The sequence below is a fragment of the Flavobacterium reichenbachii genome, from assembly GCF_002217435.1.
In the GTDB taxonomy this organism is placed as follows: Bacteria; Bacteroidota; Bacteroidia; order Flavobacteriales; family Flavobacteriaceae; genus Flavobacterium; species Flavobacterium reichenbachii.
In genome coordinates, this window is the sequence record NZ_MUHF01000021.1 from 1 (window position 1) to 349,816 (window position 349,816).

320 protein-coding genes and 1 pseudogene are annotated in these 349,816 nt (G+C 33.0%); 172 read left to right on the forward strand and 149 right to left on the reverse strand.

Annotated features, from left to right (window positions below; all coding sequences use genetic code 11):
• Nucleotides 1–129: 129 nt before the first annotated feature.
• Nucleotides 130–1,047 (reverse strand): EamA family transporter, encoded by a 918-nt coding sequence (locus B0A68_RS17195; protein WP_035680556.1) that lies wholly within the window; start codon nt 1,045–1,047, stop codon nt 130–132.
• A gap of 99 nt (nt 1,048–1,146) precedes the next feature.
• Here B0A68_RS17195 and B0A68_RS17200 point away from each other — a divergent pair, with 99 nt between their 5' ends.
• The gene (locus tag B0A68_RS17200; RefSeq protein ID WP_035680558.1) at nt 1,147–2,571 is read left to right on the forward strand and encodes an aminotransferase-like domain-containing protein; all 1,425 of its coding nucleotides are present in this window, start codon (nt 1,147–1,149) and stop codon (nt 2,569–2,571) included.
• A 192-nt stretch (nt 2,572–2,763) separates the two neighbouring features.
• Here the strand turns inward: B0A68_RS17200 and B0A68_RS17205 are convergent, their stop codons facing one another.
• The 5 genes from B0A68_RS17205 to aspA all read right to left on the reverse strand — a co-directional run bounded on the left by B0A68_RS17205 (nt 2,764) and on the right by aspA (nt 8,402).
• Complete coding sequence (locus tag B0A68_RS17205) at nt 2,764–3,711, reverse strand: bestrophin family protein (RefSeq protein ID WP_035680560.1); 948 nt, start codon at nt 3,709–3,711, stop codon at nt 2,764–2,766.
• Nucleotides 3,712–3,931: 220 nt separating this feature from the next.
• On the reverse strand, nt 3,932–4,654 hold the full coding sequence (locus tag B0A68_RS17210) for a hypothetical protein (RefSeq protein ID WP_035680563.1): 723 nt from the start codon (nt 4,652–4,654) through the stop codon (nt 3,932–3,934).
• 77 nt (nt 4,655–4,731) lie between these two features.
• Nucleotides 4,732–6,120 (reverse strand): HAMP domain-containing sensor histidine kinase, encoded by a 1,389-nt coding sequence (locus B0A68_RS17215; protein ID WP_035680565.1) that lies wholly within the window; start codon nt 6,118–6,120, stop codon nt 4,732–4,734.
• Nucleotide 6,121: 1 nt separating this feature from the next.
• On the reverse strand, nt 6,122–6,796 hold the full coding sequence (locus B0A68_RS17220) for a response regulator transcription factor (RefSeq protein ID WP_035680566.1): 675 nt from the start codon (nt 6,794–6,796) through the stop codon (nt 6,122–6,124).
• A gap of 196 nt (nt 6,797–6,992) precedes the next feature.
• Nucleotides 6,993–8,402 carry an aspartate ammonia-lyase gene (aspA, locus tag B0A68_RS17225; protein ID WP_035680568.1) on the reverse strand — a complete coding sequence of 470 codons (1,410 nt, stop codon included), beginning with the start codon at nt 8,400–8,402 and terminating at the stop codon, nt 6,993–6,995.
• 288 nt (nt 8,403–8,690) lie between these two features.
• Here aspA and B0A68_RS17230 point away from each other — a divergent pair, with 288 nt between their 5' ends.
• Nucleotides 8,691–9,269 carry a pentapeptide repeat-containing protein gene (locus tag B0A68_RS17230; RefSeq protein WP_035680570.1) on the forward strand — a complete coding sequence of 193 codons (579 nt, stop codon included), beginning with the start codon at nt 8,691–8,693 and terminating at the stop codon, nt 9,267–9,269.
• A 67-nt stretch (nt 9,270–9,336) separates the two neighbouring features.
• Here B0A68_RS17230 and B0A68_RS17235 read toward each other — a convergent pair whose 3' ends face one another.
• The 4 genes from B0A68_RS17235 to glyA all read right to left on the reverse strand — a co-directional run bounded on the left by B0A68_RS17235 (nt 9,337) and on the right by glyA (nt 13,175).
• Nucleotides 9,337–9,837, reverse strand: coding sequence for a GNAT family N-acetyltransferase (locus B0A68_RS17235; protein WP_051892428.1), 501 nt, complete (start codon nt 9,835–9,837; stop codon nt 9,337–9,339).
• Between the two features lie 2 nt (nt 9,838–9,839).
• Nucleotides 9,840–10,880, reverse strand: a complete 1,041-nt coding sequence (locus B0A68_RS17240; protein ID WP_035680572.1) for a GMP reductase — start codon at nt 10,878–10,880, stop codon at nt 9,840–9,842.
• A gap of 276 nt (nt 10,881–11,156) precedes the next feature.
• A complete protein-coding gene (gene miaE / locus B0A68_RS17245; protein WP_031457660.1) occupies nt 11,157–11,750 on the reverse strand; it encodes a tRNA-(ms[2]io[6]A)-hydroxylase in 594 nt (197 codons plus the stop codon).
• 150 nt (nt 11,751–11,900) lie between these two features.
• On the reverse strand, nt 11,901–13,175 hold the full coding sequence (glyA, locus tag B0A68_RS17250; protein WP_035680576.1) for a serine hydroxymethyltransferase: 1,275 nt from the start codon (nt 13,173–13,175) through the stop codon (nt 11,901–11,903).
• A 108-nt stretch (nt 13,176–13,283) separates the two neighbouring features.
• Here glyA and fahA point away from each other — a divergent pair, with 108 nt between their 5' ends.
• Nucleotides 13,284–14,567 carry a fumarylacetoacetase gene (fahA, locus tag B0A68_RS17255; protein ID WP_035680578.1) on the forward strand — a complete coding sequence of 428 codons (1,284 nt, stop codon included), beginning with the start codon at nt 13,284–13,286 and terminating at the stop codon, nt 14,565–14,567.
• Between the two features lie 172 nt (nt 14,568–14,739).
• Here the strand turns inward: fahA and B0A68_RS17260 are convergent, their stop codons facing one another.
• On the reverse strand, nt 14,740–15,780 hold the full coding sequence (locus B0A68_RS17260; protein ID WP_035680582.1) for an agmatine deiminase family protein: 1,041 nt from the start codon (nt 15,778–15,780) through the stop codon (nt 14,740–14,742).
• Between the two features lie 185 nt (nt 15,781–15,965).
• On the opposite strand from B0A68_RS17260, the gene B0A68_RS17265 reads away from it, so the two are divergent.
• A complete protein-coding gene (locus B0A68_RS17265; protein WP_035680585.1) occupies nt 15,966–17,486 on the forward strand; it encodes a choice-of-anchor I family protein in 1,521 nt (506 codons plus the stop codon).
• A 200-nt stretch (nt 17,487–17,686) separates the two neighbouring features.
• Nucleotides 17,687–18,946, forward strand: a complete 1,260-nt coding sequence (locus B0A68_RS17270) for an OmpA family protein (protein ID WP_035680588.1) — start codon at nt 17,687–17,689, stop codon at nt 18,944–18,946.
• 118 nt (nt 18,947–19,064) lie between these two features.
• On the opposite strand, the gene B0A68_RS17275 is transcribed toward B0A68_RS17270, so the two are convergent.
• From B0A68_RS17275 to clpB, 4 genes are all read right to left on the reverse strand, one after another.
• A complete protein-coding gene (locus B0A68_RS17275; protein WP_035680591.1) occupies nt 19,065–19,955 on the reverse strand; it encodes a carbon-nitrogen hydrolase in 891 nt (296 codons plus the stop codon).
• Between the two features lie 241 nt (nt 19,956–20,196).
• Nucleotides 20,197–20,604: a hypothetical protein gene (locus B0A68_RS17280; protein WP_035680593.1), complete on the reverse strand. Its 408-nt coding sequence runs from the start codon at nt 20,602–20,604 to the stop codon at nt 20,197–20,199.
• A 334-nt stretch (nt 20,605–20,938) separates the two neighbouring features.
• Nucleotides 20,939–21,826, reverse strand: a complete 888-nt coding sequence (locus B0A68_RS17285; protein WP_035680594.1) for a DUF808 domain-containing protein — start codon at nt 21,824–21,826, stop codon at nt 20,939–20,941.
• Between the two features lie 456 nt (nt 21,827–22,282).
• The gene (gene clpB / locus B0A68_RS17290; RefSeq protein ID WP_035680599.1) at nt 22,283–24,880 is read right to left on the reverse strand and encodes an ATP-dependent chaperone ClpB; all 2,598 of its coding nucleotides are present in this window, start codon (nt 24,878–24,880) and stop codon (nt 22,283–22,285) included.
• Nucleotides 24,881–25,076: 196 nt separating this feature from the next.
• On the opposite strand from clpB, the gene ytxJ reads away from it, so the two are divergent.
• A complete protein-coding gene (gene ytxJ, locus B0A68_RS17295) occupies nt 25,077–25,466 on the forward strand; it encodes a bacillithiol system redox-active protein YtxJ (protein ID WP_035680601.1) in 390 nt (129 codons plus the stop codon).
• 84 nt (nt 25,467–25,550) lie between these two features.
• Here the strand turns inward: ytxJ and B0A68_RS17300 are convergent, their stop codons facing one another.
• Nucleotides 25,551–26,726, reverse strand: coding sequence for a hypothetical protein (locus B0A68_RS17300; RefSeq protein WP_035680603.1), 1,176 nt, complete (start codon nt 26,724–26,726; stop codon nt 25,551–25,553).
• Nucleotides 26,723–27,769 carry a DUF2157 domain-containing protein gene (locus tag B0A68_RS17305; protein WP_240475222.1) on the reverse strand — a complete coding sequence of 349 codons (1,047 nt, stop codon included), beginning with the start codon at nt 27,767–27,769 and terminating at the stop codon, nt 26,723–26,725. The genes B0A68_RS17300 and B0A68_RS17305 overlap by 4 nt, the downstream gene beginning before the upstream one ends.
• A 192-nt stretch (nt 27,770–27,961) precedes the next feature.
• Here B0A68_RS17305 and B0A68_RS17310 point away from each other — a divergent pair, with 192 nt between their 5' ends.
• Entirely contained in the window at nt 27,962–29,278 is a 1,317-nt protein-coding gene (locus tag B0A68_RS17310; RefSeq protein WP_035680606.1) for a pectate lyase family protein, read from the forward strand.
• 59 nt (nt 29,279–29,337) lie between these two features.
• Here the strand turns inward: B0A68_RS17310 and argH are convergent, their stop codons facing one another.
• The 12 genes from argH to B0A68_RS17375 all read right to left on the reverse strand — a co-directional run bounded on the left by argH (nt 29,338) and on the right by B0A68_RS17375 (nt 44,192).
• Entirely contained in the window at nt 29,338–30,618 is a 1,281-nt protein-coding gene (gene argH, locus B0A68_RS17315; RefSeq protein ID WP_035680609.1) for an argininosuccinate lyase, read from the reverse strand.
• Nucleotides 30,619–30,845: 227 nt separating this feature from the next.
• Nucleotides 30,846–31,916, reverse strand: a complete 1,071-nt coding sequence (locus B0A68_RS17320) for a M20 family metallo-hydrolase (protein ID WP_035680612.1) — start codon at nt 31,914–31,916, stop codon at nt 30,846–30,848.
• A gap of 425 nt (nt 31,917–32,341) precedes the next feature.
• Nucleotides 32,342–33,118 (reverse strand): acetylglutamate kinase, encoded by a 777-nt coding sequence (argB, locus tag B0A68_RS17325; protein WP_035680614.1) that lies wholly within the window; start codon nt 33,116–33,118, stop codon nt 32,342–32,344.
• Nucleotides 33,119–33,212: 94 nt separating this feature from the next.
• The gene (locus tag B0A68_RS17330) at nt 33,213–34,160 is read right to left on the reverse strand and encodes an N-acetylornithine carbamoyltransferase (protein WP_035680616.1); all 948 of its coding nucleotides are present in this window, start codon (nt 34,158–34,160) and stop codon (nt 33,213–33,215) included.
• 87 nt (nt 34,161–34,247) lie between these two features.
• A complete protein-coding gene (proB, locus tag B0A68_RS17335; RefSeq protein ID WP_035680619.1) occupies nt 34,248–35,009 on the reverse strand; it encodes a glutamate 5-kinase in 762 nt (253 codons plus the stop codon).
• A gap of 203 nt (nt 35,010–35,212) precedes the next feature.
• Nucleotides 35,213–36,406: a glutamate-5-semialdehyde dehydrogenase gene (locus B0A68_RS17340; RefSeq protein ID WP_035680622.1), complete on the reverse strand. Its 1,194-nt coding sequence runs from the start codon at nt 36,404–36,406 to the stop codon at nt 35,213–35,215.
• A gap of 357 nt (nt 36,407–36,763) precedes the next feature.
• Nucleotides 36,764–37,201, reverse strand: coding sequence for a hypothetical protein (locus tag B0A68_RS17350; RefSeq protein WP_035680625.1), 438 nt, complete (start codon nt 37,199–37,201; stop codon nt 36,764–36,766).
• Nucleotides 37,201–38,340 carry an aspartate aminotransferase family protein gene (locus B0A68_RS17355; RefSeq protein ID WP_035680628.1) on the reverse strand — a complete coding sequence of 380 codons (1,140 nt, stop codon included), beginning with the start codon at nt 38,338–38,340 and terminating at the stop codon, nt 37,201–37,203. The genes B0A68_RS17350 and B0A68_RS17355 overlap by 1 nt, the downstream gene beginning before the upstream one ends.
• Before the next feature lie 157 nt (nt 38,341–38,497).
• Complete coding sequence (argC, locus tag B0A68_RS17360; protein ID WP_035680631.1) at nt 38,498–39,475, reverse strand: N-acetyl-gamma-glutamyl-phosphate reductase; 978 nt, start codon at nt 39,473–39,475, stop codon at nt 38,498–38,500.
• The gene (locus B0A68_RS17365; RefSeq protein ID WP_035680634.1) at nt 39,468–40,661 is read right to left on the reverse strand and encodes an argininosuccinate synthase; all 1,194 of its coding nucleotides are present in this window, start codon (nt 40,659–40,661) and stop codon (nt 39,468–39,470) included. Before B0A68_RS17365 ends, argC begins: the two co-directional genes overlap by 8 nt.
• Nucleotides 40,662–40,715: 54 nt before the next feature.
• On the reverse strand, nt 40,716–41,363 hold the full coding sequence (locus tag B0A68_RS17370; protein WP_035680636.1) for a GNAT family N-acetyltransferase: 648 nt from the start codon (nt 41,361–41,363) through the stop codon (nt 40,716–40,718).
• A gap of 558 nt (nt 41,364–41,921) precedes the next feature.
• Complete coding sequence (locus B0A68_RS17375; RefSeq protein WP_035680639.1) at nt 41,922–44,192, reverse strand: M1 family metallopeptidase; 2,271 nt, start codon at nt 44,190–44,192, stop codon at nt 41,922–41,924.
• 187 nt (nt 44,193–44,379) lie between these two features.
• Between B0A68_RS17375 and B0A68_RS17380 the strand changes: the two genes are divergently transcribed.
• The 3 genes from B0A68_RS17380 (at nt 44,380) to B0A68_RS17390 (ending at nt 46,470) form a co-directional block, all read left to right on the forward strand.
• A complete protein-coding gene (locus tag B0A68_RS17380) occupies nt 44,380–45,231 on the forward strand; it encodes an aldose 1-epimerase family protein (RefSeq protein WP_035680641.1) in 852 nt (283 codons plus the stop codon).
• Between the two features lie 2 nt (nt 45,232–45,233).
• Nucleotides 45,234–45,782: a GNAT family N-acetyltransferase gene (locus B0A68_RS17385; RefSeq protein ID WP_035680643.1), complete on the forward strand. Its 549-nt coding sequence runs from the start codon at nt 45,234–45,236 to the stop codon at nt 45,780–45,782.
• Nucleotides 45,783–45,915: 133 nt separating this feature from the next.
• Nucleotides 45,916–46,470, forward strand: a complete 555-nt coding sequence (locus B0A68_RS17390; RefSeq protein WP_035680646.1) for a DUF3575 domain-containing protein — start codon at nt 45,916–45,918, stop codon at nt 46,468–46,470.
• Here B0A68_RS17390 and B0A68_RS17395 read toward each other — a convergent pair.
• Entirely contained in the window at nt 46,465–46,695 is a 231-nt protein-coding gene (locus B0A68_RS17395; RefSeq protein WP_035680648.1) for a VF530 family protein, read from the reverse strand. The two genes, B0A68_RS17390 and B0A68_RS17395, sit on opposite strands and share 6 nt — an antisense overlap.
• Nucleotides 46,696–46,794: 99 nt before the next feature.
• A complete protein-coding gene (locus tag B0A68_RS17400) occupies nt 46,795–47,421 on the reverse strand; it encodes an outer membrane beta-barrel protein (protein WP_035680651.1) in 627 nt (208 codons plus the stop codon).
• A gap of 141 nt (nt 47,422–47,562) precedes the next feature.
• Here B0A68_RS17400 and smpB point away from each other — a divergent pair, with 141 nt between their 5' ends.
• Nucleotides 47,563–48,018 carry an SsrA-binding protein SmpB gene (gene smpB, locus B0A68_RS17405; protein ID WP_035680654.1) on the forward strand — a complete coding sequence of 152 codons (456 nt, stop codon included), beginning with the start codon at nt 47,563–47,565 and terminating at the stop codon, nt 48,016–48,018.
• A 94-nt stretch (nt 48,019–48,112) separates the two neighbouring features.
• Nucleotides 48,113–49,120, forward strand: coding sequence for a helix-turn-helix domain-containing protein (locus tag B0A68_RS17410; protein WP_035680656.1), 1,008 nt, complete (start codon nt 48,113–48,115; stop codon nt 49,118–49,120).
• 26 nt (nt 49,121–49,146) lie between these two features.
• Here B0A68_RS17410 and B0A68_RS17415 read toward each other — a convergent pair whose 3' ends face one another.
• Nucleotides 49,147–49,788: a protein-L-isoaspartate(D-aspartate) O-methyltransferase gene (locus B0A68_RS17415; RefSeq protein ID WP_035680659.1), complete on the reverse strand. Its 642-nt coding sequence runs from the start codon at nt 49,786–49,788 to the stop codon at nt 49,147–49,149.
• Nucleotides 49,789–49,999: 211 nt separating this feature from the next.
• On the opposite strand from B0A68_RS17415, the gene B0A68_RS17420 reads away from it, so the two are divergent.
• From B0A68_RS17420 to B0A68_RS17455, 8 genes are all read left to right on the forward strand, one after another.
• On the forward strand, nt 50,000–50,965 hold the full coding sequence (locus B0A68_RS17420; RefSeq protein WP_035680662.1) for a Gfo/Idh/MocA family protein: 966 nt from the start codon (nt 50,000–50,002) through the stop codon (nt 50,963–50,965).
• An 88-nt stretch (nt 50,966–51,053) separates the two neighbouring features.
• Nucleotides 51,054–51,941, forward strand: a complete 888-nt coding sequence (locus B0A68_RS17425) for a 3-hydroxyacyl-CoA dehydrogenase family protein (protein WP_035680665.1) — start codon at nt 51,054–51,056, stop codon at nt 51,939–51,941.
• A 10-nt stretch (nt 51,942–51,951) separates the two neighbouring features.
• Nucleotides 51,952–52,539, forward strand: a complete 588-nt coding sequence (locus B0A68_RS17430; RefSeq protein ID WP_035680667.1) for a hypothetical protein — start codon at nt 51,952–51,954, stop codon at nt 52,537–52,539.
• Nucleotides 52,536–53,198: a YggS family pyridoxal phosphate-dependent enzyme gene (locus tag B0A68_RS17435; protein ID WP_035680669.1), complete on the forward strand. Its 663-nt coding sequence runs from the start codon at nt 52,536–52,538 to the stop codon at nt 53,196–53,198. Before B0A68_RS17430 ends, B0A68_RS17435 begins: the two co-directional genes overlap by 4 nt.
• A gap of 69 nt (nt 53,199–53,267) precedes the next feature.
• On the forward strand, nt 53,268–54,629 hold the full coding sequence (locus B0A68_RS17440) for an exonuclease domain-containing protein (protein ID WP_035680671.1): 1,362 nt from the start codon (nt 53,268–53,270) through the stop codon (nt 54,627–54,629).
• 28 nt (nt 54,630–54,657) lie between these two features.
• Complete coding sequence (locus B0A68_RS17445) at nt 54,658–55,497, forward strand: ion transporter (protein ID WP_035680673.1); 840 nt, start codon at nt 54,658–54,660, stop codon at nt 55,495–55,497.
• 153 nt (nt 55,498–55,650) lie between these two features.
• Nucleotides 55,651–56,571, forward strand: a complete 921-nt coding sequence (gene miaA, locus B0A68_RS17450; RefSeq protein ID WP_035680674.1) for a tRNA (adenosine(37)-N6)-dimethylallyltransferase MiaA — start codon at nt 55,651–55,653, stop codon at nt 56,569–56,571.
• Between the two features lie 60 nt (nt 56,572–56,631).
• Complete coding sequence (locus B0A68_RS17455; RefSeq protein WP_035680677.1) at nt 56,632–57,378, forward strand: acyl-[acyl-carrier-protein] thioesterase; 747 nt, start codon at nt 56,632–56,634, stop codon at nt 57,376–57,378.
• A gap of 94 nt (nt 57,379–57,472) precedes the next feature.
• On the opposite strand, the gene B0A68_RS17460 is transcribed toward B0A68_RS17455, so the two are convergent.
• The 17 genes from B0A68_RS17460 to B0A68_RS17540 all read right to left on the reverse strand — a co-directional run bounded on the left by B0A68_RS17460 (nt 57,473) and on the right by B0A68_RS17540 (nt 73,914).
• Nucleotides 57,473–57,997, reverse strand: a complete 525-nt coding sequence (locus B0A68_RS17460; protein WP_035680680.1) for a hypothetical protein — start codon at nt 57,995–57,997, stop codon at nt 57,473–57,475.
• Entirely contained in the window at nt 57,984–58,673 is a 690-nt protein-coding gene (gene prfH, locus B0A68_RS17465; RefSeq protein WP_035680683.1) for a peptide chain release factor H, read from the reverse strand. The genes B0A68_RS17460 and prfH overlap by 14 nt, the downstream gene beginning before the upstream one ends.
• Nucleotides 58,661–59,266: a hypothetical protein gene (locus B0A68_RS17470; protein WP_035687675.1), complete on the reverse strand. Its 606-nt coding sequence runs from the start codon at nt 59,264–59,266 to the stop codon at nt 58,661–58,663. Before B0A68_RS17470 ends, prfH begins: the two co-directional genes overlap by 13 nt.
• 13 nt (nt 59,267–59,279) lie before the next feature.
• On the reverse strand, nt 59,280–60,671 hold the full coding sequence (locus B0A68_RS17475; RefSeq protein ID WP_035680685.1) for an RtcB family protein: 1,392 nt from the start codon (nt 60,669–60,671) through the stop codon (nt 59,280–59,282).
• A 3-nt stretch (nt 60,672–60,674) separates the two neighbouring features.
• A complete protein-coding gene (locus B0A68_RS17480; protein ID WP_051892429.1) occupies nt 60,675–61,421 on the reverse strand; it encodes a hypothetical protein in 747 nt (248 codons plus the stop codon).
• Between the two features lie 508 nt (nt 61,422–61,929).
• Nucleotides 61,930–62,646: a response regulator transcription factor gene (locus B0A68_RS17485; RefSeq protein ID WP_035680688.1), complete on the reverse strand. Its 717-nt coding sequence runs from the start codon at nt 62,644–62,646 to the stop codon at nt 61,930–61,932.
• Nucleotides 62,647–62,649: 3 nt separating this feature from the next.
• A complete protein-coding gene (locus B0A68_RS17490; RefSeq protein ID WP_035680690.1) occupies nt 62,650–64,236 on the reverse strand; it encodes a sensor histidine kinase in 1,587 nt (528 codons plus the stop codon).
• 59 nt (nt 64,237–64,295) lie between these two features.
• On the reverse strand, nt 64,296–64,892 hold the full coding sequence (coaE, locus tag B0A68_RS17495; protein ID WP_035680693.1) for a dephospho-CoA kinase: 597 nt from the start codon (nt 64,890–64,892) through the stop codon (nt 64,296–64,298).
• 1 nt (nt 64,893) lies between these two features.
• Nucleotides 64,894–65,892 (reverse strand): glycosyltransferase, encoded by a 999-nt coding sequence (locus B0A68_RS17500; RefSeq protein WP_035680696.1) that lies wholly within the window; start codon nt 65,890–65,892, stop codon nt 64,894–64,896.
• Nucleotides 65,893–66,012: 120 nt separating this feature from the next.
• A complete protein-coding gene (fabV, locus tag B0A68_RS17505) occupies nt 66,013–67,203 on the reverse strand; it encodes an enoyl-ACP reductase FabV (protein ID WP_035680699.1) in 1,191 nt (396 codons plus the stop codon).
• A gap of 167 nt (nt 67,204–67,370) precedes the next feature.
• The gene (recN, locus tag B0A68_RS17510; RefSeq protein ID WP_035680702.1) at nt 67,371–69,023 is read right to left on the reverse strand and encodes a DNA repair protein RecN; all 1,653 of its coding nucleotides are present in this window, start codon (nt 69,021–69,023) and stop codon (nt 67,371–67,373) included.
• 49 nt (nt 69,024–69,072) lie between these two features.
• The gene (gene porD, locus B0A68_RS17515; RefSeq protein ID WP_035680704.1) at nt 69,073–69,957 is read right to left on the reverse strand and encodes a type IX secretion system protein PorD; all 885 of its coding nucleotides are present in this window, start codon (nt 69,955–69,957) and stop codon (nt 69,073–69,075) included.
• Nucleotides 69,958–70,012: 55 nt separating this feature from the next.
• Nucleotides 70,013–71,239 (reverse strand): bifunctional phosphopantothenoylcysteine decarboxylase/phosphopantothenate--cysteine ligase CoaBC, encoded by a 1,227-nt coding sequence (gene coaBC, locus B0A68_RS17520; protein ID WP_035680706.1) that lies wholly within the window; start codon nt 71,237–71,239, stop codon nt 70,013–70,015.
• Nucleotides 71,240–71,246: 7 nt separating this feature from the next.
• A complete protein-coding gene (locus tag B0A68_RS17525) occupies nt 71,247–71,564 on the reverse strand; it encodes a DNA-directed RNA polymerase subunit omega (protein WP_007807938.1) in 318 nt (105 codons plus the stop codon).
• 9 nt (nt 71,565–71,573) lie between these two features.
• Complete coding sequence (locus B0A68_RS17530; RefSeq protein ID WP_035680708.1) at nt 71,574–72,368, reverse strand: outer membrane protein assembly factor BamD; 795 nt, start codon at nt 72,366–72,368, stop codon at nt 71,574–71,576.
• A 136-nt stretch (nt 72,369–72,504) separates the two neighbouring features.
• Nucleotides 72,505–73,386, reverse strand: a complete 882-nt coding sequence (dapA, locus tag B0A68_RS17535) for a 4-hydroxy-tetrahydrodipicolinate synthase (protein WP_035680711.1) — start codon at nt 73,384–73,386, stop codon at nt 72,505–72,507.
• Between the two features lie 15 nt (nt 73,387–73,401).
• On the reverse strand, nt 73,402–73,914 hold the full coding sequence (locus B0A68_RS17540) for a DUF6913 domain-containing protein (RefSeq protein WP_035680714.1): 513 nt from the start codon (nt 73,912–73,914) through the stop codon (nt 73,402–73,404).
• 47 nt (nt 73,915–73,961) lie between these two features.
• Between B0A68_RS17540 and B0A68_RS17545 the strand changes: the two genes are divergently transcribed.
• A complete protein-coding gene (locus tag B0A68_RS17545; protein ID WP_035680717.1) occupies nt 73,962–74,741 on the forward strand; it encodes a 5'-nucleotidase C-terminal domain-containing protein in 780 nt (259 codons plus the stop codon).
• A gap of 45 nt (nt 74,742–74,786) precedes the next feature.
• On the forward strand, nt 74,787–75,698 hold the full coding sequence (locus B0A68_RS17550) for a bifunctional metallophosphatase/5'-nucleotidase (protein ID WP_035680718.1): 912 nt from the start codon (nt 74,787–74,789) through the stop codon (nt 75,696–75,698).
• 117 nt (nt 75,699–75,815) lie between these two features.
• On the opposite strand, the gene ligA is transcribed toward B0A68_RS17550, so the two are convergent.
• The 9 genes from ligA to rpsF all read right to left on the reverse strand — a co-directional run bounded on the left by ligA (nt 75,816) and on the right by rpsF (nt 96,889).
• Nucleotides 75,816–77,822 carry an NAD-dependent DNA ligase LigA gene (gene ligA, locus B0A68_RS17555; protein ID WP_035687680.1) on the reverse strand — a complete coding sequence of 669 codons (2,007 nt, stop codon included), beginning with the start codon at nt 77,820–77,822 and terminating at the stop codon, nt 75,816–75,818.
• Nucleotides 77,823–78,066: 244 nt separating this feature from the next.
• Nucleotides 78,067–80,007: an OmpA family protein gene (locus tag B0A68_RS17560; protein ID WP_035687681.1), complete on the reverse strand. Its 1,941-nt coding sequence runs from the start codon at nt 80,005–80,007 to the stop codon at nt 78,067–78,069.
• Between the two features lie 10 nt (nt 80,008–80,017).
• On the reverse strand, nt 80,018–80,950 hold the full coding sequence (locus B0A68_RS17565) for a PorP/SprF family type IX secretion system membrane protein (protein ID WP_035680719.1): 933 nt from the start codon (nt 80,948–80,950) through the stop codon (nt 80,018–80,020).
• Nucleotides 80,951–80,994: 44 nt separating this feature from the next.
• The gene (locus B0A68_RS17570) at nt 80,995–90,711 is read right to left on the reverse strand and encodes an Ig-like domain-containing protein (protein ID WP_089069764.1); all 9,717 of its coding nucleotides are present in this window, start codon (nt 90,709–90,711) and stop codon (nt 80,995–80,997) included.
• A gap of 1,173 nt (nt 90,712–91,884) precedes the next feature.
• Nucleotides 91,885–92,358 (reverse strand): DUF6495 family protein, encoded by a 474-nt coding sequence (locus B0A68_RS17575; protein ID WP_035683353.1) that lies wholly within the window; start codon nt 92,356–92,358, stop codon nt 91,885–91,887.
• 110 nt (nt 92,359–92,468) lie between these two features.
• The gene (locus B0A68_RS17580; protein WP_035683355.1) at nt 92,469–95,639 is read right to left on the reverse strand and encodes a TonB-dependent receptor; all 3,171 of its coding nucleotides are present in this window, start codon (nt 95,637–95,639) and stop codon (nt 92,469–92,471) included.
• 100 nt (nt 95,640–95,739) lie between these two features.
• Entirely contained in the window at nt 95,740–96,180 is a 441-nt protein-coding gene (gene rplI / locus B0A68_RS17585) for a 50S ribosomal protein L9 (protein ID WP_035683357.1), read from the reverse strand.
• A gap of 65 nt (nt 96,181–96,245) precedes the next feature.
• A complete protein-coding gene (rpsR, locus tag B0A68_RS17590; protein ID WP_002987043.1) occupies nt 96,246–96,542 on the reverse strand; it encodes a 30S ribosomal protein S18 in 297 nt (98 codons plus the stop codon).
• A gap of 5 nt (nt 96,543–96,547) precedes the next feature.
• Nucleotides 96,548–96,889, reverse strand: coding sequence for a 30S ribosomal protein S6 (rpsF, locus tag B0A68_RS17595; RefSeq protein ID WP_035683359.1), 342 nt, complete (start codon nt 96,887–96,889; stop codon nt 96,548–96,550).
• A gap of 178 nt (nt 96,890–97,067) precedes the next feature.
• Between rpsF and B0A68_RS17600 the strand changes: the two genes are divergently transcribed.
• Nucleotides 97,068–97,766, forward strand: a complete 699-nt coding sequence (locus tag B0A68_RS17600) for a LytR/AlgR family response regulator transcription factor (RefSeq protein ID WP_035683361.1) — start codon at nt 97,068–97,070, stop codon at nt 97,764–97,766.
• Between the two features lie 17 nt (nt 97,767–97,783).
• Here the strand turns inward: B0A68_RS17600 and priA are convergent, their stop codons facing one another.
• From priA to nadC, 5 genes are all read right to left on the reverse strand, one after another.
• Nucleotides 97,784–100,234 (reverse strand): replication restart helicase PriA, encoded by a 2,451-nt coding sequence (gene priA, locus B0A68_RS17605; RefSeq protein ID WP_035683364.1) that lies wholly within the window; start codon nt 100,232–100,234, stop codon nt 97,784–97,786.
• A 24-nt stretch (nt 100,235–100,258) separates the two neighbouring features.
• Entirely contained in the window at nt 100,259–101,014 is a 756-nt protein-coding gene (gene bla-B1-FLAV, locus B0A68_RS17610; protein WP_035683366.1) for a subclass B1 metallo-beta-lactamase, read from the reverse strand.
• Between the two features lie 20 nt (nt 101,015–101,034).
• Complete coding sequence (locus B0A68_RS17615; RefSeq protein ID WP_035683369.1) at nt 101,035–101,466, reverse strand: DUF2147 domain-containing protein; 432 nt, start codon at nt 101,464–101,466, stop codon at nt 101,035–101,037.
• A gap of 4 nt (nt 101,467–101,470) precedes the next feature.
• Nucleotides 101,471–102,391: a YihY/virulence factor BrkB family protein gene (locus B0A68_RS17620; protein ID WP_035683370.1), complete on the reverse strand. Its 921-nt coding sequence runs from the start codon at nt 102,389–102,391 to the stop codon at nt 101,471–101,473.
• An 88-nt stretch (nt 102,392–102,479) separates the two neighbouring features.
• Entirely contained in the window at nt 102,480–103,337 is an 858-nt protein-coding gene (gene nadC / locus B0A68_RS17625) for a carboxylating nicotinate-nucleotide diphosphorylase (protein WP_035683371.1), read from the reverse strand.
• A 345-nt stretch (nt 103,338–103,682) separates the two neighbouring features.
• Here nadC and B0A68_RS17630 point away from each other — a divergent pair, with 345 nt between their 5' ends.
• The 9 genes from B0A68_RS17630 (at nt 103,683) to rlmH (ending at nt 110,223) form a co-directional block, all read left to right on the forward strand.
• A complete protein-coding gene (locus B0A68_RS17630; protein ID WP_035683373.1) occupies nt 103,683–104,783 on the forward strand; it encodes a DNA alkylation repair protein in 1,101 nt (366 codons plus the stop codon).
• Nucleotides 104,784–104,811: 28 nt separating this feature from the next.
• Nucleotides 104,812–105,567 carry a YwqG family protein gene (locus B0A68_RS17635; protein ID WP_205623780.1) on the forward strand — a complete coding sequence of 252 codons (756 nt, stop codon included), beginning with the start codon at nt 104,812–104,814 and terminating at the stop codon, nt 105,565–105,567.
• Between the two features lie 131 nt (nt 105,568–105,698).
• Entirely contained in the window at nt 105,699–106,580 is an 882-nt protein-coding gene (locus B0A68_RS17640) for a pirin family protein (RefSeq protein ID WP_035683376.1), read from the forward strand.
• Nucleotides 106,581–106,582: 2 nt separating this feature from the next.
• Nucleotides 106,583–106,978: an OsmC family protein gene (locus tag B0A68_RS17645; RefSeq protein ID WP_035683378.1), complete on the forward strand. Its 396-nt coding sequence runs from the start codon at nt 106,583–106,585 to the stop codon at nt 106,976–106,978.
• A gap of 7 nt (nt 106,979–106,985) precedes the next feature.
• Nucleotides 106,986–107,270 (forward strand): GNAT family N-acetyltransferase, encoded by a 285-nt coding sequence (locus tag B0A68_RS17650; RefSeq protein WP_035683380.1) that lies wholly within the window; start codon nt 106,986–106,988, stop codon nt 107,268–107,270.
• A 72-nt stretch (nt 107,271–107,342) separates the two neighbouring features.
• Nucleotides 107,343–107,651: a hypothetical protein gene (locus B0A68_RS17655; protein WP_035683381.1), complete on the forward strand. Its 309-nt coding sequence runs from the start codon at nt 107,343–107,345 to the stop codon at nt 107,649–107,651.
• A gap of 124 nt (nt 107,652–107,775) precedes the next feature.
• A complete protein-coding gene (locus tag B0A68_RS17660) occupies nt 107,776–109,188 on the forward strand; it encodes an amidohydrolase family protein (RefSeq protein WP_035683383.1) in 1,413 nt (470 codons plus the stop codon).
• Between the two features lie 51 nt (nt 109,189–109,239).
• Nucleotides 109,240–109,545: an antibiotic biosynthesis monooxygenase family protein gene (locus tag B0A68_RS17665; protein ID WP_035683385.1), complete on the forward strand. Its 306-nt coding sequence runs from the start codon at nt 109,240–109,242 to the stop codon at nt 109,543–109,545.
• A gap of 204 nt (nt 109,546–109,749) precedes the next feature.
• A complete protein-coding gene (gene rlmH / locus B0A68_RS17670) occupies nt 109,750–110,223 on the forward strand; it encodes a 23S rRNA (pseudouridine(1915)-N(3))-methyltransferase RlmH (RefSeq protein ID WP_029269532.1) in 474 nt (157 codons plus the stop codon).
• Nucleotides 110,224–110,302: 79 nt separating this feature from the next.
• Here rlmH and B0A68_RS17675 read toward each other — a convergent pair whose 3' ends face one another.
• Genes B0A68_RS17675 through folP form a run of 3 tightly spaced genes read right to left on the reverse strand, consistent with a single transcriptional unit; the run spans nt 110,303 to nt 112,628 of the window.
• Complete coding sequence (locus B0A68_RS17675) at nt 110,303–110,935, reverse strand: hypothetical protein (RefSeq protein WP_035683387.1); 633 nt, start codon at nt 110,933–110,935, stop codon at nt 110,303–110,305.
• A gap of 19 nt (nt 110,936–110,954) precedes the next feature.
• The gene (locus B0A68_RS17680; RefSeq protein ID WP_035683389.1) at nt 110,955–111,776 is read right to left on the reverse strand and encodes a DUF4919 domain-containing protein; all 822 of its coding nucleotides are present in this window, start codon (nt 111,774–111,776) and stop codon (nt 110,955–110,957) included.
• Between the two features lie 27 nt (nt 111,777–111,803).
• Nucleotides 111,804–112,628 (reverse strand): dihydropteroate synthase, encoded by an 825-nt coding sequence (gene folP / locus B0A68_RS17685; RefSeq protein ID WP_035683390.1) that lies wholly within the window; start codon nt 112,626–112,628, stop codon nt 111,804–111,806.
• A gap of 224 nt (nt 112,629–112,852) precedes the next feature.
• Here folP and B0A68_RS17690 point away from each other — a divergent pair, with 224 nt between their 5' ends.
• From B0A68_RS17690 to B0A68_RS17770, 16 genes are all read left to right on the forward strand, one after another.
• Nucleotides 112,853–113,392 (forward strand): DUF1599 domain-containing protein, encoded by a 540-nt coding sequence (locus B0A68_RS17690; protein WP_035683391.1) that lies wholly within the window; start codon nt 112,853–112,855, stop codon nt 113,390–113,392.
• A gap of 107 nt (nt 113,393–113,499) precedes the next feature.
• A complete protein-coding gene (locus tag B0A68_RS17695; RefSeq protein WP_035683393.1) occupies nt 113,500–114,621 on the forward strand; it encodes a BT_3928 family protein in 1,122 nt (373 codons plus the stop codon).
• Between the two features lie 111 nt (nt 114,622–114,732).
• Entirely contained in the window at nt 114,733–115,764 is a 1,032-nt protein-coding gene (locus B0A68_RS17700) for a hypothetical protein (protein WP_035683394.1), read from the forward strand.
• A 66-nt stretch (nt 115,765–115,830) separates the two neighbouring features.
• Nucleotides 115,831–116,493: a hypothetical protein gene (locus B0A68_RS17705; protein WP_035683396.1), complete on the forward strand. Its 663-nt coding sequence runs from the start codon at nt 115,831–115,833 to the stop codon at nt 116,491–116,493.
• A gap of 313 nt (nt 116,494–116,806) precedes the next feature.
• Nucleotides 116,807–117,301 (forward strand): TlpA family protein disulfide reductase, encoded by a 495-nt coding sequence (locus tag B0A68_RS17710; RefSeq protein ID WP_035683399.1) that lies wholly within the window; start codon nt 116,807–116,809, stop codon nt 117,299–117,301.
• Between the two features lie 106 nt (nt 117,302–117,407).
• Nucleotides 117,408–118,160: a triose-phosphate isomerase gene (gene tpiA, locus B0A68_RS17715; RefSeq protein WP_035683401.1), complete on the forward strand. Its 753-nt coding sequence runs from the start codon at nt 117,408–117,410 to the stop codon at nt 118,158–118,160.
• 180 nt (nt 118,161–118,340) lie between these two features.
• Nucleotides 118,341–119,174: a 50S ribosomal protein L11 methyltransferase gene (prmA, locus tag B0A68_RS17720; RefSeq protein ID WP_035683403.1), complete on the forward strand. Its 834-nt coding sequence runs from the start codon at nt 118,341–118,343 to the stop codon at nt 119,172–119,174.
• A 27-nt stretch (nt 119,175–119,201) separates the two neighbouring features.
• Complete coding sequence (locus B0A68_RS17725; protein WP_035683405.1) at nt 119,202–119,477, forward strand: ATP-dependent Clp protease adaptor ClpS; 276 nt, start codon at nt 119,202–119,204, stop codon at nt 119,475–119,477.
• A gap of 94 nt (nt 119,478–119,571) precedes the next feature.
• On the forward strand, nt 119,572–121,086 hold the full coding sequence (locus B0A68_RS17730) for a WG repeat-containing protein (RefSeq protein ID WP_165571329.1): 1,515 nt from the start codon (nt 119,572–119,574) through the stop codon (nt 121,084–121,086).
• Nucleotides 121,087–121,426: 340 nt separating this feature from the next.
• Nucleotides 121,427–122,113: a lysoplasmalogenase gene (locus tag B0A68_RS17735; protein ID WP_035683408.1), complete on the forward strand. Its 687-nt coding sequence runs from the start codon at nt 121,427–121,429 to the stop codon at nt 122,111–122,113.
• 113 nt (nt 122,114–122,226) lie between these two features.
• On the forward strand, nt 122,227–122,682 hold the full coding sequence (locus B0A68_RS17740; protein ID WP_035683410.1) for a hypothetical protein: 456 nt from the start codon (nt 122,227–122,229) through the stop codon (nt 122,680–122,682).
• Nucleotides 122,683–123,360: 678 nt separating this feature from the next.
• Nucleotides 123,361–124,179 carry a 3-deoxy-8-phosphooctulonate synthase gene (gene kdsA / locus B0A68_RS17750; protein WP_035683414.1) on the forward strand — a complete coding sequence of 273 codons (819 nt, stop codon included), beginning with the start codon at nt 123,361–123,363 and terminating at the stop codon, nt 124,177–124,179.
• A gap of 20 nt (nt 124,180–124,199) precedes the next feature.
• Nucleotides 124,200–125,105: a hypothetical protein gene (locus B0A68_RS17755; protein WP_035683416.1), complete on the forward strand. Its 906-nt coding sequence runs from the start codon at nt 124,200–124,202 to the stop codon at nt 125,103–125,105.
• Between the two features lie 99 nt (nt 125,106–125,204).
• The gene (locus B0A68_RS17760; RefSeq protein WP_035683418.1) at nt 125,205–125,882 is read left to right on the forward strand and encodes a YiiX family permuted papain-like enzyme; all 678 of its coding nucleotides are present in this window, start codon (nt 125,205–125,207) and stop codon (nt 125,880–125,882) included.
• Nucleotides 125,883–125,975: 93 nt separating this feature from the next.
• Nucleotides 125,976–126,428 carry a hypothetical protein gene (locus B0A68_RS17765; RefSeq protein WP_035683421.1) on the forward strand — a complete coding sequence of 151 codons (453 nt, stop codon included), beginning with the start codon at nt 125,976–125,978 and terminating at the stop codon, nt 126,426–126,428.
• A gap of 3 nt (nt 126,429–126,431) precedes the next feature.
• Nucleotides 126,432–126,737: a hypothetical protein gene (locus B0A68_RS17770; RefSeq protein ID WP_035683424.1), complete on the forward strand. Its 306-nt coding sequence runs from the start codon at nt 126,432–126,434 to the stop codon at nt 126,735–126,737.
• A gap of 74 nt (nt 126,738–126,811) precedes the next feature.
• On the opposite strand, the gene B0A68_RS17775 is transcribed toward B0A68_RS17770, so the two are convergent.
• The 13 genes from B0A68_RS17775 to corA form a co-directional block, all read right to left on the reverse strand.
• Nucleotides 126,812–128,200, reverse strand: a complete 1,389-nt coding sequence (locus B0A68_RS17775) for a M20/M25/M40 family metallo-hydrolase (protein WP_035683426.1) — start codon at nt 128,198–128,200, stop codon at nt 126,812–126,814.
• A 165-nt stretch (nt 128,201–128,365) separates the two neighbouring features.
• Nucleotides 128,366–130,282 carry a discoidin domain-containing protein gene (locus tag B0A68_RS17780; RefSeq protein ID WP_035683429.1) on the reverse strand — a complete coding sequence of 639 codons (1,917 nt, stop codon included), beginning with the start codon at nt 130,280–130,282 and terminating at the stop codon, nt 128,366–128,368.
• 30 nt (nt 130,283–130,312) lie between these two features.
• Nucleotides 130,313–131,095, reverse strand: a complete 783-nt coding sequence (locus tag B0A68_RS17785) for a glycerophosphodiester phosphodiesterase family protein (RefSeq protein WP_035683432.1) — start codon at nt 131,093–131,095, stop codon at nt 130,313–130,315.
• 90 nt (nt 131,096–131,185) lie between these two features.
• Entirely contained in the window at nt 131,186–133,486 is a 2,301-nt protein-coding gene (bglX, locus tag B0A68_RS17790) for a beta-glucosidase BglX (RefSeq protein WP_035683435.1), read from the reverse strand.
• Between the two features lie 10 nt (nt 133,487–133,496).
• Nucleotides 133,497–134,210 (reverse strand): carboxylesterase family protein, encoded by a 714-nt coding sequence (locus B0A68_RS17795; protein WP_035683437.1) that lies wholly within the window; start codon nt 134,208–134,210, stop codon nt 133,497–133,499.
• Between the two features lie 10 nt (nt 134,211–134,220).
• On the reverse strand, nt 134,221–135,588 hold the full coding sequence (locus B0A68_RS17800; protein ID WP_035683440.1) for a glucoamylase family protein: 1,368 nt from the start codon (nt 135,586–135,588) through the stop codon (nt 134,221–134,223).
• 71 nt (nt 135,589–135,659) lie between these two features.
• Nucleotides 135,660–137,123: a RagB/SusD family nutrient uptake outer membrane protein gene (locus tag B0A68_RS17805; RefSeq protein WP_051892530.1), complete on the reverse strand. Its 1,464-nt coding sequence runs from the start codon at nt 137,121–137,123 to the stop codon at nt 135,660–135,662.
• 4 nt (nt 137,124–137,127) lie between these two features.
• A complete protein-coding gene (locus tag B0A68_RS17810; protein WP_035683442.1) occupies nt 137,128–140,157 on the reverse strand; it encodes a SusC/RagA family TonB-linked outer membrane protein in 3,030 nt (1,009 codons plus the stop codon).
• A 244-nt stretch (nt 140,158–140,401) separates the two neighbouring features.
• A complete protein-coding gene (locus B0A68_RS17815; RefSeq protein ID WP_035683445.1) occupies nt 140,402–143,143 on the reverse strand; it encodes a helix-turn-helix and ligand-binding sensor domain-containing protein in 2,742 nt (913 codons plus the stop codon).
• 72 nt (nt 143,144–143,215) lie between these two features.
• A complete protein-coding gene (locus B0A68_RS17820) occupies nt 143,216–143,797 on the reverse strand; it encodes a hypothetical protein (RefSeq protein ID WP_051892532.1) in 582 nt (193 codons plus the stop codon).
• Between the two features lie 11 nt (nt 143,798–143,808).
• Nucleotides 143,809–144,993, reverse strand: coding sequence for an acetate/propionate family kinase (locus tag B0A68_RS17825; RefSeq protein WP_035683446.1), 1,185 nt, complete (start codon nt 144,991–144,993; stop codon nt 143,809–143,811).
• Between the two features lie 108 nt (nt 144,994–145,101).
• Complete coding sequence (gene pta, locus B0A68_RS17830; RefSeq protein WP_035683449.1) at nt 145,102–147,195, reverse strand: phosphate acetyltransferase; 2,094 nt, start codon at nt 147,193–147,195, stop codon at nt 145,102–145,104.
• A gap of 66 nt (nt 147,196–147,261) precedes the next feature.
• Nucleotides 147,262–148,332 carry a magnesium/cobalt transporter CorA gene (corA, locus tag B0A68_RS17835; protein WP_035683450.1) on the reverse strand — a complete coding sequence of 357 codons (1,071 nt, stop codon included), beginning with the start codon at nt 148,330–148,332 and terminating at the stop codon, nt 147,262–147,264.
• Between the two features lie 179 nt (nt 148,333–148,511).
• Here corA and B0A68_RS17840 point away from each other — a divergent pair, with 179 nt between their 5' ends.
• Complete coding sequence (locus B0A68_RS17840) at nt 148,512–149,114, forward strand: transposase (RefSeq protein WP_035683453.1); 603 nt, start codon at nt 148,512–148,514, stop codon at nt 149,112–149,114.
• Between the two features lie 218 nt (nt 149,115–149,332).
• Here the strand turns inward: B0A68_RS17840 and dnaK are convergent, their stop codons facing one another.
• Complete coding sequence (gene dnaK, locus B0A68_RS17845) at nt 149,333–151,216, reverse strand: molecular chaperone DnaK (RefSeq protein WP_035683455.1); 1,884 nt, start codon at nt 151,214–151,216, stop codon at nt 149,333–149,335.
• Between the two features lie 527 nt (nt 151,217–151,743).
• Between dnaK and B0A68_RS17850 the strand changes: the two genes are divergently transcribed.
• From B0A68_RS17850 to B0A68_RS17905, 13 genes are all read left to right on the forward strand, one after another.
• A complete protein-coding gene (locus B0A68_RS17850; protein WP_035683458.1) occupies nt 151,744–152,427 on the forward strand; it encodes a hypothetical protein in 684 nt (227 codons plus the stop codon).
• 98 nt (nt 152,428–152,525) lie between these two features.
• Nucleotides 152,526–153,236, forward strand: coding sequence for a hypothetical protein (locus tag B0A68_RS17855; RefSeq protein ID WP_035683460.1), 711 nt, complete (start codon nt 152,526–152,528; stop codon nt 153,234–153,236).
• 32 nt (nt 153,237–153,268) lie between these two features.
• The gene (locus B0A68_RS17860) at nt 153,269–154,585 is read left to right on the forward strand and encodes a DUF2931 family protein (RefSeq protein ID WP_035683463.1); all 1,317 of its coding nucleotides are present in this window, start codon (nt 153,269–153,271) and stop codon (nt 154,583–154,585) included.
• Between the two features lie 318 nt (nt 154,586–154,903).
• On the forward strand, nt 154,904–155,284 hold the full coding sequence (locus B0A68_RS17865; RefSeq protein ID WP_123947522.1) for a hypothetical protein: 381 nt from the start codon (nt 154,904–154,906) through the stop codon (nt 155,282–155,284).
• 117 nt (nt 155,285–155,401) lie between these two features.
• Entirely contained in the window at nt 155,402–155,950 is a 549-nt protein-coding gene (locus B0A68_RS17870; RefSeq protein ID WP_035683467.1) for a hypothetical protein, read from the forward strand.
• Nucleotides 155,951–155,994: 44 nt separating this feature from the next.
• Entirely contained in the window at nt 155,995–156,600 is a 606-nt protein-coding gene (locus B0A68_RS17875) for a hypothetical protein (RefSeq protein WP_035683469.1), read from the forward strand.
• 218 nt (nt 156,601–156,818) lie between these two features.
• Nucleotides 156,819–157,535: a hypothetical protein gene (locus B0A68_RS17880; protein WP_035683471.1), complete on the forward strand. Its 717-nt coding sequence runs from the start codon at nt 156,819–156,821 to the stop codon at nt 157,533–157,535.
• 29 nt (nt 157,536–157,564) lie between these two features.
• Complete coding sequence (locus B0A68_RS17885) at nt 157,565–158,827, forward strand: Na+/H+ antiporter (RefSeq protein WP_035683473.1); 1,263 nt, start codon at nt 157,565–157,567, stop codon at nt 158,825–158,827.
• Between the two features lie 15 nt (nt 158,828–158,842).
• Complete coding sequence (locus B0A68_RS17890; RefSeq protein ID WP_035683475.1) at nt 158,843–160,144, forward strand: DUF2931 family protein; 1,302 nt, start codon at nt 158,843–158,845, stop codon at nt 160,142–160,144.
• Nucleotides 160,145–160,192: 48 nt separating this feature from the next.
• Nucleotides 160,193–160,654: an SRPBCC domain-containing protein gene (locus tag B0A68_RS17895; RefSeq protein WP_035683477.1), complete on the forward strand. Its 462-nt coding sequence runs from the start codon at nt 160,193–160,195 to the stop codon at nt 160,652–160,654.
• Between the two features lie 45 nt (nt 160,655–160,699).
• On the forward strand, nt 160,700–161,644 hold the full coding sequence (locus B0A68_RS17900) for a nuclease-related domain-containing protein (protein ID WP_035683479.1): 945 nt from the start codon (nt 160,700–160,702) through the stop codon (nt 161,642–161,644).
• Between the two features lie 18 nt (nt 161,645–161,662).
• A complete protein-coding gene (locus B0A68_RS24785; protein ID WP_262486744.1) occupies nt 161,663–161,797 on the forward strand; it encodes a hypothetical protein in 135 nt (44 codons plus the stop codon).
• Nucleotides 161,798–161,861: 64 nt separating this feature from the next.
• Nucleotides 161,862–162,299, forward strand: a complete 438-nt coding sequence (locus B0A68_RS17905) for an acyl-CoA thioesterase (RefSeq protein ID WP_035683481.1) — start codon at nt 161,862–161,864, stop codon at nt 162,297–162,299.
• Between the two features lie 76 nt (nt 162,300–162,375).
• On the opposite strand, the gene B0A68_RS17910 is transcribed toward B0A68_RS17905, so the two are convergent.
• The gene (locus B0A68_RS17910) at nt 162,376–165,369 is read right to left on the reverse strand and encodes a LamG-like jellyroll fold domain-containing protein (protein WP_035683483.1); all 2,994 of its coding nucleotides are present in this window, start codon (nt 165,367–165,369) and stop codon (nt 162,376–162,378) included.
• 180 nt (nt 165,370–165,549) lie between these two features.
• On the opposite strand from B0A68_RS17910, the gene B0A68_RS17915 reads away from it, so the two are divergent.
• The 7 genes from B0A68_RS17915 to B0A68_RS17945 all read left to right on the forward strand — a co-directional run bounded on the left by B0A68_RS17915 (nt 165,550) and on the right by B0A68_RS17945 (nt 171,275).
• Complete coding sequence (locus tag B0A68_RS17915) at nt 165,550–166,386, forward strand: mechanosensitive ion channel family protein (RefSeq protein ID WP_035683485.1); 837 nt, start codon at nt 165,550–165,552, stop codon at nt 166,384–166,386.
• Between the two features lie 177 nt (nt 166,387–166,563).
• Complete coding sequence (locus B0A68_RS17920) at nt 166,564–167,556, forward strand: alpha/beta fold hydrolase (RefSeq protein WP_035683486.1); 993 nt, start codon at nt 166,564–166,566, stop codon at nt 167,554–167,556.
• A gap of 24 nt (nt 167,557–167,580) precedes the next feature.
• Nucleotides 167,581–167,970: a DUF1398 domain-containing protein gene (locus B0A68_RS17925; protein WP_035683487.1), complete on the forward strand. Its 390-nt coding sequence runs from the start codon at nt 167,581–167,583 to the stop codon at nt 167,968–167,970.
• Nucleotides 167,971–168,050: 80 nt separating this feature from the next.
• Complete coding sequence (locus tag B0A68_RS17930) at nt 168,051–168,902, forward strand: sulfurtransferase (RefSeq protein ID WP_035683488.1); 852 nt, start codon at nt 168,051–168,053, stop codon at nt 168,900–168,902.
• 18 nt (nt 168,903–168,920) lie between these two features.
• Nucleotides 168,921–170,162, forward strand: a complete 1,242-nt coding sequence (locus tag B0A68_RS17935; RefSeq protein ID WP_035683489.1) for an ATP-binding cassette domain-containing protein — start codon at nt 168,921–168,923, stop codon at nt 170,160–170,162.
• Between the two features lie 3 nt (nt 170,163–170,165).
• A complete protein-coding gene (locus B0A68_RS17940; protein ID WP_035683490.1) occupies nt 170,166–170,777 on the forward strand; it encodes a hypothetical protein in 612 nt (203 codons plus the stop codon).
• Nucleotides 170,778–170,792: 15 nt separating this feature from the next.
• On the forward strand, nt 170,793–171,275 hold the full coding sequence (locus B0A68_RS17945; protein WP_035683492.1) for a hypothetical protein: 483 nt from the start codon (nt 170,793–170,795) through the stop codon (nt 171,273–171,275).
• A 58-nt stretch (nt 171,276–171,333) separates the two neighbouring features.
• On the opposite strand, the gene B0A68_RS17950 is transcribed toward B0A68_RS17945, so the two are convergent.
• The 3 genes from B0A68_RS17950 to B0A68_RS24790 all read right to left on the reverse strand — a co-directional run bounded on the left by B0A68_RS17950 (nt 171,334) and on the right by B0A68_RS24790 (nt 173,180).
• Nucleotides 171,334–172,377, reverse strand: a complete 1,044-nt coding sequence (locus B0A68_RS17950) for an RluA family pseudouridine synthase (RefSeq protein WP_035683494.1) — start codon at nt 172,375–172,377, stop codon at nt 171,334–171,336.
• Nucleotides 172,370–172,987: a PASTA domain-containing protein gene (locus B0A68_RS17955; RefSeq protein ID WP_035683495.1), complete on the reverse strand. Its 618-nt coding sequence runs from the start codon at nt 172,985–172,987 to the stop codon at nt 172,370–172,372. The genes B0A68_RS17950 and B0A68_RS17955 overlap by 8 nt, the downstream gene beginning before the upstream one ends.
• Before the next feature lie 64 nt (nt 172,988–173,051).
• Nucleotides 173,052–173,180: a hypothetical protein gene (locus B0A68_RS24790; protein ID WP_262486745.1), complete on the reverse strand. Its 129-nt coding sequence runs from the start codon at nt 173,178–173,180 to the stop codon at nt 173,052–173,054.
• 136 nt (nt 173,181–173,316) lie between these two features.
• On the opposite strand from B0A68_RS24790, the gene B0A68_RS17960 reads away from it, so the two are divergent.
• From B0A68_RS17960 to B0A68_RS17980, 5 genes are all read left to right on the forward strand, one after another.
• Nucleotides 173,317–174,288, forward strand: coding sequence for a D-alanine--D-alanine ligase (locus B0A68_RS17960; protein WP_035683497.1), 972 nt, complete (start codon nt 173,317–173,319; stop codon nt 174,286–174,288).
• A gap of 284 nt (nt 174,289–174,572) precedes the next feature.
• A complete protein-coding gene (locus B0A68_RS17965; protein ID WP_035683499.1) occupies nt 174,573–175,265 on the forward strand; it encodes a DUF421 domain-containing protein in 693 nt (230 codons plus the stop codon).
• Nucleotides 175,266–175,337: 72 nt separating this feature from the next.
• Entirely contained in the window at nt 175,338–175,796 is a 459-nt protein-coding gene (coaD, locus tag B0A68_RS17970; RefSeq protein WP_035688024.1) for a pantetheine-phosphate adenylyltransferase, read from the forward strand.
• 28 nt (nt 175,797–175,824) lie between these two features.
• Nucleotides 175,825–176,844 (forward strand): hypothetical protein, encoded by a 1,020-nt coding sequence (locus tag B0A68_RS17975; protein ID WP_123947523.1) that lies wholly within the window; start codon nt 175,825–175,827, stop codon nt 176,842–176,844.
• A gap of 76 nt (nt 176,845–176,920) precedes the next feature.
• A complete protein-coding gene (locus B0A68_RS17980) occupies nt 176,921–177,499 on the forward strand; it encodes a PhnA domain-containing protein (RefSeq protein ID WP_035683504.1) in 579 nt (192 codons plus the stop codon).
• Between the two features lie 158 nt (nt 177,500–177,657).
• Here the strand turns inward: B0A68_RS17980 and B0A68_RS17985 are convergent, their stop codons facing one another.
• Together B0A68_RS17985 and B0A68_RS17990 are read right to left on the reverse strand one after the other, a co-directional pair.
• Complete coding sequence (locus tag B0A68_RS17985) at nt 177,658–178,104, reverse strand: hypothetical protein (protein ID WP_035683506.1); 447 nt, start codon at nt 178,102–178,104, stop codon at nt 177,658–177,660.
• A gap of 277 nt (nt 178,105–178,381) precedes the next feature.
• Entirely contained in the window at nt 178,382–179,743 is a 1,362-nt protein-coding gene (locus tag B0A68_RS17990; protein WP_035683508.1) for a DEAD/DEAH box helicase, read from the reverse strand.
• A 250-nt stretch (nt 179,744–179,993) separates the two neighbouring features.
• On the opposite strand from B0A68_RS17990, the gene B0A68_RS17995 reads away from it, so the two are divergent.
• The 6 genes from B0A68_RS17995 to B0A68_RS18020 all read left to right on the forward strand — a co-directional run bounded on the left by B0A68_RS17995 (nt 179,994) and on the right by B0A68_RS18020 (nt 187,710).
• Nucleotides 179,994–181,721: a M14 family metallopeptidase gene (locus tag B0A68_RS17995; RefSeq protein ID WP_035683510.1), complete on the forward strand. Its 1,728-nt coding sequence runs from the start codon at nt 179,994–179,996 to the stop codon at nt 181,719–181,721.
• A gap of 524 nt (nt 181,722–182,245) precedes the next feature.
• Nucleotides 182,246–183,148 (forward strand): hypothetical protein, encoded by a 903-nt coding sequence (locus B0A68_RS18000; protein ID WP_123947524.1) that lies wholly within the window; start codon nt 182,246–182,248, stop codon nt 183,146–183,148.
• Complete coding sequence (locus B0A68_RS18005) at nt 183,129–184,199, forward strand: hypothetical protein (RefSeq protein WP_035683512.1); 1,071 nt, start codon at nt 183,129–183,131, stop codon at nt 184,197–184,199. Before B0A68_RS18000 ends, B0A68_RS18005 begins: the two co-directional genes overlap by 20 nt.
• 534 nt (nt 184,200–184,733) lie before the next feature.
• On the forward strand, nt 184,734–185,474 hold the full coding sequence (locus tag B0A68_RS18010; protein WP_051892534.1) for a DUF6882 domain-containing protein: 741 nt from the start codon (nt 184,734–184,736) through the stop codon (nt 185,472–185,474).
• A gap of 248 nt (nt 185,475–185,722) precedes the next feature.
• Nucleotides 185,723–187,120, forward strand: coding sequence for an energy transducer TonB (locus B0A68_RS18015; protein WP_051892537.1), 1,398 nt, complete (start codon nt 185,723–185,725; stop codon nt 187,118–187,120).
• A 2-nt stretch (nt 187,121–187,122) separates the two neighbouring features.
• Nucleotides 187,123–187,710: a hypothetical protein gene (locus B0A68_RS18020; protein ID WP_035683513.1), complete on the forward strand. Its 588-nt coding sequence runs from the start codon at nt 187,123–187,125 to the stop codon at nt 187,708–187,710.
• 96 nt (nt 187,711–187,806) lie between these two features.
• Here B0A68_RS18020 and B0A68_RS18025 read toward each other — a convergent pair whose 3' ends face one another.
• Nucleotides 187,807–188,409, reverse strand: coding sequence for an NUDIX hydrolase (locus tag B0A68_RS18025; protein WP_035683515.1), 603 nt, complete (start codon nt 188,407–188,409; stop codon nt 187,807–187,809).
• Between the two features lie 7 nt (nt 188,410–188,416).
• On the opposite strand from B0A68_RS18025, the gene pyrE reads away from it, so the two are divergent.
• The 3 genes from pyrE (at nt 188,417) to B0A68_RS18040 (ending at nt 190,597) form a co-directional block, all read left to right on the forward strand.
• Nucleotides 188,417–189,061 (forward strand): orotate phosphoribosyltransferase, encoded by a 645-nt coding sequence (gene pyrE, locus B0A68_RS18030; protein WP_035683517.1) that lies wholly within the window; start codon nt 188,417–188,419, stop codon nt 189,059–189,061.
• A 198-nt stretch (nt 189,062–189,259) separates the two neighbouring features.
• Nucleotides 189,260–189,652, forward strand: coding sequence for a hypothetical protein (locus B0A68_RS18035; protein ID WP_035683519.1), 393 nt, complete (start codon nt 189,260–189,262; stop codon nt 189,650–189,652).
• Nucleotides 189,653–189,943: 291 nt separating this feature from the next.
• The gene (locus B0A68_RS18040) at nt 189,944–190,597 is read left to right on the forward strand and encodes a hypothetical protein (protein WP_035683520.1); all 654 of its coding nucleotides are present in this window, start codon (nt 189,944–189,946) and stop codon (nt 190,595–190,597) included.
• Between the two features lie 194 nt (nt 190,598–190,791).
• Here the strand turns inward: B0A68_RS18040 and B0A68_RS18045 are convergent, their stop codons facing one another.
• Nucleotides 190,792–191,520: a biotin--[acetyl-CoA-carboxylase] ligase gene (locus B0A68_RS18045; RefSeq protein WP_035683522.1), complete on the reverse strand. Its 729-nt coding sequence runs from the start codon at nt 191,518–191,520 to the stop codon at nt 190,792–190,794.
• Nucleotides 191,521–191,613: 93 nt separating this feature from the next.
• On the opposite strand from B0A68_RS18045, the gene rsfS reads away from it, so the two are divergent.
• The 7 genes from rsfS (at nt 191,614) to B0A68_RS18080 (ending at nt 197,245) form a co-directional block, all read left to right on the forward strand.
• On the forward strand, nt 191,614–191,985 hold the full coding sequence (gene rsfS, locus B0A68_RS18050) for a ribosome silencing factor (protein ID WP_007809313.1): 372 nt from the start codon (nt 191,614–191,616) through the stop codon (nt 191,983–191,985).
• Between the two features lie 15 nt (nt 191,986–192,000).
• The gene (ftsH, locus tag B0A68_RS18055; protein WP_035683524.1) at nt 192,001–193,926 is read left to right on the forward strand and encodes an ATP-dependent zinc metalloprotease FtsH; all 1,926 of its coding nucleotides are present in this window, start codon (nt 192,001–192,003) and stop codon (nt 193,924–193,926) included.
• Nucleotides 193,927–194,040: 114 nt separating this feature from the next.
• Nucleotides 194,041–194,649, forward strand: a complete 609-nt coding sequence (locus tag B0A68_RS18060) for a lactate utilization protein B/C (protein ID WP_035683529.1) — start codon at nt 194,041–194,043, stop codon at nt 194,647–194,649.
• Between the two features lies 1 nt (nt 194,650).
• Nucleotides 194,651–195,541, forward strand: coding sequence for a phosphatidate cytidylyltransferase (locus B0A68_RS18065; RefSeq protein WP_035683530.1), 891 nt, complete (start codon nt 194,651–194,653; stop codon nt 195,539–195,541).
• Complete coding sequence (locus B0A68_RS18070) at nt 195,531–196,184, forward strand: phosphatidylserine decarboxylase family protein (protein WP_035683531.1); 654 nt, start codon at nt 195,531–195,533, stop codon at nt 196,182–196,184. The genes B0A68_RS18065 and B0A68_RS18070 overlap by 11 nt, the downstream gene beginning before the upstream one ends.
• Nucleotides 196,185–196,454, forward strand: a complete 270-nt coding sequence (locus B0A68_RS18075) for an acyl-CoA-binding protein (protein ID WP_035683532.1) — start codon at nt 196,185–196,187, stop codon at nt 196,452–196,454.
• 8 nt (nt 196,455–196,462) lie between these two features.
• Nucleotides 196,463–197,245, forward strand: a complete 783-nt coding sequence (locus B0A68_RS18080) for a superoxide dismutase (RefSeq protein WP_035683533.1) — start codon at nt 196,463–196,465, stop codon at nt 197,243–197,245.
• Nucleotides 197,246–197,315: 70 nt separating this feature from the next.
• Here the strand turns inward: B0A68_RS18080 and B0A68_RS18085 are convergent, their stop codons facing one another.
• The gene (locus tag B0A68_RS18085; RefSeq protein WP_035683534.1) at nt 197,316–199,187 is read right to left on the reverse strand and encodes an alpha-amylase family glycosyl hydrolase; all 1,872 of its coding nucleotides are present in this window, start codon (nt 199,185–199,187) and stop codon (nt 197,316–197,318) included.
• A 274-nt stretch (nt 199,188–199,461) separates the two neighbouring features.
• Between B0A68_RS18085 and B0A68_RS18090 the strand changes: the two genes are divergently transcribed.
• The 8 genes from B0A68_RS18090 (at nt 199,462) to B0A68_RS18125 (ending at nt 209,010) form a co-directional block, all read left to right on the forward strand.
• Nucleotides 199,462–201,144, forward strand: coding sequence for an OstA-like protein (locus tag B0A68_RS18090; RefSeq protein ID WP_035683535.1), 1,683 nt, complete (start codon nt 199,462–199,464; stop codon nt 201,142–201,144).
• 53 nt (nt 201,145–201,197) lie between these two features.
• Nucleotides 201,198–202,394, forward strand: coding sequence for an aspartate aminotransferase family protein (locus tag B0A68_RS18095; RefSeq protein WP_035683536.1), 1,197 nt, complete (start codon nt 201,198–201,200; stop codon nt 202,392–202,394).
• A gap of 272 nt (nt 202,395–202,666) precedes the next feature.
• Complete coding sequence (locus tag B0A68_RS18100) at nt 202,667–204,064, forward strand: tetratricopeptide repeat protein (protein ID WP_035683537.1); 1,398 nt, start codon at nt 202,667–202,669, stop codon at nt 204,062–204,064.
• On the forward strand, nt 204,064–204,510 hold the full coding sequence (locus B0A68_RS18105) for an energy transducer TonB (protein WP_051892539.1): 447 nt from the start codon (nt 204,064–204,066) through the stop codon (nt 204,508–204,510). Before B0A68_RS18100 ends, B0A68_RS18105 begins: the two co-directional genes overlap by 1 nt.
• A complete protein-coding gene (locus tag B0A68_RS18110) occupies nt 204,497–205,243 on the forward strand; it encodes a shikimate dehydrogenase family protein (protein ID WP_035683541.1) in 747 nt (248 codons plus the stop codon). The genes B0A68_RS18105 and B0A68_RS18110 overlap by 14 nt, the downstream gene beginning before the upstream one ends.
• Before the next feature lie 69 nt (nt 205,244–205,312).
• Nucleotides 205,313–206,056, forward strand: coding sequence for a hypothetical protein (locus tag B0A68_RS18115; RefSeq protein ID WP_035683543.1), 744 nt, complete (start codon nt 205,313–205,315; stop codon nt 206,054–206,056).
• A 246-nt stretch (nt 206,057–206,302) separates the two neighbouring features.
• On the forward strand, nt 206,303–208,291 hold the full coding sequence (locus B0A68_RS18120) for a DUF349 domain-containing protein (RefSeq protein ID WP_035683546.1): 1,989 nt from the start codon (nt 206,303–206,305) through the stop codon (nt 208,289–208,291).
• Nucleotides 208,292–208,590: 299 nt separating this feature from the next.
• A complete protein-coding gene (locus B0A68_RS18125; RefSeq protein WP_035683549.1) occupies nt 208,591–209,010 on the forward strand; it encodes an OsmC family protein in 420 nt (139 codons plus the stop codon).
• Between the two features lie 67 nt (nt 209,011–209,077).
• Here B0A68_RS18125 and B0A68_RS18130 read toward each other — a convergent pair whose 3' ends face one another.
• Together B0A68_RS18130 and gyrA are read right to left on the reverse strand one after the other, a co-directional pair.
• Nucleotides 209,078–210,346, reverse strand: a complete 1,269-nt coding sequence (locus tag B0A68_RS18130; RefSeq protein WP_035683551.1) for a tetratricopeptide repeat protein — start codon at nt 210,344–210,346, stop codon at nt 209,078–209,080.
• 37 nt (nt 210,347–210,383) lie between these two features.
• Nucleotides 210,384–213,023, reverse strand: a complete 2,640-nt coding sequence (gyrA, locus tag B0A68_RS18135) for a DNA gyrase subunit A (RefSeq protein WP_035683554.1) — start codon at nt 213,021–213,023, stop codon at nt 210,384–210,386.
• A 257-nt stretch (nt 213,024–213,280) separates the two neighbouring features.
• Between gyrA and B0A68_RS18140 the strand changes: the two genes are divergently transcribed.
• Together B0A68_RS18140 and rimK are read left to right on the forward strand one after the other, a co-directional pair.
• The gene (locus B0A68_RS18140) at nt 213,281–215,827 is read left to right on the forward strand and encodes an ATP-dependent Clp protease ATP-binding subunit (RefSeq protein ID WP_035683557.1); all 2,547 of its coding nucleotides are present in this window, start codon (nt 213,281–213,283) and stop codon (nt 215,825–215,827) included.
• A 139-nt stretch (nt 215,828–215,966) separates the two neighbouring features.
• Entirely contained in the window at nt 215,967–217,337 is a 1,371-nt protein-coding gene (rimK, locus tag B0A68_RS18145; protein WP_035683560.1) for a 30S ribosomal protein S6--L-glutamate ligase, read from the forward strand.
• Nucleotides 217,338–217,439: 102 nt separating this feature from the next.
• Here rimK and B0A68_RS18150 read toward each other — a convergent pair whose 3' ends face one another.
• Nucleotides 217,440–218,477 (reverse strand): zinc-dependent alcohol dehydrogenase family protein, encoded by a 1,038-nt coding sequence (locus B0A68_RS18150; protein WP_035683563.1) that lies wholly within the window; start codon nt 218,475–218,477, stop codon nt 217,440–217,442.
• Nucleotides 218,478–218,718: 241 nt separating this feature from the next.
• On the opposite strand from B0A68_RS18150, the gene B0A68_RS18155 reads away from it, so the two are divergent.
• The 4 genes from B0A68_RS18155 to B0A68_RS18170 all read left to right on the forward strand — a co-directional run bounded on the left by B0A68_RS18155 (nt 218,719) and on the right by B0A68_RS18170 (nt 221,596).
• A complete protein-coding gene (locus tag B0A68_RS18155; protein WP_035683568.1) occupies nt 218,719–219,234 on the forward strand; it encodes a DUF421 domain-containing protein in 516 nt (171 codons plus the stop codon).
• A 102-nt stretch (nt 219,235–219,336) separates the two neighbouring features.
• Entirely contained in the window at nt 219,337–219,672 is a 336-nt protein-coding gene (locus tag B0A68_RS18160) for a PadR family transcriptional regulator (RefSeq protein WP_035683570.1), read from the forward strand.
• A complete protein-coding gene (locus B0A68_RS18165) occupies nt 219,669–220,286 on the forward strand; it encodes an HAAS signaling domain-containing protein (protein WP_035683572.1) in 618 nt (205 codons plus the stop codon). Before B0A68_RS18160 ends, B0A68_RS18165 begins: the two co-directional genes overlap by 4 nt.
• A complete protein-coding gene (locus tag B0A68_RS18170; protein WP_205623781.1) occupies nt 220,283–221,596 on the forward strand; it encodes a serine hydrolase domain-containing protein in 1,314 nt (437 codons plus the stop codon). The genes B0A68_RS18165 and B0A68_RS18170 overlap by 4 nt, the downstream gene beginning before the upstream one ends.
• A 117-nt stretch (nt 221,597–221,713) precedes the next feature.
• Here the strand turns inward: B0A68_RS18170 and B0A68_RS18175 are convergent, their stop codons facing one another.
• From B0A68_RS18175 to hutH, 4 genes are all read right to left on the reverse strand, one after another.
• The gene (locus B0A68_RS18175; protein WP_035683576.1) at nt 221,714–223,060 is read right to left on the reverse strand and encodes an SMI1/KNR4 family protein; all 1,347 of its coding nucleotides are present in this window, start codon (nt 223,058–223,060) and stop codon (nt 221,714–221,716) included.
• A gap of 146 nt (nt 223,061–223,206) precedes the next feature.
• A complete protein-coding gene (locus B0A68_RS18180; protein ID WP_035683578.1) occupies nt 223,207–224,550 on the reverse strand; it encodes an inorganic phosphate transporter in 1,344 nt (447 codons plus the stop codon).
• A gap of 29 nt (nt 224,551–224,579) precedes the next feature.
• Entirely contained in the window at nt 224,580–225,224 is a 645-nt protein-coding gene (locus B0A68_RS18185; protein WP_035683580.1) for a DUF47 domain-containing protein, read from the reverse strand.
• Between the two features lie 48 nt (nt 225,225–225,272).
• The gene (gene hutH / locus B0A68_RS18190) at nt 225,273–226,787 is read right to left on the reverse strand and encodes a histidine ammonia-lyase (RefSeq protein ID WP_035688029.1); all 1,515 of its coding nucleotides are present in this window, start codon (nt 226,785–226,787) and stop codon (nt 225,273–225,275) included.
• A gap of 598 nt (nt 226,788–227,385) precedes the next feature.
• Between hutH and thrA the strand changes: the two genes are divergently transcribed.
• From thrA to B0A68_RS18220, 6 genes are all read left to right on the forward strand, one after another.
• Nucleotides 227,386–229,833: a bifunctional aspartate kinase/homoserine dehydrogenase I gene (gene thrA, locus B0A68_RS18195; protein WP_035683581.1), complete on the forward strand. Its 2,448-nt coding sequence runs from the start codon at nt 227,386–227,388 to the stop codon at nt 229,831–229,833.
• A gap of 144 nt (nt 229,834–229,977) precedes the next feature.
• Entirely contained in the window at nt 229,978–230,898 is a 921-nt protein-coding gene (locus B0A68_RS18200) for a homoserine kinase (RefSeq protein ID WP_035683582.1), read from the forward strand.
• Between the two features lie 103 nt (nt 230,899–231,001).
• Nucleotides 231,002–232,291 (forward strand): threonine synthase, encoded by a 1,290-nt coding sequence (thrC, locus tag B0A68_RS18205; RefSeq protein ID WP_035683584.1) that lies wholly within the window; start codon nt 231,002–231,004, stop codon nt 232,289–232,291.
• A gap of 116 nt (nt 232,292–232,407) precedes the next feature.
• Complete coding sequence (locus B0A68_RS18210) at nt 232,408–233,283, forward strand: DUF4238 domain-containing protein (protein ID WP_035683587.1); 876 nt, start codon at nt 232,408–232,410, stop codon at nt 233,281–233,283.
• 5 nt (nt 233,284–233,288) lie between these two features.
• A complete protein-coding gene (locus B0A68_RS18215) occupies nt 233,289–233,993 on the forward strand; it encodes a hypothetical protein (protein ID WP_035683589.1) in 705 nt (234 codons plus the stop codon).
• Between the two features lie 4 nt (nt 233,994–233,997).
• Nucleotides 233,998–234,843 carry a hypothetical protein gene (locus B0A68_RS18220; RefSeq protein WP_035683591.1) on the forward strand — a complete coding sequence of 282 codons (846 nt, stop codon included), beginning with the start codon at nt 233,998–234,000 and terminating at the stop codon, nt 234,841–234,843.
• A gap of 197 nt (nt 234,844–235,040) precedes the next feature.
• On the opposite strand, the gene B0A68_RS18225 is transcribed toward B0A68_RS18220, so the two are convergent.
• On the reverse strand, nt 235,041–236,003 hold the full coding sequence (locus B0A68_RS18225; RefSeq protein ID WP_035683592.1) for a hypothetical protein: 963 nt from the start codon (nt 236,001–236,003) through the stop codon (nt 235,041–235,043).
• Nucleotides 236,004–236,213: 210 nt separating this feature from the next.
• Nucleotides 236,214–236,606 (reverse strand): helix-turn-helix domain-containing protein, encoded by a 393-nt coding sequence (locus B0A68_RS18230; RefSeq protein ID WP_035683596.1) that lies wholly within the window; start codon nt 236,604–236,606, stop codon nt 236,214–236,216.
• Between the two features lie 315 nt (nt 236,607–236,921).
• Between B0A68_RS18230 and B0A68_RS18235 the strand changes: the two genes are divergently transcribed.
• The 5 genes from B0A68_RS18235 to B0A68_RS18255 all read left to right on the forward strand — a co-directional run bounded on the left by B0A68_RS18235 (nt 236,922) and on the right by B0A68_RS18255 (nt 239,867).
• The gene (locus B0A68_RS18235; protein ID WP_035683598.1) at nt 236,922–237,398 is read left to right on the forward strand and encodes a hypothetical protein; all 477 of its coding nucleotides are present in this window, start codon (nt 236,922–236,924) and stop codon (nt 237,396–237,398) included.
• A 64-nt stretch (nt 237,399–237,462) separates the two neighbouring features.
• Nucleotides 237,463–238,476 (forward strand): hypothetical protein, encoded by a 1,014-nt coding sequence (locus B0A68_RS18240; RefSeq protein ID WP_035683601.1) that lies wholly within the window; start codon nt 237,463–237,465, stop codon nt 238,474–238,476.
• A 24-nt stretch (nt 238,477–238,500) separates the two neighbouring features.
• Nucleotides 238,501–238,734 carry a hypothetical protein gene (locus B0A68_RS18245; protein ID WP_035683603.1) on the forward strand — a complete coding sequence of 78 codons (234 nt, stop codon included), beginning with the start codon at nt 238,501–238,503 and terminating at the stop codon, nt 238,732–238,734.
• 6 nt (nt 238,735–238,740) lie between these two features.
• Nucleotides 238,741–239,328 (forward strand): hypothetical protein, encoded by a 588-nt coding sequence (locus tag B0A68_RS18250; RefSeq protein WP_035683606.1) that lies wholly within the window; start codon nt 238,741–238,743, stop codon nt 239,326–239,328.
• A gap of 32 nt (nt 239,329–239,360) precedes the next feature.
• On the forward strand, nt 239,361–239,867 hold the full coding sequence (locus tag B0A68_RS18255) for a GNAT family N-acetyltransferase (RefSeq protein WP_035683607.1): 507 nt from the start codon (nt 239,361–239,363) through the stop codon (nt 239,865–239,867).
• A gap of 202 nt (nt 239,868–240,069) precedes the next feature.
• On the opposite strand, the gene B0A68_RS18260 is transcribed toward B0A68_RS18255, so the two are convergent.
• Nucleotides 240,070–240,642: a Crp/Fnr family transcriptional regulator gene (locus B0A68_RS18260; protein WP_035683610.1), complete on the reverse strand. Its 573-nt coding sequence runs from the start codon at nt 240,640–240,642 to the stop codon at nt 240,070–240,072.
• A 231-nt stretch (nt 240,643–240,873) separates the two neighbouring features.
• Here B0A68_RS18260 and B0A68_RS18265 point away from each other — a divergent pair, with 231 nt between their 5' ends.
• On the forward strand, nt 240,874–241,986 hold the full coding sequence (locus tag B0A68_RS18265; protein WP_035683613.1) for a pectate lyase family protein: 1,113 nt from the start codon (nt 240,874–240,876) through the stop codon (nt 241,984–241,986).
• Between the two features lie 143 nt (nt 241,987–242,129).
• Here the strand turns inward: B0A68_RS18265 and B0A68_RS18270 are convergent, their stop codons facing one another.
• The 3 genes from B0A68_RS18270 to B0A68_RS18280 form a co-directional block, all read right to left on the reverse strand.
• Nucleotides 242,130–242,513, reverse strand: coding sequence for a DUF3037 domain-containing protein (locus B0A68_RS18270; protein WP_035683616.1), 384 nt, complete (start codon nt 242,511–242,513; stop codon nt 242,130–242,132).
• Complete coding sequence (locus tag B0A68_RS18275; RefSeq protein ID WP_035683619.1) at nt 242,503–243,285, reverse strand: HipA family kinase; 783 nt, start codon at nt 243,283–243,285, stop codon at nt 242,503–242,505. The genes B0A68_RS18270 and B0A68_RS18275 overlap by 11 nt, the downstream gene beginning before the upstream one ends.
• A gap of 423 nt (nt 243,286–243,708) precedes the next feature.
• A complete protein-coding gene (locus tag B0A68_RS18280; protein ID WP_035683622.1) occupies nt 243,709–244,554 on the reverse strand; it encodes an NAD(P)H-hydrate dehydratase in 846 nt (281 codons plus the stop codon).
• Nucleotides 244,555–244,788: 234 nt separating this feature from the next.
• Between B0A68_RS18280 and gcvT the strand changes: the two genes are divergently transcribed.
• The 4 genes from gcvT to B0A68_RS18300 all read left to right on the forward strand — a co-directional run bounded on the left by gcvT (nt 244,789) and on the right by B0A68_RS18300 (nt 249,911).
• Complete coding sequence (gene gcvT, locus B0A68_RS18285; RefSeq protein ID WP_035683625.1) at nt 244,789–245,871, forward strand: glycine cleavage system aminomethyltransferase GcvT; 1,083 nt, start codon at nt 244,789–244,791, stop codon at nt 245,869–245,871.
• Between the two features lie 224 nt (nt 245,872–246,095).
• Nucleotides 246,096–248,126 carry a S41 family peptidase gene (locus tag B0A68_RS18290; RefSeq protein ID WP_035683629.1) on the forward strand — a complete coding sequence of 677 codons (2,031 nt, stop codon included), beginning with the start codon at nt 246,096–246,098 and terminating at the stop codon, nt 248,124–248,126.
• 170 nt (nt 248,127–248,296) lie between these two features.
• Nucleotides 248,297–249,010: a YebC/PmpR family DNA-binding transcriptional regulator gene (locus B0A68_RS18295; RefSeq protein ID WP_035683632.1), complete on the forward strand. Its 714-nt coding sequence runs from the start codon at nt 248,297–248,299 to the stop codon at nt 249,008–249,010.
• Nucleotides 249,011–249,353: 343 nt separating this feature from the next.
• Entirely contained in the window at nt 249,354–249,911 is a 558-nt protein-coding gene (locus B0A68_RS18300; protein ID WP_035683636.1) for an HD domain-containing protein, read from the forward strand.
• Nucleotides 249,912–250,018: 107 nt separating this feature from the next.
• On the opposite strand, the gene B0A68_RS18305 is transcribed toward B0A68_RS18300, so the two are convergent.
• The 3 genes from B0A68_RS18305 to B0A68_RS18315 all read right to left on the reverse strand — a co-directional run bounded on the left by B0A68_RS18305 (nt 250,019) and on the right by B0A68_RS18315 (nt 254,524).
• A complete protein-coding gene (locus B0A68_RS18305; RefSeq protein ID WP_035683640.1) occupies nt 250,019–250,918 on the reverse strand; it encodes a LamG-like jellyroll fold domain-containing protein in 900 nt (299 codons plus the stop codon).
• A gap of 360 nt (nt 250,919–251,278) precedes the next feature.
• A complete protein-coding gene (locus B0A68_RS18310; protein WP_035688031.1) occupies nt 251,279–252,319 on the reverse strand; it encodes a PLP-dependent cysteine synthase family protein in 1,041 nt (346 codons plus the stop codon).
• 69 nt (nt 252,320–252,388) lie between these two features.
• Nucleotides 252,389–254,524 (reverse strand): S9 family peptidase, encoded by a 2,136-nt coding sequence (locus B0A68_RS18315; RefSeq protein ID WP_051892541.1) that lies wholly within the window; start codon nt 254,522–254,524, stop codon nt 252,389–252,391.
• A gap of 69 nt (nt 254,525–254,593) precedes the next feature.
• Here B0A68_RS18315 and B0A68_RS18320 point away from each other — a divergent pair, with 69 nt between their 5' ends.
• Nucleotides 254,594–254,914 (forward strand): YbaB/EbfC family nucleoid-associated protein, encoded by a 321-nt coding sequence (locus B0A68_RS18320; RefSeq protein WP_035683643.1) that lies wholly within the window; start codon nt 254,594–254,596, stop codon nt 254,912–254,914.
• A 138-nt stretch (nt 254,915–255,052) separates the two neighbouring features.
• Here B0A68_RS18320 and B0A68_RS18325 read toward each other — a convergent pair whose 3' ends face one another.
• Complete coding sequence (locus B0A68_RS18325) at nt 255,053–256,072, reverse strand: threonine aldolase family protein (RefSeq protein WP_035683646.1); 1,020 nt, start codon at nt 256,070–256,072, stop codon at nt 255,053–255,055.
• A gap of 150 nt (nt 256,073–256,222) precedes the next feature.
• Between B0A68_RS18325 and prfB the strand changes: the two genes are divergently transcribed.
• The 9 genes from prfB (at nt 256,223) to hemN (ending at nt 265,247) form a co-directional block, all read left to right on the forward strand.
• Nucleotides 256,223–257,321 (forward strand): peptide chain release factor 2 gene (gene prfB, locus B0A68_RS18330; RefSeq protein WP_117600452.1). Its coding sequence is split into 2 segments (ribosomal slippage): nt 256,223–256,285 and nt 256,287–257,321, totalling 1,098 coding nucleotides; the frame shifts between segments, so codons are not numbered across the junction.
• A complete protein-coding gene (locus tag B0A68_RS18335) occupies nt 257,322–258,191 on the forward strand; it encodes a hypothetical protein (RefSeq protein WP_035683651.1) in 870 nt (289 codons plus the stop codon). It abuts the gene before it with no gap.
• Nucleotides 258,192–258,282: 91 nt separating this feature from the next.
• Complete coding sequence (gene msrB / locus B0A68_RS18340; protein WP_035683652.1) at nt 258,283–258,729, forward strand: peptide-methionine (R)-S-oxide reductase MsrB; 447 nt, start codon at nt 258,283–258,285, stop codon at nt 258,727–258,729.
• Nucleotides 258,730–259,329: 600 nt separating this feature from the next.
• A complete protein-coding gene (gene lpxD / locus B0A68_RS18345) occupies nt 259,330–260,328 on the forward strand; it encodes a UDP-3-O-(3-hydroxymyristoyl)glucosamine N-acyltransferase (RefSeq protein ID WP_035683654.1) in 999 nt (332 codons plus the stop codon).
• 225 nt (nt 260,329–260,553) lie between these two features.
• Nucleotides 260,554–262,182: an acyl-CoA carboxylase subunit beta gene (locus B0A68_RS18350; RefSeq protein ID WP_035683656.1), complete on the forward strand. Its 1,629-nt coding sequence runs from the start codon at nt 260,554–260,556 to the stop codon at nt 262,180–262,182.
• Nucleotides 262,183–262,305: 123 nt separating this feature from the next.
• A complete protein-coding gene (locus tag B0A68_RS18355; RefSeq protein ID WP_035683658.1) occupies nt 262,306–262,728 on the forward strand; it encodes a DoxX family protein in 423 nt (140 codons plus the stop codon).
• Nucleotides 262,729–262,830: 102 nt separating this feature from the next.
• Nucleotides 262,831–263,178: a hypothetical protein gene (locus tag B0A68_RS18360; protein ID WP_035683660.1), complete on the forward strand. Its 348-nt coding sequence runs from the start codon at nt 262,831–262,833 to the stop codon at nt 263,176–263,178.
• 110 nt (nt 263,179–263,288) lie between these two features.
• Entirely contained in the window at nt 263,289–263,765 is a 477-nt protein-coding gene (locus B0A68_RS18365; protein ID WP_035683661.1) for a hypothetical protein, read from the forward strand.
• 120 nt (nt 263,766–263,885) lie between these two features.
• Nucleotides 263,886–265,247 (forward strand): oxygen-independent coproporphyrinogen III oxidase, encoded by a 1,362-nt coding sequence (gene hemN, locus B0A68_RS18370; protein WP_035683664.1) that lies wholly within the window; start codon nt 263,886–263,888, stop codon nt 265,245–265,247.
• Between the two features lie 3 nt (nt 265,248–265,250).
• On the opposite strand, the gene B0A68_RS18375 is transcribed toward hemN, so the two are convergent.
• The 8 genes from B0A68_RS18375 to B0A68_RS18410 form a co-directional block, all read right to left on the reverse strand.
• Nucleotides 265,251–265,952 (reverse strand): sulfite exporter TauE/SafE family protein, encoded by a 702-nt coding sequence (locus B0A68_RS18375; RefSeq protein ID WP_035683667.1) that lies wholly within the window; start codon nt 265,950–265,952, stop codon nt 265,251–265,253.
• A 2-nt stretch (nt 265,953–265,954) separates the two neighbouring features.
• A complete protein-coding gene (locus B0A68_RS18380; protein ID WP_035683670.1) occupies nt 265,955–266,407 on the reverse strand; it encodes a FixH family protein in 453 nt (150 codons plus the stop codon).
• Nucleotides 266,408–266,419: 12 nt separating this feature from the next.
• Nucleotides 266,420–267,838: a cytochrome c oxidase accessory protein CcoG gene (ccoG, locus tag B0A68_RS18385; protein WP_035683672.1), complete on the reverse strand. Its 1,419-nt coding sequence runs from the start codon at nt 267,836–267,838 to the stop codon at nt 266,420–266,422.
• A gap of 9 nt (nt 267,839–267,847) precedes the next feature.
• A complete protein-coding gene (locus tag B0A68_RS18390; protein ID WP_035683675.1) occupies nt 267,848–268,777 on the reverse strand; it encodes a cbb3-type cytochrome c oxidase N-terminal domain-containing protein in 930 nt (309 codons plus the stop codon).
• Nucleotide 268,778: 1 nt separating this feature from the next.
• A complete protein-coding gene (locus B0A68_RS18395; protein ID WP_035683677.1) occupies nt 268,779–268,973 on the reverse strand; it encodes a cytochrome c oxidase subunit IV in 195 nt (64 codons plus the stop codon).
• 7 nt (nt 268,974–268,980) lie between these two features.
• Nucleotides 268,981–271,167, reverse strand: a complete 2,187-nt coding sequence (gene ccoN / locus B0A68_RS18400; protein WP_035683678.1) for a cytochrome-c oxidase, cbb3-type subunit I — start codon at nt 271,165–271,167, stop codon at nt 268,981–268,983.
• Between the two features lie 2 nt (nt 271,168–271,169).
• Nucleotides 271,170–271,361, reverse strand: coding sequence for a cbb3-type cytochrome oxidase assembly protein CcoS (gene ccoS, locus B0A68_RS18405; RefSeq protein ID WP_035683681.1), 192 nt, complete (start codon nt 271,359–271,361; stop codon nt 271,170–271,172).
• A gap of 113 nt (nt 271,362–271,474) precedes the next feature.
• Nucleotides 271,475–273,865 (reverse strand): heavy metal translocating P-type ATPase, encoded by a 2,391-nt coding sequence (locus B0A68_RS18410; RefSeq protein WP_035683682.1) that lies wholly within the window; start codon nt 273,863–273,865, stop codon nt 271,475–271,477.
• Between the two features lie 201 nt (nt 273,866–274,066).
• Here B0A68_RS18410 and B0A68_RS18415 point away from each other — a divergent pair, with 201 nt between their 5' ends.
• On the forward strand, nt 274,067–274,753 hold the full coding sequence (locus B0A68_RS18415) for a Crp/Fnr family transcriptional regulator (RefSeq protein WP_035683684.1): 687 nt from the start codon (nt 274,067–274,069) through the stop codon (nt 274,751–274,753).
• Here the strand turns inward: B0A68_RS18415 and mazG are convergent.
• The 3 genes from mazG to def form a co-directional block, all read right to left on the reverse strand.
• Nucleotides 274,748–275,518 carry a nucleoside triphosphate pyrophosphohydrolase gene (mazG, locus tag B0A68_RS18420; protein WP_035683686.1) on the reverse strand — a complete coding sequence of 257 codons (771 nt, stop codon included), beginning with the start codon at nt 275,516–275,518 and terminating at the stop codon, nt 274,748–274,750. The genes B0A68_RS18415 and mazG overlap by 6 nt on opposite strands.
• Nucleotides 275,519–275,617: 99 nt before the next feature.
• Entirely contained in the window at nt 275,618–276,151 is a 534-nt protein-coding gene (locus B0A68_RS18425) for a DUF5606 family protein (RefSeq protein WP_035683688.1), read from the reverse strand.
• 61 nt (nt 276,152–276,212) lie between these two features.
• The gene (gene def, locus B0A68_RS18430) at nt 276,213–276,803 is read right to left on the reverse strand and encodes a peptide deformylase (protein WP_035683691.1); all 591 of its coding nucleotides are present in this window, start codon (nt 276,801–276,803) and stop codon (nt 276,213–276,215) included.
• Nucleotides 276,804–277,002: 199 nt separating this feature from the next.
• On the opposite strand from def, the gene B0A68_RS18435 reads away from it, so the two are divergent.
• A complete protein-coding gene (locus tag B0A68_RS18435) occupies nt 277,003–279,225 on the forward strand; it encodes an FUSC family protein (RefSeq protein ID WP_035683693.1) in 2,223 nt (740 codons plus the stop codon).
• 37 nt (nt 279,226–279,262) lie between these two features.
• Here the strand turns inward: B0A68_RS18435 and B0A68_RS18440 are convergent, their stop codons facing one another.
• The 3 genes from B0A68_RS18440 to B0A68_RS18450 form a co-directional block, all read right to left on the reverse strand.
• Complete coding sequence (locus tag B0A68_RS18440) at nt 279,263–280,759, reverse strand: malate:quinone oxidoreductase (RefSeq protein ID WP_035683695.1); 1,497 nt, start codon at nt 280,757–280,759, stop codon at nt 279,263–279,265.
• A 123-nt stretch (nt 280,760–280,882) separates the two neighbouring features.
• Entirely contained in the window at nt 280,883–281,299 is a 417-nt protein-coding gene (gene ruvX / locus B0A68_RS18445) for a Holliday junction resolvase RuvX (protein ID WP_035683697.1), read from the reverse strand.
• A 140-nt stretch (nt 281,300–281,439) separates the two neighbouring features.
• A complete protein-coding gene (locus tag B0A68_RS18450) occupies nt 281,440–282,066 on the reverse strand; it encodes a PAS domain-containing protein (protein WP_035683700.1) in 627 nt (208 codons plus the stop codon).
• 293 nt (nt 282,067–282,359) lie between these two features.
• Between B0A68_RS18450 and B0A68_RS18455 the strand changes: the two genes are divergently transcribed.
• Nucleotides 282,360–283,175 carry a 2,3,4,5-tetrahydropyridine-2,6-dicarboxylate N-succinyltransferase gene (locus B0A68_RS18455; RefSeq protein ID WP_035683702.1) on the forward strand — a complete coding sequence of 272 codons (816 nt, stop codon included), beginning with the start codon at nt 282,360–282,362 and terminating at the stop codon, nt 283,173–283,175.
• A gap of 225 nt (nt 283,176–283,400) precedes the next feature.
• Nucleotides 283,401–284,150: a glycosyltransferase family 2 protein gene (locus tag B0A68_RS18460; protein WP_035683704.1), complete on the forward strand. Its 750-nt coding sequence runs from the start codon at nt 283,401–283,403 to the stop codon at nt 284,148–284,150.
• Here B0A68_RS18460 and B0A68_RS18465 read toward each other — a convergent pair.
• A complete protein-coding gene (locus tag B0A68_RS18465) occupies nt 284,142–284,867 on the reverse strand; it encodes a polysaccharide deacetylase family protein (protein WP_035683707.1) in 726 nt (241 codons plus the stop codon). The genes B0A68_RS18460 and B0A68_RS18465 overlap by 9 nt on opposite strands.
• A gap of 68 nt (nt 284,868–284,935) precedes the next feature.
• Between B0A68_RS18465 and B0A68_RS18470 the strand changes: the two genes are divergently transcribed.
• From B0A68_RS18470 to B0A68_RS18485, 4 genes are all read left to right on the forward strand, one after another.
• Nucleotides 284,936–285,694 carry a glycosyltransferase family 2 protein gene (locus tag B0A68_RS18470; RefSeq protein WP_035683709.1) on the forward strand — a complete coding sequence of 253 codons (759 nt, stop codon included), beginning with the start codon at nt 284,936–284,938 and terminating at the stop codon, nt 285,692–285,694.
• A 42-nt stretch (nt 285,695–285,736) separates the two neighbouring features.
• On the forward strand, nt 285,737–286,804 hold the full coding sequence (locus B0A68_RS18475; RefSeq protein ID WP_035683711.1) for a glycosyltransferase family 9 protein: 1,068 nt from the start codon (nt 285,737–285,739) through the stop codon (nt 286,802–286,804).
• A 143-nt stretch (nt 286,805–286,947) separates the two neighbouring features.
• Nucleotides 286,948–288,012: a glycosyltransferase family 9 protein gene (locus tag B0A68_RS18480; RefSeq protein WP_035683713.1), complete on the forward strand. Its 1,065-nt coding sequence runs from the start codon at nt 286,948–286,950 to the stop codon at nt 288,010–288,012.
• 6 nt (nt 288,013–288,018) lie between these two features.
• Nucleotides 288,019–288,816 (forward strand): glycosyltransferase family 2 protein, encoded by a 798-nt coding sequence (locus tag B0A68_RS18485; RefSeq protein ID WP_035683715.1) that lies wholly within the window; start codon nt 288,019–288,021, stop codon nt 288,814–288,816.
• On the opposite strand, the gene B0A68_RS18490 is transcribed toward B0A68_RS18485, so the two are convergent.
• Entirely contained in the window at nt 288,785–289,552 is a 768-nt protein-coding gene (locus tag B0A68_RS18490) for a hypothetical protein (RefSeq protein WP_035683717.1), read from the reverse strand. The genes B0A68_RS18485 and B0A68_RS18490 overlap by 32 nt on opposite strands.
• Before the next feature lie 179 nt (nt 289,553–289,731).
• Here B0A68_RS18490 and B0A68_RS18495 point away from each other — a divergent pair, with 179 nt between their 5' ends.
• The 4 genes from B0A68_RS18495 to B0A68_RS18510 all read left to right on the forward strand — a co-directional run bounded on the left by B0A68_RS18495 (nt 289,732) and on the right by B0A68_RS18510 (nt 293,828).
• A complete protein-coding gene (locus B0A68_RS18495; protein ID WP_035683719.1) occupies nt 289,732–290,835 on the forward strand; it encodes a glycosyltransferase family 4 protein in 1,104 nt (367 codons plus the stop codon).
• A gap of 236 nt (nt 290,836–291,071) precedes the next feature.
• Nucleotides 291,072–292,031, forward strand: coding sequence for a CgeB family protein (locus B0A68_RS18500; RefSeq protein WP_035683721.1), 960 nt, complete (start codon nt 291,072–291,074; stop codon nt 292,029–292,031).
• A 2-nt stretch (nt 292,032–292,033) separates the two neighbouring features.
• Nucleotides 292,034–292,999 (forward strand): hypothetical protein, encoded by a 966-nt coding sequence (locus B0A68_RS18505; protein ID WP_123947525.1) that lies wholly within the window; start codon nt 292,034–292,036, stop codon nt 292,997–292,999.
• A 10-nt stretch (nt 293,000–293,009) separates the two neighbouring features.
• Nucleotides 293,010–293,828, forward strand: a complete 819-nt coding sequence (locus tag B0A68_RS18510; protein WP_051892544.1) for a glycosyltransferase — start codon at nt 293,010–293,012, stop codon at nt 293,826–293,828.
• Between the two features lie 206 nt (nt 293,829–294,034).
• On the opposite strand, the gene B0A68_RS18515 is transcribed toward B0A68_RS18510, so the two are convergent.
• Genes B0A68_RS18515 through B0A68_RS18545 form a run of 7 tightly spaced genes read right to left on the reverse strand, consistent with a single transcriptional unit; the run spans nt 294,035 to nt 299,974 of the window.
• The gene (locus tag B0A68_RS18515; protein WP_123947526.1) at nt 294,035–295,207 is read right to left on the reverse strand and encodes a glycosyltransferase; all 1,173 of its coding nucleotides are present in this window, start codon (nt 295,205–295,207) and stop codon (nt 294,035–294,037) included.
• A 10-nt stretch (nt 295,208–295,217) separates the two neighbouring features.
• The gene (locus tag B0A68_RS18520) at nt 295,218–295,853 is read right to left on the reverse strand and encodes a PglD-related sugar-binding protein (RefSeq protein ID WP_035683726.1); all 636 of its coding nucleotides are present in this window, start codon (nt 295,851–295,853) and stop codon (nt 295,218–295,220) included.
• Complete coding sequence (locus B0A68_RS18525) at nt 295,853–296,863, reverse strand: 3-oxoacyl-ACP synthase III family protein (protein WP_035683727.1); 1,011 nt, start codon at nt 296,861–296,863, stop codon at nt 295,853–295,855. Before B0A68_RS18525 ends, B0A68_RS18520 begins: the two co-directional genes overlap by 1 nt.
• Nucleotides 296,853–297,941 carry an aromatic ring-hydroxylating oxygenase subunit alpha gene (locus B0A68_RS18530; protein WP_051892546.1) on the reverse strand — a complete coding sequence of 363 codons (1,089 nt, stop codon included), beginning with the start codon at nt 297,939–297,941 and terminating at the stop codon, nt 296,853–296,855. The genes B0A68_RS18525 and B0A68_RS18530 overlap by 11 nt, the downstream gene beginning before the upstream one ends.
• 5 nt (nt 297,942–297,946) lie before the next feature.
• Nucleotides 297,947–298,684 (reverse strand): SDR family NAD(P)-dependent oxidoreductase, encoded by a 738-nt coding sequence (locus tag B0A68_RS18535; RefSeq protein ID WP_035683728.1) that lies wholly within the window; start codon nt 298,682–298,684, stop codon nt 297,947–297,949.
• A 1-nt stretch (nt 298,685) separates the two neighbouring features.
• Nucleotides 298,686–299,738 (reverse strand): 3-oxoacyl-ACP synthase III family protein, encoded by a 1,053-nt coding sequence (locus B0A68_RS18540; RefSeq protein WP_035683729.1) that lies wholly within the window; start codon nt 299,736–299,738, stop codon nt 298,686–298,688.
• A gap of 5 nt (nt 299,739–299,743) precedes the next feature.
• Nucleotides 299,744–299,974, reverse strand: coding sequence for a phosphopantetheine-binding protein (locus B0A68_RS18545; protein WP_035683730.1), 231 nt, complete (start codon nt 299,972–299,974; stop codon nt 299,744–299,746).
• A gap of 240 nt (nt 299,975–300,214) precedes the next feature.
• Here B0A68_RS18545 and B0A68_RS18550 point away from each other — a divergent pair, with 240 nt between their 5' ends.
• Both B0A68_RS18550 and B0A68_RS18555 read left to right on the forward strand, forming a co-directional pair.
• Complete coding sequence (locus B0A68_RS18550) at nt 300,215–301,291, forward strand: DegT/DnrJ/EryC1/StrS family aminotransferase (protein WP_035683732.1); 1,077 nt, start codon at nt 300,215–300,217, stop codon at nt 301,289–301,291.
• 55 nt (nt 301,292–301,346) lie between these two features.
• The gene (locus tag B0A68_RS18555; RefSeq protein ID WP_035683734.1) at nt 301,347–301,919 is read left to right on the forward strand and encodes an L-threonylcarbamoyladenylate synthase; all 573 of its coding nucleotides are present in this window, start codon (nt 301,347–301,349) and stop codon (nt 301,917–301,919) included.
• 68 nt (nt 301,920–301,987) lie between these two features.
• Here the strand turns inward: B0A68_RS18555 and B0A68_RS18560 are convergent, their stop codons facing one another.
• Nucleotides 301,988–303,112, reverse strand: coding sequence for a cysteine desulfurase family protein (locus B0A68_RS18560; protein WP_035683735.1), 1,125 nt, complete (start codon nt 303,110–303,112; stop codon nt 301,988–301,990).
• Between the two features lie 87 nt (nt 303,113–303,199).
• Here B0A68_RS18560 and B0A68_RS18565 point away from each other — a divergent pair, with 87 nt between their 5' ends.
• Nucleotides 303,200–304,192: a hypothetical protein gene (locus B0A68_RS18565; protein WP_051892548.1), complete on the forward strand. Its 993-nt coding sequence runs from the start codon at nt 303,200–303,202 to the stop codon at nt 304,190–304,192.
• 142 nt (nt 304,193–304,334) lie between these two features.
• On the opposite strand, the gene B0A68_RS18570 is transcribed toward B0A68_RS18565, so the two are convergent.
• Together B0A68_RS18570 and B0A68_RS18575 are read right to left on the reverse strand one after the other, a co-directional pair.
• Nucleotides 304,335–304,886: a Smr/MutS family protein gene (locus B0A68_RS18570; protein WP_035683736.1), complete on the reverse strand. Its 552-nt coding sequence runs from the start codon at nt 304,884–304,886 to the stop codon at nt 304,335–304,337.
• Nucleotides 304,876–305,061, reverse strand: coding sequence for a hypothetical protein (locus B0A68_RS18575; protein ID WP_035683737.1), 186 nt, complete (start codon nt 305,059–305,061; stop codon nt 304,876–304,878). The genes B0A68_RS18570 and B0A68_RS18575 overlap by 11 nt, the downstream gene beginning before the upstream one ends.
• A gap of 120 nt (nt 305,062–305,181) precedes the next feature.
• Here B0A68_RS18575 and B0A68_RS18580 point away from each other — a divergent pair, with 120 nt between their 5' ends.
• Nucleotides 305,182–305,448: a DUF2752 domain-containing protein gene (locus B0A68_RS18580; RefSeq protein WP_240475277.1), complete on the forward strand. Its 267-nt coding sequence runs from the start codon at nt 305,182–305,184 to the stop codon at nt 305,446–305,448.
• A gap of 13 nt (nt 305,449–305,461) precedes the next feature.
• Here the strand turns inward: B0A68_RS18580 and B0A68_RS18585 are convergent, their stop codons facing one another.
• Nucleotides 305,462–306,163, reverse strand: a complete 702-nt coding sequence (locus B0A68_RS18585) for a DUF1003 domain-containing protein (RefSeq protein WP_035683740.1) — start codon at nt 306,161–306,163, stop codon at nt 305,462–305,464.
• Nucleotides 306,164–306,358: 195 nt separating this feature from the next.
• Between B0A68_RS18585 and B0A68_RS18590 the strand changes: the two genes are divergently transcribed.
• The 4 genes from B0A68_RS18590 to B0A68_RS18605 all read left to right on the forward strand — a co-directional run bounded on the left by B0A68_RS18590 (nt 306,359) and on the right by B0A68_RS18605 (nt 309,634).
• Nucleotides 306,359–307,150 (forward strand): serine O-acetyltransferase, encoded by a 792-nt coding sequence (locus tag B0A68_RS18590; RefSeq protein ID WP_035683742.1) that lies wholly within the window; start codon nt 306,359–306,361, stop codon nt 307,148–307,150.
• Nucleotide 307,151: 1 nt separating this feature from the next.
• A complete protein-coding gene (gene cysM, locus B0A68_RS18595; RefSeq protein ID WP_035683745.1) occupies nt 307,152–308,039 on the forward strand; it encodes a cysteine synthase CysM in 888 nt (295 codons plus the stop codon).
• 129 nt (nt 308,040–308,168) lie between these two features.
• On the forward strand, nt 308,169–309,155 hold the full coding sequence (locus tag B0A68_RS18600; RefSeq protein ID WP_035683748.1) for an aldo/keto reductase: 987 nt from the start codon (nt 308,169–308,171) through the stop codon (nt 309,153–309,155).
• Between the two features lie 71 nt (nt 309,156–309,226).
• The gene (locus tag B0A68_RS18605) at nt 309,227–309,634 is read left to right on the forward strand and encodes a hypothetical protein (RefSeq protein WP_035683750.1); all 408 of its coding nucleotides are present in this window, start codon (nt 309,227–309,229) and stop codon (nt 309,632–309,634) included.
• A 66-nt stretch (nt 309,635–309,700) separates the two neighbouring features.
• Here the strand turns inward: B0A68_RS18605 and B0A68_RS18610 are convergent, their stop codons facing one another.
• A complete protein-coding gene (locus B0A68_RS18610) occupies nt 309,701–310,687 on the reverse strand; it encodes a sensor histidine kinase (RefSeq protein WP_240475241.1) in 987 nt (328 codons plus the stop codon).
• A gap of 224 nt (nt 310,688–310,911) precedes the next feature.
• On the opposite strand from B0A68_RS18610, the gene rlmD reads away from it, so the two are divergent.
• Genes rlmD through B0A68_RS18625 form a run of 3 tightly spaced genes read left to right on the forward strand, consistent with a single transcriptional unit; the run spans nt 310,912 to nt 313,712 of the window.
• Entirely contained in the window at nt 310,912–312,324 is a 1,413-nt protein-coding gene (rlmD, locus tag B0A68_RS18615) for a 23S rRNA (uracil(1939)-C(5))-methyltransferase RlmD (RefSeq protein ID WP_035683754.1), read from the forward strand.
• Nucleotides 312,325–312,337: 13 nt separating this feature from the next.
• On the forward strand, nt 312,338–312,901 hold the full coding sequence (locus B0A68_RS18620; protein ID WP_035683756.1) for a DUF6452 family protein: 564 nt from the start codon (nt 312,338–312,340) through the stop codon (nt 312,899–312,901).
• On the forward strand, nt 312,873–313,712 hold the full coding sequence (locus B0A68_RS18625; protein WP_035688040.1) for a DUF6048 family protein: 840 nt from the start codon (nt 312,873–312,875) through the stop codon (nt 313,710–313,712). Before B0A68_RS18620 ends, B0A68_RS18625 begins: the two co-directional genes overlap by 29 nt.
• A gap of 129 nt (nt 313,713–313,841) precedes the next feature.
• Here B0A68_RS18625 and B0A68_RS18630 read toward each other — a convergent pair whose 3' ends face one another.
• Nucleotides 313,842–314,078, reverse strand: a complete 237-nt coding sequence (locus tag B0A68_RS18630) for a hypothetical protein (RefSeq protein WP_035683759.1) — start codon at nt 314,076–314,078, stop codon at nt 313,842–313,844.
• 146 nt (nt 314,079–314,224) lie between these two features.
• Entirely contained in the window at nt 314,225–315,382 is a 1,158-nt protein-coding gene (locus B0A68_RS18635) for a THUMP domain-containing class I SAM-dependent RNA methyltransferase (RefSeq protein ID WP_035683760.1), read from the reverse strand.
• Nucleotides 315,383–315,536: 154 nt separating this feature from the next.
• Here B0A68_RS18635 and B0A68_RS18640 point away from each other — a divergent pair, with 154 nt between their 5' ends.
• From B0A68_RS18640 to B0A68_RS18700, 13 genes and pseudogenes are all read left to right on the forward strand, one after another.
• The gene (locus tag B0A68_RS18640) at nt 315,537–316,301 is read left to right on the forward strand and encodes a class I SAM-dependent methyltransferase (RefSeq protein ID WP_035683762.1); all 765 of its coding nucleotides are present in this window, start codon (nt 315,537–315,539) and stop codon (nt 316,299–316,301) included.
• A 64-nt stretch (nt 316,302–316,365) separates the two neighbouring features.
• Nucleotides 316,366–317,034, forward strand: a complete 669-nt coding sequence (locus B0A68_RS18645; RefSeq protein ID WP_035683764.1) for a ZIP family metal transporter — start codon at nt 316,366–316,368, stop codon at nt 317,032–317,034.
• Nucleotides 317,035–317,240: 206 nt separating this feature from the next.
• Nucleotides 317,241–318,053 (forward strand): N-acetylmuramic acid 6-phosphate etherase, encoded by an 813-nt coding sequence (gene murQ / locus B0A68_RS18650; RefSeq protein ID WP_035688042.1) that lies wholly within the window; start codon nt 317,241–317,243, stop codon nt 318,051–318,053.
• Nucleotides 318,054–318,179: 126 nt separating this feature from the next.
• On the forward strand, nt 318,180–318,401 hold the full coding sequence (locus B0A68_RS18655) for a DUF6095 family protein (protein WP_035683767.1): 222 nt from the start codon (nt 318,180–318,182) through the stop codon (nt 318,399–318,401).
• 63 nt (nt 318,402–318,464) lie between these two features.
• Nucleotides 318,465–319,037 carry a pentapeptide repeat-containing protein gene (locus B0A68_RS18660; RefSeq protein ID WP_035683769.1) on the forward strand — a complete coding sequence of 191 codons (573 nt, stop codon included), beginning with the start codon at nt 318,465–318,467 and terminating at the stop codon, nt 319,035–319,037.
• Between the two features lie 118 nt (nt 319,038–319,155).
• Nucleotides 319,156–319,731 carry a DUF1572 family protein gene (locus B0A68_RS18665; RefSeq protein WP_035683770.1) on the forward strand — a complete coding sequence of 192 codons (576 nt, stop codon included), beginning with the start codon at nt 319,156–319,158 and terminating at the stop codon, nt 319,729–319,731.
• Nucleotides 319,728–319,910 carry a hypothetical protein gene (locus tag B0A68_RS18670; protein ID WP_035683773.1) on the forward strand — a complete coding sequence of 61 codons (183 nt, stop codon included), beginning with the start codon at nt 319,728–319,730 and terminating at the stop codon, nt 319,908–319,910. Before B0A68_RS18665 ends, B0A68_RS18670 begins: the two co-directional genes overlap by 4 nt.
• 97 nt (nt 319,911–320,007) lie before the next feature.
• Nucleotides 320,008–320,379, forward strand: coding sequence for a hypothetical protein (locus B0A68_RS18675; RefSeq protein WP_035683776.1), 372 nt, complete (start codon nt 320,008–320,010; stop codon nt 320,377–320,379).
• A 129-nt stretch (nt 320,380–320,508) separates the two neighbouring features.
• On the forward strand, nt 320,509–322,428 hold the full coding sequence (locus B0A68_RS18680; RefSeq protein ID WP_035683778.1) for a DUF294 nucleotidyltransferase-like domain-containing protein: 1,920 nt from the start codon (nt 320,509–320,511) through the stop codon (nt 322,426–322,428).
• Between the two features lie 2 nt (nt 322,429–322,430).
• Nucleotides 322,431–323,057 carry a 3'-5' exonuclease gene (locus B0A68_RS18685; protein WP_035683780.1) on the forward strand — a complete coding sequence of 209 codons (627 nt, stop codon included), beginning with the start codon at nt 322,431–322,433 and terminating at the stop codon, nt 323,055–323,057.
• A 170-nt stretch (nt 323,058–323,227) separates the two neighbouring features.
• Nucleotides 323,228–324,712 (forward strand): PhoX family protein, encoded by a 1,485-nt coding sequence (locus B0A68_RS18690; RefSeq protein WP_035683783.1) that lies wholly within the window; start codon nt 323,228–323,230, stop codon nt 324,710–324,712.
• A gap of 65 nt (nt 324,713–324,777) precedes the next feature.
• Complete coding sequence (locus B0A68_RS18695; protein ID WP_035683784.1) at nt 324,778–326,568, forward strand: cytochrome-c peroxidase; 1,791 nt, start codon at nt 324,778–324,780, stop codon at nt 326,566–326,568.
• 146 nt (nt 326,569–326,714) lie between these two features.
• A pseudogene (locus B0A68_RS18700) lies at nt 326,715–327,386 on the forward strand (AAA family ATPase); the annotation flags it as partial.
• 60 nt (nt 327,387–327,446) lie between these two features.
• On the opposite strand, the gene B0A68_RS18705 reads toward B0A68_RS18700, so the two are convergent.
• The 10 genes from B0A68_RS18705 to ychF all read right to left on the reverse strand — a co-directional run bounded on the left by B0A68_RS18705 (nt 327,447) and on the right by ychF (nt 339,467).
• Nucleotides 327,447–330,167 (reverse strand): DNA gyrase/topoisomerase IV subunit A, encoded by a 2,721-nt coding sequence (locus B0A68_RS18705; RefSeq protein WP_035683790.1) that lies wholly within the window; start codon nt 330,165–330,167, stop codon nt 327,447–327,449.
• 32 nt (nt 330,168–330,199) lie between these two features.
• The gene (locus B0A68_RS18710) at nt 330,200–330,766 is read right to left on the reverse strand and encodes a hypothetical protein (RefSeq protein ID WP_035683792.1); all 567 of its coding nucleotides are present in this window, start codon (nt 330,764–330,766) and stop codon (nt 330,200–330,202) included.
• Nucleotides 330,767–330,788: 22 nt separating this feature from the next.
• On the reverse strand, nt 330,789–332,657 hold the full coding sequence (locus B0A68_RS18715) for a DNA topoisomerase IV subunit B (RefSeq protein WP_035683794.1): 1,869 nt from the start codon (nt 332,655–332,657) through the stop codon (nt 330,789–330,791).
• Between the two features lie 162 nt (nt 332,658–332,819).
• Nucleotides 332,820–333,995 carry a nicotinate phosphoribosyltransferase gene (gene pncB, locus B0A68_RS18720; RefSeq protein ID WP_035683796.1) on the reverse strand — a complete coding sequence of 392 codons (1,176 nt, stop codon included), beginning with the start codon at nt 333,993–333,995 and terminating at the stop codon, nt 332,820–332,822.
• Between the two features lie 116 nt (nt 333,996–334,111).
• Nucleotides 334,112–335,092: a transglutaminase domain-containing protein gene (locus B0A68_RS18725; protein ID WP_035683799.1), complete on the reverse strand. Its 981-nt coding sequence runs from the start codon at nt 335,090–335,092 to the stop codon at nt 334,112–334,114.
• Between the two features lie 3 nt (nt 335,093–335,095).
• Entirely contained in the window at nt 335,096–335,620 is a 525-nt protein-coding gene (locus B0A68_RS18730; RefSeq protein WP_035683802.1) for an NADPH-dependent FMN reductase, read from the reverse strand.
• Between the two features lie 129 nt (nt 335,621–335,749).
• Nucleotides 335,750–336,667: a YihY/virulence factor BrkB family protein gene (locus tag B0A68_RS18735; RefSeq protein ID WP_051892550.1), complete on the reverse strand. Its 918-nt coding sequence runs from the start codon at nt 336,665–336,667 to the stop codon at nt 335,750–335,752.
• 108 nt (nt 336,668–336,775) lie between these two features.
• The gene (locus B0A68_RS18740) at nt 336,776–337,459 is read right to left on the reverse strand and encodes a hypothetical protein (RefSeq protein ID WP_035683805.1); all 684 of its coding nucleotides are present in this window, start codon (nt 337,457–337,459) and stop codon (nt 336,776–336,778) included.
• A gap of 7 nt (nt 337,460–337,466) precedes the next feature.
• Nucleotides 337,467–338,144, reverse strand: a complete 678-nt coding sequence (locus tag B0A68_RS18745) for a TIGR02117 family protein (protein WP_035683807.1) — start codon at nt 338,142–338,144, stop codon at nt 337,467–337,469.
• A 228-nt stretch (nt 338,145–338,372) separates the two neighbouring features.
• Nucleotides 338,373–339,467: a redox-regulated ATPase YchF gene (ychF, locus tag B0A68_RS18750; protein ID WP_035683809.1), complete on the reverse strand. Its 1,095-nt coding sequence runs from the start codon at nt 339,465–339,467 to the stop codon at nt 338,373–338,375.
• 328 nt (nt 339,468–339,795) lie between these two features.
• Here ychF and B0A68_RS18755 point away from each other — a divergent pair, with 328 nt between their 5' ends.
• Together B0A68_RS18755 and B0A68_RS18760 are read left to right on the forward strand one after the other, a co-directional pair.
• Nucleotides 339,796–342,525 carry a TonB-dependent receptor gene (locus tag B0A68_RS18755; RefSeq protein WP_035683811.1) on the forward strand — a complete coding sequence of 910 codons (2,730 nt, stop codon included), beginning with the start codon at nt 339,796–339,798 and terminating at the stop codon, nt 342,523–342,525.
• Nucleotides 342,526–342,606: 81 nt separating this feature from the next.
• A complete protein-coding gene (locus B0A68_RS18760) occupies nt 342,607–343,353 on the forward strand; it encodes a class I SAM-dependent DNA methyltransferase (RefSeq protein ID WP_035688049.1) in 747 nt (248 codons plus the stop codon).
• Between the two features lie 36 nt (nt 343,354–343,389).
• On the opposite strand, the gene B0A68_RS18765 is transcribed toward B0A68_RS18760, so the two are convergent.
• From B0A68_RS18765 to B0A68_RS18775, 3 genes are all read right to left on the reverse strand, one after another.
• Nucleotides 343,390–344,553: a hypothetical protein gene (locus tag B0A68_RS18765; protein WP_035683814.1), complete on the reverse strand. Its 1,164-nt coding sequence runs from the start codon at nt 344,551–344,553 to the stop codon at nt 343,390–343,392.
• A gap of 167 nt (nt 344,554–344,720) precedes the next feature.
• Nucleotides 344,721–345,074 carry a hypothetical protein gene (locus B0A68_RS18770; RefSeq protein ID WP_123947527.1) on the reverse strand — a complete coding sequence of 118 codons (354 nt, stop codon included), beginning with the start codon at nt 345,072–345,074 and terminating at the stop codon, nt 344,721–344,723.
• Nucleotides 345,075–345,144: 70 nt separating this feature from the next.
• Nucleotides 345,145–345,495 carry a 4Fe-4S dicluster domain-containing protein gene (locus B0A68_RS18775; protein ID WP_035683823.1) on the reverse strand — a complete coding sequence of 117 codons (351 nt, stop codon included), beginning with the start codon at nt 345,493–345,495 and terminating at the stop codon, nt 345,145–345,147.
• A gap of 158 nt (nt 345,496–345,653) precedes the next feature.
• Here B0A68_RS18775 and B0A68_RS18780 point away from each other — a divergent pair, with 158 nt between their 5' ends.
• From B0A68_RS18780 to B0A68_RS18795, 4 genes are all read left to right on the forward strand, one after another.
• Complete coding sequence (locus B0A68_RS18780) at nt 345,654–346,721, forward strand: acyl-CoA reductase (RefSeq protein WP_035683825.1); 1,068 nt, start codon at nt 345,654–345,656, stop codon at nt 346,719–346,721.
• Nucleotides 346,722–346,814: 93 nt separating this feature from the next.
• Nucleotides 346,815–347,885, forward strand: coding sequence for a 3-phosphoserine/phosphohydroxythreonine transaminase (serC, locus tag B0A68_RS18785; RefSeq protein WP_035683828.1), 1,071 nt, complete (start codon nt 346,815–346,817; stop codon nt 347,883–347,885).
• A 243-nt stretch (nt 347,886–348,128) separates the two neighbouring features.
• Nucleotides 348,129–349,079, forward strand: a complete 951-nt coding sequence (locus B0A68_RS18790) for a D-2-hydroxyacid dehydrogenase (RefSeq protein ID WP_035683830.1) — start codon at nt 348,129–348,131, stop codon at nt 349,077–349,079.
• Nucleotides 349,080–349,181: 102 nt separating this feature from the next.
• On the forward strand, nt 349,182–349,745 hold the full coding sequence (locus B0A68_RS18795; protein WP_035683833.1) for a DUF937 domain-containing protein: 564 nt from the start codon (nt 349,182–349,184) through the stop codon (nt 349,743–349,745).
• Nucleotides 349,746–349,816 lie beyond the last annotated feature (71 nt).

Genomic DNA, 349,816 nt, shown 5'->3' on the forward strand with positions numbered 1-349,816 from the left:
TTTTGGGTATGGAATCTTTTCTTTTTATTTTTCTGTTTTGAGCAAAAAAAAACAGTTCCTGCTGTATAAACCTGTTAAGATTCTCGTAATTTTATAATTTTAAACCAATAAAAAATATCAAAATTACTTTTAAAGAGATTCTTTAGACGACAGATTATATTTTTGTTTGACCGCGATAAAGTGATGTGAATTAAAAACCAAAACTGCGATAAAAATAATACTGTAAGCTGCAATCTGCAATGCGCTGATTTTTTCGTGATAGACAAAATTGGCGAGGCAAAAAGCAATCATTGGATTGATATTCAGAAGCATTCCAACAGTAGAAGAATTAATTCCGGAAAGTGCATATAAATTAAGAAACAACGGAATAATGGTAAACAAAACTGCAATGGTTTCTATGCAGAAATAAAACTTAAATTCTGTCGGAACCGGTCCGCTGTAAATTGGATAAAAAGGCAGTAAAACGAGTGCTGCCAATGTTATATGAAATGTTAGTATTATAAATTTATCAAATCCTTTGTTTATACGCTGACTTACTAAATAGGCTGCATAAGTTAAGCCGATAATCATACTAAAAAACATATCCATAATATTGCTGTAAGAGAGCAGTAAACAACCTGAAATACTTAATCCTACAGAAATCCATTGTGTTTTGGACAGTTTTTCGTGCAGTAAAAAATAAGCCAATAAAGTTGTTAGAATCGGACATACCAAATACGCCAAAGAGGTAGCTTTTACGCTGACATGATTCATTACATAAATAAACGTAAACCAATTGGCCATTAGAAAAACACTTCCGCCAATATTCAGCAAAGTCGATTTTCTTTTTTCAGATTTAGGCAGTGCTTTAAAAACTGCAGCAGCTTCTTTGATTTTTTTTCGTCTGAATGTAAACGAAATGAGCAGCATTAGGATACTACAGCTAAAGACACGATAAAATAAAATATCTAAAGATGGATATTCGTGTATTGGTTTTAGAACCAAACTAAAAAATCCCCAGATGACGAAACAGGTAATTGCAGCAATGTAGTATTTTGTTGTTTTCACGAAATAGCAGTTTGTTTGGTTATAAGACAAATTTCTAAAAAATAAAACAGCAATACAGATACAGTTTTTGTAAATTGCAGCATAACAGTTTTTTTTTTTATGAAAAATTCAAATTACTTATATCTTCAGTTTGCAGATGTTATAGAGAAGCAGATTAAAACGGGTTTATTAAATGTTGGCGACAAACTGCCTTCGATTAGGGAAGTCTGTGCAGAAACAGGTTACAGCATGAGCACCGTCAGCAAAGCTTATTATGAAATCGAAAGCCGGTCGCTGATCGAATCTCGTCCGCAGTCTGGTTATTATGTTAGTAATACTTCGGCCAGAACAATTCCGGAACCTTCTCCGAGCAGTCCGATATTAAAATGCGAAAATATTGACCGTGAGGATTTAATCGATCAGGTTTATGGTAATATGACGGATAAAAATATAACAATGCTGTCTTTGGGTTTTCCATCAAATGAGCTTCTTCCTATTGCTAAATTAAATAAAGGAATGGTTCAGGCAATGCGCCAGCTTCCAAACAGCGGTACAAGTTATGAAGAAGTACAAGGCAATCTGAATTTGCGAAAAGAAATTGCACGCTGGTCTTTTAGCTGGGGCGGTTCATTAACAGAACGGGATATTATTACTATGCCAGGCTGTACGAGTGCTATTTCTCATTGTTTGATGACGCTGACAAAACCGGGAGATACCATTATTACAGAAAGTCCTGCTTATTTTGGTATTTTACAGCTGGCTAAATCTCTTGGTTTGTATATCATGGAACTGCCAACAAATATGACGACCGGAATAGAACTTGATGCTTTAAAAAAAGCACTTTCTTCTAAAAAAGTTACACTCTGTTTATTGATGAGTAATTTTAGTAATCCGTCGGGAAGCATGATGCCTGCTGAGCATAAAAAGGAAGTTGTAAAACTGATGGAATTTTATAACATACCGCTTATAGAAGATGATATTCACGGCGATTTGTATTTTGGTTCCAGCAGACCGACCAATTGTAAAACTTATGATGAAAGCGGCATTGTACTGTGCTGCAGTTCTGTCTCTAAAACTTTGGCGCCTGGTTATCGTGCCGGCTGGGTTTCACCCGGAAAATTTAAAAAAGAAATTCTTAGAAATAAAATTTATCATACGCTCTCCTCGCCTACGATTACACACGAAGTCGTTGGCGATTTTTTGAAAAACGGACGTTATGAAAATCACCTTAGAAAAATTCGCCAGATCCTAAATCATAATTGCAATAATTATATTAATACGGTTTTAGAATCTTTTCCGCCGGGAACAAAAGTGAGTCAGCCTCAAGGCGGTTTTTTTCTGTGGGTAGAATTAGACAAAAAGATTGATACTGCCGCATTTTATCATCTGGCTATGAAACATAATATTAGTATTGCGCCGGGCAGGATTTTTTCTTTTCAAGATCAATTTTCAAATTGCATGCGTTTGAGTTTTGGTCTTCCGTGGACGAATGAACTGCGCCAATCAATACAGACTTTAGGGCAATTGGCTGCGAAAAGTATTTAAAATTTCAAAACATAGAAACATAGTCTTTCTTTGTCTAAGGCGTTTCACTTGCATACATACATAGCCTTTTATTTAGACTTTAATCTATATTTTTATGCATTAAAACTGTATCTTAAATTATAAAAAAAAACTGGACAGCGCAACTACACACTGTCCAGCCAACAATTAATTAAAGAAACCAAAATTAAGGAGTTATAAAACGAAATAAGTGTCTTTTTCGACTTTCTTAGGTTCGTCATTTAAATCAAATTCATTCAGTATATCAAATTCGCTTTGATATTCATTCAGCATTTGTTTTATATTTTTTTCGATTGTATTGGCAATCATTGTAACCGGAGTATCGGTTGCCCGGTTTTCAAAAGGATCTTGTAAATGGATGGCCATTCTTTCGATCAAAAAGAAAGCTGCTGCAATTGCTGTAATTAGCGGAATGGCAAACCAGCTTAATACACTTGTTAAACCAAAAGGCAGTAATAAAATAAACAAACACAAAGTTAATCGAATGTACATACTGTATGTTGTTGGAAAAATTGTGTTTTTAATTCTCTCACATTTACCCATTTCATCACATAATCTAGACAATGTATTATCGATTTCAACTTGCTGGTACATGTTGATTTTTTTTGCATTTTTTGCATTTCTAAGATCGCGCGCATGAAGCATTAAAATAGCATTTGGAACGTTTTGATGATTCCTGATGTATTTAATTTCTTCATCGCTCATCAGACCTTTTAGAGGTTTTACAGCGTCTTTATTTCGGAGTGCCTGACCTAAACTATAACACCAGGCGATTTGTCTTTTTGCAAAATTTTCTTTGAATTCGTTCGCTTCAACAGAAAAATCCGGGTCTTTATAAAATGTCAAAACCTGACGTATAAGTGTTCTGGAATCGTTTACAACTGCTCCCCAGACTATTCGCGCTTCCCACCATCTATCATAAGCCTGATTGGATTTAAAAGCTAATAATAAGGAAATAATGGTTCCAATCATGGTTGGAATTGCAATTGGAATATCTACAGGAAGTGTGACAAAATAGTGATGAAAAATTTCGAACAAAACGGTATAAGCCAACACTAAAGCTATTTCTACTTTAATTTTCCCGAGAACGTACTTCATTGGTATTCTTTTCTTTAATAACATATTTTCGGTTTTAAATTAAATTAATATTTATGACATGTTTAGTTCTTATTGATTAGTGATTAGTTTTAGATCAAAAAAATATTAAAACTATATTTTATCTAATCTTACATCTATATTAAATCATTAAAATTTATTTTGGACTAAAGCATAATAAGGACTATTTACTAAGGACTAATTACTAAGAACTAAGAGCTAAGGACTAAGAACTAATTATTACGAACTAAACCAGCTCTTCATACAATGAAAGAACCGGAAGTCCCAGTTTTTCATTTACATTTTGTTTTTTTACTTTTTTAAATTTGATTTTTTCGCCTTTACGAGTTTCTACAAGCATATCGATATCGTGTTTGGCGATAGCTTCTGATAAGTAAGGCTGTACGTTTTCGTAATTATCATCAAAACTTGGTGTCTGACTTACGATTGTAAAGGAGAAATTAGCGCTCAAATACTGCTGTACATCTTTTACATGCAGGTTTATATTAGCATTTTCTACATAAAGTGCTTTATTAAAGGCATCTTTATTAACTTCTGTACTCAAATGTAGAATTGGGCACTTTTGGTTTCCTGCAAGCTGTATAAAATATTGATGTATCTTTTTTGTTTCCTGCTTATAAGACGGAGTAAGAAATATCAATTTAATATTAAACACCTCGATAATGCGTTTTAAAATTGGTGCAGAAATTCCGTATTGGTTATGAACTTTTAATTTGCAATTGGGTACGTGATCGATAATATATCGACAGGTTTCCAGAACTTCTGCCTGGCTTGCAGTAAGTCCGGTTTTCATTTCACGTAAAAAACTAGAAGACGAAAATGTATCCGGAGCTTCTGAAACTATCATTAGAATAATTTCTGAATCAGAATCTTTTGCTTGATTAACCGCAGATTTTACAGCTAAGATTGTATCTTCTTTTAAAGTCGAAGGTATTAGGAAATTTTTCATATGTATAATTGTTTAGTTTATACATGCAAAATAACTGCCTGAATATTAGTTTGTTCTTAATCTAAAATTATAATTTCCTAAGATTCTACATTAAAATTTTTAATGTTGGTCTTTTTGAAAATAATTGTAACAATGGTTCCTTTGTTTTGTTCTGACTGCACTTGAAGTTCACCATCATGCATTCTGATGATTTTTGACGCCAACGGAAGTCCTAAACCATAGCCAATATACTTAGCTGCAATTTTTCCTCTAAAGAAAGGTTCATATAAATGCGGAATATCTTCTGGCGGAATTCCGATTCCGATATCATTAATCGAAATCTTAATCATCTCGTTATTAGCCGAAAGCGTTACAAAAACTTCATTATTATCCGAGTATTTTACTCCGTTTGTTATAATATTATTTATAGCAAGCTCTAACAATGGCTTATTACACGGCAGTAAAAAGAGATTAGAATCTTTTGGTGCAAAGTTAAGTTTAATGCTTACTCGGTTGTCAGGATAAATTTTGTCAAGATCGGATTTTACATCCATTAAGAGTTCATCAATTCTCGCAATATCCGAAACTTGTTTTTTTCCGTCGTAACCCGTTTGAGTCAGTTTTAACAGACTCTCCGTTAAATTTCCTAATCTTGAAGCCTGGCTGTAAATATTTTCTAAAGATTCTACATATTCAGAAACCTGACGTTCTTTGAGCAGCATAATTTCAGATTCGGCAATGATAGTTGTAATTGGAGTTTTTAATTCATGCGAAGCATTATTAATAAAGTTGGCCTGAATTTCAAAAGAGGTTTCCAGACGATCCAGCATATCATTAAAAGTATTAGTCAGATCTGAAATTTCGTCAGAATTCTTAACCTCCGGCAATCTGTTGTGAAGGTTTGAAGCTCTGATTCTGTTTACTTCCTTTGTAATTCTAACTACCGGATTAATGACACGTTTTGCTAAAAAACGTCCTAAAAAGAAAGCCAGAAAAACAAAACCAATCCCGCCAAACAGCATTATTTTTACTATATAAATAGTAGTATCTTTTCCTTTTCGGTCTCTTGCTGCAACAATTACAATATACTTTTGACTTCCTTCTTTAAAAACCTGACCTAAATAATATTTATTATCAACTTCAAAAAAATCTTTTCCTGTGGATAAAATATTGGTATAAAACTCATTTGGGAGATTAAGATTTGTATTGTAATCAAAGCTGTTCTGGCTGTTAATTCTAAGTACAAATTCTTCTTCTTCAATAAGTTCTTCAAGTCCGTCTTTTTTAAGATTTTTATAATATTTAATCTTTTCAGGATCTTCTTGAAAATGAATAGAAGCAACAATTTTTGCTCTGTCATCCAGTCTTTTCAGAAAATGGTAACGGTTATTTTCTCTAAACAAGAAAAAAACAATCACGCACAATAGCGAAGTGCTGAAGGTTGAAAGAGCAACATAATTAAACGTAATTTTTTTTCTAATATCCATTTTATATTTTTATAACATAACCCAATCCTTTCATGGTGTGAATGAGTTTGACTGAAAAAGGCTTGTCTATCTTTCTTCGTAAATAGGTGATATACACATCTACAACGTTGGTATTCATATCAAAATTAATATCCCAGACATTATCTAAAATTTGATCCCGAGATACAATTCTACCTGTATTTTTTGCCAGATAATACAATAATTTAAATTCTTTGGCTGTAAGAGTAATCGATTCGTCTTGTCTTTTTACTGTTTTGGCGCGTCCGTTTATTTCTAAATCTCCAATTACTATAGTGTCAATTTTTTCTGTTTCCTGATGCGCTCTGCGGTTTAAAGCATTTACTCTTGCGTCGAGTTCTCCAAATTTAAAAGGCTTAACCAAATAATCATCGGCTCCGGCATTTAGTCCGGTTACAATATTTTCTGAAGTTCCCAAAGCAGTCAAAAGCAGAATCGGAACAAAATTTTTGCTTGCGCGAAGTCTTCTGCAGATTTCAATTCCGTTAATATCCGGAAGCATTACATCTAAGATTACAACATCAAAAGTATAGTTATGAATCATCTCTAAAGCTGTTTTACCATCTAGAGCCACACTAACTTCATTGTTGTTTTCGGCAAATCCTTTTCGTAGAATCGATAATAGATTTGGTTCATCTTCGACTATAAGTAATTTCATCTGTAGAAAGTTGTATATACAACAAAAATAAGCATTGAAATTCACATATCTGACACATCTCTACAAATTATGATTAAATTATCAAGAATAAAAAAAGCGGCTGTAATTAGCCGCTTTTACTTATTTATCAGTAATTATATCTCTTATTTCATATATAAAACCACAATTGAAGCAAACCGTAATTTGCAGCTCAATCCTATTTTGTAATAAACTTCGGATTGATTAAATTGTCGAGAGAATAAATTTCGTCCCATTTTGCCTGAGTGATCAATTTTCTTTCTATAACGACAATTTCGTGTACACTTTTGTTTGTTTTTAGTGCTTCTCCGGCAATACTGGCACTTTCTTCATAACCTAAAATCGGATTCAACTGAGTAACAATTCCAATGCTGTTCATTACCAAATTGTAACAATGATCAATATTTGCCGTGATTCCGTTAATACATTTATCAATTAAAGTTTGGATAGCATTTGAAAGATAATCTAACGAAGTAAACATTGCAAAAGCAATAACCGGCTCCATTACATTTAATTGTAATTGTCCCGCTTCTGCCGCCATAGTTACCGTTAAATCCTGACCAATTACATAAAAACAAGTCTGGTTTACCACTTCTGGAATTACAGGATTTACTTTTCCCGGCATAATTGATGAACCCGGCTGGCGCGCAGGAAGACTGATTTCGTTGAAACCTGTTCTTGGTCCTGAACTCAACAATCGCAAATCATTACAAATCTTAGAAATTTTAACCGCAGAACGTTTTAATGTTCCCATAATCTGCACATAAGCGCCTGTATCTACAGTTGCTTCTATTAAATCTGGAGAAAGTGTTAACGGAATTCCAACTTCGTCAGCGAGATATTTTACGCAGATTTCAGGATAACCTTCGGGAGCATTTACTTTTGTACCAATTGCAGTTGCACCCATATTAATTTCTAACAATAATTCCTGAGCATTTTTAAGACGAACAATATCTTCGCCAATTGTTGTGGCGTAAGCTTTAAATTCCTGTCCTAAAGTCATCGGAACCGCATCTTGCAATTGGGTTCTTCCCATCTTTAAAACTTCTTTAAACTCCTCGCCTTTTTTAGCAAAAGCAACTTCCAAACCTGCAAGAGTTTTAATGAACGTTTCCATTTTTAAATACAACGCAATTCTAAATGCCGATGGATAGGCATCATTGGTAGACTGCGAACAATTGACATGATTGTTTGGATGCAGAAAATTATATTCTCCTTTTTTATGACCTAAATATTCTAAACCGATGTTTGCGATTACTTCATTAGCATTCATGTTTACAGAAGTTCCTGCGCCGCCCTGAATTAAATCGCTCACAAATTCTTTATCAAATTTACCCGCAATTACCTGATCACTGCCGTAGCAGATTGCTTCGGCTATTTTAGAATCCAGCGCACCACAATCTTTATTGGCCAAAGCTGCCGCTTTTTTTACATAACCTAAAGCCTTAATAAACAATGGTTCTTTTGAAATAGGAATTCCGGTGATGTTGAAGTTTTCTACCGCTCTAAAGGTTTGAATTCCATAATATAAATGATTAGGAATATCTAATTCTCCTAAAAAATCGTGTTCTTTTCTTGTCGCTTCCATATGATAAAATGGTTGTATTTAATTTGAAAAACCGATGTAAAGCTACATCAAATAAATAGTATGATGAAAGAAAATACACTGAAAATAAAAGACATTTTTTAGTGTTAGAAAAGTACTGTGCAGAAGAATTAAAAAGTGATATTTAGTACCTGTAGATTTAAAATGAATTGCAATAAATACTTAACTTTACCAACTAAATAAAGTTCTAATCAAAGACTTGTTATTATAAAAATTCAACAACAAATCTTTTTGAAATAAATTTATTTATATCTAATCATAAAAATTGCTTTGAAAAAAGAATCAGAATATTTTCTCGATAAAGAATACAATGCTGTAATATATGGCAAAGACGAAGTCAACTTCAAAGATTTTGAGTGCTGCGTTTTTAATAATTGTAATTTTTCTGCCTGTACTTTTCTAGCTGTTACTTTTATTGACTGTGTTTTTAACGATTGTATATTTAATGAAGCAAAAATTAATTATGTGGCCTTTATAACAGCTACATTTAATCGATGTGAAATTAAAGAAGTGAATTTTGCCATGTGCGACAAATTGATTTTTGAAGTTCACTTTTATGACTGCATTCTGGATTTTTCAAAATTTTATACCTTAAAACTAAAAGGAACAACATTTACCAATTGCAGTTTAATTGCTGTCGATTTTATGGCAGTAGATCTTACGAGCGTCCTTTTTGACAACTGCGACTTATATCGTTCAGAATTCGATAAAGCCAATGCCAGCAAAGCCGATTTTAAAACGAGTTATAATTATACTATTGATCCATCAAAAACTAAATTAAAGAAAGCTGTTTTTGCTTTGAAGGAAGTAAAAGGTTTATTGTTTAAGCATGATGTGGTTGTAACGTAGTTTTTTAATAAATAGAACGCGAATGAAACGANNTCGTTTCATTCGCGTTCTATATTATTCGCATTGTTTAAATTAATTTTTTCTCCATCACATAATCCTCCATTAAATATCCATTTCCAATTTCAATATCAACAGTTTCTTTGATTTCAAAACCAAGTTTTTTATAGAAATTTAAAGCCGTATTAAATCGGTTAACATTTAATAAAAGTTCCTTTGAATTATTTTCTACAGCCAGTTTTTCAATTGATTCAAAAACTATTTTGCCATAACCTTTTCCCTGTGTTTCCGGCAGAAGGTAGATTTTATGAATTTTGGTTACCGCTTCATTTTTATAATGATGTTCAATTCCGATAAATCCAATTGTAAATTCTGAATCTAAAACCATATAAAACAATTGTTCTTTGTTCAGAATTTGCTTTGATAATGCTTCCTCAGAATAAATTAAATCTAACATATAGTCCAATTGTTCTTTTGTTAGAATTTCGCCGTAAGTAATCGGCCATGTTATGCTTGCAATGTCTTGAATTTTAGCAATATCTTCAACAAATGCTTCGGTAATCTTAATCATATTTATTTTGTAAAAACTTGATTTTCCTGTTCGCTTACGCGAATGAAAGTAGTTCGTTTAGTCAATTCTTTTAATCTGGAAGCTCCAACGTAAGTACAAGTGCTTCTTATGCCTCCTAATATATCTAAAACGGTGTAAATTACATCTCCTTTAAACGGAACCTGCACTGTCTTTCCTTCACTGGCTCTGTATTCTGCTACACCGCCTGCGTGTTTGTCCATAGCTGTTTTAGAACTCATTCCGTAAAATTGCTTGAATTTTTCTCCTTTTACTTCAATCAGTTCTCCACCGCTTTCGGTATGCCCTGCCAGCATTCCGCCCAGCATAACAAAATCTGATCCAGCGCCAAAAGCTTTGGCAACATCTCCGGGAGTAGAACAACCTCCATCGCTTATGATGTGTCCTCCTAAACCATGAGCAGCATCAGCACATTCGATAATAGCAGATAATTGCGGATAACCAACTCCTGTTTTTACACGTGTAGTGCAAACTGAACCTGGTCCAATACCAACTTTTACAATGTCGGCACCGGCTAAGAGCAGTTCTTCGGTCATTTCGCCCGTAACTACGTTTCCGGCAATAATTATTTTATCTGGATATTGTTTGCGGGTTTGTTTTAAAAACTGAACAAAATGCTCAGAATAACCGTTTGCAACATCAATACAAATGAATTTTAATTGAGGATTTGCGGTTATAATTTTTCCAATCTTTTCAAAATCTTCTTTTCCAGTTCCTGTACTTACGGCTATATAATCATAGAAATCCGGATTTACGGTTTGCAGAAAACTGTTCCATTCTTCTAACGTGTAATGTTTATGAATGGCAGTAAAAAGCTTTTCTTTTGCCAAAACGGCAGCCATTTCAAAAGTCCCGACTGTATCCATATTCGCAGCCATAATCGGAATTCCTGTCCAATTTGCTGTGCTGTGCAAAAACTTAAAATTTTGGTTTAATGAAACTTCAGATCTGCTTTTGAGCGTTGATCTTTTCGGTCGAATCATTACGTCTTTAAATCCTAATTTCAGATCCGTTTCTATTCTCATGACTTTGAGTTTTGATTACTCTCAAATATACAATTTTATTATAGTCCTGAAGTGTCGAAATAGATTTTAGATTATTAAAACTTTGCGATTATTTGAACGCGGATTATACGGATTCGCTATTGCGAAAACGCGGATTAAAAACGGATTTTTTAATTTTTTAAGATTTTTTACTGGAGTTCGTTTCTCTTAAATAGCTATAACGATCACTCAACGTTACAAACTTGAAACTTGAAACCAAAGAAAAACTTAAAACAAACAAAACCTCAAACAAAAAAACTATCCGTGAATAGTTTCTCCTTTTCCGTAATTGGTAATGATTGATTCTTCAAAAGCAAGCCATTCTCTCCATCGTTTTTCAACGTCTATTCCAACGCCGTATTTACGTGCGTAAGTGATAAATGTCGTATAATGTCCGGCTTCACTCTCCATTAATTCTCTGTAGAAAACAGCTAATTCTTCATCTTGAATATTTTCAGACAACACTTTAAAACGTTCACAGCTTCTGGCTTCTATCATTGCAGAAAAAAGAAGTCTCTCTACTAAACCAGAAACACGGCTTCCGTCACCGCTTTTCTTCATGTATAAGTAAAGCTCGTTTACGTAATCGTCTTTGCGCTCGCGTCCCAGCTTTAATCCTCTTTTAATTATTATGTTGTGAACCTGCTCAAAATGATCAATTTCTTCTTTGGCTAAAGCCAATAGATCTTTCACCAAATCCTGATGTTCAGAATTATTGGTGATAATTGTAATTGCATTTGTTGCTGCTTTTTGCTCGCACCAAGCATGATCTGTCAAGATTTCTTCGATGTTTTTCTCAACAATATTTACCCATCTTGGGTCCGTCGGCAATTGTAATCTTAGTACGCCCATTTCTTTTTGTTTTATTTGTTTTATTTGTTTCAGGTTTCAAGTTTTCTTTGTTTCAGGTTTTTTTAGAAACGAAAAAAGTTTAAAGTTTTGCAATACGATATTCCGCAATCACAAAACTTTAAACTTGAAACTTTAAACTTGAAACAATTTTTAATAAGCAAAAATCGGTCTTTCGCTCATTAATTCATTTACTTGTTCCGCAACTTCTTCAATAACATCTTCGTTTGTGTGATCAACAAGAACTTTATCGATAAGTGCTACAATAGTTTCCATATCTTTTTCAACTAAACCACGAGTTGTGATTGCAGCTGTTCCAACACGAATTCCAGAAGTTACAAATGGCGATTTATCGTCAAAAGGAACCATATTTTTGTTTACTGTAATTTCAGCTTTTACCAATGCATTTTCAGCTTCTTTACCAGAAATGTTTTTATTTCTTAAGTCAATAAGCATCATGTGGTTATCTGTTCCGCCAGAGATAATATTGTATCCTCTTTCTACGAAAGCATCTGCCATTGCATTAGCATTTTTCTGCAATTGCATTGCGTAAGTAAAGAACTCATCTTTAAGAGCTTCACCAAAAGCAACTGCTTTAGCAGCGATAATATGCATTAAAGGTCCTCCTTGATTTCCTGGAAAAACAGCTAAGTCTAATAAAGAAGACATCATTCTGATTTCTCCTTTTGGAGTTTTTAATCCTTGTGGATTTTCGAAATCTTTCCCCATTAAGATCAAACCTCCGCGTGGTCCGCGTAATGTTTTATGAGTGGTTGTAGAAACGATATGACAATGTGGAATCGGGTCATTTAATAATCCTTTTGCAATAAGTCCAGCAGGGTGAGAAATATCAGCAAATAAGATCGCTCCTACGCTGTCTGCAATTTCTCTGAAACGAGCAAAATCCATATCACGAGAATAAGCCGAAGCTCCAGCGATGATTAATTTTGGCTGTTCTTTTGTTGCAATTTCCTGAATTTTATCGTAATCCAAACGTCCAGTTTCTGCATCTACACCGTAAAAAACAGGACGATACAAACGACCTGAAAAGTTTACAGGAGAACCGTGCGTTAAGTGGCCGCCATGAGACAAATCAAAACCTAAAATAGTATCACCAGGATTTAAACAAGCATGGTAAACTGCAGTATTTGCCTGAGAACCTGAGTGAGGCTGTACATTTGCATATTCAGCACCAAATAATTCTTTAGCTCTGTCAATAGCAATCTGCTCAATAACGTCAACTACTTCGCAGCCTCCGTAATATCTTTTGCCAGGATAACCTTCAGCATATTTATTAGTTAAAACAGAACCAGCTGCTTCCATTACTTCATCACTTACAAAGTTTTCAGAAGCAATAAGCTCTAGTCCGTGAATCTGTCTTTCTTTCTCTTCTTGTATAAGATCAAAAATTTGTTCGTCGCGTTGCATTTTTTCGTTTTTCGTTAATTTCCTGCAAAAATACAAAAAAACGTTTGTGATCCTGTTAGATTATGATATATTTGACATGTAATTTTTCAACAAATAATTAACATTCACATGCCAATAACCGCCAACGATACTAAAAGAAAATCATGGTTAGAAGTACCAGAGCATAGCGACTTCCCTATTCAAAATATTCCATTCGGTGTATTTCTTACCAAAGAAAATGTCGTTACTGTCGGAACTAGAATTGGCGATTACGCTATAGATTTAGGGGCTTTACAACAATTAAACTATTTTGAAGGAATAGATTTAACAGATGATATGTTCATGCAGGACACGCTTAATGATTTCATTTCTGATGGAAAAAAAACATGGCGTTTGGTCCGAAATCGTATCGCCGATATTTTCGACGAAACCAATCCACAGTTAAGAGATTCAACAAAAGATAGAGATATTGTTATTTTTAATATCGATGATGTAGAAATGCAGTTACCGGTTTTAATTGGCGATTATACCGACTTTTATTCGAGTAAAGAACATGCTACAAACGTAGGGAAAATGTTCCGAGACCCTGAGAATGCACTGCTTCCTAACTGGCTGCACATTCCCGTTGGATACCACGGAAGAAGCTCTACAATTGTTCCTTCTGGAATTCCGGTTCACAGACCAATGGGACAAACTTTACCTGCAGGCGAAAAATATCCTGTTTTTGGTCCTTCTCGTTTAGTAGATTTTGAACTTGAAACTGCTTTTATTACTACTGATGTAAATATTATGGGAGAAAATATCCCAACTTACGAAGCAGAAGATTATATTTTTGGAATGGTTTTACTAAATGACTGGAGTGCGCGTGATATCCAGAAATGGGAATATGTGCCGCTTGGACCATTCTTAGCCAAAAATTTTGCTACTTCAATTTCTCCTTGGATAGTAACTATGGATGCTTTAGAGCCTTTTAGAACAAAAGGTCCAAAACAAGATCCGTCGCCGCTTCCTTATTTACAGACAAAAGGTAAAAAAACTTTTGATATACATTTAGAAGTGTCGCTGAAACCAGAAGATGCCGAAGAAACTATAATTTCTAAATCTAATTTCAAATATTTATATTGGTCAATGAGCCAGCAGCTGGCGCATCATACTTCTAACGGATGCAGAGTAAATTCTGGTGATATGATGGGTTCTGGAACTATTTCCGGACCAACTCCTGACAGTTTTGGCTCAATGTTAGAATTAACCTGGGGAGGTAAAAACCCGATTAAGTTAAAAGATGGAAGCGAACGTAAATTTATTGAAGATAATGATACTGTAATCATTCGCGGTTTCTGCGAAAATGCAGAAGTAAGATTGGGCTTCGGAGAAGTTTGCAGTCAATTATTACCGCCTTTTATTAGAGCATGAAGAACAGATAAAAAATCTGAAAATATATAGAAATAGAAAAACCTTGGTGAGAGCCAAGGTTTTTTTTATATCTGTCTTGCAATTTTTTTTAATCATTTAAGTAATATAAGTTCATCTAAAAATTAAAAAATTTAAATTTGCTTACATTAATACTACTATATGGTTTTATCTATTAGGCAGGAATCTGCTGGCTCAAACAATGCAATGTTCCAAAGCCCCAGATAAAGTCAATACAGCTGATACCGATTACTTCTCTGTCTGGAAAACATTCTGAAAGTATGTTTAGAGCAACTCTATCGTTGCTGTCATTAAATGTCGGCACTAAAACACAGTTATTCAAAATTAAGAAATTAGCATAACTTGCCGGTAAACGCAAATCTTCAAAATCAACACGTTTTGGCATCGGTAGTGCTACAATTACTGGTGATTTTCCGTTTTCTAATTTTGAATTTTGTAAACGTTTTAAATTATCCTGCAAAGGTTTATAGTTCGAATCGCTTTTATCTGTTTCTACAATCGTAACAATAGTATCTTCATTTACAAATCGGCATAAATCATCTATGTGACCGTGTGTATCATCACCTTCTATTCCGTCTCCAAGCCAAATTACATTGGTTACGCCTAAGTATTCTTTAAAAACTGCTTCGTAGTCTTCTTTTGTAAATCCGGCATTTCTAACCTGAATTGACGGATGCATTAAACATTCTTCAGAAGTTAATAATGTACCTTTTCCGTTTACGTCAATTGCGCCGCCTTCTACAATTACTGGTTTTCCTTTGTACATAACCTGCGTTAACGGAACATCAATAAAGTCAGCTACTTTTCCTGGAACGAATTTATCTAATTGGTAATTTTTATATTTTGCCCAGCCATTAAAATTAAAATTTAAAGCTTCTCTTTTAGAACCATTTTTTACAATAATTGGTCCGGAATCCCTCATCCAGCTTCTATTGGTTTTATGAATGATAAAAGAAACGTTTTTGATATTTACGCGTGCTCTTTCAAGCATTTCTGTAACTTTTTCTTTTAGTTTTTCATTGGCTGCGACCAAAAAAACAGTTTCAAAAGCGGCTACTTTTTTTATAAATTCTACAAATGCCCATTGAACTGCTTCGTATTTTCCCGGCCAGTCGTTACCATTATGCGGAAAACATAATACAATTCCTTGCTGTTTTTCCCACTCTGCTGGAAATCTTCTATTATTTGTTGACATATTGAGGTTCTAAATTTAAAGCTACAAAGATAAGCATTCGGCAGGATTATAAAACAGCAGAATAAAAATCGTATGCTGATTTCTATAAAATATCTTATAAAAATTAAGTTAAAGATTAATTAATAAACTCTTAATATACAAGCAGGTTCTGCTATTTACATTTGGCAAAACTAAAAACTAACAAAATGAAAAAAGTAACTATCTCGCTATTAGCGGCTTTATTTATCATTACAAGCTGTAATAATGATGAGAATTCAAACAATGCAGAACCAGAAGTTGTTGTAAACGAAGATCCTTCAACTTTTAAAGAAATAGGCAGTATTACTATTGGAGGCGAAGCTGCAGCCGAAATCTCTGCTTACTGCGAAAAAACAAAAAGATTATTTACTGTAAATAATAGTGGTGTAAATCAAATTGATGTGATTGATATTACAGATCCAGCAAAACCAGCTAAAATTGCTAAAATTGATTTAACTGCTTACGAAGGCGCAGCAAACAGTGTTTCTGTTTTTGATGGTAAATTGGCTGTTGCTCTGGAATCTACTGCTAATAAACAAGCAAACGGAAAAGTTGTTATTTTTAATACAAGTGATTACAGCCTGATAAAACAAGTTACGGTTGGTGCTTTGCCCGACATGATCACATTTTCTCCTGACGGGAAATTTATTATGACTGCAAATGAAGGAGAACCAAATACAGATTATTCACAAGATCCAATCGGAACTATTTCTATTATTGAAACCAGCAGTTATGCTGTTACAACATTAGATTTCAGTTCTTTCAGCAGTCAGGCAGCAACATTAGCAAAGGACGGGTTTAGAATTTCAAAAACTGCTAAAAGCTTTGCTCAGGATATTGAGCCGGAATACATTACAATTTCTGATGATTCTAAAACTGCCTGGGTAACTTTACAAGAAAACAACGGTGTTGCCAAAGTTGATTTGACTTCTAAAACTATCACCGCGATCTATCCTTTAGGTTCAAAAGATTACAATACTGCTGATAATGCTATAGATGTGAGCGATAAAGACGATAAAATAGCTTTTAATCCTTGGAAAGTTAAAGGACTTTATATGCCGGATGCTATTAGTCATTTTACAGTAAACAACACTCCATATTTTGTCACTGCCAATGAAGGAGATGCAAGAGAATATACTGCTAATACAGATATCAAACGCATGAAAGACATGAATCTTGATGCTGCTGTTTTTCCAGATGCTGCAACTTTAAAATTAGAAACAAAATTAGGAAGACTTAATCTTATTGCAGATATGGGAGACACTGATGGTGATGGAGATTTAGACGAAATGTTTAGTTTTGGAGCAAGATCTTTTTCTATTTGGAATGGAAATACTGGAAAAATAGTTTACGACAGTAAAAATGATGTTGATAAAAAAACAAATGAGTTAGGGACTTATGATGATAAAAGAAGTGACGACAAAGGTTCTGAACCAGAAGCTGTAGTTGCTGCAAAAATGGGAACTCAAAATATTTTATTTGTTGGTCTTGAAAGATCTGATGCTTTCATGGTTTATGATGCAACAAATCCTGTTTCTCCACAATATTTACAAACGGTAAAAACAGGAGATGCGCCAGAAGGAATCTTATTTATTCCGGCTTCAAAAAGTCCAAACAAAAGAAGTCTTTTAGTTGTGAGCAGCGAAGGAGACGGATCTGTAAAATTATATCAGCCAAATTTGAAATAACCAATATTCCGCAAATAAGAGAAGGGTAAAAATTAAATTTTACCCTTTTTTTGTGCTTAAAATTGAGTTTTAATTAACAGAATTACAGAATTATACGTTAAAGAGTGGGAATTATGTAAGAGTGGATACAACGCATTCAAATACACGAGCTATACTTTTGTCAAGAGTTTAAATAAAAACCCAATTAAATTTTTGATATCATGAAAAAGAAATTAGCTTCGTTATCCCTTCTATTGCTAACATTTGCCGCAAGTGCACAAAATATGACAACGATGTCTGCAAAGCCAGCTGTTGATCAAGCTGAATACAATAAATGGTCTTTAGAACTAAATGGTGGTGTAAACAAACCAGTAAGAACTATTACACCTGGTTATTCTACAGAAACTTTAAATTTTTTCCACGGAGATTTAGGTGTAAGATATATGTTTAGTCCAAAATTTGGTTTGAAATTAGATGTTGGATATGATCAATTTAAAGAGCGTAAAGACACTCCAGATTTTGAAAGCAGATATGTTAGAGCAAGTTTACAAGGAGTTATTAACGTAGGTCGTGCATTAAACTTTGAAACATGGACAAATACAATTGGTATTTTGGCACATGGTGGTTTTGGAGTTTCACAAATTAGTACTGAAACAGGACCAGGCGGACAAGATTACATGGCGCACGGAATCGCAGGTCTTACAGGACAAATCAGATTGAGTAACAGAGTGGCGCTGACAGGAGATCTTACCGGAATCGTTAACGGAAGACAAAACTGGAATTTTGACGGAATGGGTAATACAACTACAGGTTCTTTTGACGGTGTATTATTAAACGCTTCTGTAGGTTTGACAGTTTACCTTGGTAAAAATACAAAACATGCTGACTGGGTTGGTGAAGAAGATCGCTACAAAGAATTAGAAGGAAGAGTTTCAACAATCGAAACCGGACTTATCGATAGCGACAAAGATGGTGTTGCTGATTTGTATGATTTAGAACCAAACACAGTTTCTGGAGTTGCTGTTAATACAAAAGGACAATCTATTGACAACAATCAAAATGGTGTTCCTGATGAGTTAGAAAGCTATTTAGAGAAAACTTACGGACAAAATGGTAAAGGCGCAACAAACAATACTGTTGAAGAATTAATTAACGGAGGTTATGTAAATGTTTATTTTGATTTTAATTCATCTAAACCAACAAACGCTTCTTTATCTGGTGTTGATTTCTTAGTGAAATATTTGAAAAACAACCCTGGTAAATCTGCAGATATCATTGGATATGCTGACGAAATCGGAAATACAAGTTACAACACTGAGTTATCTAGAAAAAGAGCTGAGGCTGTAAAACAAGTAGCAATAAATGCGGGAATTGATGCATCAAGATTGAATGTGATTGCTAACGGAGAAGATACTTCGGTTAACAAAAATTCTAAAGAGGCACGTCAAATCGTGAGAAGAGTTACCTTCCAAGTGAAGTAATATATTTGATACATTTAAAAAAGCGGTTGAATACTCTTCAACCGCTTTTTTTGTAGAAAAAACAAAAGGACAAAATAGTAGTATTTTGTCCTTTTTTATGATATCAAGATCGATCTATTTATCTGTCGATCGCTCTTTTTGTAATATCCCCAAAAGCATCGATTCTTCTGTCTCTGAAAAACGGCCAGTTCTGACGTACATTTTCCTGTAAATCCAAATCAACTTCGGCAATAAGGATTTCTTCCTGATCGTGAGAAGCCTGTGCTAAAATTTCTCCTTGCGGACCAGCAATAAACGAAGCTCCCCAAAACTGAATTCCTTCTGTTCCTTCAATGTATTTTTCTAAACCAATTCTATTAGCTGCCGCAACAAAAACTCCATTTGCAACAGCGTGGCCTTTCATAACGTTCATCCAGGCACCGTATTGATTTTCTCCGTATTGTTCTTTTTCTTTGGGATGCCATCCAATTGCTGTTGGATAAAATAACACTTCAGCACCTTTTAAAGCGGTAATTCTCGCTGCTTCCGGATACCATTGATCCCAGCAGATAAGAGTTCCAATTTTTCCTTTTTTAGTTTCAATTGCCTTAAAACCTAAATCACCGGGCGTGAAATAGAATTTTTCATAAAAATGAGGATCATCCGGAATGTGCATTTTGCGGTATAAACCTGCTTCTGTTCCGTCAGTATCGATAATGTAAGCGCTGTTATGGTAAATTCCAGCCATTCTTTTTTCGAAGAACGGAACGATAATAACAACTCCCAATTCTTTTGCCAATTCGCTGAAAGCAATAAACGAAGTGCTGTAAAGTGGTTCTGCTAAAGCAAAATTATCTACATCTTCGCTCTGGCAGAAATAGTGACTGCTGTATAATTCCGGAAGTAAGATCACTTCTGCGCCTTTATTGGCTGCATCTTTTACCCAGCTGATACATTTTTTTAAATTATTTTCGGCTACATCGTTCAGGTTTAACTGTACAACGGCTATTTTATATTTTCTTTTCGGCATGACATAAAATTTAGAGTGCAAAAATAGTAATTTTTAGAGGGATTTCAAAGTGTGGTTTTCTTGTGAAAATAAAAAAAAGAGCTTGACGAGCTCTTTTTATAATTGTGGTTTTGTATTATGTCTTTTTATTGATCTTTAGCTTATATTGATCCAAAATACAAAGAAACCATCTTACATCAATTTAATTACTTAAACTTTTGCAAAATGGTTTCTAACCTAAAATTATCAGCTAAAAACAGAACTAGTCAATAACCACTTTTTGAGTTAGGAATTCTGTTTCTGATTTTTTGAATTTAATTTCGAAAGTTCCTTTTACTGCCGATTTAAATTTGTACACCGTTTTTTTATACTCAATTGCCTGCGTACACGGACCTGATGAATAGGCTGCTTCAACTTGTAATCCTTTAACTGCTCCAATGGTTACGTCGCTAATTTTACTGAATTCTCCACAGCCATTATCTACTGCAAAAGTTATCTCATAACTTAGTTCATCACTTACTTTTCCGGTTGCAGGACCTTTAATTTCTGTAACAAATGCGGGTTTTATAATAGGATTATCTGTTTTGTCATCGTTGTCGTTGTCGCATGATACAAATGCTGCTGCTAAAAATAATACTACTAAAACTGATTTTAATCTAAAACTTTTCATATAAAATAATAATTAATTGTTAATTACTATGAAGATGATTATTTACTGCAATGGTTGCTTGTATTAATTGTTAATTCTGAAAACAAATTATTAAACTACTGAAAGACAAAAACTTATTTATACCAAAAATCTACCGCAACGACTGTAATTTCTTATAAAAATTAAAATTTCTCGCTTAGCCCCAATAGGAACGGCATCCTTTTGACTGCTCCTTTAGCAGACAAAAGATATAGTGGATAGCGGGACTATTGGTATTTTGAAAACGATTTTACTGCTTCAAAAAAAAACACCAGCCTTTCGACTGATGTTCTTACTTATATTTTGTTGTAGAATTTTAAAGTGCTGGTTGTTTCTTTTTAAATATTTTTTTGAAAAGATTTACAAATGCTAAAACCACTAATCCTAGTGCAAGCCCGATTACAAATTCTTTTACGATCGCCGGAATATTAATTCCTTCGACATAATGATGGATAAACGGAATATAATGCACGAAGATACCGCCGGCCACTAAAATTAAAGCAATTGTACCAATTACGGTTAAACTTTTAATTATAAATGGTAAAGCTTTTACTAATATATTGCCAATGAATTTTGATATGCTTTTTTCTTTTTTGCTAAATTTAATAAGCTTATAACCTGCTTCATCCATTCTTACAATAAGAGCAACAATACCGTAAACTCCTATGGTTGCGATCAATGCAATTATTGATGTTACGATAATCTGCTGTGTAAGGGGTTTTCCAACTACTGTGCTTAAAGCAATAATTACAATTTCTACAGAAAGAATAAAATCGGTCACAATTGCTGATTTTATTTTACCTTTTTCTGCTTCAAGAATTTGTTCTTCTGTAAATGTTTCTTCTGTAATTCCTTCAGATTCATGTTCATGAGGAACAAAGTATTCAAATATTTTTTCGGCGCCTTCATAAGCTAAAAATAAACCTCCGAGAACCAATATTACAATAATTGCAACGGGTAAAAATGCACTTAATAAAAAGGCTATCGGCAGAATGATGATTTTATTTAACAGCGATCCTTTACTTATGGCCCATAAAACAGGAAGTTCTCTTGAAGAAGCAAAACCAGAGGCTTTTTCTGCATTTACAGCTAAATCATCTCCTAAAATACCTGCTGTTTTTTTTGCTGCAATTTTACTCATTACAGCTACATCATCCATAATTGCTGCGATATCATCTAATAAAACGAAAAAACCTGATGCCATTTAATTTATTTTTAAACTACGCAGCAACTTGACTTTAACCAAATTTAAGCTGCGTTTAAATTATTAATCTGGTGCGAATTTAGCACTTTTAAATCTAATTTATTCTACAGAAGCCGATCAAATTTTGAGATTTACAATACTTCGTTTCTCACATTCGCTTTAAGCTGATTCCTAACTGCATTGCCCTAAAAGCACCCAGATAATTATAAATACTAAAATAGTTCCGAAGCATCCTCCGCCTAATTTTTTTGCACCGTAACCTGCTATAAGTCCTCTAAAAATATTGTTCATAATGTATAGTTTTTATGTTTTTAATTGAAATATAAAATTCCTTCTTAAATCTGTAATTTTCTTTACATTACTTTTTAAAAAAGTTTCATTATTTACGGATTACAATAATTGCATAAAAAAGCACCAGTGTTTCCACCAGTGCTTTAAATAAATAAAATGAAAAAATTAGTTAACTGTTTGGTTTCTAAAAACCAATTTCCCATCAAAGGCATCCAGCAAAATAATACTGTCTGTAGTGATATTTCCTGCCAAAATTTCTTTAGACAATTGATTTAACACTTCGCGCTGTACGACACGTTTTACTGGTCTTGCACCAAATTGCGGATCGTATCCTTTGTCAGACAGATACGCAATTGCTTCTGGTGTTGCATCCATAGTAACGCCTTGCAGTGCAAGCATTTTTGTAACACTCTTAAGCTGTAAGCTCACAATTCGTGAAATATTTTCGACTGTTAAAGGCGTAAACATTACAATCTCGTCGATACGGTTTATAAATTCCGGACGAACAGTTTGCTTTAATAATCCTAAAACTTCGGTTTTGGCTGCTTCTGTAGCTGCTTCGACTCCGCCTTTTAGATTCTCAAATTTTTCTTGTATAATCTGGCTTCCCATATTGGAGGTCATGATTATAATGGTGTTTTTAAAATCTGCCAGACGCCCTTTATTATCTGTTAATCGGCCTTCATCTAAAACCTGCAATAAAATGTTGAACGTATCGGGATGTGCTTTTTCGATCTCGTCTAACAAAATTACAGAATACGGTTTTCTACGAACAGCTTCTGTCAATTGCCCTCCTTCATCATAACCCACATATCCCGGAGGCGCACCAACCAAACGGCTCACACTGTGGCGTTCCTGATACTCGCTCATATCGATACGCGTCATGGCGTTTTCATCATCAAAAAGATACTCTGCCAAAGCTTTTGCTAACTCTGTTTTACCAACTCCGGTTGTTCCTAAGAATAAAAATGTTCCTACAGGTTTTTTCATATCCTGCAGACCAGCACGGCTTCTGCGCACAGCGTCACTTACGGCTTCAATCGCTTCTTCCTGACCAACAACACGTTTGTGCAATTCATCTTCAAGATGCAATAATTTTTCTCTTTCTGTCTGAAGCATTTTCATAACCGGAATTCCAGTCCATTTTGCTACAACTTCTGCAATATCTTCTCTGGTAACTTCTTCTTTAATTAAAGAATTACCAAGTTGGTATTCTTGCAATTGTTTTTGTAAAACCTCTTGTCGTTCCTGTGCTTCTTTAATTTTTCCGTAACGAATTTCGGCAACTTTACCGTAATCGCCGTCACGTTCTGCGCGTTCTGCCTCGTATTTAAAATCTTCGATTTCAAGTTTTACAGCCTGAATTCCGTCAACGATATCTTTTTCAGATTTCCATTTTGCATACATTTCGTTGCGTTCTTCTTTCAGGTTGGCCAGATCCATACCTAAAATCTTAAGCTTACTCTCTTCTTTTTCGCGTTTAATGGCTTCAATTTCAATTTCTAACTGCATGATTTTTCGATCCAGAACATCCAGTTCTTCAGGTTTTGAATTGATTTCCATACGCAGTTTAGAAGCTGCTTCATCCATCAAATCGATCGCTTTATCCGGCAAAAATCGATTGGTAATATATCTTTGAGAAAGTTCAACCGCTGCAATAATTGCTTCATCTTTAATTTGAACTTTATGATGTGTTTCGTATTTTTCTTTAATCCCGCGTAAGATCGAAATCGCACTTTCAGTATCTGGTTCGTCGATTAAAACCTTTTGAAAACGACGCTCAAGCGCTTTATCTTTTTCAAAGTATTTTTGATATTCATCTAAAGTTGTAGCTCCAATTGCTCTCAACTCACCACGCGCCAAAGCTGGTTTTAAGATGTTGGCTGCATCCATAGCGCCTTCACCTCCACCCGCTCCTACCAGCGTATGAATTTCATCAATAAACAAAACAATATCACCTTCTGCAGCTGTAACTTCTTTTACAACAGATTTTAATCGTTCTTCAAATTCTCCTTTAAATTTGGCACCGGCAATCAGCGCTCCCATATCCAGAGAGAAAACGATTTTATCCTTAAGATTCTCAGGCACATCTCCATCTACAATTCTATGTGCCAACCCTTCCGCAATCGCGGTTTTACCAACTCCCGGTTCTCCCACTAACATTGGATTATTTTTGGTTCTTCGTGTTAAAATCTGCAATACACGACGAATCTCCTCATCACGACCGATAACAGGGTCGAGTTTTCCTGTACGAGCTAATTCGTTTAGATTTTTAGCATATTTATTTAACGAATTATACGTTTCTTCTGCTGAAGCCGATGTTACTCGTTCTCCTTTTCGCAGTTCTTCGATTGCTGCTTTAAGGCCTTTTCCTGTTACGCCCTGATCTTTTAAAATTTGCGAAACTTTACTTTTAGAATCAAAAATGGCCAGAATCAAATGTTCTACAGAAACATACTCATCGTTCATTTTGTGAGCAATAATCTCTGCTTCATTCAGTGCTTTATTGGCATCTCTGGAAAGCAGAATATCACCTCCGGAAACTTTTGGAAAACTCTGAATAGTACTGTCTAAAACCTGCAGAAACAAGGGCACATTTACATTAAGTTTTTTCAAAATAAAAGGTGCTGCATTTTCATCAACTTCAAAAATTGCCTTAAAAATGTGCTCATTTTCTATTTGCTGCTGGCCATTTCGCTGTGCGAGCTGCTGCGAAAGCTGAATAGCTTCCTGAGATTTGATTGTAAATTTATTTATGTTCATATCTTTATATTGTTAGGTTTGATTATTATTCGATATCATTAAAATTAGAACTTATTGCATTAAATTTTAACTTTAAAAACTTTAACTTTGTTGCAATATTCAAAATACATTCCATACTAAATTTACAGACAAAATGACATTAAAAATCCTTATTCAAAGCTTTTTAAACGTCAAAAAGTCATAAAACGAGACAATTATGAGTTTTTTTAATTCAATATTCGGAAATTCAGAGAACACAGATTCTCCTAAAGGCAGTATAAACTGGACAGAATTAACAGATATTATTCAATTGACAGAAATTGATGCTATTTCTAATGAAAAGCCTGTTGCAATATTTAAACACAGCACAAGATGCAGTATCAGCCGAATGGCTCTAAAACAATTTGAGAAAGATTATGATTTGAATGATGTGGTAGATGCCTATTTTTTAGATCTGATAGCTCATCGCGATATTTCAAACGAAATTGCCAGAAAATACAATGTATATCATGAATCACCGCAATTAATTTTAATTAAAAACGGAAAAGCAGTTTACGATGTTTCGCATAGTGATATTGATGCATCAGCATTGAAAAGTAAAGTATAACAGTTTCTTGTAAATACGTATTAAAAGTGAGATCTGACTTTAGTTAAGCTTAGATCTCACTTTTACTTTTTAATTCACAATTAATTAAAAACTTCCGCCAGAACCGCCTCCGCTAAAATCTCCACCTCCAAACTTCATTGGCGAATCTGGAGTTTGTACTTCTGGTTGCATTCCAAATGTCGAAGCTATAATTAGTGCTTCTGAATTTAAAAGCGAATCAGAATTATTAATTCTGTCTGGTTTGAATGTAATCCCTGATTCATTATTTTTTAATTTCTTTATTGAAAAATAAGCAATCGCAAATAAAATTAATCCGCCTAAGGTTAATGCAGCTTCTACAGGCAAAACATGGAAATAATTTCGGAAAGTAAAAATTGAAAAACCGAGAGCTAAAATCACAATCCACAGCAGTATTTTATCTTTATTTTTTAATGCATAAAACAAATAAAATACAGGAACTAAAAATGTAAAACCCCAGAAGAACCATGAAAACGGAATTTCTGGACTTACTTCATAATATACTTCTGAAAGACTTGCAGAAAATTCTCTTACAATAAAATAATTTCCTGATAAGTAGAATAAAACTAAAGCTGTATTCTTTATCAAAAAAATCCCGTTATAATAATAGAACTCTTTTTGTTTTTGGATGAGATTGCTGCACAAATAATAGGTTCCGACACTATACAGCATTATGAAAAATGGTAAAATTGCCTGGCCTGCTTCTAAAAATTCAAATATTACGTATCCAAAAAAGGCAGTTAATGCCAGATAAAAAATCAATGCAGATAATAAATGAAGGTAACGTAAATATATAATAAGCGAAACTGTAGCGACCGTAATTGCAACAGCCGAAAAATTATCTCCTTCTGTTGAAATTCCGATTGCAAAACCAGCATTTAGTATACTTCCTAAAATAAAAGTATCGTCTAAACCGTGCCTAAAATAATTGTTTTGAGCTAAAATTTCAGATCCTGCAAATCCAACTACAGCAAAAAGATAACAGCCTATATAAATAAAATTATCATTGGTTGAACCAGAAAATCCTATTAATGCAATAACACCGCAGATGGACAGATATAATAATGCTCCTAATAAAAAGAAACCTAACCGAACTAAAATATTTCGATGAATCTTGAAAGTTGGCAATTCCTTTTTTATCAGATTGTATTGTTCTTTGTTTATAAAGCCTCCGCTTTCTAACAATGCTGCTTCTTCTAGTAATACTTCATTATCTAACAAAATTTTATCATGAACTATCATAGAGCAATTTCTTTATTAAAATTCTTAATTAGTTTGATAAACAAAACTATTGAACCGATAAAATAAAGTGGAAGCAGTAAAATAAACAACTGCCATAGATCTGAAAAGTCTACATTTTCAAAAATTCGGAACAAAAATATACTTATGCCAATATACGCATACACTATCGTGAATACATATAATGAGATTGCTTTTACTCTATAACTTATTCTATAAAAATAATACGATGAGCCTGCAAGAAGTGCCGAGAAAATAAGCCAGAAACCATAATATTCGTTCGTCATATTACTAAGAACCGCAATGCTTATAATGTGCAGAGCAAATGTTAGATAGACGAGTTTAAAATGAGTTTTAAGATTAATCCTATCGCTGTAAATTGTCCATACAGCCAATAAAACGCCTAGTATTATTGCGGAGTAACTTAGACTTTGATTTGAATAAAAATCATTGTTTAATAAATCCTGCGGTGTAACCGAAAAACCGATATAAGCACCTAAACCTGTTATTGCAATACTCAAGACGCCCTTATTATCAAAATAGTACGCACAAAAGAAACTGACAATTGTCGGAATTAATGTCGCCAAACCATAATGCTTGCCAAACAGCTCGTACTGAAACTGCAGGTATCCAATAAAAATACACGTCAGAATATTAGCAGTAAGTACCAAATAATCTAAAACAGGGTTTTCAAATACAGCTTCAGTTTTTTGAAAGCCTTTTGAATTTTTAAAACAAAAATAAAAACATACCACAATAACGATTAAAAGGAGCGATAGAATTGCAATATGACCAATTGTATCAATGTTTTCATAAATTAAAATACCAATTCCGGAAGTAAATGCCAAAATAGATAAATACAACAGCATTTTTAGTTCTGCATGCAGCGAAAAAATGTTTAAACTGCGGTATTCTTTTATCTGTTCAAACTGTTCTTTGGTGATAAAATTTTTCTCAAAAAGATTTTGAGTTGACTGCTCTCTAATTCTTGACATAGAATGACTATAAGCATCAAATATAGCTCTTTCGACTGATTTTTCTTTCATTACAGAAAAATAATTTTCAGCACATTTATTAATTTTAGTGTAATAATTACATTTATAAAACTAAAAATCAAATCGTTAAAAACTATAAATAATTTTAAATTTTATTTGAATTAATCGATTTTCTTCTACATTTGTGTAATCGATTACACTTACAAACTAAACCACCAATAATCACTTTAAACTTATAACAAAATGAAAACAAAACTGCTTTTATTTGCTGTATTACTACCTTGTTTTTCTATATTCTCACAAAATTATTATCTCTCGTCTCCAGAAGGATTTGGTGCGAATGCGACCGGTGGCGGAACTGCTGTTCCAGTAACGGTTTCAACTTACGCTGATTTGACAGCCAAACTAAAATTAACAACACCTCAGGTAATTTTAATATCTGGAACTATTTCCTGTACTTATACTAGTCTGCTGTTGAATGATAAAACAATTATTGGACTTCCGGGAGCGAAATTGGTTAATCTTGATCAAACTGCATCAGGTTCTGGAATTTTAAATATAAAACCAGGTTCTAATAATGTTATTATAAGAAACTTAATCTTTGAAGGTCCAGGCGCATATGATGTCGACGGCCATGATAATCTTACTTCTGAAGCTGTAAATCTATGGGTAGATCACTGCGAATTTCAAGATGGTATGGATGGCAACTTTGACAATAAAGGTGCTGCAGATAATGTAACCATTTCATGGTGTAAATTTACCTATTTAAAAGCTCCAAAAGCTGGAGGCTCGGGAGGAGCAGATGATCATCGCTTTACAGATTTGGTCGGTTCATCAAAAACAGACGCACCTGCAGACGGTCATTATAGTATTACCTTCAAAAACTGTTATTGGGCAGAAGGATGTAAAGAACGCATGCCTCGTGCGCGAAATGCTGAACTTCATATTTTAAACTGCTATTATAATACTTCGGTTTCTGGTTCTCTGGCAATTGGTTTAGGCGGCGGGATCAATAATACTACTTGCTATGTGGAAGGAACCGATTTTGCTAAAATCGGAACTGCTTTTAAAAGTTATATCAGTACAGATGGAGGAAATATCGGAATTGCATTTACAGACTGTCTTAATGCACCTGCTAATTCTGGAACCACAGTTACAAAACCTACTTATACTTATACCGTCTCTCCTACTGCAAATATTGCTGGATACGTAACAAATTCATCTTGTGGTGCCGGGGCAACACTTCAGGTTTCTGCTCAAGGAAAATTATCTACAAGCTGTAATAATTTGGGTATTAATGAGAATGAGAGTGATTTGAATCTAAAATATTATCCTTCGATTATAAATCGACTTTTAAATATTGATTTTTCAAGTACTGAGAATGGTTTGGCGCAGATTAATTTATTTTCATCAAGCGGTGCAAAAGTTTACACGCATTCCAAAAACATTGCTGCAGATGAAAAATTGGAACTAAATGTCGGCAATCTTCCCAAAGGCATCTACATCTGCAAAGTACAAGTAGAAAACAAGCTTAAAACGTTTAAAGTCATAAAAAACTAATAAAAAAACGGTTATTGATTTGTATCAATAACCGTTTTTTATTTAATCTAAAACTAAGATTAAAAAGCTTTTTTCATTTTATCTTTTATAGCATCAAGGCATAAATTATTAATACTGCCTTCATGTGTATGTTTTGTTTCTTTTGGAGATTTATATGTTCCTGCTTCCAGCTGTTCAGCAACGGCTTTGTATGCGTCTCTAAACGGCATTCCGGCCACAACCATTTCGTTTAAAGTATCTACTGTAAACAGATAATCGTATTTTTTATCTTTTAAAATATTGTCTTTTACTGTAATATCTTTCACTGAAAAAATCGCAATATCTAAACAAGATTTTAAAGTTTGAATTGCTGGAAACAATCCTTCTTTTAAAAGCTGTAAATCTCTGTGATAACCGCTTGGCAAATTGTTTGTAATTAAAGTGATTTCGTAAGGAAGTGCCTGAATCTTATTGCATTTTCCTCTGATTAATTCAAAAACATCAGGATTTTTTTTATGAGGCATAATGCTTGAACCAGTTGTAAGATGCGCCGGCAACCCAATAAAATCAAAGTTCTGGCTCATATACAAACAAACGTCCATCGCAAATTTTGATAAAGTCCCAGCAACGCTTGTCATGGCAAAAGCTACTGTTTTCTCTGCTTTTCCACGGCTCATTTGTGCTGCAACGGCATTGTATTTTAAAGTTTCGAAACCTAATTCCTGAGTGGTAAATGTTCTGTTGATCGGAAATGAACTTCCGTAACCAGCAGCAGAACCTAACGGATTCTGGTCAACGATTTTTGAAGCCGCGTTTAACATCGTAACATCATCAATCAAACTTTCGGCATAAGCAGAAAACCACATTCCGAATGATGATGGCATGGCGATTTGCAAATGTGTATAACCTGGCAATAATACATTTTGATGTTTTTCTGCCGATTCCATCAACAAATCAAACAATGTTTTTACTTGTTCTTTTATGGCTTTTAATTCGTCTTTCAAATACAAATGAACGTCAACTAAAACCTGATCGTTACGAGAACGTGCGGTGTGGATTTTCTTTCCAGCATCGCCTAGTTTTACCGTTAAAAGATATTCGATTTTAGAGTGTACATCTTCGAAACTGTCCTCGATTTCAAAATTCCCAACAACGATATCAGCGATGATATCATTTAACGCATCAACCAAAGAAGTCGTTTCTTCTGAAGTTAACAGACCAATCTGCCCCAACATTTTAGCGTGAGCGATTGAACCTAAAGCATCGTATTTTGCCAGAACTAAATCCAGTTCACGATCGTTTCCTACTGTGAATTGTTCGATTTGTTTGTCTGTTGGTATTCCTTTTTCCCAAAGTTTCATAACTTAGATTTTTAGACTGCTTAGATTATTAGATTGTTAGACTGCTTAGATTATTAGAATTCTTAGATTCTAAATTTCTTTCTTAGTAGTTTATGTTCTAATTTATACTAATGTTGTCGTTTATACTGTTGGTGTTTCTAGCCCCGATAGCAGTGGAAATCCTTTTTCTGGCTTCTTTAGCCAGAAAAAGATTGTAACGGATAGCGGGAAATAGCTCCTAAAAAATATTATAATTTAAAGAAATCGGTTAGTATTTTGATATACAAATCGACTCCTTCTTCAATTTCATTTACAAAAATAAATTCGTCTGCTGAATGTGAACGCAACGTTTCTCCAGGTCCAAGTTTTAAAGACTGACAGCTTAAAACCGATTGATCTGAAAGCGTCGGAGAACCGTAAGTCGTTCTTCCTAAAGCGATTCCCGCCTGAACCAAACCGTGTGCAACTGGAATAGAAGACGCATTTAAATGCATTGATCTTGGTGTTACTTCAGCATTTACATTAGCTTTTACAACTTCTAGAATTTCAGTATTAGAATAACGATCTGTTACGCGAATATCGACAACCAAATCACATTCTGAAGGCACCACATTATGTTGTTTTCCTGCATTAATCTGCGTTACGGTCATTTTTACGGGACCTAAAACGTCTGAGATTTTGTCGAATTTATAGTTTTTAAACCATTCCATTACCGGAATTGATTTATATAGTGAATTATCATCGTTTTGATGTGCGGCGTGGCTTGCGGTTCCTTTTACTTTTACATCCAAAACCAATAAACCTTTTTCAGCTACAGCTAATTGCATTAAAGTTGGCTCGCCAACAATGGCGCAATCTAATTCTGGTAAATGCTTTAAAACACTGTTTAAACCATTTTTTCCACTGCTTTCTTCTTCGGCAGAAGCCACAATTACAATATTATGTGATAAGTTTTGGTTTTCGTAAAAATGAACAAACGTTGCCAATAACGAAACCAAACATCCGCCCGCGTCGTTGCTTCCTAAACCAAATAATTTGCCGTCCTTTTCAATCGCTTTAAAAGGATCGTTGGTGTAAGCTTGGTTTGGTCTTACGGTATCGTGATGTGAGTTTAGTAAAAGTGTTGGTTTATTTTCGTCGAAATACTTGTTGAAAGCCCACACATTATTGTTTTCTCTTTGAAAAGGAATCTCGTTTTGATTGAACCAATTTTCGATTAAAAGTGCCGTTTGATCTTCTTCACTAGAAAATGAAGGGGTTTCGATAAGGCTTTTTAATAAACTAATTGCTTCCTGGGTAAGCGTTGCAATATTTTTCATTTCTTTTTAGGTACTGAGGTGCTAAGATTCTGAGGTTCTAAGTTTTTTCAAGCTTTTACTATTGCTATACTAATCTTAGCCAGAAATTTTATTTGCGCAAATTTCTTAAATTAATATTTAAAAGCAGTGCGCAATTCTATTTTTTTGCCACGAATTACACTAATTTTCACTAATTTTTTTATTTCAATTAACCAATTGATTGCAAATCGTAAAAAAAATAATTTAACACATAGAATCATAGATTTTAGTTTTATAAAAGAATGTAAAAAGAAACTAGTTTCTCACACACAGCTATGTTTGTTAATAACAAGTGAAACGCCTTTTAATAAGTTTATAAAATCTATATTTCTATGTGTTAAAATTATACCTCACTTGTTTCAATTGATTTTAATTCGTGAAAATTCGCGTAATTCGTGGCTCTATATTTATAATGTAATCGTTGTATGCAAAACATCAGGATTTTGGAGCATTTTATGATGTCCAATTTTGATTTTTTGAACACCTCTTGATAAACTATTAAAGCAATTATCCAGCTTTGGAATCATTCCGGAATGGATTACTTTTTCTTCTTTTAGTTTATTATATAACGCTTCGTTGATTTCTGTTATTACAGATGAATCATCTTCTGAATCCTGCAAAACACCTTGTTTTTCAAAACAATACGTCAGCGTAACATCAAAAACTTTAGATAATGCAATTGATAATTCGCTTGCAATGGTATCGGCATTTGTGTTTAACAATTGTCCGTTTTTGTCGTGTGTAATCGCACAGAAAACGGGAACAATTCCAGCTTCTAATAAAGTTGCCAGTAATTTGGTGTTGACTTGCTTTACATCACCTACAAAGCCGTAATCAATTGTTGGGTGGTTTCTTTTTGTTGATTGAATTAAATTTCCATCAGCTCCCGAAAAACCAATTGCATTATTATCTTTTGCCTGCAATTGCGCCACGATATGTTTGTTGATTTGTCCTGCGTAAATCATAACTACAACATCAAGCATTGGAGCATCTGTAATACGGCGTCCGTCAATCATTTGCGGAACCAAACCAATACTCTGAGCCATTTTTGTAGCCGATTTTCCACCGCCGTGAACTAAAACTTTATATCCTTCAATTTTAGAAAAATCGGTTAAGAATTGCTCTAATTCTGCTGGATTATCGATGATGTTTCCACCTATTTTTATAACGGTAACTTTTTTCATGAGGAACAAAGGTTCAGAGGAACAAAGGAACAAAGTTTAAATTCAGTTGGTAAAACCTCTGAACCTTTGGAACTTTGAGCCTTTGTACCTTAATTTATAACTTCTTCAAAATTTTCTGTAAAACTAATTGTGCTGAATACGTTCTGTTATTCGCTTGCTCGATTACGATTGAATTTTCTCCGTCTAAAACTTCGTCACTTACAATTACGTTACGACGAACGGGAAGACAATGCATGAATTTTCCGTTGTTGGTTAAAGCCATTTTTTCAGCCGTTACGGTCCAATTTGGATCGCTGTTGGTTACTTTTCCGTAATCGTTGAAGTTACTCCAGTTTTTTACGTAAACGAAATCGGCATTTTCAAAAGCTTTATTTTGATCGTATTCAATTTTGCAGTCTTTTGTAATTTCGGGACTTAACTCGTACCCTTCTGGGTGTGTGATCACAAAATCCATATCTTCCTGCATTTGCATCATTTCTACGAATGAATTGGCAACGGCTTGTGGCAAAGCTTTTGGATGCGGCGCCCAAGAAAGCACTACTTTTGGTTTGTGTTTCGTTTTGTGTTCTTCCATCGTAATAGCATCTGCCAAAGACTGCATCGGATGACGAACAGCACTTTCCATATTTACGATTGGCACAGTAGCGTACTTCAAAAATCCTGAAATAACAGTTTCAGCATAATCTTTTTCTTTGTCAATCAAACCTGCAAAAGCACGAATTGCGATAATATCACAATATTGAGAAACTACTTCTGCAGCTTCTTTAATGTGTTCTGAAGCACCAGAATTCATTACGGCTCCGTCTTCAAACTCCAAAGTCCAGCCTTCGTTGGTAAAATTCATTACCATAACGTTCATTCCTAAATTTAAAGCTGCTTTTTGTGTACTCAAACGCGTTCTTAAACTCGGATTGAAAAATAACATTCCTAAAGTTTTGTTTTTCCCTAAACTTTGATTTTTAAGCGGATTTTTTTTGATTTTAATCGCGCTTTTTACCCATTTTGATAATGAGTTGATGTCTTTTATTGAAATATAGTTCATATTTTTTTAAATTAATTTAGATAATGTGATAATTAGAAAATTGGATAATTGTGCATTATCTAATTAACTAATTTTCTAATTCGCTCATTAGATAATCCTAGTAAAAGGAATCTCGTCTTTTAATGCCTTTAAAATAAAATTATCATTTAATCCGTTTACAATCCAAGTTTCGATATTTGCTGCTTTTGCGATTCCGGCTGCTTCAATTTTGGACTGCATTCCTCCTGTACCGTGTGATGATTTTGAATCGCCGATTTCTTTTTCCAAAGTTTTTAAATCATTTACCAATTTAATCGTTTCCGGAATTTCATTGTGAATAGATTCTTTGGTGTAAATTCCGTTTGTATTGGTCGCAATTATCAGAATATCTACATTTAAAAGAACGGCAGTTAACGCCGCTAATTTGTCATTATCTCCAAACCGAATTTCATCTGTGGCAACAGTATCGTTTTCATTGATAATCGGAATGTAATTGTTCTCCACTAAAACGTTTATTGTATTGACAATATTTACTTTTGACTGGTCTTTTTCGAAATCAGAATAAGACAATAAACATTGTGATGTCAATAAACCTAAATCGCTGAAATTTTCATGGAAAATCCGCATTAAATGGGGCTGACCGATTGATGCTAAAGCTTGTTTTAATGCAATTTCTTTTCCTTTGCTTTCCAATTTAACGAATTGTTTTGCCGCCGCGATTGCTCCAGAACTTACAATTACAAATTCGTAATCTTTGTTTAAAGCTGCAATCTGCATTCCGAGGTCTTCAATCTTTCCCCGCGAAATATGGTTGGTTTCTTTGGTTAAAGTATTACTTCCTATTTTTAATAAAATTCGTTTCTTACCCATTTTTTTTAAGGTGCTGTCCTGATTTTCTGAGACTCTAAATTTTTATATTGTAACCGTATTTAACCGCAAAGGGCGCAAGGTTTTTTATTTTGTTTGTGTTTATAAATGATAAGTTCGCAAAGCTTTATCTACAATTAAATTCTAATAAATAATCTGAAAATCAAAAATCGTTAATCATCAATCTAAAATTCTAATTATCTCAATTACCTAATTTGTCCTTCTCCGTAAACGTACCATTTATTGGTAACCAAATGCTGCAAACCAATTGGGCCTCTTTGATGTAATTTATCTGTGCTTATCGCTAATTCTCCGCCTAAACCAAATTGTCCGCCGTCTGTAAAACGGGTTGATGCATTTTGATAAACGGCTGCAGTATCTACGGCATCCATAAATTTTTGTGCTGCTTTATCATCTCTTGTAATAATTACAGCCGAATGTCCGCCGCAATATTTATTAATTTTTTCGATTGCATTTTCCTCAGAATCAATTGTTCCGATGATAATTTTATAATCTAAAAATTCCTCATACCAGATATCTTCATTTTGAAGCGTTTTGGTATTTTCGAAATCTTCTAATGATTTATCGACAATAACTTCAACTTTTGATTCGTCCAATGTTTCAATTAACATCGCTGTAAAAGCTTCAAAATTCGGTAATTTAGAATCTATTAAAACTTTATCAACTGCATTACAAGCTGAAATTTTAGATGTTTTAGCGTTTAAAATTACTTTTAAAGCCAAATCAGTATCTGCATTTTTATGAACGTAAACAAAATTATTTCCGCGTCCGCTAACAATTACCGGACAAGTGGCATGTGCTTTTACAAATTCAATCAATTTTTCTCCGCCTCTCGGAACAATCAAATCGACTTTTTGAGTTGGTTTTTCTAAAAAAGTCTGTGTTTCTGAACGATTATAATTCAGATATTCAACCCAGTCTTTCGAAACTTCATTTTCTTCAAGAGCTTTATGCCAAAGACTTACGATTTTCAAATTTGACTTTAGAGATTCTTTTCCTCCTTTTAATAAAATCTTATTTCCGGATTTAAAAGCGATTCCTCCCGCTTCGATTGTAACATCGGGACGAGATTCGTAAATAATTAAAATCGTACCAAAAGCAGCCGTTTTATTTATGACTTTTATTCCATTATCATGAACAAAATGAAAACGCTCAACTCCAACAGGATCTTCTTGTGAAGCCAATTGGTTTAATGATAAAATCATCTCATCGACTTTTTTATCATCTACTTTTAGACGCTCTTCCATCGCTAAATCTGAGCCGTCGTAATCGGTAAGATCTTCTTGATTCGTTAAGATTATCTGACGCCGCTCCTGCTCGACCAGCTTTGCCATAGTCCGCAAAACCAAGTTTCGTTTTTCAATTGATAATGGATTCATAATTTAGTTGGTTGTTTTTTGGTTGTCTTTTAAGATCTAAATTGTGATGCTAAGTATAAATCAGCCAATAGAACTCCGTAATACAGAAAAATATTAACTACGATCCATACACTTCGTTTTATATTACTTTCTGAAGAAAAATAAATTCTTGAAATTTGCTTTATTAATAATATAACAGAAGACAATACAACCACAAAATATATAAAAAAAAGAACTTCGTTTATCAATTCAGTATATTTGAAAATAACAAACATACTCTGAACTTTTGCAATTAAAACAGTCCATAATATTACAAACAAATAGGCTGCTGATTGATATTTGAGAAATGAAACTGAAATTAAAAAGCTATTTTTCATCTTATTTAATTTTAAATCCAATAACTGATTGCTGCATTTCATTTTCTTTCAACTCAAACTTAAATATTAAAGAATCATAGCATTTACAACCAATTTCTTCTCCAATTAAAGGTGCATACTTCTTTATTTTTTCTTTAATAAAAGAATCATTTTTGACTTTAGAGAATTGAATTTCAAAATTTTCTAAAGAATCCAGCTTATCATTTTGGCAATCTCGCAAATACCATAAGTTTGGTGTATTATTATAAGTCTCAATCTCTATATCTTCAGATTTATTGATCTCATTATTCATTTCTTCCAAAACTTTTTCAAGTCTTTCTGAACGAACATATTCAGGTGCTCTTCTCATTCCCCATGCAAATGGATTCAGAAAAAGTAACATTGGAAATAAAACACCAATTATTAAAAGAACACCTAAAATTTTTCTCAGTGGTATCATTAATTTTTAAGTTCTTCTAAACTTTCTTTTAAAGCAACAATAAATGTATCAATATCGGCCTTTTTCACTGTTAACGGCGGTAAAATTCTTAATAGATTTTTGTTGTTTGCACTTCCTGTAAAAATGTGTTTTTCGATAATTAACTTTTTTCTTAAGGCTGCAACATCAAAATCGAACTCTACTCCAAGCATTAAACCTTTTCCTTTTACTTGTTTGATTCCAGAAACTTCTTTGATTTTTTCTAAGAAATGGGCATAAACTTCGTTTACATTCTTTTGTAAATCCAGTTTTTCGATCACATCTAAAACTGCAATTCCTGCTGCACAAGATAAATGGCTTCCACCGAAAGTTGTGCCTAATAATCCGAAACTTGCTTCAAATTTTGGAGATATTAAAATGGCTCCAACCGGAAATCCGTTCCCCATTCCTTTGGCAACTGAAATAATATCAGCGCTGATTCCGTGATGCTGGAACGCAAAGAATTTTCCGCTTCTTCCGTATCCTGATTGTACTTCGTCTAAAATCAAAACCACATCATATTTTTTACATGCTTTTTCTAAAGCCTGAAAAAATTCTGTAGTTCCCTGATCTAAACCTCCAACTCCTTGAATTCCTTCGATAATTACTGCCGTAACATCTCCTTTAGCCAATTCAGCTTCAACTAATTCAATTTGATTTAAAGGTAAAAAAGTAACAACTTGCTGTGCGTTTAATGGCGCAACAATTTTTTTGTTATCTGTAACGGCAACGGCTGCAGAAGTTCTTCCGTGGAAAGAATTGTCAAAAGCTACTACTCTTGATTTTCCGTTATGGAAAGAAGCTAATTTCAAAGCATTTTCGTTTGCTTCAGCTCCAGAACTGCATAAAAACAATTCGTAATCTTCTAAACCAGAAAGCTTTCCTAGTTTCTGAGCCAATTCAACCTGCAAAGGATTCTGAATCGCATTCGAATAAAATCCTAAATGGTCTAATTGGTTTTTAAGTTTTGCTACATAATCCGGCTGTGTATGTCCGATAGAAATCACACCATGTCCGCTGTATAAATCTAAGTATTCTACTCCTTTGTCGTCTGTAATGGTACAATCTACAGCTTTTACTGGAGTTATGTCATATAATGGGTAAACGTTAAATAAGTTCATGTTTTTTGTTTATTTTGTTTCAGGTTTCAGGTTTCAAGTTTTCACAGAAAGTGAAGCTTGGAACTTTAAACTTGAAACTGATTTGCGTTTCTGTTGCATATTTCAAGTTTCGTATAAAACGTGAAACTTGAAACTTCAAACCTGAAACAAATTTTTCCTAAAATCCGCTTGGTTTCAAATGTAAACCGGTAGTTTCTTCTAATCCGAACATTAAATTCATGTTTTGAATCGCTTGTCCTGAAGCACCTTTGGTTAAATTATCAATAATTGATGTGATTAAAACCCGGTTTCCTTTTTTCAATAAACTGATAATACATTTATTGGTTTGAACGACTTGTTTCATATTAATATTAGTCGTTGTAACCGTTACAAAAGGCTCAGCTTTATAGAAATCTTCGTATTTAGTAACCAATTGCTCCAAACTATCGTCAGAAAGCGTATATAAGGTCGCAAAAATTCCTCTTGGAAAATCTCCTCGATTCGGAATAAAAAGCAACTCGCTTTCAAAATCATCCTGTAATTGCACCAAACTTTCTCCAATTTCACCTAAATGCTGATGTTCAAAAGCTTTATAATGTGACATATTATTATTTCTCCAGCTGAAATGAGAAGTTTCTGAAAGACTTACTCCTGCTCCCGTACTTCCAGTTGTCGCATTTATATGAACGTCATTATTCAGCAAATTGTTTTTAGCTAAAGGCAATAATGCCAATTGAATAGCAGTTGCGAAACAACCTGGATTTGCGATATAATTTGCTTTTTTGATTTCGGCTTTATTGATTTCAGGCAATCCGTAAACAAAATCTTTTCCTTCGAAATGAGCATCTTTATTTAATCTGAAATCATTTCCTAAATCGATGATTTTGGTGTGACTTGCGAATTGATTTTCTTTCAAAAATGAAATCGATTTTCCGTGTCCCAAACATAAAAACACCACATTTACCTCGGGATTAATTAAGTCTGTAAAATTCATTTCGATATCACCCATCAAATCGTGGTGCGCAACAGAAAGTGGTTTCCCTGCATTTGTTGTACTGTAAACAAAATCGATGTTTACTTTTGGGTGATACATTAAAATTCTGATGAGTTCTCCGGCAGTGTAGCCCGAACCACCAATTATTCCGATATTAATCATGATCTAAATGATTTACAGATGAAAATATATTTTGGGCATTTCCTAAAATCTTAATAAATCCTTTTGCATCGTCAGACGTCCAGGCATTGTTCATTTCTCCGTATTGACCAAATCCTGTATTCATTAAATCATTATCAGATTCAATTCCGTCAAGTGAAAAATGGTATGGTTTTAAAGAAACTGTAACAACTCCATTTACCGTCTTTTGCGTGTCTTGTAAAAAGGTTTCAATATTACGCATTACTGGATCTAAAAACTGACCTTCGTGAAATAACATTCCGTACCAGTTTCCTAATTGTTCTTTCCAATATTGCTGCCATTTTCCAAGAGTATGTTTCTCTAATAAATGGTGTGCTTTGATAATGATTAACGGAGCTGCAGCTTCAAAACCAACTCTTCCTTTAATTCCGATAATTGTATCTCCAACGTGAATATCTCTTCCAATTGCAAACGCATTTGCCAGTTTTTCAAGTGCAACAATATTATTTGAAGGTTTATCAAACTGACCGTTTAAACCAACTAATTCGCCTTGTTCAAAATGCAGTCTTACTTTTTCTTCCTCTTCTTTTTTCAATTGCGAAGGATAAGCGTCACTTGGCAATGGCTGGCTTGAAGTCAAGGTTTCCTTTCCTCCAACACTTGTTCCCCAAAGTCCTTTATTGATAGAGTATTGTGCTTTTTCCCAAGAATAATGAACTCCGTTTTGAGCTAAATAATCAACTTCTTCTTGTCTTGATAATTTTAAATCTCTAATTGGGGTAATGATTTCGATTTCTGGAGCAATGGTTTGGAAAATTAAATCAAAACGAATTTGGTCATTTCCTGCACCTGTACTTCCGTGTGCGATCGCGCTTGCTCCAACTTTTTTAGCATATTTTATAGCTTCAATAGCTTGAAAAACACGTTCTGCACTTACTGATAATGGATAAGTATTGTTTTTTAATACGTTTCCGAAAATCAAATATTTTATAGCTTTATCATAATATTTATCTACGATGGTTAAGTTCGCATGCTGCGCGCTTCCTAACTCGTAAGCTCTTTTTTCTATAGCTGATAATTCTTCTGCGTCAAATCCTCCTGTGTCAACAAGTACAGTATGAACTTCGTATCCTTTTTCATTTTTTAAATATTTCAAACAATACGAGGTATCTAATCCTCCGCTATAAGCTAATACTACTTTTTTCATTTTTTATAATTTAGGCTAATACTTTCGTATGTAGCAGTTTGAGATTTTTTCTAATTAAAATTTTAATAAAAAAATAAACGACAATAATTTATTTAAAAATAAAGCTTGTTTAATTTTTTTCAATCTGCTTAAAACAGCTTCATTAAAAGGGTGTCTCGGCGGATTTTTTTGTTTTTCTTTCGGATCGTATAACATTCCGGTACAAAGACACATTTTGTTTTCTTTGCTTTGTAAAATTGGGAAATTGGTACACGTTTTACAGCCTGCCCAAAAACTCGGATCGGTAGTTAACTCAGAGAAAGGAACTGGCTTATAACCAAGTTCAGAGTTAATTTTCATAACAGCCAAACCAGTTGTGATTCCGAATATTTTTGCATCTGGATATCTCTTCAAAGAATAATCAAAAACTTTTGATTTGATCTTTTTCGCCAAACCTAAACTTCTATAATCAGGATGTACAATTAATCCAGAATGCGCTACGAACTTTCCATGTTCCCAGCTTTCGATATAACAAAAGCCTGCAAATTTCCCGTCAGCCAGAGCAATCATTGCATCACCATTCGACATTTTTTTCTGAATGTACTCAGGGGTTCTTTTAGCAATCCCCGTACCTCTTAACAAGGCCGATGATTCTATCGTATCGCAGATTTCTTGTGCGAATTTGAAGTGTTCTTCCTGAGTAACAACAATAGAGATCTTCATTTCAATAATTGAAGTTAGAGTTAAAAATTAAAGCATGTTGTTTGGTTTGAAATCCAGAATTGAATCCAATAAAATTAAGCAAAATAGAAGTAACATTCTCAAAATCAAAAACTTGATTCAGGAAATTTACAAAATAATATATACTTTTAGGATATGTTTGTCCAATGGACAAATTATGTGATTTCAAAATGAAAAATGGATATGAATAAATATACGGCGAAAAACTCTGTGAATACTAGATAGATAGTATCCGTACTTCGGGAGAAGTACCAGGCAGGTTTGTCCGTGACAAAGAAGTTATATGTAAACTTATTTTATTCATCGGTGCAAAAGTACACTATTTTTTTATTTTCAAAACAAAAAAATAATTTTCTAACATTTTTTTAATGTTTTGTTGATTTTTTTTAAGGTTCTGAGATTCTAAGGTGCAGAGGTGCAAAGGTTTTGATCTTGAAACATGAAACTTGAAACCTGAAACTTGAATCTCTGGAAATCAAAAAGAAACCCCGATAGTTACAGATAGCTATCGGGGTTTTAAAACATTATAATCTTTATTAATTATTTCTTAGTAAATGGTATTGTTTGTCCGTTTCCTAAAACAATCATATCAAAACCAGTTTTTGCTTCATTAAATTTGAATTTTAATCCGGCTGAGTTAGATATAAAAGTTTCTTTTTCACTTGGAACCGGCTCAACAGAAAATTTAGGAAAATCAGTAATTTCAACATTCAAAGTACTATTTTTCTCTGAAAAAACGATGGTTAAAGGCGCTATTTTTGTAGTATAAGTTCCTAAATAAGCATCTAAAACAACATCTTTTTCTATTTTACCTTTAGCTGCTGTCCAAAAATTATTGCTTTGGTTATTATCTGGAAATGCATGATCCGGATCTAAAGTTACACTTTCTATTTCTTCAGTAGAATCGTGTTTGAATGACCATGAATTATTACGCTGCCAAACTTCTACGGGGAGTTTTACTCTGGTCACTTTTCCGCTTTTTGTTTTCACATCCAAAATAACAGGCATTGGCATTTTATCCAAATTCTCAACGGTAATTATAACTCCTTTAGACGGGTCGTTTTTTACATATTTAATAGAATTAATACCTTGATCAAAACGCCAGTTATTTACAAACCAGCTTCTCCAGAACCAGCTCAGATCTTCTCCGGCAACATTTTCTATTGTTCTAAAGAAGTCATCCGGAGTTGGATGTTTGTATGCCCAGCGCTCTACATAAGTACGCAATGCTTTATCAAAACGTTCTTCACCAAGAATTTGCTCTCTCAAAATTACCAAACCTGCGCTTGGTTTAGCGTAGCATAAAACACCAATATTTACCTCCTTCATATTGTCTGGAGAGCTCATTATTGTTTCTAAATCAGGTCTTGTAAAATATTCTGCTTCCTGATGTAAATCTCCCGGTTTTTGTTTGTATTCGCCTTTGTTAAAATCAACAGAACTTACAGAGTTAATAAACGTATTAAAACCTTCATCCATCCATGCAAAATAACGCTCGTTAGAACCTACAATCATAGGAAACCAGATATGACCAAATTCGTGATCTGTCACTCCCCATAAATCATCTCCTTTAGATTCCCATCCGCAGAAAACAATTCCGGGATATTCCATTCCTCCTTCATTTCCTGCAACATTTGTTGCTGCCGGATAAGGATATTCAAACCATCTTTTTGAGTAATTTTCAATTGATGCTTTTACATATTCTGTAGAACGTCCCCAAGCATCATTTCCGTTACTTTCTACAGGATAAGCAGACAATGCAAAAGATTTTTTACCGCTTGGAAGGTTTATTTTGGCTCCATCTAAAATGAAAGCCGGCGAAGATGCCCAAGAAAAATCACGTGCATTTTTTATTTGGTAATGCCATGTTTTTTCTGCTGATGCATTAGAAGCTGCAGTTGCGGCTACCTCTTCGGCAGAACGAATTATCACTGTTTTATCACTTTGAGAAGCGTCTTTATATCTTTTAAGCTGTTCTGCAGAAAACACTTCTGCACCATTTAAAAGCTCTCCAGAACCTACTACATAATGATTTGCAGGCGCTGTTATTTTTACATCAAAATTTCCATATTCCAAATAAAACTCAGATGCGCCTAAATAAGGTGCTGTATTCCAGCCTCTCACATCATCATACACACACATACGCGGATACCATTGCGCAATAGTAAAAATCTTTCCGTTTTTGGTTTCTAAAACTCCCATTCTGTCAGATCCTTCGAAAGGAGCAATAAATGAGAATTCTATTTTGATTTTTACTGCAGCACCTTTTGAAGCTAATTCTTCAGGAAGGAAAATCTGCATTCTTGTATCTGTGATTACATATTTTGCTTCGATTTCTGTTTTCTTTTTACCAACAGAAATTACTTTTACCGATTTTATTTTATTACCGCCGTCAAAAACCTGACCTTGAGCTCCGTTACGGCTTCCCGTTAGTGGCACAATAGCATTTCCTCTTGAATCTTTGTTAAATAAATTCTGGTCTAAATACAGCCATAAAAACGACAATTTATCCGGACTGTTATTGGTGTATGTAATTTCGTCTGTACCAATAATCTCATTTGTTGCTCCGTTAAGCTTTACCGTTAATTGGTAATCAGCTCTATTCTGCCAATATTCAACTCCAGGCTGACCGCTGGCTGTGCGGGTAGATGTTCCGTTTTTAGTATAAAAATTGGGTGCAAACGCATCATGATAATTATAATTATTAACTGAATTTACTGTTGTAGCTGCAGGATTCTGTTGTGCCCAAACAGAAGAAATCCCAACAAACAAAGCCATGGTTAAGGTGGCTTTTAAGGAATGCTTTTTCATATTTTTTAGCTGTTTATGTAGCAAATTAATGAAAAAAAAAGCTACTGAAACAGAAAACTCAAAAGATAAATTGAATTTTAGCAAAATTTTACCAAAAAAATAAATTAAGCGTTTTTCTTAAAAAAATAAAATTTATAAAATATATTTACATCACTCGAAAAAATTTACTTATTTCAATTTAAATACTTTGAATACAACAATATCAAATTCTACGCTGACCGCTTCTATAAAACATTCCGGAGCCGAATTATTTTCATTAAAAGACATTCATAATAAAGAATATATATGGGAAGGAAATCCTGATTTCTGGGGCAAACACTCTCCTATTCTTTTTCCTATAGTTGGAACGTTAAAAAACAACACTTACATTATTAAGGAGAAGGAATACCAACTGCCAAGACATGGTTTTGCACGTGATATGGAATTTGAACTTGTTGAAAAAACAGAAAACAGCGCCATTTTCTCTTTGCAATCTTCGGCAAAAACATTAGAAAAATATCCCTTTGAATTTGAATTACAGCTTATTTATACTCTTCAAGAAGATACTCTGCAGATAGAATACAACGTAATTAACAAAGCAAATGAGAAAATGCCTTTTTCTATAGGCGCACATCCTGCTATTGCACTTCCTGAGAATTTTGAAAATTATGCTTTTGAGTTTGAAAAACAAGAAATTCTAAAATATCATCTTTTAGAAAATGATTTGATTTCTGATAAAACCAAGATTCTGGAAACTACAAACAATATAATTCCTTTAAATTATGAATTGTTTAAAAATGATGCTTTGATTTTTAAAAATTTAGAATCGAATTCTCTAACTATTTTAGAAAACTCTAAACCTTATATTAAAGTAGATTTTGAAGATTTTCCGAGTTTAGGAATCTGGACCAAAGAACAAGCTCATTTTGTGTGTATAGAACCGTGGTTTGGGTATTCTGACACAGAAAGTAATTCTGGGGATTTATTTGAAAAAGAAGGAATTATAATTCTGGAACCGCAAAAAACTTTCCATTCAAAATTCAGTATAAAAATAGTATAAAGATGTTAGAATTTAATTTTACTCCATTTCCTGTAATAGAAACAGAACGCTTACTTTTAAGAAGAATTACTAATGATGATGTGAAGGAAGTTTTTGAATTGCGTTCGAATCCCGAAACAATGAAATACATTCCGCGTCCGCTGGTAAAAAACGATCAGGAAGCTCTGGATCATATTGCAATGATTGAAGATAAAATTAATACCAATACTGGAATAAACTGGGGGATTACTATAAAAAATGACCCTAAACTATTGGGTATTATTGGTTACTACAGATTACAGCCCGAAAATTACCGTGCAGAGATCGGTTATATGTTATTGCCCGATTTTCACGGAAAAGGAATCATTCCTGAAGCTGTAAACCGATTGATAAAATATGGCTTTGAAGATCTAAAACTTCACTCTATAGAAGCTGTAATAGATCCTGGAAACATTGGATCTGAAAAAGTACTGCAAAAATGCGGTTTTATAAAAGAAGCACATCTAAAAGAATCAGAATTTTGGGAAGGAAAATTTCTTGATAAGGTAATCTACTCATTATTAGAAAAGTAATTTCTATTGTCTAAAATTTTAAAAATTATTCTTATTAAATACGCAATTCTAAATACTAGAAAATATAGTATTGCGTTATATTTGCACCCGAAATAAGGAATTGACCACTATTTCCTAAAACAAATATTTCTTTATGAGAAAACTAATTATCCTAATTGTTCTTCTATTTGCGATTCAATTACAGAGTCAAACTTTTATAAAATTTAATGGTGCAACTGCTCTAATTGGCGTTCCGAATATTGGTATAGAAACGAGTATTGGAGAAAAAACTACTTTTAGTTTTGATGTTATGGCTTCTTTCTGGAAATCATTTAACGGACACAGCCCAATGGAATTTTATACTTTTACTCCAGAAGTTCGTTACCACTTTAAAGAAAAATACAACGGATTTTATGCCGGTATACACGCTGGACCTGATATGTACAAAATTCAAAAATGGAATTACTGGAACAGTAATCATTATGAACATGGATTTGGTTATCGTTTGGGTGTTACAGTAGGTTATAATGTCAAAATAAGCGAAAAACTTTTATTAGATGTTTTTGTCGGCGGCGGCTGGCATCAGGGATTCTATCATGGATATTATAATGATGGAACGCCGGGCCGATATGAAAAAGCTCCAAACTGGAACAAAAGCGGGGAATGGCTTCCTTACCGTGGAGGCGTTATGATTTCGTATAAATTATAATTTAGCAAACTTAGGCAGCGATTTTACATACAAATCTTCTACTTTTTTACGAGCCCAATCGGTTTTTCTTAGAAAAGTTAAACTTGATTTTACACTCGGATTTGACAGAAAGCATTTTACAGGAATCAATTCTCCTAAAGTATCAAAACCGTAATAATCTACTAATGTTTCTACTATTTTTTGAAGTGTAACTCCGTGAAGAGGATCTTTTGATTGATTTTCCATTTTAAATAAATTAAATAATATTAAAAGACCGTACTCAAAAAAGTACGGTCTTTGTTTTTACAAAATTAGTAAATTGAAATCGAAATCATCAATTACAAATTAGAATATAAATTTAAATCCGACAGCTAGTGGAGATGTTAAATTGGAACCTCCAACTAAATAAGCAGAATCAACATTTGCCATATGCGCTAATCCAAAATTTGTTACAGTTGTTTTTTCTCCTTCTTCCGGTTTTATTGTTGTTGAAGTGAAATTTGCTAAATCATATGAAAATTCTACTGAGAAATTCTTAGTAACAAAATAATCAAATCCTCCTGATACAGACAGACCAACCTGATTTATTTTTGTACCACCTTCTTTTTCTTTACCAGTAATAACCGGTAAAGCCGCTTGTCCGAAGAAATAAAGAGAACCGGCAACATTCCAATATTTTCTTGCTAATGGCTGAATTACAATTAAATCTGTTTTTGCAGATGTTCCTTCATCAGAAGCAGATTTCATATTAATATACCCCAAACCTGCTCCAATTGCTACAGACGGCGTAACAAATGTACCAACGATAGGTATTACAGATAAATTTGTGTTTTTAACGTCAGCCGTTTTAGTCTGCTGGTAACCAAATTGCGATGTTGCAAACCATGCGCCTTTTAATCCTTGAGCTGAATCTTGAGCTTTTGCTGTCAATCCGATTAATACAATACCAATTAATGTTACAATTTTTTTCATTTTTGAGTTTGTTTTAAATTATTCAACAAACTTATGAGTAAGGTTATTCGGTAAAAATGATTAAAATCATAGATTAAAAAAAAACTTTAATTATCTTTAAATTGAGTAAAGTTTTTCATTTTTATTTTACATTTGCATTCTATGTTAAAATCAGTCAATATACTTAATAAAAGAGCGCGCTTCGATTACGAAGTGATCGATACTTACACTGCCGGCATTGTTTTATCAGGAACTGAAATAAAATCAATCCGTTTGGGTAAAGCAAATATTACCGAAAGTTTTTGTGAATTTAGCAAGCTTGAACTTTTTGCTATAAACACCTATATCGAAGAATATTCTTTTGGAAATCAATTCAACCATAAATCAAGAAGTGAAAGAAAATTGCTTTTGAACAAAAAGGAATTAAAAAGCCTTCATAAAAGTGTTCAGGCTAAAGGACTTACTATTGTTCCCCTAAAATTATTTACCAATGAAAAAGGTCTTGCAAAATTGCAGATCGGTCTTTGCAAGGGTAAGAAAAATTATGACAAACGAGAGTCTCTAAAAGAACAGGATACAAAACGCGATTTAGACCGAATTAAAAAAGCGTATAACTAAATTTGTATTTAAGATACATCAAAAAGCAATATCTAATATTGCTTTTTTTATTTTCATTTTATTGACCAATTTTGTCAAGACTTAAAATTTCATCATGAAGTCACTGTTAAAAAATGCAAGAGAACAAAAAGGTCTAAAAACTCGCGAAGTTTCGCAAATGCTTGGTATTGATCAGGCGCTAATAAGTAAATTTGAATCAGGAACCAGAAAACCAACCCGAGAGCAAATCTCTAAACTTTCTCAACTTTTAGAGATTGATTATGAAAGTTTGATGACTGCGTGGCTTAAAGAAAAAATTTTGTATGAAATTGGTAATGAAGAATTTGCCTTAAAAGCGCTGCTTCTTGCAGAACAAGAGATTCAAAATAACAGCAAACAAATCAATACTATACTATTAACCTCTATACAAGGCATTTTAGACGAAATTGATACACTGAAAAATCAGATGGAATCGTTTAATCACTTTGAATTACGTCAAATTTCCAAAACTTTAGAATTAGAATTCATCTTTAAAAACATTTATTTCAATAGTAATTCTTTAACCTTAGAAGAAACTAAATCTGTTATTAATGATGGACTAACTATTGCTGGCAAAAGTATGCAGGAGCATATGGAAGCAATAAATTTTCACGAAACAATACTCTACATTAAAGATTTAGTCCAAAAGAAGACAGCTTTGAATGAAAAAGAGTTTCTTTTCGTTCATCATTTAATATTTAAAGGTACTTCTGCTAATAGTTCAGGAAAATTTAAAAATGATACGCTGATTGTACGTGAAATGAATTTACTTTTTAATTGGTACGAAACGCATAAAAACAATCTGCATCCAATAATTTTAGCTTCAGAAACATATCTTAAAATACTGGATATAAACCCTTTTGAAAATGGAAATATTCAAATGGCAACTTTGATATTAAATTGGATTTTGCTTCAAAATAATTACACTTACATTTCGGTCAAAGCAGATATAAAAAGCGTAAATGAATATTTCTCTGTCTTGGAAGAAAGCAAAAATCAAAATGACACGTTTATTTTCATTAATTATATTCTTGAACTTGAAAAAGAAAATCTGTATCGTGCTCTGGAATTGGCATCAAAATAAAAAGCCCAGACAAATGGGCTTTTATTTTAATTTTTATCTTCTAATAAAGGAACAAATCGAAACTCTCCAAACTCATGTTTTTCAAACTGAGTTTCATTTTTCCTGATTAATAAAGTCATAATCTGAACATCTTCGCCAAGCGGAATAACAAGCCTTCCTCCTATTTTTAATTGTGCCATTAAAGGCTGCGGGATAAATGGAGCTCCAGCTGTAACAATAATACTGTCAAACGGTGCATAACTTGGTAATCCTTTATATCCATCTCCAAAAGACAAATGTTTTGGTCGAATGTTTAATTTAGGAAACAAATTTGAGGTCTGCTTAAACAATTCGTTTTGTCTTTCAATACTATAAACTTTGGCGCCCAACATGCACAAAACTGCAGTTTGATAACCAGAACCTGTACCGATTTCAAGAATTTTATGTTCTTTTTTAACTTCCAGTAACTGCGATTGAAAAGCAACTGTGTAAGGCTGCGAAATAGTTTGACCTGCGCCAATAGGAAATGCCTTGTCCTGATAAGCATAATCTTCAAAACTTGAATTTAAAAAAAGGTGTCTTGGGATTTTTTTTATCGCATCCAAAACTGCTCTATCGGTAATTCCTTTTTGTTCTAAAGTACTTACTAATTGATTACGAAGTCCTTGATGTTTGGCAGTGTCTTTCAAAATGGGTAGGTTTTATTTTCGCAAAAATAAGAAACAAAAAAGGAAATCAAATATTGATTTTTAATTATTAAATTAATAAAGTTAAAAGTAGAAAGTAGAAAGTCAAAAGCCATAACTGACGATTTACAATTCACAATTCAGAACTCACAATTAGTTAAATTCATTTTTACTTTCAACAAATAAATTATATTTTTGTTTAAAATACATTCTCATGTTAAAAGTAGGAGTTTTAGGTGCTGGTCATCTTGGTAAAATACATTTACGCTTATTACAACAATCTGACCAATACGAATTAGTTGGATTTTACGACGAAAATCAAGAAAATGCCGAAAGAATTTCTAAAGAATTTGGCTATAAAAACTTCAGTACAATTGCAAAACTCATTCATGCTGTCGACGTAATTGATATCGTTACTCCAACCCTTTCGCACTATAAATGTGCTAAAGTAGCGATAAAATCAGGAAAACATATCTTTATAGAAAAACCAATTGCCAATACTGTCGAAGAAGCAGAAGAAATTATTGCTTTGGCTAAAGAATACAATGTAAAAGGACAGGTTGGTCATGTTGAGCGTTTTAATCCTGCATTCATCGCGACAAAAAATATGATCGAAAACCCGATGTTTATAGAAACGCATCGTTTGGCCGAATTTAATCCGCGTGGTACAGATGTTCCTGTGGTTCTGGATTTAATGATTCACGATATTGATGCAATTTTAAGTGTTGTAAATTCAAAAGTAAAAAATATCAATGCAAGTGGTGTTTCTGTTATTAGTGAAACCCCAGATATTGCAAATGCCAGAATCGAATTCGAAAACGGCTGCGTTGCCAACTTAACGGCAAGTAGAATTTCATTAAAAAACATGCGTAAATCACGTTTCTTTCAGAAAGACGCTTACATTTCAGTCGACTTTTTAGAGAAAAAATGTGAAGTTGTTCGTATGAAAGATGCCCCAGAAGTACCTGGAGATTTTGATATGATTTTGCAAAATGCAGAAGGTGTAAAAAAACAAATCTATTTTACAAATCCTGATGTTGAACAAAACAATGCAATTCTTGACGAATTAGAGTCTTTTGCAAATGCAATTAATACCAATACTACACCAGTAGTTACTCTTGAACAAGCGACAGATGCATTGCGAGTAGCATACCAAATTATTGATTGTTTCAACAAATAAAATAAGTAATTTTAAAATAAATTAGCCACGAATTCACGAATTAATTGGTGAATTCGTGGCTAAATCATAAATAAAACATCTACCACAAATGAAAATAATAGCTGTAATCGGAGCAGGAACAATGGGCAATGGAATTGCACATACTTTTGCGCAAAGCGGATTTACCGTAAAATTAATCGACGTTTCTGAAAAATCATTAGATAAAGGAATGGCAACTATTGCAGCCAATTTAGAGCGTATGCTTTCTAAAGGCACTATTACTCAGGAAGATGTTGCCAAAACAATCACGAATATTATAACGTATACCGATATTAAAGATGGTGTTGTAGGCGCTGATTTGGTTGTTGAAGCTGCAACTGAAAATGTAGAATTAAAACTCAATATTTTCAAACAATTAAACGAAGCTTGTTCTCATAATACTATTTTAGCTACTAATACTTCATCAATCTCAATAACTCAAATTGGAGCAGTTGTTACACATCCTGAACGCGTTATTGGAATGCATTTTATGAATCCGGTACCGATTATGAAATTGGTAGAAATTATCCGCGGGTACAACACCAGCGATGAAGTAACTAAAATCATCATGGATTTATCTGAAAAATTAGGTAAAGTTCCTGTTGAAGTAAACGATTATCCGGGTTTTGTAGCCAACAGAATTTTAATGCCTATGCTAAATGAAGCAATAGAAACGTTATATAATAAAGTTGCAGGCGTTTATGAAATTGATACCGTAATGAAATTAGGAATGGGACACCCGATGGGACCGCTTCAATTGGCAGATTTTATTGGCCTTGACGTTTGTCTTGCAATTCTAAATGTAATGTACGACGGCTTCAAAAACCCAAAATACGCTCCTTGTCCATTATTAATAAATATGGTTAGAGCCGGAAAACTTGGTGTAAAATCAGGTGAAGGATTTTATGATTACAGCGAAAGTAAAAAAGCGGAGAAAATTTCGAAACAGTTTATCTAAAGAATAATCTATGAGAAATCTGTTTTTTATTCTTATCCATTTAATAGCCACAATTTGCATATCACAAAACACAAATTCAGATTCTGATAAGGAGTTTACAATTCATCAAATTGATAGTATCTGTGACAAAAATGGCAGATATATAATTTCTGAAGGCAAAATAGGTGCAACTGTAGAAATTAAAGCTAAGAGGCAAAAGACAAAAATTCTAAACGGAAGCGGAGGTTTCTCATACACTCTTTATCAGCACCATTTTAATGAAGAGAACTACAATGCTCTATCACAAATAGAACAGAGAAAATATAAATTTGAAAAATATACTAATTTAATAAAGGGAGAATATCATCAGGCAATTCACTATGAGAATGCATATTCTGAAAATATTTATGGCGAATTTTACTATTTTAAAACATCGCTTTTTTATGTAAAAATTAAAATTATTAAATCAGAAAATAATAAAGAAGATATTTCAGAAACATTCAGCTCCAGTATTACAGAATTAGACAATTCAAAAGAAATAAAAAGTTCTTTCATTGACATTAAAAAGTGGGTGAACGAAAATAATGATAAAATACTAAAGATTTATAATCAAAAATGAGTGCAATAAAGCAAAACCTATCTGAAATAAAGTCGACTATTCCTGAAAATGTTACTCTAGTTGCTGTTTCAAAAACAAAACCTGTTTCAGACTTAATGCAAGCCTATGAAGCCGGACAACGCATTTTTGGAGAAAACAAAATTCAGGAAATGACGGAGAAATGGGAAGAAATGCCAAAAGACATTCAATGGCATATGATTGGTCATGTTCAGTCGAATAAGGTTAAGTTTATGGCGCCATATGTAGATTTAATTCACGGCGTTGATAGTCTTAATTTATTGCAGGAAATCAACAAACAAGCTTTAAAAAATAATAGAATTATAGACTGTCTTCTTCAAATTTATATTGCCGAAGAAGAAAGTAAATTTGGTTTAGATCAAAATGAATTAAATAAACTTTTAACTTCTGTGGAACTAAAAGAGTTGAAAAATATTCGTATCTTAGGGTTAATGGGAATGGCTACTTTTACAGAAGATCAAAACCAAATTAAAAAAGAATTTACACATTTAAAATCAATTTTTGATTCTATTAAAACACTGGAAATACCTAATTGTAAATTGAATACAGTTTCGATGGGAATGTCTGGTGATTATCAGTTGGCAATAGAAAACGGCAGCACAATGGTTCGTATTGGAAGCAGCATTTTTGGAGGCCGTTAAATTGCAAAATATATCTATTGTAAGACGCTGCAATGCGACTCTACAGAAACTCAACACCGAATACTGAATTTGTACGCGATATTAGACATAGAAACCACTGGAGGACAATTTAATGAAGAAGGAATTACTGAAATCGCCATCTATAAATTTGACGGGCACGAAGTAGTTGATCAATTCATCAGTCTTGTTAATCCTGAAATTCCGATTCAGCCCTTTGTGGTCAAATTAACAGGAATCAATAATGCAATGCTGCAATCTGCTCCAAAATTTTTTGAGGTAGCAAAACGTATTATCGAAATTACGTCAGATTGTATTATTGTAGCCCATAACGCTTCGTTTGATTATCGAATTTTACGCACCGAATTTAGACGCCTGGGTTATGATTATGAAGCCCGTACACTTTGTACAGTAGAACTTGCAAAAAAACTAATTCCTGAACAGACTTCTTATAGTTTAGGAAAACTAGTGCGCGCGTTAGGAATTCCGATGGCAGACAGACATCGCGCCAGCGGAGATGCAATGGCAACAGTAAAGCTTTTTAAAATGCTTCTGGAAAAAGACCTGGAAAAAACAATTGTAAAAGACTTTATAAAATTAGAAATAGAAAAAGGAATTGCACCAAAATTCTTGGATCTTGTCTCTCAAATGCCTGCAAAAACAGGGGTTTATTACATCCATAACGAAAACAACACTCTTATTTATATCGGCAAAAGCCAAAATATTAAAAAAAGAGTCAATCAGCATTTTACAGGAATTACAACCAAAAGCAAAAGAATTCAGGCAGAAGTGTTTACCATAACCTATGATGAAACGGGAAGCGAATTAATTGCACTCTTAAAAGAAAGCGAAGAAATAAAAGTTAACAGACCAAAATACAATCGTTCGCAGAAAAAAATGTTTTTTCCGTATGCTATTTATGTCGAGAAAGATTCAAACGGTTATCTCAATCTAAAACTTGAAAAAGCAGACGGAAGAAAAAAAGAAATTGCCTCATATACCTCATTGCAAGATGGTAAAAATGCACTTTTTAGATTTACATCAAAATACCATTTGTGTCAAAAATTAACGGGATTATACATTACCAAAAAAGAATGTTTTCAATACAAAATAAAAGAATGTGACGGAGCTTGTATTGGAGAAGTAATTGCCGAAATATATAATGCCCGTGTACAAGAATTCATTTCTGAAAATAGTTTTGAAAACAAAAACATGATTCTGATTGACAAAGGAAGAAATGTTAATGAAAGAAGTGCCATATTAATAGAAGATGGTATTTATAAAGGTTATGCTTATTACGATTTGAATTATCAAATTACCAATATAGAAATCTTAAAAAATATCCTGATACCAATGCAGCACAATCGCGATGCAAAAAACCTTATTCAAAACTACATTCGTAAAAGCAAATCATTAAAAATTCTTCGTTTTTAGTAAAAAAAACTTTACGTATCTTCGCGATATGACACGAAATAAATCAAAATACGAGATATTTAGAGAAAAAATTAAAATTGTTCTCTACGGAACCAACACTATTCTCGGTCGCATGTTTGATTTGGTGCTTTTGGGTCTCATATTATTAAGTGTGCTTTTGGTTATGCTTGATACAGTCGAGGGCATAAATCATAAATATCATTCGCAATTACTTATCTTCGAATGGATTATCACAGTATTTTTTACAATAGAATATTTATTACGGATTATTTCCATTCAAAAACCAATAAAATACATCTTCAGTTTTTATGGAATAATAGATGTGTTAGCCATATTACCAATGTATCTGTCTATATTTTTTCCAGCTACCAGCGTATTGACAATTGTGCGGGTACTGCGGTTTTTCAGGCTGTTCAAAATTCTGCACATACCGCAGATTTCGCATCAATCCTTTCAATTAAAAGAAGCATTAGAGGCCAGTAAAGAAAAAATATTGGTTTTCATCTATTTTGTAATGATCAGCGCCGTGATTATTGGTGCAATGATGTATGTCGTTGAAGGTAAAGAAAGCGGCTTTACAAGTATCCCTGTTGGTATATATTGGTCTATAGTAACCTTAACAACAGTTGGTTACGGAGACATTTCGCCCGCAACGCCATTAGGGCAGTTTTTGGCTTCTTTGGTCATGATTATGGGTTATGGAATTATAGCTGTACCGACCGGAATTGTAACAGCAGAATTTGCCAAAAGCAGTTTAAGAAATAACTCTGTAAGTACAAAAAAAACATGTGCAAAATGCCAGTCACAAGTTCATTTTGATAACGCCAAATATTGCTACCAATGCGGGACTGAACTGCCAAATAAATAATTTAAGAAGCTAATCCAGCTGTACATTGCAACTCCTCCTTATATTTGTTGTTTTTTTAAAGGCATAAAAGGAGCTTCTAAAGTCGCTCTTTTATACCAAAAAAACTAACAAATATAAGTCCGGGGTTTCCATTTCCATCTGGGCTAAAAAAATATGAAATACCTAATAACCATTGTAGGACCAACAGCAATAGGCAAAACAGCCTTGAGTATTGCTTTGGCAAAACATTTTAAATGCGAAATCCTTTCTTGCGACAGCCGTCAGTTTTTTAGTGAAATGACGATTGGAACTGCAGTTCCAAACCAAGAAGAACTGGCGTCAGCAACACATCATTTCATTCAAAATAAATCAATTTTTGAAAACTATACCGTTGGTGACTATGAAAAAGAAGCCCTGCAAAAAATTGACGAATTGTATGAAACTAATGATTTTATAATCTTAATTGGCGGATCAGGATTGTATGTAGACGCTATTCTAAGAGGTTTTGACGAATTCCCAGAGATCGATCCAGATGTGCGCTTTCAAGTAAATTCAAATTACGAAAAACTCGGAATAGAATATCTTCAGGAACAATTGCAACGTTTGGATCCTGAGTATTATCAAAAAATAACAGAAGAAAATCCGCAGACATTGCAAAACCCACAGCGAATGATGCGGTTTGTAGAAGTTTGTATTGGTGCACAAAAACCTTATTCTTCTTTTTTAAATCAGAAGAAAAATCACAGAGACTTCACCCCTATCCTAATTGGTTTAGATGCAGACAGAGAAATAATTTACAGCCGAATCAACCAGCGTGTCGATATAATGATAAACGAAGGATTGCTAGAAGAAGTAAAAACACTTTATCCTAACAAAGAATTAAATGCTTTACAAACCGTTGGTTATAGAGAATTATTTACTTATTTTGATGGAGAATTTACTTTGCCTTTTGCAATCGAAGAAATCAAAAAAAATACCCGAAGATTTGCTAAAAGACAGCTAACGTGGTTCAAAAGAAATGAAAACACAAAGTGGTTTGACTATGCGGCAAATAGGAAAGAAATCATAAATTACATTGAAAATTTTCTAAAGTAAACAAAATTATTTTTTCTATCGTCTTTATTCCATTTTCTAAAAATAAATCTAAAATTAAAAATGCCAATATCTCCAAATTTCACATCGGTTTTGAGCAAAGAATGGGAAATAAACTTCACCCAATGCACACCAAACGGATCTCTTAAATACACCGACTTATGCAATCTTCTGCAGCTTACAGCGGCAGCACATTCTGAAGTTGGAGGAATAAGTTTTACTGACATGCAGGAATTTAACCAAGCCTGGGTTTTAAGCAGAATGCGCGTTGAAATAACGGCTTTACCAAAATGGCAGGATGTTGTAACCGTAAAAACATGGATCAACAGTCTTGAAAATTCACGTTCTGTACGTGCGCTTGAAATGTACATCAACGGAAAAAAAATTGTAGGAAGTGAAACCTATTGGGCCGTTTTTAATACCAAAGCACGTCGCCCGGAAGCTTTAGCATTACCGTTTGAACATTTTGAACTTTTCCCTGAAAACAGAGCTACTGTTGAAGGTTTTTCTAAAATAAACATCAATTCTGAAAAAGAATCGGTCTTCGAAAAAACAATTTATTTATCTGATTTAGACATTGTAAATCATGCAAATAATGTAAAATATCTAGAATGGTGTTTGGATCATGTAGATGAAAAAAGAATATTAAAACAAGAAGTCAAAAGCTTCGAAATGAATTTTTTAAAAGAACTCTCATTAAGAGATCAGGTTGTCATTCACGAAAGTGAAAATGATGACCAATCTGCAACAACATTTAGTATTACCAAAGGTGATAAAAACTGCTTTGCATTAGAACTGCATTGGAAGTAAAAAACATTCATTCCTGCAAGGTTTTGAAAACCTTGTAGGAAATTATACTCCATAATAAAAACGATGCAAATTGCATCGTTTTTATTAATTAAAATTATTTCGTTTTCTTTTTAGAATCTTTCTTAGGCTTTTTCTTTTTCATCAAATCAATTTTGCTTTTGATTCTTTTCTCCACTTCAGAAATTCCGGTATCATAATCATGCTGAATTGAATGAATTTTTGCCAGTTTTAATTCTTTTAATGCTTCTTTAAATTTTAGCTGTACTTCGAGTAATATTGCTTTCTTTACATAGATTTCTGCTTTGTTTATTCCTTTTATGGTAATTGCAAAATCGATTAGTTTTTGAGCTTCATCATAATCTTCATTCAAAATTAAAGTATGCAGATAATGCGGATAAACTTCCAGAGCATGAATATTTATTGCCAGCGCTTGCTGAAAATAAGACTTTGCATCTTCGTAATTCCATAATTGCTCCGCCTGAACGCGTCCGTATAAACACAAAACCATGGTGTTTTTTTCATCGTAAGAAAAAGCATAATCTAAAGATTCAATCGTTTCTTCAAGCGAATACGGATAACTATCCAAAGCCTGAAAAAGGTATTTATCAATTGTTTTCATTTCGTAAATCGTTTTTTAATTTCTGACGAGTTTCTTTGTAGCTTTTCTCTACTTTGTTCTTTTTAAAATCACTTCCGGTAAAAACTCTAACTGGATTTCCTCTCTCAATATTGAGCTGATTTTCCCATTGTTTACCAACATGATTCTTAAGTTGAACTAATTTTTCGTCTTCTATTTTTTTTAATAATCTTTCTGTTGCCAGTTTTTTGTTTTGATGCTGCGAACGGCTGTCCATAGAAACAACCGCAATTCCTGTCGGAATGTGAGTCGCTCTTACGGCAGAACTGACTTTATTAACATGTTGTCCGCCAGCTCCCGAACTCCTCATTGCCTGATACTGAATATCCTTTTCTGAAACAGAAAAACCCTTTTGAGATTCTATTTCAAAAACTCCAATAAACCAGTTTTTGCGTTTGTTCATTTTTCGAAACTGACTTTGACCAATCCACTGAATCGTTCCTATCCAGGAATTCGTAAATTTCTCAGCATTGTTTCCTTTTATGCCAATTGTTGCTGTTTCAACCGTTCCGTTTTCCTGCCCAACTTCTCTTTGTAATAAAGTTGCTTCTAAACCCTGCTCTTGTGCTTCGTCTAAAACCTTTTTAAGCACTTGGGCAACCACCCAAGTGCATTCTGCAGGTCCCCGACCTGCTGTTATCTGAATTATTTTTTCCATTTTTCTAATATTTTAAGAAGCTTTTCTCTGTTTTTTGCTTCTTTTACAAACTTTGGAAGCCTTGAAATCATAGTTCCGTTATAACTTCCGTTATTATTTCTTTCTCTTAAATCTGCTTTAATATATCTTTCCAGATAATTTATGTGCTCCAGATTATAAGCCCAAAAAAATGTTTTATCAAACCCTTTTTGATACCATAATTCAGCATTAAAAAAACCTTCTCTTACTGTTGCAGTATCTGAATTAAGAGCAAAAGAAACTTCCTCAATTTTAGGTTTAAACTCTTTTACCTCTTTACAAACCGGACATTTTAATTTTATTTTATCCGGTTTTTCATTTAGCAATTGAGACTCGAACTTTATCTTATCTTCATTATTACAACAATAAGTATCCACAAAGGCTTTGTATTTTACTGCAACCTCTTTTAGGGAATAATAACAGTTTTTACATTCTAAAATTCGCTTATCATTATAATACCATTGAGACTCAAAAGTTCTCTTTACAACTGCTTGAGAAGCACATTGAGGACATTTTACATTTATAATATCCCCGAAACTTCCTAACCATTTATTTTCATCTTGAAATCTTTCCATGATCTTTACTTTTTTATCGGTCCATTCTAACAATTTTGGGCGTAAAAGTTCCAAGAATATCAACAAGTTCCGTTTGATTTGCCATTACTTTTGTAATGTCTTTGTACGCCATTGGCGCTTCATCAATATTTCCTCCAATCAAGGTTACATCATTGGCTTTCAACACCTTTTTGATTTCACTTTGGGTAAAAGTACTTTTGCATTTTGCTCTCGAAAACAAACGTCCCGCACCATGCGAAGCCGAATTTAAACTTTCAGCATTTCCTTTTCCTTTCACAATGTAACCTGGTGCCGTCATAGAACCGGGAATAATTCCCAATTGTCCTTCTCCTGCCGGGGTTGCACCTTTTCTGTGCACAATACATTCCTGACCGTTGACCATTTCTTTCCAGGCAAAATTGTGGTGATTTTCAATTGTAACCACTACTCTTTTCCCAATCGCTTTGGCAATTCGTCTATGAATATCATCATGACAGGCTTTTGCATATTCACCGGCCAAATTCATCGCAAGCCAATATTCCTGACCATCATGTGTGTTCAAATCCAGCCACGCCAAATGCTGTACATTTTTTGGCAACGGACATTGTTTTGTCGCCAGATAAGTATAATGCTTAGCAATATTGGCACCCAAACCACGAGAACCGCTATGCGAAAGAACTGCAAAATATTCGCCTTTTTCGAGCTTCCACTCATTCTCTGGATTATCAATTTTTGCAACTCCAAATTCCACAAAATGATTTCCTCCGCCTGAACTGCCCAATTGTTTATAGGCTTTTGGCAAAAGATTCTTTAACAACGGAATATCCTGAAATTCGCTCTTATAGAACACATCATGATCGACTCTGTTTGCATGCGTTTCATACATTCCAAATTTGGTATTGTCTTTTAAAATTGCTTCCAGCTGATGCTCTTTTCCTCTAAAAAAAGAAGCCGGCAAATCAAAAATCGAAAGGCTCATTCGGCATCCGATGTCAACACCAACTCCGTATGGAATTACGGCATTATATGTTGCTAAGACACCGCCTATCGGCAATCCATAACCAGAATGCGCATCTGGCATTAAAGCTCCGGCGACTGAAACTGGCAATTTTAATGAATCGTATAATTGATATTTCGCCTGTTCGTCAATTTCATTTTCACCAAAAATGGTAAAAGGTGCTCTGGTTGTTTTAAGCTGATGCATTCTTACTTGCACCGGTTTTATCAAACCCTCAGCTACTTTTCCCCAAGTACCATTTCCTTCGTACTTTTCAGGATTTAACAAAACATCTTTTGCCTCTGTTAGAATAGATTCCTTTTTTTCTCTTTTTCTGTATCTGTTTATCTGCCCTAAGGCGATGTTTATTGAATTGTTTTTTGGAAAACCTAACTTAATCAGGTCTTTTCCAGATAATTTATTTCCCATGATTTATATCATTTCGTCTGCATATTGTTGATACAATTCGTGCAGACTTTTATTTTTAATTGGGTTTTCCTCTCTTGGATTTTCATTTTGATAATATTTCCAATGATTAGAAAAACCACCCTTTATTTTGTTTATTTTATGTCGCAAATTAAGATTAGCGATGTAATTGTCAAGAAGCTTAATTGCACTTTCTAAATCAGAATCGACCATTTTAGTATGTGTGATGATGTACGGCTTAACACGAAGTACATAACGCCACGGCTCATTAAAAACATAATGAATTTTGTAGCGTTTATAATTACTGCACCAACGTTCTCTCTTAAAAAAATGTGCTTTTTCTTTTTCTGTCAATTCCAATTTTGGACTTCTCCAGTCCCATTCCGAAAATTCTTTTACAGTTTGAATCTTTTCAACATAAACATTTCTTCTTTTTCTTTTTTTCCTTCTTTTAAAAGATTTTTCCGAAGAATACTGCCATGTATCTATTTTTTCTAATAATGTTCTGTAAAATGAAGATTCATTTGATCTTGCAACATCTTCTCTCAATATAAAACCACGCTGCCATCCTTTTTGATACGGATTCGCCAGTGGAACTAATGGTAAATCTCTTCGTTTGTTCCAAAGTTTTTTTTCAAGTTTTCTTAACTGAATCAGGTGTTTTTCAAAATCTTCCTTTACTAATCTTTTTTTTCTTCTTTTACTTTTTAAACGAGAGCACAAAGCATACTCGTCTACCGTATAATTTTCCATTTAAAAAATTATAGTGCATTAATTTAACAGCCAAACAGGCTTAACATTTTATCCAAGCAGGATAAATAATAAAATCGATTGTCGGGAAAATTTGAAGTGTCTAGAATAAAAAAAGCCCGAAACTAAATGTCTTCGGGCTTTTTTATATATCTAAAAATATATTTCTAAGATTGAAATAAGCCGCGAAGAATTGCCTCACCAAATTTGTTTGGTGCAAAGCTTTGAGATGTCAATGTAATTACAAACATTTTTTCTTCGTTTTAAAGGGTTATTGATTTTTTCGTCTGCAAATATTCATAATACTTTTTCAATTTTCCAAATTATTTTAAGAATATTCATCAAAATAAAATTAATCATAGAAAAAAACATCACTAGAAAATTTACTAAAAAACTAAATATCAACAGATTAAACACGTGAATTATTCAATCTAAAAAAGATTATTTTTTTTGTTTCTAAGCATAAAAAAAGCCCTGATTTCTCAGAGCTTATATTTTTTTGGTGAATTTGTTATTCAGAAACTTTGCTTTTTACAACTAATCTAAAACCTTCTCCATGAATATTTAGAATTTCTACATCTTCATCAGATTTTAGGTATTTTCTTAATTTAGCGATATAAACATCCATACTTCTTGAAGTAAAGTAGTTGTCATCTCTCCAAATTTTAGTCAATGCTAATTCTCTAGGCATTAAATCATTTTCGTGAAGAATTAACATTTTAAGTAATTCGTTTTCTTTTGGTGATAATTTAATAGGCTCTTCATCTTGAAAAGTCAAGAATCTTAATTTTGAGTTTAAGTGGAATTTTCCAATATTAAATTCAAATTGTACTTGTTCTGCTTTAGTATCTGCAGATTTTCTTTGAATAATTGCTTTGATTTTCATTAGTAAAACTTCTGAATCAAAAGGCTTATTCAAATAATCATCAGCACCAGCTTTATATCCCTTTAATACATCTTCTTTCATAGATTTAGCCGTCAAGAAGATAATTGGCACTTCGCTATTTTTCTCTCTAATCTCTTTGGCTAAAGTGTAACCATCTTTATAAGGCATCATTACATCAAGAATGCATAAATCATATACATCTTTTTTGAATTTCTCGAAACCTTCCATACCGTTTTTAGCTAAAGTAACTTCAAAGTCATTTAACATTAGATAATCTTTAAGAACAGCGCCAAAATTCAGGTCGTCTTCTACTAAAAGTATTCTTTTGTTATTAGTTTCCATATTTTAATTTATTAATGGTATTTTTATTATAAAGGTGCTACCTTTTCCTTTTTCGCTTTCAACATATACTTGACCGTTATGGTCTTCAACAATTCTTTTTACATAAGCCAGACCTAAACCATGTCCTTTTACATTATGTAAATCTCCTGTATGTTCTCTATAGAATTTCTCAAAAACGCGTTTCTGAGCTATCTTGCTCATACCTAATCCGTGGTCTTTAATTTTTATCAGGATCATGTCTTTTACATTTTCTGTAAAAATTTCGATTTCTGGAATATCCGGAGAATATTTTATAGCATTTTCCAAAATGTTTACCAAAACATTTGTAAAATGCACTTCATTTATTAATGACGTTGTTCTTGCAGCGTTATAGTGCTTTACAACGGTTCCTTTTCTATCTTCTAAAATTAAATTTACATGTTCTATTGCGTCATCAATAATATCATGAATTGCGGTAGGTTCTTTCGTGATATCAAGTTCTCTTTTTTCTAATTTAGAAATACGAAGAACATTTTCGACTTGAGCATGCATTCTTTTATTTTCATCTCTAATCATCTGAAGATAACGATAAACTTTCTCTTTATCTTCAATTATTTTAGGATTTCTAATAGCATCAAGTGCTAAATTTATAGTGGCAATTGGGGTTTTAAACTCATGCGTCATATTATTTATAAAATCCGTCTTGATTTCAGAAATATGTTTTTGACGTAATAATTGATTTAACGCACTTGTATATGCTACTATTATAATAAGTGTAAAAATTATTGAAAGAATTGTAATACTTAGCAATTCAGATAATAAAAATTTCTTTTTGTGAGGGAATGTAACGTATAGTTCATATTTACTATTTCCTTCATTATTAGTAAAAATAGGCACATGATAGCTTAGATCTTTATCATAATGAAAGCCATCAGATTTTATTTTTGTTGCTAAACCATTATTTAGAACTCCATATTCAAATTTGGTTTTAACACCATATTCTTCGAGTTCTTTTTTAAGAAGCAGCTGCAATCTGTCTTTTGAAATTCTTTCGTCAAGAGGCAGCGCATCTGCGACATCTTTTATAGATATTTCCTGTTGTACTTTATTTAAAATATCAAGACTTCCTGATTTTTCAATTGTAAGATCGGGTATAATACTCTGTCCCAAAGCATTATTATCGATACCATTATAATTATTATAAACTTCAGTAACACGTTTAGAACTAAAGTTTTTAAATCTTTCACTGCTGAATTTTTTATTAAACAGCGAACCATTCATCCCGTAATCCTCAGATGTAACTGTACTTGAATAAACAATAGTTTTGTTTGTTTTCTTATTTCTCTGAACAAATAAAACTTCTAAAAGATCTTCCTTTTTTGGAGTTTTACCAGTACTGTCTTTTATTTTATTGACTTTATCATAAAAGCTGTACAATTCTTGCTTTTCTAATTTGTCTGCAACATTCCCAACAACTTGAGTAACATGATATTTAAATTGTTCGTCATTATTTTTAAACGAAGAATTGAACCAATAAACCTGAACCAGAATTATCCCGATTAAGGATAAACTCATTAGCAAAACAAGTAATCTAAAAAATAATTTATTCATCGAAACAAAATTAATATTTTAACAATATACTAAATAATACATTAACCAAATATTAACATTTAAGACTGATTTTGTTTTATATTCAAAATTTTAAGAATTTTAACAACTTCTTGTTTAGCAATTTTAAGATTATCGTTATTAATTATAAAATTGCTTAGAGAAATTCGTTTTTCGTCATTCCACTGCATCGCCATCCTGCTTAATACCTGTTCTCGAGTGGTATTATCTCGTTTTAAAACTCTTTCAATTCTGACTTCTTCCGGCGCAGTTACCGTTATTATCAAATCACAGTCTTTATATCGACCGCTTTCAAATAATATTGCTGCTTCGTATATCACATACTCATATTCTTTCTTTGTGGCAAGCCAAGATTCAAAATCTTTTTTTACTGCTGGATGAACAATACCATTTAAAGCTGAAAGTTTATCCTTATGTTCAAAAACAATTTCAGCAAGTTTTGGTCTGCTTAAAATATTATTTTCAAAAACAGATTCTCCAAAAGTTGTTTTTATCTCATTTAAAACGTTTTTGTCCTGCATTATTTTCCTGGCTTCGTCATCGGCTATATAAATAGGAATTCCCATTTCGTTAAAATATTTAGCGATAGTTGTTTTACCGCTTCCAATCCCGCCTGTTAAGCCAATAACTTTTGTCATACTAGATTTTAAAAAACATACGAGGAAAAGCTTCTTGCGGTTTTCTTTTTAGTAGAATTATTTTTACAAATGATTCTAAAAACCCAATTCCATAGCCATAAAATTGTTTTCCTACTGCAATTACAGAAAGATATCCAATTTTAATGCTTTTATTTTGAATACTGGCTGTAAGAAAAATTATAACGAAATATACGAAATATAATTGTAATAAAATATCAATATTAAATATTAACAATAAAAAAGCTAATAATAATCCTAAAATAAAAAGTGTAGGAAAGAAAAAAGTGAGTTTATTATGTTCCGGATACCAGCTATTTAAAATTGGTCTTGCTTTTCCAAATTTATTTACCTGAATAGAAAATTTTTCCCAGTCAATTCTTCGTTTATGGTAAACATAAGCTTCTGTAAATAATCTTGTCTCAAAACCTAAATTCCACAAGCGAATCGACAAATCAGGATCTTCCCCCGGATGTATATTACCAAATCCTCTTGATGCCAAAAAAGCCTTTCTGGATATCCCCATATTGAAGCTTCGGGGCTGAAACTTATTGATTTTTTCAGAACCACCACGTATGCCTCCTGTTGTCAAGAAGGATGTCATAGCAAAATTGATGGCTTTTTGAATGTCAGAAAAACTATCTAAAGCTCTATCCGGACCTCCAAAACAGTCCACATATTTTTCATTTAATGCCTTTCTTACTTCAGTAAGATAATTGGGCGGAATGATACAATCTGAATCAAAAATGATAAAATAATCACCTCTTGCTTTCTGCATTCCAAAATTTCTTGAATCTCCAGGTCCTGAGTTTTCTTTAAAATAGTACGCGATGTTGAGTTTTCCATCATATTTTATTACAACATCCCGGCAAGGTATTGAGGATCCATCCTCGACAAGAACAATTTCAAAAGCTTCATTATAGTCAGATTTCATGAGACTGTCTAAAAGTTCATCAACTTCATCTGGGCGATTATACACGGGTATAATTAAAGAAAAAATCATAGCAGGAATGCGGTATTAAGTGGCTATTTTAAGAATTAAAAATTTCAACAAAGATATGTTATATTCATAAAAAAACCATCAACTTTTGATTGATGGTTTTTTACTTATACTGTTTGATTTTTATTTGATGCTTTCTATAGCAACAACTTCATCTGCTTCGGCATTGTAGTCAACACCTGCAAATTCGAAACCAAATAAATTTAAAAAGTCATTTCTATATCCTGCCAAATCTCCGAGTGCCGGTAATGTTTCTGTGTCTGCTTCTAACCAAAGTTTAGCAACTTTCGCCTGAATATCATCACGCATTTCCCAGTCATCAATTCTGATTCTGCCTTTATCATCTGTAGGAACTTCTGATCCGTTATATAATCTATCGTTGAACAAACGCTGAATCTGCTCAATACAACCTTCATGAACACCTTCTTCTTTCATTATTTTATACAAAAGAGAAATATACAAAGGAATAACCGGAATAGCAGAACTTGCCTGTGTTACCAAAGCTTTATTTACAGAAACATAAGCTTTACCTCCAATAGATTTTAAGCTGTCTGTAATTGTAAAAGCTGTAGCTTCTAAATGGTCTTTTGCGCGCCCAATTGTACCTTTACGATAAACTGCTTCTGTCAATGATGGCCCGATATAAGAATAAGCAACTGTTGTAGCTCCTTCTGCCAATAAGTTTTCACTTTTTAGAGCATCAATCCACATTGCCCAGTCTTCACCTCCCATTACAGCAACTGTATTTTCAATATCATCGCCATCTGCTGGTGCTATTGAAACTTCTGAAACTTTTCCTGTATGAAAATCAACTGTTTTATTTGTATAGGTTTGTCCGATTGGTTTTAGAACTGAACGGTGCGTTACACCTGTAGTTGGATTCACACGAACTGGTGACGCCAAACTGTAGATTACAAGATCAATCTGACCTAAATCTGCTTTAATTAAATCTAAAGTTTCTCTTTTTATTTCGTTTGAAAAAGCATCTCCGTTAATACTTTTTGCATATATCCCAGCTTTATGAGCTTCTTTTTCAAAAGCTGCAGAATTATACCATCCTGGTGATGCTGTTTTTCCTTCAACTGGTGGTTTTTCAAAAAAAACTCCAATTGTAGAAGCATTAGATCCAAAAGCACTTGTAATTCTAGAAGCAAGTCCGAAACCTGTTGATGCTCCGATAACCAATACTTTTTTTGCTCCGGCAATTGCCCCTTTTGATTTGATATATTCTATTTGATTTTTAACATTTTGCTCGCATCCCTTTGGGTGGGCTGTCAAACAAATAAATCCTCTCATTCTAGGTTCTATAATCATATTTTTTTTATTTCAATTTTTAGCTTTATTTTTTTAGTATTAAAGCGATGCGGGATATTTTTAACTAATAATGTTTCTCATATTTTTACCAACAGTACATAATTTTTTCACCATGTAAACTGAATAAGTTTAATCTAAATTCAGCACAACAAATATAAATCAAATATTTAATTTAATAATTCTTTTGCATGATTTAATGCCGAATCTGAGATGTTTGCCCCAGAGAGCATCTGAGCAATTTCCATAACTCTCTCTTCCTGAGACAACAGCTTTAATTCTGACTGTGTATGATCATTTGTTGTAGATTTGAAAACTTTGAAATGAGAATCACCTTTTGCGGCTATTTGAGGCAGATGTGTGATGGCAAAAATCTGCATTTCACCACTCATTTCCTTCATAATCTCTCCCATTCTGATGGCAATCTCTCCGGAAACTCCAGTATCAATTTCATCAAAAATTAAAGTTGGTAATTTTGAATACTTTGCCAAAATTGCTTTTACAGCAAGCATTATACGAGACATTTCTCCTCCTGAAGCTACTTTTTTAAGCAGTCCGAAATCAGTTCCTTTATTCGCCGAAAAGAGAAATTGCAACTCGTCTTTTCCGTTTTGAAAATAGTTTTCTGAGGGAAGTAATTCCATTTTAAAGCGAACATTCGGCATACCTAATGTTTCTAAAATAGAAATTAATTGATTTGATAGTACCGGAATAGCATTTATCCTATTTTCATGTATTGCAGCAGCAAAACCATCTAATACTATAATTTTTTCTTCAATCTCTTTAGATAATAATGCTATTTCTTCCTCTATATTATCCAATTCAAGAAGCACATTTCCTAAATCTGCCTGAATCTGAAGAAGTTCATCAACAGAATTTACCTGGTGCTTTTTCTGAAGATTAAAGATCAACTGAAGTTTCTGACTTACAATCTCCAGCTGCGCAGGATCATTTAATAATTTTTCAGAGCTATTTTGGAGTTCTTTAGACAAATCATCAAACTCAATTGTTACACTGGTAATTCTTTCGAATATATTTTGATATTCAGACGAAAAAGCTGCTATTTTTTGCAAAGAAGCTTTGATCTCGTTTAGATTATGAAAAACACCAAACTGGTCTTCATTTGCAATTACTAACGATCTGTCAAGTGAGTCTTTTATAATTTCAACATTATTTAATTTCTCAAAATCAGCTTCCAGTTCTTCCTGTTCTCCAGATTTTAGTTGAGCCGAAACCAATTCGTTTAATAAAAAAGTATTGTATTCCTGCTCTTTTCCAGAATCACTTTGTTTTTTTATTAAAGCATTTAATTTGGATTTGTCTGTTTTATAGGTCTTTAATACTTTTTGATAAGCTGCAATAGTTTCATAATTGGAAGCGATGGCATCAATAATTTTAAACTGAACACTTTCATCTGATAATTCCTGAGTTTGCTGTTGTGAATGAATATCAATCAGAAACAAACTCAAATCCTGTAATTCTTGAAGATTTACCGGGCTGTCATTTATAAAAGCGCGCGATTTTCCAGAAGGCAGGATTTCGCGTCTTATAATAGTTTCATCTTCATAATCAAGATCATTAGCTTCAAAAAATTCTTTCAAATTATATTTAGAAATTTCAAATTGAGCTTCAATTATGCATTTTTCTTCTTTGTTTTTTAAAGATGTAAGATCGGCTCTTTTACCTAAAACTAGTCCGATTGCGCCTAAAATAATAGATTTACCTGCACCTGTTTCACCTGTAATTATCGAAAAACCTTTTGAAAAATCAATAGCTAGTTTTTCTATAAGTGCATAATTTTTAATTGACAGCGAAGTAATCATGGTAGATTTATAATGGGAAGTTAGTAAAGAATAATAAAATAAAAATCGATTAAAATTTAATCTGAGACCATTTAGTAGAATTTAATGGCGAAACCCTGTTTAAAACATCCGTTAAGTCTGTTACTGTTATACTTGGACCGCCAGAAAATATCGAAACGATTTCATCTGATTTAGCATCAAAAAATACTCTCGTTAAAAAGGCATTTGGTTTTACTGTATTTAGTTTTCCAATAAGGATCAGCGATGCTTTAATTTTTTCTTTTGATGTTTTTAAATCTGAACTCATAACGTCCAAACCTGAATGATACGCATACATTGTCTGGCGAAGATCTCCATAAGTAGGCGAAATCATATCATTAATCAAATAATAACGATTTTGAAGTCCATCAGATTGGCTCCAGCCTTTAAAACCACCTTGCTGTGCAACATTTGCAATATTCTGTGCTGTTTCAAGATACTGGTTTCCACCACCGACTTGAAATGTGTCTGCGTCTATACCTAAAATTAAATAACTATAAAAAGAAACTACAGAAACTAAATTGGATTCGTAAACACTCGGATTAAACAATAAAGGTTCGTATTCTGTGTATCTGAAATTAAAATCTTTGTCATTAAAATTTAGAATCGGAGAAGAATAAGTCGAGTTATAAATTAATCGGGATGCCTGCACCTGAATGGTACCAGAAAACTGATCTGAACTATTTGAGGATAAAGTAATATACATTGAGCAGTTTATACGCTCATTTTGCTTTAATGCAGCTCCTGTCCAGTCTGTTTTGTTTACAAATTCGGATAAAGAAGTCTGAAGTGTTTTAAAAACCTGCTGATTTGGGTTAGGAAGTCTTTCTGTATTTATAGTTACAGTACAATTTAGCTGCTGCGCTTGTGTAGAGCTAAAAATTAAAAATACTAAAAGAGTAACTATTTTATTCATATCAAGTAATATTTGATTATTCAACACAAATGGCAGTCCCTATTTATGTTTCGGTTTATTTTAAATCCTCATCATTTGAAAAATGCAAAATCACTTTATTTAAAATATCAACAGCAACCGATTCTTTTGATTTTAACTCCATTGGTTCGATCTTAAAATCTTTATCAATAAAAGTAACTTTATTGGTATCTTTTTTAAAACCAGCTCCTTCATCTTGTAAGGAATTTAAAACAATCAAATCTAAGTTTTTTTTCTGAATTTTCAACTTAGCATTTTCAATTTCATTCTCTGTTTCTAACGCAAAACCAATTAAAAACTGATTTTTTTTGATAGCGCCTAATGAAGATAATATATCTTTGGTTTTTTCGAGTTCAATCGAAAAATCATCAGATACTTTCTTAATCTTTTGTAAAGCAACAACCTTAGGTCTGTAATCTGCAACCGCTGCGGCAGCAATTGCTGCATCAACATCATTAAAATGCAAATGACAAGCATCATACATTTCCTGTGCCGAAATTACGTTTATTACTTTTACAGAACTATTCTTTACTTTAAAATATGTTGGTCCGGAAACTAAAATAACAGCAGCCCCCAGATTAGCAGCTTCATTTGCAATATCAAAACCCATCTTTCCAGAAGAATGATTTCCTATAAAACGCACTGGGTCTATCGCTTCGTATGTCGGACCTGCGGTAATTAAGATTTTTTTTCCTTTAAGAGGTAATTTACTTTCTAAATCGGCTTCCAAAAAAGAGATAATATTCTCAGGTTCAGCCATTCTGCCTTCCCCTGACAGTCCACTGGCCAATTCACCATTTTCTGCCGGAATTATAGTATTGCCAAATTGTTTTAAAACTTTAAAACTTGAAATTGTAGAAGGATGCTTATACATGTCCAAATCCATTGCAGGTGCAAAATAAACAGGACATTTAGCAGATAAATATGCTGCTATTAAAAGATTATCACAGTTTCCAACCGCCATTTTAGACAATGTATTAGCAGTTGCCGGAGCAATCAGCATTATATCAGCCCAAAGAGCAAGATCAACATGATTATTCCAAACTGCCTCTTCATCATCCTGGTTAAAGAAACTAGAATGTACAGGATTTTTTGATAACGTAGATAGCGTTAATGGAGTTACAAAATCCTTAGAAGCAGGTGTCATTATCACTTGGACATGTGCACCTGCTTTTATAAAAAGTCGTACTAATGAGGCTGTTTTATAGGCTGCAATTCCACCAGAAACTCCTAGTAAAACTTTTTTACCATTTAAAACTGACATTGTACTATTATTTGTTTGAACCTCTGTGGTAAGTTTTACCGTCTAACCATTCTTGAACAGCTAAAGCGTGTGGTTTTGGTAATTTTTCGTAAAATTTAGAAACTTCAATTTGCTCTTTATTTTCAAAAACTTCTTCAAGACTGTCATTGTAAGTAGCAAACTCTTCTAATTTCTCAGTTAATTCTTTTTTAATTTCAGAATTAATTTGATTTGCTCTTTTAGCCATAATGGTAATTGCCTCATACACATTTCCTGTTGGCTCTTCAATAACTGTTTTATTGTAAGTTATTGTATTTACAGGAGCATTCGTCTTTTTTAAATCCATCACTTTATTTTATTTAGTAAATTTTTGTAAATCTGTTTCAACTCTAGCATACATTTCGTCTGCTTGTTTTTTATATTTTGTATCGGCTTTAAATTTTAATAAATTGTTGTAAGCCACTTTTGCAATATTCAAACGTTCTTCCATTTTTGCAGGAATACTGTTTATTGCCAATTGATATGCTGAGTCATATTTATAAAACAACGCATCTTCTTTAAAAGGTGTTCCAGGAAAATCAGCGATAAAATTATCAAAAGCAATTAATGCTGATTTATAATCTGAAATTGTATTGTAACCTTTAGCATTCTCGTATGCCTTTTTCTCTAATTTACCATTTAAAACTTTTACAATCTCATTTGCCTGAGCGATGTATTCAGAATTTGGATAATTATCAATAAAAGTCTGTAATTTCTCTAATGCTTTTACTGTATCTGTCTGATCTAAGCTGTAAACAGGAGCTAATTTTGAATAACTATAAGCACCTAAAAACGCCGCTTCCTGTACTTTTTCACTTCGAGGATAACCTGAAACAAAACTTTCGAATTGGTAACCTGCTAAATAGTATTGTTTTGTTTTGTAATACGATTGTGCAAACATATAAAAAAGCTTTTCTGCCTGAGGTTTTCCTCTATAAGAAGCTGATAACTGCTCAAAAAGGCGGATTGCTTTATTATATTTTCCAGCATCATACATCTTAGTTGCTACTTCAAATTTAGCCGCAACATCTTCATTTTTTAATGCTTTTTGGTAATCACTACAAGAACAAAAAAGGACAACAACAATTAATAGAGATACTATTTTTTTCATTTTCTTACTTTTATTATGATTTCTTAGACAATTATGCCAAAGCAAAATCACACCGAAGTTCCGGTGGCAAATTTAGTTATTAATTTAGCTACTACAAAATATTTTTTGGTATAATAAAATACCGGCAAACTTACTATTATTTAATGCTGTTTTTTACAAATTCATTCAATCTTCCGGCTAATGAATCATCAACTGTTACCAAAGGCAGACGCACCGTATTGTCAGCAATACCAAGGGCTTGAAAGATTTGTTTGATTCCGGCAGGATTTCCCTGCTCGAAGATCATATCAATACAATCTGAAAAAAAGTATTGTATTTTGAAAGCTTCATTGACTTTTTTATTCAATCCTAAACGAATCATTTCTGAAAATTCTTTTGGAAAACCTTGCGCAATTACCGAAATAACGCCTGCACCTCCAGCTAAAACAATCGGCAAAGCAATCATATCGTCTCCAGAAATAACCAGAAAGTCTTTTGGCGCATTTTTAATAATCTGCATAGCTTGTGCCATATCTCCAGCTGCCTCTTTTATAGCAACGACATTACTAAAATCATTTGCAAGACGAATTACCGTAGACGGAAGCATGTTACTGGCAGTTCTTCCCGGAACGTTGTATAAAATTACAGGTATCGGAGATGCTTCTGCAACAGCTTTAAAATGCTGATAAATTCCTTCTTGAGTTGGTTTATTATAATATGGAGAAACAGAAAGTATAGCATCAAAAGCACTAAAATCTCTGGTTTTTAATTCCTCAACAACCTGCATAGTATTGTTACCGCCAACTCCGAGTACCAAAGGCAGTCTTCCTTTATTAACATCAATAACAGTCTTTATAACCAATTCCTTTTCGGCTGATGTAAGAGTAGCATTTTCTGCCGTTGTTCCCATAACCACAAGATATTCAACTCCGCCGTCTATCGAAAAATTAACGATACGGTGCAAAGCCTCGATATCTACTGAAAAGTCTTTTTTAAATGGGGTTACAAGCGCAACACCCGTTCCTATTAATGATTGCATATTTTAATTTATAATTTATTTTAAACTTTTTAAATACTTAAATAATTCTGAAATGAAAATCTTATAGTTTCTCATTTCTGTATTAATCATCCATCGATTGAGATTTTCCTCAACAGCTGCAAATCCGACTTTAAATTTAGCTTTTGATTGTTGTGTTACTAACATCATAAATGGATTTTCAACATTATAATAACTTATCAAAAGATCAAATTCTGTCTTAATAAATTCATTAAGAAAATCTTCTTCAACTTTTCCGCTCCAAGAAATGTGTGTTTTACCAAAAGTTGGTCTTGAATAAGTATCTTTCTTCTTAAATTTATCTTTGTAAGCTACAATTTCTATGTTGTTCTGAGTTATTCCATTTAATATTAATTCATCAATCAGCGCTTCTGAATCATGAAATTCGCTCTCATCTACCAACAAGCCAATTGTTTTGATATTGCTTGTAAACACTTCGCTTTTTACATTACGCAGGTATTTTTTTAATGTTTTTTTTACAAAAAATTCCTTTATATAATTTAAAAACATAGTACTTTTGCCAGATTACAAAATTAATTATTTAAGTCGCATTTAAGATGGTAAAACTAAAAAAGTATAACGGATTTTTAAAACTTTTTGTTATATTCTTAACACTTTTTTTAACTGCTTCCTGCAGTCAGAAAAATTATAACTTGACGAAGATAGAAGGAAAACAGCTTCCGGTATCAGAAACAGGGACAGAAACTCCACAAATTGAAAATTTCATTAAACCATATCGCGATCATATCAACCAAGATTTGGACAGCGTATTAGCCTATTCTCCTGAAACACTTGATAAAAGCACGGGGAAATGGCAGACGAGTATTGGAAATCTAATGGCCGATGTTTGTGTACAAAGAGGTAATATGGTTTTTAAAGCGAGAGAAAAAAAAGAAATTGATTTGTGCCTTTTGAACCATGGTGGTATTCGCGCTATTTTACCAAAAGGAAATATTACTTCGAGAACGGCTTTTGAAATTATGCCTTTTGAGAACAATCTGGTTGTACTAGCTTTAAAAGGAGATCAAATTCTCGAAATAGCGGCTTATATTATTAAGGAGAAAAAACCTCAGCCTTTATCGGGAATGACTTTTACAATTGCTAAAGACAAAACTGCTAAAAATATTTTAGTACAAGGAAAACCGCTGGATACTAACAAAATATATTATGTGGCTACAAATGACTATCTGGCAAATGGCGGTGACAATATGAGTTTCTTTGCTAAAAATGTTCAGAAATTTGATTTGAATTACAAACTTCGTAATGTATTAATTGACTACTTTAAAGAGGTTGATACAATTCCGATTGCAACAGATATCAGAATTACAGAAGAATAAATATTTCAAAAAACAAAAACAGACATTTCTGCAAAAATATACAAAATGAAAAGAAGAGAATTTATCGAAAAAACAGCTGCAAGTACTGCCTTATTAAGTTTAGGTTTGTCATTGAGCAGTTTTGAAACTGACGATATTAAACACTTAACGATTCTGCATACTAACGATGTTCACAGTCATATAGATCCTTTTCCGGCTGATGATCCGCGAAATCCTAACAAAGGCGGGGTTTCGCGTCGTGCTGCGCTTATTGAAACGATTCGTAAAGAAAATCCGAATGTACTTTTATTAGATGCCGGAGATATTTTTCAGGGAACTCCGTATTTTAATTATTACGGCGGGGAACTTGAATTTAAATTGATGAGCATGATGAAATATGATGCCTCTACAATAGGAAATCATGATTTTGATAATGGTCTTGACGGTCTGTATGCGCAAATGCCTCATGCAACTTTTGAATTTATCAATTCTAATTATGACTTTAAAAATACGGTCATGAACGGACTTGTAAAACCGTATAAAATTTTTAATAAAAACGGTATCAAAGTAGGTGTTTTTGGTCTTGGAATTGAACTTGCAGGTCTGGTTGATAAACAAATGTATAAGGAAACTGTTTACAACAATCCTGTAGAAATTGCTCAGGATATGACACAGCGATTAAAGAAAGAGGAAAAATGCGATTTGGTAATTTGTCTTTCTCACTTGGGCTATAAATACAAAGATGACGATTCTAAAATCTGCGATTTAAAATTAGCCGAATTAACACAGGATATCGATTTAATTATCGGAGGACACACACATACTTTCTTAGATAAACCGACAATAATAAAAAATAAAGCCGGAGAAAATGTATTGGTAAACCAGGTTGGGTGTTATGGTATAAATTTAGGCCGAATTGATTTTTACTTTGATAAAGATAAAGCACACAGCAACCAAGGAAGATCTATAATTGTATAAACCTCAACATCTTTTAGCAATTTAGCTTAAAGAAGGATTTAATTTAAAAAATAAAAAACTGCTCTGCCTTATAAATTATAAGACGGAGCAGTTTTTTTTTAACAAAGCAAACAAAATTTATTCGCTTTGATTTAATTTGGTTATAAACTCTTCTTCAGACAATATTGGTATATTTAATTTATTGGCTTTTTCTAATTTTGCCGGTCCCATATTATCTCCTGCAACCACAAAATCAGTTTTTGCAGAGATGGAACTTCCTACTTTACCTCCATTATCTTCAATAGTTTTCTTTAAATCGTCTCTGGAAAACTGAGCAAAAACCCCGGAAACTACAAATGTTTTACCAATAAATTTTTCGGTAGCATTTGGATTAATTTTTTGTACAATTTCAAATTGAACGCCATAATTTTTTAATCGTTCAATGATTTTTTTGTTTTCTTCGTTTTCAAAGAATTCAATTACGCTTTTGGCAATTCTTTCTCCAATTTCATCGACCAAAACTAAGTCCATTAATGAGGCTTGGCTCAATGCTTCTATGTTTTTGTAATGTTTGGCTAATTTCTTTGCTACGGTTTCGCCAACAAAACGAATTCCTAAAGCAAAAAGTACGCTCTCAAAAGGGATTTCTTTAGATTTCTCAACTCCATTTACCAAGTTTTCGGCAGATTTCTTTGCCATTCTTTCTAAATGCAGAATGTCATCAACTTTTAATTCGTATAAATCAGCATAATTATGCACTAATTCATTCTTAAAAAGTAACGCAACTGTTTCTCCTCCAAGTCCTTCAATATCCATTGCTTTTCTAGAAATATAATGCTGGATTCTGCCAATAATCTGAGGCGGACATCCGTAGAAATTTGGACAATAATGATTTGCTTCACCCACATTTCTTACCAGTTCTGTATGACATTCCGGGCAATATGAAATATAATGTGTTTTTTCTGAATTTTCAGGGCGTTTATCTAAATCTACTGCTATGATTTTTGGAATAATTTCGCCTCCTTTTTCAACAAAAACAGTGTCATTTATTCTGATATCTAATTTTTCGATTTGGTCAGCATTATGCAGTGATGCTCTTTTCACAATTGTCCCGGCAAGCTGAACGGGTTCTAGATTTGCAACTGGAGTAATTGCTCCTGTACGGCCAACTTGATAGGAAATTGATTTTAGTTTTGTAGAAACCTGCTCTGATTTGAATTTATAGGCAATTGCCCAGCGTGGTGATTTTGCTGTATATCCTAATTCTTCCTGAGAATGAATGCTGTTTACTTTAATAACTACTCCATCTGTTTCGTAAGGCAGATTATGGCGGTGAACATCCCAATAATCTATGAAGTCAAATACTTCCTGCATGTTTTGTACCAATTTGGCTTCGTTAGGAACTTTGAATCCCCATTTTCTGGCAGATTCCAGACCTTCAAACTGCGAAGAGAATGGCAGATTATTTCCGGTTACAAAATACAGAAGACATTCTAACGGACGTTTTGCTACCTCTGCACTATCTTGTAATTTTAAACTTCCTGATGCTGTGTTTCTTGGGTTAGAATAGGGAGTTTCTCCTATTTCTATTAATTCCTGATTCATTTTTTCGAATCCGGCATACGGTAGAATTATTTCTCCTCGAATATCAAATTTATCAGGATAATTTCCTTTTAATTGTAAAGGAATAGATTTTATGGTTTTGATATTATTAGTTACCTCATCACCTTGAAAACCGTCTCCTCGGGTTAAGGCTTGAACTAATTTTCCGTTTTCGTAACTTATACTTATTGAAGCTCCGTCATATTTTAGTTCGCAGGTATATTGTAAATCCACATTGCCCAGAACTCTCTGAATTCTGTTTTCCCAATCGATTAAGTCTTCTTTAGAATAGGAATTATCCAGAGAATACATTCTGAATTGGTGTGCAATTGTTTTAAAATTCTTAGTAACTGTACCTCCAACTCGCTGTGTTGGCGAATTTTCGTCAAAAAATTCAGGATGCTTATTTTCTAAGTCTTGAAGTTCTTTGAGTTTAATATCAAAATCATAATCAGAAATTGTGGCATTATCCAGCACGTAGTAATTATAATTGTGTTGATTAAGTTCAGTTCTTAAATCTTGAATGGTCTCTTGAATACTCATAAATATTAAAATAATGCAGATTGTAAGTTGGAATAATTGAGTCTCAAAATTAGGATTATTTTTGTTCAAAAGCATTAAAAAACGAAAGTTTTCAAAAATCAAAAATCAAGCTGCAAATTCATGCAGCCTGATTTTCTTCTTGTCCATTATTCTTAAAAAAGAATTAATAAAAAACCAACTTCCAATGGTTCCCTCGTTTATGTTTTTACACTGATAATCAAATTATCTGCATAAAGACATATAACTATTTCTGGATAATTATAAAGTCCGAACGTCTATTTAATACGTGTTCCTCTTCTGTACATTTTACGCCATTTTTGCATTTGTTTATTAAGCGGGTTTCTCCATATCCAATAGCACTTTCGATTCTTGAAGGATCTATTTCCTGAGAAAGAATATAATCGCGGGTAGACTTTGCTCTGTTATCAGAAAGTTTCAAGTTATAAGCATCTTTACCTCGGGAGTCTGTATGAGACTCAATTTTGATTTTAATGTTTGGAAAGTTTTTCATGACAAAAACTACTTTAGATAATTCTTCAATAGCTTTTGGTGTAATGTCAAATTTGTCATAATCAAAATAAATCGGGTTTACATCTACTTTTTCGACTCCTTTTTTCTTTACTACTAAATCGTCATAATTAACTAATTCAAAATTGACATCTTTAACTTCGCCTTCATTTTGACCTGTAGTTTCAACTGTTTTTTCTGCGCTGCTGTAATTAGGTTTTGCAGCAATCATTTTAACTATTTTATTACAAGGTACTTCTATTGCATATTTTCCTTCGTAGTTTGTTCTTGTTTCTCCGAGAACTTCGCTGAAAGAATTGTAAGCCATAACCACAACATCTGTCAATGGCAATTTGCTTTTTCTGTCATAGGCAATTCCAGAGATACTTTGATTACAAACTGGTTTTCCTTTTACAAAAGAATAAATATCATCGTCGCCTTTTCCACCTGCTCTGTTTGATGAAACATAACCATAAGTATCTGCTTTGTCGACAACGTATGAGAAATCGTCTTTGTTACTATTGATTGGTGATCCCAAATTACGAGGTGCAGAAAAAGTTCCGTCTGATAGAAATTTGCTTTCGTATACGTCTAAATCTCCCCAGCCATAATGTCCGTCTGAAGAAAAGTAAAGAGTTCCGTTTCTAAAAAAAGGAAAAAGATCATTACCGATTGTATTTACTTTTGGCCCCAAATTCTGTGGAGAACTCATCGTACCATCGCCTGCAATTTTTACAACATATAAATCGGTTTCGCCATAACCGCCCGGCATATCTGATGCAAAGAAAAGCCATTGTCCGTCGTCGCTCAAAGAAGGATGACCAACAGAATAGTCATCACTGTTAAAGAAAACTTTCTCCGGATTTTCCAGTTTATTATCATCTACTATATTTCCTTTTATTATTTGAAAATTGTTGGTTTTATTTTCATCAACTACCAATTTATTTTTCTTTACAATATTGGTCGAATAGTAGATTGTTTTTCCGCTGCTGTCAAATGTTGCCGTGGCTTCATGATATTTAGTCATCACGTTGGTCAAAAACACCGTTTCGTTAAACAGACTTCCATCGGCTGGGTTTCTTTCTGCCAGATACAGATTAAGAAAAGGCTGATTGTTCCAGCTGTACAACTTGTCACCAAATTTTGTTGTGTCTCTGGCGGATGTAAATACTACTTTGTCCTGAAAATATGTTGCTCCAAAATCAGATTTACTGGTATTAATATCTAAATTTTTGATCGTATAAAGAGGTCGTGTTTTTGCCAAACTATCCATTTGTTTTTTTTGCTCAACATAACGGTTTATCTCACTTTTATCTCCTTTTTTATTTAGATATTCCTTTGTAATTTTATCTGCTTCATCATAATCCATTACTGCTTTCATGGACTGAATATAACGCAGATAGTATATGTCTGTTAAATTATTGCCTTGTACTTCGTATAATTTTCGATACCATTTTAATGCATTTCTGGAATCTGAAATAAAATAATACGAGTCTGCGGCATTTTTTAACGTTTGAGCTGATGGATTTTTTATGTTTTGCAAACATTCTTCGTACGCTTTTGAAGCATCCAGATAAGAATAGTTTTTAAACAATGCATCGGCTTGTTTTAAATTAGTCTTTTGAGCAAAACCAAAAGTAAAACTCAGGACTAAACATAGGATATATATTTTTTTCATATATTTTTTTTTAGAAGAATCGAGGAGATTTAATTTTACTTTCGCCTTTATTAAATTGGTAGCGTAAGATGATTTCGTGAGAACCATCGTTATACTTATTCAGCTCGCTTACTGTGTAATCAAAAGCATATCCAATATAGAAGCTTTGTGATATTTGAAAACCTGCCAGTATACTTACAGAATCATCTGTTCTGTAAGCACCACCAATTACAAACTTTTCTGCAATCATAAAATTCGCCGATACATCAGCAGAGAGTGGTGCTCCACTCACTGCTTTTACTAAAAATGCTGGTTTAAATTTTAAATTAGGATTTAAATCAAAAACATATCCTCCCATTAAAAAATAATGCAGTCTCTCATAATCTATAGATTCCTGAACATCATCATAATAGTTGTTTTCGATAAAATTTGGGATTGAAGCTCCTATGTACCATTTATCTGTATAATAATAAATACCTGCTCCAACTGCCAACTTCATCTGATTATCAATGTTTTGATTTAACAAAACATCATTATTATTATAATATCTTCCTTTAGACCAATCTACGTTTAGCATTCTCATACCCGCTTTTAGACCAAAAGCTAATCTTTTTTCATATCCGAGAGGTAATGAATAAGAGAAATTTCCGTCTGCATATAGTTCGTTTGACGGACCAATTTTGTCATTAACGACACTTAGTCCTAAACCAACTTTCTCATTTCGAAGCGGTCCGTGAATAGAAAACGATTGTGTCTGTGGTGCGCCAGAAATACCAACCCACTGAGAACGATGCAAAAGCGTTGCTTCTAAACTTCCGGTAGATCCGGCATAAGCCGGATTTATCGCCATAGTATTGTACATATATTGTGTGTACTGCGGATCCTGTTGTGCACTGGCACAGTAGGTGATAAAAGAACATATTAGAATGAAATATGTTTCTAATGATTTTATATATAGTTTCATAACGATACTTATTTAGTTAAATTAATTAGATGATTAATAGACGATTATCTCATTATAGATAACCAGCCTTTTTTAACCGTTCCATCACCAAGGGTTATCACATAAAAATAAGTACCTGTTGGCAGCATATCTCCTCTATTAATCACACCAGATACATTGGCAGTTCCGTCCCAGTCATTTTCATAATGTACCTTACTATACACTAATGCACCATATCTATTGAAAACTTTTAACTCGTTGTTTGGATATGATTCGATACAATCAATTCTGAAAAGATCATTTGTTCCGTCATTATTTGGAGTGAATTCATTGTAAACTGTCAAACAAATTGGTTCTACTAATGCTGTAGCCGAATTATTTGTAGGATCAACATCTAAAGGAGTTGAAATTTCTATAGTTGCCACATTGTTGTAATTACCACTTGGCAATACTAAAAGTTTAACTTCAAGTACTTGACTTTGTCCAGCGTTTAAAGTTGGAATTGTCCAGATTTGAGTTGCAGGATCGTACACTCCGGTTGTTGTAGAGAATGATACTAAACTATAACCACTTGGAATTAATTCGCTTACTAGTGTATTGATAATTGTTCCTTCACCAACATTATTTACTGTGATTGTAAATACTATTTCGTCACCAAAATTTGGAGTAGGATTACTAACCGTATTCGTTATTGTAAGATCTGAACATGAAGCTACAGTAACACCTAAAGTTTTAGTAGTGGTCTCGTCACAGTTATTAATGTAAGTTACACTAACCTGACCCGGACCAACATCTGACCATGAAATTGTTACAGATCCGTCTGCATTTCCACCACCTGTAGTAATTGTTCCATTAGTAACAGACCAAACATAATTGGATTTTCCGTTTGCTATTGAATAAGAAACTCCTTGGAAAACACATGGTGTATTGTCTGTAGAAACAATCTGAACTAAAGCATCATTTTCAAAAGTTACTGTTATCGCTAATCTTGGCGCAGCATCACAACCATTTGTTGTATTATTTAAAGCCCCTGCATAATAAATTCCGGCAGTAAGTGGTGTAGTTGATGCTAATGGTGTTCCTCCTGTTGCAGTAGAATACCATAATACATTAGCTTGATTTACCTGAATATTTGCTATAGTCGGCGATTTTGATAAACAGAATGTTTGAGTTGTATTTGATGTTGTAATAGTTTCTGGTGCATTTACATTTACTGTAACCAGTAATCTTACTGTATTCTCACATCCGATACCACTTGAAACAACACCATAATAAGAACCTGTAGTTAAAGCTGTTGTTCCTGGAATTGCTGTACCTCCTGTTGGAGTGCTGTACCAGATTACATTGGCTTGATTTACTTGGATATTAGATACTGTCGGTGCACTTATTGAACAAAAGTTTTGAGTCGATGCATTTGTGGTTGGCGTCGCAGCTGGATCAACAACTGTTACCGTAACCTGCAAACGAGTAGAACTTTGACAACCTGTTACTGCTTCAGTAATATTTCCAAAATAAACTCCAGATAATAATGGTGTTCCCGGAGCAATGGCAGTTCCGCCTATTGCTGCAGTATACCAAACAACATTTGCCTCATTTACCTGAATACTAGCTACTGTTGGCGATGTAGTAGAACAAAATGTTTGAGCCGCATTGTTAGTTGTTGGATTAATTGTATTTCCTACAGTTACAGTTACCGCTAGTCTGTTGCTGCTTTCGCATCCAGTTGCCGGATCTTTAATAGCTCCATAATAAATAGCGCTTGTTAATGCTGCTGTTGAAGCAAAAGCTGTTCCGCCTGTTGGAGTGCTGTACCAAACAACGTTGGCTTCATTTACCTGAATATTAGCAACTGTTGGTGCATTTCCTGAACAAAAAACCTGACTTGCAGCATTTGTTGTAGGTGTAACAGGATCGCTTATTATTACAGTAACTGTTAATCTTGCAGCACTTGCACAGCCTGTTATTGGATCTACAATTGCTCCATAATAAGTACCGCTTGTTAATGGCGCTGTCGAAGCAAAAGCTGTTCCGCCTGTTAAAGCAGTATACCAAACCACATTGGCTTCATTTACCTGAATACTGGCAAAAGTTGGTGCATTTACTAAACAGAAGTTTTGAGTGCTTGCAGTTACTAATGTTGGTGTTCCCGGATCGTTTACAAGAACATTTACAAGTAAACGTACTGCGCTTTCACAACCTGAAACAGGATCTGAAATAGCCCCGTAATAAGTACCGCTTGTTAATGCTGTTGTTGAAGGAATTGCTGTTCCGCCTGTAGTTGTGTTATACCAAACTACATTAGCTTCATTTACCTGAATACTGGCAAATGTTGGTGTATTTTCTAAACAGAAGTTTTGAGTTCCTGCTGTTACTAGTGTTGGTGTTCCCGGATCGCTTACCACAACATTTACCAATAAACGTGCTGTACTTTCGCAGCCTGTTACCGGATCTCTAAAAGCTCCGTAATAAGTGCCGGATGTCAAAGCATCTGTTGATGCAAAAGCTGTTCCGCCTGAAACTGTGCTGTACCAAACTACATTAGCTTCATTTACCTGAATACTGGCAAACGTTGGTGCATTTTCTAAACAGAAGTTTTGAGTTCCTGCTGTTACCAATGTTGGAGCTGCAGGATCATTAACAACAATAACTGCTGTTAATCTTGCTGCGCTTGCACAACCTGTTATTGGATCTACAATCGCTCCATAATAAGTACCGCTTGTTAATGGCGCTGTCGAAGCAAAAGCTGTTCCGCCTGTCAAAGCAGTATACCAAACCACATTGGCTTCATTTACCTGAATACTGGCAAAAGTTGGTGCATTTATTAAACAGAAGTTTTGAGTTCCTGCAGTTACTAATGTTGGTGTTCCCGGATCGTTTACAAGAACATTTACGAGTAAACGTACTGCGCTTTCACAACCTGAAACAGGATCTGAAATAGCTCCGTAGTAAGTACCACTTGTTAAAATATCCGTAGAAGCAAAAGCTGTTCCGCCTGTAGTAGTGCTGTACCAAACAACGTTGGCTTCATTTACCTGAATACTGGCAAAGGTTGGTGTGTTTTCTAAACAGAAATTTTGAGTGCCTGCTGTTACTAATGTTGGTGTTCCCGGATCGCTTACAACAACATTTACCAATAAACGTGCTGTACTTTCGCAGCCTGTTACCGGATCTCTAAAAGCTCCATAATAAGTGCCGGATGTCAAAGCATCTGTTGATGCAAAAGCTGTACCGCCTGTAGTAGTGCTGTACCAAACTACATTAGCTTCATTTACCTGAATACTGGCAAACGTTGGTGCATTTTCTAAACAGAAGTTTTGAGTTCCTGCTGTTACCAATGTTGGAGCTGCAGGATCATTAACAACAATAACTGCTGTTAATCGTGCTGCACTTGCACAACCTGTAATTGGATCTACAATTGCGCCATAATAAGTACCGCTTGTTAAAAGATCAGTCGAAGCAAAAGCTGTTCCGCCAGTTAAAGTGGTATACCAAACTACATTAGCTTCATTTACCTGAATACTGGCAAAAGTTGGTGCATCTATTAAACAGAAGTTTTGAGTTCCTGCTGTTACTAATGTTGGTGTTCCCGGATCGTTTACAATTACATTTACTAGTAATCGTACTGAGCTTTCACAACCTGAAACAGGATCTGCAATGGCTCCGTAATAAGTACCGGTTGTTAAGGCTGTAGCTGACGGAATCGCTGTTCCTAATGTAGCCGTCGTGTACCAAATTACATTAGTTTGATTTACCTGAATACTGGCAAAGGTTGGCGCATCTACTAAACAGAAGTTTTGCGTTCCTGCTGTTACCAATGTTGGTGTTCCCGGATCGTTTATAACAATTGCAGCTGTTTGTAGTGTTCCCGCAACATTCTCGCAAGTCATATCACTTGAAACTGCCACGTAATATGTTAAAGGGCTTAAAGCTGCAGTTAATCCTGTAGCTGTTAAAACTCCTGTTGTACTAACGGTGTAAGTTACTCCATTTATAACAGCGCCTGATGTTACAGGCTGTGTTTTATTTTGATCTAAATACCAAGTAAATACTGGATTTGTCAATGTAGCAGCTGTTGGTGTTAATGAAGCTGGTACATCGTGACATACTGCTGTATCGTTAACTAAAATATCACCTGCATTTGAAGGGCTGAGTATTGTAAATGTAACTTGTTTTCTATCTGCTGGTGAAGTTTCACAGAATTCATTTGAACTCACTCCTACATAATAGGTATAAGTTCCAGGAGTTAAACCAGTAAGAACTAACTGTGCTGTTGTTTCTCCTGCAATTAATTGACTTGTTGTTCCGTTAAAATTATACCAATAGTATACTGGAGCTGTCAATGCTGGTGTACCACTAAGGCCTGTCGCTAGTGTCACCGTTCCTGTAGGAGAACAAATAATAGTTGATGCTGCACCATTTACTGTAATATCTGCCAAAGCATTTACAGGACTTGATGCTCTTACAACAACTGTAACTTCTCCTCTTCCTAAAGCTTCACAACCGTATCTAACCGGTTGTACATAATAAGTATAGGTACCCGCAGCCAATGTTAATGGAACTTGATAACTAATACCAGTTGAAACCACATTTCCTCCAGTTGGAGCGTCGTACCATACGTAAGTTGAACATAATTCAACAGGAATTTCAAGGGTAACATTTGTTCCCGGACACACTGTAACCGAATTGTTTATGTCACCACCAATTACTTTAGTATTGGCAGATCGTTCAACTGTATGTACTCTTAAAAAGTCTAATACACCGGCTACTCCTCCAAAACGAATTCTAACTCTATCGTAAGCTTCAGGCAGAGAGGACACAAGTACTATAGACATTGTATTTCCCGGCAATATTCTAAGAGTCAGTAATGAACTTGTATTTTCGATTGGAGCACCAACTGCTGCATTTCCTAAATAACGTTGAATTGTAAATCCTTTAAGAGCTGTAACATCCAAAAGAACTGCAGGTTTAGATACAATTATTCTTAGTGTATCACTTGCAATAGATGGTGTTTTAAAAGCTACTGTTAAGTCGGCTGCAGTAAGAAGTGAAACACCGCTGTACATTGTAGCAAATGTAGTAACATCATTATCTGCTACATTCCATGCATCAGTAACACCTACGGTAGCTGTTAACGCTCCCACCGGAAGACCTAAATCTGTAGCTCCATAATAAATATCCTGGATATCACCTGGAGTACAAGCAACTGTAGGCACTGATCTTGTATAGTAAGCATCGTATACTTTTGTATTTTGTCCTACACTAGCAAGTGAAGCAGACTGAATTCTTATTCCATCGTAGCTTTGCTGACCTGATGTATTAGAAGGAATAAAAGTAAATTCGAATGAATTATCTCCTGAAATTAAATTCAATAATGATCCTGAAACAGGTTGTAGATTTCCAATAACCACACCTCCTATAGTTCCTGCAACAGATAAATTTTGTCCAACAGCCAAAGTACTGTATTCAGAACCCAATTTTACCGTTACCGGAGTTCCTGCAGCTATTGCAGTCGGCCATCTCAAATCCTGCCAGGTTGTTCCAACTCCCAAAAGTCCAATTCCTGTACTAATTGTAGAATAGGTTTGATTATTTCCATCAACGGCGTTTGCAGGATTCAAAACTGTTCCTGTTACTACATTGCCAAAAGTTTGTGAAGAAGCATATACTCTTTCGGTCAAAGATTGACAAATATTTGGATCTATAACATTTATAGGAACAATTTCTGTTCTAGAACAAGTTCCATTACTTGCTACAACAGTATAATTATAAATTCCCGGAGTAGTTAATGTTCCTGTTGTATATGGAGGACCTGCTATACTATTTCCTTGAGGATCAAACCATGCTAAAGTTCCGTTAGATACTGCTGTTAAAGTAACATTTGTTCCTGAACCAACAGAAATTGAACTAACAGTTAAAGTAGGCAGCGGATTAATATTTATAGTTACTTGTTGTCTTACAGACGCACATGTAGCAGTATTATTTTTAGCTTCAATAAAATAATTCCCACTTACTGTTATATTTTTTGCAGCATCTGGTACTATAATATTATTTGATGAATCGTAGAATGTATAAGTATTTACAACTGGATCATAACCTAAAATTGCAGTTCCTAAATTAAAACTACCGCAGGCTGCTGCAGGCGTAGGAATTACAACTAAAGGTGTTACAGATGGAGAAGTAACTGTTACCAGTTTTAAATTAGGATCAACATTCTCACAACTTACACTATTGGAAACACTAACATAATAATCATAAGAAGCACCAGCAGGAATTCCGCTGATTGTTAAGGCTCCTGAAGCACTTTTAGAAAAAGTTACCCCTGGCTGACCACTAACAACAGATCCTGTTATAATTTCTTGAGCTTTATTTTGAGCAGTATAATATTTAAATGTTGGAGCTACCAAAGCGGATGTTGGAATAATTACAGCACTTCCCGCACAAGAGGCTTCTATTGGACTTGCAACTACTACATCTGCAGCGGTTGCCAGAGGCAATATCGTTACAGTAACAGGCTGACGAAAGCTATTTGCACAAGTTCCTCCACGAGTTGCTTCTACATAAAATGTTGTGCTTGCTGTTAAACCTGCCGGAATTGAATAAGAAGCTGTCGCAGAAAGTTCTGTACCTCCACTTGGTAAATCATACCATTTGAATGTTTCTCCGGGTACTGATGATGTAGCCGATAAATTAATAGCCTGTCCTGAACAAATTGGAGCAGAAGCCCCTGTAATAACCGCATCTTTATATCTAAAAGAAGCTCCATAAATATCTAAGCTAGACAATAAAGTAGCTAATCCGACATTTAATCTAATTTCTACTCTTGTAAAAGGAGCTGCCGCAGCAAAACTAACTTTTATACGATTTGCTGATAATACTTGAACATTTACAAGGGAATTTAGAAAGATTTCATCATTATTTGCTATTGCTCCTCCGTAGCTTCTTAAACTAATGTTCCCCAAAACACTTAGATCTGCTAACCCTGCTGGAATTCCTAATTCTACATCTATAATGTCTCCAGTCTGTCCAACTGATGCAAAAGTCAGCATTTGCTGTACATAACCTCCTGCAATTCCAATAGGTACTGTCAGACGAGCTGCTGTTGAAAGGTTTCCATCTACAGAGTTATTAGCAGTGGTTGCTGTACATATTAAACACAATGCACCATCATTTGTTGTTACTTGTGAATTTGCCTGCAAACAAGTTCCTACTGCATTACTAATAATAACATTGATAGGAGTACGAGTTAAACTTAAACATCCTGTAGCTAAATTTCTAGCGCTAACGTAATACGTTGTATTTGCCGATAAAGCCGGGGTTGTAAATGTTGCTGTACCTGTACCGCCAGTTAAAACTGTACCGCCAGTCGCTGCATTATACCAATCAAAAGTTACACCTGCCTCAGGGCTTGAAACCTGAAGTGAAGTAATCTGCCCAGATTGAATAACAACATTTGCCGAAGCTGCTATTGGTGCAGCAGGCGCAGGATTAACAGTTACAGTAACGGCAGTTCTTGCAGTGTTAGTACAACTGCCAATTCCTGCTTCTACATAATAAGTAGTTCCAGCAGTTAATATTGGTGTTGTAAAAGAATTTCCTGTAAATAATAATGTTCCTGCACTTGCAGCATCATACCATCTGTAAACAGTTCCTGCTACAGGAGCATTTACATTTAAGGTTGCTGCTGACCCGCTGCATATAGTCGTTCCTGCAGGGGCTATAGTTGGAGCTATAGGATTTGTCACGTTTACTGTTACAAGATTACGCTCTGTACTTACACAGCCATTTCTTGTTATCTCAACATAATAATTTGTTGTCGCCGTCAAAGTCGGGGTATTAAACACAGCAGTAGATTCTAATGAGCTTCCTCCTGTTGCACCAGTATACCAATTTACAGTTTCACCAGCTCCAAGAGCTGCAGTTAAAGTTGTAGATTGTCCGCTGCAAATAGTAGTATTTCCAGAAATAACCGATGGTTTATATCTATAAGATGCCTGATAAATATCTAAATTAGTTAAGACCGCAACTACAGCTCCAAATCGAACTTCTACACGATCAAAATTGGCTCCGGCAACTACACTGGCTCTAAAACGGTTGCCGCTTAATAATTGCAGAGTAATTAACGAATTAGTGATTAAGGTTCTGTCATTATTATAAGTAGCTCCATTATAAGTAGCTAAACTAACGCCGCCCAATAATGCAACATCTGCTAAGCCTCCGGGCAATTCCAGTTCTACATCAACGATATCTCCTGGTCTTCCGGGATTATTAAATTGAAGTGTCTGCTGGATATAGGCATTAAGTAAGCCAACAGGAAGTGTCAATCTTGCCGCTGTAGCAGGATTTCCATCAACAGAATTATTTGGTGTTGAAGAAGTACATAATAAACATAAACCATTTGTAGATGTCTGCTGACTATTCGCCTCCAAACATCCTCCAAGAGCATTTGGAATAACTGTTACCGTAACGGGAACTCTAGATGCGCTTACACAATTACCCGAAGCACTTTGTGTTTCAGCATAAAATGTTTTTGTAGCAGTTAAAATAGGTGTCGTGAATGTTGGTGAATTAAGTTGTGCTACCGTTCCCCCTGTTGGTAAATCATACCAATTTATTGTTACTCCCGTCTGAGAAGTCGAAGCACTTAAAGTCGCATTTTGCCCAGATTGAATAGTTACACTCTGGGTTAAAATAGTTGGAGCAGCCGGAACTGCATTTGAAACTACATTTACCTGAGTTCTTCCAGGACTTATACAAGATCCAATCGATGCTTCTACAAAAAATGAAGTTGTTCCTACTGGTACAGTTGGAGAATAAGTATCTCCACTCGCTAATGCAGTACCTCCGCTGGATGCTGCATACCATGAATAAGTAGTCCCAAGAATCGGATTAATTACTGACAAAGTTGTCTGTTGTGTTGTTCCGCTGGAACAAATTGCCGTTCCCGTAGTACTAATTGCAGGTGCTACTGGGTTAGAAACATTTACTACAACCGGAACACGATCGCTGCCTTCGCAGGCTCCAGCTCTGGAAACTCCAATGTAATAAGTTGTGCTGGCAGTTAACTGTGGCGTGGTATAACTATTTGTAGTTGCCAGCGCCGAAGTAGAAGTTGGAGAACTATACCAAGCTATACTTGTGCCAGCAACCGGTGTCGCTGTCAAAGTAACTGGGTTTCCCGAACAAATTGTCTGATTTAAACCACCAGTAACAGTAGGCTTAGCAAAATCTAAACGAACATCATAAATTCGCAGATTAACTAATAGGCTTACTAACCCTCCTACCTGAATTTGCAGCTCATTTGCATCACCCGGCAAAGTATAACGTACTGCGGCAATACCATTACCAGTCAGCAAATTCAAGTTCAAAAGCGGATTATTCAATGCCGCAGCTGTACCCACATTTGTTCCAGATAACTTTGCCTGAATAGAGGCGTTAGATAATAAAGATACATCTAACAAACCATTGCCTGTGCCAAAATAGATCACAACCTGATCTCCAGCTCTCGCTGTTTGACCAAACGCTACCGTTTCTTCAGCAAAACAACCTACTCCAACATTGTTGGTCAGTGTTGCAAACGTTGCTAAGCCAGGATCATTATCATAAGCACTGGCAGGACTAGTCACGCTTAAACCCACACATAAAAATCCACCAACACTGTTAGTTTGTGAGACTGGTCTACAAACTGACTGTGCAAATGAATTTGCATATGCAAGTAATAAAAGTAAAAGTCCTAATAATCTCTTTTTAGCATAGAGATCATAAAAAGTAAAATTTTTTTTCATAATTTGGAAGATTAGAAAATGGACAATAAAATACCTGCTGCCATAAGCTCATATGCTTAGGCAATTAATAAAAATGTTAAAAATCAATTAGTTAGAACAATATTTAAATTCTTAATTAATAAGAGCTTAAACTAAATTTCAGTTAAAATTCATGTTGTGTTATATTTAAAAAATCATTGAAAGAACATATCTTTTCCTTTATTAGGATTAAATAATGTCAAACTTTTTTTGGGAATAATGATCTGAATCAGTCTTCCGTAAGGAGTGATTTTGTTTGTTACCAATTTTCATAAAAAGAAATATTGGCTTAATAAAGGGGGAAATAAAAATATAATAAGATGATTCAATATTATAAAAAGTTGATTACTCTCTCTATAAGTTTTTTTAGATTGAATCCATTAATTTTATTTAATTATAAAAATTCCATTTCAAGAAAATCCCCAACAGGGTTCAGGAAACAAATAACTAATGCTTCGGGATTTTATGCAGTGAAATTTTCTTAGGAATAAAGGAACAAATAAGGTATAACTTAAGTTTATTTTATACAGCAGTTTCTTTTTACTTTTAAAAGTAAAAAGTAAAAATAAAATAATAAGCCGTAATGTAAACTTGATAAAGAAAGTAGCTGTTAATTGCATAAGCACACTTATTAAGTTATATATAAATCCTTAAATCGTTTTTGGATATTTTTCCTTACATGATCAAACAACTGATTTATTGTGGCAAAAAATCATTTTGTTTAACTTTTGTTTCTTAAAATTATGTAAAAATAAAATACAAAACAAGACTAAAATTCTTATTTATTTTAAAATAAGCAAAAACTATCTTTTTAAAATCTTCACCAAGTGCAGTAAAATCAAGCATTTAATAATATTTAGCTCTTACGACAAAAATCACAAAATATCAGACATAATTACGTTAAACTTTTACAATATAAGTTTATACTTACATAAAAAGTTAATTAATCGGCTTATTTATTCAATTTTACTCATATTTGAAAAATAAAACTTACAATTCTCACAGGAAAAACGATTTTATTGAATTATTGTCTAAAAACAGGTATAAATACGGGGTAAATAAAGCTAAAAAAATTAAACAAAAGTTAAAAATATAAAAAAAAGGTAAATAATTTAACATCAACTATTTACCTTTCATTATCTATTTTTTTTTAAACTAAGACTCAATAATTGTATTGATCTGCTTGAATAATTGACCATCGCTCAAGAAAGCTCCTTGCTGTATCAATTCAAAAATTGAAGAATTTCTTTCTTCGGTAAATACTTTTTTACCAACTTTCATTTCAATATTTTCTGTAAACATATTATCACTAAGCCATTGCAAACCTTCTTTGGTTAAGAAATCAACTTCTGAATCTAAGGATTTCAAAACGATAGATTGAACATGAGCATCAAAACATTGAAACAAAAAAATATGATTTTTAGAAAAATGCTCTAAAAATTCTGCTCTAGACAAAACACCTTCCCAAATTAAATCTGAAAAAACATCCAGCTCCTGTTCTGCAACTTCTGGTTTATTAGTTTTAATAGAATCCCACTCTGACTTATCAATTGACTGTGAAGCTAAAAAACTGGCAAATTCTGCATGCAGTTCGTCAAATTGCTCTTTTGTTAATCTTGCGTATTTCATTGTTATTATTATTTTCAATTTATTTCGTAAATAGCTTTTTGTATTACTAACTAAGCAAAAAAAAAAGCCCTCTCAAATGAGGGGGCAAATTTACAACATTTTTTATACCACTAGAAAATATATCTAATCCCAAATTGCATCTGCCATCTGGAATTTAAGGCTGCATCATAATTAAATGTTTTAGTCTGTGTATTTGTAAAAGTATAAGTTGGAGTATTACCTGCAACAGTAACACCAATTGGCTGTACACTTGTAGGCACCTGAACTACTCCCCAATCCGAATTAAGCAAATTCCCAACGTTTAAAATATCAATACTAAACTGAATCGTATTCTTTTTTTCTGAAGCCGATGAAATTCTGAAATTGTAATCCTGCAGTAATTTTAAATCCCATCTTCCTCTCCACGGAGAAATTGCACCATAACGCTCAGCATACTCCCCTCTTCTGCTTTTTAAATAATCATCTTGCTCAATAAACCTATTAAAAGCTTCTCCCTGACCTGCACCTGTAAATGTCATTTGTCCAATTTGAGCTGCAGTAGGAATGTAAATCAAGTCATTTACCGCCGAACCATCATTATTTATATCTCCACCATAAGTATAACTAAAACGGCCTCCCTGTGCATATTCAAAAAAAGTAGAAACAGTTGTAGCCCAATTATCATGACCGTACTTCCATTTTTTTGATGCTACACCAATAAAACGGTAATTATCACCATATCTGGAATTAGAAAGTACATCTTTATTTACATTACCTAACGCAGGATTAAAAGCAAAAGCATCACCTGTAATCTCTGCTTCTATAGAATTCACATCTTTAGACACCAAATAATTATAAGCTAAACTTGCATAAAAACCATTTTCAAATGTTTTCTGAAGCTTTATTGAGCTATTAAAAGCAAATCCTTTACCAGAATTTGTCATAACATATGCATTATTTGCTCCTTTATCTGCAGCAGCATAAATTAATCGATTATCAACGCCACCCAAAATCCCTGTAGGATCTTTTAATCCCCAGTTTTGCACATGGACACCATTTATATCTTTATTATAAGACACATCAAGGGTCAAAATATAATTACTTTCAAATTTGTAATCAAATCCTAAACTAGACCTCCAAACCTGAGGCCATTTGTAATCTGGATCCATAATCTGAAAAAAGCTGTCGTCTGCACCGCTTACCTGGTTTCCCAGCCACACAAAAGGAATTCTACCAGTAAAAATCCCAGATCCTCCACGAAGTTGAGAAGTCGCATTTCCTGACATATCCCAATTAAAACCAATCCTAGGCGACCATAAAATTTTATCACTTGGTAAATCTGTCGAAATTAATTTTACAGCATTTCCTGTTTCAGGATCATAATAGTCTACATTATTATCTCTTCCGGCACCACCATTTTCTGTATCAATATATTTCTGAATCAAATCTTTAGTATTAAAATACAAAGGTTTATCTGCTCGTAATCCTATTGATAATTTAAAATTTTCTGTAACACTTAAATCATCCTGAGCATAAAAAGCCCACTGCCCAACATTTAACTCTGCTAGTTTCCATCCATTATCAGCTCCAACTTCAAAATTACTTTTAGACTCAGAAACATTCTGAGCATATTGCAAATTCTGAGCAATAATACTTGTAGCAAACGGCTGTGCCGCATCATTTAAAAAATCCTGTGTTGTAAAATAAGGTGTGAAAAAAGTTCCGGCGTAACCATTTGGATTTCCGAAATTATCATATCCTCCGAGATTAAAAGAATTGGCAAACTTGAATTTTTCAAATGAACTTCCAAATGTAAAAGAATGTTTTCCCACCGTATAAGTCATATTATCAGTAATCTGAATTACTTTCTGATCTAGTGTATTGTTGATAGAAAAAGGCTCGTGACCTGCAATTATATAATTTGCTCCCGATCCATCCTGAATATTAATTACAGGAGCTGGTGTAGAAAATGGATTTCGATAGTCATTAAAATGCGTATATCCGGCCTGAAGTTTATTTGAAATTTTCTCACTAAATTTTGAATTCAATTCCAGCAAAAATGAACTCAGCTTGTTATTAATTTGATATCCAGAATTCTGAAACTGAAGAATTGAAGCATTCGGCCCTCTAAACCCTAAAGCTGTCGGGTGCGCTGGCTTATCTTTTGATGCATCAAGAAAATTATAAATAACAGCCAGCTTATGATTATCATTTATATTCCAGTCTACCTTAACAATTCCTTTAGTAGAATTTGATTCATGAATAAATCCCTGATATGCTCCTGTGTTATACCCCAGATTTGCCAAAGCATTTGAAACCGCAATCAAATCCGACTCCAAAACTCTTGACTCATTAATCCCTGTAACACCATCATTGTTATTTGCCACAAAATTAGACCCTAAATCACTTCTTTTGTCAATTTCAAAATTTCCAAAAATGAATAATTTATCTTTAATAATGGGAGCACCTAAACTAAATCCGGCTTGAGTCTGTTCTAGAGAAGGAACGAATATTTTTTCTCCTTTAATTTTACTTCCCGTTAAATCCTGATTTCTATAAAATGCATAAGCAGTACCATGAAATTCATTACTTCCCGATTTTGTAACTGCATTTACAGAAGCACCTGTAAAACCAGATAAAGTCACATCAAAAGGAGCAGTTGCAACCTGAATCTGTTCGATTGCATCTAAAGAAATGGGCTGAGAACCTGTTTGACCTCCAGGAGTTGCAGCGTCGAGACCAAAAGGATTATTAAAGACAGCTCCATTTAAAGAATAACTGTTGTATTGGTCATTTCTACCACCAAAAGAACCACCGCTCGCAGTAGGTTCCAAACGTGTAAAATCTTCTGCAGATCTCGATATGGTTGGCAGAGCAGTCAATTCCCTTCTTCCAATTGTAGTTTCTGCACCAGTTCTTCCACTTTGAAAAACTTTATTTTTAGCAGTTACCTTCACTTCTTGCAAAACCTGACTTTGATCAGTCAAAACAACATCCAAATTAAATACTTTACCTAAATCAAGATTTACATCATTATATTCCTGATCCTGATACCCTACAAAAGTTACTAAGATTTTATAAGGGCCTCCAATTCTCATATTCAAAATATTAAATCTGCCGTCTTCATTAGAAAGCGAAGAATATTTTGAACCTGTAGGAGTATGAATAGCGAGAATAGTTGCGCCCGGCAGAAGTTCGCCGGATGAACTTTTAACAATACCCTTAATACTTGATGTTGTGGTCTGTCCTACACTGACTGTAAAACTAAAGATAACTAGCAATAATAAAAAGATTTTTTTCATTTTCCTGATTTTAAGTGAGTTAATTCACTCAAAATTAGGCAAAAAAAAATCACTCCTAAGAGTGATTTTTATATTTTATTAACATTAAGTTAATTAACTGTTATTTTTCAGCAACAATTTCGTATGGTAATTCAACGATAACATCTCTATGTAAACGGATGCTTGCATTGTATTTTCCTGTACGTTTAACGATTCCACTTGTGATGAATTTTCTATCGATAGCGTTACCTGATTTCTCTAATGCTTCAGCAATATCGATATTAGTAACAGAACCAAAAAGTTTTTCTCCACCAGCTTTAGCAGTGATTTTAATTTCAAGAGCTTTTAAAGTTTCAGCAGTTGCTTTTGCATCAGCAACAACTTTAGCTTCTTTGTGAGCTCTTTGTCTTAAGTTTTCAGCTAAAACTTTTTTAGCAGAAGGAGTAGCTAGAGAAGCAAATCCTTGAGGAATCAAAAAGTTACGACCGTAACCTGGTTTTACAGATACTACATCATCTTTAAACCCTAGGTTTTGTACGTCTTGTTTTAAAATAATTTCCATGTTGTTGTCCTTATATTTTAGAAGTTAGGTTCTGCCGAACAGAAACCAGCGACTAGATTTTTATACTATTTTAATAAATCGGCCACGTATGGCATTAAAGCTAAGTGACGAGCTCTTTTTACAGCTACAGAAACTTTTCTTTGGTATTTCAATGAAGTTCCAGTTAAACGACGAGGAAGAATTTTTCCTTGCTCATTAACGAATTTCAATAAGAAATCAGCATCTTTATAATCGATATATTTGATTCCTGATTTTTTGAAACGACAATACTTTTTAGTTTTGTTAGTTTCAATGTTTAAAGGCGTTAAATATCTGATATCTCCGTCTTTTTTTCCTTTTGCAGATTGCTCTATTGTAGACATAATAATTAAGCTTTAGTAGATTTTAATTTGGCTCTTCTTCTTTCAGCCCATGAAATAGCATGTTTGTCTAAACTTACAGTTAAGAAACGCATAACTCTTTCGTCACGTCTAAATTCAGTTTCAAAAGCAACAAGAACTTCTCCAGATACTTTGAACTCAAATAAGTGATAAAAACCACTTTTTTTGTTTTGGATTTCGTAAGCCATTTTCTTTAGGCCCCAATCCTCTTTTGATACCATTTCAGCTCCTCTACTAGTAAGAAATTCTTCAAATTTCGTTACTGTTTCCTTCACCTGAACCTCAGATAAAACGGGATTTAAAATGAAAACAGTTTCATAATGATTCATAAATACAATATTTATTTGTTAAAATTGGGTGCAAAAGTAATCATTAAATTTAAATAAACAATATCTTTTTACATTTATTCGTTATAATGCAAAAAATAACCGCTGACTTTAGTTTTTTCACTAAATAAATAATACATTTACTATTGCTATCCTAAATTTATTCTAAATTTTAAATATTATGAAGCTAAACTGTGTCGTTGTAGATGATAGTTCTATACAAAGGACCATTATTGCAAAATTAGTAAATAATCACCCAGGTTTACACTTGGTGGGAGATTTTTCTAATGCAATAGAGGCAAAAAGCTGTATTGCTTTAAATAATATCGATCTAATATTTCTTGATATTGAGATGCCCGTTATCAATGGCTTTGACTTTCTTGACGGTTTAAAATCTAAACCACAAATTATATTTATTACTTCTAAAGCTGAGTACGCTTTAAAAGCATTTGACTATGATGCTACTGACTACCTTCAGAAACCTATTGCAGTTGACCGATTCAACTCTTCCGTAAAAAGAGCAATTGATATGCATCTTCTTAAAAAAGAAGTTAAAGAAGAAGAAGGCGAACATATATTCATAAAAAGCAATCTTAAGAAACTAAAAATCTTTACAGCAAAAATCAAATGGATTGAAGCTTTTGGAGATTATGTAAGAGTGGTTACAGAAGACGACAGCAATTTAGTGCTTTCTACAATGAAATCTTTTGAAAATGATTTGTCTAAAGATAAATTTATTCGCGTACACAAATCATACATTATCAATATAGACAAAGTAGAGCGTTTTAACAGCAAATTTGCAGAAATTGGCATCACAAAAATTCCTTTAAGCAGAAACAAAAAAGAAGATCTTGTCAAAGCACTTTCTACCTCATCTTAGCAGTTAGTTTTCTGCTTTCAATAGAAATCTACGTTAATCACAACTTTTATAGCTCTATACTGAGCAACAGCTTCAAAACTATTTAATATTTTCTGAATAGTTTTTTTGGTACCTCCTAAAGGCAGATTCTGTGGTATTTTAATCAATATTGTTCGTATATACTCATTCCTGATTCTACTTATTGCAGGCTCTTCCGGACCTAAAACAGGCATACTTAAGTTTTGACTCAAAACCTGATACAACCACATTGAGCCTTCCTTCAATTTATCAAAATCCCTGTGCTTTAAAGTTAGTTTTATAATCCTGAAATAAGGCGGATATTTATAGATCTGGCGATCATATAATTGTTCTTTATACATTCCTGCATAATTATTTGTAGTAACCTGCTGAATCGTATTATGATTTGGATTATAGGTTTGAATCACTACTTTTCCTTGTTTTTCAGCTCTTCCCGCTCTTCCTGCAACTTGAGTCATCATTTGATAACTTCTTTCAAAAGCTCTAAAATCAGGATGATGCAGCATATTATCAGCATTCATAATTCCGACAAGGCTTACATTGTCAAAATCAAGTCCTTTGGCAAGCATTTGAGTTCCAACCAAAATATCTATTTCCCTATTTTTAAAAGCGTCTATGATTTTTTCGAAACCAAATTTACCGCGAGTAGTATCCTGATCCATTCTTCCAGTCTTAGCTTTCGGAAAAAGAGATATTAATTCCTGCTCAATCTGCTCGGTTCCAAATCCTTTTGTTGTTAAATCTATACTCGAACAACTATGGCAATGCGTTGGTTTTGCAATAGCATAACCGCAATAATGGCAACGCAATTGATTTTTATGTTTATGAAAAGTCAAACTAACATCGCACTGCTGACAATGAGGCACATGTCCGCAGGTCATACATTCTATAATAGGCGAATAACCTCTTCTGTTTTGAAATAAAATTACTTGCTCGCCTAATGACAAAGCTTCTGCAATTTCTTCGATTAAAAGATCGCTAAAATGCCCCGTCATTTTTTTTCGAAAATGTTTGTCCTTTAAATCAACCAAAACGATCTCCGGCATTCTAACGTTGTTATAGCGCTCCTTTAATGATACCAAACCATATTTATCTGTCTGGGTATTAAAATAAGTTTCTATACTTGGCGTAGCCGAACCTAAAAGTACTTTTGCTTTATGGAAGTTTGCCAAAACCACAGCCGAATCGCGCGCATGATATCGAGGCGCAGGATCAACCTGTTTAAAAGTCTGTTCGTGCTCTTCGTCTACAATCAATAAACCCAAATCAGCAAATGGAAGAAACAAAGCCGACCTCGCTCCTATTACAATCTGCGCTTTTTCTGAGTTTTCGAGCGTTTGTCTCCAAACTTCCACTCTTTCGTTATTACTGTATTTAGAATGAAAAACAGCTACTCTATCACCAAAGTGCAGGCGTAATCTGGAAACTAATTGCGTTGTAAGCGCAATTTCCGGCAATAAATAAAGCACCTGCCTGCCAAGAAGCAAATACTCTTCGATCAATTTAATATAGATTTCGGTTTTACCGCTCGAAGTTACACCATGAAGCAGACAGACTTCTTTTTCAATAAGACTTTCTTTAATTGCGGTGAATGCGTTTTCCTGAGCATCACTTAACAACAGTTGTTTTTCTGAAACTTTCCCTTCGTAAGAAACTCGGTCGTGCTGAATAAAATATTCCTCGAGAATCTCTTTATCTACCAAAGCCTTTACAGCTGCAGTGGTTGAACCCGAAACTTCTACCAAGTTTTTAACGGTTACAGGTTTCTTTTCTGAAGCTCTTAATTGAAAATACGCCAAAACAATTTCTTTCTGTTTATTAGCGTTTTTAAGAACCTCCAGCAATTGCCCTAAACCTTCATCTGTCTCATATTTACTATGTAACTTAACATAACGAACTAGTTTTGGCTTGTAACTTTCTTTTATTTCCTCTTCTAAAACAATAATATCTTTTGAAATCATTTTTTGAAGAACAGGAAAGATATTTTTCTTATTCAGGATTGAGATAATATCCTGAACTTTAAGAGAACTTTGATGATGTAAAGCTTCATAAATTAAAAATTCATCATCAGAAAGTTCACTGTCATTTACAACTACATCTGGTTTATGCGAAATTATAGTTTCACTTTCTAATAATAATCCACTCGGAAAAGCACCGCGATACACATCACCAATGCCGCACATATAATAATTTGCAATCCAAAGCCAGTGTTTGATCTGTATTTCTGTCGCTATTGGTTTTTCGTCCAAAATCTGATGAATTTCTTTGGCTTCATATAGATTTGGTGCATTTTCATGAATATCCAAAACCAAACCTGTATACATTTTACTTTTACCAAAAGGTACCGCAACCCGCATTCCTTTTTTGATAAAATGAAATTCAGTTTCAGAAATACGGTAAGTAAATGTTTTAGCTAAAGAAAGCGGTAAAATAACTTCGACGAAATACATGTAAAGATTTTATAGTCTGTAAAATTACTTTTTATTTAATTTCTGAGACGCATTTGCAGTATTATATTCCTGCACTAATTTTAAAGTATGACTAAGAGATGCTGTATCAACCCAATCTTCGTGTCCGGGAATAATAAATTTCGGACTTTTAAATTTAGCCTGGACTTTTTTTATTGATTTCTCCCATTCTTTTACATCAGAATCGGCAAGATAACCCAAATCTTTTGCCTCGGCACTTTTTATAAAACAAGCGCCATAAAGCACTTTTTCTTTGGCAAACCACACCACAATATTATCCGATGCATGCCCTTTTCCGGGATAAAATACTTCAAACTGATGCTGGCCAACTGTAAATATAGTGTCATTTGGAACTATAAACTCAGCCCTTGCTTTATTCTCTTTCTTTAAAATTTGATCGGTAAGCTTCCCAGTATAAGTTTTAATTCCTTTTTGTTTATAAAACCCAATACCTCCAGCTCTATCATCATGAGAATGTGTGGCAAAACACATAACAACCTCTTTATTATGTTTTGCTTTTATGGTATCTAATAAAGGCTGAAATTGTGTTTCATCCCAAGGCGCATCAAACAAAACAACACCCTTTTCTGTTATAAGATACAGCGCATTGGCAGAAATCTGGGTTCCGTTGTAATCATGAAACGTTTTATAAACATAAAAGTCACCTGTTAGATGACTTATTTGTAATGGTGAATTCTTAGTTTGTCCGAAGCTGTTTGAAAGAATCGCTAAGAAAAAAAATATCGATACTAATTTTTGCATTTTATTATTTTGCTAAAATTCTAGTTTTTTGCTCGAGTCCAATATTGCGTTCTTCCCATAATTGCAACTCCAACATAACCGCGAAGTTTTAATTTATCAGCAGATTCTAATGTAATATAACATTTATATTTTTTACCGGTTGTAGGATCCAGAATAGAACCTCCATTGTATTCGTCACCGTCTTTTTTAAGACCATTTATAATAACCATTCCTAAAATTGGTTTGTTTTTTTCAGATCCCTCACATTTTGCACATACATCATTCTTGTGGTTGGCACGCAGTATCTCTACTACTTTACCATATATTTTTCCAGATTTCTCATAAATTTCTACAACAGATTTGGCCTCACCAGTTTCGTCATCAATGGTTTTCCATTTCCCAATTACACTTTGGCTTTGAATTGTGCCCAATGTCAAAAAGAACACACCGATCGTTAACATCCAATTTTTCATAATATTATTTGTTTTTTTGTTTCAATTTTCTGACAGAAGCATTCAATTCGAACCCCAAAAGCAGAATCATACAGTTTATCCAAATATAAAACATTAGAATTAATAAAGTCCCAATAGAACCATAAAGTTCGTTGTATTTTGAGAATTTTATAACCCAAATCCCAAAAAAGAACGAAGATATAACAATTAAAACCGTTGTAAAAACAGAACCAATACTGATAAAAGGAACTTTATTGTACTGTTTAGTGCCGTAACGAAGTAATATTGAAGTTGTTATTAAAATCATCAGCATAACAAACAAATAACGCCCTAAAATGATGAGCGGAATATTATCACTAAGCACATCCTGAATAATCGTTTTTTGAATAAAAACCTCAAAAACAACAATTATAGCTACAGTTACAAACAAAATAATAGTCATTACCAAAGAAATAGCCAACGCTACAATATATTGACTAAAAAAACCGCGTTTATCAAAAACATGTTTTGAAGATTCGAAACCGCTTAGAATTCCATTAATTCCATTTGCCATTAAAAAAATAGAAAGTAAAAAACCCGAGGACAATAATCCGGAATGACTATTATTTAAAATATCACTGATAATTTTACTAATAGCATCGTATGTATTTGGCGGAACTCCCTGCTGTACAAACAATAAAAAATCGGCCTGAAATCCTTCAATCGGGATAAAAGGTATTAAGTTCAAAATAAACAAAGTAAACGGAAATAAAGCCATAAAAAAGCTAAAAGAAACCGCGCTGGCATGATACGAAAACGCACCTTCAAGAATACCTAAAGTATACATTTCGAGTAAATCATAGAGCGAAAATCCTTCCAGCCAAGGCAGTTTTATTTTCTTAAAAATCCGAATTATTGAACGTAATATCGGAATTCTTTCAATTCGATCCTCTATCTCTTGAGACATATTTAGTTAGATTTTTAGTCCCGATCCCGAAATTTCGAGACAGGATAGATTTTAGACTTCTTAGATTTTTTAAATTAATTATTATGATTTAAAAAGCCTTCAAACTCAAATCCATATTATAAATCGAATGCGTTAACGCTCCCGATGATATATAATTAACACCGCACAGAGCATATTCACGAATGGTTTTTTCGTTGATGTTTCCAGAAGATTCTGTCTGGCATTTTGTACCAATCAATTCTACGGCAGTTTTAGTATCTTCATAATTAAAATTATCGATCAGAATTCTATGTACGCCGTCACTCTGCAGAATTTCTCTAATTTCATCTAAGTCTCTGGCTTCAACAATAATTTTTAAATCCAGATTATTTTCTTTCAAAAATGCTTTAGTTTTCTTAATCGCCAGCGTAATACCACCAGCAAAATCAATGTGATTGTCTTTTAGCATTATCATATCATAAAGAGCAAAACGATGATTTTCTCCTCCGCCAATTTTTACTGCCCATTTCTCTGCTACTCTATAATTTGGAGTTGTTTTACGGGTATCTAATATTTTAGCGCCAGTACCTTCCAGCAATTGTGCATATTGATTTGTTTTTGTAGCAATTGCAGACATACGCTGCATTGTATTCAAAACTACTCTTTCTGCTTTTAAGATAGACTGCGAACTGCCTGAAACTTCAAAAACAACTTCTCCATATTCTACAGGTGTGCCGTCTTCAATAAACGTTTTAACTTTTAACGAAGGATCTACATGTTCAAAAATCATTTTTGCCAATTCTACACCCGCAATAATACCTTGATCTTTTACTAATAATTTAGCCTGGCCATGCGCCGCTTCTGGAATACATGCCAACGAGCTGTAATCGCCAGGACCCACATCTTCTCGAATAGCATTACTGATTAATAATTTTAATTCGGCTTGAAATTGTACTTCGCTAATCATTTTTATACATTTTATGAGATGCTAAAATAGGATTTATTTTGTGGATTTGAAAGTTTCGCTAATATGAAAAGTTTATTACTAACTAAATTTTCCATCAAAGTTATCTAGAAAACCTCATTTTTTTAACACATAAAAACATAGAATTAGAATTCGCTCAAAAAGGCGTTTCACTTGCATTAATTCACATAGTTCACAGTTTCAGTCATACTTTAAAATCTAGATTTTTTTTTAAACTCTTAATTTTAGTTTATAAAAAGTTTGTCTCTATGCGTTTAATTTTTCTAGTTAAATCTAACTCGCCAATTAAAAACATTAAATATCTTTGAGGTTCATTCAAACAAAACTATGGGATTAATCAAAGATATTTATTCGGTTGCTTTTTACGAAAAATTTGGTCAGGCTGTCGCCGAAGTACATCCATCATTCGATAAACAGAAATTTATTGAAACGATTTATGAAGGCGATTTTGCTCAAAAAGAGTGGAAAGAACGAATGAAACATACGACAGTTGTTTTACATCAGTTTATGCCTGAAAATTTCCCGGAAACCGTTGTTTTAATTGACAAAATCATCGAAAATTTAAAGAAAAATAAATTCACAGAAGGAAATCTGGCTTTTATCTTTTTTGCCGATTATATCGAAATGTACGGGTTAGATGATTTTAAAACTTCGGCGAAAGCCTTTGTCTCTATTACCCAATTTATTAGCTGTGAATTTGCTGTTCGTCCTTTTATTTTAAAATATAAAGAACAAATGATTGATGAAATGACAAAATGGTCTTTTCATGAAAATCATCATGTACGCAGATTAGCCAGCGAAGGTTCGCGACCAAGATTACCGTGGGCAATGGCGATTCCGTTTCTAAAAAAAGATCCTTCTTCTATTCTTCCTATTTTAGAAAATCTTAAAAATGATCCTTCAGAATATGTTCGAAGAAGTGTTGCCAACAACTTAAATGATATCGCAAAAGACAATCCACAGATTGTGTTAGAAACCGCTAATAAATGGAAAGGCCACAGTAAAGAAACTGACGCGATTATCAAACACGGCTGTCGAACTCTACTAAAACAAGGTCATCCTGAAATCCTGAGCCATTATGGTTTAGAAAGTACTAATATCGAGCTTTCATCATTTGAAATTAAAACACCAATCGTAAAAATTGGAGATTATCTGCAGTTTCAATTTCATTTAAACAATAAAAATGAAGAAGCAAAAACGATTCGTTTAGAATATGCCGTTCATTACAAAAAATCGAAAGGACATTTGGCAAAAAAAGTTTTTAAAATCAGTGAGAAAATCTATCAGCCAAATCAACTCATTAAAGTGGATCGAAACCAATCTTTTAAACTCATAACCACTCGCGTTTTTCATACTGGAGTGCATCAATTGTCGATCATTATTAACGGAACAGAGAGTGAAGTTTTGGATTTTGAATTGATTAAATAAATATTAAATTATAACCTAAAAAATTAAAATGATATTTCCTGATTATTTAATAGAATTTGAAAGTGACTTATTAAAATACAAGTTAGACTACATTAAAATTGGAGCTAAACCAATAGAAAAAGAAGCAGTTTTAGATTTTACTCAAAGTAAATTTTTAGGGAAACCATATTTGCCAATTGGATTTGAATACCCTAAAGACAATTCCGGAAAACCAATGGTTTTATTAACACAATTAAATTTTTCTGAAATTCCGCAATTAGAAAATTATCCAGAAAAAGGAATCTTACAATTTTATATTCCAAGTGAAGATTGGTATGATATGGCTGAATACGAAGTTATATATCATGAAGAAATAAAGAATAATGAAACCAATTTTGAATTTTTAACTGATGATTTATATGAAGATTTTCCAGTTTATTGTGAACATAGCTTAGTTTTTTCAAAACAAGAAGAATATGGTGGCAGTGAAGATTTTAGATTTGATTTTTCTTTTAATGGTTTGGATTTTTGGGAATTTCGAGATAAATTAAATAAAACGCAACACGAAGAACTCGATAAATTCTTTTATAATGTTGGACATAAAATTGGAGGTTATGCTTACTTTACTCAAGGAGATCCAAGAGATTACAATAATGCCTCTAAGGATGATATTTTACTTCTTCAAATTGATATCGATGAACAAATTATGTTTGGTGATAGCGGAGTTGCAAATTTCTTTATAAACAAAGAAGATTTAATTCATAGGAGATTTGAAAAAGCATATTTCACTTGGGATTGCTGTTAATCAAACAAATAACAATAAACTCAGAGATTTTCTTTATTTTTATAAATCCAAAAACAATTTTTCTTAATCTAAATTAAGTTACAGATTTCTATCACCACTGTAATTTTGTTTCAAATCAAATTAAAATAACCATGTCAAATATCAGTTTAATTATCGAGGAACGTGCTGCCAATATCGGCAACTTTATGGTAGGCCGTTTATTGCCTTTCCGCGAAAAAAGAGCCGTTGGTCCATTCGTATTTATCGATCATATGGGTCCTGCACATTTAAGCGACCATGAAAATATGGATGTTCCGCCACATCCTCATATCGGACTTTCTACACTAACTTTTTTGTTTGAAGGAAGTATTATGCACCGCGATAGTTTAGGAACCGAATTAGAAATAAAACCTGGAGCCGTAAACTGGATGACAGCCGGAAAAGGAATCGTACATTCTGAAAGAACGCCTGAATACCTAAGACATTCAGAAAAGATGATGCACGGACTGCAGATTTGGGTTGCACTGCCAAAAGAATTGGAGCAGATGGATCCTAATTTTACACATGTTGAAGCTCAGGATATTCCGGCTTGGGAAGAAAATGGCGTTTCTTATAAACTGATTGCGGGAGAAGCTTTTGGTAAAAAATCTCCAGTTCCTGTTTACAGTCCGTTATATTTTATTGAAATTAAAAGTGAAACTACTCAAAAAATCAATATTGGTAAGGATTTATTCGGCGAAAGCGGTTTATACATTCTGGAAGGAAGTATTAAAAGCGGCGAACATGTTTACGATCCAAAACAAATATTAATTACAAACGACAGTACACTTTGTGAGTTTGAAATTACTGCAAATTCAACAGTTTATATTTTTGGAGGACAGCCTTTTCCTGAGGAACATTTTATCTTTTGGAATTTTGTTTCTTCGGATAAAAACCTCATCGAAAAAGCCAAAACAGACTGGACAAACCAAACTTTTCCAAAAGTTCCCGGCGAAACCGAATTTGTACCATTACCAGAACCAAGAATCAAATAATTATGGATACGATAACAGCAAAAATAGACACCCGTTTGTATCGAACGGAAATAAAATCGGCCAGCGATAATATTTTAATTGCGGATGAACCACAGGAAATAGGCGGAAAAAATTTAGGCTTAAATCCGACCGAACTTTTAGCTGCATCATTGGCTTCGTGTACCGTAATTACGCTCAGAATGTATATCAATCGCAAACAATGGGAGGTTTCTGAAATCAATGTTGAAATTGATTTTGATCGGGATTCTGAAAGAAATGTATCGTTATTTACACGAAAAATCGAAGTAATTGGAGAAGTTGATGAAACACAAAGACAAAGATTAGAAACCATTGCCAACAGCTGTCCAATTCATAAAGTATTAACGCATTCAATCGAAATTAAAACCACATTAATATAAATATATCATGGAAATTCAACAAACAAACGATACCAGAAGAGGTTCTTTTGACGCTATAGAAGACGGAAAAGAAGCTGGAAAAATGACTTATACGTGGGCAGGAGATTCTAAATTCATCATAGATCATACTGAAGTAAGTCCGGATTTTAACGGAAAAGGTGTTGGTAAAAAATTAGTTTTGGCGGCTGTAGAATACGCCAGAGCTAATAATGTAAAAATTATTCCGCTTTGTCCTTTTGCAAAAAGCGTTTTTGATAAAGTAGAGGAAATTCGTGATGTACTTTTTTCTTAAAGGTGCAGAGGTGCAAAGAAACAAAGGTTCAGAGGTTTTATATCAGCGACATCATTTTAAATTAATTAATTTATGCAAGAATTAGAAACACTAAAAGAAGATTATAAAATTTTCAAATACGCAACCGAGGAAGAATTCAATGAAATTCAAGAAAAATTCAAAGCCACATTAGCATTTATTGAAAGTGAAAAGGAAAAAACTTTAGCTATGAACGAGACTTTTAGTAATATCACAGGATTTATGAAAGATGTAATTGAGAAGTTTGAAATTAAAGATATTCAAATAAACACATTAAATACTTTGGTTAAAAGCCTAGAAATATCCATAAAAACTCAAGATTTAAAAATTCAAATGTTAGAAACTAAAATAAAAGGTATATAAAATAATACAAATCATTTCCCTAAAACTTTGTGCCTTTGAACCTATGTCCCTTTAAACCTCAAAAAACAAAATTTTCAGATTTCCGCAGAAATTCCTATATTTGCATGTAATTTAATCTTAGAGTATGACAAGAATAATTACACTTTTCTGTATTTTCATAGCACAAATCGGCTTTTCTCAATCAGCTGAAAGTTATTTAGAAAAAATCAGAAATAATGAAGCGCTCTCAACAGCTTTTTTTCAACAAATGCCAAAAGGAGGCGATTTACACCACCATTTTTCCGGATCAATTTATGCAGAGCCACTTTTGGAAAGAGCTATTGCAGAAGATTTTTATTTGAATTTAGAAACGCTTCAAGTTCTAAAAACAAAACCTGCAGAAGGAAACTGGCAGACTTTCTCTTCTCTAAAAAATGAAGGCAAACTAGAATATTACCAACAGCAGATTATGCAAACCTGGTCTGCAAAAGATTATAACGGTTCTGTTCCTTCTGACGATTTGTTTTTTGATTCCTTTCAAAAATTTTCTCCTGCTATTGATGGACATTTTGCAGAAGGATTACTAGAATTAAAAAAACGTGCGATTGCCGAAAATGTTCTTTATATCGAAACACAATTAAATACGATTCCGTGTGATATGAATGTTTCAGATTTAACAGATTTCAATTCAAAATTACGTCAGGCTTCTGCACAAAAAGACGAAAAAACGGTTTTAAAGCTTTTAGACGAATTATATAAATCAATTCAGCAAAAAGACGCAAAAAAATATGCAGCAGATTTTAATACAAACTTCATTGCAAAATTGCATAAAGACTTAAAAATTGATGACGACAAATTCACAATGCGATATCAAAATTTTGTACTTCGCTTTATGGATCCGGTTGATTTATTTAAAAACTTAACAATTGCTTTTATTTCTGCAAACGATAGTAAATTGATTGCAGGAGTAAATATAGTTTCGCCAGAACATGCCGAAACTTCGATGAAAGATTACTGGCTTCATATGGTGATGTTTAAATACTGCCATTCTAAATTTCCTAATGTAAAATATACGCTTCACGCAGGAGAATTGACTTTAGGTTTAGTGCAGCCAGAAGATTTGACCTGGCATATTAATGATGCAATCTATATTGCCGGCGCTAACAGAATTGGCCACGGAGTTGATATTGCGTACGAGGCAAATTCGTATGATTTATTGAAATATATGGCAAAAAATAATATTCCGATTGAGATCAATTTGGTGAGTAATGAGTTTATTTTGAAAGTGAAAGAAAACAGACATCCGTTTACGCTTTACAAAGAATTTAATGTGCCGATTGTAATTAGCACAGACGATGCCGGAATTCTAAGAAGCAATATGACGGAGCAATATGTTTTATTAGCCAAAAGATATCAGGATGTTAATTATACAACGATAAAAAAATACGTTTACAACAGTATCAATTATAGTTTTATTCAGGATGAATCGGTGAAAAAACAATTGATTAAAGATCTTAATAATAGATTTAAAACTTTTGAAGCGAAATTTAACAACTAAACAAAACCTAACAGGTTTTAAAAACCTGTTAGGTTTGATAACACTACAACTATGATTCTAGAAGCCGTATATCTTTTTATTAAACCAGAATTAGCCTCAAAATTTGAAGCTGATTTTGCAAAAGCAAGTCAATATATTTCTTCGATTGAAGGTTATTTAGGTCATCGTTTAGAGAAATGTCTGGAAGTTGAAAACAAATACCTTTTACTGGTTGATTGGAATACGCTCGAAGATCATACAATTGGTTTTAGAAATTCTGAAGCGTATTTGGAGTGGAAAAAAAACTTGCATCATTATTACGACCCTTTTCCTGTTGTAGAGCATTTCGAGACAGTTTTCGAGAATAAAAAACAATAAACTGCTTTGCGCAAACAATTAAACACATAGAAAAATAGATTTAATTGCTTCTATTTAAGATTACAGAAAAAGCAAGCTTTAACACATAGCTATGTGAATTGCAATTAGTGAAACGCCTTTTACAAACAAAGAGAAACTATATCTCTATGTGTTTAAATTAAATTCGTGCTAATTCGAGCAATTCGTGGCAAAAAAACAAAACAAATGAACATCAAACTAATCGCCATTGGCAAAACAGATAATAAATCGCTGCAAACTTTGATTGACGATTACACCAAACGTTTGTCTTTTTACATCAAATTTGATTTGGAGATTATTCCAGACATCAAAAACGTAAAAAACTTATCTGAAAGTCAGCAAAAAGAAAAGGAAGGCGAATTGATTCTGTCCAAATTAACGCCAACCGATCAATTGATTTTATTGGATGAAAACGGAAAAAACTTCTCCAGCGTTGGTTTTTCTGAAGAACTGCAAAAGAAAATGAATTCCGGAATCAAAACTTTGGTTTTTGTAATTGGAGGTCCATACGGATTTTCAGATACGGTTTACAGTAAAGCACAAGGCAAAATTTCGCTTTCGCTGATGACGTTTTCACATCAAATGGTACGTTTGTTTTTTATCGAACAATTGTACCGCGGGTTTACGATTTTAAGAAATGAGCCTTATCATCATCAATAGTTTTTGTTTCTTTTGTTTCAGGTTTTCTTTGTTTCAAGTTATTAGACACAAAGTCATTCAATTTTATTGCTTTACAAAGCTATAAGATAAATTCTATTGGAAGTTTATCAAGATTGTAGGTCACCTCTTTTTGCAGTACAATTTTATATTGAATATATTCCTCATAACTCATATTCTCATCAAATACGAACACCATATTTGGCACTCTTTCAAATTTTATACTGTAAAAATGTTTCAATATTTCTGATATTTTTACTTTAGTATTTCCCATAAAAACTTCTTGTTTTCCCTTTTTAAAGTACACTATAAAACTGTTTTGCTCTGGTTTCTCCATTTTATAATACACTTTCGTGAAAGGCAAAAAGGCAAAATTCTTTCCGATAGAATCTGCATACGAGTAATAATTTTCGGCATTTTCGTTTTTGTGGGCGCTGTCAGCACGCTTTTTTTCCTGTAATTTCATTACTTCTGGAATAACCAGTTTTAAAGGCAGACGTTTATCAATATTGAAAATCCAGTTGGTTGAAATAATACTGTTTTTTCGATTTACCTCAGCAACAGTATCTTTTTCTTCCACTTTAAAAAAGATATAAATCGGCGAAAGATCTTGTACGTCTTTTACAATTGTAAGATTCGATTTTGGAAGTAAAACGTCTTCTTTTTTCCCACAGGAGAAAAGAAGCATAAAAGCAATTAAAGCAAAATATTTCATTCTTAATTAATTTATCTTCTTAATTTAATTCAATTTTATAATCGCCTTCTTTCAGCATCGGAAACCAATGCGTCAAATTTGCAAAGCGCATAATATGATAACTGTCATAACCTCCTAAAAGTACTTTTTCTTTCGTGAGAATTAGTCTCGTCTTTTGCGGAAACAAACCAAATTTGGCTTCATATATAGATATACCTTCAAAAAAATTATTCAAAATATAAGGTGATTCGCGATTTCCTTCTCCATACTTAAATACCGATTTAATAATCTTAGCCATCATTAAAAAATGAAGATTAGCTAATTCTGTATTTCCTAGTTTTTTGTAAGCGAAAGCTAATTCTTTATGACCAGTAATATTGTTTGGACTTTGATTTAAAATTTCTTTAGCAACCGCAATTGCTTCGTCATATTTTTTGGCTTCATTCAGTTTATATACTTTACTTGCTAAACTATCCAGATTATTTGGATTTATTGTATTAGTATAAATTTTATATTTAGTCAAGCTTAGTATTTGTGCATCAGTTATAGCTGTTGTATCTCCTTTTTGAATTAGAGCTTCTATATTTTTGCAGTAATAAACAGAATTTGGATTTGTTGATTCACTAATCGCAATATTGAATTTTTGAGCACTTTTTTGAGAACTATCTTCACTAACTTTTGTGCTAGTTTTTACTTTAGATACCTGAACACCTGATTTTTGATTTTTATCTTTTCCTTGAGGATCTCCGTAAATCAAATCTTTTGCATTTTGTTTTGGTGGCGATGGCGGTAAAGGCGCCTGCGAGTAACTTAAATTAACCACAAAACAAATAATGTAAATTAGGTAATATTTATTTTTCATTTCAACATCAAGGCTTTAAAAGACAATTTAAAAATTTATTTTATTAAACAAAGTAACACATTCCACTGCTTCTTTCACATCATGCACACGTAAAATTTTAGCGCCTTTTGTCAAAGCAATTGTATTTAAAAACGTTGTCCCATTTAAAGCTTCTTGTGCTGTAATATCAAGCGTTTTATAAATCATTGATTTTCTGGAAACTCCGGCTAAAACAGGCAATTCTAAAAGATTAAAAAGTTCCATTTTCTGCATCACTTCATAATTCTGATCGGTTGTTTTGGCAAAACCGAAACCGGGATCTAGAATTAAATCGTTGATTCCTAAAGCTCTTGCTTGCTTAACTTTTTCAGAAAAATAAAAAAGCATTTCTTTGATAATGTCCTCATATTGTGTCAAGCTCTGCATGGTCTGCGGATTGCCCCGCATGTGCATCATGATGTACGGAACATTGTATTTTGCAATTACTTCAAACATTTTATCGTCAAGTTCTCCTGCTGCAATATCGTTTATAATTGCTGCGCCGCTTTCTATGCTTGCTTTTGCAACTTCGGTTCTAAAGGTGTCAATTGATAATAATGTTTTCGGAAAATGCTTTAAAATCAGTTCAATGGCAGGAACAATTCGTTCTATTTCTTCTTGTTCCGAAACAAATTCTGCACTTGGTTTGCTGGAATAAGCTCCAATATCAATAAATGACGCCCCTTCTGAAAGCATTTTATCTACTCGGGAAATAATTTCGTCCTCGTTTTTATATTTTCCTCCGTCAAAGAAAGAATTGGGCGTAACATTCAGAATTCCCATTACTTTAGGAATCGATAAATCTATAAGTTCGCCTTTGCAGTTAATCAGCATATGTTTTGTTATTTTTTTCAGGTTTCAAGTTTCAGGTTAACGTAGATTGCGCAAGCACTTGAACTTGAAACAAAGAAAACCTGAAACTTGAAACTTTTTAAAGTCTAAAGTTATTGCATTAACACTTTGTTTAGAAAAAACTTGAAACAAAGAAAACCTTAAACTTGAAACTCTTTAATTTAATCCTTATTTTTGAAGAAATTTAAGCAAATATACAGCAATAAATGAAGAATACTTCCTTAGAATTTGATAATGTAATTACGGTTTGCCGAACCTTGTTTATCAATAAAATGAAAGATTACGGCAGTGCGTGGAGAATTTTAAGACTTCCGTCATTGACTGATCAAATTTTTATAAAAGCACAAAGAATCAGAAGTTTACAAGAAAACGAAGTTCGTAAAGTGGATGAAGATGAAAAAGGAGAATTTATCGGAATCATCAATTATTCGATTATGGCTTTAATTCAGTTAGAATTAGGCGTAGTAGATCAGCCGGATTTAGACGTTGAAAAAGCAACTGAATTATATGACGCTAAAGTAAAGTTAACCAAAGACTTAATGGAAGCAAAAAATCACGATTACGGCGAGGCGTGGCGCGACATGCGCGTGAGTTCGCTTACCGATTTGATCCTGCAGAAACTCCTTCGCGTAAAGCAGATTGAAGATAATAAAGGTAAAACTTTAGTTTCTGAAGGCATCGACGCTAATTATCAGGATATGATTAATTACTCTGTTTTTGCTTTAATCCTTGAACCAATAAAATAAAAATAAGCCACAAATTTCACGAATTTTCACATATTAGTTTCTGAAAATTCGTGAAATTGCTCCGCTAGCGCTCGGTCCGTGGCAAAAAAAATCCCAAATAAATTCCCATGAAAAACATCATTACCCAATTTTCCCGATTATTTGTCGGAGTACTCTTTATCATTTCCGGATTAATTAAATTAAATGACCCGGTTGGTTTCTCTTATAAACTGGCTGAATATTTTAGTGAACCTGTTTTTAATATGCCCTTTTTAGAGCCATTGGCGTTAGGTTTAGCTATTTTTCTGGTTATTTTAGAGGTAGTTTTGGGAGTAATGTTATTAGTGGGCTACAAAGCAAAAACAACGATTTGGGCTTTACTGCTTTTAATTGTTTTCTTTACTTTCCTTACCTTCTACTCTGCTTATTTTGATGTGGTTAAAGATTGCGGTTGTTTCGGCGATGCTTTGCATTTAACACCTTGGCAGTCCTTTACAAAAGATGTTGTTTTATTATTCTTTATCTTGATTTTATTCATCAATCAAAGATTAATCAAACCTTTATTTTCAACTCCAAAAACCAATTTTGCAGTATATGTGAGCGTAGTTTTGTGTGCGTTTATGGCAGTTTGGGTTTTAAATCATAATCCGATCAAAGATTTCCGCCCTTTTAAAGTTGGAAACAACATCGAAGAAGGAATGAAAATTCCGGAAGGTGCTCCAAAATCTGTAGTAGAAATGATTTTTATCTACAAAGTAAACGGAGTTAATAAAGAATTTACAGAAAAAGAGCTGGGTAATATTCCCGCAGGCGCTGTTTTTGTAGACAGAAAAGACAAGGTAATTACAGAAGGTTATGTACCGCCGATTCACGATTTTACAATGGTTAAAGACGATTCTGACTATAAGGAAGAATTATTAAAAGAACCAAAACTGGTGATTTTTGTTACTTACGATCTTAAATTATCTGAGCCGGCTGGAATGAAAAAACTAGAAAAAGTAAGCGAGGATGCAAAAGCAAAAGGATATAAAGTTATTGCTATGACAGCTTCTGGACCAGACGAAATAGCAAAAGCTAAAAAGGAATACAAACTAAATGTAGATTTTTATTTCTCTGATGCAATTGCACTAAAAACTATCGAAAGATCAAATCCAAGTATTGTAATTTTACATAAGGGAACTGTTGTACAAAAAGTACATTATAATGACGTTGATGATTTAAAATTTTCTGATACTGCTTATGATCTTTAAAAGATATTAAACAATATAAAGGCGCCAATATTCTGATATTTTTAGATATATTGGCGCTTTTTTTTAAGTAAAAACTACTTCAATCAAATCTTAAATAAACGTTTTATAAATATGCCTGCAAGAATATCAACAGAATTGACCAGACGATTTTTTTCAAATCCTTTCCAGTTTTTATTTATAACTGCACTGCTTGTTTATATTATTTATGATATCTACATCAATGTTACTTCTGGCAGTCATTTAATTCCTATCAATATTGCTGCATTGATCGCTGGAGTAATTTTTGAGAGTAAAAGAATTACAAACAGATGGCTTCTTGTAGTGATTATTGGGATAGTTTCTGTTTTTATTGCCTATGGATTTTTAAAGTCTATAGCCGGCTCAGGTTTAGACATCAGATACGAATTATTTTTAATACCCAATACAGTTATTCGGATATGGCCTCCAATTTTTCTTGTTTTATATTTTATTTTTTCACTTGTATTTTACAAGTATAGAATAATTCCAAAACTTACCGAAGGCATAACTTTACTCCAATCTATAGCTGTTATTTATTGGGTTATCGATTATGGATTTATTAGCAGCAATAATTTATTTATAAAAGCATTTATGGTAATTGGATTGCTGTTTTCGTTATTTTCTATCTTTCATGCCTTTACAAACACTAATTTATCTAATACACACAAACTTATTTTGAGTATCTGGAGCTCTATAATTATGATGCTTTTTGCTTTAGACAACATTGATTTAATTAATCAGCCGGCACCAATTGAGAATACTGAAAACTTAGTACAAATACTTTATCTTGGGCTGCAATACTTTCTTTTAGGCATTTCGAGCATTTATATCATTCAGAATTTTATCATGTTAGCTCGTTTTTTACCGCGCCCGTGGAGATTTTTTAATTCAGAATATTTCAACAGTGTAAGAGAACTCAAAGAAGATCATATTTATCGCTATTCAGATGAGCAGGTTTCTCCATTTCACTCTTTCATTTGTATTCTTTTTATAGGTGGAATTTTCTATTTAAATTATCATTATCAAATAGTTCCCAAACAATTTTTAATCTGGATGGCATTTGTAACTTTTCCACTCATCGTAAGTCTTTACAATAATCTTTTAGGAAAGAAAAACTACACTTAAATCCTATTTCTTTCTCTAATTATATCTTACAGTTATTGCTAAACCATTTTAAAAACAACCTCATCTATGAAACAATTTCAAAAATTCTGTTTTCTATTTACTTTACTGTGCGTATTTATGGCTTTTAGTCAGGAAAAAACACCATTAAAAGATCAACGCTATGTATTTTTTCTACATAATAAATTTATCGAAGAAAATGATTTAAGCGCTGCACATCCTGAATACGGCAGATCTGAATACACAGAAATAATCAATTCTTTTAAAGCAGCTAATTTTATTGTTTTCAGCGAAAAAAGAAAGAAAAACACCAACGCTTCTGATTATGCAGAAAAAGTCGTAAAACAAATTAAAGCACTTTTGAAAAAAGGAATTCCTCCTAATAAAATAACTGTAATCGGAACTTCTAAAGGCGGTTATATTGCGCAGTACGTTTCTACTTATTTGGCAGATCCTAATGTAAATTTTGTTTTTATTGGATGTTTCAGAGATTCTGATATTAAAGAAATTCCAGATATTAATTTCTGCGGTAATATTCTAACCATTTACGAGAAATCAGATATTTACGGCGTTTCGGCTGTTAAAAGAAAGGAAACTTCAAAACTCAAAATAAATCATTTTAAAGAAATTGAATTGAATACGAATTTAAAACATGGTTTTCTATTTAAAGCTTTAGACGAATGGATCATTCCAAGCAAGAAATGGGCAAATGAAAATTATGATCTAAAATAAAATGCAAAAAGAGCCTTCAAATGATTCAAATTCATTGAAGGCTTTTTTGTTGGATCTGACTTTTTTCGGCTTCAAAAATTAGTCTTCAAACCAAAAAACAAATCATTTTTTCGACTTAAAAAATACACATTCAAAAAATGAGAGGATTTTACAGCCAACTATTACGATTTCATTCGGCTTTTTTTAACCCAAAATGATCGTTTTGTTACAAAATAAACGACTCTTCAAATTTTGTTAATCCGCATTTAGCTTTCAATTTGTTTGTTTAACTTTGTGAATTCGGTACCTAACAAAAAATTAATATAATTTATATATGAAACAAATCGCTTTAGTGGTAATAGCATTTATTACATTTTCATGTTCACAGGCTCAGAAAACAAGTTTTTCAAAAGAAGCTTTGTCTGAAAAATTATTAGGAACTGACGATAGTCAGACTACTTTTAAAAACATCTTAAAAAAATATAAAGGAAAAACTTTAGTAATCGAAGTTTGGGCTTCTTGGTGCGGCGACTGTGTAAAAGCAATGCCAAAAGTAAAAGAACTTCAGGCAAACAATCCAAATGTTTCTTATTTATTCCTTTCTGCTGATAAAACGGCTGAAAAATGGAAAATAGGAATTGAAAAACATGAATTAAAAGGCGATCATTTTATGATGAATGACGGCATGAAAGGTGTTTTTGGGAAAGCTATAGACTTAGACTGGATTCCGAGATATATTATCGTTGACAAAACAGGGAAAATTGTATTGTACCGCGCAATCGAAACTGATTTTGATAAAATCAACGCTGCGTTACAAGGTTTAAAATAATCCTTAAATGACAATTTAAAAAATCAATTTCAATTTTGACTTTGATTATATTTAGATTAAAACTTCAAAAAAAACAAATTTAAAAAGAATAACAAAAACTACCAAAATGAGAAAAAAGATTGTTGCAGGAAACTGGAAAATGCACAAAAACGCAGCACAGACTGAGGAATTATTAAGTGAATTAATCAACAAAATACCAGCTCAAACAAATGCACAAGTTATTGTGGCTCCAACATTTGTAAACTTGGCTGCAGCTGTTGCTAAAGTAAAAAACACAACTATCGGCGTTTCTGCTCAAAATGTTCACCAAGCTGAAGGCGGTGCGTTTACAGGAGAAATTTCTGCAGAAATGTTAACCAGCATTGGTGTAAACACAGTAATTCTTGGTCACTCTGAGCGTCGTGCTATTTTTAACGAAACAGATGCTTTAATCGCAAATAAAGTAGACACTGCTTTAAAACATGACCTGACAGTTATTTTCTGTTTTGGAGAAGAATTAAAAGACCGTCAGTCTGGAAATCACTTTAATATTGTTGAAAATCAATTACGTGATGGATTATTTCAAATTGCAAAAGAATCTTGGTCTAAAGTTGTTTTAGCTTACGAGCCCGTTTGGGCTATCGGAACTGGAGAAACTGCTTCGCCAGAACAAGCACAGGAAATGCACGAATTTATCAGAGAAGTAGTTCGTAAGGCTTACGGTGCTGAAATCGCTGATGAAGTTTCTATTTTATACGGTGGTTCTGTAAAACCAGAAAATGCTAAAGAAATCTTCTCTAAGCCAGATGTAGACGGAGGTCTTATTGGTGGAGCAGCTTTAAAAGCTGATGACTTCCTGGCCATTGTAACTGCTATCTAGATTTTGGTTCCATACTGAAATTTCGGAATCAGAATAGATTTTACAATTTCATTATATATAAAAGTGTTCACTGATGTGAACGCTTTTTTTATGCCTAAAAATATTTTTAAATTAACAATGTTCGATTAGATTTTTAAGCAACTTCTGTTTTGGATTCTTACCTTTGCAAAAAAATTATTTATGTCGAATATATATTTAGGGTATCATTTTACAATTGAACCAAAAGAATTAGGATCTGAAATTTTAGTTGCTGAACTGGGTGAAAAAGCTTTTGAAAGTTTTACAGAAACAGAAAGCGGCATTTCAGCTTTTGTAAAAAAAGATTTATGGGACGAGAATATTCTTGATGACATTTATATTTTGCAATCTGAAGAATTTAAAATTGAATACACAATCGAAGAAATCGATCAGGTAAACTGGAACGAAGAATGGGAGAAAAACTTTGAAGCAATAGACGTTGACGGAAAATGCCATGTACGCGCTCCTTTTCACGAAAAAACAGATGCCGAATTTGATATTGTAATCGAACCAAAAATGAGTTTTGGAACAGGTCATCATGAAACGACTCATATGATGATTCAGCATTTATTAGAGATAAATGTAGAAGGTTTAAAAACTTTAGACATGGGCTGCGGTACTGCAATTTTAGCGATTTTAGCTGAGATGAAAGGCGCACAGCCAATTGATGCAATTGATATAGATAATTGGTGTTATCTTAATTCTATAGAAAATGCAGAACGCAATAATTGTAAACACATTACCGTTTATGAAGGCGATGCAGCTTTACTGGCAGGCAAAAAGTACGATTTGATTATTGCTAATATCAACCGTAATATTTTGCTGAATGATATGCAAAGTTATGTAGATTGCTTAAACAAAAAAGGAACTTTGCTCTTAAGTGGTTTCTATGAAGAAGACATTCCGTTTATTGATGTTTCCTGCACAGAAAAAGGTCTGACTTATGTTAAAAAGTTTCAAAGAAATAACTGGGTTTCATTAAAATACGTAAATTAGTTTTATACAGTACAAAAATCTAAAAAAATGAGTACTAAAGAAAAAGTAAAAGAAAGAGTTAGAGAAAAAGAAGCCGTTGGTTTTAATAACGAAATTATTGTGTACAATGATGATGTGAATACTTTTGACCACGTAATTGATACTTTAATGCGCGTTTGCAGCCATACTGCAGAACAAGCAGAACAATGTTCGCTAATTGTACATTACAACGGAAAATGCACGGTTAAGACTGGTCCGATTGATAAATTAAAACCACAATGCACACAACTTTTGGAAGCTGGACTGAGCGCTGAAATTGTTTAAATTAACATATCTAAAGAAGCATTCTATTTTATTCTATATTTGAATAATTAGAATGCTTTTTTATTTGTCTTTAAGATTTACCAAAATTACTATTATGAGAATTATCAAACTTCTTCTTTTTCTATTTCCCATAATTTCCAGCAGCCAGCAGAAATTTGATAATTTACGAGAGCAGCTGGCTAAAAGCAAGACTATTGGATATGAATATGTATATAGTTACGAAAACAATTATGCCGTTTTTAGAACTTTTAAAGACAAAATGGGATTAATTGATACTCTTGGCAATGTTATTATCAAGCCTCACTACCAATATATCTACAATAAAGAAAATCTTAAAAATATATTTGAAGTTGGAAATACGATTAACAAAAAATTCAAACGAGGCTATATTGATTTGAAGGGAAATGTTAGGATTCCGCTTGAATATGATAATGTTTACAGCTTTGGAAAAGGTTTAATTAGTGTTTCAAAAAACAATAAAGAAGGCGTTGTAGACACTTTAAACAAAACAATTCTGCCTTTAAAATATCAGAACATAATGAGTCAGGATGGGATTTTGTTTGTTCAAAACAATAATTCACTCGACCTTTTTGATGCCGCTGGAAAGCAATTAACAAACTTTCAGGCTAAAGGCATCGAATATTTCACAAACAATAAATCGATTGTAACACTTCAAAACAATACTACACTAATTATAAACAATAAAGGTGCTGTTGTATTGAATACTATCAAAAATCATAAATTTGAAAATATAATTGGTACGGATTCTTATATCATTCGCAACACGATAACGAATAAAAAAGGCGTTATAAATTCTTCCGGCAAATATGAAATTGAATGTAAGTATGATGATATTTCACCTTCAAACTCCATTTATATTGTTCATGAAAAAGAGAAATATGGCATCATTACTAAAAACGATTCTATTCTAAAACCCTTAATTTACACATCTATTTACAATGTGAATTACAGGGATACTACCCAATTTAAAAATCAATATCTTACACAAAAAGGTGATTTAAAAGGTATAATAAATCCTTTTATGGAGAAAGAAATAATTCCGTTTAAATATCAAAATATACAAACTTTTTCAAACGATTATATCGTAACCAATTCTGAAAATAAAAATGGTTTGTATTCTGAAAAAGGAGAACTGATTGTTCCTGAAGATTATGAATTTTACAACGGTTACAAGAATAGAATTTTCGCAGTAAAAAACACCAAAAATTATCTTCTCACAATCGATAATCAAAAGTATTCGGAAATAGAATTTCTCGCTGGTGAATTTGTAAAAGAACGTTATTTTTCAAACGGAATTTCGACAAGCAAATACCAAATATTCAAAAATCTAAATGAATTCGGCGTGGTCAGCAATGAAAATAAAATCGTAATTCCATGCGGATTTAGTTCGATTAAACAGATCTATTCTACTGGAGAATTTATTGTTCAGAAAAACAAAAAATACGGAATTCTAAATGCTGAAAATAAACTTCTTTTAGAAATGAAATACGACACTTTTCAAATAATAAAGGAAGTGGTGAAATTTGGAATCAAGAATCAAAAAACACCAAAATTTCATTCGGTTAATTTTAATGAAAACCTACAATAGCAGTATTTCAGTATTATTCACACTTCTTTTACGAGTTATTTATTTGATAACACAGCCAAAACTGGCTCTCCAGACATCTTTATTTATGGATTTTTTATCTTAATAACCATGATTTAATGAATAAAAACAGCAACGCTGTCATTTGGGAGGGGCTTCGTTTATTAACGGAAATCGCTATTACAACATACTGTGGAGACTGGTTTGGTTTAAATCATTTTTTTTCGTTGAGTAATTATATCATTTTTAGCTATTTTAGCCTATCGTTTTTGATTACAAATTACTTTGTAAAAATTGACTTTAAAACCAACCCAAACCATTAATAAATTCATAACCCCCTATTATGAAAAATACTTTATTTTTTAAAATTTACATTGCCTTCAGCATTGTGTATCTCTTTATTTTATTATTTCGATATGATAATTTAGACCTTCTTTTTAAACCTGTTTTAATGCCTCTTTTAGGATTTGGTGTATATGTTTATCCCAAATTTCCATTACGAAAATTTCTTTTAAGAGCGTTGGTATTATCATGGATTGGCGATGTAATACTGCTTTTTGCAGACATTGCCGAAATTTATTTTATTCTTGCATTAATCTCTTTTCTTATTTCCCACATTTTGTATTCCCTGATTTTTAATAAACAAACCAAAATTCAGAACAACAATAAAAAGATTTTTTTCTTAATCGGGAGTTTGGTAATTGCATGTTATTTGATCGCAATGATCCTATTTTTAATGCCGACTTTGGGCAATCTGGAAATTCCGGTAATTGTTTATGCAAGCGTTATTTCGACCATGCTTTTATTTGCCTTTAATGGTTTCTTAGTGTGGGAAAAGCCCGGAAATATCTATATTTTTACAGGAGCTCTGATCTTTGTAATTTCAGACAGTATCCTGGCTGTCAATAAATTTCATCATCCAATAGAAAAAAGTTCATTTTATATTATGCTCACCTATCTTGTGGCAAAATATCTGATTGTAATGGGTATCATAAAATTAAACTCCAGCGTAGAACGTCTGGAGCTTTAATTTTAAAATTTAGTAAAAAAGAAGTTTATTTTTAAACTGCTCTTTCTTAATCTAGATTATAAAATTTATTGATTTTAGTACTTACATTTGTATTACAAAATAAGCCCTTGAACATGAAAAAAACAGCACTTTTTATCGTTTTACTACTTTCTACGGTTTCCTGCATCAGCACAAAATCTACTTTGAAAAATGTAGATGATAATGCGCCAGATTTAATCCTGAAGAAAAACAATACTTTTGCCATTACCTTATTTAGTAATGACAAAAAATACGGTTATGATCCTGATTATCCTGTAAACATTTTTTATAGAAATACAAAAGACGAAGCTTTGAATGAAACTCGTTTTTTAAATGCTCTGGCTGGTCCAAACGGTGAAAAAATTACTTTCACGAGATTAGAAACCTGTTGCCCTTTTCCTACCAAGAGAAGTGATATGGGTGCCGGTTTTCTAAATGTTTATGAATTGAAATGGGAAGGCCAGAAAAAACCAACTAAACTTTATTTGAATGTTTATGAAAAAGGCGTTTTGATGGTTCCGATGGGATTGACTTTGAGTAAAGAAAAATAAATATAAGTGTAGAGATAATGATTAAAAACAAAATAGTTTTTGGCACTTTTATTATTTTATTATTGATTCTATTTCCATACTCGATTTTACTTTTAATTTTCCATTCTGATATTTTATCCTCGGTTATTCCGGGTTGGAATACAACGATATATCCAATAGGAGCAATTATTAAATTGCCTGTATTATCGATTACAGTTTATTATTTTTGGAAACTTTCGAAGATTACAAAAGAAATAGATCTCAAAAAAGTTATTGTATATCTCCTGCTTACAATTCCAGCAGTGATAATTACAAAACTCAATCTCTTCCAGTTGGTTAATTTTGGTTTAACGACTCCTGAAAATTTCGAAAGCCAAATTATAATTGTAGTTATTATAAATATTATTGCAAATACTCTTTTTTTTACGGGTCAGATTCTATTTGGCTTCTATTATATAAAACAAACAAAAAAATTAACTTAAATTTTCTTAACACTGTCGAAGCTAAAGTTCTGATATAAGAGAAATCATTTTTAAATAAAAATATCTCCCAAGCAAACTGCTTGGAGTTCATTAACTGATTTAAAAATAGAAATGGAAAGGGTTCCCGTCACAATTGGGATTCACAAATAATTCTTAAATCTTCATCTCAAACTCATAAATCATAACTACCTTTGCACAGTCAAAAATAATTCATATTATGAACATACAACATATTCCACAAATTAAGCATACTGACAGCGGAAATTTCTTTTTATTAGCGGGACCATGCGCTATCGAAGGGGAAGAAATGGCTCTTAGAATTGCTGAAAAATTAGTTGGTATTACCGACAAACTTCAGATTCCTTATGTATTTAAAGGATCTTTTAAAAAAGCCAACCGTTCTAGAATTGACAGCTTTTCTGGAATTGGTGACGAAAAAGCATTAAAAATTTTAAGAAAAGTATCAGAAACTTTTCATATTCCGACTGTTACAGATATTCATACAAATGAAGATGCAGCTATGGCTGCACAATATGTTGATGTACTGCAGATTCCTGCTTTCCTGGTTCGCCAGACTGATCTTGTTGTTGCGGCGGCAAATACAGGAAAAGTAGTTAACTTGAAAAAAGGACAATTTATGAGTCCGGAGAGCATGAAACATGCTGTTCAAAAAGTATTAGACTGTAATAATGAGAATGTCATAGTTACAGATCGTGGTACTATGTTTGGATACCAGGACATGATTGTTGATTTTAGAGGTATTCCTACTATGCAGCAATATGCTTCTACAGTTTTGGATGTTACGCATTCTTTGCAGCAGCCAAATCAAACTGCCGGAGTTACAGGAGGAAGACCTGATATGATCGAAACTGTTGCAAAAGCCGGTATCGCAGTTGGTGTTGATGGTATTTTTATCGAAACACACTTTGATCCCGCTAATGCAAAAAGTGACGGTGCTAATATGCTTCATTTAGACTATTTTGAAGGTTTGATGACTAAATTGGTGGCGATTAGAAAAACAGTTAACTCATTCTAAATTTATAATACTTAAGTTCTTTGAAAACAAAATTTTTATTTTTCGTCTTGCTTGGCTTTTCATTAAGCACTTTTGCGCAAGAAGAAATTCCGGTACAAAAATACACTGCTCACAATAAAGGAAAATTCTTTGTAATGTGGGGTGGAAATAGAGATACTTACTCTGACTCTGATGTAAATTTCAGAGGTAAAGATTACAACTTTACAGTGAATAATATGACAGCTCATGATAAACCTAAAGGCTGGCATGTAGACTATATTAATCCTGCTAACATGACTATTCCTCAAACTAACTTGAGATTAGGTTATTTCTTTAGCGACCATTATAGTGTTACAATTGGTGTTGATCACATGAAATATGTAATGACACAGAATCAAATTGCAAATGTTACTGGAAACATCAATCTGCCTGCAGATGATCCTGCTTCGATCTACAATGGAGAATACAATAACAGACCTGTAGATATGTCTCAGGGTGGTGCTAAAGAAGGTGGTTATGACAATGGTACTACACCTGTAAACGGTCCTGCTTTTCTAATGTATGAGCATACAGATGGTTTAAACTATATTAATACCGAAGTTTCTAGATTTGATGATATTTCGAAATTGTTCAGTCTTCCAAATATTGATAAAGTTCAGATAAACTTAACCGAAGGATTAGGAGCTGGTGTTTTGTATCCAAAAACAAATACAACTCTTTTAGGGAAAGAACGTCATGATGATTTTCATGTTTCTGGTTATGGTGTTTCTGCAAAAGCTGGTCTAAACATTACTTTTTTCAAACATTTCTATATTCAGGGAGAGTTAAAAGGCGGTTATATCAATATGCAAGATATTAGAACTACTACAAGTAACGAAGATAAAGCTTCTCAAGACTTCTTCTTCTTCCAAAAAATTATTGCTGTTGGAGGAATTTTCAGAATCTAATATCTCGTAAAAATATTTTATAAAATAGCTGTCATTTTATTTGGCAGCTATTTTTTTTATCATTTACTTTGCAACTCAAAGTACTTTAAATTCTGCTTTATGAAAAAGAAACAATACTTATTTCCGCTCATTACTTTTATCCTAAGTTTCGGATGTGCATTATTTGTTGCGATAAAAGTTTTTCCAAACAATCCAATTACTGGAATTAAAAAGGAAACAAGTACCTCAGAAAAATTTAAAGATGCAGATATAATTTTTCAGACTTCAGAATCTAAACAATGCGAAGCTGTTCGTATTGCTACTAATTCTAAATATTCTCATTGCGGGATTATTTATAACATAGACGGAAAATGGTTTGTATATGAAGCCGTTCAGCCAGTAAAAATAACACCGCTGGAAGATTGGATTACACATGGAAAAGATCATAAATATGTTGTAAAAAGGCTGAAAAATGCAGCAGCTGTTTTAACTCCTGAAGCACTTGAGAAAATGAAAAATTATGGCAGTCAATTTAATGGAAAACAATATGATGCCTATTTTGAATGGACAAACGATCGAATTTATTGTTCTGAACTGGTTTGGAAAATATATAAAGAAGGTGCCGGAATTGAATTATGTAAACTGCAGCAATTGAAAGATTTTAATCTGAATGATGAAAGAGTGCAGAAGATATTAAAAGAAAGATATGGAAATGATATTCCGCTGGACGAAAAAGTAGTTTCTCCTTCTAACCTATCCGATTCCAATCTATTAGTTACTGTAATAGATAATTACTAAAATTATAAAAGCTAATTCCAATCTTAATTAGCTTTTTATTTTAACTTTTTACTTTGAAATTCAAAGAACTTTAAGAAATAAAAATAACCACTTATGAAAGATCAATTTGTCGAAAAAATGTATGAAAGAACTAAAAAGCCTTATCAAAAATATTTTAAAAGAAATACACCTTGGGACATTGATAAAACCAAGCTTTTAAGTTATCCCAAAGATTCTTTAGGATATGGCTTAGGAAATTTTCTTTATAAAAATCATCTCGACATACAGCCAAAACTAGAAGATCATGATATTATACATGTTTTGACCAATACGGGTATTTCTGTTCCGGAAGAAATCGGAATGCAGTATTATCTTTTAGGAAATGGTAAGAAGAGTATGTATCTGTTTTTGGTAATACTATCGGGTACATTATTTTATCCTGCAAAAGTCCGCTATTTTTTGCAGCAATTCAGAAAAGGATATCAAGCACATTCTTTTTATTATTTGAATTTTTTAAATATGCTTAACATGCCTATTCCGGCAATTCAAAAAACATTTAAAATATAATCTATGAAAACCATTGACCAAAAACCTTTTGAAGAAACGCAGTCTATTGACCTTACAATTGGATCTTTTATCATTATAACCATTTTATTTGCTCTTTATATGGTTTCTAATGAAAGTTCTAATATTTTAATTTTTGCTTCACCATTTATAGTTTCAGCAATAATTCTTAACGTTATAATGCTGTTTCATCTGCTAGACAATTTTATAAGACATTATGAAATGCGAAAAGATATTGGCATTAAAATTTTAATATTATTATCTAATATTCCGATAACTTTTTTGTACTACACCGTTGTAATAAAACTCTAATATGAGTTGTTGATTTTTGGATAAAAAAAAGCTGCGAGATGTACTCGCAGCTTTTATAATAAGGTAAATAAATCTTAATTCGCCTTCGGAAGTTCAATTCCGTTTTGATCCATTAAATACATTAATGATGTCATTGTAGCAGCGCCAAGTTCTAATTCTCTCTTGTTTATAGCATCAAATTTATCGTTTGCTGCATGATGGTAATCAAAATAGCGTTGAGAATCTGGTTTTAAGCCAGCCTTTACAATTGCTTTAGAAGTTAGATGACTAATATCTGATCCTGCATGTCCTATTGTAAAACTATGAACTAAATAAGGTTCAAAAAAGTCTTTATATCCTTGTATCTTTTTTAGATTAACATCATCTGCTTCTATAGAAAACCCTCTTGGACTAAAGCCGCCTGAATCACTTTCCAGAGCAAAAATATGATTTTCGTTATTTTTCTTTGATTGTTCTTCGTACTTCGCACCACCTTTACCACCATTTTCTTCATTCATAAACAAAACTACACGAATCGTATTTTTCGGTTTATAATTTAAGTTTTTAAGAATGCGCAGTACTTCCATACTTTGCACTACTCCTGCTCCATCATCATGAGAACCGTCTGCAAGATCCCAAGAATCCAAATGCCCGCCGACTACCATAATATTTGAAGGATTTACTGTTCCTGTCAGCTCACCAATTACATTATGAGATAAAACATCCGGCAGTGTTTCGCAAGATTGTTTAAAATAAAATTTTAAAGCTGGGTTAACTTTTAAAGATTTGCTTAATAATTCAGCTCCATTTGTACTGATTGCAGCTGTTGGAATATATTGCTCTTTTGGCAGATCGCCATAACTTTGTGCACCTGTATGCGGGAAATCGTCCAGACGCAGATTCATAGAACGAACAATTGTTCCTACAGCTCCTAATTTTGCTGCTTCTTTTGCACCTGCAAATCTTTGGTCAACACATGCTCCGTAAGAAACAAATGTTTCTACATTTTCCGGATTCATTGGTCTGTTAAAGAATACAATTTTTCCTTTTATTTTATCGCCTAATGCAGCCAGCTCATTAATTCCCTGCACTTCAATTATTTCGGCTGTAAGACCGGTTTTTGGAGTAGCAACTGAACCTCCTAAAGCACAAATTGGCACAACAGTTTTTACTTTTCCATCTAAAATGTAAGCAGTTTCTTTTTCGCCGCGCACCCAATGAGGCACCATAACTTCTTGTAAATAAACTTTGTCAAGTCCCAGACTTTCTAGTTGTCTTTTGGTATACTGAACGGCATCGCCGGCAGTTGCAGAACCTGATAAACGTGCTCCGATATCATTAGACAAATATTCCAGCCAGCTGTAACATTTTGACTCAGTTAAAGCTTTTTTATAAAATAACTTAATGTTTTTCTCATCATTTGACTGTGCAAAAGAAGTCAATCCGTTTAAAACTAAAACAGTTAAAAGAATCGTTTTTTTCATGGTTTTTATAGCATTTTTGGGTTATGTACTCACTTTTTTTGTGAGCAGAACAAAGGAACAAAATTCTTAACAACTCAAAGCATTTACGAAAGCTTTTCTCAAAAAAAAACTCTAAATGTGCATTTTATGGCAGCAGTTAGAGTTTTTTATTAGCATTAAATCAAATTATTTTACTTCGATGATCTTGTTTTTTGTTCCGATTCCATTTTCATTAAAAGGTTCAATTGTAAAATAATATTTTGTGCCTTTATCTAAACCTCTAAAATCATAAGAACTTTCTCCATAAACCATAATATTGTTGTATAATTTATCGGGAGTAATTCCGTAATAAATAGTATATCCTATAGCATCTGATTGTTTTTTCCATGAAATCAAGGCATTGCGGGAATCAGCTTTATTTCTGTTGACTTTAAAATCAGAAACCATTTTGGGTTTTTCAGCCAGTCCGTTTCCAAATATCCTAAAATCTGAAACTGCAAATAATCCGGATGCATTGTGAATGTTTTCCATTTTAATATAACGCGTTTTAATAGCTTTTGTAAGCTCTACGTAATCATGAGGTGCATCTTTATCATTTTTAGATTTATCAACAACCAGCGTCCAATTTACAGCATCATCAGACATGTATATTTTATACTGGTAATAAATATCCATTGCTTTATTATACTGAGTAGCTTTATGATCTGCATAATTAATTTGAAGTGCATTAACCTGCATTTTTCTCCCTAAATCCATTTGCAGCCATTCTCCGGGATTGCTTGTTTTAGCAGACCAATACGTCTGAATGTTTTCATCGGTAAGATTATCTGGTCCGTAACAGAATTTCTCATATACTTTTTTCCCGCCGTTATCCATTCTGTGTGTTTCTACTTCCATACATTCTTCAGAAGAAGAAACGGTTACAGGCTTTTTATACGAAAGCAGCATCCATCCTGATGAAGCACCTTTTGCCTGATCACGCTGCGTTGTGGGAAGTGCAATAGGAAAATCTCCGTAAGAAGTAATGGAATACATAACATCATCTTTGTCAAATCCGGCGGGAAACATATCAATTCGACGTTCAAAACGGTCTTTTATAGAAATTTTACAAGTGCCTGTATTCCAATAATTGCCGTAATTATCTGCAAATGTATTTCCGTGTCCGGCACCAATTACAAAACCACCCGGCTTATACGACATCGGATTGTGTTTTTGATAAGTGAACGGTCCCAATGGATTGTCACCAACGTGTACACCATTTGCATATCCTTTAAATTCTGTTGCGGGTGCACCATACTGCATGTAATATTTCCCATTGTGTTTGGTCATCCAGGCACCTTCAATGAAATTTCCCCAAGGTGCTGGTTCCATGTCGTTGTTTGGTCCAAAACGTTCCCATCCGTGAGCGGCAGGATCTAAAATGGCAACTTCTTTTATCTGCCCATACGGACGCTGAATATCCTCAACTTCGGTTGCTTTGTATAATTGTGCATAATCTGCCTGATTTCCTTTTGGAAGCCAGGTTTTATAATCTACTTCTACACCAACAAGAGGGAGTTTTCCGCTTGAACCGTAATACATATATACTTTTTTGTCATCATCCTGAAAAATAGCAGGATCCCATGTTGGCAGCATCGCTTTGTCTACGTGACGTGTCCATCTTCCTGATTTTGGATCTGCTGTTTTCCAGATTGGATGATCTCTCTTCCAGGTAGAACCAACATAAAATAAAGTATCATTTACAACCCATGCTGCAGGAGCACATTGGTCATCGTCTCCAGGCTGTCTTTGAAAACTTCCATAAACAAAATTCCAGTCAGACATATCTTTACTCCAAAAGAAACCTGCCTGATTGGTTGCAAATAAATAGTATTCGCCTTTGTAAGTAATAATTACCGGATCTGCGCTTGAGCGTCGGGATTCAGGAATTCCATTATGATTATGCGTCGTATAATTATAACCAATGTTAATTGGATTACAAAAAGTTGTCGCCGCTGCATTAGGATCAAACCATTCTGTTTTTCCTAATTTTTGTGCCAGGATGTTGTGGGTAAAAAGTATCACAAATAAAATTGGCAATGTCAGTTTATGTATATTTTTCATTTTTTTTGATTTGTTGTAAAGTCTGCCAGATTATTTTTTAATAGTTAATCTTTCGCTTAAAAGTTCAGGTTCATTTGTGGTTATGTAATTGAATTTCTGATTAATAATCCAATCCATATCTGCCGTTTCATTTACTGTCCAGGCATTCAGAATAATTTTATTATCCTTAGCTTCCTTTATCCATTCCGGATGTTTTTTAAATACAGAATAATGATAATCAATGCCATTAATTTTGTCTGCTTTAACTTCTTTTGGAGATTTATTTCCTTCTAAATATTGAAGAGAAGTTTTTGCATCTACTGCTCTAATTTGTTTTAGAATATCATAATCAAAACTAATGTAACAGGTATTTTTATCAGCTTTGAGTTTCTTTATGAGTTCAACGGTTTTTAAGGCTGTCGTTTTTCCTCGTTCTTTACTTATTTCTGATGGTTTTATTTCGCAAACCAAAAGAGTGTGTTTGTTATTTTTTTTACCTTCAATAATATATTCATATAAAGTGGGAAGCTTTTCTCCATTTGAAAGTTTAAATTTTACCAAATCAACGTATTTTGTCTCTTCAATAAGCATTTTGTTATAGTGTGCATCGTGATTGATTACAAGCGAATCATCAGCTGTCCTCCAAACATCAAATTCTGAACCTGCATTTTTCAAATCAATTGCGTGTCTAAGTGCGGCAATAGAATTTTCTGGCAGGTTGTTTTTTTTCCATGCGCCGCGGTGAGCTACAATAGCATTTTGAGTACAGCAGGAAGAAAAAATAATTGTAATGAATAAAAAGAAAAGAGATCGAGATATTTTAAAATCATTCATAATAAACGTAGTTAAAATTTTACAAAAAAGACTCTTGATTCTAGAAAAAAAGCCCTCCAAACGAAGGGCTTTACACTAATCAATAACCAACTATTTAGTTAATTCAAAACTAACTTTCTTGTCTGCGTTTGAATTTGTTCCAACAAAAACATCAAACATCCCAGGTTCAGCTATAAACTGTAAATCAGAATTATAGAATTTTAAATCTTCTACTGTGATTGCAAAATTCACAGTTTGTTTTTCACCTTTTTTAAGTGTTATTTTTTGGAAACCTTTTAGTTCTCTAACAGGTCTTGTAACAGATCCTACTAAATCTCTAATGTATAATTGAACGGTTTCTTTTCCGTCAAAACTTCCCGTATTTGTTACCTCAACAGAAACAGTAACTTTTCCGTTGAAATTCATTTTATCTGATGAAATTTTCACATTTGAATAATCAAATGTGGTGTAGCTTAAACCAAACCCAAAAGGAAATAATGGTTCATTTCTTTCGTCAATATAATTTGATCTGAATTTTTCGAATTTACCTTCCGAATTAGAAAGAGGTCTTCCTGTATTTTTATGTGCATAATAAATTGGCAGCTGACCAACGCTTCTTGGAAATGTTGTTGTCAATTTTCCAGAAGGATTAACATCTCCAAACAAAACATCTGCAATTGCATAACCAGCTTCGCTTCCTGCAAACCAAGCATTTAAAATTGCAGGAACTGTAGCGTTTTCTTCGTTTAATACTAGAGGACGTCCATCAAATAAAACTAAAACAACAGGTTTTCCTGTTTTTAGTAAAGCTTGTAATAAATCTTTTTGTGCTTGTGGAATTTCTAAATTGGTACGACTGCTTGACTCTCCGCTCATTTCTGCAGATTCTCCAAGAGCAGCAACAATAACATCTGATTGATTTGCTATTTTTAGTGCTTCTGCCAATAATTCTTCTTTAGAGCGGCCGTCACGGTGTAATGTTTTACCAAACATTGTTGCATTGGTTTCAAAAGTTTCATCGTAGTCTAAGTTACTTCCTTTTGCATATAAAACTTTAGTGTCTTTTCCTGCAACTTCTTTGATTCCTGCCAGCAATGAAACAGCATTTTCCATTTTTGTAGCTACACTCCAAGTACCAGGCATATTTTCTTTAGCATCTGCCAATGGTCCGATAAGTGCGATAGTCCCAGATTTTTTAAGAGGTAAAGCCTGATTTTGATTTTTTAATAAAACCAAAGATTGTGCGGCAATCTGACGTGCTTCTTTTCGGCTTGATGCGGTGAAGATTTCAGTTTTTGCTCTTTTTTCATCACAATATTTATAAGGATCTTCAAATAATCCTAAGTCGTATTTTGCTTCTAAAATAAGTTTTACAGCGTTATCAATCTGTGCGATAGTAACTCTTTTTTCGTCTAAAGATTTTTTAAGAGTTGTTAAGAATCCTTCGCCAACCATATCCATTTCAACGCCGGCATTTAGTGACAAAGCAGATACATCTTGCAAATTACCCATTCCGTGTTCAATCATTTCCGGAATTCCGGTAAAATCTGTTACCACAAATCCTTTAAACCCCCATTGTTTTCTCAAAACATCTGTCATTAACCACTTGTTTCCTGTTGCAGGAATTCCGTCCACTTCATTAAAAGAAGCCATTACAGAACCTACACCAGCATCAACTGCAGCTTTGTATGGAGGGAAATAGTCGTTAAACATTCTGATATGACTCATATCTACAGTATTGTAATCACGTCCGCCTTCTGGTGCTCCATATAATGCAAAGTGTTTTACACAAGCCAAAATCGTATTGTTTTTTGATAAATCTTTTTGCTGATATCCGTTTACCATAGCTTTTGCTATCTGGCTTCCTAGATAAGGATCTTCTCCTGAACCTTCAGAAACTCTTCCCCATCTTGGATCACGAGATATATCTACCATTGGAGAGAATGTCCAGTTGATACCGTCTGCACTTGCTTCCTGAGCTGCAATCTGCGCACTTCTTTCAATTAAACCCATATCCCACGTACAAGAAAGCCCAAGTGGAATTGGAAATGTTGTTTCGTAACCGTGAATAACATCCATACCAAAAAGCAATGGAATCTTTAAACGGCTTTGTTCAACAGCAATTTTTTGTACTTCTTTAATTTTTTGAACCGATTTAATATTGAACAAACCTCCCACTTTACCTTCAGCAATATTTTTTGCTACATTAGAGCTGTTGGCTTGTCCTGTAGTAATATCTCCTGACGTTGGTAAGTTTAACTGACCCAATTTCTCGTCTAAAGTCATTTTAGAAATTAACTCTGCTACAAATTCAGACTTTGGTTTAATTTTCACTGTATTTTTAGTGTTCTTTTTCTGAGCGTAACCCAAAACAGCACATCCTAAAAAAAGTAAGACTAATTTGTTTTTCATTCTGTTATTTTTATTTGTTTGTATTCTTTTTTACCTGTTTCAACATCCAGTCATAAATTGCCTGATTGTCAAAAACTCTTGTCCAGCTGTCATGTCCCGCATCATCAAATATGGTCAACTCTACATCTCCCGCATTGCATTTTTTTAATTCTTTGTAAATCGTCACAGCATAATCTACTTTTACAACATCATCTAATAATCCGTGATAAATTCTGGTTGGAATGCTGGCTATTTTACAAGCATCTTCCAATTGAATTAAATCAACAAACCCTGATATCGGGACAATTGCTGCAAACATATCCGGATGCGAAAGCGCTAAATTCCAAGTCGCCCAGCCTCCTGAACTCAAACCAGTAACATAGATGCGATTTGGATCGATATTATTTTCTCGTTGAATTTTTAAAATCAATTGATAAATCGATTCTACATCCCAATTTTCATCTTCTTTACATTGCGGCGCCACAACGTAAGCGTCTAATGAATGTGTTTTCAGATATTTTAAAGGACCATGAATCTTTACTTTTTCAATGTCTGTTCCTTTTTCTCCATCACCCGAAATAAAAACTATTAATGGCTTTTTATCTTTTGTATTAGCTGGCTTGTGCAATGCATAACCCAATTCATATTTGGTTACGGTCACTGTTTTCAATTTTCCACTTGTGTCTGTTTGTGCAAAACCAAATAGAGAAAATAAAAAAGTCAGTAATGCTATTTTATATTTCATTTAATGCGTTTTAAATTCCGTATTTACCTGATTTAAAACCGAGTTTTAATAACCCTTGTTTTACTTCTGGAGCATTCATAAACAGTTTCCATAATAAGCCCGAACGATAATTTTCTATCATCACTACCTCTGGCCCCTGATCAATTGCCAAATATCTTTTTGCCGTCCAATTATTCTGCAGACTTACTGCATCATAAAAACCTGCCTCTCCCCAAGTTTCATTTTTATGGTTTTCATACAAATTGCGGATTACTGCAAGTGATTCTTTGGGCGTGTAAACAATAGAACTAATTGCACCAGTAGGCGAGATAACACCTTTATCATTGCTTGGCATATGGGCATCGTAACCCACAGAACCATCAGCATTTCTGGAATAAGATGCTGTTAATCCCCAGTAATCTGGTCCGTAATATTTGAACTTTCCGGGATTTTCAATACAATATTTGTAATCGATTTCAACTTGATTTTTGTTCAAATCAAAATAATTGGCATATTTATCACTTAATTGATTCGGATCAAGTCCAACATAAGAATAATGTGTCCAGAATAATGGCCCGCCAAATTCTTCTGCTCCATTGTGTTTGAGAATTAACGGAATGTCATATTTTGTTTTAGAAGAAACAATACCGCCGCTTCTCGCCCATCCTTCATGATACGCTTTGGCATCTATTGCGTGCGTTGGTGAAGATGCTGCCATGATATAGGTAATCAAACATTCGTTATATCCTTCTAGCGGAAAATTCATCTGCCAATCGTATGTTGGCGACCAATGCCAGTACAATACATTTTTGTTATTGGTAAACCACTGCCATTCTACACCTTTCCATAATGCATCATATTTAGCAGCTACAGCTTTCTCTTTTTCATTTCCTGTTTTTAGATATTCACGAACGGTAATCATTCCTGAAATTAAAAATGATGTTTCGACTAAATCTCCTCCATTATCTTTGATTCCAAATGGTTTAACCTTTCCCGTATTTCCATCAATCCAGTGTGACCATGCCCCGTGAAAGCGATCTGCTTTTGCAAGAAAATCGGCAATTTTGTCTAATCTTTTTACCCCTTCTTCTTTTGTAACATATCCTCTTGAAATACCTGAAACAATTGCCATTAATCCAAAACCAGAGCCTCCGGTTGTTACAATGTGAGCGTCATTTTCAGGATAATTCCCGTCTGGATGAAAACGTTCTCTTGCTAATCCAGAGTTTGGTTCAGCATAATCCCAGAAGTATTTAAAAGTTTGTTTTTGAACAACATCTAAAAGCTGTTCGTCTGTTATTTTTTTAACCGAAGTTTGTTGATTTTCTTTTTGCTTATCTGAATTTGAACCACAACTAAAAAAAGCAAAAGCTAAAAATAAAACTGAAATTCTAATCATTATAAAGATTTTGAGATTGTAATAAATAATCACTTCCTTCTAGAAACTAAAAGGAAGTGATAATATGAATATTAATTATATCCAGGATTTTGAGAAGACATTCCTTCCGCTATCAAAAGAAATGATGCCGGAATTGGGAATAATTCGTTTTTACCTACTGTAAATACTTTTCCATCTACCGCAAAAGCATCTTTTGCCTGACCAGTTCTAACTAAATCAAAGAATCTGTCAAATTCAAAAGCTAACTCAACTCTTCTTTCTTTCCAGATAGCAGTTCTAACTGCTGCCTGAGAAGCAGCTGGAGTATCACCTAAACCAGCTCTGTGTCTGATTGCGTTTAATACTGGAATTGCTTCTGAAGTTTGTCCCAATTCATTTAAGGCTTCCGCTTTCATTAATAATACTTCAGCATATCTTAAATATTTAATGTTAGCATCTGTTTCCCATGCACTTGTATAGGCAGAAGAATAAGCTTTATAATTATATCTCGGATTAGGATCATCTGCACTTATTGTAGGAATTACTCTTCCGTCATATAAAGTTGTACCTCTAAAAATAATCGTTGCATTTTTTCTAACATCACCAGTCTCATAAGCATTTACTAAACTTTGAGAAGGCTGATTGAATCCCCATCCCCATGCATCACGAACACCTTGAGTATTAGAATATCCTTGAATTCCACGAGCCGGTACTGCACCATTACCGTTTATTTCAAAAATAGATTCCCCATCATTTTCTCCTTCTAATCTGAACATTTTTGCATAATCTGGAGAGATACTATACCCTGTAACCAGATTACAGTTATCAACAACACTTTGCCATTTTTTCTGATACAAACTTACTTTTGCTAATAAAGCATAAGCTGCTCCTTTTGAAGCTCTAGCTTTTTCAGCATCTGCATATTGAGATTTATTTGGTAAAACTGCTGCAGCTTCAGTTAGATCTTTTTCGATAAAAGTATACACTTCAGCAGCTGTTTTACGTGTTAACTGCATTGCTTTGTCTTCTGCTGATAATGGAATTTTTGATATGTGGTCTACAATAGGAACTCCTCCATAACATTTTACCAAAGTAAAGTACATGAAAGCTCTTAAAAATTTTGCTTCAGCCATTAATCTTTCTCTTAATGCAGGATCAGCTTTGCTTAATTTAGGCAGAATTTCTAATGCTTGGTTACATCTGTTAATTCCGTCATAGTTTGCATTAAATGTACTTTCAGCAGACGGGTTTGATGCATTGTAAGTTAAGGCATCCAAAACATCTTTATCAGTACCTGTGTCACTAGGAGTTGAACCTTTATCAGCATCATCAGATGTAATGCTTGCTAATCCAATCCATCCGAATGAACTCATGTCCCAGTCTAAAAATTTACTGTAAATTGACGTTACAAACGTTTTTGCTCCATTGTCGTTATTAAACAACTCGATATCATCTGTAGAAATAGTCTCAGTTTGTTTAACATCCAGGTAATCATCAGCACATCCTGTAAAAGTAAATGCCGATAACACGAAGATTGATATATATATCTTTTTCATAATATTAAAATTTTAAATTAGCACCAATTACAAATGATCTTAATGTTGGGTAAGCATCCAATTCAACACCTTGTGTTCCGTAAGGATTACCATCTCCATTTAACTCAGGAGAGAAACCTGAATATTTCTGTGTGATAAATGGGTTGATTGCATTAAGATAAATTCTGCAAGAACTAATAAATTGATCTTCTTTAAGAGGAAGTTTGTAACCTACAGTAATATTGTTGATTCTGAAGAAATCAGCAGATTCCATATAATAAGTTGAAGCAACAGGAACAGTATTAAATGGTCTTGGATTCTGAGACGTTGTATTTGTTGAACTCCAATAATCATTTGTCATAGAAGATTCGATATTTTCACCTCCGAAACGCTGTGCTTTTTTACCATTGTATACTTTTGCTCCTCCAGTACCATAACCGTCAACAGAGAAATCTATGTTTTTGTAAACAAGTCCTAAAGAAACTCCGTAGTTAGAAGTTGGTAAAATTGAACCTACATATTTTTTATCTGTTGTTGCAGATAAAGCATCTTGAGTCACTTTAGCACCTGCAGCATTATAATAAAGCATGTTTCCATTAGCTGGATCTACACCTGCATATTCATAAAGATAGAAACTACCTAATGGCTGTCCAATTGAGTTATTGTATAATAATTTAGTATCTTGACCATTTCCTAAATTACCTCCAATAACTTGAGATAATGAAACATTTTTTAAGCTTGTAAGCTCATTTTTGTTGTGAGAGAAATTACCTCCAACCCAGTAGCTTAAATTATCATTAATTTTATCATCCCAACGTAAAGCAATTTCATAACCTTTGTTTGAAACTTCACCAACATGAGAAGGAGAAGCCGTTGTAATTCCAGAAGTTGGATAAGGTTTTACATATAAAATTACGTTATCTGTATTTTTGTTATAAACATCAAATGATCCTTTCAGTCTGCTGTCCAAAAATTCGAAATCTACACCAGCAGAAGCTTCTTCAGTAATTTCCCATGTTAAAGAAGGGTCAATTTGAGAAGTGATACTTGTTCCTTCATATAAAATAGAACCTCCTAAATAACTGTTTAATCCAGAATTATAACTTTGGCTGTTTAATGGTACATTTTGGTTACCCAATTTACCCCAGCTTCCTCTTAATTTGATTAAATTTACTCCTTTAATATCCGACAAGAAACTTTCTTTAGTCATAATCCATCCAAGACCTACAGATGGGAAAGTTCCCCAACGATAATCTTTTGCAAAGTTTGAAGATCCATCACGTCTAATAGTTCCAGTTAATAAGTATCTGTCCATTAATTTGTATTGGAAACGACCGAAATAAGAAGCTAATTTACTTTCATTAAATACAATATCTTGCAAATTTGTAACAGTACCAGAATAATCCACACCTTTTGCATCTGTCGCATTATATAAAGACCAATAGTTAGAATCAGGACTTACGTTTTTTCTAGTAATTACTAATTTTTCTCTTGGACCTTTTACAGAAGTTTCGATACCTGCTGTTAATTCAACATCATGAATTTTAGCAAACACTTTGTTATAAGTCAAATAGTTAGATAAGTTCCAGTTAAAATACTGCTCTCTTCCTCTAGTCAATAAATTAATTGGATCAGTACTTGAATAATCTCCGTCTTTACGCGTAGGATTAGCAGCTAACCAAACATTTTTAGTATCCTCAAAATTATAATTTTTCCAAGTATAGTATTCACCATTAAATTGTGAAGTAAACTTTAAACCTTCTAAAATCTCATAATCCAATTTCAAACCACCTTGAAGTGTAATACTTCTTTGTTCTTCGTTGTAAAAATCTAATTGTGATACAGGATTACCAACATTGTTAAATGAAGTGCCTGTTGGACTTGCTACTCCGCTTGCATCTGCAAATGGCGCACCATATTGACCGTTTGCAAAACGCACAGGAACAATTGACGACTGCTTGTATGCATTTGTAAATGCACTTAATGGTTTTGGCGTAGAATTAGCCGCTGTAAAACTAAAGTTTTGATTTAAAGTGATTTTTTTAGAAAGTTTAAATTCATTGTTATTTCTAAAACTTGTACGGCTGTAATCTAAGCCGTTAAGAATCGCTTTTTCCTGATAGTTACCTGCACTAAAAAAGTATTTAACATTTTCTGAAGCACCAGAAATAGAAATGTTATTTTGAGTGTAACTACCAGTTCTTGTAATTTCATCAAACCAATTTGTATTAACAGGCTGATTTGTAGAGAATCTATTTGTTCCTAAAGAAGCGTTAGAATAGCTTGCATATTGATTAGCATCTGCCATTTTTACTTTCTTAAGCGGCGTTCTGATACCACCAAAGCTTTCCACTTCTACAGAAATTTTGTCTCCTTTACCTTTTTTAGTAGTAATAATGATAACCCCATTTGCAGCTCTAGTACCATAAATTGCAAGAGATGAAGCATCTTTTAGAATTTCATAAGAAGTAATATCATTTGTATTGATATTATTGATGTTTTCCGTTGGCATACCATCCACAATATATAATGGATTTCTTCCTCCCAATGCAGTACCTAAACCTCTAATAACTACAGAAGGTGTGCTTCCTGGAGCATCTGAAGAAGTCACTTGAACTCCAGCAGCTTTACCCTGAATAGCCTGAGAAGCATTTAATACCTTTGTTCTTGTAACATCTTCTGCTTTTAATGAAGTAATTGCCGAAGTATTATCGATTTTTTTTCTGGTACCATAACCAATTACAACTACTTCTTTTAAAGCAGTATCACCAGCTTCTTTTAATGTAATTGACATCACACCTGCAGTGGCATTTACAGAAACAGCATCAAAGCCTAACATCGAAATTTTTAAGGATTCACCAACCTTGGCGTTAATTGTAAAATTTCCGTCGAAATCTGCATCGGCAGTTGTTCTTGATTCAGGAGCACTAATTACTGCTCCAGGAATTCCCATTCCTGTGCCGTCTACTACTTTCCCTTTAATTGCTTGCGTCTGCCCAATCATATATGTTGGCAGTAACAAGAGCGCTAAAAAGCTAAAAATAAAATTTTTCATACAGTTCGTAATCGTTTAAGTTAGTAGAGCCAAATTAAACAATTACAACGTTGTAGTACATCAAACCATACTACTACATAGCTACATCACTACATCAAAAATCTTTATTACTAAGCTATAAATCAATAATTTGGAACTCCATATTTTTCCTTTAACATACCCTTATGATGTAGTAATGATGTATTGGAATTATGTAAAAAAACATATCTAAAAATATAATATGTTTAAAAAATACATATGAATCTTACACAGTTAATAAAAATTTTGACAGGTTTTCGTCCTGAACAAGATTTAATTTCTTTCTGAGGCGATATCTGTGCAATTCTACACCTCTAAATGAGATATTCATTAAGGGAGCAATTTCTTTAGAAGAAAGATTCATTTTAAGATAAACACACAGCTTAATATCCTTTGGAGTAAGGTTCGGAAACTTTTTAGTTAGATTAATAATAAACTCATTATGAATTTGATTTAGATTGGTTTCAAAAATTTCCCATTCGTGTTTATTCACTTCATTTATCTTAATCGCTTTTTTAATATCACTTTTAAGTCTGTTAAAATCTTTTTCTGATTCTAAAATATTTTGGATTTTTTCAATCATTTCACTTTGCTTGGCGATAGATAAAGATTTTCCCGCCACTTCAGATGATTTGGTCTGCAATTCTAATTCAAGAATATGCTTCTCATATTCCTGAACGTTCAATTCGTTTTCGGCTTTTAATTCCATTTCAAGAATTTCCCTTTGATGCTTTAGTTCTTCACCTTGTAATTTTAGTTTTTGTGTGTAACGAAATTTATTCCATTTATAATAAAAAAACAAAACTGCTGCTATAACCAATAAATAGAGTGAAATCATCCAGAAAGAAAAATACCATGGTTGTGCTACTCTAAAATCAAAGCTTGTCACTTCTTCATAGCTGGCTCCATCGTGTTTATAAATAACAAGCGAATGATTACCGCTGTTAAGATTATTAAGTAAAATAACTCCGTCAGAAATTGGCGTGAAATTTTTGCTTTTGTTTAGCCTGTAAAACAAATTTGGCTTGCTGGCTCCATAAATTCCAGAAACCACATTGATTCTAAGCTCTGTATTGAATTTAATCTTCGAATCATTCGCCACCAGTGCATCATTACTAAAAGCTTCTACTTTTATAATTTTATGCTGCTGATTATTGTATTCAAGCTTAAGCGATATAAAACCATCATCCAGATTAAATAAATAATAATTACCATTCTTAAAAATTCGTAAATTTTCATTGATCAGTTTTCCTTTATAATATTTCTCCTGAATAATATTCCAGATAAACTTATTTCCTTCGGCATAAATATGATATAATATCCCATTTTGCAAAACCATAAAATGATCTTCATCGATAGATATTACATCGGTAACATTTTTAAAATTCAAATTAAACAATTCATTCTCTTCCAATTTATTAGATATAGAATTATAGGTATACCAGGAATCGTTTATCAGGAAGAGTATTTCTTTTCTAAATTCGAAAACTTTTATTCCAAAATCATTTTCAATTTTACTTTGCTGCGTAACATTTTCAATTTTTATGGTTTTATAATTATCATCTAATAAAACTCGGTATAAACCTCGATAATTATCTGCAGCCCAAATTTCATTTTTTTTATTTTGAGCAACATATTTTATAGGCTTTGCAAGGCCTTTAATCATTTTATAATGCGATAAATTTGAAGGATCATCATATACCAAAATACCGCTGTAAGTAGATTGAAAATAAGTATTATTTATACTGCTTTTAGACATATTCCAGCCGCCGCTTACGCCGTTAATTTTAGTGAGCGATCCATTATCATAAGAAAATGTTCCATCATTGTGACCTATAATATATTTTGCACCGACTTTTGTAATGTTCCAGCCCTGTCCCTGAGTATTTGGCATCATATTAAATCTACCCGAATCAAACTCAAAAACACCGTGATTTGACGCAATTAAATAACCTTTATTGGTAGTGGCAACAGAATAAACTGAACCCAATATTCCTGAATTATCATAGAAAAAAGAGATAGGAGAATTAATTTCTACGTGTGCAATTCCGTTATCCAGACCAAGCCACAAATCGTCTTCTTTATCAAATCCCATACTCAAAATTGAGTTGTTCATTAAAACGTTGCTCCGATCGATATTTTTATATGAATTTAAGTTTAAGTCTAAAATAAAAACCCCTTTGTTTCCTGTTCCGATAACAAGTTTATTTCCTTTAAATTTGGCTGCATTTATTGTAGTTGATTTCAGAGTTTCGTTTAATGGATTATTCCAGGATTTAAGCCCGTTTTTCTCGACAATAAAAACTCCTTTTTTTTGCGTAAAAATGTAGGTTTCGTTTTTATATTTTTCGATAGCGTGAACAACGGTATTTTTTAGAATATTCCATCCTTTAGGATTTGCAATTCGATTGCCGTTCATCTTAAAGATTCCCTTTTGTACAGAGGCAACGTAAAGATTTTTGTCTACAGAAAAGCAATATGAAATTAAAAATGGAAATTTTATTTTTTGAATTCTTTTTCCGCTGTAAATAAATACATCATTAAACGACTGAAAATAAAGTGAGCCATTAAATCTGAAAATTTTCCAGATTTCTTCATTATCCTTTTCGTCAAACAAACGAAGATTTTTGGTGATAGAAACATAATGCATCTTAGCTTCTTTTCTGTACCAATATCCAAATTCTTTATACGAACCAGAATATATACGATCTCCTTCAATTAGAATTGAACGTATAATAGTTTTATTAGGAAGTGTGTATTTTTCCCATTTTACGCCGTCATAACGCATTAAATAATGATTATTGGCAAAATATATGGCTTTATCATTTCCTTGCGCTACATTCCAGATTTGATTATCACCTTGATAATCAGATTTATTGTAATTTTCTACGAAGGGAAGTAATTCTTGTGCTTGAATTTGAGAAGCGATGAAAAAGAAGAAAAATAATTTTAAAAGTATCGATTTCAAGATATTCGGTTTTATAGCCAAAGATACTCACAAATATTTAATTTAGAAAGATGATACTTTTTACGACTGGCATTAATATAAATAATCTAAAGGATCAAACTTTTTTAAATTAGGCAAGGGTGTAATTTTTTCTATTGTTGTATTGTTTTCAATTATTTTATCTGTCTCATACGCTTTTTTTACTTCTATCATTTTTCCCGTTGAAAGATTATAATCAATAGTTAGAAGATATCCCGGATTGGCACTACTAAAATGTATACCTATCAATTCAAAATTATTATTTTGAAATCTAAATTTGTGTGTAAAAGTTCCTCGTATTAAGCTTTGATTAAAAATCAATATTCCTTTTTTTATTTCAATACTTTCCAACAAACATATAGTTATTTTATCTCCATCTGGAAATTTAGCTACTACCGCCGTTTCTGAACTTAAAACAGTACGATAGCTTTTATCTTTTTCCTGAAATTTAATTTCTAACAAAAATGGGTTATGCAAGTCTTTATTATCTTCTTTTACAAGTACTAAATCAGCTAGCCCATCTTTATTTAAATCTCCATGTACCTCAAAAACAACATGATTATAGTTTTGAGAAAAGGAATTACTAGATAAAAATCCGAACATCAATAAAATATAAATTTTGAATGATTGTTTCATAAAATTATACTTTAACTATTCAGCAAATGATAAACCTGATTTGCAATTTCGTATTCTTCATCTGTTGGAATAACCAAAACTTTTGCTTTTGAATTTGCCTTATTGATTTCTCTGATTGATTTAGAACGAATCTGATTCTTTTCATCCTCTAATTCAATTCCAAAATATTCCATATCAGTACAAACTAATTTACGCATATAAGAAGAATTTTCTCCAATTCCAGCCGTAAAAACAATGGCGTCTAACCCGTTTAATACTGCAGTATAAGCACCAATAGTTTTTTTAATTCTGTAAGCATTCATTAGCAAAGCCAGCTGACAGTCTTTATTTCCTTTTTCAGCTTCTGATTCTATATCGCGTAAATCGCTGTACCCCGTAAGGCCAAGCATACCGCTTTGTTTCAGTAAAATCGCATTTACTTCATCGGGAGAATAATCAAGATTTTTTATCATATAAAAGATAACCGATTGATCGATATCGCCTGCACGAGTTCCCATTATTAAGCCATTAGACGGCGAAAAACCCATTGTGGTATCCATACACTTTCCATCTTTAATGGCAGCCATACTGCATCCATTCCCTAAATGAATCGTAATAATTTTAGAATTTTGGTCTAAATAATCAATTACTTTTTCAGAAACGTATTTATGACTGGTTCCATGAAACCCATAAACGCGTACTTTATTTTCTGTCAGCAAATAATTTGGAATCGCATATTTATAAGCTGTTTCAGGCATTGTTTGGTGAAAAGCGGTATCAAAAACAGCAACTTGTTCTGCTGTGCTAAAAATTTCTTCCGCAACATTTATTCCTTCTAAATTGGCCGGATTATGTAAGGGCGCTAATTCAAAAAGCTGCTTGATTTTCGATTTTACTTTTTCATCAATTTTAACAGTATCGCTAAAATCACTTCCTCCATGCACAACACGATGTCCGACAGCTGTAATTTCTGAAGTCGATTTAATGACACCTTTTTCTGCATCTAAAAGCATATTGGCCACTTTTTGCAATCCTACTTTATGCGTTGGAATTGGCAGTGTTTCTTCTATTGAATTTGATGCTGTTTTAAATGTTACATTTGAAGTTTCTAATCCAATTCTATCAATCATACCCGAACAAATCACTTCGTTTTCCGGCATAACCATTAATTGATATTTTATTGATGAACTTCCTGAGTTTATTATTAATATTTTCATTTTTTTAAAGTGCTAAGATGCTGAGTTTTTATACTGTTTTTTTATCATTTAAAGATAATTTTAAAGACAAAGTAAATTCATAATTTACCATTAACAATTCACAATTAATTACAATCCCTGCGCCTGAATTGCTGTAATCACAACTGTATTGATAATATCGTCAACAGTACAACCACGGCTTAAATCGTTTACAGGCTTGTTTAAACCTTGTAACATTGGTCCAATTGCCAAAGCTCCGGTTTCTCTCTGTACAGCTTTATAAGTATTGTTTCCGGTATTTAAATCTGGAAAAATTAGTACACTTGCTTGTCCTGCCACTTCAGAATCCGGCATTTTGCTTTTTCCAACACTTAAATCGACTGCAGCATCGTACTGAATTGGTCCTTCTATTTTTAAGTCTGGTCTTTTTTGTTTTACAATTGCCGTTGCTGTTCTCACTTTATCAACCTCATCTCCTTTTCCTGAAGATCCTGAAGAATACGAAAGCATCGCTATTTTAGGCTCAATTCCGAAAGCCAGACTTGATTCGGCAGAAGAAATAGCGATTTCTGCCAATTGTTCTGCAGTTGGATTTGGATTAATGGCACAATCTCCAAAAACAGAAACACGATCTTCTAAACACATAAAAAAGACAGAAGAAACTACAGACGAATTTGGTTTTGTTTTAATGAATTGCAATGCAGGCAGAATCGTGTGCTGCGTTGTGTGCGCGGCGCCAGAAACCATTCCGTCGGCGTGGCCTTTATAAACCATCATAGTTCCAAAATAAGAAACATCTTCCATTAAGTCTCTCGCCATTGTAATGCTTACATTTTTAGCTTTTCTAAGCTCGTAATAGGTATTCGCATAATCTTCGTAAAGCTCAGATTCTATCGGATTTATAATAGTTACTTTCGAAAAATCAAATGTAATTCCCAGTTCTACAACTTTGCTCTCAATTTGCTTTTTGTCTCCAATAATAGAAATATCTACCACATCCATATCTAATAATCTTGATGCTGCGGTAATAATTCGGTCATCATTCCCTTCTGGAAGAACGATATGTTTACGATGCTGTCTGGCTCTTTTAACCATATTGTATTGAAACATTTTTGGTGTCATGCCTTCTGCTTCAAAAGTGATTAATCTTTCTGACAGCGCTTCTATTTCAACATATTTTTCAAAAGTAGTAATCGATGTTTCTATCTTATGTGTATTATTAGCATAAATTTCAGATCTGATACTTCCAATTTTATTGGTAATATGATAAGTCCCGCCGTCTACAGCAATAATTGGCACAATAGCAGAAAGTCCTTCTATAAGTTTTAAAATGCTGTCTTCCGGAATGATATTTCCTGTTAGAATAATTCCCGAAATTGTTGGATAATTAGCCGATTCATTTGCTTGTAACGCTCCCAAAATAATATCAGAACGGTCTCCAGGCGTAATTACCAGCGCATTATCATTTAAATGAACTAAATAATTGTGTAATTGCATGGCTCCAACACTATAATGACCAATTTCATTATTGAGGTAATTTTCTCCAAAAAGGACTTTTGCGTCTAATACATTCACAATTTCCTGCATGGTTGGATTATTCAAACTTGAAATCAGCGGAATCGTATTGATCAAAACATTTGATGGCAGACTTTTTTGAAGGCTTTTAGTAACTAATTCAATGTTTTCGGGTTGTACTTTATTGGCAAAAACAGACAATACCTCTACCTCTTTTACTTTGAAAGAATCATAAACCAAATACAGACTGTCTACTAGCTCTTCTAAGGTTTTACCAATTCCGGAACCAATAATAATCGTTGGGATTCCTAGGTTTTTGGCAATCAAAACATTTAAGTCTAATTCGATCGAAGTACCTTCGCCTGTAAAACTTGTTCCTTCAACCAGAACAAAATCAAAGCGTTCTTCCAGACGCTTATATTTCTCGATAATTAAGTCTAAAACCTCCCCTATTTTTCCTTTATTCTTTTTCTTAATTAATCTGCTTTTTGTGATGGCAAAGGCATCTTCAAATTTAATATCCAGATTAAAATGCGAAAGGACCGTTTCTATATGATTGTCTATTTCGCCATCAACAAAATCTTCTACAATCGGTCTAAAATAACCTACTTTAGCTGTTTTACCAATCAAAATACTCATCAAGCCGAGTGTGATTATCGACTTTCCGCTATTTTGATCGCTTGTGGCTATATATATTGCTTTACTCATAATTATTTATATTTATTCTAAATAACAAATTTATACAAATCAATTCTTTTTACAATGGAACAAACGTTAAAACCATCGTCGTTTCTTAAAATAAATTATTAGGGATATTACCAACAAAAACATGATCCCCATAACAACAAAATAACCGTTTTGTGTTTTGAGCTCGGGCATGTTTTCAAAATTCATTCCGTACACTCCAACAATAAATGTAAGCGGAATAAATATGGCAGAAATGATTGTAAGTGTTTTCATAATTTCGTTCATTTTTCGGCTTTGTTCCGAAAAATAAAAATTAGAAGCACTTTCTAATGCACTCATATCCGATTCTATCTGCTCCAGAAGTTCTAAACTTTTTTGATGCAGTCTGATAAAAAAATTGAAGGTTTCCTTTTGAATTAAACCATTTTCATCATCATCTTTAATTGTTTTTAAATAATATAAAGAATCACGAAGCGGTACAATGGAACGTTTTAAGAAGTTAAAATTATCGCGATGGTTTTCAATTTTTTCCAGTATAACTGGTTTGGTACCTTTCTTGGCTAAATTGATTAAATCTTCAATTTTTTCTTCTTCATCTTCTATCGTAATATAGAAATTTTCCATGACGGCGTCTAATAACAAATAAAGTAAATAATCTACTTTCTTAGTTCGTACAATTCCTGCATGTGTACGAAGGCGCTCGCGGATGTGTGTAAAAAAATCACTTCGTTTTTCCTGAAACGAAATCAAAATTCCGTCTTTTAAAATAAAACTGATCTGCTCAACGCTGATATTATCTGAATATTCCGAAGGCAAAAGCGATTTTATATTGAAGAATAAAACATCTTGCTGTTCTTCTAACTTGGTTCTTTTGGTTGTATTTAAAATATCAGCCAATAAAAAATCATCTAGTTTAAAATGTGAGCCTATATTTTTTATAAGACTGATATCATTTAAACCATGAATATTAAGCCAATTATTTTTTGAATAATCAAAACATGAATTTAAAGCTGCAGCGGTAAACTTTTCATATTCAACAACATCAGCATCATCGTATACAAAAAGCTGCATTTCGGTTTCATGCCCCTTATGCGAGCCAGTATATTCTAAAGTTACGTGCTGAAGTTTACGCCCCTTTTTGTATTTGATCTTTCTCATTCAAAAAAATTTACATTAGTAATATTACGAAAAAGAATCCGAATGGGAAATGACAATTGTCATTTTGTACAAAAGTTAACTTATATAAATTGTAATACTTTTATTACCTTTACGGTTTTTAATTATTAAACCTGACAGGTTTTAAAATCTGCAGGGTCCGCTAATCGATAACCCAAACTATGCAAATAATTGAGCCTCTTGAATCTGGAAAATACTATCATATATACAATCGTGGTATTAACAGTGAAAATATCTTTAAGGAAAATCGAAATCATGAATATTTTTTAATGCTTTACAATAAACATATTGATCCAATTACAGAGACACTTGCTTGGTGTTTATTGAAAAATCATTTTCATTTATTAGTTCGAATTAAAACTTCTGAGGAAATACTGGAAAATCAAAATGAGGATCAAATCAAAAAGATTATTCTTCCACATCAATCTTTCGGAAATTTATTTAATGCTTACACAAAAGCAATCAATAAAGGATATAACAGACATGGTACTTTATTTGAAAGACCTTTTAAACGAAAGTTAATAGATAATGAAACCTATTTACGATCTGTAATAAAATATATTCATTATAACCCTGTAAATCATGGATTTTGTAAACATCCAATAGAATATCCCTGGAGTTCCTATTTAACTTGTGTTTCTGAAAAACCAACTAAATTAAAACGTGAAAGAGTTATTTCATTATTTAAAAACATAGAAGACTTAAAAAATTTACACAATCAAAATGAAGATTTCGATTCGTTAGAGAAATTCCTTGATTTATAATAAAACCTAAAAATAACTTTCAAAACAGTACTACACACAACCGAAACCCGACAGGTTTTTAAAACGTAAAACGTGTAAAAAAATACCCATAATCTAATTCCGCAAAGAAACCCGACAGGTTTTAAAAACCTGTCGGGTTTAACAAGCAATACGTTAAAAAAAAGCATAAAAAAACCGAGTCATTTCTGACTCGGTTTTTCATTATTGTTAAAGAAGAATTATTTTACTTCTTCGAATTCAACGTCTTCAACATTGTCTCCAGATTGCTCTTGTTGTGGAGCAGCTTGTTGACCTTGTTCTCCACCTTGAGCGTACATTGCTTCTGTAGCTGTTTTCCAAGCTGCATTTACATTGTCTAATCCTTTTTGGATTGCTTCAAGATCTTGAGATTGGTGAGCAAATCTTAATTCAGTTAAAGCAAATTCGATAGCTGTTTTTTGATCGTCTGTTAATTTACTTCCCAATTCTTTCAATTGACTTTCAGTTTGGAAAATAGTACTATCAGCTTCGTTCAATTTCTCAGCTCTTTCTTTTGCTATTTTATCAGCATCAGCGTTAGCTTCAGCATCTTGTTTCATTTTTTCGATTTCATCAGCTGTTAATCCAGAAGAAGCCTCGATACGGATATCGTGAGATTTTCCAGTTCCTTTATCAGTAGCAGTTACTTTGATGATACCATTTGCATCAATATCAAAAGAAACCTCGATTTGAGGAACTCCTCTTGGTGCTGGTGGAATACCATCTAAGTGGAAACGACCGATAGTTTTGTTATCTGCAGCCATTGCTCTAGCTCCTTGCAATACGTGAAGCTCAACAGATGGCTGAGAATCAGATGCAGTAGAGAATACTTGAGATTTTTTAGTTGGGATAGTTGTATTAGCTTCGATAAGAACAGTCATAACACCACCCATAGTTTCGATACCTAAAGAAAGAGGTGTTACGTCAAGTAACAATACATCTTTTACATCTCCAGATAAAACTCCACCTTGAATAGCCGCTCCAATAGCAACAACCTCATCAGGGTTAACACCTTTAGAAGCTTTTTTACCGAAGAATTTTTCAACTTCGTCAGCGATTCTTGGCATACGAGTAGATCCTCCAACAAGGATAACTTCGTCGATATCAGATGTAGATAAACCTGCATCTTTTAATGCTTTAGCAACTGGTTCCATAGAACGTTTTACTAAAGTATCAGATAATTGCTCAAATTTAGCTCTAGATAATTTTTTTACTAAGTGTTTTGGTCCAGAAGCAGTAGCCGTAACGTATGGTAAGTTGATTTCAGTTTCAGCAGAAGATGATAATTCAATCTTAGCTTTCTCTGCAGCTTCTTTCAAACGTTGTAATGACATTGGGTCTAAACGTAAATCAATACCTTCTTCAGTTTTGAATTCGTCAGCTAACCAGTCAATAATAACTTGGTCAAAATCATCACCACCTAAGTGAGTATCACCATTTGTAGACAATACTTCAAATACTCCGTCTCCTAATTCAAGAACAGAGATATCAAAAGTACCTCCACCTAAATCGTAAACAGCAATTTTTTGATCAGTTCCTTTTTTATCTAATCCGTAAGCAAGTGCCGCAGCAGTTGGCTCGTTGATGATACGCATAACTTTAAGACCAGCAATTTCTCCAGCTTCTTTAGTAGCTTGACGTTGTGCATCGTTAAAGTAAGCAGGAACAGTAATAACCGCTTCAGTTACAGTTTGACCTAAATAGTCTTCAGCAGTTTTTTTCATTTTTTGAAGTGTCATTGCAGACAATTCTTGAGCAGTGTATAAACGACCGTCAATATCCACACGTGGCGTATTGTTGTCCCCTTTTACCACACTGTAAGGAACTCTTTTTGCTTCTTCTGTAGTTTCAGCAAAAGTGTGTCCCATAAAACGTTTAATAGAAGCAATCGTTTTTGTAGGATTCGTTACTGCTTGTCTTTTTGCAGGATCACCTACTTTAATTTCTCCACCTTCAACAAAAGCGATGATAGATGGTGTAGTTCTTTTTCCCTCTGCGTTAGGGATAACAACTGCTTCGTTACCTTCCATTACAGAAACACAAGAGTTCGTCGTACCTAAGTCAATTCCGATTATTTTACCCATTTTTTATATATTTAATTTTTGATTTAATTTTAAACTCATGTGGCATAAGTCAATCTTTGTGCCAAGATAAAAAACCAAATAAAATTGTCAGTTTTACTGTCCGGCCTTAAAAATCATCTGACAACATGACATTTTTAAAACCTGACAGGAGTGGCATATCAGTACCTTACGTGTCATTTTGAATCGCTTTACTAATGCAGTTTTAAAAAGAAAACATTCATAAAACTGTTGAAATTTATAGTTTTTTACAGCTTAATAGGAGAACAAAATATCTACATTGGTTTTGATTAAGAATTATTATGATCTCATGACATTAAAACCATTTTTATTCAGACTTACAGAAAGTACAAAATGTATTTGAAAATTTTCCGCTTTTATAAATTTGTAAGATATTCGGTTATATTTGTAAATGTTAAAAAAATAGATGTGATAATCTATCCATTTATTATACTGTTAGTATTACTATTGCCATAGATTTTGATGCTTTTGTGCTTCGCATCTGGAATTAAATTTAAAAATCAAATTGAATGAATAAATTACTTACCCTGCTTATATTAGTTTTTTTTCTGCAGTCTTGTGAAAATAAACCTAAAGAAATTCTTAAAAATTCATCTAAAAAAAAGGACAAGACAGAAGAATGGACTAAAGAAAAAGACAGGGAACTTGCAGGAAGTTTATACGCAAAATTTGACAATGACAGTTTAGATGATGATTTCAAAATTCTAAAAAATGAAGATGAAATAGTACAGAGTGTACTTTCTATTTTCTTGACTTCACAAAAGAAAGAGATCAAAATTAATCTCTTAAATAATAGTATCCTCTATAATAAGAAGGAATCTGCTTATTACACATTCTTTACGGTAACAGATAAAAAAGTATGTAACGTAAGGATCGAATATGCCGATCAGGAATCAATTCCGAATATCTCAGGAGAAAAGAAAAATCTGGTTGAAAAAATAAAGTGCCGATTTAATACTAAAAATCAGAAAACTCAAGTAATTGGATATGAATTATCCTATCAGAAAGACACAAAATTCATTACAAAATCATTCAACTTCCTTACAGGAAAATATATAGCTGCAAAAAAAGATAACGGAAAAACTTCTACAGTAAATGGCTGGTCGGCTGAGCTTGAAAATATTTATGCCGAAAATTGGGATTTTCCATTTTTACGCGACAAAATCTACTGGTATGGAGAAGCGGTGGAATAACTCTATGTTCAAAAAACATTTACCTCAGGCGGGTTGATTACAAAACTGTCTAAACAAAACACTACCTAATAACTTCTAAGACTAAAAATGCATAAACAATGACAATAAAACTATATCCAGAATTTAATGACGTTTTTGCAGACGAAACGCTGAAAGGAATATTTTTTCCTTTATGTAGTTTAACATTAGAAAAATATCCAAATAAAATATTTCATTTCATCTCTTCAAATGGGCTTTGGATAGACGAAAATCATCAAACTGAACAAAATACTTTTAACTATGCTTTGTTTGATATTCAAGAAAACAAATATAGATTTAATGGAAACATACAGCTTTACAAAGGGTTTGAACAAGCAAAAAATATATTTGATGAATTACAAAAAGACATGGATAATAACGGAAAAAGTTATTTAGAAAAGAAAACCAAAACAGATGATTATATTAAAAAACAAAAGCAGAATCTCAACCTAAAAACTGATGATGAATTTGATGCAGATTATTATTTACAAACGTTTTACGAATTCTCTATTAATAGATTAAATTTTAAATATAAAAATGAGTTTGGTGCATTTAGAAAGATAATTGATGGCTGGTCCAATTCTAACAAGGAAAGCCCTATAATATACGACGAAACTTCTAATGAGCTGAAAGAAACATTAAATCATTATGACAAACCAAAATTTGAAAACATTGAAACATTTGATTTAATTGGAAAAATAGTAGGTTTCGAGTTTTTTACAGACGGAAATGACACCATTTTGTTTTACAATAATTCCGATAAAATTTTGTGCCTAAACTTTTATTCGTAAAAAAATAAAAAACGTAATAAAGTAAACAAACTATGAAATACTATTTTAAAATTTTTCTTCTCTCTATAGGAATCGGAATAATTAATACAATTCTTTTTTTATTTTCATTACAATTTCAAATTATTGAACACAGTTCATACATACCTGGGGAAGCTATTACTGCTCTTAAAATTCTGGCAGCAATTATTCCGCAGACTATTATATTGTTTATTGTTGCTTTTATTTCAAAAAAAGATCAATTGGCAATTGCTATTACTTCAGGAATATTAATTGTGACCTGCTTTATCCTGAATTGGGATACGGATACAGCTGCTGAAGGAAGACGTAAATTTAATAAAGAACAGATTTTTATTAGTACTGAAAAATACGATTATCAACAAGGAATTTCTACACCAGAAGGTTATCCTATAAAATTGCTTTCAAGAAGTGAATTTACTATCGCTATAGAAGGGCAAAACACTCCGGCTACTCTTTTAGAAACTAATAAAGTTTATTCCGAAACATGGGGAAATGGAGATACTACTTTCAAATCATCTGATGCTGCGGATATTGTATTACCTGATCGTTTAGAACTTTTTTGGTATTCATTTTTGGAAAACAAATATTATACATTAAGTACAAAATTAAACAAAACTCAAATATCACAATATTTCAAAAAAGGATACAAAGTGGATCGCAGTGGAAATTTAGATAAAATATCATCTACTAATTATCAGGAATTGATTGTAGGAATAGCTCCTGGCGGCGATGTTGTGCTGTGGATTTCGGGCCCCTATAATACTAAAGAATTAGAAGTTTTTAAAGCCGACTTAATAGATGAAAAAGACAAAGACGTTTATACTATAGTTGAAAAGGATGAAATAAAAAAAGTTTTGAGTGATACTTGTACCTGCAAGAATAATATTCAATATAGACAAATAGTCAATAACGGCAAACCAATTCCTATTGGTATTTGGACTAATAAGTATCGAAAAAAATACAATTGGAAAGCAGCAATAAATTCTGTAGGTCAGACAAAATCTGAAATGGGTTTTCGCTTTTTTAATGGAGAAAGGTATGAATTGTTTAATGAAGAGATCGCTAAAATGAAATACCAAAAAGAAGTTTTGCCTTATTATTTGTCTTATAAATTTATAAAAAATAAAAAAAGATATGAGGTACATTTAGAGTTTGATGAAGATGAAATATTCAGTCATTTTGAAAAATTGGCACCAAACAATTCTAATGAATTAATTGATATTGTATTGAATATAAACTCAAATTTAAATCAAGTAACAATTCAATTACATTCAAAAGACAGAACGCTTAATTTTGAAAAAATGAAAAGTGTAGAAATCTATGCCGATTAAAGTTGATTGAAAAAACTAACAAACATCAATATAAAAACATAAATAGCAATTATGCTAATTCTTAGTTTATTATTCTTAGCTCTATTCTTTTATCTTTTATATCTATTAATCAAATGGATAAGTAAAAAGAGAAAAAGAATACAATGGACTTTTGGGATTATAGGAATATTGATTTTGGTTAACATTATTGATTCAATATTTTTTACAAAAATGGAATTCATTCAATCAAAGGTTTACCCAAAATTGTATCTTATCAAAGACCCAATAAATAACCGAGATTCATTGAATACAATAATCAAAAAAATGGTTGTTCAAAAAATGAACGCCGAATTTATTGGCAAAGAAAATAAATACAAGGAGAAATATCAATATAGTTCTGAATCTCCTTCAAGAACTGATTTATATTATTCTTTAAGTTTTTACAGATACTATAAAGGCTGGGGAACAAATCCTTTTGGAGAAGCTGGAACGGAACATTTTATTCAAAACAAAGAAGATCCTGGAGGATTTAGCAGTGAGCTTCTTGAGCATTATTATGAATACAAAATTGCAGAATTTGATATTGCATTTTGCAAGAATGACACGATCAACTATTTTGGCGTTTTGAGATATTTTCAAAATGGAGAAGAAAAGACAACAGATACCATTATCAAAGCAAAAATAAAAGAGCTGAATTTAAATGTAAAAATCGCAAAATAAGTTTAATAACTGGGTAAACAAAAAAAGGGAACATCCCGAAAACCAATTCTAAAATTTCAGCACACAGGTTTCTATTAAACTTTATTAACATTTTCTGCAATCCTAAAGACATAAGAAATGAAAATAATTAAATATAAGCTCCATATTTTAGTAGTACTACTTTTTGTAAACACCTCTTTTGGACAAACATTAAAAGTGTCTGACTTTAGGAAAGCATTTAATTATGATAAACCTACCGAACACGAACAATTATTATCAAAAGGTTTTAAATTGCTGAGTGATACAATTGCAGCAAACCAAAAGAAATTTAAGTTTAATAACCCCAATACAAAAGAAATAATCGAGCTAACATTTACAGAAGATGGAGAAGGTGGAGAATATTTGAGTATACTTTATTTTTTGCCATCTGAATTTACTTATAAAAATTTTATCTCAACATTGACAGCATACAAATTCAAGTATAGTAAACGAAACACACGTTATCAACTGCCAGCAAGCTCCTATTCCGGCGAAAACATTTATCTTAATGGCTTGACATCAACTAATGGAAAGAAGTATTATTCTTTAAAATATGAGAGTTATAAAGATAAAGCATTGTCTGGACCACGGTCTGAATTTACGAGCGATAAAATACCAATAGTTGACAGTATAAGAAAACCGAAATAAAGCTGTAAAATAGTATCAAAACACAAAAAACTTAAATAAAAAAAATGAAAAAGCTATCGTTACTATTTTTTGTTTTCATTCAAATCAATCTGTATTCTCAAGCTCAAAAGGTAAAAGATCATTTTAATATTATAATTAGAGAAGTAGAAGGCGATTTGAACAATGACGGATTAACTGATAAAGTTTTGGTAAAAATGGATACGATAAATGAAACTCAACCTTTAAAATTAGAAATATATTTTTTACAGCCCAATGGAAAATACAAATTGAACGTATCTACAAAAAATTTAATGGAGCCTCAATACCCAAATGGGAAATATGGCGGAAATCAAATACCCGATTTTACTATTGAAAATGGCTCTTTAATCATGAGTTCTGAAATTAAGGGTTCTGAAATCAATAGGAATCACTTTTTGCATACCTTCAAATTTAAAAATGGATATTTTGAATTACAAAAAATATCAAACGTCGTTTGGGATGGGAAAAATCTAACGACTGAAACAAATTTCAATTTATTGACAGGAGAAAGAACTGAGATAACAAAAGCACTGGGTTCAGAAAAAATTGTAAAAAAGATAACCAAAAAAATCATCGTAAAGCAACTGCCCACAATCAATGATTTTAGAGCTTTTGACAGTAAACTGAATTAAAACAACAAAGAATGCTGAAGGTAGAATCTGTAAAAACCTAAATCTTTTTCGACACAAGCCCAAATTTTAGGGATCTTAGATTATGTTTCTATGTGTTAAAGTCTATTTTTTTAATTTCATTCAATGGGTTAAATCAATATTAATCTGCACTCAAAATAACACTTTAAAACATTCTTATCTTTCGTTTTAGGAGCGACTTTAAATACAAAGAAATAAATATGAAAATAAACCCTTTTATCCTTATTAAATTAATCTTACTGCTTTTTATGAGTGTTGGTGTAGGCATTACAATTTTTATGATTAAACAAAATGTTAGAATTATAGGTCCCTATGTTTTTTCCGGGCTTTTTACTTTATTTCCTGCTTTCCTGTTTTATGGTTTTACATCTGGATTTAGTGTTTCTGAAAAAACCATGAAAAAACAAGAAGAGAGAAGAAAAAATGTATTATTTGACGATGATGGAATATGGTATAATCTTCCTCTTTTTGATACAACTTTATTCATTAATTGGAAAACCATAGAAGCGGTAACGTATACAAACTATCAATCTGACGACAATGCTAAATTTCTTTTCTATTTAACACAGCCTGCTGCTGTAACAATGGCTGAAAAACGATTTTGGCTGAATAAAATTTTTCCTTTTGTGATGAAAAATAAAACAGAGATTGAAATAGAAGATGACTGCAGGAATTTTTACGAAATCCCGAAGATGTTGAGTAACCATTTATCGAATACCAATCCAATAGATTTAGACCAAGATCATAGAAAAGGAACTTTGATAAGTTCTAAAACAACCTTTAAAAATAACACCATAAAAACAGAACAATATTGGAAACCAAATAATAATTATGACAGAGAAAAAGTAATTTTTGACAAACATAATCGAACTTTTGAGCAAATTTGCCAGGCAAAAAGAAATCAAAGAATCAATTAGTTATATTAGCACTTTTCAAAATTTAAAAAATGGAAAACTACAGCATCATTATTTTTATATTGGCAATTGTTATTGGCCTCTCTGCATTTGCTGACAAATCTAAACTTCCCTATCCTATTCTTCTCGTTATTGTTGGTACCGCTATTGGTTTTATTCCAACCATGAATGAAATTGAAATTAATCCTGAAATTATTTTCCTGATCTTCCTTCCGCCATTATTATATGATGCTTCTTTTAATATTTCGCCAAAAGATTTTAAAATTAACCTCAACACAATTGGCACATTGGCTGTTTCTTTGGTCTTTATGACTACAATCGGTATTGCAGTTGCGGCTTATTTCATGATTCCCGAAATGACCTGGCCTTTGGCTTTTGTTCTCGGAGCAATTCTTTCTGCCACAGATGCCGTTGCTGCAATAAGCATTACAAAAGGTTTAAAAATATCGCATAAAACGATCACTATTTTAGAAGGCGAAAGTCTTATTAATGATGCTTCGGCATTGGTTGCATACCGATTTGCTGTTGCGGCTGTTATGGGTTCTGCATTTGTATTATGGAAAGCTGCGCTTGACTTTATCGTATTACTTGCAGGCGGTTTTTTGGTTGGGTTTATACTTGCAAAAATTCTGGCTTTTATACTGACCAAAGTTCATAAAAACACCAATGTCACAATTAGTTTTATGCTTTTAATGCCGTTTGTAGCTTATCTTACAGCAGAGCATCTCCATGTTTCAGGTGTAATAGCTGTTGTAGTTTTAGGAATAGGAATTGCTAGATTTAGCAATAAGATATTTCCAGAAAGTTTAAAAAACAATTCTAAAGGTCTTTGGGATCTTATTATTTTTCTTTTAAACGGGTTGATTTTCATTCTAATAGGTCTTAATTTCAGGTATATTCTAAAATATATTGACAACAATCTTATTCTGCCTTACATTGGTTATGCGTTCATTATAACAATCGTGGCTTTATTGATTAGGATGGCAAGGATTTTTCTTCAAAAAATTAATCTTCAAAAAGCTTTTCAAAATGGTAAAGGAAAAAGAAAAGTGAGCGAACATGCACTTCTGGATTTCAATAACAGCATTATTTTAAGCTGGTCCGGAATGAGAGGTATTGTTTCTCTGGCTATTGCTATTGGTCTTCCTAAATTTCTTGAAGACGGCACTCCTTTTCCGGAAAGAAGTGCCATTATTTTTATTTCTGTTGCCGTTGTTCTTCTAACACTTATCGGGCAAGGACTTACACTGCCCTGGATTGTAAAAAAATTAAGTGATAAAAATAAATCTGCTTAGCTTAAAAAATAAAAAATGAAATCACAGCGTCTAAAAAAAGCATTCTTATTTTCTATATTTATTTCGGTACTCAGTATTTTGTTTTTCATAAGTTTAGGCGATGTAGAATTTATAACGGGTGGTCTCTACAGCTGGATTGGTAACCTTTTAGGATTTGGTATATTACTTTTTCAATTTATAATTCATTTTCCGCTGCTGGTATTACTTGATTTTATTTCAAGAAAGAAATTAAAAAAAACAGCCGAAAACAATGCTGTTTTCTGGATTTATCTCAGTATTGTCTTTATACTTAATATTATACTTATACTAAATGCAACTACAGAATCCAGAAATAACTTAAAAAATGACATAAATTGGCGCAGTGCTGAAAAATACGAATGGGAAGAAGGAATCACTTGTCCAAAAGGTTATCCTATTATTATTTTGAATGGTCATTTTAGTGTAAGCCTAACACATAGCAACGACTCTTATTATAGCTTAGAAAATAAGATATACGATTTGAACTGGAACATTGAAGAACATAACTTAGTGAGCGAATTTGAAAGAAAAAGAGTTATGCCCGACAGCTTACATCTATTGTGGTATTCTATAGTAGAAAAAGCATATTATAAATTAGATACTCCAATAGACAAAGAAAAAATAACAACACTATTCCGCAACGGATTTTTATCAAAAAGACATGACAGAGTCTTCAGCAATACTTTTGATTATATTGTAGCAGGAGTAGCTCCCGGAGGAGATGTCGCGTTATGGGCACGCACAAATTGGAAAAATTCTGTTGAAACAGGCTTTTATAAAGCTAAAAAAATCGACAGCTTAAAAATATCTGAGTTTCAAAGAAAAGAATGCCGGGATAAACTTAGAAATGCACTGTCATACAATCAATCTAAGTGGGCTAAATATCTAAACTCAAAAACCGATACGATTCCTTATGGAATCTGGAGAGAAAAATACAGACAAAAGTTTAATTGGAGATTTCGATGTAAACTTCAATCCAAATTAGAAAATTCAGACATTGATATTAACCTTTTTAATGGTGAAGAGTTTGTATTAATAAACGATAGTCTTTCTCAAAAAGAAAATACTTCACAAGCAGTTCCTTCCGAAATAATGCTTACGTTTTTACATAAAGAGCACACAGAACGCACTTTTATTGAACTCGATGAAAATAATATTTATACCGTTTTTGAAGAATTATCAGGTCAAAAAAAACTTCCCGTTACGATGGAGTGTGTTGTAAATAAAAATGGAGAAATAGAATCAATAAACTTAAAAAACAAAGATAAAACCATACCGCTGAAATGGTTAGAAAAATAAACTTAACTTTATCATTCTGTATTTTTGTTTAATTTAAATTTTTCAGAAATGAGTTCAGATATTCTTTTAACAACACCAGAATCAGAGATTGTTACAACTCGAATTCTTAATTTCTCCCAAGAACTTGTTTTTAAAGCATGGAGCACTCCCGAGCATTTAAAAAATTGGTGGGGACCAAAAGGTTTTACCAATACCTTTACTGAGTTTAACTTCTGCGAAGGCGGTAAATGGAGTTTTATTATGCATGGCCCGGAAGTTGGAAATTATGCCAATGAATGCGAATTTATAAAAATAGACAAGCCGAATCTTATTGCATGGAAACGCCATTCGAAACCACTTTTCCAAATTCTCACAACATTTGAAACCGTTGCCGAAAACCAGATAAAGGTCGTATTCAAGATGCTTTTTGAAACAGAAGAAGAATGCCGTAAACTAAAGCCTTATGTGGTCGATAAAAATGAAGAGAATTTTGATAAACTTGAGCTTGAATTATCAAAAATGATACTATAAACCAATCTATTAATCATATCTTATGATAACAAATCGAAAAAGATTATGTGTAGAGTTTATAATACAATTGGATGTCTGAATACTATACAATTCAAATTAGTCAAAAATGATATTGACGATTTTAATTCTTTAGATGAATTGATTTCTTTTAAGAAGAATTACGATAACAACGAACAAAAAATTATCTCAGATCATAATCTAATTATACAAGAAGAAAAAATATTTCTAGAAAATGAGATTTCTGAATTAGATATATTGATTCAGAAAAGAATAGCCGAGTTAAGAAAAAAATTAAGGGAAAATCTTGATCAGCTAAACCTCCAAATTGAAAATCTGCCAGAAACCAATTCTAAAATTATTCCGACTATAAAGGAATATTGGACGAACCTTTTAATTTGTTTAAGATTTTGGTTCTTACAAATTATATCTTCATTCAGAATTACTTTATTCAAATTTCAGGCAAAAAAATTACTTTCAAAAAAGAAAAAACGATTAAAATATATTTCTACAAATTTCCAAAATGCTGTATACAAAAGCAGTTTTAAAGATTTAAAGAAATTTGAAATAAAAAAAGAAACTATCGAAAACTTAAATAATACAATCTATGGTGCTATTGGCGAGCAAAAAGTAGAAGACTTACTAAAAAAGCTGCCAGAAAATTATACCTTGATAAATGATTTTTGCTATACTTTTGAAAAACCCTTAAATCATAATGGTGATTATATAAAATCAATTCAAATTGACCATTTATTAATTTCTCCTTCGGGCATTTTCCTAATTGAAACAAAAAACTGGAGTACTCATTCAATAAATAATACAAATTTACGATCTCCCGTTCAGCAAATTCTTAGAACTAATTTTGCTTTGTTTAGAATATTAGCAGATAAAACCAGTAAATCAAGTTGGAATTTTGCCAGACAACATTGGGGTAATAGAAAGATCCCCATTAAGAATATTGTTGTTTTTACTAACAATGTCCCAAGAGAGTAATTTCAATTTATAAAAATCGTGAGTTTAGAAGAATTACTGCCTTATGTACAATACTTTACTCCGAGCTTTACAACAAATGAAACCCACATAATTACAGACTTTTTACTTAAACTTTCAGAACATCAGGAAATATCCTCCAGATTAAGAATCTAAATATATTCAAAAATCAGGTGTATTTTATTCGTAATTTTGGTTTCAAATAAAATACAATAATAAAATGGCATCATTTATAAAAGAACTCTCTTTTCGCTGGTCAGATCTAGACCCCAATTTTCATGTTCGTCACAGTGCTTATTACGATTTTGGCGCGCAGCATCGTATCGAAATATTAGAACAATTGGGTTTAACATTAAAAGTAATGCAGACACAAAGTTTTGGACCTGTATTGTTTAGAGAAGAATGTGTTTTTAGAAAAGAACTAAAACTATCGGATAAAATATTCATTCACACCAAAACTTCAAAAATGAAAGCCGATGCATCGCGCTGGTCAATCATTCACGAATTTAGAAAAGAAGACGATACACTGTGTGCCGTAATTACTGTTGACGGTGCCTGGATGGATACCAAATTGCGAAAACTCGCTTCTCCAACTCCAGAAATTGCAATTGAAGCGTTGAGTATATTTCCTAAAAGTGATGATTTTGTCGGGCTTTAAACTATATCTTTCATCCTGAAACTATAAAAAAATCCAAAAACATAATTCTATATATGTTTTTGGATTTTTTATTTGTTTACTCTGCTATAACTTTAAAATTGCTGTTGAAATTATCGCCGGAAATATTCAAAATATAAATCCCGGCTATTTTATGATTGGCAAGATGCATCACAAAAAGTCCATTTTCGTCTGATGCAATTTTTTCGGTAAGGATGATTTTACCTGTAATATCAATAAGACTAGCCGTTGCTGCAGAAAACGTGTGATTGGGTATAGTAATAAAAATCTGTTCTTTTACAGGATTAGGATACACTTTACCAGTGTTGTTTTGACTGAATTTATCCGTACTCAAAAAATCCTGTGTATAAAGTGCTGTAACTTCTGCAGCGTTCAAAGGATAATTAAACAGTTGCAATTCATCAAATTGTCCTTTATAAGGCGCAGGAGCAGTTCCAGATGCCAGTTCAATTTCGCCAATATTACCAATTATTAAATCTGTAGGTTCAGAAATTCCTGTGACTGCCGTTTCATCAAGTTCCGCAGAAAGAGCTCCGTTAGTATAAATTCTGATTTTGTGCGCTATAAAATCTCGCATAACAACCACATTTACCCAATCGTCTACAAAGTATTTGGCAGCCGCAGTTGTGACTTCTTTTTTAGTCACATCATCATCTATTGCAAATCGCAAAAGACCGCCTTTGATTTCGATATTGTATCTTTTTCCTGTTGCACCTGTTGCGTTATTTTTTGTAAACGATCCTTTACACAAAACATAAATGCTAACTGCAGCCGAAGCTGGCAATAAACCTGGCGCAGCCTTCATCCAAAATGATACGGTAAAAGAATTTTTGTCAAATAATAAATGATCCTGATTCGGAATACTGACCATTGGTTTATTATTTGGTGAAGTTGTAAAATCTATGGCTTTGTTTGCTTTTCCAGCTACTCTCACATTTACATTATCAAACGCAGTATCCAGAATTCCGTTATTTCCATAATTAGAAATATCGGTAATCTGCTCACCCTGAAGAGCCGATTCCTTAAAAGGCCAATATCCTGCAATCTCTGGTTTTATTGCACGAAAGCTCCATACATCGCCGGTTGCAGTTCCTTTTGCATTAGAAGCATCAATTCTCCAATAATAATTAATAGCAGAGCTCAATCCTGTAAGCTGGTACGATGGAGCCAAAACGTAAGCCGCATCTGCCAATTTATTTAAGTGCAAAGGATCTGTGCTAAAATAAACAGAATAGATTAGCGTATTACTGCTGCCTGTCCATTTTAGCGTTAAATTACCATTTACCAGTTCTACATTTGCAGATCCTGTAACAGGAGTTGGATTGGAAGTTTTAGAAGGAGCCGACGGAATTGGAGGCGTTGTCAATGAAGCTGTAGAATTATAAACAGAAGATCCTGTGCTGTTTGCTGCTTTAACACGATAATAATAAAGAGTATTGGGACTTAATCCCGAATCATTATAACTCGTTACATTAGCTCCCAATGTACTGAGTATAGTAAAATCTGTTCCGTTAAGAGAACGTTCCACCACATAACTATCTTCGTTTACAGCATTATCTCCCCAGTTAACAGTTAAAGAACTTACCGCAGGAACTTCCGTAGAAAGTACATTTGTAAAACTTATGTCTGAAGGTGGAATAATAAAATCGGGAGGAGTTTCATTTGTGAGTCCGTTAATATATACTTCGATATTCAGATAAGGAGAATGAGAGGAGCTTACTGCCAATGCATCAGCCAGATTTTTATTCAAGCCATTGGCATCTTCCCAAACATCCGGCATACCGTCATTGTCTGTATCTAAAGGAGCTGGCGCACCATATACATGACCAGCACCTCCATTAATAAAACCAAATTTATTGGTCAAATCGGTTTGTACATAAACATACGATGCTGTTGTTCCCTTAGAAGCTAAATCGGAAATCATTAAGTTTTCTACCTGATCGCGTCTTGGATACGATGCTCCCGCACTTAAGACTATTTTATCGTATGCATCCTGAGCAGAAAGTGTGGTGTTTTTCATCGGATAATCATAAGGCACAGACAAAATTGTCGAAATATCTCCTGTCGGATATCCTGTTAAATCTGCTGGAACCAATGTTCCGTTTAGGATTCCGTCTTTATTATTATCAAAGTAATTTCCTGCTCCATACAAAGAGAAGTTGTCATTTCCTCTATTAAAAGGTGTCAAAACGGTACTGCTGGTATTTGGCCCGCCAATAAAATAATTGTTGATGATATTAACATCAGAACTTCCTGCAGAATCCCCGCCCATAATATATGCATCGCCAGATTCTGTATGTCCGTAAGTGTTCCCGTAATTGCCCCAGTTGTAAACCACGTTATTTACAAACTCATTAATTCCTTTAATTTTATTATTTCGTGTTTTATTACAGATGTATAAATTTCCAATCAAACTAATTTTACCGCCAGAAGGCTGTATCAATCCCCCGGCTGAATGATTATGACGGTGTAATCCCTGACCGATTATACAATTCTGAATCGTAATATTATCAGGGCTTAATCCTTTATTATCCCAGTTTATAGAAAAAACCTCATCTGTGCCCCAAGTAAAAGTCATATGATCAAAAATCATATCTGTACCATTTGCCAATCCCGATGCATCCTGATTTTGAGCTGTTCCGCCGTAACGAATCCGAAGATATCGCGCTATTGTATTTGATGCGCCTGTAAAAGTCACTCTCGGACCTAAAAACACAATACCTTCTCCGGTTGCTGTTTGTCCGGCAATTGTCGTATTTGCTGACACTACAACTTGAGTTAGCAAATTAACAATACCTCCTACTCTAAAAATCACAAACCGGCCCGGCTGGCTCACTGCATCCCGAAATGATCCTGGACCGCTGTCATTTAAATTGGTTACTAAATAGATTTGTGGATTTGCAGCACCTCTTGCTCCTGTAGTAAATCTGCCAAAACCAGCTGCTTCCGGAAATGCTAATGTCTGGGCGTTCAAATCGCTGAATACGGTAAATATTCCAGAAATCATCAAAATTTTAAGGATATGCTTATGCATAAATGTATTTCTTTTCATAAAAATGTGGTTATAGTTAGTTACAACCGAATTTAATGATAAGTTTAAAAGACACTATCCTGTCGCACCCTGCTTACATTACTAATTATCAATACCTTAATTCACCTTTACAAAGGTTTACTTCTTTAATTCTAATAAAATAAAAATTCTGTAAATTAGCTTTTTCAACATTAGAAAATTATGACTGATTATTTAAAAGACTTTAGAATTGGTATTTTCATTACCATTATCGTGATTACTACGATTATTTTGGGAGCAATAACAGAAAAGGTCCTTAAATATTTTTTGTACCGAAAATTAACTGATAAAGAATACGATGCAACCGGATTTAAATTTTTAAAGCATTTGGTTATTACCGTTATTTATATTTTAGGTTTTGCTTTTGCATTAATCCAGATTCCAGAATTTAAAATCATCGGGCATTCTTTTTTGGCCGGAGCCGGAGTAATTTCCTTAGTTGCAGGTTTAGCGTCTCAGCAAGCATTGAGTAATATTGTGAGCGGTATATTTTTGGTTATTTTCAAGCCTTTTAAAATCAATGATAAGATTACAATCAATAATTTTGTTGGAACCGTTGAAGATATAAATCTCCGTCAGGTGGTATTAAAAGATGCCGAGAACAACCGAATTATAATTCCAAACTCCGTTATAAGCAATCAGATTATTGTAAACACCAATATGCATGATACAAAATGCTGTAAAATAATCGAAATTGGAATTGGATATGAATCTGATATCGAAAAAGCATTAGAAATAATGAAAGATGAAATTGCCAGTCATCCCCTTTTTATAGACATCCGAACGCCAGAAAATAAAGCAGAAAATATCCCTGTAGTTACCGCAAGAGTTGTTGCTCTTGCAGATTCCAGCGTGACCTTAAAAGCGTGGGCCTGGGCAAAAAATTCTACAGATGGTTTTGTTATGTATTGTGATCTGCTGCAAAGTATAAAAAAACGTTTTGACGATGCCGAAATTGATATTCCCTACCCGCAAAGAGTCATTACCTTAAAGAAATAACGAAAATTAAATTCTTACCTGAGAATATACCAGTAATAAAATGACTTTGAATATTGTTGCTGTAATGGCTTAATTTTAACCCAATAGCTTTTTTCTGATAAGTTTAAGAGTGTATTTTTTGGTTTTAAAAATGCATAGCGGTAAATTTATAATTCGTAATCTTAAAACTGCTTTAAAATGAAAATCATAAAACTCCTAATACTTTTACTGCCGCTTTTTTGCCTTTCGCAAGAAGAAAAAATAAAGCAGCTAGATATTAATTTAACCAATTATGAATATCCTTTTCCTGTAAATTTTTTAGAATTGAACAATCAGCGTCAATCTCTTAAAATGGCTTACATGGATATTAAGCCGGATAACTACAACAATAAAAATATTATTTTACTGCACGGAAAAAACTTTAATGGAGCCTATTGGGAAAATACAATAAAAGCATTGACAAAAGAAGGTTTTCGTGTAATTGTTCCCGATCAGATTGGTTTTGGAAAATCATCAAAACCGGATAATTTTCAATATACTTTTCAACAGCTTGCCGAGAACACCAAAAAACTTTTAGATCATTTAGAAATTAAAAAAACAGCCGTTTTAGGACATTCTATGGGCGGAATGCTCGCTTCAAGGTTTGCGTTAATGTATCCTGAAAGTACAGAAAAATTAATTCTGGAAAACCCGATTGGCTTAGAAGACTGGAAATTAGTCGTTCCGTACAAACCTGTAGAATGGTGGTACGAATCTGAATTAAAACAAAACTATGAAGCCATCAAGAAATACCAAATGGAAAATTATTATGATGGAAAATGGAATGCAGATTTTCAAAAATGGGCAGAATTAGGCGCAGGATGGACTTCCGCAGCAGATTACAATAAAGTGGCCTGGAACTCAGCTTTGCTTTATGATATGATTTTTACACAGCCTGTTTTATACGAATTCAAAAACATTAAAAGTCCAACACTTTTAATTATTGGAACCAGAGATAAAACTGCTTTAGGCAAACCGTTAGTATCTGATGAGGTAAAAAAGAAAATGGGAAATTATGAAGCATTGGGCAAAAAAACTCAAAGCGCAATTCCAAATTCAAAATTAGCAGAAATTCCTAATACCGGACATTTACCGCATATTGAATCTTTTTATCACTTTATAAAACCATTAATTGAATTTTTGAAACAATAAATAAAACCTTAAAAAACAAACAAGATGTTTACAATAGATCAAATAAAAGAAGCACACGCTAAAGTAAAAACCGGCGCCGATTTTCCTAATTACATACAAGACTTAATTATTCTGGGCGTAAAAGGTTACGACACATTTGTACACGACGGGCATGTTGAATATTACGGAGTAAACAATTACAGTGTTACGGCAGATGAAAAATACAACGAAATTAAAGTTGCCGATTTTCCCAACAAAGAGCTTTTTATCGAGTTTCTTGTAAAACATCAGCACGGAGAAACGGATTATATTACTTTTTGCAATCATTGTGCACAATGCGGTATTGCAAAATGGCGTGTTGATATTCTAGAAATGACCTGTACTTATTTTGATAAATCACAAAACGAAATCCTGATCGAAAAGATTCCGGGTTAATTTTTAAATGTAAAAAGCCATTTCCTGAAGTTTGAGATTAATAAAAAGAATTTTGTCCTGAGAAATATAACTTTCAAAAAATGCCAGAAAAACTTTTACCACTTATAAATACCGAAGAATTACTTCAATTACATTCTTCCGATCTTATATTGATTGATGCCAGAGCGGGATTAAATGCCCGCGAAAACTATCAAAATGAACATTTAAAAAGTGCTCGTTATGTCGATTTGAATCTGGATTTGGCAGCTGTAGAAAATCCGGCAGACGGAGGAAGACATCCGCTTCCTTCTTTCTCGAAATTTTCAGAAGTACTTTCTAAACTTGGCATTTCACGTTCGAGTCGTGTAGTTATTTATGACGATAAAAATGGTTCAAATGCTGCAGCCCGATTTTGGTGGATGTTAAAAGCAGCTGAACATACAAAAGTTCAGGTTTTAAATGGAGGTCTGCAGGAAGCCATAAAAGCTAATTTTCCGGTAAGTTCTCAAATCGAAAGTTTTGAGACAACAGAAAAATATCCGATTTTAAACTGGAAATTGGGTTTAGCCGACATTGAAGAAGTTGAAAGTGCGCGAAAAAATGATAAAAACATTGTAATTGATGTTCGCGATAAAAATCGTTTTGACGGGCTTACAGAACCTTTGGATTTAATAGCCGGACATATTCCGGGAGCAATAAATATTCCTTTTAGCGAAAATTTAGAGGAAAACGGTCTTTTTAAAGAATCATCTATTTTAGCCGAAAAATATACTGCGATCTTAAGAGATACTCCATCACAAAATATAATTGTACATTGCGGCTCCGGCGTTACCGCCTGCCACACCTTATTAGCAATGGATCATGCCGGAATAGAAATTCCAAAACTTTATGTTGGTTCCTGGAGCGAATGGTCTCGAAATGAGCGCGAAATGGCAACAAAAGAAACAAATTAATTATTTTAAGATTTTATAATGCAGCATTGGGATATACTTTTATCAAATCAGGTAAACAAGAAAAACTTTATAGACAACATACTTTCAGGCGAAGCAAAAGGAGAATTGGCCGTTTTTAATACCCTAAAAGGAATTTTATTCTCAGATATCGCAATCGAAAAATTCATAGAAAAAGAATACCAATACGACAGTGTCGAAGCTTCGCCAGAATCGCACCGCCAATTACGAACATTTTCTTCAGGCGAACGCAAAAAAGAATTTTTAAAATACTGCATCAGCCAAAAACCAGATTTTATCATTTTTGATAATCCTTTTGATCATTTAGATCAGGCTTCGAGGGTAATTTTAGCAGAATCGCTTAAAGATTTAACTCAGGATATTTCCATTATACAATTGGTCAGCCGTGTTACAGATGTACTTAATTTTGTTCCTAATAAGGCACAGATAAAAGACGACACATTTGAACTGCAGCCGATTTCAAAAACCGAAAACCATTTTAAAATTTTAAATACTTCAGAAATCCCTAAAGCTTTAGAAGAGCATTCTTTTCACGAAAGTGTATTAATAAAAATGGAAAATGTATCGGTAATTTATGAAGAAAGAAAAATTATAGACAACATTTCCTGGACGATTAAACAAGGGGAATTCTGGCAGCTAATCGGTCCAAACGGCTCTGGAAAAAGTACCATTTTATCACTGATAACGGGTGATAATCCAAAAGGATTTGGACAGAATTTATTTTTATTCGGAAGAAAAAAAGGCACGGGAGAAAGCGTTTGGGATATCAAAAAGCAAATCGGAATCTTCACCACTTCAATGACCGATTTATTTCAGAAAAGCCATACTCTAGAACAAATGATCCTTTCGGGTTTCTTTGATTCTATCGGATTGTATATTGAGCCTACCACACATCAGAAACAAATTGTAACACAGTGGCTTGAAGTAATCGGAATGGCCGCATTAAGAAAAAAACGTTTTATAGATCTTTCTGTCGGCCAGCAGAGAATTGCGTTAATTGTGCGTGCTGTCTTAAAACATCCGCCATTATTAATTTTAGACGAGCCTGTAGAAGGTTTGGACGACGAAAATGTAGATTTGGTAATTCAGCTTATCAATACGATCAAACAAGAAACAAACGTCACTATTTTATATGTTTCGCATAGAATAGAATCTGGTCTTGCGCCTACTTCGGTTTTTGAACTCGTGCCGGCGCCAACAGGATCAATCGGAAAAATAAATTACCATTCTGAATTAAATTAAAAAATGAAATTTATTTACATCGTTGCAGCATTTACAGGATTGACGTTAATTTCATGTTCTGGCACAATTTCGACTTCTAAGAAAGAATATCATCTTACAGAAAACTCTCAAATAGAATCAGATTGGAAATTTGATCCACAAGAATGGTCATTAGAAAATCAAACCTTTAGCGGAAGCGGTTCTGCAGAACATTGGGCTGTTATAACCTCAAAAAAACAACTTCCTGAAAATTATGAAATCACATACAGCATTAACCTCTCGAGCGGTAATCTTGTTGAAACCATGCTGAATTTTGATAAGCAAAATTACATTAGAACTTACTTATACAACATCGACCAGAATATTGTTATAGGAAGAGGAATTTACAACAAAAAAAGTGACGAATACAATAAGCGTGGCGGTCCAACACTTTTAAATAAACCGTTTAACTTTTCAAGTAACACCTGGCATAAAGTAAAAATACAAGTTCTAAACAAAAAGCTTTTGTTTGTTGTAAACGACAGCGTAAGTATAGAATGTTCTTTGGAGAAATACAATCTAAGCCAAAAAGGTAAAATTGGTTTTCTGACCAACGGAAAAGCCAAAATAAAAGATTTGAGGATTAAAAATCTGTAATACGTTTCTATACAAATGAAAAAGTACGAAATCCTGCAAAATGGAAATAACGAAATGATTATCTCTTTTTATTTCAATAAAAAATCATTGACAATTCCATCAATATTATTAATTTCTTTTTTAGCTGTTGTTGTAACTCGAATAGCGCCAAAACAAATGTTAGAGATCTGGGGATCACTAATTATTGCAACGCTTTGTATTTTACATTTAGTATTTTATGATTATTTTGAATGGAATAAAAACAAGTATCATAAAATCAACATTAAAGATGACGATTTGTTTATTAATAATGTATTTCACTGTAAGTTATACAAATTACAATCTGTAAATATTGCCTACGCCAACGGAAAACATAATGTGGGATGGATGGTCTATCTAAATGTTTTTCCTAATTCATCGTATGATCACATTATCAAAAAGAGATTAAAAGAAAAAGAAGCACACGAAATCGCAACTGAAATTTCATTATTTCTAGACAGAAATATTAAAGTTGAATAAAAAAAGCTCCAAAGGAGCTTTTAAATATAGTAAATTTTCTAATTGACAAATTATCTAATTAGTTCTCTTCTTCTTCAGTATTGTGTGATTTCACATAACCGCGCCATTTTTCAATACAATCCTGAAAATCCTGCGGCAGTTCAGTATCAAAACGCATCATTTCGCCAGTGTTAGGATGCACAAAACCAAGCGTTTTTGCATGTAGTGCCTGACGTGGCAATGCTTTAAAACAATTCTCAATAAACTGTTTATATTTTGTAAACGTAGTGCCTTTCAGAATCAAATGACCTCCATAACGCTCGTCATTAAACAACGGATGTCCGATATGTTTCATATGTGCACGAATCTGATGTGTTCTTCCTGTCTCTAATTTACAAGAAATCAAAGTTACATAACCAAAGCGTTCTAAAACTTTATAATGCGTAATAGCAGGTTTTCCAATCTCAGGATCAGCAAAAACAGCCATCTGCATGCGGTCTTTTAAGTGCCTTGCAAGATTCCCTTCAATAGTTCCAGACTCTTCTGAAACATTTCCCCAAACAAGTGCAATATATTCGCGTTCAGAAGTTTTAGCTTCAAACTGTTTGGCCAAATGGGTCATCGCAGCTTCTGTTTTGGCTACAACCAAAAGACCAGAAGTATCTTTATCAATTCGGTGAACTAAACCTGGGCGTTCGCTGCTGTTCATTGGCAGATTATCAAAATGATGTGCCAAAGCATTTACCAAAGTTCCGGTATAATTTCCGTGACCAGGATGTACAACCATTCCCGGTTCTTTATTAATCAATAAAAGTGCGTCATCTTCATAAACAATATTCAACGGAATATCTTCAGGAAGAATATGATTCTCAAACGGAGGATGAGATAACATAACAGTCACCACATCAAAAGGTTTAACCTTATAATTTGATTTTACCGGAATATCATTTACAAAAATGTTTCCTTCAGTTGCTGCATTCTGAATTTTATTTCGGGTTGCATTCTGAATCAAATTCATTAAATATTTGTCAATACGCAAAAACGCCTGACCTTTAGGGACTTCAAATCTGTAATGCTCGAATAATTCGTCTTCCAGATCTAAGTTTTCAATCGTATTATTCATCTTTTGGGGTTTCTGTCTCTGGCACAGCTAAACTGTCAGCCTGACTATCATCTACATAACTTGCTTTTCCGTCTCCTAAAACCAAATCAATTTTAGAAGCTTTCAGCACGCGGTCTCCTACTTTTAAATTTCTTCCTTTGTAGCGCATCTCTAAAACCATATCTTTTCCAAGATTAGGAATGTAGGTAATTGTTCCTTCCTCAAGTCCTAAAGCTTTCAATGTAGGAACTGCTTCGCGATATGTTTTTTCAATTAAATCAGGAATTCTAACAGACGAAAATCCAGATGCATTAATTTTAATATAAATCTTTCTGCCTTCTTTTACCTTAGTACCAGGCAGCGGATCTTGTTCTACAACACTATATTTTGGGAATTCACTTTTATAATCAACACTGTCCAAAAGTACGTAATCCAAGTCCAATTCGTCTAATTTTTGCTCCACTTGCTCTTCTGTCAGTTTCGCTAAATTCGGAACAGCAATTTCATGTCCGTGATCTGTTGTAAAAGTCAGCCAATGCATAAACAAATAAGCTAAAACCGCAACAATACCTGCTGCACCTAATACTTGTAGAAAAAATACACGACTTGTTAAATACTTACGTAAACTCATAAATTAATTTTTAGTTATGGCAAAGATAAACCTATTTCGTTTCAAAAAAAATGATAATTTTGTTTTAAGCAAGAAAGGTTTTAGTACCTTTTATTATCAGGAGCTGTTTCCTGCTGTCCGCTGTATCTTTTTCTGTCTGGAGCAGCCAGAAAAAGGATGCCGCTTCCATCAGGGCTGGGGCTTCAGGTTTCATAAGTCTTTTTTCGATACTAATTGTCCTCCCGAGGAACGAGAGATTACAAAAATGAACCAATAAGTAATAAAGAATCTGAAACAAAGAAAACTTAAAACCTTAAACAAAAAAAAATAAACAAATAAATATCAAGTCAATGAAAAACATTGCCATCATCATGGGAGGCTATTCAAGCGAATACAAAATTTCTCTAATCTCAGGAAACGTCGTTCACCAATATCTTGACAAAACCAAATACAACGGATTCCGCATCCATATTTTTAAAGATAAATGGGTTTACGTAGATGAAAAAGAAGCTGAATTTCCAATTGATAGAAATGATTTCTCCGTTACTGTAAACGACCAAAAAATCACTTTCGATTGTGTGTTTAATGCAATTCACGGAACTCCTGGAGAAGATGGATTAATGCAGGCTTATTTCGAATTACTTGGTATTCCGCAGTCTTCATGCGATTATTACCAATCGGCTTTAACCTTTAATAAACGTGATTTATTATCTGTTTTAAAACCATACGGAATCAAAACAGCTATTTCGTATTACTTAAATAAAGGCGACAAAATCAATACAGACGAAATTGTAAAAAAAGTGGGACTGCCATGTTTCGTAAAACCCAACAAAGCAGGCTCAAGCTTCGGAATTTCTAAAGTAAAAACTGCTGCAGAATTACCAATTGCAATAGAAGTAGCTTATAAAGAAGACAACGAGATCATCATAGAAAGTTTCCTTGACGGAACAGAAGTTTCTGTAGGTGTAATTAATTATAAAGGTGAAGTAATTGTTTTACCAATTACAGAAATCGTTTCAGACAATGATTTCTTTGATTACGAAGCCAAATACGAAGGAAAATCACAGGAAATAACTCCGGCAAGAATTTCTGATGAATTAACGCAAAAAGTAGGCGAAACGGCAAAACGTGCTTACGAAGTTCTAAAAATGAAAGGTTTCTCTAGAAGTGAGTTTATCATCGTAGATAATGAACCGTATATGCTGGAAATGAATACAATTCCGGGTTTAACAACAGAAAGCTTAATTCCGCAGCAAGCCAAAGCAGCCGGAATTTCTCTGGAAGAATTGTTTACAAATGCTATTGAGTTAGCGCTTTCTTAAAAGAAGGTTCTAAACTGCTATCCCGAGGCTTCGGGACTAAGGTTCTGAGATTCTAAATTTCAGAACCTTTTTTATACCCCGGCTTTTCTATACTTCTTCCCCTCTGCCCCTTTGAACATTTGAACCTTTAAATCTTTGAACCTATGAACCTCAGAGCAGAACCTCAGAGCCTTCAAAAAATATCATAATTTCAATAAATTAATAATTTGAAACATGGGAATTACAATACAGATCTGCTATGAAATCTTAGTAACTTAGATTCTTAAAAATTAGCAAATCAGCAAATGAAAGAAATATTCGAATGGGATCGACTTCTGTTTAATAATCTTCCGGAGAGTTTCGTATTGGAAGTTATTTTTCGTTCGACCATAATGTTCATCGTCCTGCTCCTCACACTAAAATTGGCAGGAAAACGAGGTGTAAAACAGTTATCCATTTTTGAGACTGTAATTATTATTGCACTGGGCTCTGCAGCAGGCGACCCTATGTTTTATGAAGATATAGGAATAATCCCGGCTGCCGTAGTTTTTATTGTCATCATTATTTTATACCGTTCTGTAACATGGCTTACCGGAAAAAGTAAAAGATTTGAGGAATTTATCGAAGGAAAAACAGAATGTTTAATTAATGATGGGAAATTTTCTGTATCTACTTTCAAAAAAGAAAGTCTGGCACAAGACGAATTTTTCTCTGAACTCCGCATAAAATCAATCGAACATCTGGGTCAGGTAAAACATGCTTTTATAGAGACCAGCGGCGAAGTAAGTGTTTTTTATTACGCTGATAAAGAAGTAGGATACGGACTTCCTATTCTACCCGCTTTATTTGGAAAAAAAAGTAAAATTATTCCAAACGACGGCATGTATTCCTGTACTTTCTGCGGGAATACTACAGAGCAAAAAGCAGGAACAGCACAATGCAGCGTCTGCAAGAAAGAAGAATGGGTAGAATCTATAAATACGCTGCGAATTACCTAGCAAATTCAAAATAAAAAGCCTTATAACTTTAGTATATTTGTAATTCAAAACCTTAGAAACTTGAAAGAAAAAATGCGAAAAGCTATATTTCCAGGATCTTTTGATCCGATAACATTGGGCCACGAAGACATTATTAAAAGAGGGATTTCACTTTTTGACGAAATCGTGATTGCCATTGGTGTCAATGCCGAAAAAAAATACATGTTTTCTCTAGAAGAAAGAAAGCGTTTTATTGAAGAAACTTTCAAAAACGAACCAAAAATTTCTGTAATTACCTACGAAGGATTAACAATTGATTTAGCAAAAAAACTAAAAGCCAATTTCATTTTAAGAGGTCTGCGCAACCCGGCAGATTTTGAGTTTGAAAAAGCTATTGCGCATACCAACAGGAAACTTTCTAAAATAGAAACTGTCTTTTTATTGACTGCAGCAAGCACTTCTTACATCAGCTCAAGTATCGTTCGTGATGTATTGCGAAATGGAGGCGAATATGAAATGCTGGTTCCAGATGCAGTTAGAGTAAAGATATAGCGAATTCACAACTAAGTTATTGTAATCAATGAAAAGAAAAGTTATCGCTATTCTTATAATTTGCTCCGTGATTATTTCCTGTAAAAAAGAAGAAAAAGCAAAAAAAAATCAGATTAATTCTAATGAGGAAAATCTAAAGGTTACTAATAAAACTAAACCAGACAGTCTTACTTTACTTTTTAAAACGAGTAACAATATCAACGAAGAAATAAGAATTTCTGGTTACCAGCCAATGGACAACGATAAATATTTTTTAGTTGCAGATAAAAATTTCATTATTGTTTCCAAGTATTTAAAGAGTGAAAAAGAACTCAAATTAGTCAAAAAAGATACATTAGTTTCCAATGAATTCACTTACACAAGAATTGGAAAAGAAAGCTTTCAAAAAACAAAGATTAAAGACCAGGAATACATTCTTTTATCCGTTAATGAAATTTTCAAAGGAAACGCTGTCACAGAGCAAACTGTATCTTTTATAATGTTAGATACTAAAACTCTTAATGTTTATACTTTAATGTATGCTGGCGAACCTTCACTTCGAAGTAATGAATCTATCGATGGTAAATTTATCGAAAATGAATTTTTAGATTCAAAACCCGAAATAAAAAAAGCGATTTACGAATTTGCAAATAAAAGCAAATGGGTCTTTCACACTTCAAAAGACCAAAATCATTATACTAATTATGTTGAAAAATGGGAGGCAGACAATAATGCCTTTAATCATTTAGCAAATGGTTACTCAGGAATTCCAGAGGTTATTTACAGTACTTATTATAAAGATGATTTATTCAAATACACAGGAAATTATGAGGAAGAGGAAAGTATAGAAAATGATAATTTTAAAATTGTATCCTACACTCGAAACAATATAGTGGCATTCGATAAAAACAAAAAATTATATTTTCCTATTTACACCGAAACGTGTGTTACCGGTTGTGATAAAAAAATAAGATTTATTTCTGAAAATAGTATTGAAGTAAAATATTATGAACATTCATCAGACGAAACTTCGATCATTAATCTTGACGAAATAATATTTAAAAACTAGAATTTTAACCCCAAACATAATTTGCAAACGCGGTTATTAATAAGTAATTTCGCGCTTTCAAATAAATTACAAAAAAATGAGCATAGAAAGAGAATTAAACAAACGCAGCGGGTCTAAATGCGAGCTTTGCGGTGCAGAAGAAAACATAAAAGTATACACTGTTCTGCCAACTCAAAAAGGCGGCATCGAAGAAAGTGTATATGCGTGCAATACCTGTATAGATCAAATTGAAAATCCTGATAATGTAGATTTGAATCACTGGAGATGCCTTAACGACAGCATGTGGAATGAAAATACTGCTGTACAAGTTGTTGCCTGGAGAATGCTGAGCCGTTTGCGCGCTGCAGGATGGCCTCAGGAATTGCTGGACATGATGTATTTAGATGAAGATACTCTGGCTTGGGCACAAGCAACCGGAGAAGGTGAAGATGACGAAAACAAACTCGTTCACCGTGACAGTAACGGCCTTATTTTACAGCATGGAGATTCTGTTGTTTTAATAAAAGATCTTAAAGTAAAAGGTTCCAGTATGGTTGCCAAACAAGGAACTGCCGTTCGTAATATTCGTCTGGATCACGAAAATGCCGAATACATTGAAGGAAAAGTAGACGGACAGCAGATTGTTATTATCACGCAGTACGTTAAGAAAATATAGCTTCCTTTAAGGTTCAAAGGGACAGAGATTCAGAGAGGCAAAGGTTTTTCTTCAAACTTGAAACTTCAAACCTGAAACTTGAAACTTGAAAAAAAACCTGAAACAAAAAAAGCCTGTTCAAAATTTGAACAGGCTTTTTCTTTTTTTATATTGTAAAATTATCTTTGGAATAATTTATTGATTTGATCTTTTACTAATGGCTCAGAAACATTGTTTGTAGCAGCGTCTCTTTCTTTGCTTGAAACCATAAATTGAACTGTAGCTTTGTCTGGAACTACGTTTCCTGTGTAATGCAACCAAATGTAATTGTTAGGTAATTCTAATTTGATATCGTACAAAGGTGTTGCTGTAAATCCGCCTACAATAATATTATAAAGATTTACGTAATCGTTATTTACGTTTTTGAAAGCAAATTTTCTCAAACTTGAAGAATCATCATCATTCTGAATACTAGTGTAGTATACTGTATATTCATCTCCAATTTTTTGAATGTAGTTATTATTTACTTTTCCTAATTTCTCAACTGGAACTGTTTCAATAACCTTAATTTGTGCAAACGAAACAAAACTAAAGAACAAAGCGGCAAGGGTAATAATCTTTTTCATAACTAATTTGGGGTTTACTATTTTACGATCACAAAAAAACATAGAAATAATGAAAAAACACACATCAAATCGTTATTTTTTTAACAGAAAATTGTAAAACTTAGTTACAAAACATTAAAACACTGAAAAACAAATACTTAAATCCTAAGAATTTAATTCAAAATTCAAAAAAAGTTCCTTTAAAATCATCATTTCAGAACATCAATTACAATCTTAACAAGTCTATTCTTTATATTCTAACTTCTTGCTTCCTTCTTCTTTCGTATAAATCTTAAATCTAAAATTTACTTCCCTTCTCCTCTTCTTTTTTAACGACATTACGGGCAACTTCAATTTTAAATTTCTTGCCTTTCATTTTTTCGTCTTTAATATTTTTAAGAAGCTCTGTTACTTTATTAAATTTTACAGCGGCAAACGATACAAAGTCTTTTACCTCAATTAAACCTAAATCTTCTTTTTCCAATTTCCCTTTTTGAGAAAAGAAACCTACTATATCAAATTTGTTTAGTTTAGTCTTTTTTCCACCGCTGATATAAATAGTCTGATATTGAGGTGGTTTTGGCAGTGCTACTGTATTTTCTACATTTAGGATATCCATTTCGTAATCAACATAATCCAATTTTTTTTCACTTTCGTGAATGATCAAATACGCTGTTCCAGATGCCTGCATACGAGCTGTACGACCGTTACGGTGTGTAAATTCGTCTTCTTTTAGAGGTAAATGATAATGAATAACGTGTTTCATTTCTGGAATATCCAAACCACGCGCAGCCAAATCGGTTGTGATTAGATAACTCACGCTTCCGTTTCTAAACTGAATCAAAGCACGCTCGCGCTCGTCCTGATCCATTCCGCCGTGATAATATACAGAGTAAATTCCCTTCTCGTTTAGAGTATCACTGATGCGTTCTGCAGCATCACGATGATTACAGAATACAATAGCCGACTGGGATTTTAAAGAACAAATCAGGTTAAACAAACTCGTCAATTTATCTTTTGCAGGCGAAACCACCATTTTCATCGAAAGATTTGTTTTTTCTTCTTCCTCTGGAATAAAGTCCAAAACAGCCGGATTGACTACTCTGGTATATTTTGGAATCTCAATATCTGAGGTCGCCGAAACCAAAACACGTTTGTTTAGTTTTGTCAGTTTACCAATGATAAAAGACATTTGCTCATGAAAACCCAATTGTAGTGACTTATCAAATTCATCTAGAATTAAAGTCTGGATTTTATCCATTCTAAAAGTTCCTCTCTCAATATGATCTGCAATTCTTCCCGGAGTTCCAATTAAAACTGCTGGTGGATTGCTCAAATTTTTTATTTCAGTATCAATAGAGTGACCACCGTAACAAATATTTACTTTATAATCTGTTCCCATTTTTTTCCAAACCTGTTCGATCTGCAATCCTAATTCGCGAGAAGGCACCAAAATCAGACATTGAACCGAAAGAATTTCTGGCTGCAATAATTCTAAAACCGGCAGTAAAAAAGCCAAAGTTTTTCCGGATCCTGTCGGAGAAAGCAGTAAAACATTATTTTCGTTAAGAATAGCATCCTGCGACGCTTCCTGCATTTCGTTTAAGCTCTCAATGCCTAAATTCGAAAGTATATTGTTGGAATGGTGTTTTTTATTCATTTTGCAAAAGTAGGTAAAATTTGTTTCAAGTTTTTCTTGTTTCAGGTTTCAAGCTTTTTTTACCGCAAAGAGCGCAAAGGTTTAAGCAAAGTTCACAAAGTTTTTATTCACAAAGCTTTGCGAACTTTGTGTTTTTAAAACCTTTAATATAAAAAATCTTTGCACGCTTTGCGTTAAAAAATACAAAGTTGATCAAACTTCAAACATTAAACAAAAAACTTATATTTGATTCCTATTAAAATCAAAATTCATGAAACTTTTTACCATTCTCTTTTCACTATTCACTATTACCCTTTTAGCTCAAAACAACAAAAAATACGATACGTTTTTTGAAAAAGGAAACGGAAATCAATCGGCGTCTTATCCCGAAACTATTGCTTATTTTAGGATGCTGGCCAACGATTTTCCTACGATTGAAATGAAAGAAATGGGACTTACCGATTCTGGCGAGCCGTTGCACATGATTACTTTTAATCCCGATAAGGAATTTGATTTTGATAAAATCCAGAAAACCAAAGCCGTTCTTTTTGTCAATAACGGAATCCATGCCGGAGAACCAGACGGAATTGACGCAACGATGCAATTCTACAGAGATTTAGCAACCGGAAAATTGAAGGCGCCAAAAAATACTGTTTTGGTTTCTATTCCCGTTTATAATATTGGCGGTGCTTTAAACAGAAATTCCACTACGCGCGCCAATCAGGATGGACCTGAAATTTATGGTTTTAGAGGGAATGCCAGAAATTATGATTTAAATCGAGATTTAATAAAATCGGATACGAGAAATACGAAAAGTTTTACAGCCATTTTCCAGAAAATAAATGCCGATGTTTTTATAGATAATCACGTGAGCAACGGCTCAGATTATCAATACAAACTGACTTATATTATGACGCAGCACAACAAACTCGGAACAGTTTTGGGCGATTTTATGAATAACGAAATGATGCCGGCGCTGGTAAAAGACCTGCAGAAAAAGAAAATTGAAACCACGCCTTATGTAGATTCTTTTAAAGATACACCGGACAAAGGTTTCGGGCAATTTGTAGACAGTCCGCGATATACAACGGGTTATACTTCGCTGTTTAATACAATTGGTTTTGTGGTCGAAACACATATGCTGAAAAAATATGCCGAGCGTGTAAAAATGACTTACGAATACATGAAATCGACTTTGGATTTTACCGATGCGAATTATCAAAAGATAAAAGATTTAAGGGCAAAGAATTTAGAACAATATCAGCCTAAGAAATCGTATACTTTAAAATGGGAATTGGACAGTACAAAAGCCACTACTTTTTCGTTTTTGGGTTACGAAGCGGGTTACAAAAAAAGTGAAGCCACAACGGGAAATCGTTTGTATTACGACCGAAATAAACCGTATAAAAAAGACGTTCCGTATATTAAAGAATTCAAATCCGCTAAGGAAGTTGTGATTCCGACTGCTTATATTGTCCCAAAAGGATATTGGAATATTATGGAACTTTTGAAAAACAATACTATTTCATTCAAACAAATTAAAAACGATACCATTATAGAAGTTGAAAGTTACAGAATTGCCGATTTCAAAACGGTTCCGTCTGCGTACGAAGGACACTATTTGCACCGAAATACGACGGTAACTTCTAAAATAGTTAAAATGGCTTTCGCCAAAGGTGATTTCTATATTCCAACAAACCAAAAAGGCGTAAAATACTTAGTTGAGGTATTTGAACCGGAAGGTGTTGATTCCTTTTTTAACTGGAATTTCTTCGACCCTATTTTACAGCAGAAAGAACATTATTCTGAATATATTTTTGAAGATACTGCTGCGAAAATTTTAAAAGATAATCCGTCTCTAAAAGCAGAATTAGAAACTAAAAAACAATCTGACGCTGGATTTGCTAAAAATCCTGAAGCGCAGTTAGAATGGATTTACAAGCATTCTGTTTATTATGAAAAGGCGCATTTGCAGTATCCTATTTATCGCGTTTTGTAGATTTTTTTTACCACAAAGTTTTTTTTACCGCAAAGTTCGCTAAGGTTTTTTGAGTTTGAGTGGTTTTGAAAACGTTAAGATCGCAAAGCTGTGCGTCTCGAACTTTGTCAAAGTTTAAAACTTTGACAAAGTTGAATCCCTAGCTAGCGCGAGCGTCCCGCTCGTGAACCCGCAACGATAGCGCGGATTTGCAATCCGTGCACGCAAAGATTGTTTAGTTCTCTTTGTAAATATAAAAAAGCACATCAATTTGTGTAATTTTTGTTTTAATGATTTGTATTTATGTATTACTGTTGCGGGCACGGATTGCAAATCCACGCTATCGGGTTTTTTTGATTGCTTTGATTTTTAAACGCAAAGTGCGCTAAGTTTTTTTGCTTTAGATTGCAGTTGAACAAACGCTTAAGGTCGCAAAGCTATATATTAGAACCTTATAGATAAACTGTGTTATAAAACACCATTTAAAAAAATTGATTTACAAATTAAATAGGCTTAGATTTAATGATATTACAAAAGTAAAAGGTATGGACTTAATCATTTGTTTAGTTCAAAAAGATGGACTGCTAGTTTTTTTAAGTAATTTTTTTGATATCAAAAAAGAGACATTATTCACAGTTTCAATTACATTATTTGTATTTTGGGCTGGAACTTCTATAAATTTACTTATTAACTATTTTAAAGAAAATAGACTCCGTAAAAATTATAAGCATACAATTAATCTTCTTCTTTCTGATTTAGCACGAGTCTGTAAAAAGCAATATTTAGCTTCAATTTCAGATCTTAAAACATATAGTTTACTTGATGACAAGACTATTGCAGTAAGACAGATGATATATGCACCACTACAATTTTTAAATAAGATGGACTATTCCTTATTTATAAAATACTATGTCAGATGTTGCAATAAAAAACAAAAAGTCAAAGCTTCTACAAGGCTATTTCAAGTTATTGGACAAGCAAATATTTTTGAACGTGACAATCAAGAGAAAATTAATCTGTATTTGAATATAATTAAACCTCTACAAGAAACCTATATCAAACATATGCTATATTTAGAAGTTTTTAGCGAAACTATTGATAAGCTTGAAGTTTCTGATTATGATTTTAAAAATGATTTAATGGAAGTTTTTACCCTTTGGAATATTAAACATACCAATAACAGTTTTAGAAACTCTTTCACAAATTTAGTTTCACCTCTTATTCATGTTGTAAATAGATATCCACAAGAATCCACTGCAACAAATCTTATTTCTATTTTGAAAGAATGTCATTTTGCTTATAGCGAAATGGCACACATTGATGTATCTATGAAAGAATATTTTAAGATTTTTGCATACAACAATAAAAGGGTTTATCGCGACATTGAAATTATTTTATGTATTTTAAATAATAAAAAGAAAAAAGAAGATGTACTTAGAAGATTTTAGAAATAATGAGTTTGATAGATGTGCAATATTAATTCCAAGTATTCCTCATTCAATTATTAACTTAAAATATGACATTTACTCTTCACACGCATATAAGTTTACGGTAACGTCTCTAAGAGATTTGGAGCTATCAGTAAATGGCCTTAATAATGGAATTGATGCTGTTCCAGCGTTAAACATGTGGTATCTTTCTGTGAATTCTTTCCTGGAAACAATTCTTAAAATTTTATCTCTAAAAACAGGAATAACCGACAATTATTCTGATATGACAATTGAAGTTAAGTATCGTAGAATTTTAAATATGTTACTTCTAGAAAACTCTATTTTAGAAGATAAATTATATGATAAGCTTTCTGATTTTACTTTAATCCATAAAAACCTGCACATGGATTTAAATGATAAAAATAAGCTATTATTTAAAACCGCAAATTTTTCTCCAAAACCTTTCTTTATAAATCAAATAGATGTGATTCAAAGCATGATGATTGCTGTAGAAATTTTTCAAAATTTTCGATTTATTTTTGAAGGACTCGATTTGATGCCCAATATTCCAATATTAACTCAAACTGAAAAATGTGTTTTTGAAAAACTTTCCGTTTTACAAAGTAATGTTATAGTTCCAATAATTAATGATATTCTTTCAAAACATAAGATAAAAACTAAATTAATTTATCAGGAGAAATTTAAACAATTCCCTACTACCAGTCTCTTTGAGAATAAGCAGATTTTAATAATCTCAAAAAATGTTGAAGATGAAAAATATAAATGGAAATTAAATTCTTTACAAACTGATGTAGTATCTTATTATCATTTTAATTTAATGAAAAAATATAATGGAAGAGAAGAAAATTTTTATCGAAATTATCAAGCTCAAAATCAAAAAAATATCACAGAAGACAAAACAAAAAATATTAAAAAGCCTAATAAAAACAACTTTACTAGGCTTTTAAATATTACAGAAAAAATAAAAAACTATTTTCCGCCCGATCGCGCAGATTTATCCCGCAACGATAGCGCGGATTTGCAATCCGTGCACGCAAAGATTGTTTAGTTCTCTTTGTAAATATAAAAAAGCACATCAATTTGTGTAATTTTTGTTTTAATAATTTGTATTTGTGTATTAATGTTGCGGGCACGGATTGCAAATCCGCGCTATCGGGTTTTGTAGATTTTTTTTTAACGCAAAGAGCGCTAAGTTTTTTTGAGTTTGAGTGGTTTTGAAAATGTTAAGATTGCAAAGCTGTGTCTCAAACTTTGTCAAAGTTTAAAACTTTGACAAAGTTGAATTCCGATCGCGCCCAAGCTAGTGTGAGCTTCCCGCTCGGAACGCAATATAATAAATTCAAGATTTTAAATAGAAACAGTCACGAGCGAGACGCTCGCGGCAGCAACGGAAAAAGAATAAATGCTTATTTATCCTTCAATATTTTTCTAAAAACTCAACTTTGTATTTTTCTGCCTGAACTAAACATTCATAAAACCTAAAACCAGACAACGGTTTATTTAATCATCATTTTTCTGACTTATCTTAAAAGTTAATATATTTGAAAACATCAATTTTCTAATTCTAAAAAATCATAAAGAAATGGGGCTATTCAACAATCTATTTAAAAAGAAAGAAGAAAAAACAGAATCAACTATCAAGCAGCAAATCGGTGCTAAACATTTTACATCTGAAAATGATTTTTTAGAAAAATTTGGAGCTGTTGCTTTAGAAAAACAAAGAAACTTGTTTGAAGTAACGGGCGATCTATCTTGGAACGTCAATATGGATACAGAAGAAATAACATTTGGAGACAATCTCACGTTTCCGATTCAGGTTTTGGGTTCTTTTTCGCATTCTTCAGAAACCTGGCTTTGGATCTGGGAAAATAAAGCAGGCGGTTATGCTGAATCTGTTATGAAACAAGCTCTTTTATTAAAACAATACGGAGAAGAAAATAATATTGATTTATTGACTGTTGGAAAATTTGACGCTGTAGAAAATGATTTACATTTAATAGGAATGATTGCTGTTGAAATGTTTAATGCAAGTGGTTATTATCTCGGAAATTACGGTCAGGGTACAATGGTTGTTTCGATTAAATCTGATACAATAGATAAAGTTGAAAGCGAAGATTTTGCTAGAATTTTAACCGTTTTTCCAGAACTGATTTCAACATTTGAAATTCAAAACCACAAAAATGCTTTTACAAATTATCTGTCTCAAAAAGGTTATGAGCTGACATCAAATGGAGATGAAATCAAGGCAGAAAAGAATGGAAATGTGATTAATGCTGTTTTTAATGAAGATAATCTTTTGACAAAATTAAATGGGAATTCTTAATATTTTCATCTAAAAACAATAAAATCAAGAAAGTCTTCTGAAACCGATTGGCCGCGTGAGGGATAGAAGCTAACTGCCGAAGCAGTGCGGATAGCCCGACAGGATTTAAGAAAAGCCCTCACAAGCGTAAAGTTGATTAGGGCTTTTTTTTAAATTCTGGCACGCCCTGATATTTGAGTTTATTTTTTGAATATTGATAAGAAATAATTTATATTTGAAAGATAACTGCTCCATAACCAAAACCTTCTATGACACTAAAAAAACTGCTGCCATTTGCATTTATTTTGATTTTTATTTCGTGTAAAAATGAAAATAAAGGAAGTAATCCTGCCGAAGAATCTCAAAAAGCCACAACCAATACAACATCTAGCGATAGTCTGCAAACCGAAGATTTAGAGGCTGACAGCACTAAAGTTTCGTCCTCTGATTTGGAAGCAGACGGCAGATTATTGGCCGATTTTTATCTAAAAAATGACAAAAAACCTCAATTTTTCTATATAAACAATACTAAAGATACGACGATTGTTTCTGCGGAAAAAACTAAAATCACGATTCGCGCTAATAGCTTTGTAAGTTCGAAATCTAAAAATGCGGTAACGGGAAACATCAAAATTTCGGTTAAAGAATATTATAAAATTTCGGATATTTTGCTGGGAAGACTTTCGACAACTTCAAACGGAAAGTTATTGGAAACAGGCGGTATGCTGGATGTCAATGCGTTTTCTGAAAATGAAAAATGCGATTTGAAAAAAGGCAAAGCAATTGAAATTGGGTTTCCGAGAAAAAAAGAAAAAGAGGGAATGCAGCTTTTTTCTGGAAATTGGAAAAATGGTCAGATCAATTGGGCGGTTGCACAAAATTCACTTAATTTAAATCAGATCTTTACGAAGGTAGATGAACCTCCAGTTTTTCCGGGCGGACATGAAAAATTTTATAAACTTTTGGGCAACTCTATTAAACTGCCCGAAGAAACCATTTCTGGAAAGGTATATGCTTCTTTTATTGTTGATAAAGAAGGAAATATAACCAATGTAAAAATTACTAAGGGACTTACAATAGGCATTAATACAGCTGTAGTAAACGCTTTCAAAAAAATTCCAAGGTTTATTCCCGGCAAAGTAAATGGGATTCCCGTCAATACAACTTATCATTTGCCCGTTACCTTTAAAGGTGAAGATGACGATATTCCATCACAAAAATCAGCTTCTTTTACTAATGAGTTTAGAAAAACTGATTATACTGAAAAAACAATACTAGAAGAAAAAACTGCGGTAATCGATTATTATTTATTTAGCAGCGTTAGTCTGGGAATGATCAATTGCGACCGATTTTTAAATCTGAGCAAAAATTTAAAAACAGACTTTGCGATTAACTTTGATAATAATAGCGAAACTACTGTTAGTATTGTCTTTCATGATATTAAATCAATAATGACTAATAACACAATAACGAATGAGGTTACTTTTAAAAACATTCCTTTAGAAAGAAAAATTACGATAATTGCGATTAAATATTTTAACGGAAAACCCTTTATTGCAACCAAAGAAACAACAACATCTGCGACAGCCGAAAAGAATCTGGCTTTTCAACCCATAAGTCTTCAAGGCTTAAAAAGTGAAATGGAAAAACTAAATCAGATTAATTAATTATGAAAGTAATCTATACCTGCATCGTCTTTTTATTTTCGATTTTATGCTTTTCGCAAAGCAATGAAAACATTCCTGATCACAAAGAAATTGCTTTATTTCTGGAGCATTTGGATGTTTCTGGAAAAAAAGTGGAAAAAGTGGATCAGAAAATTATACCATGGACAGCCTATGACATTTATGGCGAACAAAATCTTGAAATAGAATTAAGTTCATTTATAAGCGGTATTTTAAGATATAAAGCGCTGCAAAATTATTTTAAACCAGAAGATTTAAAATTTGTAGAAAAACAATATTTAAGACAAAAAGATTCGATCTGGCAAAAAAACGATTTTGAAAAATTCAATATAACAGGTCCAAAAGAACAAACGAAAATCAGCGAACATAGTAAAAAAGGCCAAAGAATGGGATCATACTATTCGTATTCTTTTTCTGTTCCTCTTTTTTCGCTCGACAAAAAATATGCTCTTGTTATACAGCAGTTTTACTGCGGTTTAATGTGTTCAGATCAATGCACTTATCTTTATGAACGAGACAGTATCTCTAATAATTGGAAACCAATTTTAAGCTGGTATTGCGGATCTGCTTAAAATATTAGCTTACAAATATTTTTAAATTCCAATCCATAGAAGTTTCGATAAAAACTTTTAAAATTTGGAATTTAAAAATATTTGAAATTTCCTTTATTAAAATTGAATTTTATTTTCCTCAAACAGCAATTTAATGTTTTCGTAAGAGTTTTTTAGCGCTTCTTTGATTTGTTCTGGGTTGAGCCAGGCTACTTTTTCGATTCCTTCTTCGATTTGTCCTATTGGAGTTCCCTCAAAATCAGACTGCATTTCGAACCAGTGCGTAATTTTGAGTTTATATTTTCCGTTTCGTTTGAAGATGTGATAGGTTTTTTCGAGTTTATTGGTAATTCTGAGTTTTCCAACTCCGGTTTCTTCTTCAACTTCACGCATGGCAGTGTCCTCGATCTCCTCGCCTTTCTCGATGCCTCCTTTTGGAAGATCCCATTTTCCGTTTCTAAAAATAAATAAAACTTCACCTTTTTTATTATAAACCAATCCTCCTCCAGCTTTACTTACGGGGATTTTTGCTTTTAAAGTCTTCATAATCTCCTTTTCGTCAGGATGATATAAATAGGCTTTTTGAATTTTATTTTGAAATATTTTGACTATAAGATGCTCTATATCAATACTCTCCAACAGAAACAACTGAAAATTTGTCTCCTTTGAGATTTCATTTGTCAAAAAAAGTGGCTTGTCGTTTACAAAAACTTTATACATTTGTAGTATGATTTTTAACAAAGATACTGCCGAAAAAACAGCCGAATTGCTTTTGCAAATAAATGCAATTAAATTGAATCCAGAAAATCCTTTTACATGGGCTTCTGGATGGAAATCTCCTATTTATTGCGATAATAGGTTAATTCTTTCATTTCCATCAATTAGAAATTACGTTCGTGATGAATTTGCGAAGAATATTGAAAAACAATTTGGGAAACCAGATGTCATTGCCGGAGTTGCTACTGGAGCAATCGGAATTGGTATTCTTGTGGCCGAAAGCCTTGGATTACCTTTTGTGTATGTGCGCCCGGAAGCCAAAAAACATGGAAGACAAAATCAGGTAGAAGGATTTTTGCAAAAAGGACAAAATGTAGTTGTGGTCGAAGATTTGATCAGCACAGGAAACAGCAGTTTGCTTGCTGTAGAAGCTTTACGCAACGAAGGTGCAAACATTAAAGGAATGGCTGCAATTTTTACCTATGGTTTTGGTGTGGCCGAAGAAAACTTTAAAAATGCAAATATCGATTTATATACACTGAGTAATTATGCAAATTTATTAGATCTAGCGGTACAAAAACAATACATAACCGAAGATCAACAATCGACTTTGTTAGAATGGAACGAGAGTCCATCTACCTGGGGACAGGAATAATTTTAGATTTTAGATTTTCTAAAAAATCGCTTCGCTCTTTTTTTGGAATTTTGGATTTAAAAAAAAATGAAATTTACAATTTGATAAAGCTTTGCGAGCTTAAAGTTTATAATAGTGAAACCAAACCAAGAAAAAACCTTGCGTTCTTTGCGGTTAAATTCACCCTTACGATTAAAAAAAAATTAAATAAAAAAATATATGAACTTAGAGAGTCCAAAGGTTACTGTTCAGAAATCAGCTCAAGATTTATTTGATTTATTGACTGATGTTAAGAATTTCGAGAAATTAATGCCGGATAATATTGCTAAATTTGAAGTAATTGGCGAAGATGCCTTTATTTTTGGATTGAAAGGTATGCCGGAAATTAAATTAAAAATGAAGGATAAAACAGCTCCAAGCAAAATTGTTTTAGGTGCTGCTAGCGATAAACTTCCTTTTACTTTGACTTCAAATATCGATAGTGTTTCTGATTCAGAAAGTGCTGTTCAATTGTTTTTTGAAGGTGAATTTAATGCTATGATGGCTATGATGATAAAAGGGCCAATTAGTAAATTTATTGAAACTCTGGCAAATAACATGACCAAACTTTAATGAATGGTGAATTGTTAATTGTAAATTATAAATGAAAGCTCGATTTAATTATCGGGCTTTTTTTTTGCCACAGATTAAATAAGTTACAATGATTTTGTTTCACGCAGATTTTGCAGATTAATCAGATTTATTTCTTAACAAAGAAGAAAAAACCTTAGTCCCTTAGCAACTTAGAATCTCAGAATCTTTAAAAAAACCATTTCATCCTCAAAAAACAACAGTTCAGAATTAAAAATTATTCCGAGCTAAATTATTATTCGAAGTTTGATCCATAAACTAAAACCAACCAAAATGGAACACACTATTAAGATTTTAATTTACATCCACGCATTCTTCGGCGGAATTGGACTTATTACAGGAATTGGAAGTATCGTCGTTAAAAAAGGCAGAAAACTGCATAAAAGAATGGGCACACTATTCTCTATCGGAATGGTAACAAGTTCATTGATTTCTTTACCAATCTGCTGGATGCCAAATCACCAGAATGTATTTTTATTTTTAATTGGTTTATTTACCATATATCTTGTGATTTCCGGAAACAGAGCTTTGACTTTTAAAACCAAATTAAAAGCAGATTTTATAGATAAATTAATTTCTGGAAGTATGCTGTTCTTTTCTGTAATAATGATTGCTATCGGATTATACTGCCAATTTAATGCTGTTGAAAATAGCATTTTATTTACTTTCTTTGGAGGATTTGGGTTGTATATGACAATTAAAGATTTTATATTTTTTAAAAACTTTTCTGAAACCAACAGAAACTGGCTCTCTAAACACATCGGAAAAATGATCGGAGCTTTGATCGCATCTATTACTGCGTACATTGTTGCCGGATTGGGAATCGGCAGTTTAATCGCTTGGATCTCGCCTTCCATTTTAGGAACATTCTATATCATTTACTGGAATAGAAAAATAGAACCAAAAACAATAGTATTGAAAGTATAACCCACGGATTTGACTTATGACACAGATTGACACTGATTTTTTTTGGAGAGGTTCAAAGACGCAAAGTTGCAAAGGTTCAGAGGAAGTTAAAAAACTTTGTGTCTTTGTGTCTTCGCAGCAATAACAAAAAACCTTATAACCTTATAACCTTATAACCTTATAACCTTAGTCGCTTAGAACCTCAGAACCTTCCTTCAATAAAGCATCTGAATTTCTTTAATATCGAATTCTGAAACAGAATCGTCTTCAAGTACAATCTGAAGTTTTCCAACGGCTGAAACACCTTGAATGATTCCCATAAAATTTTGATCAGCTTTATTTTTAAATGGCATTGGAATACCTTTTTTAAATATTAAATTAAAATAGTTCTCCCATAAAGTTTCAGAATTATTTAACCATAAATTGATGTTATGCTTAATTTTTTCAACGATTAATGAAGGCAGAATTTCTTTATCAAAAGTTTGTCCTGAAATTACTGCCAGAGAAGAAGCATTTGGCAAATCGTCAAAATTTGTCTGATTAATATTAAGCCCTAATCCAACTACTGACACAATCCTGCCATCACTTTTGAGGGTATTTTCTATTAGTATGCCACCAATTTTTTTTGTGTATGACATAATGTCGTTAGGCCATTTTATAGTTAATTCGGGAATATTAAGAGATTTTAGGACCTCGATTACGGCTTGAGATACAATAATATTGAGGTTAAAAACTTTCTCATTATCAAACAGAAAATCTTTCACCAAGACACTCATAATTAAGTTTTTACCGACTTCAGACTCCCACTTAGCTCCCATTTGCCCCTTGCCTTTTGTCTGATTTTCAGCTGTTACGACTGTAAAATTCTCAAGTTTATCCTGACTTGATAATGACTTTAAGAAGTCATTTGTAGAATCTATGGCATCGAGTTTGATTACTTTCATTTAAACAATTTTAATAACTTAATTTAATATTTTGTTAAGGTTCAAAAATAATCACAAATTTTGGTAACTTTACAAATTCATATAAAATAATTCATGGCGAAAAAGACTATTAATAATGATGTTCTATTGGCGAACATAATCAAAGGGATTGAAGAAGTAAAAGGAAATGATATCGACATTCTTGACTTAAGAGAAATAGACACGGCTGTTTGTGACTATTTTGTTATTTGCAACGGAAGCTCCAACACCCAAGTTAATGCCATTGTAAACTCAATTCAAAAAACAGTATCAAAAGATTTAAAAGATAAACCCTGGCACGTAGAAGGAACCGATAATGCAGAATGGGTCCTTATGGATTATGTGCATATCGTGGTACATGTGTTCCAGAAACACATTCGTGAATACTATAATATCGAAAGCCTTTGGGGGGACGCCAAAATAACTACAATCGAAAACAAATACTAAAGAAAACTTTCTCTAATGGCTAAAGATAATAATCCAAATCCGAGTAAATTCAAAATAAGTCCTTGGTTAATATACACCGCAATACTTCTAGTTTTTTTATTTATAAGTTTTGCTACCGGAGGATCTAATTTAAGCGAACCAGCACAATTGACTTCTTCTAAATTCAACACGCTTTTAGAAAAAGGACAAATTGAAAAGGTAATTGTTTATAATAAAGCAGAAGCAGAAGTATATCTAACAACCGCTGCGCTTAAAGATAAATCTAATGAAAAAGTATCTAAAGATATTTTTAAAAATGCAAACAAAGGTCCGCATTATACTTTAGAAATTGGTAACGATCAGATCTTTCAGACTAAATTGGAAAAAGCAGTAGCCGAAGGCAAACTGAAAGATTTTAACTTCCTTCAGAAAAACAACTGGAGCGATATTTTAATCAGCTTACTTCCTATTATCATCATTATTGGTGTATGGATCTTCATTATGCGTAAAATGTCTGGCGGAGGCGCTGGCGGAGGCGGACAAATTTTTAACATAGGAAAATCTAAAGCGAAACTTTTTGACGAAAAAACAGATATCAAAACAACATTTAAAGATGTTGCAGGTTTAGAAGGTGCTAAAGAAGAAATACAAGAAATTGTAGAATTCCTGAAAAATCCTGAAAAATATACAAATCTGGGAGGTAAAATTCCAAAAGGAGCCTTACTTGTAGGACCTCCGGGAACAGGTAAAACATTATTAGCTAAAGCTGTTGCAGGAGAAGCTCAAGTTCCATTTTTCTCATTATCAGGTTCTGATTTTGTCGAAATGTTTGTAGGAGTTGGTGCATCACGTGTTCGTGATTTATTTAAACAAGCAAAAGAAAAATCACCGGCTATCATTTTCATTGACGAGATTGATGCAGTGGGTAGAGCTAGAGGAAAAAGCAATATGTCTGGCGGAAACGACGAGAGAGAAAACACATTGAATCAATTACTAACAGAAATGGATGGTTTTGGTACAAACTCTAACGTGATCGTTTTAGCAGCAACAAACAGAGCAGACGTTTTAGATAAAGCTTTGATGCGTGCAGGCCGTTTTGACAGACAAATTTTTGTTGACTTACCAGACATTCGCGAAAGAGCAGAAATATTCCAGGTACACTTAAAACCAATTAAAAAGGTTGAAGGACTTGATTTAGATTTCTTAGCAAAACAAACTCCAGGTTTTTCTGGTGCTGATATAGCAAATGTTTGTAATGAAGCTGCACTTATCGCTGCACGTAACAACAAACCAGCTGTTGACAGACAAGATTTCCTTGACGCAGTTGACAGAATTATTGGTGGACTTGAAAAGAAAAATAAAATCATTACTCCAGACGAAAAAAGAGCAATCGCAATTCACGAAGCTGGACATGCTACAGTAAGCTGGATGTTAGAGCATGCTGCACCGCTTATTAAAGTAACTATTGTTCCCCGCGGACAAAGTTTAGGAGCTGCATGGTATTTACCAGAAGAAAGACAGATCGTAAGAACAGATCAAATGTTAGACGAAATGTGTGCTACTATGGGCGGAAGAGCTGCTGAAAAAGTAACTTTTGACAGAATTTCGACTGGTGCATTGAGTGATTTAGAAAAAGTAACGCGTCAGGCTCGTGCCATGGTAACAATTTACGGTTTGAATGATAAAATCGGAAATGTTACTTATTATGATTCAAGCGGACAAAGCGAATACAACTTCTCTAAACCATATTCTGACGAAACTGCAAAAGTTATTGACAAAGAAATATCAGAACTAATTGAAGGACAGTATCAAAGAGCTATTCAGATCCTTGAAGAAAACAAAGACAAATTAAATCAGCTTGCTGATATCTTGATAGAAAAAGAAGTTATTTTTAAAGATGACTTAGAAACAATTTTCGGAAAACGTACTTTTGACAAAAATTTAGAAGAATACGTTTCGTAAATTATTCAATAAATATGTAATATTTTTTAAAATCTTAATTCAAAACACCCTTTTGAATTAAGATTTTTTTATCTTTGAACGTTTTCAACTAACATGTAAAGTATTTCATATAAAATGAATTTTTTCAAAAAAATATTTGGCTCCAGCGACGCCGCTTCTGACGAAGAAAATGAAAGTGAATACGCAGGAGGAAATTTTACTCCGGACAGTCACTTATCTATAGATGAAAGATTCATTTTTAATTTTAAGAAAAATGGAGGTAAATTTTTGTACTGTGAAAACAAAAAGGAAGTTTCTGAGCAGTTTGAAAACATATTAGAAGAAAATGATTGGTTTGAAAATGAAGCTTTATGCTACGAACCAGCTCTTTTTAGTTTATTAGAAGAAAATAAATTACCATACAATTCGCCTGTAAATCCAAAATTCTTATTTGCTACCTGCGAAAACTTAATTGCAGATGAAGGTTCAATACTTTTTTCGTCTAAACAAATAAGACAAAACAAACCAAACGAACTCCCTGCAAATATTGTAATTATAGCCACTACGAGCCAAATGGTTCCTGTAAAAAGTGATGGATTAAGTGCTATAAAACGCAAATACGAAAGAGACTATCCAACCAATATCACCACTATAAAATATTTCGAAAAAGCAAAAGAAGAAGATTTCACTCAATACGGAAGTGTTGCAAAAAACCTTTATTTACTGCTTTTAGAAGACCTTTAAGATGAACGAAACACTCAAGAGAACCATTTCTGGTGCTGTTTATATTGCTTTACTTTTAACCTCTATTCTGTTTTCTACCGAAAGCTTTATTATTCTTTTTGGCATTTTTCTAATCATAACGGTTTATGAATTTTCTAATTTGGTAAATCTCAATAAAATCTTTTCGATTTTATTTGGACTTTTATCTTATTCTATTGTTATACTTATCAGTAATTACAATAAACAAACTACTGCTTATTTAAATACTTTATTTAATTCTAACCTTGATCTGGAAATCAATATTCAGCAGTTAGACCTTATACTTCTTGCAGTTACTATAGTTATTTCTATTAAATGTATTATATTTTTATTTTATGATACTGTACAGAAAGTAAGTATTTCTTCAAAATATCTTTATCTTCTTGGATACATCACACTGCCATTTCTTTTTATTATAAAAATTTCTTTTGGCACCAACGATTACAATCCAAAAATTATTTTAGGATTGTTTATCCTAATCTGGACCAATGATACTTTTGCTTATTTGGTAGGAAAATCTATTGGCAAGCATAAATTATTTGAACGTGTTTCTCCCAAAAAGACCATCGAAGGTTTCTTAGGAGGAGCAGTTTTTGCAGCACTTGCAGGTTTTTTAATTTCAAAATTTTACATTCAGCCTAATCCCGCATTTAGCAGTAAATCTATTTTAATATGGACTATTATTGCTTTAATAGTAAGTGTTTTTGGAACGATCGGTGATTTGATCGAGTCTAAATTTAAAAGAATTGCCGGCGTAAAAGACAGCGGTTCTATCATGCCTGGACACGGAGGTATCCTAGATCGATTAGATAGTGTTATATTTGTAGCACCAATTATATTTTTATTTTATCAAATTTTATATTATGTTTCATAAAGAGGGAGGCCCATCCATTTTATTAGGTACAAGTTTTGCCGTTGCAGTATTGTTAATTGCTGATAGATTTATCGATATCGCTTGGCTTAGAATGTTGGTTCAAATTGCTGGTGTAGTGATTTTAATTATCATTTTACAATTTTTTAGAAATCCGAAAAGAATCGCAGTTAGAAACAGTGATCATATTCTTGCTCCTGTTGATGGAAAAGTTGTGGTTATTGAAGAAGTTTACGAAGGTGAATTTTTTAAAGACAAGCGTCTTCAGGTTTCTATTTTTATGTCACCCATTAATGTACACGTTACGCGTTACGCTATGGACGGAATCATAAAATTCAGTAAATACCATCCTGGTAAATTTTTGGTTGCCTGGCATCCAAAAGCAAGTGAGGAGAATGAAAGAACTACCGTTGTAATCGAAAACGAAACATTCGGTCAGATATTATACAGACAAATTGCTGGTGCTTTGGCGCGCAGAATTGTAAACTATGCTCAGGAAGGAATGCAGGTCGTTCAGGGAACTGATGCAGGTTTCATAAAATTTGGATCTAGAGTAGATTTATTTTTACCTTTAGGTACACAGATTAATGTAGAATTAAACCAAAAAGCAATTGGCGGGAAAACTATAATTGCTACAAAAGCTTAAATGACAGTAAAAGACTTAGATACTCGTTTTTCTGAGGCTGTAGAAATTGCGTTAAAAATGACTCAAGCCTCACTGCCGCAAGATGTGCAGTTAAGACTTTATGCTTATTATAAACAGGCAACTATTGGAACTGCAGTTTCTAATCAATCTGATAATTTTGATTTGCGAAATGCATTCAAAACAAACGCATGGATGCAGATCAGCCATATTTCTATTGAGGAAGCAAAAGAAAAATACATTGATATTATAAATTCGCTAACATCAAAATAACTATTATTATGAAGAAATATATTGTTCGCTTTAGCATCTTGGCTTCATTTTTACTATTATTTTCCTGTCGTGACAGCAACAAACTAACCGAAGTTGTAGAAGTTCCTCTGCCTACTAAAGAGGAAAAAATAACGATTGGAACCCCAAATGATGTAAAAGCTGATCCAGGTTCTTTTGAGCTTACAAAATTATCTTTTCCTTATGATGCGTTAGCGCCGTCAATTAGATCTTTAACTCTCGAAATACATTATTCTAAGCACTATTTATCATATACTAACAACTTGAACAAAGAAATTGTTTCTACAGAATATGAAAATATGCCTATTGAAGATATTTTAAAAAAATTAGATCTTAATAATGCCAAACTTCGTCAGAATGCAGGCGGTTATTATAATCATACACTTTATTTTAACATTTTGACTCCAAAAGAACAAACTCCAAAGGATACCTTGGCAAGTTCTATTGATAAAGAATTTGGTTCTTTTAACAACCTTACAAACCAATTTAAAGGACAGGCAGAAAAGCAATTTGGTTCTGGATGGGTTTGGCTGGTAGTGGATAAAGCAGGAAAACTGCAGGTTACTACCACAGATAACCAAGACAATCCTTTAATGAGAAATGCTTTGGTTCCCGGAACTCCTATTTTAGGAATTGATTTATGGGAACATGCTTACTATTTAGATTATCAAAACAGAAAAGGAAGTTACGTTGATGCTTTTTACCAGCTTATTAATTGGGAAAAAGTAAATGAATACTATATAGAAGCACTGAAGAAGGTCAAAAAAGTATAAATCATAAAAAAAGCTGCTATTATTAAAATAGCAGCTTTTTTTTATTTTTATGTTCAAATCAAAATTGCTTTTACTCCACTTCGTAAATAAAAGATTCTGACGGCTTAATTTTAACCTGCGCATTTCCTTCACCATTCTTAACTACAAAATAAGTTTTATTTTGTCCATACAATTGATCTGCGAGCACGTACTTCCCATCTTTCAAATTCCATTTTGATATGATATCAGACGGAATTTTCAATTCGAATTGGCTTGTTTTTTCCGAAGAAAAATTAGCGATAACAATTAGCTTTTGTTTTTCAGACCATCGCACATAAGAATACAACAACTCATCATAACCAGTATTATTCTGGCGGTTTACAGATTGAATCTCCCTAAAATCGCCCATCAACGCAGTACTTTTTATCGAAAAATTTAATAATCGTTTGTAAAAATCACGCAGGTTTTTTTCTGAATCTGAAAGCTGTCCTCCATCAAATTTTCCTCCGTTCATCCATTTTTGATGGCTTGGAACTCCAATATAATCAAAAATTGATGTTCTCGAATGCGTTCCAAAACCTGCATTTTCATTTCCTGCTTCTCCTACTTCCTGTCCAAAATAAATCATAGTCGGAGATGTACTTATAGTTGTAGAAACCACCATTAAAGGTTTTCCTCTCTCTGGACTGTCTGCAAATTCTGGACTTGCCAAACGCTGTTCATCATGATTATCCAGAAAGTGAAGCATATGATGTTCGATATCTGACATTCCTTCTTGAATCTTTGACAACTCATCTGGAGAAGATTTTCCTCTAATTATATCTTTCAGTTTATCATAAGTTTCTACTTTATCGTACAGATAATCCATTTTTCCTAATTGAATATAATTGCGATATTCATTTGGATTGTAAACTTCAGCTAAAAGAAAAGCATTTGGATTTTTCATTTTAATCGAAGCATTCATATAACTCCAAAATTCATAAGGAACCATTTCTGCCATATCATAACGAAAACCATCAATACCTTTTTCGATCCAGTACAATGCGATAGATCGAAACTTTTTCCAGGAATCCGGAACGTCTTTGTCTTGCCAGAAAGCAGAATGTTCCTGATAAGATTTTTGAGCAAAATCTGCAGGAAGCTCAGGAAAATCTTTAGTCCCGTCTGGTCGAATTCCATAGTTTACTTTTACGGTTTCGTACCAGTCGTTTTGATCTGGATTTGCTTTTCGAGATCCGTTTCCAGTCCACTTTGCAGGATTTTCATCAAAAAAACCATCTATTAAAGGATTTTTTTCTCCGTTTAAAGGAATGACACCAGCAGGGATTTTAAAATGCTCATTCGGAATATAATAAAAATTATTATTCCTATTATACTCAACAGCTGTATTATCATCGGCGCCAAAATCCCTAACACCATCCGGATTGTTTTTTCCTTCATATTTTCGAGCAATATGATTGGGAACAATATCTATAATAACTTTTAAATCTGCTTTGTGGGTGCGATCTATTAACGCTTCAAATTCCTGCAGCCTCTCAGCAGGATTTACAGCCAAATCGGGATTTACATTATAATAATCTTTTACCGCATACGGAGAACCTGCCCTGCCCTTTACAACTTCTGGATCATCATTAGAGATTCCGTATGCGGTATAATCGCGCACCAAAGCATGATGAGGCACTCCCGTATACCAAATATAAGTTACACCAAGATCTTTTATTTCATGAAGTGCTTTGTCTGTAAAATCATTAAACTTTCCTACTCCATTTTCTTCAATTGTTCCCCAAGGTTTATTGGTTGTATTTTTATTTCCAAAAAGACGTGTAAAAACCTGATACACGACAATTTTTTTATCTGCAGTACTTTCTTTTGTATGTTCATTCATTTTTAAATCTCTTGTTTTACATGCCGTACACAGCAATGTTACAGCCAATCCTGCAACCAATATTTTAGTATTCATCATAAGCATATTATAATTTGATTTTTGCCTTAAAAATCAATATTAAACAACCAATTTCTAAATTTAGGCTAATTTTTAAGATGCTGAAAAAGTAAAAGCAATTTGTTTAGATTTCATTTGAGAAAAGCTCAACTACAACGAAGGAGTTTATTATTTTGTTGATAAATTAATCCGTCTAAAAACTTATATTTTTGCTCTGAATTTATGAATTATAAATAAATCCTAATATCAGTAAAGGTTGCAACCTTTTTCATAAATTTGACAAAAATTTAATCAATTGAGGAAATTACTCTTTTTCATATCTTATTGTCTGCTTTTATTAAGCTCACAAAGTTTTTTTGCACAAAAAGACAAAGAAATCCATATAGAACATTCTGACAATGCAGAAGTTAATGAAATTTTGGCGCCAGGCGCTGTATTGTTGAGCGGTAATGTTAGAGTGAGTCACGATGGTGTTGTGCTTACCTGCAATAAAGCATATGTTTTTAAAAAAGAAAATTACCTCAAAGCTTTTGGAAATGTACAATTAGTACAAGGCGATACTTTATTTCTAAACAGCAAATACGCTGAATACAGCGGTAATTCAAAAAAAGCTTTTGCTACTGGAGATGCTGTTATGACTTCTCCTGATGGTACCTTACAAACAGATACCATTAATTTTGACCGAAATATACAACAGGTTTTTTACAACACAAAAGGTACAATTATAAACAAAGACAATGTTTTGGTAAGTAAATCAGGAAGATATTATGCAACTGAAAAAAAGTTTCAATTCCTGACCGAAGTCACTATTACAAATCCTAAATATGTTATAAAATCGAATCATCTGGATTATTATAGTAATTCAGGACATACGTATCTTTTTGGTCCTTCGACTATTACAAGCAATACTAATTACATTTATACTGAAAAAGGATTCTACGACACAAAGAAAAATCTGGCCCATTTTTTACGGAAGTCTTATATAAAATATGATGACCGGCGAATAGAAGGCGATAGTTTATTTTATAACAGAAATACCGAATTTGCCTCGGCAACGCGAAACGTAAAAATTACAGATTCTATAAATAAAGGTATTGTAAAAGGGCATTATGCAGAACTTTATAAACTTAAAGATTCTATGTTTGTAACCAAACGCGCTGTTGCTATAAATTTGGTAGAGAATGATTCTGTTTACATTCACGGAAAAAAATTAATGGTAACAGGAAAAGAAGGCGAAAGAATTTTGAGAGCTTACAACAATGCCCGTTTTTACAAAGTAGATATGAGCGGTAAATGTGATTCTATTCATTCGAATTCTAAAACTGCCCTGACAAAACTGATCGGAAAACCCATCTTGTGGAATGGCGAAAGTCAGATAACAGGAGATATTATGCACTTAATTGGAAATAATACTACCAAAAAATTAGACTCGCTCAAAGTTCTTAACAATACGTTCCTCATTTCGCGGGATACGCTCGGAACAGGATACAATCAGGTAAAGGGGCTTAATTTATTTGGAAAATTTAGAGACGGAAAATTACATGACGTAGATGTGATAAAAAATACAGAAGTTGTTTATTTTATGCGGAATGATGCTAATGAACTTATTGGCATTAATAAAAATGTCAGCAGTAAAATCAACCTTATTCTAGAAAATAACGCGGTGGAAACCATCACTTTTTTTAACAAAGTCGATGGAGATATTTTTCCTGAAGATGAATTACCAGAAAATGCCAGAAAGCTAAAAGGCATGGTTTGGCGAGGCGATGAACGAATAAAATCTAAAGATGATATTTTTAGCGCTGAGGAAAACGAACTTAACGACAAACTAATTAAAGAAGGAAAAGACGAAGCCGCAAAGGAAAATGTTCCGATGAAGGTGAGAGAAGAAACCTTAAATTACGATAAGAAAAAGCCGGCAGTAAAAGCAAAAGTTCCGCCGAAAAAAAAGGATATAAAAGAAAAAACTAAGAAATAGTTTTAGATTTTAAACTGAAATTTTAAGACTATTAAAAACTTAGAAGCTCAAAAATGAATTCAGATTTTATAAAATATCAGGCGCAGACTTCTCCCTATCCACTCGGAATGGAAGTTTCGCACGCCATTGGTTCGTATATTTTTGATACTAACGATAAGAAATATTTAGATTTTGTTGCCGGAGTTTCCGCTTGCACTTTAGGTCATCAGCATCCGAGAGTAAATCAGGCTATAAAAGACCAGCTGGATAAATACTCGCATGTAATGGTTTATGGCGAATATTCGCAGAGTCCTGCAGTGCAATATTGTAAACTGCTCGCTTCACTCCTGCCCGAATCTTTAAACAAAACCTATTTGGTCAATTCAGGAACAGAAGCTATAGAAGGCGCTCTTAAATTGGCTAAACGAACTACAGGACGCAGTCAGCTTATCTCATGCCACAACGCTTATCATGGCAATACAATGGGCTCTATGAGCGTTATGGGGTTTGAAGAACGCAAGCAGGCTTTTCGTCCGCTTTTACCAGATGTTGATTTTATCACCTTTAATAACGAAGCAGATTTAGAAAAAATAACCCCCCGAACTGCTGCAATTCTTTTAGAAACAATTCAAGGCGGTGCAGGATTTATACAACCGGAAAATAACTTTTTGCAAAAAGTAAGACAACGCTGCGACGAGGTTGGAGCTTTAATGATTGTTGACGAAATTCAGCCTGGATTTGGCAGAACAGGAAAACTTTTCGGTTTTCAGAATTATAATGTGGTTCCGGATATTGTTGTTATGGGAAAAGGAATGGGCGGCGGTATGCCGGTCGGTGCTTTTACCGCTTCAGCAGAAAAAATGGATCTTTTAACCGAAAATCCGAAACTAGGCCATATAACCACTTTTGGAGGCCACCCTGTCATTGCGTCAGCTTGTTTAGCGACTTTGCAGGAATTAACTGAAACAAATCTAATGAATGAAGCGCTGGAGAAGGAAAAACTCTTTAGATCGCTTTTGGTACATCCTTTGATAAAGGAAGTTAGAGGAAAAGGATTAATGCTGGCTGCAATGACCGAAACAGCAGAAATCACCAATCAGGTTATTTTAAATTGTCAGGACAAAGGGCTCATATTATTCTGGCTCCTTTTTGAAGGCTGTGCGATACGAATAACTCCTCCTTTAACCATTTCTGAAGAAGAAATAAAAGAAGGATGCACCATAATCTTAGATGTTATGGATGAAATATTGAAAAAAGAACAACAAGTTTAATTAGGAGCTAATCCAGCTGTCCGCTATATCTTTTGTTTTTTAAAGAAAAAAACAAAAGGATGCCGCTTCCATCTGGGCTAGAAACTTAGATTGCAAATAAATTCTAAAACAATAACCCAATAGTATTCAAAATCAAAAGATTACAAACAAAAACAGAAGAAGAATTCTGTTTATATTGTTAATTAAATTGTTCACAACAATTAATCTGCATTCCTCTCAACAATAATATGGTTGCCTAATTTTATAACAGGCTAATTTCAAATAAAAAAAGTATGCAATTAAGCAACGAAGAAGAAGATTATAACCTATCCTTATCCAAATTTGAGTCTATGTTAAAAACTAACAAAGTACTCTTTTTTGATTCTGAAGAATTTGAAGAAATTATTCTTCATTACTTAGACATAGGCAAGGCTAATTTAGCAAAAAAAGCCTTAAAACTTGCATTAGACCAACATCCAAAATCTACAGGCTTAAAATTAGTACAAGTAGAAATGCTGGTTTATGACGACAAACTCGATATTGCAGAAAAACTTTTGAACGAGTTATATGCAATCGAACCTAACAACGAGGAAATTTACATCCAGAAAGCAAATATCTGTTCTAAAAGAGATCAACACGAAAAAGCGGTAGAATTACTTAAAATTGCTTTGCAATATACTGATGACTACGCCGATGTGTACAACTTGATCGGAATGGAATATCTTTTTATGGATAATCTCGAAATGGCAAAAGACAGTTTTATCAAATGTCTTGAAGAAGACCTAGAAGATCAGTCTGCGCTCTATAACGTAGTGTATTGTTTTGAATTTTTAGATCAAAACCAAGAAGCTATTGTTTATCTTAACGATTATATTAATAGAAATCCATACAGCGAAATTGCCTGGCATCAGCTTGGGCGTCTGCATTATGGCGTAAAAGAATACGAAAATGCTATTCGCGCTTTTGATTATGCAACCTTAATTGACGATGAGTTTTTAGGTGCATTTATGGAAAAAGCAAAAGCATACGAACGTCTTAAAAAATACAGTGAAGCAATTGAAAGCTACAACCGAACTATCGAGTTGGATGATGCTACTTCTTATGCCCTGCTGCGCATTGGAAAATGCTACGAAAAACTAGGAAATTCGGCAAAAGCAATTCAATATTACAATCAAACCGTACATGAAGATCCTCTTTTAGATAAAGGCTGGATTGCAATTACTGATTTTCATGTTCGCCAGAAAAATTTCCAAAAAGCGCTGTTTTTTGTGAATAAAGCTTTAGCAATTGACAATCAAAATCGTTTGTATTGGAAACGTTATGCAACAATCAACAAGCAGATGAACTTTTTTGAAGAAGCTGAATTTGGCTATAGAAAAGCCGTAGAATTTGGTGATTATGCTTTGGATACCTGGTTGTTTTGGGTTGATATTCTTCAATTTTTAGGAGAATTTGAAAGCGCTATTCAAACTTTATTACAAGCTTCGGAATATTTTCCAGAAGAAAATGAAGTCGAATATCGTCTGGCTGGATTGTATTTTATGATTCAGGACAATACAAAAGCTAAATTTCATTTAAGCAACGGATTACGTTTAAATTTTGATAACTACATCTTAATCGAAGATTTATTTCCAGTAGTATGGACAAAAAAAATGGTTAGAAATTATATTGAAAAACACAGAAAACAATAATGAAAAAAACACTTACACTTTTATTTACAGCCCTTATCTCTGTTTCTTATTCTTACAGTCAGGAAAAAACAACAGAAAACGTTGTTCAGTCAGAATCATCGACAAAAACTAAAGATAATAGTAAAATCTATACTTCAAAAGAAGTTGAAGTTAAAGCCGAATTTAAAGAAGGCACAGAAAAAATGAATCAATTTTTGCGTGATAATTTTGCTATTCCTAAAGAAATTACAGCTCAAAATATAAAAGGAGAGATTGTAAGTACATTTGTTGTTGAAAAAGACGGAACTTTAACAGACATTAAAGTAAGTAAGGATCAAGGATATGACACCAATAAAGAAATGGTGAGAGTACTAAAATTGATGCCAAACTGGTACCCTGCAGAACTTAATGGAAAAAAAGTCAGAGTACTATTTACATTGTCATATAGAGCAAATGGAGGTAATTAAAAAGCGATTTGGTTTATTAGGCCGTAACATCAGCTATTCATTTTCTAAAGGATATTTTACAGAGAAATTTAGTCACGAAGTATTTGAAGGCAATAGCTATGAAAATTTCGACATTTCTGAAATAGATCACTTAACCGGTCTTTTAAAAAACAATCCTGATTTAAAAGGATTAAATGTTACGATTCCGTATAAAGAACAGGTAATTCCTTTTTTAAATAAACTTTCTAAAAAAGCGGCGTTAATTGGTGCAGTCAATACGATAAAATTCACTAAAAACGGAAAATTAAAAGGCTACAATACCGATTATTACGGTTTTAAAAAATCGCTGAAACCATTATTAGAACCACACCACAGAAAAGCACTCATCTTGGGTACCGGCGGTGCGTCTAAAGGGGTTGCTTACGCTCTGGAAGAACTTGATATCCCGTATACTTTTGTATCAAGAGAAGCCAAGGAAAACATCATTGATTACGATTTGATAAATGCTACAACTTTTGATAATTTTCAAATTATAATCAATTGCACTCCGGTGGGAACAAGTCCTAATATTGAAGCATGTCCAAATCTTCCTTATGAGTTTTTTACAGAAAAGCATATTGCTTACGATTTGATTTACAATCCAGAAGAAACCCAATTTCTTAAAAATGCCAAAGCGCATGGAGCTGTTATAAAAAATGGCTATGATATGCTTATTTTTCAGGCAGAAAAAGCTTGGAAAATTTGGAACAAATAAAATAAACGATTGAAAATCAGCTGTTAAATCATTTTTTCGTATTTTTATACCACTCATTAATAAGTGGTTATGAAAAAATTACAGTTGATTTTCATTTCGCTTCTACTACATTTTGCAATAAACGCACAGGAGACAATTGAGTCCAATAGTCCGTATACTGCACCTCGCTATCATTATTTCGTCAATACAGTTTTAGTTTTTAATGAATATCTTGATACCGATAATGGTTCCTTCAATACCACACAACTTCGTGTATTATACCCAATTGGCAGTAAAGCATGGAATTTACGGTTTGATCTTCCTTTAATATCTGCTAATACAAATTCTGAAAACAAAACAGGAATTGGTGATGTTGGCGCAGGTATAAGCTATATTCCTTACAGAGAAAAAAATAAAGCTTTTGCATTTCGAACAAGAGTATATGCGAATACTGCATCAGATTCAAATTTTGGATCTGGAAAGTGGGTTATAATGCCGGCAGCTTTTTTCTCTTCTTATCTAAAAAATAAAAAACTTCTGTGGATTACCTCAATAGAATATCAAATCAGCTTTGCAGGTTCGAGCGAGCGCAGTGATGTTAGTATAATTGCCTACGAAAATTTATTATTATATTCTTTTGGAAAGAACTGGATTTCGGGAGATTTTGCATTTAGATACAATAGTATCCTAAAAGGTTTTCAAAACAATGTTTTTTTAGAATTCGGCAGAAAAATAACCGCCACTAATCTTATATATATTCATCCGAGTACAGCATTTGGAAACAAAAAAACATACAATTACGGAATAGAAGCCGGATTACTTATATTATTTTGATCCATAGTTAACAGTATCTACCATTAAAAATTATTACATTTATTTTATTTTACTAAAAACACTAATAATTCATAATTTAAATTAACTTCAATAAATCGATAAATAAACGTTTATCATAATTTAAAATAAGAGTAAAAAATAAGGATTTCACTGTAAAATAGCGTATAAACAAACGATTTATTTTGTATTTAGAAACTCCTTTAGTATCTTTCGCAATGTTTAAATAGAAACCTTACACATTTTAAAATGTTAGAAGAAAAGAATGATAACCTGCAGGAAGCAGACGGAAAATTAGAAATCGAAATAAGTGATTCTATACAAGATGACACGATTGAAGCATCGGGTTCTGAACCAGCACCTGAAAATTCAGTTTCAAATACTGAAAATGAAGCTGAACAAGTACCAGCTCCAGAAACCGATCATCAAGATGCCTTAGATGCGATAACAAATTCTAATGCCGAGGAGAGTGAAGATGAAACGCTGAAAGAGCGTCATGATATTCCTATGCAGGATTACAATACTTTCTCGATGGATGCACTTGTTGATGAGTTAAAAAATCTGGTGAACTCAGACAAGGCAATATCTGTAAAAGATCATATTGAAGAAATTAAAAAAGCTTTTTTATTACAATACAGTCATCTTATTGACGAAAAAAGAGAAGAATTTAATGCTGCAAATCAAGATCCAAATGAGGAATTTGAATATCATTTTCCTTTAAAATTAAAATTTGATGAGTATTATAATGTTTTTAGAGAGAAAAGAAACATTCATTTTAAACATTTACAAACTAATTTAAAATCAAATTTAGAGACTAGACTTGCGATAGTTGAGGAACTGAAAGAACTTATAAATCCTCAGGAAAACATCAAGGATACCCTTAAACATTTTAATGATTTAAGAGAGAGATGGAAAAATGCCGGATCTATACCAAAAGATAAATATAACCACGTTTGGAATAACTACCACTTTCACGTAGAAAATTTTTATGATTATCTGCACTTAGATCGTGAAGCGAGAGATTTAGATTTTAAATACAATTTAGATCAAAAACAAAAAATAATCGCACGTGTTGAAGCATTAGTTGAAGAAACTGACATTAGTAAATCTTTCCGTGAACTACAAGATTTACACAGAATATGGAAAGAAGATATTGGACCAGTTTCTAAGGAACACCGAGATGTGATCTGGAATAAATTTAGCGAACTGACCAAAAAAATTCATGACAAAAGAGAAGTTTTGTTTGAAAGTCAAAGAGCAAACGAACTTCAGAATCTTGAAGTTAAAAAAGAAATCATTTCAAAAATTGAAGTTTTAGCGACAGAAAAAGTCAACTCTCACTCGCAATGGCTGGTACAGATTCAGAAAGTCGAAGAACTTAGAAATGAGTTTTTTGCTGCCGGAAAAGTTCCATCAGAAGTAAACGAAGAAACGTGGGCTTCTTTTAAGACTGCTGTTAGAAATTTTAATGCTTTTAAAAATTCGTTTTACAAAGACATTAAAAAAGATCAAAATGACAATCTGAATAAAAAGATGGCTCTTGTTGCAAAAGCAAAGGAACTGCAGGAAAGTACAGATTTTGGAACTACTACTCCAATAATGAAACAGATTCAGGAAGAATGGAAACAAATTGGCCATGTTCCTAAAAAATATTCAGACAAAATCTGGAAAGAGTTTAAAGATGCCTGCAATCATTATTTTGACAAATTAAAAGAGCATAAATCTGAAGAAAATGTTGACGAAGTAACTGCTTTTGACAACAAAAAAGCTTATCTTGATATCTTAAGAGCCTTCCAGCTTACAGGAGAACATAAAACAGATCTAGATGCTATAAAAGCTCACATTGAAACGTGGAAAGGCTACGGAAAAGTACCTTTTGCAAGACGACATATAGAAGGTAAATTCAATAAAATTTTAGATGCGCTTTTTGAAAAATTAAGTTTGAGCAAAAAAGAAACTGAAATGATGCGTTTCTCTAATAGAATTGACTCTCTGTCTGACAGCAATGATACACGCAAACTAGACAATGAAAAGATTTTCTTAATGCGTAAAATTGAAGAAGTTCAAAATGAGATTTTCCAATTAGAAAACAACATTCAGTTTTTTGCCAATACTAAAAACGCCAAAAAAGAAAATTCAATTGTTCTTGAAGTTCGCAAAAACATTGCTATCCACAAAGAAAGTCTTGAAGTTTGGAAAGACAAATTAAAACAATTACGAAATTTAGGTCAGGAGTAAGATTAAGTTTAAATAAATTAAGAAAAGGTATAATGAGAAAGAATTTCATTATACCTTTTTTTATGTGCGCTTTTTTTACCGCAAAGTTTGCGAACTTTGCATTTTCTTAAGGCAATGTAAATAAAAATTTTCGCGAACTTTGCGGTAAAATAAGCAGTTTTATTTCAGCATTAAACACAAAACTTAACATTCACATTAAATTTCATAAAACTATTCTGAAAAATATTGATTATATTTGAGAAACCACATTATCAATTGATAATCAATGAATTCAATTATTAACACTAATAACAACGAAAATGAAATTTACTAGAAAAGCAAATGCAAACTGGCAGGGAACCGGAATGGAAGGAACCGGAAAAATCAGCACACAAAGTACAACTTTAGATAACGCTCAATTATCATTTAAAACCAGATTTGCAGATGGAGTTGGAACAAATCCTGAAGAATTAATAGCTGCAGCACATTCTGGCTGTTTTACGATGCAGTTAAGTTTTTTACTTAACGAAGGAGGCTATACAGCAGATGATTTAAATACAGAAGCCACAGTAACGTTTGAAGATGGTACAATTACCTTAATTCATTTAGAATTAAAAGGCAAAGTTCCTTCAATATCAGCAGAAGAATTTCAAACCATTGCTTCAAAAGCAAAAGAAATTTGTCCGATATCTAAACTTTTAAATACAACTATAACCCTTACGGTAACATTAGTTAACTAGAAAATCTAAAGCATAAAAAAACCAAGGCTGTCACCTTGGTTTTTTTTTATTTAAAACTGTTTTAAAACTACATTGTAGCTTTTAAAGCTTTTGCTTCAGCAGTCATTTCTAATGCTTTATAAACACCTAATAATGTTTTAGAAACATCTTCATTTTTAGGATCTAATTCATTTGCTTTCTTAAGGTAAGGAATAACGCCTCTAAAAACGTTTTCTCTTTCTGCTTTTAGCGCATCGTAACGTTTCATATCTTTTGCAGAAGTTCCCAATTTATTCATTTCATCAATAATTGGTTTTTCAGCTTCAAGCTTTAACGCTGCAAGATTAAGGTAAGCGTTAGTATACTTTGGATTGATTTCGATCGCTTTTAAATAATATTTTTCAGCATCTGCATTATTTTTTGCTGTAGCACTGATAACACCTAAATTAAATACTAGATCAGCATTATTTGGATCTTTTTGCAAAGCTTCTCCAACAAGTTTTTTATATGTTTCAAAATCTTTTGATTCTAAATATAAATTAGCTTCTGTAAGAATCAAAGAAGAATCTTCAGGATTTGCTTTTCTAGCGTCAGCGATTGCTTTTTTAGCATCTTCACCACGTCCTTTTTGAACTAAAAGCAATGCTAAGTTTTTATAAATTTCACCTCTTTTAGAAGGAATAGCTTCTGTTTTAGGTTTTTCGTGTGTTCCTAATTTTACAGCTAAATCTCTTTCACTTGCTGCATTAAAACCATCTTCTGTTCCAGAAGCTTTGTTTACAGCAGTAAAACTAGTTCCCTTTCCAGAATAGTTTAACTTTTTTAATTCTTCATACATTGGTAATGCAAGATCGTAGTCCTGAGCATTTACAGCAGTTGAGGCAGCATAATACAAATTAATTGTGTCTTTTTTGTCTAACTCATAAGCTGCATGCAATTTTTTAGCACCTTCAACACCTTTACCAGATTGAGAATCGGCAATTGCTGAATTAATCAGTTTCCCTTTGATTTGAGTAATTGAAGAAGCAGCCTGTGTTGAATATTTATGTTTTCCAGAAGCTTTTTCAATTTCAATTAATTTTTTATAACTGTCAGCAGAAAGTGATAAATTTTTACTTTCTTCAACATTTTTGTCAGCAAGCTGCAAATAAGCATTTCCCTGAACAAAATAGTATTGCGCCTGCTCAACATCTTTTGCATTTGCAATAAGATTTTCAGCATCTTTTAATTGTGTAAGCGCTCCTTGAGCATCTCCGCCTTTTAAAGCTTTTTCAGCATTCTTTATTTGATCTTTCTGAGCGAAAGATGCTACAGAAATCATCAAAGCTGAAGCTGCTATTAGATATCTACTTTTCATAATGTATTAATTTGAATATTTAATTTTAATTTTTGCTTTATTCTTCAGACTCTTCTTCTTCAGAATCCTCTTCGTCTTCTGCTTCTTCAGAATCATCGTCTTCATCTTCTTCTACAGTGCCGTCATCTTCAAGAACTTCCAGATCAGGTTTTATCCTTTCTATAGCAGATCCAATAACATTTCCTTCTTCATCAACCACTACTTCTTCTGCTTCATCTTTCATTACTTTAGTAACTGCAGCAATAGAATCTTTACCTTTAAGGTTAATAAGTCTAACACCTTGAGTGGCACGACCCATTACACGAAGATCTTCAATTGCCATTCTGATTGTTAATCCAGATTTGTTGATAATCATTAAATCATCAGAATCTGTAACGGCATTAATCGAGATTAGTTTTCCAGTTTTCTCCGTGATATTAAGTGTTTTCACTCCTTTTCCTCCCCGGTTTGTAATTCTGTAAACATCTTCTCCGTCGTCGTCTACTAATTTAGTACGTTTTCCGTATCCATTTTCAGTAACTACAAGGATTTGTGAGTCTGTAACATCATTTTTACCAACAGTAACCATACCAATTACTTCATCAGTATCATCTTTTAAGGTAATTCCACGCACTCCGGAAGCTGTTCTTCCCATCGGACGTGTCTTAGTTTCTTCAAAACGAACTAACTTACCAGATTTTACTGCCAGAATAATTTGGCTTTCTCCGTCTGTTAATTTTGCTTCTAGTAATTCATCACCATCTTTAATGGTAATTGCAGCAACACCGTTTACACGAGGTTTAGAATATTTCTCTAAAGATGTTTTCTTAACCTGACCTTTTTTAGTTACCATAACAAGATTATGGCTGTTGATGTAATCTTTATCTTTTAGGTCTTGTGTACAAATAAATGCTTTTACTTTATCATCACTCTCGATGTTTACCAAGTTTTGGATTGCTCTGCCTTTTGCAGTTTTACTTCCTTCCGGAATTTCGTAAACACGCATCCAGAAACATTTTCCTTTTTGTGTAAAGAACATCATATATTGGTGATTTGTTGCTACGAACATATGCTCAAGGAAATCCTGATCTCTTGTTCCCGCACTTTTTTGTCCAACACCACCTCTGTTCTGTGTTTTATATTCAGTAAGGTTTGTACGTTTGATGTATCCTGCGTGCGAAATTGTAATAACTACGTTTTCATCAGCAATTAAATCTTCTATACTTACATCACCTCCTGCATATTCAATTTGAGAACGACGTTCATCACCGTATTTCTCACGAATTTCTTCAAGTTCTTCTTTAATTAAAGCAGTTCTTAAATCAACATCTGCTAATAAAGCTTTTAAGTGCTCAATTAACTTCATTAATTCTTCATACTCAGCTCTTAATTTATCTTGTTCCAGACCTGTTAACTGACGCAAACGCATCTCAACAATTGCACGAGCCTGAATGTCTGACAATTTGAATCTTTCGATTAATTTTTCACGAGCTTCTTCTGTATTTTTAGAACCTCTGATGATTGCAATTACTTCATCAATATTATCAGAAGCAATAATTAAACCTTCTAAAATATGAGCTCTTTCCTCCGCTTTACGCAATTCAAACTGCGTTCTGCGCACAACTACATCATGACGGTGCTCAATAAAATAGTGAATCATATCTTTTAGATTCAACATTTGAGGACGTCCTTTTACAAGTGCAATATTATTTACACTAAAAGAAGATTGTAATGAGGTGAACTTATATAAGGTATTCAAAACTACATTTGGCGTAGCATCACGTTTCAGAATGTAAACGATACGCATACCGTTTCTATCAGACTCGTCACGAATATTGGCAATACCTTCTATTTTTTTATCGTTAACCAAATCAGCCGTACGTTTGATCATTTCAGCTTTGTTAACCTGATATGGAATCTCGGTAACGATGATACATTCTCTGCCGTCAACCTCTTCAAAACCAACTTTAGCACGCATTACAATACGTCCTCTACCAGTTTTAAAAGCTTCACGAACTCCTTCATAACCATATATTACACCACCAGTTGGAAAATCCGGCGCTTTAATATGCGTCATTAATTCATCAACTTCAATATCATTATTATCAAGGTAGGCTAACGTACCATTAATAACTTCAGTTAAGTTGTGTGGCGGCATGTTGGTTGCCATACCAACTGCAATACCTGTAGCACCATTTACTAATAAAGTAGGAACTCTTGTAGGCATTACTTTTGGCTCGTATAAAGTATCGTCAAAGTTTAGTTGAAAATCAACTGTTTCTTTTTCGATATCTGCCATAATATCTTCAGAAATTTTGCGCATTCTTGCCTCAGTATAACGCATTGCTGCCGGACTGTCACCATCAACAGATCCAAAGTTACCCTGACCATCTACTAATAAATAACGCATACTCCACTCCTGAGCCATACGTACCATTGCGTCATAAACAGAGGTGTCACCGTGCGGGTGATACTTACCTAAAACCTCTCCTACGATTCTCGCTGATTTTTTGTGGGCAGATCTTGAAGTTACACCTAAATCATACATTCCATAAAGAACTCTTCGATGCACTGGTTTCAAGCCATCTCTAACATCAGGAAGCGCTCTCGATACAATAACTGACATCGAATAATCGATGTAAGCTGATTTCATTTCATCCTCTATGTTAATGGGAATTAACTTTTCTCCTTCAGACATAAGTTGTTATATTAAATAATTATATTAGTTTCAAAGCGTGCCAAGATACGTTTTTTTGAAATTTTTTCAGCTATTTACTTACACTTATTTCAATGATTTATTAACAACTTTAATTGGGCTTTTAGTTAATAAATTAAGCGTTTTTTAACTCTTTTATTGTTATTTTTTTTGTCTATTAGCTGACAAGAGTTTTCAAAGGGTACGGTTTTTGTTTTTCAAACTGTAATTCATTAAATTTACAATACCAATTATATATTATGGATGATAATTTTTCACCAAGAGTAAAAGATGTTATTACTTACAGTAAGGAAGAAGCCCTTCGTTTAGGACACGACTTTATTGGTACTGAACATCTAATGCTGGGCATTTTAAGAGATGGTAACGGAAAAGCTATTCATATACTTAATAACCTTGCAGTCGATTTAGACCATTTACGCAGAAAAGTAGAAATACTGAGCCCTGCTAATCTGGGCGTTGAAGTAAATGCCGAAAAGAAGAATCTTCATCTTACCCGACAGGCCGAAAGAGCCTTGAAGACTACCTTTCTTGAAGCTAAAGTGTTTCAAAGCTCATCAATTAGTACGGCGCACTTGCTTCTATGCATCTTGCGAAACGAAAACGATCCAACAACCAAGCTGTTGAATAAACTAAAAATAGATTATGACATAGCTAAAGAACAATACTTAAACATGACGCCAAACGAAGAAGAATTCTTAGAAAACTTGCCAAGAAACGAATCGTATAATGACGATTCAGGACAAGATGACAGTCTTAAAGAAAGCAGTTTTAATAATCCAGCCAATAAGTCAAACAAAAAATCTAAGACTCCGGTTTTAGATAATTTTGGGAGAGATTTAACAGAAATGGCAGAGGAAGGAAAACTTGATCCTGTTGTAGGACGCGAAAAAGAAATTGAACGTGTTTCTCAAATTTTAAGCCGTAGAAAAAAGAACAACCCACTCCTTATAGGGGAACCAGGTGTTGGTAAATCTGCTATTGCAGAAGGATTAGCCTTACGCATTATTCAGAAAAAAGTATCTCGTATTCTTTTTAACAAACGTGTAGTTACACTTGATTTGGCAAGTTTAGTTGCCGGAACAAAATACCGCGGCCAGTTTGAAGAAAGAATGAAAGCTGTGATGAACGAGCTGGAGAAAAATGATGATATTATCTTATTTATTGATGAAATTCATACTATTGTAGGTGCTGGAGGAGCAACTGGTTCGCTGGATGCTTCAAACATGTTCAAACCTGCATTAGCAAGAGGCGAAATCCAATGTATTGGTGCAACAACTCTTGACGAATACAGACAATATATTGAGAAAGATGGTGCATTAGAAAGACGTTTCCAAAAAGTAATTGTTGAACCAACTTCTGTTGAAGAAACTATTGCGATTTTGAATAACGTAAAAGATAAATACGAAGATCACCACAATGTAACTTACACTCAGGAAGCTATTGAAGCTTGTGTAAAATTAACAAACAGATATATGTCTGAGCGTTTTTTACCAGACAAAGCTATTGATGCTCTTGACGAAGCAGGTTCTCGCGTGCACATTACCAATATTGATGTTCCTAAACAAATATTAGATTTAGAACGTCAGCTGGAAGAAGTTCGTGAGCTTAAAAATATGGTTGTTAAAAAACAAAAATATGAAGAAGCTGCCAAACTTCGCGATGACGAGAAACGCATTGAAAAAGATTTAGCAACAGCGCAGGAACAATGGGAAGAAGATTCTAAAAACAACAGAATTGAAGTTACAGAAGATAATGTAGCCGATGTGGTTTCTATGATGACTGGAATTCCTGTAAACAGAATTGCACAGACAGAAAGCAATAAATTGGCAAAATTACCTGAATTGATTCAGAACAAAGTAATTGGTCAAAACGAAGCAGTTTTAAAAATTGCACGTTCTATTCAACGTAACAGAGCCGGACTTAAAGATCCTAACAAACCAATTGGTTCGTTTATTTTCTTAGGTCAGACTGGAGTTGGTAAAACGCAGTTGGCTAAAGTTTTAGCGAAGGAATTATTTGATTCTGAAGATGCTTTAGTTCGTATTGACATGAGTGAATACATGGAGAAATTTGCGATCTCTCGTTTAGTTGGAGCGCCTCCGGGATATGTAGGTTACGAAGAAGGCGGACAATTGACCGAAAAAGTTCGTAGAAAACCATATTGCGTTGTACTTCTTGATGAGATCGAAAAAGCACATCCAGATGTATTTAATATGATGCTTCAGGTTTTAGATGACGGATATTTGACTGATAGTTTAGGTCGTAAAATCGACTTTAAAAACACTATTATCATTATGACTTCTAATGTTGGAGCGCGTCAGTTAAAAGATTTCGGACAAGGTGTTGGATTCGGAACTGCTGCAAAAGTGGCCCAAGCCGATGAAAACTCAAAAAGCATTATCGAAAATGCATTGAAAAAAACTTTTGCTCCTGAATTCTTAAACAGAATTGACGACGTAATTGTATTTAACAGTCTGGAAAAATCTGATATTGACTTAATTATCGAAATTGAACTTAAAAAACTTTATTCTCGTATTTCAGAATTAGGATATAACTTAAGCCTTACCGATAAAGCCAAAGCATTTATTGCCGACAAAGGTTTTGATAAACAATTTGGAGCAAGACCGCTTAAAAGAGCAATTCAGAAATATGTTGAAGATTTGTTAGCTGAAGAAATTATCACTTCAAAAATTCACTCGGGTGACGAAATCTTAATGGATTTGAAAGATGATTCTCAAGAACTTTCTGTTGAAATACATAAAGCAGAAGAGCCAACTAATCAATAAATTAGTTTAATTTTATAACAAAAATAATTTACCCGTTACGTTTTCATAACTTAACGGGTATTTTTTTTGCATAATTTACTATCTTTAGTAAAAGCAAATAGCTATTTTTGAATATAAATTATATAACAACAAACAGAATATGCTTCAAAACAAGGTCATTTTAGGAAGCGAAGAATGGTGCTCATTTCCAGAATTAGGAATTCCAACGATAAAAGCTCGTGTGGATTCCGGCGCTAAAACTTCGGCAATGCACGCTATAAACATAGCTCCTTTTATTAAAAATGATGCCAATTGGGTAAAATTTGATATCAACCCAATTCAGAATAATATAAAAACAATCATTCATTGCGAAGCACCGCTGGTTGACAAAAGAATTGTAAAAAGTTCGAGCGGTTTTAGAGAACATCGTTATGTTATTCAGACGAGCCTGAAAATAGGTGACGTCAAATGGCCTATAGAAATGACTTTGACCAATCGCGATTCGATGGGTTTCAGAATGCTTTTAGGACGAGAAGCTATGAGCGGACGTGTTTTGGTGGATCCTGAAGAAAAATATTTATTAGGACAACCAACAACTGAAGCATTAAAAGAATTATACCAAAACTCCGAAAAAGCGAGTTCTGGCTTAAGAATAGGACTTTTGGCCAGTAATCCTGAATTATACAGTAATAAAAGAATTATGGAAGCCGGCGAAATGCGCGGGCATGAAATGCATTTTCTAAACATCAAAGAATGTTATATGAAACTGGATGCGAAAACTCCGGAAATTCATTACAGAGGCGGAAAAATACTAAACCAGTTTGATGCTATAATTCCGAGAATTCGACCAAGTATTACTTTTTACGGCTGCGCATTAACACGTCAGTTTGAAGCGTTGAAAGTTTTTGTTTTAAATTCGGCTACAGCCATAACACAATCGCGTGATAAATTGTATTCACTGCAATTATTATTAAACAGCGGTATTGATATTCCAACAACTGGTTTTGCCAATTCTCCACTTGATACTGATAATTTAATTAAAATGGTTGGAGGCTCGCCTTTAATTGTAAAATTATTAGAAGGAACACAAGGAAAAGGAGTTGTTTTGGCCGAAACCAAAAAAGCAGCAGAAAGTGTAATTAACGCCTTCAAAAGCTTAAATGCCAATATATTAGTTCAGGAATTCATAAAAGAAGCAAACGGAAAAGACATTCGTTGTTTTGTAATTGACGGAAAAGTGGTTGCTGCCATTCAGCGTGAAGCGATGCCGGGCGAATTTAGAGCAAATATCCACCTTGGAGGCACCGCATCTGTAATTAAAGTAACCGCAGAAGAAAAAAAGATTGCTATTAAAGCCGCAAAAGCAATGGACTTAAAAGTAGCTGGTGTTGATATTATACGTTCCTCAAAAGGTCCATTATTACTTGAAGTAAACTCTTCTCCAGGACTTGAAGGAATTGAAGGTGCTACAAATAAAGATATTGCAGGTGAAATGATAAAAGCTATTGAAAAGAATTTTAAATTAATTTAATTATTTGGTTTACTTTAATTAATTGATAAAAAAGGCGAAGTCAACTTTCATTGATTTCGCCTTTTTTATCAACCTTTCGAAGCATCAGGTTTGGTGATTTTTTTAGCTATTACTAATAATAATTTTTAAAGCCTTTTCTTTTGCACCATTCAGGAAAGTTTGATAAGCTTGTTCAATTTCATCTAATTTGTAGTGATGAGTAATTAATTTCTTTAAATCAAAACGATTGGCAGAGACTGCTTTAATTAACATTGGCGTAGTATTGGTATTGACAAGTCCGGTCGTGATGGTCAGATTCTTAATCCATAATTTTTCTATTTCAAAATCAACCTTTACCCCGTGCACTCCTACATTTGCAATATGCGCACCTGGTTTTACTATTTGCTGACAAATATCCCATGTTGCAGGAATACCTACAGCTTCAATCGCCACATCAACGCCATCACCTACAATATTTTTTATCGATTCCACAACATTTTCTGTACCCGAATTAATCGTATGGGTTGCACCGAGTTCCTTAGCCAGGTTTAATCTGTTCTCATCCATATCGATCATAATAATAATGGATGGCGAATAAAACTGTGATGTTAGCAACACAGACATACCAACAGGTCCTGCACCAACAATAGCAATAGCATCTCCGGGTTTTACATTCCCATACTGCACCCCTATTTCATGACCCGTAGGCAAGATATCACTTAACAAAACTGCTACTTCATCATCAATTGAAGCAGGTATTTTATATAAACTGTTATCTGCATGTGGAATACGAACATACTCTGCCTGAACACCATCAATCATATAACCTAAAATCCAACCACCGTCTTTACAATGAGAATACAATTGCTTTTTGCAATACTCGCAGGAACCACAAGAAGTAATACAGGAAATCAAAACCTTATCCCCTTTCTTAAATTGTCTTACGCTCTCACCAACTTCTTCTATCAGTCCTACACCTTCATGCCCCAGGATTCTTCCATCGGCAATTTCAGGGTTTTTACCTTTATAAATACCTAAGTCAGTACCACAAATAGTTGTTTTCAAAACCTTCAAAATCACATCTGTTGGTTTTAAAATAGTCGGTTTTGGTTTTTCTTCGAGTGCGATATTATGGTCGCCATGATAAACTAATGCTTTCATCTTTTTTGTATTAAAATTATTACACAAATATAATTATACATAAGTTAAATCTTTCAGAATAATTACATAAATTATGAATCTTTAATGGTTGTGAATCATTCTTTTTTATCTAACAGAAACATCCAAAATATCTTTAATTGATTCAAGAACCTCATTTGAACTTCATCATGTAACTTTATTTTAGTAACTTTTTCAAAATTTAAAACTTTCACATAGTTTGTTTACCTTTAAAATAAAAAACATGCATTTTCCTTATTTAGATATTATAATTAGAAGTGCAGCTGTCTATTTTTTCATGACAATTGCCTTGAGAATTTTCGGCAAAAAAGAACTTTCTCAATTAAATACTGCCGATGTAATTCTGATTTTATTAATCAGCAATTCGGTTCAAAATGCCATGGTTGGCCCCGATACAAGTCTTTGGGGAGGTTTGGTTGCCGCGTTGGTTTTGTTTATAATCAATTTTATTATTAAAAAATTGATGCACAGATCCAAATTTTTCAGCGATTTATTACTTGATAAACCAGAAGTTTTAATTCACAATGGCAAATTAGATTTTAAAGCTTTAAGCAGACTAGACATCTCTCACGACGAATTAAAAGAAGCAATGCGTGAACATGGTTTAGAACATTTTACAGATGTAAAACTCTGTATGTTAGAAATTGACGGTACCATAAGTATCATTTCTGAAGACAAAAAGAATCTAAAACAGACGCATTACAAAAGAAAACACAATCATAAAATTTTAAAAAAATAAATTTAAATATTTAACATTCTGAAAATGAGATAATTAAATGTTTATTAAAAAAACTTAGCTATATACTTTGTTATACTATGTATTTTGTTATACATTAGCCAAATGAATGAGACATTTGTAACAAACTGGAAATCACAGGTAAAGAAAGGCACCTTAACTTTCATTATTCTTAACGTACTCAAAAATCACGAGTACTACGGTTATGAACTTATAGAGCAGATAAGAAAACATACCGAAATAGAAATTGCAGAAGGAACACTTTATCCTTTAATGAATCGCTTAAAAACGGAAGAATTGGTCGATTCTAAATGGGTGGAGCAGGAAACTGGCATCCCAAGAAAATATTATTCTTTAACTGAAGCAGGAATCGAAACGCTGACTCAGATGAACATCTATTGGGAGAATCTGGAAAAATCAATTAAAAAAATCATTCAATGAGAATAGAAGATATCAAATTCGAAGAAAAAGCTTCACAGCGAATTTACAACGATTACATGAAGCGCATCAGGAAAGCTACCGCATCATTATCAAAAACAGATCAGGATGACATTTATATGGAGTTTAACAGCCATATTTATGAGGCTATCCACCACAAAAAGGATGCGAATGAAATCGACTCTCTTTTAGATATAATAGAAAAATTAGGTTTGCCAGAAGAAGTATTAAAACCACTTGTGGCTGATAAAAAATTACAGCAGGCCACAAAGACATTCAATCCTGTTCACGTTTTTAAAGCATTGATATTAAACTTTACAAATGGTATTTCTTATATCTTCTTCTTTGTTTTGTACCTTTTTCTATTTGGATTTGTTTTTTTAATTTTTGCCAAAATCTACAATCCGTCTCTTGTTGGCCTGTACATGAAAAAAGACTCCTTTTCTGTTTTTGTTTTGGGAATCATCAACCCTGAAAGCCAGATTAAAAATAATATCCATGAAGTTCTCGGCAACTGGTTTATTCCGGTAATGCTGTTATCAATCGTCTTATTTTATTTCCTTATTACCTTATTATTAAAGTTCAAAAAATCAATCAATCAAAAAACACTATCATGAAAAAAATTATTACCTGCTTATTTGCCCTTGTAATTACAAGCGCTTTTTCCCAAACTTTTAATACCAAAAGACTTGACAGTTTGTTTCTTCTCTTAGAGAAAAATAATAAATACATGGGAAGTATTGCAATCTCTGAAAATGGAAAAACAATCTACACAAAATCAATTGGATTTGATGACATTACTGCTTCAAAAAAATCAAGTATCAATACGAAATACAGAATTGGTTCCATTTCTAAAACTTTTACCGCTTCACTTATTTTTAAAGCTGTGGAAGAAAATAAAATCAATCTAAACCAAACTATTGACCGTTATTTTCCAACCATAAAAAATGCAAAAACTATTACAGTAAGTAATTTATTGAATCACAGAAGCGGTATTCATGATTTTACAAATGATCCGGATTATTTAAAATGGAATACACAGCCTCAGTCAAAAGCTAAAATGATAGAACGAATAACTGCCGGAGATATCGTTTTTGAACCTAATACAAAAGGTAAATACAGCAATTCTAACTATATTTTATTGTCGTTTATACTAGAAGATATTTACAAAAAATCTTATGGCGAAATTTTAAGTCAAAAGATTACTAAACCTCTTAAATTAAAAAATACTTATTTGGGCGGAAAAATCAGTATTGAAAACAACGAAAGTTATTCTTATTCTCTTGCTGGAAAATGGGAAAAAGAAAGTGAAACCGATATATCGATTCCGCTTGGAGCCGGCGGAATTGTTTCTAACCCAACTGATTTGAATCTTTTTATTGAAAATCTTTTTGCTGGAAAAATTGTTTCGATAGAACATTTAAATGAAATGAAAACCATAAAAGACAAATACGGAATGGGTATTTTAGAATTTCCTTATTTCGAAAGAAAAAGCTACGGCCACAATGGCGCAATCGACAGCTTCAGATCTATTGCAGGCTATTTTCCAAGTGAAAAATTAGCTTTAGCTATAACTTCAAACGGAATGGGTTATGATAACAACAGCATCTTACTGTGTGCTTTTAGTTCTTATTTTCACAAACCTTTTGTAATGCCTAATTTTAATACTGTTTCAATCACTGCAGAAACTCTGGAACAATATTTAGGAACGTATGCAAGCCTGCAGATCCCAATAAAAATAACAATTTCTAAAAAGGAAAATACAATGACTGCACAAACAGCAGGACAACCTTCTTTTTCTTTAGAACCTACAGCTGCAAACATCTTTAAATTTGATGCTGCAGGAATTGTAATGGAATTTAATGCTGAGAAAAAAGAAATGATTCTAAAACAAGGCGGAAAAGAATTTTTATTTAAGAAGGAATAAAACTTAAAGAATATTAAGCATAAAAAAAGCTGATTCCTATTTGAAATCAGCTTTTTTTATTTACAAAATTGAACCATGGTTTTTTATCTGATAAAGACTTTTATATCTCTTTTAAATCTAAAGTTTTATTTCCGCTAAAGTCAATCCGAAAAATTCGAGATTTCGACTTAAATTTGGCAAAATATAATCTTGTTCTTTCGAAAATTTCTCCGCAACTGCCTTATAATGGACTAAGAGTTTTTCATCTTTTATTCCATTTAAAGCTTGTAATGCAGCATGAACAACCCAATTAGAATTATCATTTAATCCAATTATAAACGTATCCAGATAATCTCTTTTATTTTCTAATTGCCCAAGTGAATAATAAAACTGCCTTCTTATTTCTTTATTTTCATTTAATGAAAATGGAATAATCATAATTCCATAATCTAACTTCATTTCTTTTAACAAATAAGTACAGAATTGAAATGTTTTCTCATCGTTTATCCTTTGAATATTTTCTTTTATAAACTCCAGCCAATCCAAACTTTTGTCTTTAGCGTACCAAAATACAAATTGAAAAACACTTAATATATCATTTTTAGCAAAATCAATCAAATAAGGATATGCGCGGTTATAATCAAACTTAGTAAGCACTTGGAGCAGTTTATGCTGAATTACACCCTCACTCGATTTATATTTTTTTTCCAAAACATCTAATGCTTGCGAAGCTATCTCTTTCTTTTTTAAGATTGCAATCAAACATTCTAATTTAGTTTCTTCAACATCTGCAGCATTATATACATCTAAAATATGAGTTACAACTCCACCCAAAGTATGATTAAATAAATCATTATTATCATTTATTTTTTCTGCTGTAATTTCATCAAGCCATCGCTCATACCAATCTAAAAAATCAGATTCAAAAGCAAAGTATGGTTTACGTCGATCAATATCAATATTTACAACTCTCCCCTTAAATTCCCCATTTAAAACAAGTCCATAATAGTAAGTACAGCCTTCTGTTCCAATAGGCAAAATCCCTGAAAAAATTTTACCTAATTCATATTCAAAATCCTCATCAGAAATATCTTCATCAATTTTCATATTTAGTTCTTTCCAAAAATTATCGCTCATTTCAGGATAAACTTTGCAATCTTGTTTCAAAAAATTTTCTGGATTACTATAAACAAATTCGGCAATATTTTTCCCAAAAAGAAATATTCCATACCCAGGACCTGCAGCAGCATTTTGATTAGATATTCCACCGTTACCAATATACTGTAAAAACGCTTTATAAGATTCCGGAAGAGAAATAGTATAACTTCTTTCAAACTTTAAAATTTCTTCGCTACTAATCGTCTCTCCTATCAAATACTTATGACGATCTGCAGCAAATACTTCAAAATCATTATCTATTTCTTTTGCTAAAATCAATTTTGTCTTTATTCTTTCTATTTGATTTAAAGTTTTTTGATCTATCATAAATCCTCATTAAATTGGCTTCAAATATATGCTTTTATAATTTTTAGAAAGGAAGTTAAAAAACAATAAAAAAGCCGATTTCAAAACTGAAATCGGCTTTTTGATATGTTTATCAATGTGATTGAATCTCACATTTTCAGAATCATTTATTTAATAAATACACTTAAAATAAAGTATACTAAACCTGCCAAAATAGCAGAGATCGGAATTGTCAAGATCCAAGCCCATATTAAGCTTACTGTAACTCCCCATCGAACTGCAGAAACACGTTTTGTTAATCCAACTCCAATGATAGAACCTGTAATAGTATGTGTTGTACTTACCGGAATTTTTAAATGTTCAGTAAAATAAAGTGTCAAAGCTCCAGCTGTTTCGGCAGCAACACCTTCAAACGAACTTACTTTTGTGATTTTAGAACCCATGGTTTTTACAATTTTCCATCCTCCGCTTAAAGTTCCTGCTGCAATAGCAGAATAACACGCTAATGGAATCCATCCCGGCATTACACCTTTAACTCCTAAATCATCATTTGGCAATACTACATTTAACCAGGAATCTAAATGAACACCTGGATTTGTATTGATATAAACTGCTACTGCTGCAGCAATAATACCCATTACTTTTTGAGAGTCATTTCCTCCGTGCCCCAAACTGAAGGCAGCAGAAGATACTAACTGCATTTTTTTCAAAGCAGCATCTGCCTGGTGAAGATTTAAGCTGCTAAAGATCAAACAAAATAAACTTACAGTTAAGATAATAAAGGCTACAAGAAACCATTTAATATTATGCGGATCAAAAGCTACACTCCAAAAATGAGATTCAAAACGAGGTTTTCCGTGTTCTAAAATTTGATCATAAGTAACCATCTGAGTTACAACAAACCAAATAGTTCCAAGCATTAATGCAATGGTAAAGATTTTTGGTCCAATACTTTTACGAGAAGCATTTAACAGCCAAATTGATATTAAATAAGAAGCAAAAGCTCCTAATAAAGGTGCAAGAACAATAAAAGCAATAATGATAATAACTCCTGAAGGCATTCCTCCGTCTTTTCCGGCTTTGTACCAGCTTACGATTTCGTACCAGTATTGTGTAGTTCCATCTGCGCCAACATACCCTGAAAAACCGTGAACTGCAATAGCATGTGCAACTGCCGCTCCTGCAAAACCTCCAATAAGTGTATGCGAAGAACTCGAAGGAATTCCTAACCACCAAGTCAATAAATTCCAACAGATTGCTGCAATAACACCGGCAAGAATTACCACTAGGTTAATTTCCATAGTGTGCGCTGTTTTAGCAACAGTATCTGCAACACCAAATCCGAAAACCCAATACGCCAGAAAGTTAAAAAATGCTGCCCAAAGAACGGCCTGAAAAGGCGTCAATACTTTTGTTGCAACAACAGTCGCTATAGCATTTGCCGCATCATGAAAACCATTAATGTAATCAAAAATTAAGGCTAGTACTATAATTAATATAAGTAGCGTCATAAATTATAACTTCAGAATGAAAAATTGAATTAAGAATGTTTTACAGAAATAGATTCTAGTATGTTTGCAACGCTCTTACATTTGTCTGTTGCTGATTCTAAAACAGATAACACTTCCTTATATTTAATAATATTTTTAGCGTCTGTTTCGTTTTCAAAGATTTCAAAAACTGCTTTATTATAAACGTTATCAGACTTGTTTTCCAGTTTATTAATTCTGGCACAAGCTTCTTTAATAATGTTCATATTTTTTAAGTTACTCAACTCTTTTACCGCACTGTCAATATTCTGACAAGCCTCAAGGTTGATTTCTGTCATTTTTCTGATCGATTTTGTAATCTTGTCAACTTGATATAACTTCATTCTGCTTGCTGCACCGTGAAGATAATCTGCAACGTTATCAATAGAAGTAATCAAGGTATGGATATCTTCTCTATCAAACGGAGTAATAAAGTTTCTGCTTAATTCCAAATTGGTCTGACGTGTAATATCTTCTCCTCTTTGTTCTAATTCGTCAATTCTCTGAAAAAGAACTTCTCTCTCTTTTAAGGGAAGATTTACAGCTTCATGTAAGTTAGAAGCTAATTCAATTAAATTGCTTGAAGCTTCTTCAAAAAGTGGAAAGAATTTCTTGTCTTTCGGCACTAAAAATTGGAAAATACTGTTTATTGACATTTTTATATTTTTGATAGTGCAAAATTACTTCATTAATATTTTACAATGTTAAGCCATTGTTAACAAATCGTTTTCAATTTGGAAACTATCCAAGAATGACACGGTCTTCTCAATGTCGTAATGCAAAATTCTATCTTCTTTAACCAGAGGCACTACCTCTCTGTAACTGCCTAAAAACATCTCAATAAAATCGCTGGATTTTAAAGATTCTCTATAGGCAATTGCCTGTGATGCATTTAATAATTCGATAGCCAGAATTCGCTCCAGATTTTCCAGTACACGTAACGCTTTTGTTGCTCCATTTGCTCCCATACTTACATGATCTTCCTGTCCGTTGCTGGAAACAATACTATCGATGCTTGACGGCGCGGCCAATTGTTTGTTTTGACTCACAATACTTGCTGCAGTATACTGCGGAATCATTAAACCTGAATTTAATCCTGGATTATCAACCAAAAAAGCCGGAAGGTTGCGCTGACCAGAAATCAACTGATAAGTTCTTCTTTCAGAAATACTTCCTAACTCGGCCAAAGCAATTGCCATAAAATCTAAAGCTAAAGCTAATGGCTGGCCGTGAAAATTTCCTCCGGAGATAATCTCATCTGCTTCAATAAAAATATTCGGATTATCGGTAACCGAATTAATTTCGGTTTTAAATACTTTTCTAACATAATCAATAGCATCTTTTGAAGCGCCGTGAACCTGAGGCATACAACGGAAAGAATACGGATCCTGAACGTGTTTTTTCTCCTGAGCTATGATTTCGCTTCCTTCCAAAAACTCATTGATACGCTGTGCAGTTACAATCTGACCTTTATGCGGACGGATATAATGTATCAATTCATTAAAAGGTTCGCTTCTTCCATCAAAACCTTCCAAAGAAATAGTTCCGATTAAATCTGCCAAATAGGAATATTTATAAGCTTTAATTAAAATATGAGCTCCGTAAGCACTCATAAACTGTGTTCCGTTAAGCAATGCCAAACCTTCTTTGGACTGCAGCACAATTGGTTCCCAGTTAAAATGCTTTAAAACTTCAGAAGAATGAACTTTTTTACCTTCAAAATAAACTTCGCCTTCTCCTAATAACGGTAAAGACAAATGAGCCAAAGGTGCAAGATCTCCAGATGCGCCAAGTGATCCAAGCGTATAGACTACCGGCAGAACATCATTATTATAAAAATCTACCAAACGATTTAAAGTTTGCAATTGCACGCCTGAATGTCCGTAGCTTAATGATTGTATTTTTAGAAGCAGCATCATCTTGACAATTTCCAAAGGCACCTCATCGCCAGTCCCGCAAGCATGAGATTTTACTAAGTTTTCCTGAAGCTGCGATAGATTTTCGTTTGAAATCTTAACATTGCAAAGTGATCCAAAACCAGTATTAATACCATAAATAGGTCCTGAATGCGATGCCATTTTCTTATCTAAATAGTCACGGCATTTCTGAACATTTACTTTTGCTTCTTCTGATAATTCAATCAATTTCTGATTTACAATTATTTCCTGTAAAGCTTCTAAGTTTATGGTCTCAGTACTTATATAATGGATCTCTCTCATGGTTTTTATATTTAAGGCATCAAAATTCAGCAAATCAATATTAAAAAGCAAGATTTGTTAATAATAATAAAAATTTGAATATCGCAAAACAATGTCTTTTACCTATTTCTTAATATCCATCACTGAGAAATGAATGATTTATAAAATTAAATCCATTTAACATATAGAATAAATAATGTTGTTTTTCTTCCGTTTTTATTAAAATTCACTTTATGAACGAGTTACAGTACTACTAAAACAATACTTATTCTACGAATACAACAATTTATAACATTCAATTCTGACGAAAACTCAATATTGAATTAAAGAGATTTGAAATTTTAAAATATTCGCAAAAAGGAAATTTGAGTTTTTTAACTTTTATAAAATCTGTACTTTTGAAAAATCAAAATGAAAAGTAACAGCACAAAATATCAATCTACAATGACAGTTCAAACAAGAACTGCGATTGCTGCTACAACAATTTCTACTACAACAACTACTACCCCTTAGGGGTATACATTTTTACATATAATCCTGGTTATCTATACTTTTTTCTTAAAGAAGAGAGTAATTGGATACATAAAAACTATTGCATCAAAAGAAAAAAAATATCAAAATGAAAGTATTAAAATTTGGCGGAACTTCGGTTGCCAATGCTCAAAATATAAAACTCGTTCTCGAAATTGTTAACCAAAAAGCTAACGAAGACCAATTAGTTGTTGTTGTATCTGCATTAAGCAAAGTAACCGATTTATTGCAGTCGGCAGCAGCAAAAGCCGCAGCAAATGACGAAGATTTTAGAAATATCGTTGCAGAAATAGAGAAAAAACACCTTGACACTTTAAAAGAATTAATTCCGGTAAGCGAACAAAGCAGTTTATTAAGCCATGTAAAAAGAATCATCAACCATCTGGAAACTTTATTAGACGGCTGCTTTTTATTAGGCGAATTATCACCAAGAACTGCCGACACGATTTTGAGTTTTGGCGAATTGCTTTCCTCTTACATTATTGCACAGGCTTATCAGCAAATCGATAAAACTGCCGTTTATAAAGACAGCCGTGAATTAATCAAAACAAATGCTGATTTCGGAAAAGCTGCAGTTAATTTTGAAGTTTCAAACCAATTGATTCAGGAATATTTTGCTTTGAATGAATCAAAAATTAATATTTTACCGGGATTTATCGCGCAGACTTTAGACGGAATTACTTCGACTTTAGGCCGCGGCGGTTCAGATTATACTGCTGCTATTATTGCCGGAGCAATTGATGCTGAACAATTAGAAATCTGGACTGATGTAAACGGAATGTTTACTGCAAACCCAAAAATCGTAAAACAAGCACAGCCAATTGCTAACATTTCCTATCAGGAAGCGATGGAATTGTCGCATTTTGGTGCCAAAGTTTTGTATCCGCCGACAATCCAGCCGGTTTTAAGAAAAAACATTCCAATTTTAATCAAAAATACTTTTGAGCCAGAAGCTGTAGGAACTTTTATCTCTGATCAGGTTTCCTCAAAAGATTCGGTTGTAAAAGGAATCAGCCATATCGATCATATTTCGCTTTTAACACTTGAAGGTCCCGGAATGATTGGCGTTGCAGGTTCATCCAGACGTTTGTTTGAAGTTTTATCTCAGGAAAAAATCAATGTAATCTTTATTACTCAGGCTTCTTCTGAGCATTCTATTTGTATCGGAATTTTAAATTCGGATGCTGAAAATGCCGAAGCTGCGATTAACAGAGCTTTTGAAGTTGAAATTTTACAAAACAAAATTGATCCTTGTTACGTAGAAAAAGACCTTTGTATTATTGCTTTGGTGGGTGAAAACATGAAAAATCACCAAGGTCTGAGCGGCAGAATGTTCAGTACTTTAGGAAAAAACAACGTAAACATTCGTGCGATTGCGCAAGGTGCTTCTGAAAGAAATATTTCGACTGTAATTAACGAGAGAGACGTTAAAAAAGCGTTGAATACGCTGCATGAAAATTTCTTTGAAGAAAATACAAAACAGTTGAATTTATTTGTAATGGGCGTTGGAAATGTGGGTGAAAAATTCATCGAGCAGATTCACAACCAAAGAAAGTTTTTAAAAGATAATTTAAAAATTAACGTTCGCGTTATTGCTTTATCAAATTCAAGAAAAATGCTTTTTGACGAAGACGGAATTTCTTTAAAAGAATGGCAGGCTGATTTAGATAAAGGCGAAGCTGCCAACAAAGAAGAATTCATTGCACGTGCAAAAGAACTGAATTTACGCAACAGTATTTTTGTTGATATTACAGCAAACGCCAGTGTTTCTGAAACTTACGAAAACTTCCTAAAACAAAGTATTGCGGTTGTAACCTGCAACAAAATTGCCTGTTCTTCTGCGTATGACAATTACAAAAAATTAAAAAACTTGTCCCGCCAATACAACGCTCCGTTTTTGTTTGAAACGAATGTTGGTGCGGGATTACCCATTATAGACACCGTAAAAAACTTAATTGCTTCTGGCGATAAAGTGCATAAAATCCAGGCTGTTTTATCGGGAAGTTTGAACTTTATTTTCAACAATTTCGATAAGAATAATTCTTTTCACGATGTGGTAAAAGAAGCAGGAGTGCAAGGATTTACAGAACCAGATCCGAAAATTGATTTAAGCGGTATCGACGTGGCTCGCAAAATCCTGATTCTTATTCGCGAAAGCGGTTACGAAATGGATATTGACGCCATCGAAAACGAATCATTCCTGCCTGCTGAATGTTTAGCAACAACAAACAATGAAGACTTTTTTGCATCGTTAATCAAACACGCACCGCATTTCGGAAAAATCTATGAAGAAGCTTTGTCCAAAGATTCAAGATTGAAATACGTAGCACAATTCGAAAACGGAAAAGCAAGCGTAGGTCTGCAATTCATTCCAAAAGATCATCCTTTCTATAATTTAGAAGGAAAAGACAACATCGTATTGTTCTACACAGATCGTTACGTAGATCAGCCGTTATTGATAAAAGGAGCCGGAGCAGGTGCTGCGGTTACGGCTTCAGGAATTTTTGCGGATGTAATTCGCATTGGAAACGTTTAGTTAGGTACAAAGGCTCAAAGGTGCAAAGGGACAAAGTTAAAACCTTTGAGCCTTTGTACCTTTCGCTTTGAACCTTAAAATAAAAAATATTGAGTTGCAAAACCTCTGAACCTTTGAGCCTTTGCCACTTTGAACCTATAACAAATGACACAAATAAAACTATTTTGCCCGGCAACTATTGCAAACCTCTCGTGCGGCTTTGACGTACTTGGACTTTGCTTAGACAATGCGGGCGATGAAATGATTGTTAGAAAAGTCGATCAAAAAGGAGTTCGTATTACTAAAATTGTGGGGGCCGATCTGCCTTTGGAAACCGAAAAAAATGTTTCTGGAGTGGCTGCGCTTGCAATGTTGGAAACTTTAGATACTGAATTTGGATTTGAAATCGAAATCTATAAAAATATAAAAGCCGGAAGCGGCATCGGAAGCAGTGCTGCAAGTTCTGCCGGAGCAGTTTTCGGAATTAATGAATTACTTGGCCGACCGTATTCCCGTAAAGATCTGGTGCAATTTGCCATGCAGGGCGAAAAATTAGCGAGCGGAAATGCACACGCCGACAACGTTGCTCCTGCCCTTTTAGGCGGTTTTACTTTGGTAAGAAGTTATGCACCGCTGGATATTATCAGAATTGACAGTCCCGAAGAATTGTTTGCTACGGTAGTTCATCCGCAGATTGAGCTGAAAACTTCAGACGCACGTTCGGTTTTAAAACAGACAGTTTCCCTAAAAAGCGCGATTATGCAATGGGGAAATGTAGGCGGACTTATAGCTGGCTTATATACAAAAGATTACGATTTAATCGGAAGATCGCTTCATGACGAAATCGTGGAGCCGTTAAGAAGCGTCTTGATTCCGGGTTTCGATTTAATCAAACAAACGGCTCTCGAAAACGGTGCTTTGGGTTCTGGAATTTCAGGTTCTGGCCCGTCGATTTTTGCTTTAAGCAGAGGAAAAGAAACCGCAGACAAAATCGCCAAAGCCATGAGCGAGGTTTACGAAAAAATGAATTTACCATATGAAATTCACGTTTCGAAGATTAATCCGGATGGCGTAAGAATTCTCTAAGCAATATTACCAACCATATAAGTGATATAAGCTCATTTAATTAAAAGCGCATGCATTTATATTAACTTATATCACTTATATGGTTTAAAATAAAAACAAAAAAATGAAATACTACAGTTTAAACCATAATGCACCAGAAGTTTCTTTTAAAGAAGCTGTAATACAAGGATTGGCAAGTGATAAAGGATTGTATTTTCCTCAAACCATTACGCCCTTAAATCCTGCATTTTTTAATGTAATCGAAAATCTGACTCATAACGATATTGCCTTTGATGTAATTCAGCAATTTGTGGGCGATGAAATTCCGGAAGCGAATTTAAGAGAAATTATTGCCGAGACTTTAAGCTTTGATTTTCCGGTTGTAGAAGTCGAAAACGGCATTTATTCCTTAGAATTATTTCACGGACCAACCATGGCTTTTAAAGATGTTGGAGCGCGTTTTATGTCGCGTTGTTTAGCTTATTTTAATAAAGACAAAAAAGACAGCAAAAATACGGTTTTGGTAGCGACTTCGGGAGATACGGGCGGAGCCGTTGCAAGCGGATTTCTAGGCGTTGACGGCGTTGATGTTGTCATTTTATATCCGTCGGGAAAAGTGAGCGATATTCAGGAAAAACAATTGACGACTTTAGGGCAAAACATAAAAGCACTAGAAGTTGACGGCGTTTTTGATGATTGCCAGGATATGGTGAAAAAAGCATTTTTAGATGAAACTTTAGCGCATAAAAACCTGACTTCGGCGAATTCTATTAATATTGCGCGCTGGTTACCGCAAATGTTCTATTTTTTCTTTGCTTACAAAACGTTAAAAAGCCAAAACAAACCATTGGTTTTCTCTTGCCCAAGCGGAAACTTCGGAAATATCTGCGCCGGAATTATGGCAAAGAAATTAGGTTTGCCAATTGAACATTTTGTTGCGTCTACAAACGTAAACGACACCGTACCAAGATTCTTAGAAAACGGAAAATACGATCCAAAACCTTCTAAAGCAACTATCTCTAACGCCATGGATGTTGGTAATCCAAGTAACTTTATCAGGATTCAGGAATTGTACAATAATGACTTGAAAGCGTTCGAAAAAGACTTCTCTTCTTATAGTTATACTGATGAAGAAACGCTCGATGCTCTAAAGAAAATTTATAACACAAATGGTTATATCGCAGAACCACACGGCGCTGTTGGTTATTTAGGTTTGAAAAAAGAATTACAAAAACATGAAAATGCAATTGGTGTTTTCTTAGAAACGGCGCATCCTATTAAATTTCTGGATGTTGTTGAACCTGCTTTGGGGATTACACTTCCTATTCCTGAACAGATTGAGAGCGTTATTAATGAGGAGAAAGTTAGTGTTAAGATTTCTAGTTATGAGGAGTTGAAGACTTTTTTGGGGTAATTTTTCTCTATTTATAAAATTTAAAATCCGCAAATTTGAAAGGTAAATTTGCGGATTTTTTTTCACAATTAGTTTTTTGTCTATAAAATTAATAGGTTTGATATTCAAAAAAAATCATGAAACAACCTAAAAATCAAAATCAACATATAATTCCTCAAGTTTATTTAAAACAGTTTGGTTATATTTCAAATGATCAATATAAAGTTTCTGTTTTAAAAACTGGGGAAAAATTTACTCGACAAAAGAGTATAAAAAGCTTTTTAGCTCAAACTAATATTTTTGATATAGAAAGTGATAATCCAGAAATTGAAAGGTTATTTGAAAGTTTAAATTGTGATATTGAAAACGTTTACTCAGAAATTCTAAGCGATCTTGAAACGGAAAATAAATTAAGTAACAAATCAAAAGCAATACTTTTACAACTAATTCCAAATTTTATAGCACGTTCCAATGAATGGCGATCAAATTTAATATACTTATTAAATTCTGATGCAAAAGAAAATATTTTAAAAATGATCTGTGCACATAGAGCCGAAAATTTGGAGGAATTAGTACAAAGAGATTTTTATAGAGTAATGGTAGATAATCCTGTTGATGAAATTATAAATAGAGCTTTACTATTTTTTCAAGAATATTTATTACGTAGGATCGGACATTATGAAATTGTAATTTTAAAATCACAGGAAGGGAAACCTTGGTTTACAACTGACAATCCGATAGTCTTAGAAAATAGGACTAGAAAATTTGAATTTATGTCAAAAGAGAGCGAAGTTTATTTCCCTTTAAATCCAGAGTATTTAATTTACTTACATTTTAGAGATTCTGATGATAAAACTAACGAATTAAGAAATTTAGAATCGAACGTAATTCATATTGCGACTGATGAGCAAAATTTTGATTTACAACAGAAAGTAATGCGAAACGCACATGAATATGTAATTATTGATGGAGAATTTAAATATCGAATAGGCAAAGAAGTTATTGAAGATTAAAAAATATGAAAGAACTTGTAGATTCTCGAAATCAAAATCTTTGGAATGAAATAAATCAAAACTATACTGTAGAATTTGAAGAGTCTATAAATAATGAATATGGAGTTTACAGTATAAACAATTCTGTTACATTTGTTATAGACAAAAATCATCTTTGCATAGATTCATTCACACATGAAATACTTCATATATACATGAATATGAAAGATTTATATTTTACAAGTTCTCTAAAACTTACATTACTACAAAGCAAAATACTTTCGGAAAATATTTCGGTAGAATTAATAGAACATATTGGGAATTGTCTTGATCATATAAAAATGTTACCAATATATCTGGAACTTGGTTTTGATCGAAATAAATTTATTGCCGATTATGATTATTACAAATGTAATTCTGAAGAAATTAGAGAATTTAATAAATCATATAGAACTGGAAAAAAAATCAACTTAAAAGCTGTAGATCCCTTTATCGGAAGATTAGTAGCTATTTTATGTGATCCAAACGAAGATTTTAATTATTCTTCAGATTTAAATAAACTAAAAAAAATAGATCCGCTATTATTCAAAATAATTGAGCGATTAATTGATCATACTAAGGAAATAAAAGTAATAAATCGAAATATTTATGAAGATAATCATCGGACAGTTATTGCTAATTTTTATAAAAATCTAACTTATTGGATTTCACAAAATAATTTTAGATCATAAAACTATGAAACAATTACAAGAAATATTTTCAAATAGAGAATTAGCTTTAATAATTTGGACAGCTATTATCGGAATGTTTTTTGCTTTTAAAATTAGTTTCGGCAAATCCTTTATAAATCTTGTAAGATCTTTTTTCGCTCCAAAACTTACAATAGTTTATTTAATAATGCTTTTATATACCATCACTATTTTACTTATTCTAAAATATTTTGATTTATGGGATTTTACTCTTTTAAAAGATTCAATATTATGGTTTACCACATTTGCAATCGTAACTTTTTTTAAAATTGACAAAGCATCTAACAATGGTTTTTTTCTAAAAATTCTAAATGAAAACTTTAAACTAACTCTATTTCTTGAATTTTTGTCGAATTTCTATTCTTTTAATTTTTGGATTGAATTTTTTATTTTCCCATTTATTTTAATAATTACTTTACTTAAATCAGTTTCTGAATTAGACAGTAAAAATAAAATGTTAACAAATCTTCTTTCAAATATTATCGCAATAATTGGATTGCTTTATTTTGTTTTTGCTATATATAAAACATTTCATGATTACCAAAATTTCTTCTCAGTTCATAACCTAAATTCATTAATATTACCTGTTCTTTTAAGCTTTGTGAGCATTCCATTATTCTATTTTCTTGCTTTATATAATACTTATGAGCAATTATTTCTCAGATTACCAATAATGAATTCAGATTCTAAAATTCAAAAGAAACTTAAATTTCAGATTTTCTATAAGGCTAATTTAAATTTAGCTAAAGTGAATCTTCTCAGAGACAAGCTAACAAATTTCGATGTAAAGAATGTAACAGATATTCAAGATAAACTTAATTCAATCATATAATTTATTTTTTAGCATGGGACAACCAATAAATTTTAGGCCACAAATTACCCCGCTAGCGCGAGCGTCCCGCTCGTGAACACAAAAATTAGAAAACGTGAATGCTGAAACGTTCACGAGCGGGACGCTTGCGCTTGCAATTGATAAATTTGTCCTGCCAACACAACATCAAACTATTTCTTGACCGTTATTCTTGATTTTCAAAAGACATTGAAATAATTAATTATATTTTGATAATACTCTTTGTCTGAATAAATTATCAGCTTATCATGAAAATTGTATCGTGTAACATAAAATTCAAAATAGTTTTGGGGATTATCTGAAAATACTTTCCACGAAACACCTTCAGTCCTATAAAAGTCTAAGATTGGAAGTGCAAAAATTTTCTCCTGCATATCTTCAGGTATAGTATTTTTTATATTGATGTTAAAAGTTTCCATCAATGCATTCAAAAAACAATGCAAAGCTTTACCTGTAAATTTAAAAAGGATTTTTAAGTCATATGTAGTTTCAATTTCAAATTTTATCGATTGGTTATTTCTCTGTAAAATTATAGGATAGTTAGGCCAGCCAACTTCAAACTCATAAGGTAGTTCGAGTTTCGGTTCCCATGCTTCATCATCACTATTATCGCTCGACATATAATATGTTTTTATTTTACAATTCATATCAATTGAACCAAATTCCTGACCTAATACTTCGCTGATTAAGTGAAAAATTGTATCCATAGTATCTAAGTTATTACTTGATTCAATAGGAAGTTTATCGCCGTATTCTGCAATTTCATTGTCTGTAATCAATATTTTTGAACGTACGCATTCAAATACAGAATTGGAATTGTTTAAATTTATTACAGAGCGATCTTTTTTATAATACTCAAAGAAAAAAGTCATGGAGTACTCCGATATTAAAAAAGAAAGCACTTCTTCGTTTTTGGCTATTCGTTCAATATTTAGGAGGGGTTGACATAAAAAAATCAATGTTCCATTTTCAGCAGGATATACCACACAATGTCGCGTATTCTTTGATACATAATGATGAGCTTCTGAAAATTCTATTTCCTCTTCATATTTAAGATTCCCTAATCCTAAATCTTTTGCAAGAACATTTATATCATCCTCATAATTTTTGTTTACAACTATTCCTGTAAAATTAAATCCCATTTTAATATTTTTTTACCATTAATATTTCACCTAATAAATATATCCCCTGATAGCCCAGCTAGCGCGAGCGTCCCGCTTGTGAACACAAAGAAATTCAAAAACCAATTGAAACGTGCACGAGCGAGACGCTCGCGCTAGTAATTGATAAGTAAAAGAACAAAAAAAGACCTCATAAAGGTCTTTTTTTTAAAATATATGTTCAAAAAACGTTTATTTCCCGTTTAATAATTTCTCCAAATACTCCACTTTATCTTTTTCAGCTTGCACCAAACGTTCGTAAAGTTCAACAACTTTATCTAAAGGATTAAAAGTGCAATTATAATTAAGTCCAGCATTTACAATACCATTATCGTGATAAGTATTACCAATAATATTTAAAACCGCTTCTTCCGAAAAGTTTTTAATTGCTTCGACAGAAACTCCAAGAGCTTTTGCGATCTCAATTAGTTTTTGTTCGTCAACCGTTTCGCTGTTTTCAATAGCCGAAATTGCCTGCTGATTTGTTCCTATAGCCAGTGCCAGTGCTTCCTGTTTCATATCTTTAAGCTCTCTGATACGGCTTATATTTCTGCCGATATGTTTTGGTTTTATTGCTGTACTCATAATTCAAAGATATTTAAAATTCTGAAACGAAAATAAATTTCGGTAAAAAACAAACTGTTTTTGTAAGATACTCTTTTCATAATTGATATGAATTGATAAATTCGACTTAAGATGCGTGCTCTGGCAAACATAAATATAACTTGCGCTAATCAATGACTTACAATCTCCCGCTCTGCGAAGTATTACAATCGCTGCTACAAGATTAAAAACCACGCATTACAACCATTTATTGATGTAATTTGTGGTTTTCTTTTTATTTTTATTGAATAAGTTTACTATGTTTGACTGATAAATATTTTACGAACTTATTTAAATATGACTATATATATTGCCTTAATCTTTTTAGCATTCATTATTGTTTTGCTATTCAATCACAAAAAAATTCAATCCTGGATTGACTATTTTATAGAACTAAGAGCAATTGAATTTAAAAAACGAACCAATTTAGATTTACATACTTTAACCAGATTATCTGCTCCGACGACCTTTATGTGGGGTTTAGAAAAATTCTTGTTTAATATATCTGTTTATTATTTTGACGATAACAATTTATACGTCATAAAATCAAAAAGTCCTGTAGTGCAGCATGCTATTTCTACCATTACTGAAATGAGAAAAACCAATGTGATGATTAATGAAAGAAGAGTTTGGAAAATAATCATCGACGATTCAGGAAAACGATTTACTTATAAGATAAGAAGTTATCGCAATTTTAATCTTTTTCTGGAAATGGTAAGTCAAAATCCAAATGCAATTGTAGACGAGAGATACTTATGGAAAATTTTTGAATAATTTCTGATCCTTTATTGTAACATAAATTTATAAGTTTGATTAAATCAACTATCCTATTTATCCGATGAAAAAAATAATTAGTCTTTTAGTTTTTAGTTTTCTTTTGTCGTGTACTAAAGAAAAAATTGATTTACCTCCGCTTTTAGAAAATGTCCTTCCATCTTCTTCTGAAATGACATTCAACTTGCTTCTTTCTGAAAACAAATTCCCGGATAAAATCAAAAAATTTTACCAAGTGCAAAATCAAGACACTGTAAATATTCTTGAATTTGATAAAAATAAAAATCTAATCTTTAAGTATTACAAACAATATGTAAGTGAGAATTGGAATGGCAGATTTATTTACATGATAGAAGCAAATGTTTACAATGATAATAAACTAATAAAAACGTATTATCTACATTCAAATATTGAATATGAATTATTTGAATACTCTTATAGTGGTGATAATATTACGGAACTAAAATCTACGATACTTGGATATTTAAAAGATTACAATACAAATCCTCACTTATTTATAAAAGAAATTAAAAACTATAAAGATTGTATCGACTTTGTAAAAAAAATAGAAAGCGAAAATAAAAAAAGACCAAATTATATCATTAAAAGAGAATTTTGGAACAATGAAATTAAAGAATATTCTAATTTTAATACTACGAAATATGATGGATCATACAAATTGTATATTCTAAATAAAAACAATAAAATTCAGAAAATAGAATATTATGTAAAAGGCAAAAAATGGGATAGTAATGCTAAATACTTTGAATATGATAGCTCTAATAATTTAAAGAAAACTTACTCCATCGATCAAAAAGATACTTTAAGAAGTACTGAATACAGATATAAAAACCTAAGCAAAATTATAATTAGAAAAGAAAGCAACATTGAGATTTCAAGAAAAGAATTTTTAAAAAATACGCTGATAAAAAACACTTATCAAGCGGTCGATAGTTCTTATTATGGAACTGAAAATTTTTTCTTAGATAAATTCGGAATCCCAGTAAAAACAACTCAAAAGGATCAAGAAATAGATACTTGTTATAATTTTAAAAATTACTACGAGTTTTACAAATAATTGCTAATACAATTGCCGTTTCAAATGAAAGAAGAACATAAACTTATACTTGAATTAATAGAATCTTATCTGGAAAAAAATCCAAGCCAGCGATTTGGTCAGGCTCTTTTTAACCTCAATATTAATGAATTTCAAGAAACTACCGATCCAAGAAATTTTAATTATAATATAAGAGATATTCATGGTGATTCTGATATTAATATTCTGGAAAGAATTAAAAATCGTTTGGATTTGATGGAATCACGAAAAAGTAACTAATTATAAATGCAGGAAAAAAACCAGACCAAAAGAATAATGCAGCTTACTATTGTTGGAGGATTGTTTCTATTTATACTTTACAGATCGTATCATGCAGACAATATTTTCGCGGTATTTTTCTATTCCATTTTAAGTGTTTTAGAAATTTTCTTGTTATCAAATGTAATTCCTGAAGATTGTAACAATTTCAAAAAGAACAGGAAAATACAGACTCTCATTCCAACTTTTTTAGCTTTTATAATTATTTTTTTGAATTTAGGCCTATATCTTTATTATGAGAACTTACAAAATTCAAAAACTTACATTCAAGCAAACGGAAATGGATTACATATCGATTTAAAAGAAGATGGAAAATATATAATTAGAAGCGGAAGCTGGGGAGGCCGAATTAGTTATTACGGAAATTACAAAACAGAGTACGGCATTATACATTTAGATAAAAACAAATTTGGAAAAATAAATATTTCTGGTGCGTTTAAACAAGGAAAGATTTACATTGATAAAGAAAAGAGTACTAAAAATGTACTTTTTGAAACGGAAAGAAATAAAATTATAGAACATACTAATTACTTTTATTTTTTAGAAACTAAATAGCTAAAAGAGGAAGCAATTCAAATTATCATACCATGATTACAAAAGCAACACTACAAGACATTCCCGCATTAACAACCTTAATAAATGCAGCATACAGAGGAGAAACTTCTAAAAAAGGCTGGACTACCGAAGCACATTTACTCGAAGGAAAAAGAACCGACGAACAGGAAATGACAGAAATGTTTCTGAATCCTAAAAATACAATTCTGAAATTTACAGAAAACGAAAAAATTATTGGTTCGGTTTTGCTGGTAGAAAAAGAACATCAGCTGTACTTAGGAATGCTGACAGTTTCTCCTGAATTACAAAATGCCGGTATCGGAAAAAAGATGCTTGCCGAAGCCGAAAATCATGCTAAAGCTTTAGGCTTATCTAGTATTATTATGACTGTTATTTCGGTACGTGAAGAGCTTATAGCGTGGTACAAGCGCCATGGTTATGTAGATACAGGAAAAAAGGAAGCTTTTCCGGACAGCGTAATTCATGTTACGATTTCTGATATGCCTTTGGAGTTTATCTACTTGGAGAAGAAAATTTAGTTTTATTTGTTTCAAGTTTTAGGTTTCAGGTTAAATATTGGAGCGAATTAATCTCGCAAAGACGCGGAGTCGCAAAGTTTATTTCTTTGCAACTTCACTACTTTGCGAGATTTTATTTAATTCAAGAGACCTTTAAACCTTTGCTCCTCTGAACCTTTGTCTCTCTGAACCTTTGTCTCTCTGAACCTTTGTCTCTCTGAACCTAAGAAACTATCCTTTTAATCTTTGATAGAAACTCATGTGAAACTCCTAGGTAAGAGGACAAATTTCTATTGTTTATCGTTTGTATTTTCTCGGGATAACGCTCTATAAAATCGAGATAACGCTGTTTGGAAGTTTTATTCATAACATCCAGAAGTCTTCGCTGTATGGCAACGTTTGCCCGCTCAATCATAAGAACGTGAAACTGAATAAGTTTAGGAACTTCTTCAAATAACTGCGCCTTTTTGGCTTTATCAATTACTAAAATCTCACTGTCTTCGATAGCTTTGATGTTGTAGGTCGTTGGTTTTTGGTGGTAAAAACTTTCGAGGTCACACATCCATTCTTTTTCAAAAGAAAAGAAAATTACAGATTCTGTTCCGTTTTCATTTAAGATGTAAGTCTTAAAAGCACCTTTCAAAATAAATCCTTCATAACTATTATTAGAATTCTGAATTTGAAGAAACTGATTCTTTTTTAGTTTAATCAGCACTGCTTTTGAAACAATACAATTCCATTCTTCGTCTGTGAGCGGAATTTTTCTTTCGATGTTTTTTCGTAGTAGGTTGTACATTTTTTTGTGGTTTTTATTTGGGGAAAAATTTACAAGTACATCTTAGATTTGGGAAAATGATGTAATCGATTACGTAAAAGTACCTTTTTTACCTTTTTTTTGTCACTTAACAACTGTTAAAAAAACACTTTTTGTAGATATTTTTTCAAAACATTGAACTTGTTCAACTTTTTTATGTGTTATTATTCTCAGTTTTGCACTGTTAAATATTATAAACCCCAAACTTATACTATGAAATTTAAATCAAAAATCTCGGTGTTCCTACTAACACTATTATTCGGTTTTGCAGCATGTAACACCGAAGAAATCGCTTCAGCTCAAAATGAAACAGCTGCAGACGAATCAACAATAATTTTGGCATCAAACAGCAGTACTGCCAAAGTTGGAAATTGCGCACAAGTCCCTGGATGGGCTTCTCAAAACGGAGGGACAACTGGTGGAGGAACTTCGGCAGAAACTACGGTTACTACGTATGCTCAATTAAAATCGGCTATTGAGAATGCTGCCGTAAAAGTTATTAAAGTTACTGGTACTATTACAGTAACAACAAGATTATCGTTTCAGGACCAGACTGGTAAAACCATTTATGGTACCAGCGGTGCAAAATTGGTTTCGACTAATCAAACTAAAGATGCTTCTGGAATCATCAACATTAAAAGATGTAAAAACATCATTATTAGAAATCTAATTTTTGAAGGTCCCGGAGCTTATGATACTGACGGATGGGACAATGCAATTCTAGACGAATGTACAAACGTGTGGGTTGATCACTGCGAATTTAGAGACGGTGTTGATGGAAACTTCGACATTAAAAACAAATCAGATTATATTTCTGTTACGTATTCTAAATTTCATTATCTAAAACCACCAAAAGCGGGAGGTTCTGGAGGATCAGACGATCACAGATATTCGAACTTAATTGGTTCTAGCGACGGTGCAACTGGAGACCGTGGAAAATTGAGAATTACTTTTGCAAGATGCTGGTGGGCTCCGGGCTGTAAAGAAAGAATGCCTAGAGTTCGTTTTGGAAAAGTACATATTATCAACAGCTATTTTAATAGTACAGTAAGTAATAAATGTATCGCCGCAGGTTTTGAGGGAGATATTCGAGTAGAAAATAATGTTTTTGAAGGTGTAAAAACTCCAATCGATTTAATGACTGGATATACAGCTGTTACAGCAGTTGGAAATGTTTTTACAAACACAAGCGGCAATACTGCAGGAAGTAAGACTGCATTTACGCCTCCTTATACTATTGTAACACTTTTGGCTTCGGCTGTTAAAGCAGATGTAACTGCTGGCGCTGGTGCTACATTTGCAGGAAACACTTGTGGTTCTTTCTAAAATCTGAGTTAGTTAGTTTAGTTTTAACCACGGATTACATCTGTAATCCGTGGTTTTTTTATTTTAAGCAAGGACTAAAAGATTTTTCAGCCAGAATCTAGAACCTTAGCATCTTAGAGCCTTTGTTCCTTTGTCCCTTTTTTTTAAAGAACTAACTCTTCAAACAAACGCTGAATTGTTTTTTCTAAATCCATACACAAACCAGGATGAGGCCTTGAAGTTTGAATAGCCGAACTTCTAATTGCGGTTAACCATCTAAAGCGTTCCGGAATATCAAATTCTGCAATTGGTCCGCCGTCTTTGGCTCCGTTTGTGATTTTTTCTAACGAAGTCAAATTGCACTCTAATTGCTCGATATCAAAATCGGCAGAAAGTGCTTGTATTTTTTCTTTATTTAATTGAAAAAGAACCTTTATAAATTTAGCTTTTTTGCAAAACAAAATGATTCCGATATTCAGGAATTCTTCACGCTCTACCCTTGGCACAACGCGAATCACAGCATATTCGTATAAGTGATTATCTTGCATTTTGAGCCTGGTTTACAAAGATTTCGGAATTGTTTAATCTGGTTTTCAAAAACTGTAAATATACATTTCGCAAGCCTTCAGGCGTTTCGTCTGTATCTTCCCATTGGAGCCAGTCTAGTGGAATCGTATTTACAATTTCTTCTAAAATTTCTGGTGTCAGAATCGCTTTAAATTCGACATCGACTTCTTTCAATAATGAAGCCTGAGGCAGTAAAACATGATCCTTTATTAACGCAAACGGACTTTTTGCGTGCTGTTCCCAATTGTTCCAAGAATGATGAAAATATAAACATGCTCCATGATCAATCAGCCATAATTCTTTGTGCCAGATCAGCATATTAGTATTTTTAAACGTTCTGTCTACGTTTGTAATATAAGCATCGAGCCAGACAATCTGCGATGCTAATTTTGCATCAACAATTGTTACAACCGGATCAAAGGTTATTGCGCCAGACAAAAAATGCAGTGCCAGATTTAATCCCTGACTTCCCTGAAGTAAATCCTGAATTTCTTCGTCGGCTTCTGTTCTTCCAAAAGCTTCGTCGAGATTTGCGAAAACTAATTCTGGTAATTGTAATTTTAAAGCTTTTGCAATTTGTCCGCCAACTAATTCGGCTATAAGAGCTTTTACACCGTGTCCGGCACCTCTAAATTTTAATACGTATTTAAAATCGTCATCTGCTTCTGCCAAAGCGGGCAAAGAACCGCCTTCGCGCAGTGGTGTAATGTAACGGGTAACATTTACCGTTCTAAGATCGAAGTTGTTTTTCATGTTACAAAGTTACGATTTTAGACTTTTTATTTAACTGTAAAGTGAATTTTACCGCAAAGTTCACAAAGATTTACGCAAAGTTCGCAAGGTTAAACCATATAAGCTATATAAGTAAACTTAATATAAGCAAATCTAAAGAGCATATAAAAAACTTTGGTATTCTGCGTCTTCGCAAGATAAAAAAAAGCTTTGTGTCTTAGCGCCTTAGTGGCAAAAAACTTTGCGAACCTTGCGTAAATCATTGCGCCCTATGCGGTTAAACCATATAAGCTATATAAGTAAACTTAATATAAGTAAATCTAAAGAGCATATAAAAAACTTTGGCATTCTGCGTCTTCGAAAGATTAAAAAAAGCTTTGTGTCTTTGCGCCTTCGTGGCAAAAAACTTTGCGAACCTTGCGTAATTCATTGCGCCCTTTGCGGTTAAACCAAATTCAAAAAAGCTTTTCCTAAATTCTCGATAATATCTGAAGCTATAAAAGACTCATAACCTGTTTTTGGCACAGCCAGATCGGCAGTTAAACCGTGAAGAAAGACACCTAGTTTTACAGCATATTTGGGTTCGTAGCCCTGCGCGAGAAGACTTGTGAGAATTCCGGTTAGTACATCGCCGCTTCCTGCGGTTGCAAGTGCTGCGTTTCCGGTTGTGTTTTCGTAAACAGAAGTCCTGTTTATTATGAATGTCGGCGCGCCTTTCATGACAATGATTACTTTGTATTTCTCTGAGAAAGCTATTGTTTTTTGAAATTTTTCAGATTCCGAATTCCATTTACCAATTAAGCGTTCTAATTCTTTTGGATGAGGAGTTAGAATCGTGTCTTCGGGAACTAATTCTAACCAGGATAAATTTTCTGAAATGATGTTTAAAGCATCTGCATCGAGAACTAAAGGGGCATTGTTTACTCTTAAAAATTCAAATAACGCTTTTTGCGTTCCGAGCTCCTTCCCTATTCCCGGACCAATTCCGATTGCCTGCGGGATTAATGGCAACTGAATGTTAGTGATGAAATTTGCGTTTTCATCGGTCGCGGTCATTACTTCTGGAATTGAGATATGAAGGATTTGATAACCACATTTTGGTATAAAAGCAGTTACTAGTCCGCATCCGGATTTGAGGCAGGATTTTGAGGCCAAAACTGCTGCTCCAATTTTTCCGTAGCTTCCGGCAATGATCACCGCATGACCTTGTGTTCCTTTATGGGCTTTGGAATCTACAGGTTTGTACAATTTTAGAATTTCTTCTTTTGTGATTAAATACGGTGATTTCATCTGAGTGCTTTTATATACTAAAGTTACATAAAAAATTGAAAGCACGAATCTTCTTTTGAACGGTCCTATATAGCCCCGGGAGAAGCGGCATCCTTTTGCTTTTTTCTTTAAAAAGCAAAAGATATAGCGGATCACGGGAAATTGCTCCTAATCATTGCGAAATTTATAATTTAGAGTATCTTTTTTCGATATTTTTTGAATAAATTTGCGACTCAATTTTATAAATCCAACACAATGAAAGATACTGCGCTAACGCACATACATCAAGGTTTAGGAGCAAAAATGCTTCCTTTTGCAGGTTATAATATGCCTATTACATATGAAGGTGTTAATGCTGAACATGAAACGGTTCGTACTAGTGTGGGCGTTTTTGACGTTTCGCATATGGGAGAATTTTTACTTACAGGTCCAAATGCTTTGGCACTGATCCAGAAAGTAACTTCAAATGATGCGTCGACTTTGACAATTGGAAGAGCGCAATATTCTTGTCTTCCTAATAATGAAGGCGGAATTGTGGATGATTTGATTATTTATAAAATGAAAGAAGAGCAGTATTTACTGGTTGTAAATGCTTCGAACATAGAAAAAGACTGGAACTGGATTTCATCTCACAATGATTTGGGAGTTGACATGAAGAATATTTCTGATGATTATTCTCTTTTGGCGATTCAGGGTCCAAAAGCAGTTGAGGCAATGCAGACTTTAACTTCTGTAAATTTGGCCGCAATTACTTATTACCATTTTGAAGTGGGTGATTTTGCCGGAATCGAGCACGTAATCATTTCTGCTACAGGTTATACTGGTTCTGGCGGATTTGAAATCTACTGCAAAAACAGTGAAGTAGAGCAAATTTGGAATAAAGTTTTTGAAGCTGGTGCTTCTTACGGAATTAAACCAATTGGTCTTGCTGCGCGTGATACTTTACGACTTGAAATGGGATTCTGCTTGTACGGAAATGATATTAATGATACTACTTCTCCGCTTGAAGCTGGTTTAGGATGGATCACTAAATTTAATAAAGATTTTACAAATTCTGACGCGCTTAAAAAACAAAAAGAAGAAGGTGTTACTAAAAAATTAGTTGCTTTTGAAATGCAGGAACGTGCAGTACCAAGACACGATTACGAAATTGTGGATGCTTCTGGAGCTGTTATCGGAATTGTAACTTCTGGAACAATGTCGCCTTCTATGAATAAAGGTATTGGTTTAGGATATGTAACTGTTGAAAACAGTGCTGTTGAAAGTGATATTTTTATCAGAATTAGAAAAAATGATGTTCCTGCAAAAGTGGTAAAACTGCCATTCTACAAGAAATAATATTTTTAAAGTATAATTGAAAGTGCGTTGCGATGAAAATTGCAACGCATTTTTTTTTACTCTTTATCTTAATTCTTTTCTGTAATTTTTTAATACTGAATACATAACCTAAAATCTGTTTTTTCTAAAAAAATCACTTTTATAATCCTCTTAATTTTTTGATGAAATTACTGTCTTTTATAAAAAAATAAGCGTAATTTTAGTGTAAACGAGACTTTCAGATTATGAAAAAAATAACACTATTGTTTTTATTCACGACAAGTATATTATTTAGCCAAAATAGTACGACAACTTGTGAGATATTAAACAAAATAAATATACTTATACAGACCGAACATATTAGACCAAAACCAGTAAACGATAGTTTGTCGATTTTTGTTTTTGATAATTTAATGAATGAATTAGACCCTTCCAGAAATATTCTGCTTAAGAGCGAATACGATGAAATGGCTTCAAAATACCGTTTAAATTTAGATAATTTAATTCTCTCAAACGACTGCAGTTTCCTTACCGAGATTAAAAATAAATATATTGCCGGACTTACCAGAACAAAAAATATTTTAGAAAAAATCCAGTCAGCAACTTTTGATTATAACAAAAAAGATACGATTCGGTTTTATAAAAAATCCTTTGCTTTCTATCTCAAAAAAGATGATTTAGAAAAAGTATGGACAAAAAAACTGCGTTATCAGGTTTTGGATGAAATTGCAGAGACAAGCGATAATTTAGATTCGCTTAAAGCTAATTTTAAATCTATCGAAAGTACTGCGAGAAAATTAATTATATCGAATGAAATCTGCCGTATCAGTACTCTTTTAGAAAACAATACTAAACAAGAAGAAAAGTTTTATAATTTTTTCTGCACTTATTTTGATCCGCATACCACTTATTTTAGCGATGATTCTAAAACTAGTTTTGTAGCTTCTCTGTCAAAAGAGCATTTATCTCTCGGGATGACGGTTAACTTAAATGATAAGAACGAAATAATAATTGCCGAAATAGACCCAAACGGTCCGGCATATCAGACTGGCCAAATTAAAAAAGGTGATCAGATTATTTCGATTTCCAATCAAAAGGAAACGCTGCAGGTTTCGTGTGCGTCTCTGGAATCTATCTCTACCATGATTTTATCGGAATCTAATAAGCACATCACGCTTACGCTAAAGCGAAATGCGGGCAAAAGTTTTGATGTATTTATTGAGAAGCAAGTCATGAAAGATGAAGAAAATTCTGTTTTTAGTTTCATGATTGGCAAAGACAGTAAAATAGGATATATTAAAATACCAAGTTTCTATGCAGATCTTGACGGAAACAGTAGAAAAGGCTGTGCAGACGATGTGGCACGCGAGGTCATAAAACTGGAAAGAGATAATATTAAAGGCTTAGTAATTGATTTAGTAGACAACGGCGGAGGTTCTATGGAAGAAGCCATAAAACTGGCAGGAATGTTTGTAGACTACGGCCCGATCTCTATAGTTGTAGACAATAAACAAGGAAAATCTATTATAAATGATCCTTACAGAGGTGTTATTTACAAAGGACCAATTGTTGTTTTAGTAAACAGCAATACAGCTTCGGCAAGTGAATTTTTTGCCGGAATCATGCAAGATTACAATCGCGCTTTACTATTAGGAAGCACAACGCTCGGAAAAGCAACTATGCAGACTATTCTGCCTCTTGATGAAGAAAAAAACACCGATTTCTTAAAAATAACAATAAATAAATTCTACCGAATTACCGGCAGAAGTCATCAATATGTTGGAGTAACTCCCGATGTAGTTTTACCTGAATTTTATGAAGATGTATATCAGAAGGAAAGTGATTTCCCGACGGCTATAAAAAACGACAGCTTACAAGCGTCTTTAAGATACAAAACGTATGTAAAACGAAATCTAATTGATAAACTGGCCAAAAATAGTACAACCAGACTGGCTGATAATTACTTTTTTAATAACATTAAAAAGATCAATCAGCAAATTGATAAAATTGTAAATACTCCAAAAGCAGAAATTCCGATGACGCTCGACGATGTTTTTGAACAGAAAAAAACTATAAACGCGCTGTGGAAAGAAATCAATAGTTTTAACGATGAAAACAATCCGCTGGATGTTTACAATTCTTCTATTAATCAACTGCTTTTAGGAGCTTATCCAAACGATAAAACGATCAATCAAGATCAAATGAATAATCTTAAAACGAATCCGTACCTTAATGAAGCGGTAAATGTTATTAATGATTTTAACGGATCGAAGTAATGTTTTTTTTGTTTCAGGTTTCAAGTTTCAGGTTTAGGCTCGGATTGCATCAACTTGAAACCTGAAACTTTAACCTTTCAACCCAAAACATTTATAAAAAAAAGAATAGTTTTGATTTTGGAAAAAAAAGTAATAACCGTATTTTTGCATCACAAAACTAAAAATTAGAAATGGGAAGAGCGTTCGAATTTAGAAAAGGAAGAAAAATGAAACGTTGGTCTGCAATGGCCAAAACATTTACCAGAATTGGTAAAGATATCGTTATGGCTGTTAAAGAAGGCGGACCTAATCCTGATGCCAATTCCAGACTAAGAGCGGTTATACAAAATGCGAAAGCAGCCAACATGCCAAAAGACAACGTTGAGCGCGCTATCAAAAATGCAAGTAATAAAGATACTGCCAACTATAAAGAGATTTTGTTTGAAGGATATGCTCCTCACGGAATTGCGATTTTGATTGAAACTGCCTCTGATAACAATAACAGAACTGTAGCAAACATTAGAAGTTATTTTAATAAATGCAACGGAACAATGGGAACTCAGGGTTCTGTGGAGTTTATGTTTGATCATACTTGCAACTTTAGAATTGCAAAAGGAAATCTTGATCCTGAAGAATTAGAATTAGAACTTATTGATTTTGGTGCAGAAGAAGTTTTTGAGGATGAGGACGGAATCTTAATTTATGCTCCTTTTGGAAGTTTTGGCGCTTTGCAGAAAGAATTAGAAAACAGAAGCCTTGAAATTTTATCTTCTGGTTTTGAGCGTATACCTCAAATCACAAAAGAACTTACGGAAGCTCAGATTGCTGATGTTGAAAAATTGATTGAAAAAATTGAAGAAGATGATGACGTTATGAACGTTTATCATACGATGCAAGAATCGTAATATCTTTTTAAATACAAAAAAAAGCTCCGGATTTTCCAGAGCTTTTTTTGTTTAGGAAGCTCTATAATTCAAATAAAAAATTATATTTGCTATTCTCACCAATAAACTAATTTTAATTTAAAATCTATGCAGACATCAAAATTTACAAGATTTGCCGTAATTGCTCTGGTAATCTTATTTATAGTAATCAGCGTAATAAGCTAAAACAATAAAGCCTTCTGAATTTAGAAGGCTTTATTGTTTTTATTAAAGAAATTATATTAAGTGATAAAATAATAGTAAATTTAAAATGCTTCACTTTTTAAAACAGAGGCTAATAAAATAATAAAAGATATTAATATATATGAATAATTGGTCAATAGACGATCTGCAAAAAACCTGGCACTTAGTTTCAAAATTACATGAAGGTCAAAAATATGGAGGAGAGGAAGAAGGACTCCAGATAGAATACATAAATCACATAGGAAGTGTGACATTTGAAATCATAAATGCCCTGAATCATAGTCCAGCTCTCAATGGCGACTTAGCTGTAAAATGTGCATTGTTACACGATACAATAGAAGATACTGAAATTTCTTTTGAAAAAGTTAAGGTACTTTTTGGACAAGAAGTTGCAAATGGAGTGAGCGCTTTAACTAAAGACACTACACTAAAAGATAAGTCGGCTCAAATGGAGCATAGTTTATCTAGAATAACACAACAGCCAAAAGAGGTCTGGTCGGTTAAAATGGCAGACAGAATATGCAATTTATATGCGCCTCCTTATTATTGGACTAACGAAAAAATAATAGAATATCACAAAGAATCTTTACTGATTTATGATACTTTAAAAGAAGGAAATATATACCTGGCCAATAGATTAAAAGAAAAAATAGAGAATTATAAATTATTCTTCAAATAAAAAAGAAGCCTTCTGATGTTGTAATTCAGAAGGCTTTTCACTAATTCTAAAAAAATTAAATGCTTACTAAACAATTCAAAAACTAATTATCTAACCAAAGTTTCATTTTATTTTGAAGACATCTTCTTTATAGGGGTATTTGTAATTTTCAACAAATAAGTCCCTTCCGGAAGATCATTTATACTCATAGAATTATTTCCTATTATTTTTTGTCCCTGCGAAAACACTTCTATCGTTTTTGTTACATTAACATCTTTTGATGTTATTGCTCCAGTTGTTTTTGCTCCATTAGCTTTTACAATGCCTTTCCCGTTTTTTGTTTCATCAGAGGTTTCTACGGCTGCAACAGTTGGTTTAGAGCTATTATAAAGTTCACTAACCTGATCTTGTGTCAAAGCAACATCATAGATCTTTAAATCGTCTATATCTGCGTTAATTCCGATAGTTGTATTGATCTCTCCTATTCTAAAAATATTTCCTTTTGTAGATCTTGACATCCCGTCGAGAAATTTTAATAATTTTCCGTCACGATAAATCTTAGAAACCACTCCCTCATACGTAATTGTATAATTGTACCAAACAAATTTCTGAAGTGGTGTCGGAACAATAATATCGTTAGAAGCTCCCCAAGCAGCTAAACTTAGATCTGAGTTGGCAGAATTAGTTCCTTGCTGCAGCAAACCGCAATATTGAGCGTTAGAAGCATTTCCATAACCCCAAATATAATTTGGCGTTGTAATATCATTAAATTTTATCCAAATACTAATTGTTCTGGCGCTTTTATCTTGCGGAAGATTATCAATAACTGCTTCTAAAGCTTTGTTAGCAAGTCGTTGTGCACTTTTTGCAACCCCAGCTCTGTCAGCAACAAAATTATCCGTTCCCATGAACGAAATTGAATTGCTGGTATTGGTCAGGTTTCCGTTAAAATTAAATTCATGAATTGGAGTTTGCGCATGAACGTTTAAGTAACTTACCAAAATAAAAGTAAGTAGAGTTTTTTTCATATTTGTAGATTTTGGGGGATACTAAAAAAACATTAGTGTCTTTTTAACACTGCTAATCTATATTATTACAAATTTTAACAAAAATATATCCGATTAAAGACTAAAATAATCGACGAAATACACTAATCTAATCTTTTTATATACCTTAGTTTTTATTATACTTTAGCAAAAATTATTAAAATAATAAAATTTTTTCAATGTAAATTGAAATTTCCTACGTATTAGTACGGTATATTCAATCAAAATACAAATATTAACATTTATCAACTTTTAAAAATTATTAAAAATTGACAGACAAAATTCAAGACAAAAAAAACTCCATCACAAGGATGGAGTTAATATCTCAAAAAGTATTTTTATCTACTTTACAAATTCAATTTTTTGAACTTCTTCTTCATTGACACTGTCAAAGAATCCTTGTTCGTTCATCCAGTCGTCGCTGAATACTTTACTCATGTAGCGAGAACCATGATCAGGGAAAATAGCAATAATATTGCTGTCTTTTGTAAACTCACCTTCTTCTGCATATTGTTTAATAGCCTGCATTACAGCACCTGAGGTGTAACCCACAAACAAACCTTCTTTGCGAGTAATTTCTCTTGCAGAATGCGCACTTTCTTCATCGGTAACCTTCATAAACTTATCGATGATATCAAAATCTGTTGCTGACGGAATTAGATTTTTACCTAAACCTTCTATACGATAAGGGTAAATTTCTTTGTTGTCAAATTCTCTTGTTTCGTGGTATTTTTTTAATACTGATCCAAAAGCATCAACACCTAAAATTCTAATATTCGGATTTTGCTCTTTTAAGAATTTTGCAGTTCCTGAGATTGTTCCTCCTGTTCCGCTGCAAGCAATAAGATGGGTGATTTTTCCTTTTGTCTGTTCCCAGATTTCTGGACCTGTGCTGTTGTAGTGAGCATCAATATTTAATTGGTTAAAATATTGATTAATGTAAACTGATCCTTTAGTTTCCTCGTGTAATCGTTTAGCGACATTATAGTAAGATCTTTCGTCATCTGCAGATACGTGAGCCGGACAGACATAAACTTTAGCCCCTAAGCTTCGCAGCATATCAATCTTATCTTTGGATGATTTTGAGCTTACTGCCAGAATACAATTGTAACCTTTAATAATGCTTACCATTGCCAGACTAAATCCTGTATTACCAGAAGTTGTTTCAATGATGGTGTCTCCTGGAGAAAGAATTCCTTTTTTCTCGGCTTCTTCAATAATATATAACGCTATTCTATCTTTTGAGGAATGACCTGGATTAAAAGCTTCTACCTTTGCGTAGAAATTTCCTTCTAACTCTTCGGTGATTTTATTTAGTTTAATAAGAGGGGTATTACCTATTAACTCTAAAACATTATTATAAGCGTTTATTTCTTCTTTCATAAAAAAATAGTTAATCAACAGCATTTTCAAATGCCATGATAGGTTGCAAATTTAACAAAAATTTTCTAATTAGCTTTTAATTTTTTCTAAATCTAATAAAAAACTAAATTCTTTTGCTAAGTCTTTTAAAGCTTCAAATCGTCCTGAAGCACCGCCATGTCCGGCATCCATATTAGTATCTAAAAATAAAAGTTTGTCATTTATTTTTAAATCTCTCAATTTGGCTACCCACTTAGCTGGCTCCCAGTATTGTACCTGCGAATCGTGTAATCCAGTAGATACATACATGTTTGGATAATTCTGAGCTTTTACATTATCGTAAGGCGAATACGACAACATATAATCGTAATACTTTTTATTATTTGGGTTTCCCCATTCGTCATATTCTCCTGTGGTCAGCGGAATGCTGTCGTCTAACATAGTTGTAATAACATCTACAAAAGGCACCTGAGCTATGACTCCGTTGTATAATTCTGGGGCTTCATTTACAATAACTCCCATCAATAATCCTCCGGCAGATCCTCCTTCTGCATATAAATGTTCAGAAGAAGTATATTTCTCGTCTATTACAAATTTAGAGCAATCGATGAAATCTGTAAAGGTATTTTTCTTTTTTAACAGTTTTCCGTCTTCATACCATTGTCTTCCTAAATCCTCACCTCCTCTAATATGGGCAATTGCATATACAAAGCCGCGATCTAAAAGAGAAAGACGAGTAGATGAAAAATACGTATCCATCGTGATTCCGTACGAACCATAAGCATAAAGTAATAATGGATTTTTGCCGTCTTTCTTCAATCCTTTACGATAAATCATCGAAATTGGAACTTTTACACCGTCTCTGGCAGTCGCCCAAACACGCTCTTCAACGTAATTTTCTTTGTCAAATTTACCGCCTAAAACTTCTTGTTCTTTTAAGATTTCCTTTGTTTTAGTTTTCATATTAAAATCAATAACAGAGGACGGCGTTCCCAGCGATTGGTAACTGTAACGCAAAACATCGGTATCAAAATCGATATTGGTTGTAGTATATGCATTGTAAGTTTCGCTGCCAAACGGAAGGTAATAATCCGGCTCGTCTCCCCAAGGCATTATACGAATATGATTTAAACCATTTGAGCGTTCTTCTACAACTAAATAGTTTTTAAAAATTTCGATATCTTCTAATAAAACATCTTCGCGGTGCGCAATTACATCTACCCAATTTTTTTTACCTGTTTTATTTTCAGGTGTTTTCATCAGCTTAAAATTGGTAGCCTTATCTTTATTAGTTAAAATATAAAAAGAGTCCTGATAATGAGAAATACTATACTCTAATCCGCGGACGCGAGGCTGAAACACCTCAAATTCACCATTTGGATTGTCAGAATTCAGAATTCTATACTCGGTAGTAAGTGTGCTTCCTGACCCTATTACGATATATTTTCTTGATTTTTCTTTGCTGATCGAGACATTAAAAGTATCATCTGTTTCGTTAAAAACTAAAACATCTTCTTTACTATCTGAATTTAATTTATGTCTAAAAACTTTGTCAGCTCTTAGTGTAACCTCATCTTGTCTAACATAAAAGATCGTATTGTTGTCATTTGCCCAAACAGATCCTCCGGTTACATTTTCTATCTTATCTGGCAGAATTTCTCCCGTTTCTAAGTTTTTAATCTGAATGCTATAGATTCTTCTTCCAACAATATCTACTCCAAAACTGGCAAATTTATTGTCGGGACTCACACTTAATCCTCCAAGTTTAAAATAAGCATGCCCCTTTGCCAATTCGTTACAGTTAAACAAAATTTCTTCAGCCGCTGTAAGGCTTCCCTTTTTTCTTGAAAATATCGGATAATCCTGCCCTGTTTCAAAACGTGTGATATAAAAATATCCATTATAAAAATAAGGAACAGAAGAATCATCTTCTTTAATTCTGCTTTTCATTTCCTCATACAAATTTCCCTGAAGATCTTTTGTATGTGCAGTCATATTTTGGTAATATGAATTTTCCTGATTTAGATAATCAATTACTTCTGAATTTTCTCGGTCGTTAAGCCAGAAATAATTATCGATTCGCGTTTCTTTATGTTTTTTTAATGTTTTTGGTATTACTTTGGCCTTTGGAGCCACTATATCATTTTGCATTGATTGAGCATTAGTTTTTAAATACGAAGAAGCAAAAATAGTACAAACACAACAGAAGAGAATTAATTTTTTCATAAAATATTCTATTGATATAATATAGCAATATACTAATTTTGTATGAAATAATTTAAAAATCAACAAAAAATGGATTTAATGGGAATGATGGGCAAACTTAAAGAAACCCAACAAAAAATTGAAGATACAAAAAAGCGACTTGATACCGTTTTAATCGACGAGCAAAGCGCTGATGGATTATTAAAAATAACATTGACAGCAAATAGAAAAGTGAAATCAATCTCTATTGATGACTCTTTGCTTGAAGACAAAGAACAATTGGAAGATTATCTAATCGTAACCTTAAATAAAGCAATCGAAAAAGCAACAAGTGTAAACGAAAAAGAACTTGATGCTGTAGCAAAAATGGATATGCCAATGATTCCAGGAATGGATAATCTTTTTAAATAAGGTTCAAAGGTTTAAAAAAAGGCTCAAAGGTTCAAAGGTTTTCCAAGTAGGAATAACCTTTGAACCTTTGAATTAAAAAGACATACTAAACTATGCCCTAAAAACCTTTGTACCTCTGAACCTTTGCACCTCTTCTTTCTATATCTTCGAAAACGTTTCTAAAACATACGTATGCATTACTTCCTTATAATCTAAGTGGGTAACAATTCGGAGTTTATTATGACCTAAGGAACTGATTAAAATATTTTTCTGTTTTAATTTTTCAATCAGAAGCTGATCGCTGTAACCTTCGGCCAGTGAAAAAATCAAAATATTCGTTTCTACTGGTTCAACAGCGGCAACCCACGATTTTGTACTCAAAATTGCTGCAATTTCTTTGACTCTTCGATGATCTTCTGCAAGCCTTTCTATATTATTTGCCAAAGCATAAAGCCCCGCAGCAGCCAAATAACCAACCTGACGCATTCCGCCGCCTAATATTTTTCTAATTCTTAAAGCTCTGTGAATATCTGCTTTACTTCCCAGCAGAACAGATCCAATTGGAGCTCCCAATCCTTTTGACAAACAAACAGAAATCGTATCGAAAATAGCCCCAAACTCCTTTGGATTTTGTCTTTTTGCAACTAATGCATTCCAAATTCTGGCTCCATCCAAATGAAATTTCAAATTATTAGCATCGCATACTTTTTTTATTTCTCTTAAATCTTCTAATTCATAACAAGCTCCGCCTCCTTTATTTGTTGTGTTTTCTACACAAACTAAACTTGTTAACGGGCTGTGATAAAACTCTGGATCATTAATCGCAGCAGCAACCTGAGACGCAGTGATCATACCGCGATGTCCATCTAATAAACAGCAAGAAACACCGCTGTTAAAAGAAACTCCTCCTCCTTCATAATTATATACATGCGCGTATTTATCTGCAATTAATTGGTCGCCTGGCTGTGTGTGCAGCTTAATAGCGGTTTGATTTGCCATAGTTCCAGAAGGAAAAAAAAGACCTGCTTCCATACCAAAAAATTCAGCTGTTCTGGTTTCCAACTCTATAACCGTTGGATCTTGTTTGTATACATCATCGCCAACTTGAGCGTTAAACATATACTGCAGCATTTCGTAAGTAGGTTTGGTAATGGTATCGCTAATTAAATTTATTTCCATATTCTAAAAACTATATCTTATTTTTGTAAAGCAAAATTACGTATTACTGATAGTTATTGGTGGCAAGTTTTATTAAATTTTAACTTGCTTATTTCTACAGACCAAATTAACGTAATAATTATAAAAAACATATAAAACTAGTATTAATTTATGACAACGACCGAACAAATTAAAGGTATTGTGGAGCGCCTTGGTGCGTTGAGGAGGTATCTTTGACGTTGATGCCAAACTAATTGAAATTGCAAACGAAGAAGAAAAAACATTTGCACCCGACTTTTGGAACAATGCAAAAGAAGCAGAACTTATTGTAAAAAACCTGAGAAACAAGAAAAAATGGATTGAAGATTACAATAAAGCCATCGAACTTACAGATGAATTGCAGCTGGCGCACGATTTTTACAAAGAAGGAGAACTTTCTACAGAAGAATTAGACGAACATTACAACACAACACAGCTGCATATCGAAAACATCGAGTTTAAAAATATGCTTTCTGATGAAGGTGACAGCCTAAGTGCCGTTCTTCAGATTACTGCCGGAGCCGGAGGAACAGAAAGTTGTGACTGGGCCGGAATGCTGATGCGTATGTATATGATGTGGGGCGAAAGTTACGGTTACAAAATAAAAGAACTAAACTTTCAAGCTGGTGATGTTGCGGGAATTAAAACCGTTACACTGGAGTTTGAAGGCGATTATTCTTTTGGCTATTTAAAAGGAGAAAATGGCGTACATCGTCTGGTGCGTATTTCGCCTTTTGACAGTAATGCTAAACGCCATACTTCATTTGCATCTGTTTACGTTTATCCGCTTGTTGATGACAGTATTGAAATTGAAATTAATCCTGCCGATATCGAAATTACAACCTCACGATCAAGCGGTGCGGGAGGACAAAATGTGAATAAGGTTGAAACCAAAGTACAATTGGTGCACAAACCAACCGGAATCCAGATTCAATGTTCAGAAACACGTTCGCAGCAAGACAACAGACAGCGTGCCATGCAGATGTTACGTTCTCAGTTGTACGAAATCGAATTAAAAAAACAACAAGCACAGCGAGCAGATATTGAAGCTGGAAAAATGAAAATCGAATGGGGTTCGCAAATTCGTAATTACGTTATGCAACCTTATAAATTAGTAAAAGATGTTCGTACAGGTTACGAAACCAGTGATGTAGACGGCGTTATGAACGGAAATATTGACCCTTTCCTAAAAGCATTTTTGATGATGATGGGACAAAAAGAGGAAGAATAAATGAATAAATATCTTAAAGGCTGCTTAGTATTTATCGGAATTATTATTTTGATCATTTTACTCTTGATTGGCTTGTTTTTGTGGTCCTCACATACAAAAATAAAAAATGCCGAAATTGATGGTATCAAATATTCTAAAGAATGCGATTCGGTGAATTTAGTTACTGAGCAGCCTGAGATTTCATTTGTTTATTTCAAAAGAAAAGAGATTGCTATTCTCAAGTTTCAAATACTGAGAGATGGAAAACTCATTCAGGACACTGTTATTAAAAATGGTTTTATAAAAAGAACCTATGACAGCGAAGATAAATCTATCAATATCCCGTATAAAATCTTTTTTAAAACAGATACAATCGTTGTAACTACAAACAACAAATTACAGTATTATATTTCTGGCTATCACCATTATGCCTATTTACATTATGGAATGTTTGGTTATCTAGGAAGTCACGACTGCAGGTTTAATGGTGAAAACTGCATAATAAATAATCAACAATCCATGTATGGTGCATTGATTAGAGAAGATGGCTGGATAAATCCTGAAATATCAAAACACATTCAGAAAATAAGTGTGTCTGACAGTATCAAATATTATAGTTTTGCTAAGAAATGCAGGATAAAGACAGAAGACGCTGAACATATCTTAAGAGAAAAAAGAAAAAATCTAACTCTTAGATCTACCTCAACTTATGGAATTGAAGTTGGTCCAAAAAATAGCTACTACATATTTGGAGAAGAAACAGAATCAGGAACACGTCCAAATGATTTAGTTCCCAGAAATCTTAAGCGTTATGTAATTAAAATAAATTGCGAAACCGGAGAATATAATCGTTATAAAGATTATCCTTTCGATGATAATACTATTTATTAAATTCGGTGAATTGGACTTTTTACTCTCTGAAAAGAATCGTAACTTTACGGAACAACTGAATTTAATGCTTTTCTAAATTTAAATTATACTTATGATAAAATGGGCAGACATTATACATTTTTCTAATAAAGGAAATCCAACTCCTGACAAAAGAGTTGAGAAAACAGAAGAAGAATGGAAACAGATTTTAACTCCCGAAGAATTTCAAGTAACGCGTTTAAAAGGCACTGAAAGATCTTTTAGCTCTGAATTGTGCAGCTTATTTGATCCGGGAATTTACGAATGCAAATGTTGCGGCACTGTACTTTTTGATGCCAGCGAAAAATTTGAATCCGGAACAGGATGGCCTTCATTTACACAGCCATTAAAAGAAAATGCAATCGCTTATCATGCAGATAAATCATACGGAATGATTCGTGTTGAAGTTGTATGCAATACCTGCGATGCACACTTAGGACATGTTTTTCCTGATGGCCCGGAGCCAAGCGGTCTGCGCTATTGTATTAATGCTGTTTCTCTTTCTAAAATAAAAGAGTAACTGAATTTTAATAACTATCTAAAAGCGATTTATTTACAATAAATCGCTTTTTTTATTTAAAAATCTTTTCAAAAATAAAAACCCGACATTTTTTTCTAAACTTTATCTTACTAATGTTTGTCTTATAAAATGTTAACTTGAAAAATTTAACAATAATCTATTTTTTGATAATGCTTTAGCTGCTCCATTTTACTTTGAAGATTAAAAAATCCTAATTAAAATTAACCTTTCAAAAAACAAAGAACAAAGAATCTCTTCTTGGCAGTTACATCAAAAAGAAAACAAACCAGCTGTAAAACTGGGAATTTACCGACTTTACACATAAATACACAACTGATAATCAAAAAGTTAAATTCCAAACTTATTTATTCTGTTATCACAATTTATAAGTTAGACGGATAATTTTTTTCAAAAACAAGAAGCTAAGGGATAAGTAGAATTTTTAGAAACAATTAATAATTCAATATTTTTAATGTTAAATTAATAATGTTTAAATTGATATTTAAAAAAATATTTAAAAAACTTCAAAACAAGATTAGGTAATTCAAATCTAATTTATTTTATTTGGCAAAAATTAACCCTAAACATTTAACGCACTAGATGAAATCCTATTCAATTCAAGAAATTAACGAAGTTATAAATGGTGTAATTTATGGCACTACTTCTCAATGCATAACAGCTACAGAACAATTAGAAAAAGCTACGACTTCTGAAATTTCATTTATAGGAAATAAAAAATATGAAAAATATTGGGAATCATCAAAAGCTTCTGTTGCAGTAGTTAACGAAGACATTTCGATCGAACCTGGAGAAAATCGTGCTTTTATTAAAGTTAAAAATGCAGATTTGGCAATGTCTCAGATATTAGCTCTTTTTGCACCGCCTGCTCCATTATTTCACAGCCAAATACACAAGACAGCCGTTATTGATGAAACTGCTGTAATTGGAGAAGGAGCCAGAATTGGAGCTGGATGTTACATTGGTCCAAAAGTCGAAATTGGAGCAAACACTACTGTTTATCCAAATGTGACTATTTTAGACGAATCTACTGTTGGAAAAAACACAATTATCTGGTCTGGAGCTGTAATTCGCGAACGTTGTCATATTGGCAACGATTGTATCATTCATCCCAATGCAACTATTGGAGCTGATGGTTTTGGATTTCGCCCTTGCAGCGAAAAAGGTCTGGTAAAAATTCCGCAAATTGGAAACGTAATTATAGGAAACGGAGTTGAAATTGGAGCCAATACTTGTGTTGACCGAGGTAAATTTAGTTCTACTGTTCTTGGTGATGGATGTAAAATTGATAATTTAGTTCAAATAGGACATAATAGTAAATTAGGTAAATTTTGTATTATGGCCGGAAACAGTGGTTTAGCTGGTTCTGTAACTTTAGGAAATGGAGTAATCATTGGCGGAAGCGCTTCTATAAAAGACCACACCACTATTGGCGATGGGGCAATTGTTGGCGCAGGATCTGGCGTTGTAGGTGATATCCCTGCAGGAAAAACAATGTTAGGTTATCCAGCGGTTGAAGCTCGTGATGCGCTAAAACAATGGGCAATCTTAAAAAGAATGGTTTGTGACTCTAAAAAATAATCATTAAATCTTATTTAAATTATACAAAAAAACAGAAGCTGGCTTCTGTTTTTTTATTTATAATACTTCGCACTCGAAACCTGCAGTTTTCATTGAACTAGACCTTTTCTTCTTTATTTACAAAAAATCACTTCCAAGTTTTTATTTTAAAAAATAAGGAATCTAATTTATTTCAATTGATTTTGTAAATTAGCCAAGACTATTTTGTAAAAACATCAATTTCTTATGGATTTAAACTTCAATAAAAACGAAGATCACAATAAACTATTACTTTCTGATTTAAAACAGAAATTTGCTAAAGTAAAATTAGGAGGAGGCGAAAAACGTATTGCAAAACTTCATTCTGAAGGCAAAATGACGGCGCGAGAGCGTATTGATTATTTATTAGACGAAAATTCTAAAAATATTGAAATTGGAGGTTTTGCAGGAGAAGGAATGTATGTAGAACACGGCGGCTGTCCCTCTGGCGGAGTTGTTGTCAAAATAGGATATATAAAAGGAAAACAATGTATTGTAGTTGCTAATGATGCAACTGTAAAAGCTGGTGCCTGGTTCCCGATTACGGGAAAGAAAAACCTGCGTGCACAGGAAATTGCTATAGAAAACAGACTCCCAATTATTTATTTGGTGGATAGTGCAGGTGTTTATCTGCCATTGCAGGACGAAATTTTTCCGGACAAAGAACATTTCGGACGCATCTTTAGAAATAATGCTCAAATGAGCAGTATGGGAATTACTCAAATTGCTGCTGTTATGGGTAGCTGCGTTGCCGGAGGAGCTTATCTGCCAATTATGAGCGACGAAGCTCTGATTGTAGATAAAACGGGAAGTATTTTCCTTGCAGGAAGTTATTTGGTAAAAGCTGCTATCGGAGAAACTATAGATAATGAAACTTTGGGCGGTGCAACAACACACTGCGAGATATCGGGCGTAACAGATTATAAAGCCAAAGACGATAAAGATGCTTTGGACAAAATAAAAAATATAGTTGATAAAATTGGGGATTTTGATAAAGCGGGCTATAACCGAATCAAAGCCGAAAAACCTGCTCTGGAGCCAAAAGATATTTACGGAATTTTACCAAAAGCCAGAAACGAGCAATATGATATGATGGAAATCATCAATCGTTTGGTCGACAATTCAGAGTTTGAAGCCTATAAAGAAGGTTACGGACAATCGCTGATAACTGGTTATGCCAGAATCGACGGCTGGGCAGTTGGCATTGTAGCCAATCAGCGAAAAGTAGTGAAAACCAAAAAAGGTGAAATGCAGTTTGGAGGTGTCATTTATTCTGACAGCGCAGACAAAGCAACCCGATTCATTGCCAATTGCAATCAGAAAAAAATTCCGTTAGTATTTTTACAAGATGTCACTGGCTTTATGGTCGGTTCTAAATCTGAACATGGCGGTATTATAAAAGACGGTGCCAAAATGGTAAACGCAGTAAGTAATTCTGTTGTTCCTAAATTTACTGTTATTGTTGGAAATTCTTATGGAGCAGGAAATTACGCGATGTGCGGAAAAGCTTATGATCCTCGCTTAATTTTTGCCTGGCCAAGTGCAGAACTTGCCGTTATGGGAGGAACTCAGGCTGCAAAAGTTTTAGCACAAATTGAAGCTTCCTCGCTTAAAGCGAAAGGCGAAATTATTGATGAAGCCAAAGAAACTGAATTATTCAACAAAATAAAGGCACGTTACGATGAGCAGATTTCACCTTATTATGCCGCTTCCAGATTATGGACAGATGCAATTATTGATCCTTTAGATACCAGAACCTGGATTTCTATGGGAATTGAAGCTGCCAACCACGCTCCTATTCAAAAACCTTTTAATCTTGGCGTTATTCAAGTTTAGTTTTTTGTAATTCTACATTAAACCCCAAAATTTAGTAAAAAATTCATTTTCAGCTATTTAAAAATAAATATATCATAAAAAGTTAGTAACTTTATTGTACTAATTTTTAATCAAAGTGGTATCATGGAAAATGTAAAAAGTTTAAATAAGTGGGCCAATGCGCACACTTATTTACCAGTAGATTTGGTACGTATTATTTTGGGCGTTTTTTTATTTGTAAAAGGAATTTCATTTGTAACAAACGTCCAATATTTGCATGATTTAATTTCTCCTATTGATCAATTTGGCGGCGGTATGTTTCTATTGCATTATATTGCACCTGCCCACATGATCGGGGGCATTATGATTGTTTTTGGACTACTCACACGCTGGGCAATAGCGGCACAGTTACCAATATTATTTGGTGCCGTGCTAATAAATTTCATGGGACATATGCATTCAGAAAGCTTATTTCTGGCTGTAATTGTCTTAATTATTTGCATTTTCTTCTTATTTTATGGAGGAGGAAAACATTCTGCAGATTACTACTTTAAAATGCAGCAATAAACTTTTTTTTCCTCAACATAAAAATAGCAGAGGATAAAAAATAGATGTTAATTAATTCTTTAAAATTTCGTTTTTTCTGTTTTATGGTTTAAATTCGCCACCATGAATTGGATTCGTAAAACAGTTATTTTTCTATCTCTAATAATCATTGCTTTTTTTGCCTCTCAGGCAGAAAAAGCGACCGTACAAATTATTGAGAAACAAAATACAGATACCAATTTTTCTAAAGACATCGCCGATTCCCAAGCATTTGTACAACCTCAGGCAAATTATCAGTTTGCAGCAAATATTAAGACAGAGCAAATAATTCCAACAAAATGGTTCGAATCTTTATTGGCTGTTTTGCCGCCTCATCAGGCAGTAAATACTGTTACAAACTTTGCTAATCAATTTACAACTCAGAGCAAAAAGGTACTTTTAATGCTCTATGCATTCCATTTTTTTTGGTAGTTAAATAATTAAATATCAAACTGAAGAATAATTTTCTCTTCAGCAATAAATCATTTCATACTGAAAAGGTTTATTCGTTTATATTATTTACCCTATTTAAAAAATAAAAAATGGAAACAAGTATTGTAATAATCGGGCTTGTAATTGCGCTTATAGTAGCCATTCCCGTATATTTTTCTGCAAGATCAAACGCAGCCAGTAAATCTAAAATTTTAAATATTAAAAAGAGATTTAATCCTGTACATCCTGAAAATTTTGCATTAACAGAATCTCAGAGCAACAAAACATTGACAATTGATCAGAAAAATAAAAAATTCATTCTGATGAATTTTAATCCGAATCAGCAAGAATCAACATTCGTAGATTTGGAAACCATAATATCCTGCAAGCTAGTTCCGACAACAGAATCGCATTCTGATACCATTGTAAAGATTGATTTCGAATTTCAGGAAAAAGATACATCCAAAAAAATCATTATTCCTTTTTATGATTTTGACGATGACCGCATCAAACAAATAAGCGTCTATCAAGATCATATGTTTGCAAAAAAATGGCTTAAAATCATCCAAGATTCTATTTCACGTTAGTTATTTAATTCGATAAAAGAGGCTCAATTTTGAGTCTCTTTTTTTTGTTAGATATATGATATTTGTCATTTTATTCCTGCGCATCATATTTTAATTTTGATGAAAACTAAATCCGTCTTTATGCAAATTTCGTTGACTCAGAAATATAATGTTCCCGGTCCAAGATATACAAGTTATCCAACAGTGCCCTATTGGAACGAAGCAGATTTTACTACAGAAAAATGGGCAGCATCTTTTCAGAAATCATTTTCAGAGAGCAATTTTCAGGACGGAATCAGTCTGTACATTCATTTACCATTTTGCGAAAGCATGTGCACTTTTTGCGGCTGCAATAAACGCATCACTAAAAATCATTCTGTAGAAGAAACTTACATAAAAGCACTCCTAAAAGAATGGAGTCTGTACTGCCGACTGCTTCCTGAAAAACCTAGTATAAAAGAAATACATTTGGGGGGCGGAACTCCGACTTTTTTTTCTACAAATAATCTGGAACATCTTATAAACGGTATTTTCAGCTATGCGAATAAAGCAGCAGATTATGAATTTAGTTTTGAAGGACACCCAAACAATACTACATATGAACAACTTAAAAAACTATATGATTTAGGCTTTCGAAGAGTGAGTTTTGGCGTTCAGGATTATGCTGAAAAAGTACAGAAAGCGATTCATAGAATTCAGCCTTTTCATAATGTCGCAAAAGTTACTTTTTGGGCAAAAGAAATTGGCTATACTTCTATAGGACATGATATTATATTTGGCCTCCCTTATCAAACCATTGAAGATGTTATTGATACTATAGAAAAAACGAACTCTTTAAAACCAGACAGACTTGCATTTTACAGCTATGCTCATGTGCCTTGGATAAAAGGAAATGGGCAGAGAGGTTTTAATGAAGAAAATCTCCCTAAAGATGCTGAAAAAAGAAAGCTATATGAAATAGGAAAACAATTATTAGCTCAAAATAGTTATCATGAAATTGGGATGGATCATTTTGCACTAACATCTGACAGCTTATACAAAGCCGCACATAACACAAAATTACATAGAAATTTTATGGGATACAGCGCATCCAAAACACAATTAATGATTGGTCTTGGAGTTTCATCTATTAGTGACAGCTGGTATAGTTTTGCTCAAAACACAAAAAATCTCGAAGATTACTATCAATTATTAGAATGGGATAAACTTCCAGTTGTAAAGGGTCACATTCTCAATGAAGAAGATCTGATTATCAGAAAACATATTTTAAATTTAACCTGTGAGTTAGAAACTTCCTGGAACAATACTCTTAATTTTAAAGAAATCAATTCTGTTTTAAAAAATTTAGCAGAAATAGAAAATGACGGGTTAATTATTATTGAAAAAGACAGCTTAAAAATTACTGAAGCCGGACGACCATTTGTACGCAATATTTGTATGGCTTTTGATCTACATTTAAAAAGAAAATCACCAGAAACAAACTTGTTTTCAATGACTGTATAATACTCAATGACAGTTTGGAGCTGCCTGGACAAATAAATTCATATTAGAAGGTGAAATGTACGGAATTCCCAATCCTAAACCTCTAAGTATAAATAAAACACCAATGATTACTGCCGCATAAGGGATTACTTTTTGAATCTTATTTCTAAAAGGCAGTTTTATTATCGAATTGATATATACTACGATCGTCATTAAAGGAACTGTACCTAATCCGAACAAAAGCATGTACAATGTTCCAAAACTTGCACTTTGCATAGCAATTGCACCAAATAAGGCTGCATATACCATTCCGCAAGGTAAAAATCCGTTTAATAATCCAATAATGAAAATAGATTTATAACTTTTATTTTTAAATTGATTTCCAAGACTTGATTTAACTTTAGAAATAATTTTGTAAACTGGTTTTGAGAAATTATAATTCGCAAATATTTTTTCTGGAATCACAGCAATAAGTATCATTGCAATACCAATAAATATTGAAATATTTTGTTGTATTCCTGCCAGTAGAAAACCTCTTCCTAACAAGCCAAAAATTAAACCAATTACTGCGTAAGCAGTTAATCGACCTAATTGATATGTTATAATTTGGGTTGCTTTTGTGGTTTCATTACTTCTATCGATGGGAAGCATCATAGCAATTGGTCCACACATGCCGATACAGTGCAGACTGCTGATAAGACCTAATATAAAAGCAGAGTACAACATTTTTATTTTACATAAATTACTTCCTTCGTCAAATATTTTTTACCACTGTACTCCCATTCCATATTTACATCCCAGCGTCCTTTTACTAATTTATTCCCTGGAATAATCAAAGATGAATTCTCTAAAGAAATTGGAGTATTAAAATCAAATTTTTTGTTTGATGGACGGTAAAGTAATACGTTTCCTTTTATTTTTTCACTTTCAAAAGTGTTAGGAAAAACTATTTTTAGTCCTTGATCATCTTTATAGGTAATTGATGGTCTCTGCTGTAAATCATGAGCATTCTGAATACGAGCCATTTCTTCCTGAAAATGTGAATCATGCTTATAATACTCCTCTACAACCAATTCGTTGTCATATTTACTGTTCGACTGGACTTCAAAAACAAAATACAGAATAAAACTCATAAACAATGCAAAAGCAATAACAATTCCTGTTCCCCAATTGATTTTCATAATTTTTCTTTTTTAATTAAAACTTCTTGGCCCTAAAAAATTTGTTGTAGTTGTTTCTAAAAGTTCTTTACCATTATAGACCCCTATTTTTAATTTGGTTTTATCACTCTCCAATAAAACCTGATCTATTTCTATAAATAACGTTCCTTGAGAAATTCCTTCTTTAATAATTTTAAAATGCGTTTTACCCACATTTTTTATTTCACCTTTCTGATCGATTAATTCAAAATGTATATCTTGATAATCTTTCATCGTTTTATTGACAATTTTATAAGTATAAACATTACTGATTTTATCACCTTTGTGTTCAAAAAGCTGGCCTGGTAAACGTAAAACAACTGCCTCAACATTGGTTCTTAAAAATAACATTCCAATAAAAACACTCAGTAAAATAAATAAAACGGCTGTATAGCCTTTCATTCTTGCGGTAAATTTGAATGGAGCTTTTTTCTCGATTTCATCTTCTGAAGCATATCGTATAAGACCTTTTGGTAATCCAACAGAATCCATTATATGATCACACTCGTCAATACAAGCGGTACAATTTGTACATTCTAATTGAGTTCCGTTTCTAATGTCAATTCCCATCGGACATACGTGCACGCATTGATGGCAATCAATGCAATCTCCTTTTCCGCTTAAAGTTCTGTCTTCTTTTTTATTGAATTTTGCCCTGCCGAGTTCTTTTTCTCCGCGAACAAAATCATACGCAACATTTATAGATTTATTATCGAGAAGAACGCCTTGTAAACGGCCATATGGGCAAGCGATAATACAAACTTGTTCACGAAACCATACAAAAACAAAGTAAAAAACACCTGTGAAAATTAGGAGCGAAATAAAATTGCTGGCTTGGGCAACCGGTCCCTGCTCAACCATTAAAAACAAATTATCACTTCCAACCAGATAGGCTAAAAAAACATTTGCAATACCAAACGAAATCAGAAAAAAGACAGTCCATTTTAAAACTCTTTTTCTAATTTTTTCTCCGTTCCATTCTTGTTTAGACAAACGCAGCTGAGAACCACGATCCCCGTCTATCCAATATTCTATTCGGCGGAAAACCATTTCTAAAAAAATCGTCTGTGGACAAATCCATCCACAAAAAATTCTTCCAAAAACAACAGTAAACAAAATGACAAAAACAACGCCGACAAGCATTGATATTACAAAAAGATAAAAATCCTGAGGCCAAAAAGGGAATCCAAAAATGTTAAAACGACGTTCAATAACATTAAACATCATAAATTGATTACCATTTACTTTTATAAATGGATTTGCAACTAGAATAGCCAGTAGTAAATAGCTGACTAACTTTCTGTAATCATAAAATTTACCAGACGGTTTTTTAGGAAAAATAAATTTTCTTTTACCGCCTTCATCAATTGTTCCGATGGTATCTCTAAATGTTTCGTCTGGTAAATTTGACATGATATGGTATTATTTAACTTGTGTAGTGTCTTTTTTTGCTCCGGCATCATTTTTTGGAGCGCTTTCATCAACCCAAATCTCACCATCTGGCGCTTTTGGATCTTTTGGATTACTTCCTTGTAATGAAAGGATATAACTTGCAACTTTTTGAATTTCTTTAGGTTTTAAGGTTCCTTTCCAGGAAATCATTCCTTTACCATCTCGGCCTCCATTAGTTATCGTGTGAAATAGATTTTTAATTCCCCCGCCTAAAATCCAATGATCATCTGTTAAGTTTGGCCCGATTTGTCCGCCGGCATCTGCACGGTGGCATGCAGCACAATTTGTTGTAAAAATTTCTTTCCCTGCTGCTAAATCGGCTTTATCAGTTAATAAGACTACTGTTTTTTCATCCATTAAATCTGGTGCAGTTTTTAGATATTCTTCAACATCAACTTTTGCCTGTGCCATCTCCATTTTTAATTCAGTCTCCTGGTTATTACCTCCAAACAATTCATAGCGGGCAACATATACAACACCAAAAATGATACAGATATAGAATAAATACACCCACCAAGGCGGCAGATTGTTATCTAGTTCCTTAATTCCGTCATAATCGTGATCCATCAGCAAATCTCCTTCTTTTTCAATGGGCTGCGTTTTTGTTAAGCGCTGCATTAAATTTTTGTACCATTCGCTTTCATTAAATCTTAAACTGCTTTCATATTCTAATTTGGCTTTTTCTTCTGGAGACATTAATTGGTACATCACGCGGTTTACCGCATTTAATGTAATTTCTATTGCAATCAAGATGAATAAAAAAACAAACAAAAAGACCGCTACCATAGGGTATTTTACAAATGCAGGCCTGTCACCTGAATCAATAAAGTATTCCATTAAAGCAAATACAATGAAGAAAATCACAGGGACTCTCACATATACTGGAAAAAACTTTTTCATTTTAATTATCTTTTGAAGTTATAATAAGCCCTTCTTCTAAAGGAATTTCACTCATCTCTCTAATTTTGTCTTTTTTATAGGAAAACACCCAAAAGCCTAAACCTACAAAGAAGAAAAAGAAAATCAGGAGAGAAAGTATCGGATAAATTTCTATACCCGATATTGTTTCCATATTGTGTTTAATTTGTTCAAACATAGTGCTGTTATTTAACTGTTTCTTTTACTTTAATATCTGTACCAAGTCTTTGGATATAAGCAATTAAAGCAACGATTTCTCTTTCGTTCATTGGAGTGAATTTTTCTCCTTGAGCAGCTGCTTTTTTTCTGCTTTCCTCATAACTTTTTACAAAGTCAGGGTCATTCTCCAGACTTTTTTCTATTGCTAAAGCCTGTGTTCTTAAAGTTTTTTGTGCATTTACAACTTCTGCATCTGTATAAGGAACTCCTAATGAAATCATGGCTTTCATTTTTGTTTCAATTAATGAAGTATCCATTGGTTTGTTATCAAACAGCCATTTATAACCCGGCATAATCGAACCTGAAGAAATACTCTGTGGATTCCAAAAGTGATTAAAGTGCCAGTTGTCATTATACTTTCCTCCAACTCGCTGCAAATCTGGACCTGTACGTTTTGATCCCCAAAGGAATGGATGATCGTACACAAATTCTCCTGCTTTTGCTTGTGGTCCGTATCGTTCTACTTCACCTCTAAAAGGACGTACTGATTGTGAATGACAGCCCACACAACCCTCACGAATATATAAATCACGACCTTCAAGCTCTAATGGTGTATAAGGTTTTACACTGCTTATGGTTGGAATATTCGATTTTACCATAATGGTTGGAACTATCTGAATAATACCGCCAATAAGAATTGCAATTGTTGCTAAGATGGTTAACTGAATAGGTTTTCTTTCTAACCAGGAATGGAATTTCTCTCCTCTCACTCTACTGCCGCTAATTCTTTGTAGAGCCGGAGCCTGAGCCAATTCATCCTCTATAGTTTCACCTGCTTTCACTGTCATTATAATATTATAAACCAATGTCAGCATTCCGATCAAATATAAACTTCCACCAATAGCTCTCATCCAATACATTGGCATAATCGCTGTTACAGTTTCAAGGAAGTTTCCGTATGTTAAAGTTCCGTCAGGATTAAATTGTTTCCACATTGAAGCTTGAACAAAACCTGCAATATACAATGGCACAGTATATAAAATGATTCCTAAAGTTCCAATCCAGAAGTGGAAATTTGCTAATTTTTTAGAAAACAAATTGCTTTTTGTCATTCTGGGAATTAACCAATAAATAATACCAAATGACATAAATCCGTTCCATGCTAAAGCTCCAACGTGTACGTGAGCAACGATCCAGTCTGTGTAGTGTGCAAGAGCGTTTACGTTTTTCAAGGATAACATTGGTCCTTCAAAGGTTGCCATTCCGTATCCTGTAATAGCTACTACAAAGAATTTTAAAACTGGTTCTTCACGAACTTTATCCCAAGCACCTCTCAAAGTTAAAAGTCCGTTGATCATACCTCCCCAAGATGGAGCGATCAGCATTATAGAAAATGCTACCCCTAAATTCTGCGCCCAGTTTGGCAAAGCTGAATATAATAAATGGTGAGGTCCTGCCCAGATATAAATGAAGATTAAGGACCAAAAGTGTATAATAGACAAACGGTAAGAATAAACGGGTCTGTTGGCAACTTTTGGAATAAAGTAGTACATTAATCCTAAGAATGGTGTTGTCAAGAAAAATGCTACTGCATTATGTCCGTACCACCATTGTACAAGAGCATCCTGAACACCTGCATAAACAGAATAACTTTTTAATGTAGAAACTGGAATTTCTATATTATTAAAAATATGCAGTACTGCAACTGTTACAAAAGTGGCTAAATAAAACCAGATTGCTACATACAAATGACGCTCTCTACGACGTAACATTGTACCAATCATATTAATTCCCATTACAACCCAAATCAATGCAATTGCAATATCTATAGGCCATTCTAATTCGGCATATTCTTTTGATGATGTATAACCCAGGGGCAGAGTAATTGCAGCAGCAACAATAATTAGCTGCCATCCCCAGAAATGAAGATTACTTAAAAAATCACTAAACATTCTGGCTTTCAGCAATCGTTGCATTGAATAATACATCCCTGCAAAAAAAGCATTTCCAACAAAGGCAAAAATAACAGCATTTGTGTGTAAAGGTCTTAATCGACCATAACTAAGCCATGATATCCCATCTGTGATATTGGGAAAAAGGTACATAACCGCTAAGGTCAGCCCCACTAACATACCCACAACCCCAAACAGGATGGTGGCGTAAATGAACTTTTTTACAATTTTGTTGTCGTAATAAAACTGTTCCATTTCCATAATTATACTTGTTTTTCTTCTGTTTTTGATTCGTTATTCTGAGAGGTAAATTTAGTTTCGTCGTCAAAAAGCATTCTGACGGAAGGTGTATAATCATCATCATACTGTCCTGATTTGACAGCGATGACAAAAGCAATAAAGAATCCTATTGCCACGAAAATACTTACTGTGATTAATAGATAAATAACACTCATACCTTTAATTTATTTTAACAAAATTATTAGGTTACGTGCGGATAAAATATGATAATTATCATATCGAAAGGAGAATCGTAAAAGTATAACAAAAATATCCGTAAAAACCCGAATTAAGAATTTAATTTTCTGTTACTGAAATAGTTAGACATAAATGTCACAAAACTTACGATCGTAATTGTACTCAAAGGCATGATAATAGCAGCCACCAGCGGAAGAAGATTTCCTGTAACTGCAAATGCAAGTCCTATAACGTTGTAGAGCAATGATAAAGCAAAACTCATTTTAATGATAAAGATTGCTTTACGGGATAATTTTAAAAAATAACTGAGTCGAGAAAATTGACTGGCATCCAAAATGACATCGCAGGCAGGGGAGAAAACATTGACATTTTCTGAAATAGAAATACCAACATTGCTTTGTGCCAAAGCTCCCGCATCGTTTAAACCATCTCCAACCATCATTACATTCTGTCCTTTCTCTTGCAGTTTTTTTATAAAATCCAGCTTTTGCTCAGGTTTCTGATTGAATATTAATTCTATATTCTTTGGCAAAAGAGCTTCTAAATGGTCTTTCTCGCCGTCGTTATCGCCAGAAAGAACCTTTATTTGATAGTCTGTATTAAGAGTTGCAAATAATTTTTCCAGACCTTCCCTATATTGATTTTCAAATACAAACTTTCCGTAATAAAGAGAATCTATTTCAATATGGAGCGATGTCCTTTTTATTTCTAAAGCATCTGTAACTGCACTTTCAACAAATTTTGCGGAACCAATTTTAATTTTTTTATTCCCAATAGATGCTAAGATTCCTTTTCCGGTAATTTCCTGAAAATCATCAATTTTAATTTTCTTTTCTTCTGGAAGAAAGTCATAAAGCATACGGCTTAATGGATGATTGGAAGCTCTTAATGTATTTTTAATAAATATAAAATCTTCATCAGAAATAGCTTTTCCTTCATAAGCTATGTTTGATTTTTTATTGGTTGTAATTGTTCCTGTTTTATCAAAAACTATAGTATTTACTTTTGCTAACTGCTCAATCACTAAGGCATTTTTGAGGTATAATTTCTGCTTGCCCAAAATCCTTAAGATATTTCCGAAAGTAAATGGAGCGGTTAGCGCAAGGGCACACGGACAAGCGACAATTAATACTGCTGTAAAAACATTAAAAGCTGTATTGGCATCAATAAAAATCCAATATCCGAAACCTCCAAAAGCTATCAATAGTAAAATTGGAGTAAAGTATCTGCTTATTGCATCGGTAATAGTTTTGTGTTTTTGATCTACATTTTTCTGAAAAATATCGTTACTCCACAATTGAGTCAGATAACTTTGAGAAACAGAATGCAAAACTTCCATTTCAATAATTTTCCCTATTTGTTTTCCACCCGCAAATATTTTATCGCCGGATTTTTTAGTAATAGGAACTGCTTCTCCTGTTACAAAACTATAGTCAATTTCGGCACTTTCACTTATTAAAATTCCATCAACCGGAATTAGTTCCTGATTTCGTATTAAGAGTCGATTCCCTTTTTCGACATCGTAAATCGGCAGACTTTCTTCTGATAAATCTGAATTAATTCTCGTAACTGCTATTGGGAAATAAGATTTAAAATCACGTTCAAAACTTAAAAAACTATAGGTTTTTATTTGAAACATTTTACCAAGCAGCATAAAAAATACTAGACTTGCCAAACTATCAAAAAAACCTGAACCATAATTCATGAAAATATCATAAGTACTTCTAATGAACATTACAATAAGACCTAATGCAATCGGAATGTCGATATTAAGCATTCCGGATTTTATACTCTTGTAAGCCGAAACATAATAACCGCTTGCAGAATATAAAAAACTAGGTAAAGCGAGAATAAAAATCAAACCTCTAAAAAAAGGTTTATAATTGTCCAGCCAAAATTCTTTTATTTCAAAATATTCCGGAAATGACAATAACATTATATTACCGAAACAAAAAAAGGCAACTCCGAGTTTGTAAGTAAGACTTCTGTCTATATTACTTTTGCCGGTTTCGTAATTTTCTAAACTAATATAAGGTTCATAACCTATCGAACTTAATGTATAAACTATAGTTTTGAGTGATACAATATTTGAATTATAGGTAATACGGACTTTTTTCTCTGGAAAATTAACTTGTGAGATGCTTATTCCCGGTTGAATTCTATTTAGATTTTCTAGAATCCAAATACAAGAACTGCAGTGTATATGAGGAATATTTAATGAAACAATGGCGGTATCTCCTTCCTGAAATTCTAGTATTTTTGAAAGTATGGCTTCATTTTCTAAAAAATCATATTTGCCTTTGATGTCTTGAGGCGTTGCTCCGGGAGATTTTTGAAAATCGTAATATGAGGTTAAATCGTGGCTGCTGAAAATTTCGTAAACTGTTTTGCATCCGGCACAGCAAAATAATTTTTCATCAAAATGTATTTCTTCATTTTCATCAATGGCCAGACCGCAGTGAAAGCAATTTTGCGCACTCATAATTTGTTTTTTTAATGATGCAAAGATCAAAACAACAAGCAATTATAAAGATGACAATTATCATATTTTAATTAAATTGACCTCTAATGTAACGAAATAAAATAGTGAAATAACAATAGATTTCATTTTATTAAATAATTTAATCAATAATACCGCTTTTAACTCCGAAATATGCGTAATTTTGCAGCAAACTACTATGTCATGAATAAATGTGACCAATGCATTGTACGACAGCTCAGCTCATTAAAAGCTCTTAACAAAGAAGAAGTTATAAAATTAGCAAACAGCAAAACTACTTATCAGATAAAAAAAGGTGAAGCTATTTTTGAAGAGGGTGAAGTAACCAATGGTGTTTTTTGTATTAAAGACGGAGTTGGAAAACTGTCTAAATTAAGTGCCAACGGAAAAGATCAGATTGTAAAACTGGTTAAATCGGGAGAACTTTTAGGGCAGCGTTCTATGATTAGCAACGAGCCTGCAAATTTATCGGCAAAAGCTATTGCAGACATGGAAGTTTGCTTTATTCCGAAAACCGAAATCATAAATTTCTTTAATAATAACAATCAGTTTTCTTTAAACATGATGCAGGCTGTCTGTGAAGATTTAAAAGAATCTGAAAATGACAAAATTGCTTTAGTTCAAAAAACAGTAAAACAGCGATTAGCAGAAACGCTATTACAGCTTCATGAAGATTTTGGAGAAAACAGCGACAATACTCTAAAAGTACAGTTAACCAGAGAGGAATTAGCTGGTATAATCGGAACCGCAACAGAAAGCTGCATAAGATTATTGTCTGATTTTAATAAACTGGAAATGATTGAATTGTCTGGAAAAAAAATTATTCTCAAAAACATTAAAGCATTAAAAAAACTGGCAGATCAATTATAATTTTTTAGCTTCATTCCAAAATACATCCATTTCTGCTAAACTCATATCCATTAAAGGTTTTCCTAATTCTTCTGCTTTGCTTTCTAAATATTGAAAACGTTTAATAAATTTTTTATTAGTTCGTTCTAAAGCATCTTCCGGGTTTACATTTAAAAATCGGGCATAGTTTATCATCGAAAATAAAACATCACCAAACTCTGCTTCTATTTTATCCTGATCACCAGACTTTACCTCTTCCTGAAGCTCTTCAAGCTCTTCTTGTACTTTATCCCAAACCTGATGTGATTCTTCCCAATCAAAACCCACACCTTTTACTTTATCCTGAATTCTACTGGCTTTTACCAATGCAGGAAGACTTTTGGGAACACCTTCTAATACTGATTTTTTACCTTCTTTAAGTTTGAGTTTTTCCCAGTTTTGTTTTACTTCTTCTTCGTCTTTTACTACAGTATCGCCATAAATATGAGGATGACGATGAATCAGTTTTTCACAGATTTCATTACACACATCTGCAATATCAAAATCATTGGTTTCACTTCCTATTTTGGCATAAAAAACAATATGCAGGAGCAAATCTCCAAGCTCTTTTTTTACTTCATTAAGATCATTATCCAAAATTGCATCGCCTAGTTCATAAGTTTCCTCGATCGTAAGATGTCTTAATGTCTGCAAAGTCTGTTTTTTATCCCACGGACATTGCTCACGAAGTTCATCCATTATGATTAATAATCTTTCAAAGGCTTTAAGTTGAATTTCTCTGCTCATTTTTTGAAGTATTTGATTTTATTGCAAGTGATGTAAAAGTAAAAAATCCTGTTAAGAAAAACATCTTAACAGGATTATAATATTTGAAATGCAGCAGAACTACTTTTCTTCTTTTTTAGATGCTGCTTTTTTTGCAGGTTCTTTTTTTACTGTTTCCTTTTTTGCTGCAGGCTCTTTTTTTACTGCTGCTTTTTTGGGCTTTTCTTCTACAGCTGGAGCTGCTTCTTTAGCTTCTTCTGGAGCCGGAGCTAAATCTGTAACTAAACCTTTAGCTTGAAGTGTGTTGTACCAGTTTAATACTTTTTTAATATCAGAAGGGTAAACTCTTTCTTCATCATAATCTGGTAAAATTTGTTTAAAATAAGCAGCCAAAGCTGCATTGTCTTCTTTATGAGAAATAGCCTGACCTTTATTTTCTTTAACGGCAATGCTTTGCATTACTTCTGTTAATGGTTTTTCACCACTGTACGTGTATATTGAGATTTCTGACAATAAACTTACGTTACTTTTTAAGTTTACGGTAATTTTTTTTCCATCAATTAAAGATTCAGCCACAAAACCTGTACGAGTCTGCACCTTCAATTCATATAAACCTGGTTTTCCAGAAATGGCTAAAATTTTTGCTAAATTCATTTTTATTAAAATTAGTATTAAGAATTTGATTTATTTTAAGATTCTAAAAACATAGAATTTTTTATCTTCCTTTTTTGGCTCCAAAAAACTTCATTCGATATTCCTGAAAAGTTTTCCCTTCAGTAATATTTTTCAATTTCTTTTGAATCAAACGTTTTTTTAGTGAGGATATTTTATCTGTAAACAAAACTCCTTCGATGTGGTCATATTCGTGCTGAATTACTCTTGCAATCAATCCGTCAAAAACTTCTGTTTTCATTACAAAATCTTCTTCACAATATTCGATTGTCACAGTTGGTTTTCTGTATACATCTTCGCGGACATCAGGAATACTAAGACAGCCTTCGTTAAAACTCCACTCTTCTCCTTCTTCTTTTACGATAGTTGCATTTATAAAAGTTTTCTTGAAACCTTTTAAATCATTTTGTTTTTCAGAAGAAAGATCCTCATCATCGCTAAAAGGAGTTGTATCTATAACAAACAAACGAATAGGCATACCTACCTGCGGTGCAGCGAGTCCAACTCCGTAAGCATTGTACATGGTTTCATACATGTTTGCTATCGTTTCTTTTAAGTTAGGGTAATCTGGTGTTATTATCGTACCCACTTTTCTTAAAACGGGATCACCGTATCCTACAATTGGTAATATCATTTATCTTTTTTTAATGTAATTATGTACTGAAAAACCTAAATTTGGTTCCTCTGATTCAGCTGGCAAAAATAGTAAAAAATAGTCAATGAATAATTCTAAACCTTTATTATCTTATTTTTTTTACCCGCTTTGCAAAACTCATCTATAATAATGCCAAATTAACTCTACAATTCTTACCTTTGGTTGTAAACCTCCATATATGATTGACCGTATCTCAAAATTTACTAACAGCACCTCTTTTTTAAACGCTTCAAAAGTAACAATCGCTTCAGTAGTTCCTGTTTTGATTTTGAATCTTTTAGGTCATTTTGAAATAGGTTTTACAATTGCATTAGGTGCTTTCTATACGTATCCCAGCGATATTCCAAGTTCATTAAGTCATAAAATAAAAGGACTTATTGTGGCTTCTTTTATAGTATCTGGAGTTAATTTATTAGTCAACCTCACCTACCCTTTTCCTTATTTATTTTATCCTTTTCTTGGATGTCTGCTGTTTTTATGCTCTATGATATCTGTTTACGGACAGCGTGCAACATTGGTTTCTTTTTCTGCTTTATTGTCTATTTCTTTATCATTTGGACATATGCATGAAGGACGAGAAGCTTTTGAATATTCTGGTTTTATTTTTATTGGAGGCATTTTATATTTAATAGTTTCGCTTGTATTTCATTTTGTACAGCCTTATAAATATGTAGAATTACAAATTGCCGAAGGAATCAAATTAACGGCTAAATATTTAAAATTAAGAGGCGATTTATGGAGTCCCGAAGCCAACAGACAAGCTATAATTGAGAAACAGCTTGAGGTTCAGGTAGAATTAAATTTAATTCACGAAGATTTACGAAAAATGCTGATTGGCAATCAAAATACATCAGCAGCAACAAGTCAGAATCGAAAAATGCTGCTCGTCTTTATCACACTTGTCGAAATACAGGAACTTGCTTTATACACTTCTTTTGACCATAATAAACTTCACGAAAAATTTGCTAAACATCCGGATGTTCTTCGAACTTATCAAAATGTAGCTTATAAACTAGCATCAACATTAAAAAAACTTTCTAAGAATGTACATACAATAAGTACGTATGTAGATAAACAAGATTTAAAAAATGAACTTGACGCTCTGGCATTTGCAATTTTTGATTATGAAAAAAGTCTAGGAAAAGAAGAGGCAGCGGAAGGCGTTTTAATGCTGCACAACATGCTGAACTATGCCAAAAATCAAGTTGGAAAAATTAAAACTATTCAACGTGCATTTTCACTAGCTATGCAGTCTTATAAATTAAAAGGCAAGGATAAGGAATTAGAAAAGTTTTTGACACCTCAATATTATCCGTTCCGTACTTTGATTGAGAATTTAAGCTATTCTTCTTCTATTTTCAGACATTCACTGCGACTGACAATTACAATACTTATTGGTTTAGTTATTGGAAATATTCTCACATTACAAAACTCCTACTGGATTTTGCTGACCATAGTTGTAATCATGAGGCCCGGTTATGGATTGACCAAAGAACGCTCTTATAATAGGATTTTCGGAACCATTTTAGGAGGTTTAATTGCCTTCGGAATTGTTTCACTAATTCAAAATCATGTTGTTTTAAGTATCTTCTCTATTGTCTGTATGCTTCTTGGAATTTCATTTACTCAAATCAATTATAAGATAAGCGCCACATTTGTAACCATGTATGTTGTCTTTATTTACGGAATCCTAACACCAAATATCGTTGAGGTAATTCAGTTTAGAATATTAGATTCACTTACAGGCGCTATTTTGGCTTTTATGGCCAACCAGTTTTTATGGCCGGCATGGGAGTTTATCAATACGCCTATACATATCGAGAATTCTATTAGATCAAATAGAGATTACCTGAAAGAAATTGCTGGCTTTTACAATATAAAAGGAGAAGTTCCGACTTCGTATAGACTGGCCAGAAAACATGCTTTTGTAGAGATAGGCAATTTAATGACATCATTTCAGCGCATGATGCAGGAACCTAAGTCAAAGCAAAAAACGATGCCTTTGGTTAATAAACTAGTTGTTCTAAATCATTCTTTACTTTCTGCTCTGGCATCTTTATCGACTTATATTCAATCGCATCAGACAACATCGGCATCGGAATCTTTTAATTATATCATAAAAACTATTTTATTAAACTTAGATCATTCTATCAGCATTTTAAGAAATGAAACTATTATTACTGATACTTTTTTTGATAAAGATGATGTTACTTTAAAATTTGAAGAATTAAAACGCATAAACTTTACACGACTTCAAAAAGATGATGAGCTCGACAAAGAAACCCGCCAGGCAAAAATGCAGGAAGCGCAGATGGTCATTGAACAGTTGATTTGGATGAGTGATTTAGCAGAAAAAATATTAAACATTACGAAAGACCTAAAAACAACAAATCCAGATTAATTCATCTGGATTTGTTTAGATTATATTTTATAAAACCTTAGTTATTTAACTTTAGCACTTCAGAAGTATGTTTTCTCAATTCTTTTAAAAGCTCAGGTTTATCGTTTAATGTCTGACCATAAGAAGGAATCATTTTTTTCATTTTTTCTTCCCACTCTGGTGTTTTAATCTGATTGGTAAAACATCTGCTGATTAAGTCGATCATGATCGCAACTGCAGTAGATGCTCCTGGAGAAGCTCCTAAAAGAACTGCCATAGTTCCGTCATGCGTATTGATAACTTCTGTTCCGAATTCCAGAACACCGCCTTCTTTTTCATCTTTTTTAATTACCTGAACACGCTGACCTGCTTTCTCAAGCGTCCAGTCTTTAGAACGTGCTGTAGGCAGATATTCGCGTAAAGCTTTCATTCTGTCTTTTGGAGACTGACGTACTTGCTCTATTAAATATTTTGTCAGTGGTATATTATGAAATCCCGCTGCCAGCATAGGAATTAAATTGTTTGATTTTATAGATAAAGGCAGATCTAAATAAGATCCATTTTTTAAGAATCGAGTTGAAAATCCTGCAAATGGACCAAAAAGCAAAGCTTTTTCACCATCGATTACGCGGGTATCAATATGAGGAACAGACATTGGAGGTGCTCCAACACTAGCTTTTCCGTAAACTTTTGCCTGATGTTTAGCAATAACCTCCGGATTTGTACATTTTAACCATTGTCCGCTAACTGGGAAACCACCGTAACCATTTCCTTCTGGTACGTTTGCTTTTTCTAACAAAGGAAGTGAACCTCCGCCAGCGCCAATAAATACAAATTTAGTATATGCTTTACGTATCTTTCCAGTTTCTACGTCTGTAATTTTAATTCTCCATGATTTGTCTTCGCGCTGCTTTAATTTTTTAACTTCATGATTAAAGTATAAAGAAACTCCATCTAGTTTTTCTAAATAATTAAACATGCTTCTTGTTAAAGCTCCAAAGTTTACATCTGTGCCAATAGGCATATAAGTTGCAGCTAATTTTTCATTGTTTTCTCTTCCTTCCATCACAAGAGGCATCCAATTTTTTAACTGATCAAAATCTGTACTGAAAAGCATCTGCGAAAAAATAGGATTGCTTTGCAATGCTTCAAATCTTGTTTTAAGATATTCTACATTTTTTTCGCCCCACACAAAACTCATATGAGGAACACTTTTTATAAAATTATCAGGAGACGGAACTTTATTTTGCTGCACTAAGTAAGACCAAAACTGGCGTGAAATCTCAAAAGATTCTGCAATACTTATTGCTTTTTTAGGATCAACACTTCCGTCAGCCTTTTCAGGAGTATAATTTAATTCACAAAAAGCAGAATGCCCCGTTCCTGCATTATTCCATGCATCAGAACTTTCGGCAGCGGCAACATCTAATCTTTCGTAAATTTCTATTTTAATATCTGGTTGTAATTCTTTCAAAATCACTCCAAGAGTGGCACTCATAATTCCAGCTCCAATAAGTACTACATCACTATTTGAACGTATTGTTTCGTCAGGCATAACAGTATTTTATTTTAAAATGCAAAGGTACTTTTTTAATTGCAAAAAAAAAGTAATAATTACATGATAAAAGTTAGGATTTTCTAAAAATATTGTAAAAATGAGCTTTATTCAGACCAAAATCTAAAAACGCTTAGAAGAAAGATAGTCTTGAAGCATTATCGTTGCAGAAATTTCATCGATCAAATCTTTGTTCTGACGCTGTTTTTTACTCAGCCCGCTGTCAATCATTGTCTGAAAAGCCATTTTTGAAGTAAAACGCTCATCCATGCGAATTACTTTCATGTCTGGAAAAATATTAGAAAAATGAGTAACAAAACCTTTTATAATACCAGCACTTTGAGAAGGTTCGCCGTTCATTTGTTTTGGTTCGCCAATTAACACCGCTTCTACTTTTTCTTTCTCAAAATAATCTTTAAGAAAATCAACTAAAGTATTAGTAGGAATGGTTGTTAAACCAGAGGCTATAATCTGCATTTCGTCTGTTACAGCTATTCCAGTGCGTTTTTGTCCGTAATCTATTGAGAGAATTCTTGGCATTTTTTAATTTTTATCAAAGGTACTAAAGGAAAAAATACAAACCCAAATGAACCGTGATTAATTGGTAAAAAAAATCCGTTCTGAAAATTCAAAACGGATCTCTATCCAACTATTAAAAACTAAAAGTAAATTCAACAAACCTATCTATTGAATAACCTTTTAAAAAATCCTCTCTCCTCTTCTTCGCCATCTTCTTCCTCATATTGAGCAAATTTGGCCTGCGCTTTTTCGTGCTCAAAAATTAGTTCTTTGATATACTCTACATAAGATCTCTTTTTTTCTTCTAAAAAGCCAATCAAATATTTCTCACTAAATTCTACACCGCTTGCAGCTTCAATCTGAAGCAGTTTTTTATACAAAGGCTCAATGTGCAGCGAAATCACTTCTTGAGGCACAGACTGTCTTCTTCCAAAATAATTCACAATAACTCCATCCTCATCTTTTGCAATGTCAAAATCGGTAATTACCCAGTAATATCTTCCTGATTTTGCAAGGTTTTTTACAATTGCATGAAAGTTTTTTCCGTTTTTAAGATTTTCCCAAAGTACTTTAAAAATCACTTTTGGCATATCGGGATGACGAATGATATTGTGGGGTTGTCCCATTAATTCGTAATCTTCGTAGCCGCAGACATCTATAAATACTTCATTGGCATATTCTATAATACCAAACGCGTTGGTTTTGCTCATGATAACCTGGGTTTTATCCCAAGAAACTTCTTTATCTATTATAGGTCTTTGGTTTTGGAGCTGATTTTCTTGATTCATCTTTTTACTGATTATATATATTGTCTATGGCAAGGCATTATTAATTCGGTACTTATTTTTGTATCGAAATTAACGGTGCAAAACTAATTAGAAGAAAAAGTTCAAAATCTGACTTTTGTCATATTCTGATATAAAAAAAACTTTTAGAGGATTTTTTAATTGAAATAATTGATATGAACCGTAAAAATTTATTTATCAAATTAAAAACAAAAAGTTAAATCTGTAACATTTTCAAAGGGTTTAACTTTTTTGATTTTACACAAATACGCTATCTTTGCCAAAAATTAAAAACTATGAATTCTTTACAGACAATAATCGAACAAGCTTGGGAAAACAGAGCTTTATTACAAGAAACTGCTACAACAGATGCTATTAGAGAAGTAATCGAATTGGTTGATGCAGGAAAACTACGTTGTGCTGAGCCAGTTGGTGACAAATGGCAGGTTAACGAATGGGTTAAGAAAGCAGTTGTAATGTATTTCCCAATTCAAAAAATGGAAACATGGGAGTCAGGTATTTTTGAATATCACGACAAAATGCTTCTAAAAAGAGGTTATGCTGAAAAAGGAATTCGTGTAGTGCCAAATGCAGTTGCACGTTACGGAGCTTATATCTCTAGCGGTGTTATCTTAATGCCTAGTTATGTAAATATTGGTGCTTATGTAGACGAAGGAACAATGGTAGATACTTGGGCAACTGTAGGAAGCTGTGCTCAAATTGGTAAAAATGTACACTTAAGCGGTGGTGTTGGTATTGGTGGTGTTTTAGAACCATTACAAGCTGCTCCGGTAATTATTGAAGATGGTGCTTTTATAGGTTCTCGCTGCATTGTTGTAGAAGGCGTTCACGTTGGTAAAGAAGCAGTTCTTGGTGCAAACGTATGCTTAACAGCTTCTACAAAAATTATTGATGTAACTGGTGATGAGCCTGTAGAAATGAAAGGTTTTGTTCCTGCTCGTTCTGTAGTAATTCCTGGAAGTTATACTAAAAAATTCGCTGCTGGTGAATTTCAGGTTCCATGTGCTTTGATTATTGGTACTCGTAAACCGTCTACAGATTTAAAGACTTCACTTAATAATGCACTTCGCGAATACGATGTTGCAGTATAAGTTTTAGACTATATATTTTCAATTTAAAAAATTCCAAATTACAATCGATTATATGATTGGAATTTGGAATTTTTTTGTTCTGTTTTTATAATAACCTGTATTTCAATTGAAAGTACTTCAATTTTATAAGTTATAAATAAACCTTATATTATCATAAATTTGTCATACACAAGACATTTTGCAACATAAAACAAAGAATCTTTGACGGTTTGTAAAACACAAATCATGTCAAAAAGAAAAATAAAATTATCTGTAATTATTCTGACCTATAATGAAGAACTTTATATTGAAGATGCAATAAATTCGGTTTCATTTGCAGATGAAATTATTGTATTAGATTCTTACAGCAATGACACTACGGCAGAAATTGCAAGACGTTTAGGCGCTAAACTAATTTATAGAAAATTCGATAATTACTGCAGACAAAGAAATTTTGCCATTGAAGCTGCAACCGGAGAATGGATTTTGTTTTTAGATGCTGATGAAAGAGTCTCTACTCCCCTTGAGTTTGAAATATTAAACAGCATTAATTCGAATACATATGATGCGTACAGAATTTGGTTTCCTCATTTTTTTATGGATCGGTTTTTATTTCATTATACAGATAAAGTTACCCGTTTGATAAAGAACAACGATATATCTTTTGAAAACGAAGTTCATGAAAAATTAATTTTAAAATCGAAACCTGGGCTTTTAAAAAATCATATGATTCATTATACCTATAGAGGTTTATTTAATTTTATTAGCAAAAAAGATAAATACGCTTGGTTTCAGGCAAAAATGTCTTTTGAAAAAGGAAAAAAAGCAACTCTTTTTTTACTGTTTTTTAAACCCTTATATCGGTTTTTCCATACTTATTTTGTAAAGAGAGTTTATCTTGACGGCGTTCCGGGATTGGCCGCCGCAGCGATTGATGCGTATGGTGTATTCTCACGATATGCCAAAATCATCCTGCTCGAAAAACAACTAGAATAATTTTAATTTTCCGAATTTGATTTTCAATCTAAAAACCAACAACGAATCTTTCCCTTTAATGTCTATGCGTTTAATTTCATAATTATCTTTAAAAGGAAAAGTATTAGGGCGATTGCCAATTTTGAGTCCAAATTTTATTTTATTCTTAACGAGTATGTTTTTAAAATTTGCCTTTTGATCTCTTTCTTTTGGATAATTTCCATAAGGATAAGCAAGAGCCCGATACACATGTAAATCATTATTTTTAATAAACTCCTCACATTTCAAAAAATCATTTTCTATTTCTGATGCTGTTAACAATCGATATTTTTTATGCTCATAAGAATGATAACCCAACTCAATTAAAGCTTTTGGCAACTCTTTTAATTGCTCAATGTTCATTATTTTTTGTTCGGCATCTTCAGAATTATTATTCCATAAATCTGTTTTACCAATGAAATGAAACGGAATAAAAAAACTAGCCTTTAAATTGAATTTTTCTAATAATGGAACCACATAAGTCAATTGATTTTCGGTTACATCATCAAATGTGAGCACAATGCTTTTTTCCGGAACACTCTCTAGGTTTTCTAATGCTGCAAAATGCAATGTTTTAAAGTCATTATCAATTAAATACTGAAATTGTTTTTCTAAGTTCTCTGCTGAAATTGTGAGTTTATTACTTTCAGATTCCCTTTGACAAACATTGTGATACATTAAAATTGGGAGTTTAGACATTTTAACGTTTTTTTTCGGCAAAGTTATTAATTTATAGTATTATTTTTACAAAATATTTTATTTAAGATATGATTACAACTAAATTAACCATTGTAACATTTTGTTATAATGATGAAATCAGCATAAAAAAGCAGATTGAAAATATAGCATTCGCTGATGAAATTATCTTAATTGATGACAATAGCTCAGATAAAACCGCTGTTATTGCAAAAGAGCTTGGAGCGGTTGTACTGCAACAAACTGAGAACAATAAAACGCAACAAATAAACGCAGCAATAGAAATGGCTCAAAATAATTGGATTCTGACTTTGGACCCAAATGAATCTATTTCTACTGAATTAAAACAGGAAATTTTAAACAAAATTTCCTGCGCAGATTCTCAAGAATTTTACTTTGCAGAACAAACTTTATTTTTCTTTGGAAAAACCATAAAATATGGCGCTTTCTACAACAAAAAAAGACTTTTTTTATTTAATAAAAGCAAAATTTCAAATGAGGAAATAAAAATAATTCCAGCAAAAATATTCTTTAAAAGATCAAAAACATTAAAAAACAAGATTAATTTATACGCCTATAAAAATTTTGACGATTACAATTCCAGTTTAAATTCTAAACGAAAAGAAGAAGCTTTGGTTTTATTCCATAATAATATAAAACCCAATTTTTACCACTTTTTCATCAAGCCTTTTTCTAGTTTCGTACGCCAGTATTTTTTAAAATTTGGATTAATAGACGGTCGCGAAGGCTTTATTCTTGCCTACATTAACTCCTTTTCTATTTTAAAACGCTACTTGATTTTATGGTTGTTATATCGTAAAATGGAATAGTATTGTCTTCAAAATATAGCTCTCTTACCAATCAAATCCAGAATGAAAATATTAATTATACAGCAAAAAAGAATTGGAGATGTTTTAGCAAGCACTATTTTATGCAACACCATAAAAATACAATATCCGCAATCTACTGTAGATTTTATGTGTTATCCCAATTGCAAAGATGTTTTATTAGGCAACCCAAATATTGATTCCATCATTTTATTACCTGAGGAAATACGAAAATCCTATCTGAACTTATTTAAGTTTATTTTTGAAATCAGGTCAAAAAAATATGATGTTTTAGTCGATGTGTATGGTAAATTAGAAACCAATCTAATAACCTTATTCTCAGGTTCATCTCTAAAAATATCGTATTATAAATGGTATTCTTCTTTGTTTTACAATTATAATTTTAAGCGAATAGCAGGCAATACCAAGACAAAATACGGTCAGGCGATAGACAACAGGCTTTTATTATTAAAACCATTACATCTAGGTTCTCAGAGTATCAATCCATATCCTAAATTATATGTAGATCCAAATGATAATCAAGAAGCTCTGCTCCTATTTAGCAAATACAAAATCAGTAAATCGCAAAAAACAGTAATGATCAGTCTTTTAGGAAGTGAGAAATTAAAAACGTATCCATTAGAATACATGGCAGAAATAGTAGATTTTATTGGAAATAATAATGGCATCACAATTTTGTTTAATTATTTTCCGGTTCAAATAGAAGATGCAAAAAAAATATACAATCTGTGTTCAAAAAAAACACAGGAAAAAATACATTTTGACTTACTCGCTTCTAATTTGAATGCATTTATTGCTACCATGAATCTTTGTGATTTTATAATAGGAAACGATGGAGGAGCAATCAATATGGCAAAAGCACTAGACAAACCTACATTTACCATTTTTTCACCACACGTCAGGAAGAATGACTGGGCAACTTTTGAAGATGGTCTTCAAAATATTTCTGTACATTTAAATGATTTTAAACCGGAGTTACTCCGGAAATTCTCTGAAAAAGAAATGAAAATAAATGCTTCTGAATTGTATCAGGAATTAAAACCAGAATTATTTAAAGACCAAATTTCTGCCTTTATTAATCGTCATTTATAGAAAAATCAAAAATGCGGAGAAAACGTAAAGATCATTTTACTTTATAATAACCTTTTAATTTTAATATTCCATCAGTGAAATTGATTGGAATTTGTTTTTTTTTTGCTTCAATTTGCAAATCTTATTTAAATACCACTTTGTAAATGAAGATACTTGTTATCCAACAAAAAATGATTGGAGACGTTTTGATAAGCAGTATTATATGCAATAATTTGCGTACGGCATATCCTGATGCTCAAATCGATTATTTAGTTTACGCCTCTACAACTCCGGTTTTAGAAGGCAATTCAAGTATTGACAATATTATTTTGTTTGAAGAAAAACATCGTCAGAGTAAGAAAGAATTATTGAAACTTGGATTTCAGATTCGAAATGAAAAATACGATTTATTGATTGATGCTTATTCCAAATTAGAAAGCTGGATTTTGGTATTACTAAGTAATGCCAAACGAAAAATATCTTATAAGAAACCTGGCAGAAACTTTTTATATACAGATAACGTTCCGTTTGAGCCTTTTCCAAAAACAAATTTAGGACTCGCTATAGAAAGACGTCTTTCGTTATTAGAACCTTTAAATATAAAGACAAACATAGATCCGATTCCAAAATTATTTGTTTCGGAAATAGAAAATCAGGAAGCAAAAGCTCTATTTGCAAAACACAATGTTCGACAAGATAGAAAAACGGTAATGATCAGCCTTTTGGGGAGTGAAAAACTAAAAACATATCCTTTGGAATTTATGTCTAAAGTAGTCGATTATATTGCAGACCATGCTGATGTTAATATCCTCTTTAATTATTTTCCAAAACAGCTTGAGGAAGCCAAAATAGTTTTTGATCATTGCAAAATCTCAACTCAGGAAAAAATTTATTTTGATTTACTGGGCGGTGATTTGAGATCTTTTATTGGCTTAGTAAATCAATGTGATTTGATAATAGGAAATGATGGAGGCGCTATAAATATGGCAAAAGCACTTAATAAACCTTCTTTTATTATATTTTCGCCTTGGATAGAAAAGAAAATCTGGGCGACTTTTGAAGACGGGATTCATCATCTTTCTGTACATCTAAAAGATTATCGTGATGATTTGTTTGAACACAAAACAGAAAAAATGCTTAAAAAGGAATCTTTATCTTTATATCGGGAATTTAAACCTGATTTTTTTAAAGATAAAATTGAATTATTTTTGAATCAAAATCTTAGTTAGCGTAAAATGATTTCTGCAGAAAAACAGCTTTTAACAGCATTGCTAATTACTCACAATGAAGAACATAATATAAAATCTGTTCTTGAAAATCTGTCTTTTGCAGACGAAATTATCGTATTGGATTCTTGTAGTTCTGATAAAACTTTTGAAATAGCCTCTTCTTTTAAAAATGTAAAAGTAGTACAGCGTACTTTTGATAATTTTGCTTTTCAGCGAAATTATGCTTTAAGTTTAGCCTCAAACAAATGGATTCTTTTTATTGATGCAGACGAAAGACTTACATCTAAATTAGAAAAAGAGATTATTTCTGTGATCAATCAAAAAGACAGTGCAGCTGCTTATTTTATGCGCCGCAAGTTTATGTTTAAAAACCAAAAACTAAATTTCAGCGGCTGGCAGACTGATAAAATCATTCGCCTTTTTAAAAAAGAAAATGCCTCGTATAATCGCGAAAAAATCGTGCACGAAAAACTCATTGTAAACGGAGAAACTGCAAAACTAAAGAATAAGCTTATTCATTATTCTTACACTGATTACAATAATTACAAGCAAAAAATGATTTTTTACGGCCAGTTAAAAGCACAGGAAGAGTTTGAAAAAAAGACTAATCCAAACTTTTTCCATTTTTACATTCGGCCGGCATACAAATTCCTTTATCAGTATATCTTTAGACTAGGTTTTTTAGATGGCAGAAAGGGAATAATAATCTGTTATCTAAATGCTTTAAGTATTGCAGTTCGCTTTGAGGAATTAAAAAAAATAAGAAAAGAAGTTAAGATTTCCAAAATTTCAATTTCTTCTTAAGTCTTTTTTTTCTAAAAAATTCTTCTTGAAAGTTTTCAGTTGCCTGCCACATAGTTTCAAAAATTTCAGCTTCAGTTTTTGCTGTATAGAATTTTGAATATTCATTACTCATAACTCTAATCATTTCTTTTTGCGGAGTTAATCGTCTAAAATTAGCCATTCTCTGCTCAAAATTCATATTTTCATGAAAATTCATTCGGTTTAAATCAACCAAAAAGAAATCATATTTACCGTCATTTACTTTTTTAATCAAAGTATTTCCAGGCGAATGATCTAAAAACTCTACTCCTTTTTGATGAAGATCAAAAGTAAATTGGGTAAATTGTCTTAAAATAGAATTATGATCGGGATAATCTGGAATCTCGACCAACTCTCTATACGTCAATTCTGTAATTAAATGTTCGCTCGCATAATAACTGTCTTTTAAACCAACAGCATTAAAATTTTCAAGAAATGCAATTGGAGCCGGTGTTCCAATTCCCTTTTGTAATAAAAGAGTAGCATATTCAAAAGAACGCTTTGCTTTAGATTTTCTAAAATAACGATATGCTATTTTATTGATCAAATTGGGAATCTTAAATGATTTTATATTTATAGTTTTTCCATTTAAATCGAACAGCTTTATTTTGTTTCGATCGCCATTTCCAAAGAGCTCTCCCGAAGAATTAAACTGTTTGATTTTATCAAGAATTAACGGAGTATTATTTTCGAAAATTGGATTTACTTTAAAATTCATAGCGAGGTTTTATAAACACAAAAATACATATAGGATTTAAAACTTCAAATTATTATTGTATTTTCGTAAAAAAATAACACCAAAATAATCGTTTTTTTAATTTACTCAAAGAATGTGGTTTAATCTGCTAACTTTTAACTAAAAAAGACTGTATATAACAAAAAAATACTATTTACAAAATGACAATTATACACGTATCTGCTGTAAAAAACTGGGGAGGTGGAGAAAACCATATTGAAACTTTATGTTTTGAACTAAAAGAATCTAATCCAGAAGTCAAAAATATTATTTTATGTGTAAAAGACAGACCTTTTCATGAGCGTCTAAAAAAAACAGATATTACTTTTGAAACTGCTCCGCTGGCGTATAATTTAGATTTTAGATTTTCACTAAAATTAATTCAAATTGCTAAAAAGTACAAACCAGACGTCATTCATATTCATGATCCATCGGCAATTGCTTTATCAATAATTGCCGATAAATTATACAAGCTGCCTCCCTTTATATTTAGTAAAAAAACATCGTTTGAAATCAAGCATAAAAAACTTACTCTTTATAAATATAATTATCCAAAAATTAAAAAAATATTCTGCGTTTCTAATGAGACTAAGAGAATTTGTGAAAAATCAATTGAGGATAAAAACAAGCTTGTTACAATTTACCACGGAACTTCATTGTTAAATAAAAATTCTGAAACACTTTTTAATTTAAGAGAAAAGTTTGCAATCGACCCGTCTAAAACTATAATTGGGAATATTGGCAACCATATCAGAGCCAAAAACCTTGAAACATTTGTAGAAATAGTAGATCATATTATTAATAAGTTAAATTTAAAGAACTTTTACTTTATACAAATTGGAACTTTTACAGACAGGACCGATGATTTGATCAATAAAATTGTAGAACTTAAATTAGAAAATCACGTACAATTTCTTGGTTATACGCTGAACGCGTCAAACTATATTCCACAATTTGATATCTTTTTAATGACTTCTCAAAGTGAAGGAATCCCAGAAGTTATATTTGAAAGTTTTTATCACAAAAGACCCGTTATAAGTACAGATGTTGGAGGAATTCCAGAAATAATTGAAGATGAAATAAACGGTCTGCTGACTCCAAGACATAACCCTGAATTGATGTCTAAAAAAATTGTATCGCTTTCAAACGATCAAATATCAATAAACAATTTTACAGACCTGTCTTATAAAAAATTAATGTCTAGCTTTTTAGCTTCTACTATGGCACAAAACATGCTCAAAGAATATAAAAATTTAGCTGTTTAGTATTTTTTAATTATATTTAAAGAACTAAAAAACAATACTAATACATATTAAAAATTAGATCATAAACCTTAATTACAAGCATTTAGTACGTTTTACGAAATCAATATTTCAACAATATGCTGGAGTTTTGAATCAAAAAATTTAAAAAAACATAAAAACTAATTCTTGCTTGACAAAGCGGTTTATATTGTTAAATTTTCCTTAATTTCGCTTTAAATTTGAATAACAAGAACATTATGCATATTACATTAGTAAGCCTTGACAATTGGGGATTCAATAACCACATTGCAACTACCTTAGAACAGCAGGGCCATAATGTACACCATATAAATTTTAATAAATACGAGTTCAAATATCCCAACTTACTTTTTAGAGCTTACAATTTATTCCTAAAAACATTTCTTAAAAAGAATCTTAAGACAATTTATTTTGGAAAAAAAATCATTGAGAATCTTAAAGAAGTAAAACAGACTCAGGATTTGATATTGGTTATTAAAGGAGATTTTATTGACCCTAAAAGCATTCAGGAATTCAAAAAATACGGAAAAAAAACAATTGCTTATTTTAACGACAATACGATTCGCTGTCCTAAAATTATTCGTGTAATGCCGCATTTTGATGAAGTTTTTTCTTTTGAAAAAGAAGACTGCAAAAAGTATAATTTAAAATTTGCTACAAATTGGATTTACAATTCGGTATGTGTTAAAAACGAAAAACCATTTGAATATAAGGTTTTTAATATCATTTCTAAAGACAAGAGACTTCCTATTCTTGCAAGAATTGCGGCTGATTTAAAATCTAAAAATATCAGTCAGAAGATATTTGTTTATGATAAAAAGTTTCAAAGAAGAACTTCAGCTATTGAATATATAACAAATCATATTCCTCTGTCTGAAATTAACGAATATAATAACCGCTCTCAGGTTTTGCTGGATATCAATAGAAAAAGTCAAAACGGACTTACATTTAGAGTTTTTGAGAGTATTGGTCTTCAAAAAAAACTGATTACTACAAATGCTGACATAGTAAATTATGATTTTTACAATCCAAATAACATTCTCGTGATTGACGAAAAAAATCCTAATATACCTGTGTCTTTTTTTGATAAAGAATATGAAAAATTACCAGAAGACATTTTCAAAAAATACACCTTAGAAGGCTGGATTGAAAATGTAATATATAATACCCTAAAATGATTATGCCACAAAACATATATATTCTCTGTCCTCCAAAAAAAGCTACCGGAGGACCAGAAGCATTGCATCAATTAGGATATATCCTGAATTCGTTAGGATATAACGCAAAAATGCTATACTCAAAATATAAAAAAGATCCCATCCATCCTTTTTATAAAAGATATAATGTTCCTTATGTAATGAAGGTAAAAGACAGCGCTGATAACGTGATGATACTTCCGGAATCAATGACTAATCTTATTGCAAAATACCCGCTGGCAGAAAAAAAAATATGGTGGCTGAGTCTGGATTTTTACGAAATTCTGATGAACAGCCGAGAAAAGAAAAAAAACTGGATTAGAAAATTAGTTGTTCCTTTTAAACATACTGAATACAGATTTGAACCTAATAAAACGGTTACACACTGGTATCAGTCTCAACGAACAAAAGAATTTTTATTGACAAAGAAATTAGATAACGAAATTGCTTATTTATGCGATTACGTTACAGAACTTTTCTTTGAGGATCTTCCTGAATCTTTTCAGAAGGAAAATATTATTACTTATAATCCAAAAAAAGGACTGGATAAGATTGAGAAATACATGACTCTTCTTCCTCAATACAAATGGACGCCATTGTCTGGAATGACGAGGGAAGAAATGAGAGATACCCTGCGTAAAGCCAAACTTCATATTGATTTTGGTTATTTTCCGGGCCGAGACAAAATTCCGAGAGAAGGTCTGGTATCGGGAATCTGTCTTCTGACGGGTCGCGACGGAACTTCTGCATTTAAAGAAGATTTGGGAATTCCAGAAAAATATAAATTGCATGCTGATGATGTTCAGACTGAAAAAGTAATCGAATTAATTAATCATACAATGAATAATTATGACGAAGTTTTTACAGAATTCTCCGATTTCAGAGCATTTGTTATGACTGAAAAGGAAAGAATGATTGAAGATGTAAAAAAGCTTTTTAGTAATAAATAACAGTCCAGATATGTTTGTAAGTGTTGTAATGATTACCTATAACCACTCTAGGTACATAAAACAAGCTGTAGAAAGTATTCTTTCTCAAAAAACCAATTTTGAGTTTGAACTCATTATTTCAAATGATAAATCTACAGATGACACCGATGCTGTTATTAAAGAAATATTGGCTGATAACCCAAATGCACATAAAGTAAAATATACAAATCATGAAACCAATCTAGGCATGATGCCTAATACGGTTTCTGCATTAAATAAAGCCGCCGGAAAATATGTTGCGTTATGCGAAGGCGACGATTATTGGTGCGATGATACTAAACTGCAAATTCAGACAGATTTCTTAGAAGCAAATCCTGATTTTAGTATTTGCTTTCATAATGTTTATCTGCTCAATGAAGGAGAGCTTAAGGAAGATAATCGAAAAAAGAAAATTCCAGAAGTCACCACTATTAAGGAACTTGCAAAAAATAATTACATTCATACACCAAGTGTAGTGTATCGAAATAACCTTTTTGGAGCATTACCAGAATATTTTTCATCAGCACCAATTGGCGATTATTTTCTTCATATGCTTAATGCAAAGCATGGAAAAATCAAATACATAGATCAACTTATGGCTGTATACAGAATTCACAATACATCGTATTGGTCTTCTAAAAAAGATGCAGAGCAAAGAATTATAATTATCAAATTTCTGGAAAAACTAAAAACCTATTTTGATTCAGATATTCAAAAGATAATTCATAGACAAATAGAAAAAATTCAATCAAAAGATATGTCGTTTTTCAAAAAAAAGATATACAAAATAAAACGATTTTTCTATAGATGATTTCAGTTTTGGCAGAATTTAAAAGAGATACAAAGTGAAGTCATATTAATTTTAAACGCAAAGTAAGCTAAGGTTTAATTTTACTTTACCATCGAAAACACAAGTTCGCAAAGCAAGATCAACACAAGGCTTTGCGAACTTTTGTTTTTTTTAAACCACTCTTATAAAAAATCTTAACGTACTTTGCGGTAAATTCATTCTTAATTTTACTGCTCTAATGCCTGCTTATAAAGCGGAATCATTTTTTCCTTAAATGCATTCGATCCGAATTTATCAATTGCTTCTTTGGATATTAATTCAGAATCAAACTGCAATTCTTTATTTATAATTTTAATTACATTCTCGGCAACTGCATTAAAATCTTTAACGGGCACAACAACTCCGTTTCTATCATTCATAAATTCATTTATGCCGCCGCATTGTGTTGTAACAACAGGAACTCCCACAAATAAAGCCTCTAGAGGAGAAACTCCAAAAGTTTCGCAGATACTTGTAAAAACAAAAACATCTGCTTTTTGCAGCGCCGAAACAATCTCTGTTTTTGAAGCTATTTTTACTATTTCTATTTGAATATTTTTAAAGTCAAAACTCGAAATTAATTCATTGACTTCTTCTTGAAAATCTGTTCCCCACGCGTTAATCCCGATCCAGGTAAATTTAATTTTTTGATTGTTTAAATTATCTATAACTTTCAAAGCTTTTAAAGTCGTAATTTGATCTTTTACAGGTGTATATGCGCCAACTGTTAAGATTTCGAAATAGTCGCTTTGTGTTTTATTTTTGTGGTTAAATAGTGTTTCATCAACTGTATTACCAACATTTACAAATTCTCCAAAGAAGTGATTATTTGCAAACTGCCTGATCAAATCGTCGCTTACAACCAAATTAAATTTTGATTTTGAGAATATTGCATCAAGCTTTTTTATCTTTTGCCTGTTTACTTTTTTTAAGGTGAACTGATTGTGTTCTGTTATTAAAAACGGAATTTTATATTCTTCGTGATAACTTAAAGTCCAAAATGCCGCATCGTAAATACTTTGGGCATGGAGCAAATCAACAGAAATATTATTTTTCTTCAAATAGTTATTTAAAATCCTAAACGCTTTTCTTTCGATTAATTTTAGAAAGTAATTATTTTTAAAAAGCTTAAATACCGGATAATATATATACAACAGCGTTATCTTATTCTCATGAATATCTTTTTCTATTTTATATATTTTCTTGAAATTTTTAATTTTAAATTTAACCGGCCTGAAGTTTACAAGAGTAAAGTTAAAATCCTCACTTAGTAATAATGCCTGATCCATAAAAAAACTTCCTAATCTTAATTTATAATCAAGCCAGGAACATACCATTAAAATATTCTTCTTATTCTCCAAATGAATCAATTTAAAATTCTATTTTTCTTGCAGGAACTCCAAAAACAGTAGTATTTTCTTTTACATTTTTTATCACTAAACTTGCAGCACCCACAACAGCTCCTTTCCTAACTGTAATATTTGGTAAAATAGTAGATCTAGTATTTAAAGTAACTTCTTCTTCCAGAACTGCAAAACCACCTGTAAAACTATAAGCATTAAGGTGCGACCATTTTCCGATTTTAGAATCATGACCAATAGCAACAAATCCCTGAATGGTTACATAATTTCCTATCGTGCAATCGTTACTAATATTAGAATACATAAACGCAATTAATCCGTTACCAAGCTTTACATTAGAATGAATGATTACTGTAGGATGTATTAAATTAATAAAGGTTCCGTTTTTGCTTTCTATCAGCTCGATGTAGTGTTTTTTCCATTTTACACTTCCCAGAGCACAGCAAAAAACATCGTTTTCCTGAATTGTATAATCTTCAACATTGCCAATAATTTCAGGATAGTTCTCAAAGCCATCCAGAGCATCTGCTTTATCATCCAAAAAACCTTTTACTGTAAAGTCTTTTTGATATCCCGCACACTGCAATGCCAGATTATAAACCTCACGGCCGTAACCTCTTGCTCCTATTATAATTAAGTTCTTCATTATTCTATGGTTAAATTGCAGGCTGCCCAGGAATATCCGACTCCAAAACCTGCCAGAATTAGATGCTGTAAATTTTCTAATTTACCTTCTTTTAATGCTTCGTACAATGCAATTGGTATGGTAGAAGAAACCGTATTACCACAATTCTCCATACTGATATAGAATTTCTCTTCCGGAATTTTTATTTTCTTTCTTAAATAATTCAGCATGTATTTATTGGCCTGATGAAAAACAAATAAATCAATTTGATCCTGATCTAAATTTGCTTTTTCCAGCATTCCTTTTATTAGTATTGGAACAAATTCTCCTGTAAAATTAAAGATTTCGCTTCCGTTCATAAACAAATTTTTATCGTTTCGAACGTTTCCAAATTCATCTTTAATGTCTTCATTATCTTCTAAAACAGGAAAACGCATGCCACCTTGTTTCACGATTAAGTTTTCAGCGCCTTTACCGTCAGTTCCAAAAACAAAATTACCAATAGAACAAAAACCTTTTTCGGCAGATATTAGTGTCGCAGCGGCCGCATCTCCAAAAATAGTTTTATTGCTTTTATCTTTCGGATGTATAAATTTTGAATATGTCTCTGAAGTAATCAGCAAGATGTTTTTTGCCATTTCTCCGGCAATCAAACCTTTTGCTAAACTTAAACCATACACGAAACCAGAACATCCCAGATTATAATCTAATGCTCCTGTGGTGGTTTCCAAACCTAATTTTTCCTGAATAATACAGGCTGTTGTAGGCAGGAAATAATCTGGACTTTGTGTACAGAATAATAAAAAATCTATTTTTGAACGATCAATATTATGTTCCTTAAATAATTTTTCTGCTGCTTTTACGGCCATATCCGATGAAAACTCATCTTTGGCACTTATATGTCTTGAATTGATTCCAGTTTTAGAACTGATTTTTTCGATATCCCATTCCGGAAATTCCTGATTAATCAAATCATTAGATAAAATTTCTTCAGGCAGGTAATAGGAAATAGCTTGAATATTAGCTTTCATGCTGTAAAAATTTTAAATATGTTTTCTGAAAATGATGCACACGCTCTTCTTCATCAGAAAGTTTTCCTGACAAATTGGTATGTCTTACGCCTTCTTGAACCAGCTGGCAAACTGTTTTATCTTCATCAAATACTTGTCTGTTGAAATTGATTAATGATTCTTCAAAACCTTTAATTAAAACAGTTTTTTCGGCAGGATTTTCTGTTGCTGTTGTAAAAACGTGGCTTGTAAATCTTGAAATATCAGAAGTTATTGGCTCTATAACAGAATAATTAAATGATATTCCATGTGTAGTCGATATTAATAAATTAGGGAAAATAAGTATGTGCTTATAACCTCCAATATCATAATTTCTAGGCAGGAAATGTGAATTTATTTTTTTATAAACTCCTTTATCTTTTACAATATTTAAGTCACTTGTCCAGCTTGAGTTTTGCGCATCAAATTCAAAATCTAAACCTGAAGGTTCAAGTTTTGCTAAGGTTTCTGCATGAACCAAACCTACATGATAACTTTCTAATGTGTTTTCTACAATAACTTTCCAATTTGCTTTTATTTCCATTGAATTAATATCCAGCCTTGTCCCTAAAGACAAAGACATTTCTTTTAATTCATTATAAAAAACTCCAATAAAGTCTTCCAGCGGTTCGATATTTTCGTTTATGGAAATAAAACATAAATTACCACAAAAAGAAACTTGAAATTCTTTCAGTTTCATTTCGCAAAGTTCTTCTTTTGAAAATTTCTTGAATAATGGTTTTTTCGGAATTCCACTCGGAATTCCATCTTTATCATATGCCCAGCCGTGATACGGGCACATTAACGGTCTATTGCCCGACTGCTCCTGCTGAATTATAGAAAATCGATGCGAACAGACATTCAGAAAAGCCTTAATATTCCCCCTTACGTTCTGAATAACAATTGGTTTGCCTGAAATTTTAACCGTCACAAAATCATTGTCATTCTCAAAATCAGATCTAAACCCAACAAAATGCCACACTTTATTAAACAACATATTGCTTTCCTGAGCAAAAATATCATTGTCATAATAATGTACAGCGGGTATATTTGAATTCATATTTTTTATTTCAGTGTAAATCCTCCGTCAATAACTAAATCTGATCCTGTCATCCATTTACTTATATCGCTGAGTAAATACATGATTAATCCTGCAACATCTTCTGGCTGTCCATATCCTAAAGGATATTCTGCTTCTGCCTTTTTTAATTCTTCATCAGAAACGACGTGAGCTGCTTGTTCTGTCATTGCTGTTTTGATAATTCCAGGACTCACACTATTGCATCGTATGCCTTGTGAAGCTAATTCTGAAGCTAAAACTTTTGAAAAAGCACTTAATGCAGCTTTAGATGCGGTATACATTGCAGTACCCGGAACTCCCAATTTTGAAGAAATAGAAGAAACAAAAACGAGCGATCCTCCTTTTTTCAATAATTTGTTTTTCATTAGTTTTTGACTCAAAACTACATTACTATCAAAATTTGTGGCAAAAACCGAATTTATTTTATTTTCATTTAAGAATTTAACTGGCAAATATTCTACTACACCTGCATTAAAAACAACACCATCATAAGCAGTACTTTCACTAATTAATGAGGTCAAATTTGCAGCATCAGATAAATCGATAACATATATTTTATGGCCGTCACCTGCTAATAAAGCCAATGTTTCTTCAAGTTTTTGGATGTTTCTTCCAATAATAGTAAGTTTTGCGCCCAACTCAGAAGCCGTAATGGCAATTTGTCTTCCTATTCCCGAAGAAGCACCTGTAACCAATATATTTTTATCTTGTAATGTAATCATATTAAACTTCTATTAATTCTAAACACTCTATTTTACAATCTTTTGCGAACATTGTGCCCCATGACAAACCAACTCCAAATCCGCACATGATTAGATTTGACGGCTTATTTAAAACGGCTTCTTTTATTTCAGAAACTATAGTTAAAGGGATCGTTGCGGAAGAAGTATTTCCGAAATTTTTTAAGGAATAAGGAACTTTTTCTATCGGAAGTTTTAATTTTTTTGCAATCATTTTGTTCATCATCATATTAGCCTGATGAAAAACAAAATAGTCAACCTGATCTTTGTCAATTTCAAACGCTTCAATTAATTTATTGACTGTTTTTGGACCTTGAGTTATTCCAAAACTAAAAACATCCATACCATCCAAAACCAGATCGCAGGCACTTCTTTCAATACCTTTTTCTATGGTTTGAACTTTCAATGAATCATTGTTGATTCTATTTCTTGATCCTCCGTCGGGAACAATTATTGTTTTATAACCCGATCCATCAGAACCTAAATCAAAAGACAATTGTGCATTTGCAGCAAATTCGAGAGCCGTTGCAGATCCTGCATCGCCAAAAAGAGGAAGTGTGCTTTTGTCTGTTTTAGAAATGATTTTGCTTATTGTATCTCCTGCCAGCAATAATCCTTTTTTTATTCCTGTTGTCTGCATCATTCCTGACAAAATAGACAAACCATAAACATAACCAGAACATCCTAAAGGCACATCAAAAGCAATACAATTTGTAGACAATCCTAATCTATCCTGAAGTATTGCAGCAGAAATAGGCAAAATATAATCGGAAGTCTGAGAAACAAAAACTAATATTTCTATCTCTTCTTTCTGCCAATTGAGTTCTTTAATTAATTTTTCGGCTGCTTCACAGCATAAATCAGTAGTGCAGATTTCATCAGCTGCAATTCGGCGTTCTTCGACTCCGGTTACATCAATAAATTTCCGAACTTCTTCTTGTGTCAATATATCTAAATCAATATTGCGTTCTGTTTGTTTTGGAACACAGCATGATATACCTTTTATTGCAATATTATTTACCGAAAAAACAGCCATTTTAATTATGCTTTATTTTTGATTATTTCAAAGATATCATTTAATGAATTTGAAGATTTAATATCATCTCCTGTCAATTTTACTGAGTATTCTTCGTCTGCCATTGCAATTAATGACAAAGCTATCAACGAATCCCATTCATCTAAATCTCTAAAAACAGTTTCTTGTTGAATTAATGCTGCATCTGTATCTTCTAATATATCTGCAAAATTTTTCAAAAAAGTGTTGATTTCCATAGTATTATTAAATTTGTTTTGAGTTTATTAAGCCTGTTTTATATAAAAATCAAATGAAGCAATTTATTTAATTCAATAAAAAATATTCTTAAAATATTGTCTTTCAGAGAATCAAGGTATTCAATTTTATATAATTCCTCCTTATGCTGATTAATCAGCATTCTTTTGTTATTTTTACCCCGCAAATATAACAATTGTTTACCCTCAAAGATTAATTAAACGCACTAAATCCATAATTAAATGATTCCAGTAACCAAAACCTTTTTACCTCCACAAGAAGAATATAATTCTTATCTGCAGCGTGCATGGGACAAAGCTTGGCTTACAAATCGCGGTGAACTAACATTAGAACTCGAAGATAAACTTAAAAATTATTTAAACGTTCCTTATATTACCATTACTAATAACGGTACAATGCCTTTGCAGATTGCATTAAAATTATTTGGTAAAGGAGGAGAAATAATAACTACACCATTTTCTTATGTAGCGACATCTGCAGCAATAGTCTGGGAAAATTGTACACCAGTTTTTGTAGATATTGACCCGGAACATCTAACGATAGATGAAACTAAAATTGAAGCTGCAATAACTCCAAAAACAACTGCGATTCTGGCAACTCATGTCTTTGGAAATCCGTGTGCTGTTACCGCTATAGAAGTTATTGCAAAAAAACATAATATAAAGGTTATTTATGACGCGGCGCATTGTTTTGGCGTTACCTACAATAACGAATCTGTTTTTAAATTTGGTGATGTAAGCACTTGCAGTTTTCATGCTACAAAATTATTTCATACCGGAGAAGGCGGTGCCATGTTCTGCAATGACGAAGAAACACAGCATCAATTATTTTACAGTCATAATTTTGGACATAACGGTCCGTTAGAATTTCACGGGCTTGGAGTAAATGCTAAAATTTCAGAACTGCAGTCTGCTATGGGATTAGCACTTTTTCCTTATATGGAGCATATTATTACGGAGAGAAAAAAGGTAACTGATTTTTATAACACTAATTTGAATTTTAAAAATCTTAAGACTTTAAAAATAAGAGAAAATACAGAATGGAATTACAGTTATTATCCTTTAATCTTTGATTCAGAGGAAACTTTACTGCGTGTTCAGGAAGCATTAGGGAAAGAAAATATTTTTCCAAGACGTTATTTTTATCCTTCATTAAATACCATAAATTACATAAGCAGCAATACAATGCCAGTATCTGAATCTATTGCATCAAGAATAGTTTGTCTGCCTTTATATGTTGGTCTTTCCTCAGAAGATTTAGAAAGAATCACAACAATCATAAACAGACTAACATCTTAATAATCAATAAATTTTAAATATTTACTGAGTTTTTTATCAAATAAAATTTACTATTATGAGTCAAGATATCAACCAAGAAATCGCAAACGCCTACGAAGTTATCAAAGAAGGCGGTATTATACTTTATCCAACCGATACTGTTTGGGGAATTGGCTGTGATGCTACAAATGCAGAAGCGGTTGCTAAAATTTACAAACTCAAACAGCGTGCAGAAACACAAAGTATGATTGTTTTGATGAATGGTGAAAAAATGATGTATAATGTTTTTAAAAACATTCCAGAAGTGGCTTGGCAGATTTTAGATTTATCTGAAAAACCAACAACTTTGATTCTGGACGATGCACGAAATGTTGCACCCAATATTATCGCTGCTGATAAATCTCTTGGAATCAGACTTGTTAAGGAACCGTTTTGTTTTAAACTGATGGAAAGAATGAAAAAACCTTTGGTTTCTACATCTGCAAATATTTCTGGTCAGCCCACTCCTATTGCTTTCAAAGACATTAGTCCAGAAATTATAAAAGGTGTTGACTATGTTGTAAAATTAAATCAGGATAAAATAGCCGGAAAACCTTCTACAATTATCAAATTAACAAACGATTCTCAAGTCAAAGTGATCCGTAAATAAATTCAATTGATAATTCATAATTGATAATTGTCAATTGTTAATTGTCAATTGTTAATTGTCAATTATCTTCAAATTGTTTTTAAACCTTGAATAAGCCAGTCAATATCTTCTTTTGTGTTGTAATGGCTGAATGAAATTCTAAGATTTGGCAGCTTCAAGTCTTCTTCAGAAAGCATTTCCTTAAGCACATGAGATGGTTTTATACTTCCAGACTGGCAGGCGCTTCCTCTTGAAACCGCAATCCCTTTCATATCTAAGCTAAACAAAAGCATCGAAGTTTTATCTGATGAAAAAGGCAGTATAATATTGATAATATTGTAAAAATCATCTTTTTTTCCGTTGATTCTGAAACCAGGAAAATTAATTTCAAGCTGTTCGATCAAATACATTTTTAAATCGAAAATATAGTCTCTTTCCTGATCTAGATTTTCGTAAGACAGCGTTAAAGCTTTAGACATACCAGCAATTTGATGCACTGCTTCTGTTCCTGCACGAAGGCCTTTTTCCTGTTCTCCGCCAAAAATTAGAGGCTGTAATCCTGAGTTTTTTCGAATAAAAGCAAAACCAACACCTTTTGGACCGTGAAATTTATGTGCACTTGCCACAATAAAGTCAACCGGAGTAGTTTGCAGATCTATTTCTGTTTTCCCTACAGATTGTATTGTGTCAGAATGAAATAATGCGTTATACTGTTTACAAATAGTACTTACTCTGTCCAGATCTAAAATTGTTCCTGTTTCGTTATTAACATGCATTAAACTTACTATTGTCTTTTTTTCGTCAGACAATAAATTAGACAGATGTGTTAAATCAATTGATCCGTCAGGTTTTATATCGACATAATCAATCTGAATATTGTAATCTGATTCTAAAGCCAAAGAAGCATATAATACTGCATGATGTTCTATTCTAGAAGTAATAATACGCTCCACTTTAAGATCTTCTACTGCAGAGCGGAGAATCCAATTATCTGCTTCTGTTCCTCCAGAAGTAAAAATAATTTCCTGAGCTGTACAATTTAAATGCTTAGCAATACTTTTTCTGGAAAGTTCTAAAATTGTTCTGCCATTTCTGCCAAAACTATGTGTAGAAGACGGATTACCAAAATCTTCTGCCATAATTTTAGTCATCTCTTGGATCACTTCTGGTCGCATGGCAGTTGTAGAGGCATTATCTAGGTATACTTTTTTCATTAATGCAAAGTTATGAAATATCAATTATGAAATCTTAAATATCATTTGCCAAATTTTTCACTATTTTTGACCCCAAATAAATTTAAGATGAAAAAATATGCAAGCCTTCTATTGTTCGCGCTGTTACTAAATGGGTGCGACGATGGTGATTTAGTAGTAGATACAATTGATTTTGCTTCTGTAGAACCTGCAAGCTGTGGTATACCTACAGGGACTACTTCAGGCAACAGCTTAATTTATAAACTTAAAGATCGAGAAGCATTTTTATTGCAAATGCCGATAGGCAGCGGATTAATAGAGAATGACAGTACGTATACTTATGACATTAACAATACTTCATACCGTCTTTTGTACAGAGCTTATGATGGTGCAGTTGCAACCGACAATTTATGCAGTACAATACCTCCAAGTACACCTAAAGTAACAGAAGAATGGATTGCAACAGGCGGAAAAATTAAAATTCAGTCAACGACAACTATAGGCGACGGTCCAATCGAGGGAAGTACGCGAGTTACAGGATATTCTCATACCATTTTCCTTAACGATATAACATTTCTTAGACCTTCGGGATCACAAACAAATGAACAATATAATTTCGGAACTTACAAAACTACAATAACGCCTGCTAACCTAACATTTAACGATATCAATGTAGCTTATAATTGTGCCGAAAGAAAAGAAATCTACAATTATAACAATTCATTTTATATTATGATTGAGAATATTTCTGATGATATGTTAGTAAATGTTGAAACTGAAACTGGTAAACCAAGAACTTATGATATTACTACTTCTGGAAATAATAAAGTGTTTTACAGAACAGCAGAAGCTGGAAGCGGTACTATTACAAATAACTATTTCTGCCCTACCAGAGCAACTACGCCAACTATAGGAGAAGAGTGGAAAGGACTTCCGGTTTATGAAAATGTAAAAGGAACAATTGAAGTTACAACAACAAAAAATGCTCAGATCTATTTTCATGCCATAGTACTTAGAAACGTAGTGGTACAAAAAGAGAATAGTAAATTTAAACTGGGTAATAATTTTGTCTTAGGAACGATAACTAAAACAGCACAATAAACTGATGCGTTTTTACTGAAAATAAATTTTAAATTCCTACAAAAAAACGTCCGTTTTTCGATACTGATTCAAAATGTAATCAGTGAGAAAAACGGATGTTTTTTTATGCTTTATAACGAAAAAATAGGATCGAAAAAATATTCTATTTATTGTTCTGTCTAATATAAACTTCTGTCGCACCCAAGCCGTATTTTTGATAATTGGCATCCTGAAAATCTATTCCGTCATAACGTCCCAATAAAAAGTCAAGTTCTGCTTTTAGAATTCCTTCGCCGACACCATGTATAAAAACGATTTTCGGAATCCGGTTTCTAATTGCAAATTCGATGTGTCTTTTTGCCGTTTCGGTCTGCAGTGTTAAGATATCATAATTAGACATACCGCGCTTATTTGGCACAAGTTTTTCTATGTGCAAATCAAATTCCGGAGCAGCTATTTCGCGTTTGTCTTTGCGTTCTTTTACAAAACTCCTTGGTTTTGGTTCCGTTTTCTCTTTTACGATTTCATCTAAATTAATTCTTTTAATAGAATTCATTAAATTACTGGAGTCTTGAATCTTAAGCAGTTCATTGACAAAAAATGTCATCATAAAACCATCCTCAGTTTCGATCAAAACTTCTTTGTTTTTCACAGAAACTACTGTTCCGTTTATGGCTTCGTCTAAAACAGAAACCTTATCTCCTTTATTCAGCATCGTTATCTTCTTTATCTTGATTTTTACTGGGCGTTTTTGCACTGAGCTGCATCATTCCAAACATAAAAACTACAATAGCAATTACGGTAATATATACATTTTTCTGTTCAGACACCTGCTCGTATAACGCCACCGAAATAGCAAGTATCATTATTATGATTTTTAAAGTTTTCATTTTTTTATTCTTAGGATTTCAAAAATAAGAAACTTTAAAACAGTACTTCTTATTTCTATCTTTATTGTTTCGTTTTTTTGTAAATTGTAAAAAATAATCAAAGTGAGTTTAGAGAAATTTATGATTCCGTGCTTGTTCAAAAAACTGTTCGGAATTGAGTGTTTAGGATGCGGTTTTCAGCGCTCTTTAATCCTACTTTTTCAAGGTGATTTTTCAGCCTCTTTTAAGATGTATCCGGCTGTTTTTTCTACCTTATTATTTTTCGGATTTGCAGCACTTCACTTTTTAGATAAGTCCAAAAACTATCAAAAAATAATTTGGAGAACTGCGTTTATAAATATCCTTTTTATGCTCGGCGGCTATTATTATAAACACTTTTATCTTTGATTTCTACACCAGATTATTTCTTGATCTGATCTAAAATATCATTCATCATTTCGATTTGTACTTTCTGTATTTCTATTAATTCCTGCTGCTGATGCATAATTAAATGATCGATTTTATCATGAATCATTCTTATCTCTAATTCAGATTTCAGATTGATCATATAATCTTTTTTAGCACGACTTCTGTCTTTTTCTTCCTGACGATTCTGACTCATCATAATTACCGGAGCCTGCAAAGCGGCAACGCAGGACAATATCAAATTGAGCAGTATAAATGGGTAGGGATCAAATCCTTTATTGGTCAAAATATATACATTTGAGCCAATCCAAATTACTATAAAAACAACAAACGAAATAATAAAAGTCCAGCTTCCTCCAAAATCAGCGACTTTATCTGCTATTTTTTGACCAAAATTCCTCACCTCTTCCTCATCTTCCACAATACTTACAATCGATTTATCTTCTTTTAAAGATGAAACCACATTTTGTTCTAAATCTGATAATGCTCCAATTTCTGCAGACAAATAATTAGAAACATATTTTTGTCGGTACACATTTAGCTCCTGCACACCAATACAATCTTCATCACAAAAAGATGGAAAATCTTTAATAATTAATCCCAAAATTGGATCATGAATAGAATTTCCGCATATCTTCTCACTTTCGGGGAAAGACTGATCAGAAATAGCACTTTTAAAAGTCAAATTATTTTTCATTTTTTTTGTAAATTTTACAGGCTAATTTACGCATTTTAACCTCGTACGAATAAAATAATACCTAACTCGTTAGATTTCTTTTATTTATCACAAATAGAATTCTCAAAACAAAATATCTTTAGTTAATTGATGGTCGTATTTATAAAAAACAACTTAATTTTAGCGTTTTAAATTATCCATTCATTTTATACGATTGTGACGAGAAATTCCATCATACAAAATATTAAAGCTTTAAAGAGCCATTCTAATATAAATTACGGCATAAAAACCAAAACAGAAGACTTTACAGAGAAGCTTTTTTACACCCTTTTTGACTCTAATGCAGTATTGGACGAAAGCATTAATGAACTTGAAATACGCTTTAAGGAAATTGCTGTTTTAGCATGCCAAAAACCAGAAAACTTATGTGAATCTATTTGGGACAGATTCCTGGAAAAATTACCTGCTGTTTTAGAAAAACTTAACGAGGATGCTGCTTATATTTTAGAAAATGACCCAGCATCTAACAGTATCGATGAAGTTTATTTAGGTTATCCCGGTTTTTACGCCATTGCTATCTACAGATTAAGCCATGAGCTTTACCTCCTTGACTTATTATTGTTTTCGAGATTAATGAGCGAGTATGCGCATAGAATTACAGGAACAGACATTCACGCAGGTGCAGACATTGCTTCGCCGTTCTTTATAGATCACGCAACCGGAATTGTAATTGGCGAAACAACGGTTATTAAAAAACATGTAAAAATTTACCAAGGTGTAACTTTAGGAGCTTTGAGTGTGAGTAAGGAAATGAAAAATGCAAAAAGGCATCCGACTGTAGAAGCCAATGTCTGTATTTATGCTAATGCTACTATTTTGGGCGGAGGCACCATTATCGGAAAAAACAGTATAGTTGGAGGAAATGCATGGATTACAAAATCGATTCCGGAAAATTCTATTGTAACCAATACTACCACGACTGAAGTTAAAATAAAAGAAAAAAAATAATATGAGTCCACAGAAACTGATAAACCTAATTGGAAATACTCCATTGATGGAAACCGTCAATCTGGTTAAAAATAAAAACGTGAAGCTTTTACTTAAACTCGAAGGAAACAATCCGGGAGGCAGTGTAAAAGACAGAGCAGCTTATAATATGATTGTCGCAGCGCTGGAAAGAGGCGAAATAAAAAAAGGAGATAAATTAATTGAAGCAACAAGCGGCAATACCGGAATTGCACTGGCTATGATTGCACAGTTATTTCAGATAGAAATAGAATTGGTATTACCAGAAGATTCTACTAAAGAACGTACCCAGACTATGCGTGCTTATGGCGCCACAGTTATTCTAACGCCTGCAGAAGACGGAATTATCGGATCTAGAGATTATGCCGACAAGAAAGTAGCGGAAGGAGGTTATCTGATGCTGAATCAGTTTGCCAACGAGGACAATTGGAAAGCACATTATAAAACAACCGGACCAGAAATCTGGAATGATACCGAAGGATCTGTAACACATTTTGTTTCGGCAATGGGAACTACAGGAACTATCATTGGTACTTCGACTTATTTAAAAGAAAAAAATCCAAACATTCAAATTGTAGGTGCACAGCCTAGCGATGGATCTCAGATTCCGGGAATCCGAAAATGGCCTCAGGAATATTTACCGAAGATTTTCGATGCTTCAAAAGTAGATACAGTTGTAGATATTAGTGAAGAAGAAGCAAGAGAGATGACAAAAAGATTAGCACTAGAAGAAGGCGTTTTTGCAGGAATGAGCAGCGGAGGCTCTGTCGCCGTAGCTTTAAAAATTGCAGAACAATTAGAATCTGGCGTAGTTGTAGCAATCATCTGCGATCGCGGTGATCGTTATTTATCTTCGGATTTGTTTGACTGATAAAAGATACTGAGGTGCTAAGGCTCTAAGTTTTTTTTAGACTCTGAATAAAATCTTAGCACCTGAGAACTCACAACAACAAAAAAAACTTAGTAACTCAGAACCTTAGCAACTTAGCACCTTAAAAAAATGAACTACAGAAAACTTGGAAAAACCAATTTTAATATTTCAGAAATATCACTTGGCACTTGGCAGGTTGGAGGAAAGTGGGGATCTGTTTTTAATGATAAAACAGCAGACGAACTTTTGAATACTGCAATAGACAACGGCGTTAATTTTATTGATACTGCCGATGTTTATGAAAACGGATTAAGTGAAACCGCTGTTGGAAGAGTTGTTCGTTCTCGTTCTGAACGTATTTATGTAGCTACAAAATGCGGGCGTCATATAAATCCGCATGTTAATGAAGGTTATCAGCCAAAAGTGCTTCAAAAATATGTCGAAGACAGTTTAAGAAGAATGAATTTAGAAACGCTGGATTTAATTCAGCTGCACTGTCCTCCGACCGAAGTTTACTACAGACCTGAAATTTTTGAAATGTTTGATCGCTTAAAAGATCAGGGCAAAATTTTAAATCTAGGCGTAAGTGTAGAAAAAGTAGAAGAAGCTCTAAAAGCTATTGAATATTCAAATGTAACTACGGTTCAGATTATTTTCAATTTATTTCGTCAGCGTCCATCACAATTATTTTTCTCCGAAGCCAGAAAAAAAGATATCGGAATTATTGCCAGAGTTCCTCTCGCAAGCGGACTTTTAACAGGTAAATTTGATTCGAAAACAATCTTTGATACGCAGGATCATCGCAACTTTAATCGTAACGGAGATGCTTTTGATAAAGGCGAAACTTTTTCTGGTATTGATTATGAATTAGGATTAAAAGCTGTCGAAGCTTTAAAAGCATTATTCCCCGAAACAGAAAATCTTGCACCACTTGCTTTACAGTGGATTTTGAGTTTTGAAGATATCAGCTGTATTATTCCGGGTGCTTCTACAGAAAGCCATGTTAAATCTAATTTATCGGTTTATGATTTGCCAGAATTAAGTCCCGAGAAGATTTCGGCTATGAATCACATTTATGAAGAATATATAAAGCCTTCAGTACATCAGCTGTGGTAGTTTAAGTTTGGCAACGCAACCTTTTTAAACTTTTTCACTCTTATATAAAACTAACCATTACATCATTAACCATGAAAAAATTAAGTTTTATATTATTAGCAATTTGTTTTGCATTTGCATCGTGCAGCAATGACAACGAAAGCACGATGGAAGAAGATTCCGCAAGACTGGATAAAATGTACGATGACATTGTCGCTTACACTCAGATCAACTCTACACCTTGCAGTAATCCTGAAGAATGGGGTTTTATACAATCACAAAATAATTCATGTGGAGGAAATGCAGGATATATTGCTTATTCAAAAAAAATAGATTTAAGCATCCTTCAAAAAAAGATTGAGAATTATGGGAAGGCTAAAAATTCTTTTTACATAAAATGGGGAATTTTAAATGATGTCTGCCAATGGAAAGCACCACCAACTAATGTAGAATGTGTAGATGGAAAACCAAAATTAATTTTTGGCGATCTTATTTCCTAAAATATGTTTCTTTTACATTCATATTATTACATAGACTTCTTAATAATATGAATGTAAAAAAAGTATTTATTGATCAAATTCAATTCTAAATTCAGCACCTTTATTTTTACCATCGCTTGCTGCGGTCAATCTGCCTTTATTTTTTTCGATGATCTTTTTACATAGATACAAACCTATTCCTGTAGAAGATTCATTTGCAGTTCCTACACGGCTCATTTTGGTAAATTTTTTAAACAATTCTTCGATCTGATGTTTATCAAAACCTACGCCTTTGTCTGCAACTGTAATTTTTATAATTCCTTTTTCGTTAAAGATTCTAACTTTAATTTCACTGTCAAAATAAGAAAATTTTATAGCATTGCTGATCAAATTAACCAAAACCTGAACCAATAAACCTTCGTCAATTCTAAGATTAGCTTCTACAAGTTCTAAGCTCATGCTTAGTTTTATATTTTTATCCAATAAGCGTTGTTCTACTTGTTCATTAATAAAAGGCAGAATATTAGGAAACACAATAGTTTTAACTTCAAAATTGGCTTTTACAACCTTATCCTGTTCATTTAATAATTTAATAAAATTGTCAATGTATCTAAATTGCAGATTGGTCGATTCGCAGATTAATTCTGCCATGCTAGTTATCGACTCTGAAGGATTTTCGCTGATAATTAATTTTGCAAGACCCTGCGGATTTCCGGCAAAATTTTTCAAATCATGCGAAAGCATATAAATCAGATCTTGTTTTTCGTTTATAAAACTCTCGGCTTCAAAAATAGATTCCTGAATATTACACATCAACAAACCAGCTTCGTCTGTATATTCGGTTGGTAATAAAGACAATTTTCTAAAATTTCTGTAATCATCTAATGATTTTGATGCAACCGCAATAGGTTTTATCAGTTTATGAAGAACCAAAAGTGTCAATGCCGTTGCCAGCAGTGTCATTATTAGTGCAAAAACTAAAATTGATGTAGAAGAAATATCATTTTTAAAGTAAAGAACAAAAAATAAAATTCCGATCAAGGGAATATGAATGCCTATAAATGCAACAAACAAAAATTTGAATGCATAACTTTTTTTGAGAAAGCTAATTTGCGATAGTTTGTGATAGAGCTGCATAAAAAAAAATCAACAATTAGTAGGTTAAAAAATGTCTTTTTTTGATTTTATTACACAAACATAGTCAACTTTTGAGGTTAATTGATCTACTGTTTTAAAGAATTTATAAAATATTTTGAAAATTAAATTTGTAAAAGTTTTCAAAGGCTTATTTTTGCGCTATGGGAAGAAAAAATACAGACAAAATTGTCTTTCATCAAATTCAAGTTCTGGATGCTGGAGCAAAAGGTGTATCGGTAGCAAAGGCGCCGGACGGTAAAGTAATCTTTATTCCAAACGTAGTTCCTGGTGATGTTATTGACATACAGACTTTCAAAAAAAGAAAGGCTTATTACGAAGGAAAAGCCGTAAAATTTCACGAATTATCAGAACACCGTATAGACCCGATTTGTGAGCATTTTGGTGTTTGCGGCGGCTGCAAATGGCAGAATATGAAATACAGCCAGCAGCTGTATTACAAACAAAATGAAGTTAAAAATCATTTACAGCGAATTGGGAAAGTAGAACTTCCTGAGTTTGAAACAATATTAGGTTCTGAAAAACAGTTTTTTTACAGAAATAAAATGGAATTTTCGTTTTCTAACAGCCGCTGGCTAACAGAAAAAGAAATAGAAAGTACAGAAGATTTAGGCAACAGAAATGCCTTAGGATTTCATATCCCGAAAATGTGGGATAAGATTCTTGATATTACAAAGTGTTACCTGCAGGAAGATCCTTCAAATGCAATTCGTAACGAAATCAGAGATTTTGCAAACGAACATAATCTGGCATTTTTTAACCCGAGAGAACATTCAGGATTATTGCGTACTGTAATGATTCGTACAGTTTCTACAGGCGAAATCATGGTTTTGATTCAGTTTTTTGAAAATGATAAAAAGAATAGAGAGTTAATTCTGGATCATTTATACGAAAAGTTTCCACAGATTACTTCTTTACAATATGTGGTAAACTCAAAACCAAACGATACCATTTACGATCAGAACATTATATTATATAAAGGAAGAGATTATATTCTGGAAGAAATGGAAGGTTTAAAATTTAGCATTAATGCAAAATCTTTTTACCAGACCAATTCAGATCAAGCGTATGAATTATATAAAATAACACGTGATTTTGCAGGTCTTACCGGAAACGAAACTGTTTATGATTTATATACAGGAACTGGAACAATTGCGCAATTCGTTTCTAAAAAAGCGAAGAAAGTAATTGGTGTAGAAAGTGTTCCTGAAGCTATTATAGATGCCAAAGCAAATGCCGAACGCAATAATATAGACAATTGTGAGTTTTTTGTTGGAGACATGAAAGTAGTTTTTAACGAAGCTTTTATTGCACAGCACGGAAAACCAGATGTTATTATTACAGACCCGCCGAGAGACGGAATGCATAAGGATGTAATAGAACAAATTATGAAAATTTCTCCTAAAAAAGTAGTTTACGTAAGCTGTAACTCTGCTACACAGGCAAGAGATTTAGCATTAATGGATGAAAAATACAAAGTTACACGTGTTCGTCCAGTCGATATGTTTCCGCAGACGCATCATGTCGAAAATGTTGTACTTTTAGAACTTCGATAACATCAAAATAAATATGAAAAAAATAATTTCTTTTTTATTACTTTTTACTTTCGGTTTATCCAGCTGTGAAAAAGATGATATTTGCGATGCAGATACTCCAACAACTCCTCGACTTGTAATTTCATTTTATCTCTACAAAGATCCACAAACTGCTGCAAATGTTAAAAATCTTAAAGTAATTGGAGAAGGTGTTGAGAGCGGAGAAGGTATTATTTTTAACGAAAATGGTACTGATGTTACTAAATATCTAACTAATGCGTCTACAATTTCAATTCCGCTAAGAACAGATGCAGACACTGTTACCTACAGCTTTATTTTAAACTCAGGAAACACAATTGCAACCAATACTGATATTCTAACATTCAATTATTCTAGAAATACAGTATATGTATCCAGAGCTTGCGGTTTTAAAACCACTTTCAATCTGCTTACGAACAATCCTGCAGGTAATCCGCCTACAACACCTTTTGTACGCACAGATAGTCCGGCCGCAGATGGTTTTTGGATGGAAGCTGTTCAAGTAATCGAATCTAACATTGAATCAGAAAATGAAACACACATTAAAATACTTATATAGTTTTTGCTTATTGTTTTCAATGTTTTTAGTAAAAGCACAAGACACAACAGCAACAGCTCCGCCGGAAGAAATTGCCCTGAAAAAAACGAAAACAGAAGCTGTTAAAACTGCTAAAACTGCCAAACCAGTTATTCAGAAAGCTGTAAACGACAGCATTAAAATCAAAACAGATCGTTATGGTCTGCGTGTAGGTGTCGATTTGTATAAATTGACAAGAGGCTTTTATGACAAAGATTATAAAGGAATAGAGGTTGTAGCAGATTTCCGTTTAACAAAAAAATACTATTTAGCTGCCGAGCTTGGGTTTGAAGATAAAACTACAGACGACGACAGATTAAATTCAACTGCAACCGGAACGTATATTAAAGGAGGTTTTGATTATAATTTTTACCAAAACTGGCTCGATATGGAGAACGTGATCACAATTGGTTTACGTGGTGGTTTCAGTACCTTTAGCCAGCAATTAAACAGCTATAAAGTTTACAATCCAAATCCATATTGGGGAGAACAGCCGTCAATTATTTCAGAAAGAAAATATGATGGTTTAACAGCAGGATGGGGCGAGGTAGCTGTAGGATTAAAAGCAGAAGTTTTTAGCAATTTCTTTGTTGGATTTGGCGTACAGCTTAAACTTTTAGTAGCAAACAAAAAACCGGATGATTTTGACAATCTATACATTCCAGGTTTTAATAGAACTTATGACGGAAATTTTGGTGTAGGTTTCAATTACACCGTTTCATACTTTATTCCTATTTTTAAGAAAAAAGTTGTTACACCAGAAATTACAAAGAAAGCCACTCCTAAAAAATAGTTTTTTTTTAGACTCTTAAGATTCTGCTTTAATGCAATTCTAAGATTTTCATAAAAATAAAAAGTCTCAAATTCATAAANNTTTATGAATTTGAGACTTTTGTTTTAAGACAGTTTTAAAAACTTCTTCCTATCCTATTTCTCTAATTCCCTTTATGAAAATCCATTTCATAAAAAGTTTCTCACCATCCTTTGTTTTTACAGCCTGAAATTTAGGCCCGATTATAGTGGCCACCACAAAAGAAGTCAACGGAATCCAAATTCCTGATAGTCCTGTATACATTGCAATTATATATCTTCCTAAGATAAATAAAATTGCAAAACTTCCTAATTGGTATAAAAATCCTCTTACTTGTAGTTTTGTCATTTTTTTTAAGTTACTAAGGTTGTGAGGTTCTAAGACGCTAAAATTTACTTTAGCGCATATTACCTAACCTTAAATTATTTATTATGAAAAAAGAAACCTGATACTGATAAAACCTTAGAAACTTAGCATCTTAGAATCTCAGAACCTTAGATTTGAAACTTCGTTCTCTTGCTTCCTTCGTACATTTCATATTTTACTAATCTGGCTTCTAGACTTCCGTTAAAAAGTTTAATTTTTCTTGAAGGTTTTAGCCCAACAAATTTTAAAGCTTCAAGATTTGCTGTAATAAACCAGGCATTTGTTCCCGGGTAATTTTTCTTCAAGGTGTCACCGATATTTTTATAGAATTCTTCCATGTGAATATCTAAACGCTCATCATACGGCGGATTAAATACAATGTGAAGCTTTCCTTCTACCGCTTTTTCACTATCAAAAAAGTTATCTTCAGAAATAGTTACATAATCCTCAAGATTAGCATTTCTAATATTATCTTTTGCTTTATTTACAGCACTTGGCGCTTTATCAAAACCCTTAATAGTATAATGAAATTCCTTTGTTTTTTTCATCAAACTGTTTACAATCTGATCAAACAAATCGTTGTCCCAGTCTTTCCATTTTTCAAAAGCAAATTCCTTACGATTTATATTTGCAGGAATATTACAAGCGATCATTGCAGCTTCAGCCAAAAAAGTTCCAGAACCGCACATCGGATCTAAAAAGTGACTTTGTCCTTCCCAGCCTGATAATAAAAGAATTCCCGCTGCCAAAACTTCGTTTATTGGTGCAATATTCGTAGCGGATCTGTAACCACGCTGATGCAAAGAGTTCCCAGAAGTATCTAAAGCCACAGAAACCTGATCTTTGTCAATATGAACATTAATCCTTAAGTCAGGAAAAGCTTTATCAATACTTGGACGCTGCCCTGTTCTTTCTCTAAATTGGTCTACAATAGCATCTTTACATTTTTGCGAAACAAATTCAGAATGATTAAAATAAGTTGAATGCACTGTCGCGTCAATCACAAAAGTCTGATTAGCATTTAAAAGTTTAGACCAGTTTACTCCAGAAATCCCTTTGTACAAAGCCTGCTCATTATTTGCTCTAAAAGAATAAATAGGTTTTAAGATTTTTAACGCAGTACGCAGTGACAAATTGGCTTTATACATAAAACCTTTATCTCCCTTAAAACTTACCATCCTTACCCCTTTCTCAACATCCTGAGCTCCCAGAGCACGCAATTCATTCTCTAATATTTCTTCAAAACCAAAAAAACATTTGGCAATCATTCTAAAATTTTCTTCCATCTTTATTTTTGTATTAAAAAACAACTCCAATCGCAGACACAAAGCAGTACATCTGTACACTCAAAATTGATTATAAGGTATCGCAGCGAAATAGTTATTTTTCGGCAAAAATACACTAAATTTGCGGTACTTTGAATTAATTGAAATAGAATAAATGTCTGAAGCACAAAACTCATCCACACCAAATCAGGAACGAAATACAGAAAACTGGTTTACTTCATGGTTTGATACTCCGTATTATCACATTCTTTACAAAGACCGAAACTACAGAGAAGCCCAGATTTTTATGGATAATCTTACGCATTATCTTAATCTTCCCGAAAAAGCAAAAGTGCTGGATTTAGCCTGCGGAAAAGGGCGTCATTCCATTTACCTAAACCAATTGGGTTTTAATGTTTTGGGTGCCGATTTATCTGAAAACAGTATTACCGAAGCTAATAAAAACAGTAACGAACATCTTCATTTTAAAGTTCACGACATGCGCGAACCTTTTGAAGAAAAGTTTGACGCTATTTTTAATCTTTTTACCAGCTTTGGTTATTTCGAAAACGACGAGGACAACCTAACAACACTAAAAGCGATAAAAGAAAGTTTATCCGAATATGGTTTTGCCGTAATCGATTTTATGAATGTAAATCAGGTTATTGAAACTTTGGTTCCCGAAGAAGTAAAAACCGTTGACGGAATCGATTTTAAAATCAAAAGATATGTTGAAGACGGACATATTCTAAAAGAAATTGATTTTGAAGATCAAGGCCAAAAATATCATTTTACCGAAAAAGTAAAAGCCTTGACACTTAAGGATTTCGAAGATTTAATGAACGAAGCCGGAATTTTTCTACTGGATATTTTTGGAGATTATAAACTCAAAAAATTCCACAAAACCGAAAGCGAACGATTAATCATGATTTTCAAATAGGCTTAATCGTTTAAAAAACAAACAATTAACCAATTTAAACAAATCAACGATTACACCAAACAAAATGAATTACTTACTACCCTTATTTTCTGTACTTTTAGGATATGGCGTGGCTTTGTTTATTAAACCCGAAAACAAAACCAATTTAAAATTACTGCTGGCTTTTAGCGGTTCTTTTTTGTTATCGTTAACTGTAATGCATCTTCTTCCAGAAGTTTACAGTTCTCACAATCATAAAATTGGCTTGTTTATAATGGTTGGAATTTTGTTTCAGATCATATTAGAATTTTTCTCCAAAGGAGCAGAACACGGTCACGTACACGGCCATGCAAAAATGTCTCAGATTCCGTGGCTGCTTTTTATCAGTTTGTGCATTCATGCCTTTTTAGAAGGTTTTCCCGTTAGCCACCATCATGATTTAGCACTCGGCATAGCCATACATCATCTGCCTATTGCTGTAATTTTAACGACATTTTTCATCAACGCCGACTTAAACAAAAAAGCCATTTTTGCTTTTATGCTCACTTTTGCCGTTATGACACCGCTGGGAACAGTTGCTTCTGATTTCCTACCTATATTAAACGATTATTATACAGAAATAACAGCTATTGTAATTGGTATTTTATTCCACATTTCATCAACCATAATTTTTGAAAGCAGCGAAGGACACAAATTCAACATTGCCAAAGTTTCCATGATCGTTCTCGGTATATTATTGGCATTCTTTTTATAATCTGGGCGTGACCAAATTTACAAAAGGCGCTATTTAATTAACCGCTTATATGCGCCTTTAGCAAATCCGGTCGGGCTATCCGTGCTACTTCGGTAGCTTACTCCTATCCCTCACGCAAAAACTCGTTAAAACCAGACGATTTCATTGTTAAAAGCATTAAAAACTTTGTAACTTTGGGACCAGACAATTTACAACCAAAAAACACAATGACCTTTACAAAAACCACCGAACAATCTTCAAAATACGAACATTTAGAAAAAATGTCAGTTCAGGAACTGCTGACCAATATTAATAAGGAAGACAAAACTGTTCCTGACGCTGTAGAAAAAGCGATACCGCAAATCGAAGCGCTGGTAGCACAAGTTGTGGCTAAACTAAAATTAGGCGGCAGAATCTTTTACATTGGCGCCGGAACATCCGGACGTCTAGGCGTTGTAGATGCATCAGAATGTCCTCCGACTTTTGGAGTTCCATTTGATTTAGTAAACGGAATTATCGCCGGCGGTGACACAGCCATTCGTCGTGCAGTAGAAAATGCCGAAGACAATGCAACGCAAGCCTGGGTCGATTTACAAGCACATACTATCGGTGCAAATGATGTAGTAATTGGAATTGCAGCTTCTGGAACAACTCCGTATGTTATTGGCGGGTTGGAAACTTGCAATCAAAATAATATTTTAACTGGATGTATTACCAACAATGCAGAAAGTCCTCTTGCATTAACCGCAAAATTTCCTATTGAAGTTGTTGTAGGACCAGAATTCGTTACTGGAAGTTCGAGAATGAAAGCCGGAACTGCACAAAAATTGGTTTTAAACATGATTTCGACCGCAGCAATGATCCAGCTTGGAAAAGTAAAAGGAAATAAAATGGTCGACATGCAATTAAGCAATATTAAATTGGTTGACCGAGGCGTAAAAATGATTATGGGAGAAATTCCGGTTTCATATGAAGAAGCGTCAGAATTATTAAAAAAATACGGCAGCGTGAGAAATGCTGTTGATAATTATAATAAGTAAAGCTTTGTGTAAAATGGGAGATCTGAACTGCTCATTTTAACCACAAAGTTTGAAGGTTTTTGGCAGAGTTTAACTTGAAACTAAAAAACTTAAAACCTGAAACAAAAGACTTGAAACAAAAAACAAATGGCAACAAATAAAGAACTACTCGGAAAAGGAATTAAATATTTAACAGGAGCGCTTCCGCTTATGTTTATAGGTCCTTCGCTAATTTATAACGCTTTTATGAATCAGCATACCAACTGGCACTATCTTGTGTTAGGAGTTGGAATTGCAGCCTGTATTAGTTCAATGGTTTTAATTTTTCTAGGATTGAAAATTATTATGAAAGGTTTATTTAATGACTAATTTATCTTCCAAATAACCTTTCAGGTTTAATCATTTACATTTTTAATCTTTATCCAAACATTCATGGAAAGTCTAATTCACATTCAGAAAACATTTGAAAAAGTTGTTTACATAGACAAAAAAATAAACAATCGAGAGTTTGAAGATTGTGTTTTTAAAAATTGCGACTTTTCGAACAGTAATTTTGGTTACAATACTTTTTTAGACTGTGAATTTATTGACTGTAACTTATCAATGACAAGTTTAGCAGGAACGAGTTTAAAAAATGTCACTTTTAAAAACTGTAAACTTTTAGGAATTGCGTTTAACGAATGTGACGACTTTTTATTTCAGGTTTATTTTGAAGAATCTACTTTAGATTATGCCTTATTTTCGAATAAAAAAATGCCTAAAACCAAGTTTATAAATTCTTCTGTACGCGAAGTAACTTTTATTGGAACCAATTTAACGAGTTCAGTTTTTGATAATTGTAATCTGGATGGCGCTATATTTAATGAAACGCAGCTTTCCGGCGTTGATTTTAGAACAGCTTATAATTATAAAATCGATCCGGAATTTAATCCGATGAGAAAGGCACAGTTTTCAAATCAGGGAATTGTCGGACTTTTAGATAAATATGATATTAAGATTGTTTAAAAAAAAAATTAAAATAAGCCACGAATTCCACGAATCAACACGAATTGAAAAATTAATCATCTCTATTAAAAAAATTAGTGCGGATTTGTAAAATTAATGGTGAAAAAATAAAATAATAATGGAAGCAACTGAATCTTATTTAGAAAGTGTTAAAAAACAATTTCTTTATTATAAAATGTTGGGCGAGAAAGCAATGGCGCAACTTGAGCCCGAACAGCTTTTTATTTCTGTAAACGAAGATACAAATAGTATTGCAGCAATTGTAAAACATATTTCAGGAAATATGCTTTCGCGATGGACAGATTTTCTAACTTCTGACGGCGAAAAAGAATGGAGAAACAGAGATGCAGAATTTGAAAATGATTTACAATCTAAAGAAGAAGTAATTCTGGTCTGGAATAAAGGCTGGGATGTATTTCTTGACACATTAAATAGTTTAAAACCAGAACAGCTTTCAGAGATTATTTATATCAGAAATGAAGGCCACACTGTTATTGAAGCCGTAAATCGTCAATTGGCACATTACCCGTATCATGTCGGGCAGATCGTTTTTTATGCCAAACAGTTAAAAAATAGTTCTTGGGATAGTTTATCAATTCCGAGAAATAAATCAGGAAATTACAATGCTGAAAAGTTTGCTAAGGAAAAAGAAATTAAGAACTTTACAGACGATGAACTAAAAAGATTAAAATGATAGAATTTCATTCTGATTTAGGCGGACTTTGGTACTGGATTTTAATTAAATTCTGCCGTACAAAATTATCTGATGAACAAGCTGATAAAAACAGAAGACGAAATTTATTTTTTCTGAGTTTTCTAAATATCCTTTTGTTCATTATGATTTATTTTGTGGTTTATTCGATATATTTCTAGCCCTGATTGCAATGAAAATCCTTTTTATTTTTCCTTTAAAAATAAAAAGATTGAAATGGAAAGCAGGAAACAGCTTCTAAAAAAACAAATTATTTAAATGAAAAAAATTATATTCTTGCTGCCGATACTCGCTCTGACTTCATGTTATGACGCTCAACACAATTGCAAAGATTTTAAAACCGGAAAATTCAAATTTGAGTTTGAAGTAGATGGTGTAAAGAAAACCACTATTTTTGAACGTAAAGACAATATTGAAATCGAAACTTTTGATGGTAAAACCGACACGTCTACGATACGCTGGGTAAGTGACTGTGAGTATATTCTACAGAAAAAACACCCGAAAAACATGGCTGAGGAAAAAGCAATAAGCATGAAAATTTTAACAACCAAAAAAGATTCTTACACTTTTGAATTTGGAATGGTTGGCTCTGATCAAAAACAGCGCGGTACAGTTTACAAAATTGATTAATATAACATAATTATATAATTAAGCTCCTTTTTAGGGGCTTTTTTTAGGCATTATAATTTGAAATAAAATTTAAAGGTGTTTCTTTTACATTTCTATTTTAAGTATTACATTAGAACCTAAATCTAACACATGAAAAATACGATTTCACATAGAGTTGCTGATTTTTTAAAAAATTATCCGCCTTTTAGTTTTTTGAATCAGCGTGATCTCGAAAGTCTGTCAGAACAGATTTCTATTATATATAAAGACAAAGATGCTGTTATTTTTGCCGAAAATGACAAAACTCATGACTCGTTTTATGTGGTTCATAAAGGAGCTGTTGCCCTTAAGAAAAGTCAAAAAAATGCTGTATTAGACATGTGCGACGAAGGCGATATTTTTGGTCTTCGTCCGCTTCTGGCACAAGAAAATTACATTATGGAAGCCGTTGCGCACGAAGAAAGCATCTTGTATGCGATTCCGATTTCGGTTTTCAAACCTTACGCGCTAGAGAACAGAACGGTTGGTAACTTCCTGATCGAAAGTTATGCATCAAACACCAGAAATCCATATTCAGACATTCACAAAGACAAACTTTATGGAGATGATTTAGGACATGAATCCATGCATTCTGAAACGCATTCGTTTGATTTACAACCTATAAAATATTCTAAAAAAATTGTTACCTGCAGCCCGTCTACTACAGCCAGAGATATTGCAAAAATTATGACGAAGAAAAAAGTCGGAGCAATATTGATTGTAGATGAAATGCTGCCAATTGGTATTATTACCGATAAGGATCTTCGCAATAAAATTGTTACCGGCGATTATTCTATCCTGACCACAGCCGAGACCATAATGACTAAACCAGTAATTACGTATCCTAAAAAAATGACGGTTACGGAGGCTCAGATGGCAATGATGAAAAGCAACATCAGTTATTTGTGTCTTACAAAAGATGGAACAGTCAATACTAAAGCTGTTGGAATTTTGTCTAAACATGATGTTATGGTGGCGCTGGGAAACAATCCTGCGGTTTTAATAAAAGCATTAAAAAGAGCTAAGAAAGTAAAAGAAATTAAACCAATTCGGAACCGAATTATGCAATTGCTTCAAGGATATTTAGATCAAAATATTCCGATGACTTTAATTGCAAAAATTATAACCGAACTAAACGAAGCCTGTACGACTCGAGTTATCGAGATGTCTATAGAAAAAATGAGCAGTCCGCCACCGGTAAAATTTGCCTGGCTTGCTTTGGGAAGTCAGGGACGAAGTGAACAAATGCTGCATACGGATCAAGACAATGCTATTGTTTATGAAAACGTTTCGGATGTTTTTAAAGATGAAACAAGAATTTATTTCTTAAAATTTGCAGCACTTGTAAATAAAGGTTTATTTGAAATTGGATACGATTACTGCCCTGCCGAAATGATGGCTTCTAATCCGAAATGGTGTTTGAGTCTTGATGAATGGAAAGGTCAGGTGCATCACTGGATTACAAATCCCGGAAAAAATGAAGTCTTGCTGTCTTTCATATTTTTCGATTACAGCTTAACGTATGGAGATTCTTCTATCACCAGTGAACTTTCTGATTATATTTTTGAAACTGTAAAAGCAAATCCTATTTTTTATGTGCATTTGGTGAGCGGTGCACTGCAAAGTCCTTCTCCAACAGGCTTTTTCAGACAATTTCTAGTAGAACAAGATGGCGCAAACAAAGACAATTTTGATATAAAAAGAAGAGCTCTTATGCCTCTTACAGATGCGGCGCGAGTTTTGATTTTGTCTCATTCTGTAAAATCTATCAGCAACACAGCCGAACGTTTTGAAAAATTAGCCGAACTGGAACCGAATAACAGAGAATTGTATTTGTCATGTTCTTATTCTTTTAAAGCTTTACTAAAATTCAGAACCAAACAAGGTCTTCTGCATAATGATTCGGGTCAATTTATTGCATTGGAAACTTTATCAAAAATGGAGAAAATAAAGCTCAAAAGAACTTTTAAAACTATAAAAGAACTTCAGGAATTAATCAGCGTTCGATTTAATATTTCAAACATCGTTTAGGTATGAGTTTATTTAATTTCTGGAAAAAAGAAGAAAATTTATTTGATGACAATATTACAATTGACGAAACTCGTTTTATTGTTCTTGATACCGAAACTACTGGATTTGACTATGAAATGGACCGAATTTTATGCATCGGCGCGCTGGTTTTGCAAAATGGAATTATTTCGATCCAGGATAGTTTTGAAGTTTATATAGAACAGGATCATTATGATAAATCTACAGCCCAGATTCATGGAATCCTTAAGGCTTTTGTGATTAATCGTCCGGGTGAATCAGAAGCTTTACAGCAGTTTTTAACGTTTTTGGGAGATGCTGTTATTATTGCTCACCACACCATTTTTGACGTTACGATGATCAACAGAGCTTTAGAAAGAAATGGACTTCCTGTTTTAACAAATCAAACTTTAGACACAGCTTATTTATACAAAAGAACTTTAATAAAATCGCATTTGTTTGAGCGAAAAGATCACTACACTTTAGATGATCTTGCAGATAAATTTGATATCTCAAAAAAAGACAGACATACCGCTTTAGGAGATGCCTATATTACAGCAATAGCATTTTTGAAAATTGTAAAAAAACTTAAGGAAAAGAAAGAGATTAATTTAAATCAGCTTTTTAAATAATCTAAAAGCAGTTTTAAGTTTTTTTTATGAGGCTAAAATTTACAATTAGCTATCATTGTTTACACTTTAGTAATACAAAACTTGTTATTTATTAGCAATTATAAAAAATTAGCATAACATAAATATTGTTATTGAAGAATAGCTTTGTTAAAAATAAAAAACAAAGTATTATGAAATTTAATTTTTTAAAATCTGCCGCATTATTAGGAATTGCGAGTCTTGCTGTACTTGGATGCCAAGATGATGACAACAAAAATCCTTCTAACCAAGTAAACGCTGATATCGACTTTACAACACATTCAGCAATTCCTCCGTTTGTGTATGCAATGACTGGCTTTGAAGATATTAAAATCAGTACACTTATAAGTAGTGCGGATGTTTTGCCAGAATCTCCAAAATTTGTTTACGGACCTCAGCCTGACGGTGCCGGTATTATGAAAAATCCTAGTGGAGAAGGCTATATTATGATTACGAACCACGAAATCGTACAATCTGTTTCAAGAGTATATTTAGATAAAACATTTAAACCTGTAAAAGGAGAATACATTGTAGACGCTGTTGGTGGTATGACACGTTTGTGTTCTGCAACTTTGGTTACACCTGAAGTACATGGATTTGGCCCGATTTTTTTAACTGCGGGAGAAACTAACCAAGAAAGTATGGTGCACGGAATTAACCCATTAGGATTAACAACAGATAAAAGCAGAACGGACAGAATTTTGCCTGCTTTAGGTAAGGCCAGTATGGAAAATGCGGTTCCGTTGACAAAAGAAGCTTATCCTGGAAAAACGGTAATTATTATTGGTGAAGACCAGTCTTATACCACTTCTCACGCAAGTGCAGGACAGCTTATTATGTATATGAGTACATCTGTAGGTGATCTTACAAATGGAAAATTATATGCCTTAAAAAGAACAGATGGAAATCAGGTTGAAACAACTATGACTCTGAACAATTCATATCCAGTTACATTTGTAGAGATTCCAGATGCTAAAAATTTAACAGGAGCTGTAATTAATACTACTGTAAATGCATTGGGTGCTATTCGTTTTTCAAGAGTTGAAGATGTTGACTACAGAAAAGGAAGTGCAAGCAATAACAGAGAAGTTTATTTTACTGCAACTGGACAAGCAACTTCAAACGCTCCAGTTGATGGATTTACTATGTGGGGAAGAGTTTATAAATTAAAAATGGATGCTGCTGATCCATTAAAGGGAACTTTAGAACTAGCCGTAGAAGGTGACAGTACTCCGGGAACGGGAATCATTAATCCTGATAATCTTTGTGTTACAGAAAACTACGTTTACATTCAGGAAGATGGTGATAGTTATTATGCAGATGCAAAACATGATTCTTATATATGGCAGTATAATATTTCATCAAAACAAAACAAACCGTGGCTAAACATGAACCACAAAAGAACAGATGTTGCTTGGAATACTTTGTATAATCAGAGTGGTGAAACGAGACTTGGAAGCTGGGAGTTTGGAGCTATGAATGATATTTCAGATTTAATCGGTGTTCCAAATACTTTTACTGTAAACATTCACCCACACACATGGCAATCGGAGAAATTTGAAAATGCAGATGGTTCAGGTGTCAGCAAAGTTAGAGAAGGCGGTCAAACTGTTATTATAAGAAACGTACAACGATAATAATCTCAAACCTAATAATCTACGACCCTTATTTTTAATAAGGGTTGTTTTCTTTTAAAGTAAACATGATAAATTTAAAACACTTTTTCATTCTTTTTTTTACTGTCTGCCTCTTTTTTTCATGCAAAGAAAATCAGGAATCAGAAACAACCGTAAAACAGGATTTACTAATTGATTTGAACAAATTAAATAATGAAATTATACAGTTTCAGGAAATTGTAACCAAAAGTAAATCACAAAAAGAAATCGTTGATCAATTTAAAAAATCGCGTTTGGCTTATAAAAAAGTAGAATGGGCTATTGAATATTTTATTCCGGATGCAGCGCGATTTATGAATGGCCCTGCTTTGGATGAAATGGAAATGGAAGAAAACAAATCCTTTGAACCACATGGCTTTCAGGTTATGGAAGAACTTATTTATCCTGAATATAACGCAGCTAGCAGTAAGAAAGATTTAGTTAGAGAAATTAAAATTTTTAAGTCGAACATCAAGCAGATGCAAAACACTTTTGAAGTTATTACAATAAGTGATAATTATGTTTTAGACGCAATGCAGCAAAATGTTTTTAGAGTAATTACTTTAGGGATTACCGGTTTTGACAGTCCGATTTTACAATCTTCAATTACTGAAATTCATCAAAGTCTAATTTGCGTTCCAAATGCCCTTGAAAAGATAAATGCTAAAAGCAAAACTGTAGCCGATTTAAAAAAACTGATTCAGAAAGCACAAAAGTATTGTAACGAGAATAATGACTTTAACAAGTTCAACAGAGCTGTTTTTATAACTCAATATCTGAATCCGATTTCTGAAAAAATAAAAGTATTTCAGAAAGAAGAAAATATTAAAATGGTAAAAAGAAGCAGTCCGCTGAAACCAACGGCTATAACTTTGTTTGATAAAGATATTTTTGATGTAAACGGGTTTGTTCTTTCTGATCAATATAATTTTACTCCAGATAAAGCTGTTTTGGGCGAAAAATTATTTTATGACACTAATCTTTCTAAAAACAATGACAGAAGCTGCGCGACCTGCCATAATCCCGAAAAAGCTTTTACAGATGGTTTAAAAACAAATGTATCATTAACTGGATCTAATTTGGCTAGAAATACTCCTACTCTTACTTATGCTTCTTTACAGAATGCTCAATTTTGGGATATGCGTCAGTTAGATTTAGAAAAACAAAGCGTTGATGTAATACAGAATAAAGATGAAATGCACGGTTCTATGGATGATATTCATGCTAAAATCCTGCTAAACAATGATTATATCAAACTGTTTAAAAAAGCATACCCAAAAACCTTAAAACCTGAGCCATGGCAAATCCAAAATGCTATTGCTAGCTATGTGAGATCATTAAACTCTTTTGATTCAAGATTTGATGATTATATGAGAGGAAACAAAAATAGTTTGAACAATCAGGAAATTGAAGGAATGAATCTTTTTATGGGAAAAGCAAAATGTGCGACCTGCCATTTTACTCCATTGTTTAACGGAACTGTTCCTCCAAACTACTCAAAAAGTGAACATGAAGTTATTGGCACTCCGCAAGATGCAGCTGGTAAAAAATTAAGTACAGATCAAGGACGTTACATTTATAATAAGATGCCACAATTAATTGGAGCTTTTAAAACCCCAACAGTAAGAAATGCTGCAGTTACTGCGCCATACATGCATAACGGAGTTTTTAAAACCTTGGAAGAAGTGGTTTCTTTTTACAATAAAGGCGGTGGACAAGGCTTAGGATACGAAGTAGAAAATCAAACTTTACCGTTTGACAAACTGAATTTAACGGTAAAAGAAGAACAGAATCTTGTTGCTTTTATGAAGACACTTACAGATAAAAAATACCAATAAAACCAATAATAATTTCCAAATTAAAAAGCCAGAAATCGTGATTCCTGGCTTTTTTTCTAATTTACAAAGATTCTATACGGAAATACATTTGAAGATCTGTTTTTCAAATTCTTCATAAAACTGTCACATAAATAATCCCATTCGATGGAGCACCTCCAGGATATGTAGGCTATGAGGAAGGCGGATTGTTAGTAAATAAAATCAGGCAAAAACCATATTCCATTGTTCTGTTTGATGAAATTGAAAAAGCTCACCCTTCTGTTTTTGATGTTTTTTTGCAAATTATGGATGAAGGAAAACTTCATGATCGTTTAGGAAAAGAAGGTGATTTCTCAAATGCCATTATACTTTTTACTTCAAATATTGGTGCAGACCATATCGTAGAGAAATTTAATAATGGAGAAATTCCCAGTTCTAATTCTTTAATGGAAATTATGGGCAATTACTTCAGACCTGAATTTTTGGGCCGTTTAACTGAAATTGTACCTTTTGCCCCGATCAGTAAAGTAAATGCCCTTAAAATATTTGAAATCCATCTTAAAAAAGAATTTATGGATTTGCTGAAAAATATTAATTTAATAGTTGAAATTCCAATAGAGACTAAGAGTTATCTTGCTGAAAATGGATATAATGCTAAATATGGTGCAAGACCAATTAAAAGTATAATTCGAAGTCATTTGAGAAGACCATTGGCAAAGAAAATAATCTCAGGAGAAGTGAAAGATGGTGATATCATTAAAGTTATTATCGAAAACAATGAAGTAAAATGGATTAAGGAAGATATTAATAAAGAAAATATACTTTCGATAGAAAATTAGATTTCAGCCTGTAACAACAAAAAACGCTAAGAAATGATCCTTAGCGTTTTTCTATTTTCTTTAGTCTAAAACCAAACCTATCTGGCCATCGTCGTCTAATTCTGTTTCTACTGAATCATCTTCTGATAATTCAGGCTTTTCTGGAATTTCTTCAACGGGCTCTTCGTAAGGAAGAGATTCTAGTAAATTAACTTGTTTTAATTTATCAGCGGTAAGCTGATTCCCTAAGGCTTTAAAACCTTTTACGGCTATAAAGTCTTCAACATCTATATGCAAATCTTCTTTTTGAACTCCTTTTACTTTTGTGAAAACCAATTGCGCCATCGGACGATAATCTGTTGAAACAATTTCTAACTGCGAATTTGGATGGTCTGTAATAAAGCTTTCTTCTTTATTTTCTGTTTCAACTAAGAAACGTTTTAAAAAATAACGTTCTTTTTCACCGTCATAATAAATTGCAGAAATTGGCTTTTTAGGTTTCCATTTTTCTAAAACAATCATATCCTCATCAAAATGAGTCGATAATTCTGGAATAATTACTTTTAATTTTCCTGATTGACTAATGACCAAAATTTTGTCGCTTGGCTTAAATTCACCTAACAATTCACCTCTCGCATCAACATTTAGACGTTTAACGGTATCATCAAACCAAACTTTTCTAGGTAATAGAGTGGAAATTCCTTTCTCTTTTAGTTCAATTTTCTTGATTGGATACTTCGTAACTAAATTTCCTTTTGAAGCTCTTCCTTTAATCGCCAATTTGGCAAAATCGATATCAAATTTCAATTTTTTGATTGTTCCAACCTGACGTAATATTATCGTCACAACTTCGGCTTCACCATTTGGGTTATTTGAAAAATAAACAACCTGAGAACCATTTGTTCCATTGGTCAAATCATAAGCTTTATCTCTGGTAACCCCTGAAACATTAAAACGTTTTATGTACGAAGGACCAGATTTACCATCACGATACATCATATTGTAAATCGTACGCTTATCGCTCTTATCAAAAACGGCAATGTGAATAATGTCTTTTCCCACAAATGTTTTGGCGTCGACTTTTGTAATCATCATTTTACCGTCGCGCAAAAATATGATTACATCATCAATATCAGAACAATCGGCTACGTATTCGTCTTTCTTTAAACTCGTTCCGACAAAACCTTCTTCGCGGTTAACGTAAAGTTTTGTGTTACGTAAAACTACTTTTGTAGCCTCAACATTATCAAAAACACGTAGTTCAGTCTGACGTTCACGGCCTTTTCCGTATTTCTCTTTTAATTTCGTAAAGTATGCAATTGCAAAGTCTGTCAAATGCTCCAGATTATGCTCTACCTCTTTCATTTCGTCTTCTAACTTAGCGATAAAATCATCGGCTTTATCAGAGTCAAAACGTGTAATACGAATCATCGGAATTTGAGTCAATCGCTGTAAATCATCATCATTAATTTCTCTGACGAATGATTTTTTGAAAGGCTCAAATCGGTCGTATAAATATTTATAAAGCGATTCTCTATCAGAATATAATTTGAAATCGATATACATTTCTTCACGAATGAAGATTTTTTCTAAAGTAGAAAAATGCCATTTATTTTTTAATTCTTCTAACTGAATTTCTAATTCCTGACGAAGTAAATCAACGGTTCTATGCGTTGAAATTTTCAACATTTCAGAAACTCCGATAAACAAAGGTTTATTGTCTTCAATTACACATCCTAAAGGCGCGACAGATGTTTCGCAGGCTGTAAAAGCAAACAAAGCATCAATTGTTTTATCTGGTGAAACGCCCGGAAAAAGGTGAATTAAAATCTCAACATCGGCGGCAGTATTGTCTTCAATTTTCTTGATTTTGATTTTACCTTTATCATTGGCTTTCAAAATACTATCAATCAAAGTTGTGGTATTGGTAGAAAACGGAATTTGCGTAATCACCAATGTATTTTTGTCCAGTTGCGCAATTTTTGCACGCACACGCACACGTCCGCCACGAAGTCCGTCATTATAATTAGACACATCGGCAATACCCTGCGTCATGAAATCAGGATATAAGGTAAAAGGTTTTCCTTTTAAAATCTTGATCGAAGCATCGATTAATTCATTGAAGTTATGAGGTAAAACTTTAGTCGAAAGTCCAACTGCAATTCCCTCTGCTCCTTGTGCTAAAAGCAAAGGAAACTTTACCGGAAGATTATTTGGTTCTGCACGACGACCGTCATACGAAACGCCCCAATCTGTAATTTTTGGAGAATATAAAACCTCCAAAGCAAATTTAGATAAACGTGCTTCAATGTAACGAGAAGCTGCTGCGCCATCGCCCGTTAAGATATTTCCCCAGTTTCCCTGGCAGTCAATCAATAAATCTTTTTGGCCAATTTGTACCATTGCATCGCCAATACTCGCATCTCCGTGTGGGTGATACTGCATGGTGTGTCCTACAACGTTGGCAACTTTATTATAACGACCGTCATCCAACTCTTTAAGAGAGTGCATAATACGACGCTGAACTGGTTTAAATCCGTCCTCAATAGCAGGGACTGCACGCTCTAAAATTACGTACGAAGCATAATCCAAAAACCAGTCTTTGTACATGCCCGTTACTTTGGTAATAACGTCCTCTCCTTCTTCTTCCTGATTTTCGTAAAAATGCTGTCCCTCGAAATTCTTTACATCTACGTTGATAATCTCATCATCATCTCCATCCTGATTGTCTTCAAGCTGGTTTTCATCTTGATTATTCTCGTCGTCGTTTGGAATTATGTTATCGTCTTCTTCGTCTTTCATTTTATATGCTGAATTATTTCAGTAAACTTTTTTTATTCATAATCATCGTCAAAATATTTTATACCCGCTTTTTTAAAAAGCTCCTCTATTTGACTAAAGCAAAAACCATTGTAATTTTCAAGGTTTTTTGATTCTCTAAAACCTTTACAGGACAAACAAAGCTCTTTATAACCAATTATTCTATTTTTTTGATCTCTGAAAAGTATCATATGCCGCGGCATATAACAATCTGAAACAAATTCTTCAATTTTACAGCTATCCTGACTCATTAATTGGAGTAATTCCATTTTCAATACAGAATTTAAAATTACTCTTTCCTTAATCATTGTGCTGTCAAAATTCAATTTATACTTTACAACGAGGTCTTTAGTATATTTGTTATCTTCTTTTTCTGTACTTTGTTTATCCCATCGCATTCGGTCTTCATAAGACAAAACTTCAACTTTGGATAAATTCTTCAAAGGGAAATCTCTTCTTTTGATTACTTCGCTTTCTGATGTACTAACTGTTGTTTTTTTATTTACGATTGGAGATTCTGTATTTTCTTTTTTGCAAGAAACAATTACCAGTACAAAAATCAAAAAAAATGCTTTCCTCATAAACTAGGTTTGTATTTCAGTTTTATGCTTCCTCAAGCTCATCAATCTCCACCTTCAAATTCTTGATAATAAACTCCTGTCTGTCAGGCGTATTTTTCCCCATATAGAAAGACAATAACTGCTCAATCGAAGTATTTTTATCCATCATAATTGGATCAAGACGAATCGTTTCTCCAATGAAATTTTTGAACTCATCTGGCGAAATCTCTCCTAAACCTTTAAATCGGGTGATTTCTGGTTTTGGTTTTAATTTTTCGATGGCGTCTCTTCTTTCTTCTTCAGAATAACAATAAATTGTTTCTTTTTTATTTCTAACCCTGAAAAGTGGTGTCTGCAAAATATACAAATGTCCTTCTTTGATTAACTCCGGGAAAAATTGCAAAAAGAAAGTAATCAACAACAAACGAATGTGCATTCCGTCGACATCGGCATCGGTTGCAATTACGATATTGTTGTAACGTAATTTTTCAAGTCCGTCTTCAATATCTAAAGCTGCTTGTAGTAAATTGAATTCTTCATTTTCATACACAATTTTCTTTGTCATTCCGTATGAATTCAAAGGCTTACCTCGCAAACTGAAAACAGCTTGTGTATTTACATCACGCGATTTCGTAATCGATCCGGAAGCCGAATCTCCCTCGGTAATAAAAAGTGTACTTTCTAAGTTTCTAGGGTTTTTAGTATCCGGAAGATGTGCGCGGCAATCTCTTAATTTTTTATTATGAAGATTGGCTTTCTTAGCACGATCTGTTGCCAGTTTTCTAATTCCTGACAATTCTTTACGTTCTCTTTCGGCTTGCAAAATTTTACGCAATAATGCTTCTGCTGTTGGAGGATTTTTATGTAAGTAATTGTCTAATTTGTTTTTAACAAAATCATTTACAAAAGTACGAACGGATACTGCGGGTGTTCCGTCATCAGAACCCATATCTGTAGAACCTAATTTTGTTTTGGTCTGAGACTCAAAAACCGGCTCCATTACCTTGATACTGATCGCACTTACAATGGATTTACGAACATCGGAGGCTTCAAAATTTTTGTTGTAAAACTCACGAATGGTTTTTACAATTGCTTCTCTATAAGCTGCTAAGTGTGTTCCTCCCTGCGTTGTATTCTGACCGTTTACGAAGGAGTGATATTCTTCGCTGTACTGCGTTTTACTGTGCGTTAAAGCGATTTCGATATCGTGATCCTTCAAATGAATGATTGGATATTCTAAATCGTCTTCACTAATTGTTTCTTCTAATAAATCACGAAGACCATTTTCAGAAATATATTTTTCCCCATTAAAAATAATCGTCAAACCATTGTTCAAATAACAATAGTTTTTGACCATTTTGATTACATATTCTAAACGAAATTTATAGTTTTTGAAAATTGTTTCGTCTGGCGTAAAAGAGACTTTAGTTCCTTTTCGCTTTGTAGTTTCAATTATATCTTCTTCTAAAACCAGATTTCCTCCCGAGAATTCTGCAGCTTTTTGCTTTTCGTCACGAACTGATTCTACACGAAAAGCACTAGAAAGTGCATTTACAGCTTTTGTTCCGACACCATTCAAACCAACCGATTTCTGGAATGCTTTAGAATCATATTTTCCTCCAGTGTTCATTTTCGAAACTACATCAACTACTTTTCCTAACGGAATTCCACGTCCGTAATCACGAACAGAAACCGTTTTTTCTTTAATAGTTACTTCAATAGTTTTTCCGGCACCCATAACGAATTCATCGATACAGTTGTCTAAAACCTCTTTTAAAAGAATGTAAATACCATCATCTGGTGATGATCCGTCCCCTAATTTCCCGATGTACATACCCGGACGCATACGGATATGTTCCTTCCAATCGAGTGAACGAATATTATCTTCGTTGTATTGATTTTGCTCTAGCATAAATGAATTTAGGATTTTTGGCTAATGTACCATTTTCTCCACAAAAAAAGAAAGCGTATTTCTTTTTTGTTACGAATAATAACAGCTTTAAATTTTATTTAAATAGATTTTAAAACAATAAGACAGCTAAATTATAAAAAACAGCATTCAAATAAAAAAATGCTATTTTATTCCGAGTACTTGTTTTGCCAACGCTATCATTTCGGGCGTTCCCGTATTTTTATTTTTTTCGTCAGAAAGTTTTACTACTCCCTGCCATTGGCCATGATCGGGTTTTGTATCAGTTAATTTAATAACCATATTCATAGCGGGCAGACCAACATCATTAGTAAAATTGGTTCCGATACCAAATGACATTTTTATTTTGTCTTTGCAAAAATCTGAGATGATTTTTACTTTATCAAAATTGAGTGAATCTGAAAAAACAATTGCTTTAGATTTCGGGTCGATTCCCATTTTGATATAATGGGCAATTACTTTTTGAGCAAACTCAACCGGATCACCGCTGTCATGACGAACTCCGTCAAAAAGCTTGGAATATTTTTTATCAAATTGCTCAAAAAACACATCTGTTGTATAGGTATCTGTGAGTGCAATACCGAGATCACCGCCGTAAACCTGTGTCCAATGTTCGAGTCCGATTGCATTGGCTACTTTAAAACCGTATTGAGCAGCATGAAACATAAACCATTCATGCGCATGGGTTCCGAGCGGTCGCTTGTTATTGACCATTGCAAAATGTACATTACTGGTTCCGATAAAACTTTCTGAACCAAAAGTCTGCAGGGTTTCGTTTACCAAAACGTGTACATCGTAAGAATGACGGCGTCTGGTGCCGAATTCTAAAATTGCAACACTAAGTTTATTGTAATTATCAATTTTAGATTTTGTTATTTCTTTAATTTTCTCGTCGTGCAGACGAATCAAATGATTTGATTTATAGAAAAGTTCCGAAATTAAAGCCATCAACGGAACTTCCCATAAAATGGTTCGGTACCAAAATCCTTCAATAGTAACTTTAATTTCTGATCCTTCCTGAGTGATTTCAACCTCAGACGGATCATAGCGATAGCCGTGCAGGAAATCCAAATAAGTAGGATCAAGATATGGGCAGTATTTTGCCAGATAATGCTTCTCCTCTTTTGTCAATCGCAAAGATGCCATTGCATCTACAGATGCGCGAAGTAAAGCTGCAAATCCAGGCGGAAAAATATGTTTACCGCGATTGATAAATCCATAACGTACTTTTGCCTTAGGAAAAAGTTTAATTACAGCATGCTGCATTGTAAATTTGTAGAAATCGTTGTCTAAAATCGATTTCAGAAAAGTGGTTTCCATGAGCCAAAAACTGTTTTTTTATACTTATTGCTAAGATACGTCAATAAATACTAACTCGTATTTTAATACTTCGTTAAAATCTAATTCATTTTTAAACAATTTTCTGGCAGGACTTCTTATTTCTGCTTAATTTGAAAGGAAGCGATACTATTATTATCCATAAAAAAAGTAATATACTCTCCGATATTTTTATCATAAATGATATCAAATTCCAACCCGCCTTTTCTTTCTTTTGAGTTTGCAATTTTGACTGGCTGATTCTTTTTGTTCAGATAAAAAAGCACATCTTTTTTTGAAATATTTTTAAATCTAAATGTAATATTATCTCCGTTTTTAACTTCGATCAAACCAGATTTAGGTTCTAAAACCTGAGCATCGTATTCGATTAATTTATTGTAAATCAAAGGTCCGTTAAGAAAATCTTCTCTATCTAATTTGTCTCCCAGATATTCTCCCGAATCCGGAAAATGTTTTGTGAAAAAATATTCTGGCGGTGTGTCAAAATATATAGGCGCAAATTCTTTTGTCATTCTGCCCTTACTGCTGTCATAATAACCCTGACCCCAGGTTACATCAATCAATCTCCATTTTCCGTCTATTAAAACCATGTTCCAGGCGTGATCTGAATGGGGTGTTTTTCTGCCAATGTCTACTAATCTTGTTTTTGAATCTCCTTTTACAATTTGAGACTTTAAACCTGTCAGCGAAGCCAGATGACTATATAGAACCGTAAAACCTTCGCAAACTGCTTTTTGAGACTTAAATGCCTTTTGAAGCATATTGTCATTTAACTGCTTTATTTTTTGTTGTTTTTCCTCTTCTGTTCTATAACTAAAGCCCTGAGATCTTTGAGGATTCAAAAAAGCATTTAAATCATAATTAATATTAAAAGCCATCCAGCTGAATATTGCTCGGGCTTTATCACGGTCTGAAGAAAAATCTTTTTGAATTCGGTCTGCCAGTTCTTCGGTCGTATCAAAACGTTTAGGATATTTTAAAACGATTTGATCAACTTTATTATAATTCTGAGAAAATGAAGGACACAGAAAAATTACACTCAAAAGAAAGAATGCAGAAAGGAGTTTTTTAATTGCCATTGACTAAAAATTAGAATGTATAAGATTTAGTAAATTGGTCTTTAGTTCCTCATTGGAGATTTCGCCTTTTTCAACATCAAAATTAGTATTAAAGCTCGGTAATGAAAAACTTGCTTTAATATCGCCTCCATAACGCGGAAACGCATTTCTGGCAATTTCTGATACTGTAGCGCCGCCTCTCGGTCCTGGTGAAGTAGAAAGCAGCAGCATAGGTTTGTGCTGAAAAACATCTTTTTCTATTCGGGAAGCCCAGTCAAAAACATTTTTAAATGCGGCTGAATAATTTCCGTTGTTTTCTGCTAATGAAACTACCAAAATAGCTGCTTCTGAAATTTTCTTTAGAAAGGCAAGTGCTTTTGGTTCCTGACCTATTTCTTTTTCCAGATCTACACTGAATAACGGCATTGCAAAATCGTTTAAATCTAAGACTTCGACTTCTCCGTTTTCGAACTGATTTGCAGCATAAGCGGCTAATTTTTTATTGATGGAATGCTGGCTGTTACTTCCTCCAAAGGCAATGATTTTCATACTGTGGTATTTTTTTCAAAAATAAACGATATTACTTATATAAGTACATTTAAGTTTTAAATTAACTTACTTTTATAGTTAAATTGTATTTGCATGAAATAATTTTAACAACAAATAAGGTTCACAAAATTATTCTTTTTTAACTTCAAAAATTTCCTTCTTAATTTCTACTGAATATTCATTTGGAGCTATTTTACCGCCGTAATGTTGTGCGTAGACTTTTGTGAATTCTGCACCAAAATATAAAATAATTGCTGAGTAATAGACCCAAACTAAAATAATAATTACCGAACCCGCAGCACCGTAAACAGATGCAACAGTTGAACTGCCTAAATAAAATCCGATGGCAAATTTACCAATCATAAAAAGCACTGCCGTAACTCCCGATCCTATAAAAGCATCTTTCCATCTTATTTTTCCGTCGGGTAATGTTCTGAAAATAATTGTAAAAAGAAGCGTGATGCTGGCAAGTACAATTATTATATTGACAACGTAAAACAAATAAACCGTACTTTCAGGAAAATAAACCTTTAGGCGTGAACTAACTAAATCTAATGTCGTATTGAGCAAAAGACTCACCAACATTAGAAAACCTACCGAAGCAATCATTGAAAATGACATTAATCGATTCTGAATAAACTTTTTAATGCCTTTATCCGGTTTTGCTCGCAGTCCCCAAATAAAGTTTATAGAACTTTGTATTTCAGCAAAAACTCCTGAAGCACCAATTAGAAGCATCACGATTCCGAATACCGTTGCAAAAACATTATCTCCTGATAATTGAACATTTTTTATCGCTTCCTGAATCTGAATTGCGGCACCATTTCCAACCAGTCCGTTTATTTGTCCATAAAGCTGGCCTGTAACAGCATCTTCACCAAAGAAAATTCCACAAATCGTAATGATAATAATCAACAAAGGAGGTAATGCAAATATCGTATAATAGGCTAACGCTGCACTAAGTTTAATGGCATTGTCATCATTAAATTCTAAGAAGGTATTTTTTAATAGAAACCAGGATTTGGAGAATATATTTTGTTTTTTCATTTGCTGATTTTTTGATATTCTCTCAAATTTATGCAATAATCTAAAGTTTTGAATTCTTAGTTTTTACTCAAAGTTTACATTTTTACCATGTGAATCTTATTAAAAAAGTCATTTTGAAAGTTTATCGTATTCTTTATCAGTTCCTAAATTTTTAATTTTCAAAATATTTTTAAACTCACGTCGAGTTGGCTTTATTAAATATGAAATTGAATCCAATTCTTTACCTTTTATAGAAGTAATTGAATCAAGTTTAGTTAAATCAGTTAGTCGATAAATACGCTTAATTTTAAGTATATTCTTTTCTAAGGCTATTGTTTTAATATTCCAAAAAATAGAATCTCTCGTACTCAATACTAATTGACCATTAATACGTTTTGCTTTTTGATTAAGCGAAAATCTAAACAAAGTATCAATATTTATTTTTGATAATTCTAATGAATCACCTTTTTGTGTAGATATCCATTTTTCATGTGTTTCTTTATCAATTAATTGATTATTAATCAAATCAAATCCTTGTTTTAATGTGTCCAAATAATTTTTATGAACTTTGAATTTGTAGAAATATTCACTTAAGATTCTATCTTCTTCAATTCTTATATAAGTAGAATCATTATTCATATACAAACCTTTAAATTTAGAAGGAAAACCATTTAATTCAGAATCATTATCCGGTTGGGGATTTTCAAAATAAAAAGTTACACAGTCATCGCAAAGTTCTGTCGCGGCAGCATCAGCTTTTTTACATGAATCGAAAATAATTATTAAAACGAGTAGTATAAATATATTTTTCATAACCAATTTATTGATAATGACAAAAAATCCCTTTATCGTAAACCGTCCATAAACTTGCTTTCTGATTCGCCGCTTTTAAGGCGCTGTTTGCCCAAGTATTGCAGGTGTAAAAAAGACTGTAACTTCCTTTTGCCTCATAAAAAGCATCTTTTTTTCCGTAGCTGTGACCTTCAATCCATTGCGGATGAACCGGATCACTGAAACTATCAGAAATATAAGCAACCAGTTTTTGATAATTCTCTTTCGAAATAAAAATAAGTTTGCAGTCTTCTCCTTCCTTTAATTCTTTAAAAAATGTAGTATGCATCGCCGATGTACTTACTCCAAAAGCGGCTTTTAAAGCTGTACTTGCCTTAAGATCTGACCATTCTGGCGTATCGAGGTAAAATCCTTTATCTCCCCAGCCAAAAGCTACAAAATTTGCTAATGAGTCTTTTGATTGTGTTTGGCTGAATTGAATTTCGTTTCGCCAATCTTTGATTTCATTTTTTATAGGAACGACAATATCCGTATGAACTCCATTGGAAAGAATATAAATTGGAATTGATCTTCTCTGTTTTGTAAGATCAGCATTTGAATTAACGGTAATTTTAGAAATCAGGTAAACTGAAATTACATAAAGAACAAGAAAACTAAGAATTCCGCAAAGGGTCCAGCCCAGAAATTTGAAAGATTTTTTCAGCATTTTTAATGGTTTATTTTAGATTAGTAATTGGTTAATTTTCTGTAACCAATTTTTGAGCCAAAAATTTTATTTATTGAAATGGTACACGGATTTTACAGATTCGCTTTCGCGAAAGCGCCAATTTACACAGATTTTTATTCTCATTTTTGTTCATTTTAAAGCATAAAAAAACTGCTGAATTTCTCCAGCAGTTTTATTCTATTTTCTATTTTCTATTTTCAAAAAAAATTACACGTTGAAACGGAAGTGCATTACATCACCATCTTTTACAACATATTCTTTTCCTTCTACTTTAAATTTTCCAGCTTCTTTAGCTTTTGCCTCAGAACCGTATTGAACGTAATCTTCGTATGAAATAACTTCTGCACGAATAAAACCTTTTTCGAAATCAGTATGGATCACTCCGGCTGCTTGTGGCGCAGTTGCTCCAATGTTGATTGTCCAGGCACGAACTTCTTTTACACCTGCTGTAAAGTAAGTCTGCTGCTTTAATAATTTGTAAGCGGCACGAATTAAAACTGATGCTCCCGGTTCTGTCAATCCCATATCTTCAAGAAAAACCTGACGCTCTTCATAGCTTTCTAATTCTGTAATATCTGCCTCTGCTCCTACTGAAAGGATTATAACTTCTGCATCTTCGTCTTTTACCAATTCACGAACCTGATCTACATATTTGTTTCCGTTTACAGCTGAATTTTCGTCAACATTACAAACATATAAAACTGGTTTTGCTGTAATTAACTGAAAAGACTCCATTAAAACTTCTTCATCATTACCTTGAGGAACAATAGTACGAGCTGATTTTGCCTGCAATAATGATTCTCTGATTCTGTCTAGAAGTGCTTTTTCTGTCTGCGCTTCTTTATTTCCGGTTTTTGCTGCACGATTTACTTTTTCTAAACGTTTTTCAACAGTTTCTAAGTCTTTCAACTGCAATTCGATATCGATTGTTTCTTTGTCACGAATTGGGTTTACGTTTCCGTCAACGTGTACAATATTATCATTGTCAAAACAACGCAAAACGTGAATAATTGCGTTACATTCTCTAATGTTTCCTAAAAACTGATTTCCAAGACCTTCACCTTTGCTTGCTCCTTTTACCAAACCTGCAATATCAACAATATCAACTGTTGCCATTTGTACACGCTCTGGTTTTACCAGTTCTTCCAATTTATTGATTCTCGGATCCGGAACGTTTACAACACCAATATTAGGTTCGATTGTACAAAAAGGAAAGTTGGCACTTTGCGCTTTTGCATTAGATAAACAATTAAATAATGTTGATTTTCCAACATTTGGTAATCCTACAATTCCTGCTTTCATCTGTAGATAATTTGTTTTTTATTGGTTTCAACCCGTCTCAAGCCCCGAAATTACTGCTCTACGCACCAAATACTTAGCTCCTGATTAGTCGTATTTATATTACTTTTTAAGATGTCTTTAATTTTGACAAAATCATATATTTTGCCCTTAAAATTTTGCAAATATATGATTTAATACCTCGTAACTATACAAAAAATGCCAATATATGTTTTTTTAGTACTTTTCTTAAAAAAAATAAAACTTTTTTGTAATATTTTGTTAAATAAGACTATTTTTATCACCAAATTTAACAAATCATATAGCATTTTTAACCAAAACCACTATTACCATGAAAAGAATTGCAATTTTATTTTTTTTATTTAACACCGTCTTTATTTTTGCGCAGAAGCAAATATCGGGTGTAGTAAAAGACAACACAGGAAGCCCCTTGCCTGGTGTAAACATTATTGAGAAAGGAACAAACAACGGTGCTTCTACCGATAGTGACGGATCTTATAAAATAACAGTTAAAGAAGGTGCCTCATTAGTTTTTACATATTTAGGTTACAGCAGTGTTACAAAATTGGCTAATGCATCTCAAATTGACGTTTCTTTATCTGAAGAAGGCGGACAAAGTCTTGATGAAGTAGTAGTTACAGGATCCAGAACCGCTGCCAGAAGTAACACAACCAGTGCACTGCCTATTGATGTATTGTCTTCTAAAGACTTAACATCCACCGGGCAGGCTACGTTTGACAAGGCGCTGCAATACAAAATCCCTTCCTTTAATACCGTACAAACTCCTGTAAACGATGCCACGTCGTTATTAGATCCGTACGAGATTAGAAATATGGGACCCAGCAGAACTTTAATCCTTATTAATGGTAAACGTAAAAACTTAAGTTCTTTATTATATGTACAAACTTCTCCGGGACGTGGAGAAACGGGTGCAGATATTTCTGCTATTCCAACAGATGCGATCGAAAGAGTTGAGATTCTTCGTGATGGTGCTTCTGCCCAATACGGTTCTGACGCTATTGCAGGTGTTGTAAATATCATTTTAAAGAAAAACGTTACTGACAGCTATGTAACTCTAAGAAGCGGTATTACTTCTGAAGGTGATGGAGAAATGCTTGGTGTGAGCTTAAACAGCGGTACCACTGTTGGAGAAAAAGGTTTTCTAAATTACACTATCGATTTCTCTAAAGTAAATTTAGCAAACAGACCAGGAACAGTAGATGCAGAAGGAGATGCCGGAGATTTTGGAGCTACACTTGCAGATGTTCAATCTTATCTTGCCAAATATCCTGATGCCAGAAATATTAATGGTTCGCCAGAGAACGCTTCTGCAAAATTCTTAATTAACGGAGGAAGTCCTATTAGTGAAAATACCAATTTATACTATAACGCAGCTTATGTTTACAAAAAAGTAAAATCGTTTGCCAACTTTAGAACACCTTATTGGAGACCATTATCAGACGACCCATATCTTAATGATTTCTACGGAAACGGTGATGCTGCTAATCCATCATACGAAGGATATGGACCTACTTTTGAGGGTGATTTATCTGATTATAATGGTACATTGGGCTTTAAAAACGTTAAAAACGGCTGGAATACAGATGCCAGTGTAACAGTGGGCGGTAACAAACAGCTTTATTCTGTAAACAATTCTGTAAACAGATCAGACATACTGGATACTGATGGAAATAACGTTTATAGAGAAAATAGTCCAATCTCGTTTAAACCAGGAGGAGCTTCTTTTAATCATATCGTTGGAAATCTTGACATTTCTAAAATTCTATCGGATCAGTTTAGTATTGGTTTTGGAACTGAATTTAGATCTGAATATTTCTCCGTAATAGAAGGAGATAAAGCTTCTTGGGACGGAACTGGTGCTGACTCTTTTGCTGGAAACAGACCTGAAAATTCTGGAAAATGGAACAGATATAATGTAGGGGTTTACTTAGATGTCGCCTTTGATGTTACAAAAGACTTCCAGATAAACGGAACTGTTCGTCATGAAGAGTATAGCGACTTTGGAGGAGCAACGGTTTGGAAAGCAAGTACAAGATATAAATTCCTTGACGATAAAATTACCTTTAGAGGATCTGTATCTACAGGTTTTAGAGCACCGACTTTACACCAAATTTATACTCAAAAATCACAATACTCTTTTGTAGCAGGACAAGGTATTCAAATTAGCGGTATCATCAATAATGTTTCGCCGCAAGCACGTCAATTAGGGATTCGTCCTTTAGATGCAGAAAAATCAACCAATATAACTGTTGGTGTTGGAGCAAAACCTTTTCAAAACTTTACTGTAACTGTAGATTACTATAACATAAAAGTTGAAGACAGAATTGTTTTAGGAGACAGACAAAACACCCGATTTGGAAATGTAGCTTGGTTCTCTAACTCATTCGACACTAGAACTTCTGGTTTAGATATAGTTCTAGGTTATAATAATGTTGGTATCGGAGAAGGTAAATTAGGATTTAATTTATCTGGAAACGTTACTTTAGAAAATGAAAGAATTTCTCCTGTAACACAAAATTCATTTGGTGATATCTTAAACTCTTTGACTTTTACATCAAGACCTGAAACAAAATGGATTCTGGGGATCAATTATGAAATTGGTAAATTCGGATTTTCTTTAAATAATACTTATTTTGGAAAAACAACTTTTAATCAAGATGGTTTAATTTCTAATGAGGTTAGAGATACTGATGGTAATCTACTTAGAGATGCTAATGGCGATCCTGTAAGAGATGAGACTAAACCGAATCTTAAAACACAGTTTATTCCTAAAATTGTTACTGACTTAGGCGTTACTTTCAATCCTAACGAAAAATTTACAATTGCATTAAATGTAAACAACTTATTTAATGTGCTGCCAGAATGGAAATTCGTAGCAGAAAATGAACAAGGAGCTGCATTACTTGCTGACCCTGCAAGAACAAAACAACAATCTAACTTACTTACTTTTAACCAGCGTTATTCTACAATGACTTATGATGGATTCCATTTCAGTCAATTAGGAACAATGTTTAATTTATCTTTAAGCTACAAGTTTTAAGTTCAGCTTTGTTTAATATATAAAATGGGTTGTCTTAGGATGACCCATTTTTTTTATAATTTTATTAAAAAAAATATTAGTATGGCAAATTTATATGATGGAAAAATGGCTGCTATTTACGATGCGATGTACCAGACTTTTGTCAATTATGACGAAGAATATACTTTTTACAACAATTTAATTCAGGAAAACAATGGTGCTGCTACCTTAGAAATAGGAAGCGGAACGGGAAATCTTGCAAAGCGATTCGAAGCAAATAAACAGAATTATTTAGGTCTTGATTACAGCGCCGATATGATTGCAATTGCAAAGCAACGTAATAAAAATAGTTCTTTTATTCAGGGAGATATGCGTGATTTTAAACTGGATAAACCTGTAGATTCGATTTTAATAACGGGAAGATCTACAAGTTACCTAATTAGTAATGATGACATTAATAGAACTTTTGAATCTGTTTATAAAAATCTGACTCAAGATGGAGTTTTTATTTTCGATTTTATAGATGCCAATCGATTTATTCCTTTTACAAAAAACAATCCGGTAATTGTTCACGAAGCCGAATTTGAAAACATTAATTATATAAGAGAAAGTCATTGGGACACTAATAATTCCTTAGAAAATTTTATGCTCGAATGGACTGCTCAATATTACACGATTATAAATGGAGAGAAAGAAATTATTGAAAATGATTTTTCTACGGTTCGGGTATTTACACTTAACGAAATCGAGCTTTTTCTATATCTAAATAATTTCGAAATTCTAAAAACTATAGATCGAAAAACATATGCTTACGACACCTACGTTATTGTGGCAAAAAAAATATCCTGAGAACTTGTTTAACTCAGGATATTTTTTTTATCTAAATCACATTTTAAATTCTAATGCATCTATCAGTCCTTTTTCTTCTTCTGTGGCTGTAAAACCAGAAATATCCCAATATTTGGTTAGAATGTGATTCTTTTTATTAAAAAGTGTTTTTTCTTTAAAAACGTCACTTTCATTATAAGTAAACTTTTGCTTATTGAAATTTGTGGTTATAAAATTATTACGAATTTGAATGTTTTTTACCTGATCTTTCAAAACAAGATCATAAGCAATTTCTTCATTCGAACTTAACAGATAATAATCTAAACCGTCTAATCTGTAATTTACTTTTACAATTGATCTTGTTATATTTTTAGCTCCGATTTTTGTTTTATCTTCTACTGCGGCAAGAGTTCCCGGAGTAACAATAATAGAAAATTCTATTATTAATTTCTGTTCAGAATCGTATACAATTTCAAAACTATCCAAAGCTTCTTTGGCTGTATCCAAAGGCGTGATAGACATAATGTAATAATTTTTATTTACAGGATGGCCTTTTATACCAAACTCGTATTCTTTTTTTGATTTTGAATTTAAAACTGGATTAAAGTAATTTAAATTATAATAATTCTCCATTATATTATTCAAATCATATCCTTTTAAGTCAGCACTAACATCCGTTTCTATTAGTCCGTAAGAACGATTCTGCTCTACTAAAAGAGTGGTTCCAACCTTTTTTTGATTTACCTCAAACTGAAAATTAACAAGTCCGTCATTATAGTAAGAATACTTGTTATCAAGCATAAAAAACTCTCTAACATACACCTTAAGACGAGAAGAAACTGCCAATTTTTTTTCAGAGTTAGAAACAATTTTCTGCAGTATTTTTTCTGGAGATTCTTTAGACAATACAACCTCGTCCAGTTTATTATCCTTACTCTTTAAGTACACTACAAATTCAGATTCTTTTAATGAAGCCCAGCGTACTGTTAAAGTCTCATAATTGGTTTCAGAAACCTCTATATTAGAACCTCCGGCAAGTACAAAACTCACCTTTCCATCTTGGTTGCTTAATAAAATTTGTTTTGTTTTAAGTACAACAACCGTCGCATTTTCTATAGGAAGCTGTGTTTCTATATCTTTTACAATGATAGAATATTCTGAATTTTGGGCAAAAACACTCGCACTAAAGAGTATAACAGTCAAAAGTATAAATCTCTTCATATACAATTATTAATTAATCCAACAAATTGTTAAAACAGTCATCAAATTAAATAAAAATAAAGCATTAAACACCAACAAAATACGAAATACTTAAAATTTTAGCACAAAAAAAGCCCCAAGCATTAATACTTAGGACTTTTCTTATGTATTTATTATGTTTTAATATTTTATACGAAATTTTTTATAAAACCAAATATAAAAAGGAATGAAAGTAAAACCAAAATTAATTCGTTGTATTCAATCCAATAATAAAATAAACTAAAAATTTTTGTATGAGAATCGTCTTGCTTTTCAACTAAAACAGTTATTTTTTCATTTATATTGAAGTTTGTAATCAGCTTTAATTCACCTTGATCACAATTCACAGTATCATTTTTTGTGTAATATTCAATAGTCGGAATTTCTCTCGAAATGTTAAGACTTCCTCGTCTTCCTGCAGTTTGGTGACTCGATGTGATTTTATGAAGTCCAACTACTTTCCCTTCGTAGAAAAAATAATTATTAAGGTTATTAATTTTCAAATACATGAAACCGATAAAAACCATAAAAAAACTAACAAGAACAGATCGTTTTCTTATAAAATCACGCAGTTTATTCATTATGCAGGAAAGCCTGACGAGCCAATAAAGTCTCCTCATCTTCTACATGATTGTCATCTGGCACACAGCAGTCTACAGGACAAACAGCAGCACATTGCGGCTCGTCATGAAAACCTTTACATTCTGTACATTTACCCGGAACGATATAATAGATTTCATCCGAAATTGGATTTTGAGCATCCTCAGCATCCACTTCTGTACCATCTGGCAAAATTATTTTTCCAGAAAGACTGGTTCCGTCTTTATATCTCCAATCGTCTGCTCCTTCGTATATTGCTGTATTTGGGCACTCTGGTTCACAAGCTCCACAATTTATACATTCGTCTGTTATAACTATTGCCATTTCTTTATTAGTCTTAAAGTTAAAATCCTTAAAGTTTGTAAAGCCAAAAAAATCAAAAAAGCTATTCCTGCCTTTTGACCGTGTGACTTTTGACTTTCGACTTATTTATCCGTATTTTTGTGCAAAATTACAATCAAAACAATTCATAAGCAAACATTATGACATTAGAAACAAAAAAAAGTGTTTTTGTTGAATTAGGAAAATTTTTAAGTCAGTTTTCTGAAGGCACGTCTGCAAAAAAATCTGACGTTTTATATAATGATATCTTTTTTGATGATTTCGAAAATCTTATCCATTTATCGCAGTCGCATAACGGCTGGTACACACCCGAACAAGTTTATTTTTCGATACAATCCTGGGCAGAAGCCCTGACAGAAGAGAATTTAAACAAATGGCTTTCTGCTTATACTATTGATCAAAATGACAATAATTCAAAAAACGTTGCTTTAATCTTAGCAGGAAATATTCCGCTGGTTGGATTTCATGATTTTTTGTCTGTTTTAATCACAGGAAACAAAGCTTTAATTAAAACTTCTTCAAACGATCAGCATTTACTGCCATTTTTGGCGAAGTACTTAATTGCTGTTGATGAGGATTTAAAAGATAAAATCACTTTTGTAGAAGGAAAACTCGAAAATTTTGATGCTGTAATTGCAACAGGAAGCAACAATACTTCTCGTTATTTTGAATATTATTTTAAAGACAAACCTTCGATCATTAGAAAAAACAGAAATTCGGCCGCCGTTTTAGACGGAAGCGAGACCAAAGAACAACTGGAGGATTTGGGCGAAGATATTTTTAGATATTTTGGTTTAGGATGTCGCAATGTTTCTAAAATTTTCGTACCAAGCGGCTATACTTTTGATACACTTTTTGAAGCAATTTTTAAGTATCAGGATGTTATTCACTACGAAAAATACGCTAATAATTACGACTATAACAAAGCTGTATTTTTGATGAGCAATTTTAAATTACTGGATAACGGATTTTTGACTTTGAAACAAGATACCAGCTACGCCTCTCCTATTTCGAGTGTTTTTTATGAATTTTATGAAAATATAGACGAATTGCAAACACGTCTTGAAGCTGATTCAGAACAAATTCAATGCATTGTAAGCAACGGTTTAATTAAAAACAGTACTGCTTTCGGAGAAACGCAAAAACCTCAATTGTGGGATTATGCAGATAATGTAGATACTATAACGTTTTTGTTAACAACAAAGTAAAAAAATGTTCAATTATTTCGAATAATTTATCGCTTTTTCAGCTCCTATTGCCGAAATTTGCGTCTTTAAAATTTTCGACTATTAACAACAACCATGAAAAAACACAACTACAGCGCAGGACCAAGTATTTTACCTCAGGAAGTTTTTGAGAAGGCATCACAAGCAGTATTAAATTTTAACAATTCTGGATTATCTATTCTGGAAATCTCGCACAGAAGTAAAGATTTTGTTGCGGTTATGGACGAAGCTCGTTCACTGGCTCTAGAATTACTAGGACTTGAAGGAAAAGGATATCAGGCTTTATTTTTACAAGGCGGTGCAAGTACAGCATTCTTAATGGCTCCGTATAACTTAATGAAAGAAAACGGAAAAGCCGCTTATTTAGACTCGGGAACCTGGGCAACAGCTGCAATAAAAGAAGCTAAATTGTTTGGAGAAACTGTTGTCGTAGCCTCTTCAAAAGAAGAAAATTACAATCATATTCCAAAAGGATACACAATACCAAGTGATGCAGATTATTTTCACTGCACCAGTAACAATACTATTTTTGGAACTCAAATAAAAGATTTTCCTGCAACTAATGTTCCTGTTGTATGCGATATGAGTTCTGATATTTTTTCACGTCAATTGGATTTCTCAAAATTTGATTTAATTTATGCCGGTGCTCAAAAAAATATGGGACCTGCAGGAACTACTTTAGTGGTGGTTAAAGAAGAAATTTTAGAGAAAAACGGAAGAACAATTCCAAGTATGTTAGATTATGCTAAACATATCAAAGCAGAAAGTATGTACAATACACCTTCTGTTTTTGCAGTTTATGTTTCGTTATTGACTTTACAATGGATTAAAGCAAAAGGCGGTGTTGAAGCTGTTGAAAAATTAAACGATGCAAAAGCTGCACTTCTTTATGCTGAAATAGACAGAAACCCATTATTTAAGGGAGCAGCAGTGGTAGAAGATCGTTCTAAAATGAATGTTACTTTCTTATTGAACAATCCAGATCACGCAGCAGCTTTTGATGCTTTATGGAAAGAAGCTGGAATCTCAGGATTGCCAGGACACCGTTCTGTGGGCGGTTACAGAGCTTCTATTTATAACGCCATGCCGATCGAAAGTGTTCAGGTTTTAGTTGATGTAATGAAAGCTTTGGAAAGTAAAGTTTAATCGTTTTTTTCGGTTAATCGTTAATTTGGTTAATTGTTTAATCGAAATATCTGTTTACACAAAAATATCAATTGAATATAGGATTTTTAGCCCCGATAGAAGTGGAAATCCTTTTGTGCCGGGGTTCGGCACAAAAGATTGTAACGAATAGCGGGATTAGCTCCTAAAACAAAAAAGTAAAATTATAATAGCTGGTTCATCGATTAAACAAATAAACGATTTACCAAATAAACAAAATACACAATGAAAGTATTAGCCAATGACGGAATTTCTAAAAGTGGAATTCTAGCCTTAGAAAAAGGCGGATTTGAAGTTATAACTACAAAAGTAGCTCAGGAACAAGTAGCAAACTTTATAAATGAAAATAATGTAAGCGTAATTTTAGTACGCAGCGCGACTAAAGTTCGTAAAGATATTATTGATGCCTGCCCTGGTATTAAAATCATCGGACGCGGTGGTGTTGGTATGGATAATATCGATGTTGATTACGCAAAAAGCAAAGGAATACATGTAATTAATACTCCGGCTTCATCATCAGAATCTGTTGCTGAATTGGTGTTTGGACACTTATTTTCTGGTGTTCGCTTTTTACATGATTCTAACAGAAATATGCCTCTTGAAGGAGATTCAAACTTTGACGGCTTGAAAAAAGCTTACGCAAACGGAACTGAATTAAGAGGAAAAACTCTTGGAATTGTTGGTATCGGACGTATTGGTCAGGCTACTGCAAAAATGGCACTTGGTTTAGGAATGAAAGTTATTGCAGCAGACAGTTTTATTCCGAAAGTTGATGTAAAAGTTGAGTTTTTCGACGGACAATCTATTACAACTACAATTGTTTCTCAATCTTTAGAATCTTTGTTTAAAGAAGCAGATTTCATCACATTGCACGTTCCTGCTCAGGATGGTTACATCATCGGAGAGAAAGAATTAGCAATCATGAAAGACGGTGTTGGAATTGTAAACTGTGCTCGTGGTGGTGTTATTGATGAAGTAGCTTTGGTAAAAGCTTTAGATTCTGGAAAAGTTGCTTTTGCAGGTTTAGATGTTTTCGAAAGCGAACCAAAACCAGAAATGGCAATTTTAATGCACACTAAAATCTCTTTGACGCCGCACATTGGAGCTGCAACCGGAGAAGCACAAGACAGAATTGGAACTGAATTAGCATCACAAATTATTACTTTGCTGAGCTAAGCAATCAAAAAATAGATTAACTTTAGAGGGATTTATTACGAATTTGTAATAAATCCCTTTCTTTTTTATTTATTTTTGTTGTTTAATTATAAACTATAAATCATGTTTGAGCAATTAACACAATTAGTACAACAGTACGGAAACTCGGCTGTTGTAAATAATAATGCCGTTCCTAACGAGCATAATGAGGGCGTGATAAACGAAGCGAATAGTACAATTTTTTCGGGATTAAAAAAGATTGCTTCAGAAGGCGGTGCAGAACAATTGGCAGGCTTATTTAGCGGAAATTCTCCAATAGACAACTCTAATCCTGTTGTACAGCAGATTACACAGCAATTACAAGGAAATCTTGGCGAAAAATTTGGATTAAGCAGTGAAGCTTCCTCCGGAGTTGCCTCTGGTATGATTCCTCAGATATTAAATTCTTTGGTTAACAAAGCTAAAGACCCAAATGACAGCAGTTTTCAGATTTCAGATATTATCAATTCCATTTCTGGAAACAGTGGACAAGCATCGGGAATTATGGACACAATCTCTAAATACGGAATGCAGTTTGGCCTGGACCAAAACGGTGACGGAAAAGTTGACGTGGCAGACGTACTTGTAGTAACAAAAAGTAAAGGAGGAATTTCTGGATTTATCGGGAAATTGTTTGGAAGTAAGTAAAATGTTCTGAGGTTCTGAGGTTCTGAGGTTCTGAGGTTCTGAGGTTCTGAGTAAAATATTAAAAGCTGTTT

Excerpts from the sequence above, each read along its gene's own strand:
- B0A68_RS17200 (WP_035680558.1), top strand. The coding sequence starts at position 1,147 with ATGAAAAATTCAAATTACTTATATCTTCAGTTTGCAGATGTTATAGAG.
- B0A68_RS17205 (WP_035680560.1), bottom strand. The coding sequence starts at position 3,711 with ATGTTATTAAAGAAAAGAATACCAATGAAGTACGTTCTCGGGAAAATT.
- B0A68_RS17210 (WP_035680563.1), bottom strand. The coding sequence starts at position 4,654 with ATGAAAAATTTCCTAATACCTTCGACTTTAAAAGAAGATACAATCTTA.
- B0A68_RS17215 (WP_035680565.1), bottom strand. The coding sequence starts at position 6,120 with ATGGATATTAGAAAAAAAATTACGTTTAATTATGTTGCTCTTTCAACC.
- B0A68_RS17220 (WP_035680566.1), bottom strand. The coding sequence starts at position 6,796 with ATGAAATTACTTATAGTCGAAGATGAACCAAATCTATTATCGATTCTA.
- aspA (WP_035680568.1), bottom strand. The coding sequence starts at position 8,402 with ATGGAAGCGACAAGAAAAGAACACGATTTTTTAGGAGAATTAGATATT.
- B0A68_RS17235 (WP_051892428.1), bottom strand. The coding sequence starts at position 9,837 with ATGATTAAGATTACCGAAGCATTTGTTGAAGATATTGCTAAAATTCAA.
- B0A68_RS17240 (WP_035680572.1), bottom strand. The coding sequence starts at position 10,880 with ATGAGAATAGAAACGGATCTGAAATTAGGATTTAAAGACGTAATGATT.
- miaE (WP_031457660.1), bottom strand. The coding sequence starts at position 11,750 with ATGGGCGTACTAAGATTACAATTGCCGACGGACCCAAGATGGGTAAAT.
- glyA (WP_035680576.1), bottom strand. The coding sequence starts at position 13,175 with ATGCAACGCGACGAACAAATTTTTGATCTTATACAAGAAGAGAAAGAA.
- fahA (WP_035680578.1), top strand. The coding sequence starts at position 13,284 with ATGCCAATAACCGCCAACGATACTAAAAGAAAATCATGGTTAGAAGTA.
- B0A68_RS17260 (WP_035680582.1), bottom strand. The coding sequence starts at position 15,780 with ATGTCAACAAATAATAGAAGATTTCCAGCAGAGTGGGAAAAACAGCAA.
- B0A68_RS17265 (WP_035680585.1), top strand. The coding sequence starts at position 15,966 with ATGAAAAAAGTAACTATCTCGCTATTAGCGGCTTTATTTATCATTACA.
- B0A68_RS17270 (WP_035680588.1), top strand. The coding sequence starts at position 17,687 with ATGAAAAAGAAATTAGCTTCGTTATCCCTTCTATTGCTAACATTTGCC.
- B0A68_RS17275 (WP_035680591.1), bottom strand. The coding sequence starts at position 19,955 with ATGCCGAAAAGAAAATATAAAATAGCCGTTGTACAGTTAAACCTGAAC.
- B0A68_RS17280 (WP_035680593.1), bottom strand. The coding sequence starts at position 20,604 with ATGAAAAGTTTTAGATTAAAATCAGTTTTAGTAGTATTATTTTTAGCA.
- B0A68_RS17285 (WP_035680594.1), bottom strand. The coding sequence starts at position 21,826 with ATGGCATCAGGTTTTTTCGTTTTATTAGATGATATCGCAGCAATTATG.
- clpB (WP_035680599.1), bottom strand. The coding sequence starts at position 24,880 with ATGAACATAAATAAATTTACAATCAAATCTCAGGAAGCTATTCAGCTT.
- ytxJ (WP_035680601.1), top strand. The coding sequence starts at position 25,077 with ATGAGTTTTTTTAATTCAATATTCGGAAATTCAGAGAACACAGATTCT.
- B0A68_RS17300 (WP_035680603.1), bottom strand. The coding sequence starts at position 26,726 with ATGATAGTTCATGATAAAATTTTGTTAGATAATGAAGTATTACTAGAA.
- B0A68_RS17305 (WP_240475222.1), bottom strand. The coding sequence starts at position 27,769 with ATGAAAGAAAAATCAGTCGAAAGAGCTATATTTGATGCTTATAGTCAT.
- B0A68_RS17310 (WP_035680606.1), top strand. The coding sequence starts at position 27,962 with ATGAAAACAAAACTGCTTTTATTTGCTGTATTACTACCTTGTTTTTCT.
- argH (WP_035680609.1), bottom strand. The coding sequence starts at position 30,618 with ATGAAACTTTGGGAAAAAGGAATACCAACAGACAAACAAATCGAACAA.
- B0A68_RS17320 (WP_035680612.1), bottom strand. The coding sequence starts at position 31,916 with ATGAAAAATATTGCAACGCTTACCCAGGAAGCAATTAGTTTATTAAAA.
- argB (WP_035680614.1), bottom strand. The coding sequence starts at position 33,118 with ATGAAAAAAGTTACCGTTATAAAAATAGGTGGAAACATCATCGATAAT.
- B0A68_RS17330 (WP_035680616.1), bottom strand. The coding sequence starts at position 34,160 with ATGAACTATATTTCAATAAAAGACATCAACTCATTATCAAAATGGGTA.
- proB (WP_035680619.1), bottom strand. The coding sequence starts at position 35,009 with ATGGGTAAGAAACGAATTTTATTAAAAATAGGAAGTAATACTTTAACC.
- B0A68_RS17340 (WP_035680622.1), bottom strand. The coding sequence starts at position 36,406 with ATGAATCCATTATCAATTGAAAAACGAAACTTGGTTTTGCGGACTATG.
- B0A68_RS17350 (WP_035680625.1), bottom strand. The coding sequence starts at position 37,201 with ATGATACCACTGAGAAAAATTTTAGGTGTTCTTTTAATAATTGGTGTT.
- B0A68_RS17355 (WP_035680628.1), bottom strand. The coding sequence starts at position 38,340 with ATGAACTTATTTAACGTTTACCCATTATATGACATAACTCCAGTAAAA.
- argC (WP_035680631.1), bottom strand. The coding sequence starts at position 39,475 with ATGATTAATATCGGAATAATTGGTGGTTCGGGCTACACTGCCGGAGAA.
- B0A68_RS17365 (WP_035680634.1), bottom strand. The coding sequence starts at position 40,661 with ATGAAAAAAGTAGTATTAGCTTATAGCGGAGGATTAGATACCTCGTAT.
- B0A68_RS17370 (WP_035680636.1), bottom strand. The coding sequence starts at position 41,363 with ATGAAGATCTCTATTGTTGTTACTCAGGAAGAACACTTCAAATTCGCA.
- B0A68_RS17375 (WP_035680639.1), bottom strand. The coding sequence starts at position 44,192 with ATGAAAAAGCATTCCTTAAAAGCCACCTTAACCATGGCTTTGTTTGTT.
- B0A68_RS17385 (WP_035680643.1), top strand. The coding sequence starts at position 45,234 with ATGTTAGAATTTAATTTTACTCCATTTCCTGTAATAGAAACAGAACGC.
- B0A68_RS17390 (WP_035680646.1), top strand. The coding sequence starts at position 45,916 with ATGAGAAAACTAATTATCCTAATTGTTCTTCTATTTGCGATTCAATTA.
- B0A68_RS17395 (WP_035680648.1), bottom strand. The coding sequence starts at position 46,695 with ATGGAAAATCAATCAAAAGATCCTCTTCACGGAGTTACACTTCAAAAA.
- B0A68_RS17400 (WP_035680651.1), bottom strand. The coding sequence starts at position 47,421 with ATGAAAAAAATTGTAACATTAATTGGTATTGTATTAATCGGATTGACA.
- smpB (WP_035680654.1), top strand. The coding sequence starts at position 47,563 with ATGTTAAAATCAGTCAATATACTTAATAAAAGAGCGCGCTTCGATTAC.
- B0A68_RS17410 (WP_035680656.1), top strand. The coding sequence starts at position 48,113 with ATGAAGTCACTGTTAAAAAATGCAAGAGAACAAAAAGGTCTAAAAACT.
- B0A68_RS17420 (WP_035680662.1), top strand. The coding sequence starts at position 50,000 with ATGTTAAAAGTAGGAGTTTTAGGTGCTGGTCATCTTGGTAAAATACAT.
- B0A68_RS17425 (WP_035680665.1), top strand. The coding sequence starts at position 51,054 with ATGAAAATAATAGCTGTAATCGGAGCAGGAACAATGGGCAATGGAATT.
- B0A68_RS17430 (WP_035680667.1), top strand. The coding sequence starts at position 51,952 with ATGAGAAATCTGTTTTTTATTCTTATCCATTTAATAGCCACAATTTGC.
- B0A68_RS17435 (WP_035680669.1), top strand. The coding sequence starts at position 52,536 with ATGAGTGCAATAAAGCAAAACCTATCTGAAATAAAGTCGACTATTCCT.
- B0A68_RS17445 (WP_035680673.1), top strand. The coding sequence starts at position 54,658 with ATGACACGAAATAAATCAAAATACGAGATATTTAGAGAAAAAATTAAA.
- miaA (WP_035680674.1), top strand. The coding sequence starts at position 55,651 with ATGAAATACCTAATAACCATTGTAGGACCAACAGCAATAGGCAAAACA.
- B0A68_RS17455 (WP_035680677.1), top strand. The coding sequence starts at position 56,632 with ATGCCAATATCTCCAAATTTCACATCGGTTTTGAGCAAAGAATGGGAA.
- B0A68_RS17460 (WP_035680680.1), bottom strand. The coding sequence starts at position 57,997 with ATGAAAACAATTGATAAATACCTTTTTCAGGCTTTGGATAGTTATCCG.
- prfH (WP_035680683.1), bottom strand. The coding sequence starts at position 58,673 with ATGGAAAAAATAATTCAGATAACAGCAGGTCGGGGACCTGCAGAATGC.
- B0A68_RS17470 (WP_035687675.1), bottom strand. The coding sequence starts at position 59,266 with ATGGAAAGATTTCAAGATGAAAATAAATGGTTAGGAAGTTTCGGGGAT.
- B0A68_RS17475 (WP_035680685.1), bottom strand. The coding sequence starts at position 60,671 with ATGGGAAATAAATTATCTGGAAAAGACCTGATTAAGTTAGGTTTTCCA.
- B0A68_RS17480 (WP_051892429.1), bottom strand. The coding sequence starts at position 61,421 with ATGGAAAATTATACGGTAGACGAGTATGCTTTGTGCTCTCGTTTAAAA.
- B0A68_RS17485 (WP_035680688.1), bottom strand. The coding sequence starts at position 62,646 with ATGGAAACTAATAACAAAAGAATACTTTTAGTAGAAGACGACCTGAAT.
- B0A68_RS17490 (WP_035680690.1), bottom strand. The coding sequence starts at position 64,236 with ATGAATAAATTATTTTTTAGATTACTTGTTTTGCTAATGAGTTTATCC.
- coaE (WP_035680693.1), bottom strand. The coding sequence starts at position 64,892 with ATGACAAAAGTTATTGGCTTAACAGGCGGGATTGGAAGCGGTAAAACA.
- B0A68_RS17500 (WP_035680696.1), bottom strand. The coding sequence starts at position 65,892 with ATGATTTTTTCTTTAATTATACCCGTGTATAATCGCCCAGATGAAGTT.
- fabV (WP_035680699.1), bottom strand. The coding sequence starts at position 67,203 with ATGATTATAGAACCTAGAATGAGAGGATTTATTTGTTTGACAGCCCAC.
- recN (WP_035680702.1), bottom strand. The coding sequence starts at position 69,023 with ATGATTACTTCGCTGTCAATTAAAAATTATGCACTTATAGAAAAACTA.
- porD (WP_035680704.1), bottom strand. The coding sequence starts at position 69,957 with ATGAATAAAATAGTTACTCTTTTAGTATTTTTAATTTTTAGCTCTACA.
- coaBC (WP_035680706.1), bottom strand. The coding sequence starts at position 71,239 with ATGTCAGTTTTAAATGGTAAAAAAGTTTTACTAGGAGTTTCTGGTGGA.
- B0A68_RS17525 (WP_007807938.1), bottom strand. The coding sequence starts at position 71,564 with ATGGATTTAAAAAAGACGAATGCTCCTGTAAATACAATAACTTACAAT.
- B0A68_RS17530 (WP_035680708.1), bottom strand. The coding sequence starts at position 72,368 with ATGAAAAAAATAGTATCTCTATTAATTGTTGTTGTCCTTTTTTGTTCT.
- dapA (WP_035680711.1), bottom strand. The coding sequence starts at position 73,386 with ATGCAATCATTAATAGGAACGGGTGTTGCGCTTGTAACCCCATTTAAA.
- B0A68_RS17540 (WP_035680714.1), bottom strand. The coding sequence starts at position 73,914 with ATGTTTTTAAATTATATAAAGGAATTTTTTGTAAAAAAAACATTAAAA.
- B0A68_RS17545 (WP_035680717.1), top strand. The coding sequence starts at position 73,962 with ATGGTAAAACTAAAAAAGTATAACGGATTTTTAAAACTTTTTGTTATA.
- B0A68_RS17550 (WP_035680718.1), top strand. The coding sequence starts at position 74,787 with ATGAAAAGAAGAGAATTTATCGAAAAAACAGCTGCAAGTACTGCCTTA.
- ligA (WP_035687680.1), bottom strand. The coding sequence starts at position 77,822 with ATGAGTATTCAAGAGACCATTCAAGATTTAAGAACTGAACTTAATCAA.
- B0A68_RS17560 (WP_035687681.1), bottom strand. The coding sequence starts at position 80,007 with ATGAAAAAAATATATATCCTATGTTTAGTCCTGAGTTTTACTTTTGGT.
- B0A68_RS17565 (WP_035680719.1), bottom strand. The coding sequence starts at position 80,950 with ATGAAACTATATATAAAATCATTAGAAACATATTTCATTCTAATATGT.
- B0A68_RS17570 (WP_089069764.1), bottom strand. The coding sequence starts at position 90,711 with ATGAAAAAAAATTTTACTTTTTATGATCTCTATGCTAAAAAGAGATTA.
- B0A68_RS17575 (WP_035683353.1), bottom strand. The coding sequence starts at position 92,358 with ATGAAATACGCAAGATTAACAAAAGAGCAATTTGACGAACTGCATGCA.
- B0A68_RS17580 (WP_035683355.1), bottom strand. The coding sequence starts at position 95,639 with ATGAAAAAAATCTTTTTATTATTGCTAGTTATCTTTAGTTTTACAGTC.
- rplI (WP_035683357.1), bottom strand. The coding sequence starts at position 96,180 with ATGGAAATTATTTTAAAACAAGACGTACAAAACCTAGGGTTTAAAGAT.
- rpsR (WP_002987043.1), bottom strand. The coding sequence starts at position 96,542 with ATGTCTACAATAGAGCAATCTGCAAAAGGAAAAAAAGACGGAGATATC.
- rpsF (WP_035683359.1), bottom strand. The coding sequence starts at position 96,889 with ATGAATCATTATGAAACTGTTTTCATTTTAAATCCCGTTTTATCTGAG.
- B0A68_RS17600 (WP_035683361.1), top strand. The coding sequence starts at position 97,068 with ATGAAGCTAAACTGTGTCGTTGTAGATGATAGTTCTATACAAAGGACC.
- priA (WP_035683364.1), bottom strand. The coding sequence starts at position 100,234 with ATGTATTTCGTCGAAGTTATTTTACCGCTTTCTTTAGCTAAAACATTT.
- bla-B1-FLAV (WP_035683366.1), bottom strand. The coding sequence starts at position 101,014 with ATGCAAAAATTAGTATCGATATTTTTTTTCTTAGCGATTCTTTCAAAC.
- B0A68_RS17615 (WP_035683369.1), bottom strand. The coding sequence starts at position 101,466 with ATGAAAAATTGGATGTTAACGATCGGTGTGTTCTTTTTGACATTGGGC.
- B0A68_RS17620 (WP_035683370.1), bottom strand. The coding sequence starts at position 102,391 with ATGTCTCAAGAGATAGAGGATCGAATTGAAAGAATTCCGATATTACGT.
- nadC (WP_035683371.1), bottom strand. The coding sequence starts at position 103,337 with ATGATTAGCGAAGTACAATTTCAAGCCGAATTAAAATTATTAATCAGT.
- B0A68_RS17630 (WP_035683373.1), top strand. The coding sequence starts at position 103,683 with ATGGGATTAATCAAAGATATTTATTCGGTTGCTTTTTACGAAAAATTT.
- B0A68_RS17635 (WP_205623780.1), top strand. The coding sequence starts at position 104,812 with ATGATATTTCCTGATTATTTAATAGAATTTGAAAGTGACTTATTAAAA.
- B0A68_RS17640 (WP_035683376.1), top strand. The coding sequence starts at position 105,699 with ATGTCAAATATCAGTTTAATTATCGAGGAACGTGCTGCCAATATCGGC.
- B0A68_RS17645 (WP_035683378.1), top strand. The coding sequence starts at position 106,583 with ATGGATACGATAACAGCAAAAATAGACACCCGTTTGTATCGAACGGAA.
- B0A68_RS17650 (WP_035683380.1), top strand. The coding sequence starts at position 106,986 with ATGGAAATTCAACAAACAAACGATACCAGAAGAGGTTCTTTTGACGCT.
- B0A68_RS17655 (WP_035683381.1), top strand. The coding sequence starts at position 107,343 with ATGCAAGAATTAGAAACACTAAAAGAAGATTATAAAATTTTCAAATAC.
- B0A68_RS17660 (WP_035683383.1), top strand. The coding sequence starts at position 107,776 with ATGACAAGAATAATTACACTTTTCTGTATTTTCATAGCACAAATCGGC.
- B0A68_RS17665 (WP_035683385.1), top strand. The coding sequence starts at position 109,240 with ATGATTCTAGAAGCCGTATATCTTTTTATTAAACCAGAATTAGCCTCA.
- rlmH (WP_029269532.1), top strand. The coding sequence starts at position 109,750 with ATGAACATCAAACTAATCGCCATTGGCAAAACAGATAATAAATCGCTG.
- B0A68_RS17675 (WP_035683387.1), bottom strand. The coding sequence starts at position 110,935 with ATGAAATATTTTGCTTTAATTGCTTTTATGCTTCTTTTCTCCTGTGGG.
- B0A68_RS17680 (WP_035683389.1), bottom strand. The coding sequence starts at position 111,776 with ATGAAAAATAAATATTACCTAATTTACATTATTTGTTTTGTGGTTAAT.
- folP (WP_035683390.1), bottom strand. The coding sequence starts at position 112,628 with ATGCTGATTAACTGCAAAGGCGAACTTATAGATTTATCGATTCCTAAA.
- B0A68_RS17690 (WP_035683391.1), top strand. The coding sequence starts at position 112,853 with ATGAAGAATACTTCCTTAGAATTTGATAATGTAATTACGGTTTGCCGA.
- B0A68_RS17695 (WP_035683393.1), top strand. The coding sequence starts at position 113,500 with ATGAAAAACATCATTACCCAATTTTCCCGATTATTTGTCGGAGTACTC.
- B0A68_RS17700 (WP_035683394.1), top strand. The coding sequence starts at position 114,733 with ATGCCTGCAAGAATATCAACAGAATTGACCAGACGATTTTTTTCAAAT.
- B0A68_RS17705 (WP_035683396.1), top strand. The coding sequence starts at position 115,831 with ATGAAACAATTTCAAAAATTCTGTTTTCTATTTACTTTACTGTGCGTA.
- B0A68_RS17710 (WP_035683399.1), top strand. The coding sequence starts at position 116,807 with ATGAAACAAATCGCTTTAGTGGTAATAGCATTTATTACATTTTCATGT.
- tpiA (WP_035683401.1), top strand. The coding sequence starts at position 117,408 with ATGAGAAAAAAGATTGTTGCAGGAAACTGGAAAATGCACAAAAACGCA.
- prmA (WP_035683403.1), top strand. The coding sequence starts at position 118,341 with ATGTCGAATATATATTTAGGGTATCATTTTACAATTGAACCAAAAGAA.
- B0A68_RS17725 (WP_035683405.1), top strand. The coding sequence starts at position 119,202 with ATGAGTACTAAAGAAAAAGTAAAAGAAAGAGTTAGAGAAAAAGAAGCC.
- B0A68_RS17730 (WP_165571329.1), top strand. The coding sequence starts at position 119,572 with ATGAGAATTATCAAACTTCTTCTTTTTCTATTTCCCATAATTTCCAGC.
- B0A68_RS17735 (WP_035683408.1), top strand. The coding sequence starts at position 121,427 with ATGAAAAATACTTTATTTTTTAAAATTTACATTGCCTTCAGCATTGTG.
- B0A68_RS17740 (WP_035683410.1), top strand. The coding sequence starts at position 122,227 with ATGAAAAAAACAGCACTTTTTATCGTTTTACTACTTTCTACGGTTTCC.
- kdsA (WP_035683414.1), top strand. The coding sequence starts at position 123,361 with ATGAACATACAACATATTCCACAAATTAAGCATACTGACAGCGGAAAT.
- B0A68_RS17760 (WP_035683418.1), top strand. The coding sequence starts at position 125,205 with ATGAAAAAGAAACAATACTTATTTCCGCTCATTACTTTTATCCTAAGT.
- B0A68_RS17765 (WP_035683421.1), top strand. The coding sequence starts at position 125,976 with ATGAAAGATCAATTTGTCGAAAAAATGTATGAAAGAACTAAAAAGCCT.
- B0A68_RS17770 (WP_035683424.1), top strand. The coding sequence starts at position 126,432 with ATGAAAACCATTGACCAAAAACCTTTTGAAGAAACGCAGTCTATTGAC.
- B0A68_RS17775 (WP_035683426.1), bottom strand. The coding sequence starts at position 128,200 with ATGAAAAAAACGATTCTTTTAACTGTTTTAGTTTTAAACGGATTGACT.
- B0A68_RS17780 (WP_035683429.1), bottom strand. The coding sequence starts at position 130,282 with ATGAAAAATATACATAAACTGACATTGCCAATTTTATTTGTGATACTT.
- B0A68_RS17785 (WP_035683432.1), bottom strand. The coding sequence starts at position 131,095 with ATGAATGATTTTAAAATATCTCGATCTCTTTTCTTTTTATTCATTACA.
- bglX (WP_035683435.1), bottom strand. The coding sequence starts at position 133,486 with ATGAAAAACAAATTAGTCTTACTTTTTTTAGGATGTGCTGTTTTGGGT.
- B0A68_RS17795 (WP_035683437.1), bottom strand. The coding sequence starts at position 134,210 with ATGAAATATAAAATAGCATTACTGACTTTTTTATTTTCTCTATTTGGT.
- B0A68_RS17800 (WP_035683440.1), bottom strand. The coding sequence starts at position 135,588 with ATGATTAGAATTTCAGTTTTATTTTTAGCTTTTGCTTTTTTTAGTTGT.
- B0A68_RS17805 (WP_051892530.1), bottom strand. The coding sequence starts at position 137,123 with ATGAAAAAGATATATATATCAATCTTCGTGTTATCGGCATTTACTTTT.
- B0A68_RS17810 (WP_035683442.1), bottom strand. The coding sequence starts at position 140,157 with ATGAAAAATTTTATTTTTAGCTTTTTAGCGCTCTTGTTACTGCCAACA.
- B0A68_RS17820 (WP_051892532.1), bottom strand. The coding sequence starts at position 143,797 with ATGAAACAATCATTCAAAATTTATATTTTATTGATGTTCGGATTTTTA.
- B0A68_RS17825 (WP_035683446.1), bottom strand. The coding sequence starts at position 144,993 with ATGAAAATATTAATAATAAACTCAGGAAGTTCATCAATAAAATATCAA.
- pta (WP_035683449.1), bottom strand. The coding sequence starts at position 147,195 with ATGAGTAAAGCAATATATATAGCCACAAGCGATCAAAATAGCGGAAAG.
- corA (WP_035683450.1), bottom strand. The coding sequence starts at position 148,332 with ATGAGAAAGATCAAATACAAAAAGGGGCGTAAACTTCAGCACGTAACT.
- B0A68_RS17840 (WP_035683453.1), top strand. The coding sequence starts at position 148,512 with ATGCAAATAATTGAGCCTCTTGAATCTGGAAAATACTATCATATATAC.
- dnaK (WP_035683455.1), bottom strand. The coding sequence starts at position 151,216 with ATGGGTAAAATAATCGGAATTGACTTAGGTACGACGAACTCTTGTGTT.
- B0A68_RS17850 (WP_035683458.1), top strand. The coding sequence starts at position 151,744 with ATGAATAAATTACTTACCCTGCTTATATTAGTTTTTTTTCTGCAGTCT.
- B0A68_RS17855 (WP_035683460.1), top strand. The coding sequence starts at position 152,526 with ATGACAATAAAACTATATCCAGAATTTAATGACGTTTTTGCAGACGAA.
- B0A68_RS17860 (WP_035683463.1), top strand. The coding sequence starts at position 153,269 with ATGAAATACTATTTTAAAATTTTTCTTCTCTCTATAGGAATCGGAATA.
- B0A68_RS17865 (WP_123947522.1), top strand. The coding sequence starts at position 154,904 with ATGAACGCCGAATTTATTGGCAAAGAAAATAAATACAAGGAGAAATAT.
- B0A68_RS17870 (WP_035683467.1), top strand. The coding sequence starts at position 155,402 with ATGAAAATAATTAAATATAAGCTCCATATTTTAGTAGTACTACTTTTT.
- B0A68_RS17875 (WP_035683469.1), top strand. The coding sequence starts at position 155,995 with ATGAAAAAGCTATCGTTACTATTTTTTGTTTTCATTCAAATCAATCTG.
- B0A68_RS17880 (WP_035683471.1), top strand. The coding sequence starts at position 156,819 with ATGAAAATAAACCCTTTTATCCTTATTAAATTAATCTTACTGCTTTTT.
- B0A68_RS17885 (WP_035683473.1), top strand. The coding sequence starts at position 157,565 with ATGGAAAACTACAGCATCATTATTTTTATATTGGCAATTGTTATTGGC.
- B0A68_RS17890 (WP_035683475.1), top strand. The coding sequence starts at position 158,843 with ATGAAATCACAGCGTCTAAAAAAAGCATTCTTATTTTCTATATTTATT.
- B0A68_RS17895 (WP_035683477.1), top strand. The coding sequence starts at position 160,193 with ATGAGTTCAGATATTCTTTTAACAACACCAGAATCAGAGATTGTTACA.
- B0A68_RS17900 (WP_035683479.1), top strand. The coding sequence starts at position 160,700 with ATGTGTAGAGTTTATAATACAATTGGATGTCTGAATACTATACAATTC.
- B0A68_RS17905 (WP_035683481.1), top strand. The coding sequence starts at position 161,862 with ATGGCATCATTTATAAAAGAACTCTCTTTTCGCTGGTCAGATCTAGAC.
- B0A68_RS17910 (WP_035683483.1), bottom strand. The coding sequence starts at position 165,369 with ATGAAAAGAAATACATTTATGCATAAGCATATCCTTAAAATTTTGATG.
- B0A68_RS17915 (WP_035683485.1), top strand. The coding sequence starts at position 165,550 with ATGACTGATTATTTAAAAGACTTTAGAATTGGTATTTTCATTACCATT.
- B0A68_RS17920 (WP_035683486.1), top strand. The coding sequence starts at position 166,564 with ATGAAAATCATAAAACTCCTAATACTTTTACTGCCGCTTTTTTGCCTT.
- B0A68_RS17925 (WP_035683487.1), top strand. The coding sequence starts at position 167,581 with ATGTTTACAATAGATCAAATAAAAGAAGCACACGCTAAAGTAAAAACC.
- B0A68_RS17930 (WP_035683488.1), top strand. The coding sequence starts at position 168,051 with ATGCCAGAAAAACTTTTACCACTTATAAATACCGAAGAATTACTTCAA.
- B0A68_RS17935 (WP_035683489.1), top strand. The coding sequence starts at position 168,921 with ATGCAGCATTGGGATATACTTTTATCAAATCAGGTAAACAAGAAAAAC.
- B0A68_RS17940 (WP_035683490.1), top strand. The coding sequence starts at position 170,166 with ATGAAATTTATTTACATCGTTGCAGCATTTACAGGATTGACGTTAATT.
- B0A68_RS17945 (WP_035683492.1), top strand. The coding sequence starts at position 170,793 with ATGAAAAAGTACGAAATCCTGCAAAATGGAAATAACGAAATGATTATC.
- B0A68_RS17950 (WP_035683494.1), bottom strand. The coding sequence starts at position 172,377 with ATGAATAATACGATTGAAAACTTAGATCTGGAAGACGAATTATTCGAG.
- B0A68_RS17955 (WP_035683495.1), bottom strand. The coding sequence starts at position 172,987 with ATGAGTTTACGTAAGTATTTAACAAGTCGTGTATTTTTTCTACAAGTA.
- B0A68_RS24790 (WP_262486745.1), bottom strand. The coding sequence starts at position 173,180 with ATGAAACCTGAAGCCCCAGCCCTGATGGAAGCGGCATCCTTTTTCTGG.
- B0A68_RS17960 (WP_035683497.1), top strand. The coding sequence starts at position 173,317 with ATGAAAAACATTGCCATCATCATGGGAGGCTATTCAAGCGAATACAAA.
- B0A68_RS17965 (WP_035683499.1), top strand. The coding sequence starts at position 174,573 with ATGAAAGAAATATTCGAATGGGATCGACTTCTGTTTAATAATCTTCCG.
- coaD (WP_035688024.1), top strand. The coding sequence starts at position 175,338 with ATGCGAAAAGCTATATTTCCAGGATCTTTTGATCCGATAACATTGGGC.
- B0A68_RS17975 (WP_123947523.1), top strand. The coding sequence starts at position 175,825 with ATGAAAAGAAAAGTTATCGCTATTCTTATAATTTGCTCCGTGATTATT.
- B0A68_RS17980 (WP_035683504.1), top strand. The coding sequence starts at position 176,921 with ATGAGCATAGAAAGAGAATTAAACAAACGCAGCGGGTCTAAATGCGAG.
- B0A68_RS17985 (WP_035683506.1), bottom strand. The coding sequence starts at position 178,104 with ATGAAAAAGATTATTACCCTTGCCGCTTTGTTCTTTAGTTTTGTTTCG.
- B0A68_RS17990 (WP_035683508.1), bottom strand. The coding sequence starts at position 179,743 with ATGAATAAAAAACACCATTCCAACAATATACTTTCGAATTTAGGCATT.
- B0A68_RS17995 (WP_035683510.1), top strand. The coding sequence starts at position 179,994 with ATGAAACTTTTTACCATTCTCTTTTCACTATTCACTATTACCCTTTTA.
- B0A68_RS18000 (WP_123947524.1), top strand. The coding sequence starts at position 182,246 with ATGGACTTAATCATTTGTTTAGTTCAAAAAGATGGACTGCTAGTTTTT.
- B0A68_RS18005 (WP_035683512.1), top strand. The coding sequence starts at position 183,129 with ATGTACTTAGAAGATTTTAGAAATAATGAGTTTGATAGATGTGCAATA.
- B0A68_RS18010 (WP_051892534.1), top strand. The coding sequence starts at position 184,734 with ATGGGGCTATTCAACAATCTATTTAAAAAGAAAGAAGAAAAAACAGAA.
- B0A68_RS18015 (WP_051892537.1), top strand. The coding sequence starts at position 185,723 with ATGACACTAAAAAAACTGCTGCCATTTGCATTTATTTTGATTTTTATT.
- B0A68_RS18020 (WP_035683513.1), top strand. The coding sequence starts at position 187,123 with ATGAAAGTAATCTATACCTGCATCGTCTTTTTATTTTCGATTTTATGC.
- B0A68_RS18025 (WP_035683515.1), bottom strand. The coding sequence starts at position 188,409 with ATGTATAAAGTTTTTGTAAACGACAAGCCACTTTTTTTGACAAATGAA.
- pyrE (WP_035683517.1), top strand. The coding sequence starts at position 188,417 with ATGATTTTTAACAAAGATACTGCCGAAAAAACAGCCGAATTGCTTTTG.
- B0A68_RS18035 (WP_035683519.1), top strand. The coding sequence starts at position 189,260 with ATGAACTTAGAGAGTCCAAAGGTTACTGTTCAGAAATCAGCTCAAGAT.
- B0A68_RS18040 (WP_035683520.1), top strand. The coding sequence starts at position 189,944 with ATGGAACACACTATTAAGATTTTAATTTACATCCACGCATTCTTCGGC.
- B0A68_RS18045 (WP_035683522.1), bottom strand. The coding sequence starts at position 191,520 with ATGAAAGTAATCAAACTCGATGCCATAGATTCTACAAATGACTTCTTA.
- rsfS (WP_007809313.1), top strand. The coding sequence starts at position 191,614 with ATGGCGAAAAAGACTATTAATAATGATGTTCTATTGGCGAACATAATC.
- ftsH (WP_035683524.1), top strand. The coding sequence starts at position 192,001 with ATGGCTAAAGATAATAATCCAAATCCGAGTAAATTCAAAATAAGTCCT.
- B0A68_RS18060 (WP_035683529.1), top strand. The coding sequence starts at position 194,041 with ATGAATTTTTTCAAAAAAATATTTGGCTCCAGCGACGCCGCTTCTGAC.
- B0A68_RS18065 (WP_035683530.1), top strand. The coding sequence starts at position 194,651 with ATGAACGAAACACTCAAGAGAACCATTTCTGGTGCTGTTTATATTGCT.
- B0A68_RS18070 (WP_035683531.1), top strand. The coding sequence starts at position 195,531 with ATGTTTCATAAAGAGGGAGGCCCATCCATTTTATTAGGTACAAGTTTT.
- B0A68_RS18075 (WP_035683532.1), top strand. The coding sequence starts at position 196,185 with ATGACAGTAAAAGACTTAGATACTCGTTTTTCTGAGGCTGTAGAAATT.
- B0A68_RS18080 (WP_035683533.1), top strand. The coding sequence starts at position 196,463 with ATGAAGAAATATATTGTTCGCTTTAGCATCTTGGCTTCATTTTTACTA.
- B0A68_RS18085 (WP_035683534.1), bottom strand. The coding sequence starts at position 199,187 with ATGATGAATACTAAAATATTGGTTGCAGGATTGGCTGTAACATTGCTG.
- B0A68_RS18095 (WP_035683536.1), top strand. The coding sequence starts at position 201,198 with ATGAATTCAGATTTTATAAAATATCAGGCGCAGACTTCTCCCTATCCA.
- B0A68_RS18100 (WP_035683537.1), top strand. The coding sequence starts at position 202,667 with ATGCAATTAAGCAACGAAGAAGAAGATTATAACCTATCCTTATCCAAA.
- B0A68_RS18105 (WP_051892539.1), top strand. The coding sequence starts at position 204,064 with ATGAAAAAAACACTTACACTTTTATTTACAGCCCTTATCTCTGTTTCT.
- B0A68_RS18110 (WP_035683541.1), top strand. The coding sequence starts at position 204,497 with ATGGAGGTAATTAAAAAGCGATTTGGTTTATTAGGCCGTAACATCAGC.
- B0A68_RS18115 (WP_035683543.1), top strand. The coding sequence starts at position 205,313 with ATGAAAAAATTACAGTTGATTTTCATTTCGCTTCTACTACATTTTGCA.
- B0A68_RS18120 (WP_035683546.1), top strand. The coding sequence starts at position 206,303 with ATGTTAGAAGAAAAGAATGATAACCTGCAGGAAGCAGACGGAAAATTA.
- B0A68_RS18125 (WP_035683549.1), top strand. The coding sequence starts at position 208,591 with ATGAAATTTACTAGAAAAGCAAATGCAAACTGGCAGGGAACCGGAATG.
- B0A68_RS18130 (WP_035683551.1), bottom strand. The coding sequence starts at position 210,346 with ATGAAAAGTAGATATCTAATAGCAGCTTCAGCTTTGATGATTTCTGTA.
- gyrA (WP_035683554.1), bottom strand. The coding sequence starts at position 213,023 with ATGTCTGAAGGAGAAAAGTTAATTCCCATTAACATAGAGGATGAAATG.
- B0A68_RS18140 (WP_035683557.1), top strand. The coding sequence starts at position 213,281 with ATGGATGATAATTTTTCACCAAGAGTAAAAGATGTTATTACTTACAGT.
- rimK (WP_035683560.1), top strand. The coding sequence starts at position 215,967 with ATGCTTCAAAACAAGGTCATTTTAGGAAGCGAAGAATGGTGCTCATTT.
- B0A68_RS18150 (WP_035683563.1), bottom strand. The coding sequence starts at position 218,477 with ATGAAAGCATTAGTTTATCATGGCGACCATAATATCGCACTCGAAGAA.
- B0A68_RS18155 (WP_035683568.1), top strand. The coding sequence starts at position 218,719 with ATGCATTTTCCTTATTTAGATATTATAATTAGAAGTGCAGCTGTCTAT.
- B0A68_RS18160 (WP_035683570.1), top strand. The coding sequence starts at position 219,337 with ATGAATGAGACATTTGTAACAAACTGGAAATCACAGGTAAAGAAAGGC.
- B0A68_RS18165 (WP_035683572.1), top strand. The coding sequence starts at position 219,669 with ATGAGAATAGAAGATATCAAATTCGAAGAAAAAGCTTCACAGCGAATT.
- B0A68_RS18170 (WP_205623781.1), top strand. The coding sequence starts at position 220,283 with ATGAAAAAAATTATTACCTGCTTATTTGCCCTTGTAATTACAAGCGCT.
- B0A68_RS18175 (WP_035683576.1), bottom strand. The coding sequence starts at position 223,060 with ATGATAGATCAAAAAACTTTAAATCAAATAGAAAGAATAAAGACAAAA.
- B0A68_RS18180 (WP_035683578.1), bottom strand. The coding sequence starts at position 224,550 with ATGACGCTACTTATATTAATTATAGTACTAGCCTTAATTTTTGATTAC.
- B0A68_RS18185 (WP_035683580.1), bottom strand. The coding sequence starts at position 225,224 with ATGTCAATAAACAGTATTTTCCAATTTTTAGTGCCGAAAGACAAGAAA.
- hutH (WP_035688029.1), bottom strand. The coding sequence starts at position 226,787 with ATGAGAGAGATCCATTATATAAGTACTGAGACCATAAACTTAGAAGCT.
- thrA (WP_035683581.1), top strand. The coding sequence starts at position 227,386 with ATGAAAGTATTAAAATTTGGCGGAACTTCGGTTGCCAATGCTCAAAAT.
- B0A68_RS18200 (WP_035683582.1), top strand. The coding sequence starts at position 229,978 with ATGACACAAATAAAACTATTTTGCCCGGCAACTATTGCAAACCTCTCG.
- thrC (WP_035683584.1), top strand. The coding sequence starts at position 231,002 with ATGAAATACTACAGTTTAAACCATAATGCACCAGAAGTTTCTTTTAAA.
- B0A68_RS18210 (WP_035683587.1), top strand. The coding sequence starts at position 232,408 with ATGAAACAACCTAAAAATCAAAATCAACATATAATTCCTCAAGTTTAT.
- B0A68_RS18215 (WP_035683589.1), top strand. The coding sequence starts at position 233,289 with ATGAAAGAACTTGTAGATTCTCGAAATCAAAATCTTTGGAATGAAATA.
- B0A68_RS18220 (WP_035683591.1), top strand. The coding sequence starts at position 233,998 with ATGAAACAATTACAAGAAATATTTTCAAATAGAGAATTAGCTTTAATA.
- B0A68_RS18225 (WP_035683592.1), bottom strand. The coding sequence starts at position 236,003 with ATGGGATTTAATTTTACAGGAATAGTTGTAAACAAAAATTATGAGGAT.
- B0A68_RS18230 (WP_035683596.1), bottom strand. The coding sequence starts at position 236,606 with ATGAGTACAGCAATAAAACCAAAACATATCGGCAGAAATATAAGCCGT.
- B0A68_RS18235 (WP_035683598.1), top strand. The coding sequence starts at position 236,922 with ATGACTATATATATTGCCTTAATCTTTTTAGCATTCATTATTGTTTTG.
- B0A68_RS18240 (WP_035683601.1), top strand. The coding sequence starts at position 237,463 with ATGAAAAAAATAATTAGTCTTTTAGTTTTTAGTTTTCTTTTGTCGTGT.
- B0A68_RS18245 (WP_035683603.1), top strand. The coding sequence starts at position 238,501 with ATGAAAGAAGAACATAAACTTATACTTGAATTAATAGAATCTTATCTG.
- B0A68_RS18250 (WP_035683606.1), top strand. The coding sequence starts at position 238,741 with ATGCAGGAAAAAAACCAGACCAAAAGAATAATGCAGCTTACTATTGTT.
- B0A68_RS18255 (WP_035683607.1), top strand. The coding sequence starts at position 239,361 with ATGATTACAAAAGCAACACTACAAGACATTCCCGCATTAACAACCTTA.
- B0A68_RS18260 (WP_035683610.1), bottom strand. The coding sequence starts at position 240,642 with ATGTACAACCTACTACGAAAAAACATCGAAAGAAAAATTCCGCTCACA.
- B0A68_RS18265 (WP_035683613.1), top strand. The coding sequence starts at position 240,874 with ATGAAATTTAAATCAAAAATCTCGGTGTTCCTACTAACACTATTATTC.
- B0A68_RS18270 (WP_035683616.1), bottom strand. The coding sequence starts at position 242,513 with ATGCAAGATAATCACTTATACGAATATGCTGTGATTCGCGTTGTGCCA.
- B0A68_RS18275 (WP_035683619.1), bottom strand. The coding sequence starts at position 243,285 with ATGAAAAACAACTTCGATCTTAGAACGGTAAATGTTACCCGTTACATT.
- B0A68_RS18280 (WP_035683622.1), bottom strand. The coding sequence starts at position 244,554 with ATGAAATCACCGTATTTAATCACAAAAGAAGAAATTCTAAAATTGTAC.
- gcvT (WP_035683625.1), top strand. The coding sequence starts at position 244,789 with ATGAAAGATACTGCGCTAACGCACATACATCAAGGTTTAGGAGCAAAA.
- B0A68_RS18290 (WP_035683629.1), top strand. The coding sequence starts at position 246,096 with ATGAAAAAAATAACACTATTGTTTTTATTCACGACAAGTATATTATTT.
- B0A68_RS18295 (WP_035683632.1), top strand. The coding sequence starts at position 248,297 with ATGGGAAGAGCGTTCGAATTTAGAAAAGGAAGAAAAATGAAACGTTGG.
- B0A68_RS18300 (WP_035683636.1), top strand. The coding sequence starts at position 249,354 with ATGAATAATTGGTCAATAGACGATCTGCAAAAAACCTGGCACTTAGTT.
- B0A68_RS18305 (WP_035683640.1), bottom strand. The coding sequence starts at position 250,918 with ATGAAAAAAACTCTACTTACTTTTATTTTGGTAAGTTACTTAAACGTT.
- B0A68_RS18310 (WP_035688031.1), bottom strand. The coding sequence starts at position 252,319 with ATGAAAGAAGAAATAAACGCTTATAATAATGTTTTAGAGTTAATAGGT.
- B0A68_RS18315 (WP_051892541.1), bottom strand. The coding sequence starts at position 254,524 with ATGAAAAAATTAATTCTCTTCTGTTGTGTTTGTACTATTTTTGCTTCT.
- B0A68_RS18320 (WP_035683643.1), top strand. The coding sequence starts at position 254,594 with ATGGATTTAATGGGAATGATGGGCAAACTTAAAGAAACCCAACAAAAA.
- B0A68_RS18325 (WP_035683646.1), bottom strand. The coding sequence starts at position 256,072 with ATGGAAATAAATTTAATTAGCGATACCATTACCAAACCTACTTACGAA.
- B0A68_RS18335 (WP_035683651.1), top strand. The coding sequence starts at position 257,322 with ATGAATAAATATCTTAAAGGCTGCTTAGTATTTATCGGAATTATTATT.
- msrB (WP_035683652.1), top strand. The coding sequence starts at position 258,283 with ATGATAAAATGGGCAGACATTATACATTTTTCTAATAAAGGAAATCCA.
- lpxD (WP_035683654.1), top strand. The coding sequence starts at position 259,330 with ATGAAATCCTATTCAATTCAAGAAATTAACGAAGTTATAAATGGTGTA.
- B0A68_RS18350 (WP_035683656.1), top strand. The coding sequence starts at position 260,554 with ATGGATTTAAACTTCAATAAAAACGAAGATCACAATAAACTATTACTT.
- B0A68_RS18355 (WP_035683658.1), top strand. The coding sequence starts at position 262,306 with ATGGAAAATGTAAAAAGTTTAAATAAGTGGGCCAATGCGCACACTTAT.
- B0A68_RS18360 (WP_035683660.1), top strand. The coding sequence starts at position 262,831 with ATGAATTGGATTCGTAAAACAGTTATTTTTCTATCTCTAATAATCATT.
- B0A68_RS18365 (WP_035683661.1), top strand. The coding sequence starts at position 263,289 with ATGGAAACAAGTATTGTAATAATCGGGCTTGTAATTGCGCTTATAGTA.
- hemN (WP_035683664.1), top strand. The coding sequence starts at position 263,886 with ATGCAAATTTCGTTGACTCAGAAATATAATGTTCCCGGTCCAAGATAT.
- B0A68_RS18375 (WP_035683667.1), bottom strand. The coding sequence starts at position 265,952 with ATGTTGTACTCTGCTTTTATATTAGGTCTTATCAGCAGTCTGCACTGT.
- B0A68_RS18380 (WP_035683670.1), bottom strand. The coding sequence starts at position 266,407 with ATGAAAATCAATTGGGGAACAGGAATTGTTATTGCTTTTGCATTGTTT.
- ccoG (WP_035683672.1), bottom strand. The coding sequence starts at position 267,838 with ATGTCAAATTTACCAGACGAAACATTTAGAGATACCATCGGAACAATT.
- B0A68_RS18390 (WP_035683675.1), bottom strand. The coding sequence starts at position 268,777 with ATGAAAAAGTTTTTTCCAGTATATGTGAGAGTCCCTGTGATTTTCTTC.
- B0A68_RS18395 (WP_035683677.1), bottom strand. The coding sequence starts at position 268,973 with ATGTTTGAACAAATTAAACACAATATGGAAACAATATCGGGTATAGAA.
- ccoN (WP_035683678.1), bottom strand. The coding sequence starts at position 271,167 with ATGGAAATGGAACAGTTTTATTACGACAACAAAATTGTAAAAAAGTTC.
- ccoS (WP_035683681.1), bottom strand. The coding sequence starts at position 271,361 with ATGAGTGTTATTTATCTATTAATCACAGTAAGTATTTTCGTGGCAATA.
- B0A68_RS18410 (WP_035683682.1), bottom strand. The coding sequence starts at position 273,865 with ATGAGTGCGCAAAATTGCTTTCACTGCGGTCTGGCCATTGATGAAAAT.
- B0A68_RS18415 (WP_035683684.1), top strand. The coding sequence starts at position 274,067 with ATGAATAAATGTGACCAATGCATTGTACGACAGCTCAGCTCATTAAAA.
- mazG (WP_035683686.1), bottom strand. The coding sequence starts at position 275,518 with ATGAGCAGAGAAATTCAACTTAAAGCCTTTGAAAGATTATTAATCATA.
- B0A68_RS18425 (WP_035683688.1), bottom strand. The coding sequence starts at position 276,151 with ATGAATTTAGCAAAAATTTTAGCCATTTCTGGAAAACCAGGTTTATAT.
- def (WP_035683691.1), bottom strand. The coding sequence starts at position 276,803 with ATGATATTACCAATTGTAGGATACGGTGATCCCGTTTTAAGAAAAGTG.
- B0A68_RS18435 (WP_035683693.1), top strand. The coding sequence starts at position 277,003 with ATGATTGACCGTATCTCAAAATTTACTAACAGCACCTCTTTTTTAAAC.
- B0A68_RS18440 (WP_035683695.1), bottom strand. The coding sequence starts at position 280,759 with ATGCCTGACGAAACAATACGTTCAAATAGTGATGTAGTACTTATTGGA.
- ruvX (WP_035683697.1), bottom strand. The coding sequence starts at position 281,299 with ATGCCAAGAATTCTCTCAATAGATTACGGACAAAAACGCACTGGAATA.
- B0A68_RS18450 (WP_035683700.1), bottom strand. The coding sequence starts at position 282,066 with ATGAATCAAGAAAATCAGCTCCAAAACCAAAGACCTATAATAGATAAA.
- B0A68_RS18455 (WP_035683702.1), top strand. The coding sequence starts at position 282,360 with ATGAATTCTTTACAGACAATAATCGAACAAGCTTGGGAAAACAGAGCT.
- B0A68_RS18460 (WP_035683704.1), top strand. The coding sequence starts at position 283,401 with ATGTCAAAAAGAAAAATAAAATTATCTGTAATTATTCTGACCTATAAT.
- B0A68_RS18465 (WP_035683707.1), bottom strand. The coding sequence starts at position 284,867 with ATGTCTAAACTCCCAATTTTAATGTATCACAATGTTTGTCAAAGGGAA.
- B0A68_RS18470 (WP_035683709.1), top strand. The coding sequence starts at position 284,936 with ATGATTACAACTAAATTAACCATTGTAACATTTTGTTATAATGATGAA.
- B0A68_RS18475 (WP_035683711.1), top strand. The coding sequence starts at position 285,737 with ATGAAAATATTAATTATACAGCAAAAAAGAATTGGAGATGTTTTAGCA.
- B0A68_RS18480 (WP_035683713.1), top strand. The coding sequence starts at position 286,948 with ATGAAGATACTTGTTATCCAACAAAAAATGATTGGAGACGTTTTGATA.
- B0A68_RS18485 (WP_035683715.1), top strand. The coding sequence starts at position 288,019 with ATGATTTCTGCAGAAAAACAGCTTTTAACAGCATTGCTAATTACTCAC.
- B0A68_RS18490 (WP_035683717.1), bottom strand. The coding sequence starts at position 289,552 with ATGAATTTTAAAGTAAATCCAATTTTCGAAAATAATACTCCGTTAATT.
- B0A68_RS18495 (WP_035683719.1), top strand. The coding sequence starts at position 289,732 with ATGACAATTATACACGTATCTGCTGTAAAAAACTGGGGAGGTGGAGAA.
- B0A68_RS18500 (WP_035683721.1), top strand. The coding sequence starts at position 291,072 with ATGCATATTACATTAGTAAGCCTTGACAATTGGGGATTCAATAACCAC.
- B0A68_RS18505 (WP_123947525.1), top strand. The coding sequence starts at position 292,034 with ATGCCACAAAACATATATATTCTCTGTCCTCCAAAAAAAGCTACCGGA.
- B0A68_RS18510 (WP_051892544.1), top strand. The coding sequence starts at position 293,010 with ATGTTTGTAAGTGTTGTAATGATTACCTATAACCACTCTAGGTACATA.
- B0A68_RS18520 (WP_035683726.1), bottom strand. The coding sequence starts at position 295,853 with ATGAAGAACTTAATTATAATAGGAGCAAGAGGTTACGGCCGTGAGGTT.
- B0A68_RS18525 (WP_035683727.1), bottom strand. The coding sequence starts at position 296,863 with ATGAAAGCTAATATTCAAGCTATTTCCTATTACCTGCCTGAAGAAATT.
- B0A68_RS18530 (WP_051892546.1), bottom strand. The coding sequence starts at position 297,941 with ATGAATTCAAATATACCCGCTGTACATTATTATGACAATGATATTTTT.
- B0A68_RS18535 (WP_035683728.1), bottom strand. The coding sequence starts at position 298,684 with ATGATTACATTACAAGATAAAAATATATTGGTTACAGGTGCTTCTTCG.
- B0A68_RS18540 (WP_035683729.1), bottom strand. The coding sequence starts at position 299,738 with ATGGCTGTTTTTTCGGTAAATAATATTGCAATAAAAGGTATATCATGC.
- B0A68_RS18545 (WP_035683730.1), bottom strand. The coding sequence starts at position 299,974 with ATGGAAATCAACACTTTTTTGAAAAATTTTGCAGATATATTAGAAGAT.
- B0A68_RS18550 (WP_035683732.1), top strand. The coding sequence starts at position 300,215 with ATGATTCCAGTAACCAAAACCTTTTTACCTCCACAAGAAGAATATAAT.
- B0A68_RS18555 (WP_035683734.1), top strand. The coding sequence starts at position 301,347 with ATGAGTCAAGATATCAACCAAGAAATCGCAAACGCCTACGAAGTTATC.
- B0A68_RS18560 (WP_035683735.1), bottom strand. The coding sequence starts at position 303,112 with ATGAAAAAAGTATACCTAGATAATGCCTCTACAACTGCCATGCGACCA.
- B0A68_RS18565 (WP_051892548.1), top strand. The coding sequence starts at position 303,200 with ATGAAAAAATATGCAAGCCTTCTATTGTTCGCGCTGTTACTAAATGGG.
- B0A68_RS18570 (WP_035683736.1), bottom strand. The coding sequence starts at position 304,886 with ATGCTGAATAAAGGAGATAAGGTTTCTGTTTTAGACGAAGCCATAAAC.
- B0A68_RS18575 (WP_035683737.1), bottom strand. The coding sequence starts at position 305,061 with ATGAAAACTTTAAAAATCATAATAATGATACTTGCTATTTCGGTGGCG.
- B0A68_RS18580 (WP_240475277.1), top strand. The coding sequence starts at position 305,182 with ATGATTCCGTGCTTGTTCAAAAAACTGTTCGGAATTGAGTGTTTAGGA.
- B0A68_RS18585 (WP_035683740.1), bottom strand. The coding sequence starts at position 306,163 with ATGAAAAATAATTTGACTTTTAAAAGTGCTATTTCTGATCAGTCTTTC.
- cysM (WP_035683745.1), top strand. The coding sequence starts at position 307,152 with ATGAGTCCACAGAAACTGATAAACCTAATTGGAAATACTCCATTGATG.
- B0A68_RS18600 (WP_035683748.1), top strand. The coding sequence starts at position 308,169 with ATGAACTACAGAAAACTTGGAAAAACCAATTTTAATATTTCAGAAATA.
- B0A68_RS18605 (WP_035683750.1), top strand. The coding sequence starts at position 309,227 with ATGAAAAAATTAAGTTTTATATTATTAGCAATTTGTTTTGCATTTGCA.
- rlmD (WP_035683754.1), top strand. The coding sequence starts at position 310,912 with ATGGGAAGAAAAAATACAGACAAAATTGTCTTTCATCAAATTCAAGTT.
- B0A68_RS18620 (WP_035683756.1), top strand. The coding sequence starts at position 312,338 with ATGAAAAAAATAATTTCTTTTTTATTACTTTTTACTTTCGGTTTATCC.
- B0A68_RS18625 (WP_035688040.1), top strand. The coding sequence starts at position 312,873 with ATGAAACACACATTAAAATACTTATATAGTTTTTGCTTATTGTTTTCA.
- B0A68_RS18630 (WP_035683759.1), bottom strand. The coding sequence starts at position 314,078 with ATGACAAAACTACAAGTAAGAGGATTTTTATACCAATTAGGAAGTTTT.
- B0A68_RS18635 (WP_035683760.1), bottom strand. The coding sequence starts at position 315,382 with ATGGAAGAAAATTTTAGAATGATTGCCAAATGTTTTTTTGGTTTTGAA.
- B0A68_RS18640 (WP_035683762.1), top strand. The coding sequence starts at position 315,537 with ATGTCTGAAGCACAAAACTCATCCACACCAAATCAGGAACGAAATACA.
- B0A68_RS18645 (WP_035683764.1), top strand. The coding sequence starts at position 316,366 with ATGAATTACTTACTACCCTTATTTTCTGTACTTTTAGGATATGGCGTG.
- murQ (WP_035688042.1), top strand. The coding sequence starts at position 317,241 with ATGACCTTTACAAAAACCACCGAACAATCTTCAAAATACGAACATTTA.
- B0A68_RS18655 (WP_035683767.1), top strand. The coding sequence starts at position 318,180 with ATGGCAACAAATAAAGAACTACTCGGAAAAGGAATTAAATATTTAACA.
- B0A68_RS18660 (WP_035683769.1), top strand. The coding sequence starts at position 318,465 with ATGGAAAGTCTAATTCACATTCAGAAAACATTTGAAAAAGTTGTTTAC.
- B0A68_RS18665 (WP_035683770.1), top strand. The coding sequence starts at position 319,156 with ATGGAAGCAACTGAATCTTATTTAGAAAGTGTTAAAAAACAATTTCTT.
- B0A68_RS18670 (WP_035683773.1), top strand. The coding sequence starts at position 319,728 with ATGATAGAATTTCATTCTGATTTAGGCGGACTTTGGTACTGGATTTTA.
- B0A68_RS18675 (WP_035683776.1), top strand. The coding sequence starts at position 320,008 with ATGAAAAAAATTATATTCTTGCTGCCGATACTCGCTCTGACTTCATGT.
- B0A68_RS18680 (WP_035683778.1), top strand. The coding sequence starts at position 320,509 with ATGAAAAATACGATTTCACATAGAGTTGCTGATTTTTTAAAAAATTAT.
- B0A68_RS18685 (WP_035683780.1), top strand. The coding sequence starts at position 322,431 with ATGAGTTTATTTAATTTCTGGAAAAAAGAAGAAAATTTATTTGATGAC.
- B0A68_RS18690 (WP_035683783.1), top strand. The coding sequence starts at position 323,228 with ATGAAATTTAATTTTTTAAAATCTGCCGCATTATTAGGAATTGCGAGT.
- B0A68_RS18695 (WP_035683784.1), top strand. The coding sequence starts at position 324,778 with ATGATAAATTTAAAACACTTTTTCATTCTTTTTTTTACTGTCTGCCTC.
- B0A68_RS18705 (WP_035683790.1), bottom strand. The coding sequence starts at position 330,167 with ATGAAAGACGAAGAAGACGATAACATAATTCCAAACGACGACGAGAAT.
- B0A68_RS18710 (WP_035683792.1), bottom strand. The coding sequence starts at position 330,766 with ATGAGGAAAGCATTTTTTTTGATTTTTGTACTGGTAATTGTTTCTTGC.
- B0A68_RS18715 (WP_035683794.1), bottom strand. The coding sequence starts at position 332,657 with ATGCTAGAGCAAAATCAATACAACGAAGATAATATTCGTTCACTCGAT.
- pncB (WP_035683796.1), bottom strand. The coding sequence starts at position 333,995 with ATGGAAACCACTTTTCTGAAATCGATTTTAGACAACGATTTCTACAAA.
- B0A68_RS18725 (WP_035683799.1), bottom strand. The coding sequence starts at position 335,092 with ATGGCAATTAAAAAACTCCTTTCTGCATTCTTTCTTTTGAGTGTAATT.
- B0A68_RS18730 (WP_035683802.1), bottom strand. The coding sequence starts at position 335,620 with ATGAAAATCATTGCCTTTGGAGGAAGTAACAGCCAGCATTCCATCAAT.
- B0A68_RS18735 (WP_051892550.1), bottom strand. The coding sequence starts at position 336,667 with ATGAAAAAACAAAATATATTCTCCAAATCCTGGTTTCTATTAAAAAAT.
- B0A68_RS18740 (WP_035683805.1), bottom strand. The coding sequence starts at position 337,459 with ATGAAAAATATATTTATACTACTCGTTTTAATAATTATTTTCGATTCA.
- B0A68_RS18745 (WP_035683807.1), bottom strand. The coding sequence starts at position 338,144 with ATGCTGAAAAAATCTTTCAAATTTCTGGGCTGGACCCTTTGCGGAATT.
- ychF (WP_035683809.1), bottom strand. The coding sequence starts at position 339,467 with ATGAAAGCAGGAATTGTAGGATTACCAAATGTTGGAAAATCAACATTA.
- B0A68_RS18755 (WP_035683811.1), top strand. The coding sequence starts at position 339,796 with ATGAAAAGAATTGCAATTTTATTTTTTTTATTTAACACCGTCTTTATT.
- B0A68_RS18760 (WP_035688049.1), top strand. The coding sequence starts at position 342,607 with ATGGCAAATTTATATGATGGAAAAATGGCTGCTATTTACGATGCGATG.
- B0A68_RS18765 (WP_035683814.1), bottom strand. The coding sequence starts at position 344,553 with ATGAAGAGATTTATACTTTTGACTGTTATACTCTTTAGTGCGAGTGTT.
- B0A68_RS18775 (WP_035683823.1), bottom strand. The coding sequence starts at position 345,495 with ATGGCAATAGTTATAACAGACGAATGTATAAATTGTGGAGCTTGTGAA.
- B0A68_RS18780 (WP_035683825.1), top strand. The coding sequence starts at position 345,654 with ATGACATTAGAAACAAAAAAAAGTGTTTTTGTTGAATTAGGAAAATTT.
- serC (WP_035683828.1), top strand. The coding sequence starts at position 346,815 with ATGAAAAAACACAACTACAGCGCAGGACCAAGTATTTTACCTCAGGAA.
- B0A68_RS18790 (WP_035683830.1), top strand. The coding sequence starts at position 348,129 with ATGAAAGTATTAGCCAATGACGGAATTTCTAAAAGTGGAATTCTAGCC.
- B0A68_RS18795 (WP_035683833.1), top strand. The coding sequence starts at position 349,182 with ATGTTTGAGCAATTAACACAATTAGTACAACAGTACGGAAACTCGGCT.